Genomic DNA, 453,873 nt, shown 5'->3' with positions numbered 1-453,873 from the left:
TACCAACTGAGCTAATCGCCCGTACCAGTGTGGTGAGCGCGCTTTTAAGATTAAACGGCGGCGCTGTCCACCCCTTTTTTTGCAATTTTTTAACAAGGCATAAAAAGAAAAACGGCCACGGAAAATCCGCAGCCGTTCTCTTTTCAAGTGTGCAAACAATATTACTTGTTTACAGCGTCCTTGAGACCCTTGCCAGCCTTGAATTTAGGCTGTTTGGAAGCAGGGATGTCGATTTCTTCGCCCGTGCGTGGGTTGCGGCCTTTAGTAGCAGCACGTTGTGCTACTGCGAAAGTACCGAAGCCTACAAGACGAACTTCGCCACCACCGGACAGAGCGCCGGAAATGGAGTCAAATACAGCGTCTACTGCTTTACCAGCATCAGCTTTGGACAGGTCAGCTGCTTCCGCAACCTTTGCGATCAGATCATTTTTATTCAAGGTATCCCCCTCTGAGTTGAAGAGTTTGATTTCGTTATTAGTTCCGAAATGCGAATGCAGTTTAGGCACGGCTAAATCCGCTTGTCAAAGCAAAAAACCGCAGAAAACTGCGGTTTTGAGCTTTTTTTTCCTTGAAATTTATCGAATTCGGTTCAAAGGAGCTAATGAGTCGTCAATTCTGCCTCATCTGCACCGTCCCCAGAGCTCACTTCCTTGAGCTCTGACTCGTCCGGCCAGTCGATTGGCTCCATCGGGCCTGCAAGGGCATGCTCGAGAACTTCGTCAACATTAGAAACTGCAACGATTTCAAGGCCTTTGGTCACATTGTCCGGGATTTCCACCAGGTCTTTCTCGTTATCTTTCGGGATCAGAACCTTGGTGATTCCGCCGCGCAGCGCTGCCAAAAGCTTCTCCTTGAGGCCGCCGATCGGCAGCACACGACCGCGAAGTGTCACTTCACCAGTCATGGCAATATCTTTCCGGACAGCGATTCCCGTCAGCACAGAAACAATGCTTGTGCACATGGCGACACCCGCAGATGGGCCATCTTTTGGCGTTGCGCCCTCCGGCACGTGGATGTGAATGTCCTTTTTCTCGAACACATTCGGGTGAATTCCGAATTCCACGCAGCGGGACTGCACATAAGAACGGGCCGCCTGGATCGATTCTTTCATCACTTCGCCAAGCTTACCGGTCTGTTTGATCTGGCCCTTGCCTGCAACAGTGACAGCTTCGATCGCCAGCAGTTCCCCGCCAACTTCGGTCCATGCCAAACCAGTGGTCAGACCAACCTGATCTTCTTCCTCCGCCTGGCCGTAGCGATATTTCTTAACGCCAGCATACTGGCTGAGGTTACGGGACGTCAGCGCAACCTTGTCGCGCGAGCCTTCAACAATTTCTTTCACAGCCTTACGGGCCAGCTTGGCAATTTCGCGCTCCAGGCTCCGGACACCGGCTTCGCGGGTGTAGTAGCGCACCACATCTTTGAGCGCACCGTCAGAGATGGACCACTCGCCCTTCTTAAGGCCATGATCCTTCAGCTGTTTCGGAATCAGGTGACGGCGAGCAATCTCTACCTTCTCTTCCTCGGTGTAGCCCGAGAGATGGATGATTTCCATCCGGTCCAAGAGCGGACGCGGCATGCGAAGCGAGTTGGCCGTGGTGACGAACATCACGTTCGACAGGTCATAGTCCACTTCAAGATAGTGGTCGTTGAACTTGCTGTTCTGCTCTGGGTCCAGCACTTCAAGAAGCGCAGACGCTGGGTCACCCCGGAAGTCCTGGCCCATCTTATCGATCTCATCAAAGAGAAACAGTGGATTCGTGGTCCCGGCCTTCTTCATCGACTGCATCACCTTACCAGGCATGGAGCCGATATAGGTGCGGCGGTGACCGCGAATCTCTGCCTCGTCGCGCACGCCGCCGAGCGAGAATCGAACGAACTCGCGCCCTGTGGCCTTGGCGATGGACTTGCCAAGCGAGGTTTTACCAACACCCGGAGGGCCAACAAGACACAGAATCGGGCCTTTGATCTTTTTCGCACGCTGCTGCACAGCAAGATATTCGACGATTCGCTCTTTGACCTTCTCCAGGCCATAGTGGTCAGTATCCAGAACCTTCTGCGCGAGCTTGATGTCTTTCTTCACGCGGCTCTTTTTGCCCCATGGAATCGTCAGCATCCAATCGAGGAAATTCCGCACCACAGTGGCTTCAGCGGACATCGGGCTCATGGACTTCAGCTTCTTGAGCTCCGCCAGGCACTTTTCCTTGGCTTCCTTCGTCAGCTTGGTCTTGGCGATTCGGTCTTCCAGTTCCTGGATTTCCTCACGCCCGTCGTCGCCCTCACCCAGTTCCTTCTGGATCGCCTTGAGCTGCTCGTTCAGATAATATTCGCGCTGGGTCTTTTCCATCTGGCGCTTCACGCGGCCACGAATCTTCTTCTCAACCTGCAGGACACCAATCTCACCTTCCATGAAGCTGAAGATGCGCTCGAGGCGCTGCGCCACAGAAACGGTGGCCAGCAGGTCCTGCTTGTCGTCGATCTTCAGCGCCAGGTGGCTCGCCACCGTGTCGGCCAGCTTGCTGGCTTCATCAATCTGATTGACGGTTACAAGCACTTCTGCCGGGATTTTCTTGTTCAGCTTCACATATTGTTCGAACTGGGCGATCACCGACCGGCTGAGCGCTTCAATTTCCGAATCGTCTTCTTCGCCGTCGGCCATAAGTTCTGCGTTGGCTTCGAAATAATCATCGTCGCGAACGAATTCCTTGATGGTGGCCCGGTTGAAGCCTTCCACCAGCACCTTGACCGTGCCGTCCGGCAGCTTCAGCAGCTGAAGCACGCTGGCAACTGTACCGACCTCGAACACATCCTTGGTTTTCGGGTCGTCCTCACCAGCTTCTTTCTGGGCAACCAGCAGAATCTGCTTGTCCTTTGCCATCACTTCTTCGAGCGCCCGAACGGACTTATCGCGGCCAACAAAAAGCGGCACGATCATATGTGGGAAAACCACAATGTCCCTCAGGGGCAGAACGGGCAAAGTGACAATGTTTGACGTGGTTTCGGCGGATTCGGACATAGGAAAAACTTCCAGAACTAAAATGAGCGACTTGATCGACCTGATTTTAGGCCATTTCCATCAAGACAAGAAAGGAAAAGAGGTCGAAAAACGAGTTTAGGGCCAAATTTGTGCCCTTCACCATAAAAAATAAGGGCTGAAACATTCGTTTCAACCCTTATTCACACAATATAATCTGTTTTCTAAGCCGGCTGACCAGCCTCGTCGCGGCGATCAGCGTAAATCATCAAAGGACTCGACTTGCCGTCGACCACTTCGCCGTTGATCACGATCTCTTCAACACCCTCAAGGCTCGGCAGGTCGAACATGGTATCCAGAAGCGTGTCTTCCATGATGGACCGCAGGCCCCGCGCGCCGGTTTTGCGCTCAATTGCCTTCTTGGCAACGGCAAACAATGCGTCTTCAGAGAAGGTCAGCTTCACGTCTTCCATATCGAACAGGCACTGATACTGCTTCAGAAGGGCGTTTTTCGGTTCTGACAGGATCTGAACCAAAGCACCCTCGTCCAGGTCCTCCAGCGTCGCGATCACAGGCAGACGGCCCACGAACTCGGGGATCAGGCCAAACTTCAGCAGGTCCTCAGGCTCGGTTTCCTTGAACAGTTCGCCGGCACTGCGGTCGTCCGGTGAATTCACCGTCGCGCCAAAGCCGATGGACTTGCCTTGAAGGCGGTTCGCGATCACACGGTCAAGGCCTGCAAAGGCACCGCCACAGATGAACAGGATGTTTGTGGTGTCAACCTGCAGGAATTCCTGCTGCGGATGCTTACGGCCGCCCTGTGGCGGAACGCTGGCAACCGTGCCTTCCATGATTTTCAGCAGTGCCTGCTGGACACCTTCGCCCGACACGTCGCGCGTGATGGACGGGTTGTCTGACTTGCGGCTGATCTTGTCGACCTCATCAATATAGACGATGCCGCGCTGGGCGCGCTCGACGTTATAATCAGCCGATTGCAGCAGCTTCAGGATGATGTTTTCCACGTCCTCGCCCACGTAACCGGCTTCGGTCAGCGTCGTGGCGTCAGCCATGGTGAACGGTACGTCCAGAATACGCGCCAGCGTCTGGGCAAGAAGTGTCTTACCGCAGCCGGTTGGCCCAACAAGCAGGATGTTCGACTTGGCCAGCTCCACTTCAGGCGCGGAGGAGTTGGCGTGATTGAGGCGCTTATAGTGGTTGTGCACCGCAACTGAAAGCACCTTCTTGGCGCCAGCCTGCCCGATGACATAATCATTGAGGACCTCGAGAATCTCCAGCGGCGACGGCACGCCGTCGGTGCCCTTGGAAAGCGCGCCTTTGCTCTCTTCCTTGATGATGTCGTTACACAACTCTACGCACTCATCGCAAATAAAGACCGTAGGCCCTGCGATCAGCTTCCTGACCTCGTGCTGGCTCTTGCCGCAAAAGGAACAATAGAGCGTGTTTTTCGAATCGCTGTTACTCAAATCTGTCACCGCTATAAACTCGTTTCTTGCTATCGTAGACCGGTTAAAATGGCTCGTACACCCAAAATTCAAGAAATTTACAGGCTACCAGCCGGTCTTATTTCTCGTCGGTCTCTTCGCGGCTGGTATATACCTCATCGATCAATCCGAACTTCTTGGCCTCATGTGCGTCCATGAAGTTGTCGCGATCCATCGCCGCTTCGATTTTGTCCAGCTTTTGGCCGGTATGTTTTACATATATATTATTCAAACGTTCACGAAGCTTTAAAATCTCGCGCGCCTGAATTTCGATATCCGCAGCCTGACCACGCGCACCGCCAGAAGGCTGGTGCACCATGATGCGGGCATTTGGCAGCGCATAGCGCATGCCAGGCTCCCCAGCGGCCAGCAAAAGTGACCCCATCGAGCAAGCCTGACCAATACAAATCGTCGCCACCTTTGGCTTGATATACTGCATCGTGTCATACATCGCGAGACCCGACGTCACCACACCGCCTGGCGAATTGATATAGAAGGAAATATCCTTCTTCGGATTTTCCGCCTCGAGGAACAGAAGCTGCGCCACAATCAGGCTGGAAATCTGATCATTCACATCGCCGGTCAGGAAAATGATGCGTTCCTTGAGAAGCCGCGAATAAATGTCATACGACCGTTCGCCCCGGTTGGTTTGCTCAACAACCATCGGTACGAGGGCATCTCTGATAGGTTCCATCAAATCATCGCGCATTAGGCACTCCAAATGTTGTCCTGAGTGGCCCCAGATAGCTGCCGAAGTATCTGGCAGGCTGTTGATCAGGGCTTTTTGTTATCGATCTTTTGTGAAGCTGTAGCAAACCCAAGTCGGCTCGGGCAAGGAAATACGAAACAGTTCCTGCAATTAGATAGGCCTTCAGCAGGGCAATTAAAGAGGGGCATTAAAAAAGGGGCCCGGAAGCCCCTTTTTCATCGGCACCTGAGTGCCGTTATTCTGTGTCGTCAGCCTATTTCTTGGCAGCTGGCTTTTTCGCAGCAGCTTTCTTAGGCGCAGCTTTCTTCGCAGGGGCTTTTTTCGCCGCTGCCTTCTTCGCTGGAGCTTTCTTTTCTGCGTCGTCTTTCTTCGCGGCAGCCTTCTTAGGCGCAGCTTTCTTCGCAGGCGCCTTTTTCGCAGCAGCTTTCTTCTTAGGAGCAGCCTTTTTGCCCTTGGTTGGGTTGGCTTCTTCTTCGTCGATCGCGCGAACAGCGGCTTCAAGTTCATCACGGGAAACGGACTTTTCAGTCACGTCAGCCATTTCTAGAACGAAGTCGACAACTTTTTCTTCGAAGATCGGTGCACGCAGCTGAGCGCGGGCTTCTTCATTCTTCTGGTAGAATTCGAAGACCTGAGCTTCTTGACCCGGGAAGCGGCGCGCTTCCTCGATGATCTTGCGGTTAACTTCTTCCTGGTTCACCTGGATGTTGTTCTTCACACCCAGCTCGGAAAGCAGCAAGCCAAGGCGCACGCGGCGCTCGGCAATAGCGCGGAACTCAGCAGCTTCTGCTTCGTCTTCCGGGCCATCCTGACCTTCGAAGTCTTCAGCTTTGGCTTCACCGCTCATGACGGCGTCGCGCTTGATCTGTTCCCAGATCTGGCGGAATTCCATGTCAACCATGCCGGCAGGCACGTCGAACGTATATTCATCAGCCAGGGCGTCCAGGAGGCCACGCTTCATGTGAGCGCGGGTCAGGCTGTTGTTGTCAGCAGCCAGTTGGCCTTTCACGGATTCCTTGAGAGACGCGAGGTCCTCAAAGCCCATGCCTTTTGCCATGTCTTCGTCAACCTTGGCTTCAGCAGGCTTGCGAACTTCTTTCACCGTTACAGCGAATTCAGCTTCCTTGCCGGCAAGGTCAGCAGCCTGATATTGCTCAGGGAAAGAAACCTTGACGGTCTTTTCTTCGCCAGCCTTGGAGCCAACAAGCTGCTCTTCAAAGCCAGGGATGAACATGCCGGAGCCCAGCTCAAGCTGGAAGTCTTCGCCCTTGCCGCCGTCGAACTCAACGCCGTCGATGGAACCAACATAGTCGATCAATACGGCATCGCCTTCACCAGCTTTGGTGGTCTTGGCGGCTTTCTTGAAAGTCTTCTGCTGGGCAGCGATTTTCTCGCAGAACTCGTCAACGGTCTTGTCGTCAACTTCAGCAACCCAACGCTCAAGCGCTGGTGCTTTGAAATCGTCCACGGAAATTTCCGGCAGGATTTCGACCTTCAGCGTGTAAGCGAGGTCTTTGCCGTCTTCATATTCGTCCATGTCCACTTCTGGGCGGGTCGCTGGGCGAATGTTCTTGTCTTCAAAGAGCTTTGTAGACGTTTCCTGCATGGTCTCAGAGAGGACCTGCCCTTTGGCACGCTCGCCGTGCATACGCTTCAGAAGCGACAGTGGGGCTTTACCAGGGCGGAAACCCTTGATTTTTGCAGTGGCACGGAATTCGTCCAGGATCGCGTCCAAGCGGTCGTCCAGCTCTTTCGCTGCTACGACAATCTTGTACTCGCGCTTCAGTCCTTCATTCAGCAGTTCTTCGATCTGCATGGGTCTTCCAACTCTCTTTTTCTTTATCCGGAACCGGATTTCCTGAAGGTGGTGCGGGCGGAGGGACTTGAACCCCCACGTCCGAAGACACCAGAACCTAAATCTGGCGCGTCTACCAATTTCGCCACGCCCGCGCTACCTTCGGAAACACTTGAAAAACCGCGCTGAACGCGACCTCTCCGGTTTCATTAAAACGTGAATTTGACGGGCTTATAACAGGCGCACTGCGGAGTACAAGTATTTTTGTACGCCGAGCCCAATTTTTCCTATAGCAAAACCTGCGGCAAAGCGGTCACCAGGTCGGATGCAATCAGCCCCCTGCCCGCCTTCATCGCGGCCTCGCCGTGCAGCCACACGCCCGCAGACGCGGCTTCAAAAGGCGGCATGCCCTGGGCCATCAGCCCCGCAATTACGCCAGACAGCACGTCACCTGTTCCCGCAACAGACAGCCAGGCGGGGGCGTTCGCAGCAATTGAGACCCGCCCGTCGGGTGCGGCCACAATCGTGGATACACCCTTCAATACAATCAGGCATTTGGACGAAACTGCCGCCGACCGCGCAGCGGCAACCTTGTTGGTCTCCTTGGAAAGCCCAGGGAACAAGCGGGCAAATTCGCCTTCATGCGGTGTCAGCACCACATCGTCCGTGCCTTCCTGAGCAAAGATATCCAGGCGCCCAACCAGGCTCGTGAGCGCGTCTGCATCCAGCACCATGGCCTTGTCGCGGCGCGCCACATCATGGACCAGCTCAGCCGTCTTTTCACCCACGCCCGCACCAGGCCCAAGCAGGATGGTGTTGATCCGGGTGTCCGCCATGATGCCTAAGAACCCAAAGGCACTGTCAAAGCGGCGAACCATCACGTCGGTCAGGGCGGTCGCCTGTATATTATAGGTCTCTGAGGGGGCGGCCAGCGTAACCAGCCCTGCCCCAACCCTGAGCCCCGCCGTTGCCGCCAGCCGGCAAGCCCCCAGTGTGGGCTCCTTGCCCCCGAGGACCAGCAGATGGCCGCGATGATATTTGTGCGTTTCCGGCCCGGGGAAAGGATAGCTGCTGCCCCAGAGCGACGGCGTATTTTCAAACAGCGTCGGCTTGATGGCATCAAGGCTTCGGCTGGAAATGCCAATGTCAGCGGCATGGATATGCTCCACGCCACCACACAGAAAACGGCCCGGCGCAACAATGTGCCCGGGCTTTTTGGTAAAGAAAGTAACCGTCATGTCAGCCTGGAAGCATGGGCCTGTCGGAATACCCGAATCGCCGTCGAGGCCACTCGGCATATCAACCGCCACCCGGAATGCATCAAGCGCGTTCACCGCCTCGATCACTTCGGCCAACTCGCCTTCGATCGCGCGGGTCAGTCCGGTGCCGAAAAGCGCATCCACAACAACCGTGGCGCCCTTGAGGCGTTTGGTGTCAATCGGCCCCACACCGCCCTGCCAGCGCCGCGCCATGATGGCCGCGTCGCCCTTGAGGTCCCGCGTTTCAACCGACATCATTACCCGAACCGGGTAACCCCATTCGTCCAGATACCGGGCCGCCACAAACCCATCGCCGCCGTTGTTGCCAGGACCACACAAGATCAAAATCTCGCCCCCGGCCTCAAGCGGTGTGCCAATATAATCAACAATGACCTCAGCAACGGCCTTGCCCGCGGCCTCCATCAATGTGAGGCCGTTGGTGCCATTCTTCAGCGCCCAGGCGTCAGCCTGCCTGGACTCCTCGGGCGTCAATAGAATGTGGGTGTTGCCACTGGTCTGCACTGTCTTAAGCTCCCCCTCAGGAATCGACGCAGTGTAACACCTGCCGTAAAAAAGTCCTTCGGCTTTGCCTCAGTGTACTTTTTTCCGATTCCAGATCGAAAAACCGGACCTTGAAGCTGTTCTGCGGTCCAGTTTTGCTTGTCCGCTCAGAAATCCACCTCCCCGGTGGATTTCACAAGCGAAAAATTGAAAGCAAAGCGCAGAGCCGCCTCAAGCTTTGATTTCGCAACATAAAAACTGATGAAAAGTACACCGAGCACAAGCGAGGGACTTTTCGTCATCGGGGCGCAGTGTAGCAAAAGAAAAAAGCCCCGGAAGGGGCTTCTTTAAAAAAACTTCAGAGTGGGGCGAGTGACCGGGATCGAACCGGCGACTTCCAGTACCACAAACTGGCGCTCTAACCAACTGAGCTACACCCGCCATCTCTGAATGTGGGCGCTTGTTTATGCGCAAGCTCCCGTCGCGTCAAGTAGGAAGTTTGGCATTTTTTTAGGCGCTTCACAAATTCCTTAAATCAGGTCGTGCCCGACGACTGACCAAAGCTCAAGCATCTGCACAAAATTTAGGCACGTTATCGCACAAAGAACGGTCAACCTCTTTGACCTATTGAAAAAAACCGCAGGATTCCGCGACAGGAAAAACTGGCACGAACCGTGCGTAATAAGCGGCAATAACCATAACAAACGGTACCAGGAAATGAAGAAGATCGAAGCAATTATCAAACCCTTCAAGCTCGATGAAGTGAAGGAAGCCCTTCACGAAGTCGGGATCTCGGGGATCACGGTCACGGAAGCCAAAGGTTTTGGACGCCAGAAAGGCCACACCGAACTTTATCGGGGTGCCGAATATGTCGTCGACTTCGTTCCGAAGGTGAAAGTGGAAGTGGTAGTGGATTCAGCAGACGCAGAGCGTGCTGTTGAAGCAATCAAGAATGCCGCCCACACCGGGCGCATCGGTGACGGCAAGATTTTTGTCAGCGCCGTTGAAGAGGCAATCCGCATCCGTACCGGCGAAACCGGTAAGGACGCTATCTAGGCACAGGCCACCCTGCCCTGCAGGGTTGCCGAACAATTCAGCCGGGGCGGAATCCCCGGGCTATATACAGTCGTTTAAATCGAAGGGAAAAATGGAAATGTCCAACTATACCGATCTGAGCGTTGAAGACTTTCTCGGTCTGGTCAAAGAAAAGAACGCGGAATGGATCGATCTGCGTTTTACGGATCCTAAAGGCAAGTGGCAGCATCTGACGATGGCTGCGGACGTCGTTGACGAGGACATGCTGAGCGAAGGCTTCATGTTCGACGGTTCGTCCATTTCCGGCTGGAAAGCGATCAACGAATCCGACATGATCCTGAAGCCTGACCTCTCCCGCGTTACGTTCGACCCCTTCACGGCTGACGTGACTGCGATTGTCTTCTGCGACATTCTGGAGCCATCAACAGGCCAGCCATACGACCGTGACCCACGCTCCACTGCCAAGAAAGCAGAAGAGTATGTGAAGTTCTCCGGCGTTGGTGACACAGCCTTCTTCGGCCCAGAGCCTGAGTTCTTCGTCTTTGACGACGTGAAATTCAACAGCGGCTACCGCGGCGCGATGTATTCCATCGACGACGTTGAAGGCCCGTATAACAGCGACAAGACTTTCGAAGAAGGCAACTATGGCCACCGTCCAGCAGTAAAAGGCGGCTACTTCCCTGTTGCACCAGTCGACAGCTGTGTCGACCTTCGTGGCGACATGGTGAAGATCGCCAAGGAAATGGGCCTGAAGATGGACAAGCACCACCACGAGGTGGCCGCTTCCCAGCACGAGCTTGGCATGATGTTCTCCACCCTCGTGGACACGGCCGACAACGTACAGGTTTACAAGTATGCAGTTCACCAGGTTGCCCACTCTTACGGCAAAACCGCGACCTTCATGCCAAAGCCAGTGGCCCAGGACAACGGCTCTGGTATGCACGTACACCAGTCAATCTGGAAAGACGGTAAGCCTCTGTTCGCGGGCTCCGGTTATGCTGACCTGTCTGAAACCGCGCTTTACTATATCGGCGGCATCATCAAGCACGCGAAAGCGATCAACGCCTTCTCCAACCCATCCACCAACAGCTACAAGCGTCTGGTGCCTGGCTTCGAAGCGCCTGTTCTGCTGGCCTACTCCGCGCGCAACCGCTCGGCTTCCTGCCGTATTCCTTACGGCACGAGCCCGAAAGCAAAACGCGTTGAGATCCGCTTCCCTGATGCGACGGCCAACCCTTACCTCGCGTTCGCTGCCATGCTGATGGCTGGCCTCGACGGTATCGAGAACAAGATCCACCCTGGCGACGCCATGGACAAAGATCTGTACGCACTGCCTGCTGAAGAACTGCTCGGCGTTCCAACGGTTGCAAGCTCGCTTCGCGAAGCGCTTGAAGCCCTCAACAACGACCGCGAGTTCCTCAAAAAGGGCGACGTGTTCACCGACGACCAGATCAGCGCCTACATTGAACTGAAGATGGAAGAAGTGAACCGCCTTGAGCTGGCTCCGCACCCAGTTGAGTTCGAAATGTACTATAGCGCGTAAGCCTATAGATCCATAGTTGCGTTAAAGGGGGCCATGCGCCCCCTTTTTCATTTTCCAAATATTTTTCTGGCTTTGTGGTTGTTTACGATTTAACAACCCGGTGCCTTTAAGGTTGGTTGTAAGCAAAACCGTGTTTTCATCGCGCAAGGGAAAATCAGGCAGCCTATCCGATGCAAATTGAATACACAAAAGAACAGACGGCACTTCGCCCCCTTCTTGCCAGTGCCAACATCAATCCTGAAACATTTCTAGCCACTGACTATCTCAACCACTTCAACGAGATTGTCATGCTGCTGGAGATGGTGCCGGATATGCCTGAGCTTGCGGAAGATGCCTTCGATTGGGCACCGAAAAGCTATGTCGAGCATTTCGAAGACAGCGGCTTTCAGGCAAAGGATCTGGCGATTGAAGCCTATGACCTCGCCCCCACCACCTTCAAGACGCCTTTCGAAGGCATCTGCGCTGAACTGGACAAGCTGATCATGTCCACCCTGAATGGCCTGCAAGCGACAAATGTGGTCGAGCGTGGCTTCACGCCGGCAGCCCAGCAGTTGATCCGGACGCGGATTGAAGCCGTCCAGGAACTGCTGATGAAGCTCAATCAGATCATCCACGGCAAATGGACTGTGCAGGACCAGCCAGACGTCGAAGAAAAAACCGACGAAAGCGCACAGACCCAGGAAGACATCGACAAACTGTTCGATTAGCCATCCCGGCCGCAACGCTCACCGCAGGGAACAGCCACTACAGCACCATCCATCGGTGCTGCATGGCTTCCAAACAAAATCGCCGGAATTTTAAGTAAGTTTCTGCCCTACCCCGGAATGAGGTTATGGGCAGCTATCTGTATGACCGCGACCATCAGGCCGCGGGCTTGAAATCCTCGCCGTCCTGCAGGACCGCAATTGAAACAACCTTCTTGATGTCAGGCCGCCCTTCACGGGACAAACTGACCAGGGGATAAGTGCTCGCCCCCACCTTGCTGATGCGCTCCACTACCCATACGGAAGCGCGGCTGTGTCGATGCTGGAATCGGTCCCCGATCGTCACCTCAGAAACTGATTCTCCGGTGGGTGCCGGGCTAAACATCCAATTAAAAAAGCCTTTTCGACTTTGACTGGCCATTCGCTCTCTCCAAAAGGCACACGGGTACCTCACAAAAGGTACATTCAAGGCCTTAAATAAGTTTTAAGCCAGCTTGAAACTTACAAGAAGAATGCGGAAATGCACACTATATTTTCTAATTTATGCCAAAATAAGCACAATATCTTGTATCCCTTGACGCCACGCTGTCGCTGGTTTACGCCGGTACTCTGGACCAGTTTATAGGGTGGGGTTATGAGCGACCTGTTTGAAGTACAGCAGACTAAATCTGACTATTCCGCGAAAGATATTGAGGTTCTTGAAGGGCTTGAGCCAGTGCGCCAACGCCCGGGCATGTATATCGGCGGAACGGATGAGCGCGCGCTTCATCATCTGGTTGCTGAAATTCTCGATAACTCGATGGACGAAGCTGTCGCAGGCCATGCCAGTCGCATCTCGATGGCGCTGCATGCTGACGGCTCCCTGACCATTTCAGATAATGGTCGCGGTATCCCGACAGACCCCCACCCAAAGTACCCCGGCAAGTCTGCACTTGAAGTGATTCTCACCACCCTGCACTCAGGCGGCAAGTTCAGTTCTGACGCCTATGCGACCTCCGGCGGCCTGCACGGTGTCGGTATTTCTGTCGTGAACGCGCTCAGCGAATGGATGACCATCGAGGTAGCGCGCGACCGCAACATGTGGCGCCAGACCTATGCCCGCGGCAAGACCACGTCTGATATTGAAGACCTGGGCGCGGTGCAGAACAAGCGCGGCACCACCATCACCTTCCTGCCTGATCCTGAAATTTTTGGCGAAAAGGCCCAACTGAAACCGAGCCGCCTTTACAAGATGGCGCGCTCGAAAGCCTATCTGTTCCGCGGCGTGGAAATCCGGTTCAAATGCGCGCCCGAGATGATCCAAGAAGGCGACGACACACCCACAGAAGCCACCCTGCACTTCCCGGGTGGCCTTGGGGACTTCCTCAAGGACACGCTGAAGAAACGCACTTGCGTCACCGAAGAGCCCTTTTCCGGCTTTGTGAAATTCCCGGATGATGCCGGCCAGGTTGAATGGGCCATCCAGTGGCCTGAATTTGGCGACGGCTTCTGTAACAGCTACTGTAACACCATCCCGACACCCCAGGGCGGCACGCACGAAAACGGCATGCGCAGCGCCATCCTGCGTGGGTTGAAAGCCTACGGCGAACTGACAAACAACAAGAAGGCCGCGCAACTAACGTCTGATGACGTCTGCGGCACTTTCTGCGCCATGTTGTCCGTTTTCATCCGTGACCCGCAATTCCAGGGCCAGACCAAAGACAAGCTTTCAACAATGGACGCCTTCCGCCTGACGGAGAACGCCGTCCGCGACGCATTTGACCATTGGCTGGCAGACCACCCAGAGCGGGCTGGCAGCCTGCTCACCTGGGCACTGGACCGCCTTGAAGAGCGCCTGCGCCGCAAACAGGAACGGGAGATCACCCGCAAGACAGCAGTCAGCAAGCGCAAGCTGCGCCTGCCCGGCAAGTTGACGGACTGCTCAAGCGATTCTTCCGAAGGTACTGAGATTTACATCGTGGAGGGTGATTCCGCGGGCGGCTCGGCCAAACAGGCACGCGACCGGAAAACCCAGGCGATCCTGCCGATCCGCGGTAAAATTCTCAATGTGGCATCCGCGACGCGCGACAAGATCGCCGCCAACCAGGAAATCCGCGACCTGATCCAGGCGCTGGGCTGTGGCACGCGCGACAATTATGACGGCGACGCCCTGCGCTATGAAAAAGTCATCATCATGTGTGACGCCGACGTCGATGGTGCCCACATCGCAACGCTTCTGATGACCTTCTTCTTCCAGGAGATGCCTGGCCTTGTGAAGGACGGACAGCTGTATCTGGCCATGCCGCCGCTTTACCGGCTGGCGCAATCTGGCAAGGTGGCCTACGCCCGCGATGACGCCCACAAGGACGAATTGATGGCCAATGAGTTTTCCGGCCGCGGCAAGGTGGAGATCAGCCGCTTTAAGGGCCTGGGTGAAATGCCCCCTGCCCAGCTGAAAGAAACCACCATGGCCCGCGCCAACCGAACCCTGCAGCGCGTTACCCTGCCGCCTGAATATGCAGAGCGCTCTGTGGTCAATCGGCTGGTGGATGACCTGATGGGCAAGAAGCCGGAAAAGCGCTTCGAATTCATCCGTGATAACGCTGATTCAGTTGCAGACCAGCTGGATATCTAATCGCTCAGATAAGATCTCTCCCGCCAACCACAGTTGAACCAGAACTTGAAAACAGGTGATTGGCGGACATGCGGATAGCAATCATTGGCGCAGGAATTGGCGGGCTGGCATCAGCCACCTATCTGGCGCGCGATGGCCATGATGTCGCGCTCTTTGAAGCCTTCAAGGAACCGCGTCCTGTAGGTGCCGGGCTGTTGCTTCAGCCGCCGGGTCAAGACGTCCTGAAGGAACTGGGCGCCTTTCAGGCTGCGTCAAAGACTGCCATCCCGATCCATCGCCTGCATTCCACGACAGCACATGGCAGGCAACTGCTTGATTTGTCCTACAGCGACCTATCTGGCCCACCCCGTGGCGGGCTTGGTATCCAGCGCAGCACCCTGCATCAAGCACTTTTGGCTGCAGCCCAAAGCACAAACACCGAGCTGTATTTTGATGCAACTGTCACTGGGCTTGACCGTAAGGCGGACGGCTGCCACATCCGTTTGCAAGACGCCATGCGCGGTCCTTTTGATCTGATACTGGTGTCCAGCGGATCAAAAAGCGCCTGGCTGCAGGATAGCGACTATGGGCGAAAGGCAACTGTGTACCCTTGGGGCTGCATGTGGGCAACAGTGCCCCTGCCCGATACTCTTGATGGACACACGCTGCATCAGCGTTGCTTGGGCGCAAAACATATGGTGGGGCTCTTGCCGGTCATGAAACAGGATGGCACCCCACATGCGGCGCTATACTGGTCCATGAAAAACAGCGACGCCGGTAGCTGGCACCAAACGCCCTATGACGCTTTTCTCAACAAGCTGGACAGCATTTGGCCCGAAGCCGCGTCCGCGGCCGCTCAGGTTGACCAAAGCGCTTTTGTACACGCGACCTACCGGGATGTATGGTGCAGCCGCCCCTATAACGACCGGGTTTGGCTGATGGGTGACGCGGCCCACGGCACCAGCCCGCAACTCGGCCAAGGCTGTTCCATGGCGCTTCTGGACGCACAGGCCGTTAGTGCTGCGCTCCGGCAAACATTGTCACTCGGTGACGCCGTGCAGGCCTACAATAATGAGCGGCGCGCCCAACTTCGCTACGTGCGGTGGGCCAGCCGCCTGCTGACGCCCCTGTTTCAGCATGATAGTCGGCTCTTTGGCGCACCCAGGGATCTACTCCTTGGGCCCATATCCAGCATGCCGGGATTTTATGGGCTCAGCCTAAGGACGCTGGCGTCGGACCTGTTCCTAATGCGCCAGTAGGTCCTTAAGGTACCGCGCCAAGGCCTCTGGCGCTTCCAGCGGCACCAGATGACCGCATCCGTCAATTACATGGCAGCTGGCCCCCGGAATGGCGCCCGCAAGGCTTTGATGGGCCTCAGGCGAGGCAAAGGCGTCTTCGCGCCCGCAAATCACCATTGAAGGCACAGAAATTGCCTCGAGGATATCCTCACTGCTGCGCCGCGCCATGATTGCTGTCTGCCCGTTGATCAGCGCCTCCGGCCCAAGGTCTCGCGCCATTTGGCGCAGCACCGGTCCGCAATTTGGCCGATTTCCGTCGTAAAGCGCTGCTTCGAAATAGCCGTCGAAGAAGGTCTCAAACTTTCCTGCCCTCGCCAGCCTAATGGCTTGCTCCCGCTTCTCCCGTGCGGCGGCAGGGTCTGCATGGGCGTTGGTTCCAATCAGCGCAAGGTGGGTCACCCTCTCGGGCGCCTGCCGCACCATTTCAAGCGCCAGATAGCCGCCCATTGAATTGCCTGCCAGGGCAAACCGCGCAGGCAAGGTTTCAAGCAATGAATTCGCCAGTTCCGCCAGGTTATTGGCATGCCAAACCTCCGGCACAATTGTCGGGACTTCCAGCGCCAGCGCGTCCACCACATGCTGATAGAGCCGACTGTCACATAAAAGCGCCGGTAAAAGGATTAATGCATCTGTTTTCGGCGGCATTTTCCTGTTTCCTACATTGACATTGACGCACGCGAACCTATGCTGCGCCGAAATTAAGTTTGAAGCAATTGGATAGGACACGCATGGGTTTCGACCTTTTAGGACTGAGTGAACCAACAATGAAGGCTGTGAACGAGGCCGGTTACACCGAGCCCACGCCTATTCAGGCCCAAGCCATTCCCCAAGTATTGATGGGCCGCGACGTTCTCGGCATCGCCCAGACAGGCACTGGCAAAACGGCAAGCTTTACGCTGCCGCTGATCGATATCCTGTCGGAAGGCCGGGCCCGCGCCCGCATGCCGCGCTGCCTGATCCTGGAGCCAACGCGCGAGCTGGCGGCCCAGGTTTCTGAAAGCTTCGAAAAATACGGCAAGGAACACAAGCTGACCATGGCCCTGCTGATTGGTGGCGTGAACTTTGCCGATCAGGAAAAGCGGCTAGACCGCGGCGTGGACGTACTGATTGCAACGCCGGGCCGTCTTCTCGACCACTTCAGCCGGGGCAAGCTGCTGCTGACTGGCATCGATATCCTCGTGGTCGATGAAGCCGACCGCATGCTGGATATGGGCTTTATCCCGGACGTTGAGAAAATCTGTGAGTGCATCACAGGCAAGCACCAGACTCTTTTCTTCTCGGCCACCATGCCGCCGGTTATTGAAAAGCTGACCAAACGTTTCCTCGACGATCCGAAGATGATCACCGTTGAACGCAAGTCCATGACGGCGACAACCATCGAACAGCTTCTGGTAACCGTTCCAGTACGCGACAAGCGCAAGGCGCTTCGGAAACTGCTGCGCGACGAGAACATCAAGAACGGCATCATCTTCTGCAACCGCAAGAAGGACGTGAAAGAGGTTTATAACAGCCTCGCCCGTCACGGCTTCAATGTGGGCCAGTTGCACGGCGATATGGAGCAATCCGAACGCCTTGAAGTGCTGCGCCAGTTCAAAGCCAACGAACTGCAGCTGATGTGCGCCTCTGATGTGGCCGCCCGTGGCCTCGACATCGCAGACGTGAGCCATGTGTTCAACTTCGATGTGCCAAGCCACGCGGAAGATTATGTGCACCGTATTGGCCGGACAGGCCGCGCGGGCCGTAAGGGCAAGGCCTTCACGCTGACCACGCCGGGCAAGACCGACACCAAGTTTATCGACGCCATTGAAAAAATGATCGGCCAGAAGCTCCCGCGCACCGCAAAGATCGATCTGGAACCACCAAAGCCGAAGGTTGCGGCGGACGATATGCCGAAAAAGCCGTTTGTGGGCATGGGCCCGCACGTACCGGCTTTCCTCGCCCGTCCCGTTAACGTCAAAAGCAGCCGCTAATTGCGGTTGCCATTCTCCCGGCCTGCGCTAAGTCTTCTTCTCAGGGACAATAAGCGGAGGCCGGCATGCCCACATTTGAAACACTCGACTTCAGCATCAACGATGGTCTGGCGACCATCACTTTCAACCGGCCTGACCGGCTGAATGCGCTCAGCGCCAAGCTGAAATCAGAATTTCTGCTAGCCCTCAGGTCTCTCAACCGTCAAGACAGCGACGCCCGTGCGCTGCTGATTACCGGTGCAGGCCGCGGTTTTTGTGCCGGTGCCGACCTGGCCGAAGGCGGCAATGAAAACCGCGACATGGGCGCGAGCCTGACGGACACCTACCATCCGTTCCTGACAGAACTCGCCAACTTGCGTATCCCCGTTGTCAGCGCGGTGAACGGCGTTGCCGCCGGCGCAGGCATGAGCATTGCGATTTCCGCCGACATCGTCATTGCCGCCAAGTCCGCCTATTTCCTGCAGGCCTTCGTCAACATCGGCCTCGTGCCGGACGCTGGCAGCACCTTCCTGCTGCCGCGCCTTGTCGGCCTGAACCGGGCCCGTTCCATGATGATGCTTGGGGAAAAGGTGCCGGCGGACAAAGCCCTTGATTGGGGCCTTGTCTATGATGTGGTTGAAGACGACGCGCTGCTGGACACGGCAACCAAACTCGCCACCAAGCTGGCCAACGGCCCAACTGTGGCCCTGGGTTCCATCCGGCATCTTCTGGCGCAGTCGCTGACCAACGATTATCAGGGTCAGTTGGCCGCCGAAGCCACGGCTCAGCGCGTCGCAGGCCGCACCGAAGACTGTGTTGAGGGCGTAATGGCCTTCATCCAGAAGCGCGAGGCGGCCTTCAAGGGCAAGTAGACAGACTGATCAAAATTCCGACATCCTGAAATCGCCACTTTTCATTTCTATCAGAGGGCGCTACACATCCATCTGATAGTTTGAGAACATAAAGGCAACAAAGGGAGCGTCTGTGCGCAATCCGCTTGCGATCATTGGCCAGGTCGTTCTGGCAAGCCTGGCTGAAATCGGTCGGCTTTCCAAATTTTCGGCAACCGCCATCAGCAGCATCTTCATGCCGCCCGTATATTGGCGACATGTGCTGAAGCAAATGTGGCTTATCGGCTACAACAGCCTGCCCGTTGTTGGCCTCACCGCACTTTTTACCGGCGCGGCCCTGGCCCAGCAGATTTATGTGGGCGGCAGCCGCTTCAACGCGGCATCCGTTGTACCCGGTGTGGTGGTGATTGCCATCGTGCGCGAACTGGGCCCCGTGCTTGGCGGGCTGATGGTGGCGGGCCGTGTCTCCTCGGCCATGGCTGCAGAGCTTGGCACCATGCGCGTGACTGAACAGATCGACGCGCTTGTGACCCTGTCGACCGACCCGTTCAAATATCTGGTGGCCCCCCGCCTGATAGCGGCAGTCATCACTCTGCCCCTTCTGGTCATCATCGCCAATATCATCGGCGTGCTGGGCGGCTACCTGATCGGCACAGGCCGCCTGGGCCTCAATGAAGGCACCTACCTGCAGGTGACGGTTGATTTCCTTGAGCGGGCCGACGTGATCTCGTCACTCGTCAAAGCTTCAGTGTTCGGCTTCTTCATCGCGCTGATGGGCAGCTACCATGGCTATAACAGCCGCGGGGGCGCCCAGGGCGTCGGCAAGGCCACCACCAATGCCGTGGTATCTGCCTTCATCGCCATCCTGCTAGCGAACCTGATCATCACCGTGATCGTATTTGGGGGGCGCGGCGCATGAGTACTGACCTGAAGATCCAGCTGAAAGACGTTCACAAGGGCTTCGGCCCGAAAAAGGTATTGCAGGGCATTGACCTTGAAGTACCCAAAGGCCAGTCGGTCGTGATCATTGGCGGGTCCGGCACCGGCAAATCCGTTATGCTCAAATGCATCCTGGGCATCCTGAACCCTGACCAGGGCGAGATTTTCGTGGACGGCGAGGATGTCACCAAATTCTCCAGCCGCGCGCGCAAGAAGACCCTGGCGAAATTCGGCATGCTGTTCCAGGGCGCTGCGCTTTTTGACAGCCTGCCCGTTTGGGAGAATGTCGCGTTCGGCCTGATCCAGGGCAAGGGCATGAACCGTAAGGACGCGCAGGAGATTGCCATCGAGAAGCTCCGCCGCGTCGGCCTGGGCGCCGACGTGGGGAACCTTTCGCCCGCTGAGCTGTCGGGCGGCATGCAAAAGCGCGTGGGCTTGGCCCGCGCCATCGCAACCGAACCTGAAATTATCTTTTTCGATGAACCCACAACGGGCCTTGATCCCATCATGGCGGATGTGATCAATGACCTGATCGTCGAATGCGTGAAAGACCTGGGTGCCACGACGCTGTCAATCACCCACGATATGGCCAGTGCACGCAAGATCGCGGACCGCATTGCCATGCTTTATCACGGCAAGATCATCTGGGACGGGGCCAAGGACGAAATCGACAATTCCGGCAACGACCATGTGGACCAGTTCATCCATGGCCGCGCCCAGGGGCCGATTGAAATGGAACTTCTGAAGCTCTGACATGGCAAAAGCGCAACTTTCATATAACTGCCGCGATTGCGGCGCCGTATACCGCCGCTGGCAGGGCAAGTGCGACGAATGTGGTGAGTGGAACTCGATTGAGGAATCGAAGGGCGGTACCACATCCGGCGCGCCCAAGGGCCTGAGCGGCAAGAAAGGGCGCCGGGTTGACCTGGTTTCGCTTGATACGCCCCTCAAGGAACAGCCACGGCTCTTGACCGGCATTGCGGAACTTGACCGGGCGCTGGGCGGCGGCATGGTGGCGGGCAGCGCTGTCCTGATTGGTGGTGACCCGGGTATCGGTAAATCCACGCTTCTGCTGCAGGCCATGGGGCAGCTGGCACTCAAGGGTCAAGACTGTGTCTATATCTCTGGCGAGGAAGCGACCGCGCAGGTGCAGATGCGCGCCAACCGCCTGGGTCTTTCCGGCGCGCCGCTGAAGCTGGGCTGCGAAACAAGCCTGCGTGATATCCTGACAACGCTGGATGAAGGCACCCCGCCCAAGGTGGTGGTGATCGACAGTATCCAGACCCTGTTCGCCGACCATGTGGAAAGCGCGCCCGGCACCGTCAGCCAGGTTCGTGTCTGTGCCCATGAGCTGATCAGTTTTGCCAAGCGCAAAGGCACCGTTGTGCTGCTGGTTGGCCATGTCACAAAGGACGGTCAGATCGCCGGGCCGCGCGTTCTCGAACATATGGTTGATACAGTCCTCTATTTCGAAGGCGATCGCGGCCACCAGTTCCGCATCCTGCGTGCGGTGAAGAACCGTTTCGGCGGTACGGACGAGATCGGCGTGTTCGAGATGACAGGCATGGGCCTGAATGAAGTCACGAACCCCTCTGCCCTTTTCCTGGCGGACCACAATAGCCGCGAACCGGGCAACTGCGTGTTCGCTGGCATCGAAGGCTCCCGCCCCGTGCTGGTGGAAATCCAGGCGCTGGTGGCGCGCTCAAGCGCCGCGAACCCGCGCCGTGCCGTGGTGGGCTGGGACAGCGGGCGCCTTGCCATGGTGCTGGCCGTCCTGGACGCTCGCGCAGGCCTCGGCCTTGCTGGCTGCGATGTATATCTCAATGTTGCAGGTGGGCTTAAAATCTCTGAACCGGCGGCAGACCTCGCTGTCGCTGCCGCGCTGATCTCCAGCCTGTCGCAGGTGCCGCTGCCAGACGAAACCGTGGTATTCGGCGAAATCAGCCTGTCTGGCGACATTCGCCCGGTATCGCAAAGTGAGGGACGCCTCAAGGAATCGGCCAAGCTTGGCTTCGCAAATGCCATGATGCCCAAGGCCAAGAAGGCTGGCCCCAAGGCCATTCGCCAGCAGACAATCAATCATGTGAATGACCTTGTGACACATTTCTACCCAGATGGCGGCTTAGGCTAGGCTCGACATGGAACTGAAAACTGACAGACTGACCCTCCGGTTTCCTGCAAAGGATGACGCAGAGGCAATTCAGCAAGCACTTGACGATTTTGACGTGGTCAGGATGCTGCAGGTCGTGCCCTACCCCTACACCCTTGAGATGGCCCATGATTTTATCGGCCTGATCCAGGATGAATGGGAAAAGAATGCGTCTTATATTGCCGCGGTGATTGCCCCATCCGGACTTGTTGGTCTGGCTGGTGCGCACCACTGGGACAAAGACAAGAAGCAGGTCGAGCTTGGCTATTGGTTTGCCCGTAAGGCCTGGGGCAACGGTTATGCCACAGAAGCGGCCAAAGCTGTCTGTGACTTTGCTTTTGACCACTGGCCAATAGACAAAATCATCGTTAGTGTTTTCGATGATAACCCGGCCTCAAAGCGGGTAGTTGAAAAACTGGGGTTTAAGGAGACCGGCCCGCACACAATATATAGTGTCGGACGAAAGGCTGAGGTTTCGGCCACATGGTACGACCTCGCAAGAACTTGAAGGAAACGGGATTTTGGACATCGAACCCAGCACACTCACTGCTTTTGACGTTGGCGTCCTTGTCGTTATTGGGCTTTCGACCCTGATGGCCTTTGGCCGGGGCTTCGCCACCGTGGCCCTTTCCTTTGGCGCCTGGGCAGGCGCGCTGATGGCAACTGTGTTCGGCTTCACGCTGGCAAAGCCGTATGGCCGCGACCTGATCAGCCCGGCAGAACTGGCTGACCTGATCACACTGGCGGTCCTGTTTTTTGTAACCCTGTTTGTGCTGAAACAACTGGCTGAATTCATCGGCAAAACCATCAAGGACAGCCCTGTCGGCCTGTTGGACCGATCCCTTGGCGCCCTGTTTGGGCTGTTGCGCGGCCTGGTGGTTGTGTCGGTCATTTATCTGGGCTTCTCCAAGCTCTATCCGTCAGACGATGAACAGGAATGGGTCAAGAATGCCCAGCTTCGGCCGCTCGTGGCCTGGAGCGCAGAGATGCTTGAAGGCTTTGCCGCAGACGTGCTTGGCAAGGACCCTGCCGAAGCTGGTAACAACCTGATGAAAGAAGCCGCCTCCAAATTCCCAAACCAGTTTGGTGCTGAGATTTTTGAAGAGCAGGCAGCAAAATATAAAGAAGAACAGCGCAAAAACCTGAATGAGCTTTTTGAAGACGCCGTAGAAACCAAGAAAAAGGATGATGGCGGGCGCTGATGCGCGCGCAAGCTGTGCCATCCCTTCATTTAAGCGCAATATTTCTGTAAATTTGGTTTTTGACTAGGCAGCAGCCCCGTGAGGCGATATATGGTGCGTGCAACAAGACACCATTAGCCCCATTAACCAGGACCAAGTAATGTCTTTTGAGCAAGCCCCACTCACCACCAATCCTTTTGACGATGACAAACTGCACGAAGAATGCGGTGTTTTCGGGATTTTCGGCACCTCGGACGCCAGCGCCCACTGCGCCCTTGGTCTTCATGCCCTGCAGCACCGCGGCCAGGAAGCCGCAGGCATCACGGCATTCGACGGTGAAAACTTTTTCACCAAACGTGTTCTCGGCCATGTCGCAGACAATTTCACCAGCCAGGATGTCATCGACAGCCTGCCCGGTGACGCCGCCATCGGCCATACCCGCTATTCGACCACAGGTGACACCGTTCTGAGGAACTGTCAGCCGCTCTTCGCTGAATTCGCGTCGGGCGGCTTTGCTGTTGCGCACAACGGCAATATCACCAACGCAACACACCTGCGGAAATCACTGGTTCAGCGCGGCTCGATCTTCCAGTCCACGTCGGATTCGGAAGTGATCATCCACCTGATCGCCACCAGCCGTTTCCGTACCCTGATGGACCGCTTCATCGATGCGCTGCGCCAGATGGAAGGCGCCTACTCGCTGGTGTCGCTGACCAAGGAAGGCCTGATCGGTATCCGTGACCCGCTGGGCGTTCGCCCGCTGGTGCTGGGACGCCTGGATGACGCTTATATCCTTTGTTCCGAAACCTGTGCGCTTGATATTATTGGCGCGGAATATATCCGCGACATCGAAGCTGGCGAGATGGTGATCATCACCGAAGACGGCATCAAGAGCCACAAGCCTTTCCCGGAAGAAAAAGCCCGCCCGTGCATTTTCGAGCACGTCTATTTCGCCCGCCCGGACAGCTATATGGACAACATGAGCGTCTATGAAGTTCGCAAGCGCATCGGCGCGGAGCTGGCACGCGAAAACGGTGTAGACGCAGACCTGGTGATCCCGGTTCCCGATAGCGGCACACCGGCGGCTATCGGCTATGCCCAGGAAAGCGGCATCCCGTTTGAGCTTGGCATCATTCGTAACCACTATGTCGGCCGGACCTTCATTGAGCCATCAGACCAGATCCGCCACTTCGGCGTGAAGCTGAAGCATAACGCCAACCGCTGGCACATTGCGGGCAAGCGCATCATCCTTGTGGACGACAGTATCGTTCGCGGCACCACGTCGATGAAGATCGTCAACATGATGCGCGAAGCCGGTGCCACCGAGGTCCATATGCGGATTGCCTCCCCGCCAACCGCACACAGCTGCTTCTACGGCGTTGATACGCCGGAGCGGAAGAAGCTCTTGGCGGCGCAGATGGACGTGGAAGCCATGCGCAACCACATCAAGGCGGATTCGCTTTCCTTCCTTTCCATCGACGGTCTGTACCGCGCTGTAAACCAGCCGAAAGGCCGCGACAACAAATGCCCCGCTTACTGTGATGCTTGCTTCACTGGCGACTATCCAACCTTCCTGACCGACCAGTCGGAAGCGGAAAAGGACGACAGCCAGCTCTCGAGCATCGCGTCGACGGGTTCAGGAGCCTAGTTCATGACAAAACCACTGGACGGACGCCTGGCGCTGATCACAGGCGCTTCGCGCGGGATCGGTCGCGCGGTTGCTATCGCCATGGCGGAAGCCGGCGCCGACATCATCGCCCTCGCCCGGCCGCGCTCCCAAGGCGCGCTTGAAGAGCTGGACGACAAGATCAAGGAAATCGGCGGTAAATGTACGCTTGTTCCCATTGATCTCCGCGATTTTGATGCGATCGACCGTCTGGGTGCCTCCATCTATGAGCGCTGGGGCAAACTGGATATTCTGGTGGGCAACGCCGGTATCCTGGGCCCCATATCGCCGCTTGGCCACATCACCCCAAAGGATTGGGCTGAGCTGATGGACATCAACGTCACAGCGAACTGGCGCCTGATCCGCTCGCTGGACCCGCTCTTGAAGCTCTCCAAAAACGGTCGCGCGGTGTTTGTTACCAGCGGCGCCGCCGGCGGCCATTACGCCCATTGGGGCGGCTATGCGGTCTCCAAAGCGGCCCTTGAAGAGCTTGTCATGACATATGCTGCCGAATCGCGCATTACCGGCGTGAAGGTGAATATGGTCAATCCGGGCCCTATCCGCACCAGCATGCGGGCCAAGGCTGTTCCGGGAGAAGACCCGGAAACGCTGCCGAAGCCAGACCAGATCGCACCGCTGTTTGTGGAACTGGCATCGCCCGAGAGCGATACACACGCAGAGCGCATCAACTTCTATGACTGGGCGGGTATCGAACGCTCTTAAGCGGGCTCATTACCAGAAGTCATCAGGGCGCCCGCAGGCGCCCTTTTTCGTGGCCGATCAGCCGCGCCGCGGCTGTGTTTTCTTCGCGCTCTCCCGCGCGCCTATGGCGTCAATGTAGGCCACCACGTTTGGGAATTCCTTGAGCATTTCCGCGCTTTCGGGGAAATCCGGCAGATAAGCCAGCGTCGGGAAATTGGCCAGGTCCGCGTAGGTCAGGCTGTCCCCAACCAGGAAGCCGCCTTCAACGGCGCCCTCAAGCACGGCCAGATGCTTCTTCACTATTGGCAGGGACGCATCGATCTGCTCGCGGTTCGGTTCCTTGCCTGCCATTTTCGGCAGCACATAGCCCAGCACATACTGCCGGATCATCGACGTATCGAATGCGGTGTTATGCAGCGACACCCATTGGTCCACCTTCGCGCACAAGGTCGGGTCTTCCGGGAAGAACTTAGGGCCGTCGAAGACCTTATCGATATAGCGCGCCATGGCCTCTGATTCGCAAAGCGTCAGGTCACCATGCCGGAATGCCGGAACCTTGCCAAGCGGATGAATGGCGTTCACTGCGTCTGAATGTGGGCTTGCAACCTCAAACTCATAGTCGACGCCCTTCTCTTCCAGAAGCATCTGCACAGACCGGCCAAGGTTGGAAACGGGAATACTGATCAATACGGGTTTGGACATGCTTTCCTCCTGTCGCGCCGGAGCTTGCCTTCACAAACCCCGATATCCTTTTGAATGATACAGCTTAAGTAGGTCAGAAACGGCGGATGACACGGGCTTTTTGCCATTACGTACATCCTCCAACATTGGGTCGAAGGCCTGATGCACCGCTGTGTCACTGTGAAAGTCAGCCAGCAAGCGGTCTGCGATCTGGCTCTTGAGCCATGAAACCCGCTGTTCATTGCGCCGTGCCGCCCGTTCGCCATTCTCAGACATGATGCGCGCGTGCTTTTCAATGCGTTCCCACAATTCCGGCACGCCGTCGCCGGTAAGCCCCGAAACGGTGATCACCGGCGGGTGCCAATCGGGGCTGGCGTCTGTCATGATATGCAGCGCGGACTTATATTCCCGCACGGCCTGCTTGATCTTCTTCTCGAAAATATCGGCCTTGTTGACCGCCACCATGTCGGCCAGCTCAAGAATACCCTTCTTGATGCCCTGAAGTTCGTCGCCCGCGCCGGGCAGCATCAGCACCAGGAAGAAATCCACCATGTCACTGACCATGGTTTCCGACTGGCCCGTACCCACCGTTTCCACCAGCACCACGTCAAATCCTGCGGCTTCAAGGACTATGATCGTCTCCCGCGTCGCACGCGCCACCCCGCCCAGCACACCTGCGCTGGGGCTTGGCCGGATGAAGGCATCCTTGTTGGCGGAAAGTTTTTCCATACGCGTCTTGTCGCCCAGAATGGACCCACCAGTACGCCCGCTTGATGGGTCAACCGCCAGCACAGCCACGCGTTTCTTCTGCTGGTCAATCAACCAGCTACCCAGGCCTTCAATGAAGGTAGACTTGCCAACGCCCGGCACACCGGAAATCCCCACGCGCTGGGCGCCGCCGGCGTGCGGCAGCAGTTTTTCCAGCAGCAGCTGCGCTTTGTCCTGATGCTTAAGGTTGCGGCTTTCGATCAGGGTAATGGCCCGGCCAATCAGGGCGCGATTACCGCTCCTGACCCCCTCATAGAGCTCATCCACAGTGGGTTGATGAACGGTCGCCGCCACAAAGCCCCCTATTCAGCTGCTTCTGCATACCCAAGGCGGGCATTTAGTTTTTCAATCAGCTCACCAGCCGCATCGGCAATCACGGTGCCCGGCGGGAAGATGGCTTCTGCACCGGCCTTATAAAGTGCATCATAATCCTGCGGCGGGATCACACCGCCAGCCACAATCATGATGTCTTCCCGGCCAAGCTTGGCCAGCTCTTCCCTCAGGGACGGCACAAGCGTCAGATGGCCAGCCGCTAGCGAGGACGCGCCGATGATATGCACGTCATTCTCAACCGCCTGCCGCGCGGCTTCTTCCGGTGTCTGGAACAGCGGGCCGATATCCACGTCAAAGCCCAGGTCAGCAAAAGCCGAAGCAATCACCTTCTGGCCGCGGTCATGGCCGTCCTGGCCCATTTTGGCAACAAGGATACGCGGGCGGCGGCCATCGTTGGCTTCAAACGCATCCACAAGCGCGTGAACTTTCTTCACCGCCGGGTTGTTCTTGCCAACTTCTGCCTTGTAAACGCCTGTCACAGCCTTGATTTCCGCCTTGTGACGCCCGTAAACCTTCTCAAGCGCCATGGTGATTTCGCCCACGGTTGCCTTCACGCGCGCCGCATCCACAGCAAGCGCCAGCAAGTTACCCTCGCCTGTATCGGCTGCCTTGGTCAAGGCTTCAAGCGTCCGGGCCACGTCAGCGTCATCGCGTTCGGCCTTGAGGCGCGCAAGTTTATCAAGCTGGGCGGCGCGCACGGCACTGTTGTCCACCTTCAGGACGTCGACTTCCTCGACCTCATCCAGCCGGTATTTGTTGACACCCACCACGGTCTGACGGCCGCTGTCGATCCGCGCCTGCGTGCGGGCGGCGGCATCCTCAATGCGCAGCTTCGGTATCCCGGCCTCAATCGCCTTGGCCATACCGCCCTCAGCTTCCACTTCCTGGATATGGGCCCAGGCTTTGGCTGCCAAGTCTGCGGTCAGACGCTCGACATAATAGCTGCCGCCCCAGGGATCGATAAGGCGGTTGGTGCCGGTTTCCTGCTGAATGAACAGCTGGGTGTTGCGCGCGATCCGCGCTGAAAAGTCTGTCGGCAGCGCCAGCGCCTCATCCAGCGCATTGGTGTGCAGGCTTTGGGTATGGCCGTGTGCTGCCGCCATGGCTTCCACGCACGTTCGGGAGACGTTATTGAACACATCCTGCGCCGTCAGCGACCAGCCAGAGGTCTGGCAATGGGTCCGGAGCGACAGCGATTTGGCGTTCTTCGGGTTGAAACCCTTCACAAGCTTGGCCCACAGCATGCGGGCTGCGCGCATTTTGGCCACTTCCATGAAATAGTTCATGCCGATGGCCCAGAAGAAGCTGAGGCGCGGCGCGAACGCGTCCACATCCAGCCCGGTGGCGACGCCCGCGCGGATATATTCCACCCCGTCCGCCAGCGTATAGGCAAGCTCAAGGTCTGCCGTCGCGCCTGCTTCCTGCATATGATAGCCGGAAATGGAGATGGAGTTGAACTTGGGCATATTCTCAGACGTGTAGGCAAAGATATCCGAGATGATCCGCATCGATGGCGTTGGCGGGAAGATATAGGTATTCCGCACCATGAATTCCTTCAGGATGTCATTCTGGATAGTGCCGGAAAGCTTCTCCGGGCTTACGCCCTGCTCTTCCGCTGCCACGATATAAAGCGCCAGGATCGGCAACACAGCACCGTTCATGGTCATGGAAACTGACATCTGGTCCAGCGGAATGCCGCTAAAGAGCGTCCGCATATCATAAATGCTGTCGATTGCCACACCAGCCATGCCCACATCGCCCACGACGCGCGGATGGTCGCTGTCATACCCGCGGTGGGTCGCCAGGTCGAACGCGACCGAGAGGCCCTTTTGGCCAGCAGCCAGGTTGCGGCGATAGAAGGCGTTGCTGTCTTCAGCCGTCGAGAAGCCCGCATATTGCCGGATGGTCCAGGGCCGCTGCACATACATGGTTGGGTACGGCCCGCGCAGGAAGGGCGCCATCCCCGGCCGTGTATCAAGGAAATCAAGGCCCTGCAGGTCTTCTTCGCCGTAAACCGGTTTCACCGGGATGCCTTCGGGTGACAGCCAGGGATCAGAGGAGGCCTCAGGCGACGTGGCCGGGGCACTGAAGGCGATATTGCTGAAATCAGGAATCCGGGTCATGCGCTTGCTCCCGCGGTAACATGGGCCTGCGCCAGCACTTCAAGTAAGTCGCAGCCCATATAGATAAACTCGTCCACGCCAGCCTTTTTCAGGTCATCAGCGTTCAGCGGGCGGCCCGCCAGATAGACATAGGCGCCAGCTTTCTTGAGGCAGGCAGCCACGTCCTGCCCCAGACCGCCATATTGATCGTCACTGGAGCACAGCACCGCCAGTTTAGCGCCTGACGCCTTGAATTCATCGACAATAGCGGCAACGTCTGTACCGCCCATACCGGATACGGATTTGATGCCGCCGGCTTCGAAGAAGTTTTTGGCGAAAGTGGTGCGCGCCGAATAGTCCGCCGGACTGCCGATATTCGCCAGATAGATCAACGGGCGTGTCCCGTCTTTTTCAAGACAGGCATCACTGAAGCCCCGAAGTTTCTCGAAATCCTCTGGCAGTCGGTGGAACGCCAGTGGTTCAATTGTCACGCCTGCTGGGGCCAGCTCGGTTGGTTCCGGCGGCATTGGCCCTGTATTGGTGATCGGCTTTTCATCAATGTCCGGGAACTCGGAAACGCCGGTGATCGCATCCTTGCGCTTGGCCAGGTTCTGCCGCCGCACGGCCCAGGCATTTGCCAGATCCTCCTGGATGGCGCGCGCGGCCAGCGCTTTTTCAATGCCCCCAACCGATTCAATTTTCTGGAAATATTCCCATGCCTTAGGGGCCAATTCTGAAGTAATAGTTTCAAAAGCATAAGACCCTGCTGCCGGGTCCTGCACGCGCGACAGGCCGCTTTCTTCCTGCAGGATAATCTGCACATTGCGGGCAATACGGCGGGCGAAGCCACTGGACATGCCCACCATGCTGTCATGCGGCAGGATACAGATATCATCTGCACCGCCAATGCCTGCCCCAAAGCAAGCCGCCGTGGCCCGCAGGATATTCACCCATGGGTCCTTCACGCTCATCATCCGCAACGAACTGACACCACTGAGCGCCATCTTGGGCGCGTCCTCGAGCCCGCATTCCTTGAGCACAGCAGCCCACATCAGCCGTGCTGCGCGGAACTTGGCAATGGTCAGGCTGACATCGGCATCCGCCGCCATCGAGAAGGCAATCTGGGAGGCAGCCGTGGCCACATCCATGCCGCCACTAACCATGGCGCGCAAATAGGCAACGCCTGTGGCCATCATGATGCCCAGTTCCTGAGCTTCCGTGGCGCCCGCCATATGGTATGGGCCGCTGTCAGCCATGAATGTTGAAACATTCGGATATACGCGGGCTACAGCACCGGCAATTTCAGAGCCCTGAGACATAGCGCCCACAAGGGATGTGCCCAGCCGGCCGGTCTGCGCCAATGTTCCCAAAGGATCGACACCCAGTTTCCCGTGGAAATCCGACGCCTTATGGCCACTCGCCTCAAGAAGGGACAACATTGTCTGTGCAGCCGTGGAAAACTCTTCGCCTGGCACCAGGGTAAAAGATGCCATGTTCAGATAAACGCCGTCGAGCGCCTCTGAAAGCTTTTCCGCCGGAATACCCGGGAAACGGCCGGCCTGCAGCCTTAAGGCAAGTCCCGTCGCGCCGCGCCCAAGGTCTTCAAGGATGGCCGCATTGGTTGCCGCCACATCCGGGTTCCAGTGCGGGACAATCGTCCCCCACATGCCGTCGCGGGCTTGGGGGCGGCCAGAAAGGTCTGCATTCGCCTGGGAATACAGTCCCTGCAGGCGAATACCGTCATAGGTTTCAGCTGTCATGACCTTGTCGAAATCACGCCCGCCCAGCGCCCTGTCGACAAGCTGCCGCCAGGCTTCATCCGTGGCGGGCTCGAACATAGCGGCGAGTTTTAAGTCCTCATTAGACATGTAACCTGTCCCTCAAATTCCGGTGGCGGCTTATATGCCACTCACGAGCTTGATGGTCGCAACGACCAAGAAGATACCAAATACGATACTGAGCACAGTTCTGGGCAGCATGTGGGCTACTTTAGCACCAACAGGGGCCATCAGAACAGCCGCGATCGCAACCGTGAAGGCCGACGGCAAGTGAATGAAGCCCGCCATCCCTGAAGGCAGCCCTGTAATTCCCCAACCGCCAATCAGATAGCCAATACCGGCTGAAACGCTGACAACAAGCCCGATAAGGGATGCGGTGCCGACAGCTTTGTGGATTGGAACGGAATAGAGCGTCATGTAGGGAACTGAAAAACTGCCGCCCCCGATGCCCATAATGGCAGAGAAAAAGCCGATCAGGCCCGGGGCCACAAAGCGGGCCTTTCTGCTTGGCAGCTCGCTACCAAGCTTCCAGCGGTCAAAGGGCAACATCATCTTGATGGCCACAAGGCCTGCAAGCGTCGCGAAGAAATATACCAGTTCAGCTGTCTTGAGCCCCTTGGCGAAGAAACTTCCCAGCACGGCGCCAAGGGCCACGACAAACCACCAGCCTTTGACGATCGACCAATCGACCCCCTGCTTCCGGTGGTGCGCAAACACGCTGGATGTATTGGTTGCGATGATGGCGGTCAACGAGGAGGCGATGGCAATATGCATCAGCCAGGCTTCAGGCATGCCAATTTTCCGGTACACCAGAACCAGCACAGGAATGGTGACAATCCCGCCGCCAATCCCCAGCAAACCAGCTAGGAAACCGGCGACAAGGCCAGCGCCAATAAGAGGCAGGAGATGCGTCAGAATGAGTTCCAAAGTGCCTTCCTTGCTGCTGCGCAACATGAACGGGTTGCACATTACCGCAGTGCAACAAAATCGCAAGGAAAGAAACATTCAAAAGAAAGGGGGGCAAAAGAAAACGGGCCAGCAATAACCGCTGACCCGTTCATTTGGTCGGAGAGACAGGATTTGAACCTGCGACCCCTACACCCCCAGTGTAGTGCGCTACCAGACTGCGCCACTCCCCGACAAAGGATGCTGATGATACCAGCATTCTGGTGGCGCGGACTATAGCTTTGGCATGCGGGCAGCGCAACACGGTTTTTTGGAAAAATTACCCCTCCCGCAAAACGCTTTGCCGGGCCTGATAGGCCGCCCTTGCCGGGTGGCGCTGGCGCAGGCGTGTGTGCAGATAGCGGTTGAGGGCCGCGAACACCAATTCGGATGTCGCCTCGCTGACGATCCGGTCCAGCCGCGCGACGGCACACATCATCTTAAGCCGGTGGACGCCGTAGATATATTCGCCCTCATCCATGTTAAAAAGCGCCGCCTTCTGCTGTGCCAGGAACGCCCGCTTGTCAGTTACCCGCCACTTGGCAAGGTCAACTTCACCCACATAGGCACTGTTGCGGCCAACGAAACAAGCCATCTGCATCAGCCCGGATTGCCAGTAGCCCGCGTTTTCAGACGCGTGCGTGTGCACCGCTTCCGCGAAGGTGATGGCGTGGGTGAAATCGAGCCAGCCAATATTGCGGGCAATCGGCTGCTTTACCGCATGCTGAAGCTCAAGGTCGAACCCCAGCATATTAAGGGCCGATGCCCCCAGAAGGGCTTCATACAGCGCTTCTGGTCGCGCCAGGGACGACGCGGTCACCGCCATGGTTTGGCGCACAGAAGCGCCAACCAGATCAGCCGCCTTCGGCACGGGGCCACTCCCGGGCTCAACCCGCAGATAGTCAGCAAAGCCACGGAATTCGGGGATCAGGTCCTCCCGCGCTGCGACACACAGATAGTGCGCCAACTGAAGCGCCAGGGTTTCCTCAACCTCTGCCCCCAGCTTGGCACTCAGCCGCTCGAGCGCGGTGACATAAATGGCCGGATGGCCAAAGCCTGCATAGTGGCTGAAGATAAAGTCCAGATAGGCAGGCTTGATGTCCCTGAAGCGGAGGCCCGCCTCAAACGCACCCCGGACACGGCCAAGGGCCGCCAGGCTGTTCATGGCCTCCAGCTCCTTAAGAAAGGCCTTAGCGCCCCAAGGCGCAGCCTTTGCAGGAAGCTCCAGGGGCTGGCTGAAGAGCGCATCCCAGGAAAAATTCCCGAAGGCCTCAAGGAAGGCAACCAGCCGCAGGTCATCATCATCGCCAGCAAGGTCGATCCAGTCAGCAAGACCCGCGTGGGCATGGCCAAAACCACGCTCAAAGCGGGAAAGCGACCAACTGATCACCCGTTTCGCGACGTCCTCATAGGTCACATTGGCTTGATCCAGGCGGCACAGCGACCTTGCGATGCGCTCATAGTCATGCTCCGCCATGGCCTCGTCCATCTCATCAAAGGCTTTGGCTGCCCGCACGGTATTTGGAACAGGCGTCAGGTCGATCCAGATATCCTTGCCCCGGCGTTCTACCGGGTAGGTCCGCACCGCGTCCCTGCCCTGAAGCGCTTCGCCGCTCTTGAGGTCAAACGCCCAACCGTGCCAATTGCAGGCAAGCGTGCAGCTGTCATTGAGCGTACCCTCAACCAACGGATAGCCTTCGTGCGGGCACCGGTTGTTGATGGCGAACAGACCGGCCTCTGTGTTCAGAAGCGCGATCTGTTTGCCGTTAAGCTTCAGGACATGGCGGCCCGTTTCTTTGAGCCCTGCAAGCTGGCCCAGATTTTTCCAATCTTTACCGGCACCGGCTTCTGGCTTTTCCATGTCGTCTCTCCTTGCTGTCGTAACTCGGCCCTGATGCGACCGTATTCTACCCATGCTAAATCGCCACCCATGGCAGCCTCCTTTTCTAAAGTTTTATCTTTAGTAAATCCGATATAGAAGCCTCTCTTGATTTATTCAAGTTTTTTCTTTAATAAATACCCAACCAAGGAGAAACCATGCAAACGACCCGTGAAATCATCTTGACAGAACTGAAGCGCGTTGGCGCTTGCCGCGCTGATGACCTGGCCGAAAAGCTGGAATTGACGCCCATGGCGATCCGCCAGCATCTGTATCAGCTGCGGGATGAAGGCGCCGTTGTATGCTGCGCCAAGCCGCAAGGTCGTGGGCGGCCTGCCAAAATGTGGGAGCTGACGGAAAAAGCAGATGTCTATTTCCCGGACGCGCACCGCGACCTGTCGCTGGACCTTATCGACAGCATGAAAGACCTCTTTGGGCCGGAAGGCCTGGAACGCCTGGTAGACCACCGAACCCTCAAGCAAAAAAGCCGATATGAGGCGAGCTTTGCAGGAAAGGCGACCCTGCAGGACCGCCTTAAGGCGCTGGCGAAAGAGCGAGCGAACGAAGGCTATATGGCGGAAGCGGTTGAGAAAGACGGCACGCTGTTCCTGCTGGAGAACCACTGCCCTATTTGCGAGGCAGCAAAAGCCTGTAGCGGCTTGTGCGGCAAGGAACTGAGCCTGTTTAAGGAGCTGCTGGCGGACGAAGCCGAGGTGGAGCGCACAGAGCACCTTCTGTCAGGTGGCAAACGCTGCGCCTACAAAATCACGCCGAAACGCTAAAGTTATATCAGGAAAGACGGGCCCTGAGGGCTTTCAGGCGGTCCAGCACATCGCGCAGTGCCGCGCTATCTTGCGCACCATCGGCTGCGGGAGCCTGAACATCGGAAGCAACCTCTGTGACTTCAGCCGCCGCTTCGGGTGCTGCCTCGACTGCACCGTCATCCACCATTTCAAGCGCTTCAAAGATGGTTGCTTTCAGCCCCTGAGCCTTGAAAAGCTTTTGAACGCCGCGAATGGTATAGCCGTCAGAATGCAGCAATTTCTTGATGGCCTTCAGGAGCGTGACGTCATCAGGCCGGTAGTAGCGACGATTGCCACCCCGCTTGAGCGGCTTGACCTGAGTGAACTTGCTTTCCCAGAAACGCAGGACATGTTGTGGCAGATCCAGTTCATCTGCCACTTCGGATATGGTACGGAACGCTTCGCGGCCCTTCCCGCCCCTCGGACGATCAAGACCTGACGCAGTTTCACTCACAACCGACTCCTTTAGACCTGGTTTAGGGTCCGAGACCGACCTCAGGCGTTGATACGGTCTTTCATGACCTGGCTAGGCCGGAAAACAAGAACGCGCCGAGGATCGATCGGCACCTCTTCGCCCGTTTTGGGGTTGCGCCCCATGCGACCGTTCTTCTGGCGCACAAGGAAACTGCCAAACGAGGAAATTTTCACATTTTCACCAGCCACCAGGCAATCGGAGATCTCGCCGAGAACCGCTTCAACAAGGTCAGCAGACTCGTTCCTCGACAGCCCGACCTCTTCGTAAACTGCTTCAGTCAGATCCGCACGAGTAAGTGTGTTGTCGCTCATTTCTGCCCCCTGCTGGTGAATAGGCAAATTACCTGTTACTAAAAAAGCTAATCGAAGCGCGAAAGCGAGTCAACGCGCCTGTCAGCTTTTAGTCAATATTTAGAAGGGTTTATATCCCCGCCCTTATATTTTGGGCCAGAAAACGGGATTTATCGCCCTATTCACAGGAATTTATGCTGCTCCAGCTGCCGCCTCGTCATCGACGATGCGCTGCAAATCTTCGCTGATCAGGCGAATCAGGTCATTCTGCGCCATATCGATCGCTGACGTGACAGCCGAGGCAAAACCATGCGCATTGGCACCACCATGGCTTTTCATCACAAGACCATTCAGGCCGAGGAACACACCGCCATTATGGTTGTTGGGGTCCATATGGTCTCTGAGCGACCGCAAGCCGTGCCTTGCCAGCAGATAGCCAAGCTTTGTCGACATTGAGGAGCGGAATGCCCGGCCAAGAAGGTCTGTGACCAGCCGCGCCGTACCTTCTGCCGTTTTCAGGGCCACGTTGCCTGTAAAGCCGTCCGTAACCACCACATCCACTTCACCGGTGGCAATATGGTTGCCTTCGACAAATCCAACGAAATCAAGAGGCAGATGCTTGGATGCCCTGAGAACGTCCGCAGCAGCCTTGATGCTGTCCTTGCCCTTCAGGTCTTCAACGCCAACATTCAGCAGCGCAACAGTAGGCTTCGACAGCCCAAGCACCGTACGCACATAGGCAGCACCCATGATGCCGAACTGGACAAGGTTGTTGCTGTCGCATTCCACATTCGCACCCAGATCAAGCATCACGCTTTCACCCCTGAGAGTGGGAAGCGGCGAAATAAGCGCCGGCCGGTCAATCCCCGGCATCGTGCGCAGCAGGAACTTGGCCAGCGCCATCAGCGCGCCGGTATTGCCCGCGGAAATGGCAACATCAGCAGTACCGTCTTTCACTGCCTGGATTGCCAGCCCCATGGAAGACTGCCGCCCTTTCCTGAGCGCCTGGGATGGCTTCATGTCTGATGTAACGACATCGCTTGTGTGCACAAGCGTGCTGGCTGCCGTCAGGTCCGGCTGTTTGTCCAGAAGCGGTTTGATGCGCGCTTCATCGCCAAATACCAGAAACTGAGTGCCAGGAAAGAACGTCCGGGCCTGAGCAATGCCTTCTATGACCATGTCAGGTGCATGGTCGCCCCCCATGGCATCGACGGCGATCGTTATATTTTTTGCCACGTATACGTATCCAGTCTAACGCGTTGGTCCCGCGGGTTATTATAGAGCCTCAGGCGCATCCCTCAATGCGCTTTCAGCATTTGTCATTTGCAACGACCATAGCGATTTTACCTTGCACTTCAAGATTCGTCGCGTGATTTTGCAAGAACAGCAAACGGATTGGGACGTTCAAGCTCAGGTTCGTTAATGCTAACGCCTGTCATTTTCTTTGTTTCAAGCTCGACGCCCTCGGCCCGCGGATAGGGGTTCATGGAAATCGACAGGGTCTGTGCCAGCACTTCCCCCAGTGGCACCACATCGCCTTCAAGTGCGTCATAGTCTGGTGCCTCCGGGTCCAGGTAGACGCCTTCGTCATCCATCCGGTCCGCCATTTCCGGGTTCACAAGCATCAGCTCAAAATCCGTTTCAAACGATTCTTCAACCGGCTTCAGGGATGCAATGCAGCGCTGTGTCAGCTTGGCCGCGATCGATCCCTTGATATGGATACCGCTGTCGGCGCCCGCATCCCACACAGACAGGGTGCCCAAAAGCTCCGCGACTGCAACAAGGTCAAAGCGCTCTGCCAGGTCCTTGCATTGCGCTTCGGTCGCAACCAGCTTGAATTCCTTTGGTGTGCGTTCCAGTTCGGTAATCTTGACAGTGCAGTCCAATGATAGTTGGTCAGTCATCTATTTGGCCTCCACCTTAATGTCCGGGAATTCGAACTCTGATGCTACCATTTCTTCGAATGTATAGCTTGCTAATTTCTGAAGGGCTTCAAGGGCATAGTCCGCCATCTGACCCGCGAAGGGTGTCTCTGCGCCCTTATAGATATTCTTTGCAATTGCAGCCGCCAGGTCAGGCTTCGGCGCATCTGCCTTGACCGCAGCACTATATGCTTTCACCCGGCCAAACCAGGCAGCGCCCATCTTTTTGACTTCCTTGCCCACGGACATGTCCCCGACGCCCATCTCCCTGAGCGACCGGTCCATGTCAGAAATCAACGCTTCCTGGATCTGTCTGCGGACTTTTTCCGCAACCTTGCCTTCTTTTTCAAAACGGCGGTCCACGATGAAGAGATGCAGCAGGATCATATCAAACCGGCCGTCAATATCGTCAGCCACGCCAAAGTCCTGATAAAACACGGGGTTCCGGGCCTGGCCAACCAGTTTTCCATACACCGCATAGGCCTGGTCTTTGTTCTGGAACAGTGAAAAAAGTCGCGCAAGCATGGCGCCTCCTTGATGTCGCCCCAATCTTTGGGAAAAAGGGGACAACGCATCTCTTTTGCAAAATTTATGGCGTGCTCTAACACGGAGCCTTGCGCCGCGCAACGGTGGCCGTTATTAAAGCACTGGAAGTTTTATCCGAACAGTATCGGAAATAAGGATAGTAGATGAAAAAGACCTCTCTTGCGAAACAGGCGAAACCACTGGCTCTGTGTCTTATGGCCGGTGTGGCTTTGTCGGCATGCGGTAACTCACGCATGATCCGCGGCTATGTTTTCGACAAGGAACTTGCTGCTGCTATCCAGCCCGGCGTGGACAACCGCCAGTCGGTTGAATCAACACTTGGCACGCCAACGGTTCGTGCCACGTTTGACGACAACACCTGGTATTATATCTCCACGACTGTTCGCATCCGCCCGGTTTTCTGGCCCGATGCCCAGGAACACCGCGTGATGGCTGTAGCCTTCAGCGACACTGGTGTGGTGACCAACGTGGTCAACTACGACCTGTCCGACATGCGCAAGGTTGACCCGGTTGATGATGAAACCCCAACCAAAGGCCGCAAGGAAGGCTTCTTCCAGCAGATCTTTGGCGGCGTTGGCCGGTTCGCAGGTGGCTCCGCCCCTGTTGGCAGCCAGGGTAGCGGTCGCGGCCCGAACGGCTAACCCGGCCCGAACAGAAGCAGACAAAGAAAAAGCCCCGGCAGTGCCGGGGCTTTCTGTTTTCGGATCAAACCGGTGTCTAGTGCGCCAGCATCGCCAGCAGCAGAAGCGCCACGATGTTGGTGATCTTGATCATCGGGTTCACAGCCGGGCCTGCAGTGTCCTTGTACGGATCACCAACAGTATCGCCTGTCACGGCAGCCTTGTGGGCTTCAGAGCCCTTGCCGCCATGGTTGCCGTCCTCAATATATTTCTTCGCATTGTCCCATGCGCCGCCGCCGGCGGTCATGGAAAGTGCGACAAAGAGGCCGCCAACGATCACGCCCAGAAGAAGAGCGCCAAGTGCCGCAAATGCGGCCGCCTGCCCTGCAATGGCATTGATCAGATAGTAGGTAATCACCGGCGCCGCCACAGGCAGCAGGCTTGGGATGATCATCTCCTTGATCGCTGCTTTGGTCAGCAAGTCAACCGACCGGGCATAATCCGGCTTGGATGTCCCTTCCATAATGCCAGGGTTATTGCGGAACTGCTCGCGCACTTCCTCAACCACTGCACCGCCTGCGCGGCCCACAGCTGTCATGCCCATCGCACCAAAGAGGTACGGCAGCATGGCCCCAAGGAACAGCCCAACAACCACATACGGGTTAGACAGGCCGAAATCGACCGTAACGTCCGAGAAGTAGGTGTTGAGGTCCGCCGTATAGGCACCGAACAGCACCAGTGCAGCCAGGCCCGCGGAACCGATAGCATAGCCCTTGGTAACAGCTTTGGTGGTGTTGCCCACAGCATCAAGCGCGTCAGTCCGGCTCCGGACCGTCTCGTCGAGGCCAGCCATTTCCGCGATACCGCCAGCGTTGTCTGTAACAGGGCCGTAGGCATCAAGCGCCACAACCATGCCTGCAAGCGCCAGCATCGCGGTTGCCGCGAAGCCAAGACCAAGGATACCGGCAAGCTGGTAGGCAACAATAATGCCTGCACAGATGACCAGCGTCGGCAGTGCGGTAGACTCAAGGGAAATCGCTAGCCCCTGAATCACGTTCGTGCCGTGGCCTGTTTCAGATGACTTGGCAATCGACCGAACCGGGCGATAGTCAGTACCGGTATAATATTCAGTGATCCAGATAATCAATCCGGTCACGATCAGCCCGATCAGGCCGCAGTAATAGAGGTCACGCCCGGTGAAGCTGCTGGAGGCCGTCTGGAAAACCCGTTCCATCTCGCCGCCCAGTGCCCAGTCCATGGCAAACCACATTACACCGGCAGACAGAACCGCCGTCACGATAAAGCCTTTGTATAGTGCCCCCATGATCGACTGGCTTTTGCCCAGCTTGACAAAATAGGTGCCGATGATCGAGGTCAGGATACAGCCGCCACCGATGATCAATGGAAGTTGCATGATGTCTGCAGCACCTGAACTGAGGAACAGCGCGGAAAGCACCATGGTCGCACCAATGGTCACGACGTAGGTTTCAAACAGGTCTGCAGCCATACCGGCACAGTCACCAACGTTGTCGCCCACGTTATCGGCAATCACCGCCGGGTTGCGTGGATCGTCTTCCGGGATACCGGCTTCCACCTTACCAACGAGGTCAGCGCCAACGTCGGCGCCCTTGGTGAAGATACCGCCGCCCAAACGGGCGAAGATGGAGATAAGCGATGCACCAAACCCGAGTGCCACCAGGGCGTCAATCACTGCACGGTCCGTTGGGTCAATCCCCATTGGGCCGGTCAGAACCGTATAGTAACCAGCCACGGCAAGAAGTGCGAGACCGGCAACCAGCATACCTGTCACCGCGCCGGACCGGAATGCGATGGTCAGGCCTGCTTGCAGGCTGGTGCTGGCAGCTTCAGTTGTGCGAACGTTGGCCTTGACGGAAATCAGCATACCAATATAGCCCGCAACGCCCGACAGAACGGCGCCGATGACAAAGCCAAGGGCAGCAAGTTGCCCCAGTGTAACAAAAAGAATCACAGCAACGACCACACCCACAATGGCGATGGTACGATACTGACGATTAAGGTAAGCCTGCGCTCCTTCCTGGATCGCAGTAGCAATTTCCTGCATTTTCTCGGAGCCCGCACTGGCGGACAAAATAGACTGACGCGTTACAATGCCGTACAGAACGGCAGCAACGCCGCATGCAATCGCGGCGTACAATACTTCCATGGGAAACTCCCTCCCTTGAACCAAACCCAAGTAGTTTGAGCTTATCGGGCAGAGATACTCCCCACACGTCCGCCCTGCTCATTCATTCTAGTAGACAAACCCCTAAAACTCCTGACAACAAGTTGGTCGGTTTTCACCTTAGGAAGCATTTTCAAGACTTTCAACCATCTTAAAAAAGAGAAGGCGCCGCAAACATGCAGCGCCTTGCGTAATCCAAGCTTTACCGCCAGCTAGCGCGACAGCCGCATGGTATTGAGGATCGAGATATTTTCCACCACATTGGGGCCGACAACCTCTGCGGCCTTCTTCTTCAGGACCGCCGCGACCTTGTCATGGTCCAGCTGCAGCGGCGAGTCTTCCTGCATCAGGTCGTTCTGGCTGATCGCTGCGATAAAGGCGTGTTGCAGTTGCGGTTGGGAACGCTTCACCAAAATCTGGTTGTCGTTGCCGTAAACCTGCACCGCCAGATCGACAAAATAGTTGCCCACAAAGCGGGAGCTGTTCTCATTCCTGAGATAGATTGGTACCGCGATGCGTTCAAAGCCAACCGTCAGCAAAGGTCCCGATGGTTTTTTGCGTTCTTGTTCCTGCCCTTCGGTCGCCGGCGCCATGTTCTTGAAATAATAAAATCCAAGCCCGCCGCCGATCGCGATGCCACCCAAAAGCCCGAGGATCAGGAGCAATTTGCCCGAACCGGAGCTTCCATGAATTGATACGTCATCCTGTGACATTGACTAACACCTCGGTTCAATTTCAAAAATGTTGGTAACCCTGCTGGCCAGACTGCACCAAATTACCTGATGAATCAACAAGATGGCATCCGCCGCCCTGTTCCACCTCACCGATGCGCGTGAGCTGGACACCACAGTCCACAGCAATGCGTTCCAGCGCGCCTGCGTTTGAAGGTGAAGCGGTAAAGACCAGTTCATAGTCATCCCCACCCGCATAGACAGACGGCCACAGCTCACTGTCCTGCCCCACCAGTGCGGCAACGGCTTCCGAAAGCGGCAGGCTGGACTGATCTACACGGGCGCCAACAGCTGATGCCGCGCAGATATGCCCAAGGTCGGCCAACAGTCCGTCAGAGACATCGGCGCAGGCTGATGCCACGCCCCTAAGGGCCTGGCCCAGGGCAACGCGAGGTGTGGGTTTCCGATACCGGCGCACGAGGCCTTCTGAAGCGTCCAGCCGTCCCTGAACCATCTTCAGGCCCAGCGCGGCATCACCAAGCGTGCCGGACACATAGACATCATCGCCCATCTGCGCACCGCTGCGCTTGATCATCGTGCCGGATGGCACGGTCCCCATGGCTGTGATACTCAGGGTCACACCGCTCGTGCTGGCTGTGGTGTCGCCGCCTGCAAGCTGAATGCCGAATGCCTCCTGGCACGCTTTCAGGCCAGCAGCAAAATCGGCAATCCAGGCTTCAGGTGCGCCCTTTGGCAGGCTGATCCCGACAAAATAGTGTGTGGGACATGCGCCTTTGGCCGCCAGGTCTGACAGGTTAACGGCCAGTGCCTTCCAGGCAATATCTGCGGCTGGCTCATCACCAACGAAATGAACGCCTTCCACGATCAGGTCCTTGGTCACGACCAGTTCATGACCGTCTGGTACTGTGAGGCAGGCAGCATCATCCGCAAGCCCAAGCCCCTCGGGCCCGGCCAACGGACGAAAATATCTGGCAATCAGGTCAAATTCTCCGGCCATAAGCTTCTCTGCTTTCTGCCGGGGCACGTGCTAGGTGCGCACGGCTTTGGCAAACCTGTCGAGGACGCCATTGACGAACGACGCTTCCGTGCGCTCGTAAAAACCGTGCGCCACATCGACATACTCATTGATGATCACGGCGGTCGGCACATCCGGGCGCGCCACCAGCTCATAACCGCCCGCACGGAAAATGGCATGGATCAGCTTCTCCAGGCGGTCAAGCGGCCAGTCTGATGACAGGCAGCTTGTCAGCGTGCCGTCAATTTCCTCGCGGCGTTCCCAGGCACCCAGCACCACGTCGCTGAACAGGTTGGCGTCAGCGGCAACATACTGGTCGCCTTCGATTTCCTGGCCCAGGCGGTGATTGACATATTCCTCAACCACCATCTTGGCTTTTGGTTCGTCGGACATGTCCAGCTGGTAGAGCGCCTGAACGGCTGCAAGGCGCGCTGCACTCCTGGGGCCACCAACCTTCGGTGTTTTTGATCCTGCGGACATTATTCTACTCCAAAACTCTGCTTCAGTCCGATCATGGCAAGTGCAGCCTGTGCCGCCCCTGCCCCTTTATTCTTCTGGTCGCGTTTCGCGCGCGCCCATGCCTGGTCCCAGTCCTCGACGGTCAGAATGCCGTTGCCGATGGCCAGGTTTTCATTGAGTGCCAGGTCCATCAGGCCACGCGCGCTTTCGCCGCACACATAGTCATAGTGGGTCGTCTCACCGCGGATCACGCAGCCAAGCGCCACATAGCCGTCGAAATGCGCCTTTTGGCCCGCATGCGCAAACTTGATCGCCGCCGGGATCTCCAGCGCACCGGGCACGTCGTACCGGTCCCACGTGCAGTCCGCGGCTTCGATCGCCTCAATGGCACCAGCCGCCAGCTCGTCGGCCAGGTCTGCATAGAATTTTGCTTCGACAATAAGAATATGAGGCTTTGCCATCTTTTTTCCTTGGAACGCGCCAGCCCTTGTTGGACGTGTGGCGATAAATCAGTGCGGCGCCTAACCGGCGTCCGGAATTTTCCGTTGTTCTACGATATCGAGACCATACCCATCAAGCGCAACATAGTGGTTCGGGCTGTTGGAATAGAGAATCATGTGGCGCACGCCGATATCGAGGAGGATCTGCGAGCCAAGCCCGATGTCCTTCAGCGCACGCTCCTTGCCGTCGTCTTCCGCCGGCACGCCTTCCAGCAGCTCCGACGGGCGGATCGCGATCTGCCCCGGGAACAGCACCACAACGCCGTGGCCTTCGCCCTCAATCGCGGTCATGGCGCGCTCAAGCTGGCCACTGCGCGGATGGTCCATGCCCAGCAGGTCTTCGAAGGGGTTCAGCGCGTGCATCCGCACTGGCGTCGGCACGCTGCTGTCGATGTCGCCCAGCACCAGCGCCACGGTTTCGCGGCGGTCAGCGGTAGAGCGGTAAACAACCACACGCCATTTCTTGCCGCTCTGGCGCACGAAATCGCTTTCGGACGCGCGCTCAACCAGCACATCATTCTTCAGCCGGTAGGCAATCAGGTCCCGGATGGTCGCCACTTTCAGGCCGTGCTCTTTAGCAAACGGGATCAGGTCTGGCAGGCGCGCCATGGTGCCGTCGTCCTTCATGATCTCACAGATCACGGCGGATGGGTTGAGGCCCGCGAGGCGGGAAATATCAACAGAGGCTTCGGTATGCCCAGCCCGCATCAGCACGCCACCGTCCTGCGCCATCAGCGGAAACACATGGCCCGGTGTGGCCAGGTCGTCCGCGCCTTTTGAACCGTCGATCGCCACAGAAATCGTGTGCGCCCGGTCAGCCGCGGAAATGCCGGTTGTCACGCCCTGCTTGGCTTCGATTGAAACGGTGAAGGCCGTCTGGTTGCGCGCTTGGTTATTGTTGCTCATCTGCGGCAACTTCAGCGCTTCAACCCGCTCCCGCGTCAGCGGCAGGCAAATCAGGCCACGGCCGTGCTTGGCCATGAAGTTGATGGCGTCGGGCGTGGCCATCTGCGCCGGGATGATCAGATCACCTTCGTTTTCACGGTCTTCGTCATCCACCAGGATATACATGCGCCCGTTACGCGCGTCCTCAATGACGTCTTCGATGGGTGACAGGAAACTCTCTGACACAGGCCTATCCTCTGCTTTGAAGGCGCGCTACGTACCGCGCCAGAATATCGAATTCCACATTCACGGTGTCGCCCTGCTTGCTGTTGCGGAAGCTGGTGACCGCCTGCGTGTGCGGGATCAGGTTAATGGAGAAGCGCGTGACATCGCCTTCGTCGGCAACCGAATTCACCGTCAGGGAGGCCCCATCGATGGTAACGCTGCCCTTCTGGGCCACAAACGCTCCGTGCGCGCTTGGGATTGCGATATCCATAACGACAGACTCGCCAAGCTCATCAAAGCGCACAATTTCGCCAGTGCAGTCCACATGACCTGTCACGATATGACCGCCAAGTTCGTCCCCAAGCTTCAGGGAGCGCTCAAGATTGACTTCTGTGCCCTCGGCCCAACCGTTCAGGTTGGTCACCTTCAGCGTTTCGGCAGACACATCAACCGCAAACCAGCCTGTGTCTTTGTCCACCACTGTCAGGCAAACGCCTGAACAGGCAATGGAGGCACCGATATCAACGGACGCCATATCAAAGGCGGTCTCGAGCGTGACCCGCTTGTCAGCGTCGCCTTCCACGGCGCGAATGCGCCCCACATCTGTAACAATTCCGGTAAACATGCGCCTGAGTTACTCCGCCTTGACGTATGATGCAAGTATATCCGGCCCCAGTTGCCGAATTGTCTCAAGATTAAAATGGGGCGCTTCCCCAAGGCTGGCAAGGTCAAGGGCACCAATTGCCGGTCGGCCGTCCGCACCGATGGCTTTTGCGGCGCTGAAATGCGCGATCCTGTCTGCAAAACCAGCCTTCAGGAAAGACGCATGCACCTGCCCGCCACCTTCGACAAGCACCCGGGTAAAACCGCGTTCTGCAAGGATAGCTGACACGGCGGCAAGATCGTGGGTATCTTCGACCGCGACGGTTTCAACGCCCAGTTTTTGGAGCGCCGCTTCCTTGGCAGCGTCGCGCACCTGGTGGAAAACCACAGTACCCCGCGTCGCAGCGCATTGCGCCAGTTTATGGGTAGGCTTCAACTGCAGTGTACCGTCCAGAATAATGGGTACAGGCGATCGGCCCTCAAGCCCCGCCAGACGGCAGTCAAGCGACGGGTCGTCCGCCAATACCGTACCGCTGCCCACAAGGATGCCGTCATGCTGTGCCCTGAGCATATGACCAAAACGCCGGGCCTCACTGCCAGTGATCCATTTGCTGTCACCATTTTCAAGGGCGATGCGACCATCCAGCGTGCTGGCGATCTTGACGGTGAATAACGGGCGCTCGCGGCTCACGCGCAGGAAAAAGCCCCGGTTGAGCTGCGCAGCTTCCATTTCGCATACGCCGTTTCTGGTCTCGACACCTGCGTTCGCCAGAATGGCCAGCCCTTTGCCCGCCACGCGCCAATCCGGGTCCGAAACCGCCATCACGCAGCGGCTGATGCCTGCGTTCACAAGGGCTTCGGCACAGGGGCCGGTTTTGCCAACATGGGCGCAAGGCTCAAGCGTGACATAGGCAGTGGCCCCCTTCGCGGCGGCGCCGGCCTGCCCCAGTGCCATGGTTTCTGCGTGTGGCCGCCCGCCCGGCTGGGTCCAGCCGCGGCCAATGATGATGCCGTCTTTCACCAGAATGCAGCCAACAGCAGGATTGGGCGCAACAGTACCAAGGCCGCGCCGGGCAAGCCCAAGCGCAGCCTTCATATAGGTTTCATCTAACGATGTTGAGGCCACTCAAGCCTCCCTGTCAGGGTTCTTCGGAAAAGACCTCGTCTTCCGTGCCGGACATCTTGCCCAGGAACTTCTCAAAGTCTGAAGCCTCGCGGAAGTTACGGTACACGGATGCGTAGCGCACATAGGCTACCTGATCGAGGCTTTCGAGCCCTTCCATAACTAAACGGCCAATCTCACCCGAATCAATCTCATTTTCACCCATGGATTCAAGCCGACGCACGATACCGTTGATCATGCGCTCCACCCGGTCCGGGTCAACCGGCCGTTTGCGCAGGGAAATATCAAGCGACCGCTCCAATTTGGCCCGTTCAAAGGGTACGCGCCGCCCGGTTTTCTTGATCACAGTCAGCTCGCGCAACTGCACACGCTCAAATGTGGTGAACCGTGCCCCGCATGCCGGGCAAAACCGCCGACGCCGGATCGCCGACTTGTCGTCGGTCGGACGGCTGTCCTTAACCTGAGTGTCTTCGTTTTGACAAAACGGACAACGCATAACGCCCCCTACTCCCCTGAATTCTTTTCTTGGTCACTGATGGTGTGGGGATAATGCACCCACACCATCTTGTGATCAAGCTTATCCCAATTCACTATAGATTGGGAAGCGTGCACAAAGGGCCGCGACCTTGTCGCGTGCTGCGGCCTCTGCTGCATCATTGTTTTCAGGGTTAGCCGCCAAGCCGTCCAGCACCTCGGTGATCATGTCCGCAATCTGGCCGAATTCCTCTTCGCCGAAGCCACGGGTCGTGCCGGCTGGCGTCCCCAGGCGAATACCGGACGTGATAAACGGCTTTTCCGGATCGAACGGCACACCGTTCTTGTTACAGGTCATGTGGGCGCGCTCAAGCGCTTCGTCTGCTGCCTTGCCGGTCAAGCCTTTCGGGCGCAGGTCCACCAGCACAACGTGGGTGTCGGTGCCGCCAGAGACGATATCAAAACCGTTGGCCTTGAGCTTGTCAGCCAGAACCTTGGCGTTTTTGACAACCTGGGCCGCATATTCCTTGAATTCCGGGCGCAGCGCTTCGCCGAACGCAACAGCCTTCGCGGCAATCACGTGCATCAGCGGGCCGCCCTGAAGGCCTGGGAATACCGCAGAGTTGATCTTCTTCGCCACATCCTCACGGTTGGTCAGGATCATGCCGCCACGTGGGCCGCGCAGGGTTTTGTGCGTCGTGGTTGTGACAATATCAGCATACTCAAGCGGGTTCGGGTGCGCGCCACCAGCCACGAGGCCGGCGAAGTGTGCCATATCAACGAACAGAAGCGCGTTCACGCTGTCAGCAATTTCGCGGAAGCGCTTGAAGTCGATCACACGGGGGTACGCAGAACCGCCAGCGATGATGATGGTCGGCTTGTGCTCAAGCGCCATTTCGGCAACCTGATCATAGTCGATCTGGGCGTCTTCACGCCGTACGCCATACTGGACTGCGTTGAACCATTTCCCAGAAAGCGCAGGGGCTGCACCGTGGGTCAGGTGACCACCGGCATCCAGGCTCATACCCATGATGGTGTCGCCCGGCTTTGCCAGCGCAAGCATCACAGCACCGTTGGCCTGCGCGCCAGAGTGCGGCTGCACGTTGACGAACTCTGCCCCAAACAGCTTCTTCGCACGCTCGATTGCCAGGTTTTCGGCCACGTCCACATGGTGACAGCCTTGGTAGTAACGGCGCCCAGGATAGCCTTCGGCATATTTGTTGGTCAGCACAGAGCCCTGAGCCTCAAGCACAGCGCGACTGACAATGTTTTCGGATGCGATCAGTTCGATCTGGCCTTGCTGGCGCTCAAGCTCGCCCGTCACTGAATTCAGCAGCTCTGGGTCAGTTTCGGACAGATGGGAAGAAAAGAAACCAGGTTGGGTAAAACTAGTCATCGTTGGTGGGCCCTTACGAATATAGAAAAATAAGTATATTGGGTTTAGCTTTAAGCACCCATTTTGTCGACCCGCCTTTGGTGGCGACCGCCTTCAAAATCAGTGTTCAGAAATGCGTTGAGACAATCCAGTGCCGTTTCAATGCCAATCAGGCGCGCGCCCAGCGACAATACGTTGGCGTCATTATGCTGGCGGGACAGCTTTGCCATCAGGCTATCGGTGCACAGAGCCGCACGAACGGCAGGGTTCCGGTTGGCCGCGATCGATATTCCGATCCCCGAACCACACACCAGCACACCGCGCTTGGCCTTGCCGCTGGCAATCGCTTCACCCATGGCAATACCAAAATCTGGGTAGTCAACAGACTCAAGACCGTTAGTGCCCAGGTCCAGCACGTCATAGCCACGGTCTGACAGTTCGTTTTTCAGGGTTTCTTTCAGGTCAAAACCTGCATGATCGCAAGCAATTGCAATTGTCTCGGATGCCATTCTACGCCTCATCGGTCAAAGGTCTCGCAGCCAAGGACTGCGGCGGGAATTCGCGGCTTGATTATCATAGAAAAGGCCAGAACCCAAGCGCGCAAAAAGCGGCATGTATGAAAATCACTTATTCAACAAATTAGCTGACGTATTACTTGGGAATGCATCTATTAACTATTTATTAACAAATAAATTGTGAAAGAACAACCATTTGATGTTGTAATCACCAACGAAATGCGGCAATAAAAACTCGAAAAATTAAGAAATTGGAGCATTAATTTAATGTCAGACTTTGACGCCTCCTCCGATTCAGGCGAAATCATGTTGGGTCTGGTGGCAGACATTGTTGCGGCCTATGTCAGTAACAATACCCTTGATTCTGACCAACTGCCGGATGTCATCAAGACTGTCCACTCCACCCTGAGCGGACTTGGCCAACAACAAAGCCCTTTCGGCAGCGCCAACCAGAAGCCCGCCGTACCGGTGAATAAATCCTATACCAAGGACTATATCATCTGCCTTGAAGATGGGAAGAAACTGAAGATGCTCAAGCGTTATCTCAGAACCCGTTTCGGCATGACACCGGAAGACTATCGCGCCAAATGGGGCCTGCCGGTGGATTATCCGATGGTTGCGCCGAATTATGCTGCAAAACGATCCGAATTCGCCAAGAAAATCGGGCTCGGCAAGAAACGCTGAACTAATTCGAAATGATTGTCTCCAAGGGGCGGCCTATATGGTCAGCCCCTTTTTTGGTGCCCCGCCCGCTTTCGCGTCCCGCTCCATCACATACCGAAGCTTCCGGATCGCAACAGCTTCAAGCTCCTGCTTGCTGGCACGCGGGTCTCCCACGATCTGGACTTCCCGTCCGGTGCGCGTGCAGACAGCACTGACCCGCACGGAATTACCGACGCGAATAAATTCGATGATGACGTTATCAGGTGAAGCCATCGGGCTTTCCCTCTCAGCCTACCTCGCGCTTGAGGTGCAGGCGCTGCCAAACTTCGCTCAAGGCCGAGACCAAGGCATTCATGACATTGTCGTCATGAAGTGGACCCGGCGTGAAGCGCAGGCGTTCGGTTCCCCGCGGAACCGTCGGGTAATTGATCGGCTGAACATAGATACCATATTCGTTCAGCAACAGATCAGACACATCCTTACACAGCACCGGATCGCCAATGAAGACCGGTACGATGTGGCTTTCGCTGTCCATAACCGGCAGGTTGGCTGCCTTCAACAGCGCTTTCAGCTTGGCAGCCCTTTCCTGGTGCTGCTCGCGCTCTGCGTTGCTTGCCTTCAAGTGACGAATGCTTGCAAGCGCGCCGGCAGCCAGCACAGGGCTCAGCGCCGTTGTAAAGATAAAGCCGGAGGCATAGCTGCGGACAACATCCACGAGCGCTTTCGACGCAGTGATATAGCCGCCCATAACGCCAAACGCCTTGCCAAGCGTCCCTTCAATGATGGTCACCCGGTCGGCCACGCCGTCGCGCTCAGAGACACCGCCGCCGCGTTTGCCGTATAGGCCAACAGCGTGCACCTCGTCAAGGTAGGTCATCGCGCCGTATTTATCGGCCAGGTCACAGATCTTGCCGATCGGTGCAATATCGCCGTCCATGGAATAGACAGATTCAAAAGCGATCAGCTTTGGCGCAGCCGGATCGCTTGCCGCCAGAAGCTCTTCAAGATGCTCGAGGTCGTTATGGCGGAAGATATGTTTCTTCGCGCCACTGTTGCGAATGCCCTGAATCATGGATGCATGGTTCATGGCATCGGAATAAACGATGCAACCCGGCAGCAGTTTGGCTACGGTCGAGAGCGTCGCCTCATTCGAAATATAGCCACTGGTAAACAGAAGCGCGGCTTCCTTGCCGTGCAGGTCAGCCAGTTCTTCCTCAAGAAGCACATGATAATGGTTGGTGCCTGCAATGTTACGCGTGCCGCCAGCACCCGCGCCGGTCTCGTCCAGCGCCTTGTGCATGGCGCCGATCACGGTTTCATGCTGGCCCATGCCCAGATAGTCGTTCGAACACCAGACAGTGATAGCACGGGCGTTATCGCCCGCATCGTGCCGTACGGCCCGTGGGAAATTGCCGCGCTCGCGCGAGATATCAGCAAAGACGCGGTAGCGCCCTTCCTGGCGTACGGCTTCGATTGCGTCGGCAAAAATCTTTTTATAGTCCATCAGGCAGTCCATTCGCTTACAGCTGTCCGAAGTGTATCGGCGCGCTCTTCATAGCGCAATGCTGCGCTTTTCGTCCAGAGTCGAAAATGTCGCACCTGCATATAAAAACAGACTGGCCCAATTGCAAGGCCAGTCTTTTTCTGCCCTCTGCGACTCTCTAGAGTCCGAAGTGTAGCTTGTCAGACCAGTAGCGTTCAAGGTTGCGCAAGTTTTTACGCAAATTTTTCAGCTCATCATGGTTGATTAGATCGTCCTGCAGCAGCTCATCCAGGTGCTGTTTGTAGAGATCATCGATCAAATTCCGGATTTCATAGCCCTTGTCCGTCAGCGAGATACGGACCGCGCGCCGGTCATAATCAGACCGCTCGTGGCGCAGGTAGCCCATCTCAACCAGCTTCTTGAGGTTATAGGAAACGTTGGAACCCTGATAATAACCGCGGGTTTTAAGCTCGCCGGCGGTCATTTCATTCTCGCCGATATTGTGCAGCAGCAGTGCCTGAACCGGGTTCAGGTCATTGCAGCCGATATGCTCCATATGGTTCTTCAATACATCGAGAAGTCGACGGTGAAGCCGTTCGACAAGGCTCAAAATGTCGAGAAATAGGAACTTTGGATCGTTAAAATCGTAACCGCTCATGGTATCTGCCTGACTTTTAGAGAAGATTTTTAGTGAATCTTGACTAAAAACAATCTGCTCCACAAGTACTAACGGATTATTAATGCTAAAATTTGAACTATTTTCGTGATCGGAAGCCGTTTGGTGCGGCATATTGCTCCAAATTTTCAGCAAGCAGTGACAAACTTGCTTTTGCGTGCCTAAGATGCGCGAAAATTTCAGTAAGGATACCTATATGACAGCTCGTTTCCCCGCCACGCGCCTGCGCCGCCCGCGCGCTACAGACTGGTCCCGCCGCATGGTGCGCGAAAACCACCTGTCCGCCGATGATCTGATCTGGCCAATTTTTGTGCGTGAAGGCAAAGGCGTTGTCGAGCCTGTGGCCTCCATGCCGGGCGTCAACCGGTTGTCGGTCGATGAAGCGGTGAAAGCGGCCAAGGAAGCGGCAAGCCTGGGCATTCCCTGCATTGCCCTGTTCCCCAACACACCATCCGACAAGCGCGACGAGCGTGGCGACGAGGCGCTGAACCCGGACAATCTGATCAACACAGCCATGCGCGCCATCAAGGATGCGGTGCCGGAGATTGGCCTGATGGCCGATGTGGCGCTGGACCCCTACACCAGCCACGGCCAGGACGGCCTGGTTGAAGATGGCGTGATCCTGAATGATGAAACCGTTGGCGTCTTGGTGCAGCAGGCGGTGGTGCAGGCTGAGGCCGGCGCCGACATTATCGCCCCATCCGACATGATGGACGGCCGTGTTGGTGCCATTCGCGGTGAATTGGACAAGGCAGGGTTCCAACATGTGCAGATCATGGCCTACAGCGCCAAATACGCCTCCGCCTTCTATGGCCCGTTCCGCGATGCGGTTGGCAGCAAGGGTGCGCTGAAGGGTGACAAGAAAACCTACCAGATGGACCCGGCCAACCGTGCCGAGGCCTTGCGCGAAATTGAGCAGGACATTCTGGAAGGCGCGGACAGCGTGATGGTCAAGCCTGGCATGCCGTACCTGGACATCGTGCGTGATGTGAAAGACACATTCGGTGTGCCCACCTACGCCTATCAGGTGTCTGGCGAATATGCGATGCTAATGGCCGCCGCACAGAATGGCTGGCTGGATCAGGATGCTGTGATGATGGAATCGCTGCTGGCATTCAAGCGCGCGGGCGCAAACGGGGTTCTAAGCTATTTTGCGCCCATGGCGGCCAAACTGCTGCAGGGCTAAGGCAGGCTAGTCCTGCCCGCCTTCTTCTGCGGCTTCTTCCTCAGTGGGCACCGGAAATTCAACCATCATATAGGTCAGGTTCTGATTGCCCCTACCCATCTGCCAGCGCACGCCAAAGGCGTCGGGCTCGTAGAAAATCGGAATTTCCATACCGCTATCCTTGCGGGCACGGCAGGTCCGGCTGATGTCCCTGAGCGCGCCTTCGCCAAAACCGCGGAAAGATTGATCTGCGAGGTTGCTGCCGTCCACCCACAACAGGTCGGCAGTCTCGTTGCAGGTCGCGCTCAGGCCAAGCCACATGGGGCTGGTGCGGATCATCGGGAAATTCAGAAGCAGGAAATAGTGGGTTTCCACGTCCTTGACGGTCGCCAGCTGCCCTTCCCTGCCTTCATAGAGGTAACCACGCACCATACGTTTGGCGTGGCGCCATGTGTGGGGCGGCTTGCCGTAAAACTCGAAGACTTGATAGTAGCTGCCGTTTCCCTCATTGAGGTGCACCTCGCCCAGCGGCCGCGCGACAGCCGTGCCTGTTTCGTCAATGCCCTGAAACAGCATCATCATAATGGCAAGTGTTGCACCAATCCCAGACATAGGCCCTCCTTGTTAATCTCAGCACCTTCTGTGCCACACTATTATAGCAAAGGAAACGCTGTATGACAGATGAACGGCTTAGGCGTCGTCCCTTGCAGGGCGCGCGAGAGATTTGATAATGCCGCGCATGGTGTGGACTTCCTGGCGCGAAAAGGCGGCATTCTGCACCAAATTGCGGAGCGTCCGGCGCAGCGGGTTCCGGCGCCCTTCTGACCGGAAATAGCCCTTTTTCTCAAGCTCCCGTTCCATATGCTCCATCAGGCCCAGAAGTTCATCCTTGCTGGCCAACGGGTCTTCATGGGCGGATTGATAGGCCGGGGTCTGGTCGGCAAATGTGTGAAACTCATAAGCTGCCAGAACAACCGCCTGCGCGAGGTTGAGGCTGCCGAATTCCGGGTTCACCGGTACAGTCAGCACCGTGTCCGCCAGCACCACATCGTCATTGGTCAGGCCCGAGCGCTCAGGCCCGAACAGAATGGCCGACTTGGCACCGTCCTTGATCTGGGCATGCATCTGGGCTGCCATCTCGCGCGGGGTGACCACCGGCTTGGGCATATCGCGGTCCCGCACGGTGGCGGCATACACATGGTTGCAGTCGGCCACGGCCTCTTCAACCGTGTCATAGACCTTGGCCGCATCCAGAATGATGTCGGCACCAGCGGCGGCCGGTCCTGCCGCCGGGTTGGGCCAGCCATCCCGCGGGGCAACAAGGCGCATTTCCGTCAGGCCGAAATTGAGCATGGCGCGCGCCGCCTTGCCGATATTCTCACCCAGCTGGGGCCGCACCAGGATTATGGCGGGTTGTTGGCGATCGTGCGTCATCAGTCGGCCTGACGCCATTTCACGCCGTCTGGCCCCACTTCGATCACAAGGCCAAGGGCCGTCGCTTCATCGCGGAGGGCATCAGCGGTGGCAAAATCCTTGGCGGCGCGGGCAGCGTTATACTTTGCCGTGTTGGCGTCAATCCAGGCGCTCTGTTCATCCGAGAAGCTCTGGAACCAATCGCTTGCCTCTTGCATCAGAAGGCCCATGAACTGCGCGCCGGCTTTCAGCTCAGCCGCTGTTTCAGGTGCTGCCAGCGCATCAAGGGCTGCAATTGCCTTTGGTGTATTCAGGTCATCCGCCAGTGCATCAATCACGCTGGCCGGCACTTCCGAGGCCGCTTCCACACCGTCCGTGATGCGGTACCAACGGTCCAGCCTGCGCTTCTGCTCGCGCGTGCTATCCAGCGAGAAATCAACCGGCTGGCGATAGTGCGCCGTCAGCAAACTGAGCCGCAGCGCTTCGCCTGGGTGCTCCGCTATCAGGTCATGCACTGTATGGAAGTTGCCCAGCGACTTGGACATTTTCTCGCCGTCCACCGTCAAGTAGCCGTTGTGCATCCAATAGTTCACGAACTGTTTGCCGTGCGAGCATTCGCTCTGCGCGATCTCATTTTCATGGTGCGGGAAGATCAGGTCCTGCCCACCACCGTGAATATCGATGGTGTCGCCCAGATGCTTCTCGATCATGCAGGAGCATTCAAGGTGCCAGCCCGGACGGCCGCGGCCCCAGGGGCTGTTCCAGCCAACCTGATCATCCGTTGATGGCTTCCACAGCACGAAATCCGCCGGATCGCGCTTGTAGGGTGCCACTTCAACTCGGGCACCAGCCACCAGCTCATCACGGCTATGGCGGGAAAGCGCCCCATAATTGTCCATGGACGGCACATTGAACATCACATGGCCTTCCGCCTCATAGGCGTGGCCCTGTTCGATCAGCGTGCGCATCATCTTGATCATTTCAGGCAGATGCTCGGTTGCCTTGGGCTGGATCGTTGGGTCCTGCGCACCAAGGGTGGCCATGTCTTCCTGATAGATTTTGGTATAGCGGCTTGTGATGGCTTTGATGCTGACACCTTCCGCTATCGCACGCTCCATGATCTTGTCCTCAATATCGGTGATATTGCGGGCATAGGTCACATGGTCTTCGCCGTAGACGTGTTTGAGCAGCCGGAACAGCATGTCGAACACCACCACCGGGCGGGCGTTGCCGATATGGGCATAGTCATAGACCGTCGGTCCACATACATACATGCGAACGTTTTGCGGATCGATGGGTTTGAAAACCTGTTTCTCGCGCGCCAGCGTGTTGTAGACCCGAATCTCGGTCATGGAAGCCCCCTTATGCGCTTTCGCCTGACAGACGCGCCACAACCTTGTCGCGGCCGATCAGCGGCAGCAGCATGCCCATGTCCGGGCCGTGGTCCTGCCCTGTCAGCGCCTGACGAAGCGGCATGAAGAGCGCGCGACCTTTGGCACCGGTGGCTTCCTTGATCGCGCCGGTCCAGGCCTGCCAGCTGTCGCCCGTAAGCTCGCCCGCAGGCAGCAGCTCAAGTGTTTTGGCAATATGGTCGGCATCTTCGATTTTTGGCGTCACCGGGCCGTCGATGATCTTTTTCAGTTCGGCCACATCAGCCAGCTTGTTGATGTTTGGCTGCAGCGCCAGCCACATGTCTTCCGAAACACCGTCCAGACGGTCCGCAACGGCAGCATAAGGTGTTGCGTGCAGGATCTTGGCATTCAGCACATCAAGCTCTGCCGGGTCCAGCTTGGCGGTCGAGCGGCCAAACTTGCCGAAATCGAAGCCGTCGATCAGCGGCTGGGCGTCCACGAACGGCTCGATCGGCTCAGATGTGCCAACGCGAGCCAGCAGGCTCACAATCGCCATTGGCTCAATGCCCGCCTCATCGCGGTATTCCTCGATGGACATGGCACCGTGGCGCTTGGAAAGGCCTTCACCGCCCTTGCCGGTCAGCAGCGCAAAGTGCGCCATCTCTGGCGCCGTGCCGCCGACAGCTTCGAAAATCTGCACCTGAACGGCAGAGTTGGTCACATGGTCTTCACCGCGCACGATGTGGGTGATGCCGTAATCAACGTCATCCACCACGCTTGGCAGCGTATAAAGGAACGAACCGTCTTCACGGATCAGGATCGGGTCAGACAGCGCTTCAAGGTCGATCGATACATCGCCCCGGATCATGTCTGTCCACTCAACGCGCGCAGGCGTGTTCAGCTTGAAGCGCCAGTGCGGCTGGCGACCTTCGGCTTCGAACTTGGCTTTGTCTTCGTCCGTAAGGTTCAGCGCCGACCGGTCGTAGACAGGCGGCTTGCCGCGACCCATCTGGATCTTGCGCTTCATGTCCAGCTCTTCGGCTGTCTCATAGCATGGATAAAGCCGGCCTTCGGCCTTCAGCTTTTCAACCACTGCATTATAGCGGTCAAAGCGCTCGCTCTGCTTGAAGGTTTCATCCCACTTGAGGCCAAGCCACGTCAGGTCTGCCTTGATGGCTTCTTCGTTTTCCAGCGTTGACCGCTCGCGGTCCGTATCGTCGATGCGCAGCACGAAGGTGCCACCCTGCTGGCGCGCGAACAGCCAGTTCACGAGTGCAGCACGGATATTCCCCACATGAAGCTTGCCCGTGGGTGACGGGGCAAAACGAACCTTAACAGTCATTGTCTTTATCCAACCTTATGGGCCTGACGGCCTTGATATATAAGTTATTCAGTCCTGCGGGCGCTTCTGAACCCATTGGTGATGGGGTAGCGGCGATCCCGGCCAAAATTCTTGCGCGTGATCTTCACGCCCGGCGGCGACTGGCGCCTTTTGTATTCGGCGATGTACAGCAGGTGCTCAATTCGTGCAACCTCTGATGCGCTGTGGCCGCGTTCGATGATCTCGTCCACGGACATTTCTTCGTCCACCAGACAGCGGAGCATATCATCCAGCGCCTCGTATGGCGGCAGGCTGTCTTCGTCCTTCTGGTCTTCGCGAAGCTCTGCGGTTGGCGGCTTGGTGATGATATTCTCCGGGATTACTTCGCCCGATGGGCCAAGCGCGCCCACTGGCACATTTTCATTGCGCCAGCGCGACAGTGCAAACACGTCCAGCTTATAGACGTCCTTCAGCACGCTATAGCCACCGCACATGTCACCGTAGAGCGTTGCATAGCCAACACTCATTTCGCTCTTGTTGCCGGTCGTCAGCACCATCTTGCCAAACTTGTTAGAGAGCGACATCAACACCAAGCCACGCAGCCGCGACTGGATGTTTTCTTCTGTCGTATCGGCTTTCGTGCCCTTGAACACGTCAGCAAGCATCTCGTCAAACGCCTCAACGCCCGGCTTGATGGCAATCACATCATACTGGACCCCAAGGGCCTTGGCGCAGTCTTCCGCGTCGCCCAGGCTTTCGCCAGACGTGTAGCGCGACGGCATCATCACACAGTGAACCTTGTCCGGCCCCAGCGCGTCTACCGCCACAGCGGCAGAAAGCGCGCTGTCGATCCCGCCCGACAGCCCCAGGATAACGCCGGGGAAGCGGTTCTTGTTAACATAGTCCTTCAGCCCCAGCACCATCGCCTGATACATGCTGGTGTAATGGTCTGGCGTGGGTGCCTGATAGCTGGTCGTGCACTCAAGGCCCTTGCCGGCGCGCGTCCATTCGGTGCGCAGCTCGGCCTCAGCCCAGAATTCCATCTGCACCGGCACGCTGCCATCTGCGTTCATTACAAAGCTGCCGCCCTCAAACACCAGCTCGTCCTGCCCGGACATCTCATTACAGAACACCAGCGGCAGGCCGGTTTCGTCCACCCGGTTACGGGCGTGGACCTGGCGTTCCGGGTGTTTGTCCAGCTCAAACGGGCTGCAGGTCGGCACCAGCAAAATGTCAGCGCCATGATCCTTCAGGTTCTTGGCAATGGTCGGGTACCACATATCCTCGCAGATCATCACGCCAAGAAGGAAACCGCGGAATTCCATGGGCACAGACGGTGCGCCCGGCTTGAACACCCGCTTTTCGTCAAACACGCCATAGTTTGGCAGGTCATGCTTGTAGCGAATGGCTGAAATTTCGCCGTCTTCCAGCAGCAGGACCGCGTTATGCAATACTTCGCCGTCGAACCAGGGGCTGCCGATAATCAGGCCCGGCTTGCCCTCGCCCGCAGTCAGCGCCGCCAGTTCATCCACCGCACGCATGGCGGTTCGCACAAAGAAGGGTTTCAGCACCAGGTCCTCAAGCGGGTAGCCGGCAACCGACAGCTCAGGTGTCAGTACCAGGTCCGCGCCCGCGTTAGAGCCGCGCCCGTAAGCAGCTTTGATCAGGTCGGTGTTGGCCGCAATCGCGCCCACCGTCGGATTCATCTGCACCAGATATATGGATAAAGTATCAGTCATGACGCGCTTTTACCCTTCTTGGCGGGCCGGGACAAGTCAAAGAAAATCACGCGTTTGATCAATCGCGCTTGCCGCTTTTCCGAATCCTGATATCTTGCGCACCCGGCTTGATTTTAAAGGAATTATTTATGCCGGACCTTTCCACACTTCTTCTGTTTTCCGCCGCCAGCCTCGCTCTCACCGCAACACCAGGCCCGGACATGCTCCTGATCGCGTCTCGAAGCGTCAGTCAGGGCAAGCTTGCGGGCTTGCTGACCTACGCGGGAATCGCCGCCGGGTGTTACTGTCACGCCCTGATGGTTGCCTTTGGCCTTGCCCAGCTTTTCCTGCTGGTACCCGCCGCATTTGATATCGTCCGGTTCGCCGGTGCCGCTTACCTCCTCTATCTGGCATGGCAAACGCTTCGGTCGAAGCCAGACAACAGCGCCGCGGTTGCAGCACCGCGCAAGCGCAAACGCCGGATTTTCAGTGAGGGGCTGATCACCAACCTCCTGAACCCGAAAATGGCTCTGTTCATGCTCGCCCTCTTCCCGCAGTTCCTGAAACCGGAAGCCGGGTCGGTGGTGATGCAGACACTGGTGCTGGTGACCATCCTGAACATGATCGGGCTTCTGGTGAACGGCACCGTGATTATCGCGAGTGGTACGCTGCGTCAGCGTCTGTCACGGGGCGGCAGCTTCGGTCGCTGGCCGCAATATCTGCTCGCCGGTGTTTTCACAGGGCTTGCCGTTCGGCTTGCCTTCTCGGGCCGGAACTGAGCTTTCAAAAACAAACGGCGCCGCATTTCTGCGACGCCGTTTTCAAATTCTATGTTTTGGGCCCTACGGGTGTGCCCTTTTGTGCCCCTTTTAGTCATAGGGGCACTACCAGTGTGCCCTTTTACGCGGCTGCCGTTTTCGCCAACGCTTCGCGCTCTTCCTTCAGGGCTTCTGCCAGCAGGAACGCCATCTCGATTGACTGGCTGGCGTTCAGGCGTGGATCGCAGTGCGTGTTGTAGCGCGACGACAGGCTGTCTTCCGTGATCGCCACAGCGCCACCAATACATTCCGTCACATTCTGGCCCGTCAGCTCCAGGTGGATACCGCCGGCATATGTGCCTTCGGCGCGGTGGCAGGCGAATACCTGGCGCACTTCCTTCAGCACCCGGTCGAACGGACGGGTCTTGAGACCACCGTTGGAGGCCTTGGTGTTGCCGTGCATCGGATCACAGGACCAGACAACCTTCTTGCCTTCGGCCTGCACGGCGCGCAGCAGTTTCGGCAGGTGCTCTTCCACCTTGTCAGCACCAAAGCGGGTGATCAGCGTCAGGCGACCGGCTTCGTTATTCGGGTTCAGTGTGTCGATGAGCTTCAGCAAGCCATCCACTTCCGTGGTGGGGCCAACCTTGGCCGCAATCGGGTTTCCGATGCCGCTCAGGAACTCAAGGTGTGCGCCGTCCAGCTGGCGGGTCCGGTCGCCGACCCACAGCATGTGGGCCGAGGTGTCGTACCAATCGCCCGTAGTGCTGTCCACGCGCGTCAGGGCCTGCTCGTAGCCCAGCAGAAGCGCTTCGTGGCTGGTGTAGAAATCAGTACCCTGAAGCTGGCGCACGTCGTTCGGGTTGATGCCGCAGGCTTCCATGAAGTTGAGCGCTTCACCAATGCGGTCCGCCAGTTCCTTATATTTGTCACCAGCAGCCGATTTGGAAACAAAGTCCAGGTTCCAGCGGTGGACAGACATCAGGTTGGCATATCCGCCCTGCGCAAACGCCCGCAGCAGGTTCAGCGTCGCAGCAGACTGGCTGTAGGCGCGCAGCATGCGGTTCGGGTCCGGGATGCGGGAGTCCGCATCAAACGCCGGGCCGTTGATGATGTCGCCGCGGTAGCTTGGCAGCTCTACGCCATCCTTGGTTTCCATATTGCTGGAACGCGGCTTGGCGAACTGGCCCGCAAGGCGGCCCACTTTTACAACCGGACAGCTGGCAGCAAAGGTCAGCACCACCGCCATTTGCAGCAGTACACGGAAGGTGTCACGGATGTTGTTTGGGTGGAATTCAGCGAAGCTTTCGGCACAGTCACCACCCTGCAGCAGAAAGGCCTTACCTTCCGCCACATCGGCAAGCTGGGATTTCAGATGGCGTGCCTCGCCCGCAAAGACGAGTGGCGGATAGGAGGACAGCTCCTCTTCTACCCGTTTCAGCACTTCGCCATCAGGATAGTCCGGCACCTGTACGATCGGCCGGTTTCTCCAACTGTCTGGACGCCACTCACTCATCACTTTTCCTCAACTTCGCAGCACGCACTCGTGCAGGATTATTTCAATATCTTGCCATTTTCGGCAATTTCCTAAGCCCCACATATAATAGAGCGACCCTTCGGAAAGCAAGCCATAACGGCCTTTTTCAGCCATTTCCACAGTTTCTTATGTAACAGTCTTTTCGCCCAAATACCTCAGACGAATTCTTGCCTTTCGCAACAGGCTGTCTTTCTTTACACAATATAGCGTCTTTTACCGGCCCTTGCCTGACACTTTAATGAGAGTTTTTGTTCATGTCCCTGTTCCCTGCCCAGAAGATCGTCTTTGACCTAGACGGCACCCTGATTGACAGCGCCCCAGACCTGCACGCCGCCACCAACCATGTATTGCAACATGTTGGCCGCCGCACGGTAACGCTTGATCAGGTACGCCACATGGTTGGCTATGGCGCACTGACACTGATCAAGCTGGGCCTTGAAGCAACAGGCGACGGAGACGAATATACGCCGGAAGAGCTGCGCCCTGTGTTCCTTGACTATTACGGCAAGAATAGTACCGCCCACACACGGCTTTTTGACGGTGCCCTAGATATGTTGCAGCACTTCCGTGCTGCCGGCGTTGAGTTGGCAATCTGCACCAACAAGCCATTCCTTTTGACCGAGCCCATTCTGGCCAATCTTGGCCTGCGGGATTTATTTTCCTCCGTCAGTGGTGGCGACAGCTTCGACTTCAAGAAGCCAGACCCGCGCCATATTCTGGAAACCGCAAGCCAGATGCCCGGCGAAGGCCCGATCGTAATGGTTGGTGACAGCCGCCCGGATATTGAAGCTGCCAGGGCGGCCGGTGTACCTGCTATTGCTGTCAGCTTCGGCTATTCGCAGACACCGGTACATGAGCTGGCCCCAGACCGGGTGATTGACAGCCTGGCAGAACTGAAGACCCTGATCACACCCGCCTGAGCAGCTTCTTCCACAGATGCCCCAGCAAGAGCGGCAGCGGCATTCGCATATAATGGCTTCTGACATATAGGACGCTGTTGGCAAGAAACTGGCCACTCCCTTGCCCGGCAGTCACGGAACGAAGGCAGGATTTCAGCACCAAGGAAGCGCGCGCGCCCCCAGCCTTGATGTCAAAATATTCATCTAACATCCACAGGGCCTCTGCCGTCGGCTTCTGCGCACCCACATCCGTAGCACGGGCCAAAAGATCTTGCCGCTCATCATCGCTCAGGTCCTGATAGAGATAATAGAGTTCAATGAAACTCCTGGCTGGCGTTTCAAACGCGCCGTCCCCAAAGATATGGATCGCCGAATGGATAAACCGGTCGGTCGGCGAGAAAACCATGAGATCACTGCCTTCAATCTGACGTGCGGCAGCCATCATCTTCAGATGGTCAGGCCGAATGCGTGAGGTGCGCGGTAGCAGCCGGTGATGCACATCAATAAGCGTTCGTCGCGTAACATGCCGCAGTGGTGGCAGCTCGTGCATCCAGCGGCGATAATATTGCTGATCATAAGCCCCGGATGTGCTCTCTTCCGCCCGCCATCCGGCCTGCCCAAGCAGCCTTTCAGTTTCACCCAACTGGGCTTCAGGTACCAGAATATCGATATCACTCACCCGGCGCCCTATACTCGCCAACAGGTGCTCCGCCACATAGGCGCTGCCTTTGAGCAGTATGGGCTGAATATCGGCACCCATCAGCGCGCGCTTGATGCGGTTGGTCTCAAAAGTCAGCATCCGCCGGTCATAGCTGCTACGGAGGCGGGCATTTTCGAGAATTTCTGCCAGCTTCGTTCCGACCGGCGCGTCTACCACGGCTGCAACCTGCCCCAATATATGGCTTTGCTGAGCCCACAAGGTGAACGCCGCCAGGGCTTGGGGCTGGTCAGGGAGCGGTGCCTGCCCCGTCGCAATTCGCAGGAAATCTTTTATGTCCGGCGCGCGTTGGATCATGACACGTGCGCCTTCCAAAGCTCGCGAACCAGCGCGAGGCTGTCTTCTGTGCTGCCATATTCAATCTCATAGGCTTTCATGCCCTCAAGCATTGTCATCAAGCCTGAAAAGGCACGTTCACCGATCACCTGATAGTTTGGCGAACTGGCAATCAACTGCATAGCAGCGTCAGCCAGATCAATTTCACGGCTTTCGGCTTGGGCCCCGTCTGTAAAGCGCGGGAACAGGATAAGGAGGGGTTTAGCCGCCTTCTGCATTGTCTCGATATCGCTTGGGCGCGGCCGGCGATAAGCAATGGCACCCTTCGGGGTATCGTGGAGTGTATCACTGACCTGCCCGCTACCAGCAAAACCCCGGACTACATCAATTGACGCATTCTTCAGCGACACCGGGCGTGGATAGGCCTTCAGTGTGGCTGCGCCCAGATCAAGGATCGCAAATTCATCGGACAACAGGCGCCAGTCTTCTTCCATCAAGGCGGCTGTCAGAGTGCTTTTTCCTCCCCCGGATTTAGCAGCAACAATCAAGGCGTTGTCACCTTTCGCCACCACACCCGCATGGAAAATGGCATAGCGAAAACATTGCAGCGCCACACTGAGGTTCAGGCCCATTTCAAAAGCGAGGGGAGACATTTCCAGCGGCAACGGTACAGCTGGGAACTGAAAGCCCGGATCTGGCACAATCTGGCGCCGGAAGTATTTCCGGAATTTGTTTGGCGGGCGCAGGCACAAGGAAAAATCACACAATACAGCTTTGTCGATGGATACTGGGCAGGCTGCATACATATCCAGGAAGAAATCAATTGACCGCCGGTCTGAAAGCTTGATCCGCGTCAGAAAAGGCCCCAAATCAAGCGCTAGGGTGCCAGACCGCAACGCATGAATAACATCTGACCGCGGATAATCGGATAACGCGCGCCTATTCATCGCTCTACCCGTTCTACAAGGCCAACCTCATCCAATTCGCCGAACAATCGACGCACAACACCACTGGGGCATTCTTCAGGAGGCACCTCAAGATAGGCAGCGAAGCCCGCTATGATATGGGCGAGCGTTTTGGGGTGTTCTGCAAGATAGTCCAGCATCGCACGCGATACCAGATTGAGCATATGAGTGGTGCCCGACACCCGGCTAAAGGCGAATGTCGTGTCCCCTATTTCGTGCAGGATATAATGATCGGGATTTGCGACCCAAACCCAATCGTCGTTGTTGGGGCCCGCAGACACTGTCGCCGTCTACTGCATTTCCAGATAGTTCAGGATCGACAACAGGCACGAAATACCCGGGAAACCACCGTCATTCCCATACGTATCCAGATACTTACCCGCCAACAGCAGATAAAGGCCGTTGGCCCCATTCAGGTTCCAGTTGCCGTTGCCGTTCAGATAGTCAGCTGGCGTGATGGTGGTGTTGCGGCTGATCTTATAGACCTTGTAACAATCGGTCCAACCGCCGTTGCCATTATTGCCATTGCCATTGCCATTGCCATTGCCATTGCCATTGCCGTTACCATTGCCGCCGCCGCCATGACGCCAGTCATTACCGTTACCACTGTATTCATTCGGGCGGTTACCAGGCTCACCGTCTTCGCCGTCTTCCTCAAACCACGGCGTTTCACGCGGCGGGTCAGCCGGACAACTATCCTGGTCATTGTTATCGCCGACAGGGTCGTCAATATCGTTGCCCCAACCACAATCATTGCCGTTGGCATCGTTCTGACCTGTATCGCATTCATCAGGGCGGAAGCGTTCCGGTACCGTTGAAGCCGGGAACATATAGTCAGCATTGCTTTTGAAGCGCTCGATATCCTGAGTTTTGTATTTGCCGTGCTTCTCCCGGATACTGTCGTCGCCCATCCAGGCCTTGCCGTCATAGTCGACAAGAATTGTAACTTCATCAGGAATAACGAATGCACAATCCAGCGCGGAGTGGACAGGCTGCGTAGCCGATGCCTTCAGGGTCAAAACCATAGGGACGCCGGCAGCGCCCAACTTAAGCAACTGGCGACGGCGCGCTAGGAAATCGCCGTCCTTGTTCTGAATATTTGACACTCTGACTACTTCTCCAGACTTACAGGCATGGAAAATTATGCAAAAAATTTATTAAACTGAGTTTAACAGGCTTTTCAGACACCGGTCTAGGCGAAAATGCCCCGCGCCAAGAGAATTGCGATATTTAAGCTCAATTCAATTGCCGTAATAAAACATTCACAAAAGTGCAAACTGTGTCATTTAAGGGAAAGCTGACTTTTCATATTTGTGCGTCACCGTATGTGACACATGAATACATATTTAGGATGCTGATTGATGGCCCTGCAGTCGAAACCATATATGGCGTTGCTTAATGAACGCACGATCATTGTTGCTATTGTTTTTACATTGGCGCTCATGTGGTCTTTCGGCCAACTCTCATTTCTGGGGGCGGTCATCGTTTCCGGCGTTTCAGCTTCATGTCTGGTGCAGCTGTCGGTAAGGCGACGGTTTGAGGAGCTGGAAGCTCGCCGGGCAGCCATTCAGAAACGCAAGCGGGCAAAACGGCCAACATCAGTCTCCATACGGGCGAAAGCCCTGGACCAACTACCCTCGCCTTTCATGCTGATAGATTCGGATCACCGAATTGTGGTTGCCAACCTGGCTGCCAAAGATCTGTTGGGCGAAGACATAGTCGGGAACGATGCAACCTTCTACCTGCGCCAGGTCGAGTTTATTACTGCACTCGAAAAAGTCTTGTCGGGGCCTGGCAGCGACTTTCAGGTGGTCCGTTATACCAACAGCAAAGACCGTATTTTTGACGTAACAGTTGCAGCCATTCCGCACCGAAAGTCTGACGAACAGCAGCCGGAAGCGGTTTTATTTTTCTATGAGGTTACAAGCCTGATCAGGGCTGAACAGATGCGGGCCGACTTTGTCGCAAATGCAAGCCACGAGTTGCGGACTCCCCTAACTTCGATCCTTGGCTTCATTGAGACCCTGATCGGCCCCGCGGCCGACGACAAGGATGCGCATGGCCGTTTTCTGGGCATTATGCAGACTGAGGCCGAACGCATGGTCCGCCTGATTGATGACCTGTTGTCGCTCTCGAGAATCGAAATGACCCGCTATGTCGCGCCGGAAATGGAAGTCGACCTCAAGAAGCTCATCGTCAACACGGTTAGCACAATCCAACCTGCCGCAGCCGCCAGGAACATCAAAATGGAGTGTAACATTTCTGAAAATCTGGCACATATCCGCGGAGACGGCGACCAACTCACCCAAGTCTTTATCAACCTACTCTCGAACGCATCAAAATACTGCGATCCTGACAGCACACTGCATATCAGCGCCACGCCGACGCTCGATAACAAGCGAATCCATGTGAATATTCGTGATGAAGGCCCAGGTATCCCGCAAGAGCACCTCGCTCGCCTAACCGAGAGATTCTACCGCGTCGACACCGCTCGCTCTCGCAAAATGGGAGGTACCGGCCTTGGCCTTGCAATCGTAAAACACATTCTTTTACGGCACGATACCAGCCTCGACATCAAGAGTGAGGTTGGTAAAGGGACAGAGTTTTCCTTCCGACTTCCGATCGCCCAAAAGCCATCCGAATAGTACTGTCATCTGCCTGTAACATTTAAGCTGTAACAGTCGCGGTGCCGGCAGAAAGCATAGGCTTTCACAATATATGAACCGGCCTGATAGGAAATTAGCCACGGGTGTTGTGGCAAGGAGAACTACGATGAAAAAATTCGCTGCTGCAGCCGCCTTGATCACCGCTGCCACTTTCAGCACCACAAATGCGGAAGCACAGTCCCGGGATCAGATCCGGATTGTTGGTTCCTCGACCGTTTTCCCTTTCGCGACTGCTGTCGCTGAAGAATTCGGCCGTTCGACAAATTTCAAGACACCGATTGTAGAATCGACTGGTTCCGGTGGCGGGCTGAAGCTTTTCTGCTCTGGCATCGGCACCAACCACCCCGACATCACCAACGCTTCCCGCCGCATCAAAGCGAGCGAAGTTGAGCTGTGCGCTAAAAACGGCGTGACCGACATTGTCGAAGTCAAAATCGGTTATGACGGCATTGTGCTGGCCGCGTCCAAGAATGCTGCCCCAATGGAAGTCAGCCTGCGCGACCTGTATCTCGCCCTCGCGGCGCAGGTTCCTGCTGAAGGCACTGAAGGTGGTGCAGGGAACATGGTCCCGAACCCATATAAAAACTGGCATGAAGTAAACCCCGCCCTGCCAAACAAACCGATCGTGGTTCTCGGCCCTCCGCCAACATCCGGCACGCGTGACGCCTTCAATGAGTTGGGCATCGAAGGCGGCTGCAAGACTTTCGCTGGCATGAAAGCCCTGAAGTCTGCCGACAAGAAGCTCTACAAAGCTCTGTGTCGCGGCATTCGCGAAGACGGCGCCTACATTGAAGCCGGTGAGAACGATAATCTGATCGTTCAGAAGCTCCAGACCAACGACGACGCTGTTGGCATCTTCGGGTTCAGCTTCCTTGATCAGAACGGCGACGTAATCCAGGCCTTCCCTGTCGCAAAGACGGTGGGCGAGGCTTCCCAAGAGCCAACTTTTGAAGCCATTGCAGACGGCTCATACCCGATTTCGCGTTCGCTTTACTTCTATGTTAAAAAGGCGCACGTGGACGTTGTCCCTGGGATCCGTGAGTATCTCGCAGAATTCACCAGCGACAAAGCAGCTGGCGACTTTGGTTACCTGGCAGATCGCGGCCTGATCCCACTGCCTGACGAAGACCGAGCAAAGTTTGAGCAGGCAGCAAGCGACCTGACCAACCTTGTGCTTGACTAACAGGTGTAAAATACTGTGTAGAGGGGCAACAAGCGACACTGAGCTGTTGCCCCTTTTTCAAATCTCGATACGTTCAACAAACCTGCGTAAGGCCGCCCTGATATGACGAGCTCCGCAATTTTTCTTTTTCTGGTGATGCTGGCGTTGGGTTCCTTCGTCTTTGCCCGCCAAAAAGCGCTGGCCGGCGCGGGCGGTGACCCTGCAAAACTGCACTCCCTGCCACGCCACTATGGCTATTTCGCTGCCACATGTGTCCTACTGCCCGGGCTTTTCGCCTTCGGCATATGGGTCATTTTCGGCAACAGCATCATCGAAGGCCTCATCCTTTCCGGCGTCCCTGACCGGGTTTTTGAACAGAATGGCGATCAGGCCACCTTGGTTCTAAACCGAATCCGGTTGGCGGTGGAAAATCCGAATTCTCCGGAAACGGATCCAGACATTCTGGCAGCCGCAGCGAAGTTTCAGGCCATCTATCTGAAGGGTATCTGGGCAGCCTTCGTACTGTCGATCTCTCTCGGCCTCGTTGGTTTGTACGTGGCAGTAAACCGCACCAAGCCGGACTTTCGCGCCCGCAACAAGTTTGAGCGTGTTGTCCTGATCACGCTGGGCATGAGCTCGGTCATCGCCATTGCGACCACGCTCGGCATTGTGGCCTCGCTTCTGTTTGAAAGCCTGCGCTTCTTCCAGGAAGTGTCGATCGCTGAATTTGTCTTTGGGTTGCACTGGAGCCCACAAACCGCACTGCGCGCTGACCAAGTTGCCTCCGCAGGAGCCTTCGGCGCCGTGCCGCTTTTCGCAGGCACCCTTCTGATCAGTTTTATTGCAATGCTTGTTGCCGGGCCAATTGGTCTGTTGGCAGCGATTTACCTCACCCAATACGCCAGTCAGCGCATGCGCAAGATCGCCAAGCCGATGCTTGAGGTCCTCGCGGGTGTGCCCACCGTTGTATACGGCTTCTTTGCAGCCTTAACGGTCGCACCGCTGTTCCGCGACATGGGGATCACGCTGGGCCTCGATATCGCAAGTGAAAGCGCGCTCGCAGCCGGCATTGTGATGGGCATCATGATCATTCCATTCGTTTCGTCCCTGTCTGACGACGCGATTACCGCTGTACCCAAATCGCTCAAAGATGGGTCATTGGCACTTGGCGCCACGCCGTCCGAAACAATCAAACAGGTGGTTTTGCCTGCGGCCCTGCCTGGTATCGTGGGCGCCTTCCTGCTGGCAATCAGCCGCGCGGTTGGTGAAACCATGATTGTCGTGATGGCGGCCGGCATGCAGCCAAACCTGACTGCGAACCCGTTTGAAGCCGTGACGACTGTAACGGTGCAGATCGTGGCCCTTCTGACCGGCGACCAGGAATTCGATAGCGCCAAGACCCTGTCGGCCTTTGCGTTGGGTCTTGCCTTGTTTGTGTCAACGATGGTGCTCAACGTTATCGCGCTGAAGATCGTCAGAAAATATCGCGAAGTATACGATTAAGGATGTCACATGTCGGATAACGCAAAAGAAATCAAACCTACCGACTGGCATTCACCTGAAATGAATGCCCGTATCAAGCGGCGCTATCGCAAGGAAAAATGGTTCAAAGGCCTAGGCTTTACTGCCGTGATCTTGGCGGCCATGTTCCTGGTGACACTGATTGGCAGAATCGCAGGCGACGGTCTTTACGGTTTCGTACAAACCAGTATCGAACTGGATATCCCGTTCGAGGAAAGCATCCTTGGTAACCCGCGCGAGATGTCAAAGGCCGACTTTGAAGAGAATGTACGCCGTGCCAACATGCTGCGTATTATCGACGCCAGCCTCCAGGGCCACTTCCCCGACGTGAAGAGCCGCCGCGATCGCCGCGAGCTGCTGCGGATGGTCAGCACCGGTGCACGGGCCCAGATCCGGGATATGGTTCTTGCAAACCCAAGCCTGGTGGGCACCACAGAGCGGGTGCGCTTGCTTGCGTCTGATGACGTCGACCAGCTACGCAAAGGTCGTATCGACGCCTCAGAGCCAGAGGCAAACCGCAAGGTGAAGGACAAGGAACTGGGATGGTACCAGAAGCTGAAGGAAGAAGGCCGCGTTTCGCTGAATTTCCACACGACCTTCCTGACAAGTGGTGACTCCCGCGACCCAGAACTGGCTGGTATCTGGGGCGCAACCGTCGGCTCTGCCCTCACCCTTCTGGTGACACTGGCGATTGCTTTCCCGATTGGCGTTCTGACGGCAATCTATCTTGAGGAATTCGCACCCAAGAACCGCTTGACCGACCTGATCGAAGTCAACATCAACAACCTGGCGGCCGTACCCTCCATTGTGTTCGGCCTTCTGGGCCTGGCGGTATTCCTTGGTGTCATGCACCTGCCACGCTCTGCGCCTCTTGTCGGGGGGCTGACCCTGGCTTTAATGACACTGCCAACCATCATCATTGCTTCCCGTGCTTCGATCAAGGCGGTTCCACCATCAATTCGGGACGCAGCACGCGGCCTCGGGGCTTCACCGATGCAGGTGGTTTTCCACCATGTCGTGCCGCTTGCGATGCCTGGCATCCTCACGGGTACTATCATCGGCATGGCACAAGCGCTGGGTGAAACTGCACCGCTTCTGATGATTGGTATGGTGGCTTTTATTGTTGATATTCCGGGTGGTGTGACGGATGCGGCCACAGCTTTGCCGGTGCAGATTTTCCTCTGGGCCGACAGCCCAGAGCGCGCATTCGTCGAGAAAACTTCTGCAGCCATTTTGGTGCTGCTGACGTTCCTGATTGCAATGAACGGCCTGGCCATCTGGCTACGCCAAAAATTCGAGCAGCATTGGTAAAATGTATAAAATGGCCTCAGAGTTGGATACCATGACAGAAACACGCAAACCAAAAATGCTGGCGGAGAATGTGAACGTATTTTACGGCACAAACCACGCTGTCAAAGGAATTACGCTGGACCTCCACCAGGATGAGGTGACAGCACTTATCGGGCCTTCGGGGTGTGGCAAGTCCACCTTCCTGCGCTGTCTGAACCGAATGAACGACACGGTGGCCAGCTGTCGGGTCGAAGGCAGGATCACGCTTGATGGTGAAGACATCTATGCTTCCAGAATCGATGTGGTTCAGCTGCGTGCACGGGTGGGCATGGTCTTCCAAAAACCAAACCCCTTCCCCAAGTCCATTTACGACAATGTCGCCTATGGCCCGCGCATTCACGGGTTAGCACAGACACGTACCGATCTGGACGAGATCGTCTCTACAGCACTTGAAAAAGCAGGCCTCTGGAATGAAGTGAAAGACCGGCTTGAAAGTCCCGGCACCGCACTTTCCGGCGGCCAGCAGCAGCGCCTGTGCATTGCACGCGCCATTGCCGTGAACCCGGAAGTCATTCTGATGGATGAACCCTGCTCTGCGCTTGATCCGATTGCAACGGCCAAGGTTGAGGCCCTGATTGACGAACTAAAAGGCCGTTACGCGATTGCGATTGTGACCCACAGCATGCAGCAGGCCGCACGCGTATCGCAGAAAACAGCCTTTTTCCATATGGGGGACCTGGTTGAACATGGCGATACCACAGAAATCTTCACGGCGCCGAAGCAAGAGCGGACGCGCGACTATATTACCGGCCGCTTCGGCTAAGGAGTGTTGAGATGACGGATCATACTGTCAAAGCCTATGACGATGAACTGAGAGACCTGCGTGCGATCGTCAGCCGCATGGGTGGTCTGGCTGAAGATCAACTTGTTGGCGCCATGGAAGCATTGAACGAGTTTGATGTCGTAAAAGCTGCGGCGGTTCGCGCCTCCGACAAGCTGCTGGACAAACTTGAAATCGACGCCGAGAAGGCGGCAATCGTGGTGTTCGCCCGCCGTGCGCCCGTCGCTGATGACCTTCGCGAAGTGGTTTCAAGCCTTAAAATGACCGGCCTGATCGAACGGATGGGCGATTATGCGAAAAACATCGCCAAGCGGACACTTGCTATATCTGAAATGGGGCCGGTGGCATTGCCTCCGATCCTCGACCAAATGGCCCGTGATGCCCGGAAGATGGTCCAGGACGTGATGGACGCATACGTTCACCGCGACGCAGGCCTGGCGATGGAGGTTTGGGAGCGGGATGAGGCACTGGATAACCTGCACAATGCAGCATACCGGCACATTCTGGCCCGCATGATGGAGACCCCCGAAAAGGTAGGTGTCCTGACGCACTTCCTGATGATTGCCAAGAATCTTGAGCGCATTGGTGACCAGGCCACAAATGTCGCCGAGCAAGTCTTTTACACCCTACGGGGCGTAATGCTTGAGGAGGCCCGTCGACCGAAACATGACCTGACCAGCACCGAGCTGATGACAGGTGAACAATAAACAGGGCAATCTAAGGAAATTCCTGTGAAAACACGTATTCTACTGATCGAAGATGACGAAAACATCACTGAGCTGGTGCGCTATAATCTTGAGCGCGCTGACTATAAAGTTGATGCCGTTGCCGACGGGGAAGACGGCCTTTACCGCGCCAGCGAGGAGGCACCTGACCTGATCCTTCTGGACTGGATGCTGCCGAACCTTTCAGGGCTCGAAATCTGCCGTCAACTTCGCCGGAACGCTGAGACCCAGAATATTCCAATCATCATGCTAACGGCGCGCGCAGATGAACCTGACCGTATCCGCGGGCTTGAGACAGGCGCGGATGATTATATCTGCAAGCCTTTCTCACCCAAAGAGTTGATCGCCCGCATTCAGGCGGTACTGCGCCGCCTTCGCCCAGCCCTTGCCGGACACGAGCTGGCGTTTGAGGATATCAAGCTTGATAGTGTCTCGCACCGTGTGACACGTGGTGGCAAGCCAATCCAGCTTGGGCCCACCGAGTATCGCCTTCTGCGGCACTTTATGGAAAACCCGCGTCGGGTCTTCAGCCGCGAACAACTGCTGGACAGTGTCTGGGGCCATGATGTGTATGTTGAGCCCCGTACGGTTGACGTTCACATTCGACGCTTGCGCAAGGCCATCAACCTAGAGGACGCCCCGGATTATATCCGCACGGTACGCTCTGCTGGCTACTCGCTCGATAATTACAATTGACGCCTGGCAGGATCAGGCTGGACTGGCGTCCAGCTTGGCCAAACTGCGGTCCAGCATTAGGACGCACCACAGCGAGGCATGATGGTCTCGCTTCGAGGCTAGATGCTCTGCCACCATCTCCCTGAGGCCGGTTCTGGAAATAAGGCCTGAATCCAGCAGAATTTCGCTTTCACACAGGCTTTCAAGAATTGGCGCCAATTCCTCGCGCATCCACTGGCCCGCAGGAATATTGAAGCCCTTTTTGGGCCTGTCGATAATCTGATCAGGAATAAAGCCGCGTGCGGCCTTCTTGAAGGCGGCCTTGCCATCACCATCGACAATTCGGCTTTCAGGACCAAGCCTTACGCCCCATTCAAAGAATTTATGGTCCAGCAGTGGTACCCTTACCTCCAGGGAGTGAGCCATACTTGCCCTGTCTACCTTGGTCAGAATATCGCCAGGCAGATAGGTGTTGATATCAATATATTGCACCACCGAAAGCGGATGTGCGCCCGGAATATGCCCTGCCAGTTCTTCAAAACGCTCTTGCGGGTGATAGCCTTGCAGCTGCTTTTTCATCCGGTCTGACTGCAAGCGCAATCGGTCCCGGTCCGGTGTCTTGGCCACCGACTGGAAATACGCTTGCGCAGAATTTCGTGCCAGCCCTTCAAGGGTCGATTTCGCGCGCAAGAACTGAGGCGCCCAATCCATCTTGGGATACACCTTGGACAAAGGCCCAAAGACTGCGCGCCGAACCATATGAGGAATGGCGCTACGGAACTGCTCTTCCATCATGTGAAGGCGGTAGCGTCGATAACCGCCGAAAAGTTCATCTCCACCGTCACCAGATAGCGCAACCTTCACTGTTTCCCGCGCCAGAGCACACACTCGATAGGTCGGCAGAGCAGACATATCGGCAAATGGTTCGTCAAAAACATCCGGCATGACATCGATCAAGCTGGCGTCATGGGCAGAGATCAGCCGCATTCTATGGTGAGCACCAAAATGATCGGCCACATTCTGCGCATATCCACTTTCATCGAACTCCGGTACATCTGATCCGACAGAACAGGTTTCCACAGGCTTGTCGCTATTGCGGCTCATCAGGCCAACGACCATACTCGAATCCACACCGCCGGAGAGGAAAGCCCCCAAAGGCACATCGGCGATCATCCGCAGTTTCACAGCTTCCTCAAGGCGTTCCAGCAGCTCGTCCGTGTCCTCATCAACCACTGAAGGCGTTGCCATATCAAGCTGCCAGTAACGGTAGAGGTCAAACCGGCCGGTGTCTTTCGATAGGATCAGGCAATGGGCGGGTGGAAGCTTTTCCACGCCAGTCAGGATCGACTTAGGGTCAGGCACATAACCCAGCGCCAGATAATCTTCCACTGCATCCAACCGCAAACGGCGTTGAAGGCCCGGGTGCTTCATCAGTGCCTTCATTTCTGACGCGAACAGGAATGTCCCATCGGGTAGGCTGGCATAATAAAGCGGCTTGATGCCAAGCCTGTCGCGAGCAAGGAACAGTTCACCTTTTCGGTTATCCCATATGGCAAAGGCAAACATGCCCCGCAGGCGACTGACACAATCTTGACCCCATTCCAGGTAGGCTTCCAGCAAGACTTCTGTGTCGCATTCCGTCTTGAACGTGTGGCCCAGGCCCTCCAGTTCGCGGCGCAGGAACTGGAAGTTATAGATTTCACCATTGTAAGTCAGCACAACGCCTTCGTCGGCACTAAGCATCGGTTGGTGCCCGCCTGCTGCGTCAATAATCGACAGCCGGCAGTGGCCAAAGGCGACCTGGTTGCCCCAGAAGTATCCGTCATCATCCGGCCCACGGTGCGTGATACTTTCCGTCATTCGGCGCAATACAGCCTGATCAATGCGGGTCCGGGCAGTCGTGATAATTCCGGTTATGCCACACATACATTCTTTTCCTGGCCGGTTGCGCCCAGATCGAACACAAGAGTTGAAGGACTGAAGGTTTCAAAAAACCTGGTTAGGATAGCCCTGGGGTATTCCCCTGTCGACGGAAATTCTGCCGCTGCCACAAGCATTTGCCCAACGGCGTCCTGCCCCTTAAGGCGAAGAATAGCGAGCGCGAGTTTCGCCCCGATCGGTGAACTGAAGAACTGGCCGTCTACATAGAATGTCTGCCAAACCAGCCTCTTCCGGCCATTACTGAAAATCACTGTTTCCTGGAATGCGGCAGCGCCCACAGATTGGTCCTCTATATCCTGCCCACTCAGCCGAGACCACGTTGGCGCAGGCGCCATGGAGGTTGAGGCCGCCAAACGGTGGCCTACCCTGTCCGGGGCGTACAGTGCCGTGACACCGAAAACGGTATCTGCTTCAAGGCGGTACATCCAGGCTCTGGAGTGGTCTGCCGATGGCGCATCCAACCAACCTGCCTGAACGTCGGGTGAAAGTGCGCGAATACCGCATCCATCACATTGGGGAATCTTGTAGCGAGTCAAGTTACAGGTAAACGCTTTTTCTGGGTCTGCAGGCAACCACCAGGCACTGAAAAGCACCAACAGCAGGCTGACTATCACTGCAAAAAACGCAGGTCTCTGTGAGCTATGCTCACCTACCGCATACACAGGCCCTTGATCCTCTTCCGCCTGTGTATTGTCAATGTCTGAGAATTTATATGCCGCTGCTATGAGGATAATCAGGACAAAGCTCAGGAACCCCCAACCATAAACGATGTGGTCAACGTCCTTTGCAAAAGAGATGTCTGTCGCCTCTGAAATCAGAAGCGTCCCATATACCCGCGCCACATTGGCAAATATTGGAACAATCACAGACGCCACCAGCATAACCACACGCCGACGCCAACTGCGAAACGCCAGCCGGCACAATAGAATGCCCGTCACCAAGCTTGAAAACAGGAACTTCACACCAGCGCACGCGGCTGCCACTTCGAAAAGCCCTGATGATAGTCGGATCAATACCCCATCCGACTGGTGCGCCACGCCTGTAACATCCAGTGCCCAGATGGTTATCTTTGCGGTGAAGACCTGCAGCGGTCCCACCAACTGCCCCCCAAACGGGACAAAGGCAAACAGGAACAATAGCGGAAACAGCAAGGCACGATATATGGCACGCCCAAGACAGGCCACCACAAGGAACTGAATAGCGCCGATGAACGCCACATGCTGAACAATCTTGGCTTCCGCTGCCCCACCCAGGAGCCAGAGGCAAGACACAAAGGCCAGTCCAACCGAACCCGGCCACCAGAATCTGATTGGTATATTTGCCAGCTGGACTCGGTCCCGCCAAATCAACCAGACGCTGACAACAGGTACCCAGATTCCATGGCTGAAGGTATCCACAGTCCACACCAGAGTTGCCATATGCCGCAAGGTGTCGAACCACGCCAGCACCAGCAATAACAGGCCTGCCCCAAGGAGGCTCAGATTCAAACGGCTCGATACCGCCATCACTGCGTCTCCTCGGGCATAACCCGGTCAATCAGCGCATCCAGGCGCTTCAGGCTTTTCGGCCAGCTATAATGTTCAACCATATGTTGGCGCGCGGCCTGGCCGAGCTTGGCCGCTGCGGCTGGGTTCTGCAACTGGGCGACAACTGCAGCTGCAAAGTCTCCAGCGCCGTCAGCGACGATAAGATGCTCACCGGGCTCTGCATCAATGCCTTCCTTCGCGGCAGGTGTTGCTACCACAGCCTTGCCCATGGCCATACCCTCAAGCACCTTGTTCTGAATGCCGCGGGCGGTCAGCAATGGCGCGACAACAAGCCCCGCCCTGGCAATCGTTTCTGCCATATCGTCAACAAAGCCCAACACTGTGACGTGCGGCTTATCGGCAAGAGCCCTCACCCGGCTGTGTACCGGAGCACCGGCAATCACAAACTCAGCGTCCGGGACGGTGCGGCGCACAATCGGCCAGACATGAGACACGAACCAGACAGCGGCTTCGATGTTCGGTTGATAATCCATCGCACCGGTAAATATGACCGTTCTTGGGGAAACGGTTAGCGCACTGAACCGCGATGGATCAAAGGCCTTGAGGTCCACCCCGTTGTTGATGTGGCTGACGCGTGCTTTGCTGTCGCCCCCCAGTTTCTCCCTGAATAGTTCTGCTTCTGCGTCGCTGACAAAAACCGTTGCTGCAGCTGTGTCAGCAATCGCGGTTTCGAATTGAAGCAATAACCGAGCTTCCCGTCCATAGAGCCAGCGAAGGTGCCAGGAACTCTTCTGGGCATAAGCCGCCCATTTCTCACTGTCCACATCGACGAGGTCAGCGACAACGGGGATATGGGCCGGCCGATCGGCAACCAACGGCGCGACGGCAGCAGAGAACAGAAAGATCAGATCAATTTCATCCCGTGCGAACAGGTCATCGACATAAGCTTTCAGCTTATTCTTCGGATATGCCGAAAGCGTCATGGAGCGGCCTCGCAGAATGCCAGTCAGAATTCCTGCGATCTGTGAAAAGCGGCTAACGCAACGGTAACACAGGCTTTTCACCTTTGACTGCAGAAACGGAATATGCGTCAGATCTTTAGGCTGATCGACATAGAATCCCAGATGAACCTCATGGTTCTTCAGCAAATGGTCCAGAAAGTGCCATGACCTGATCTTGTCGCCCTTGTTGGGCGGATAGGGAATGCGGTGCGCCAGAAAAAGTATTCGTGCCATCCCTGCCCCCTATCCCAGATGCTTCGCGATCGGCGGGCCAATCAGATTTGCGACACCCAGCGGCAGCCGCTTCCACGCCTCGATTACCAGGCTGAACTTTCGGTTTTGCGGCGAAATATCTGGCACGTTGGCGCCCGGCGCCAGCCTGTATTCATATTCCAGTGGCGTGGGCTCGAACCCCCAGTTTTTTTTGAAGTTAAAGGGACCGGTACCGATCTTGCTGCGACCGAAGTCAAACTTTGAGAGCCCATCTGCCTGAGCTCGTTTCATCAGCTCAAAATACATAAAGTCGTGCGCGGCCAACGAACGGGCCTGCGCACTGCCGCCTGCATAGAAAGGCAGCACTGTGTCACGCGTGCGAAAGCTCATCAGGCTGGCCACGCCTTTACCGCCTGCATCACGGATAACCTGGACCAGAACGTCGTCCTCGAAGACCGCTTTGAAGGCCGTAAAAAGCCGCTTAGGAAATACCGGCGTCCCCAGTCCATGCACTGAATAGGCATAAAACTGGTAAAACTCATCTATGCCTGCATTCCAATCACTTACGATATTTTGTTTAAGCGATTTCCTAACAACGGCGCGCTGCTTTCGCGGGATCTGCAACAAGATATCCTGCTCATCGCCCGACGCCAGATCGCGAATGAAGGTTGCGGCTTTCCCCGGCACAGTTTGCCATCCCTCTGTGGCCTGATGGCGTGGCCGAATAGTGCGGTATTCCAGCGTGTCGCAGCCGGCATCACGAGCAAGGTTCCAGGCTGCTTCATCAAGCGCGTCATAGGCTTCATCGCTCCCTGCGAGTGGGCCACCATACACGCCAAACATAGTGGAGCTGGCTTGTTTTCCAAACAACAAACTGCGCCTGAGCGTTAGCGGCAACACCCCAACAAGCGATCCATCCTGTTCAGCGACAAGGAATGGGCTTTCATGCCCTGCTCCAGCTTCAATGACCTTTTTCCAACCGGCGCGGTGACAGAAGGTTCCATCAGGGTGCTGTGCCACAAAAGCATCCCAGGCAGCGCAAGAAGCTGCATCAAGATGCCGCACGCGCACTGTCATGGATTACCTGCCTGGCCAGCTTGGGCAAACATACCGCCATATATTTCGTCCATGCGGGCCCATTTTCGGCTATCGCACAAGCGGCCAACTTTTTTGGCCATTCGGGCCTGATTAGTATAATGCCTGAAGCGGGAAAGCCATGGAGCATTCCCAACATAAGGCTGGCCCGGGTCCATTTCCCACGGATGCATATAGAAAACACCCGGCAAACCCGATTGTCGGACGCTCAAGCTGAACAGCCCCTTCCCTAACATGTATGGTAAAAGGCGAAAATATCCGCCACCCGAAGCCGGCCACGCCCGACCCAGACGGTAGACGCTCATCGGCACCTCGAGTATTCGTCCGGCCCCAATAGGCCAAAAAGGCCGTCGCGGGGCTTCCGGCATCCCATAATGGTCATGCTGAATGGGATAGATACTGGAACTATAGTGAAACCCGAGGTCCTCAAGGCATTCATAAGCCCACCAGGTATCTGGCCTCAGGGAAAAGCTGGGGGCTCGGTAGCCTTTAACCGACACACCTGTGGCGTCTTCCAGTTGCGCCTTGGCGCCAGCCACATCCTGAAGAAATTGACCTCGGGTCATGGTAAAAAGGCGCTTGTGATCCCTGCCGTGGCAGGCAACCTCGTGCCCAGCGTCGTGAATGGCTTTGATCAACAGCGGATGCCGTTCAACCACCCAGCCTAGACAAAAGAAGGTACCCTTGACCCGGTGCCTGTCCAGAAGCTCCAGCACCTTGTGCGTTTGGCGTTCAACACGGCTTTCAAGACTGGGCCAGTCTTCCCGGTGAAGTGTGTTTTCAAACGCACCCACCTGAAACCATTCTTCAACGTCCACGGAGAAGGCGGATCGGTCGCCAAAGTTGGTGCCGGCCGCGACAGGCTCAATCGACGTAAGGATTGATGCGTCCCTACTTGTCATCCTTTGCACCGCCACCGGCAAGCTGAGCCATCAAATTGGTCAATTGCTTGAGGGTTTCGTCCTGCGACTTCATCATATTCTCAAGCTGGTTGATGCGGTTCTGCATTTCTTCTTTTTCTTTGTCATTACCGCTGTCCTCATCCTTAGACTTGGCAGACGAAGATTTACCAGAGCTACCACCACTGGACTTCTCAAGAGGTAACGACGGATCATTTTGCAGGTTAACGGGCGCCGCCTTCGGCCGCTGGATCGCCGAGGAGGTCGGTGTTACCTGGCGCGTATCGCTGGCCATATCCGCAATCACTGCATCAACGGTTTCAGCGTCAACTGTATGAATTTCCTCAAGCGCACCATACAGGAGTATCCGCGAACAAAGGGTATTCAGGCGACGCGGCACACCAGCGCTATGCTGGTAAATCGCTTCAACAGCGTCAGCTGTGAAGCAAGGGTCATTGTCCCATCCCACAAGGTGCAGGCGGTGCTCGATATAGCCCGCGAGCTCCTCTTCTTCCATCGGCTCAAGATGGTGGGTCGCGATCACACGTTGCCGCAACTGCTCTAGCTCTGGGGCAGCAAAAATCCGTTCGCGAAACTCTGGCTGGCCCACAAGGAAGCTTTGCAACAATGCCTTATCGCCTTCCTGGAAGTTGGACAGCATGCGCATTTCTTCAAGCGCCGCATTCGACAGGTTTTGCGCTTCATCCACAACAAGAAGGGCACGGCGGCCCATTTGGAACTGTTCCCTCAGGTATTTTTCAAGGCGCGCCAAAAGCTGGCCTTTGTCTTCCGCCTGGGCATCCAGCCCGAAAGCTGCAACCACGCTACGCAGTAGATCTTCCGCGCTAAGCTGGGTACTCACGATCATCGCAGCGATGAACTCGTTGCGGTCGAGCGTTTCAAACAGGTGACGCACCAAGGTCGTTTTACCAGTACCGATATCGCCGGTAACGATGATAAAACCCTCCCCCTGGTTCAAACCATAGGTAAGGTAAGCCATCGCCTTCTTGTGCGTGCGCGAACTGAAATAAAATCGAGGATCCGGCGTCAGCTGAAACGGCCGTCCCTGCAAATTATAAAAACTTTCGTACATACCGCCTTAAAACGTCCCTCTTAGATACAGGGTCAAAGCATTTTCCATCAAATCCGAGCCTTGCTCGTTCGACTGTCGCTGACTGTGGCTAGCATTTACTGCAAGAGTAAAATACTTAGACAGACGCTTTGACCAATCCAAGCTCCCCACAATGTAGTTATCTACCCGAACTCCGTCCTCAAATCTACTGCGACGATAGCTTATTGTTCCAGATAAATCAGTGTTTTTATTTATACTTCGCTTGAACCCGGTGGAAAGCCCCCAAGAAGCGGCAGTCCCGGAACTATCGTCAAAGGTGCGCCACTCCATATTCCCGTTCACATAAAGCTGCGAACGCTTGTGTCGCCAGGTTAGTACCGCATTGACGTTCCGGCGACGGAAATCAACATCCGATAACGAAAAGCTGGGGTCTGTCTCGTCAACTGGTAAGCCTTGTGAGTCAATAATGCCCCTTGACGGGTCAAACTGCAGAGACTGCAGATTGTCATTCAGGACAATCGCGTTCGACGTAATTGTGTCGGTATAGGTTGCTGCCAAATCCAGCCGGACCGAGAAGAAATGCTGCAACCGCCCATACCATTTGGTACGGTTGCCCTCCTTGCCCCATTTCATGGTCAGGTCAAGCTTACTGCCGGGCGTCAGGCGAAATCCCGTCTCCCACGAAATGCCATCAGCGGCAAGCGCCGATGACTGCAGGCCGTTGCTGGCGTAACCAAGCGAGCCAAGAAGCGCAAAATGCCGGCTGAATTTCAGATTGAGTTCACCGCCAGCAGTTTCTGACGTAAAGTCATTAACTTCCAAGCTCCGTTGACTGCGTTGACTGGTCGCAAAGAGCCGCCATTCCAGATTGTTGAACCGCTGACCTGAGCCCAAGGACGCTCTTATTTCATGGGTCTGCGTATCCGAAAAATTGGACGTAATGGTTTCATCATCAAGGTTGTCAGCCGGACTCAGCGTCAGCCCATATCGGTAGCTGACCCGCCAGTCTGCATAGTTCCTGATCGTCCCTTTGAGGATTGCACTGCCCGTGTAACTCTGCACCAATCGCCGGTTACTACTTTTATTCGCAATACTTTTCGACAGGCTACCGCCGCGGTCCAAGAATACCTGTCGCAGACTGGCCCGGCTATTGACAGTCAGATGATCTTCCCAAACATCCATATCAAAGGTGCCAAAAAGATTGTGACGGCCTTCGGTCGACCCATCAGACATGAAGCGCAGGTAATCGTACGAATAGTCCAGCGCACCACGTAGTTTACGGCCTTCAATCCTGGTGTTCAGGCCAGGCGCAAAATTTAGCACCAGGTCAGATTGCCTGTTCGCTTCTGTCAGGAGCGAATTGTCGGAGTAGGCCAGTTTGGATTCTACCCTCGGGTCAAACCAGACATGCTGCGCATAGGCTGCCTGCAGCTCGGCCCCCAAGCCAAGCGCCAAGGCACCCAGGGACAAGCACCTGATTGATTGGATGTTGCTGGAGACAGCCCCCACCTAGCGTTTCCCCTATCGCCCGCCGTAACCGTAATATGATGCAAATTTCTTGTTGCTACCGCTGTAACGGGTCTTGTTAAGGAGCAGATTGATATGCTCGCAGGCACTGATCATGCTCAAGCTTTCCTTGATCTGCGGCTCTGTCGTTTTCTCTGCCTCAATGACAAAGATTGTCTGGCCCATATAGAGCGCCAGTACAGAAGCAGCAGAGCTGGCGAGCACGGGCGGCGAGTCAAAAATGACCAGTCGGTCTGGATAGCGCGAACCAATCTCACTCACGATTTTTTCCATCCGTTCACTGGCAAGGAGCTCGGTCGTAAGATTATGTTGGCGACCGGCAGGCAAAAGAACAAGGTTCGGGATATTGGTCCTGATCAGGCAGTCACCAATTTCAATTTCGTCGTCGGCAACCACGTCCATCAAGCCCCGGCCACCACTGACCCCCAGGCGGTTCAGGACCTCGGGCTTTGAGAAGTCGGCGTCAATCAAAAGCACTGTCGTATCCTGCTCAGTTGCTACTGACAGCGCCAGGTTAATCGCGCAAAAAGACTTGCCCTCACCAGGATTTGAGCTGGTAACCAGTACCACATTGCCGTTGTTAACCCGACGTTCCTTACCGAACGCATTCAACAGGATCGAGCGTTTGATGATCCTGAACTCTTCAGACATCAGGTTTGGCGGCATGTCTGGCGTAATATAGCCAGCTTCTCTAAGCGCCATCAGGTCAATTTCCTGGTCCTTGCGCTTACCAGACCCTGCCCTGCGGGCCTTACCCACTTGTTCTGGCTTGGGTGGGAGTGGAATGTCCAACTCGTCGGACCTAGGCGGTTCTGCCGGGCTCGGTGGCTGCACCGGAAGCGGCCTGTCACCAATTTTGTCAGCCAGACGATCTGCTGTGCTACGCCGCGCTTCTGGCGACCCAATACCCCCCACACCCTTCTTCGGTTCAGGAGCAGAATCTTTAGCTTCCGAGCGTGGGCTTCCTGGCTGGCCAATGCCACGAAACTGCTTGGGCTTCTCTTCCTGCTGTGCTGCAGGGTTTAGTGATGACGGATCAGACCGCTGCTCTGGCTTATTGGGGCTACCAATACCAATCCCCTGCGCCTTGGACGGCTTTGAAGCAGCACGTTCAGCAGCGCGCTCTACCAGAGAACCACTGCCCTCCTTCTTTTTCTTTTCTTTTTGCGCTGCCCGCTCAATAAGATCCATTACGCAACACTCACCCTTATCCTACCGTCGGCGCGCCGAAAATATCGAACGCAAGCAGGGATACAAAGATTATCATCAACAGCATAACCCCGCCCGCGAAGGACAGCAGATCGATACTACGGCGACGGTTTTCGTCCTCGGACATGGATTTGGTCACATTGCCCAAAATGGGCAGGTCGAAATGTGCCCGTAACTGATCAACAGTAATCACAACCGGGCGCAACTGGGACAGCACCAGTGCCACACCGATGCCCGCAATCAGCGATCCAACAAAAACGCCGGCAAAGAATATCAGGCGCGGCGGTCCGCTTGGACTTTGCGGTGTGATGGGTTCTTCAACAACACGGAGTGACATGGCTTCATCAGTTGCCTCGACATCAGCGCGAAGATCCAAGTCCTGCTTCTGCTGTACAAACTCGTTATACTGCTGGCGCAAGGAAATATAGTCGCGCTTCAGCTTACTTTCCTGCGCTTCGATTTCCGGTACCCGCTTTGCCTTCTCTTCCATCTCAGCAACCGTCCTGCGTTGGTCGCTTTCGCGCTGCTTGAGCGTCTGCAGCTCTGTCCTGGTTTGGATGATCTGCAGCATCAGTTGCTCATACAGGCGGTTCGGTGTTTCCGTTGTCAGGTTTGAATTACGGCCAGCATCTGCCGACCCCTGCAGTTCCGCAGCCAGGGCATCCTGCTTGTCCTGCAACTCTCTTTTGAGTGCATCAATCTGACGGGTCACATTGACAACGTCTGGGTGGCGGTCTTTGAGGCCAAGAACCCTTAGCTGATCCAGCTTCTTCTCAAGGTCGGCAATGCGCTCCTCAAGAGGATCCTGGTCCCCGCCTCTGGAGCCACTCCTGCTAGAGCGGGCTTCCCGAATTGTTGCAGGAACGTTCTTGATCTGTTGCTCAAGGGTGTCGTGCGTTACCTGCGCTTCGGCAATCAGGCTTGTGGTTTTGCGAAGGTCTGCTTTGGCGCTGTCCAGTCGCTGGATAAAGCTGCCCGCAGACCCTAGATACTCAATATTATCCTGTTGGAACTTGGCGACTGAGGTTTCCGCATCCGATAGCTTCTGGGCGTATTCCTGAATTTTCTGGTCGATAAATTCGATTGCGCTATCGGATTTCTGGCGCCCGTCTTCGGTATTCCGTTCGAGGAAGAACGCCAAAAGGTTCGCGACTACTCGTTTCGCCACCTCTGCCCGCTGACGGTCACTAAGCCTGTCATCATCGATCGAATAATGAATGCGGAACATGCCTTCATCAAGCGAGAAGATGCGAATATCGCGTGTCAACTGGCCGACTAGTGCATCAAGGTCTTTATCCGTGCGAGCCAACTGATCAAGATAGTCCGAGCGCCGGATGATCTTTTCCAGATTGGCGCGGGTTACAACAGTCCTGCGGACAATCTCCACCTTGCGCATCAAGTCAACGTTGATGCCCATCTCCCGCGCGATAGTTGGCAAAATAGTCTCAGTATCAACGAATATCTGAGCTGACGCTTCATACTTGTAAGGCATCGTGGCTACTAGCGCCCAGCCCAACAGGCTGACCAACCAGGTCGTTCCAAGCATATACCAACGCTTCCGCCAAATACCGTATGCAATGGCTTTAACCTGTTGATATATATCATGTAAACTGGACTGCTGAACAGCCATTCGCCTTACTCCGATACCAACAATTTATGTCCTGCAGCCAACAGTATACTACAGAATGCTCTCAGGGATAATCAGTACGTCACCCGGCAAAATCTTGACGTTTGCGTCAATTTCACCGTCCTTGAGCAACGATTCAATCTTAAGCCCATATTCCTTTTGCTCGCCATTCTCGAAACGAACAAGCGTTGCGCGGTCGCCCGCCGCAAATTCCGTCAGACCGCCAACCTGGATCATGACGTCCAGAAGCGTCATGTTGGCGCGGTAGGGAATAGCCTGCGGGCTTGCCGCCTCGCCCACCACGCGCACTTGCTGCGAGAAAGGACCGAAGAAGTTCTGAACAACAACGGTCACGATCGGCTGAGTGATGTATACGCCAAGCTGCTCTTCAATATCCCGCGCCAACTGGCTCGGTGTCTTGCCCGTCGCAGGCAGATCTTCCACGAGCGGCATGGTCAGGCGTCCATCCGGGCGAACGGTTACAATCACAGAAAGCTCCGGGCTTCGCCAAACATGGACACTTAGTCCGTCGCCTGGTCCGATCACATAGTTCGGCCCCGGCCCCTCATCGGGCGGCACGAAGGGTGCAGGGGGCAGCCTGTCTGGCCAATTGAAGAAATAACAACCACTTAACAGGCTGGCTCCAGCTATCAGCACAAAAAGCCTAGCCCACAATTTCAATGCCGCTGTCACAAGCCCTTCTTTCCTCAATTCATATCATTTACCGTGCATTCAGCACTATCTGGGCAATATGCCAAGCAGATTCCAAATAAATCAAGCGCTTTATTAAAGACTTAGGTTGTAAGAAACCAGCGATATCTAATGGTTTAGCGGTCTCTTTCCTCTTTATTTTGACTCATATTGAACTTGCTATTGTCTTCATCGCCGGAAAAGTCGTCATAGTCATCATTCTTGACCATCCAATAGACAAGCCAAGCAGCAAAGAAGCAAAATCCTATAAAATATAGTGTTTCCAGAGCCTTATCCTTACCTTTTGGCTGCCAGCGCTTCTTGCCAATCAAGAGAGTGCCTTAATATTTGACCCAGCGTATCATGCTTTGGCTGCCAATTCAGCACCCCTCGCAAGGCCGCGACGTTTGCGACGACACAAGGTGCTTCACCAGCGCGCGCGGCCCCAAATTCACAAGGCACGTCCCTGCCGGCTATCTCACTCAACGCCGTGACAACCTCAAGCACGCTATACCCCTTGCCATAGCCCAGGTTCAGTCGCCGGCTTTCACCACCTTCTTCCAGGTAGGCCAACAGGGCGACGTGGGCATCAGCGACATCGGCCACATGAATATAGTCTCGTACTCCCGTGCCGTCGGGCGTAGCCAATGCTTTGCCGAAGACCGTCAGCGGCGGCGCCCCGCCCAAAAGAGCATCAATGGCTCGCCCAATCAAATGCACGGGCTTTTCCTGATATTGGCCGTGCCGCATATCTGGGTCGGCCCCCGCCACGTTGAAGTAGCGGAAAATCCCATATTTAAGTGCCCCTGTCGCCGCGACGTCTTCCAGCAACCGCTCCGTGAATAGTTTAGACCAACCATATGGATTGAGTGGAAACGTCGTATCCTTTTCCGATACCGGGCGACCCGGCGTTGTTCCGTATACAGCAGCTGTCGATGAAAAGATGAAATTTTCCACGCCCCCGGCCACACAGGCCTCGATCAGGGCGCGACTGCCTTCTGTGTTATTCTCATAGTATTTCAAAGGGTTGGAGACAGATTCATCAACTTTAATTGAACCTGCAAAATGTAGAACGCTACGAATGCCATGCCGCACCAACACGTTTTTCACCAGTGCTTGGTCATGCACCCGCCCTTCATAGAAATGCGTTCGCGCGAGAAAGTCATTGCGATGGCCTGTCGATAAATCATCAAGCACACATACCTCAAAACCCTGATCAAGAAGCGCCAGAACGGTTTGACCGCCAATATAGCCAGCCCCACCAGTTACCAGAATGCTGTTACCCTTACCCACCGAAAGACTACCTTCCTGAAAATTCTTCTACCACCGCCTCAAAAATCGCCTTTTGTCCCATGGAGATTTCTCGCCAGCCAAACTGTTGGGCATAGCGCCGAACCGCGTCGCGCCCTGGATGATTTGCGATAAGGTCCGTGACTGCATCAGCGTATGCTTCTGCGCTCTGACCGCGAACCAACCGCCCTGCTTCCGGTACGGTGACCAGGTCGAGCGCCCCCGCCACCGCATTCGAGACAACCGGCGTACCGCAGGCCATAGCTTCAAGCAATACATTTGCCCAGCCTTCACGCTCAGACGGTAACATCAGGACATCAGCGCCACCAAGATGCTCCGGCATCCTTTCCGGTGCCTGTTGCCCGAGGAATGTGACGCGGTCGTCCAATCCCAACGACTGCACCAACGCCTCAAGTGCAGGACGTTCGGGGCCATCCCCCACCAAGGTAACTCGCGCTCCAGGTAATAGATCTGCCACCTTGATCACCAGGTCTGCGCGCTTGCGACGGATCAGCCAGCCAGCGAAAACAATATGAAAGTCGTCACGCCCGTTGGGTTTGTTGGGAGCACCTGGAAGAATATTAAAGCGTTCTGCATCGACACCGTTTCGCAGTGTTGTCATGGGGGTGGTAACACCAATCTCAGTCAATTCTTCCTGCAAACTGTTGCTGACAGTGATGATATGGCTGCATTGGCTAGCAGCTCCTAATATCCTGGTTCGAAAAGGCTGACTTCTGCCAATCTCTGTTACATCGCTGCCCCGCGCCGTCATAACCACTGGTTTTCCGAACTCGCGGCCCAGCATGGCCGCAGCGACACCGTCCGGATATAGATAATGGGCGTCAATCAGGTCTGGATCGAACCCTGTTTGCTGAAGCGCCCTTAACTGCCTCGCAGCAGCACGTGCGAGAAACCAAGGCGTCAGTCTCATCCCTATCTTGGGTAGGACCAGAAACCGTGGGTGAAACACATTGACACCGTGACGCTTTTCATGGGCCGGCACACAGGCGAGAGCACCATAGCGTCCGAACATGCGATGTCGGAAAGGAAACCAGGGGACCGGAGCAATCACCTGAGCTTCGATATCTGTGTCCCGCAGAAGATGCCTGAGGCGGTTCTCGACAAACACACCAAAACTTGGCTGTTCCGCATTGGGGAACAAACTTGAAAAAGTAATTATTTTCAATTTCTTACAACCAAATTCCAATGTTTAACGCAAAAGTTCAAGCTGGCGCCTGGCATCCGCGGCCTGACTGAAGTCGGGGTCAAGCTGCAGTGCAGCCTCGAAAGCGGCTTCAGCATCGTTTCGGCGGCCCCTTGCAAGGTAGGCCATACCCAAATGGTAACGATACAGAGCCTCTGCGGGCGCCCTGCGCGTCGCCAGCTCAAGCGCAGGTATCGATTTGGATGTATCGCGGGTCGCCTGCAGAAGAATCCAACCATAGGCATCCAGGATGAAGGGGTCTTCCGGTCGGATAAGGTATGCTCGCTCAATCAATGGGACGCTTTTGCTGTTACCGTCTTCCATATAGGCCAGAGCAAGAACCGCAGCGACATGAGCATCGGCTACACCATTGCGCAGAATGGATTCATATTGCTTGATGGCTGCGCCAGTTCGGCCCTGGCTGACATATAACCCACCCAACATGAGCCGCGCATCCCTGCTAACGGGCGTTTTGCTTATGAAACCTTCCAAAGTTGCAATCGCTGCAGCCTTGTCGCCCAATTGCTCATAGCTACGGGCGAGGCCCAGATAGAGATCACTACTATTCGCGGTCGTCATGGCTGCTCTATAGGCCTCGACAGCCTCCTCTGGCCGCCCTGACCGCAATAACAAATCTCCAACAACGCCGGCGGAAACATCTGCGGGCCTCTTGCCCGGCTTCAGGCCACTCCGGCGCGCCATCGCCTCGTCAAATCGTTCTGAAAGCGCGTCCGCGGCAAATATATACCAGTCCAACACCCCTTCGTCTGGCTTGCTCTCTCTAGCCTGCGAGGCTCGTCGGAATGCGGTTTTCGATCCTGTATAAAGCTTTATTGCAAGCATCGCCCGGCCTTGCAGCAAATGAGCTTCGCCACTTTCGGGATAATAGGCGACATATCGTGACAAGGGCCGCACCGCCAGCCGAGCCTCACCCAGTTGCAGCAAAAGCTCTCCCATGCGGCGCAGCAAGTCTGGCCGGTCTGCAGCCATGACCGCTGTATCCTTGGCCTGAGAGATCGCATCTGCCGTCTTGCCGGCACCACCAAGAGCTTCCGAATAATCAGCCCATACATCCACAGAGTTGGGGATCGCCCTGACAGCGGCGCTAAAATATTCCACAGCCTCTGCGGGCTTGTTTTGCCGCAGCAGCGTGCGCCCCAGCATCGCTTTAGCCCTGGCGTCATTGGGGGTAACTTCAAGGAGTCGTTTCAGGTCCTTTTCTGCATTGCCAAACTGACCAAGTTGAATTTGCGACAGCGCCTTGTTCCTGAGCGCCGTGTAATATTCAGGATTTCGGGAATAGGCAGCTTCAAAAGACCGCGCAGCCGCTGCATACTGACCACGCTTGAATTCAAGCGACCCTTTAAGGTTATACCCAAGGCCACGATCCGGTGCGAAGGCCAACATGCTCGCAATCGTCTTCTCAGCGGCATCAAGATCATCCTCGCGAATTTGCATCCCCGCAAGAATGGCCAGGCTGCGCAGGTTCGCCTGCTGGTTCTGAACCGCCTGAGCCAGCGTCGACAAGGCATCCCCCGTCTGGCCAGCAACGAACTTTGCCAGCGCCAACTTAGCAATCAGATCGATATCGTTAAGCCCTGCTTCCCCACCCGTTTTAGCGGCCAAGGCCTCGTAGAGAATTTTTCCATTCTCAATGTCCCCCAAACGCATGGTGGCTGCAGCCGCAATTGCTAGAATATTTGGATCATCAGGCCTGGCTTCCAATGCGGGCCTCAGTGTGTTGAGCGCCGCCTGGGGTTGTTCTTGTTTCAGGTAGGCCGATGCCAGTGTCAACCGAGCAGGTAAGCTAGCAGGGCGAGCACTGACAACCTTTTGCAGCAGCTCTTCTGCCTGGCTTAGGTTGCCCAGCTCGTAGGCTACAAGACCTCGAATATAGATCGCCGGCAAGTAATTTTCGGTAACAACCCGTGCCGAATTCAAAAGTGTATTCGCTTCTTCATATCGGCCTTGGCGAGCGAGGATTGTGCCCGATAGATATAGCGCCATTGGATGCTTGGGCGCTGCAGCATATATAGCGTCCAGATACGTCTGCGCGTCCTCAATCCTGCCTTGGTCGATACGCATCGCCGCCAATTCTATGTTGGCCAGAATATTGCCGGGAAATAGTTTCTGCGCTTCGAGAAAATACTCTTCCGCCGCAGCTATGTTGCCTTGATACCGGGCAATCAGCCCCTCAGTATAGCGGACCATGGTATTGTCCGGTGCTAGCACGGCAGCTTTCTGCGCATAATCTGCCGCCTGGTCCAGACGCCCGTTTTGAAGACCCAGGCGCGAGAGCCCTAGATAGGCCTGGAAATTACTATCATCAGCCGCACGTGCCAATTCATAGTTTTTGTGCGCTTCGTCATACTTTCTGAGCGCAAAGTTTGCGTCCCCTAGCACAACATATGAGTCTGCACGTTGAACTGATGGAATGTTGACACCGCGCAATGCACCAATAGCGTCGGAAAACTTGCCCTGCAGCAGCTTCGTTTTGGCAAACAACACAGCCGTTTGGGCATAGTCTGCCCCAAGGCGGCGTGCACGTTCGATTGCTGCCTCGGCTGCAATCCCGGCACCAGTCTGGATATAAGCGCGAGAGAGTAGGATATAGAGCTCGCTATCGGCCTGACCGCCCTGTTGGATCTGCTCAATGCGTCGGATTGCGGCCTCAAAATCTCCTGAATCGATAAGGACCCGGACATCTTCCTTGCCAGATTGGGCCACAACACCACTTGTCCCGGCAATCGCCATTAAGGCGAAGGCCGCAACCCCTTCCCTCAACCGTTTCCCAGCTGCCTGAAGTTGGACTGAAACTGTGCTGCCTGGCTGCATACCTCTTACCTTACCCCAGCTGGAAAAAGAACTACCCTTACGGTCTGGATGATAATCAACAAGTCCAGAAACAAAGAATAGTTTTTGATATAATAAAGGTCGTATTCAAGTTTGCGCTTTGCATCCTCAACTGAAGCCCCATACGGGTAGCGAATTTGCGCCCAGCCCGTCATACCGGGCTTGACACAGTGCCTTTCCCTAAAAAACGGTATCTGTTGTTCAAGCTGGTCCACGAAAAAAGGTCTTTCCGGACGGGGGCCAACAAAGCTCATATCACCTTTGAAGACATTCCACAGTTGCGGCATTTCATCCAACCTGGATTGCCTCAGAAAACCACCAATTGGCGTGATCCGCGGATCTTTTTCTTCTGCCCACTGCGGCCCACTTTGTGTTTCGGCATCAACGCGCATACTGCGCAGCTTCACCAACCGGAAGGTCTTACCATTCAACCCGGCTCTTTCCTGCAGATAGAAAACAGGCCCTCGGCTAGTTAGCTTGATCGCAATAGCGGCAGCAATCAACAAAGGGCTCACAAGAAGCCCAAAGAGCAGACTAACTGTCAGGTCCAGTATCCTTTTGCCGGCACTTTCAAGCGCCGTTGCGCCCTGGAATCCATCGGAAAAAATGATCCACTCCGCGCTCACTGAACTGACATCAACATAGCCGCGAATTTGTTCGTAACACGTAAGCCTATCTTTGACTTCAATGCCAGCCAACTTACAGGCAATAAGCGCTTCCAAGGGAAGTTCAGCACTTGCACCGTCCTGCGTCACAATTATCATTTCGATATGATTGTCTTTAGCGAATTCATCAAGCATGGAAATGTCTTCCAGCTTCACCGCATTTTGCACCAATATCTGCTCATTGGGGAGCGCAACTGTACGAACGATGTTGATGCCGGCTTCACGCGCCCTTTCAGTATATTGCATCAAATCCTGGGCCGTTTTACCCGCCCCCAGTATTAAGACGCGCCTTCCCAGAAAGTCTGGGCTACCAAAGGCCATGAAGATGCCGCGAGCGATCATCAGAAAGGTGCTCGACAACACAATGGCCAACACCATGATTGAACGCCATAGAGGCAATGTCGGCACAAGAAAAAGAACTGCCGCAGCAACCAGAGCGCCAATCAGCAATCCTACCGCCAATCGAACCCAAAATACGCGGAAATCTGTGAGGGATTCAGATTGGTAAACTCCCACACCGATAAGAACCGGAAGGCTTACTGTTGGCAGCAGGCCCTTTGCGGCCCAGGCCGCCAGCCCCAGGTCCATGGCTCCGGTAAGATCCAGCGACCAATAACGAAGCCATTCTGCGCCAATAGACGCACCTAAAATCAATAGAAAATCGATAGCCGCCAGACCAAGCTTTATTGGCGATACATAGTGCCGAAAGATCCGAACCATCTTTGATACGCCCTGCCGCTTTACAATTCCCCACCTCGTGCGAAGCCTAGGCAATACAAACGAAAATGCAAGTTATTGTTCCTATTCAATAACTTCCCGGCCAAGCCTGGGGTGCCGTTTCACGCTGCTTCTGTGGCATAGATAAGGCTATTTAGGCTGATCCCGCAGGCCGAGCATTGCAGAAGCCGCACCAAGGACTGACACTGCCATTGCAATACCGCATCCCGGCCCACCACCTACAGGCACGCCTAGGATTGGCTTCTTGCCAAGACGGGCCCATACCGCCTCCTGCAATGCATCATCTGCAGATGCAGGGACAGCATGCTCTGTCGCGCCTTCTGTAACTGCTTCAAGAACTGCTGTCGCTGCAATTGCCGCCCAGCCGTCTGACAGTACAGCCAACCGACGGCTTCTGGCAGCGACCAGTGCTCCAATTGCAGCCGCAATCTCACGCCCACCGATCCGCCGCATGATTTCAAGCGGATCGTCCGCAGCGCCGATACCATCTTCCAGCAGGGCCCTTGCCCCGGCCGCAACTTCACTGTCAGCCAGTTCAAGCAATGGATCGTCCGTTGTTATGCCTTTGATCGCCATCACAATCGCCAGCGCGCGCGCCGCATTTCCGGGCGCCATATCGGTCAATCCCAGTATATGGCCGCCAGCCGCAGTTGCTTCCATGCCAAATGCGACCGCCGCCATGCAATCGGGTTCTGGCCATTCCGTTTGATTTGAATGCGGCATTTCAGGCGCCATTTGGATGGCGCGCAGACCTATGCCTTTGTCGACACATAACAGGTTGACCGCGGCAGCGCCCTTTGAGGTCGCGTCAATATAGCCGGTCACTACCGACGGATCATGCCCTTCGTAGCTTGAAGCCAACACACAGATGTGGCTTTCAGCAATCGTCGGCTCAGCTGTTCCCTGCCACCTCGCCATCCAGCTCGCTAAGCCTGCCAGACCGCTGGCGCTATCCAGCGGCTTGTTTTCAAGGGCTTCACGGACCTTCTTGGCAGCGCAATTATCGGGCTCTGGCAGTTGGCCTGCAATAGCTCGAAGATCGTCAAAGGGGTGACCAGTTAACATGTTTTTATGATCCATAGTATAAATTGGAGGTCAATTGAGTGCTGTTATGGGCCAGTGATTAGCCCGCAACCAATGAAGAAAGCAAGGAATACCACCAAAATGCGTTTGTTAAACGTGATTATGGTGTATTAAGTTAAATTTGAACAAAAGACTTTTGTTGTTGAGGAACCAAGGATGCTGAAAAGCAATAAGTCGCTGATTGTCTCGACCCTGCTGACCGGTACAGCGGTCGCAACGGGCACTCTATTATATGGTGCCTGGCAGCAGGAAGAAGAATTGAGCATTCTTGATGACACGTTGCCGCCGGTAATCGGCGACCGGCTGCTACCCCCCCCTGCAACATATGTGATGACAACGCCGCCACCGGTGGAAATCCCAGGTATCAGGCGGCTGAAGGTTGTCCGCCCGGCGCTGAGAAGTGTTGTTTCCGGTACCCCTGACACAGCACCTGTTCGTGATACGGACGACCAGGCTGCAGACTTCTACCTTACTGGCACCAGAAGCGCTGACCTGATCCGGTCTCCCGTAGAAGCGCGGATCGAGACCTTCCCGACTGTTACATTGGATGAAGCAGTTGAAGGCGCCCTTGCCGTTGACGAATGGGGCTTTCAGGTGGTTCAGTCCTATCTGAACCAGGCGATGGGCGATTCAGATGCGCTCAAAGCACGGATGGACGCGCTGCTGACGAAAATCGAAGAAGCGGCAGGTGATTATGATCTCGCAACCATTTCAGATGCCGCAAACCTGATTATTGAGGCTGGTGCCCGCACCCACTGGACCGCCTTTATGGCGCCCTTTGTGCTGGATGAAAACTTCAAATTGACAGAAGGTGCCATGGGCTGGGATCTCGGGCCTTCGGGCAGTACACCGTATGAAAAGTTTGTACGGGTCAGCTCCGAAAGCAAGATGCTTATCGGCGACCAGATGAGCGATGAAGCTGCTAACACGGGACCTTCCATTCTGTCGAACGGTGTTCGCAATGTGGAACAGTTTGTCGCCAACAACGTTCCCAACGGCCGCTACCGCGTTGTTATCCTTACAGCGCCCCGCCCTAACGGCCAGTCCCCGCTTTATCCTTTTGGCGTAGACGTCAAGCGTAACGGCGGCAAGGTCAACATGGTGGACACCCGGGCAACTGACGACCTGGTCCCGGTCATGAAGCTGGGCACCAATGGGCCGGACCGGCTTTCGGCACCGACAGATGGCACTGGTGCCAACGCAACAACCAGCGATAATTCCCAGTTCGATGCTCAGGCCTATACAGTGCAAGCCAGTGCTAGCGGCCGTCTGGTTCAGACGTCCTTCGGCAATGATCTGACGCTTGGCGGTGGTCCTGTCAGCTTGGCCAGCATCAGCAGCCTTTCAGGCCTTTCACTTGATGCCACGCAGCCCTTCATGCAGTTCGAAGGCGCTGGAGGCGGTGGTTCAGCAACGGGTCATATGCTTGTTACCCGTGTTGAAGTGGTTGATGGCACGCTCAAGATCAATTTCCGCCAGCTCGGTGGCCAGGACACATATATTACCGCAGTTATCATCTATCCAGAACCTTCCGACGAGATTGAAGAAGAACTGGCGGAAGAAGTCGCCGAGTTCATCGAGCGGATTGCGCCTGCTGCCGGCCAGAACATCACGGTCGAAAGCGTGCTGGAGATAGACACGCCTATCATTGATCCCGGCGCGGCATTTGCCGACGCATCTGCTGGCCTGCCTTCACAGGAAGCAGCTGCGGTCACGCCACAGCCATCAACGTCCAACACGGAGAGCACGCCAGAGCCGGCCTCTGAGCCTGACCCGGCGCCTGAGCCTACCCCGTCGGAAGACCCGAACGATACACCGGAAACGCCAACGCCACAGCCGGATGATGGCACTCCTGATATTGGTGGCCCAACGACGCCGGAACCAACACCAGAACCGACCCCGGAGCCAACGCCCGAACCAACACCAGAGCCAACGCCCGAGCCAACCCCGGAGCCGACGCCAGAACCGGAGCCCGAGCCCGAGCCGACGCCGGAACCAACTCCAGAGCCGGAGCCGGAACCGGAGCCAACCCCGGAGCCGGAACCAGAACCTGAGCCAACCCCGGAGCCAACGCCCGAGCCGACACCTGAGCCGACACCTGAGCCAAAACTGGCCGCAGAGGCTGGCACATATGACACCGTGCTTCTTGGTGAGGACTTCCAGTTGGATGGTTGCGCCTCCACATTTGAAGCAGAGGCTCTCTGTAATCTGACCGATACATCAGAGTTCGAATTGGTATGGCTACTTAATGGCCAGGAGCTTGGAACAGGCGCCAATTTGCTCATTCAAACAGGCGATGGCACAAGCTTTGACGCCACGGGTAATTACCAGGTGACACTGCGTGTGCGCTACGACGGTAGCTTGCTCGGTAGCGGCGAATTCGTGAACCTGATTTCCGGCGGACGCTTGTTCCTGCCTGGCGACTTCATCCTCACCAGCTTGGATACGGCGGTAATCCGGGTGGTTTCCGTGCCAGAACCGCTTGGCGCCCTGCTTTTGGCGCCGGGGCTGATCTATCTTGCACGGCGGGAACGCAGGAAGCACAAAAAGAAGGCCTAAGGGCGCAGCCCTGGTAGCTTATATCCCATCACAATAAAAAAAGCGCGGCCCCCAATTACCGCGCTTTTTGATTAAGAGTCTCGAGCAGAGAGTTAGTTACATACCGTACTCATCCACGCCGCTAGCCAGCAGACGGGCGAGGCCGAGCACTTTCTTACGAATACGCGGATCAGCGATGCGGTAATAGGCTTCGACAAGCTCTTGCGTTTCCTGGCGCTCGAACGCATCTTCGTCCATTCCTTCGATGGCCGCATTGTACCCTGGTAGTTTGGTTTCCGCCCCTTCAAAGAAGTAGGCCACAGGTACATCAAGGGTTGTAGACATTCTAAAAAGACGACTGGAGCCGATGCGGTTGGTGCCGCGCTCATACTTCTGCACTTGCTGGAAGGTTACACCCAATTCGTTCCCCAATTGAGTTTGTGACAAACCCAACATTTTGCGACGCGCACGGACGCGTTGCCCAACATGTACATCAATTGGATCAGGACTCTTATTCATTATACTCTCTCTCTGGTGATTGGCTTTAATCATTATAGATTGCAGCTATTTCGATCACTAGCACATTGTCTAAGCACCGAGGCCCCGACAGCTGGATTCCAATTCTGAAGAATACCATGGCCGACAATTACATATAAAAATCAAAGACTAATTATTTCGCCCAAAAAGTGCGAAAAGGTTTATCAATCCTTAATATAGCTGACACATTAGCCATTCCCCACGGGGAAATTTCATTTTTTACGCGAATCACCACTCTCTTATGCAAGTGACTTTTCTACCAACTCCCTAACATCGTCGCTCAGGTTTGGGGCCTTAAGAACAGATGTCAGAGCATCCTTCATAAAACCTCGGCGCGGCTCTTCGACACGCCCCCAGCGGCCCAGCGGCGCCACAAGGCGCGCAGCTGTCTGCGGATTGATTTCATCAACTTTGGCGATCATTTCGCCAAGAAACCGATAGCCTTCACCACTTTTCTCATGGAAGCGCACCTGATTGAGCATTGAGTAGGTCGATATCAACGATCGCAGCCGATTTGGGTTGTTGAAGGTGAATGCTTCATGCTCGGTCAGCGCCCGAACCCTGGCTACAGTATCCGGCCTTTTGCTTTGGGCCTGAACGGCAAACCACTTGTCAATCACAAGGTCATTCTTCTGCCACTTGCTATAGAAATCAGCCAAGGTCTGGTCTCTGAATGCAAAATCGCTGTGCGCAATCAAGGTCAGAGCTGCCATGCAGTCTGTCATGTTATCGGCTTGGGCATAATGTGCCTGTATGATGGCCTCTCCATCAGGCAGCAACGCAATATAGGTCAGAAGCATATTCCGCAATCTGCGCGCAGCTTTTGCCGATTGATCCAGCGTGTAACCGTGCCCGGCTGTCAGGCTGTGATAAAGCGCGATGATCTTTTCCGACGACGCACCAGCAAGCGCCTTGGCCAAGGCCTCGCGAGCAACGTGCACCCGCTCTGGCATCAATACATCCAGTTTCTGCCCCAGGGCGATCTCACTCGGCAAAGCCAGAAGCTCCGCAATCAAAGCCGGGTCAGTATCCTTGTCTTCCAGGTGCCCTACAAAGACCTGCTGCAACAACTCAGGCAGGTGCCCCACGCCATTCGTCTCGACTTGTTTCACCAGATGTCGACTGAATAGGTCCTGCGAAGCTTCCCATCGAACGAAGGCATCGCTATCCTGCACAGCAAGGAAAGCCAGTTCATCATCGCTGAGATCATGATCAAGGACCACAGGCGCACTAAACCCGCGAAGGATGCTCGGCACGGTACCTTCAGGAACATTCCTGAAACGGAAGGACTGCCGTGCATTCCTGAGATGCAGAACACATTCGGAAGCGCTCCAGACGCCGTCTCCCTCAATTTCACCTGTGACGTCACCGCCGTTAGGGCCGATCAGACCCACCCGGACAGGCATATGGTACGGCAGTTTGAGCGCCTGACCTGGGCTAGCTCCACATGACTGCTCAAACGTCAGGATTAGGTCTTCTCCGTCCCTTTCGCGCCGCACGACCACTTTCGGCGTGCCTGCCTGTGAATACCACAGGCGAAACTGCTTCAAATCAACGCCGCTGGCATCTTCCATCGCAGTCGCAAAATCTTCACACGTCGCCGCCTGACCATCATGGCGTTCGAAATATAGGTCCATGCCCTTGCGGAAGGCCCCTGGTCCGATGATGCAATGCATCATACGAATGACCTCTGCGCCTTTATTGTAGACAGTAGTGGTATAGAAGTTATTGATTTCTATGTATTTTTCTGGGCGAACCGGGTGCGCCAACGGTCCTGCGTCCTCTGGATACTGCAGCATTCTAAGGACACGCACATCATCCAGGCGTTTCACCGCCCGAGAGGTCATGTCACTGGAGAATTCCTGATCCCTGAAAACGGTGAGGCCTTCCTTGAGGCTCAGCTGGAACCAATCCCGGCAGGTAACGCGGTTGCCGGTCCAGTTATGGAAATATTCGTGTCCAATCACGCCTTCAACGTGGTCAAAGTCAGCATCGGTCGCCGTTTCTGGGCTAGCCAGCACATACTTGGTGTTAAAGACGTTCAGGCCTTTGTTTTCCATGGCCCCCATGTTGAAATCCGACACAGCCACGATGTTGTAGACATCAAGATCATATTCAAGCCCGTATACCTCTTCGTCCCAGACCATCGCTCGCTTGAGCGACTGCATCGCATAGTCGCATTTGTCCAGGTCCCTCTCGGCAACAAAGATATTCAGCTCTACGTGACGGCCGGAAGCGGTACGGAAACTGTCGCTCTGACATGCCAGGTCCCCTGCTACCAAGGCAAACAGGTACGAGGGTTTCAGGTGCGGATCATCCCAAACGGCGAAATGCCGCCCGTTTTCAAGGTCACCGCTTTCCTTCGGGTTACCGTTTGAGAGCAGAACCGGACAGCTCTCCTTGTCGGCTTCGACGCGAACCATGTACCGGGTCAGCACATCAGGGCGGTCCGGAAAATAGGTGATATGGCGAAAGCCTTCTGCCTCACATTGTGTGCAAAAGTTTCCACCAGAAAAGTACAGACCTTCAAGGCGAGTGTTTTGTTTAGGATAAACCTTTGTGATGATACCCAGCTCAAACGTCTTCGGTACGGCCCGTATCTGCAGGAAGTCGGCAGATTTGACAAATTGATCGGCAGGGACCGGCTGTCCGTCTATTTCAAGTGCCAGAAGGTCCATATAGGGCCCGCCGTCAAGCTGGAGGGCGCCTCCTGCATCACCGTGCATCTTGAACAGTGAGCGGGCCTCGACCTCAGCATGATCGTCATGAAGACGAAAGGTCAGGTCGATCTTGTCGATTGTGAAGGCCGGAGCCTTATAGTCCTCGAGCCTTATTTCCTGCTTGGGCGCGGAAGCCGCCGACCTTACATCCACAACTAACCCCGCTTACGGCGACTACGGCCACTTTCAATGGCATAATCCAGCGGCAGTGCTGTGGTATATTTGATCCGCTCCATGGCGAAGGATGAACTTACGTCCGTGAGCTGTACACGCTTGATCAGTTTCTTATAGAAGGTGTCGTATGCAGCCATGTCCGGCACTACCACGCGCATCAGATAATCGATCTCACCGCTCATGCGGTACAGTTCCACCACTTCCGGGAACTCGCAAACAAGGCGGGCAAATTCATCAAGCCAGTCAAAGTTATGTTCGTTGGTCCGGATCGCGACGAAAACGTCCAGTGGGACATTGATCTTGTTACGGTCAACAAGCGCTACCCGGCGGGTGATATAGCCTTCTTGTTCCAAAATCTGGATCCGGCGCCAACAAGGTGTCGTGGACAAACCAACTGCCTCGGCAATTTCAGCTGTGCTTAACGTAGCGTCTTTTTGCAGCAAATTCAGAATCTTACGGTCGATTTCATCCATGACATGTCCTTAAAACACAATAAAGAGAGGCAACTTCGGTCTGTCTTAGCCGATTTCCATTCTAAATAAAAAGCAAATCGACGGAAAAAAACACAAAAAACTGCCTGTAAGCCCGCCCATCTTTTCAAGATTTCGTGATAAGCCTATTTTCCAGACCGGGAGACCAATAAATGATCCAGAGAAATCCGCCCTGCCCCTAACATGACAACCGGCAACAGCGCCGCGATCCATGTTGCGTGTTCAGGGAAATATCCGGGATAGACCAAAAACTGTATTACCAGCGTCATTCCGATAAGACCAAGCGCACCAAAGCGGGCGCCTAAGCCCACCAGCAACATTATCGGCAGGAATGTCTCTGCATAGAGTGCAAGCTGTGCCGCCATTTCAGGATCAATCAGTGGCAGGTCATATTCATCCGCGAACAACATCACTGTTAAATCTGATGGTGTCAGGTACGCGTCTCCAGCCTTCGATCTGCCTGAGAGGTAGAATATCTTTGCAGCCCAGGCCCGAACGAAGAGCAACATATAATCCTGCAACAGGAAGGCGCGGCCAAGCCGGTCAAACAGCGCATGGTATTGCTCCGAAAGATTCTTCAATGTTTTACCTTCTCTTCTTTATTATCGTTATTTTGGTTTGATCGCCCCCCTGTCGATCAATTCTTCGAGCATCGCCGACCCGATCGTTATATCCTTTTGGTCACCGCTCAACTTTGCCAGCGTGCCTGCTGTTTCTGCATCCAGCAATTGGTAGAACACCTGCCCCCCGTGCAACACCAGCAGGATGGTTTGCCCATCGTCTTCAATGTTCAGGTCGTCGGGTGTTATTTGGCCTGACAATGCCTGCCAGAGGTCATAAATGGGGAAATTGCTATCAAGCACGCGCGCATTGTCATGCAAGGCGAAATCCATTCCTGCTTCATGCGCTGCCTGCGCGGCTGTGATATCCTCATAAACCACTGCTTCCTCCGCATTTGCCAGTTCGTGGGTATACCACTCAAGCCGTGCCACATCAGCGAGGTAAGGCACAGATTTGGCTGCCGAGTATATCCCGAAGAAATCTGCCACATCCCGACCATAGGCATAAAGCGCCGCATCAACAGGAGGATATTCAAGCACAAAGTGGCGCAGCGCCTGCCGCAGGAACAATTCACCCACCAACGCCTGACATAACGGGAAAATCCCCAACAATGCTTCGCTCAGGCTCTCTCTGAAATTATTCTGGTGGATGCGCAACCGCGCTGCCGGTCCCAGATGATCATCCTTGATCGCGCCAAGCAGGCTGTCATCTGCCTCCTGCCCCAAGATGGTGCGCGCCATAGACCGCTGTATGTCGCCAAGGTCACCCACGGGTGGCAGCCTGACCGGGCTCGACCATCTCTGACATCAGCTTCTGTGCCTTCTCTGCCTCGACAACAAGCACATCAAGCGTTGGGATATTTGAATCCCATTCAATAAGGGTTGGCCGCGGCCCTATCCGGGCAATAACCCGCTCATAAAGCGTCCAAACGCTGTCGGAGACACGGCTACCGTGGTCATCGATGCGAAGGGTTTGGCCCTCCACGTCCCGCGTCAGGTGTCCGGCCAAGTGGATTTCCCCAACAAGATCAGCCGGAATGCTATCTAGATAAGCCCGAACGTCCCAACCGATATTTTTGCCCGATACATAGACATTGTTCACGTCAAGCAGCAAGCCACAGCCGGTCGCTTCGGCAAGTGCCACCAGGAAATCGACTTCCGGCATCTCATCATCTGCAAATGTTAGGTAGCTGGAAGGGTTCTCGATCAGGATTTTTCGACCTATTGCATCCTGCAGGGCTTTGACATTGCCAGTAACAATACGGAGGCTTTCCTGTGTCATCGGCACGGGTAACAGGTCATTCAGGTATGTATCACCGGCCCGCGACCAAGCCAGATGCTCGGATACCAGCCAAGGCCTGTAGCGGTTGACCACCTCACTGAACCGCTGCAGATGTTTTCTGTTTAGGCCCTCTGCTGACCCAAGTGACATGCCAACACCGTGGATGGAGAGCGGGTAGGTTTCTCTGATTTCTTCGAGGTAACGGTGGTGAGCACCGCCCGGCATCATGTAATTTTCAGCATGCACCTCAAAAAAGGCAAGCGCTGGCTTTGAAGTCAACACGTCATCATAGTGTTGTGATTTCAAGCCAACGCCGACCGGTTTTTGAGCCCCTTTAGCAGCGATATATGCTGGAAATGTCATTCTATCCCCACGCAGTTACTGATCACCGCCATCGGTTATCCTTGTTAGGAACGCTTAGGTTCTTTGGATCCACCTGCAATGCGGTCACACATGCCAGCAGGCACATAGATCCACTCTTCTGGATGGTTATCCATCTTGGCCTGACCTGCGCAGCTGTGCGCAGAGGTCTGGCAATCGTTCATGCCCTTGGCAACCACACCGTAGCACTTTTCTTTCTTGGCTTTCTTGTCGTCAGCTGTGGCAACGCCAGAGGCGGCCGCCAACGCAAATGCCGCTGCACTTGTGGTAATCACTGCAGATTTCGCAAAACGGTTGAGTTTCATCTTAAACTTCCCTTTTCAGTCTTCATAACATCGTTAAGGCGGACACCGGTGCCTGCCTGCGTGGTTCTATATTCGCCGAATGACGCGACAAAGGAAAATAATATGAAATTCACGCTTTGGTGAAATCGGTCAACCCAGCAGCAATCCTCACCTTCCCTCAAGCCCGCCTCATTTAACAGACCACTTGTCGTGGGATATCCAATGACTGGCAAGACCGACCCTCACAGCCTTGCGAGCGGCCCGTTACTTGCTCAAACCTCAGCCTAGCGGCCAGAAAAATCATTTCTGTATTCCCGCATGAAGGTTTGAAGTTTTTCGACACTGGCGATCTGTTTCGCAATGGCACCAAGTTCTCCGCCCGACAGTTCCTGGTCATTGGTCAGCAATTCGAACGCATTGGCAAAATCACCTTCCCGCATCTGCAGTCCGTACCTGCGGCGCGTCTCAATCAGCCCGGCGCGGTCTTCCGTGAAGGTCAATGCAATGGTCAGGCGGATCAGATTCAGGCGCTGCTTGTCATTGAGAGGTTCCTTGCGGCGCCAGCCATCCCCCAGGATACGGCGTACCGTTGATGCCAGCCTCGGCCAGTTTTTGGCGCCCCAATAGATATCCGCGCGAAGATATTCAGCGTTAGCGCCGCGATCACCATCCAGCACCACTTCAGCTTCTTCATAGCGCTCGAGTTCTATCAAGGCCCGCGCCTCTACGTGTCGGCGTGTTGCCTCAATATCCTGCGGCAACCGAGGCTCGCGCGTACCACGCAGGATCTGAAGGGCCTGCTCGGGCTTTTCATCAAGAATATAGATCTGTGCCAATCTGGCAGCAATCGCGGCCCTAGCCGCCCCTTCGGTGCGCACGCGAACCTGGTACTCGAGAAGCTCTGCCGCTCGATCGAGCAAGTCAACTGACACAAGCCGGGAGGCGAGCCGTCTGATCATCAGGTCCCCATCGTTCCCAAGCGGTGTCAGGTCACGAAAATCATAGTAAAGACTGATTGCCGAGATCGGTGTCATAGTGTCTGCGTCACCGTCCAGGAACAGTTTCCGGAACACGGCGCTTGAGCGACTGATCATCTGGCGCTCTGCTGCAAGCTCAGGGAAGTAGGAGATGCCTTGCCGCAACGTCTCCAGCCCCAAGCGGTATTGTTGGGTCTCGAAATACAGTTCGGACAAGTCATCGAGCAATTGAATCTCAAACCGGTTACCGCGCCATGCATAGCGCAAGCGTTCCAATTGATCGATGCCCTGCTGCGGCGTGATGTCGTTCATACGCAAGCTGTATTTGATCCGCGCATATCGGGCTCGGGCCGCAATCCAGCGTTGGGGCACATCTGAAAGGTCTTCATACTGCGTTAACGCAATATCAAGCTGGCCTTGCCGTTCGGCGATGCGCGCACTCTGGAAGACGGATTCAGAAATCTGCTCGCTCGTGAGCGACAGGCCATTCAACAGGTCCAACTCGCGCTGGGCTTGCTCAATGTTGCCAAGGGCCAAGGAGGATCTGATCACCGCAAGCTGTATTTCAGCGCGGTCATAGTCATCATAGGTGCCCATGACATCCTTACCGCGGCGATAATGTTCAAGTGCCTGCTCATAATTGCCGCGTGCTTCCGCCACAAGGGAACGCCAAAGTTCCGCGTCCTGCTCTGCTTCAAGCCCCCGTGCGGAAAGGTCCGCCGCAGCTTCGTCCAGCCGCCCAGCCTTGAAGTTCGCCACGCCACGCACGGCCAGAAATTCACTATTTTCAGTCAGCAGAGGATCTTCATCAAGCATCCGATCCATGATGCCCAATGCCTCTTCACCGCGCCCATGGGCCAGGAAGTAACGCGCCAGTTTCCAACGCACCTCGTTGCGGTCATTGGCAGGGCGCAGGGAAAGTTCATAGAGCAATCGGCTTTTATTCTTCCGATATTCCCAGTCATTACCAATCCGCCAGGCCCGGAAATCAATCAGCCGGTTGAAGTTGCCTCCAACCTGGTCACCAATGCCTGTACCACGCGAAAGCTTCGATGCCGACAGGATATTATTGCCCGCGGACCGGATCGTTACGCCTTCAGCGTATCGCTCAATGGTAACAAAGTCAGACAGCGGCACCACAACAATGCCCTGGGAGGTTTCAAGCACTTGAGATGACGCATAGCTATATTGCTGAGGTAAGCCGCGGCCTTCAAGAAGTGTAGGCACGACGACGAGCAGATCACCAACAGCGGGATCTTCAACCTCGATCTTGCGCCCAAGGTCTGTCGCTGGAATGTGAATTTGCTGCCCTTGAGCACCTTCCGTGCGACGCTCAGGCACCAATGGGAAACGTGGTTTCGCTGGCGTATCCTTGAGGGAAACCAGCCAGTCATTGCGATCCTTTTCCACAACGGTACTCTGATCTGTGCGTATATTGAGACGCATCACCAGGGCATCACGATGCGGTACGACTTCAATATTGCGGATGCGCGGCCCAATAAGAGAGGCATTGGCGCGCAGGTTATTCATCTGAACACCCAACTGGCGGTCAAACACCAGCCAGAGAAAACCACCGCGTTCGAACGCCGCGACCGCGACCCCCTCAGGCGCTTGGAACCGCAGTTTTACACCATTCTCAATCGCAGAAACTGAAACAGGCACAGGTTCGCCTTCTGGCTCAACACCTGTAACTGTTACACCCTGTGTCGGCGGTGTGGTTGTTGCCTGGCTTTCCGGCGCCACGTCCGTAACATTTGTATTGGTGCTTGGGACAGGATCAGTATTCGGTGTACTAACGTCATCTTCGGTTGGGCCGGTAATATCCCGCGTCACGCCATCATCTGAACCAAGCTGCGGTGTGGCACCTGTCGTATCGGTACCCGGTGTTACTGCATCCACACCAGCTGTCCCGCCCTGCTCTGCAGCATCGTCCGACGGTGGCGGCGCTGCGCTGCCATCAGCTGCGGTTTCATCTGGCTGAGGGGCGGGTGCCTGACCGTTGGATTGCTGTGTCGCCTGTGATCCAGGTTGGCTTTCGGCAGGCACTGGAACCTGTGACTGGCTTTGCGGGCCGTCTTCTACGATGTTTTCCGAATAGACATCCACCACCAGATACTGGCCGGAGCGAAAATGACGAACATTGGCGTCCGAGGGCACACTGAAGGTCACAACTGTCTGGCCACCAGAACCAGCGACCCGAGGATTGCGGACCTGTCGCAACTGACTGGCGTTGATGTTGCTCAGGTCAAAACTGATACTGCTTTCTGCTGTAACGGTAACCTGCGTGCCTTGGTGGTCAACGGTGTAGGCAACATTCTCTGGAATGGCAAAAGCCAGACGCGCGAAGGTCGCTTGCTGAGCCCCCTGCACAGGGACGGCCTGCAGGGCCAAAACGGGTGGCGCAGGCAGGACAGCGATCACAACTGCAATCGCGGCAACCCCAGAAAGATATCGCCACTTAGAAAAGGTCATATAATCCTCTATCCCGTCGTTCATCAACGATGATTATATCAATACGTTCAGCCAGATCATACCGCCTCTGCTGCGTAAGGCTACCGGGTAATTGATTGTACCGCGTATCGGCATACCCCAGGACCGCCATCGGTTCGCGATACCCCGCATCAGACAAAATTCCGGCAACAACCCGGGCCCGTGTCAAAGACAGCTCCCAATTCGATCGATACAACTGGTTCGAAACCGGTGTTTGGTCCGTGTGTCCAGCTACCTGTATCTTGTTCCGGAGCTGGATAAGCACCCCTGCCAGGTCCCGAAGGGCCCTGAACCCTTCAGCGTTGGGGATTGCATCCTTGCGTTCAAAAAGCAAACTGGCCGGGACCGATATAATTACCTTGCCTTCGGTTCGCCATACCTCACCATTCTCAAACAACGGAATTTGGCTGAAACGCTGGGACACGACAGCCTCGAGATAGGCCAGGCTCAAACCTTTTGGCTTGGACTGAAGCACTGAGGGCGGCTCTTTATGTTCGGTCGGACTGATCGTCGGCCTGTTGGGGTTGAACTCGTCACTCATCGTCCGCACGACCGCTTTCCAATCCTCGAACCGGATCGTGTTCATGGAAAAAACAAGCACAAAGAACGTCAGCAACAGGGACAGCAAATCAGCAAACGTCAGCATCCAGGCATTCCCTGGGACATGCTTTGCAGCATTGCGTGCGGAATGAGGCCTAGTTGCCATGGCGCCCTCCACCCTCGCCCAGCTTGTTACGGGTATTTCGGTCCAGCGTGCGGGTAAAAACTGCCAAAATCTCGCCTTCCGGGATACCCACAAAGCCGGTGGTGAACACGTCTCGCTCAAGGCCGGATGTCTGCAGATACCGCGCCAGCGCTCCGGCACGGCGGACAGCGACTTCCTGGCTGCGGGTCATTTCTCTGGCAACAGCACCACGGCCAGTTCCAAACATGAAAGCGACTTCCTGCCGCCCCCCACTGCTTACATCCCCAAGCGCCTCAACGAGCTGATCCACGAAAGGCGCCATATCACGCCTGATATTGATAGAACCGGGTTCAAACAGATAACTTTCAGGAAACTGAATTTCAAAGGCACCACCACCTGCTTCAGAAAAGCGTCCCGGAATTTCGAGCTCTGAAAAGAAACGTTGTTGAATGGCCTTAAGGACAGGGTCTTCCGCGGCGGAAGTCGCGGCGCGCGGGTCGATATCTTCGATTTTTGCTTCGCCGCTGCGGGTGAAGGTTTGGTTCACGCTTTCCATGGCCAACGAACCACGGGACGCAGCATGGGTCGACAATGCTGTCAGGATGATAAAAAAGGCCAACAAGATGAGATAAAGCGCAACAAACAACCCCATTGTGTTGTCTGCTCCGAATATCCGCTTGCTATCTTGCTCCTCACTGAACATATGGTCTCTAGCTTTGCCCCAGGTCAGTCGAAGCTTGCCAAAATCGCATCGATTTCAGCTTGGCTGTTACCCTCACCCTCCAACTGCGGGCCGTGAAGCAGATCCGTCTCGTCCTCCACAACACCTTCTTCATTGCGGGTAATTTCTTCTTCAGGGTCTGGCGCGACATAGTCATCGCCGATAGCATCGGCGAGAGCATTCAGCCGTTCCTCAAGATGCGCCAGGGTCCGTGTCACTTTAGTGATGCGCTGGCCTGTGAGGTCCTGGAAGCTTGACGCTTGAAACAAATCCGTCGAAATCTGCGCCAATCGGCCACCAACCTCATCGTCCAACTCGTCCGCGATTTGGCCTACCGCGTCAGCAGCATCCATGATGGCTTCCGCGGCATCTTCCGTGGATTTGACAATAGCATCCAACTGTTCGCCCGCGTCCGGGATATCTCTGTTCGAGAGCGACTTGGGCTGCATTTCTACCAGTTCGCTTTTGGCGGCGTTGATATAGTTGAGAAGTTCGCGCAGCTCGGTTGCTACACTGTCCATATCATCATCATGGGTGGTGCCGCGAACCAGGCTGCCAACCACATGGGTAATTTCGTCAATAGCGATGTTGTCGCCACGGTCCTGCCGTAGCGATGCTGCCCGATCTTCCAAACTCACAACAGTTGCCTGTTTTCCCATTCCGCTACTCCTGCCCCACGAAAACTCAAGATAGGCGGCTACTCCCATATGCCGCCAGTCCCCTTTTAGCGCCCGCCGCCTCGAACCTCGTCAAAATTCGGCGGTTGAACTTGCGTAGCAAGTTCTGTCGTTAAAATCGAAGCCTTCTGAGGCGACATGTTCTCCATCAGGGCTGCAACCTTTGCCGGCTTCATCCGGGTCACAAGGTCGACCTGGGTCTGCAACGCCAAGGCTTCAAACCGGGGCGCCGCATCCTTGGGCTTCATTTTTTCGTATACTTCAACGATCGCATCCAGCTGCTTTTCCTCCACCTCTTCGAAGAGGCGCAGGTGTTTCTTGATCTGGACTTCAAGCTCTTGCAATTGAACAATCTTGTCATTGATCCGCTTTTCGGTGCTCGCCAGCAGCTGTTCCTGCAGATCAAGCTGTTGTTCGCGCGCTTCGAGATCTTGACGGCGCTGGCGTAACTGGGTGATCAATTCCATTTCTTGGGTACTAGGCAGCCCGATGATGGGTGGCGGAGCGGCAGCGGCAGTGGTGGTTGCCGGGTCGTCGGCCCCAGCATTGTCACCTTCAGCCTGTGCCGTATCTTCCTGTGCCTGATTTTCGTCCTGAGCAACAGCAACCATCAGGTCATAACCCGTGTAAAGGCTGACACCCCGCAGCCCGAGAGCCGCAAGGGCAAACAGTATAAGCAATGGGAATAGACGAACCCGACTGTATATCGCGCCACTCATTTTACTGCCTCTCACTCACACACAGGCCACGTCAACGTGCTTCACGCAGGGCGGCCAAAATTTCCTGCTGCTGTTTCTTGTTTGCCTTCGGCTCAGCCGGATCAGCGGCAGCTTTAGCTGGCGCTGAAGGTTTATCACCTGTCAGGCCTTGCTCAATTCTATCTGCAAGATTGTTGCCAGCCTCCGTAATCATGCTCAATTCTTCAGCCATGCTTTTGGCGCGCTTGATTTCAGCGCTCAGCTTTTCATCGGCATCAAGTGCGGCCTGGCGAATGTTGCCGACACTACGCTGGGCGTCCACCACTGCGTTGTTCAAGCTATCAACCAACTGCCTGAGCTGTTCCTGCCCTTCCCGAATGGTAGACAGGCGCCGATATACAATGGTGCACACGACAATCACTGCAATCAGCAGGATCGCCAAAACACCATCGACAATCATTTCAGGTAGGATTTGCATCAATAACTTCCGGAATTGGGGTCGTCTTCAACGTGCAGGCGCTCTGCTGTCTGCCGTATCTGCACGGCAACATGCTGCCCGGCCCGACCGATCGCGCCGCTTACCATAGGAACTTCGCCACATTTTAGCACAACTTCATCATTCGGGCTCTTGTTAAAAAGAATAGTCTGGCCAACTTCGAAATTCATCACATCCCTGAGCGACATGGTGGTTTCGTCCATAATCGCCTGCAGGTCCACGTCAGCACGCCACAGCTCGGTTGCCAAGTGGGTTTCCCAGATGCTGTCACGACCGAACTTCTCACCCATGAACCGCTGAAGCAAGAGTTCCCGCACAGGTTCAAGCGTGGCGTATGGGAACAATACCTCAAGGCGACCGCCGCGGTCTTCCATATCAACTCGAAGCTTGATCAGGATCGCTGCGTTTGGTGGTCGCGCGATCGTTGCGAAGCGTGGATTGGTCTCCAACCGGTCGAACGTGAAGTTCACTGGGCTCAGCGGTTCGAATGCGCCACACATATCCTTGAGAACCACCGAGATCATACGCTCCACGAGCGTTTGTTCAATTGTGGTATAGGGGCGTCCCTCAATCCGCATGGCGGCTGTGCCGCGCCGACCGCCCAACAGCACATCCACGATCGAATAGATCAGGCTGCTGTCAATGGTCATGAGGCCATAGTTATCCCATTCCTCGGCCCGGAAAACAGCCAACATTGCCGGCAGCGGGATCGAGTTCAGATAGTCCCCAAAACGGACAGAGGTAATATTGTCCAGCGACACTTCGATATTGTCGGACGTGAAGTTCCTGAGGCTTGTGGACATCATTCGCACCATACGGTCGAAGATGATATCCAGCATCGGCAGACGCTCATAGGACACCAGCGCGCTATTGATTAGCGCGTGGATGCCCGTCATCTCACCGGAATCACCGTCTCCGTCAAAGCCAAGCAGGCTATCGATTTCGTCCTGATCAAGTACGCGCCCGGGTGACGGGCCTGAGCCATCGTCATCTTCGTCGTCACCGCCGGCGGCCATGGCTTCCCATTCGGCAGCCATCTCATCCTGGTCAGCCGCGTTTTCATCGTCATCATCACCACCAGCCATCGCCGCCCATTCGGCTGCAACTGCTTCGTCGTCAATTTCTTCGTCGTCGGCCATTTTCTACCTTACTCTTTCACCCACACGGGTGCCCCCTGTCAGGATCAGCTGCCCTGAACCAGGAATTCCTGGAACAAAACGTCCTTGACGCGGGTCGGCGCTACAGCCTGGTTGATCCGCATCAACAGCTCTTCTTTCAGACGGAAAATACCTGCTGCGCCAGAAAGATCCTCTGGACGCAGCTCGCGCATGTAGGCGTTAAACTCATCAAGAATACGCGGCATCTTGGCGTTGATATCCGCTTTGTAGCTCTCACGATCAATTTCAAGGGCGATGCGCACACGCAGGAAACTGGTGCCCTGTCCACCTGTATTCAGATTATAAAGCTGCTCAGGCAGCTCAACGAACAATAACTTCAGCTTTTCGTTTGGCTGATCTTCCTCAAGCTGAGCGTTGTCCCGTTGAGTGGCGGCATCCTCTGCCATCTGCTCCAGCGCTTCGTCAGCTGGATCCACTTCATCACCGCCGCCAAACAAGGTCACGGCGCCCACAGCCGTCAAAGCCGCTACAAACAGACCAACAATAATGATGACAAGCTTTTTGCCGCTGATTTTCTTCCGCTCAAGCCCTTCGACAAGCTCGGCTTCTCCCAGCGCTTCTTCCATTTCGTCGGACATAAGCGATCAATACCTCTTGAGTGCCTGATATGGGGCGAGCCCATTCATTATCATTTCAACTTTATCTTTATTTATACATAGTTAACAAGCCATGAAACAGTCGTAAAGAAATCACGCGGAAAAGCGGGAAAATAGTGGCACCACTCGGCAAGCTTTTCTTTCCCGCCTGGGCAACTTCGGTGGGCAAAACATGCATTCAAGCCTCCGCACCACCCCTGTGAAAACGGCTAAACATCTGATACTTAAGCAGAAAATAATTTGGCACGGTTCATGCTTTTATCCTGGCAAACGATAACTGCGCAAAGCAGCAAACTGCGAATGCAGGAGAAAAGTTATGGATACCGCACTGTTAGTCGGGTTGGCTCATAGAAGCGCGCTGAAAAGGCGCATGGATGTTGTTGCACATAATATCGCAAATATGTCGACAGCAGCCTTCAACAAAGAAAGATCTGTCTTCCGTCAACATCTGATTGACGTTCCAGGCGCGGCCGGCACTGTCGGTGGCAAGATCGCTACGGTTATGGACCATGGCGTTGTCAGGAACCTGGAAGCCGGGACAATGATCCCAACGAGCAACCCTCTTGATATCTTTATCAACGGCCGGGCCTACCTGTCGATTGAAGGTAGCGACGGACAAACCGTCTACACCCGCAATGGACGTATGACCCTTGATGCCGACCGCAACCTTACCTTGCTGTCTGGCGAGAAGGTTCTGGACGACAATGGCCAGCCGATCCAGTTTGATGAAGACGACATCGATATTTCCATCGCAACTGACGGTTCGATATCCACGAACAACGGCGAACGGGGCAGGATTGGCATCGTATCTTTTGCCAACGAGCAAAACATGAAACGCCGCGGTAACTCTCTGTATGAGACTGACCAGGCGCCCCAACCACCGGAAAACATGACCGAATTCACCATCCGCCAAAAGGCGTATGAAGGGTCAAATGTGAACCCCATCGAATCCATGGTCGAAATGATTGACGTGATGCGCGCCTACGAGGCGGCATCCAAACAATCAAGCGGCATCGAAGAGATGAGGAAAGATTCCCTCAGTCGCTTGGCTCAAGTGAAATAGCCAGCATTTGTGAGGAAAGGATAGAACGATGAAAGCACTTAGCACAGCAGCAACAGGCATGTTGGCCCAGCAGTTGAATATCGACGTTATCTCGAACAACATCGCCAACATGAACACCACGGGCTTCAAACGCGGCCGCGCCGAGTTTCAAGACCTTCTGTACCAGAACATTGAACGGGTTGGCGCCAACTCGTCCGACGCCGGCACGGTTGTCCCAAGCGGCATCCAGGTAGGTGTGGGCGTGCGGACCGCAGGCGTATACCGGATCACAGACCAAGGCAGTCTGCAGAATACCGGCAACATGTTCGACATCGCGATCAACGGCCGCGGCTTCTTCCACATCCAGCTTCCGGATGGTCAGGATGCCTACACCCGCGCCGGTTCGTTCCAGATTGACCAAAACGGCCAATTGGTGACCCCGGAAGGCTTCGCGGTTCAGCCCGCCATCAACATCCCGCAGGATTCGATTGATGTCACCATCAACGAGCAAGGCGAAGTGATGGTCAAGCAGGACGGTCAGACCAACCCAGCAGTGGTCGGCACGCTTGAACTGGCGATCTTCCCCAACGAAGTGGGCCTCGAGGCCATTGGCGGAAACCTCTACCTTGAAAGCCAGGCATCCGGCGCAGCTGTTCCAAGCTCACCAGGCCAGCCAGGCTACGGCACCGTGTTCCAGGGCTTCCTTGAACAGTCCAACGTGAATGCCGTGGGTGAGATTACGTCCATGATTTCGGCGCAGCGCGCCTATGAGCTGAACTCCAAGGTTATCCAGACCGCGGACGAGATGCTCCAGGCTGCCAATAACCTGCGCTAATAGGAGGCACTGATGCGGAACTGTAGCACGAAATTCATCACAGCCCTGGCCTTCAGCACCATGCTGATGACAGCAGCCCCCACCGAGGCGGCGGAACTGAAGGCCGCGCCAACGGTTGATGACACTGTCATCCGCCTGGGGGACCTGTTTGATGACGTGGGCGACAAGGCCGCAGAAATTGTCATGCAGGCCCCTGCGCCTGGCGAAGCTGAAAAGCTGAATTCCTACGACCTTGACCGGATCGCACAGGATTTCGAGCTGGACTGGGAACGCCCCAACTATCTGCGTACGGTCTTGATCCACCGGGATGGGATTGCTTTCTCACTCAGCGATCTGTCTGACCTGGTACTGGATGCAGCCAACCAGCAAGGCCTGCAACATGATGTGGAAGTCACCGTGTATGGCAGCAACCGCGGCCTGTACCTGCCGACCACGGCAAGTCTTGCCGACATTGAGTTCGAACGCTTCACCATGACCGACCGCATGGACCGTTTCAGCGCCACGCTGCTGATCCCTACCGGCGGCTCGGTGCCGAAGAAGCTGAAGGTCAACGGCACCCTGCAGGAAGTGCGCATGGTACCGATGCTGACCCGGCTGATTGCACCCGGTGAAGTGATCACGGCAAAAGACGTCACCTGGAGCCAGTATCCGTCCAAGCGCCTGAACCGCAACTCTGTCCTGGACCAGCAAAGCCTTGTCGGCCAGACCGTGCGCCGCCCGCTGCAACCGGGCCAGCCCCTGCGCGTGAATGACATCATGGCACCGGTGGTTGTCGAGAAAGGCAGCCTGGTGACGATGACAATCCAAAGCGGTGCCCTGACCCTCAGCGCCAGTGGCCGTGCCCTCCAGGATGGTGGCGACGGTGACATGATCCGGGTCATGAACATCAAATCCAAACAAAGCGTAGAAGCTCAGGTTATCAGTCCTGGCCTGGTGAAGGTCATGAGCAACAGCCTCGCGCTTGCCGCCCTCTAACGTCGGAGACTAGTCATGATTAAGAACGCCATACGCAAAATTGCCCTCACGGCAGCCCTCGCGTCGCTCGCGGCGTGCGGTGCGGCAGATCGGATCTCAAACATCGGCAAAGCGCCAGACATGACCCCGATCAAGGATATCAAGGCCCCAGTGGCGCAGCGCTCCATCAGCCTGCCCATGCCAAACAATACACCGGACAAATACCAGCCAAACTCGCTTTGGCGGACCGGTGCCCGCGCCTTCTTCAAGGACCAGCGCGCAGGCAACATTGGCGATATTCTGACGGTGAATATCGACATTTCCGACAGCGCCCAGATCGGTAACTCGACCTCGCGCTCGCGCTCGACCGCAGAAGACGCTGGCCTGTCGAACTTCCTGGGGCTTGAGCAAGCTATTCCAAATCTGCTCTATGGTAACGCTGATAATGACCGCGAAGGCGGTTCTCATGAGGCTGGCAGGAGTAATTTCTCCGCGGGCTCTATGGTCAACGCTGACTCTACTACATCCTACGAAGGCAATGGCAGCGTGAACCGGTCCGAGGCCATCAGCCTCACGGTTGCCGCCATCGTTACCGAAGTCCTGCCGAACGGCAACCTGGTGATCCAGGGCCGCCAGGAGGTACGAGTGAATTTCGAGAAGCGCGAACTGCTTCTCGCCGGGATTGTGCGTCCTGAGGATATCTCCAGTTCGAACACCATTTCGCACACCCAAATCGCCGAAGCCCGCATTAGCTACGGGGGCAAAGGCCAACTAACCGATGTCCAACAGCCACGTTATGGGACCCAACTGTATGACATCATCTTCCCATTCTAATACGACCAACCAAGGAGGCGTCTAACGCAGAACTTAGGACTACTTACCGAAATAAAGCCAACTTAATTCTGCATGACAGTGCAGTGGCCGGCAGCCCCAGTGGCTACCGGCCCTTTTTTTGCCTGCCTTCAAAAAAGGCAACAAAAAAGGGAGCTTGAAAGCTCCCTTATTCAATCGCTCAGGTCTAGCCGCTACTTAGTCGTCGCGGTGAACCTTCTCGGCGCGCTCATGTGCTTCCTGGGCCTCAATCGTCATAGTCGCGATCGGACGGGCGTCCAGGCGGCGCAGGCTGATCGGCTCGCCGGTCACTTCACAGTAACCATACTCGCCCTCTTCGATCCGGCGCAGGGCAGAGTCAATCTTTGATACAAGCTTACGCTGACGGTCGCGGGTCCTCAGCTCAACCGACCAGTCGGTTTCAGACGACGCACGGTCGGCGATGTCAGGCTCGCGAAGATTGTCTTCCTGAAGATTATGAAGGGTCTCCGCAGACTCTCTCAGAATGTCCTGCTTCCAGTCATTCAGCTTGCGACGGAAATATTCCAGCTGAAGCGGGTTCATGAATTCTTCGTCTGGCGACGGTGTGTATCCTTCTGGCAGCTGGATCTTTTTCGCTGTCATCGTCTCGGTCATTGTCACTCCCTAACAAACCAAATCTGGACCTTCGCCTCAAATTCCCCCGAAGGCCGAGAGCACTACATCGGGGGGTTATATAATGATTTCCGCCCCACAGCACAAGCTGTAATAAAAACGGGCGGCCCAACGAATTCGTGATAATCAGGAGAGATTTACTAAGGCTTTGATTTTAAACGCCTAGTTTCGCAAGCTCGACTTCAGCCCGCAGTTCGATATCTGAAAGGATATCGTCGAGTTTTGCGTCATCGGTCTTGCCGCGCTGATTCCTTGCCATATCAGCAAGACTCCGCAGCTGCGGTGCCGGAATGGCCCCAAGCAGGATTCCTTTACGGACCTCTTCAAGGAGATCAAGCATCTCTTCGGCGCGCTTGAGTCCCTTGGAGCGCCGTTCGGTGGCGTCGGGCACGCCCTGAAGCGCAATTACGGCATCCAGGGATGCAATCGGTCCCGCGCTTCCGGCACCTGAAGGCCCGCTCGTTGCTGACGCACCCTTCGTTTCCGACAGTTCGCTGGCAAACGCAGAGCCACTGCTCGCACCTTTGCGCGAGGTCTTTTTGACCGTCTTAGATTGAACTGAACCGGAACCAGAGATCTTCATGCTTCTAATTTATTCCTTGAGCAGCAGATGAGCAAGCATTGCTACACCCAACCGGCAGATAATTCCAAATCAATATTCCTGCATATTTAAAATCCATATATTTCAGACAGTTACACCACCAAATCAATTGGCATGATATTAGCATTAGTTAAAGCGAGTTAGGAATAAGCGGCAAATATGACCGCACATGAATCAGTAAGGGTGCCAAAGCATGTTTTGCAAATCGAAAGTTCGGACCAGTCTGACACTGATGGTTGCCTTCCTCTTCCTGGGGGCGCTACCGGCCGCACACGCTTCGTCGCGGATCAAAGACATTGTGTCCATCGAAGGCATTCGTGAAAACCAATTGATCGGCTATGGCCTCGTTGTTGGCCTGAACGGCACTGGTGACACGCTGCGGAACACCCCATACACCGAACAAAGCCTGACTGCGATGCTTGAACGTCTTGGCGTCAACGCCAAAGGCGAGACCATGCGGCCGGAAAATGTTGCCGCCGTTATGGTCACAGCCAACCTGCCAGCATTTTCCCGTCAGGGTAACCGCATTGATGTCAATGTCAGCTCCATGGGCGACGCAGAAGACCTCAAAGGCGGCACCCTGCTTGCGACCCCCCTTATGGGCGCCGACGGTGAAGTTTATGCTGTTGCACAAGGCGCCATCGCCGTCGCAGGTTTCAGCGCACAAGGCGAAGCCGCTTCTGTGGTTCAGGGTGTACCAACGAACGGCCGCATCGCAAACGGCGGTATCGTTGAACGCGAAATCCCCTTTGAACTCAGCGACATGACGTCCGTCAAGCTGTCGCTGCACAACCCCGATTTCACAACCGCTCAACGGGTAACCCGCGCGATCAACCGTCATCTGAAAAACAGTATGGCACGCGCACTTGACCCTGCAACCATTCAGATCGACCGTCCGATCGGCTACGAGCTGGCGCTTGTGGACATCCTGACCGAAATTGAACAGCTTCCCGTGAAGCCGGATCAGAAGGCCCGCGTCATCATCGACGAACGCACCGGCATCATTGTTATGGGCGCTGAAGTACGCATTAATTCTGTTGCCATCGCACAAGGCAACCTGACAATCAGCGTTTCCGAGCAGCCACAAGTTTCCCAGCCAGGCGCTTTCGCCCAGGGTGGGCAGACCCAGGTCGTGCCACGCAGCTCTGTAACGGTTGAGGAAACCGGCACCGAAAAGCTGACCATTCTTGAGAATGCCGTGACGCTCCAGGACCTTGTAGACGGCCTCAACGCCCTTGGCGTTGGCCCTCGCGACATGATTTCCATCCTGCAGGCCATCAAGGCTGCAGGTGCCATGCAAGCTGAAATTCAGGTGATGTAATGCAAGTCGTCTCGATAGATACCGCACAAGCGCAAGCCATCGACGCACAGATTGGTGCAGCCAAGGCCGGCCTGAAAAATGCTGGCATGTCTGACGACACCAAGCGCGCTGCGCGGGATGCAGCAGAACAATTCGAAGCCGTGTTCATCGCCCAGATGCTCGGCCCGATGTTCGAGACCGTACCAACAGACGGCCCGATGGGCGGCGGCCATGCCGAGGGCATGTACCGGTCCATGTTCGTTACCGAAACCAGTAAAGCAATCGCCAAACAAGGCGGTGTTGGTATCGCCGATCAGGTTTACCGTGAATTGCTGAAGTTGCAGGAGGTATAATATGCCGCTCGACAACCCAAAGCTGCCAACAGATAAAGCGGACGATCGCCCTACTCTTTCGGGACACAGTGCGCGCCTGGCCAAGCTGACCATCCTGCTGCAGGACCTGATCCGCCAAGAAACCGAACTGCTTCAAGATCGCCGCCCCCAGGAGGCAAAGCGCCTACATGGGGAAAAAAGCCGTCTGATGGCTGAATACAAGGAAACCATCGGCAAGCTGAAGGTGAACGAGTATCAGTTGGGTGAAAAGGATTCTCGGGACCGCAAATACCTGCGTCAACTGACCGACGGCCTCAGGGAGACAATCCGCGACCACGCACGCGTGGTGCTGCGGCTGAAATCGGTTACTGAAGGACTGATCCGTAGCGTTGGCGAAGAAGTATCCAAAAAGAACAGCCCTGTTCTTGGATATGGCCGCAATGCATCCATGCGCGCGACGGGCCCGGCCAAACCGACTTCGCTAAGCCTCAACCAGGTCATCTGACCTCGGAGGCTGCGACATGCAGGTCAACACCGCACATCCCATTCCAAACTCAGGCGCTCAGCTTGCTAAGGTAGCCCTCCCCCATTCTCTGACACGTCTCGCAGTCCCAACAGCCTTTCTTAGTGAATTGCTGCGGACTGCCATACGCCAGCCTCATCTACAGTCGCTCCAATCAACCGGCGAACCACTTCGCCCTATTACCTTCGTTCCCCTGGCAGGTCTGTCATCAGGTGCGCCATCCGGTACAACGTCCAGAGGTAAAGGCCGTAAGAAGAAATCCTCAAACGCTTCCGGCGATGATGCTCTTGCGGGGCTTATCGGCCGTCGCTGAGACCGGCGAAATCTGCCCTTTCTCCTCTTTCACCCAGATCCACCCGGCAGAAACTTCTTGCCCCCTTGCTGCAGCCCTGCAGATTCCCGCAGGTCGATTTTTGCCCCTAAGACGATCCCTCAACACAAGAATAATAAAAGATCATATATTTCAATGTGTTATATGATATTAAAAATTGGCACGCCTGTTGCAATAAAAGGGGAAAGCCGAGAGATCGGTTGGGTAAAAACGTCATGAAAAGGAGAGGTTAAATGACCTTTTCAATTAATGTTAACGCTAGCGCACTTGACGCGCTTCGCAATCTGAACGCCACCAGCAAGGATCTGGAAACTACCCAGACCCACATTAACACTGGCCTCAAGATTTCATCTGCAAAAGACAACGCAGCTGTCTTCTCAATCGCGCAAAAGTTGCGCGGTGACCTGAAAGGCCTGAACGCTGTTAAACAGTCGCTGGACCGTGGTATCTCTACTGTAGATATTGCCCTAGCTGCATCAGAAGCTATTTCCGACCTCCTCCTGGAAATGAAGGAAAAAGCCGTAGCAGCCGCCGACCAGGGCCTCGACAGCACCAGCCGGACAGCCCTGGCAGAAGACTTTTCCGCCCTGCGCGACCAAATCACGACCATCGTGAATAACGCCGAATTCAATGGCTCCAACCTGATTGATGGTGGAACCGATGCAATTGTGGCCATCACGAATGCTGACGCAACACAAACGCTGACTGTGGATCACCAGGATCTGACACTTGGCAGTGCCAACATCCCAATTTCTGCGGCCCAGAGCATCGCAACGCAAACGGCTGCTGCTGCTGCTGTTGTTGACCTGGGTGACGCGATCAATAACCTGAACTCCGTACTGACACAACTTGGTGCAGGCTCAACGGCACTTGAGCAAAACCGCAGCTTCGCCGGCAAACTAGCTGACGTTATCGAAGTCGGCATCGGCAACCTGGTTGACGCGGACATGGCCAAAGAAAGTGCGAACCTGCAAGCCCTGCAAGTGAAGCAACAGCTGGGTATCCAGGCACTCTCGATAGCCAACCAATCACCACAGTCCATCCTTTCCCTCTTCCAGGGCTAATGATGGCACTCATTCATGACGTAATTGCCAGCGTTGTTCCCGGGCTTCAGCCTGAAGCCCGGGCCTCTGCAGGTCCATCTTGTCGTGATCTTCTATTACTGGTCGCCTGAACCAGTTGCCACTAGCGCAGAACCTTCCCCAGGCACGTAACCACACGCTCAACATCGTCATCCGACATCGCCGGAAAAATTGGCAAGCTCAGGACACGCTCATAATAGCGCTCAGCACCACTAAAGCGCTGCTTTCCATATAGCTTTTCATAATAAGGCTGCGATGAAACGGGAATATAGTGCACCTGCGTTCCGACCCCCAGCTCAGCCAAGTCTGCCATCACCGCAGCTCGATCCCTGCCCTGACTCCTGAAATCAATAAGAACAGGATACAGATGCCAGGCAGACTCTGCCGTGTGCGTTCTGGAAACCGGCACAAGGCTGTTCAATTGGGCTTCGAATTGACGGTCATAAAGCTCGGCAAGTTCACGGCGCCGTGCAACAAAACCATCAAGTTTAGCCAGTTGACTTAGCCCCAGTGCGCACTGCAAGTCTGTCGCCCGGTAATTATAGCCCAGTTCCTGCATTTCATAGTACCAGGGGTTGGGCGCCCCCGACCCTTCAGAAAAACCGGATTCTACCTGCTGCCATGAGGCCGGATCACGAACCATGCCCTGACTGCGTAGAATTCTCAGCCGTCCGGCCAGATCTGGGTCAGACATGGTAACCACACCACCTTCACCCATGGCGATAGACTTCACAGGGTGCAATGAAAAACAGGCCATATCCTCAAACTGGCCATCCCCTGGGGCGCCTACGAGGGCGCCTTTATATGTAGCGCCCAGTGCATGACAGCAATCTGTCACCACAGCGGCACCATGTGCCCTGCTCACCCGTTCGATAGACTCGATATCCACACACTGGCCATTCAGATGCACCGGCAACACAGCCTTGACCGGCTGGCCGGCACGCCCGAAGGCTTCTTCGAGAGTGTCGGCAGTCAGTAAGCCCGTATCGGGGCAAACGTCAGCAAACACTACATCTGCACCCGCCATGCGAGCACCATTGGCCGTGGACAGGAAAGTTACCGTTGGCACGATGACCACGTCGCCTGGACCGATATCCAGGCCCATCATCGCAAGATGGAGAGCCGTGGTACCATTTGAACAGACAACCGCTTCCCTAGCGCCCACCTTGGCAGCAAAGGCAGCCTCAAAAGCATCAACCTTTGGGCCACAGGTCAGGGCGCCATTCTTGAGCACATCCACGACTGCGGCGATATCATCGTCGTCTATCTGATGCCTGCCATAAGCGAGAAAGGATTCCGACATTGAAGTCCACCTACTATTGCCCACCTTCTGGAATGGTCTCTAGAACTGCTTTCAGCTCCTCAACGGTCATCCAACTGTCGTTTTTGTCACTGACATATTCAAATCCTTCAGACATGACAGGATAACCTTGCTCGGAAAGCATGGGCCGCGACCAGAAACTCCACTCTGGTTCAATAACGTATCGGTCGCCCATATCAACGGTGTTCCGGGCATTGTGTTCGGTGATCATAATCTCGTGCAATTTTTCGCCTGGGCGGATGCCCACAATCTTCTGCGGCATGCCTGGCGCAAGGGCTTCGACAAGATCCGTAATCTTCATGGACGGAATCTTTGGCACAAAGATCTCGCCGCCAACCATGATGGGCAAGCAAGACAGGGTGAAAGCAACGGCTTCTTCAAGAGTAATCCAGAAGCGTGTCATCCGCACATCGGTAACCGGCAGTTCCGATGCTCCCTTTTTGACCAGATCCCGGAAGAATGGGATCACGCTGCCCTTCGAGCCAAGTACGTTCCCGTAACGCACCACAGCAAATCGGGTGCCTGTACCGGATGCCAGGGAATTGGCCGCAACAAATATCTTGTCAGAGGCAAGCTTACTAGCCCCATACAGATTTATCGGGTTTACCGCCTTATCTGTCGACAAGGCGATTACCTGCTTCACACCAGCCCGGATCGACGCCTGCACCACGTTTTCAGCACCAATGACATTGGTTTTTATGCATTCAAACGGGTTATACTCTGCCAAAGGCACCTGTTTCTGCGCTGCGGCATGGATCACCACATCTACATCGCGCATCGCCATGATCAAACGTTCACGATCACGGACATCACCAATGAAGAAGCGGACTTTTTTCTGCTCTTCTGGTGTCAGTGAATATTGTAGCTGAAAATGATTAAATTCACCCCTGGCAAACACAATGATCCGCCGCGGATTATGAGCAGCCAGAAGTTCCTTCAGCAAGGTCCTGCCGAACGAACCAGTACCGCCAGTGATGAGAATTGACCGCCCTTCGAGATCACATTTTTCCCCGCTAAAGGTCGATGTCACCATTGGCTGTCTCCTTGTACCTGTGCCTCATATGCCTACCATCCATTGTGGTACACGGGAAGAATTCTTTTTATGCTATAATAAATTACGGGTTTTTCCCAAAGTAATCCGAATGTGGTGTCGAAGCGGCGACATCCTGTCCGCCAGCCCGCTTGGAACCATTCGGCTGGTTTCATCAAGCTCATCAATGCTAATGCAGCCACGGATGAAATTCCGCCCCCTGATGGTCCTGCTTTCTATCATGCCCAGCCCTGCACAGTCTGCCCGGTCCATATCAAGCCTGACGTAGGTCTTGTCATCGCCCAGAAACAGGCACCCTCCTGACATACCAAGTGCTGTAGAAGCGGAGACGAGCCGCGAAACAGCCTTACCATGATTAATCTCCTGTACTCCTGCACTGCAACTCAGCGGAAAATATTCAAGGTCCTCGCCGCCGTTATGACAGGCATAAAACAGGTCTGGCTCGGAAAAATAGTCCGGGTTTAGGGTGACAAAGCCCAACCTTGATACGCCGCGTTCAATGGTCAAATCAGACAGATCAAAACGAATGGTCAGCGACTGTTCCGAAGGGCAAAAAATGATTTCCTTGGTCAGCTTGCCTGCACCTGTATCCAAAAAGCCCTGAATGACAACAGCGTTCGACGCTTCCTGCCAAAAGACATCATGCTTCACACGGCCGAGATCCGTAATCTTGTGGGCATGCCTTGGTTCGTGCACGAGATGGCCGCTGTAAAAATCAGCGCCATAAGCAATGTCTTCGAAGAAGCCATGCTCGAGCGTGCCCAGTACACTCGACTTGTCCAGTTTACCCGAAAGCGACAAATCTGCTGGACCAAACCCGAAAGACTGGATCGCCAATCCACGATAACTGTTGAGTACCAGATGAACCCCCTCCGCCTCTATTGCGGTGAACCTGCCTGACTGTCGGATCGAGATCGCTTCCGGTACTTCTGCCTCCATATTCGCTTCGGCATAGGAAGCCTGCTCGCTTTCTACTGGAAGCCCCTCAAGAAGAGATTGCCAACGCTTGTCGGTAATGTGCGTTCGGAAATCGCTGGCCCAAAGTTGAAGCAGTGCTTCCCAGTCAGCGTCACTTCCTCCAGCGTTCAGGTCCATAAATTTACGCCAACAAAGCGTGTTCAGGCGGGTGTCATCACGGCCCGTTACACCCCAGCGCGTCAAGTTGTACTTTCGCTGTTTTTTTACTGGCACCGGCACCTGGCTGGTTTCCAAACGAATGGGCGCAGTTTCAGGCTCAAGGTGCCTCAAGGCTTCAGATGGCAGAACCAGCTCTACGTCCTCGTTCGCCTTGATGCTTTCCAACAGAATACTGATGCAATCAAACTCTGCCCCACCAAGACTGGCTTCGCTGTGAAACCGGCCCGGCCGATAATCAAAAATCTCCGCATCACTGGTATATATCGGGATCGCCTTGGCGCCCTTTACTATCAGGTCCGAGAGAAACTCGAAATATTCCTCCACCGACAATTCGCCGTGGACATAGCGTTGGAATTTCTGAAATGCGATTGCATCGGACCATAACACAGGCAACCTGACCCCGGCCGCTCCTTCAAGAATCTGGGGGCGGTCAGCCAATGCTCGCGACCAATTGGGGTTATGGCTTGCTGGCTCGGCCCAATCCATCATCACTGCTTTATAACCAGCGGCCTGATAAAGCGGCAAAATGCCCTTTGAATAGGCCTGTTCATTCACCAATGCTACTTCTGGTCTCGCGCCCAGCAAGGCATCATAATCGCGCAGTCCGTATTCCAGGTTTCTGCGAGTAAGCTCCGGCGGAACCAGTGGTGCAATGATCTGGCAAAAGCCACTGCCGATCAGCTCCACCTTTCCTTCAGAAATCAGGTGCCTGGCGCAATCAATCCATTCAGGTGCGACCTTTTTGATGGCCCGAAGAGTGTAGCCAGTTGCTTCCAACCCGATCGGGATGCCCGCTTCAGCGAGATCAAGCAGCGGCCGGTAGCAGCGGTCAACAACGGTTGGGTGCTCGCCCTCATCGATCGAGGAAAAGGCCAGGTTCAGGTGAAACACCATATAAAGTGACGATCTGGTCATACCCTTTTCAATCGCCCAATCAGCGCTTGGTTACAAGTCCGAAAACGGTAAATGCTTGATTTGCACAGCTTATTGCCTCTTCCCGGCTTACGCCAGTAGCTTGAACCATTGCGACCGACGCAGCTGCATTTTCGGCTTCAGCCACCATATCGCCTTGCTCCACCCAGCATTCGAAAGCCAGAACACCTTCGAGGGAGAGTATCTTGTCGCGCGATCCCAGTGAAACGACCTGGCCTGCCCCGGGAATCAACCACCGGGAACAAACATGTCTGTCGGCTTTCGCCTGGTAGTCAGCAGGATCAAGCTGCATTCCCAAAGCTAGTCGTGCGCATGCCTCAACAAGGTAGACATCTGTTGAAAAGGGAATCTGGTGGGTACAGAAATAGCCGCCCGACAGCCTTGCCGCCACCTCGATGATATAAGGCTCACCGCCATGAAGAACGATATCTCCCTTCAACACACCATTCTCAATGCCAAGGCTACGCGCAGCGTCGCCAATAAGGGCCCAGATTGCATCTTTTTCACCCTGTTTCGCTTTGGATGGCATGTCGCCACCGTTCTCAACGATAAAAGGTGCATACTTTTCCAGAAACTCATAGTTGCGGTCAGACAGCGCTGGAGTAATTGCCTGACCTGCAATAATGACACTTTCGCTACTAACCTGGGGACCCTCGAGAAATTTTTCTGCCATAACACGGCCGGAAGGCGATGCTGACAGAGCGTGTTCGAAAGCCCAAACACCATCACCACCACGCTCCAGAAGGGTGACCCCCTTTGATCCGCGGCTGTCAACCGGCTTTACAACAACGTGGCCCCATTCCTCGGCCAAATTTTCAAGCGCCTCAGGGTTGGCAACTCGCGCATACGGAGGAACCTTTACGCCATATTCCTCAAAGCGAGCTTTCATCGCCAGCTTGTCTACGGTCAGGTCGGCCGCTGAAACCGGAATATGGGGCGTGCCCAGAACTTCTGCGATACGGGCTACGATATGGGGCACATCACAAGCCAGGCACATCACGCCATCCAGCGGTAATTCGGCATGAAACCGCTTTACTGCAGGCAGGCAATCATCCAGATGGTATACGCTGGCCTGTATCCGATGATCTGCCACGCTGAAGCCGGGTGCTGACGGGTCCATATCGCATACGACCAACTCCAGCCCCATGCTTTTCAGTTGCTCAAGCCCGCGAACAGCCTGTCGACCACCGCCCAAAACCAAAAGCCTTTTAGTCAAAATACATTCCACCATTCAGGTTGATGGTCTGGCCCGTGATGTATGCGGCCTCGTCTGTAGCCAGGAAACTCACTGTCGCCGCAATTTCCCTCACATCCGCCAATCGACCGACAGGGATCCCAGCAACCTTTTGCTGGCCATCCGCACGGTTCAGTTCAGCCTTGGACATATCGGTTTCTGCAAGCCCCACCGCAATTGCGTTGGATGTGACACCCTTTTCGGAAAAGAGCTTCGCAAGCGACCGGGTAAAGTTGATCTGCGCGGCTTTTGCGGCTGCATAGTGCACCTGATTCAGGCCGCCCCATTGACCGCCGATGGACGAGATATTGATGATCCGGCCCCAACCGCCATCTATCATATGCGGCAGCACCTCCTGAGACAGAATGAAGTTCGATTGCAGATTGGTTGCCAACATCTGGCTCCAGTCATCGTCAGTGATCTCGAAGAAAGGCTTTTCCTGCGCAATGCCTGCATTATTTACCAGGATATCGACTTTGCCCAAAGCCGCTTCAACTTTGTCCAGCGCAGCTTTAACGTCACCACGAGAGGCAACATCGAGCTGCACTGGCATTGCGTGATCATGGCCATCACAAACCGCGTGTGCTTCCGCATCATTCACGCGGTATCCAACCGCGACCCGGTAGCCGTCCGCCATGAAGCGTTCTGCAATTCCGCGTCCAATGCCACGACTAGCCCCTGTTACAAACGCAACCTTTGGCATTTGACTTTCTCCGTTATTGGCTTTTCAGGATGTCACGGCATGCCTGTGCAACGGCATCAGCATCAATCCCGAACATGGCCGGAAGGTTTGTATGTTCACCCGACTTTCCGAACCTGTCCTTTACACCGACGAACCGCATTTTGGCCGGGTGGTGCTCCGCAAGGCATTCCGCAATCGCACTTCCCATTCCCCCAAGAACATTGTGGTCTTCCGCAGAGACAATGCCACCGGTTTCAGCTGCTGCTGCCACAACTTCATCGCGGTCAATTGGCTTGATGGTGGACATATTAACCACCCGTACGGAAATACCGTCAGCCTCAAGGGCTACCGCGGCATCAAGGGCACGCGGAACCATCACTCCTGTGGCAAACACAGTCACATCCTTGCCGTCCCGTATCCGATGAGCCTTGCCGATGGTGAAGTCATGATCTTCGTCATAAACCACTCGGGTAGGACTACGACCTATCCGCATGTACACAGGACCTTCATGATCCAATATAGCGGCAAATGCTTTCATGAATTCGTTCGCATCCGCCGGGCTGATCACCGTGACGTCCGGGATGGCGCGCATGGTAGCCAGATCTTCAAGCATTTGAGCGGTCGCACCGTCCGGGCCCACATCTAGGCCGTGGTGAGAGCAGCAAAGCTTCACATTTCGTCCTGCATAGGCGATCGCTGTACGGAACTGTTCGTGCGCCCGCATGCAGCCAAAGGCCGCAAACGTTGACACAACAGGGATCAGGCCCGTATCGGCTACACCCGCCGCAGCAGCCATCATATTCTGTTCGGCAATCCCGAACTGCATGACTCTGTCTGGCCTGGCCTGAATGAGTGGTTTTGCGCCAGTACCCCCAGCGACATCGGCGTCCAAGAATACCCAGTCTGCGCGAGTTTCGGCCATATGGACCAAAATACGCCCAAAGGCATCGCGCACAGATACCTCTTCGCCCGGGCCCCAGTATGAAAGAATGGATTGATCAGTCATTGCCCAGCTCCTTCAACGCATCTTCCAGCTGCTGGTCTGACATCGTCACGCTACCATGCCAGAAAAGTTCACCCTCCATAAAGGAAACACCTTTACCCTTGATTGTATCCGCCACCATGAAGGTCGGCTTGCCTTTTGTTGCCTTGGCCTCATCAAATGCTGCTTTCAGGGCGCTGATGTCGTGCCCATCAACATCAATGGTGTGCCACCCGAACTGCGCCACTTTTGCGGCTACGTCACCCAGGTCGAGCTGCACCTTGACCGGCGCGTCACCCTGCAGCTTGTTGGCGTCATAGATTGCAACCAGGCTATCCATTTTATGATGCCCTGCCGCCATGATGGCTTCCCAGGTATTGCCTTCCTGCAAATCGCCATCGCCCAGAATAACATGGGTGCGGAAATCTTTATTCTGGTACCTGCCGCCCATAGCCATGCCCAGTCCCTGGCTCAGCCCCATGCCGAGGGACCCAGAGGGTGCATCAATGCCGGCTATTCTGAAGTCTGGGTGACCTTCCATGTCGCTATCAATGTGGCGCAAGCCAAGGACATGCTCTTCCGAAAAGTACCCTTTCATAGCCAAAGCGGCATAAAGGGCCGGGCATGCATGCCCTTTCGACAGGATCAGTCGATCACGGTCAATCCAATCCGGATCATCAGGCTTGACCCGCATGACCTCAAAATACAGGACCGTCAAAATATCTGCGACAGACAGGCTGCCTCCAGGATGGCCCGAGCGCGCCGAATGTATAGCGCGCAGCGATAGCGCCCGCAGTGCAGTCGCCGTTTCTTCCAGCCCCATATGCATCAGTCTTTCTCTTTCAGCATTCAATTTGTCCTACGGCACAAAGCCGTAGAATCCTCATGTTTGGTTATCGTGAATTTTTATTAAGCATTTTGCATGCCATTTTTAGCCGCTTGAGCGCAATTAAGGCGCCCCCATCGCAGCGTAACCAAACATAATGTTCGTCCAGCTATAATCGACTAAGCTATTTACGTCATTGAAAAACTTTGCTTATGTTACCGAATGACCAAGAACAAATTACCAACTGAAAACACCATCCGGCGGTCCTGTTTCATCTGCGGCTCAACCCAAGGACCGGTGTTTCTTGACCGAACGATGGATGTGCTTGGCGTTGGTCGTCAGCGTATGGCCTACAGGGCGTGTGAGGGCTGTGGACTTGTTCTTCAGGACCCGGCAGTACCTCATGACACAATGCTGACGTACTACCAGAACTATTCGAATTACACGAATGCCGGCCGGGGTGGCGCCCCTTCCGAACGCAAGACCTTCATCGTCGAAGATCAGTTGAAGTATGTCGCTGGAAAAAAAACAGTCCCAGGCAAAGCGTTCCAAGTAGGGTGCTCTGACGGATACACCCTCAGCCGGTTCAAGGCTGGTGGGTGGCAGGTTTTCGGGTGTGATCCCTCAGCATCCGCCATCGATATCGGCAGGAAACAATGGAGAGTGGAAGCCCGTCCCGGGGATTTCGAGAGCTATGTTCCAGATACTGGCGAAACCTACGACCTGTTCATCCTTACGCATGTGCTGGAACATATTTATGACCCTGTAGAAGCCCTCAGGAAAGCAGCATCGATGCTGAATGAAGATGGCATCATTTTGGTGGAGGTTCCACTTCTGACAGACCCCGAGCATTTGATTGAGGGGTATTTCACCTTTGAACACATCAACTATTTCTCACATGCGTCGCTGACCAATCTTTTGCAGATTTCCGGTTTCAGCCTGATCACCGAAATCGAAGACGACTATGAAACGGATCAATATCCGGTTCAGCGCTTGCTCGCTCAAAAATCTGACAGAAAGAAGAAGCCTCTTCTTAACGATTTCAAATGGTCACAGAAAGTGCTGGCCGAATTCGAGGTTTGGGAAAGAAACCAATGGCAAGCGCGGCTTGACAAGGCGCTTGCACGGAAAGATCCAGAGCAAAGCATTGTGATTTGGGCCGGCGGGCTGCATACGTCCCAACTGTTTTACTACACTGAAATTGCGGAACAGACCGCTATTGAGGCGATAGTTGATAACGATAGCCAGAAATGGGGGAAATGCGTTCATGGAGTGACCGTGATTTCGCCCGACACCTACTGGAAAACCCACCAAGATACGCCGATCCTGATTTCGTCACGTGCCAGCGAACAGGAAATCGCCAGCAGCCTTCGTGAGAAGGGTGTCGAAGACGGGAAAATCCTGACCCTGTATGATCCTGACCCTGTATGATAAAGACGCCTAACTGCCTTCTGGCCAAATTTGGCATTCCTCATACCCTTCATAAAGCCCGGACTTGACCCGATCAAATGCACGCTTTTGTTGCACCTGGATTGCATTCCTGCGCTTGAAAAAGTCCTCGATGCGCGACTGGATTTCGGACCGCCCGGCGGAAAGAGCCAGAGGCTGGTCGGCATCGATGTCTTTGCATGCATTGCCTGCGTTTTCGTTTTCACTGATACCCAGCACGGGCACGCCAGAGGCCGCTGCGAACAACATGGAATGTCGGCGAATACCGATCAGGCCACAGGTTTCCATGTAGAACTTGTTGTAACTGTCAATATCAAGCCATTCCTCCTCCACAAACTCGAAGGGCGTTCGAGAGGCAATGTCTTTCAGAATCGTCCGGTCATCGCAGTAAGGGTCGTCAATTCCATAATAGGCATGAGGGATACCAAAAGGCTCATAGCCCTGATCACGTATCGCCTCGCAAACCCAAACCATCTTTTCCAGATACTGCTCATAAGCCAGCCCGGCATAATCGGCATGAATATGACGGACGGATACCGCAACCTTGTTGCCCTTCAACGGCGACTGCCCCCATTCAAGGGCAAACGCAGGGTCGGCCAATACATAGATATTTGGGTTCTGGCATCCAATCTCGCGTAGGTAGTCAAGTGATGCTTGGTCACGAACCCCAACAGATGTACAGCTATCAACCATGAACCGAACCGATGTAGCGCCCCGTTCAGTCTTGAGGCGAATGAATGTCATGGCATAGATATGAACCGGAACACCCAGAAATTTGGCCAAGGTGACCAATGTCGACCAATAGGCAAGCGGCCCGCGCATAACACCGTCTACATAGTCAACCAGCAGACGCCCTCCGCCAATAACCAGCCCACTGGATTGCCGTATTGCGTCCGTAAGGGCCGTCAGGTGGCTGCTGGCGTCACCAACGTTGAAGCCGCGGAAAAAGCGCCCCCTACTCTGCTCTTTGTTTCCGAATTCGAAATTCTCCAAAATTTCGTCCGCGCCATACCGGTCTCTCAGGACATCAAGCTTGTGACGAGACAGAAGCTTCACGTCCAGCCCCTTTTTCCTGGCGAGACTGGAAAAGAGCTGAAGCATGGCATAGTCACCAACATTCTTGGTGTCATATCCACCGGATAAAACCAGATACCTGGACCCCATACCTTACCCCTTTCAACCCATTCAATATACCAAACCGCTCGTGGGTTTTGATTATGGCTTCTGCGCAAATACAATGGCAAGGCGCCCAAGGCCTACCCCTGCCAGGCTTTTGTACAAATTTACGCGCGCTTCGGGTTCATGCTTTGCAAGCATCTCGTCCAGATGCTTCCGCTTATTATGCAGGTTTCGCCCCAAAACGCCGTCAGTGGTATAATCTTGCCCCATCAACAGGAACAGCTCCATCGGGAAGTTTGTACTCCGCTCTTTGACGGTCAGGCCTACGCGCTGGAGCAGTCCCTCAAGGCTATCGAAATCAAAATAATCCAGATGATGGCTCGGAACCACCCACCATTTTTCAGCCCCGGTTTCAGAACAGAATGCTCGTTGCAAGGGGTTAAAGTCATTGGGCACTGACAGGCAAAGCAGGCCACCGGGCAGCAGCAGGTCAAAAGCCAGTTCAAGCAGGTCTTTTGGGTCTGGGATATGCTCAAGCACCTCACTCATATGAATGAATGAAACCTTATCCAGGGTTGCGGCCAATTGCTTGTCAAACATGGCGTTTACAACTTCAACGCCGCGCGACCGCGTGAAGGCTGCAGCGTCAGGGGAGGGTTCAACGCCCAGGCAGTCCCAGCCCAACTTACGCCCGACTTCCAGGAAATCGCCCGGCCCACACCCAATATCAAGGACACTTCGCGGAAGGTCATCTGGCAGGAAACCCGCGACAGCTTGAAACCGATCCTTATATTCAATCGCGCGCCAGGCCTGATCTTCTTTGTTGAGGGACAAATAGTCCGGCTTGCCCACCTGATAGAATTCTTCTTTGTAAAACCGCATCAGTTCCGCCTTTGACGGCAAGGGTACAACATGCTTGAAACCACAAACATTACAGTCAATCACCGTTGAGCCGTCTTTCCGGACGACCTCCGGACCCTCGTGGCGGCCATAATCGCTGGATTGCCATTCATGATGCATTGTGAAGCGCTCCTCTTGAATGTGCCTGCAATTTTTCCTGCACGAGCCGCGCAAAACGGCCCTGAGCACCTTGCAAACGGTCTGCTGCAGCAGGAATTTCAGCTGGTGCCGCTTGCTGCATCATGGAGGCGAGCTGTGACACAGCATCATCCACCGTTTGCATGACGAAGTCAGGCATCTGTTTTTTCAAAAACTGCCATTCTTCTGCCGTCGCAGCCTTTAGTGGGTCAAATACAATAGTGGGCACATGGGCATTAAGACATTCATAAAAGGAAACCCCGAAGACACAAAGCGCCGCATCAAAGCCAACAACAAACTGGTGCAAGTCTGGCGGCGAAACGGCAGTGGTCCATCGCGGCGATGCCTGTGTTCCCGATCCCACGTTAGGTGTTGCTGCATACGGCCCCTGTACCCAGGTAATTTGAACGTGTCCATGCAGCGCAGCGAGCAGTTTTTCTGGAAGTACCTGGGCCAAACCCGCAGGGTCAGAACCACCAGTCAGTATGACGACACGTTTGGCTGTACCTTCGCTGGCTTGACCCCTGTTCCCAAGAAAGGGCTGCCTCAATAACATGCAATCCAGGCCATACTGCAACTTGGCACCAAGTCGTGTCACTGCTTCTTCCGGCAGATAAACCGAAGGCACCCACAGGAAGTCAAACAGTTGGTCGGCGTGCAGTGCCCGATCAATCCCAACCCGATATACATTCCCTTCACACCTTGCCATCAAGGTCGAAGCGTCCTGATCGATCTCCTTGAGGTCAACAATAACGGCATCGTGGCCAAGGACTTCATCCGAGACCGACTGAAAGCCGTCAACCCACGTGTGGGGCAGCAAATTGAGGCTTTCGAACGGTACGACTTGTCCCCTGATAAAAAGCCTCACACGGGCTCCCATCGTGGCCTGCAATGCAAATGCGGCAACGCAGATACGGGAAAGATGCCCCAATCCAATCTCCGGCCCAACTTCACTCAAGAGGGCGATTTCTTTAATGTCCTCGCTGACGCCTCTTTGGTGAACGTCTGCATTAATCGCCCTGAGTTCCGGCTCAGCCGTCAGTCGATCAACAACCCATTCCAGCGCTACAGGCGTACCCTGGTCGTGGCACGCGTACCAATCTTCATAGACCCTACGCATGAAGTAATAATCCTGGGCGGTATCAACGGAAATTCGGTGCCTGATACTGGAAAAAACCTCCGCGTCGTTCGCATAGGCTATAGCGGCGGGCTCAACTTTTTTGGAATGATGCCAGGCAGCCCCCACATGTTCACGCTCGTCCGCGGTGCTGGAAGCAGCGTACATCCGGTTCCAGAAGCTGCGCCTGACTATATCGAAGCCCACATGAATGGTTCCCTGCGACCCATTAGGCAATGTAAGCTTGGACACTTCCGCATCAGGTGCATCTTTGAGCGCACGCAACAGGGCCGCCACAGTGTCCATATCAATAAGCGGGCAATCGCCACAAACATACAGAATGATGTCAGCATCCTCTTGGACCACTACTTCATTCACCCGCCCCATCAGGTCGTTAACGTCGCCATCAAATGCGTGACAGGCAACACCATAGTCTGCGGCCCACGTGACAAGGTCGTGGTTATAATCGTCAGCTGTTGTTGCCAATACAACCTGATCGATTTCCGGCACATGTCTCAGTCGGTCCACCACATGTGCAATCAATGGCTCAGAAGCCAAATGAAGCAAATGTTTCCGTGGCAGGCGGCTTGAGTTCAGCCGCGCACCAATGACTGCGACTACCCGTCCCGCCATTCTCGCCTCACGTCCAGTGTCGGACGGAGACCGTCTGATGGGTCCGCACGCCACGGTCTGTCGTCAATCTCCGCAGGAGTTGGTGCCTTGTCGCCGCAGCCATCTGCGGCCGCCAGTCGACGGCAATCTGCAATCACTTTAGCCATCTCGTCAGGAAGCCAGCAATGGCCTGCTTCATACTCTGCACCCTGCCCTTCAAGGTCCAGATGGAACTCGATCATGCTCGCCCCGAATTTGTCGATGGCCCGATGCACCACCCCCGGATCACGACTATGGTCTGACCAGCCAACGGCCACGCCGGTGGCTTCCCGAATTGTTTCGATGGCCGCTAGGTTACAGTTTTTCGCTTCAACTGGATAGCCTGACACGCAGTGCAACAACGTAAGGTCAGTCCCACCAGCCTGGCGGAATACATCAGCCGCATGAGTTACCTCATCAAGCGTTGCCATACCGGTTGACAGCACCAGTGGCTTACCAGTCCTGGCGCACGCCCTGATCAGGTCATCCCAAAGCAATTCATAGGAAGCGATCTTGTAGAAATCTACATGCGGCTCCAATTCCGCCACGGCCTCGAGATAGAAGGGCGTACAGGAGAAGGCAATGTCCACAGCATCACAAGCTGCTTTCAAATCGGGAAGAAAGGCTGTTGGCAATTCCCAGGCCCGCCGCCGAGAGTGTTCTTCACTCTTCTCAAGAACCTCCGGCGCGAACAGGTCATCAATCCGGAACAGTTGAAATTTGACAGCATCACAGCCGATTTCTGCCGCCTTGTTGATAAAGGCGATACAACGCTTCAGGTCCCGGGCGTGGTTGCTGGACACTTCCGCGATGAAATAAGGAGATGTATTGCGCCAGCCTGCCATTATCCAGCGTCCAGCAGGTCAGCAAGGGCCGCACGAACATCGTCAACAGGCTTGTCCCAGTTGCCACGTTCCTCCCCTTGGGTGAAGTATTTACCCTGTGGCAAAAATTTGGGACGACCGCCATCGAAGCCATAGCGCCACCACGGTTCCATTTCACACATCCACCATGTTCGGGCACCCAAGCTTGCAGCAAAGCTTAGGGGCGATGTCGGTGCCCCCAAGACAAGATCAAGGTTGGCCATGATGGCGAGGTTGGCTTCGATATCGTTTTTCATGTCAACGCCATCGAAAGTATGGATCTTGATGCCATGCTCTTTTTCAAACGCCTCAAGCTCTTCCCCGACGTTCGTATACTGGAGGCTGAAAAACGTAACCCCTTTCGTAGCCAGAATGGGCAGCAGCTGTTCCAAACTCAGATAGCTTCTCTTCCGAATCCCGGTGATATTGCCGCTACGCCAGACAATTCCGACCTTCAGACCTTCGCCTGCGCCCGCAATCTTTTTGGCAAATTCCGCCGCCAACGCCCGGTCTGCGCTTAAATAGCCATTGGGGAATTCTTCGATATCCTCGGGACCTTCCCAGAAATATCCGGGCAAACTCGCAATCGGAACAGCCCAGTCAATTTCCAGACCATCATCGCGCATCGCATATTCAATGTCCGGGAAGGAGCGATAGATATAGCCATATTGGCTTTTCGTGGCATGCCGCGCGACAACCGCATTTGGGAATTCACGTTGGAAAATGGAGACCAGCCGGGGTTCGCAGCCGATGTACAGCTGTTTTGCCTCCGCATAGACACGGTGAAGAAGCGGCGCAAAGGCCACCTCGTCCCCAATACCCTGTTCTCCCGTTACCATAAGTGTTTTGCCGGCAAGCGAACTACCGTCCCAGCGAGGGACCTTGTGGGTATAGGACAGGCTTTGACCCAGTTTACGTGAAGGGTCCATACGGAATTCATATTCCTTGAAGGCTTCTTTCAGTCGCCCCATGTGCATCAGGCAGAAGGCATTGATCAGGTGCGGTTCAGGGTTTTTGGGTTCAAGCTTGATGGCTTCAGTGATAATCTCATGACGCTTGGCCTGGTCTTCCTCTGCGCCAGCAAGGTTGCTGTAGGCTTTGAAGTTTTTCGGGTCCAACCGGATTGATTCATGGAAGAAGGCCTTGGATGCTTCTCTGCCGTCCCGCTGCTGCACCAGGCTGCCCAAAACGTTCCAAAGCCCCGACACCTCCGGGAACATCGGGATTACGGCCTGAAGCATGGAAATACCGGCGTCATATTCTTCCGCGCCTGACAAAGCAGATGCCAAGTTAATATAGTGCCCCGGAGTCTGAGGGTCGATTTCGATCAGGATGCGACCGATCTTGACCGCAACATCATACATGGTCATTTCAAGCGCCATCTGAAGCATGATCGCACAGATATCTGGTGTCGCCTTGTGACGTTGCAAGGTTTTTTCAAGCAGCTCGATCGCTTGCGAACGGGCACCAAGCTGCACCAGCGCATGCGAAAGGACTGTCAACAAGGGCAAGTCGTCAGAGTATACCTCCCAAGCAACCAATAGATGCTTCGCTACAGAATGCCAGTCACCGGCCTTTGCAGCTTTACGACCGAGCTCAAACTCCTTGTTGGCGCGCGCCTTGGTGATTTTCTTCGGTTTAACATTTCCCATGTTTACAGCCTTAGCCCCATATTCAGATTATCATGACGCACATAAATTCTCCCGAACCTTTGATTTCGGTCCGGGCGCGCAGCAACAGTCACTCTGAAGCTGCAAAGGTAACATCCCGGCACAGGAGAAGTTTGCACCCTGACATCAATTATGCAATGCAAATGCCAAGCAAATTAACGGACTATCAAAAAAAAATTTCTTATTATACCATGGCATAGAGGCAATATGGCGAAAGTGAACCCATGTCTCACATATTGATAGGCAAGCTGAAATCAGCGGAACTTTCGGGGAGAGGACCATATGGCGTTAAAGCTTTCTTTAAAGCCTGATGAGAAACTGGTGATTAATGGCGCGGTAATTGCAAATGCCGACAGGCGGACAACATTGATTGTCCACAACAAGGCCTCGATCTTACGAGAAAAGGACATTTTGCAGGAAGAGGACATTACGACACCAGCAAGGCGCATCTATTTTCCGATCATGCTCATGTACATGGATCAGGGACAGGTCGACAAATACTATGAAGAGTTTGTCGTCCGCATGACGGAATTCATGAATGCCATCAGTACACCCGAAGCGGTTGAACTGTGTGTTTCCATCAGCCGGGACGTAATGGACAAGAATTATTATCGAGCACTGATGAACTGCAAAAAACTGGTTACTTTTGAGAAGACGAGACTTGGGGGAAGTTGAGAATAGGTAACAAACGGGAAAGTAAATGTCATACCAAGCTTACCAGAAAGCTCAGCATTCTGCGGAAAACGCAAGCCAGGTGGAATACCGGCTGTTCGCAGAAGTCACCAATGCCCTGATGAAGGCCAAGGAAAGGGCAACACGGGACAAACAGATGGTCGAGGCACTGGACTGGAACCGGCGCATGTGGTCGGTCCTGTCCTCGGACTGCGGCACTGAAGGCAATGGCCTCCCTCCCCAGTTGCGCGCCGGGATCATCTCCCTTTCCATATGGGTTTCCAAACATTCATCTGCCGTGATGCGCGGCGAGGAATCCATCGACGACCTGATCAATATCAACCGCACGATCATGGAAGGCCTTGCCGACCAGGCAAAACTGCAGCAGCGCGCCCAGGACGAGCAGCCCGAGCCATCACCGCAGGACCAGAAGCCAATCAATTCACTTCTGTAGGCAAGATCTGCCGTAAACCGGCAACATTTTCCCACCAAACCTGATCCTTTTTTCCCACCCGGCAAATATTGCCTTATTTTCTTAATGCTGTCGATAGCGACCACCACCCCCCATCGGCACGAAAAACCCCTTTATTTTCAATGAATAGGGAATTTTTTCCGCCCAACGGGAAAAATTGGCACACCCCGTGCAACGCTGATTTCCGAAAGCAAAAGGCTTTCATGAGCAAAAGGCTCAAACGACATCTCAGAATGGAGAAACAGTATGTCATTTTCTGTAAACACCAATGCTGGTGCATTTGCTGCTCTGCAAAACCTCAACTCCACCACTAACATGCTTAACAAGACCCAGACCCAGATTAACACGGGTTTGAAGGTTTCGTCTGCCAAAGACAACGCGGCCGTATTCTCGATCGCGCAAAAACTGCGTGGCGACGTATCTGGTCTGAACGCTGTTAAGTCCTCGCTGGACCGTGCAATGTCCACGATCGATGTTGCTGTGGCTGCAGGCGAAGCGGTTTCCGACCTTCTCATTGAAATGAAAGAGAAGGCAGTGTCTGCAAAAGACTCTGGCCTTGACACTGCAAGCCGTACTGCCTTGAACGATGAATTCGAAGAGCTTCGTGATCAGATCACGTCGATCGTATCGAACGCTGAGTTCAACGGTACAAATGCAGTAGAGTCAGGTGGCGCAGCAATCGTAGCCATCACTAACGACGATGGTTCCAACACCATCACTATTGCAGCACAAGACCTGTCGCTGGGTAGCTCGAACGTGACAGTTGCAACGACGACTACAATTGACACGTCCGCAAATGCTTCTGCAGCTGTGGCTGCCATTGAAGCCTCCATCACCAATGTGAACAGCTCACTGTCTGCTCTTGGTGCAGGTGCCAAACGCCTTGAACTGCAGCAGTCTTTCGTTGGCAAGCTGTCTGACACCATCGAAGTTGGTATCGGTAACCTCGTTGACGCCGACCTGGCCAAGACAAGCGCTCAACTGCAGTCCCTGCAGGTTAAACAGCAGCTGGGTCTTCAGGCCCTGTCCATCGCCAACCAGGCACCATCGACAGTTCTCGGACTCTTCCGGTAAGTGGTTCAAAGAAACCATGACTATTAGGGGCCCTCGGGCCCCTTTTTTTATGCGCTCTTTCATGGTGCCATAGGGCATTCTTTGCCTGCAATTTCTGCCGCAAGGCAGTTTACGCCCAACCCAACCCATAAAAATACCCTTACCTTTCAGAGACTTAATCTGGCACGCTGCTTGCGCTTAACGAAACCAAGAGCAAAAGGCTCAGTTGATTACTCTCAGAAAGGAGAACAGAAATGGCTTTTTCCGTTAATACCAATGCGTCCGCGCTGTCAGCGCTTCAGAACCTGAACATTACAGACCGGGCGTTAGGAAAAGTGCAAACGCAAATTAACACGGGGCTTAAAGTGGCTTCATCGAAAGACAACGCAGCAGTTTTTGCTATCGCACAAAGCCTCCGGGCTGATGTGTCGGGCTTGAATGCTGTTAAGTCCTCGCTGGACCGCGCCATGTCCACGATTGATGTTGCGGTTGCAGCAGGAGAGGCGGTTTCCGATCTTCTGATTGAAATGAAAGAAAAGGCAGTCGCCGCGAAAGATTCGGGGCTGGATACGTCCAGCCGGACTGCTTTGAACGACGAGTTTGAAGAACTGCGTGACCAGATCACCTCAATCGTTTCAAATGCCGAGTTCAACGGCACCAATGTTGTGGCTTCTGGAGGCAGTGATATCGTTGCAATCACAAATGATGATGGTTCTTCCACCATCACGATTGCAGCACAGGACCTGTCGCTTGGTAGCGCAAACGTATCCGTTGCCAGCACGACAACCATTGACACCGTAACGAATGCAGCCGCTACTGTGTCGGCCATCGATGCATCAATCACTGCAGTAAACTCGTCCTTGTCAGCTCTTGGCGCAGGCGCCAAACGGCTTGAGCTGCAACAAGCCTTTGCCAACAAGCTTTCGGATACAATCCAGATCGGTATCGGTAACCTTGTGGACGCCGATATGGCGAAAGCCTCCGCAACTCTGCAGGCGCTTCAGGTGAAGCAACAGCTGGGCCTCCAAGCCCTGTCTATTGCCAACCAGGCGCCTCAGGCTGCTGTAAGCCTTTTCCAAGGTTAAAGTCTAAAACCATATCCGGGTCGGCCTACGGGCCGCCCCGGCATTTTTTTCCCACCTCAATAGGCAAAAACTGCTCTAAATCGCATAATGGGCAAAAATTGCCCACCTTTCCGTTTGTTCCAGAATCCAGAACTACATCTCTTTTTCCATATATATCAGCACCTTAACAGAAAATGCCACGATGTATATCTTGGCACCATTATTGCACTGTTAATTCCAGGACAAAAAGTCCTTAGGGCAAAATGCCCGTTAAATAACTCCAAAAAGGAGAAGCAAAATGGCTTTTTCGGTAAATACTAATGCAGGCGCGTTTGCTGCCCTGCAAAACCTGAACTCTACAAGCAGCAACCTGAATACGGTGCAAGGCCGTATTAATACAGGCCTGAAAGTAGCTTCTGCAAAAGACAACGCAGCTGTATTCTCGATCGCGCAAAAACTGCGCGGCGACGTTTCCGGCTTGAACGCTGTGAAGTCCTCCCTGGACCGCGCGCTTTCAACTATCGACGTTGCTGTTGCAGCTGGTGAAGCGGTATCTGACCTTCTTATTGAAATGAAAGAGAAGGCGGTGTCCGCGAAAGACTCTGGCCTTGACACTGCAAGCCGTACTGCCCTGAACGACGAATTCGAAGAGCTTCGTGATCAGATCACGTCGATTGTCTCGAACGCAGAGTTCAACGGCACCAACGTTGTTGAATCCGGCGGTTCTGCAATCGTGGCGATCACAAACGATGATGGCTCCAACACCATCACGATTGCCGCGCAAGACCTGTCTCTCGGTAGTGCGAACGTTACAGTTGCAACGACAACTTCCATTGACACTGCAGCGAACGCTTCCGCGGCTGTGACTGCAATTGAGGCTTCCATCACTAACGTGAACAGCTCGCTGTCCGCACTTGGTGCTGGCGCGAAACGTCTTGACCTGCAGAAAGAGTTCGTAGGCAAGCTGTCTGACACCATCGAAGTTGGTATCGGTAACCTCGTTGACGCGGATCTGGCCAAAGAGTCTGCTAGCTTGCAAGCACTGCAAGTGAAGCAGCAGCTTGGCCTGCAAGCACTGTCGATCGCCAATCAGGCGCCTTCGACCGTACTTGGGCTCTTCCGTTAATTGAGCTGATTGGCGGGCTGCCGTCCGGCACCCAAGGCAGCCCGCCCTTCGCCCAGGCAAGAGCATGAACGTTAACGAAACAATGAGTTTAACCATTGTTTCAGGAGTGGACCGATGACTGAGATTGGAAAAATAAGCAGCAGCGCACAGGTCGTAGACCTCCGTGGCGCGAAAACTGCTAAGCCAGCCTCGAATGACGTCGACCGCTTGACAGGCATCAAAGCCCAAAGCGGGCAAACGTCAGGAGCTGAACCTCTGTCTCATATTGAGAAGAAGGCTCAAAACGCCAATGCCACACCGCTGGAGCGGGCGGCTGAGGCCCTGCAAAGCTTCCTACCGGAAGAAGAGCAGGCTCCGAATACGCGACTGCGTATCGATAAAGACGACGAAACAGGACGGTTTGTTTACAAGAATATCGACACCGAGTCCGGTGAAGTAATCAAACAGTTCCCACCAGAATCTATTCTGGAGTTTCTGTCCTATTATCGGCATGTTGCTGGACTGGCAGTAGACGATAAAGCCTAGGCTTGAGTTAACTTAAATTAAACGGTTAATGCGGTAACGTAGCTCAAGCCTAAGCTGATAATGATACCCCAACCTGTATCTGCCCCGATGGGTGCGGAACAGGGTTTTTGCGTTTATCCACCAAGCAATCTATCGATATCCCCACCACGCCACTGTAGGGCTGGACATCACAGACATATGCGCTACGTAAGTAGCAATTCCATTTGTTCGTTTCAGGAGTTTGACACGATGAAGTTTGCTGGCACCGAAAATTATGTCGCCACCGATGACCTGAAAGTTGCAGTCAATGCTGCGGCGACGCTCAGGCGCCCTCTCCTTATCAAAGGTGAGCCCGGAACCGGGAAAACAGTTCTGGCCAATGAAGTCGCGGATGCATTCGGATGCCGATTGATTGAATGGCACATCAAATCCACCACAAAGGCCCAGCAAGGCCTTTACGAATATGATGCTGTTTCCCGTCTGCGCGACAGTCAGCTAGGCGATGAAAAAGTCAAAGACATCAGCAACTACATCAAGAAGGGCAAGCTTTGGGAAGCCTTCACGAGCGACGAAACACCGGTACTTTTGATTGACGAAATCGACAAGGCTGACATTGAATTCCCGAACGACCTGCTGCTGGAACTCGACCGCATGGAGTTTCATGTTTACGAGACCGGCGAAACTGTGAAAGCCAAGAACCGGCCAATCGTGATCATCACATCCAACAATGAAAAGGAACTGCCCGACGCCTTCCTGCGCCGCTGTTTCTTCCATTTCATCAAGTTCCCTGACCCAGAAACGATGAAGGACATCATTGCGGTCCACTATCCCGACATCCAGCAAAGCCTGGTCAAGGAAGCGCTGAATGTCTTCTTTGAACTTCGCGAGGTGCCTGGCCTCAAGAAAAAGCCGTCCACAAGCGAACTGCTTGACTGGCTGAAGCTCTTGATGGCCGAAGACCTGCCACTGGACGTGCTTAAGTCCAAAGACCCGAAAACCATCATCCCGCCGCTGCATGGCGCGCTTCTCAAGAATGAGCAGGACGTCCATCTGTTTGAGCGGCTTGCCTTCATGAACCGGCGCCAGGGTGCTTAAAGACCATGTTCAACAGTTTCTTTTACGACCTGAAGAACGGTGGCGTACCCGTCAGCATCAAGGAGTATCTGACCCTTCTTGAAGCCATGAAGGCAGGCTGCGCGGGCTTCAGCGTGGAAGATTTCTATTATCTGGCCCGGTCTGCGTTCGTGAAGGACGAGAAGAACCTCGACAAATTCGACCGTATCTTCGGGAAGACATTCGAAGGCATCGAGTTTATCGGCGATGAAACAGTCGAAATACCGGAAGAATGGCTGGAAAAACTGGCTGAGCTTTACCTGTCCAAGGAAGAAATGGAGGAGATCAAGTCTCTCGGCAGCTGGGACGAGATCATGGAAACGCTGAAGAAGCGGCTTGAAGAGCAGCAGGAGCGCCACCAGGGCGGCAACAAATGGGTCGGTACAGCAGGCAAAAGTCCTTTTGGTGCCTATGGGTATAACCCTGAAGGCGTGCGCATCGGCCAGGACAAGGGCCGGCACGGGCGCGCCATCAAGGTTTGGGACAAACGCGAATACAAGAACCTGGACGACAGCGTTGAACTGGGCACCCGTAATATCAAGGTAGCCCTGAGGAAGCTCCGCCAGTTTGCCCGTGAGGGCGAGGCCAGCGAGCTGGACCTTGATGACACCATCCGGTCCACGGCCCACAAGGGGTATCTCGACATCAAGATGGTGCCCGAGCGCCATAACGCCGTGAAGGTGTTGCTGTTTTTTGATGTGGGCGGGTCAATGGACCCACACGTCAAGGTGTGTGAAGAGCTGTTCTCTGCCGCCAAATCAGAATTCAAGCATATGGAGTTCTTCTATTTCCATAACTGCCTCTATGAAAAGGTATGGAAAGAAAACAGCCGCCGCTTCAACGACTTCCAGTCCACGCTTGATGTGCTGCACACCTACCCGCACGACTATAAGGTCATCTTCGTCGGTGATGCGTCCATGAGCCCTTATGAGATTACCTATCCAGGCGGATCGGTGGAGCACTGGAATGAGGAGTCCGGAGAGGTGTGGATGAACCGGGTCACGCAGGTTTACCAGCGTGCAATTTGGCTGAACCCGATTCCGGAAACACACTGGACCTATTCGCAATCCATCCAGATCATGAAGACGCTGATGGAAGACCGTATGTTCCCGCTGACGGTCAGCGGTATCGACCGGGCCATGCGCGAACTGCGCCGTTAGGCGCCAAAACTAGGCTGAACATGAAAAAGGGCCCATCAGGGCCCTTTCCTTTTCTGCGGTTCCGCCTTGTTCTAGTCAGCGCTGGCACCTTCAAAAGAGATGCTCGCTGTCACCGGCCCGCGATTGCTCGCCACCTCGCTACCAGTCACGCGGCCTTCCCGCATCAGATTGCGCTGCTCCATCGCTGATCCCGCAAGCGCATAATTCAGCTGCAGAGAAAACGTAAGTTTCTCACCGTCAAATTCAGCGGGAAGTGCCGGGAAATCAGCTTTTGCGACGACGCGCATCGCAGCTGAATTCAGCAATGCGCTGTCAGTGCGCTGCAGCAGGTCTGACGCAATGACATCCCCTGCCCTGTTCACCGTCACCCGGAAGCTGGCATAGCCCTGGTCGCCCTTGCGCGCCGCAAAGGCAGGATATTTCATTACTTTATCAATGCTGCTGCCTGCAGATTCCGCCCAGGCGTCAAGGCCACCGTTGTGGCCTGCCTGCGCAGCACCGCCCAACAACATTACAGACAATGCTGCTGCACCAAATGCACTCTTTTTCAAAAAACTGGTCGTCATAGTCTTCTCCTCGCTTTTTATTTTGCGTGTCGCTCGTGTTTCAATGCCCGGCCTTTGTTTCTGGCGTCTTTGCGCTGCGCCGGTAAATGAAGAATGCCTGAATCCGGCTCGGTCGCGATACCGACACGATGAAAGGAGGAGAAATTGCGACCTGTCGATAAACCGTACGACCGAAGTTTATATCTTTCATGTGCCTATATGAATGTTGCCGCACTGCGCTGTCACAATATGTCTAAATTTGCCTTTTATAGCTGTGACTGAGTTTGCTACAACAATGGCGATGTGCGCCCACATATCAACTCAAGTTCCGGGAAGGAATATATGAAAAACATACAATTGAGATCCGTGGCGATTGCGACAACCGCACTGGCCACCTCACTTTTCGCGGCTTCGGCTGTTGCCCAGGACACTGGCACCACGGAAAGCTGGTTTGATGCGGGCGCCAAAGCGGTTACCGAACGCGCAGCACGACCGGTAAATACCAAACAAGCCAAGAATGTCATTCTGTTCGTGGGCGACGGCATGGGTATCTCAACCCTGACCGCAGGCCGCATTCTGGAAGGCCAATTACAGGGCAAGTCCGGCGAGGAGAACTATCTGAGCTTCGAACGCTTCCCATACACAGCTCTTGTCAAAACCTACAACGTGGATGCCCAGGTACCGGATTCTGCTGGCACGGCTTCGGCGCTCAATACTGGTGTCAAAACCCGTATCGGTGCGATCAACACAGCGCCAACCCAGCCCAACGCCCAGTGTGCGGGCGCCATGGACACAGCCTTGACACCGCTGGCCTATTATGCCGAGCAAGTCGGCATGGCAACTGGCATTGTCAGTACCGCACGGCTGACCCACGCGACACCTGCTGCTGTCTACGCCCACAGTCCAAGCCGCCAATGGGAAAACGACGGTGAACTGCCGGAAGAAGCTGTCACGAACGGCTGTCGGGACATCGCACAACAAATGCTCGACCCGATAGGCGGGAACGGCCTTGAAGTGGCATTGGGCGGCGGGCGAAGCAACTTCCTGCCCGATGGTGCTGGGGAAGGCCGCCGCAAGGATGGTCGGGACCTCACCAAGGAATGGTTGGCAAGCGACAGCGGAGCTGCCTATGTCGAAAACGAGCAAAGCCTGGCGCAAATAGATATAGCCAACACATCACGCCTGTTGGGCCTTTTCGATAAATCCCACATGCAGTTTGAGGCCCAGCGCGGTGACGAGCAACCAGACCTCGCCGAAATGACCGAGGTTGCCATCAAGATGCTGCAAAAGAATGACGGTGGCTACTACCTGATGGTTGAGGCTGGCCGTATCGACCATGGCCATCATTGGGGCAGCGCCAAAGCCGCGCTCTTTGATACGGTGGCTCTGTCGAAGGCTGTCCGCAAAGCCATGGAAATGGTGGACCTGGACGAGACAATGATCCTTGTAACCGCTGACCACAGCCATGTTTTCACCATGGCTGGCTACCCCAAGCGGGGCAATCCGATCTTTGGCCTCGTCACCGGCCCGCATGAAACTGAACCAACGCTGGCAGAAGACGGCAAACCATACACCACACTGGCCTACCAGAACGGGCCCGGTGCCGTGAAAGGTGAACGGAAACACCTGACGGAAGAAGACATCGCAGATCCGATGTTCAAGCCCCAGGCTCTTGTCCCGACCCGCAGCGAAACCCATGGTGGCGAGGATGTTGCCTTGTTCGCGATTGGCCCTTGGGCCCACCTGGTAAGCGGCACCATGGAGCAGAATGTGGTCTTCCACATCATGGACAAGGCGCTCAATCTACGGAAACGCGCCGCCGACTAGGCACCCAACACGCATACGAAAAAGGGACCGAAATTCGGTCCCTTTTTTTCAATCTCGCTCACTGGCCTATTTGTCGTATTTGGTGATCGCCTGATTGAGGCCTTCGATCAGTTTTTCACCAATCTCGCCACCACTGCCGCTGACACGCCCGCGGATCACGGCACGCATGGCATCCAGGTGCGCCTTGATCAGCTCGACCTGATTATCAGTGATCTCGTCCCGGGAATAGGAAAAGCCATACAGCGAATCCGCGATTGTCGTGATCAGCGGATAGCCAAATGTGCCGCCCTGCCCCTTCATGTCATGGGCAATGTGGTTGATCGCCTCCAGGCTTTCACGGCGTTTTTCCGGGCTGTCAACACACCGGCCATGCTGTTCCTGCAGCTTCACAATCAGGCCCGACACCCAATCCGGATAGTCTTCAGCCATCTTTTCAAGCGCGGCTTCCGCGGCCTCAAGCGCTTCGGGCGAAATGGAAACCTTGCCTGGCGCAAGCCCCGCAGTCTTTTCCTTCAGGCGGTTCTTGAACCGGTAGAAGCGGACGATGACCTTCTTCTTATCCACGGATCACCTCCACACCTTCGCTCTTGTCCGTCAGGACGCGGCGTTCAGTACCACCATATTCAAGCTTCTGGCGGCGTCTGTCCGGGCCGAAGAAATCCTTGGTATGCACAAACTGACGAGGCCGCTCGATAATTGAAATCAGCTTTTCACCAATATTCTTGATGGTGAAGGGTTTCGCCAGCATGTCGGTAACACCCATTTCGCGGGCCTGAAGCACGCGCTCGGGTTCCGAATAGCTGGTGATCATCACAAACGGCACGAAGCGGTCAGGGCTATCCTTATGGCGGCGCACCCAGCGCAGGAACATCATGCCATCGATCGGATGCATGTCCCAGTTTGAGATGACAATGTCGATTTGCTGCACCCCCACTTTCATGGGCTCGTTCTTCACGCGCTGCAGGAAATGGATCGCGTCGCCCCCATGTTCCACTGCAAACACGTTACCAACACCAAGGACCTTCAGGGAATTTACCAGCAAGGAGCGGATGAACGGGCTATCTTCCGCCAACAATACATTTACCCGGTCAAAATCATAATCGCTCATACATGTGCCTTAATTATCCTGCCCCACACAGGTTGATAAACTTTTTTACCGTTAGTTTTGGCGCCCGGTCAATCTTTTCGCTTTCATTTCACCAGTTTAACCAGCGTTGATCACACCCTCAAGCTCCGCGAGGCGCTCTTTCAGCGTATCAAGAATCGGCCCACGGCGCGGGTCATTCGCCGCAGGTTCCCCCAGCATCTCTGCCCGTTCCGCAGCGCGCGCGAGCCGCCACGCCCCGATCCCCCGGGCCGCCCCCTTCAGCTTGTGGGCTGATGATCGCCAGCCGTCCCCCTCAGCGGATGAGAGGACATCAAGGTAAAGCGGCGCGTTATCGAGGAAGATTTTCAGGACATCACGCGCCAGATAAGCGTCACCCCCAGTGTACCCCTTGAGGTGTTCGCGGTCCAAAACGACGGACTCGTCCCAATCGGATTCGGCCATTAACCAGCATCCTTGCCAAGGGCCGCGCGTCCTTCGCGGGTCAGCTTGCAAACCAGCCAATCAGGCTTGATCGGGTTCCTGTACCAAGGCTCGCACCAGCCTTTCGACAGGCAAGACTTTATTGTCGCGTCCCTGATACGCTGGCCGTCCCGGTCAAACAGTGGCAGCTTGCCACCAGGCTCGGAAAGCCCTCTTTCAAGATAGCGTTTCTGTGCACCACTGGGCTTGGCCTTGGTGGCAGGTGTCTGTTCCAACAGATCGTTCATAAAACCCCTTCCCTTTCATGAAAACGATCACGAACCGTCATATTGCCATAATCTTCGTTAAAATTCTTCTTTTCCGATAAGGAACAAGCTGGCACGTGTTGACGTTCTGGTGTTATTCATAAACTGTAACAATAGAGAAAACTATTTCATATGGGTGGCGGTAACGCCGGGGGCGGCATGTCAAAAGCGGAAATGGACTTCCCAGAAACGTCTGAGCAAAAGTCGGTCGAGGGCAACGACGCGCTGCCTGAAGCCAATAGCGAGAATGCGAAAAAAGCCATCCGGGCCCGCAACACGCGGCGCCTGATGCCTTTCATGCTGGCCAGTGTCTCATCGCTGGGATGGCTGGGTGCTGGTGGCTATTACCTGACCAACGCAGGCATCAACATTGCTGCGATGGCACCCGAGGCTGCTGCCGCAATCATCGGCGGCCTGACAACGCCCATAGCCATTTTCTGGCTGATTGCCCTGGCCTTCCAGCGCACAGACCCCTTGCTTGAGCGTAGACTGGCCATGGCGCAAAGCCTCCACAAGGCCGTGGCGCCTGTGGAACTGGCAGAACAGCGCCTGTCGCAGCTGAACCGCTCGCTCAAAAAAGAACTGACCAACATCGAAGCCGTCGCAGACCTGGCGTCTGACCGGATCGATAACCTGGAGAACCGTTTCCAGGAGCAGATCAGCAACCTGTTTTCAGCCACGGCAGACACAGAAGCCCGCACCACCAGCATCCGGGAAATCCTGGAGCGCGAGCGCGGCAGCATGTCAGACCTGACAAAAGAAATCGAAGGCCGCTTCAACAATCTGGAAGCCATTGTCAAAGCTATGGCGGCAGACCTTTCTGGGGCGGGCGAAAACGCGGCCGGCACGGCCCTTTCCGCCAAGGAAAAGATCGACGAGAGCCTCACGGCCCTTCACGGCGCGACAGACGACATGGAAGCCCGCCTCGATAGCGCCAGCAGCCAGATGTCGAAAAAGGCAAGCGAAGTTCAGGAGATGTCGATGGACGTGGAGCTGCGCCTGCAGACTGTCACAGACAATGTACTGTCCGGCATGGACCGCTTCCGCCACGATGTGGAAGGCCTTGAAGGCCGGTCCGCAGAGCTTTCCGAACATATGACCACTCAGGCGAATGTGCTCAATGAACTGGCACAGCTGGCTGCGGCCGAATCCGCCAAAATCGAAGAAGCTTTGCGGTCCCACGTCGGTGAAGTCCGTACAGCAGCCACCGATGCGTTGGCGCACACCGAAGAAGTCTCGACCATTGTGTCCGAGCGTGCCCAGACCATGTCCGAGAAGATGACCGAAGCCGTCAGCCAAGCCAAAGCCATGCTGGATGAAGCCGGTAAATCGCTCGAAGACCACTGTGAGGCCGCGCTTTCCACAAGCAAGTCGGTGAACGAGCAGACGCTGGCGACCACCGAAGAAACCGGCAAGGCCGTGCTGGAGCACGCCCGACAGGTGGACCGGGTGCTTGATGACGGGCTTGAGCGCGCGCGTCGGGCGCTGGATGAGACCATGGCGTCCATCACCAGCCACAGCGATACTGCTGCAGCCCAGGCAGAAGAAGTTGCTGCACGAACCCTGCAGCATATCCGCCAGCTGCGTGCGGGCGTTGAGGAACAGCTTGAAGAATTGGCCAAGGCTGGCGAGACCGCAGGCACCCAACTCGGGGCTTCCGCAGATCAGATAGGCGCGAAGGCTGACGAACTGACAGAAAAAGCTGGCGCCACCAGTGAAGAACTTGCGGGTGTAAGTGAGCAGATGAGCGCACAAAGCCAGCAAATCGCAGAAGTGTTGAATGATACCCGCATGAAGCTGGCACGGCTGGAGGAAGATCTTTCTGCCCAGCGGGATGCGCTCAACAATGCCTCGAACGACGCCGCCGAGCGCGTGATCGAAGCCGCCGAACGCTTTACGTCGCACGGGCGCGAGCTGCAGGAAGCTGCGGAACAGGTCGGCGAAGCCCTGGAGGGCAAGTCAGGCAATTTGGTGTCCATTGTTGAGCATATGCGCGAAACGGGCACCCAGACAGCCGAAAACCTGACGGCAGCTTCGGACACCCTGAAGGAGCGCAACACCGACCTGCGGACGGAACTCAAGGAATCCAGCGATGCACTTGGAAGCGCCGCCGAGGCCTTCTCTGGCGAACGGGCGCGCATCAAGGACGAAACCGAAGGCGTGGTGAAGAACCTCAATCAGGCTTCAGACACCATGAGCAAGGAAGTTGACCGCTTTGCGCTCAGCTCGATGGAAGCCGCAGCGCGCCTTGATGCCGCCAGCCAGTCCCTGATGGACCAGACCGAGCGGGCGCAGACGGAAATGAAATCCTCCGTCGACCAAACGCGCGACGAACTGGCCGCCAGCATGGAGGAAATCTCCAACAAGGCAGCAGAGCGCATCACCTACCTGCGCGAAGAGATGCAGGCCACCCTCGCCCGCGTGTTGGAGGAGTATACCGACACGGCCGAGCAGGCAGAGAAGGAAAGCGCGCTTCTGGCCATGCGCATCGGTACCGAAGCCGACAAGATCGCCAAACAGGCCAACCAGTTCATGGACCATACGGCCCAGATCGAGCAGCGCATCGCCAGCGCCACCAAGAATGACTTCGCCCGCACATCCACGCTGTTGATGGAAAGCCTGCAGTCGACCTCCATCGACATCAACAAGGCCATTTCCACGGACCTGCCGGATGATGTGTGGGAAGCCTATCTGGCGGGGGACCGATCTGTCTTCATGCGCCGGTCGCTCAAGATCGCAGACCGCAGCACCCGCAAGACCATCGCCGACAAGTTCAAGACAGACCCGGAATTCCGCGAGGCGGTTACCCGCTATTGCCGCGATTTCGAGGGTATGATGGAACGGGCGATGCTGGGGGACCGCGGCAGCGCCATGTCTGTCACATTGATTTCGTCCGATATGGGCAAGCTGTATATTTTGCTAGGACAATCGCTCAAGAAATTCGGCTAAGCCATTATAAATAAAGCGAGTACGGGAGGGGAGCCTATGCGCGCGCACATCATTGCGGCACTTGCCACCTGTAGCCTTCTTTCAGGCTGCGGTACTGAAGAAGCCAAAGACCAAAGCCCGGTTCAAGCGCCCGAGAAGATCGAATGGCGCATGACCAGCACCTACCCCAGCACACTCATCCAGTTGGGCACCATGGGCAAACGGCTGGAGCGTGAAGTCAATGCCATTTCAGGCGGCAATATCACGCTCAAATTCTATGAGCCCGGCGTGATTGCCCCGCCCTTCGAGACCTTCGATGCCATCAGCTATGGCGCGATCGAGGCAGGCTGGTCCACTCCCGGCTATTGGGCTGGCAAGGACAGCGCACTGCAGCTGTTCTCTGCGGTTCCCTTTGGCCCCTCCGCGCCAGAATATCTGGCCTGGATTGATTATGGTGGCGGACGCGAACTGTTCGAGGAAGTCTACCACAAGCACAACATCCACAGCATCCTGTGCGGCATGACTCCGCCTGAAGCCTCAGGCTGGTTCAAGAAGGAAATCAAAAGCATCGATGACTTCAAGGGCCTCAAGATTCGCTTCTTTGGCCTGGGCGCCAAGGTGATGGAGGAAATCGGCGCCTCCCCACAGCTGATTGCGGGCGGTGAGATCTATCAGGCGCTGGAGCTGGGCACCATCGACGCAACCGAGTATGCCATGCCGGCTGTCGACTACCGCATGGGCTTCTATCAGGTAGCCAAGCATTATTATTTCCCCGGCTGGCACCAGCAATCCACCTTCTTTGAGCTGATGATCAACCTGGATGGCTGGAACAGCCTGTCGGACCTACAGAAAACGCACATCGAGGCCACATGTTCATCGAACATCCGCTACGGCATTTCCGAGGGCGAGGCCTTGCAGGCAGACGCCATGGCCGCCCTTGAAGCCGCAGGTGTGCAAATCCACACTTGGTCACCGGAAATTCTGGCTGAGCTCGAAGCCGCCTGGAACAAGGTCGCTGCCAGGATGGCGAGCGACGATCCCGAGTTCGCCCGCGTCTGGGAAAGTCTGCAAGCCTTCCGCAAGAAATACAAAGCCTGGTCCGACCGCGGCTACCTGAAGGAATGAGGGTTATGGAACGCCTCTTATCCTTCGCAGCAAAGCTGGAACGCATCAGCAGCGCCATTGGCCGCCTTGCTGCCTGGGCTATTATCGCACTCGTGCTGGTGATCATGACAGATGTGATCCTCAGGCGCTGGTTCGTGATCGGCTCCACCAAACTGCAGGAACTTGAATGGCACCTGCACGGCTTTCTGTTCCTGCTGTGCCTTGGCTGGGCCTACACAAAAAACGCCCATGTACGCATTGAGCTGGTAAGCGAACGCCTGAGCGCCCGTACCCGCGCCTGGTTTGAGCTGGTCGGCTGTATCCTGTTCCTGCTGCCGTACGTCAGCGCGGTGCTGTGGTTCGGCTATGACTATGTCAGCTACAGCTGGGCCTATAATGAAGCCTCCGCCTCGCCCACAGGCCTGCCCGACCGCTGGATCATCAAATCGGCGATCGTCATCGGCTTCGCCGTTCTTGGTATTGCCGCCATTTCGCGACTACTGCAGGCCGTTGTCTTCCTTTTCGGTAGCCCTGAGCAGGCAGAACGCACGCCTTTCTCCCAAACTGAACCACAGACGGGGGAAAGCTGATGGATATGCTGATCGAATATCTGCCATTCCTGATGTTCCTGGTGCTGACGCCGTTGCTGTTCTCCGGCTATCCGGTCGCGTTTGTGCTTGGCGGTGTTGGCCTGGCCTTCTGGCTGCTGGCCGTGGCGCTGGGTCTTGAAAATGAGAACAGCTTCTTCCTGATCATCGGCCGCATTTTTGGCGGCGTGGTGAACAAGCAGGTGTTGGTGGCCATTCCCATGTTCATCTTCATGGGGACCATGCTGGAGAAAAGCGGTGTGGCACGCTCGCTGCTTTACACCCTGCAATTGATGACCCGCCGCATCCCCGGCGGCCTGGCGCTGTCTGTCACGCTCCTGGGCGTGATCTTGGCAGCCACCACCGGTATCATCGGTGCTAGCGTGGTGATGATGACGCTGCTGGCCCTGCCGATTATGATTGAACGCGGGTACGACAAGGCGCTGGCGTCCGGCACCATCGCGGCCTCAGGCACGCTTGGCATCCTGTTGCCGCCGTCCATCATGCTAGTGGTGATGGCGGACCTGTTGTCCACGTCCGCTGGTGGGCTTTTCATGGCCGCCATTGGCCCCAGCCTCGTGCTCGCGGTTTTATATATGGGCTATATCCTGATCCGCACCAGCCTGAACCCGGCGCTTGCGCCGCCGCTTGGCGCCGAAGCCGCAAAAGGCCAACTGACAGTTGGCCGCATCGTCAAAAGCTTTGTGCCACCCATTCTGCTGATTGTTGCTGTGCTTGGGTCCATCTTTGGCGGCATCGCCACACCAACGGAAGCCAGCGGCGTGGGAGCTGCGGGTGCCCTGATCCTGGCTGCTGCGAACAGAAAACTTAGCTTCGCGACGCTCAAGAACGTTGTCGAACAATCAGCCCTGACATCCACCATGCTGTTTGGCCTGTTTGTCGGGGCCACAGCTTTCTCGTTCGTCTTCGCGCTTCTCGGTGGGCACGACCTGATCCTGCACCTGATGGAAACCTCAGGCGCCGGTCCGTGGCTGATCCTTGGGATCCTGATGGTAACCGTCTTTGTGCTGGGGTTCTTTTTCGACTGGATCGAAATCACCCTGATCATCCTGCCTGTGTTCGCGCCCGTCATCTCGCAACTGGATTTCGGCGATCACCTGTCGGACCCAAGCCATGTGCTGCCGTGGTTTGCCGTCCTGATGGCAGTCAATCTGCAGACCAGCTTCCTGACACCGCCCTTCGGCTTTGCCCTTTTCTATATGAAGGGTGCCGCCCCGGCCTCCGTAAAGCTTACAGATATCTATCGGGGCATCGTGCCCTTCGTTCTGCTACAGCTTCTGGGGTTGATCATGCTGCTGATCTGGCCGGAAATAGCGCTTTGGCTGCCTGCTGCCATGGCTTCATAGCAAAAGAAAAAGGGACGCTGGCATGCGTCCCTTGATATATCCCGGATATACGAAACGAATCACTTCGAATCAGATTCGTTCGATTCGATTCCTTCAACCGTCTGCAGCTTGCCGATCAGATAATCCAAGTTTTCAGTATCCACATCATCTTCAACAGCCGTGAGAACCCGTTCGATCATCAGTTGGCGATACATCTCCCGGTCATCACCGCCGGTCTCCAGCATTTCGTCGGCAACCTCAAGCGCAGCCCGTGCCATGGGCAGGAATTGTGGCGGCATCTTGGCCACTTCAAACAGACGCTTCATGCCTAGCTCGCCTTTGTCGTGAACAAGCTTGTATGCGTTACTGACGGGAATACCCACCTTCTTGGCCAGTGCCACTTCGAAGAAGGTAGTGTCGCCCATGCAGAGCGCCCTTAGCATCAGTGTGGGTGTCAGGCGGCCATTTTCAGCCAGCTGGTCAACCAGTTCCTGCACAGTGGCGGATTTCTGGCCACCTTCCAGAAGCGACACTGTAGCCTTCTCACGACTTTCCAGCAGAAGGTCTGCCGCCATAGCAGGCGAAACCTCATGGTGGGTCATGATGTGGTCGCGGATCTTCTCGGACACCATGGTCACAAGACGTTCGGCGACACCGATTGGCAGTTCGCCGCGCAGCGCCATCGGTGTTTTGACCGCGTCGCTATCGCTGAATTTCTCAAGAACCTTGTCGTAGGTCTTCTCTGCGATCCTTGCCGCTTCATTGCCGACAAGCGTCGCGACAACTTCTTCATTGCCAGAGTCAGCCAGCGCGTCCGCCACATCTTCAGAAACATCCTTGCGGCCTGCTACAGCTTTCTGGACCGAAACCCCTTTGGTGCGAACGATTTCAATCAGGTCCTGATCTGTCAGGACACTTGAGAATTCAACGACCGGCAGCGCGACCTCGTCCACGTCCTTCGCAAGAGACGTCGCAACATCGCGCGGTACGTCAGGGTTTTCCTTCAGGCTTTCAGCCAGCGCGTGCCGAACCCGGACTGAAGCGTCCTTGAGCATCACGCGGAAAATGTCTTCCGCGATCTTGCGTTCCCCTTCCGTAAGCGCCGCATCACCAAAAGTTGACGCTACCTTGGCGGCCGCCGCTGCCCGGTTATCGACGTTCGGATCCTGCAGCAGTTTCGCGACATCGGCGCTGGAAAGCTTGGTACTGTCTGACAAGGCCTTATCCCCACTCATGTAATTTCATATGAACGCTACGGTAAACAAGTTAAGCGCCAGTTAAAAGGGCGTGTCCGCCTGAATTTGTGAAAACCACAGCCCTCTCCCGATTTTGACTATAGTTTCCTTGAGCCTGCGCCGTTTAGCGGCTAGCATGCGCAACAATTTTAACCGGACGGGCCTACCGTCCCAAGAATATTTTGTCTGGGCAAGAAAATAATAATGCGCCCGTCAACAGGGGAAGCTTTGAGTTATGTATAAACGATTACTGGGAGCCTTGACCGCAGTCTTTGCACTAAGTGGGACAGTGCATGCTGCAGAACAATCATCCTTCCAACAATTCCTGGATGATTTCTCCATGATGGTGAACGACGCTGTTTCACCTTTCACAACGAAATTCTCTGAAATCATTTTCTATCCAATTCCTATGGATTGGCTGGTTGACGGTGCTCCTGGACTGCCTGTCATTGTATTATGGCTTTTTTCTTTTGCGCTGTTTTTCACCATCTATATGGGTTTCATCAACTTACGCGGATTCACGCAGGCCTTTCGGATCGTAAAAGGCACTTATGACAACCCAGATGACCCTGGTGAGGTGACCCACTTCCAGGCGCTGACAGCGGCCCTATCCGCAACTGTTGGCCTTGGAAACATTGCGGGTGTCGCAATCGCGATCTCCGTTGGCGGCCCTGGTGCCACTTTCTGGATGATCCTGGTTGGTCTCTTTGGGATGACCAGTAAGTTCTGCGAAGTAACGCTTGGCCACAAGTACCGCGACATTGACGAACATGGCGTGGTTTCCGGCGGCCCGATGAAATATCTGTCCAAAGGCCTTGCGGGCCTCGGTATGCCGAACCTGGGCAAAACCCTGTCCGTCATCTTCGCCCTGATCTGTATCCTGGGCGCGTTTGGCGCAGGCAACATGTTCCAGGCCAACCAGGCGACATTCCAGCTGGCTGCGATTGCGGCTGAATTGACGGGCGGTGCAGACAGCTTCTTCGCCGGCAAAGCCTGGATCTTCGGCCTGATCTATGCTGGCCTGCTGTCCTTCGTGATTGTTGGTGGTATCCGCGGTATCACGCACGTGACTGAATTCCTGGTGCCTATCATGGCGGCCGTCTATGTCATCGCGGCGCTGGCGATCATCGGAGCAAATATCACTGATGTACCGGCTGCTTTCGGCCTGATCTTCAAAGGCGCCTTCACTGGTGAAGGTGTTGTTGGTGGTATCCTTGGTGTGCTGATCATGGGCCTGAGGCGGGCGACCTTCTCGAACGAGGCAGGCCTTGGTACGGCGTCCATCGCGCACGCTGCCGCCAAGACCAATGAGCCTGTGGCTGAAGGCCTCGTGGCGCTGATTGAGCCGTTCGTTGACACGGTTGTGATCTGTACCATGACGGCGCTGGTGATCATCCTGACAGGCGCTTACCTGCAGGCTGGTGATTTTGACGGTATTGCGCTGACGTCCATGGCGTTTGATAGCTTCTTCGATGGCTTCCGTTATGTGCTAACGATTGCTGTGCCGATGTTCGCCTTCTCCACCACCATCACCTATTATTATTATGGTGAGCGGGCGCTGGATTACCTGACGAAAGGCGGCCACAAGCAGGCAACCAACATCTATAAAATGTGTTACCTACTGGCCATCGTTGTCGGTTCCGCGATGCAACTTACCGCCGTGATGGACTTTGCCGATGCGGCCCTGCTGGCCCTCGGGTTCCCGAACCTGATTGGCGTGTTCCTGCTGCGCAAGGAAGTGAAAGCACTCCTGAACGATTATTGGGGGCGCCTTAAAGCTGGCAAGATCAAACCTTATGTTCCCGGAGCAAATGAAAGCGGCAAACTGCCACAGGAGACTTGATCTTCATTCATGTGCTATTAAGTAAGGAACTGGAATATGTGGCGGGGGTTACCCCGCCACAACGCTATTGGGAGCTTGTGTTATGAAAAAGACTTTTGCCACTCTTGCGCTTGTTGCTGCGCTATCGCCTTTTGTCGCCCCTGCCACCATTGCAGACGATGACCCTACATCGACGGCAATCTCTGACGGCGGCGATGCCACCAAAGGCAAGCGCCTCTTCAACCGCTGCAAGGCTTGCCATAACCTGACAGCTTCCGACCGGGCCAAATTGGGCCCCAACCTGGATAATCTGTTCGGCCGTACCGCTGGAACATCCGAGAGCTTCACCCGCTATTCGAAAGCACTGACGGAGGCCGGTTTTGTCTGGACAGAAGAAAAACTGGACGCCTGGCTCACCAGCCCCAAAACATTCCTGCCTGGCAACAAAATGCAGTTTGCCGGCCTGCGAAAAGAACAAGACCGCAAGGACCTGATGGCCTATCTGCGGGACGCGACAACCGGCGCGGAATAAGATATATCGGACCATCCGCGGCCGACATGTGAGGACACATTTGAATGAAACGCCTACTAGCAACTTTATCCCTGCTGCTGATGATCGTTGTGCCTGCGAAAGCTCAAGGCGACCAGGCCGTTGACGATGCCCGCGGTGCGATCGACTTCATCCAGCGGATTTCCGACGAAACCATTGCTGTCTGGAGCGATTCAAAAATGACAGAGGTGGAGCGTTATAACGCCTTCCGCGCCATTTTTGAGGAAGCAACAGACATTGAACTGTTGGCCCGCGGCATGCTGGGGCGCCACTACCGTACCGCTACGAGCGAGCAGCGCGACGCCTACATGAAAGCCATGGGAGACTATATTGTTTCCGAATTTGACAAGCGCATGGCTCAGATCGGTTTCAAGACCCTTGCTGTAACCGGCACCAAGGCAGCACCTGGCAAACATGGACACCTGTTTGTAAGCACGGAAGTTGAGCGCGACGAAGGCGAGCCTATCCTGGCAGACTGGCGAGTTCGCAAGAAAGACGGCAAGTTCCAGATCGTGAATCTGGAGTTTGAAGGCATCAACCTGATGATCACCAACCGAGATGTATTCTCGTCAAAGGTCAAGGACGACGGCATGGACGGTCTGATCAGCTGGCTGAAAGCACAAAACACCGCGCCACAAGCCGTTCAGGGCGCAAGCTCGGAATAAATCTAGTGCGCCGCCTCGAGGCTACACTCGAGGCGGAGGCTCCCCGCCGTATTATAAAGCGCGGCCTCAAGCGCGGCCTCCCTGCCCGCTGGCACATTCACCGCAAACCGCGTGCGGTAATCAAACGCCCCATCATCCAGCGGCACACGTCGGCTGCTCATACGCACGATGTTTGCGTCATAGTCCACCAGCACTTCGCTGATGCGCGCCACAAGCCCCGGGCGGTCACCGCCCTTGATTTCCACCAAATGCGTGATTTCGCCATCGGCGCCACGCTCCAGATCATAATGGAAGCTTGAGACGGTGATTCTGGCCCCATTGAGCAACGCGAGCTCTGCCAAGCCTTTCTCCAGGTCTTCCCGACTGGTGTCAGCTTCAAACGTGGCAATACAGGAAAACTCAAACGCCTCGCCCAGTACCGCGAACGAGCTGTCCGCTAAATTTGCCCCAATTTCAAAGAGATAGCCAGTTACAGCGGACACGACACCTGTCTGGTCACGGCCGATGATCGAAATAAGAAAAGATGTTGGGTTTTGAGCCGTCACGGTGGCACTCCTAGAAAAAGGTGGTGTTTTGCTGCGAGTTTGCTAAATAAACGCCGCGCACACAATCAATGTTTTTTACATTGCAGACTGCAGAAAAAATTCGCAACGAGACCGGCAGGATCGTTGCCTGAACAATCGCATCAGGCCAAAGGCATCAGGCCAAACGCAACAGGATGGTAACTCATGGCTGAACAACTTCTTCACCTTGTCTTCGGCGGACAAGTGACTGACCCACAGAAACTGGAATTCGCTGACCTGAACAAGGTCGACATCGTTGGCATTTACCCAAGCTACACTGAGGCTGAAGCGGCCTGGCGCAGCGTAAGCCAAGCAAACGTTGACGATGCCATGACCAAATATGTGGTGGTGCACCTGCACAAGCTGTTGCAGCCCGAAGAATAAACTCCGGGCTCTTTCCAGCTGATTTTCTGTAAAGTCTTGGGCCCTGCGAAAAGGTGGGGCCCGGGAATCAGGGATCGCGAAACGCGATCAACCCGTTAAATGGCGCTTGCCGCGCCGTCGAAATAGGCGCGAACGCCTTCTTCAATCACTTCGCCCTGGCGGTCATAAACCCCCATACGGCCAATCATTGTGTCGTACGCTTCCTTGCGGGACGTGGGATGCATCCGCTTCAATTCATGTGCGACCAGCCTGTGCAGGCCTTCATTGTTGATGGTATGGTTCATTCTATCTTCCATATACTCACTCGCTTTCTGTTCTTACTATTATGCTCTCCTGTATACCGCCACTTGAAGGCAGTTTTTTGACAGCAGCCTTACAATTAAAAGTATGGCTTTCAGACAAACGGCGGCGCCACCTACGTAGCACCGCCGCCAGAGATAGAAATAATATGGGAACTATCCTCAGGATTTCAAGGACTTGATCCAGGAATCCACGTTTTCCTCAAGGATGGAAAGCGGCACAGCACCGTTTTCAAGCACCACCTGGTGGAAACCGGCATAGGAGAATTTTTCGCCCAACTCGTCCATGGCCTTCTGGCGAAGCTCCATGATCTTCAGCTTGCCGACCATATAGGCCGTTGCCTGCCCCGGCATCACGATATAGCGCTCGATTGCAGCCACAACATCGCCCTTTGGGTTCGGTGTGTTTTCCGAAAGATAGTCAATTGCCTGTTCACGCGTCCATTTCTTGGAATGGATGCCAGTATCCACCACCAAACGGCACGCCCGCCATAGCTCCATCGCAAGGCGACCGAAGTCTGAATAAGGGTCTTCATAAAAGCCCATGTCCTTGCCCAGCTCTTCGGTATAGAGGCCCCAACCTTCCGTGAAGGCGGTGAAGCGCGCAACACGCTGGAACAGCGGCACACCCTCGAGTTCCTGACTGATGGAAATCTGGAAATGGTGGCCAGGAATGCCCTCATGGTACGCCAGTGCCTCCAGCTGATAGATCGGCATGAAGCTCATATCGCGCAGGTTGGCATAGAAGATACCAGGACGGGAGCCGTCTGGCGCCGCGCGATTATAGAAGGCCTTGCCAGCGGAATCTTCTCGGAACTTTTCCACCGCACGCACTTCCATGGGCGCTTTTGGCGTCAGGGTAAAATACTCGGGTACCTTGGCGCGCATGCCGTCAATGAGGTCACGGGCTTTCTGGAGGTACTCCTCTTTGCCCTCCTCCGTGTTCGGATAATAGAACTGCGGGTCTGACCGGGTAAACTCGAAGAACTCCTGCAGCGTGCCCTCAAAGCCGACTTTGTCCATGATCTCCCGCATGGCGGTGTGAATGCGTTCCACATTCTCAAGACCCACATTGTGGACCTCATCCGCTGTCATGTCGGTGGTCGTCATGTTTTTCAGGGCTTGGGCATAGAAAGCGTCCCCGTCCGGGAACTTCCAGGCGCCGTCGTCCGTGGTCGCTGTGGCTTCCAGCTTCTTGAGCTCGGCAATCAGTGCCTCATAACCCGGCTTCACCCCAGCCAGAAGTGCCGCCGACGCTTCAGCCACCAGGGCATCCGCCTCAGCTTCCGGCAGCTCAAGCCCAGCAACCTTCTTGCGGAAGTCGGCAAGCAGCACGCTGTCTTCACCACTATCATCAAATGGCGCGCCCTTCAGGAGGTTTTCAGACGCCTCGATCACGTAAGGATAGACGAACTTGGGTGCCTGGATGCCCATGCCTGCGCGCTTCTCAAGCGACGCAACCAATTGGCCCATCAGCGCCTCGACGCCGTTGAGGCGCTTAATATAGGCCTTGGCATCATCCACACTGGTGACCCGGTGAACGGTCATCAGGTGGCTCGGGATGCCCGTCTGCCACCCGAACATCTGGTTGACCGGATAGCCGTAATCCCGCCAGCGATCGTTGGCGATGGTGCGCTCAGCCGTAATCTCGAAAATGCGGTAGCTCAGTTGGTTCTTCTCATTCAGGCTATCGAAATTGAAGGTCTTCAATGTTGCCAGTTGGTCCTTGATCAGCTGCAGCTGTTCGTCGGCGGCGGCTCCTGTCAGCTCCGGCCATTTGTCGTTGTTGCTGCGATCACCCAGGCGCTCTGCCATCAATGGGTTCAGTGCAAGCCGTGCTTTCATCGCCTCGTCAAAGAAAGCGGTGATCTGGGCATTAACGTCCTGGACCTGCTCGGTGGCCTGGCCTTCCTGTGCGGTCTTGGTGTCTTTCGCGGGTTCGCAAGCAGCCAGTGCCAGCAATAGCGCTACAGATGAAACAGTGTTACGAAACATGATATCTCCCTTATGTCGCGTTAGCGGTGCCCCTGCTAAAAAACCTAAATTTCTTAGGGCTTGGTAAGCTTTTGCCAACTTATGTGCGCTAGAGTGACGCTTGCGTGCGATAAATTGCAAGCTTTGTTGACAAAGGTGCCTGAGATGCCTATCTGACGCATCAGTAAAGGAGTCGGAAGCTAAAATGCAGTATGATCCAAAAGTAACGAAAAATCCTCTGTTCACGATTGGCCAAGTGGTTCGGCACCGCTTTTTCCCATTCCGCGGCGTGGTTTTTGACGTGGACGCAGAATTTTCCAATTCCGAGGAATGGTGGGAATCCATCCCGGCAGAAATCCGCCCGGCCAAGGAACAGCCCTTCTACCACCTGTTCGCTGAAAATGAGGATTCAAGCTATGAAGCTTACGTATCCCAGCAGAATTTGGTAGCGGACGATTCAGACGAACCAGTGAACCACCCGGATGTGGGGGAACTGTTTGGCCAGCTGGACAAAGGCCTTTATGAATTGAAGGCGATCCCGCGCCACTAAGGCACCGGAGCGTTATATTTCAAGCATAAAAAAAAGCGGCCACCAGGGCCGCTTTTTTATTGGGTATTGGCGTCAGGCCTTAGGCAACGAAAGCCGCCAGAAGCGCCATTACCAGAACAACAGCAGCAGTACCGCGTACAGTCGCTTTCATGAAACCTTCGAACGTCCGTTCCTGTTCTTTGATATCCATCATTTTAGCTCCAATAGACTGGCACTGCAGCGTGCCCTTAAACCATCTCGACCGCTCTATAGCGCAACCAGCGCCCGAGGCCAAGCCCTATCCGCGACCTTATGACACAGTTCTTTCAAGACACGCCTGCAACTGGGCCGGTTCGATGTTGCCGCCGCTGATCACGATCACTGTTGTCTTACCCTGGCAGGCCACTTTACCCGCCAGAAGCGTCGCCAGCGACGCCACGCCGCCAGGTTCACCCACCAGCTTCATGCTGATCGCCGCATAGGCCACAGCGTCCAGCGCCTCATCGTCGCTGACGGTCACGCCCTTGAGTCCCAGATTCCTCATGATGGGGAACGTCAGGTCCCCGGCGCTGGGGGTTAAAAGCGCATCGCAAACAGACCGCGCACCGAAGTCCACCTGCTCAATGGTGCCGCTGATGAGCGACCGGGTCACATCGTCAAAGGCTTCAGGTTCCACCACATAGCCGTCCAGGCCCGGGAAATGCTTAAAGAGCGCCATGTAGGCGCCAGAGCACAGGCCGCCACCGCCACAGTTGATCACCGCCTGGTCAGGCGTGATCCCCATGGCCTCGAGGTCCTCGGCGATTTCAAGGCCCACCGTGCCCTGCCCCGCCATAATGAAGGGGTCGTTATAGGGCGGCACCACCGTGGCACCGCTGTCGCCCACAACGCGGGCCGCAACCTCTTCGCGGTTTTCATTATAGCGGTCATACAGAACCACGTCCGCACCATAGCCGCGGGTGTTGGCTAGCTTCAGCTCAGGCGCGTCCTTGGGCATCACGATGGTGGCCTTGATACCCAGCAGTTCAGCCGCATGAGCGATGCCCTGAGCGTGGTTGCCGCTTGAGAAGGCCACCACACCGCGAGCCTTCTCTCCATCCGACAGGCGTGACAGGCGGTTATAGGCGCCCCTGAATTTGAAAGCGCCAACACGCTGCAGGTTTTCAGGCTTGATCAGCACCCGGCCACCCACGCGCGCATTCAGCGCCGGGCTTTCGATCAGCGGCGTCCGAACCGCCACGCCCCTGATCTGTTCTGCAGCACTTAAAATATCATCATAGCTGATTGCATAAGTCATTTTGGGGCATCCTCGCCATTCTGTTTTTTTGATTTCTTATAGTTGGCTTTTCGCGCATCCCACCAGCGGCCAATTTTGACCTCATACTTGCGCCTGAACCTGCGGACGACTGGGAAATCGACAGACAGAACCAGAAGCCCAAGAGGCGCCATCCAGAAGCCCAGAACCGGCAAGAACCCCAGGAAGCCCCCCAAAATAAGAAGAATGCCCACCACAATGCGTCCGATGCGCGTGGCAGGCATTACCCTTTTGACATGTTTTCTGACCATGAAATCTCGCGATACTAACCAACCTCGTTGATGGTTTTCCGCATGATTTCACCAATCTTGTCAATATCTGATTTGGATATATTCAGGGGCGGCGCGATCGCAATGTGGTCACCACTCATCCGCACCTTCAGGCCATTCTCGTATGACCGTTGGAATATCTCGCCCGCTCGCTTCATCGGCGTGCCGTCCTTATGGGCGAACGTCAGCGCGCTCATGAAGCCCAGATTCCGGGCGTCTGTGACCGTTTCGGCCTCAGCCAGATCATGGACCATGTCCTCGAAATAGCCCTCGAGCGCCCGGACATTTTCATAAACGCCCTCTTCCACGTACGCCTTCTGGGTTGCGATGGCCGCCGCGACCGCCAGCGGGTGCGCGGAATAGGTATAGCCGTGGAACAGCTCCACACCCGCTTTGGTTTCGTCCATGAAGGTGTCGTAGATTTCCTTCTGCACCGCCACGGCACCCATGGGTACGGCACCGTTATTGATGGCCTTGGCTGTGGTGATCAAATCCGGCTCGATACCGAAGCGTTCAGCAGCAGACGCATATCCGAGGCGCCCGAAAGCCGTAATCACTTCGTCGAAAATCAGCAGGATGCCGTGCTTCTTGGTAATCTCCCGCAGGCGCTCCAGATAGCCCTTCGGCGGGATATAGACACCGCATGAACCGGCAGCAGGTTCAACGATGACCGCCGCAATGGTGCTGGGGTCATGCAGGCCGATGATGTTTTCCAGCTCGTCCGCCAGATGGGCGCCGCCTTCCGGTTGCCCCCGGCTCATGGACATGGTGTTTGGGTCATAGGGGAACGGCAGGTGATCAACGCCCGGCAGCAAGGAACCGAAAAATTTCCGGTTGTTCACCATGCCGCCAACCGAGATACCGCCGAAGCCAACACCGTGATAACCGCCCACGCGGCCAATCAGGCGCGTGCGCTGGCCTTCGCCTCTGAGCCGGTGGTATCCAAGCGCGATCTTGAGCGCCGTATCCACGGATTCGGAACCCGAGTTCGTGAAGAAGAAATGGTCCAGGCTGCCTGGCATTGTGGCCTTCAGCATGTTGGCAAGCTCGAACGCGCCCTTATGCCCGAAGGCAAAGGCTGTGGAATAATCCAGCACGCCGGCCTGTTCCCTGATGGCTTCAACAACCTTCGGGTGATTATGCCCCAGCGCACAGCACCACAGGCCGGACGACCCATCGATCACCTCGCGCCCGTCGCTTGTTTTATAATAAAGCCCGTCAGCGCTCTCGAGAATGCGCGGGTTGGCCTTGAAATCCTTGTTTGGCGTAAATGGCATCCAATAGGCAGCCAAGTCGTCATTCACTCGTTTACTTTGGTCATTCATGACACACCTCATCTGAATGGAGAGGCCCGCAGGCCCCTCCAGAAAAATGATAATCTTTTAGTTACAATCAGTTAGGCGTAAGCCCTAGCCGCCAAAGCGGTAGGTAAACTTGGCGCCAATCGTCCGTGGACGGCTGATACCGAAACCGTGGCCAGGGAAGAAGTCCCCGCCTTCGGCTGTGCCGTCATAATACATGCGGTTAAAGATGTTCTCGACGTATGCGACAACAGACCAGCCATTGTAGCTTTCATACCCAACACGGGCCGAGAAATCAGACCAACCCTCTTGGGCGTAGATATCGATGTTATCGAGACCGCCATAGGTTTTGGTCTGCGTCCGCCAATCGATGGACGCGTTGACTTCACCGCTATCACCAATCGCCCGGTGGTAGGCCAGGAGGCCAGAGAAGGTAAACTTCGGCGTACCCGGCAGCGTGTTGCCATCAACACCTTCAGCAACAACCGGATCAACATCGCTGATCTCATTGTCGTTGTAGGATGATGAGACAAACAGGTCGAAGTTTTCGCTCAGGATCGCCTGAACCGTACCTTCAATACCCGTTGCTTTCACTTTACCCACGTTGGTTACCCGCGTGCCCTTGTCGAAATAGTTCAGCTGCAGGTCTTTGTAGATGTAGTGATACACGGCCATGTCCATACGGATACGGCGGTCGAGCATGTCACCCTTCACACCCAATTCGTAGGACCAGACAGTCTCTGGCTCGAACTGGTTGAGGGTTGCGTTTTCGGCCACCAGATCATCAGTGATGTCGTCATCATCCGCTTCTACTGCGAAACTACCGAAGCCGCCTGATTTGAAGCCGCGCGTGGCGCTGGCATAGATCATCCAGTCGTCATTCGGACGATAGCGGGCGACAAAGCGCGGGGTGAAATCATCCCAGGAGCTCTTGCCGGTCACGAAACCGTCGGTGGTAACACCAAACGCCCAGAAAGGACCGAGGTCACTTTCGACCGGCAGAATCCAGTTGCCGAATTCCTTGGTGTCCTTGCTATACCTGAGGCCCATGCCAACTTCGAACTTGTCGTTCACAGCGTAGGTCAGGTCAACATAGGCGCCCCAACCTTCGAACTTGCCGTACACGTCGTTCGACTCCAGAAGGCCGATGGCATTTGGCGTGAATTCGCCATACTCATAGTAAGCAAATACTTCCGAACAGCTATAGTAGTAGTAAACCTGACACATGACTTCTTCGTCAGCGCGCTGGTCGAAGTGGGCGTCAATGTTTTCCTTGTAGTATGACACACCAGCGTACCAGCTCAGCGGCCCGTCACCATTGGAGACCAGGCGCAGCTCCTGCTCGAAATAGTCGCCGCTCTGGACCTGACCATAGTCGTTGAAGCCGATCGGCATGCCGTCGAAGTCTTCCGCATACTCATAGTCGTGGTCTTTGTAGCCCGTCAGGGACGTCAGCGTGGCAAAATCCAGATCCACGTTGAATTCCGCGCTCAGTGACAGGATCTCACCGCGGTCATAGTTACCCAGCTTCTGGTCGGCGCCCACATCACGTTTGTTACCGCCCGGCAGGACATTCTCTTCACCCAGCACGTTCTTCAGATGCTGGACGATCGAGAAGCCATCATTTTCCGGAACATCGTCACGGATCAGGCGGTAAATGGAGCCGGACTGGTCGCGGTCTTCATATTCCGCCATGAAAGTGGCGTCCCAGCTCTCGCCGCGAACAGCAGCTGTCGCCCGGAAGGCGGACTTGTCGTGCGACACCAGCTTGTCGTCATTTGGTGCGAATGTGTTGTCCACATATCCGTTTTCCTCGCTGTGGTAGGCCGCGAGGCGAAGGGCGAAATTATCGGACATCGGCAGGTTGATCGCGCCTTCGGCTTCAAAGATGCCGCGCTCGCCAAGGCCAACTTCCACATAGCCGTCGTTTTCATCGAAGTTCGGCTTCTGCGTATGCAGGCTCACGGCACCACTGATGGCGTTACGGCCAAACAGGAAACCCTGTGGACCGCGCAGCACTTCGGCGCGTGCCATATCGAACATGGAGGTTACAACAACCCCGTTGCGGCCCTGATAGAGGCCGTTCTTGAAGAAGCCGACAGAAGGGTCACCGCCGACACCAAAGTCATTCGTGGAGATACCGCGAATGTTGATATAGTCGATGAAGCTGTCTTTACTGTCGCCGGAAAAGCCCGGTGCGAATTTTACCAAGTCTTTCACGTCATCAAGGTTCACCCGTTTGGTGAAGGCGGCATCAAAGGCCGTGATGGAAACAGGAACGTCCTGCGTGGACTGGGCCCGTTTCTGCGCCGTTACCACAATTTCCTCAAGCGACAGACCGCCGCTGTCGGTGTCTTGCGCAAACGCAGTTCCGCTGGCAAACAGGATGGCGCCAAGTGACGCACCTGTGGCCAGGGCTCGATTGCGGGTTCTATGGACAGTTTTCATTTTCTGCTCCTCCCCTAAGGAATGGCCCGACATCTGTCGGGGTGTTTTAAGCAACATGTTCCGTCTCCAAACCTGCTGCTCTCATGTTTAACCAAAGGTGCGGAAGCGGCGGCGTTGCCGTTCAGTCACCCAGTTGTACTAGGGCTCCACCTCAAGCCCGGCGTCCTTGAGCACCTGCATCATAGGGCTCAAATTCTTCTCAAACTTCTTCCAGCGCCCAACCGACCGGGTGTGGGCTTTCTCACGCACCTGCGCGGCGCTTGCGGTCGTGACCGCCGCGTCCTGCTTGTGGAATTCCACGCATGCGTCCTGCCAGTCAAGGCCAAGGAAATCGATGATGCGGCGGGCATTGGGCTCCAGCTCCTGCACCACGTCCTCATACGCGACGTCCAGGATGCGGTCGCCCAGCAGCGTACGCCATTGGTCCATCAGCTTACGGTAGCGCACATGATGGCGCGCCATCTCCTGCTGGTCATAGGAATGATAGTATGCCTCGGCGAACAGCTGCTTGTAGCTTGCGAAACAGCTGTCCATCGGGTCACGCACGATATGAATGATCTTGGCGTTCGGTAGCGCGCTTGCGATCAGCGGCAGATACATATAGTTCACCGGCATCTTGTCGATGAAATGCTTTGCGTCAGGCTGCACCGACTTTGTCGTTTCAAGATACAGCTCACCCAGCGCCTTGACGTCCAGTTTGGGGGCTTCCCGGATGATGTCCGCCGTCATCGGCTTTGGCGAGCTCATCTCAAGCTGGCGCTTGATGCCCATGGTGAACTGCTGCAGCTCACCAGCTGATTCCACATCGCTGTGGGCGGTGATGATACGCTCCACCAGCGTGGTGCCCGTGCGGGGCTGGCCTACGATGAAGATCGGCGCGTCACTTGAAGCGCCCTCGCCGATACCATCAAGCCAGGCTTTGTCAAAAGATTGCTCAAGCGCTTCGAACAACTCGGCCTCCGCCTGCTCGTCATGCGGTACGGCGGCGCGGCGGGCGCGGGCGCCTGCCTCGTAGGCCGTATAGGCGTCATCCCAGGCCTCAAGGTCTTCATATTCCTTGCCGATGGCATAATTCAGGAACGCGTGGCTTGGGTGGCCCGATGGCATGCGGTCCGCGATCTTCTGCATCTCGGCGATATGATTTTCGTCTTCAGCCTTACCAAGGCGCGACAGCATCCAGTGCGCCATGCCGTCATCCGGCTTTTCCGCCAAAACGGCCTTCAAGGCTGCGCCCGCTTCATCCAGGCGCCCCAGGAACGTCAGCGCCTTGGCGCGGCTCAGGTCAAAGAAAGCAGATTTGCCTGCCGCCTTGGCCTTGTCAAACCAGGCCAGCGCGGCCTTCTGGTCACCCAAAAGACTGTGCACATTGCCGATAACGTCCAGAACCAGGGAATCGGTCGGGTCATTATCTTCTGCGTTGATGACGGCTTTTTCCGCCATGGTGAACTGACCCATCTTGGCGCAACAGCGCGCGAACTGGGCCCAGCCTGCGGCATGCTTGTCATCCAAAGACACGACATTCTTGAAAGCGCGGCGGGCGGTTGTCCAGTCGCCGCTTTCAATGCCCACCAGCCCCACCAGAAAATGGGCTTCGACAAGCTTTGGGTGATATTTGAGCACCAGACTGCAGCAGTTAGCCGCCTCAGTGAAATCGCGGCGCATCAAGGCCTGATATCCCCGGCGCAGGAACTTAGCCACATCCGCCTGCCCCATCTCTCGTGGGGCAGCGCCTGTCGGTTTCATTCCAATGGTGCCGGTATTTGAAGCCATGATCCTACCCTAGCGCGTCCTTCATTCGGTAATAGGCCATACCGATGGCCTGCAGGGGCTGAGCAAACAACTGCCCCCCTGGAAATGGAGGATGCTTGATTTTTGCCATGATATCAAAGCGTTCGAACTGTCCTGCGATCGCTTCGGCGATCAATTTTGCCGACATATGCGTTGCTGCCACACCGTGGCCCGAATATGCCTGGGCAAAATAGACGTTTGGCTTGATGCGGCCCACTTGCGGAATGCGGTTCAGGCCAATGCCCATATAGCCGCCCCAGCTATAGTCCACCTTGACGCCTTCAAGCTGCGGAAACACCTTGAGCATGTTGGGCTTAACGGCGGCCTCGATGTCACGGGGGTGCCGGCCCGAATATGTCGCAAGGCCGCCAAACAGCAGCCGTTTATCAGCCGACAGGCGGAAATAATCGAGCGCCCAGCGCTGGTCGCATACGGCATAATCAGACGGCAGCACACTGGCCACCTGTTCGTCGGTCAAGGGCTCGGTGGCGACAATATAGCTGCCTGCGGGCAGCACACGAGACGCCAGCTTTGGCACCAGCCGCCCCAGATAGGCATTGCCGCCCAGCACCACGATATCAGCCGTGATGCGGCAGGTGTCCATGTCGATCAGCACTTGGTCGCCCTGGTAATCCATTTTGGACACGCGCGCATTTTCAAAAACCTTCACACCCAGGTTTTCTGCCGCCCGGGCCTCGCCGCGCACCAGGTTGAGCGTGTGGCAATGCCCCCAGCCCATGTTGGTAACGCCGCCGATATAGCGGTCAGACCCCACGATGTCCTTCACCTGGTCGCGTTCGATCACTTTCTGCTCGGGCTCGTAACCGAAGCTGACCAGCGTATCCATGGCTTCCTTCAGCTCGTCCATGTCGCGCTCTTTCATCGCAGCGTCGAAATAGCCCCACTTCAGGTCACAATCGATGTCGTATTTCTCTACCCAGCCCTTGATGATGTCGACACATTCGACACCCATGTTCCAGGCTGCGCGGGCGTTATCCTTGCCGAAAACCTTCTCGATTTTCGACAGGTTCGATAGTTCGGGGCCATAGCCGCCAATCACCTGCCCACCGTTCCGGCCCGAGGCACCCCAGCCAATGTGGTTCTGTTCCACCAGCGCCACCTCATAGCCTCGTTCGGCCAGATGGAGTGCTGCGGCCACACCAGTGAAACCACCGCCGACCACGCACACATTGACCTTCATGTTGCCCTCAAGCCTTTGGAAAGGCTTCAGGTCATTGCAGGTCGCCGTATAATAGGATGGCGGCAGTTGGTCGCTATGGATAGAATCGCGAATACGCATAAGTCCTCTAGATAATTCTCAAATACTGTTCATAGTCTGCGACGCTGATCTGACGGTGGAACTCTTCCTCCTCGGACCGGCGGATGCGCAGGTAAAGATCCACGAAATCCCTGCCAAGATACTCTGGCATCACCTTGCCCTTCTCAAGCACGTCAAGTGCAATGAGCCAACGGGACGGCAGGACACCGTCGAAATCCACCAGGTCAAACTCACCCAGCGGCTCGCCCGGATCGGTTTTTTCCTCAAGGCCATGGAAGGCGCCGGCGAGGATCGCAGCCACCACCAGATGTGGGCATACGTCCGCGCCGCACACACGGTGTTCGAACCGGCGGTTGGCATCGTCCGAAAGCGGCAAGCGCACGCTCAGGCGGCGGTTGTTTTCGCCCCAGTTCGGCACCACGGGAGCGAACCACTCTGGGTCAAACCGGCGGTAACTGTTGGCATTGGGCGCAAAGAATGCGGTGGCTTCAGGCATGGTCTCCAGCAGGCCACCCACCGCACGCTTCAGCTTGGTTTCACCGCCCTCACCCGCGAAGATATTGCTGCCGTCAGCGTCAAGCACGCTGACATGGGCATGCAGGCCATTGCCAACTTCATCATAGGTGGGCTTGGCCATGAAACTGGCAAGCAGGCCGTGCTTCAGCGCCACAGCCTTGACCGCACGCTTCAGCAGAAGCGCGTCATCACACGCCCTTTCCACATCGGACGTGTGCTGCAGGTTCACCTCGAACTGGCCGTTGCCGTATTCGCACACCAGGCCGATGACATCGAGGCCCTGCGCACGGCAGCTTTCCTCGATTTCCTGCATCAGGCCTTCGAAATCATAATAGACGTCCATATTGTAGCAGTTCGCGCCGCTTGCGGCGGACATGCCGTTTGGTGGCGACACCGGCACCGGCGGCACTGAGCCTGCTTCAAACAGGAAGAATTCATACTCAAGCGCAATCACGGGGCGCAGGCGTTTTTCCGCATAGCGGTCCAACACGCGCTGCAGCACACTGCGGGGGTCCATAAAGAAAGGTGCACCGTCACTGTCTTGCATGGTCACCAGAATCTGGGCCGTCGGACGCGAGGCCCAGGGCACGCGCTTCAGCGTGCCTGGAACCGGCATGCAAATCCTGTCCGGGTCACTGCCATAATCATCCAGAATGGCTTCAGCATTCGAGCCGTTCGTTGTCAGGAAGGTGGTTGTGATTGGGAAAGGCACACCGGCTTTCGCCAGCTTCTTGAGGCCGGACACAGGCATCTGTTTGCCGCGGAAGATGCCGTTCATATCTGCGATCAGCACTTCCACCACTTCAATATCCGGGTTGTCCTTCAAAAAGGACTTAATTTCCTCACCAACTGGCATACTTGAACTACTCACTTTAGATCCCCGCCATACAGAGATATTTCACTTCAACATAATCTTCGATCCCGTAGCGCGATCCTTCACGCCCCAGGCCGGATTGCTTGACACCGCCAAAGGGCGCCACCTCGGTGGACAGGATGCCGGTATTGATACCAACCATGCCGTATTCCAGTGCCTCGGCCACGCGCCAAACGCGCGACAGGTCGCGGGCGTAGAAGTAGGACGCCAGACCAAATTCCGTGTCATTGGCCTGGGCAACCACATCAGCTTCGTCTTCAAACTTGAAGACAGGCGCCACCGGGCCAAAGGTTTCTTCGCGCGCCACTTTCATCTCACGCGTTACATCGCGCAGGATGGTCGGCTCAAAGAAGCTGCCGCCAAGCTCATGGCGCTTGCCACCAGCCACCAGCGCCGCCCCTTTATCGAGCGCATCTGTGATGTGTTCTTCAACTTTCTCGATCGCTGCTTCATTGATCAGCGGCCCCTGGGCCACACCTTCTTCCGTGCCGTTGCCCACTTTCATGGCAGCAACCTTAACAGACAGCTTTTCAACGAATTCATCATAGACGCCCGCCTGAACATACAGCCGGTTGGCACACACACATGTCTGGCCGGAGTTGCGGTATTTGGATGCCATGGCACCTTCAACTGCCGCATCGATATCCGCGTCGTCAAACACGATGAACGGGGCATTGCCGCCCAGCTCCAGCGATACTTTCTTGATATCGTCCGCGCATTGGCGCATCAGCACGCGGCCAACCTCGGTCGAACCGGTGAAGGTCAGCTTGCGCACCGTCTCGTTGGCGCACATTTCACCACCGATGTCGCGGGATTTCTTGCCTACAACAATATTCAACAGGCCTTTGGGCAGGCCGGCGCGTTCCGCCAGCTCCGCCAGCGCAAGCGCCGACAGCGGCGTCTCTGCCGCTGGCTTCACCACCACGGGGCAGCCAACAGCCAAGGCGGGTGCCACCTTCCTGGTAATCATGGCATTCGGGAAGTTCCATGGCGTGATCGCCGCCACAACACCGATCGGCTGCTTCAGTACGATGATACGCTTGTCAGCTTGGTGCTGCGGGATCACATCGCCATACAGGCGCTTTCCCTCTTCCGCGAACCATTCAATAAAACTGGCGCCGTAGGCGATTTCGCCGCGCGCTTCCGCCAGCGACTTGCCCATCTCAGCCGTCAGGATCTGCGCCAGGTCTTCCTGCGCATCCATGATCAACTGATACCATTTCTTCAGAACCCGGGACCGCTCAGCCGCAACCCGGCCACGCCAGTCGGCAAAAGCAGCCTCTGCAGCCTCGATCGCTGTACGGGTCTCATCCGCCCCCATATTGGGAAGCGTGGCAATGACGTCGCCGGTCGCCGGATTCTTGACCTCGAACGTTTCACCGCTCTCGGCATCCACCCAGGTACCGTCAATATAGCCCTTGTCCTTCAGTAAGGCACGATCACTCAGTTTCATCACAAAATATCCCCACTATTAATACCTAAAGGAAGTGTCGCTGACCGACAGCTTGAACAGTTTACTTAGAACACATTGTTCACGCCACCAGCAGCGACAGCCCTCTAGGCACGAGACAATGTGATCACAAAATATGATTAGTGTCAACACAGGCAGGACATTTTTGCTTCCACGCCGAAGCACAAGCCTCGTCAAAGGGACCAAAAATCCCTTTATTCTGCTGTTTATATAGCATCATAAAAGTTCACTTGACCCATTTTAAAAAATGTGATCACTTTATTGCCAAGTTATCGGCCAAAGGGCCGCGTTACCCATTTTTGCTTACAGGTGTATTCGTGCAGCAACAAACCAATCATACCGGCTCTTATTATGCCGCAACAGCCAACGACACGCAGGATCGCCCTGCCCTGACAGGCGACATCGAAGCCGATGTTTGCATCGTGGGCGGCGGCTTCACCGGCGTAGTCACAGGCCTGACGCTGGCTGAGCTTGGCTATGATGTGGTGATTCTTGAGGGCGCCAAGATCGGTTGGGGCGCCTCGGGCCGCAACGGCGGCCAAATCATCAACGGCTTCAGCCGCGAAATCGAATATATCGAAAAAACGGTGGGCCCGGAGGGCGCAACTGCTCTTGCATCCCTGGCTCTTGAAGGCGGAAACGTTATCCGCGAACTTGTCAGCCGCTACGGCATCCAGTGCGATCTCAAATATGGCTCTGTCCTTGCGGCTTGCACCAACAAGCAGTTGCGCGGCATGAGCGACGTGAAGGACATGTGGGCAGGCCGCGGCAGGAACGGCATCGAAATCCTGAACAGCCACGCGATCCGCGATCATGTCGGCACGGATAAATATGTCGGTGGCTGGATTGACCATAAAGGCGGCCACATTCATCCGCTTAATCTGGTGCAGGGTGAAGCCAGGGCTGCCGAAAGCCTGGGCGCCCGCATTTTTGAACAGACACGTGTCACAGAAGTGGACCATCAGGCAGAAACCCCCGTTGTGCACACGGAAGGCGGCTCGGTCAAAAGCCGATATGTTGTTCTGGCAGGTAATGCTTATCTCGGAAAAACCGTGAAACAGCTCTACCCCAAAATCCTGCCTGCCAGCACGCAGATCATTGTGACCGAGCCGCTTTCCGATAAAATGGCCAACGACATTCTGCCCACAGACATGTGCGTCGAGGACGCCAATTATGTACTCGATTATTTCCGCCTGACCGCAGACAAACGCCTGCTGTTCGGTGGTGGCACCGTTTATGGCGGTGAAGATGTGGCAGACGTTGAAAATGCACTGCGCCCCAACATGGAGCGCCTGTTCCCGGCCACGAAAGACCTCAAGGTTGAGTTCGGCTGGCAGGGCAACATCGCGCTGACATGGTCGCGGCTGCCCCATGTCGGGCGGCTTGGCGCGGGCACCTATTTCGCCCATGGTTACAGTGGCCACGGTGTGACCAGTTCCCATATGATGGGGCGGCTTGTGGCGCACGCGCTGCACGGCGACGCGACGGCGTTTGACGTGTTTGAAAGCATGCCCGCAAGAAGCTTCCCCGGCGGACAGCTTCTTAGTGTACCCTTGAGCACCCTTGGCTGCTGGTGGTACTCCATGCGGGACAAACTTGGAATATAGAAAAGGCTTAGGTGGGAAGTGGGGAATTTATCGATGACCGCAGAGCGACGAGTGTTGGGCATGAAACCGGAAACCCTGTTCCAGGCTTTCAAATACACCATCTACACGCTCATTTTTTTCAATCTCGTCTACTTCATGCGGGAAGAATATCTGGCAAGCGCGGTACGCTTCCCTGAAGGCGTTGGCTTCGGGATGCTTGTTGATGCTTTCTCCCAGTCGACTGACAGCTTTGCCTGGCTTGTGCTGCTGCTCGCGTTCGAGTTTGAAACCTACATTATCCCAGACGAAAAGCTTAAAGGGCCGCTGAAATGGGGCCTGAACCTGATTGCAGCCATCTGTTATGCCCTGATCATCCAGGCGCTGCTGGGCTATATTGCGCACTTTGAAGTCATTCTTGACTTCGCGCCCTATGCCCAAAGCACAGCGTGTGCTGCTGTTGGTTCTGTTTCCTCCATCGCGCTTGACCTCTATGAATTTGTCGACCTGACGGCCGAGAACTGCGGCACGCTTGATTCCACTGCCCTCTATTATCAGGCAGACCTGGACACGCTTTCCGACCGGGCAGGCTTCATCCAAATGGAAAAGCTGGCGATCATTGATGTCATCAACGCCTCCACATGGGTGCTGATTGTTGTCTTCCTGTGGGTGGACATCTTCCTGCAGCTTCGCGGTGAACTGACGGAAAAATTCTATAAGTGGAACGGTGTTGTGAAAGCCTTCCTGTATCTGACCCTGATGGCCTGCTGTGTCTATTGGGGCTGGCTGGGTGATCTGATGGGCTTCTGGGATGCGCTGTTGTGGATCCTGGCCTTCTTCTTCATCGAAATGAACCTCTTCAAGTGGCACGAATCGACGCCAGCAGAAGATGATCTTGTAACCGAGTCCGGAGACGCAGCATGAAGCCGATTGTTGCCATCGTATGCGATACCAACCAGCAGGGCCCGCATATCTACCATCAGGTGGGGGATAAATATATCCAGGCCCTGGTGCGCTGTGCGGACGTGACACCCGTGCTGATACCAGCCCTTGAGGACCCGATTGCAGCGACGGATATCTTTGCCATTGCCGACGGCATTCTGTTCACCGGCGGCTACAGCAACATCCAGCGCCACCATTATGGCGAAGATCCTGCGCCCGAAGGCGAACATGAAGACCCGCGCCGCGACAAGAACACACTGGCGCTGGTGAAAGCGGTGCTGGACGCCGGCGTGCCCATGCTGGGCATCTGCCGCGGCCTGCAGGAACTGAATGTGGCCATGGGCGGCACGCTTTACCCGCGTGTCCATGAAATTGAAGGCCGGATGGACCACCGGGAGGACAAGAACGCCCCGATTGATGTCCAATATGGCCATGCCCACGCTGTCAGCACAACGGCGGGCGGGCTTCTGGCACGCGTGACCGGTGAAAGCCGCTTCATGGTCAACACGGTGCACGGCCAGGCCATTCGCGACCTCGCGCCCGGCCTGAGCGTTGAAGCGCTGGCCGACGACGAGACCATCGAAGCCGTCTCGGTTGACGGCGCCAAAGAATTTGCCCTGGCAGTCCAGTGGCACCCGGAATGGAAGGCCTGGGACGATATGCCTTCCACCAAGATCTTTAACGCGTTCGGCGACGCCGTGCGCGGGCATAAGACCAAGAGAACCTGATTGAGAAGGACACGGCCCAGCAATGGGCCCTGGATAGGTGATCTATGTATGATGCAAAGCGCATCGAAGAGCTGGATAACTGGCTGAAATCTGAAAACATCGACGACATCGAATGTATGGTGGCGGACAACGCGGGTATTGCCCGCGGTAAATCCATGCCGCGCACCAAATTCATCGAAGGCATCAAGTCCCGCGGCCTGAAGCTGCCGGAAAGCGTGTTCGGCATGACCATCACAGGGGACTACGCCCTGAATGATCACTTGTCGGAAACAGAGCGCGACGTCATCCTGACGCCGGACCTGGACACGCTGTGCACGACGCCCTGGCAACCGGAACCAACGGCCGCAGTCATCTGCGATGCCGAACTTGAAAACGGCGACCCATGTGTCTTTTCACCACGTCAGCTCCTGAAACGCATCCTCAAGCTTTATGAGGACGAAGGCTGGCAGCCAATCGTTGCGCCAGAGTTCGAGTTTTACCTTATCGATCGCCAGGAAGACGTTGAATCTCTACCGATTTCTCCAGTTGGCGCCTCTGGCCGCCGTGACGTTGGGTCGGCCCCATATTCGATCGACAGCCTGGACGAATATGCCGCCTATTTCGACGATGTCTATGACGCGTGCGAGGCCCAGCGCATTGATGTGGACGAACTGATCCACGAAGCCGGCCCTGCCCAGTTCGAGTTTAACGTGACCCATGGCCCAGCGCTTCAGGTTGCTGACCAGTCGTTCCTGTTCAAACGCATCCTTCGGGCAATCGCCATTCGTCACAATATGTTCTGTACCTTCATGGCGAGCCCCTACCCCGATAGCTATGGCAGCGCCATGCACATCCACCAGTCGGTGGTGGATATCAAGACAGGCAAGAACATCTTCGCGAATGAGGACGGCAGCCATTCAGACCTTTTCCTGAGCCATATCGCCGGTTTGCAGAAATACCTGCACGAAACGATGCCGTTGTTTGCGCCGTTCGTGAACAGTTACCGCCGTTTCTCCATGGCCTGGTCGGCGCCGACCAACACCCACTGGAGCCGGGAAAACCGCTCTGTGGGCCTCCGGGTACCGGGCGGGCCGAAGGAAGGCCGGCGGGTTGAGAACCGCATCGCGGGCTCTGACGCCAACCCCTATTTCGCCATCGCCACGTCGCTGGCTTGTGGCTATCTGGGCATGAAAGAAGGCCTGGAGCCGCTGGCGGAATTCAAGGGCTCTGCCTACGAAGCGCGCGGCAAGGCGCTGCCACGGCACTTCCTTGAAGGCATGAAAAATATGCGCAGAAGCAAGGCAATTCGCGAAATCTTCGGCGAAGCCTTCGTGGAAACCTATCTCGATGCCAAGGAAATGGAATATGACAGCTATTCGTCAGTTCTGAGCCCTTGGGAAACGAAGTACCTCCTACTGACGGTGTAAGTTATGACTGAGTTAAGCAATCGTACCAAATTCTGGCAGAGCCAGGACGCAGAACATCACCTGCATCCCTTCACCAGCCACCCAGGCCTGCGTGAACGCGGTGTACGCATGATCACCGGCGCCAAGGGCGTGTATCTCGAGGACAGCGAAGGCCAGAAAATCCTGGACGGCATGGCTGGTCTCTGGTGCGCCCAGATCGGCTACGGCAATGAAGAAATGGTTCAGGCAGCCGCAGAAGCCATGCGGGGCCTCAGCTACTATAACCTCTTCTTCATGACGTCGAACCCGTACGCCACCGAGCTTGCGGCCAAGATTGCGGAGAAAACCCCGGGTGACGTCAATCAGGTGCTGTTTGCCTGCTCGGGTTCCGAAGCCGTCGACAGCGCTTACAAGCTGGTAAAATACTATTGGAACCTGAAGGGTCAGCCGAACCGCAAGCAGTTCATCGCGCGCGAACGAGCCTATCATGGCTCCACGACCGTTGCAGCTTCGCTTTCGGGCCTCACCGGCATGCACCCGCAGTTCGACCTGCCGATTGAAGGCATCCACCATGTGGGCCCGACGCCGCACCACTATAAGTTCGGTGGTGACTTGAGCGAGGAAGAGTTCTGCGACCAGTGCGTCCAGGCGGTTGAGGACAAGATCCTTGAGATCGGCCCAGAGAATGTCGCTGCGTTTGTGGGCGAGCCCGTGATGGGCGCTGGCGGCATGATGCCGCCACCTGAAGGCTACTGGCCACGCATTGAGGCGCTGTGCCGCAAGTACGGTATCCTTCTGTGGTGTGACGAGGTTATCACCGGTTGGGGCCGTACCGGTGAATGGTTCGGTTCCACCTACTATGGCATCCAGCCTGACATCATCACCATGGCCAAAGGCCTGTCGTCCGGCTATCAGCCGATTTCCGCTGTAGCGATGGGGGGCGATATCGCCCGCGAGATTGCCAAAAGCGACGACGAGATGGTGCATGGTTTCACCTATTCCGGCCACCCTGTGGCCTGCGCCGTGGCGCTCAAGAATATTGAAATCATGGAGCGTGAAGGCCTGGTGGGCACGGATGCAGCCAAGGCACGGATCGATTATTTTCGCACGCAGCTTGAGACACTTGCGGACCACCCGCTGGTTGGGCAGGTGCGCACTGTCGGCCTTCTGGGCGGGATTGAGATCGTCAAGGACAAGGCAACCAAAGAGCTGTTCCCAGATGAGCTGGATGTCGGCTTCAAATGCCGGGAGCACTGTTTTGGCAACGGCCTTGTAATGCGCCACGTGGGCAACTCGATGATCCTGTGTCCGCCACTGGTGATCACCCACGATGAAATTGACGAACTGGTTGCCAAGGCCCGCCTTGCGCTGGACCTGACAGCCAAAGAAATCGGCGTAATGTAAGGAGTTTGCCATGACGGATAAAACACTCGGATACTGGCAGGCCAAGGCCAAGGACGCCAGGATCCACACCCAGGCCTATATCGACGGCAAGCGCACAGACGCGGCCTCTGGCGAGACATTTGAGACCATCAACCCGGCAACCGGCGAGGTTCTGGCGAAGGTCGCATCCTGCGATGTGGCGGACGTGGACAAGGCAGTGGCTGCGGCCCGCCGCGCGTTCAAAAGCGGCATCTGGGCAGACCTGCACCCCACCGAGCGCGGCAAAGTGATGATCCGCTGGGCGGAGCTGATGGAAAAGCACGCCGACGAGCTGGCGGTGCTGGAAACCCTTGATATGGGCAAGCCCATCTCTGACGCCACATCGATCGATATTCCGGCGTCGATCAACTCCATCCGCTGGTACGGTGAAGCCGCCAACAAGGTGCTGGACGAAATCGCCCCCACCGACCCTGGCGCGCTCGCCATGATCACGCGGGAGCCCATCGGCGTTGTGGCCGCGGTTGTTCCCTGGAACTTCCCGCTTCTGATGGCCTGTTGGAAACTGGGCCCTGCCCTCGCGACCGGCAACTCGGTTGTCCTGAAGCCGGCCGAGCAATCACCCCTGACGGCGCTGCGGATCGCGGACCTGGCCGAAGAAGCCGGCATTCCAGCCGGCGTCTTCAACGTGGTGACCGGCCTTGGCCACACGGCGGGCAAGGCACTTGGGCTTCATATGGATGTGGACGGGCTGGCCTTCACTGGCTCAACACAGGTTGGCAAATATTTCATGGAATATTCGGGCCAGTCGAACCTGAAGCGCATTGCGCTTGAGTGCGGCGGCAAAAGCCCGCACATCATCATGGACGACTGCCCTGACCTGGACGCCGCCGCACAGGCAGCAGCCGGCGCCATCTTCTTCAACCAGGGGGAGGTCTGCACCGCAGGTTCCCGCCTGCTGGTGGACAGGAAGATCAAAGACAAGTTCATGGCCAAAGTGCTTGAAGCAGCCAAAAGCTGGGTACCGGGTGATCCGCTCAATCCAGCAACCAACCTGGGTGCTATTGTGGACGACAGCCAGTACCGCCGCGTGCTGGGATATATCGAGACAGCCGGCAAGGACGGCGGCAAACTGGTGGCGGGTGGTGCTGCCGCACGCACCGAGACCGGCGGCTATTTCGTTCAGCCGACAATCTTTGACGGCGTGACGCCAGAGATGACCATCGCCCGCGAGGAGATTTTTGGGCCCGTTCTGGCCGTGATCGAATTCGACGGCGAAGAAGAAGCGATCGAGATTGCCAACAACACTATCTATGGCCTTGCCGCCGCCGTGTGGAGCAAGGATATCAGTCGCGCCCACCGCATGGCACGCGCGCTTCAGGCCGGTACCATCTGGGTCAATTGCTGGGACCCGACAGGTGATCTGTCGATCCCGTTTGGCGGGTATAAACAAAGTGGTTTTGGGCGTGATAAATCGTTGCATGCGCTCGATAAATACACCAACCTCAAAACCACCTGGGTGCAGCTTTAAGCAAATCCGATTTGGGCGTAGCCAACAGGCTGCGCTCTACTTTTTTGGGAGAGACGATTAAATGGAAACAGCGGCGGAACTGAGCCACCAGGGCATACTCACGCTGATCCCCACACTTGTGGTTCTTGTGCTTGCGGTCACCATCAGGCGGCCCATTGAGGCGCTGATTATTGGCGCTGTCGTTGGCATCGTCATGCTTGATGGTGGTGATTTCGTCATCGTCACTGCCGAAACCACCATGCGCGTGCTCTCAGACGAGGACCTCATCTGGGTTATCCTGGTGTGTGGCGCCATGGGTAGCCTGATCGGGCTGTTGATCCGAACAGGAGCGCTCGCCGCCTTCGTCCAATTCGTCACCAAAAGGGTCAAAACCCGCTTCAGTGCGCTGATGGCAACCTGGGCCCTTGGCATTTCCCTGTTTGTTGATGACTATCTGAACAGCATTACCGCCGGCGCGGCGATGCGTAAAATCACAGACCAATACCGTGTCAGCCGCGAGATGCTGGCCTATGTGATCGACAGCACCGCAGCGCCTGTCAGCGTGATTATCCCGCTCAGCACCTGGGGGGTCTTTTTCGCCAAACTGCTGGAAGAAAACGGCCTTGCGGCTGAAGGCCAGGGCCTGTGGACCTATATCTCCGGCATTCCCTACATGCTGTACCCCTGGATCGCAATTTTCATCATTCCGCTGGTGGCGGCAGGCAAATTTCCCCTTCTGGGGCCGATGAAGAAAGCCGAATACCGGGCGCGAGAATATGGCCAGTCCATTCCCCCCGGCGCGGAACATGTACAGGCCGCGAACGAAACCATCGTCGAAAAAGAAGGCGTCAAACGGAACTTGTGGCTGTTTGTTTTGCCGCTTGTGGGCCTTGTAGGCTTCACCATCTATTACGACATGGATTTCCTGCCAGCCGTATATGCCACGCTGGCCCTGATGACACTCGCGATCATTGGCCTGCGCATTCTGGACCATCACGATACGTTCAACACCATCATTGACGGCTTCAAGATCATGGTTGAGGCTCTGGCGATCATTTTTGCGGCCTACATGTTGAAGGATGTCAACGAGCAGCTGGGCCTGACGAGTTATATCCTTGAGCTGACAACACCGTTCATGACCGCCACCACGCTACCGTTCATTGTGTTTGGCGTGATGGGCCTGATCGCCTTTGCGACAGGCTCAAGCTGGGGCATGTTTGTCATTGCCCTGCCCGTCATTGCAGACCTGGCCTTGTCCACGGGCGCGAGTATCCCGCTGGTGATCGGGGCAACATTGTCTGCCAGCACATTCGGCAGCCACGCGTGCCTTTATGCTGACGCCACCGTCCTGACAGCTCAAAGCTGCGGCACCACTTCCATCCAGCACGCGCTAACGCAACTTCCCTATGCGGTCGTGGGCGCGCTTATTTCCTTGATTGGCTTTGCCATTCTTGCGTAAGAAGGAGCCTATGAGCAAAAATGACTTCAATTTCGACTGGCTGGACCGGGTAGACAATGAAACTGCCCAGGAATGGGTTTATCGCGCCCTTCGGTTCGCAGTCATGTCCGGCCAGGTGCAGCCTGGCCGCGCCCTGACAATCCGCGGCATCGCCCAAATGCTGGATGTATCGGCCATGCCGGTCCGCGAAGCGCTCAGGCGCCTCACGAGCGAAGGGGCGCTCGAGCTGAAGTCCAACCGCCGCATCATGGTGCCCGACCTGACCCCTGCCAAGCTGGCGGAACTGCTGGAACTCAGGATCATGCTGGAAGTGCACGCAGCGGAACGCGCCCTGCCCTATGTGACAGACGAGCGGCTGGAGCTGTTGCGTGAACTCAACGAAGAACAGAACCAGGCGTTCGAAGGGCCTGATGCCCAGGGCATCATCCTTGGCAACCAGGCGTTCCACCGCGCGCTTTACCTGGCCCACCCTCATCCCGTGACCATGCCGATGATTGAGCGCGTCTGGCTGCAACTGGGGCCGCTGCACCGCTTGGCGCTGGCGAACCTTGAAAAGCATTATGTCACGGACCGGCACGTTGAGATCATGAAGGCCATTGAGACCCGCAACCCGTTTGGCCTGAAGGCCGCGATTGAAGCGGATATCCGCGACGGTGCCGGCTATATGACGCAAACTGAGCTGCTGGAACGCTACACCCGCGACGAGGCGGAAAACCTTGTCATGCCGGGCAAGGCCTATATGCGGCAGCTGGCCAAAACCGTTTAGGCTACCGGCTGCCTTGTGCCCTGGTGGAACAGCAGCTGCCACACGCCTTCTTCCATACGCCAGATACTGCTTCTGAGCGAGGCAGCCCGCTCAGACCCCGCCACCATGCGTGGCGGTATACGGTAAGTCACCAGCGCGGTTTCCGGGCCAAGCCTTGTCACGTTCAGCTCCTCAACCAGATAGCTGTCGCCACCAGGTTCTTTGGCCAGCAACTCCAAGATCTCTTCTTTGCCGAAAACCCGGCCTGACGCACCAAACTCTCGAAACCCGTCGGACAGCAGGGAGGCCATCGCATCACGTGATGCCCGCACTTCTGCATCGGCAAGTGCTTCCTCCAGAAGCCGCATCTGCCGCATCAAGGTGTCATCTGGTGTCATGGCGTTACTCCACAGGAAAATCGAAGTAGGTATTGGGGTACGGCTCTCGCGTCAGCGTGAAATGCCACCACTCGGCCTCATAGGGCTTGAAGCCTGCCGCCAGCATGGACATCCGCAACAGCATCCGGTTGGCGCGCGCATCATCACTGACAGCCTTTGAGGATGGATGGGATATGGGCCCAAAGAAGTCCCAGGGGCTGCCCATATCCAGCTCCTGAACACTGCCATCAGGCATGATGTGCGCGATTGTGAGGTCAAGCGTGCTGCCGCGGCTGTGGCCGGACTTTTCAGCGATATACCCTTCCCGAACCAGGCGGTGCTTGGCGACGTCCGGGTAATAGGCCGCCTTATTCTTTGTATCGTTGGCGTCTGAAACCCAGCGCATGAAATGGTCCACAGCCCTCTGCGGCCTATAACCATCAAACACTTTCAGCGTCATACCCTGCGCCGCCAACCTGTGCTGTGCTGTCTTCAGCGCATTTGCGGCCTCAACACTCAGAAACACCTTCGGTGCCTCATAGCCGTCAATCGGCTGGCCGACAAAATTGTGGTTCCCCGCATAGCGGGCCTCAACCACAATGCCGGGGATATACGCCTCCAGGTCCACGAAACCGTCAGGCGGCGCTGCCAGGGCCGTCACGCAGCCAGCAAGGGCCATCGCCACCCCCATCACCAAATTTGCCAAGGTACGCATGTGTCCCCCCTTAAAACAGCCACACCAGCCCCACATAGCCGGTTACCTGATAGCGGCTCCCGATATCACTTCTGACAATAGGGCTTCTGGCGGCGCCATTTTTCAATTGTGTCAAACGCATACTGGACTTCAGCAACCAGTTCCTGTCCAGCCGCAATTCAGCCGACGCTTCGCCATATAGCTCATAAATGCCAGCGCCTGTGCGGTAAGGCGCGAAATCCCCGCTGCCGTCCTCGACGCCAAAGAAAGCCTGCATGAAATCTTTCGATGCCCAGTGAGCGCCCAGGATGGGTGTCAACTTCAGCCGTGAATTCAACTCAAACGTATAACCGCCTTCGAGCTCCATGTTCACGCCCTTATGTACACTGCTTAGTCCCTGGTACAGCTCGGCAGTCAGAAAGAATTTATAGAGCGACCCTGCCGCGAACAGACCCACCTCAAAGGCATCATTCACTTCTTCCGCGCCCGTTGCCTGCCGCAATGTCAGGTCATCCTTGCGGCCCAGGTTCCAGCGCCCGATCACACCGGCCTTCAGGAAACGTGATGTGTGAAGAACACTTCCTATTTTATTGTTTTCAATGAATATTTTGTCGCGCCAGCTAGCGCGAAATAGAACCGCAGGTTCCAGCCCATGGTGGTCCGCGCCAAGGAAATCCGGCGCCAGCGAATAGCCGAGGCCCAGCTGGCCGCTCCAGTCATCGCGCTTGCGGTCCTCTTCGATTTCGCTGGATTCCACATAGACAGGCTTGCCAGGGCTGGTCAGGCGACCATCCTGCGCAAATACAGCGCCGGAGGCACACATCATCAGGCAGGCAATCAGTCCATATCGGCAGTGTCGGTCGTGCGCCATAAAGCTTCCGTTGAAGGTCCATCATCGTGACCGACCCGCTCAACGCGGTACGCCACTTCATAGCCAAGATGATCCGACAGCGGCTGACCGTCAATCTGTTCTGTGAAATTCCGGCTGATGCGCACTGGGGTCAACCGGTGACAGGTACTGTCATTCGAAAACTGCTTGTCGTTGGTGTCATAGAGAACGGCTGACTGGCTTGTCCCCACCTCAAGTTCACAGCGTTCAGACAGGGACAGGCATTGCTCTGCCACGTCCTGTACCTGAACGGCATCGCGGAAATAGCGGTAGCGGTCCTGCGCCCTGGTATTGAAGTCGCCGGCCAGAAGAAGTGGGTTGCCCTGCCCGACCTTACCCAGGAACCATTCAAGGGTATCCGACTGGCGGCGATGTGCCTTCTCGGTCCAGCGCCGGGGTGCCTTGGTGGAATTCAGGGAATTGAAGTGTGAGTTGATCACATCAAGCGGACGATCCATGCCCGGCACAGACAGGCGTGCCAGCAGAATGGCCTTGTTCGACAAACAATCAATGCCCGCGCACATGTCTGAATCAAATGCCTTGTGCTGGGCTTCCAGAATTGGGAAATCAGAAAGGATCACCAGGCCACTGCCCGTTAGTTTCTGCGGATCATCGAAACTGGTGTAGGCTTTCCGGGTCTTTGGCGACCAGTGCGTCTCACCCATTTTCGAGGCATCTTTGCGCCCCGGCCCCATGACCGCATAGGCATAACCCGTGGTATCAGCAATGACCCGGGCATCCCCGTCAAAGGCTTCCTGCAACAACACAATCTGCGGGTGGGTGCCCTCTTGCCGGCGCTGGCGCAATATCTCCGCAATCCGGGCATACTTTTCAGACCCGTCCCCATGGATGGCAGACGGCAAGGCGTTGATATTGAAGCTGAGAACCCGCAGGAGCGGATCAGATGGCTTGCTTTCCTTCGCCGCCCCATGAGCGGCCCAAATGCTGGCAAGAATGATTGCTGCTGTTACTCTGAAACCAATTGTCATCGCCACCCCTTCGTTCCTGGTGCAAATCATACATAGCAAAAGATTTTGATTTAATTAAGACGGCTTTGCGACAACAAAAAAGCCCCGCCGGAAAGGCAGGGCTTTTTGAAGATATGGTGATCCCTACGGGACTCGAACCCGTGTTTCCGCCGTGAAAGGGCGGCGTCCTAGGCCACTAGACGAAGGGACCTTCCTAAAAGGATGGTCTGCGGCGAGTATGGTGATCCCTACGGGACTCGAACCCGTGTTTCCGCCGTGAAAGGGCGGCGTCCTAGGCCACTAGACGAAGGGACCACGCTGCAGAACTCGCTGCGACGGGGGCCTAGATACCTACCCCCGGTGCCCCGGTCAACATCTTTTTGCATTTTTCTTACGGCAGCCCAACCAGCGCAACGTCATCCAGCGTGATTTCCACTTTTCCGCCCCCAGCCCAGGTGTCTTTCTTGAGCTTTCCTGCGATATGGAAGCGCCGCCCGATGCCGGTGCGCAGCAGTGCTCCCATGGGCTCATCCCACTGGCGAAAAGCCATGGCCTTGATGGATTTCCCGTCGCGGGACTTGAAAATACAGCGCAAGTGATTCTGGCCCACCAGATCTGCCTTCAATAGGTCCAGCTCCGGGATGGCAAACCGCGGGCTTGCGTTGCCGGCCCCGAAAGGACCCACCTGGTCGATCTGGTCAATCAGGTCTGCCGTCACGCCGGAAAGCGCCACCATGCCGTCAATCTTCAAAGCCCGGTTCTGGGTGGCCTTTTCGACATCCTTGCGCATATGGTCACGCAGGAAGGCTGTCAGCTCCTCCAATTTGTCAGGCGCCGCTGTCAGGCCCGCCGCCATGGCGTGCCCGCCACCTTTAAGGAGAAGGCCCTTCTGCACGGCTTCGATCACCGCTGCGCCCATGTCCACGCCGCTGATCGACCGGCCCGAACCCTTGGCTTCGCCATTCTCGATGCCGATCACGAAGGTGGGCAGTCCGTATTTATCCTTGAGGCGCGAGGCAACGATGCCAATCACGCCTGCGTGCCAGCCGTCGCCCGCAGCCACCACCACTGTATCTGCCTGCCCGCCAACACCTGTGGCGCTTTCCACCTGGCTCATGGCGGCTTCCAGCACCTCGGCCTCAATGGCGCGGCGCTCTTCATTATAGCGATCCAGTTTCTCCGCGATCTGGCGCGCGGCCATCATGTCGTCCGTGGTCAGAAGCTGGGCCCCCAGATAGCTTTCCCCTACCCGGCCACCGGCATTGACGCGCGGCCCCAGAATGAAGCCCGCATGGTAGGTGGTTGGTGCCTCAGACACCCGCCCGACGTCACAGAGGGCCGTAATGCCCACATTGTGGCGCTGTGCCATCACTTTCAGGCCCTGGGCCACAAAGGCCCGGTTGACGCCCGTCAGTGGCACCACGTCGCACACTGTGCCCAGCGCCACGATATCCAGAAGGCTGATCAGGTTGGGTTCACGCTTGCCTTCGGTGAAATAGCCCACTTCCCGAAGGGCGCGGTTAAGCGCAATTGCCACCAGGAAACAGACGCCTACAGCCGCCACCTGGCCAAGGCCACTATCGTCATCAAGCCGGTTCGGGTTCACCACGGCTACCGCTTCTGGCAGCGTTGTTTCGGCCTTGTGGTGGTCCACCACAATCACATCCAACCCGGCGTCCTTCGCGGCCCTCAGCGGCTCATACGACAGCGTGCCGCAGTCCACCGTGATTACAAGGTCCACACCCTTGTCCCTGAGCCCCAGAAGTGCCGGCGCATTGGGGCCATAGCCCTCGACCATCCGGTCCGGGATATAGATTTCCACATGGGCACCCAGCGCCGTCAGGTAGCGGTACAGCACGGCTGAAGACGTTGCGCCGTCCACGTCATAATCGCCGAAAATCGCCAGCTTTTCGCCGTTCTGCAGCGCCCTTGCAAGGCGTGAGACGGCCTTGTCCATATCCAGGATCGTGCTGGGGTCCGGCAGGCTTTCCTTCAGCGAAGGCGTGTAAAATGCTTCTGCTTCTTCAAGGCCGATGCCGCGGGCGGCGATCAACTGCCCCACAATGGCGGGCACGCCCAGGCGGTCGGCGATGGCTTCGGCAATGCGCGGCACATAGGGCCTGAGTTCCCATGCCTGCTCAAGCGCAGAACGGCGGACACCCAAAAAGGGTTCCGCCGCTCCTGTTGTCTCTTGGATGTCGGTCAACTCAATAACCTTATTGGCTACCGTCCGGGCCATGGATCGCTTGTACACGGCGAATGGTCTTGGTTTTGGACCGCATGGTGATGGTGTCAGTCTCAATGCCGCGGGACGTGATATGCACGCCGTTCAGCATGGAGCCGTCTGTCACACCCGTCGCGGCAAAAATCACATCGCCAGACGCCATCTCTTCCATGGTGTATTTCTTGTTCAGGTCTTCAATGCCCCATTTGCGGGCACGGCCACGTTCGTCATCGTTGCGGAACAACAGACGGCCCTGCATCTGGCCACCAATACAGCGCAAAGCGGCGGACGCCAGAACACCCTCAGGCGCGCCACCAGACCCCATATAAAGGTCGATGCCGGTTTTCGGATCCGTCGTCGCGATTACGCCCGCGATGTCACCGTCGCCGATCAGGGCAACGCCACAACCCAGCGCACGCAGTTCCTTGATGATTTCAGCGTGGCGTGGACGATCCAGCACACACACCATCATGTCTTCAACGGCCTTGCCTTTGGCATCGGCCACCGCCTTGACGTTTTCAGTCGGCGTTTTGTCCAGATCGATCACGCCGTCTGGCAGGCCGCCGCCAGCGGCGATCTTGTCCATATAGACGTCAGGTGCGTTCAGGAGGCCGCCTTCAGCGGAAATGGCCAGCACAGCCAGCGCGTTTGGCATGGCTTTGGCGCAAATGGTCGTGCCTTCGAGCGGATCAAGGGCGATATCCACTTTTGGCCCGCCGGCGCCGACTTTTTCCCCGATATACAGCATAGGCGCTTCGTCGCGTTCGCCTTCGCCGATCACGACGGTGCCTTCGATCATCATTTTATTGAATGCTTTGCGCATCGCTTCAACAGCGGCTGCATCAGCGGACTTTTCATCGCCCCGGCCGTTCCACTTGGCTGCCGCGATTGCACCAGCTTCGGTGACGCGGACAACTTCAAGGACGAGTTGGCGATTCAGTTCCTGAGACCCCATTAGACTTGCTCCCTTTTCAGGCTTCGATTCTCAGCATTGTGGGGGTCTCTAGCACACATTGAAGCGTAGTGAAACGGTCAAGTGTTGCCGCAACAGAAGCTTCAACTGTTTCGTGGGTCGTAAGCACGATATAAACGCCACCATCGCTTGCACTTCCGCGCTGCAGCATGCTTTCGATGGAAACATTCTCTTCCGCCAGGACCTTGGTGATATCAGCCATTACGCCCGGCTGATCATTCACACGCAGGCGAATGTAATAGGTGCCGCGGTGCTTCACCACTGGCACAGGGTTTGACGGCTTCAGGCTGGTGGCCGGCACGCCAAGGCGTGGACCTTCCGCGCCGCGCGCTACATCAAGAATATCACCCATGACGGCAGAAGCCGTTGGCCCCTCGCCCGCGCCCGCGCCTTCATAAACCGTCTGACCAACGGCGTCGCCGTTCACGACCACAGCGTTCGTCGGGCCCATCACATTGGCGATGGCCGCGCGGGTCGGCACCATGGCCGGATGTACGCGCGTCTCGATGCCTTCGGCGGTCTGTTGGGTCACGCCCAGAAGCTTGATGCGGTAGCCCAGCTCTTTGGCATACTCAATATCCACAGGCGCGATGTTGCGGATGCCTTCGGTGGGCAGGTTTTCAATATCGGGCTCGGTGCCGAACGCCAGCGTCGCCAGAATGGCTGTCTTGTGGGCGGTGTCGATGCCGTCAATATCAAACGTCGGGTCGGCTTCTGCGTAGCCCAGCTGCTGCGCGTCCTTGAGCACGTCATCAAAGGCGAGGCCTTCATGCTCCATCCGCGTCAGGATATAGTTGCAGGTGCCGTTCAAAATACCGCGTACGCTTTCGATGGCGTTGCCGGCAAGCCCTTCACGAAGTGCCTTGATGATCGGGATACCGCCCGCGACAGCCGCTTCGAACTTCAGCGGTGCGCCGGTTTCTTCCGCCAGCGCGGCCAGCTCCTTGCCGTGGGTGGCAATCAGCGCTTTGTTGGCGGTCACGAACCCGATACCGCGGCCAAGCGCCTTCCGCGCCAGCGCCAGCGCCGGGCCGTCGGACCCACCGATCAGTTCCACCACAAGATTGACGCCGCTGCCCTCTTCAGCCAGATCAACAGCGTTATCAACCCAATCATAGGCGCTGAGGTCCACACCGCGGTCGCGGCTGCGGTCACGGGCGCTGACGGCCTTGATTTCCACTGGGCATCCGGCGCGGGCGGCAATGAGAGCCTTGTGTTTCTCAATGATCTTCACTACCCCAGCCCCAACGGTGCCAAGGCCCGCGATGCCCAGGATGATCTTTCGGTCGTCCTGCTTACTCATACTGATCTCCAGTTACGCTTTATTCTGTTCGGCGTTCCAAGACGCGATAATCTCGTCCCTGTTCGCCATGAGTTTCTTGATATTGCGGATCGCCTGCCGGATTCGCTGTTCGTTTTCCACCAGGCCGATACGCACGAAGCCTTCGCCGTATTCGCCGAAACCGATGCCCGGCGCCACAGCGACTTTGGCGTGCTCCAGCAACAGTTTCGAGAAGGCCATGGACCCCATTTCGCGGAAGTCTTCGGGGATCGGCGCCCAGGCGAACATGGACGCCTTGGGGCTTGGGATGTCCCATCCTGCAGCCGCGAGGCCTTCAACCAAAACATCCCGGCGTTTCTTGTAAGTTTCGCGGTGCAGGTCAATGCAGTCCTGCGGGCCATTGAGGGCCGCCACTGCCGCCACCTGGATGGGCGTGAAGGCGCCATAGTCCAGATAGCTTTTCACCCGTGTCAGCGCGCTCACAAGGTCTTTGTTGCCCGCGCCAAAGCCCACGCGCCACCCAGCCATAGAATAGGTTTTTGACATGCTGGTGAATTCAATGGCGATGTCTTTCGCCCCCGGCACCTGCAAAATGGAAGGCGGCGGGTTGTCGTCGAAATAAATCTCGCAATAAGCCAGATCCGACAGGATCCAGATGCCATGCGCCTTGCAGAAATCGACCACCTCTTCATAGAAGGCAAGGTCGACCACTTCGGCCGTCGGGTTACCCGGATAACACAGGATCACGGCAGTCGGCGTGGGCACGCTGTGCTGAACGGCATACTTCAGTTCCGTCAGGAAGTCGCGCCCTGGCCCCATGGGCAGGTGACGGACAGCCGCGCCTGCGATCATGAAACCATATGGGTGGATCGGGAAACTGGGGTTCGGCACCAGAATCACATCACCCGGCGTGGTGATGGCAGACGCCAGGTTCGCCAGCCCTTCCTTGGACCCAAGCGTCACCACATTTTCCGTCTCCGGGTCGATATCCACCCCGAAGCGGCGCTTATAGTAGGCCGCGTGGGCACGCCTCAGGCCCGGAATACCGCGCGATACGGAATAGCCGTGCGTGGTGTGCTTATCCACGGTTTCTTTCATCTTGTCGACGATATGCTGCGGGGTCGGCAAATCGGGGTTGCCCATACCAAGGTCAATGATGTCTTCACCGCGCGCTCGTGCCGCCGCCTTCATCTGATTCACTTCAGCGAATAGATAAGGGGGCAACCGCCTGATGCGGTAAAACTCTTGATTGCTCATGACCTTTTTACCTTGGATATTGTCGAAAACCGGACGCCCCAAAGCGCCCTGTGAACGCTTAGCTCTAAGGGAATTTTGGGCCAAGCGCAACGGCTGCACGCAATGATCGGAATGGTTTTTCTTATCTGGCGAAATACTATTGCGTAAGGTTCGCGTAACAGCTGACGGCAACCGGGAGGGAGGCAACAAAAAACCGGGCCAGGCCCGGTTCGGTTACAGTCAGGCCCTATTGGGGTCTATTCAGACGCCATGGCCTGTTCGGCCTGCTCCAGCGCGCTCAACACTTTGGCATAAAGCGCGTCATCCTTGAAGGCCTTACGGTACTTGTCCAGCTCTGCCCGATGTTCCGACAGCGATTGCTGCAGAGCACCCATCTGAACAAGTTTCTGCATCTTCAGCTCAGACAGGCGGTCAGTCATGGCTTCAATACGGCTTTCAAACGCCTGCATATCCACGGCGTCGCTTTTGGCAAAGGACTGAGAGAAGGACTCGGAGAAGGACTGGGCAAAATTCAGGTTCAGGTCATTGAGCCGCGCCCGAATTTCCTCTTCCTTCTGTTCACAGCGCGCCAGCTCTGGCGAGCGGTAGGAAACTTCACGAACTTCCTCGGCTTCGTGCTCCAGCATCATGGTACCCAGGCTGTCAAAGCCAACCATGCGCTCACCGGCAAGCGCAGTAGCGCTACCGATTAAGGCGAAAGATGCAACAGCAATAAGGGTGCGTTTCATGTGTGGTTCCATTTCCCAACTGTGTCAGGATAATGCTACATTATTACACAAACGACAAGTAAACTTTCGGCATAGTTTGATCAAATGCCTGAGAGCAGCCATGAGGCCGCCCTCGTCCATTCTTCCGTCGCGGATGTGGCTTAACCGTCTTTCTTGTTGGCTTCTGCCTCACGCTCACGCAGGCGCTGTTCAATCCGCTCGCGTTCCCGCTTGATATCTGCTTCCGCCTGCTTCAAGGCCTCAAGGTGGTGCTTTTCCATCTCCTCGAGCGACAGTTGCGCAGATTTGAGCGATTCTATCCGCAGGGTACGGATATCGCCGTCGATATCCAGCTCAAGCTCCAGGTCACCGAGCGCTTCCTCGATCTCGCGGCGGGCTTCAGCGATTTCGTCCTTGAGCTCAATCCGCATTTCCGACAGCTCGGCTTCGCTTTCACTGAGGTCCGTGAGAGCTTCGGCCATGGCTTCAGATTCGATCCTGGCAATTTCAATCCGGCTAGGTGCGACAATCACATGGCGCATCCGGCGCTCTTCCAGCGAGATGATTGCAGCCTCAAGGCCCTTTTGTGCGGCCTTCAGGGCTTGCACCTCGCTCTTGCTCTTGGCCTTCATCAGCCGCTCGGTCACCTCATTGAGGGCAGCGCGCGCCTTCTCAAGCGCTTCCTGCTGCTCTTTCTCGAACGCTTTGCGGTCACTTGTTGCCAGAACGGTCCGGTGCCCCTTTTTATGCACCTCGACTTTACTGTCGCCGCTGCGAACAACGCGGATCGTCCGCTTGTTCTTTTCGGCTTTTTCTGCCTGCTCGGTTTGCTCGTCACCACCCGCCATGGCAATCATGGCATGGCTGGCTCCGGCAATCACCAGGCTTGACGCGGCGATGCCTAGGGCTGCAGCTGCACGGCGCTTTTGTTTTGGTGTCATCCACATGGGAAATCTCCATTCTTCTTCTGAGTATCCCCCGGCGAGTACACTGACGCCAGAAAAAACTCTATCCTCGACTGTCGCGATTTTCTCGGGCCGATACCCGAACTTCACGTTCTTGTGAAATCAAGGATGCGCAGGTCTTGGTGTCAGTGGAAGGCGGAAGCGATGAATTGTGGGGTTGATGCGGCGGACCGCCCGGTGTTGCGGTGAACCGAGAGACAGGCTTGCGACGAACCGTTCACCGCAGGGGCCTTTAGTTTCCTGGGCTCAGCGTGTCAGTCGACAGGCAGCAACAGGCAGGCGACCCGGCGCTGTTCCATCAGCAGGACATTATAGGTCCGGGCTGCGGCGCCTGTGTCCATGATATCAAAGCCGATATTGGCGTCTTCGAGGAACTGCCGGATAGCCTTGGGCAGAAGCTGCATCTTTACGCCGGTTCCGACAAGGACGATTTCCGGGCGATCACCCTCATTCATGATCTTGCTGAAATGCTCCGGTTTCAAATCATCCAGCGTTTTGGCATCCATAGGATAGAACCCCGTGGGCTGTACCAGCACACCGCCTTCAACGCGGCGGTCCATCAGGCGGAAACCGCCATCACCATAGGCTTCAATGAGCAGCAGGTCGTCATCGGCCTGCTGCTCCATGATAAAGCCACCTTGTTTGATCTTGTCAGCCATCAGACTTACATCTGATCAAACTGGCCAGGGCGGCTCTTGTCCACCGTTGGGTCATTGTCGTCACCCGCAAGCAGTGCATCCCGCTTGATCTTGAACATCAGGAGCATCGGTGAGGCGATAAAGACCGAGCTGTAGGTACCCACGACAACACCCCAGATCATCGCTGCGGTAAAGCCGCGAATGGCCTCGCCGCCAAAGAAGAACAGGGAAAACAGCGCCACCAGGGTGGTGACAGAGGTCATCAAGGTCCGTGCCAGCGTCTGGTTCAGGGACAGGTTCAGAAGCTCTTCCATTGGTGTCTTGCTGTATTTGCGGATGTTTTCACGCACCCGGTCATACACCACCACGGTATCGTTTAGGCTGTAGCCCACGATGGTCAGGATGGCCGCAATGATCGACAGGTTGAACTCAAGCTGGGTGATAGCAAAGAAGCCGACCGTCAAGAGAACGTCGTGCACCAGTGCTACCACAGCGCCCAGGCCGAACTGCCATTCGAAGCGGAACCAGATGTAAACCAGCACCGCCAGAACCGCGATGGTTACGGCCAGCGCCCCGTCACGCTTCAGTTCGCCCGACACGGTGGCACCAATGAAGTTACCGTCCATGAATTTGATGCCGGGAACCGCGTTCGGCAGTTCTTCCCGCACTTTCTGGATCACAGCACTTTGGGCCTTGGCATCGCCTTCCTGGCGCTCGATGCGGATCATGGCTTCCCAATCCTCGCCGTACCGGCGGACAGAAGGGCTGGTGTAGCCCATGGCTTCAACCGCATTTTTCACGGCCTCAATAGGAATGGCTTTTTCGCCTTCCATCTGCACCTCAACCGAAATGCCACCTTTGAAGTCGATGCCATAGTTCAGGCTTTTCACCGCGAACAGTACGATCGAACCAATGATGAGAAGCACCGACAGGGCCATCGCGATCTTGCGCGCGGCCATGAAGTTGATCTTCGTATTGTCTGGAACGAGACGTAAAAACATAATCCCCTCCCCTTAAAGTGGCAGCTTGGCAGGACGGACCCGCTTCAGCCAGGTTGCAAGGATAAAGCGGGACAGTACCACGGCCGTGAACATGGACGTCAGAATACCGATCGCCAGCGTTACAGCAAAGCCCTGCACAGGGCCGGAACCCAGCATATAGAGCACTGCCGCCGCAATGAATGTGGTGATGTTGGCGTCCATAATGGTCGAGAAGGCCTCGCCATAGCCATGTTCCATTGCAGGGAACGGCTTGCGGCCATTATTCTGTTCTTCGCGAATACGTTCAAAAACCAGCACGTTGGCGTCCACCGCCATACCGATTGTCAGCACGATACCCGCGATGCCCGGCAGGGTCAGCGTCGCCTGCAGGAAGCTGAGCGCCCCCATGATCAGCACAAGGTTGGTGATCAGCGAGATGCTCGCGGCAATGCCAAACCGGCCATAGCTGAGGATCATATAAATAATCACACCAATGAAACCGATAACAGCCGCGATCTCGCCAGCATCAATGTTTTCCTGACCCAGGTCCGGCCCCACAGAGCGTTCGGACATCACCTGCAGCGGGATGGGAAGCGCACCGGCCTTGAGGAGCGTTGCCAGCTCCTGCGCATCGGTAACCGCACCAACGTTGGTTATCTGGCCCTGCCCGCCCAGGATCGGCGTGATGATATTCGGCGCGCTGATAATCTCGTTATCCAGCACGATGGCAAACGGCCGCCCGATATTGTTCTGGGTGTGGGTGCCGAAGCGTTTGGCGCCAGATGTATTGAAGGTAAAGCCAACGGCTGGCTTGCCGTTCTTGTCATATTCAACCCGCGCATCAATCAGGTCTTCACCCGAAAGGATGACCCGCTCCTTGATCACCATGGAGTAGCCATCTTTCGAAGGCAGAATCTTTTCCCGGTATCCCACACGGCCGCGCTGAATGTCTTCCGCACTCACATTCGTGTTCACGTCATGGAAGGTCAGCTTGGCTGTCTGGCCAACAAGAATCTTGATTTGTTCAGGATCGTCAGCGCCCGGCACTTCCAGAATGATGCGGTCATTGCCTTCAGGCTGAATGGTCACTTCCTTGGTGCCGTCGGGGTCTACCCGCTTGCGGATCACTTCCATGGCACGGGCAACGGCCTCGCGCTTCTGAACTTCGATGCCCTGCTCTGTCAGTGTCAGCGTGAATTTGTTGCCGTCCTGCGCAAGCTCCAGTTCCTTGATGCCGCCGCCCATGAGTGGGTTAGCGGCGCCTACGGTCACCGTAGTCAGCTCACGCAGTTTTTCACGCGCGGTTTCAACCATGTCATCGCGGGTAACCTCTGCCGTCACGCTTTGGCCTTCAATCCGGATATTCCGGAAATTGAGGCCCTGCTCAGACCGGCGAATATCGCGCACCTGATCAGCAATATTGTTCAGGCGGGAATTCACCACATCGTCGGTTTCCGCACCCCAAAGAATGCGAACCCCGCCCCTGAGGTCAAGGCCCAGATTCAGCGTGTCGGAAGGCAGGAAGCCAGGCAGTTCTTCGCGCTGCTTCTCTGTCAGAAAGTTAGGGAGGGAGGTCAGGATGCCCAGAAGCACCACTCCCATGATCATGATTATTTTCCAGCGCGGAAACGTCAGCATGCGCCGATCCTTATTGTTGTTCTTGCCTTAAAAAGATTGGGCCCGGCAACACCGGGCACGATCCTTATTTTTCTTCTTTTTTCGCTGCTTTTTTCTCAGCCGCTTTTTTCTCAGCAGGCTTGGCAGGCTCTGATTTGGCTCGCACATCAGACAGGGTGCTTTTGACAACGCGAACGCGGACACCGTCAGCCAGTTCCACTTCGACTTCGTTATCGTCAGCTTTAACCTTGGTCACCTTACCGATCAGGCCGCCTGCGGTCACAACGCTGTCGCCGCGCGCCACATTGCTCACCATTTCACGGTGTTCTTTCATCTTTTTGTTCTGGGGGCGGATGATCAGGAACCAGAAAACCGCAACCATGATGATGATCAGACCGAAACCACCAGTTGGATCAGACATCTGTGCAGATTCAGCCGCTTGAGCGTAAGCAGGAGAAGAAAACATGTGACAAACCTCATTAAAAGGGCGGCAGACGCGCCACCTTGCAATATCATTGGCCGGGACTATAGCTTTATTGCTTTCAAATGCAACAGTCGCCTAGTGTTACCCGGCATGTTATGAGCGCTGTCGAGCGGGCATAATCGAATTATCCACCCCTAGATGGGCATGACAGGAAAGGGTTGCAAGTGCCAAACCAGGATCAAGCGCTGATTGATGCGATCAACCGCCTTGCCGACGCGGTAAGTGGCAGAGGAAAGGCATCACCTGCATTGACGGACGATACCGCCAACGCCTTTGTCTATGACGCCGACAGCAAAAACCTGCGAGCTGTCGACCGTGTCGCGGCACCTGCGATTGACCTGTTGATGGGCATTGACCGCGCCAAGAACACACTGCTTGAGAATACCAAGCGCTTCGCGAACGGCTTTTCCGCAAACAATGCGCTGTTGTGGGGGGCGCGCGGCATGGGCAAAAGCACGCTCATCAAGGCCATCCACCGCACCATTGTCGAAGAAAAAGACGCTTCGGCCCCGGCGCTGGTGGAAATCCACCGCGAGGATATCAGCGCCCTGCCCGCGCTTCTTGGCAAGCTCAGGAAAGCCGATCGCCTTTTTATCGTCTTTTGTGACGACCTGTCGTTCAACCGGCCTGACCAGGATTTCAAAGCCCTGAAATCTGTGCTTGAGGGCGGGCTTGAGGGCCGCCCGGAGAATGTGATCTTTTACGCCACGTCAAACCGCAGGCACCTGTTGCCGCGCCAGATGGCGGACCAGGAAAGCGCCACCGGCATCCACCCCAACGAGGCCATGGACGAAACAATTGCGCTCTCTGACCGCTTCGGCCTGTGGCTGGGCTTCCACCCGGCTGACCAGGACGAGTATCTGGCCATGATTGAGGGCTACCTCAAGGCATTCAGCCTGACACCCGCCGATGATTGGCGGCACGCAGCCCTTGAATGGTCCAAGACCCGCGGTAACCGGTCTGGCCGGACAGCCTGGCAGTTTGTGACGAATCTGGCGGGTGAGTTGGGCGCTAAGGTTAGCTTCTAGCGGCCTGTCATGGCGGCATCCGCCTGTGCGCGGCTCAGGTATCGAAGCGGGTCCAAGGCCCGACGGCCCTTACGAATTTCAAAATGCAGCTGCGGTTCGGTCACCCCGCCAGTGTTGCCGACGCGGGCGATGATCTGCCCCTTGCTGACGGTCTGCCCTTCGCGCACCAGAAGGCGCTCGTTATGGGCATAGGCCGTGATCCAGCCATCCGAATGCTTCACCAGCAGAAGATGCCCGTATCCCTCTAGCGCGTTCGAGGCATATACCACGACCCCGGCTTCTGCCGCCTTCACAGGCGTCCCCTGACGCGCCAGGATATTGATGCCGTCATTATGCAGGCCGTCCTGCTTGGGGCCAAAACGCGAGGCCAGCCTGCCCTGCACCGGCCAGTCGAATCCGCTGGATGTCCGGGGTGGCGGTGTTGGCCGTGCCACCGTACGGCGGGTGGTTTGTGCGGGCCTGACAACCGTGGGGCTTGAGGCTGAGGCCGTCTGAACCGGTGCACTGCTGGCCCCACCCGGCAGCTTCAGCCTTTGGCCGATTTCAAGCCTGTAGGGCGCCTTGATACCGTTTTCGCGCATCAGTGCCGACACATTGACGCCAAAACGCCGGGAAATGCTGTAGCCCGTATCGCCCTTTTTCACCACATAGACCTGGGCCGTCGGCACCTTGACCTTCTGCCCGATCTCCAGCGTGTAAGGCGAGCGGAACCTATTCAGGGAAATCAGGTCGCGTACTGGTACGCCATAACGACGCGAGATGGCATAAAGCGTATCGCCTTTCCTGACCACATGCGTCGCGCCGCTGGACTGGACAGTACTGCGGCTGGTGACCGCTGGCGCTGGCTTGCTGGCAGACGCGTAGCTGCGGTTCGGCACAGAAGGCTTGGTGCGCGGCAATGGCACAGGAAAAGGTGCATTCTTGGTTTTGGGTGACGTCAGCGAGCCGAACACAGGTCGGATGATTCGTTTATCGATGGTGGAACAGGCAGAAACCGAGAAGGCAAGCAGGATCAAGGCGCTAAGGCGCATTGCATGCCGTCTGTTCTGTCCTCCCATGATCATGAATTCAAGATACCCACAAGTGTGAACTGGGGCAATATTTCCCTGATCATTAAGGCGGAAGCACGGCAGAAAGGCATCATGCTGGCATCAGAATGTCTGGGTGATGGCCTCTGCCATGGACCGACGCGTTTCATCATGAGTCATATTGAGATGCAGCGGTGTCACCGAAATCCATTTTTCCCGCACTGACTTGAGATCCGTCTCGTGGCCCGGCTGGCCGACTTCGCGGCCCAGCCCAAACCAATAGTATTTGAAACCACGCGGGTCGGTGCGTTCCTCGATATGGTTGCCCATGATTTGGCGCGCACCCTGCTCTGTCACGCGGACGCCCTGGATTTCGTCAGGCTCGAACGCCGGGAAATTCACATTCATCAGCACATCCTGCGGCCAGCCCATCTCGATCAGGCTTTTGATCACCTTTGGGGCATACTGCTCTGCGGTTTCCCATTTGGTGCGCTGGTCCGGGCGGATGCACTGGCTCAGCGCAATCGACGGAATACCCGCCAGTGTGCCTTCCATGGCCACGGAAACCGTACCCGAATAGGTCACATCTTCAGCCAGGTTGCCGCCCCGGTTGATGCCGGAAAGGATAAGCGTTGGCTTCTCGTCGCCCATAATCTTGTTGAGCGCCATGGCCACACAGTCTGTTGGCGTGCCGGCCACGGCCCAGCGCTTATCCTCAAGCTTGCGGATACGCAAAACGCGCGACAGCGTCAGGGAATGCCCTGCGCCAGACTGCTCTTCCTCAGGTGCCACCACCCACACGTCATCGGTGAACTGGCGGGCGATGCGCTCCAGAATCTCAATCCCTGGTGCGTGGATGCCGTCATCGTTCGAGACCAGGATGCGGGCTGGTGAGATAGCTGTCATGACTTAGCCACCAATCACGTCAATGCCGCGCATGTAAGGCTTCAGCACTTCGGGCACGCGGATCGAGCCATTGGCCTGCTGATAGTTTTCCATCACGGCAATCAGCGTACGACCAACCGCAAGGCCAGACCCGTTCAGGGTATGCACGAACTGGGTCTTCTTCTCGCTCTTGAGGCGGCAGCGCATTTTCATGCGGCGGGCCTGGAAGTCACCACAAGTGGAACAGCTGGAAATCTCGCGGTATTTATCCTGCCCTGGCAGCCATACCTCGATGTCATAGGTGCGGCGTGCACCGAAGCCGATATCGCCGGTGCACAGCTTCACCACGCGGTAAGGCAGGTGCAGGCGCTTCAGCACTTCTTCGGCGCAGGCGGTCATGCGCTCCAGTTCCTCGTCAGACTGGTCCGGCGCGGTGATGGATACCATCTCCACCTTCTCGAACTGGTGCTGGCGGATCATGCCGCGCGTATCGCGCCCCGCAGAGCCCGCTTCGGCGCGGAAACACTGGCTGTGGGCGGTAAAGCGGTACGGCAGCTCTTCCTCGTCCAGGATTTCATCGGAATGGAAGTTCGTGAGCGTCACTTCAGACGTCGGGATCAGCCAGTGATCCGTTGTCGTCTTGAAGGCGTCCTCGCCAAATTTCGGCAGCTGGCCGGTACCCAGAAGCGCCGTGTCGCGCACCATCGCGGGCGTCAGCATTTCTGTGTAGCCATGCTCAGTGGTGTGCAGGTCCAGCATGAACTGGCCCAGCGCGCGCTCAAGCCGCGCCAACTGATCCTTGAGCACCACGAAACGCGAGCCGGACATTTTGGCCGCGCGCTCGAAATCCATCATGCCCAGCGCTTCGCCTAGCTCAAAATGCTCTTTGGGATCAAAATCAAAGCGCGCGGGCTTGCCCCAGGTGCGAACCTCGGTGTTGTCGTCTTCGCTGTCACCGTCCGGCACATCGTCATAAACCATGTTCGGCAGGCTCATCAGCAGCGTGTTGAGCTTTTCGCCCAGCGTGCGGTCTTCCTCTTCCATCTCAGAGAGGCGCGTCTTCAGCCCACTGACTTCGTCCATCAGCGCCTGGGCTTCTGCTTCATTGCCTTGTGCCTTGGCCTTGCCGATCAGCTTCGATGCCTCGTTGCGGCGGGCCTGCGCGGCCTGCGCTTCGGTCTGGACCGCGCGGCGGGAACTGTCGAGCGCGATGATCTCCTCGGCTTTGGCTTCCTCACCGCGGCGGGCAAGGGCCTTGTCGAAAGCTTCCGGGTTCTCGCGAATAAATTTCAGATCAAACATTGCGCTCGTCTCAGTTTCAAATCGGATCAGTTAAAATCAGGTCAAATTTCGTCTTCATCGGCCTCGTCGGCCTCGGCGCGCTTCTTCTCGAAAGCGCCGATCAGGATGATGGACAGCTCATACAGGAGCAACATGGGAATGCCAAGGGCGATCTGGCTCACCGGGTCCGGCGGCGTCAGGAAGGCCGCCACCAGGAACGTAGCCACAATCATATAGCGGCGTTTCGCCCGAAGGCCGTCTGCCGTCACGATGCCCGCGCGGCCCATCAGGGTCAGCGCCACAGGCAGCAGGAAAGCCACACCAAAGCCGAAGATCATCTGCATCACCAGCGACAGATATTCGCTGACTTTCGCCTCGGCCGCGATCTCGATGGCGCCAGAACCGGCCGCCTGTTCGAAGCTCAGCAGGAACTGCCAGGCCCAAGGGATCACCATGAAATAAGCCAGGCTCGCGCCCAGCGCGAACAGGATGGGTGTGGCCAAGAGGAACGGCAGGAACGCCCGGCGTTCGTTACGGTAAAGCCCCGGCGCCACAAATTTCCATATCTGGGACGCCAGCAGTGGGAAGGTACAGATGAAGGCGGCATACAGCGCCACCTTGAGGTCCACAAAGAAGCCTTCCGTCAGCGACGTGAAGATCATCCGCCGTTCTTCGCCTGTCGCCTGCGTGGCATCCATATAAGGCTTGGCAAGGATGTTAAAAAGCTCGTCCGCGAAATAAAGGCCAACACCAAAGGCAACAGCCATGCCCAGCAGTACCTTGATCAGGCGTGAGCGCAATTCATTCAGATGATCCAGCAGCGGCGCCTTGCTGGCGTCCACTTCGTCTTCATCGATGATGTCTGGCTTGGCGGTTTCGCCCTGCAGTTCCTCTGGCCCCATCATGACGCGTCATCCTTGCCCGCGCCATCCTTGCCGGCGTCAGGCTTGGGCGTATCGGCTTTCGCGGCGCCTGAAGCTTTCTTGGCTTCCGCCTTTTCCCGGGCCTCGCGCTCGCGGTTGCGCATGATGTGGTTTGTCACCTCTTCCGCGCTCATGCCGGGGCGTAGGCCCTCTTTCTTGCGCAGGTCTGCGAAAGGGTCTGTCTGTTGCTCGGCCTCGGTGGCCAACTGTTCGACCCCGTCCTTGAATTCAGCCGCCAGTTCGCGCATGCGGCGCACCAGCCCGCCAACCGTTTTCAAAAGACGCGGCAGTTCCTTCGGCCCCACGACAACAAGCGCGACGACCGCCACAAGGAAAAGTTCCGTTGCACCGATATCAAACATGGAAACGGGCTCCTGCCCCTAGGGTCTCAGGGGTGAAGACAGGGCAGCTTATGCCGTGTCTTTCTCTTCGCTTTTAACCACTTCGCCGTCGATGGTCTTCTTGTCCTCAACAGCTTTTGGCTCTTCTTCCGGCTCATCAATGCCGTCCTTCAGGCCCTTGCGGAAGCTGGTGATGCCTTTGGCAACATCGCCCATCAGGCCTGAGATTTTGCCGCGCCCGAACAGAAGCACGATCAGCAGCACCACAAGCGCAATTTGTAACCATCCCGGAAACATATGTTGTAACTCCCTTTTGCCGGTTCAGTCCGGCCTTGTCTCTATGTAATGGCGTGTCCTGATGCACACAAGGCAATTCACGCCATATTGTTTTCTGTGTCAGCGTCCATGTTGGCGTCGCCGTCATCCATACCGTCTGCGTCACCAGCGTCTGTATCGCCATCCTCCGGCATGCCTGACGCGTCAGCCCCAGCCAGCGTCGCGCGTTCCTTGGCGGCAATGGCTTCTTCCAGATCAATCTGGCCCTCGGCTTCTTCAAGCGATTTCGATGGGTCCGGCATGCCGCCCATTTTTTCAAGCGCCATATCAACACTGTCCAGAAGCCCGGCGGCTTTCAGTTCCTGAACGCCCGGCAGGTCCTTGATGGTCTCAATACCGAAATGCACCAGGAAGTCTTCTGTGGTGCCATAGGTTACCGGGCGTCCCGGCGTGCGTTTGCGGCCCATCATGCGCACCCAGCCTGCTTCCATCAGCACATCCAGCGTCCCCTTGGAGATGGATACACCGCGAATTTCCTCAATCTCCGCCCGGGTCACCGGTTGGTGATAGGCGATGATGGCCATGGTCTCGACGGCGGCGCGCGACAGCTTGCGCGGTTCGTCCACCTCGCGCCTGAGCAGGAACGACAGGTCCTCCGCCGTGCGGAACATGAATTTGCCTGCAAGGCGCACCAAATTCACCCCGGATGTGGCGTAGGTTTCGGTCAGTCCCTCGATATGGGCTTCCACATCCACGCCATCCGGCAGGCGTTCGGCGATATCATCCACCGACAAAGGGTTTTCACTGGCGAACAGCACGGCTTCCACCATGCGGCGGTGCTGCACGATCACTTCCGGGTCTGTAGCGACTTGTTTTGTTTCCGTCTCTTGCATCTTCAAATGTCTTATCGTTCTTGTTCTGATCTTTATTGGCTTATTCTGAATTATCGTTTGCTTGCTTTTCCACCGGCGCGCCGCCTTCTTCGTCATGGCGTTGGCGCAAGTAGATCGGGCCGAAAGTTTCCATTTGCCTGAGGTCCGCCCTGCCCGCCTTGGCAAGTTCGAGCGTTGCCGCAAACATGCTGGCGAGTGCCGAACGCCTGAGCCTGTCGTCCTTCAGGTCGGTCGGCAGGAAGGTCGAGAGCGTTGCCCAGGTAAAGGTATCGCCAATCAGGCCCGAAAGACGCTCAATGGCGTCCTCCAGCGAATAGATCGGCCGGCGTTCGATGCGGATTTCCGTGATCGAATGGCGCTGGCGATTGTCAGCGTAAGCACGCAACAGCTCATAGAGCGTCACGTCATAGGAGCCCTTTTTAAGAAGCTTCAGCCCTTCGGGGCGCCCGCGGCGGAACACATCGCGGCCCATGCGGTCCCGCGCCATCAGGCGGGCGCCGGCCTCGCGCATGGCTTCAAGCCGTTGCAGGCGAAGCTGCAGGCGGAAGGCCAGTTCCTCGGCAGACGGCTCTTCGTCGTCGTCTTCCTTCGGCAGGAGCAGGCGGGACTTGAGGTAAGCGAGCCACGCGGCCATCACCAGATAGTCCGCCGCCAGCTCAAGCTTCAGGCGCTTGGCTGCTGTTACGAAGGTCAGGAACTGTTCTACAAGTTCCAGGATGGAGATCTGCGTCAGGTCCACCTTCTGGGCGCGCGCCAGCGTCAGAAGCACATCAAGCGGCCCCTCGAACCCGTCCATATGCAGGACAAGCTGGTTCGGGTCCGCCGGGTCTGCCTGGCGGTTTGGGGTCGGCCCGATTGTGTCTTCTTCAAATTCCATTTTATGCCAAGCCAACCAGGGTCAGCACTCCCTCCGCTGCGAGCATGGTTGGTACCGTGATCACTTCCTGTGCGACCAGTATTATGCCCATAAGGATGAAAAATCCAAAGGGTGCAATTGAACGATAGCTTTGCGCCATGTCGTGCGGCAGGAATTGCTCCACCACGCCAGCGCCGTCAAGCGGCGGAATAGGCAGCAGGTTGAACACCATAAACAGGCAGTTCAGACGCACGCCCCAGACCGCAGTCTGGAACAGCCACCCCTCCGGGCTGGCGCCGGACGAGATCGCGACCTTGAGCACAATGGCAAAGAAAATTGCCACCAAAAGGTTCCCCAAAGGTCCTGCCAGCGCAACAATAACCATGTCACGCCTCATGTTCTTGAAATACCGCGGCTGAATCATAACCGGCTTGGCATAGCCGATCAGGAACGGGAAATTCGCCAGGATCGCCACAAGCGGGATCACAATCGTACCGACTGGGTCGATATGGACAGCCGGGTTGAGTGACAGACGCCCTTCCAGCTTGGCTGTGGGGTCCCCCAAGCGGTAAGCCGCAAGCGCGTGACCGGCCTCATGCAGGGTTACTGCAAGCAGAAAAGGCAGGGCCATAACGGTTAAGAGCTGTATGCTTCCGGCCAGGAAATCCATGGGTGCCTCAGATCTTTTCTAAAATTTTTCCATCAGCGCGTCATAGCGACGGCACAAGTCTTCCCGGTCTGCGCGCGGCGCTCGGTCGGCTTCGGATATAAGGGTCGCCAGGCGTTTCTCAAGCTTTCCTGAGGCGACATGACAGGCTGATGCGATGGACTGCATCTCGTCCATATTGCCGTTACAGTGCAGCACCAGGTCGCAGCCCGCCGAGAATGCCCCGCGGGTACGGTCCTCAAACTCCCCGGTCAGCGCCTTCATCGCCAGATCATCTGACATCAGAAGGCCTGTGAACCCCATCTTCATGCGAATGATGCGGCCAATCACCACACGGGAAAGCGTGGCGCACTGTTTTGGGTCAATGTCTGTGTATTTAATGTGGGCGGTCATGCCGAACGGCGCGTCGGCCATGGCCTTGAACGGCGCAAAATCGCTGTCGACCATCTCTGCCACCGTGGCGTCCACCACCGGCAGCTCCAGATGGCTGTCCGCTGTGGCCCGTCCATGGCCAGGCAGATGCTTGATCACAGGCAGCACGCCACCTTCCATCAAGGCGTCCACGACAATGCGCCCCATGGCAGTCACCAGTGACGGGTCGTTTGAAAAAGCCCGGTCGCCCACGATGGGGTCTGCCCAGTCGTTCATCACATCGAGCACCGGCAGGCAATCCACATTGATGCCCACACGCCGAAGGTCATCGGCGATCAGCCGCACATTCAGGCGAAGCGCGCTGGCTGCAAGGGTGGGGTCCTTCTTCGACATTTCGCCGAAGGTGGCCATGGCAGGATACTTGCGCCAATAAGGCTCCGTGAGGCGTTGCACGCGGCCGCCTTCCTGGTCCACCAAAATCGGTACCTTGTGGCGCCCGACGGACAGCTTCAATTCCTTGATCAGGGTTGAGAGCTGGTCCGGGTCTTCCACATTGCGCTTGAAGATAATGAACCCGGCGGGTTTCACCTTAGCGAAAAAGGCCCGCTCTTCGGCTGTAAGGGCCGGGCCGGAACAGCCGAAAATTGCTGGGATCATCAAATTACTCTTTTACGGATTAACGACGATACAGGCCTGCTGCTGGGCCCGAAGCCCCAGGCAAACCTCGTCCGCCGCGGCGCGGCTTTCAAGTGGTCCAACCCGAAGGCGGTATAGCGTGCGATCGCCCGTGCGAACAGATTCGTAAACCGGCGACAGGCCGTCAAGCACGTCACGGTGCTTGCCGCGAATGGTGCGCCAGGCTGTGGCTGCGGACTCTTCAGACCCATACGCCCCCAGCTGAACCTTGAAGGCGCCCGCTGGTACTGCAGGCTCTGCAGCCGGCTTTTCAGCTTCGGCTTCAGGCTTGGCAGCTTGCGCAGCGACCTGTTTGGCCGCTTCAGCCTCAGCTTGCTCCCGCGCCTGAGCTTCAGCAGCGATCCGGGCCTCGTCTTCAGCGTGGCTGTCATCCACCACTTCGGGTTCCGGGTCTGCAGGCAGTTCCTTCAGGGGCTCTTCCGGCTGGTCCGCAAGCGTCAGGCTTCCGCCAGCAGCGCCCTGGTCAAACACCTGCTTGTCCTGGTTTGGCACGTCCATGCCGCCCGGATCCGTTGGCTTGGTTTTGATCGGCGTCGCTTCGGCCACCACATGACGCGGCGGGCCGTCAGGCGCGCTGTCGTAAAGATAAAGAAGCACAAGCACGAACAGCACAACCACGCTGAGCGCGGCTGCAGCCGTGATCACCAGCGTTTTCCTGCCTTCGAAAAAGCCTGCTGCTTCCTCTTCCTCAGGGACGGGTTGAAGCCATGGTGGGATATCCTTGTCGGCTCCCTGCTGTTCGTTCTCGCTCATTTACCGCATTTCCTCCATTGGCGTTACGCCCAACACGCCCAGGCCGCTGGCAATCACCAACGCCACCGCGCGCACCAGCGCCATCCGCGCTTTAGTCAGCGGCTCATCGCCGTCTATGATAAAGCGCAAGTCATGATTGTCATTCCCCTTATTCCAGAATGTATGGAATTCGGAGGCCAGATCATACAGGAAAAACGCAATCCGGTGCGGTTCGTGCGCTTCGGCTGCACTTTCCACCATGCGCGGCCAGGCTGCGCACTGCTTGATCATGGCAATCTCATTCTCGTCCGCCAGCAGGCTGAGGTCAGCGCCTGCAAGGCTTGCGTCAGTCGCATCAAGGCCCGGGAAAGCATCCTGTGCCTTGGCCAGTACCGAACACACCCGCGCGTGGGCATATTGCACGTAAAAGACCGGGTTATCCTTCGATTGCTCCATCACCTTCTTGAAATCGAAATCAAGGTGGGCGTCGTTCTTGCGCGTCAGCATGATGAAACGTGTCACGTCGCGGCCTACTTCGTCCACCACCTCACGGAGGGTGATGAAGTTGCCGGACCGCTTGGACATCTTGAAGGGCTCGCCGTCACGGTACAGTTTCACCATCTGGCACAGCCGCACATCAAGTGTGCCGTCTTCCGAAAGCGCCTTCACAGCTGCCTGCATCCGCTTCACATAACCGCCATGGTCGGCACCGAGGATATCGATCATCTGCTTGTAACCACGGACATATTTGTCGTGGTGATAGGCGATGTCTGCAGCAAAATACGTGTACTCACCCGTGGATTTCTGCAGCGGCCGGTCGACATCATCGCCGAAATCAGTCGCACGGAACAAAGTCTGCTCGCGCTCTTCCCAGTCCTCGGGCTTCTTGCCCTTCGGTGGCTCCAGCACGCCCTGATAGATATGGCCGCGCTCTTTCAGAACCGCGATGGCTTCCGGAATACGACCGCTTTCATGCAAAGACCGCTCAGAGAAAAATTCTTCGTGCTCGACACCCAGTGCCGCTAGGTCTTCACGGATCAGCTCCATCATGGCGCCCGAGGCATCAACCTTGAACTGCGCCAGCCATTCACTCTCGTCCGCGTCCAGATACTGGTCGCCGTATTTTTCCTTGAGCATTTCGCCTACAGGAATCAGATAGCCGCCTGGGTAAAGCCCTTCAGGGATTTCGCCAATGTCGCGGCCGTGCGCTTCCTGGTAGCGGAGGTGCGCTGAACGCGCCAGGGTATCGATCTGGCTGCCCGCATCGTTGATGTAATATTCCTTGGTGACGTCATAGCCCGCCTTGATCAGCAGGTTCGCCAGCGCATCGCCAAACACGGCGCCGCGCACGTGGCCAACATGCATCGGCCCTGTCGGGTTCGCAGACACATATTCGACATTCACCTTGTCATTACCGCCCATGGTGCTGGCGCCGTAACCCACGCCTTCTGTCAGGATGGTTTTCACCTGAGCTTGCCAGAAGCTTTTGGCAATACGCAGGTTGATAAAGCCGGGCCCTGCAACGTCCACGCTTTCAACCGCATCAAGCGCTTCAAGCGCCGGTGCCAGGAGCCCTGCAATCTCGCGCGGGTTCTTGCCCGCCTGCTTGGACAGCACAAGCGCCGCGTTGGTCGCGATATCGCCGTGGCTTGCATCGCGCGGCGGCTCCACCGCCACGTTGGAGGTGTCCATATCGGACGGCAGCTCGCCCTTTGCGGCAAGGTCACTCAGGACCGCATCAATCGCGGCCCGAAACTCGGTAAAAACATTCATAGTGATACTCGGTTCAAATCAAACAGTTTGGCGTGCTCGCGGAAGGCGAAGCGGTCGGTCATGCCGGCGATAAAGTCGGCAACCACCCGGGCCGTTTCCGGCGTTCCGGCGCCCTGCGCACGCTGGTTCCATTCAGTCGGCAAACATTCTGGTTCGGTGATATACAGATCGAACAGGTCCGATACCACCCTTTTTGCCTTACTGGCCATACGGTTAACCAGATAGTGGCGATACATGCGCTCAAACAGGAAGGACTTCAGCTCCTTCACCGCTTCGCCCATATCCTTGCCAAAGGCAATCGTGGGCTGGCCTGCATTGCGGATATCGTCAGGGGACATGGGCGCAAGCCTTTCAATGCGCCGCCCGCTTTCCACCATCATATCCGCCACCATCCGGTTGATCATTCGTCGGACAAGCTCGTGGATCATCACATCCTTGGACGCGTTCGGATAGGTCCATTTCACTTCATCAAGTACCTGCGCCACTACAGGAATTTTCTTCAACTCGTCGAACTCAAACAGGCCCGCGCGTAGGCCGTCATCCAGATCGTGGGATGAATAGGCGATATCGTCCGCAAGCGCCGCAATCTGTGCTTCCGCAGACGCATAAGTGTGCAGCTCCAAGTCATTTTCCGGCAGATAGTCGCGGAAGCCGAACGACAGCTGGGCTGGTGGCTTTTTGTGATCAATCGCCGCATCCACAAGCGGGCCATTGTGTTTTGCGAGGCCTTCGAGCGTTTCCCACGTCAGGTTCAGGCCTTCAAAGGACGCGTAGCGGTGCTCAAGGCGCGTCAGAAGGCGAAGCGCCTGGGCGTTATGGTCGAACCCATCGTAATCCTTCATGCATTCATTCAGAACGGTCTCACCCACGTGGCCAAAAGGCGGATGGCCAAGATCATGCGCGAGCGCCAGCGCCTCACCCAAATCTTCATTCAGGTGCATCGACCGGCATACAGACCGCGCGATCTGCGCCACTTCAAGCGAGTGGGTCAGGCGCGTGCGGAAATGGTCACCCTCGTGATATACAAATACCTGCGTCTTGTGCTTGAGCCTGCGGAAGCTCGAGGAATGGATCACCCGGTCGCGGTCGCGCTGGTAACAGCTGCGATTCGGCGTTTCCGGTTCCTTAAAGACACGACCACGGCTTTCTGAAGGACGGCACGCATAAGGGGCCAGTGTGTCTTCATAGCGTGGCAAACTATCGTACATGTCTTTCTCCTTGGGCTCAGGTTGCCTGAGGCGCAGGCAGCCCGAATAGGTTGGTGGTTTTGGGCACATTATCCCCGCCCCTGACGAAGGGCAACTCTTTCATTTTTTTTGGCTAAGGATTGCCCCGGAATGCCCCTCGCCGACCGCCCCGGATTGCTGCATTTGCAAAAGTATTAACGAATAGTTAACTCATACCTTGTGCGTTAATGCTTTTTTAATTATTATATCAGGATGATCGAAAACGCTGACAGCATTGGTAACGACCAACCCGCGTTTGAAGCCAGGTTTCAGCAGGACTTGCTCAATCATTGGCGTGAGATCCAACACAACCGAAAATATCCAGACAAGCGTGAGTTCCGCCCGCAGAAGTTCCCGAAATTTCTGCCGCAGCTGGCCATTGTCTCCATTGCGGGCTCCAATGATTATGACGACAGGCTCACCGGCGCCACGGTTTCGGAAGTCCTGAAACTTCAGGGCACACATGACCGGCTGGTGTCACCGCCTGATGCCGCTGTGAAGCAGATCATTCATGACATGCTCAACCGCGCGTCCAAGGCAAATGGCCCGATCTATTTCAAAGGCAACTTCCAGCCCGCGGAAAGCGCAAGCATCCCCTTCACGGCGCTGGTGCTGCCCTTCTCGCACAATGGCGACGCCGATGTACTGGACACGCTGATGCTGGCTTTCGACTTCAGCAAGAAGCGCAAGCTGGAACTGGTTTTCCCCCTTGAGGAAATGACCGGCGATCAGCCAAACGAGCCGACCGCCTGAATATACCCCAATAATATCGCGCTCGTGAATTGACCATTGGGCCTATGGTCCCTACATATGGGGCATGACTGATCAAGAAAACCATGGCGAACAAGCATGACCGATAATCAGCCCCCCGTTGGGCTCAGTGAAAAAGCCGCAGCGCGCGTAAAGGCGCTGATCGAACAGCAGGGCAATCCGAACCTGAAGCTGCGCCTGACCATCTCTGGCGGCGGCTGCAGCGGGTTCCAGTATGGCTTTGACTTCGATGAACAGCAGAAAGACGACGATATCGTTGTTGAACGCGACGGTGTGACCATGCTGGTCGACCCCATGTCGCTCCTCTATATCTCCGGCGCTGAGGTCGATTTTGTCGAAGACCTGGTCGGCGCCTCCTTCCAGGTGAAAAACCCGAACGCAACCGCTTCCTGTGGTTGCGGCTCTTCCTTCTCAGTCTAGGGCCTGACTTTATGAAAATTGCCAGCTTCAACATCAATGGCGTCAAGGCGCGCCTGCCCCGGCTTCTTGAGTGGCTGGATGAATTTTCGCCTGATGTCGCCTGCCTGCAGGAGATCAAGAGCGTGGACGATAATTTCCCGCGCCTGGAGATTGAAGAAAAGGGCTGGCATGTTGAAACGCACGGCCAGAAAAGCTTCAACGGCGTGGCGCTGATCTCGAAGTACCCGATTGAGGACATCCGCCGCGGCCTCCCCGCCCTCGACGGTGGCGAGGAAACGGAAGACGAACAGGCACGCTATATTGAAGCCACCGTCAAAGGTGTGCGCGTGGCCTCCATTTACTTGCCGAACGGCAACCCGCAACCGGGCCCGAAGTTCGACTATAAGCTCCAGTGGATGGACCGGTTGATTGCCCACGCTGAACGGCTGCTTGAAAAAGAGATGCCGATCGTGCTGGCCGGTGACTATAACGTCATCCCGTTTGATGAAGACTGTCACAACCCCGCCGCCTGGGTGGATGATGCGCTGACGCAGCCCGAAAGCCGGGCGCGCCTGAAAAGCCTGTGGCACCTGGGGTATCTGGATGCGCTCAGGCAGGTCAAGCCGAAGGGCGAGGCCTATACCTTCTGGGATTATCAGCGCGGCGCCTGGCAGAAAGACCACGGCATCCGCATCGACCACCTGCTGCTGTCACCACAGGCCGCCGATATCCTGCGTGACTGCCAGGTTGACCGGGCCCCGCGGGGCAAGGAAAAGGCCAGCGACCATACCCCCATCTGGGTGGATCTGGACGTGGCCCTCGACTAGCAGATCAGCCGCTTCTTAAGCGTCTACAGTCTCGTATTTTTCGAATTCGCGATTGGCAGCCGGACTACCCAGGCCATCAAGCCCCGGCGTGACATATTCGTCCATGTCCACGATATGGTTTTTGGCGTCCACATGCACGGCGCGGGAAACCCGACCCGGCAGCTGGTTCGCCGGCACCGCCTCATAGCCCATGATGATGGCCAGATCGCCTTTAGAGAACTGGTGCGCTGCCGCACCGTTCAGGCAAATCACGCCAGAGCCTTCCGTGCCTTCGATCACATATGTCTGGATACGTTCCCCGTTAGTGATATTCACCACATCCACCTGTGTGTGTGGCAGAATGCCGGATGCGCGCAGAAGCACAGGGTCCACTGTGATAGAACCAACATAGTCCAGGTCGGCCCCTGTCACCGTCACACGGTGCAGTTTGCCATACATGAATTGGCGCAGCGCGCCGTCGAGGCTTGGTTGTGTCAATGTCAGGGCCCTCTCAAAAGCAATCAGGATGCGGATATGGCGCAGGAGCGCGCACCGGTCAAGCCTTGCTGCATAAAAAAACCGGGGAAAACCCCGGTTTTCGTTGACCTTTTCGTCAGGAACGAAGGCCTATTCGAACACCTTCTGTTCGTTTTCCGCCATGCAGATGCGGTAGCGAATGCCGTGGGCCACGCCGATCGCCAGCGTTATGAAAAGAAGCATCGGCCAATAGACGACGGTCATCAGCAGTGGGTTCCCCGTCAGGCTTAAAAGTACCTGCGGAACAAGCACAATTACATACAGGAGGAACAGGACAATCCCGAAGTCCATGACGTGAGGATGCTGAAGACCTTCCCTATCCTCACCGACCGCAGTTTGGGTAAGGTTGGCCGATACCCAGGAATATATACCGCAAGTTACCACAGTCATGACGATCTGGTTCATCAGCCCGGCCTTGGTCGCCGCGGCAATATCGTTGGACATGGCCAGTTCCATTTGCTTGGCAAAACCAACCGACAGCCCAAGGGCCTGCAGAACGAAAAAGGCAACGAAGCTGGCAACCCCCAACAGCAGGGAGAGGGCGAAGAACTTCAGGGCGTTGATCCCTGCCGCTGACAGGGCTTTGCCAAAAGTTTCAAACTTGGCATTCTCAACGCCAAAAGCACCCGCCCGAACCCAAAAATTGAAGACGTGAGCGGCCACCATCAGCATCACTGCGAGCCCAAGCAATAACGCAGGGGCCAACCCAAGCATCAGTTCTGCCATGCCTTCAATGGTCGCCTCTGTCGGCTCACCGCCGCCTTGCCCCAGCTCCTGGAACAAGGCAGGGTCGCCCGACACAATCATGGCGACCGCGATCAATAGCGACATAAACAGGAAGGCTGCAGCAAAAAGGCCCAAGGCCTTAAAAATTTCAAGAGGCCTGGAAAATGGCATCGCCAGCGACTGCTTCACAATGGCCAAAATCGGTATCTGTTTCATCATAATCCCCCAACAAATATCTAGCTTGGACGCAGACTAGCCTGCGCGCCCGCAACGGCAAACAGCTTTTTTCTGAACCAATGAAGGTTAGGAAGCTTTACGCCATTCCATATGAATGATCGGGAACGGGCGCCCGGCATCATCAAGCGGCTCGCGGCGGACATCCACAAAGCCGCACGCCTTATAGAAAGCATGGGCCTGTGGCTGCTGTTCATTCACCTGTACAGTGACGGTGTCGAACAGTTCCTTCATCTTGGCGATAAACTGTTTGCCGATGCCTTGCCCGTGGGCCGCAGGGTCAATGAAAAGCGCATCAATGTTATTGTCGGTGCAGCCCATGAAGCCAAGCGGCCGATCAGAGGCATCCACAAACACGGAAAAGTCGGCGTTCGGCAGATATTGGTCTTTCACCACCCCGGCGATTTCGGCCAGGTCGGCCTCGCTCAGGAAATGATGCGTGGCCACGACAGCGGCGTGCCAGATATCGAAAAGACGGGCGTGATCAGTAGCCCGCGCCTGACGAAATGTCATAAAAAGTCCTATTCAAAAGCAGAGACGTCCCGAACGGCGCCTTTGCTAGCAGATGTCGCCATGGCTGCATAGGCCTTCAGGGCTTTTGATACCTTCCGTGTCCTTGGAGCCACCGGCTTCCAGGCGGCCGCGCCCTTGCCCTCCATGGCTTTGCGGCGGGAGGCCAATTCCTCGTCCGACACCATCACATTGATGGACCGGTTGGGGATATCGATCTCGATCGTATCGCCCTCTTCCACCAGACCGATGGCGCCGCCTTCCGCGGCCTCAGGGCTTGCGTGGCCGATCGACAGGCCCGACGTGCCGCCCGAAAAACGCCCGTCCGTCAGAAGCGCGCAGTCTTTACCCAGCCCCATGGACTTCAGGTAACTGGTTGGATAGAGCATTTCCTGCATGCCCGGGCCGCCACGCGGGCCCTCGTAGCGGATAACCACCACGTCCCCCTTGACCACTTCACCGGCGAGGATGGCTTCCACGGATGCGTCCTGGCTTTCGAAAATACGGGCACGACCCGTGAACTTCAGGATGCTTTCATCAACGCCCGCTGTTTTCACGATACAGCCCTCTTCGGCGATGTTGCCATACAGCACCGCAAGCCCGCCGTCCTGGCTGTAGGCGTGTTCTTTTGCGCGGATGCAGCCACTTTCACGGTCCAGGTCCAGCGCGTCATAGCGCTTGGATTGGCTGAAGGCGACCTGTGTGGGCACACCGCCGGGGGCAGCCTTGAAGAAATGGTGCAGGTCCCCGTCGTTCGACACGCGCACGTCATAGCGCGCCAGCGCTTCGCCCATGGTGCTGGTGTGCACCGTGGTGCAATCGGTGTTGATCAGGCCCGCGCGGCCCAGTTCACCCAGGATGCTGAAGATGCCGCCAGCGCGGTGCACATCCTGAATGTGATATTTGTCTGTCGCTGGCGCGACCTTACAGAGGTTCGGCACTTTCCTTGACAGCCGGTCAATGTCTTCCATGGTGAAATCAAGCTCAGCTTCCTGCGCGGCGGCCAGGATATGCAGCACCGTGTTGGTTGAGCCGCCCATGGCGATATCCAGCGCCATGGCGTTTTCAAACGCACCAAAGTTGGCAACATTGCGCGGCAACACGCTTTCATCCCCGCCACCATAATAGCGCTTGGAGATGTCCACAATCAGCCGGGCCGCCGTCAGGAACAGCTCCTTGCGATCCGAATGGGTCGCCAGTGTCGTGCCGTTCCCCGGCAGGCTGAGCCCCAGGGCTTCTGTCAGGCAGTTCATGCTGTTCGCCGTGAACATACCTGAACAGGAGCCACATGTCGGGCAGGCGGAACGTTCGACCGCGGCAACCTGCTCGTCCGACACATTGGGGTCAGCTGCCTGGACCATGGCATCCACCAGGTCCAGTTTGTGGGTTTCCCCGTCATAGTCCGCCTCGCCCGCTTCCATCGGGCCGCCGGACACAAACACAGCCGGGATGTTGAGCCGCAGCGCTGCCATCAGCATGCCCGGCGTGATCTTGTCGCAGTTGGAGATGCACACAAGCGCATCGGCGCAGTGGGCGTTGGCCATATATTCAACGCTGTCGGCGATGATCTCACGGCTTGGCAGGCTATAGAGCATGCCATCATGGCCCATGGCGATGCCGTCATCGACGGCGATGGTGTTGAATTCCTTCGCCACACCGCCCGACGCCTCGATCTCGCGCGCCACCATCTGGCCCAGGTCCTTCAGATGCACATGGCCCGGCACAAACTGCGTGAAGCTGTTGACCACGGCTACAATCGGCTTCTGGAAATCCTCATCCTTCATGCCGGTCGCGCGCCAGAGTGCGCGGGCACCTGCCATGTTGCGGCCGTGGGTTGATGTGCGGGAACGATACTGGGCCATCAGGCTCTCCACTGGTTTCGGGCAATGCCCGATTTGGTCTTCAAATCTGTGCGCGACTTTAGCGATGCGCCCCCACCGTGTCGATAACTAATGCATAGTTTTTTGATCATTTTTTGTAATTTTATTGCATGGTCACCAAATTCAATTGCAGCACACCCAAATGTCTGATCATGCTTTCGAGGCGCAGATGCTTTCCCTCTGGACAAAAATGTGATCACATTTTATGCTGCTGCGATATTTATCTTAGGAGACCAAATTGACGTCCTGGAACGATGCCTACTCAGGTGAACAAAGCTTTATGCGTGTCGGCTATGCCGATGGCCCCCAAGGTGTGGATATTGCCGTTATCGGCATTCCCTATGACCTGGGTACGACGGGCCGACCAGGCGCCCGATTTGGTCCGCGCGCGGTGCGCGAGCTTTCCCTGGCTGTAGGCGAGTTCGAATGGGGCGTATTCCCGTGGGATCATGACGTACGCGACCGCCATGTGGTCAAGGACCTGGGCGATGTGACCGGCTTCACCGCCTACCCGGACCGCTTGTGCCCGGCTGTGGAAGCCAAGGCGAAAGAAGTACTGGACACGGGCGCCAGCCTGCTGTCGATTGGCGGTGATCATTTCGTTAGCCTGCCGCTGTTGCGCGCGCACGCTGAAAAATATGGCCCCATGGCGCTTATTCACTTCGACGCCCATTCCGACACCTGGGTGGATGAGGACCTCAACCACGGCACCATGTTCTATCATGCCATCAAGGAAGGCATCATCGACCCCACTCGCAGTGTGCAGGTGGGCCTGCGCACGCCGAACCCGGAAACCCATGGCATCCTGATTTTGGATGCGGACCACTGCCTGCGCACACCCGCAGCCGACGTGGCCAAGGCCATCCGCGACCGGGTTGGCGACCATCCGGCCTATGTGACCTTCGATATCGACTTCCTCGACCCGGCTTATGCGCCAGCAACCGGCACCCCGGTTTCGGGTGGTCCGAACACGGCGTACGCGCGGCACGTCCTGCAGGGGCTTGCGGGCCTCAACATCAAGGGCGCAGACCAGGTGGAAGTGGCCCCGCATTATGAAGGGCCAGGCCAGATTACGGCTGTGGCAGGCGCCACAATTGCCGCCGATCAGCTCTATCTGCTCGGCCTTGCACGGGAATTGTGATCACAAAAAAACGGTGGGCTGTGCGTCAGTCGTGCAGCTCAAAGCCATAGCGGCTTAAAAGCGTACCATCGGCATGAAGCCGTTCAACCACCGCATCCAGATATTCTACCAACTTGCTGGCCTCTAAAGACGGCCAGCAGGTGACCCCCTCCCCCAATGTCAGCAAGGAAAAGCTCTTGTCTGCCGGGAAAGCTGGCTTTTGCGCGCGGGTGAAATACTGGCGCGCGTCAATCGAATAGGCGATCGCCACATCCACACGGCCCGCGGCCAAAAGTTCAAACGCCTCATCCACCGACTTGGTATAGAGCATGCTTTTAGCAAACGGCAGCGTGCGCTGGGCAATGGTGCTTACGTGGATGCCCTCGTCCCCCGCAATCAGTTTACCGTCGAACGCCGCCCAATTGCCCGGCGGTGTACCACCCGGCCTGCTGTAAGCGCGCATGAACAGACGATTGAAGGGCTTTGCCACCGTCAGTGTCTCAAGCGGCACGCCGTTCTGGATATAGAAGGTCTTGTCGTCGGTAGCCATATACATGCAGTCGACTTGCTTTTCGAAGAAAGAGCGTGCCAGGCGTTTCACCGGCAACATCACCATATCGAGCTGAACCGGCGCCTTGGCGACCACATCATCATAGAAGGCGTTATAGGGGCCGCCCTTGCCGGGCTCAAAAACCTTGGGGATAGCCGCGCCGGCCATCACCAGCTTCACATCTTCCGCAGGCGCAGGAGATGCCGCGCCCAGAAGCGCGCCAGCCATCATGAGTGTTGCAAGCAAAGGCCGCATACGCTCCCCAATATTCCCTTAATCCCGCTGCCCTTATACACAAAACTGGCTGAAATACAATGGAGGGGATGAGGTCAGCCTTGAAGCCTCTCCAATATAATGGCCAGCAACAGGATACCCACCCAGAAACCCGCAAACTGCAACCAAGCCTGCCGCTTCAGTCGAGACCTTTCTTCTTTGGAGAGTTCCCTGACCGGGTTACCAACCCAACGCCCAGCGATGATGGAATTTACAATGTCCGCAACAGTGCAGTCCTGATAGCGATCTTCACCATGGCGCCAAGGCATAATGGCAAAAATTGAACTGGGCTCTGGGCCAAACATCGCTTCGAGCTCTACGCCAGCCCAATCGACTTGGAACCGATCGTTCAATGCCTGAAACAGATCGTCTCCATCGTCTCCTGCGATGCCAACATCATCCGCAACGGACGACTCTTCGGTGATCTGGTCCTTGCTTGTACCTGATACATGCACAATGATTGACCTTACGTCATCAAAGACTTCCTGACGGTTCATGTTTCGCCTCTTTGTCACTTGCAGAAGTCAGAATACATGGATTGTACCAACAAAAAAGGGGCCTTCATGGCCCCTTTTCCCAAAGTCTTTGTTTTCGCGGCCTAGCCCAGGCGCGTGAGCGCGGCCTTGACCTTTTCGATCTGGCCTTCGAGGTCTGCGAGCTGTTCCTTGGCTTCCGCCACTACATGCTCCGGCGCTTTGGCCACAAAGCCCTGATTACCCAAGCGGCCTTTGAGCGAGCCCGCCTCTTTCGAGAGCTTCTCAAGGTTCTTATCAAGGCGGGCTTTTTCGGCGTCCAGGTCCATGAGGTCCGCGAGTGGCAGGTAAACGGTTGCTTCGTCCACCACAAGCTGGGCAGCCCCCTTGCTTTCGGCCGCATCAACCGCTTCGGCCTTCTCAAGGCGCGCCAGACGGCAGATCATGTCCTGGAAGCTCTCCAGTCGGGCCTTGGTGGCGTCAGACGCACCAACCACCAGCGCGGTTGCCTTGGCGCCTGCCGGTACGTTCATCTCTGACCGGGTCGAGCGGACCTCCGAGATGAACTTGATGGCCCAGTTGACTTCCCCGCCCGCGGCTTCGTTCGCGGCTGTCACTGTTGGCCACGCCGCCTGGATCAAATCATAGGCGCGGTCATCGCGGGTGGCGTGCCACAGCTCTTCGGTGATGAACGGCATGAAGGGATGCAGAAGCACCAGAATCTGGTCCAGCACCCAACCGGCAACGCGGCGGGTTTCTTCTTTCTGGGCTTCGTCCTCGCCCCAGAAGACCGGCTTGATCAGCTCCACATACCAGTCGCAGAAAGTACCCCAGGTGAAGTGATAGATGGCGTCGGCGCTGTCGTTGAAACGGAAGGCCTCAAGCGCTTTGGTCACGCCTTCAGCCGCCTTGGTCACCTCGCCAATAATCCATTTATTGACTGCCAGCGTTGCCTCAGGCGCCTCGATGCTATCCGAGCCAGCAATGCCGTTCATTTCGCAGAAACGCGCGGCGTTCCAAAGCTTGGTGCCGAAGTTCCGGTAGCCTTCAACCCGCTTTTCACTCATCTTGATGTCGCGGCCCTGGGCTTCCATGGCGATCAGAGTGAAACGAAGTGCATCGGCGCCGTATTTCTCAACGAACTCCAAGGGGTCAATCACATTGCCCTTGGACTTGGACATCTTGGCGCCCTTCTCATCGCGCACCAGCGCGTGGATGTAGACATCCTTGAACGGCACCTCGCCCATGAAATGAATGCCGGACATCATCATCCGGGCAACCCAGAAGAAGATGATATCAAAGCCGGTAATGAGCGTGGTGTTCGGGTAATATTTCTTCACGGTGTCCAGATCAGCGTCCTCTGGCCCGGTCCAGCCCAGTGTGCTGTATGGCCACATGGCGGATGAGAACCATGTGTCCAGAACGTCTGTGTCCTGTGTGAGCGTCACGTCAGCGCCCAGCTTGGCGCGGGCGGCCTCATAAGCGGCTTCTTCGGTTTCCTCAACGAAGACAGACCCGTCCGGCGCATACCAGGCCGGGATACGGTGACCCCACCACAGCTGGCGCGACACACACCATGGCTGGATGTTGCGCATCCACTCATAGTAGGTCTTTTCCCAGTTCTTCGGGATGAATTTGGTCTTGCCACTCTCAACCGCCTCGATGGCCGGTTTCGCCATGGTCTCCGCGTCCACATACCACTGGTCCGTCAACCACGGCTCAATCACAACACCGCCACGGTCGCCATACGGCACCATGTGGCGGTGCGGCTCAACCTTCACCAGGAAACCGGCGGCTTCCATGTCGGCCACGATGGCTTTGCGGGCTGTGAACCGGTCCATGCCGCGGTATTTTTCAGGCGCGTTCTCGTTGATGCAGGCGTTCTCGTCGAAGATGTTGATCATCTCCAGGTCATGGCGCTTGCCGATTTCAAAGTCATTGAAGTCATGCGCAGGCGTGACCTTCAGGGCACCGGTGCCCTGCTCCGGGTCTGCGTGCTCATCGCCCACGATGCGGATCAGGCGACCCACCAGCGGCAGCTTGACGAACTTGCCGATCAGATCCTTGTAGCGCTCGTCCTCAGGGTGCACGGCCACAGCCGTATCGCCCAACATGGTCTCGGGCCGCGTGGTCGCAATCTCGATAAAGCGGCCTTCTTCGCCGTCGATCGGGTAATGGAAATGCCAGAAGTTGCCGTCAACTTCCCTCTGCTCCACCTCAAGGTCGGAAATGGCGGTCTTCAGTTTCGGGTCCCAGTTCACAAGGCGCTGGGACTTGTAGAGAAGCCCTTCCTTATAGAGCTGGACAAATTTCTGGATCACGGCCTTTGAGCGCGGCTCGTCCATGGTGAAGGCCTCGCGCGACCAATCACACGACGCGCCCAGGCGCCTGAGCTGGCCCGTGATGGTGCCGCCGGATTCCGCTTTCCATTTCCACACGCGCTCAAGGAAGGCCTCGCGGCCGATTTCCTGGCGCGTCGGCCCGCCTTCAGCGTCCATCTGGCGCTCGACAACCATCTGGGTCGCGATGCCCGCATGGTCGGTGCCCGGCTGCCACAGCACATCCTTGCCGCGCAGGCGTTCAAAACGGATCAGCACATCCTGCAGGCTGTTATCCAGCGCATGGCCCATGTGGAGGCTACCTGTCACATTCGGCGGAGGCATGACGATGACATAGGGCTCGGCATCAGCGCGCTGGCCGCATTTGAATGCGCCAGACGTTTCCCAATGTTCGTACCATTTGCCTTCAATATCCGCCGGGGAATAGGTCTTATCCAACATCTCAAAAAATCCGTTATTTTTCGGGACGTATGTACGCGGCGCGCACACCATCCGTTTTCATTCCTTAAAACAGCGCCGCACAATGCACAAAAACGGGAAAAAACGAAACCCTCAATCGGCCCAAATCATATGTTTTTTGCTCTTTTCAGCGCCATCTGTTCCAAAATTGCGACGGCCGGGCGTCACAGCAATAGGCGCTATAGCTTTGGTTGATCTTTAATTCGCATAAGTATTCCGGTAGGCTGTGGAAATGATTGGGTTTTACAAGGCATTAAGGGGGACTTTCCGGTCTGGCATTGCATTTGGCGGCCTGCTCCTTTGCTTTGCCATGGTGGCGGCGCCGATGCCGGCCTCTGCGCAGGACACGCCTGCTGATGCCGACCTCCCGGAAGAGGCCATTCTTGCCGAAGACATCGGTGTCCTGGCCCGCCTGCCTATCGATATCATCAACAACCGGGTTCATGTCACGCTGGACGTCAACGGAACCCCCGTGACCATGCTGCTGGACACGGGCGCCAGCACCAGCGTCCTGTTCAAGAACCCGGGCCTGCCGGAAAGCACCCTGAGGGCCGGCAAATCCATAGACATCAATTTCCCGGCGTTCCGAACTGCCACGACCGGTTACCGTCTTTCTTCCGTTGATTTCACCGCCGGTGATTTTCGCTTCACCAGCCACAACACCCTTTATATCGATAACCGGGATGAGATTTCTTCTGACCTCAGCTTCAAGATCGAGGGCATCCTCGGCCGAGACTTTTTCAAGGCCTATATTATTGAGGTCATCCCGTCCAAGCAGGCCATGGCAATCATCCAGCCCGGCAGCACCATTGGTGATCGCTTCAAGTATCGTCACAAGCTCTATATGGACGGCGATACGCCCTACCTGCTGCACCGGTCCCGTCTGCCATGGGAGCCTCACCCGTCGTCGAAGAAGCTCCTGCTGGACACCGGCTTTCCGGGCGGCATTGTGCTGTGGGATACCGGGCATTTCAACCGCGCCACCGATCCCGGTGAGCGGGAGGAGATGCTGGCGAACAATCAGGGCGTGATCTATTACGGTATCATCAAGTTCGGGCGATTGCTGTTCAAGAACATCCCGATCTTCATCGGCCCTCATGCGCCGGAAAAAACAGACGACCGGGAAGGCATCATCGGCGCCAGCATGCTACTGCCCTTTCGCTATGCCGTTGACCTGAATAGAGAAAGCCTGTGGCTGAACCCGCGAGTGCGGTCCTTCAATGATGCCTATCAGATCAGCAACAAGGTGATCTACACACCAGGCAATGAGGATTTCAAGGTCAAGGATTTCCCACCGAGGATCAGCGCCACACCCACGATTGTGCTGCGCAGGGACACAGAAGTCGTCCCCGACTAGGGTCCCTTCTCCGCGTCAGGCCACAAAAAAGGGCGCCTTCAGGCGCCCTGATGTCAATCTCTGGTGATTATGCCTATTTGCGGCGGGCGATCCGCGCCACTTCGCGCTCCACCGCGTCCTGCACGATGCTGGGCAGGTTTTCATCCAGCCAGCCCTGCAGCATAGGCTTGAGCATGGCACGCACGAGCGATTCCAGTGTGTTGTCAGCGCCTTCATAGCCAGCCACCATCATCTGGGTCAGGTGCGCGAAACTCTCAGCCGTCCTGGTTTCTACCGGTGGCGAAACGATTGCCTCAACCTCACCTTCGCTCGCAAGCTCAGTCAGCTCAAAGACATCTTCCTCTTCAGGCTCTGGAATTGGTTCCGGCTCCGGAACAGGCGCAGGCTCGGGCTCGTAAACGGGCTCAGGCTCGGGCTCAGGTTCGGGGAGAGGCTCAGGTTCCGGCTCAGGTTCCGGCTCGAAAGCAGGCTCAGGCTCTGGCTCGGGTTCTGGCTCCGGCTCGGGCTCAGGCGTAGGGGCTTCCTCGAAGTCTTCCTCGACTTCAGGTTCCGCTGCCTCTTCCTCCGACTCGTCAGAAATGATCCGGCGTATAGACGCCAGGATCTCTTCCATAGTCGGTTCGTCTTCAGATGCGTTATCGCTCATTGACCAGCCACTGTTAACACTCCCTAAACCAGAGGTACCGTTAAGCGAGTCCCGTGTCAATAATTCTTAAGCGCACAAAAGCGGTTAAGTGCAACAACCCCGACCCGGAATGGGGGTGAAAAGAACCGGTAGGCAATAAAAAAGGGGCCCAAGGACCCCTTCAATCTTTTTTATGTGCCAGCCGCTCTATTCGATGTCGGTACCGATGAATTTGGTGTCGACTTTGTCATAGTAGCGCTCTGGGTTATAGGCAGCGACGCCAAGACGCAGGTCTTTGGCGGTCAGTTTGCCAACCGCGGACACCAGGCTGTAGGCCGTTACGGCTTCGTCACGCTGGGCACGAACAAGGGCCACCCGGGCGTTCAGCAGTTCCTGTTCGGCGTTCAGCACATCAAGGGTTGTGCGCGAGCCCACATAGGCTTCCTGACGCACGCCTTCAAGCGCGATCTCGCTGGCACGAACCTGCGCTTCAGTCGACTTGATCTGGCCAACGGCTGCGCGGTACTGGTCCCACGCCACAAACACATTTTCCTGCGCTACACGCTCGGCCTGACGAATTTCCATCACACGCTGGCTGCGCACCTGTTTTGCCCGACGGATCGTCGAATAACGCGAACCACCCTGATAGAGCGGCACGGACAGCTGAACACCGACCGTTGTCGCATCGCTACCGGAAAGCTGGTTTGCTGCAGCAGCACCTGCACGCACATTTTTGTCCCAGCGAGCGAATGCATCAACACTTGGGAGCAATGCGCCGCTTGCCTGTTTCACGTCTTCACGGGCTGCTTTCTCACTATAACGGGCAGCAATCACGCCCGGGCTCAATTCCATCGCAACTTCGATGGCTTCATCAAGTGAGGCTGGGAGCGTCGGCTGCCCAGTCGGCGTTTCAAGCCCAGCCGGTGTGTGACCAACCACCCGGCGATATTGTGCCCGGCTTGAGGCCAAAGTGGCTTCCGCCGTCAACAGGTTGGATTTCGCGCCTTCGAGACGTGCTTCTGATTGTGCGACATCAGTGCGGGTTACTTCACCCACACGGAAACGGTCCTGGCTGGCCTGAAGCTGGCGCTCCAGCACCTGCACGTTATTCTTGTTCAGGTCCACAACGGCTTCGTCGCGCAGCACATTCATATAGGCCGTGACGGCTTCAAGAAGCACCTGCTGCTCAACAGATTGCAGTTGGGCACGGCCTGCCATAACGGAATTTTTCGCGCCGCGCACGGCATTCCGATCCCGAAAACCGTTGAAAATGTTTTGAGACAGGCTCAACTGATATGAATCAGTTTCAGTATCGATATCACTCGAACCATTCGGCAGCGTTTGCGTACCTTTGGTTTCGGAATATGAGTAGGTGCCTGAAAGGCTAGGCAAAAAACCTGAGTTGGCTTGAGACACGCCCTCGTCCGTCGCACGAAGCGCGGCACGCTGGGCCATCAATTGTGGGTTGCTCTCGTAAGCTGCCGCCAGCGCTTCCTCAAGCGATTCTGCCGACACAGCCCCAGTTCCCATGAGCACAGTTGTCACCGCAAGCAGTGATACAATCCCCTTTTTCATTTTATTCTCCTTGTTTCCTCGCTGTTTATTTAACGGGCCGCAGAGTTCCAGGTTCATTTTTTCCTGTATATTTTTCTGTCTGACCCTTAGGGGTATTCGGTTTTTATCACCTTTTTAGTATCAACTCTAGCGTGATTGGAAAAAACCTAAATCCAATCAAGTCCTAGAATACAAAACCTTTTTCTACTTCAAAGCCTGGCAGAAGCGGCACATTCGCGTCAAACAGGTTGCGCGCGGATGCGACACCATCTTCCATCTTCACGATATGGGCCCGCCCCACGCCACCTTCAAGCTTCACGCATACAAGGCGGCCACCGTCCTTAAGCTGCTGCACCAGCGCTTCAGGGACGTCTTCAACCATGCCTTCAATGATGATCACATCAAACGGGCCTTGCTTGGCCACACCGTCGCGGTGCTTGCCGTTCATGACGGCCACGTTCATCACACCCTGGTCAGACAGTTTCTTTTCTGCTGCCGTGGCGAATTTCTCGTTTTCCTCAAGCGCGACGACAGCGTCGGCGAGGTTGGCAATCACAGCCGCGGAATAGCCGGTCGCACAACCGATATCCAGCACCAGGTCCTTGGGGCCGATTTCTGCGGCGGTCACGAGACGCGCGAAAATCATGGGCTCCATCAGGAAGCGGCCTTCGCCGATATCCAGGTCTTCGTCCACATAGGCGATGGAACGCTTGGCTTTCGGAACGAAAAGCTCACGCGCAACGCCTTCGATGGCAGAAATAATACGCTCGTCATTCACCTCATTGGGGCGAAGCTGACAATCGATCATGTGGCTGCGGGCGACTGCTGCTTGGGTCACGGTTTGAACCTCTATATTAATATCTACAGTGACGATCTCGCCGCTTTATAAATAGCAAGGCGTCATGAAGCAACGCGTTTTCACGCAAAAAACCCATAAATTCGGCGTTTATATGGCACGATTTATCATAGTACGCGCGCACGGCACCATGCCCTGCGGCGATCTGACCGCTTTTTGCGACAGAAGGATGGCGCCATGCCAACGGGAAAGCATTTACAGTTCAGGCGATTTCAACCTTGTTGCGACCGGCCTTCTTGGCCTTGTACATGGCCTCGTCCGCGCGCTTGATCCCAGCGTCGATTGACATATCCTCGCCCGTCAGTTCCGCAATGCCGATGCTGACGGTCACCCTCAGGTCCGGGACATTCGGAAAGGTCAGGTCGGAAACCGTCTGGCGCAGGCGCTCCAGCACCCCGTAAGCGCCTTCAGCGTCGGCCACAGGCAGAAGCACTGCGAACTCCTCTCCGCCCAAACGCCCGAGTGTGTCCTCATAGCGCACCGTCTCGTCACAGCATTTGGCGACCACGGAAAGCACCTCGTCACCCACCTCATGGCCATATTGGTCATTGATGCGCTTGAAATGGTCGACATCAATCATGGCCACCACAACAGGGTAGCCGTGGCGCTTCATGCGACTCAGCTCCATATCGGCGGCATTCATGAAGTAACGGCGGTTGAAGCAGCCGGTCAGTGCATCTGTCATGGCCAGATGTGTCAGTTCCTTGTTGGCCTCTTCAAGCGCTTTGGATTTCTCGGCCAGCGTCAGTTGGGTTTGTATCCGGGCGCGCACCACCGGCACCTTGATCGGCTTCAGGATATAATCCGCCGCGCCCATGGTCAGTCCCTTGGATTCGGCGTCTTCGTCCTTTTCCATGCCGGTCACCAGCACTACAGGGATATCCTGGGTGCGGTAATCCTTCTTCAGCGCTTCGCATACCTTGAAGCCGTCAATATCCGGCAGGACAACATCCAGCAAAATCAGCGTGGGCTTGTGTTCAAGCGCCGCGATCAGGCCGTCCTTGCCGGTTGCGGCCGTCACGACCTCGCCAAATTCCTTGGCGATGCCCGACAGCATCGTCCGCATGATCTCAAGGTCATCAATGATAAGGATTTTATGGTCCACGCCTCATTCCCGCTTGTTGCCGCCTCTGCCTCATTCCTGTTTAGCGACAATGCCTTAAAAAAACATTGCCTGCAAAAATTTGTTACCGGCAAGCCGACAAGGAAAACCAGACGCTAAAAAGCTATTGACCCATCTGATACGTCTGACTATACGTTCCGGACCACCACGAGAGGCGCGATGGCGGAGTGGTGACGCAGCGGATTGCAAATCCGTGTACACCGGTTCGATTCCGGTTCGCGCCTCCAGAATTTAGCTAGAAATAGCAAAGGGCTTGGCTGACATTCAGCCAGGCCCTTTTTCATTGTCCCGGCCAGGCCTTCCGGCCTTCAATCACCCAGGCCAGCATGTCAGCGCCGTCCATCAGCGCATGAAATCCGGCGTCCACCCCTGCGGCTTCAAGGGCGTCGATGGCGGCGATAATGTCACCTTCATTGGCTGCGGCCGCAGCCAGGGATTCGAGCCGCAACAGATGCGCTTCCACGGACCGTTCCGACGCGTCGACCTTCTTCAGAATATCCGGCACCGGTACCGTTTCCATGGATTCGAAAAGGCCAAGGAGCCGCCGCCCGAGCGTCAGGATCGTTGCCTGGTTCGGGTGATCCTTCAGCCGCGCGTCGAGGGATTCCATTTCACCGACAAAATACTCGACAGCCGCGTCCGCCGCAGGCCTGGTGCCGTGGCCGAGCGTCAGGGAATCAACCGCGATGAGCGCCTGCCTGAGCGCATCATGAAGGTGGGCAGCCCCAAGCGTGGGCACCAGCGCCAGCTCCTCCCGTGCGCCGGCTTCGGCGATGCCCTGCGCGGCATGGATAACGAAGCGCAACCGGCCACCACTTTTCAGCACCCGGGCGGCTTCAGGTCCGGCGCGCAACAGCCCGGCATATTCAATCCCGAACTGGCTGATCACCGCGTCAAACTGCGCGTCCTCATAGGGTAGCGCGGCCGCGTCCACACCGCCTTCAAACCGGATGGCCCGCATCAACTCCGGGGCTGCCTGCACATAGGCCATCGGCTCAATCGCGGCCAGGTCAGCACCCAGAATATCAAATGCACGCCCCGAATTGTGGCCAGCCTTCGCAGCCAGCAGCGCCGCCCCGCCATTACCTGTACATATGTCCAGGATGGACGTGCCGCCAGCGAGAGACTCGAAGAAATCAGCCCAGGCATCCGCCAGTACGCCGTCATAGCCCGCGCGCAGGTCATCGGCCAGACAGCAGGCCAGCTGCCCCTGCTGCCAATAGTCCTGCCAGAACCAGCTGTTTTCTTCTTCGGTCATCGGTCCCCTCTCACGCTTTGGCCCCATGAAGCCGTTTAAACCCCAGCGTTTCAAGGTATTTTCACATGACCACAAGAAAAATGTAAATTTGTGCTTGGCACGCTGGAAAATATGAGTATAAAGGCACCCATTCGCGGCCACGGAGACACACTCCTGACGCCCCGAACTTCTACCATGATCCCCAGTAGCTCAGTGGTAGAGCAAGCGGCTGTTAACCGCTTGGCCGGTGGTTCGAATCCGCCCTGGGGAGCCAATTTTAAAAGCCCGGAAGTTTTGCTTCCGGGCTTTTTCTTTTCTGGGGTTGTCCTGGCTGCCTCAGCTTTTCGACAGTTGCATCACAAAGGCGTTGGCCCGGTCGCGAACCTCCTGGATCTTGCCGCCCAGAACTTCCGCCAGCGAGGCTGAATGCTGTGACGTTTTCGATACGGTTGAAACGATCGCCAGAAGCTCGGCAGCGGCCTCATCGACACCCGCGGTTTCCTCCGCCGCCACCTGCGCTGCCCGCGCTGTTTCCTGGGTGGAGGCTGACTGTTCTTCAACTGCCGCCGCTATGCCGTTGGTATTGTCCCGAACGCTGTTGATGATGCTTACGATGTTCTTGTTGGCGTCCTCAGCGGCCGTTGTTGCCTTGATGATCCGTTCAACCAGGCCTTCGATTTCCTCGGTCGCCTTGGCCGACTGGTTCGCAAGGCTTTTCACTTCGCTGGCAACAACGGCGAAGCCCTTGCCGGCCTCGCCTGCCCGCGCGGCCTCAATGGTTGCGTTCAAGGCCAGCAGGTTGGTCTGTTCGGCGATATCGCTGATCATCACGATCACGTTGCGAATCTCGTTTGACCGCTGCATCAATTCCTTGATGGCCTGTTCGCTGACCTCAGACTGGTCCGCGGCCTCTGTAGCAACCTTGGTTGTCTGAACGACCTGACGGGAGATTTCCTGCGCTGTGGCTGACATCTCCTCCGTGCTGGCAGCAACTGTGCTCACATTGGAATTCACGCGGCTTGAACTATCGCTGACACTGCCAACCCTGTCGTCGGCAATCGAAACGGCTTCCTGCAGCGAATGAGCATTACCCCCGAGGTCTTCGATCGACGCGGACAGTTCCGCAATCAGCGTATTGACCGAGCTTTCGAAATCATTGGCAGCCTCCAGCCGCTCTGCGGCGGCCCGTTCGAGAGCCACCTGACGTTCTTCTGCAGCCTGCTGCTGCATTGCCTCTTTTTCAGCTTCATTCCTTTTGAGCTGCTCAAGCGCTGCTTCGGCTTCGGCACGCATCTTCTCGGCGTCCTCGGCCGCCACAAGCGCATCTTTTGCCGCATCTTCGGCCTTCCCCTGCGCCTGGCTGGCCTGACGGAAGGACGAGACAAGTTTCTGGCTCAGCCAAATCAGGCAGACAACCTCAACCACCACGACAACGGCGTGCAACACCACGCGCCAGAAATTTGCGCCTTCGGGGAACACCCAGGTTGGCACCAGGAAATTGAAAAGAAGGTGATGGACGGCCACAACGGCCGCGCTCACGATGATCACCCGGAAGTCACAAAAGCCCGTCAGCAGCGCAAGAACCGCGAAGAAATACATATGTATGTCGATCTGCCAGGGGTGTCCGCGGAAGACATAAACCAGCAGCGCGGCAAACAGCACCATCGATGTACCCGCAAGTTCCCTCTGCAACTGTGAAGCGCCCAACCGCCAGTAAATCACGATCGGCACAGCGGCAAGCAGCGCAGCCAAAATCGTTGGTACCAGAACATCCTGTCCCAGAGATAGGGCCGCAACCACGACCAAGAGCACATGCGCTGCCAGCGCATATGTCAGGAACCGCGAAAAAGTTGCCCGAATATTGTCGATGATATCCATTATGGTCTTACCTTTGCCTGCCACGCAGCAGTTTGGTTGATGGGCACGCACCCGAACGAAAGGGGCGCCTCTATTACTAGAATCGCGCCGTGTCGGATCAAAAGTCCTGGCGACACACCTTCATGTGGTTTGATCAGAAACGAGTTTTTATCGACGACATCAACAAGGTCTACCGGCATCCCAAAGAGCTGGGAAACCGCCTGAGCGTCGCTGCGGAGGGGCGATAGTTGGACGAGCCACATCCCGTCCTTTGAGGGCCAGAGCTGAACAGCGCCCAAAACAAACAGGGCAAATATTCCGTAAAGAAATGCCTTCATGGCAGTCCTTTCCCTCCACGCCCCAATTGCGCACCGACCAAGCTAATACCTATATCTTAAGAATTACCTATCGTTGACGCGGCACAGCACAACCTCCCCGCCTAATTTTTTTATAGCTTCCCGTATAGGTTTATCCTGATATGGTGGTCAGGATCCAACGGGGCTCAGGTGATACGCAGGTAGAATGCAGGTGGATGTCATGTCCGAAAAACGAGACACACAGAAGAACCTAACAGCCAGCGACTGCATCAGCAGCCTGGCTGTTGAAGAGCGTATCGCCCTTGCCCGCAAGGCTGGCGAGCAGCTTGCCCCGGAACTACGCAACAAGGACAAATACCTTGCGGCCCAGCGCGTCGCTGAAGCCCTGGTGTCCGATCTTTGCCTGGAGGTACGGGAGACCCTCGCCTTTGAACTTCGGAAATATAAGAAGCTGCCAAAATCGATTGCTGTGAAAATCGCCTGCGATGTGGATGAGATTGCAGTGCCTTTCCTGCGCGTGACGCCTGCTCTGTCGGACGCACTGATGGCTGAATTGATCCCCCTCCTCAGCGACAATGCCCATCTTGCTCTCGCGGTTCGGTCCGACCTCGGCATAAAGGCCAGCCGCCAGTTGATCTGCCACGCCAACGACAATGCGGCCCTTACGGTGATCTGCAACCCCAGCGTCGCGATCGACACTAGCCTGGCCTCTCTCCTTCTGGATCATTTTGGCAACAACAGGCGAGTCATCGAAGCCGTCGTAGGACGCCCAAACCTGGCGCTTTCGGTTGTCACCCATATTCTTCAGCAGGTAAGCGACGATTTTCAAAGGCAACTCTGCGACACCTATGGCATCGAGGCACAGATATCGAAATCGGCTGCCATCAACAGCCAGCATGAGACAATCTGGCGCCGGATTCGTCATGCGGCACCCGGCCAGATACATGCCCATGTGATCGATCTGCGCCAAGCGGGCAAGCTCACCCCGGACCTGATGTTGGGGATGGCTGACCGTGGCTGCCTTGCGTTCCTCGAGAGTACACTTGCCGTCCTGTCATCAAGAACCCTGACCGACGTACGGGAGACATTGCATCTCGCCAATCCCAAACAGTTTCGGGCCCTGATGCAAGACTGCGATCTGGATGTACCACAAGCTCAGGCCGTTCAAAAGCTGGCCCGCCGTCACTATGGCGCTGCCCGTGGCCGCCGCGAGGTGGGCAACCCTGCCCTGTGGCACAGCCGACCGGCCGCGCGCGTCCTGCCTCAATCCGCCGCCTGAAACTCATCCAAGCGGTCAGATCAGTCGGCTGAAACAACATGCATTGGTTGCACAAATGGCTTACGTAAGGACATAATACAGCCCTTTGTTGTTGCGACCTAAATACAACAGGAGGCCTGCGATTCCCGCTCTGGGCGAAAAAAGGGCATGAAACAGCTTGTTTCTGCCTAAATTCGAGCTTATTCCCCGGTTAAACGTACAGATCGATCATATTGATCTTTAAAAGGGGAATTAGATTATGCGTGTTCTCATCGCGTCGCTTTTGCTGAGCACCAGCGCCACTGCCGTAATGGCCGACGATAACTTCTATGCCGGTTTTGAGCTGGGCGCCACACGGGCCGACCGTGGGTCGCTTGAAAATGACCTGACCGGCCTGTCGCTTTCAGACAAGAAGAACCTCGGCACCATGGGCGGCCTTTATGCTGGTCGCACTTTTGGCAAATGGCGCCTTGAAGGCGAATATGCCATTCGCAAGAACCGCTATCACTCCATGGAAGTTGCCGGCACGGGCGGCCTCGACCTGGATCAGGGCCACAATCTGGCTGGCGGTGTTCAGAAATCGGACGCCATCATGGCGAACGCCTGGTACGAATTCGCTGAATTCAGTGGCTGGAAAGCTCTTGTTGGTGCAGGCCTTGGCTTTGCTGACGTTGAAGTGAAGCGCGAGCGCTCAGGCCAGACACTGGTTCTGGACGACAGCCGTTGGCAGTTTGCCAACCAGGTCATGGCACAGATCGTTAAGCCGATCGACGGCGGCCTTGAGTTCGGCATGGGCTTCCGCCACTTCCGTACACACAGCCGCGACTTCGTGACCGAAGCGCGCACCTCCAGCTACAAAGTGGTCAACAATGAAGTGTTCGTACGCCTGAGCTGGCGCTTTGGTGCGTCATCCGAGCCCATGCAAGCAGAGCCAGTACGCCAGGCACCAGAGCCTGTTGTTCGCGCTGAGCCGACACCAGCACCGGCCCCTGTTGTGACGCCGCAGGTTGTAGAAGAAAAGAAACCTGAGCCAAAGCCAGTGGCACTGCCCGGCCCGTTCATGGTGTTCTTCGATTTCGATAAATCCGACATTACGCCGGACGCCGCGAAAATCATTAAGGCAGCAGCCAAGGCATTCAAGGAACACAAAGCTGTCCGCATCATGGCAACTGGCCACGCTGACCGTGCCGGTTCCGAAGAATACAACATGCGCCTGTCCGAGCGTCGGGCCGCTGCCGTGAAGGCTGCATTGATCGCCGAAGGCATCGACGCTGGCAACATCATGATGGCTGCAAAAGGCGAAAGCTCGCCGCTTGTTGCCACCGATGATGGTGTGCGCGAGCCGCAGAACCGCCGTTCGGAAATCCTGCTGAAGCGCTAGTCGGCGCCTCCACGCAGAAACAAAGAAGGCCGCCTGTCCAGGCGGCCTTTTCTTTTGGAAGAATCAGGTGATCCTAGCGATCGATTGCCCCGGTCCTGTCTGGCGTGGCAACCGTTGCTGTGGTGGGGGCGGTCCTGTCGGCGCAAACAGGGCGCGGCGTCTGATAGCGCACCGGCAGCAGGTCAATCACCATCAGGGGATCGGCATAGCTTGCCGCCATATCGGCGACCGCCGCCGCATTCTCACAGAAATAGCCCGCGTCCATACTTTCAAACGAGATTCGGTTGGCTGTTTTGGTGACATACGTGTCCATATCCATCCGGGTCTGGCGCGCAAGATATGCCTCAACAGGCCAACGGCTGGCCTTGATGGCCCCTTTGTGCGCCACCACAAACCGGTTATAAAGCGATGCAAATTGAGGGTTTTCAAATCGACACCGAAGCGCGGCGACCTTCAGCTGCAGTTCAAGAAACCGCATCTGGTCCGCCTTCAGCTCAGCCGTTTTGATGCACGCCTGTGCAGATGTGCTCGAAAGCGCAACAACGCCCGCAAGTAATACGGATTTCAAGCCGAATGTTGGGAATTTTCCCACTACCGCCCCTGTTTCCTCAGTTAACCTCAGCCGTCACTCTATCACGCGAAGATGAATAGTCCATAAACGCCTACAATTTTAAGACGCTACCACCGCGCAGGGCCCGCCATAAAAAAGAGACGACAGGCGCCTGGAATGTGGGAATGTTTTTTCGGAATATCCTTGCCATTCCAGCCGTTTCGCTTAACCCTAGGCCCAAATATCAAATGGCTGCGGACCACACAGCCAACAATGTTCTGGGGAGAGGGACACATGTTTTCCGCTTGGTTTGAAATCACGCTGTGGAAGCGCATCATGGCAATGCTGGTGCTGGGGATTATCTTTGGCGCGCTGCTGCCGCAAGCTGCGCTGTCCATCGACTGGATCGGGGAACTATTCATCCGCCTGATCCGCATGATTGTCGTGCCACTTGTCTTCATCACGCTGGTATCCGGTGTTGTCGCCATGGGCGATCCGAAAAAGCTGGGGTCATTGGGCGCCAAGACCCTGATCATGTATATGGGCACCACGCTTGTTGCCATCACCATTGGCCTGACAATTGCCGCCATCATTCAGCCCGGTGTCGGCGTTGACCTGGCGGGCACGGCTGCCCGCGATGTGGCTGAGGCACAGTCGCTCAAGGAGCGCCTGCTGACCATTGTTCCGCTGAATCCCGTCAGCGCACTGGCCGAAGGCAACATGCTGGCCATCATCTTCTTCGCCCTGCTGCTGGGCTGCGGTGTCCTGTTGACAGGCAAGAAGGGAAAGTCGGTCGCGGACCTGTTCGAATCCGGTTCTGAAGTGATGCTCAAGATCACGCACCTGGTTATGGAAGTGGCGCCTTTCGGCGTTTTCTCTCTGATATCCGGCGTGGTTGCCACTGGCGGCCTGTCCTTGCTGCTGGATGTGTTGCCGCTGGTGATTACCTTCCTCAGCGCCTGCATCATTCATGTGATTGTGACCCACGGCGCCATCATGAAGTTCCTGCTCAAGCTGCCGCCCAGCCGCTTTTTCCGCGATATTACCGGCGCGCAACTCGTGGCCTTCTCGACCTCATCCTCGTCAGGCACCCTGCCCGTCACGATGACTATCGCTGAAGAAAACCTGGGCATCAAGAAGCCGGTCGCTGGCTCTGTGCTGCCCCTTGGGGCCACCATCAACATGGACGGCTCGGCGCTCTATGTGGGTATTCTGGCGGTCTTTTCCGCGCAGGTTCTGGGCATCGAAATGGGGCTTGCAGAATACCTGCTGATCGCCCTTTCGGCCACGCTCGCGTCCATCGGCACAGCAGCCGTGCCATCCGCATCGCTGTTCCTGCTGGCGGCCGTGCTGAGCGTCCTCAATATCGATGCAGCCCAGACGGCCATCATCGTTGGCTTTATCTTCCCGTTCGACCGGCCGCTGGACATGTGCCGCACGGTTGTGAATGTCACCGGTGACCTCTCGGTCGCCACCGCCGTGGCCAAGTGGGAAGGCGAACTGGACGAAGGTGTCTTCAAGGCCGAACCGGTCGACTAAGCCGTTCCCAAGGTTTTTTCTTATCAAACGAGCCGCCCGGTGCTATACGCCGGGCGGTTTTGATTTATAAGAGTGAAATATGAGCGATAGAAAAAAAGCAGTGGTACTCCTCTCCGGCGGGCTCGACAGCGCGACTTGTGTCGCGATCGCCCAAGAACAGGGTTTTGAGGTTTATGCCCTGTCGTTCCGCTATGGCCAGCGCCACAGCGTTGAGCTGGAAGCCGCCGACCGAATTGCAGACCACCTTGGTGTCACCGAACACAAGACCGCCGTGATCGACCTGACGCTCTTTGGCGGCAGCGCCCTGACGGCTGACATCGACGTGCCCAAGGACCGGTCCGACGATGACATGAGCCATGATATCCCGGTGACCTATGTGCCTGCGCGCAACACCATCTTCCTGTCGTTTGCCCTTGCCTACGCTGAAGTTGTGGGCGCCAAGGATATCTTCATTGGCGTGAATGCACTGGACTATTCAGGCTACCCGGACTGCCGTCCCGAATTCATCAAATCCTATGAGGAAACAGCGAACCTGGGCACCAAAGTGGGTGTGACCGACGCAGAGCGCATCCGCATCCGGACGCCGCTTCTGGATATGACAAAAGCCGAGATCGCAGCTGCGGGCACAAAGCTTGGCGTTGATTACGGCCTGACGATCAGCTGCTATGACCCGGACACCGCGGGCAAGGCGTGCGGTCACTGCGACAGCTGCCTGTTGCGCAAGAAAGGCTTCAAAGAGGCCGGCCTTGCCGACCCAACCCGGTATCAGGACTAATTACTTGCCGTCATGCTGAACTTGTTTCAGCATCCAGGAACAAAGCTTTCGGCAAACATGGACCCTGAAACAAGTTCAGGGTGACGCGATAAAGAACGGAAACACATGGTCTACACGGTCAAAGAGATGTTCTACACACTGCAGGGCGAAGGCGCGCAAGCCGGCCGCCCGGCCGTGTTCTGCCGCTTTGCCGGCTGCAATCTCTGGACCGGGCTTGAGCGCGACCGCGCCAAGGCCATCTGCCAGTTCTGCGACACGGACTTCGTTGGCACGGACGGTGAAGGCGGCGGCAAGTTCAAGACCGCGGCAGACCTCGCCTCTGCCGTAAAGTCCCTGTGGCTTGGCAAAAGCGGCAAGCCGCTGGTTGTCTGCACGGGCGGTGAGCCCCTCTTGCAGCTGGACGGTGCCGCCGTTGAGGCGTTTCATGACGCAGGGTTTGAGATTGCGGTTGAAAGCAACGGCACGGTCGAGCCGCCCGAGGGCATCGACTGGCTGTGCATCAGCCCCAAGATCGGGTCAGAGATGATTGTAAAAGGCGGCCAGGAGCTGAAGCTTGTGTACCCCCAAGAAGGCGGTGACCCGGCGCAGTTTGAAGGCCTGGATTTCGAGCATTTCTTCCTGCAGCCGATGGACTGTGACGTGCAGGCAGAGAATACCGCCAAGGCCGTAGACTACTGCAAGGCCCACCCACAGTGGCGCCTGAGCCTGCAAACCCACAAGTTCATCGATATTCCGTAACTAGTCGTCGCTGTTCCTGCGGCTCATCACCACGCCCCAGACAAGGCCAAGCGCGATGCCGACGGCGATGTTGCTGATGGCAACCCCCACGCCCACGCCAATCGCCAGGCCCACGGCAATGAACTTGGGGTCACGCTTGCGCCTGCCCGGCGAAGTGCCGTTTTCCTGAGTGTCGTCTTCCGGTTGTTGCTGGTCTGTCATCGCTGTCCTCCCCAAATCTCTCTATAACAGATATGGGGAGGCAGATACACTTGCCAAGCCCTACCCTTTGAGAGCCTCATAAATGCGGGCGCCCAGCTCCGGCCCCTGCAGCGGGTATAGGAACGGCTCGATCAGTTCCATCTCCATCAGGCACAGGCTGCCGTCCTCGCCGCGGATCATGTCCACCCGGGCATACAAGGGTTTGACGGGCGCTGCGGCCAGCACCTTGGCTGCCTGCGCCACGTCCTCGGGCGCGGGGTCAACGGGTGTCTCCTGCCCGCCATAGGCGCTCTGGATACGGTAATCGCCTTTGGCTGCGGTTTTCAGCAGCGTGTGCGACAGCTTGCCACCGATGAAGATGAAGCTCAGCTCCCCCTCGTCTACGATTGAACTCATGAAAGGCTGGATCATCATCGGGTGCGGCATCTCGGGCACCGCGTCGCCGCGCTTCAGCATATGCTGGCCGTCGGCGCCCGCGCCCACCTGGCGCTTGGCCACGAGCTTCTCGGCCCCGAACGTCTCGAACGCCTCGGCGATCACTTCTGGCGTTGCCTTGTCGGCCCAGATGGTCGGAATCAGTGTCGCGCCCTTGCCTTCAAGGTCGCGCAAGTAGCGCTTGTCGATGTTCCAGCGCACCAATGCGGGCGCGTTATAAAGCCGGGTCTGGGTCTCGATCCGCTCAAGGGTCTCGAGGAACTCATCCAGCCGGTCCCAATAATCCCAGGTGGTGCCAATCATCACGGCATCGAACGTGGACCAATCGACATCCTTGTCGTCCCACGATACGTCGGTCACGCGGCCGCCGCACGCCTCGAAGGCGGCGGTCAGGTTTTCCATCATCTGGTCATGCTCGAACGCGTCAACACGGCGGACGGGAGATCCGGGCATCGTGACCCGGCTGGAAAGAAAACAAAGATGCATGGAATTACTCCTAGTCGGCAGAGATCGAAAACATCTCCGGCGCAATCAAATACAGAACCAGCCAGACGCCAGCGAGAAGATAAAGCGCTTCAAAAGCAATGGCAGCCCAGAAGCCACTCGGGTCATCCTTTCGGGCCTTCACACCGCCGCCGCCAATTTTCTTGAGCTCGCCCGTGCGCACCGCAGTAACAAGCCCCTTCAAGAGGAACAGAACCCCAGCTGCAATGAGGGCGGCGACCAGATAATACATATCAACCCCGGCCGCGGTAGTTGGGGACGTCCTGTTCCGGGATCCACACGCCCTTTGGGGCTTCGCCGGTCTGGTAGAATACGTCAATCGGGATGCCGCCGCGCGGGTACCAGTAACCACCGAACCGTAGCCACTTGGGTTTCATTTCCTCGACCAGCCGCTCGGCGATGCCGACCGTGCAATCTTCATGGAAGGCGGCGTGGTTGCGGAAAGACTGCAGGAACAGCTTCAGGCTCTTGCTTTCCACCAGGCTGTCGCCCGGCACATAATCCAGCACCAGGTGGGCGAAATCGGGTTGGCCGGTCACGGGGCAAAGTGACGTGAACTCAGGGCACGTGAAGCGCACGCAGTAATCAGACTTCGGGCGCGGGTTCTTCACATATTCAAGTACCGCTTCCTCGGGCGTCTGCGGTGCGTCCGACTTGGCGCCCAGCTGTTCGAGCCCTTGATAAATCTCTTTCGTCATCCCATGTATCCCTTAAGGCCGACCCATATAATAAGGCCAAAACAGTCGAGGGTGAATTATCCCCTGCTACATGCGTTCTCTATGCTTTTGAGGGCGCCGATTGTCAAAGGTTTTAACCCCTTTGTGCCCTTTAACGCCGCCCTGCCGCGTTAAGGAATTGAGATCGCACGCGTTAACCTTTGAAATATAATTACCAATTCCTTAACAATTTTGAACGATTAGTTCAGCTTTTATTAATTTAGGCCCTTTATAGTTGGAATTAACGGGCCAAGAAGTGGCCTTGTCGAGTTCAGGCAAACACAGCGAAAGGGTCCTGGACGACCGACTGACTAGGAGAAGAACAATGGCACAAAAAATCTGCAGAGCACGCTTTGCGCCGGGTACGGTGGTGATCCACCGGAGGTTCGGTTACCGCGGTCTCATTTTCGATGTGGATGCTGTGTATAGCCAGTCTCCTGAATGGTATGACATCATGGCTAGCTCGCATCCCCCGAAAGACCGCCCCTGGTATCACGTCCTCGTGGACGGCGAGACCCACACCACATACGTGGCGGAAGACAATCTGGTGGAATGCGACCAGACGGAAGAGTTCGATCACCCGCTTCTGAGCCGCCTCTTTGAGGCCAGCAGCGGCGGAGACTTCGCCTCCCGCCATGTCGTGAATTAGTTTCGAGTACCTGAGTTTTCCAAGCCGTACCCGCCCATCCTTCCCCCCTTAGGAATACGGGTACACATTAAAAGGCGCAGAGTTCCGCGCCTTTTTTTGTGCGCGGAATCCAAACGGTGCCAGCCCGGCACACACATGGTTGACAATATAAAGATTTCTTTATATATATTTTCTCATCGATGGTCCCCGCAAGGGGATAACAGGGAATTCGGTGCGCCAAATGGCGCGTCAGTCCGAAGCTGCCCCCGCAACTGTAAGCGGTGAAGGCCGGTCATCATGCCACTGGACAAGTGTCCGGGAAGGCGACCAGCCCAGGCCCGCGAGCCAGGAGACCTACCATCGGTGAAACGCAACCCAATGTCCGTCCGGGGTGAGACGGTGGAGACGACAGATGACCAAGACCCAATTTTCCCGCCGAATGTGAAGCTCAATACGCTTCCCTGATCCCTGACATGTAAGCCGCATGCCGGGCCGCTTTGTGCCGCCTGTGCTTCCGCGTTTTGTCCCCAGCTTCCCTGTTCGCAGCCCGCCTGCGCGCAGCCCGTTTTCACATTCAAATCCAAGAAGGAAGGTTAGCCATGATACAATCGGCCAATCTCGGTTTCCCGCGCATCGGCGCGGCGCGCGACCTCAAGAAAGCCCTGGAAGCCTACTGGCGCCAGGACATCTCCCAAAAAGACCTGATTAGCACCGGCAAAACGCTGCGTGCACGCCACTGGCAGCTGCAGCAATCGAAGGGCGTTGATGTTATCCCCTGTGGTGATTTCTCCTTTTATGACCAGATACTGGACATGACAGCCACATTGGGCGCTGTGCCCGCGCGGTTTGAGCACACAGGCGGCCACGTCAGCCTGGACACCTATTTCGCCATGGCGCGCGGCAGCAAGAATGCGCCCGCGATGGAAATGACCAAATGGTTCGACACCAATTATCATTATATCGTGCCGGAATTCACCGCAGACCAGCGCTTCAGCCTGTCGTCCACCCGGCTGGTGGACGAATACAAGGAAGCGCTGGCACAGGGCATCCACACCCGCCCGGTGATTATCGGCCCCGTCACCTACCTGACGCTTGGCAAAAGTAAGGATGCGGCGCTTGATGACCCGCTTGATCTGCTGGACCGCGTCCTGCCGGTCTATGCCGACCTGCTTCAATCACTTGTCGACGCCGGCGCGGACTGGGTACAGATTGACGAACCAGTGCTCGCGCTCGCGGAAACAGACAAACAGCGTCAGGCGTTCGAACAAGCCTACGCGCGCCTTGGCAAGTGCGGGCTCAAAATTCTGCTGGCAACCTACTTCGAGGGGCTGGGTGACAACACGGCACTGGCGTCCCGCCTGCCCGTCCATGGCCTGCACATCGATCTTGTCCGCGCGCCCGACCAACTTCCGGCCTGCCTGTCGGTTATCAGTAAAGACAAGCTCTTGTCGCTCGGGCTGGTGGATGGCCGCAACATCTGGCGGACGGACCTTGATAAGGCACTCGCTGTGCTTGAAAAGGCCGCGGCTTTCGATGGCCGGGCGCTGCAGGTAGCGCCTTCCTGTTCGCTGATCCACAGCCCGGTGGACCTGGAAAATGAGACCAAGCTGGACCCGGAACTCAAGAGCTGGCTGGCCTTCGCAACCCAGAAGCTTGAAGAAGTCAGCCTGCTCACGCGTGCAGCAAATCACGGCCGCGACCATGTCGCCTCCGCCTTCGACGACAGCGCCGCAGCGGCAGAGAGCCGGCGCACTTCTGCCCGCATTCATAACCCGCTGGTGGATGACCGGATGCAGAATACGCTTCCGTCAGACTTCCGCCGCGCAAGCACGTATGAGACACGGCGCGCAGCACAGCGGGCAGCGCTGGACCTGCCGCTGTACCCCACCACCACCATCGGGTCCTTCCCGCAAACCAAAGAAGTCCGCCAGGCACGCGCGGCCTTCAAGCGCGGTGATCTGACCGCTGAGGCCTACGACGCCTTCCTTGAGGCAGAGACCCGGGAAGCGGTCAGGCGCCAGGAAGCCCTGGGCCTGGACGTGCTGGTGCATGGCGAGTTTGAGCGCAACGACATGGTCGAATATTTCGGCGAACAGCTGGCGGGCTTTGCCTTCACCAAATCCGGCTGGGTGCAAAGCTATGGCTCACGCTATGTCAAACCGCCGATTATCTATGGTGACGTGTCGCGCCCCGAACCCATGACGGTCAAATGGTCGGCCTATGCCCAAAGCCTGACCCAGAAGCCGATGAAAGGCATGCTGACGGGCCCTGTGACCATCCTGCAATGGTCGTTCGTGCGCGACGACCAGCCGCGGTCGGAAACCTGCGAACAGATCGCACTGGCGATCCGGGATGAGGTGACAGACCTGGAGGCTGCTGGCATCCGGTTGATCCAGATCGACGAGCCGGCGCTCAGGGAAGGCCTGCCGCTCAGGAAAGCGGACCACGCGGGCTATCTGGAATGGGCCGTGAACTGTTTCCGCCTGGCGTCCTCTGGCGTCGCGGACATAACGCAGATCCACACCCATATGTGCTACAGCGAGTTCAATGACATCATCGCGGACGTGGCCTCACTCGACGCTGATGTCATCTCGATCGAGACCTCGCGGTCGGACATGGAGCTGCTGGCGGCATTCGAAGAGTTCGCCTACCCCAACGAGATCGGCCCCGGCGTTTATGACATCCATTCGCCGCGCACGCCCGACAAGGCAGAGATGACGGCCCTCTTGAGAAAAGCAACCGAGCGGCTGGCACCCGACCAGATCTGGGTCAACCCGGATTGCGGCCTCAAGACCCGCTCCTGGGCCGAAGTCACCCCAGCGCTTGAGAATATGGTGGCCGCGGCCCGCGACGCCCGCAGCGCCTGACCAACCAGCCAACAGCCGGGCCACCATCAGGTGGCCTGGTTTTCACACAAGGACACGCCCATGACTGCCACCACCCATTTGATCGATATCGTTTTCCCCGGTGACACCAACCATCACGGCACCCTGTTTGGCGGTACGGCCCTGTCGCATATGGACAAGCTCGCCTTTGTTGCGGCCACGCGCTTCGGGCGGCGCCCTTTCGTGACCGCTTCCTGTGACCGCATTGATTTCACGGCCCCCGCGTCACGGGGCCACCTGATTGACCTGCAGGCTAACATCGTCAAGGCCGGGCGGCGCTCCGCCACCGTGCAGGTAGACATGTATGCCGAGCATCTGCTGACCGGTGACCGGCAGCTGTGTACGCGCGGTCATTTCACCATGGTGTCGCCTGACAAGGACCAGCCGCCCCTGCCCCCGGCTCCGACGGATGAGACCCAACCGGTCGACGAAGACATTCTGTGCAACCGGGTCGAAATGGTGTTCCCGGACCAGACCAACCATTATGGCACGCTGTTTGGCGGCAATGCCCTTGCCATGATGGGCAAGACCGCCTTTATCACCGCCAGCCGCCACAGTCGGCGGGTTTTCGTCATGGCCTCAAGCCAGCGCACGGACTTTATCGCGCCCGCGCAAGGCGGAGAGATTATCGACCTCAAGGGCCGGGTGAAATATACCGGACGCTCGTCGCTGGTGGTCGAGGTTTCCATGACAGCGGAAGACGTGATAGCCGGGGACAGGCGCTTGTGCGCCAGAAGCGAATTTGTCATGGTGGCGGTCGACGCAGCGGGCAAGCCAGAGCCCTTGTCCCTCTGAATTCGGATCCTGTAGCGGCCGCCACCCATGCACTAAAGTCATAGCTGACCTGCCAATTGCTTGATTGTATCACAACCCTCAAGCGCTTACGCTACGCGCTGGCAGCGTTTGACCCATGAGCCGGGCGCTGCCGATTTTGGTTTGAGTATAAGGAAAAGGCCATTTCATGAATCCGTTTCCACTGGTAACCACAGATTGGCTTGCTGAGAAACTTGGCAGTGATGCCACGATCCTACCTGTCGACGCCTCCTGGCATATGCCTGCCGACAAAAGGAATGCGCGCGCAGAATATGACGCAGCCCACATCCCGGGCGCGATTTTCTTCGATATTGATGCCAACATCAAAGTGGCGGCCCACCTGCCCCACATGATGATGCGCGCCGACGAATTTGAAGGCGCTGTGAGGAAGCTTGGCGTCTCCAACAGCAACACCATCGTTGTCTATGACAACAGCAACGTGCGCTCCGCCGCGCGCGTCTGGTGGAACTTCCGTGTCATGGGTCATGAGAATGTCTATGTGCTGGATGGCGGGCTGCAGAAATGGCAAGCCGAAGGCAAGCCCGTGACAGACGCACCGACAGAGCGCGCGCCTGGTGATTTCAAGGCCGCCCTGAAGCCCGACCGCCTGCGCTGTCAGGATGACCTCTACATGAACCTGAAATCGAAAAAAGAACAGGTGATTGATGCACGGTCAAAAGCCCGGTTTGAAGGCACAGAGCCGGAGCCCCGCAAGGGACTTAGGTCAGGGCACATTCCCTATGCCCTTAATGTGCCCTTTTCCTCGCTCTATGCCCCTGATCACACGCTCAAACCGGCGGATGAAATCCGTGCGACCTTCGAAGCGGCGGGCGTGGACCTCGACCAGCCTGTTGTTACCTCCTGCGGCTCCGGCGTCACGGCCTGCGTGCTGAAACTCGCGCTCCTGACCCTTGGCAAACGCGACGTCTCCGTTTATGACGGTTCCTGGACCGAGTGGGGCGCAGACCCTGCCCTACCCGTTGAGACAGGACCCGCGCAAAGCCATGACAACTAAAAAGAAATCCGACACCACGCTCACCGTTACCGGTCGCCGCAAGGAATGGACCCACGGCATTGTGAACCCGCCTGTCTACCGGGCGTCCACCTGCCTGTTTGACACCTACGCCGAATATCGCGAGCGCGTGGCGGACCCGGCAGCCCGTCACCTGTTTTACGGCCGCAAGGGCACGCCGACCCAGTGGTCGCTCGAAGATGCCGTCACGGAACTTGAAAACGGGTCCGGAACGATGCTGTTCCCATCTGGGGTTGCGGCCATCACTACTGCGATCCTGTCGCTTGTGCGCGCGGGCGATCATATCCTGATTACCGACAGCGCCTACGACCCGACCCGGTCTTTCGCCAACGGCCTCCTGAAGATGATGGGCGTGGAGACCAGCTATTATGACCCGCTGATCGCAAGCGGCATTGAAGCGCTGATCAAGGACAATACCAAGCTGATCTTCACCGAAAGCCCGGGATCGCTGACCTTTGAGGTGCAGGACCTGCCGGCGATCATCGATGTGGCCAAGAAGCATGACCTCTTTGTCATCACCGATAACACCTGGGCGACGCCCTTGTTTCTGAACCCGATTTCCATGGGCGCTGATATCTCCGTCAATGCCGCAACCAAGTATCTGGGCGGGCATTCGGACGTGATGATGGGCACGGCGACTGCGGGCGAGCGCGCCTTCCAGAAGCTGCGCCGCACAGCCTATCAGCTGGGCCAGACCGTATCCGCCGACGACGCCTTTCTGGTATTGCGCGGCCTCCGGACGCTGGGCGTGCGCCTCAAACAGCATGAAGAAAATGCCCTCAAGGTTGCGGCATGGCTGAAGGATCACCCGGCGGTCGAACGGGTGCTGCACCCTGCCTTTGAGGATTGCCCCGGTCACGAGATCTGGGAACGCGACTTTGGCGGCTCCACCGGGCTCTTTTCCATCGCCCTGAAAGCCGGCGCCTATGAAGACACGGCGCACATTGTTGACGGCCGCAAATACTTCAAGATGGGCTTCAGCTGGGGCGGCTATGAAAGCCTGATCCTGCCGAGTGACCCATCGAGCGCGCGGTCCGCCACCACATGGGCTTCAGATGGCCCCGTAATCCGCCTGCATATCGGCCTTGAAGACACAGACGACCTGATCGCCGACCTGGAAGCAGGCCTCAGCGCCTACATGACCCATCTGGGGCTCTAAGGCGCACCATGCAGGGCACAGAAGCAATCCTGGGCCCTGGCGGCCTGATCGCCATCTTTCTTTATCTGGCATCACTTCTTGTCATCGGCTGGCGCGCCAACCGCGCGAGCCGGGAAACCAGCCTCAAGGACTATTATCTGGCCGGCAGCTCAATGGGCGCGGTCAGCGTGTTTTTCACGCTCTATGCCACACAGTATAGCGGCAATACCCTGTCTGCCGTGCCCGGCAACGCCTACAGGAATGGCTTCATTGGGCTCAGCATCGTCGTGGCCGTGATGGCCATCGTGCTGGTTTACTATACATACGCCCCTGCCCTGAACCGACTTTCTAAGAAGCAATCCTTTGTTTCCATTGGCGATTTCATCAAATGGCGCTTTGGCAGCAAACCGCTCCTGATCGCCGTCAACGTGATCGCGATCCTGACGCTCATCACCTATGCGCTGGGCAACTTCAAGGCTGTGGGGCTCTTGCTGGAGACCGCCAGTGGCGGGGCGATTTCCTTCCCTGTTGGTATTCTGGTGCTGGCGCTTGTGATGGCCTTCTATGAAAGTCTGGGCGGCCTGAGGGGCGTTGTCTGGACAGACGTCATACAGGGCAGCCTGCTGTTCCTTGGCTGCCTCATGCTGTTTTTCGCAGTCGTCAGCCTGAACGGGCCAGAAAGCGTCACGAACCCAACTGTGCTGGCAGGCAAGCTTACCACATACTTCACGGACGACATCCAGACAGCCAGCTTCCTCAGCATCGTGGTGCTCGTGGCAATTGGTGGTGCTGTTTACCCCCAAGCCATCCAGCGTATTTATATTGCGAAGGATGCCCGTACGCTGAAGCGGTCCTACGCGCCGCTTCTGGTCATGCCTATCCTGACAACACTGCCGATGATCCTGGTGGGTATGAGCGTCGCGGACTGGCGCCCTGAGCTGAGCCGCGAGCAAAGCGAAAATGTCATCATCTATGCTGTTGAGCATATCACCGGCGCCTACCCGTCACTGGCGTGGCTCTTGATCCTGTATCTGGGTGCTGCCATCGCGGCCATCATGTCCACCATCGATTCCGCCATGCTGACGCTGGGGTCGATCGTCACCAAGGATATGATCAGCAGCGATCTGGAGGAAGACGGCGGCAAGCGCCTGTACCGTGTCAGCCGCTATCTGTCCTGGGCGCTGATGATGGTCATGGCTGTGCTTGCAATCGTGCTGCCGCAAACCATCTGGGCGCTTCTGATTTTCAAGTTTGAGTTCCTGATCCAGACGGCCCCGGCCTTTATCCTGGGCGTACGCACAGCGCGGGTGACCACCGGAGGTGTCCTGTGGGGCCTGCTGGCCGGGGTGACCGTTACGCTTGTGCTGAAGCTGTCTTACCTTGTAGGGACGGACTATAGCCACTTGGGCGGCATCCATGCCGGGCTGTGGGGCTTGATGCTGAACTTGCTAGTGATTGCGGTCTGTGCCAGCCGCCAAAAGGCATCCGCAGCCTAGAAGCGCTGCCGGTAGCTGACCTGCAGCTGTGTCTGGACCTGCTCTGCGTCGCGCCAAATACCCTCCCGCGCGGGACGGTTGCTGTCCACATGCAGGAATTCTGCGATCAAATTGGCTTTCTTTCCAACCTTTGCATTGAACGCCAGCGTCCACGCGGTGCCAACCTCATTGTTGTTGTCTTGGCTAACGAACGTGTTGTCATCCACATCGAACCAGTCCCGACGCAGGCTGATGCGGTGCTGGCCCAGCTTTCTGGTCGCCATCACATAGCCTGCCGCAAAATCCGCGTCTACCATGCGCATTCCGTCATAGAGCGTTCCCATCATGGTATTGCCAGTCATGAATTGAGACATGATTTTGATACCAGCTGGAGCCTCCACCTCTGCGTAAACATTCCAGAAGCGGGTATCCCAGGCATACTGATTATGCTTGAAAGTTTCCGGGTCACCGCGATTGTCGTAATAGAATGCGCCCAGCTTGACGCGTTTGGCATAATCCCAATCAAGCGACGCATAAAAGCCCGGGCGACCATCCAGCTCGCGGACCGGGTGAACCCACAAAGGCTGGTCTTCAAGGAACCCGCCCGGCTGGATTGAAGGAACTGGTGCCAGTGGCACCTGACTGAAGGCGCCGGTCTTATAGTCGCCCAATGCCCAGCCCCGGAACGCAAGCAATGAACCCGCCGGATCGTTGAAACCAAAGACGGCGGCTGTCAGCGACAGCTTCTGGTTTTCCAGTCGCAGCGTTGCCTTGCCCTCGAGCGCAAGGGCGCGGATTTCCTCCCCCACCCAGCTATTGATAGCTGAAGGAGTGATGGTGAAAGGACTGGTCCACGCCGCCCCGATATTCTCGCGGGAGATATGCGGAAACAGAAGCCCTGCCCGCGCTTCATACTGCACGCTGGAGGTGGGGACGGGCTTATAATGCAGGAAAGCTTCCACCAGATCAGCAGGCTTATCCTGCTCTGGGTCAAACTTAGCATGCACAAAGGCCTGCAGGTCCCAGGTAATGTCTGACCGGGCCATCAGCGACAGTTCAGCAAGCCTGAAACGGCCTTGCCCTTCGCCCCCACGGTCGCCACCGTACCGCAGCTTGCCAAGCCAGTCATCGAACCAGCTTTGTTCGCCTGAAACAACAGAAAGCCGGGCATCTGCCAGCACTTCAAAGTCGACAGCTGGCAAACCTTCAGCTTCAACAGCTGTCGCAGTGCAGAGAGCAAGGGCAACAGAGAGAGCCACCAAAGGGGTGGCTTTAGGCCGGTCCATACTCACTCTCTTTCAGGAACTCTTCCAGCTCAGCTGGTGGTAGTGGCCGGGCAATATGATAGCCCTGAACAACGTCACAGCCATATTCACGCAGCCGCCCAATGGAATCCTCGTCCTCAACCCCTTCCGCGGTAACCGAGAGGCCCAGGTTATGGCCAAGCTCAATGGTTGACCGGACAAGGATATTGTCTTCGTCGCTTTTCGCCAGATTGAGCACAAACGATTTGTCGATCTTGATCTCACCCACCGGCAGCTTCTTGATGTAGCTGAGCGACGAATAGCCTGTGCCGTAATCGTCAATCGACAGCGCAAGACCCATGGCGCTCAGCATATTTAGAACATCCAGCGCGCGGGCCATGTCATGCATCACAGCGCTTTCTGTCACTTCAAGCTTCAGGAATTCAGCCGGCAGATCATGTTCCCTGAGCAGGGCGAGGATTTGCGCCGGCAGATTCTGGTTCATCAGATCATTGGTGGACAGATTGACCGCCACGGCAAGGTTAAGTCCCCTCGCCCGCCAGTCAGCCGCCTGCATGATTGCCTGCCTCAGCGCCCAGTCGGTCACGTGGCGGATATCGCCCGTACGCTCTGCCATCGGGATGAAATCATCCGGCGGCACAAACCCACGGCTTGGACTGATCCAGCGGATCAGGGCTTCCACGGCAGTGATTTTGCCGCTTTCAAGGTCCAGTTTCGGTTGATAGGCGAATTTTACCTCGCCATTCTTGAGGCCGCCGCGCAGCTCGCTCATCATAGACAGGCGCGCTTTCTGGGAACTGTCGCGATCCGGATCATACCAGGCAAAGCCGCGAGGGGCGCCGCGCCCCTTATCGAGTGCCGCCTGACCATGCCGCAGGAGCGTCGCACCATCTTCACCGTCACCCGGGAACTTCACCAGACCCAGCTTCACACTGGCATCAATAACGATATCTGCCACATCAAAGGGCGTCATGAAGCTGTTAAGCACGAGGGATGCGCGAGTTTCGGCATCTTCGGCGTCGCGCACCAGGAAGCCGAATGCTTCGGTGGAAACACGAGCCACTTCGGTATCGGCCACTTTCTCAATCCGCCGGGCAACGCCTTTGATCAGGTCATTGATATTCTGGTGGTTCAGAACGGTCCGGAGTTCAGGCAATTGCTGGACTTCCGCGATCACAAGCACGAACGAGTCAGACTGATCGATCTCCTGCTGGATCATCTTGTCAAACATCAACCGGTTCCGAAGCCCGGTTTCGGGGTCATGGTATGCCTGAAAGGTGATTTGCTTCTCGCGTTCTTTGACGGCCGAGATCATCTGATTGAAGCTGGATGTCAGGTCCGCAACCTCATCGCCCCTGCTTTCGGTTTCAACCTCTTCATACCTGCCTTCGGCGATTTGCCTGGCTGCCGACGCAAGGTTCGTCAGAGGCTTGGTAACACTGCGCGCCACAACCACGCTACCGGCGATCAAAAGCAGCAGGCTCAGCACAAGCACAGTCACCATCGTGATCACCAACGGATCATATGGCGCCAGCGCCGTATCCATGGAGTAATAGAGCAGTGCCGAGATTTCCTTGCCATCATCCCCGGAGACCAGCGACAAATGGCGGAACATATGCTCCTGATTCATGAATGTTGCCCGAAAGGCCTCGTCTGTGGGCTGGCTGGTCTTCAGAAAGTCTGACAAAGCATCCGCATGGGATGTTGCCGAAGCCACCTGATACTGTTGCCCTTCCGCGCGGTAAAGAAAGCCGATTTCAAGTTCGATGGGCGACAGCCCTTTGATGTCCTGCGCCGTAGCCTTGTCCAGTTCGACGCCGAACGCAACCCAGGCAATGGGAACTGGCGCGCGGACAACCGTAAGAACAAGCTCGAAAATGCGGCCGTCGACCGACACCATGCGCGAGGCCACACCGTTCCGTTCGGCCATCTGCTTCAGGTCATCGCTGATCATCGGCATAGCCGTTGTGGCTTCACCATCCAGGAGTGCAGCAATTGGATTGCCGTCTATATCGGTGATCACCGCCATGTCCGCTTCAAGCCGACGGGCCTGGTTCTGCAACGCAGAGATCACTGTGGGTTTATCATCTGTCCCAAGCGCTTCGCGGAAGCCATAGTCCTGCGCCAGCGCAGTCACGCTTTCGCCCAACGTCCTGACCCGGTAGTTGACGATGCGTTCAAAGACCCGGGCGGAAGCTGCGAGCTGGTCGCGCGTCTGGTCTTCCACGTTGGTGGTTACGGACCGGTAGAACGCCAGCAGGATAATACCCATCACCGCCAGGAATAGCGCGAGATAGACGACTGTCAGTTTGGTCCTGAAACGAAACGCAAGCATCAGTTATAGTCATCCTCTGCTGGCGGCTGCTGAATACTCCGAATGGACCGCAGGTTAATCTGGCCAGATACAGTGCCCCCGTCTGCAGACACTGAAACACTTTTGAGTATCGGGTCTGCGCCTGAAGCAAGGTCCGGGTGCCAGATATGAATATCATATTCGCCCGGTTCCAGTGATTGCACCAGTACTTTACCATCCTCCCCGGTTTTGGCCACGATTGGGTGCTCGCTCACATAGATATAGGCCAGCATATTGTCGTGGATATTGCACCCAAGGGCAACAACGCCCGAGTTTTCAAAATGAATGGTCTTGCTTTCATCCTGGCCATACAGCCGAAGCTCGAACCTTTTGGGCTTGGAAAAGGAATAAACCTGGTGGCGGAACTCATCAAAGTTGGGGAATGAAACCGTTGTACCAACCTGAACCGGCAAGACAAACGGCGAAAACATCGTGCCTTCCTGACGCATCTCGGCGCTGGCTGACGCCGGCACCGGTTGTGTCAGCGTGAATTTTGGCGCGAACGAAACAACTGCATTTGGCACAGGCTGGCCGCCGCTGTCCCTGATTTCAACGGCAAGGTCGGCAGCTGCGACCTGTGGGCCCATAAGCCCGAAGGCCAGCGCAAGCATTCTGAATTTCATTCTAACCCCAACACTAACTGTTTGAATTCAAAAACATATTGAAACAGGTTCTTCTCTTCCAATCAAATAATGGTGACACTGAAACTGTTGTATTCTCGCCATGCCGTGACAGCAGAGTGTTCTGAAAGCCACGAAATCAACTTTGGTTGTCTTGCCAGCCCGGCATTCCAGCGCCAATCTATCGGCTTCTTATTTGTGGGAGGAAACAATGAAAATCACAAGAAAACTGCGGCTGCCTCTGGCCGCCCTGCTTACATCGACAGCCCTTTTGGCCACAACACCTGCCGTGATGCCCGCCCATTCGGCGGACGACGCGCAGGCCACCGTGTGGGACCTGACTGACCTTTATGCCAGCCCTGCGACATGGGAAGCCGAACGCCAGCAAGTCCTTGCGGATATGAAGGAGTTGGACGCATATCGTGGCCGACTCGGGGAAAGCGCAGCCACCCTTCTTGAGGCCGCAGACAAAATTTCTGCGCTGCAGAAATCGGCCCTGCGCCTTCTGGTCTATGCGACCCTGTCGGCAGATGAAGACCTGCGCGTATCCGAAACGCAGGAACGCCGCACCCTTGCCCAGTCGCTTTTCGCCGAACTGAGCCAGGCAACATCATTCATCGCGCCGGAACTTTTGGAGGTCGGGCCAGAGAAGGTGGAAAGCTTCATTGCCGCCGAGCCCGGCCTTGAAAAGCATGCCTTCAACCTCAGGGACACACTCAGGCAGAAAGACTATACGCTCAGCAAGGAAGCCGAAAAAGTATTGGCAAATGCGGGGGATGTATTGTCGGGTCCTGGCCAGATCTATGGTCTGATGACCAATGCCAGCATCCCATGGCCGTCGATTACCCTCTCGAACGGCGAGGAAGTGAAACTTCTGAACCAGTCGGCCTACACCAAATACCGGGCTGTGCAGAACCGCGATGACCGCAAGGCGGTGTTCGATGCCTTCTGGGGCACCTGGAAACAGTATGAAGCCATGCTGGGCGCAACGCTGGCCACCCATGTGAAAGGCCATGTGTTTGGCGCCAAATCGCGCGGCTATGAAAATGCCCTGGCCGCCGCCGTTTCCGGCAGCAATATCCCGACAGACGTTTACCGCACACTGGTGGATACCGCGAATGACAACCTCCCAAGCATGCACCGTTACCTGAAGCTTCGGCAGCGGCTTCTGGGCCTTGAAGACCTGAACTATTACGACATCTACCCGGAAGTAACGGCACTGGACCGCACCTTCACCGTTGATGACGCCAAGGAAATGACGCTGGTGTCGTTGCAGCCGTTCGGCGAGAAGTATCTGAACCACCTGAAGGCAGGGTTTGCGGACGACTGGATGCATGTATTGCCGCAACCCGGCAAGCGGCCCGGCGCTTATATGTTCGGCTCCGCCTACGATGTGCACCCTTATGTGCTTCTGAACTTCAACGGCGGGTTCGAAGATGTTTCCACCTTCAGCCACGAGTGGGGCCATGCAGTCCATACCTTGCTGAGCCGCGAAAACCAGCCATTCGAGAACTTCAGCTATACCACCTTCACGGCAGAACTGGCCTCAACAACCAACGAAGTGCTGCTGCAGGAATATATGCTGGCGAAGGACCTGCCGGACGCTGAGCGGCTTTACTATATCGACCGGGCGCTTGAGGGCATCCGGGGCACATTCTTCCGCCAGACCATGTTCGCGGAATTTGAGTTGAAGATCCATGAGATGCAGGAAGCTGGCGAGGCCCTTTCAGGGTCCAAGATGACGGCTGTGTATCTGGATCTGCTGAAAAAATACCACGGCCACGATGAGGGTGTGATGACCATCGATGAAGCCTACGCCATCGAATGGGCCTATATCCCGCACTTCTACCGCAACTTCTATGTCTATCAGTATGCCACCTCCATCTCGGGCGGCACAGCCTTCGCGGAACGTATGCTGGCCGGCGACAAGACAGCCACCGAGGACTATATCAAGGTGCTGGAAGCCGGCGGGTCGGAATATCCGTATGAGCTTCTGAAGGCGTCGAAGATCGACCTGGCATCTAAAACGCCTTATGAAATCCTCATCGGCCGTATGAACCGACTGATGGACGAGGCTGAGGCAATCCTCGACCGCATGGGCAAATAAGCCTTTGAAATAATGAGAGAAAGCCGGGGCTCGCTCCGGCTTTTTTTTTATTTGAGCGCCCGGACGGCCTTGAGCGCACCCGAGAGAAACTCCCGGCGCACCAGAATCAGCACGATAAAGATCGTCCCGGCGATGAACAGCATCGGGCTGAAGAACCAGCCAAGCGCCGCAAGGCCGAAGAAATTGGCGCGCAGCCCACGATTGAAATGAAAGGCACACAGCGACGCCAGCTTTGCCGCCGCCTCGGTGCGGGCTTCTGCGTCCGCACTCTCAGCGTCATTGTGGGATGCCAGCGCCCCCACCATGATGGCGCAATAGTTCGCCAGCCGGATCGCCCAGGCGAACTTGAAGAAAGCATAAACAAACACGGCCAACAGCAGCGCAAGCTTGAGCGACCACAAAGCCGGTGAAATCTGCACCGCGAACGGCACGCGGGAAAAGGCGTCACTCAGTTGTTCGTTATAGGCAATACCCGCAATCAGGCCGCCAATGACGAAGATATTGGTGGACGCGAAGATGCTGATACCGTTCATCAGGATCTGCAACACATTGCTGTCCAGCATCCGCAGTTCACGCCGCCGGGCCTCGTGCATCCAGTTGCGGCGCTGCCGGTCCATGGCTGCCGAAATGGAATAGCGCTGAAGGGGGCTGTGGTCTGCCACCAGGCCATAAAGCACAAAGGCCAGCAAATAGATGCTGAGCGCCAAAAGGTCGGCATTGCTGAGAAGATCGATGAACGGCATGAACTGGGTCCCGGTTGCTGCTTTTCGGCTGAGGCTAGCGTAAGGCCAAGGCGAAACCCAGCCCAAAATGAAAGGCGCCGCCACGGGGCAGCGCCTTCAGGCCATTCATACATGTCTGCTAGCTGTATAGAATATCAATTGCTGATAGGTCAGAGACCGCGAGGCCGCTTAACAGCAGGCTATCGCCGCCGCCCAGATCAATCAGCAGGCCATCTGCGGTGTCGGTTGCCGCTGCCTGAACACTGGCGAGGTCAGTAAAGTCTGTGGTGGTATCGCCAAAGTCCAGAATGTCCTCGCCTGTGGTGAAGCCGTCGATCTGATCATCGCCGCCGCTACCGGAAAAGATGAAGACATCAGCACCGTCACCGCCACGCAGGGTGTCGTCACCGCCACCGCCTGTGAGTGTATCATCGCCAGCGCCACCATAAAGCGTGTCACCGCCGCTGCCACCGGTAACCATATCATTGCCGCCACCGCCATAGATTTCGTCGTTGCCGCTGCCACCGGTGACCACATCGTTTTCAGAACCGCCGAAGATGACATCATCGCCATCACCGCCATCAAGCGTGTCGGCGCCGGTTTTCCCGGCATAGATCACATCGTCGCCGCCAAAGCCCGAGATATTGTCGTCATCATCACCGCCGCCGAGCTCATCATTGCCCGCCGCGCCAAAGACAAAGTCATTGCCGCTGCCTGCCCACAACTGGGCCTTCGATGTCTCGCTGGTATCGGCAGAGCCGTTTGTCCAGCCGCCGCCCGCGATTGTATCATCGCCGGCACCGCCGAACACCACATCCGCACCTGTCCCGCCATCAAGCAGGTCATTGCCCGCCCCACCGCCGATGGTGTCGTTGCCGCCACCGCCAAACATCCGGTCCGCGCCAGTATCCCCCGCGCCTGCCCAAAGGGCATCTGCGCCAAGGCCGCCCATCAGCGTATCATCACCGTCATTGCCACGAAGCGTGTCGTTGCCCAGGCCGCCTGTCAGCTTGTCATTCCCTGCGTTCCCGGCCAGCAGATTGTCGGCATCGTTCCCCGTCAGGGTATCGTCACCCGATCCGCCAAGTGCACGCTCGATGGTAATTTCCGGGGGCGTGAAAACTGTATCAATCTTGTTTTTGGTGTCGGCGCCGCCGAACATCCGAACCGTGGTCCCAACGTTACTCCATGACCCAGGCGTCAAGTCCAAGTGGAGTGCCTTGATCTGGCTGGATGCATCATAGGTATCGATGCCACCAGTATCCCAGATGGTTTCATAATATTGGGTACCACGCTCGAAGGTGTAGGTGGTGTTGCCGTTATTGCTCTCAACCGCGCCATACAGGTGCTGCAACGCCAATATGTCATAGTACATGTAAGTCGTCGGGTAGAAATCCAGAGAAAAGATGTCCGTGTCGACCGACGAGTTATAGGACATCACGGTATATTCAAGGCCGTCATATTCAGCTGGCATCACAGCGCCCGACCCATCGGTATCGAATGTATGCTTCAGGCCGACTGCGTGGCCTAGCTCATGCAGCAGCACGGTATGGAAATAGGAACCGCTGCCGCCTGTATCCTGATTTTGGGTCAGGAACCAGATGTCTCCCGCCTGAGAGGAAGAGAATGGCAGGTAAGCCCAGGCTGCGGCATCTTCGTCCGCCAGGTCTGTCCAGGCAGGGCGGATCACGCCAGCGCTTTCAGCATTATCCGGCACTTCGGTGAAGACAATATTGGCAAAGCCGGAAATTTGGGCAAGCGCATCATCAAACAAGGCTTTTTCCGCATTTGTCAGATAACTGATCCCCGCCCAGGGCTCTGCATCCGGCGATTCCGGGCCATACCCGAAATCCGGGTCCTGGGAATAAAGGCTGCCAGAGGTAGGGTAGCTGTATGTAACTTCAGTCGGCTCGCCGCCTTCAAGGTTCTTGTAGCGCCACAGTGACAGAAGTGCATCAACTTCGGTGACTCCACTTGCCTCTGTTTGGTCAGCGAAAGCTTCGGAAAAAGGCGTGGAAACAGACCCTTCATACACGCCATAGCTGAAGGTATAGGTGCCGGAAGGGTCATAGCCGTCAAACGGTCCGTCCCAACTGCCTACGGAGATATAGTAAGTGCCACTTGCCTCTGGCGTGTACACCAGCAGGCTTTCCCGACCGTCACCACTGTCGTCATCCTCAAGCCCGAGCGAATTGCCGTTAGAATCGTAGATGCCCTTGATAAAAGGGTCCTCAAGCGTCCCGTTGTTTGACAAAAGGCCCCGCAGGTTGAAACCGTACGTCACTCCCGCAGTCAGCGTGACAGCAATCCAATCCTCGTCGCCGACGGACTCGATCGTTCCCTCGAACTCTTCGCCCTCATCCACAGAGGCTGTCGTCGTCAGGTCATTTGCAATATCGGTCACTCAATTCACTCCGCTCTTCGCCCCTGGGAAGGGGGCCAGTTATACCACCATGCCCCAGACAAAAACAGTGTTGCGCTCAATTGAACCTATTGCCGGCACCTGCGCATTTCCGCTTGTCTTCCGCCCAACTCCGCCTCTGGCCTGTTGGTATAGAGTTGACGCCACCCCCAGGGGAAAACCGCTATCCTAATTTTCAACTTGCCCTTCAAGTCGCATCACAGCGAAAATAGCCCGCATCCTTTAAGGATACGTTGAAGCAATAGGATATGGACCAATAATGGTGATCTCGAGGTATAGTCTGTGGTGCATTCTGGCGTTTTTTGTGTTGGCTTCGCCCTTCACGAGCAACGTATCAGCGGCCTCCCCTGACGTGACGCGCGGCCAGCAACTGTTCCAGACCTGCGTTCGATGCCACACCATCAGCAAAGACGGCGAGCATCGCTTCGGGCCAAACCTGCATGGCTTGATGGACCGGGGTATCGCCGGGGCGCCCGACTTTCAGTATAGCCCTGCCCTGTTGGCTGAAGGCGGTGCCTGGACCCGGAAATCGCTGAATGCATTCATCGCCAAACCACACCTTGCAGTGCCTGACAATGATATGCCCTATTCGGGCCTGATGAGCCCACATGAGCGCGCAGACCTGCTGGACTGGCTGATTGATGCATCAGCTAACGCCAACCTGTCCGCGGATGTAGACAGGCCCCTAACGGGTGCAGACAGCGGCAATGCAACGATCGGCAAGCGGCTTTTCCGCACATGCAAGGCCTGCCATTCCCATGAGGCCGATGCCCCACACGAAATCGGCCCCAATCTCTTTGGCGTTATGGGGCGCCCCATCGCCAGTGCGGACGGATTTGATTATGCTGGAAATCTTGTCAAGGTAGAGGGCGCCTGGACGCCGGAACGCCTGGACCGCTTCCTGCTGGCCAAAAAAGAGTTCAAACAAGGCACCCACCGCGCCTTCAAGACCCTGCGCGGGCCGATCGACCGGGCAGACCTGATCGCTTACCTCGCCACCCTCAGGAATGAAGCCCAATAAAAAGCCCCCGCAAACGCGAGGGCTTCGGGCAAGACTGACAATGGGCAAGACTGACAATGGGCAAGACTGGCGATCCCGCGAGGAGCGATGAAATTCTTTAATGTCAATGACTTACATTGACTAACCTACGAATTTCGCTCATTGAATTCATTTATGAATTTCGAATTTTGACTAACCTTTTTCCCTGCCAATTTCTACTCGTCGCCCTCGTCAGGAATGATTTCGTGTAACGCTACCACACGGTAGAAACGTGGCTTGTCATTCCGATCTGTTTCAACATTTACATCCACTCTGTACGATGCTTTGAATGGATTCAATTGAGGGTCTTGGACAAGATCGCTGACCCGCTCCCGATCAAGTTCGGACACAAAGTGAACTGCCAAGTCCTGATTGCTGATCGATTTGATAATCGCGCGATAACCCGTGCGCCCTTCAGACTTGGGTTCATCAATATTCGCCTGATGAAAATACATCAGAACATTTTTGTAGTCGGCTTCGCCTGTCTGCTCGAATGCTTGGGCTGCCAACAGAGCTCCCCGGCGACTGTCCAAAGCATCTTCGTGACTGAATGTAACCGCCAGTTTCTCGGAGGCTTCCCCTGTGGTGGCCTCATACTCAATTACTGATAGGCCTAGGCTTCCGTTTTTGTTTTTCGACGCTGTTTTCAATATGTCCGCAATGGAGTTGGTCTGTCGTTTCGTATAAGGCACTTCTGCGGCATTGACGGAACCGGCCTTTGCGACGCCACCGAAGTAATCAATCGCCCCCTTCAGATTTTTCACGAAATCAACAAAGATGTTCGCGTAGTCCATCGTGGAGAAGAATTGACCAAGAAGGGCGGTAGCGCTTCCAAGCTCCGCCAGAATACAGTTGTTTTCGATCTTCGTGACATAGAGCTTGACGTCCGCATCCTTGACCTTGCCGCCAGCAGTTCTGACGCGCTCGATTAAGTGGGCGCGATATTCCTTGGCGATTGCCTGGAATGACAATGTTAACTCTACCAACTCTATTGGTTCGTGAACGTTGAAATGTAGCTTGATTCTTGCGTCGCTCATTCCTACGGACATGGCTTCCCCCCATTCATTTTTTCTTGTTACCTAGACTAAACGCAAAAGTCATGAATGTGAATCCCCCAAATTCTCAGCATCTTACTTCCTTCGAATTCTTGTAGCCGACAAGTTGTTGTAGGATTCAACATGACAAATAAAAACAAAGGCTTAGCCTGACTTACCGCCGAGATATGTCGGAGTTAGCCAAGCTAAGCCATTGAAATATAAGGAAAGTGGCGATCCCGCGAGGACTCGAACCCCGAACCTGTTGATTAGAAGTCAACTGCTCTATCCAGTTGAGCTACGGGACCGCTATCTTGGAAACTTATTTGAAGTTGTCGGCGTAGGCCTGAATGTGGCGCTTCTTCTTGTGAACCGGCTTCACCTCGTAAGGAACGCCGTTGCGCTCAGCGTAAGCTTGCGCGGCTTCAAGGCTTTCGAACTTCATTCTGATCTGGCTGCGCATATCCGCAGAGCTGGTCCAGCCCATAAGCGGATCGATCTTGCGCGCGAGCTCAGGCTCGAACTCCAGAATCCACTGGTGCGTATTCGCCGTGCCAGACTGCATGGCATTCTTAGCAGGTTGGTAAATGCGTGCCTTCATCATAGAGCCCCATTGGTTCACCAACACCGCCCATTTGGGCGGCAAACAAATCACGTGCCAGCCTACCGTGGCTGACGGCTGCGCACCCTATCCCAAAGTGTGGCGAAAGGGAACACCGAAATATGCTATCCCGGCCACCTGATGCCAAGAAAAAAGAGGCCTCGCCGATACCGGCAGAGGCCTCTCTCTTACTCTCCTCCTGATAAGGAGAGAAATGGTCGGGGAGACTAGATTCGAACTAGCGACCCCCTGTACCCAAAACAGGTGCGCTACCAGGCTGCGCCACTCCCCGACGCCCGCGCTTTCTAATGTTTGGCGATTTTGAATGCAAGCGGAAAATTCAAAAAAAATCCAAATATTTTCCCGCGCCCTCAGGAATGCAGTTTGCGCCTGTAGCGCGCGACGTTTGCGGGCTGCGATCCATCCGGCAATACCACTGACTGGGTGATCTCCATCACCGCACCGTCTTCCACAAGCACGCGCCTGGCTGTCATCAGCTCCCTGCCCTTAAAGAAGGCCTTGCTGGTCAACTCATTGGGGTGAGGCACAGAAACCGACATGGAGTCGATCAGGTCATCACCGGCAAAGGGCCGAGCTTCGCCGTCTGGAATGCCGGAAAAGCTGAAGGAATGATCTTTTCCGTCGCTGTCCTGCCAACTGATAACGAACACCAGGCCTTCCTGGCTTTCACTGATCGCATAGCCACCCGAGACAGGCGCTTCACCCTGGCCATAATGCGATTCAGCGACATCAAGCTGCCATTCACCCAGAAATCCGGCATAGATTTTTTCGACAGTCATTGGATTCCTTCCCGGCATTTGCCTGGCATTCAGTGGTAAAACAAACGGCGCTTCCCCTACCATGCCCCGCACGCAAAAACCAGTGACGGTCCTTCCTCACGCCTCAATGCAACTATAAGAAAACATTTTCCCGCCATAATTTCACATATTATGGTATGTGGATGATGGCCAAGATATTGGCTGTCGCATATGATTGGGGGGATCATGGCAACCAAAACCAAAGGATCGTGGCGTGGAGCCACAAAGGGCGAAGGCGGCGCACAAGCAGCTGGCCGGGACCCTGGCGCTTTGCCTGAAAGCGGTGAAGCAATCATCAATTCAGTGGCAATCGGCACACCGGTGCCTGGCGGCGGTGAAGCCGACGCACCCAGCGTTTCTGTCAGTGTCGACCTGGTGGACACTATGCTGGCAGCCATCACAGACGTTTCGGTGCTGCTGGTATCCCCAACCGGGCGCACCGCTTCAGCCTCAGCCGACAAATCAGACGGTGACAACCTGCAGCTGCTGACCATCGAGCTGGACGAATATGACCCGAGCGGGGAATGGGCACTGGCACAAGTCACGGTGACATTCGATACAGAAGCCAACCCTGACCTGCCCGCGTCCCACGTTTTTGAAGCTGATGCGATCTCAAGCCTGGCAGAGACCCGGTTCGTGACACTGGATGTGCCAGACGAAGACCGAGCAGCGCCGGAAATCACCAGCCTGGACCTGCCAAGTCGCAGTTTCACTATCGCGTCAGACAATCCTTTTTCCACGGGGGATGACGATTCCGTTGAGATCAGCTTCACGCTGAATGTAGCGGACCCGTCGTCTGGCCTGAACCTGATAGAATTTGAGTTTGATATTGGCGAGGGTTCCCCAGCAGTCGCAGGCGGCGAATGGGGCCTGTTCGGCGACATTCCCGGCGGTGAAATCGGCCTGTCTACCTTCAACACCGAAGCCCCGGCAGGCGACTATATATTGACCCGCCTCAGGATTTCCGACGATCAGGGCAACACCCACCTGCTGGGTACTGACAAACTGCAGGAAATGGGATTTGAGACCATCATCAACGTGGCGGCGCGCGCGGCCCTTGAGGATTCGTCAGCCCCGGCGGTCTCAAGCTTCTCCCTTGCCCAAGCTGTGACCGTCGGTGCAGATGGTGGCAGCCTGGTGCTTGCGTTTGAAGCCACCGATAATGGCCTCGACGACACAGGCGTTACCAGCGCCTCCCTGACCCTCAGGAGCGACAAAGGCGGCCTCTACCAACTGAACGCCCCAGCGGTTCTCAATGACGACAACACAGGTGGCACCGCCACTTTCGCCTTCAATGGGACTTTCCCTGCCGGCAATTTTACCGTTGAGCGCCTGTCCCTCAATGATGCCGCCTACAACCGGGCGACACTTGCACTTACTGACCGTAGTTTCACTGTCATCAACCCTTATGGTGGCGACAGCGGTGCCAACAGGATGATTGGCGACGCCGCCGCGAACGTGATAGCCGCCCGGTCCGGGAACGACACGGTGATTGGCGGCGACGGCGACGACAGCCTGACCCTGGGAGACGGTAATGACATCAGTTGGGCGGGGGCCGGTGACACAGGCAGCGACACAGTGATTGGCGGTGCCGGCGATGACATCATCGGGGGCGGCGCCGGGAACGACCTGATCATTGGTGGTCAACTGAGCAGCAGCGATATTCGCGATTTGGTTTTTGTGGCCTATGAACAGCGTCTGGACGGTGAGGATTCCATCTTCGGCGGCGCCGGCGATGACACAATCCACGGCGGCAATCCCTTGCTGGACGGCGAAACCGACGACAGCGGCAAGCCGTATGATTATGGCTCCACCGCCAGGAACGTCCTCTATAGCGGTACAGGCAACGACAAGGTGTATGGTGCGCGCGGCGATGATGTCATTGGCGGCGGCCAAGGTGATGACATCATCTTCGGCGGTGACGGCCATGACGTCATTTATGGCGGCAAGAATGATGGGGCCGACACCGGCATCAATGACGTGATTGACGCCGGTGAAGGCAATGATGTGGTCTTCGCGTCCGGCGGTGATGACGAGGTTTCTGGCGGTGCCGACAATGACACGCTCTTTGGTGGTGCGGGCGACGACAGCCTCGCCGGCAATGGTGGCCACGATGTTCTTTATGGCGGAACCGGCGACGATATCCTGTCTGGCGGGACTGGTGGTGATGCTTTCTATTTCAAGGAAGGCAGTGGTGCCGACACAGTGCTGGACTTCGGCCTGGGCGATGACACACTGATGCTTGAGGGCTATAGCGATCGGTTTGACAGCATCGCAGAAATCGTTGGTTCAGCCCACCTTGCCACACAAAATGGCGTCACAGGGCTGATGCTGGAACTGGGCGAAGGCAACAGCATTTTCTTGGTCGGGATCGACAAGATCACCGACCTGGTGATCGTGCTTTAGCGGCTTTCCCGTGGGCGGATTGTCTTGAACAGCCCGCTCACGCTTGCCACCGCTCGGTCGCCCGCACGCATCTCGCCCGTCACAGCAACAAGGCCGTCATCAATACCAGTGACGCAAGCCCGCCCCTCTAGCCATTCATCCTTAAACGCCGGGCCGATAAAATCGGTGGTCAGGCGAACGGTCACGAACGGCGGCTCAGCGACAGCAAAGACAGCCGTTGCCAGCAGGATATCTGCAAACGTCATGATCATGCCGCCGTGGCAGGCGCCGCCCGCATTGATGTGGCGGTCGGCGACGCGAAACCCACGCACCTTGCCACTATCGTCTGTCTTCTCGAAAATCGGCCCGTTTTCCCAGCCAAACGGACTGTTGGACAGGATAGGTTCGAACCCGGCAGGCGGGTTGGCTGCCGCCACCATGTCCGGTGTCGCACGCCGTGGCCCCGGCCCCATCAACGGGACCCCAGATTGTCCAGGAAATCATGCCGCACGGTATCCCCTGGTTTGATGCCCAGCGCACGGGCCCGCCCGCCAGCAATCTCCAGCACGGCAACAGCTGGCGCCAGCGACTTGCGAGGCGTCAGTGTTCGAGGCTCGGCATTCTCAACAATATTGATGATCGTGCCATTCTCGCGGATGAAGATTATGTCCAGCGGGATCAGCGTGTTTTTCATCCAGAAGGAGCGCATATCGGCTTCCGGAAAAATGAACAGCATGCCTTTGTCAGGATCAAGCTTTGCCCGGAACATCAGGCCGCGCGCCTGCGCGGGCGGTGTCAGGGCCAGCTCCACGGAAAATTCGTGGGAGCCATTTTGGCTTTCCACTTTGACCGAACCCATATCGGCTGCTGCATGGGTGCTTGCGCTTAGCACAATAAGAAAAAGCGACAAGAAAAAAGCGCCGATCGCCCATCCTTGTCGCATATTCGTTTTAGTGCGCTTCATAGCCGACGGATGCCTCACGCATCCCCCGGAAGCGCGATTTGTGCCACAAGCGGCCCCCGTTCACCGGTACCGATACGAACCCGCACTTCCTGGCTGGGTTCAAGGTCAGTCAACCCTGCCCGGCGAAGCGTTTCAATATGCACGAAGATATCCTGCGTGCCCTCACCGCGGGATACAAAGCCATACCCCTTGGTGCGGTTGAACCATTTCACCACGACATCTTCAAAATCCGGAGATACATCGATGTCCATACCAGGATGCGAGAAGGATGAGCGCCCCAGGTCCTCCGGCGCAACAGCCGTGGACAGATCCAGCGACTGAACTTCGGTCGCCTGACGTCCTTTGTCACGCACAACGGCCTGACAAACAACTGTTGTTCCTTCGGGCACCGAGCGGCGTCCGACATCTCGTAAAACAGAAAAATGCAATAGCACATCGCCGTCTTCGTCATCGGGTACGATAAAACCATACCCCTTCACGGCGTCAAACCACTTGACCCTGCCAGTCACAAGCTGGCTCACTTCATCGGGCCGTTCCTCAGAACAGATCGTACTACGGCCGTCCATACCATTCCCCCCTTAGGAATACCCTGCACAGGCACTAAAGATTAGCAATATCAGGCAATGCTAGTCATAAAAAACGGCGCCCGCAACACTTTTGTCGCAGGCGCCGTAAAGCAACTTATTGTTTAGCAGGCGATTTTTTAGTGATGACCGCCCTTTTTAGGCTCGCCAACCTTCTCGGAATGATGCTCGATATAGTGGTTATCATACAACTTTTCCGTCATTGGTTCAAGGAAGTTAGCCACGCCGATGTAGCCAACAACGGACATCACAATCGTGTATGGCAGCGCCATTTTCACCATTGTCATGTAGGACAGGCGAATAAGCGGTGCCAGCGCAGATGTCAGCAGGAACAAGAAGGCTGCTTGCCCGTTTGGCGTTGCGACAGACGGAATGTTGGTACCGGTGTTGATTGCAACAGCCATCAGGTCGAACGTGTCACGGGTGATCACGTCGTTAGCCAGCGCCTTCGCCATTTCACTGACGTAAACAGTCGCCACAAAGACGTTATCTGAAATCGCCGACAAGAATCCATTTGCGATATACAGGGCCGTGATCTGGCCGTGGCCATCAAGGCCAAGAACGAAATTGGTCACCGGCGCAAACAGGCCGTTATCGGCGATCACACCCACGACAGCAAAGAACACCACCAGGAGCGCTGTGAACGGCAGGGCCTCTTCAAACGCATGACCAATCTGGTGTTCTTCGGTGATACCTGTGAAGGCGGACGCCAGCACGATAACCGACAGGCCGATGATACCAACAGCCGCGAAGTGGAACAGAAGTGCCACAACCAGCCACACGCCAACGATACCCTGGATTGCGAGGGATGCCTTGTCCCGTGCGGTACGACGCTCACTTTGGTAGGCGTCATAGTCTGCAATGACATGCATCACCTTCGGCGGGATTTTGGCGCCGTAGCCCATGACACCCGTCAATTCAAGAACCACACAGGTGGTCAGGCCTGCAATCAGGACAGGCGCCGTTACTGGCAGCATGCGGAAGAAGAACTCCACGAATTCCCAGTTTGCCTGAGTACCGATCAGAATGTTCTGTGGCTCGCCCACCAGTGTCATCACACCACCAAGCGCCGTACCAACAGCTGCGTGCATCATCAGACTGCGCAGGAACGCCCGGAAACCTTCAAGGTCGTCATGGTTAAGCTTGTCCAGCTCGCCGTCATGCATATGGTCGTGATCGTGGTGGAATTCCTTGCCCGATGCCACCTTGTGGTAGATCGAGTAGAAACCAACCGAAATGGCAATGATAACAGCGGTCACCGTCAAGGCATCAAGGAATGCCGACAAGAAAGCTGCCATGAAGCAGAAAATAAGGGAAAGAAGCACCTTGTTCCGCACTTTCACCAGGATCTTGGTGAAAACGAACAACAGCATGTTCTTCATGAAGTAGATACCGGCAACCATGAAGACCAGCAGGAGGATAACCTCAAGGTTCGCCTCGATTTCGTGCTCGAGCGTCGCAGGCGAGGTCATGCCGATAACGACAGCCTCGAATGCCAGCAGGCCACCCGGCTGCAAGGGATAGCACTTCAGTGCCATCGCCAGGGTAAAGATGAATTCAAGCACCAGTGCCCAACCCGCAATATACGGATCAACCAAATAAAACAGGATTGGGTTGATGATCAGAAACGCCAGAATGGTAAACTTGTACCATTCGGCTGAGTTACCCAGGAAGTTCCTACCCGCTGGGTTCGCGAAAAGCGACGCCATAATTTATCCCTTTATTACTGTTCAGCCATTTTTACAGGCAAAAGTTACAGGGCTTGCTTTTACTGCGCGCAGAAGCCCAAATCAAGCCAAACCCTGAGACCTCGCATGACGGATCGACCAAAGGTTGGTCTTGCGCAAGCCCACCATGCTGACTACCGTTAATATGACGATCAAGTGGGCGAGAGCGGCAAAACAATCATGGAAAAAATATTTGAATCCCTCGCTGGCTGGCACAAAGCCGGGCTAAAAACGGCACTCGCCGTAGTTACCAAGACCTGGGGGTCGGCGCCGCGCGGCGCGGGAAGCCTGATGGCAATCGCAGGTGACGGCCGGTTCGAAGGGTCAGTCTCCGGCGGTTGCGTTGAGGGAACCGTGATCGCCGAAGCCAACCAGATGGCGCATACGGGCGGCAGCAAAATTCTCAGTTTCACCGTTTCCAGCGAACAGGCCTGGGAAGTCGGCCTCGCCTGTGGCGGTCAGATCGACATTCTGATTGTCGCCCTTTCCGGTGATATTGGCGCGGATTGCCAGTCCGTTCTGACGGCGATCGCAGACCGACAATCCGGGCGCATTTCCATTGACCTGCATACCGGGGCACTCGCCTTTGACCAAACCGAAACACCTGGCGACCTTGCGTTTGATGACACCCAGCTGATGCTGCCGCTTCACCCCAAACACCGGCTGATGATTGTTGGCGCGGTGCATATTGCGCAGCATCTGGCACCCATGGCCATTGACGTGGGATATGATGTCACGGTTATTGACCCCCGCGCCGCCTTCACCCAAAGCCGTTCATTCGGCGAGTCCCATTTGGTGGAGGATTGGCCCGATGAGCTGTTCGCACGCCTGCGGCCAGATGCCCACACGGGCGTGGTCACATTGACCCATGACCCCAAAATTGATGACGCCGCCCTCATTCCTGCGCTTGAAAGCCCCGCTTTCTACATTGGCAGCCTGGGCAGCAAGAAAACCCATGCGGCCAGGCTGGAGCGCCTGGTAGAAAAAGGTTTCAGCGGTGAAGACCTGCAGCGGATCAGAGGGCCTGTGGGTCTGGATATCGGTGCAAAGACACCGGCTGAAATTGCAATTGCCATTTTGGCGGAAGTCACACTTGTCCGCAGGTGTAGCTGATGGAATTTCGGGAAATTGATACACTTGACGCCAAAGGCTGGTCCCTGGCCCACAGTGTGCGGGCTGGAAACAGAAAGCTGCCGAAAGGCCTGACATTGACGCCAGCGCACATCGAAGCGCTGACCGGCGCTGGGGTGGATCAGGTATACGCGTTCCGCCTGGACTCCGACGACGTCGGTGAAGATGAAGCCGCGGAAAGCATTGCCCGCCAAGTGGCTGGTTCCGGCCTCAGGCTCGGAATTTCCACCCGTGGTCGTTGTAACCTGCACACTGAGGCGGCAGGGCTTCTGCTGGCACCGGAGGCCCTCAACACCGTCAACCGGGCCGATGAGGCGATTGCCTTGTCCACCCTGCCTCACCTTAGCCCGGTCGCAGCGGGGCAGTTGGTGGCTACCGCCAAAATCATTCCCTATGGCGTGAAACAAGCCAGTTTGGACAAGGCCACCCAACTGAAGAGCGCGCTTACCGTTGCGCGCTTCCAGCCTTTCACGGCTCATATGGTCGTAACCGGACAGGCCCTGTCAGACAAAGCCTACCGGCTGACAGAAAACCGGCTTGCAGCGCTTGAGGGCGCTATTACCGCCTATGAAGGGTGTGACCATACGGTTCCGGCACTTGTTGAAGCGCTGCAGGCCGCCGCCGACAGAAAGCCCGACCTGCTGCTGGTCTTGGGCCTTTCCGCCATCAGCGACCGGCGAGATGTGATCCCCGCGGCCCTTGAGGCCGCAGGCGGCAGCATCACATCGCTTGGCATGCCTGTTGACCCAGGCAATCTGTTGATGCTGGGCCAACTTGAGGGCATTACCGTTATTGGCCTGCCTGGATGCGCGCGGTCTCCTGCCCTGAACGGACTGGATTGGGTTCTGGAGCGATTCGCCGCACGCCTTCCCATCACTCGCGACGACATTGCGGGCATGGGCGTTGGTGGCCTTCTGAAGGAAACGCCCTTCAGGCCGGAGCCCCGCGCGCCTCTGCACCAGGGGGCACAGCCAAATATTCAACCCATCATACTGGCGGCAGGGCGCTCCAGCCGCTCGGGCGCCCAGAACAAGCTGTTGTCGCGGATGAACGGCCACACGGTGGTGCGCCAAACCCTTGCTGCTGTCAGCCAGACAGGGTTCAACCCGCCCATTCTAGTCACCGGCCATGAAGGCGAGGCCGTGGCCGAAGCTCTTTCAGGCCTCAATTACACCCGGGCACATAATAGTGCTTTCAAGGATGGCATGGCCGGCAGCCTGAAACGGGGACTGGCGCACCTTCCTGAAACTGCAGAATTCGTCTGTGTCTGCCTGGGCGATATGCCGTTTGTTAAACCGGAGACCATCAAAGCGCTGGCCGAAGCCGGAAACCGCTTGTCTGAATTCAAGATGTTTATCCCCACTTTCAACGGCAAGCGGGGCAACCCTGTGCTGTGGCATCGGGACATGGTTGAAGCCCTACTGACAATTGAGGGTGACAAAGGTGGTCGGCAGCTGATCCATGATCATGAGAACTTGGTGTGCGAAGTGCCGGTGGATGACCACGGCATCCTGATTGACCTCGACACCCCAGAAGCATTGGCCCAGTTTGGCGCGGTGCCGGATTAGGCCTGTCAAGGCAGCAGGTCGAGAATTTCGTCTTCGCTGAGCGACAGCATTTCGGCCACCAGCCCATAAGAAAACCCGGCCCGCATCATGGCGGCCTTTTCTTTGTCCAGCTTGCCTTCCACATCCCGGTCCGCACGCCGGAAAGCGCCAAACCGCCGCCTGCGCACATAGGCTGCGGCCGCTTGCCGGTCTGGGTCACGCTCATTATCTTCATTGATGGCCCGCATCGTGACGTCGGCGATTTCCGTTGGCACGCCTTTGTAACGCAGGTCCTGCGCGATCATGCGGGTAGGCTTGCCTTTACGGATCAGGGTGTCGACCCGGCTGCGAGCATAGGTCGCATCGTCCACGTAGCCGTAGCTGACGCATTTGGCGACCACCGCATCCACCCAACCAAGCTGTTCGTCGGTTGGCGGCGCGTTTTCTTCATTCCGGCGACGGATCTTGCGTTCAAGCACAGCACGCAGATTGGCTTCAGTGGTGGAAAAACGCCCCAGATAATGAAGGGCCGCGCGCTCCAGGTAGCCTGCGCTGACTTTGCGCGGGCCTTGCCTGCGGCCTTTCGCCTTATCAGGCTTGCCACTTTTATCTGGCTTATCCGAGATCACAAGGCCTCCACGGCATTCAGGAACCGGTCAACTTCTTCGCGCGTGTTATAATAATGTGGCGATACCCGCACTGTGGTCTCAATTCCTCGCGCGCCCAGATCAAGACGGGTGTGGATTACATTCGCCACCTGCACGTTGATGCCGTCTGCTGCCAGCCGCTTTTTCACGTCTGCTGCCTGCAAACCCGTCTTGTTGAAGGTAACAATGGCGGCTGTAGCATCTGGCGGACAGGTGCCGACCACACCCTTTATGCCGTAAAGGCCTTCGCGCAAGTAGGCGGCCATGGCCTGCGTGCGCTCAAAACAGATATCTGATCCAAGCTGCTGCAGGTATTTCACCGCCGCGCCGAAACCCAACTGGTTGACGACGGACCGCTCCCAGTCCTCGAAAACGCCGGCATCGGCCCGCAGGTCATAGCTGTCTTCTGATACCCATATCGCCGCCTGGTTCGACAGGAAAGCCGGATCGAGCCGCTTGAGCGTGTCTGCCTGCACATACAGGAACCCAACACCGCGCGGCCCACGCAGGAACTTGCGCGAAGTGCCCGTCAACATGTGACAACCAATCTCGCCCACATCCACGCGCATCTGCCCCACCGCCTGGCAGGCGTCCAGCAAATAAAGCACATCGCGATCGCGGGCAACGCGGCCAACATCCGCCACCGGGTTCACTTGCCCACTGGATGACGGCACCATCGCAATGGCAATCAGCCTGGTGCGGCTGTCGACCAGACTTTCAAGGTGATCAACGTCCAGCTTGCCCTCAGCGTCAGCCCGTGCCACGCGAATTTCAAGGCCAAAGCGGTCCCTGAGCTGCAGGAAGGAAACAAAGTTGCTGCAATATTCATTGAAGGCGGTGACGATATTGTCACCCCGCTCAAAGGGTACGCTATAGAAGGCCTTGGCCCAGGCCTCTACCGCGCTGCCTGTGAGCGCCATTTCGCTCCGATTGGCACCCAGAAGGCCCGCGATGGCCTCATACGCCCCTTCAAGGGCCTGAGACTGTTGCTCTTGAGCAACATAGCCGCCGTGGTAAATTTCCTGCGCCAAGTGTGCCTCAATCGCGTCGATAACAGGCGCCGGCATCAGCGCGGAACCGCAATTATCCAGATGAAGTGTGGTGTTTGTGCCTGGTGTCTGCTCCCGCACCTTCTGGAGCAGATCGTTGCTGAAACTGGATGACAGCAGTGTCATTTTTTAGCCTCAATCCTCTTCTATTCGGGCGGTGCGTGTGTACATGGGTCCAGAATTCTCTTGCGCCGTCTGGTTACAGACTGTAATTCAGCCGTAATATTCACGCACACGGCTGTTTCTGAGTGAACAGGTAATGGCAGGTCAAAATCAAGCGCTTTTTTGGCCTAGGCATTTATGTGCTAAATATGTAATTTATATAAAGTTTCGGCGCGCCGAAGGCTTTGTGTTTTGTTAGGTCCGGCCAAGGTAAAATCTTGGGGCAAATATGGTTGAAGCCGACGTAATGACTGATGTGACACCAACACAAGATCCAACGCTTCCACGGCGCTATTCGGATTTTGACACGCTTGTTGATGCAATCGAGTACGCGGCCAAAGGGCTTCGCGGCCCGAATTTTTTCAACGCCCGCGGTGATCTTGTTGAATCCCTTCCATGGCGAGACGTTCGCGACCGTGCCGAAGTTATCGGCCGCAAACTTGTCGGCATGGGTTTCGAGAAAGGCGACCGGATCGCCCTGATCGCGGAAACCAGCGCTGATTTTGTCTGTTTCTTTGTAGGCTGCCAGTATGCCAGCGTCCTGCCGGTTCCCCTGCCCCTCCCGACATCATTTGGCGGTAAGGACGGCTATGTTTCGCAACTGCAGCTGCAGATGAACAGCTGCCAGGCCAACGGCCTGATGGCACCAAGCTTCATGGACGAGATCGTGGCAGAAGCCACCGAGGGCCTGGAACTCCGTTTCTCAGGCTCCTATCAGGAATACCTGAATGCCGAAGGCGAAGGCGATGTGCGCCTGCCCTCACCTGATGATCTGGCTTACCTGCAATACAGCTCTGGCTCCACGCGCTTCCCGCACGGTGTGTCGGTAACCCACCGGTCGCTGCTGTCGAACACGCACGGCATGGGCTATCACGGTGTGCATATTGGCGAAGACGACCGCTGCTGCTCGTGGCTGCCCTTCTATCACGACATGGGCCTCGTGGGCACACTGCTGACCACGCTGACAACACAGGTGTCGGTTGATTTCATCCCGACAGAAGAATTTGCCCGCCGTCCGCTTTCGTGGCTGCGCGTGCTCAGTGCCAACAAAGGCACCATCACCTACAGCCCGACCTTCGGCTTCGATATCTGTTCACGCCGGGCGGCCCTGCGCTCCAGCGCCATGGAAGGTCTTGACCTCTCCAGCGTACGCGTGGCCGGTTGTGGCGCGGAAATGATCCGCCCCGAAGTGATGCGCGCCTTCTATGAGACCTTCAAGGATATCGGCTTCAAGATGGAAGCCTTCCTGCCAAGCTACGGCCTTGCCGAATGTACGCTGGGCGTCAGCTTCGGCACCGTTGGCAAAGGCATCGAGGTTGACCTGATCGAAGAAAGCAAGCTGACCGGCGACAAACATGTGCTGGTGAACGGCTCGGGCGAAACTCCGCGGATGCGCGAGGTGGTCAACTGCGGCAAGCCACTGCCGGAATATGACGTTGAAATGCGCGACGAAGACGGCAATGTGGTACCGGACCACACAGTTGGCCGCGTGTTCCTGCGCGGTGTTTCCGTGATGCGCGAATATTTCAATGACCCTGAGACGACCCGCGCGGTCCTTAGCCCCGATGGCTGGCTTGATACCGGTGACATGGGCTACCTGAAGGACGGCTGTATCTATATCGTTGGTCGCGCGAAGGATATGATCATTGTCAACGGCCGCAACCATTGGCCACAGGACATCGAATGGGCCGCCGAGCAGCTTCCGGGCGTGAAAACCGGCGATGTGGCGGCGATTTCCATTCCCGGCGAAAATGCCGAGGAAGTACCGCTCATTCTCGCGCAGTGTCGCATTCTGGAAACCGATGATCGGATCAAGTTCGTAGCGGCCCTTAAAAAACACATCCAGTCCTCGACCGGCATCAACTGCATGATCGAACTGGTGCCGCCGCGCTCCCTGCCCCGGACATCGTCGGGCAAGCTGAGCCGCGTGAAAGCCCGCAACGAATATCTCTCCGGCAACCTTCAAGCCATCGCAAGCTAGATATGGCCAAGACGTCCGCCTCAAAGGGTGACCAGAAAACAGTCGCACTCACAGGTGCCACCGGGTTTCTTGGTGGCCATGCGGTCGATTGCTATCTCGAGGCAGGCTACAAGGTGAAAGCGCTGACCCGCCGCCATCAGGCCGCACGCGACGGTGTAACCTGGGTTTCCGGTGATCTTGATGACGACACGGCGCTCAAGACCCTGTGCGACGGCACAGACGTGCTGGTCCATATCGCCGGCCTGACCAAGGCGCTCAACCGCGATATCTTTTTCGACGTGAACGTAGGCGGCACCAAGCGCCTGATGGACATCGCCGCCAGGGCCGGCGTTGGCCACGTGGTTCATGTGTCTTCCATGGCCGCGCGGGAGCCGATGCTGTCCCATTATGGCGCCAGCAAACGCGCGTCCGAGCTGGTGTTGACGGCCCGCAACTGGCCCTTCACCTGGACCATTGTTCGCCCACCGGCCATCTATGGCCCAGGCGACAAGGAAATCCTGAAGCTGTTCAAGGCGCTCAAATACCGCCTTCTCCCGGCCCCCGGCAGCCGCCACAACCGTTTTGCCATGATCCATGGCCGCGACATGGCGTCGGCGCTGGTCGCCCTGTCTGACGGTAAGAACAAAAGCGCTGTGCTCGAACTGGATGACGGCAAGTCAGGCGGCTACACGCTTGCGGATGTCGCTGAGGCCCTTGGCGGCAAACACGACAAGCCGCCCTTCATATTGCCGATCCCCTTCCCCATTCTGGGGCTGATCGGCTTCATCAACGGCCTGATCGCCACGATTATCCGACGTCCAGTGATGCTGACCATGTCCACCGCACGATACCTGTGCCACAAGGACTGGACCGTCCGGAACGCCCGTCGCCCACATCTGACCAACTGGGCGCCGCAATATGACCTTAAAGCAGGCCTAAAGAGCACGATCGACTGGTATCGAAAAAACGGGCTTTTATGATGGCGCGCGTCCCGATATAAGGACGCTATGCAATCCCGCAAAAATTATTTTAGATAGGCAGACACGATGGCTAAAGCGGAAACCATTGAAAAGATTTACGAATTGATCGAACCGCTCAATAAAAAGGGCATCGATCTCGCGCCGAATGTTACGTTCGCGTCTGACCTTGAACTTGATTCCCTGACGGTTATGGATCTTGTGGCCGACATCGAGGACGAGTTCGACATTGTTTTGCCACTCAACCTGTTGCCTGAGCTGGAAACCATCGCCCACGTTGCCGATGCCGTAGAGAAAATCCTGAAAAAAGGCTGATATACCGTGGACCTGCTGGATAAGTTTGATTCAATTGCCGCACTGCGTGCGTCCCTTCCGTTCGAGAAGGCCGACCCTTTCACCGTCGTGATGGAAGAAATCATCTCGGAAACCGAAGCCATGATCGGCGGCCGCCGCACCATTCTTGCCGGCACCAACAACTATATGGGCATGACCTTCAACGAGGAAGCCATCGAAGCCGCTAAGCAGGCCCTGGATGATTTCGGTACCGGAACAACGGGCAGCCGGTCCCTGAACGGCACATACCTGAGCCATAAGAAGCTTGAAGAAACCATCGCCGATTTCTACGGCATGGAACACTGCATGGTCTTCTCCACCGGCTATCAAGCCAATCTGGGGATGATCTCTGCCCTCGGCGGCAAGGACGATTTCGTCATCATCGATGCTGATAGCCACGCCTCCATCTATGATGGCTGCTCCATGGGCAACGCCACCATCGTGCGCTTCAAGCATAATGACGTGGACAATATGGAACGCCGCCTCAAGCGCCTGCCGGAAGACGCAGGCAAGCTGGTTGTGATCGAAGGCATCTATTCCATGCTGGGTGATGCGGCACCAGTGAAGGAACTCCTTGAAGTTGCCAAGAAATATGGCTGCATGACGCTGGTGGATGAAGCGCACTCGATGGGCTTCTGCGGCGAAAATGGCCGCGGCATCGCCGAACAGGAAGGCGTGGAGCACCTGGTTGACTTTTATGTCGGCACTTTCTCCAAGTCCGTGGGCACAGTGGGCGGTTTTGCTGTCTCGAACCACCCGAAATTCGATGTGCTTCGGTACGTGAGCCGGCCCTACATCTTTACCGCCAGCCCACCACCAAGTGTGGTGGCATCAGCGATCAAGTCGATTGAGGCAATCAAGCGCGGCTCCAACCGCCGGGCGCACCTGTGGGAAAACGCCAAGCGCCTGCACGCAGGCCTCAAGGATGCGGGCTTCGACCTGTGTACCGAGAAGGCTGAAAGCCCTATCATCGCCGTGCATTTTCCGGATGTGATGATCGGCACCAAATTCTGGGAACAGCTGATCATGGAAGGCGTGTATGTGAATATGGCGGCACCACCAGCCACGCCCGCCGGCATGTTCCTGATGCGCGTCAGCGTCTGTGCCCAGCACACGACCGAGCAGATCGACGAGATCATCAAGCGCTTCAAGACAACGGCTGACAAGGTCGGGCTTGAGCTGAAGGCCTAAGGCCAGAACAGCAAACCGGTAAAACAAAGGCGGCTCACTGGCCGCCTTTTTCTTTGTCTATTTCAAAGAGCTATTTGAACGCGCCCTTGCGCTTGAGGCCCCAGAACAGGGAAATGCCCGACAGGATCGGATGCCTGCGCATGCGGTCTGTGACCGTGATCTCGACGCCTGAGTGGCGCTTGATCTTCCAGGCCAGATAATCGATGCCGCCGTCGAATGTCATGGCAGCTTTCACCAGCCGCATGAAACTGACAAACTTGCCGTTGCAGCGGCGCGCGAACCACTTGAGCCGTGGCACAAAGCGTTCCGTGCGGGGTGGCTGTTTGATCGGTGGGATTGGGCCCGGCACAATGCCCATGGCCTCTTCCGCAAGCGCCGTCAGCGCGTCATAGCGGTCCTGGTCCAGCAGGTAAATCTCAAGGCCCTTGCCCCGGCGCTCTGAGCGCAGCTCAGCTGAATAGGTCTGCTCGAAGGCTTCAACCCACAGGTCACGCGAATTGGTGGCACCCGGGATCAGCTCCAAAAGGTTGCTGATCATGGTTTTCATTGCCTGCGCCACGTCGCCAGCGATCGACTGACGGGTCATGTCGTCCTTCGGCAGCAACAGAATGCACGGCTGGCAGAAGCGCGCCCATACAGACACGTTCAGGCATTCAGGGCGAACCCGGAAAGCGAAATCGGAGCGTGACAGCACAGCATATTTGCAACGCACGGTCATGCCGGCGATGTCCATCTCGTGATAAAAGACGTTCGGCGGGCAAATCTGGTTGGCAATCGCAAGCCAGCGCTTCTGGTACGCTTCCTTGTAGCTGTCCACAATCACGTAGAAATCGAGAACTTTTTCTTCGATGTCGCCGGTGCGCAGGCAAGACCCATAGAACAGGATACCCGAAACACAATCGCCGAACTTGTCAGCAACCGCCTGTGCGGCCTGCTTGACAGCATCCGGCACCGGACGCTTCCATTCGTCGAGGATAAAAGTAGTCAGTTCTTGGTCAGCTTTACTAGTCATTGTGGTCCCTATTTTAGCGACACAAATGTTAATGCCCTATTGCCACGCAGTATAATTTCTTTTCCCGGCACTGGATAATATATTTCGCCATCAAGTGTTACAGGTTCAATACCGTCGACGCGAATTTCATCAGCCCGGCGGGTATGGACGCCGTTAATTGTCTTTTTGCCGAAGCCACCCGTGATCAGGCCTTTCATGGCGCGGAACACATTGCCGCCGCCAGCTTCGACCGCCGAAAACTTCAGGCCACCCCGGCCTTCCTTGCCATATGGCCGAAGCCCGAGAAGCAAGCGGTCCAGCGTCGTGGCCATGACAGCCGCGAATTCGCCATGGAAACGACCACCACCCTTGATGGTTACCGTCATCGGATCAGATACCATCAGGCGTTTGTCCCGGCTCAGGCCGAAGGCCGATGCCAGCAATTTGGAGATCGCCCCCACGTGGGCGATCCCGTTGGGCATACCCGTATTATAGGCGTGATCACGGCACCAGTGAATACCCTTCACAATCCCGGCTGTGCCAAAGAAGGTACCGACGCGCGGCGGCTTGCCGTCGCCCAGATCAAGTTCGATCAGGTTCATGCTGACAAGCCGGTCTGCGATGCCGCCTTCTTTCGCGATCTGAATCAGGCGCTTGAGTACCTTTTCAGGGCGCCCCTTGAAGCCGAGATCCGCCGCCGTCATGTTGGTCTTGCCGCCGGGCAGGAAGGCAATCGGCGGGATCACGTCAAACGGGCTACGGTCCAGGATTGAGGCCAACACAGCACCAATCGTGCCGTCGCCACCATTTACAATCAGCATCGCAGGATTGGCACGCGCAAACAGGGCCAGGGCCTCATCAATGCTTTCAATGCCATTGAGCTCGAAATGCACCACGTTCGCGCTTTCGTCCACAACCCGGCGAATAGCCTCGATCCGCGCAGCGTTTGTGGTGCTGAGCGGATTGGAAATAATGGCGATCAGAGGCACAGTCGCGCCTGACTGGATACTGCTTTTTTCCAATTGCATGGTGTCAAACTCTTGTAACACAAACCGTCTAAACGCTAGGGTTCGGACGCTTCCATCAATCATTCGCCGCCTTCATACCTTGAAAAGGCTCAAGACGCAAATGCTGTAGGCGCAAATGCCATGAGGATTGTTGCGGCCTAACGCCGCACTAGAACCTAGCGCCGACGCAGTTGGCGACGCTTCTTTTTCTGTTCCTCGTCGGCACCGAAAATATATTTCAGGTTCACCGGCATATCCGTAACGCCTTCTGTCGCGGTGAAGACCACGTCTTCGACATCCGGCTTGCCAAGGCCCAGCTTGGGGTTATTGGAAAATCCGAACCCTTCCGTGAAGAAGTCCGCCTTGCCGTTGGCATTCCGGTCGTGCATCACCACCAGGGTAAAATCGCCCAGGCCTGGCATCGGCACGCAGATCTCCTGGCCGTCAGATTCCGTTTTCACGTCAATCCGCACCAGCTTCTTGCCCTTCTCAAGGAAGTCTTCCTCGGTGGGGCCATAAACCTGCACGCGGATGTTGCCTTCGAGGTCCTTCAGGCCCTCGACCGATACCCGCACGAAAGACTTACCGCCCTCCGGGGCTGCACACAGGCCCATATCATGGTCTACCAGCACCGCATCATCGTCGACATCGGCATGGGCTGATACTCCCCAAAAGCCCATCATCAGGCCCACAACCGCCACCTTACTCAAAACACTCGTCGATTTTATCAACATAAACTTCTCCAGGTGCCCCCGCCTTAGTTTGCAAATGGCGGTCGATGGTGGCGAAAATATGTCCCATATGACGACAAATTGGGTATAACTCAACAAGCTTTTGCCTTCTTTCCCCGCTCAAAGGAGAAAAGGCTCTTGCAACAAGGCTCATAGGGGTGTAGCGCCAAAGCATGTTTACTCGCATCGACCGATATATTCTCACGCAGATATTGGGACCGTTATTCACGACCCTTGGCATCGCAGCTTTGTTGCTGATTCTTGAACGGATGCTACGGCTTTTTGACTTTGTCGTGAACCAGGGTGGCCCGGTAGAAGTGGTGTTCCAGATGCTGGCCAACCAGGTGCCGCATTATATGGGCCTGGCGCTGCCGATCGGCCTGATGCTGGGGACCCTGCTTGCCTTCCGGAAAATTTCACTTTCCAGTGAATATGACGCGATCACGTCGTCGGGTATCGGCCTGAACCGCCTGGTGCGGCCTGTGCTGGCTCTATCGCTGGTGCTCGTGTTGGTAAACACCATCCTGGTTGGTTGGGTGCAGCCCTATGGCCGCTACGCCTACCGCAGTCTCGTCTTCGATCTCAGGAGTGGGGCGCTTGGCGCCAGCATCCGGGTCGGCGAATTTGTCGATATCGGCGACAACATTACCCTGATGATTGAAGAGTCCCGCGACCAGGGGGCCGAGCTTCTGGGCATCTTCATGGAACGCCGCAGCGACGGGCGCAGCCTGGCTGTCAGTGCGGAACGTGGCGGCTTCTTCGCCACTGACGATGAAAACACCATTCTGCTGCGGCTTTTCAATGGCGTGCTGATTGACCTTAACGAAGGCCAGAACAAACCCCGCGTCCTCAAATTTGACCAACAGGACCTGACGGTGAAACTGCCAGCCAAGGAGGCCTTCCGTGAACGCGGCGGCGAAGAATTGGAGATGACCCTGCCTGAACTCTGGGTGGAGAAGGACAATCCGGTTCTGGACGCCAAGGAACGCGCGGCCTTCAATGGCAATTTCCACTGGCGTGTGATGCATTCCATCACCTTCCTGATCCTGCCGTTCCTGGCGATCCCGCTGGGGCTGACCAACAAGCGAACGGGTAAGGGCACCGGTATCGTCGTGGGGCTGACGCTCCTGATCCTTTATAACGAATTTATGGAAGCCATGGAAACCGCTGTCCAAAGCGGCGCCTCGCCGTATGGCACGATATGGTTACTGTTCGTGGCTTTTGGCCTTCTCAGCTTTACCCTGTTCCACATCGCGGCCCACAAGGTCGGCGGTGAACCGCTCGCCTGGATCGACAAAAGCTGGGCTTTCATCAGCGGCCCGATCAAGCGCCTGTCGAAGAAAGTCATGGGGGTTAGCGACTGATGTTTACCTCCCGCACACTCCGCCGCCTGTTTGTGCCCTCGCGCACGCTGGCGCGCTATATGGTGAAGATGCACCTTGGCCGCTTCTTCGGCATCCTGATTGGCCTTACCGCCGTATTGCAGATGCTGGACCTGCTGGCCACCGCCGATGACATCATGGCAGCCGAAGGTGCCAACTGGGTCTCGCTGGCGTCCTATATCAGCATGCGGGCCCCGCAACTGATCAGCCAGTTCGTACCCTTCACCGCCCTTCTCGCCACACTGTTGACACTCGCGACCCTCAACCAGCATTCGGAAGTGGTGGTGATGAAAGCCAGCGGGCTTTCGGCGCACCGTATCCTGCTGCCGCTCGGGATCGCCTCCTTCATCATCGCTGCCAGCCATTTCCTGTTCAATGAAACCGTCGTGGTGAATGCGAATGCCGACCTCGAGTATTGGCAGGACAATGACTATGCGGTCGACCTGCCGCCGAGCGCCGGCCCAACAGGGCGTGTGTGGATCAAGGAAAACAAGACCATCGTGCTGGTAGAAGCCGTCAGCCAGATCCGCAACAAGGTGGTGCTGGATAAGGTTTCGCTGTTTGAACGCGATGAGCGCGGCAAGCTTCAGGCCATGGTCCACGCCGATTTCGCCTGGTATCAGGACGGCAGGTGGACCCTTCATGAGGTGCGCCGCTTTGACGCTGGCACCCATGAGATGACGATCCAGCCCAGCCAGCCGTGGGACCTGGAGACCAGGCCCGAACGCTTCCAGGCGCTGACGGTGAAGCCCGACCATGTGTCCTTCCCCAAGCTTTGGCAATCGATGCAGGAGCTTAAGAAAGACGGCCTGCCCACAGACCGGCTGATGGCCAGCTTCCTGCAGAAGGTGGCAGGCCCGGCCTCATCCCTACTGATGCCGCTTCTGGCGGCTGTGGCGGCCTTCGGTGTGCACCGGGCGGGCAATCTGGTGTTGCGTGTCGTCTTCGGTATGGCGCTTGGTTTCAGCTTCTTTGTGGCAGACAACTTCATGCTGGCCATGGGCGAATTTGGCGTGGCGCCGCCATTCCTTGCGGCCTGGGCGCCCTTCTTCCTGTTCCTGGTGGTCGGCTACGCCGTGATTTTCAATTCGGAAGAAGGCAGCTTGCCCAAGAAACGCAAGGCACTCCAAGAAAAGCCCATCGCCGGTGAGTGACATGGACAAGACCAAGCCCCCTTCCCGCCCGGAAAAGCCAGAGCGGCCAAAGCGTCCTGAGCAAAACGAGCACCGCGCGCGGGTCGCTGGCGGTGCGGGCTTTGCCTTCCTTGGCCGCATGGGTGCACTGATTGAAGCCGTCTCCGTTATCGCCTTCACCTGGTACTATGGCGCGGCCACCTTTGGCCTGTTTGCGGTCTTGTGGTCCTATGTGAAGGTTTCCACCGCCGTTTCCGACGCCGCCATGACCACGGCACTGCAGCGCTTTGTGCCCAAAGCCAATGGCAACGACCCGGAACTGGCCGTCGGATACGCTATAAAATTCAGCTTCCTGATTGCCATCACCATTGCCGCCCTCACCTGCTATTTCGCGCCAGACCTGGCGGGTGTCATCAGCGCCGCCGAAGATGATGCCGATCATCTGATCAATGTGATCCGCATCTATGTCTGGGTGCTGCCGTTTTGGACCATGGTTGAAGTGGGCACCGCCGCCATCCGCGCCCGCCGGAAATTCGGCCCGGAAATCCGGGTGCGCGTGTTCTACGAACAGGGCCTGCGCCTGATCGCCGCCATCGGCTTCGCGCTGATGGACTATATGACCTACGGGCTTTTCATTGCCCACCTTGTCAGCGTGGTGCTTTCAGCCGCCCTTGCCCTTCGCCTTGTCGGCAAACACTATGACTTTGGCAAGGTTTTGCGCGCCCCCATGACGGGCCCCATGCCCAGGGCCATGCGCCAGTATGGTTTCACCGTGATGCCAGCGAACCTGATCAAGAAACTGTTCAGCGAATTCCCGGTGATGTTCCTGAACTATCTGCTACCCGGTGCCGCGGGCGCAGCGGCAGGCGGCTATTATGCCGTGGCCCGCAAGATCGCCAGCGCCCTGCAGGCCGTGCGCATGACATTCGAGTATGTCATGGCGCCGCTGGCTGCGGAAAAGGACGGCCACGGCGACCATGTGGCCCTACAGGACATGTTCGCCTATGCCACCCGCCTGTCGGTCACGCTGGCGCTGCCGTTCGGCGCAGCGCTTGTGCTGGCGCGCAATGATATCCTGGCCACCATGCAGCCCCAGTTCCAGACGGCGGCGGCGGCCATGTCCATCCTGTGCGCGGGCCGCGTGCTTGAGGCCGCGACCGGGCCTTCGAGCGCCATCATTGAAATGCTGGGGCACCGCTCGCTGCCGGCCATCAATGGCGTGCTGGGGCTTATTACCCTGCTGCTTCTGGGCAACTGGCTGATCCCGCTTTATGGTGTCACGGGCGCTGCTGTCGCGGCGGCGACCGGCCTCAATGTTACGGCCATCGCGGGGCTGATTGAAACCTATTTCATTTTCCGGCTGTGGCCCTATGACCGCCACGCCATCCGCCCGCTGATCGTCTCGCTTGTCACCAGCGGCATCATGCTGTCGCTCATTCCCGCCAGCAACCACTGGCCGGTGCCTGTGGGCATCCTCGGCGCCGTCGCCGGGTTGCTGATCTCCGTGATGATATTGGTGCGCTATGGCCTCAACCACGAGGACGCCAACGCACTGGGCCGCATCGGCAAACTGAAACCCCTGAAGAAACTGGCACCCTGACATGGCTGACGAAATCTCATTTGACGACTTCCTCAAGGTAGATATCCGCGCCGGCACGATCCTGAGCGCGCGCGATAACGAAAAGGCGCGCAAGCCCGCCTATGTGCTGGAGGTAGACTTCGGCCCGGACTTCGGCGTCAAGACAACCTCGGCCCAGATCACCGAAGAACACACCAAGGAAGACCTTGTGGGCATGCAGGTGCTGGCTGTCACCAACTTCCCATCAAAGCGCGTCGCGGGCGTGAAGTCAGAGGTGCTGACGCTGGCAACCATGGAAGACAGTGGCCGCACCGTGTTGATCACGCCCTCGAAGCCCGTGCCGAACGGCACCCGCTTGCTTTGACGGCCTTGCTGCCTTAAGTCACTAAACATAGAATTTACCCGGGGAGCAGCGCGTGAGCGACATCATCATCAAAGAAATCACTGATGTGAAGGGCCTGAAGGACTTCGTCAACGCCACCCGGCAGGTGTATGCGAATGACCCCAACTGGATCCAGCCCCTGATGATGGAGCGCATGGACGCCATCCGCCGCGACAAGAACCCCTATTATGAGCATGCCGAAGTCGCTCACTGGGTGGCGTACGAAGGCGGGAAGCCCGTCGGCCGCATCACCGCACAGGTTGATGAGCTGGCGCAGGAAAAGTGGGGGCCGAACCTGGGGCATTTCGGCTTCTTTGAAGCCACAACAAAGGACGTTGTCGACAAGCTGCTGAGCACCGCCGAAGGTTGGCTCAAGGCCCGCGGCATGAAGCGCATGCAGGGGCCATGGTCGTTGAATACCGCCGAAGAGGTCGGAACGCTGATCAAGGGCTTCGACACACCGCCTGTGTTCATGATGCCCCACGGCAGGCCCGAGTATGACGGCTGGCTGAAGGGCCAGGGCTTCGACAAGGCCAAAGACATGCATGCCTTCCGGCTGGACCTGAACATGCCGGTGCCTGAGCGCGCCAAACGTATCGTCAAGATGGCGGAAAAGAACAAGCGCACCACCATGCGCGAGGTCGACATGAAGCGTTTCGACGAAGAGGTCGCCACGGTTCTGGACATCTATAACGAGGCATGGTCCGAAAACTGGGGCTATGTGCCCTTCACCAAGCATGAGGTAGAGCACGGCGCCAAGGCGCTGAAGCCGGTGGTGAAGCCCTACCGCACCATGATCTGCGAATATGACGGCGAGCCCGTCGCCTTCATGCTGACCATCCCGGACGTGAACCACAAGATCCGTGACCTGGACGGCAAGCTGTTCCCGTTTGGCTGGGCCAAAGTGGCCTGGCGCATGATGAACGGTAAGGAAGACCGCTGCCGCGTGCCGCTGATGGGTGTCAGGAAGAAATTCCAGAAAGGCCCGCTCGGGGCCGCCATGGCCATGTGGATGATCCAGGTATCGCAGAAGAACGTGATGGACCGCGGCGCTTACTTTGGCGAGTTGGGCTGGATTCTCGAGGATAACGAAGGGATGATCAGCATTCTCGAGGAAATCGGCTGCGAAATTTACAAGACCTACCGCGTGTATGAGAAAGCGATTGGGTAATGCCCCCTTTTCTAATACAGAGACAAGGCTTTCAGCTCAAGATATCCACCATTGGGGAAGCCGCAGCACTGGAAGCGGTGGGCATCCTAAACAATAGCGAGTTAATTGCATGGGCAAACCACATGCTCATCAATGGTCATTACTCGCGAGGCCTTGATGCATTAGACGACACGCCCGAAACCTTGCCTGCCCAAGCCCACGAGCTTTTTAAGCAGGCGGTCAAAGAATTACAGGTTCAAGAGTTCTCGCCGCATGACGCCGCATTCACGGCTGCCCGCGTTATCATTCAACAAATCGCAGATCAAGAAGTTGACCCAGAAGTAGGTTGCCAATTTCTTTGCCACCATTTCTCGCTGGGCAGCCCACAAAAAGGCCCAGCTTCCAACTTCAGCGAGGAATTAGGCATGAGAGAGTTTGTCTACCTGGAACATGAAATGTGCCACGCCCGTGCAGCGCTGCAACATCCAGTCCCCTATAATCCTGGGCCTCCTGAAGTCATCAAACAGGAAATCCTCTCTGAGGCCCAACGGTGGCTCAACGCTAATACCTAATCTACCCCTCCACCGCCAACTTGCCCTGGGCGAGGTTGGCGAATTCGCAGAGAAGCGGCCTTGTTTCGCGGGGGTCGATGACATCTTCGACCATGAAGGCCTCGGCGGTGCGGAAGGGGCTGCGCACCTTATCGAGGCGTGCCTTGATCTCCGCCAACGCCGCCTGTGGGTCTTCGGCTTTCTCCAGCTCCGTCTTATAGGCCACCTCGATCCCGCCTTCGAGCGGCAGGCTGCCCCAGTCGCCCGACGGCCAGGCGAAACGGTACTGGAATTTGGTATGGTCGCTCATGGCCGCACCCGCCACACCGTACGCCTTGCGGACAATCACGCTGGCCCACGGCACGGTCGAGCGGTAGATGCCGTTCAGTGCCTCCACCCCATAGCGGATGGTGGCGGCCTTCTCGGCCTCAAGCCCAATCATGAAGCCGGGGTTATCGACAAAATGCACCACCGGCAGGCGGAAGGTGTTCGCGAGCTTCACGAAGCGTTCGATCTTCCGCGCCGCATCCGCCGTCCAGCTACCGCCCATAAAGCTGGGGTCACTGGCGATCACCGCGACGGGCCAGCCGTCAAGCCGCGCCAGTGCGGTGATGGCCGACTGGCCCCAACGCTTGCCAATCTCGAACACGCTGCCCCGGTCCATAACGCTCTCGAGGATTTTGCGCATGCTATAGGCCTTGCGGCGGTCCTCCGGCACGGCGTCCAGCAGCTTTTCGTCGCGGCGTTCCACGCCGTCACTTGTATCGCCGCGCGGCGCAGGCAGCCCCGCCGCCGACGGCAGGTAGCTCAGGAAGCGTTTCGCGGCCTCGAACGCCGCCTCTTCGCTCTCCACCAGCTCGTCCACCGCGCCGTTGCGCGCATGAATGTCCGCGCCGCCGAGCACTTCCTTGTCCAGATTTTCGCCAATCGCCGCCACCACCGCAGGCCCGGCGGTGAACATGTGCGACATGCCCTTGACCATCACGCTATAGTGGCTGGCCACCACGCGCGCGGCGCCAAGCCCCGCGACGGACCCAAGCGCCAGCGCCACAACGGGCACCGTCTCCAAATTCTTCACCACACGGTCCCAGCCCGGCAGGTAAGGCACGTAGGTCAGGCCCATGTCCTCCAGCATCTTCACACTGCCGCCACCGCCGGTGCCGTCAATAAGCCGGATCAGCGGCAGCTTATATTCATGCGCCATCTGCTCCGCCAACACCGCCTTGCGCCAGATGGCAGCGTCTGCGGCCCCGCCCCTAACGGTGAAGTCATCGCCGGTCAGCACCACAGGGCGGCGGTCCACGTCTGCCCGACCGAACAGGAAGTTCGATGGCGATGCGTCCAACAGGTCGCCATTCTCGTCATAGCTGGCCTTGCCCGCCAGCTTGCCGATCTCGCGAAAGGAGCCGGGGTCAGCCATTTTTGACAAGCGCTGGCGTACGTCCAGCTTGCCCCGCGCGTGCTGGCGCGCCAGCTTCTCCTCGCCGCCCATCTTTTCGGCCAGCGCCTCGCGCTTCTTCTTCTCGGCTAACTCTTTTTCCCACGCCATACGGATATGTCCCTTAAAACCTTGTTTAAAGGGTAAAATAGCGTGGTTGGGGGATAGTCAAATGAGCGCAGTGCAACATACACCATCGTCACTCGCCGGCTCGACCGGCGAGTCCACATCCATGCAGGGAGTCGCTGATCAAGTCAGCGAATGACAATTTAATTTACCCCGACTGCATCAGGCGGACGCCTTCGTCGCGCTCGAACAGATACAGCAAATGCCTCAGCGCCTGCCCGCGCTCTGACTTCAGCTCCGGGTCCTTGTTGACGATCAGCCGGGCGTCGTCGCGCGCCAGCTCGATCAGGTCTGCGTGCTCGAGGAAATCGACCATTTTGAATTCCGGCAGGCCGCTCTGGCGCGTGCCCAATATTTCGCCGCCGCCCCGAAGCTTCAGGTCTTCTTCCGCGATCAGGAAGCCGTCTTCGCTTTCGCGCATGGTCTTGAGGCGCGCGCGGGCGACCTCACCAATCTCGTTACCGCGCAACAGGATACAGGTGGATTTGTCCGCGCCGCGCCCCACGCGGCCCCTGAGCTGGTGCAGTTGCGCCAAGCCGAAGCGCTCGGCGTGTTCGATCACCATGATCGTGGCTTCCGGCACATTAACGCCCACTTCGATCACGGTGGTGGACACCAGCACGCTGATCTCGCCGGTCTGGAACTTTTCCATCACCGCGTCCTTGTCCGCGCCCTTCATCTTGCCGTGCACCAGCCCCACGCGCGGCCCCAGCATATGCTGGAAGTCGCGGTAGCGGTCCTCTGCCGCCGCAAGGTCCAGCTTTTCGCTTTCTTCCACCAGCGGGCAAACCCAGTAGGCGCGCTGGCCTGCCTGTACCGCGCGGCCAATGCCCTGCGCCACCTCGCCCAGCCGGTCGAGCGATACCACGCGGGTGTCCACCGGCTGCCGCCCGGGTGGCTTTTCCTGAATGCGGCTGACGTCCATGTCGCCGTATGCCGTGAGCGTCAACGTGCGCGGAATGGGGGTTGCAGTCATGCCCAGCACATCAATGCCCGCCGTGGCCTTGCCCGCGAGCGCCAGACGCTGTTGCACGCCGAACCTGTGCTGCTCATCAATGATCGCGAGGCCCAGGTCCTTGAACTGTACATCGTCCTGGATGATGGCGTGGGTGCCGACAAGGATATCGATCTCACCCGCGGCGAGGCGCGCCAGGATTTCCTTGCGGTGCTTGCCCTTGTTGCGTCCGGTGAGTTTCTCTACCCTGAGGCCGGCTTTTTCGGCAAGCGGCGCGATGGTTTCCAGATGCTGGTTCGCCAGAATTTCCGTGGGTGCCAGCAGCGCCGCCTGCACGCCCGCCTCCACCGCCGCCGCCATCACGAGTAAGGCCACGACCGTCTTGCCGCTGCCGACATCGCCCTGCATCAGCCGCAGCATGGCGCGGCCACTTTCGAGGTCAGTGATGATCTCCTGAAGCGCCTTTTCCTGGTCGCCCGTCAGGCTGTAGGAAAGATTCCCTAAGAGTGTGCCCCTAATGTGCCCATTGCCCTTGAGTGCCCTGCCCCGTTTCTTCTGCGTGCGGTCGCGCACAATCGCCAGCGCAAGCTGGGTCGCCAGCAGCTCGTCCGCCGCCAGCCGCCGCCTTTCCGGGCTTTTGGGGGCTAATGTTTCGGGTCCGGAAGGGTTGTGTAAATGTTTGATCGCACTCAGGAAATCAGGCCACTGTTCACGCGTGACGATATCCTTCAGCTGCCATTCGGGTAGCGACGGCACGGTTTCCAGCGCCGCATGGATGGCTTTCCTTAGCACCTTGCCCGACAGCCCGGCCGTCAGCGGATAGACGGTTTCAAGAAGCGGAAGCTCGTCTGCGCTATCGGGGGAGACCATATAATCCGGGTGGGTGATCTGCGCATCCCCTTGGAAATGCTCAAGTTTTCCGCTGATAATGCGCGTCTCGCCTTCGGGCAGCTGCTTCCTGAGATAGTCCGCACGGGCATGGAAAAACACCAGCGTCAGCTCAGCTGTGTCGTCATGGCAGCGCACCTTGTAGGGCGCGCGCTTGTTGTGCGGCGGCAAATGTTCATCCACCACCACCTCAAGTGTCGCGATGCTGCCAGGCGCGGCATCCCTGACTTTCGGGCGATAGCGCCGGTCCACAAGTCCCGTGGGCAGATGCATGAGGAGGTCGCGCGTGCGCGTGCCCGCGAGGCGTTCAATTGCCTGCTTGTTACGCTTGCCGATGCCCGGCAGACGCTCGATATCCGCGAAATAATCAAACAACGCTTCAGGCCGCATAGGGCGGTTTTCCCCCGAAAATCATGAAAGTTTCCCTTTAACCAAAGCGGACCTTAGCCTATGGTGTGCCGCCCATCAAACAGACAGATCAAAATCTGCAGGTGGTGATGTGTTTTTTCCAGTTTCCAGTGGAAGGTGACCAGTATGAGCGACCAGGGCTACAACCCGCACAAGGACATCAACCTTGAAGACCGCAGGCGCCGCCTGTTGTTTCGGGCATGGCACCGCGGCATCAAGGAACTGGACCTGATTTTCGGCAACTTTGTCGAGGCCAACAAAGACGGCTTCAGCAATGCTGACTGCGAGTGGTTCGAAATATTGTTCGAAGAGCAGGACCACGAGATTCTCGGCTGGGTCACCAAAGGCATCGATGTGCCTGAAAAATTCCAGGGCGAAATGATGGACCGGCTGCAGAAGCTGGACTTCATGACCCTCAAAGCCAAGTAAACCGGACATTTTAGCACCATGCCACTGGACCAGTTGATAGATGCGGAGATGCCGCTGATTGCCTCGGGCGTGCCCGGCGGCTATGACGCCATGCTTCTCGCTGATCTGGCCGGGCGGCATGCCAAGCGGCCGGTCCTTTATGTGGCATCCGACGACGGACGGCTGGCGGCGATGGCCGCGGCGGTGAAATTCTTCGCGCCGGAGATGGAACTGTTGCTGTTCCCGGCGTGGGACTGCCTGCCCTACGACCGGGTCAGCCCCCAAAGCGATATTGTCGCGCGCCGCATGGCGACCCTGTCGCGCCTGACGGCTGGCAAACAGACAAAGCCGCTGCTGGTGCTCACCACCGTTAACGCAGCCCTGCAGCGAGTGCCCGCGCCGGAAGCCGTGCGGGACGCCACCTTCCACGCCGAGCCGGGCGATGAGGTGGACCTGGTGGCGCTGACAGATTTCCTGGCGTCAAATGGCTACACCCGGTCCGGCCAGGTCATGGAGCCGGGCGAATTTGCCGTACGCGGCGGCCTGATTGATATTTTCCCACCCGGTGAAGACAGCCCGCTGCGGCTGGATTTCTTTGGCGATGAGCTGGATACCATCCGCCGGTTCGACCCGCTGGACCAGCGCACAATAGGCAAGGCGCCCCGCCTGCATCTGAAACCCGCGTCCGAATTTTCGTTGTCGAAAGAAGGCATTGAGCGCTTCCGCCGCAATTATGTGAATACCTTCGGCCCAGCCAAGGGCGATGATCTTCTGTATGAAGCCATCAGCGAAGGCCGCAAGTATCAGGGCGCCGAGCATTGGCTGCCCTTCTTCCACGACAAGATGGCGACGCTGTTCGACTATCTCGACGCGCCACTCTTTACCTTCGATCATCAGGTGGATGACGCGGCAGGCGAGCGCTTCAAGGCTGTGGACGATTATTTCGAGGCGCGGCGCGAGGCCTGGACCATTGCGAAAAACGAGAAAAGCATCACTGCGCCTCCTTACAAGCCCGTGCCCAGCGCGCAGCTGTATCTCAGCGAAGCCGAGTGGCAAGACCGGCTGGACGAGCTGAACGCCATCCGCCTGACGCCCTTTGAGGAGCCCCCTGCCCTGAATGTGGTGAGCTTTGAGGCGCGCCAGGGCCGCGACTTTGGCCCCGAACGCAACAACCGCGACCTGAATGTCTATGACGCGGTGCGCGACCATGTGAAGGCGCTCAGGGCATCAGAGAAGCGTGTGGTGTTCGCTAGCTATTCCGCTGGTGCCGCCGACCGCCTGAAGGGCGTGCTCGAGGACCACGGCCTGATGCCGGTTGCCGTGGCGGACAGCTGGGAAGACATCCGGCGCGAAAACAAGACGCTGATTGCCGTCACCGTACTGCCGCTTGAGCGGGGTTTCGAGACCAAAGACCTGGCTGTCATTTCCGAACAGGATGTGCTGGGGGACCGGCTGGTGCGAAAGGCGCGGCGGAGCAAGAAGGCAGATAATTTCCTCAAGGAAGCCAGCGCGCTATCGCCCGGTGACCTTGTGGTGCATGCCAGCCATGGCATCGGTAAATTCGTGGGGCTCGAGACCGTTACAGTGACGGGCGCGGCGCATGACTGTTTGCTGCTGACCTATCTGGGCGGCGACAAGCTTTATGTGCCCGTTGAGAATATCGAAGTATTGTCGCGCTTTGGCGGCGAGGACGCTGGCGGCCAGCTGGACAAGCTCGGCGGTGTGGCGTGGCAGGCGCGGAAAGCCAAGGCCAAGGCACGCATCCGTGAGATGGCGGGCCAGCTGATCAAACTGGCCGCTGAGCGTGAGCTGAAGGAAGGCACTCGGGTGACCACCCCCGAAGGCCTCTATGACGAATTCGCCGCCCGCTTCCCCTTCACGGAAACCGAGGACCAGTTGCGCGCCATCGAACAAGTGGCGGCGGACCTGTCATCCGGCCGGCCGATGGACCGGCTGGTATGCGGTGACGTTGGCTTTGGCAAGACAGAGGTGGCACTGCGCGCCGCCTTCCTGGCCACCATGGCCGGGCTTCAGGTTGCGATTGTTGCCCCCACCACGCTGCTCTCGCGCCAGCACTATCTGAACTTCACAGAGCGCTTCAAAGGCTTGCCGGTGCGCATCGGCCAGCTGTCGCGCCTGGTTTCCGCTAAGGACCAGAAGGCTACCAAAGAAGAGATGCGCAAGGGCACGTGCGATATCGTCATCGGCACCCACGCGCTGCTGGCCAAGGGCATCGAGTTCAAGAATCTCGGCATGGTAATTGTGGACGAGGAGCAGCATTTCGGCGTTGCCCACAAGGAAAAGCTGAAGGAACTGAAGGCCGATGTGCATGTGCTGACGCTGACAGCCACACCGATCCCGCGGACGCTGCAGATGGCTATGTCCGGTATTCGCGACCTTTCCATTATCGCCACCCCACCGGTGGACCGGCTGGCGGTGCGCACTTTTGTGCTGCCGTTCGACCCTGTCGTGGTGCGCGAGGCGCTGTTGCGCGAGCACTATCGCGGCGGCCAGAGCTTTTATGTGGTGCCGCGCATTGCAGACCTTGAAGAAGCCGCCACTTTCCTGAAGGAACATGTGCCGGAGGTGAAGTTCATCATCGGCCACGGCCAGATGACACCCAAAACCATCGAGGATGTCATGACCGCCTTCTATGAAGGCCGGTATGACGTGCTGCTGTCGACAACCATCGTTGAAAGCGGCATCGACATTTCAAACGCCAACACCATGGTGGTGCACCGGGCGGACCGTTTCGGCCTGGCGCAGCTTTACCAGCTTCGCGGCCGGGTGGGCCGGTCGAAAACCCGAGCCTATGCCTACCTGACGACCCCCGCGAACCGGATGCTGAGCGAGAATGCTGACAAGCGGCTTCAGGTGCTGCAGGCACTGGATACGCTTGGGGCTGGCTTCACCATCGCCAGCCACGACATGGATATTCGCGGCGCCGGCAACTTGCTGGGCGACGAGCAATCCGGTCACGTCAAGGAAGTGGGCGTGGAACTCTATCAGAAGATGCTCGAAGAGGCCGTGGCGGAAGCACGCGCGGGCGCGGGCGACGACGAATTCGAGGAAACTGACTGGTCGCCACAGCTGAATCTGGGTGCAACCGTGATGATCCCGGAAAAATATGTGCCGGACCTGACCCAGCGCATGGCGCTCTATCGCCGCCTGGCAGACCTTGAAACGCGCGAGGACGTAGACGCCTTCTGCGCTGAGCTGATTGACCGTTTCGGGCCGCTGCCCGGGGCCGTGAAACAGCTGGCGGCCATCATGATCATCAAAGGGTCCTGCAAGCGCGCGGGCATCGACAAGCTGGATGCTGGGCCGAAGGGCATGACCATCAGCTTCCGCAACGACCAGTTCGCCAACCCTGCGGGCCTTGTAGAGTTCATTTCTGGCACCGGCGCGTCAGCCAAGCTGCGGCCCGACCACAAATTGACCTACTATGCACGGATGGAAAAGATCGGCGCACGCCTGAAGGCTGTGAATGCCGTGGCTAAACGTCTGGCTGCTGTAGCAAACAAGGCCGCCAGCTGAATCCTACCTTTTATTAACCTCGTTTGATCAGAAATCGTTAATCGGCAGCTGGTACCCTATGGGTGTTATAAGTCTTAACCGGCGGCAAAAGGCAGCCGCCTGAGATACACCTCCTCCCGTTGTTCAGGCCAACAGGACAATTCCGGGGACGTGCCATGAAGCCCACCCCTGCCCTTTCTGGCTTGATTGCCGGTCTGAACCTTTTGGGTGTCAGCGCCTTTGTAACCTATCTCTTTCTAATTTAACGGGATAGAGCGACCAAATCGGCCGAATGTTCCGCATCCGGGCGCCTCGGCATATTTTGTGCGCCGCAATTTCACTCATTACCTCAATCGCTTAGCGTCAAACGCATAGCTGCCCTAACATTTTTATAGATTGTTATTGGCGCGGGACCGCTTATATCTCGCTGTGATCCGCAGCACAGAAAGATCATCGGGCACCTGATAAGCCGTAAAAGATGACGTTGCAGATTAGGCGACACCGGGTTGGCAAAGGCCGATCTACCGCCAGGGACACGACAGACATATGTTGGAAAGACAGGAAAACCTGCAGCCAACACAAAGGATAGCTAGAGGATAGAATGATGAAAAACAGCCAATATAGCGAATTCTCAGGATGGGGCGCTGCGCTCAACCTGATTGCTGTAAGCGGTTTCGTTGCTTACCTTTTCCTGATTTAGGATTTGCCTTTTTCGGCCATCGCTGAAATCGGATCAAATCGGTCGATTTAATATTGCATCTCCATACCCCATCCCCAATATGGTGGTGGGATATCAGGGAGATTGTAATGAAATTATCCATGTCACCCGACGCGCTCGGGGGGCTCCTGCTGATCGCAGCAGCAGCATTCGCCATCATTTTGGACAATTCGAGCCTGGCGCCAATCTATGATGCGCTTCTGAAAACCAAAGGCACCATTGCCCTTGGCGAGTATGGCCTGTCCAAACCCATCCTTTTGTGGATCAACGAAGGCCTCATGGCCATCTTCTTCCTTCTGGTGGGGCTTGAGATCAAGCGAGAAGTGGTGACGGGCGAACTGTCGAGCCTCAAAAGCCTTGCCCTGCCCGGCATGGCAGCTGTCGGCGGCATGGCTGTCCCTGCCCTTCTCTTTTGGTTTGCCACTGGTGGTGAGGCCCAAGCCATGAGTGGCTGGGCGATCCCGACAGCCACAGACATTGCTTTCGCCATCGGCATCCTTGCCATGATGGGCAGCCGCATTCCCGCGGAACTGAAGCTGTTCCTGCTGACGCTTGCGATCCTTGATGACCTGGGTGCGGTGGTGATCATTGCAGCCTTCTATACTGCTGATCTTTCGGTCATCTCGCTTACATTGGCGCTGGCAGGCTGTGTGGGGCTCTTTGTGCTGAACCGCGCCGGCGTGCGAAACACCTCCGCCTATTTGTTCATTGGCGCGCTCGTCTGGATTGCTGTGCTGAAGTCGGGCGTTCACGCCACCCTCGCTGGCGTTGCAGTGGGGCTCGCTATTCCCGCCACGAAGGATGATGAAGGCCATTCACCACTCGAGGACCTGGAGCATAACCTGCACGCGCCTGTGGCCCTGATGGTTCTGCCGCTGTTTGCCTTTGCCAACGCGGGTGTTTCCCTTGCAGGCCTGTCGTTTGACTCGCTCATGGCCCCGGTTAGTGCGGGCATTCTTGCGGGTCTTGCCCTGGGCAAGCCGCTTGGCGTGATCGCAGGCGCCCTGATTGCCATCTATATCTTCCGCGCCAAGCTGCCCGGGAAGTTAACCATGGCCCACGTCTGGGGCGCAGGGCACCTGGCAGGTATTGGTTTCACCATGAGCCTATTTATCGGCAGTCTGGCATACAGCTCTATTGAGCTTCAGGCCGACGTACGGATTGGGGTGCTGGCAGCGAGTCTCATTTCTGCCCTCATCGGTTGGGCGGTATTGTCGCGCGCCAAACCAGCCAGCGCCTGAAAAACTCGATTTAGGGGGCAAAACCAGCTTTTGCCCCCTTTTCTGAACAGATGTTAAGCTGAGTGCCGCAATGCGTCACAATGTTTCTTAAATCCGCCACGGATCGCCCATAGACGCGCCCCAAAGCCCCTCCACATTCACCTCATCAGCCGAGCACAGAAGAATGGCTCGGCCCTTTGAGAAACGACACGGAGGACAGTCATGAAATTCTCGAAAACAATTGTGGGTGTGGTAGCGGCTTCAACTCTTCTGACTGCAGGCGCAAGCGCCGCCGACGGTGAGCGCAAATTTGATGGCGCCTATGCCGGTATTGAGGCAGGCGTTGACTGGACCAAACTGGCTGGCGACGTCAAGCGCGACCGCAGCCTCTATTATGGTGGTGTGATCGGCTTCCGCCGTCAGATGGACAACAACATGGTCTATGGCCTTGAAGGCACCTTCGGCGACACCGGCTATAACAACAACGCCACTGGCATGAAAAGCGAATATGAATGGAGCGCGTCCCTGACGCTTGGTCAGGCATTTGGTTCAGACGGCGCGAACCTGATTTACGGTAAAGCTGGTTATGTTCGCACCCGGTTCGACCCAACCAGCGCAGACGGTGATGCCTTCAACGACAACGGCTGGCGCTTTGGTGGCGGTTATGAGCGGGCTCTTGGCGAAAGCCTCAGCCTTCGTGTCGGCGCCGACTATACGACCTACGGCGACGACAAAAACGCCTGGACAACCAAAGCAGGCCTGATCGCCCGCTTCTAACGGTCTCCCTCGTGGGCCCTGCTGATTTCCTCTCCGTTCAGTGGGGCCCGCTCCCTCAGGGAACTTCAAATGTCCAGACCCTTCTACCCTGATTATTCCTTGGCTTTCCCTGGCCTTTTGTTCCGAGTATCAATTGTTATGAGTAGCAGGCGTCCTTTTCCCAGAAGGGCGCCTGTTTTTTTACGCGGTTGCCTCGGCTGTTACCTTATCAATCACCTGCACGAGCGCTTCCGGTCCCTGCGCACCCGAAACCGCATATTTGCCGCCAAAGATATACATGGGTACGCCGCGAATACCGGCTTCCTGCGCGTGTTGCACTTCCGTGCGAATGAGGTCTGTGTCCTGGTTGGAGGCCAGCAGTTCAGCCACCAGCGTAGTGTCCATGCCCGCCTGCCCGGCGATCTCTGTCAGCAGGGCATGATCGCCAATGAAGGCGCAGTCTTCGAAATAGGCTTTCATGATGCCGTCCGCCACTTCCGCCTGCTTTCCGGGCGTCATGGCCCAGCGGATCAGGCGGTGCGCATCCAGGCTGTTGGCGATGGTGCAGTCACTGTCGAAATCGAATGCGATCCCAAGGCCCGCTGCCTGTACCTTAAGGTGCTCCCGCATGGCCTCAAGTTGTGGCCCGTCGCCGAATTTCTTCCGGTAATAGCTTTTGCGGTCCACGCCTTCTATCGGTGTGTCGGGCGCGAGCTGATATGGCCTGTAGCGCACCACGGACAGGCTGCCCGGGCGCATTTCCAGCGCCTTGTCCAGCTGGCGTTTACCCACATAACACCAGGGGCACACCACATCGATAACAAGATCAAGTTCCACAAAAGCCTCCGTTCATCGTTCACACCACAACATAGCACCGCACGGGATATCGACAATTGTATCTAAATCTTTACTTCCAATTCACCGCCTCAGGTGTATAGTGACCGCGGACTTTAGAGGGATATCACGATTTCATGATCAAGGCGCTCAACATCGCGACACAAGGCCTGCTGCAGTCGGAAAGCCGCGCCACCGACCTGGCAGCTGAGATCCTGAAGAAAACCAGTGAGGCTTCATCCTTCAGCCTGGACGACGATGCTGGTCAAAGCCAGAACACCGCCGCCCTTACGTCCCCTTCCACAAGCCCGTCCGGTCCCGGTTATTCAGACCTGTTGCAGAATATGGTGGACCTGAAGGCCGAAGGGCATGCGTTCAAAGCCAATGCCACAGTATTCAAGCGCCTGGATGAAGCGTATGACGAGGCCCTAGGGTCCTTCTTCGACGAAGATAGCTAACCAACAGAAGTTTATCTAACGCCATTATCACGCCCTAATGACTTGACGATAGGCGCCTTGGGCACGACATTGCAGCTATGCCTGATAGCCATGACCATATGCCACAGACCAAAGCACTGACCGACACGTTCGGGCGGCAGATCAACTATCTGCGCCTGTCTGTCACGGACCGCTGCGACCTTCGGTGCCGCTACTGCATGGCCGAGGACATGGTGTTCCTGCCCAAAGCCGACGTGCTGACGCTTGAGGAGCTTTATGACCTGTCTAAGGCTTTCATGGACCGCGGTGTGCGCCGCATCCGCCTGACAGGCGGCGAACCCTTGGTCAGAAAAGGCATCCTGTCGCTGATTGAACGGCTGGGGGATGATGTAGATCACGGCCTGTTGGATGAGGTGACCCTCACCACCAATGGCACGCAACTGCCACATATGGCGGCTGACCTCTATAAGGCAGGCGTAAGGCGCATCAATGTGTCACTGGATACACTGAAGCCAGACCTGTTCGAGGAAATCTCCCGCCGCAACAAGCTGGCGCAGGTCCTTGACGGTATTCGCGCGGCCAAGGCCGCCGGCCTTGAGGTCAAGATCAACACCGTCGCGCTCAAGGGCATGAACGACGGTGAAATCCCGGACCTGATGGCCTGGTGTCTGGCTGAAGGCCTTGATCTTACGCTGATTGAGACCATGCCCCTGGGCGAGATCGACGACGCCCGCGAAGACCGGTATCTGCCGCTGACCGCACTTTTGCCGACCCTCAAGGACCGCTGGACGCTCACGCCGAGCGGCCACCGCACAGGCGGCCCTGCCAGATATTTCGCCATTGAAGGCCACGCCAACCGCCTGGGGCTCATCACGCCGCTCACCGGCAACTTCTGCGACGGCTGCAACCGCGTACGCGTAACCTGCACAGGGCGCATCTATATGTGTCTGGGCCAGGATGACCATGTGGACCTGCGCGCAGCCCTCAGGTCTGACGACCCGGAAGCCGAGCTTGAAGCCGCCCTTGGGAAAGCCATGCTGGAGAAGCCCAAAGGCCACGATTTTGCCATGCAGGACGACCGTATGGTCGGCACCGTTGGTCGCCACATGAGCCAGACCGGCGGCTGATCAGCCGACCGAGACCTCCTGCGGAAAAATTCCCGCTCGCTCTCAGCCAATTTTTCCCTATACTCGCACCCAAGAGGGAACAAGCATATGAAGATAGCCATCATTGCCAGCGAGTTTGGTGAAGCCAGCAAAGCCGCACAGTTATTACGGAACCGTTATAAGGCAGTCAGCACCAGTGATGCAGACGTCATTATTGCGCTTGGTGGCGACGGATTCATGCTGCAGACCCTGCATGCCTATATGGGCCGCAATGTGCCAATTTTCGGCATGAACAAGGGCACCGTTGGCTTCCTGATGAATGAATCCAACGATGATGACCTGATTGAACGTATCGGCAAGGCAGACAGCTTCACGCTGCATCCTCTGCGTATGCGCGCCACCCGCTGTGATGGCGAGGTTGTCGAACATCTGGCCATCAATGAAGTGTCGCTCCTGCGGGAAACCCGCCAGGCTGCCAACATCCGCGTGGCGATTGACGGTAAAGTGCGGCTGCCTGAACTGGTCGGCGACGGCGTCTTGGTGGCAACCCCTGCCGGCAGCACGGCCTATAACCTGTCTGCCCATGGCCCGATCATCCCACTGGGCGCCGACCTTCTTGCGCTGACACCGCTTTCTGCCTTCCGCCCCCGCCGTTGGGGCGGCGCCCTGTTGCCGCATCATGTGACTGTGGCGCTTACCATCAACCAGCCGCAAAAACGGCCAGTTTCCGCTGTTGCGGACATGCATGAAGTGCGGGATGTGCGCCATGTTCTGATCGAAGAAGCCCGCGACGTGTCGCTGACGCTGCTGTTCGACAGCGAGCACACGCTGGCCGAGCGCATCTTCACCGAACAGTTCGCCTACTAAAGGGCTCAGCTCATCGCGAAGCTCGCGACAGGGCTAAACCAAAGGGCTAAGAGAGCCCCAAAGTCAACAATCAGGGGATATCCATGTTCAAGCTAGCAAAATCATGCGTCGGCATGCTGCTTGCGGCGTCCATGACGCTGCCTGCGGTCGCGGCCGAGACGAAGGACGAGACCGCAGTACCTGTCGAAGCACCAAAAGTCTATGAAGTTGAAAAGACGGGTACTTTCGGCGGCGAGAAGGTCAAATACAAGGCCATTGCCGGTGAAACGCACCTGAAGAACGATAAGGGCGAAGCCACAGCCTCGATCTTTTCCACCACCTACCTGCGGACAGATTTGAAATCAAACGCCGAGCGCCCGGTTTTCTTCATCTTCAACGGTGGTCCGGGCTCTGCCAGCCTATGGCTGCACCTGGGTGTTTACGGGCCCAAGCGGGTGGTCCTGCCGTCCGACGCCGAAGATGATGGTGCCGCGCCTTACCGGCTGGAAGACAACCCGCTGTCGATTTTGGACATGGCCGATATGGTCTTCATCGACCCCGTCGGCACCGGCTATAGCCGCGCCATCGGCAAGGGCGACGGCAAGGATTTCTGGGGCATTGAAAATGATGCCCAGTCGATCGCTGAATTCATCCGCCTTTGGCTGGTGAAGCACAAGCGCTGGAATTCGCCCAAGTATTTGTCGGGCGAAAGCTATGGCACCACGCGTGCAGCGGCACTCCTGCATGAGCTTCAGGGCGGCTGGTCCGATATTGCGATCAACGGTGTTGTGTTCATCTCCTCCATCCTGGATTTCCAGACAGCGCGCTATCAGCCTGGCAACGACACGCCCTATATTTCCTACCTGCCGACAATGGCCGCCACCGCCTGGTATCACGGCAAGGTGGACAAGGCGGGCCGCACACTTGAAGGATTTATTGACGAAGTTCGTGCCTTCACGCTGGGCGACTATGCCAGTGCGCTGCTGCAGGGCAACCGCCTGGGCGAGACTGAGTTCAACGCTGTCGCCGCCAAACTGGCTGCCTACACGGGCCTGAGCGAACAATATGTCAAAAATGCCAACCTGCGCGTCAACAACATGCGCTTCATGAAAGAACTGCTGCGCAATGAGGGCAAAACTGTTGGTCGCCTGGACAGCCGCTTCGTTGGTGAAGACTATGAAGGCACTGGCGACACGTTCGACAATGATCCGTCTGGGTACGGCATCGACGCCGCTTACACGGCCGGTATCTACCAGTATATGCAGAACGACCTGGGCGTTGATATCGAGCGCCGCTATGAAGTGCTGTCCGGCACACCGGGTCGGCACTGGGCCGAGCCCCGCAAGCGTGGCTACAGCGAAGGCTACCCCAATGTGGCGCCATACGTCGGCACGGCCATGCGCGAAAACAAGGACCTGCGCACCATGGTAGCCAATGGCTACTATGACCTGGCAACCCCCTTCTTCGCGTCGGAAAACACCTTCAACGCCAATGGCATCGACACCAGCCGGGTGTGGTTCACCTATTATGAAGCCGGTCACATGATGTATGTGCACCAGCCGTCCATCGAGCAACTGGTGAAGGACATTCGTACTTTCATCCAGGGCGAGTAAAATAAAAATGGGGCGCGGCGGTTATCCGCCTGCGCCCCATCTCCCGTCCCTTATCAGGGTTTTTATCTCTTAGATATAGCCAGCGTCTGTGTTGTCGCCGTCCGACAGTGGCAGTGTCACCGTAAAGCGACTGCCCTCGCCCACCTTGCTTTCAAGCGTAATATTGCCGTTCATCTTGCGCGCAAGCTCGCGACTGATGTGCAGGCCCAGGCCCGTGCCTTCCTGGCTCCGGCTATAAATATGCTCTGTCACCTGATGGAATTTTTCGAATACATTTTCAGCATGATCGTCGGAAATCCCGATCCCGGTATCCCAAACGGTGATGGCAACCTGCTGGGCCGCCTCATCTGAGGTAACGTCAATCCCGATGGCACCACCTTCAGGCGTGAACTTGATGGCGTTCGACAACAGGTTCACCAGAATCTGCGTGGTGCGGCGGTCATCGACTTTCACACACAAGCCGGTGGTTTTGTCCAGCCCGTCAACATTCAGCCCTTTGTTGCGGGCGGCATCAATGTTCATATGCACGGCTTTTGTCAGCAGCTGATCCAGCTCCTGCTCATCGATATTGAGGGACAACCCACCGCTTTCAATCACGGCAACGTCAAGAATATCGTTGATCAAGCCCAGAAGGTGCTGGCCGGACTTCCTGATGTCAGACGCATAATCCACATAGGCACGCTCAAGCGCACCGAAGGTTTCACCCTCGAACGCTTCGGCGAAGCCAATGATGGCATTCAGCGGTGTACGGAGCTCATGGCTCATGGCCGCAAGGAACTCATTTTTAGCACGCAGGGCGCTGGTGGCCTGCTCTGTCGCTTCATCGAGCGCCATATTCTTGCGCGTCAATTCCTGCAGCAGCGTTTCCAGATTACGGCGGATATCATCCGCCTCAGCGGCCTGCTTGTAGCGCGCTGTCACATCCATGCCGACCCCACGGTAACCGCGGAAGTCGCCGCTCTGGCGCTCAAACACAGGCACAGCAGACAGGTGGAATTTGAGGTCCGCCCCTGATGGCTCGGTAATTACGAAAAGCTGCTCGCGGAACGGTTTACGCATGCGGATGGCCTGCGGGCCCTCCATGCGTTTTTCCAGATTTTCCTCAAGGCGGCCAAACTGCTCGAATTTCGATCCAATAAACAGCGAGGCAGGCTGGCCAACAATGGCGGTAAAGCGCTCAGACAGAGAGCGGATACGCATATCGGCGTCACATTCAAAGAACCAGTCAGAGCTCGCGCGGGCAAAATCCTGGAACCGGGCCTGCGTCTTGTTCGCTTCCTCGATCCCACGCACCTGCACGGTCACATCTTCATAGGTCCCGGCAACGGCAACAATGTCGCCCTTTTCGTTCCGCACAGGCGTATGACGCCCCAGGAACACACGGTCCCTGCCACTGATGGCCACAATTTCTTCAGCCCGGACAGTTGTTTCACTGGCCAACACATCCTCGATCACAGGCTTCAGGGTTGGCACCTGATACCGCCCGGCATATTTGCCTTCGCCCGGCGCCAACGTGACGTCGCCAAGGGCCCGATCAAGATTCTGGTAATGGTCATTGAAGTGAATGACTGTACCGTCGAGCGCGCACACATAGAAAGGCAGGCTTTCATCTACAAGGATACGCGAGACAAGGCCCAGCACCTGCTCGTTCGCCGGCATCCCTGCACCTGCCTGTCGGCCAACGCTCGCGCCAAACGCCGGCTCCATCGCGTCAGCCCCGTCACCACGGCGCCCCGCCAGGTCGACAACATTGTTGTCTTTCGGCTTTTCCAAAGTCATTGAGGTCCTCCCCGGGCTTACTGTGTCTGGCTGAGCTCCCGATCAGCCGGCACTACCCCACCTTTTCCAATTCTTCTATTGCTTCTTGGTACGCACTGTCGCGCTGCCACACTTGCAGCGCCCCACGGGCATTCTCTTCGCTCGTGGCATCAAACAACTCCAATATGCCTTTCAGCACCCCAGGCGATTTCACACCGCCACCCTCACGGGCCTGCACCACCAGAAGGTAGATGCTGGTAAACTGGTTCCGCTCAACACCAACGGCTTTTGCCAAAATGGCGAAGCTTTCACCGCCCTTGTCTGAAAAGATGCGCCAGGCTGTACGGAAATTGATGCCTGCCAGCTCTGCCAGGCCAGCCACAAACACGGCCACGCGCTGCTGTCTGAGGGCATTCTGCAGGAACTGGATCGTCAGCTCGCCGTTTTCCATCATGCGGCGCACGAGGCGCTGGGCACGGACATAGGCGCTTTGTTCCCCGCCCTTGTCCACCATGACGGAATTAGCAGCGCGGCGCACAGCCTGCTCGAACACGATCGGATCAACCTGATAGTCTTCAAGAATGCGCTTCCTGAGCGCAGCTGACACCCACCAATACATGCGGTAAGCCAAGTCGCCGGGCAGATCGGACCGCTGCAAAAGCGGCTCCTGAAACCGGTCCACCCGGCGGGACTCAGCCACAAGATATTCCATCGCGCGGGACGACAACTGCGTGTCATGGTTATTGAGAAGCGTCTCAACCACGTCTTCGCTACCGTATTCAACCAGCGCATTGCTGACACTTTCGGACACATCTTCGCGCATGGCGATGGCGATGCGATGTTCGTCCGTCCGCATCCGTATAATTTCTATAAGATCTGGATCCTTGAGAAGCGCACTCTTTTCCAGAAGCGGACGCGCGATCTCGATCTCGTCATTCGCAAGCATTTTGACGATATCAGGCAAATCAACCCCCGATGCTGCCAAAGCCTGGGACAGCTCTTTCCTGATGTCTGTTTCAACCTGGCTCACGAGCTTGCCAAGAATGTCCGACATCAGGGCGCGCTCATGCTCGCTGAGCCGGCCACCATCGGATAAAAACAGGTCCGTAATGTTCTCCACAAGGCGCGACCGGGCATCCGAAGACTTGGTCTTCGCCAGCAACAACAATTCCTGCAGCTCTTTACTTACCACCTGACGCCTCCGCCCCCGTAAAATGCTCAAAACAACACGGGCGCTTCTCATGATTTCAAGGTGCAACACACCCCTAGCGCGTTTTAGGATATAGATTCAGAGAGAAGAATCAACACCTTAGGAAAATGGCCCTCTCCCGGATCGGTCCAAATCACGCCTCAAACACCATATATCGAATCATATTGATTCGCAGAGTCAAGATATAGCGATTCGGGTGAGCGATTTTTTTTCGCACATGTTGCGAAAATGTCCTGCAAAAATCAGCTCAGGCACAAGATATTCGAAATTTGTTGCAAATCACTTAAGGGAAAGAGCCTCAGACCAGGGGCTGAAAGGTGCCCCATTCTCCATCCAGGTAGCACAAAGGGTCCAGCGTATCGCCCGCACCCACTTTCACCGCCTCGATGTTGCCAATGACAATAGCATGGCTGCCGGCATCCAGAATGCTTTCGACTGTGCAGTCGAAAGAGACCAGCGCACCGGTCAACAGCGGCGCACCAGACTTGGCCGTAAACCAGCTGCCGCCATCGAAACGCTCGGTTTCGCCTTCGCCGTCCATACCAGCGAACCGCATGGCAAGCGCCTTGTGAGCTGTGCCCAGCACGTTAACGCCCAGCGTGCGCCCCTTCGAGACAATGTCATAGGTAACACCCTGCCGGTTGATGCAGGCCAGCAGACGCGGCGGCTCAGCCGACAAGGAGGTGACAGCTGTTGCTGTCAGCCCAGCCCAAACCTCGCCATCTGCCGCGGTCACGATATTGACCGCGCCCCCCAAGCGGCGCATGCCCTGCTTGAACTGGTCTTTTGAAATAGCCATTGTCGTCCTCATTTGTTCCGACGCTCAATCTAGCCAGCGACAGACCAAATGCAACGACAATCGGCCAGAGCGGGACTACCGGAGCAGATTACCGGAATGGTTTTCAGAGGAAGCGCAACAGCGTCAGTTGGGACAAGGAGCTGATCGATTGATAGGACGCCTCAAGCGCCACCTGGTCGTTGTTTAGCCTGGTAACAGCTTCTGCAATGTCCACATCTTCCACATCGGCAATGAATTTTTCCAGGAATACGGATGTGTCTGTGTGCTGGTCGTCCACCACATCAAGGCGCTCGTACGCGAGGCCGTTGGCCACATGGATCTGCCGCATATTATCGATAGCGGTATCAAGGGATTGAAGCTGACCCTGCAGGAAACTGAACTGGGTGGCATCCAACTCGCCCTGAAGCGGACCGCTGCCGCCCTGATCAAATTGATACAGGTCCAGCATTTCCTGGAACACTCCTTCACCCAAGTCACTGGCAAGAATACCGAACTCAATGTCTACACCGTCTGCAATGCGGGCTTCAAAGGCCACATCACCGTTATCGAACGCGTCACTCACGGATGCCAGCGCGTCCAGATCCGCCAGCGATGTAATATTGACGGGCTCTGACCCGGTTTTCGCACCGGAGAACAGATACGTGCCGTCAAAGTTGGTGTTAAGGGCGTTCGAGACAAACTTGAACGTCTGATCCAGCATCTCACTGAAGCCTTCAGCCTGACCGTTCGCAAGTGTGACCTGGAGGGTTTCCTTGAGCTTTTCCATCGCGCCCAACATACCTTCGATCTGGACGTCGTTGGCGTCCAGCTTGCCGCGAATGGTGTCGATGGTCTGCTGGTATGTCTCAATGCGTGTTTTGAAGGAGCGCGAGCCCAGGATTGTACTGGCCTGTCCAGCAAGACCCCGAAACTCATCAGTTTTCTTGCCAGTGGAAATCTGGCGTTGGCCATCGAAAACCTTCTGCTGGTTTTCCATGATAGAACGGATAAGCAGCGTTTGCTGACCGAATGATGATACCCGAACCATACTAAGCTCCTTACACTATCGACAGCAGGTCGTCATAGAGATCCTGCACGCTTGAGAGGACACGCGCCGCGGCCCCATAGGCATTCTGGTAGACAATGAGGTTTGACAATTCTTCGTCCATATTCACACCGGACACCGCTGAGTTCCGCGCCTGCACTTCCTGTTGCAGCGCGATATTGTCTGCTTCCAGGTCCGACACTCGGCGAGCCTGCAGGCCTGCGTTTCCAAGGAAACGGGCAACATACTGGCTGAGTGTGACATTGCTCGCCTTCAATTCACCTGCACTGTCGAACCCCACAAGGGACGTCTCCAGGCTTTGGAATGCCAGCGCCCCGCGCTGGTCACCGTCTGTCAGCACCACATCACCCACCGCGCCTGTCGCATCAAAGACCGCCAGCGAAAGGCGGTTAGGGTCTGATGTGATGTCTTCGTTAATGGTAACGTCCCGTGCCGCTTCAACCCGGTGCTTGTCGCCAATACCAAAGGCGCCGGTAAAGGTCACACCGGTGCCGCCGATATCCGTGGTGTCGTTGATAACCTTCAGGTTGATGCCGTCGTAGGAAGCTGTTTCCTCGTACGTAAGCTGGCCGTCGCTTTCGAGCGTGAAGGAGAAATACGCCCCCAGACCACCAACGTTATTCAGTTCAGTGATCATGTCGTCGAAGGTCGTGCCTGTGGTGCCAACGGAAATTGTCGCCAGACTGCGCCCCAGAGAGTCCAGCACTTCAAATTCGATGGTTTCGGCCGCACCCATGTTATGGTCTTCCGTGCCGTCGAGGCCCGTTTCATAAATGCCGGCCCGATCTGCGGACAGGAGGTCATTCATACCAAAGAAATGCGAGAAGCCACGACCAGCACGGTCGCTTGGGTCCGCCTCATCGTCAGCAATAACAACACCGTTCGCTGAGTTGGTCGCTGTGAAGGACATCACACCGTTGTTCAGGGCCAAAGTGCCGTCCGCACCCAGGGCCGCATTCACCGCCGTCACAACAGCATCAAAATCGGGATAGGTCCCAGTATCGCTGAAATCGACAGTTACGGAATTGACCAGCTGGTTATTGGCATCAACAACAGCAAACGTGGTCTGACCAGTGAAACCCGTCTGATGTGCGCCGTCGACAAAGGTCTGCTTGCCTTCCATGCTGTTAGGGGCTGGCACAGCCGAATACTTGTTCTGGATGGCATTGAACTCATCCATGGCACGCGCAGACAATTCACCCAGCGTGACACTGAGGTCCACCAACTGGTTGTCGCGCATTTCCATCAGGCCCTTGAGTTTGCCTGAGCGAATGTGAGGTGTCAGGTCGACGGTGGAGGAAATCTGCTCACCGTCGTCATTCACCCGGTATACGTCAATTGTCGGGAACGTGGTGCCGGCTTCAACAATACCCGGCGCATCATATTCCAACTGGAACAGCGATGTATCCAGAAGCGGGTACCCGTCGCCGGTAGCGATCTTGACGCCGCCCGCGGCCGTCCGTTCAATCTTGATGTCAATCAACGACGCCAGTTCGTTCAGCGCAAGCGACAGCTGCCCTTCCAGGCCTCCCGATTCTTCACCCAGCGCACTGGCGCGAACCAGAAGCGGGTTCAGCTCATCGATCCGCTGCAGCGTGGTATTGATCGCATTAACCGTCTCGGCCATTTGGGTACTGGCTTCGCTGCGCAGCGACTGGATCTGATCATGATACAGGTTGATCTGATCGGTAAAGCTGCCGATTTCGGACAGCATCTGCTGGCGACGCAATACATCGGCCGGGTTAAGGGCCAGGTCAGCCATTGCCTGATAGATCTGGTCCATACGTGCCGCGAGTGAACTATCTGACGCCGGGTCGCCAAGAATACCCTGCAGCCGGTCATGGAACTCGCGCTGCACTGTGACCTCAGACAGATTGGAAGTGGAAGTCTGGAGAGCACTTTCAAGGAATTTGTCTACAACGCGCTTGATGTCTGAGATACTGACCCCGGAAGACTGCCCCTGCAGGATATTGGCTTCCGTTTCAACGACCACACGGGCATAGCCTTCGGTGTTGACGTTCGCGATGTTGTTTGACGTTGCCTGGATCGCAGCCTGGTTCGTGAACAGGCCGCTCAGCGAAGTATTGATAATTCCGTTAATCGACATGGATCATCTCCCCCGCTGCAGGTTTTGCACTGGTGGCTGGCCGGGCAAAATATGCCACCGCCATCGGAACACTCGCGGCAAACTTGGCCGTTGGCTGATCCGTAAGCTGACGGGAGAAATCTCTCATTACTGCATATTTTCGACGTAAAAACATATAGTTAGCACACCAATCCTTTATCTCTCGAAGGGACGCAGCGCTGGAAACGCTTTGCCGCTCGCCAAGATAAGGAGCAAGGAGTGTGCCAATTCTGGAGAAAGGAGTACGGGGCGCAGGTCACCCCTGCAGGAACTGAAGCGCCTCGTCAGGCGGCATCGGCTTGCCGTATAGCCAACCCTGCGCATAGTTCACGCCTATTTCCTCAAGGAAGCGACGCTGTTCTTCATTTTCGACGCATTCACCCACCGTTTCAATGCCCAGCCCCTTACAAAGGTCAGCCATTGACCGCAGGAAGGAGCGGTTCTCAGCGTCCTCGAGGCCTTTGCGAATATAGATGCCGTCGATCTTGACGCAGTCTACCTTAAGGACACGCAGATACTGCAGCCCTGCAGCGCCAGCGCCAAAATCATCTAGGCTGACCTTATGACCAAAATCGCGGATACGGCGGAGGATGCGGTTGGTGGTTTCCAGATCGTCGATCTGGCTCGATTCCGTTAGTTCGAACATCAGGTTTTCACGGATGTCACCGCAATCTTCCAGAATATTGAAGAAATGGCGCAGGAAGCCCTGTGACTGGATGGAATGGCCGGAAATATTCACCGCTGCAGCCACGTTATAGCCGATGCGCCGCATTCGCTTGATCAGCGACACCACCTTCATGGTCATGGCCAGGTCAAATTCGTGGATCACCCCGATATCTTCTGCGAAACACATGAACTCGAAAGGCGAACCCGCAAATATATTCTGGTCGAACCGCGCCAGCGCTTCGAAATGATGCAGTGTGCCGTCGTGGATATCGACAATCGGCTGCAGGGCTACATCGAAACGCTCCTGCAAAACAATCTGCTTGAAAGCCTTCAATTGCGCCTTCACCTTCTCCAACCGCCGTTCGTACCCGCCTGTCAGGGCCTGGATGGTCTTGGCATTTTCCTTGGATGCCGCGCGCTTCATGGCATAAACGGCAGCTTTCACCGCGTCGGATTCGGAAATACCGTCTTCGCCGGCCACTGTCACATAATTGGCTTCGTCCCGACCCTGCTTGAAGGCACCGCGCATAGCGTTGGAGACCTGCTGCCGTTCGTCAGGACAGGCCACACCCTCCGGTCTGTGCGCTTCACGCTTGGTCTCCGACAAATCTGCTGCGGCCCCTTCGGCCGCCGCATCGCCCAGCAAGCGGTGAAGCGCCCACAGGCTGACCTCTGCCTTGCCCTGCCCCGCCTGTTCATCCAGCCCCGCCAGCTTCATCAACGCTTCAGGAACACTATGATCTGTCCCCGCTGCATATTCTGTCAGGCGCTGTGCCAGCTTGGCGAAATGCTGCTTGTCGAACTGGCGCGGCGAACTGCTGGGTGCACGCTTGTTCTCGCCGATGGAGAGTTGCCCCCAATAGGGGCTGATTGAAAGCTGGATTGTGCCGGGTTCCGCCCCTGGCGTGCGTACAGCGTGCAGTTCAATCGCACCCGGCACGCCGTCAGCCCGCAGCATGCGAAGCGGCACGGGCCCGACATGGCCGGACTTCATCAGCTTGTGACGCACCAGGCGCCAGATCGCAAAATCCTTGGAATGAATGTAGGCAGTGAAACATTGGCCCATCAGGCCGCCGCTGCCGCACCCCAGCAGGCGGTCCAGGTTGCCCGATGCGTAGATGACCCTGTCATCAGGTGCCAGCTCCATTACTGCACCAGCCAGCGACTGATAAAGCCCCGCGAATCTATGGAGATCGATCGACCGATTGTCGTCCATGCCACCTATCCAAAGCGATCGTTGCAGGCGCCCCTCACCCACACGTCAATTGGCCACACACCCGGAACCAAAAGCGCCAACAGGGACAGTATGGACCCAACATCATTAAAATTTAGTCACTACAACTTTGCGCTTTATTTGACGCGGCTGATCTGCATAATAAGAACAAAAGGAGAACATAATGACCACAAGCGATATACCTGACCCGACAGCCACTGGATACCTGAGCAACATAACCGGCGAGACCAAGGCTCAATTTGAAGAAGGGCAAGCCCCGATATTGGGGCATAACTCCCTGTCCCGAAAGTGGCCGCGCAAACACGGACGCGCTGGAGGCAGTGGCCGCGTGCAAGCCTTTGGCCCAATGCGGGACCTACCTGTGCTGGGGCGGGCGCAAGGCGGGAAGGACGGCAGTATTGTGATGGAAGACAGCGCCATCGACTGGACGTTCCGGCCCGCAGACCTGCAGGGGGTAAAGGACGCCTTTGCTGTTTTTGTTACCGGCGATTCGATGGTGCCCAAATATAAAAACCAGGACCTGGCCTATGTCCACCCAACGAAGCCACCACGCCGGGGGCGTTTCGTGCTGGTGGAAACCGCAGAGCACACAGGTTTCATCAAGCAATTTGTCAAATGGGATGGTCAGGAGCTGGTTTTGAAACAGTATAATCCTGCGCACGAAATTCGACTTCCACGCGAGCAGGTGTTGCGGGTACTGCTGGTAATCGGCAGCCTTGACAGCTGAAGTCGGAAGCTAGGGGCCGGGCGACGAATACCGCCCCGCCCTCATATAGCGCTGTGCGTCAGGTGTCAGCTATTCTGCTGCCTGGGCATGCTGCGGCTGGGCAGCTGCACCAGCTGCGAGACGCCCCGCAGCCCGGCCACTTGCCGCAGACGCGTCAGACAGAAAGCCCTTCGGCCCAACCCAGTCGCCAGCCAGACAAAGGCCAGGCACTGACGTCTCCACCGCCGGACGCCCCGCCATGCCGCCATGCTCTGCAAGCGGAAGCGAATTGGCGATCACCATACCGGGGCGGAAATACCGCGAGACGACATGCTGCTTCCAGCCCGGCTGTAACTGATCGGTATAGCTCTCGACCTCTTGTTCCAGCGCGCTGGCTTTCTCTGCTCTCAACGGGTCCAGGTATTTTACGGTATGCAGCAAGCCGCCACCCTCTGGCGCCAACTTGGCCACACAGGAATGGACGGAAAGATAGACAGGGTCATCGATCCCCAGTGCGAAGCTGGTGGCCTCAACAGGCACCTTCGAGAGACACACATCCAGGCACGCCCCCCGGACCGGCACCGCCTGCTCGGCATAGCCTGTTAACTCGGGTGCGAGGCCTGCCGCAACCGACGCCGCCTGTTTCGGCGCCAGGGCCAGCACTACAGCATCCGCACTGACCCGCTCCTTGGACGTGATCACGGTAAAGCCAGCACCAGTACGCTCGACATCACTGACCTTCTGGCCTGCCTGCAGGTCAACGCCACTTGTCTTGGCGGCGTCAACCAGCGTGTCCACCATCTGTTGCCAACCGCCGTCCAGATAAAGCACGCCCCCAAGCGCCATCTTCAGCTGTTCGATTGCCGCGCCGCCACACATCTGGCTGGGCGCGTTGGCATAGGTGCTGAGCCGCATCACGGCATGCATATAGGCGCGGGCACCTGGCGCAGGCAGAAGCGCCTTGAGCGTGTCCTCAAGTGTCATGCCCACATAGTCTGCCGAATTCATTTTGGGTAATTTGGCGTAGAATCGCGTCGTCGCCCACCTGTCCATGAGCGAGAACAGTCCCGTCCGCCAAAATGACGTCAGACTGAAAGGCAACAGATAAGACTTGCCCTGCCGTGTGGCGGTCTGGCCTTCAAGGAGCGGCGTACCGCCGGCAACAGTCAGGCCCAGATCATCCAGCGCCTGCTTGGCGGCACCGTCCTTGTAAAGAGCGTGCGCGCCCATATTGACCGAGAAACCGCCTTCATTGGTGGTTTGGGCCCTGCCGCCAAACTGACGCGCTCCTTCAAGCACCGTCACCCTGGCGCCGTCCTTTGCGGCGTAAAGGGCCGCGATCAGCCCGGCCATACCACCGCCGACAACAACCACATGCTTGGTTGCGTGCGGATTCTCGGCGCCGCTATCCTGAATGTCCTTGATGTCGGTCATTGTCATCCTCCTGTCGTACGCTCGAGCCAACTTATTGATTTTTCCATTTGTTTTGGGTCAACCTCTTCCGCTGCCTGCGCCACAAGTGCAGCGATGGTTACCTTCTTCAATTCCCGTCGCCAGGCGGCCTCGGCGCTCCACATGGCGCGGGCAATGCCGCAAGGCTTCTTATAGGCCGCAGCGCCTACGGCCGATGGGCCCCTCCGCCTGATTTCGGTGCACTGGAAGCATGGGTCCTTGCCGTCGATGGCTTCCACCACATCCAGAAGCGTGATCCGCTCAGCCGGGCGCCCCAGCCGGTAACCGCCCCCAGGGCCGCGTGTAGTCTGCACGATGCCCGCCCGTGACAGGCTCTGCAGGTGTTTCGCCAGATAGTCCCTTGGGACATCATGAAATTCAGACAGCCTGCCCACCGGCAGGGCCGTCCCATCGGGCAGCGCTGCCAACAGGGTGCAGCAGTGGATCGCCCATTCTATGCCTTCGCTCATCTTCATGATTCCGGATATAAATCATCCGAATATATTCGGTCAAGAAATATCCGCAATTGTCGCATAAAAAACGCCACCAAGATCGGTAGCGTTCTTCCCGGATAATATTGCAGGCTATTCGTGGGTCAGCCCATTTTGCGGCAGCAGAACTGCGTGCCGTTCAGGAACACCAGACGCAAGTCCTTTTCATGCAGGTTCTTGTGCAGCGCATCGATCACACCGGTGCCCCACCAGAACTGGTCGGTATAGTCGTCCCCGTAGATCAACCCTTTGGGCTTGACCTTGTCATAGAACAGGTCGAAGTCCAGGCACACACCTTCATAGCTGTGGTCGCCGTCCAGATAGACGAAATCCAGGCTGCCGTCCGGGATGTGCGTGACCGCGTCTTTTGAAAAATCGCGCAGGATTTCCACCGCCGGATTATTGGCAAAGCGCTTCTGCACGCTTTTGAAGCGTTGATCCATTTCCCGCTGCGCCACCTTTTTGCCGAACCAGGATTTGGCATATTTTTCGTCTTCAACCACCTGCCAGGGGTCGATCAGATACATCTTTTTCGGGTTGGCTTTATTGATGATCTTCGCCGAATAATCGCCCAGGTGGACGCCCACTTCCGCGCACACCGCATTCTTGGGCATATGCTCAAGAACTTGCTGTCGTGCATTCATGTCTTGCTCTCGCTCACTCAAATTCTGGCGGTTGGTCCCGGACCCCGCCCCCCATTTTTCTCAATCGTGGGCATATCAAACCGGATGGCCGCGCATGTCAATGCAGGCTCACGAATTAATTGAAGGTCAGGAGAAAATGGTACCCGCAACCGGACTCGAACCGGTACGACCATACGGTCTCAAGATTTTAAGTCTTGTGTGTCTACCAATTCCACCATGCGGGCACATGAGGCTGGTCTTCGGTTATTAATCATTCATCCTTCCCAAAACAACGGCTTATTTCGTTATGTTTCAATAAAAACTGTTGCCAAGCCCCGGAAGCCCTGCTCTGGTGCGGCCTCAACGAGTAATGTTACGTGTTCCAGAGGTTGCCATGACCGAAAAATTTATCCTTACCCTGTCCTGCCCTGACGAACCCGGCATCGTTGCCGAAGTTTCCGGCCTGATTGCCACGGCAGGCTGCAACATCACGTCAAGCAACCAGTATGCAGACACGGCCACCGGCCAGTTTTTCATGCGCGTGGCCATCCGCCCACTGAGCGAGCCTGTCAGCTGCGATGACTTGCGGGCGCGATTTGCCCCAGTGGCCGACAAATTCGGCATGGACTGGGCCATCCACGACGCTTCAAAACCCCAGCGCGTGCTGATCATGGTCTCAAAATTCGACCATTGCCTGATGGACATCCTGTACCGCATGGAACGCGGCGCACTGCATATGGAAGTGCCCGCCGTGGTCTCGAACCACAAGGACGCCTACCAGCTGACGGCTTCCTACAACATCGCCTATCACCACTGGCCGGTCACGCCGGAGACAAAGGCCGAGCAGGAACAGAAGCTTCTGAAGCTGATCGATGACGAGCAAATCGACCTGATTGTGCTGGCGCGCTATATGCAGGTGCTGTCGAACAAGGCGTGCGAACGCCTGGCAGGCAGGGTGATCAACATCCACCACAGCTTCCTGCCTTCTTTCAAGGGCGCAGCCCCCTACCAGCAGGCGCATGAAAAGGGTGTGAAGCTGATTGGCGCCACCGCGCACTATGTGACGGCGGACCTGGATGAAGGCCCGATCATTGAACAGAATGTGGCCCGGGTGAATCACGCCATGGAGGCCTCGGACCTTGTGGCCACCGGCCGCGATGTGGAGCGTGTCACGCTCGCCGAGGCCCTGAAACTGCACCTGGAGCATCGGGTACTGCTGAATGGCACCAAAACGGTGGTGTTCAAGCCTTAGGCGGTCAAATTTCAGGTAATCAGTCGATGGCGGTGGGATGATCCATATCGAAGCCCATGGCGTCGCACAGGTTCATCACCGCACCCATGGCGGCGTCGATGGCGTCCTTGTCGGCGCTGCGGATCACGATGTTGGCGCCGTAGCCCTGGCCATAGAAAGGATAGCTGCCGATACTGGTGTCTGGGTGTTCTTCCTGAATTTTCCCAAGCCCTTCAGCGATCTTGCTTTCCGCCGCATGCACCGTGAGTGACTGGGCCCAGACCTTGCGACCGGTACGCAGGTGCGCGCGGATGCCTTCCAGCATCGACTGCATGATCTTGGGCACGCCGGCCATGATGAAGACATTCTCAATACGAATCCCCGGTGCGATGGACACAGGGTTGTCGATCAGCTCGCCGCCTTCGGGCACGCGGGTCATGCGCTTGCGGGCTTCGGTGAAGTTTTCTTCGCCATAATATTCCGCCATGCGCCGGTAGGCTTCGGGGTGTACCACCACAGGCACACCAAAGGCCGCAGCCACGCTGTCGACGGTAATATCGTCATGGGTTGGGCCAATACCACCGGTAGTAAACAGATAGTCGAACTTTGACCTGAGCGCATTCACCGCAGCCGCGATCTCTTCTTCAATATCCGGCACAACGCGCACTTCCGAAAGCTGGATACCCACTTCATTCAGCCACACCGCCAAGTATGACAGGTTCGCATCCTTGGTACGGCCAGAGAGAATCTCGTCACCGATGATAAGGAGCGCTGCGCTGATATCGCCGTCACTGTTCGCCATGTTCTTTTCCGTACTCTAAGCCCAATCGGACCTGATTAAGACGATGATCATTGCAACCGTCAACATTCATATTTAGAAAAAGGCAAACACCTTCTTCTGATCCTAGTTTTGATCAGATGGAATCGGGGCACAATTTCTATCATGGATACGCTTTAATCATGGGTACGGTTTACCTGCACATCGGCATCTTCAAGACAGGGTCTTCGGCGCTGCAGGTATTTTTTGCCCGAAACGCCGCAAAACTGAAGGATCAGGGGCTTATATACCCGCAGTCTGCATCTGTTTCCAATGCGAGAAGGGGGCTGATCACATCCGGCAACGGTTCATCCCTTGCCTTAGCCCTCAAGCAAGGGGCGCCCGCTGAAAACCGGGGAGAGCAACTTGCCTGGTTTGGCGAAACGCTAGTTAGTGCCAAATCCCATGGCATATTGCTGTCCAGTGAGATTTTCTGCGACTTGCCAGTGGACGCTTTCCAAACCCTGAAATCCATCTGCCATGAGCATGGCATGCAGCTGCAGGTTATTGCGTTTGTGCGGGAGCAGGCATCCTATATGGAATCTCTCTATATCCAGCAAGTAAAGCGGCGCCACATTACCAGCCTACCCGAACCGTATATCCGCGACCGATACCCTAAAGCCCGTCACTTGAAGTACCACGCTTTCCTGAGCAGCCTGTCCGATACAGTGGGTGCTGAAAACCTGAAGGTCAGGGACTATGGCGCAGAGGATGTCATCGCCGCCATGTGTGAAATCATGGGCCTTGAGCCAGACAACCTCGAGCGGCCGCCCAAAAAGATCAATATCAGCCTGCCCTATTTCCTGGTTCCCATGTTTCTTGAGCTAAACAAAATGGACCCGAACAAGTCCTTCTCAGACCAGGTCGTCCGCAACCAGTCCCAATTGCAGCAGCATGCGACAGCTGAAAGGCGCACCCTGCTGTCGCCAGACCTGCAGCAAGAGATCCGTGGCTATTTCGCTGACGAAAACAAGCGGCTATCGCAAGCTTTCTTTGGCGGGGCCGAAATATTCAACAAACCACTACCGCCCTATATCAGCCTTGAGGACGCATCCAAGGTGATGGACCTTATGGATGTGACAAAGCTGCTGGGTGGGCTGGCGATCCAACATGAACGCAGACTGATCAGGATTGAAAACGCGCTTCTGGCACTCGGAGACAAGGCCGGATTTGAGCCTGGCTGGGTCAGAAAAATCACAACCGATTGAACCATATGAGACGGAAACCGCCTCATTAGAGTACTGAAAAAAGAGGGAAGACCATGAAAACACGTGCAGCAGTAGCCTGGGGAGCCGGGAAACCGCTTTCTGTTGAAGAAGTTGATCTTGAGGGCCCAAAGGCGGGCGAGGTTCTGGTGGAAATCAAGGCCACAGGCGTGTGCCACACCGATGCCTTCACGCTGTCTGGCGATGATCCTGAAGGCGCTTTTCCTGCCATTTTGGGCCACGAAGGCGCAGGTGTGGTCCTCGAGGTGGGCGAAGGTGTGAAAAGCCTGAAGCCGGGCGATCATGTGATCCCCCTCTATACGCCCGAGTGCCGCGAGTGTGATTATTGCCTGCACCCCAAGACCAACCTGTGCCAGAGCATTCGCGAAACACAGGGCAAGGGCGTGATGCCAGACGGCACCAGCCGCTTCTCCATCGATGGCAAGCCGATCCTGCACTATATGGGCTGCTCGACCTTCTCGAACCACACGGTGCTGCCAGAAATCGCGCTCGCGAAAGTGCGCGAAGACGCGCCGTTCGACAAAATCTGCTACATCGGCTGCGGCGTGACCACCGGTGTGGGCGCGGTGGCGTTCGACGCGAAGGTAGAGCCCGGTTCGAACGTCGTCGTATTCGGCCTTGGCGGTATCGGCCTCAATGTCATCCAGGGCGCGCGCATGGTTGGCGCCAACAAGATTGTCGGCGTGGATATCAACCCGGCGCGCGAAGCCATGGGCCGCCAGTTCGGCATGACAGACTTCGTCAACCCGAAGGAATGTGACGTGATGGAAGCCATCATGGACCTCACAAACGGCGGCGCGGACTATTCGTTCGAGTGCATCGGTAACGTCAACACCATGCGTCAGGCGCTGGAGTGCTGCCACAAGGGCTGGGGCGAAAGCATCATCATCGGTGTGGCCGGCGCGGGCCAGGAAATCTCCACCCGCCCGTTCCAGCTGGTGACAGGCCGCGTGTGGCGCGGTACGGCCTTCGGCGGCGCGCGCGGCCGCACCGATGTGCCCAAGATTGTGGACTGGTACATGGACGGCAAGATCAACATCGATGACCTGATTACCCACAAGATGCCGCTGGATGAAATCAATACGGCCTTTGACCTGATGCACGAAGGCAAATCCATCCGCAGCGTGGTGGAGTTTTAAGAATTGAATTTCTGGCAAAAGGCGCTGTGCGCGCTGGTATGCATCACCAATGCGCATATGGATTCCAGAGCTGAAGAGTCGGAGGCAACCAGAGATTGGCTTCAATTTTCCTACGCCTACTACTCGGATCGACCTGTCGATATACTGTTCTATGAAATCAGATTGTATCCGACCGATTTGATGAAAGTTAAATCTCATGTGTACGCTGACGATCTACAAGGAGTATCGTTTGAATACCAAGCTGAACACGGCATTTTTGCCAGCCTATCAAAAGCCATTAAAACAAAATGGCCGACGGGAACCGTTCAGGAATTTCAATGCGAAAGTGGGTGGGATCATGATGCGCAATACAGCCTTATTCTCTCCAGTGTAGGGCAACATGTCTCTACTTCATGGTTCGAGAACTGCATGAACGAAAGCCAAAACAAAGAGCTGCTCGAGTTCACCAATTCACTGCAGGAATCGCTCAATATTGAAGGCCTAAAGGAAGAAATCTTAAAAAGGGTGACAGATGGAAATCATCAGTGAAACGGGCTGCTTTAGCGGCATCCAGGGCACCTACAAGCATGCATCAGAGATTCTGGACTGCGACATGCAGTTCAGTGTCTACACGCCACCTGCAGCGGCACACGGGAAGGTACCAGTCCTCTGGTACCTGTCCGGCCTGACATGCACGGAAGAGAATGCGACCGTGAAGGCAGGCTTCCAGCGGGTTGCTTCGGAACTCGGCCTTATGGTGATTTGCCCTGACACCAGCCCTCGCGGTGATCATGTTCCGGATGATGACGCCTATGATTTTGGCAAGGGCGCAGGCTTTTATGTGAACGCGACAGAAGACCCGTGGGCCAAGAACTTTCGCATGTCTGATTACATCACGAAGGAGCTTGCCGAATTCGTGGCGTCTGTCGGCATGACAGACATGAGCCGCCAGGGCATCACCGGCCATTCCATGGGCGGGCATGGCGCGCTGACGATCTTCCTCAAGAACCGCGAGACCTTCCGATCGGTCTCCGCCTTCGCGCCGATCGTCTCACCGATGAACTGCCCGTGGGGCGAAAAGGCACTGACGGGCTATATCGGTTCTGACCGCGCGGCATGGGCAGAGTATGACGCCTGTGCACTACTGGAACGCGATGGCGCTGCGGACGTAAATATCCTGATTGATCAAGGCCTTGCGGACAATTTCCTGGAGGGCCAGTTGAAGCCCGAGTTGTTGGAAGCTGCCTGTGAAAAAGTGGGCCAGAAGCTGACGCTCAGGCGCCACGAAGGCTATGACCACAGCTATTTCTTCATCTCGACCTTCATTGAAGACCATCTGCGTCATCACGCTGACGCCCTCAGGTAGGACATCATCATGCTTCGCCTCGCTCTCGCCGCCCTAATCGCCGTATCCGCCCTCACCCTGCCTGCCCAGGCCCACCAGGACCCGGAAATCGCGGGCTATATTCAGGTGGACGGCGGCAAGATCTGGTACCGGCTGAATGGGCACGAGCATCTGGGCAAGCGACCGGCGATCATTGTCATGCACGGTGGGCCGGGCGGTACGCACCGGGGCAATATGCCCTATGTAGCGCTGGCGGACGAATACCCGGTGATCCTGTATGACCAGCTGGGAACCGGCAATTCCGAACGCCCGAACAACCCGGAAAACTGGCGCGTGGAGCGGTTCGTGGCGGAGATCGACCATATCCGCGCGGCGCTCGGCCTTGATGACGTGATTATCGCGGGCCACAGCTGGGGCGGCACATTGGCGGCGGAATATGCTGTCAGGAACCCAGAAGGCCTGAAAGCCGCGATCCTGTCGAGCCCGCTGATTTCCACACGCCAATGGATCGCAGACAATCAGGAGTGGATTGACCAGTTACCGCCTGAGACGGCAGCAACCATCCGCAAGCATGAGGCTGAGGGCACTACCAACCATCCAGATTACCGCGCCGCGGAAGCCGCCTTTTATGCCCGCCACATGTGCCGCACCGAGGGCTGCCGCAACAGCCGCTACCGTGTGGACGGCCCGGATTGGAACCCAGTCATGTATGAAACCATGTGGGGGCCGACCGAATTTTTCGCGCCCGGCACACTGAAGGACTATGACATCAGCCCACAGCTAACCAAAGTGGATGTGCCTACATTGATGATTTGTGGCGAATATGATGAGGCAGCCCCGAAAAGCTGCCGCAAGTTTGCCGGGATGATCCCCAACGCCAAAGCGGTGATCGTTCCCGGTGCCGGGCACGCCACCATGGGCGACAATGAGGAGTTTTACATGATGGCGCTGCGGATTTTCCTGAAGGGCCTGAACGAGTAGCGCCTACGGGTGTCTGCGACGCGCTGCTTCAACGGACAGGCACAGGAGGTGGGCGAATTCGCCCTGCTCGTTCGCGAGCGGCAGCAGCACATTCTCCGTAATCACATGCTCCCGGCCGAACGGGATCAGCTCGAAAAGATAGAAAACCGGCGCCCGGCGCTCATATGCCAGCCGATAAACATCGCCGCGCCAATGCAGTTCAGGTGGGGTTTCTGACAAGGTTACACCGGTGAAATCCTGCTTGAGCATGTCTGAAACACCAGTGCCGAACAGACGAATTCTGAAATCCTTGCCACTGTCCAGCACATCCACGATATACACATTTGTCAGGAAAGATTTCATTTCAGGTGGTCGTATATCGGACTTCCGCGGCATGTCCCGACCGTCCAGCTTCGACAGCCATAGATCATGGATTTCCTTGGCAGACTTAAGGCGCGGCTCGCTCAGCTCCTCTGTCGGCTGACCAACCTCCCCGAAGGGGAAATTCCCGCTTATGTCCGGTTGCTTGCTCATGGCCCTTTCACCAAAACAGAGGCGCAGACAAGTTCCGAAAACTCGCCCTCCATATCGAGTGCCGGAAGGACGATATTTTCTGTGGTGACCGCAGGCCCGCCAGGCCGCCCCAGTTGGGACAAATACCCAACCGGCGCCCGTTCACGCACCACCGTGTCGTAGATGCGCCCGCGCCACTGAGTTTCCGGTACTGCGCTGATCAGGTGGCCCGTCATGTCGCGCCCCACCATCTGCGTCAGCGCCGTCCCAATCAGCCGCAACCGATAATCGGCACCGCCGTCGATGATGTCGACAATATAGAGATTGGGCAGGTAGGCCTTCATCCGCTCCGGCTTGAAATCGCTTTTGGACGGCATTTCCTGCTCGCCCTTGAGCTCCTTCCAAAGGTCGAAGAGTTCCCGGGTAAACTGTGATTGAGGCTCAGACAATTGCGTCAGGATCACCCCTTCAAGCCCTGTCGCATTCAAGTCAGCCATTGACAACATATAGCCCCACCTCATTTTCTTCCCGCCTCAAAGCTGACATGAAAGGCGCCCGCAGGCAACGATTTTACGGCAATTTCCCATACCTAAAATCTCCCCAAACACAAAAAAAGCGCCTCCACAAAGAGGCGCCTTTTCGCATTACTTTCAGTGTTTTAGCAGCTATTCGCCAAACACGCGCTTAAAGATCGTGTCAACATGCTTGGTGTGGTAGTCCATGTTGAAGAGCTCATCCAGCTCGGCTTCAGAAACCTTGCTTGTCACGGTCTCATCAGCCTTCAGAAGGTCAAGAAGCTGCAGTTCGCCGCGGCTGTCCCAAACCTTCATGGCATTCGCCTGCACCAGACGGTAGGCATCCTCACGGCTTACACCAGCCTGCGTCAGCTCAAGAAGCACGCGCTGGCTGTTCGGCAGACCGCCCATCTTGTTCATGTTATCCAGCATATTCTCTGGGTAAACCAACAGCTGGTCCATCACGTTCGTCAGGCGCGCGAGGGAGAAATCGAGCGCGACAGTCGCGTCCGGGCCGATATAACGCTCAACGGAGGAGTGGGAGATATCCCGCTCATGCCACAGTGCCACATTTTCCATCGCCGGGATCGCCATCGCGCGAATATAGCGCGCCTGGCCCGTGAGGTTCTCGGTCAGGATCGGGTTCTTCTTGTGCGGCATGGCCGACGAGCCCTTCTGGCCCTTGGAGAAATACTCCTGGGCTTCCAGGACTTCGGTGCGCTGCAGGTGGCGCACTTCAACAGCCAAGCGTTCGATACAGCTGGCGACAACGCCGAGCACCGCGAAATACATGGCGTGGCGGTCACGCGGGATCACCTGCGTGGAAACGGGCTCGACCTCAAGGCCCATCTTCTCAGCCACATATTCTTCAACGAACGGGTCGATGTTGGCAAACGTACCCACAGCACCGGAGATCGCACAGGTCGCCACTTCCTTGCGCGCCATTTTCATGCGCTCAAGACAGCGGTCAAACTCGGCGTAAGCTTGTGCCATCTTCAGGCCGAAGGTGACCGGCTCGGCGTGAATGCCGTGGCTACGGCCGATACACACAGTGTATTTGTGCTCTTCGGCGCGGCGCTTGAGGACAACCAGCAGCTTTTCAAGATCATCGATGATGATATCGGCAGCCTGTACCAGCTGAACGCTGAGGCACGTGTCGAGAACGTCGGATGAGGTCATGCCCTGGTGCACGAAACGCGCTTCGTCGCCCACATGTTCTGCAAGGTTCGTCAGGAAGGCGATCACGTCGTGCTTCACTTCGCGCTCGATCTCATCGATACGCGCAACCTCGAACTTGCCGCGCTCCCACACAGCCTTGGCGGCAGCTTCAGGAATACGGCCAAGCTTGGCGTTGGCATCACAGGCGTGGGCTTCGATCTCGAACCAGATACGGAACCGGTTTTCCGCTTCCCAAATGTCGGTCATTTGCTTGCGGGAATAACGAGGGATCATGGGGCGCGCTCCTCACGGGCAATGGGCTAAAACAAAATCTGCCGGTCACCTATCAGAAAGCACGGCTTATCGCAAGTTTCCTTGACACTTGGGCCATGCACACGGAGCATAGCTCCACCGCATTATTGGGGAGGGTTAGATGCGTTTCATAACAGCCATATTCTGCATTCTTGGTTTTGCCACCAATTCATCGGCGGAAAATATCCGAATTGAAAATGTCACAGTGATCTCTATGGATCACCCGACGGCCCAAGAGGGTGTTGTCGTTACCATTGTCGACGACCGCATCAGGCATATTGGGACCGCTGACAAAGCCCCTTCCCTGCATGGCGCGCCACGCATCATAGATGGCACAGGCAAATTCCTTATCCCTGGCCTCGCGGAAATGCATGGCCACCTGCCCGCCTCGGGCTGGGACAAGGACCGCACGGAAGACACGCTGTTCCTCTATCTGGCGGGCGGTGTCACCACCGTACGCGGCATGCTGGGGGACCCTGTGCAGTTTGACCTGCGCCAGAAAATTGAACTCGGCGAAATTGCTGGCCCAACACTTTATCTGGCGGCGCCCAGCCTGAATGGCCGCAGCGTCACATCAGTTGAGGAAGCCATCCAGAAGACCAAACAATATGCCGCCGCGGGATGGGACCTGCAAAAGCTGCATGGTGGCCTTTCCCTTGAAGAATATGATGCCATCGCCGCCACTGCGAATGCCCTTGGCTACCCGTTCGGCGGCCATGTGTCCGCCGACGTGGGGATCGAGCACAGTTTGGATGCCGGCCAGATCTCCATCGACCATATGGACGGCTACCTGCAGTGGCTTGGCGGCTATGAGCGCCCACTGACGGCGGAAGATATCCAGAAGGCAGTGGACAAAACACTCGCCTCCGGCGCCTGGGTCGTGCCCACACAGGCCCTGTTCAACACCTTTTATGCAGGTGCGGATGAAGACCCGACCCTGCCAGAAGATGAGGTCAGCGCCCTGCTTGCCCGTCCCGAGACCGCCTATGTGGACAAGGCCATGCTCGCGCGGTGGGAACAGACCGCCCGGTCAGTGCGCCGCAGTGCCATGGTGGTGGAAAATCGCCGGAAGCTCTTGAAAGCCTTTGCGGATGCGGGCGCCCATGTAGCCATGGGCAGCGACGCGCCCCAGACCTTCTCTGTGCCTGGCTTTTCCGTATGGCGGGAAATTGAAGAGATGGTCGCAGGTGGCATGAGCGCCGAACAGATTCTCCACGTCGGCACCAAAGCCGCTGGGGACTATCTGAAAGACAAAGACACGTTCGGTGTGATCAAGGCAGGCGCCCGCGCTGATCTGATCCTGCTGGACGCAGACCCACGCGCAGACATCATGAATATCACCAAGCAGGCAGGTGTGATGGCCGCAGGCCGCTGGTACAGCAGGGATGAGATTGACGCGCGGCTAAAGGAGATCGCAGCGCGCCACGGCAACTAATCGCCGTTCAGGACCGCGATAAAGTCACTGCGCCACTTTGAAATGGGGTTTCGGGCCAGGTTTGCATTCTGGAAGCAGGCATCGCCCGAAACTTCCTTGCCGATCCAGGCCGGGCGCTCGAAATACTCGTCCTTCGCCTGCAGTTCAATCTCTGCCAGCCATAGGCCCTCGTTCGGGCCCTTGAACACATCAACCGACCATATATGCTTGCCTGACTTGATGCTGTGGCGGGTTTTCCGCACCGGTTCCTCAAGCGCATTGTCGATCATGCTCAGAGCTTCGGCGTTCGAAAGCTTTCGCTCGATCTCCTGACGGGCAATGCCTTTGCCGATCTTGACCGTCATCACATAGCCGCCCTCATAGCGGCGCACGCGCAAGGATCGCCCTTCCCCACGCATAATGTACCACTGGGCAATCTCTTTCCCGTCCTTGAGGTCCAGAATACCGGGCCGCACCAGAAATTTACGCTCGATCTCAATCACGGTTTGATCTTGCCCGCCCGCAGGAAACAGATATGCAGGGCATTGGCATATCCTGGTGGAATATCGGCGATTTTCGCAATGCCCTTGGGACCTTTGAATTTAGCCCATCTGTGCTCGTCCGACAGCGTGATTTCAATATCCTTGGCTTTGTCCGGCAACTGGGCCGTGAATACCAGCACAAGCCGGTCGCCAAGCGTTGGATGATGCTTGACCCAACTGGAAACAAATTCGAAGGTCTTGGCCTTCAGACCGGCCTCTTCCTTCACCTCACGCTTCAGCGCTTTGAAAAGGTCTTCTCCGGTTTCCACCTTGCCGCCAGGCAGGTCAAAGAGGCCGCTGGACTTGCGCATTACCAGCGCCTTGCCGTTCGCGGACATAAGGACTACCTTTGCCGAAACCGGCAGGTCGTCCTCTAATTCCTTGCGAGTGGACTGTACTTGTTCCCAATACATCAAACTTCCTTAAACGGGGGCTTTCCGGCCATTCTCGTCGTGCCGGCGCCTACAATAACCCCAAATCCTTAAAACTTGCCTGCCCTGTTTTCCCGACAATGATATGGTCGTGAACCTTGATGCCAACGCGCCTGCAGGCGTCTGAAATTTCCTTCGTCATCTGAACATCCGCGTGGCTGGGTGCCGGGTCGCCCGACGGATGGTTATGAACAAGTATAAGGGCGCCGGCTTCAAGTTCAAGGCCACGACGGACAACTTCCCGCGTATAAACGGCCGTGCGGTCGATGGTACCGTCGCTCAAGACCTCATCAGCAATCAACGCATTCTTGCGGTCCAGGAACATGAGGCGGAACTGTTCACGCGGGATATTGCCCATGGCACCCTGCAAGTACCCCTGCACCGCCGCCCAGTTGCTCATCACAGGCTTGCCTGTGGCCTCAGCCCGGGTCAGGTGAAGCGCGGAAGCCTGCACAGCTTTAATGGCAGCAATCGCGGTCTCCCCCAGCCCCTTCATGGTACGCAGCTTGTCCACATCGGCACTCAGCACAGCTGCGTAACTTCCGAAACGGGCGATCAGGTCTTTGGCCAGAGGTTTAACATCGCGTCGGGGAATACCCAGAAACAGGATCAGCTCAAGAAGCTCATAGTCCGCAAGCGCGTCAGGTCCGCCCCTCAGGAAGCGTTCCCGAAGCCTGGCCCTGTGGCCCTTGACGTGATCCCTGTTGTCCGTTTCCCCCATCCGGCCCCTGTCTAATCCACGCCATCATAAGGCGGGCAAAACCAGCCTTTTGGCGACTTGGTGAAGACTTCATAGCCATCATCTGTGACGGCCAGTGTGTGCTCGAACTGCATCGACAGCGTTTTGTCGCGGGTTACCGCGGTCCAACCGTCCGCCAAAATCTTGGAGCCCGGCTTGCCAGCATTGACCATGGGTTCAATGGTGAAGAACATGCCAGGGCGCAGCTCAGGGCCCGTGCCCGGCTTGCCGAAATGCATCACGCTGGGTTCGTCATGGAACACCCGGCCGATACCGTGGCCGCAGAAATCCCGCACCACACTGTAGCGGTGGGCCTCAACGTGCGTCTGAATTGCATGACCAATATCGCCCAGGCGCGCACCTGGTTTCACGGCCTCGATACCCTTCCACAGCGCTTCGAACGTCACCTGACACAGGCGTTGAGGCAGCAGTTTTGGCTTACCCACAAAAAACATGCGGCTTGTGTCGCCGAACCAGCCGTCCAGAATCACCGTTACGTCGATGTTCAGGCTGTCGCCTTCCTTCAGCTTTTTCGGCCCCGGAATGCCGTGGCAGATGACGTGGTTGATCGAGGTGCAGATTGATTTCGGAAAACCGCGATAATTCAGCGGCGCCGGAATGGCGTTATTGTCCAGAATGAATTCGTGGCACAGTCGGTCCAGCTCTTCCGTGGTGATGCCCGCTTTCACGTGTGGCGTTATATAATCCAGCGTCCCGGCTGCCAGCTTGCCGGCCGCACGCATGCCCTCAAAGGCCTCAGGGCCGTGGATCTTGATTGCACCGGTGCGTGCTTCGGGCACATCAACCGCATCTACATAATTCATTGTCAAATTCCCGCTTCGATCACTGTCCTGACTTAGAAGCCAAGGGACATCGGGCGGTCCACCCGGATGCCGTCAGTCGACAGATCACAAACATAACACAAAGTTTCAACGCCCGCCTCAATGGCTTCCTTAAGCGTCGCCGCATAGGTGGGATCAATATCCGTCGCAGGCGCAAAAGACAAGCAATCACCGCGCTGTACAAGGTATAGCATCACGGCCCGGTGGCCTTCCGCCACCATATCCATCAGCTCACGAAGGTGCTTTGTGCCTCGCGCGGTCACCGCATCGGGGAATTGGGCATCATTCCCAACGCGCAATGTCACATTCTTCACTTCGACAAAACACTGGTTTGCTGCACCTGTCTTTTCTGACTCCTCCAGCAGTATATCGATCCGGCTGTTCTGGCCGTATTTCACTTCGCGCCTGAGGCTGGCATAGCCCGAAAGTTCCGGTATCACACCACCCAGGATGGCTTCTTCCGCCAGCTTGTTGGGGTGGCTGGTGTTGATACCCACCAGATGGCCGTCCACCTCCACCATTTCCCAGCGCCAGTCCAACTTGGCCTTGGGGTTGGTGTTGGGGGACAGGTAAACCCGGCTGCCGGGCTCCTTGCACCCCAGCATTGAGCCCGAGTTGGCGCAGTGCGCGACCACCACGCTGCCGTCCGGCAACTCCACGTCCGCCAGGAAACGCTTGTAGCGCTTGATCAGGCGGCCTTCTGTCAAAGCATTCTCGAAAATCATGCCAGCACCCTATCCAGTCCTATAAGCGCAATCAAGCGCCACTGTATTTTCACACCAATATGTCACGCATCCCCGGCCTGTCACAGAATAGTTGATGAAAGTGATGTTAAATTGTCGACAATATGATATTGAATATCCCGACAAAGTTATGAGTAATCCGTCAAACGAGGAAAACAGGGAGGGTACTCAGCATCATTTTTTATATCGATTTGCATAAATGCCACGCCCATTTGGTTGCTTATCTGCAACACTTTGACTTCTTGGTCAGTATTGTTGTGAAGCGACTGATGAAAAATCATTCTCATCAGGTCCAGCGTATGCAAACTAAGGCTTTGGACGCATTATCCAAATCAGATGCCCGGCACCGATGGCATCACGCGTTTCCCAAAGTTGCTTATAAAAAAGAAGCTGCGTACTTCGAATGAGGAAATTCACCATGAAAAACACTTGGTTCAACCATAGCGCATGCCTGATCGCGGGCTGTTCTGCGCTGGCGCTCTCCGTTGGCGCCAATGCCCAGAGCGCATCGAGCGACTTCGTGCTCGAAGAAATCGTCGTGACCGCCCAAAAGCGGGAACAGAGCCTCCAAGACGTTCCGATCTCTATCTCCGCGCTGAGCGGCGACAAGATCAACACGTTCGCCGCTGGCGGCGAAGACATTCGCCTGCTCTCAAGCCGCGTACCTGGCCTGAACGCTGAATCATCCAACGGTCGTGTAGCGCCACGCTTCTACATCCGCGGTCTCGGCAACACTGACTTCGACCTCGCAGCTTCCCAGCCGGTATCTGTTGTTGTCGACGAAGTTGTGCAGGAAAACGTAATCCTGAAAAGCTTCCCGCTTTTCGACGTGGAGCGCGTTGAAGTACTGCGTGGCCCACAAGGCACTCTGTTTGGTCGCAACACGCCAGCAGGCATCATCAAGTTCGACACACGCAAGCCAACCCAGGAAGCTGAAGGCTACCTGTCTGCAAGCTACGGCTCGTACGGCACAGGCTCGTTTGAATTCGCACAGGGTGGCGGCATCAGCGACAAACTGTCTGCCCGCGTATCCATGCTTTACAGCCGCCGTGATGACCATATCGACAATGCTTACCTTGGCGAAGACGATGCCCTTGGCGGCTTTGAAGAATTCGCCGGCCGTGCACAGGTCTTGTTTGAGCCAACTGACACCTTCAGCGCTCTGGGGAATATCCATTTCCGTAGCCTGACGGGCACAAGCTCGCTGTTCCGCGCGAACATCCTGACAACTGGCAGCAACGACATCAACGGCAACTTTGACCGTGATGAAGTTTACTTCGGTGATGACCATGGCAACCCACAGGAATATGACAGCTGGGGTGCATCTCTGAAGATGGTCAAAGACTTCGACAATGAAATGACCCTGACCTCCATCACTGCTTATGAGACCACCAACGGCTCCAGCCTTGGCGATATCGACGGCGGTAACCCGGATGGCCCAGGCTTCATTCCGTTCCAAAGCACGACCCAAGACCATATCGATGACCTGGACCAGATCACGCAGGAACTGCGCCTGTCCCAGCAAGCAAGCGATCAGCTCTTCTATCAGGTTGGCTTCTTCTTCTTCGATAGCGACTTCACTGTGCGCACTACGCCGTTCTTCGTGCCGGATTCGACTGTTCGTCACCAGAACACCACTTGGGCGCTCTTTGGTCAGGTCAGCTATGACGTAACAGCAGACACCACAATCACCGTGGGTATGCGTTACACCGACGACGAAAAGACAGCTGATGCTTATTCTGGCGCATTCGGCGCACAGCTTGACACTGTTGAGCTTGAAGGCGACCGCGTAAGCTGGGATGCAGCTGTCAACCACGTGCTGAATGACGATGTATCCATCTATGCCCGCGTAGCCTCCGGTTTCCGCGCGCCAACCATTCAGGGCCGTGACGTAGCCTTCTTCGGCGTACCAACCACCGCCAAGGAAGAAACCATCATGTCCTACGAGGCAGGCTTCAAGGCGACTCTCGCTGAGAACCGCCTGCGCTGGAATGGTGCTGTCTTCTACTATGACGTATCCGACCTGCAGGTAACTGCGGTTGGTGGTGCTACCAACAGCGTGCAACTCGTAAGCGTTGACGAAGTAATCGGCTACGGCTTTGAGACTGACATCGAGTGGCTGGCATCCGAGAACCTGACTATCACGGCAGGCCTTGGTTATGCCAACACCCAGATCAACGATACCGGCCTGCGCGTACCAACTTGTGGTTCCGGCCAGTGTACGCCGCTTGACCCGATCGATGACGACGGTTTCGCGATTGTTGACGGCAATCCGCTGCCACAGGCACCAGACTGGACTGTGAACTTCACGGCTGACTATCATCGCATGATGGGTGACGGCGAATTCTTCATCTTCGCTGACTATGCGCTTCAGGGCGACACCAACATGCTGCTCTATGATACAGCTGAGTTCTCCACCAGCGGCACGTTCGAACTGGGTGCCCGCATGGGTTACCGCTTCGGTGAAGAGCTGCAGCACGAAGTTTCCATCTTCGGCCGCAACATCACCAATGAAACGAACCTCAAGGGTGTGATCGACTTCAACAACAACACGGGCTTTGTGAACGCACCGCGCGTGTTCGGTATCGGTCTTTCCACTCGCTGGTAGGCAAGTCAAAATTCAATCGTTTGGGAACGGGGGCCTTTCGCCCCCGTTTTCTTTTGCCCATAAAAAAAACCCGGCGCTAGGCCGGGCTTTTGCATTCCAGAATGGTGCCTGCGTTATGGCACAAGCTTTACCGAATGGGCTCCATCAACCGGTAGCGCCACACCTGTTGTGAAGCTTGAAGCGGGGCTAGCCAGCATCAGCATCGGAGGCACCAGTTCCGCAAGCTCGCCCGCACGCCGGGCCGGCGTGGCCTTCAGCATCTGCAGGCCACGCTCCGTATTCAGGCCTTCCTCGTTGATCTCTGTAACAAAGAAGCCTGGGCACAAGGCGTTCACACGAATGCCGTAACGTTGCCACTCAAGCGCCATCGCGCGGGTCATCTGCACCACGCCTGCCTTACTGGTCGCATAGCTCAGATGCTGGTTGGAGACCCCGAGTCCCAGGATGGACGCGGTGTTGATAATGCTGCCCTTCAGGCCAGCGCTGATCATATGCTTGGCAGCAGTTTTGCCCACGCGCCACATGCCCTTGAGGTTGGTGTCCAGCATGTGGTCCCACTGCTCTTCGGTTTCCTCAAGCGCTGGCACCATGTGCCCAACACCTGCGTTCGCGCACACAACTGTGGGCGTGCCAAGTTGTTCGGCCGCGTCGGTGAATGCGGCTTCGACACTCGCCGCGTCTTTTACGTCCATCGACAGGGCAAGCGTCTTGCGACCGGTTTCCTTGGCGATCTCCTTGGCCAATTCTTCGATGCGGTCAACCCGGCGGGCGCACAGCACCACGTCAGCACCGGCCCGCGCCAGCGCCTGGGCAAACTCAGCACCAATGCCGGAAGACGCGCCAGCCACCAGGGCCACCTGGCCTTCAAGGCTGAAAAGACCGTTCAGATAATCATTGCTCATCATACTCTCCCTTAACCCGCGTTTTCGCGGTCATAATCGGCGAAGCTTTTACCGGCTTCGGCAAGTTCTTTCAGAAGCGGCGCAGGCTGCCACCAGCGCGGGCCGAATTTCTCCTGGAATTCCATAATTTTGGCGTAGACATTCTTCAGGCCGATTGTGTCGGCATAATGCATTGGTCCGCCACGGTAGCGCGGGAAGCCATAGCCGTTCACATAGACCACATCGATGTCGCTGGCGCGGTAAGCCTTGCCTTCGCCCAGAATTTTCGCACCTTCATTGATCAGCGCCATCATGCAACGCTCCACAATATCCTCAGCCGGGATTGGCTTGCGCTCGATACCCAGTTTGGCGCTTTCTTCTTCGATAACCTTCATGACCTCAGGATCAGGCTGTGGGGTGCGGTCGCCTTCGGCATACCTGTAGATGCCCTTGCCAACCTTCAGGCCTTTACGACCCTGCTCAACCAGCCGGTCGACCCAGTCATAGGCCTTGGTCTCGTAATTCTCGCGCCCCATGCCTTGGCGGTTCAGGTAGCCAATATCAACGCCCGCCATGTCGGACATGGTCATCGGCCCCATTGGCATGCCGAAATTATAGAGTGCCGCATCCACTTCTTCAGGCTTCGCGCCCTCGATTACCGCCAGCGACGCCTCGCGACCGTACGGCGACAGCATGCGGTTGCCAATGAAACCGTGGCACACGCCCGCAACCACACCCACCTTGCGGATGGCCTTCGCCAAATCCACACAGGTGGCCAGCACATCGTCAGCCGTTTTCTCAGCCCGAACGATTTCAAGAAGCCGCATCACATTGGCGGGGGAGAAGAAGTGCAGCCCGAGCACATCAGCAGGACGGCTGGTGGAGGCAGCGATTTCGTCGATATCAAGATAGGAGGTGTTCGATGCCAGGATCGCGCCAGGCTTGGCCACACGGTCCAGTTCGCCGAACACCTTCTTCTTGATCTCCATTGTCTCGAACACGGCCTCAATAATGAGGTCGCAATCCGACAAGTCATCATAGCTGAGCGTACCAGTGAATTGGCCCATCAGGCCTTCCACTTGCTCGGCTGTCAGCTTGCCCTTGGCGGCCGAACGCTCGTAATTCTTGCGCACAACGCCCAGGCCACGGTCCAGTGCCTCCTGCTGCACCTCAAGGATCGTCACAGGAATGCCCACATTGGCGAAATTCATGGCAATGCCGCCACCCATGGTACCGGCACCGATGATGCCTACACGCTTGATGTCGCGGCGCGGGGTTTCCTTGGTAATGCCCGGAATGCGGCTGACCTGGCGGTCGGCAAAGAACATATGCTGCAGGGCCTTGGCCTGCGGATTTTTCGCGCATTCCTGGAACAGTTCACGCTCGCGCTTCAGCCCTTCCGCCAGCGGCAGGGACACGGCTACTTCCACACACTGGATGCAGCGCTCTGGCGCGAAATAGCCGCGGGTTTGCTTGGCGACAGACTTGCGGACGCCAGCAAAAAACTCAGGCCCGAAGGCGTCCCCATCGATTTCAATCTCGCCGGTGCGGCGTGGCGGTTTTCCAACGGCTTTTTCTGCGGTGGCGATCGCGGCCTCAACCAAGTCACCGTCTGTTATCTCATCAATCACGCCCCACTTCAGTGCCTCGCGCGCCTTCACATGGCGACCGCTGAGGATCGCATCAATGGCGTTTGCAGGGCCAGCGATGCGCGGTAGGCGCTGGGTGCCCCCCGCGCCCGGCAGGATACCCAGATGCACTTCCGGCAGACCGATCTTGGCACTTTCCACGGCCACGCGGTAATGACAACTCAGTGCCACCTCAAGGCCACCACCCAGTGCGGTGCCATGGATAGCAGCAACAACGGGCTTTTCCATGGCTTCAATCTGGTTCACCACATCAGGCAGGTGGGGCTCCTTGGGTGGCGCGCCAAATTCGCGAATGTCTGCGCCAGCAATGAAGGTGCGGCCTGCACAGGCAATGACGATGGCATCAACGCCGTCGTCTCCGGCAAGTGCCGTCATCTGGTTTGCCAGCCCCTCGCGCACACTGTGCGACAGGGCGTTCACCGGCGGATTGTCCACCGTCAGCACCGCCACGCGGCCATGCATTGCTTTGGAAACTGTCGTCATTGCTTTTCCCCTTCAAATCCTCAAATTCTTATGTGCGTTCCAGCACCATCGCGATGCCCTGCCCCACGCCGATACACATGGTGGCAAGGCCGTAACGCGCCTTTTGCTCCGCCATTTCATGCGCGAGCGTCAGCGCAAGTCGGGCGCCGGACATTCCCAGCGGGTGGCCCAGCGCAATCGCACCCCCATTCGGGTTCACGTGTGCTGCATCGTCAGCAAGGCCAAGCCCGCGCAGGCATGCCAGCGATTGGGCGGCGAACGCTTCGTTAAGCTCAATTATGTCGATATCACTGAGTGCCAAGCCCAAACGTGACAATAATTTCTGTGTGGCGGGCACGGGCCCATAGCCCATGGTACGTGGCGGCACGCCTGCGCTGCACATACCAACCACCCGTGCCATGGGTGTCAGGCCATAGGTTTTCACCGCCTCTTCACCGGCAATCAGCAGGGCAGCCGCGCCGTCATTGGTGCCGGATGCATTGCCTGCCGTCACAGTGCCCCCTTCCCGGAACGGCGCGCGCAGGCCCGCCAGCGCTTCCATGGTGGTATTGCCGCGCGGGTGCTCGTCGTGCGCCACAACCAGCGGATCACCCTTGCGCTGTGGGATAGAAACCGGGGCAATCTCGCGCTCGAACCGGCCACTTTCCTGCGCGGCCTTGGCGCGCATTTGCGAGCGGTAGGCGAAGGCGTCCTGGTCCTCGCGGCTGATCCCCATGTCTTCAGCCAGGTTTTCTGCGGTTTCAGGCATGCTGTCGGTGCCGTATGCGGCCTTCAGGGCCTTGTTGACAAACCGCCAGCCAATGGTGGTGTCGTAAATCTCTGCGTTGCGGTCAAACGCGCTGGTGGCCTTGGCCATCACGAAAGGCGCGCGGGACATGCTTTCCACGCCGCCCGCGATCGCCAGATCGGCCTCACCGGCCATCACGGCCCGGGCAGCAAGCCCCGTGGCCTCCAGCCCTGAGCCACACAGCCTGTTCACGGTGGCAGCGGGCACATCCTGCGGCAGCCCGGCCAACAGCGCCGCCATACGGCCGACATTGCGGTTGTCTTCCCCCGCCTGGTTGGCGCAGCCGAAATAAAGATCATCCACGCGGGACCAGTCAACGCCATCGTTCCGTGCCATCAGCGCCTTGATGGGGTGTGCCGCCAGATCATCCGCCCGCACGGACGACAGCCCACCGCCATAACGCCCGATAGGGGTCCTGATACCGTCACAAATATAAGCCGTTTTCATCTGTAGCCCTCCGCCCAAAAACTGATCGAAAAATTATTTAAGACCTAAAGTAAATCCTGCAATTCAAATTACCAGCGTCAATTGCGGTTCATTTTGTCCGCGCTTCATTGCCTTTTTAATCGGCCGTATTAATTATAGATCAAAGACTGCATTCGACGAGGGGAAGGACCAAAAATGGCACTCGACCAGGAAACACTCGACCAACTGCTGGAAACTCTGCGCCGGTTCGTACTCGAGCGTCTGATCCCCCTTGAGCGCCAGGTGGCTGACACTGACCGCATCCCGGACGAAATTGTAGCCGAAATCAAAGAGCTTGGCTTGTTCGCGCTCACGATTCCTGAAGAATATGGCGGGCTGGCGCTGAATATGTGCGAGGAAATAGAGGTCGCCATGGTGATCGGCGAGGCCGCGCCTGCCTTCCGGTCCCTGTTCGGCACGAATGTGGGTATCGGCAGTCAGGCCATCGTACTGGACGGCACGCCTGAGCAGAAAGAGAAATACCTACCGAAGCTCGCGAGTGGCGATCTTGTGGGTTCCTTCTGCCTGACGGAACCCGAAGCCGGGTCGGATGCCGGAAGTCTGCGCACCAGCGCCGTTCGGGACGGCGACCATTTCGTCCTCAACGGCACCAAACGTTTCATCACCAACGCGCCCTACGCTGGCCTGTTCACTGTAATGGCGCGCACGGACGCGAATAGCAAAGACGCCCGCGGTGTCTCGGCCTTTCTGGTTGAAAAGGGCACACCCGGCCTGACCGTTGGTGCACCCGAGAAGAAAATGGGCCAGCAAGGCGCGCCGGTTGCCGACGTTATTTTCGATAATTGCCGCGTGCCCGCAGAGAATATCATCGGCGGGGTGGAGAACATGGGTTTCAAGACCGCCATGAAGGTCCTGGACAAGGGCCGCCTGCATATCTCTGCTGTGTGTGCGGGGCTCGCATCGCGGATGCTCGCGGACGCTGTGCGCTACACCAAGGAACGCACCCAATTCGGCAGCGCCATCGCAGACTTCCAGCTGATTCAGGCCATGATTGCCGACAGCGAAACTGAAATTTACGCCGCCAAATCCATGATCCGCGACGCGGCCGCTGCTCGCGACCGGGGCGAAAACACCAAGCGCAAGGCCTCCTGCGCCAAACTTTTCGCGTCCGAGATGGTGGGCCGCGTGGCAGACCGCGCCGTGCAAATGTATGGCGGCGCGGGTTATATCGCCGACTACGGCATCGAACAGCTCTACCGCGATGCGCGCCTGTTCCGGATTTACGAGGGCACAAGCCAAATCCAGCAGCTGATTATCGCCAAGGATGTGATCGCCAACACCGACTAGGCAGGCAAAATTTTATGGCTTGACCTTGGACCCTGCTCAAACCCTACCATAGGGCGCGAAAGCAAGTTCAAGGATACAACCATGACCAGTTGCCACGCGCACGATAGCCACGAGACACATGAAAACCATACGGCGCATGACCCCGTCTGCGGCATGACCGTCGACCCGGGCACGACAGCACACAAGAGCAGCCATGAGGGCGAGGACTATTTCTTCTGCAGCGGCCACTGCAAGAAGAAGTTCGACGCAGACCCTGAAGCATACATGGAAGGCGCGCCCGAGCCTGAGCCAATGCCTGAAGGCACGCTCTATACCTGCCCTATGCACCCGGAAATCGTTCAGGAAGGTCCCGGCAGCTGCCCCAAATGCGGCATGGCGCTGGAGCCTATGGGTGTCCCGACCGGCGATACGGGCCCTGACCCGGAATATATCGACTTCCGTCGGCGCTTCTGGATCGGTACAGTTTTCACGGTGCCGCTATTCATCTTGGCCATGGCCCCCTTCTTTGGCCTTGGCGCCATTCGTGAAGCAATTGGTGAGCGCACGGCTGCCTGGATCGAATTCTTCCTCGCGACCCCCGTGGTGCTGTGGAGCGGCTGGCCGTTTTTTGAGCGCGGTGTGCAGTCGGTCATCAACAAAAGCCTGAATATGTTCACTCTGATCGCCACCGGCACAGGGGCAGCCTATGCCTTCAGCACTGTAGCCGTGTTTGCCCCCGGCATTTTCCCCGCCGGTTTCCGGGGCGAGGACGGTCAGGTGCATGTCTATTTCGAGGCTGGTGCTGTGATTGTGGTCCTGGTGCTGCTTGGGCAACTGATGGAACTGGGCGCCCGCAACCGAACAGGTGCCGCAATTCGGGCTCTCCTCGACATGGCAGCCAAGACCGCGCGCGTCATCCGCGACGACGGCTCGGAAGAAGAAATCCCACTTGAAGATGTGGCGGTAGGTGACCGCCTGCGTGTCCGCCCCGGCGAAAAGGTACCGGTGGACGGCAGTGTGCTCGAAGGACGTTCATCTGTGGACGAATCCATGATCTCCGGCGAGCCAGTACCCGTTGAAAAATCCGAAGGTGACACGCTCACTGGTGCCACTATCAACGGAAACGGCAGCCTGATCATGAAAGCGGAACGGGTCGGCAAGGATACCATGCTGTCTCAGATCGTTGAGATGGTGGCGAACGCCCAAAGAAGCCGGGCCCCAATCCAGAAGTTGGCTGATGCGGTGGCAGGCAAATTCGTGCCTGCGGTGATTGCCGTTGCCATCGCCGCTTTCATCGGTTGGGCTGCCTGGGGCCCCTCACCCGCCTTTTCCTATGCGCTGATTGCTGCCGTTGCAGTGCTGATCATCGCTTGTCCTTGTGCGCTTGGCCTTGCCACGCCCATGTCGATCATGACCGCGACCGGACGCGGCGCAATGGCGGGGGTGCTGATCAAGAATGCGGAAGCGCTGGAACGATTTGCCAAAGTAGACATGCTGATTGTCGACAAGACAGGCACCCTCACTGTCGGGAAACCAGAGCTGACAGCTGTTTTACCAGCTGACGGCTTTGACGAGGACAGCGTGTTGATGCTGGCGGCAAGCCTTGAGCGCGGGTCAGAGCATCCGCTAGCGGACGCCATTGTGAACGCCGCAAAGGCCCGCAACGCAACACTGGAAGACGCGGTAGACTTCGAAGCCATTACCGGCAAGGGCGTGCGCGGCAAAGTGGCCGGCAAGGATGTGGCACTCGGGAACGCCAAGCTGATGGACGATATGGGCGTGAACGCGGGGGCGCTGTCGGCCGACGCAGACAGTCGTCGTGACAACGGCGAAACTGTGATGTTCGTTGTGGTTGACGGCAAGGCCGCCGGGCTTGTCTGCGTTGCAGACCCGGTCAAGGAAACAACGGCAGAGGCGCTAAAGGCACTTCATAAGGTTGGGCTGAAGGTAATCATGGCCACCGGCGACAACGCCCGCACGGCAAAGGCCGTGGCCGCACGCCTGGGTATCGACGACATCCGTGCCGATGTGCTGCCAGAAAATAAGGCGGCCCTGGTGAAAGAGCTTCAGGAAAAAGGCCACCGCGTAGCCATGGCCGGGGACGGCGTCAATGACGCACCGGCGCTTGCACAGGCAGATGTGGGCATTGCCATGGGTACAGGCGCCGATGTGGCGATCGAAAGCGCAGGCTTCACCCTGGTGAAAGGCGACCTCCTTGGCATTGTAAAGGCGCGCAAACTGGCGGTGGCCACAATGCGAAACATCAAACAGAATCTGTTCTTTGCGCTTGTCTATAACGCGGCGGGGGTGCCGATCGCAGCCGGCGTGCTGTATCCGTTCCTGGGCATCCTGATCTCACCCATGTTTGCAGCAGCGGCCATGAGCCTAAGTTCTGTCTCGGTGATCACCAATGCGCTTCGGCTAAGGAAGGTCTCTCTATAGCATCGACCGGTAAATATTTCGTAAGCAATTGAAAGAATTGCATTAATAGTCCGTCAACTTTCGTTTCTCATACTGGGTACAGGTGCCCAACTTAGGAGACGTAACGTGAACGACTTCGAAAAACAGATGAAGGACTACCGCCTGACCACGGCGCACATCTATTATTACCGGCCAGACTTTGAGCGGCTGCTGCAGGAATATGTCTGGCAGGAGCTGGACATCGCACCCCGCTTCCCGGTGCTTAGGAAATTCCTCGATTTCTGGGAAAAGAACCTGGACGGCAAACTGCACAGCGTGCGCGTGGCGTCGCTGGAGCTCATAAAGCCAGCGGAACTGAGAATGGCGGACACCATGATCATCCACTGACGTCGGGACAAAGTTGCAATTTTGTGATCACATTTTACAACGTTGATGATATATATTTCCCCATCAGACATTGAGGGAGGAAATAAATGTCTCGTTTTGTGATCGCATTTCTGGCAGGAGCCTGCCTTAGCGCGCCAACATTTGCTGGCGATGATATGACCAAGCATCCACAAAAGATGTCAAAGGCGGAAATCGCAGGCGAGATTTTCAAGGACAAGCGCCTCGTCGTCATGACGCATGAAGGCGAAGAGGGCCCCTACCAAACCGAAGACGTTGAAACATTTCTCTCGACCGACAAGAAGTTTGATAGCGGCATGTACCGGTCTGGCCCCGTTCGCATGACGCTGGAGCCCTACGGCGTGGACGAATTCATGTATTTTCTGGAAGGTGGTGTGACGCTGACATCCGACGATGGAACCGTCACCGAAATAAAGGCCGGAGACGCTGTCACCATCGGTAAGGAATGGCGCGGAACCTGGGATACCAAAGGGTACACCAAGATCTATGTGATCTATTCCCCTACCCCGATGGTGGGTGAAGAATAGCCGCTACATTAGGGTGCGTCGGCCACCAGCTGGCGCACCGGATAGCCCGCGAAGCTTTTGCATTCTTCAAGCACTGGCAGCGTATTGAGCTTCACCACGCCGATCTCGGCACTCAAAATCTCATCCGACAGGTTCCTGAGCTGTGCCATATCGCGGATCACGACGCGCAGCAGATAATCGAACGTGGCCCCCAGCATATAGGCGGACACGATCTCTTCCTTTGACGCGATGTAGGCGTCGAATTTCTTGAAATCGTCAGGAAAGTGGCTCTCCAGCGTGACTTCCATGAAGGCGGAAAGCACGGGCCCGATTTTATCCAGCGCCACATCAGCCCGGTAACTGGTGACATAGCCTTCTTCTTCAAGACGGCGGGTGCGGGTGAGGCACGCGCTTGGGGACAGGGCAACCTTATCGGCAAGTTCCTGATTGGTGATGCGGCCGTTTTCCTGCAGGCAGGCCAAAATATTCAGGTTGATCCGATCAAGCTTCATGCTGCGTTTTCTCCCGTGCTGGGTGGGCCTTTGCATCTTCCGCAGTTCATGCGGCCCCTGCCCCGATTTCCGCAATTAATGGGGCCGCAACCCCGAAGTTCCCTATTTCATTCTGGCGTGCCTATGGTTCCATGGAGCCAAGAAATTCAATATATGGTGAGCAAAATGCACGACATTGCCAGGCAAAGCCAGCAAAAGATTCATAAGCAGAAGATTCTTCACCCTGCGACATCAATATCCGCCCTGGAGGCCGATGGTCCCCGCAAAATTGCAGATGCACAAGGTATTCATGTAACCGACGCCGACGGCCATAAAGCCATAGACGGTATCGCCGGACTTTGGTGTGCCAACGTTGGCCACGGTCGCGCGGAAATTGCCGACGCCATGCGGGATGCGGCCCTGAAGCTGGATTATTTCCATACATTCGGGGGCCACACCAACGATATGCAGGAAGCCCTGGCAGATGAACTGATCGCGATGGCACCGGAAGGCCTGAGCCATGTGTTCTTCGGCTGCTCTGGATCTGACGCTAACGACACGCTGGTGAAAATCGCCTGGCAATATAACGCCATGCGAGGCAAACCGGAAAAGCGCAAGATCATCTCCCGCTGGCAAGCCTATCACGGCACGTCGATCTCCACCGCAAGCCTGACGGGGCTGAAAAGCTTCCACAAGGCGTTTGGTCTGCCGCTTGACTTCGTCAAGCATACGGACTTCCCGCACTTCTACAGCCAAGCTGAGGACGGTGAAGACGAAACCGCCTTCTCTGCCCGCCTGCTGTCCCGCCTGGAGCAACTGATAGAAGAGGAAGGCGCGGATACCATCGCCGCCTTCATTGGCGAACCCATCATGGGCGCCGGCGGCGTGGTGACACCACCTGAAGGCTACTGGCAAGGCATACAGGACATCTGCCGCCGCAACGATATCTTGATCATCGCCGACGAGGTGGTGTGCGGGTACGGGCGCACTGGGCACAATTTCGGCTCGGACCTTTACGGCATCAAGCCCGACATGATGGCCACAGCCAAAGGCCTGACAGCCGGCATTTTCCCCATGTCTGCGGCTTTCATCAGCCAGGAAATCCATGATGTCATGCGCACCGCTTCACGCGAACTAGGCGGCTTTTCCCACGGCTATACTTATAGCGGGCACCCTGTGGGCGCTGCCGTCGCGCTCAAGGTGCTTGAAATCATGAAGCGCGAACAGCTGGTCGAGAACGCAGCTACCACAGGCGCCTATTTCCATCAGCAACTGCGGGAGGCCTTTAAAGGCCACGCCCATGTAGGCGAAATACGGGGCGCAGGGCTTGTAGCCGCAATCCAACTGATGGCGGACGCGGACAGCAAAACATTCCTGGACCCCACCCGGAAGCTGGCCGCCAAAATTTCGGAGGAATGCTACCGACGCGGTCTGGTGATCCGTCCTTTGCCGACCATGAATTCACTGGCTCTGTCACCCCCTCTGACGCTTGCTCGCGGCGATGTTGACGACATTGTTGAGATCACCAAAGCTGGCATAGATGCCGTCATGGCGGCAGGCTCCTGAGCGCTGGACACAAAAAAGGCGGGCAAAAGCCCGCCTTTCTCCTGGCACCGAAGCGCCAAATTCTTTTGACCTACTCGAGACCTGCAACGTCTGCGTGGCTGAGCCCCAGCGCCTTGACAACGCCGTTGAAAAACTCAACTTCAAACGGGCTAACCTTACCGTCAGCCTTCAGAACCTCAGCGAGCGCCGTTACAATCGAACAACGCTCAGCCGCGTCAACCTTGCCAGCGAGCTTGGAAAGCACTTTTTCAAGCGACCCTTCCTTATAAAGCGCCGAGTTGGCAGCAACGCGGATATCTTTCTCGCTCACTTCTTCACCAACAGCATCCTTCAGGATGCGCTGGACAGTGGAAACTTCAAGACCGGCGACGTTGCTGTCAGCAGCGGTAGCGCGCGACAGGGTCATGAACAGAGCTTCCCGAATTGCCTCTTTTTTATCGGCTTCGCTCAACTCTTTCCCGCGAAACAGCCCCGTAATGGTTTCAAGCTGCATTAGCGACATACTACCCCTCCGTTTAAACCCTTAAGAAATTACGTTATTGCGATACCAACCCAAATCGGCAGGCGGGTCAAGTACCATCATGGAATTTTGGCAAATGCCCAACATCGCTGTCGGGCTGCCCTGAGACCTTTAGTGGAAACTCCGGCGCGTGAAAACAAAATACATAACGCTATGGGAAAATATATGCCCGTGTGACAAAATATATATCCCTAGGGTGAAAATCTGATACTAGTGACATCGTGGTTTTTTTGTTAACCAAGAATCAGAGTTTTTGAGTAAGCCCATAAAAATTAATGTGTTTTAGGAACACGAACAAGAATGACTTACACCTATGAATATCCCCATCCGGCGGTGACGACTGACATTGTCATCTTCACTGTACGGGACGCCAAACTGAACCTCCTGTTGATCAAACGGGGAATGGATCCGTTCAAGGGATCGTGGGCCCTGCCCGGCGGTTTTGTCCGTATGGATGAAAGTCTGGACGAATGTGCCAAACGGGAACTTGAGGAAGAAGCCGGCTTGTCCGATGTTTATCTTGAACAGCTTTGCACGTTCGGCAAGCCTGATCGCGATCCAAGGGAGCGCGTTATCAGCGTCGCCTACTATACCCTGACGCAGTCGGAAGGCATGGAACTTGCCGCTGGCACAGATGCCGAAGAAGCGCAGTGGTTCCCCATTGATGAACTGCCGTCCCTGGCGTTTGACCACCAGGAAATCATCCAGGTGGCACAGGGCCGACTATCTGCCAAAATGGAATATTCCACCATTGGCCTGCAGTTCATGCCGGACGAATTCACCTTGTCGCAGCTGCAGACGGTTTATGAGCAGGCAATTGGTCGCGAACTTGATAAACGGAATTTCAGAAAATGGATTCTGTCTCTCAACCTGATTGAGGAAACAGGTAAGAAATTTTCTCGCGGCGCCCATAGGCCCGCGATGCTTTACCGGATTATTGATCCCAAGAGCGTAAAGATTATCCGTTGATTTTGACTGGGGGGTCGAGGCGGCAACGCTTTTGAAGCGGAAATTTGACTGAACATACGACTTACACAGCCTTTGTGTCCTACAGCCACAAGGATGACAAATGGGCGCGCTGGCTCCTAAAAGCCCTTGAAGCCTATCGTGTGCCACGTCATCTGGTTGGAACAGAAGGCGGCAACGGCACGGTTCCGGCAAAACTGACACGCATCTTCCGGGACCGCGAAGAATTGGCAGCAGGGGCACATCTGGACGCCAAGATCCAGGAGGCCCTAGAACAAAGCCAGACACTTCTTGTGGTATGCTCTCCAAACGCTGTTCATTCCTATGGTGTCAACCAGGAAATTGAACTCTTCCGCCAGATGCGCGGTGACGAGCATATCTTCTATATCATCAAGGACGGTGAACCACATGCTGAGGCACGAGGGTTTGATCCTGATCTCGAGTGCTTTCCCAAAGCCCTTCTTGACCACAGCTTGGAGACAACAACAGCCTATGGTGTCCCGCTAGCCGCCGATGCGCGTGCAAAGGGCGATGGCAAGAAAATGGCGCTGCTCAAGGTCATCGCTGGCATCTTGGGAGTCAATCTGGATACCTTGGTACGGCGCGACCTCCAACGCCGGCAGCGAAGGCTTTGGGGATTTATGGTGGCGGCTACAGCTGGCATGATGCTAACGACAGCCCTGGCAACCCAAGCTTACCTGGCGTCAAAGACCGCAGAGGAAGCGCTGGAGCATGCCCAGAGACAGCAAGATGAAGCTGAAAGCCTGATTTCCTACATTGCTGATGACCTGGGCAGACAGCTATGGCGTCGAGGCCATGTGGACATACTGGAAGCCATGTCTTCGCGTATTCTGGATCACTATGACGGCCAGAACAGCCCCGATATGGGCCCGAAAGAAATCGCGCGCAAGGTGCGGGGGCTTGCCATGCTGGCCCGGTCCCAACTTTTTAAAGGCGATACGTCGGTCCTGGGGGACCGAATCGCCGAACTTCGCACCGTAACCCTTGAAGTAATGCAAAAGCATCCTGTCGATACTACTGTGCTGCAAACCCACCTCAATACATTGAAACTGCTCAGTGACATTCGCCTGACGGACGGACGGTATGAAGAAGCCCGAAGCCTGATCGAAGAGCGGATCTCGACAGCAGAACGCCTTTACAGCCTTGAGCCGGAAAGGCATCCCGATGACAGAATGGAAATTGGCAATGCCTTGATTGATCTTGCTTGGGTCTACGCACACCCGTTTCAGCGTACAGACGAAGCTTACGAGATGATCAAGAAAGGCCTGGCCATCAGAATTGCCGTTGGCCTGCTGCCAAGAAATGTCGATAGCTACTATCGGCTCCAAAATGTTGCTGGTGGATACCATCACCTGTCGTCGATCCAGGAGATAACAGAGCCGCTGGCCGTGTCGATCGCATCCCGACAAAAATGCCTGGACACCTATCTGGAACGGCAGCAGCTTTCGCCGAACCAGCTGATTTACCAGATGCTGCGCTTTCGCTTTCACAATGAAATGGCCGAGTTGCTTTTGCATGCCGGGCGCATACCCGAGGCAAAGGATTTTTTGAATAAAGGCCAGACCAACCTCAAGAAACTGTTGGAAAACGACCCGGAAAATTATCGATACCTGGTCATGGTGGGGCGGGCAGACCTTATCCGCGGCCAAATCCTGATGGTGGAAGGGGAATGGCAAAAGGCCCAGGCCGCTTTATCAAAAGCCTTGGACCTATTAGATGCACAACATAAAAATTCGGTGGAAACGCTCGACGCAACAAACTGGCTTATGACCGCTGAAACGCTGCATGCGCTGGCGCAGGCCAATCAGGGAAACCTGGCGGACGCCGAGACCTCATTGGTACAGGTTGAGGGTGACATCCACTCACTGCCGCAACGTTTTTTCCAATCAATTTTTGGCAGGAAGATGCTGTCCATCCATATGAATGCACAGGCTGAAATCGCCGCAATGCAGGGCAACACCGAGTTGGCCCGTTCGCTCCGGTTGCAACTGGTCGACAAACTGGGAGAGAGATGGCGACAGAGCCATCCAGTGGTGCGTTTTGAGCTGATGAAAGCCTATATCAAAACAGCAAACCAGGCCGCCGCTTTGGAAATTGCCAAGAACCTGAAGGCTATTGGCTTTGCGCGTACGGACTTCCTGAATGCAATCGCAGAACTGGATCAACACACGCAAAATCAGATTGCCTCTGCGGGCAAGTCATGACGCAGAGATGCTATTCAGCCTTTGTGTCCTATAGCCACAAGGATGATAAGTGGACCAAGTGGCTGCTCAGCGCCCTTGAAACCTATCGTGTGCCACGTCATTTGGTGGGAACAGAAGGCGGCAACGGCACGGTCCCTGCCAAACTGACACGCATCTTCCGGGACCGCGAAGAATTGGCCGCCGGAGCACACCTGGATGCCAATATCCAAGAGGCCCTGGAACAAAGCCAGACACTTCTTGTTGTATGCTCTCCCAACGCTGTCCATTCTTTGGGCGTCAACCAGGAGATCAAGCAATTCCGCAAAATGCGGGGCGATGACCATATCTTCTACATTATCAAGGACGGCGAACCCCATGCACGAGCGCGAGGGCTCGACCCAGACCTTGAGTGTTTCCCAAAAGCCCTTCTGGACCACCACCTGGAAACGGCAACATCCTATGGCGTGCCTTTGGCAGCAGACGCCCGCGCAAAAGGCGACGGCAAGAAAATGGCGCTACTGAAAGTCGTCGCAGGCATCCTGGGCGTTAACCTTGACAGCTTGGTACGGCGTGACCTGCAGCGTCGCCAATGGCGGCTATGGGGAGTCACTGCACTGGCGGCCACGGGTATGCTCTTAACCACCAGCCTGGCCGTTCAAACCTATTTTGCGACAAAACGGGCCGAGGACGCCCTTCTTCTTGCGCAACAGGAACAGGACGAGACCGAAAGCCTCATCCAATATATTTCGGAGAGCATCAATCGACGACTTTGGCGGCTCGGGGAAGCAGATTTGACGAAAAGTGTCACTGAGCGCATGATCGACCACTATGAAGGCCAAAACGGTCCATTCATGGGACCACAAGAAACCGCACGGAAAATCCGGTCAATGCGATCGCTGTTGCGGACCAATCTGGTACATGGCCAACACGTCAAGGTGATCGCACTTGTGGAAGAAACGGCGAAAACAACCCGGTCATTGTTAGAAGCATCTCCGGACGACCTGACACTGATCGATTCTCATGCGCAAGCCCTTCAAATACTCGCCACTTCATACGCGATGGCCGGAGAGTGTGAAAAAGCGAAGCAGGTTGCCGAGGAAAGGCTTTCTGTCGGGACCGCTATGCGCGCCAGAGATGATGCAGCCTTTTATATGCGCGCAAGCCTTGGGAACGCCTTAGTCGACCGCGGTTTCCTTAAGTTGAACTGCGAGCTGCAACCCAAAAGCGCCGTGCATGACTTCAACGCTGCCCTCGAAATCAGGCAGGAAATGGCCAATCAGATAGAAGAATGGATTGGCTCCTTGGCCGGTGGCTACAGATTCCTGGGGTTGGGATATGAAATGGCGGACACGCTTGAAGCCTCTATCAATGCCCACCAGCAATCTCAAGAGCTCTATGAACGATACATGACAATCAAGCCCGATGAAGTGTTGGTGGAATTCATCCGGCACAAGTTTGCTCTTGAGATGGCTGAAACCATGATTAATGCAGGCCAAATTGACGGAGCCATCAAGAAAATATCATTGGCGAAGAATGGCATAAGTGTCCTGACGGCCAAGTACCCTGACAATAGGCACTGGGCTGCCCATCTAATATTTTCAGACTATTTGCTGGGCACGGCTGCCTTCATCAACCAAGAGTATGAAACAGCTTTGCGATTATTCAGTACAAGCAGCAAGAGCTTGGAAAAGCTAATGGGCCAGTTGGATAAAAGCGTCGCCAATCTGAACGGGCTGTTTGGCTCAAAAATCTCCCTCGCAGCCACAAATCTCGCCATCCAGCGCACAGAAGAAGCCGAGAAGCTTCTCAATGAAGTGACTGTGGCGTTAGAGTCCAGCCCAGAAAGGTTCTTCAACTCTATCGCAGGGCGTAAGATGATGGCACACTACCACACCACGATCGCAGCCCTTCACCAGGAAAAAGGGGACCTAGGCCGTGCCCGTAAGGCCAATCAGGCAGTTATCACTGCCTATGGCAAACACAGAGACAATGTCCATCCCGCTGTTCGGTTTGCACTAATGAAAGCCTATATAGATCTTGGCCAAGCTGAAGTGGCGTCCGAGATTGCTGCGAACCTCAAGGGCATTGGGTTCAAGCGGGCTGATTTCGAGCGTGCCTTAACGGTCCTCTCGCAAATGGAAACTCGTTGACACTCTGACGCGGCTACTGTTTCCTCTGCCTGGTTCCGTCCTTCCTTTCGGAAGCAATACCATTAAGCTTGAATGAAAAAGCCCGCCAGAAGACGGGCTTTTGTCTGATTTCGGTGAAAGCGCTGGGACTAGCCAGATACTTTCAGAAGCTTCTTGCCAAGTTCCTGGCTGCGCTCCAGCACCATGTAGGAATCCATCAGGATCTCCATGGTGTTGAAAGTTTGTGCTTCCGCGGCCAGATCGGCTTCTGAGTCTGCGCCAGCTGCCGGGGCCACGCCTGAAAGTGCAGAGGCAGACATTTCCTCGATCTTGGCTTCAAATTCGCCCTGAACCTTTTCGAACACACGGCTGGTTTCGCGCGTGCCGGCATAAAGGGAAGCGAACTTCTCGTCAGCGCCGTCTTTGTCTACCAGACCCTGATGGCAGGCCTGAACTTCAGCGAATGCCGCCAGAACCGTGCGGAACATATCTGTTGTCGCAACGATTTGCTGGTCAGCGGACATTTCTGCGGCGCCGTCAATGGCTGGCAGGCCATCCTTGTAAGCGGCGATCGGTGCAAGGCAAGTGCCTTCATAAGAAACGGATGCAGTGTCACCGGCGAATGCGCCTGTCGACCCAACTGCAACCCCAATAACCAAAGCGGCCAAGCGGCCTTTACTGAACATCATGTTATCTCCCAACATTCCCATTACTATTCCAATTCGCCCCACGAAGCCAAGATTTTGCCTTAAATTTTAGTAAATTGCAATTTTACTTTGGTTAACCATATTTATGGCGAAATTCCCGCACGGAATCAGCGCCTGGGCTCCAGGCCACACCTGAAGCCCGATAGAAAACTATGCCGCCAGCTGTTCATCCTGGCCCATCATCAGATATTCAAAAGCCGCAAGTGAAGCCTTTGCGCCTTCGCCCATGGCGACGACAATCTGCTTGTAAGGCACCGTCGTCACATCACCACAGGCAAAAATCCCGCCTTCGGATGTTTCACCCTTCTCGTTGATAATCACCTCGCCATAAGGCGACAGGTCAACAACACCCTTGAGGAAGCCGCTGTTGGGAACAAGGCCAATCTGGATGAACACACCGGCACCGTCCCATTGCTTTGTCGCGCCGGACGCCCGGTCCTGATACTGAAGCCCTGTTACCTTGCCGCCAGAGGCAGAGATTTCCTTGGTCGCCGCGTTCTTGACGATGGTGATATTATCTCGCTTCATGGCTTGGTCCACCAGCACCTGGTCAGCTTTCAGGTCCGGCAGGAACTCAAATACCGTGACTGATTTCACGATACCCGCCAAATCCAGTGCGGCCTCAATACCCGAATTGCCGCCACCAATCACCGCCACGTCCTTGCCTTTGAAGAAAGGCCCGTCACAGTGCGGACAATAGGCCACGCCCTGCCCTACATTCTCGTCTTCGCCCTGCACGCCCAGCTTGCGCCACTGGGCACCGGTTGCGACAATCAAAGACCGTGTCCGGATCTGCTCACCAGACGTCAGGGTCAGCGTCTTGACCGGGCCTTTATCAACTTGCGCGACCCGCACGTGCTCCTTCAGCGTCACGTCATAGTCATTCAGGTGCGCCGTCAGGGCGCCAGAAAGCTCGGGCCCGGTGGTCTTGGAAACCGAAATCAGGTTTTCGATGCCCATGGTATCCTTGACCTGACCGCCGAAGCGTTCGGCAATCATAGTGACCTTCAGACCCTTGCGTGCCGCATAGATGGCGGCGCTTACACCCGCGGGGCCACCGCCCACAACGGTAACGTCCTGAAGCGGCAAAGCATTCTGTGGGCCTGGCTTGGTGTCCTTGATGCCCGGGTAAGCTTCCAGAAGCTTGCTCACAATCACAGATGTATCGATCTTGCCTGTGGCGAACGGCTTGCCGTTCAACAGCACCGTCGGCACGCCCTGGATATTATTCTCAGCCACCAGTTCAGGATACAGGCCGCCGTCGATCATCTCAGAACTGATGCAGTCGTTGATGGCCGCGAACTGGTTCAGTGACTGCACAACGTCCGGGCAGTTGTGGCAGCTGAGGCTGACATACACCTGGAAATCCAGCTTGTCTGTGATGCCCGCAATCATCGACCGCAGCGTGTCGTCCAGCTTGATCGGCGTGCCCGACAGATGCAGGATCGCCAGCACCAGCGAATTGAATTCATGCCCGCCTGGAATACCAGAAAAGCGCACGCCACTGTCGGCGCCACCCACTTCCAGCAGGAAGCTGATCGGGCTCCTGAGAGAGGCTGTATCCCGCTCCTCAAGCGACAGGCGGTCGGAAACAGACGCGATCATTGTCAGGAAGTCCCTGAGCTCCTGACGTTTTGCATGCTCGCCAGCTTGCAGCACAAAGGTGATGTCCTTCTGCATGTTCGCGGTATAGCCCTTGAGGGCATTCAGAATATCATTGGTCAGCATCGGTCATTTTCCTGTTCTGCCGGGGGTTCGCGGGAGTTTGGCGCGCCGCATCGAGGGAGGCTGCGACGCGCCACAAGCTTGGCTGGGATTAGATTTTGCCCACGAGGTCAAGGCTTGGGGTCAGCGTGCTTTGGCCTTCTTCCCAGGCAGCCGGGCACACTTCGCCGTCATTCGCAGCCACATACTGGGCAGCCTTCACTTTGCGCACCATGTCCTTGGCGGACCGGCCGATGCCCAGGTCGTGAATTTCAGCAACCTTGATGATGCCGTCAGGGTCAGCCAGGAAAGTGCCGCGCAGGGCCTGTGCTGCTTCTTCGATCATTACATCAAAGCCACGGGTCACTGCACCGGTCGGGTCACCGAGCATCGGAAACTTGATCTTGCCGATGGCATCGCTGCTGTCATGCCATGCCTTGTGACAGAAGTGCGTGTCGGTCGACACGGCGAAAACCTCAACACCCAGGCGCTGCAGCTCGTCATAGTGGTTAGCCATGTCTTCAAGCTCAGTCGGACACACGAAGGTGAAGTCTGCCGGGTAGAACAGGAAGATGGACCATTTGCCCTTCACGTCAGCATCGGTAACGGTTTTGAACTCGCCGTCATGGAAAGCTTCTACTTTGAATTCAGGAATGGATTTGTTGATCATCGCCATTGGATATCTCCTTAATAAAATTCTGCGCGCCGATAGCGGCTGTTGAAGGCACCATATCCAAGCGAGTTAAATCTATCCAATCGATTATTTTTGATTTAATAATCGTTTTCATTGATAATAATACCCTCCTGTCGTCAAGTCACGCCCCGCTCGACCTGAAGGCAGGGCGCCAGCGCTGGTGGAAAGCACTCTACCCATGCTATTATTTGCCTCGGCCGCCAACAGGGCTGGCAAGGGAGCAAAACCATGAGCAACGCCACCGAAATCGAAACCCGCGATGGCCCGGAACTTCTGAACCTGAAGCCGCCTGTGCAACGTGCCGCCTACAGCGACCGCACGGCCTGGCAAATGGCTATTCTGTCGGAACTGGCTTACGAGAAATTCGAAAAATCACCCTTTACCAACGTTATGGGGCTGGCTGAAGAGCTGGTGCAATCCACCAACGCCAAACAGGCGGCAAGAAAACTGCTGGAACTGCAGGATTATTTCCAGTCCCCCACCACGGACGGCGAGAAACGTCTGGCTAAGATCCTTGAAGCCGCGGGGTTCGAGCTTGTCGGCACCTTCTATAACCAGACACTGGATGTGCTCAAGAATACCGAAGGCTATGTGGCCAAATACATCGGCGGCAGCCGGACACCCTTTGCCGTACTGGTGATCCGCGGCACTACATCCCCACAGGACTGGATCAATAACGCGGACGCTGGGCTTGAGGAAATTGGTGGCGGACGCAAAGCGCACAAGGGTTTTCACCGTGCGTTCACCGATGCCCAGACGGATATTGAAAAGCTGCTGCGGAAGACCGAAGGCCTACCGCTTTATGTCACAGGCCATTCGCTGGGCGGCGCAGTGGCTGTGATGGCCACTTGGTATTTCGCCCGGGACACACTGGCTGCCTGCTACACCTTCGGCGCACCTCGCGTGGGCAACCACGCCTTCAATGACGGCTTCAAAACCCCCATCTACCGCACAGTCAACGCCTTTGATCCGGTACCATTGGTGCCCCCAGCAGGCTTAACGATCTCCTTCTTCAAGCTGGCAGCGAAAACAATGGCCAAAATCGTTCCTGGCGGTGGCTTGTTCGACATTGCTGCAAACTGGCTAACCAAGGTTCAAGGTTACCGACATGCGGGGGACCTAAGACACATGACGGCTGGCGAAATGGATGAAAATGGCCTTTACCCCACCGTCAAATATTATACTCAGTTCGGCGTGACCGACCGATTTATCCGGCTTTGGCATTCCATACAGGCCGGCCAGATGAAACGGCTGGATACCTATCACAATATGACAATCTATCGTCGCAAGCTGCGCTCCCGCGCGCTGAAGCGCGCTCCGAAATAAACAGCCGGCGGCCTGGGCTCAACTCTTCCGCGATAAGCCCTTGTGCAAAAAGCTGTGTTCACACTGCTTATAGTCATGCCCACGGAAGTGAGCCCTGAAGCCTGAACACCCCTTTATCAGAAAGCCTGACAAGCATTCCGTGCGGAAGGTCAACCCTCTGTCTTCAACGAGGTCGCGTTACTTTGTTTTCTATCGACTTTTTTGCAACACCCCAGCAAAGCAAGCGACTTAATCCCCTATTTTTTCATTAGTTTATTCGACAGGGCGTTAACTTCGCCTTATAAATTCATTTGTATTCAAACAAAAAGCCTCGTTATTGGTCCAATCGTATTGGAGTATCCGCGCTTGCGCCGGACCCGAGGCTACACCGCGTACGCGCATAAAATAACACTGGGAGACGCTCTGTGATACCTGCCAAGAAGGCCCTGAAGCTAAGCCTTTTGACCTCTGTGCCGATCATGGCCACTGCCACTGCCACCGTTGCAGAGGACGTGGACTTTAGTACGATCGAAGAAGTCGTGGTAACTGCTACCAAACGTGCTGCCAGCACACAGGACATTCCTGTTGCCGTGCAGGCAATGGGCATGACCGCGCTTGAACAAACCGATGTGGATGTCTTTACCGACTATCTGCTTCAACTGCCTGGCGTATCCGCTGGCGGTAGCGGCCCCGGCCAGGGAACCATCTACATCCGCGGCCTGGCCTCCACAACGCCGAACCTGACCACCGCTGGCGTAGCAGGTCTTGCACCAAACGTTGCCCTGTATCTTGACGAGCAGCCGGTAACTCAGGTGGGTCGTAACCTTGACGTTTACGCCGCTGACCTGAACCGGATTGAGGTTCTGCCGGGTTCGCAGGGCACGCTTTTCGGCGCCAGCTCGCAGGCCGGTACGATCCGCCTGATCACCAATAAGCCAGACACGCTTGAATTTCAGGCCAAAGTGTCGGGCGGTGTGTCCTTCACCAAGGGCGGCGAGATGAGCGAGAAGGTCGAGGCAATGATCAACTATCCGATCATTGACGACAAGCTCGCGGTTCGCGGTGTATTCTATGTGGATAACCAGGGCGGTTACATCGACAACGTACCCGGCACCATCACCGCCGCTGAAAGCGCGCGCTTCAAAGGCGCCGAACAGCGCCCCAACGGGACAACAACCAGCCCGGGCTTCCAGGCTGGCGCTGATATGTCTGACGTGACTTTCCTTGAAGCCAGCAACCTGGCACTGGTGGAAGACAATTTCAACGACGCGTCCTATACCGGCGCACGTGTCAGCATGCGTTACTATCCATCGCCGGACTGGGAAATCAACCTGGGCCACACTCGCCAGCGGATCGACAGCGAAGGGGTCTTCTTCTTTGATCCTGAACTGGATGACCCGGATGAACTGTCTGTCCAGCGCTTCTCGCCCGACGAAATCCGTGACGACTTTGACAACACAGCCCTGACCATCGAAGGCCGCATTGGCGCGCTTGAAGTGGTGTATGCCGGCGCCTACCTGAACCGCGACACAGACCAGACGGTGGACTATACCGACTATCTGTTCGTGGGCCAGTATCTGCCTTACTACATCTGTGACGCATCCGTGACCTATCCGGGCGACGCTGCACCGTCCGGCACCTGTCAGGCACCAAACCTTTATGTCGGGTCTGAAACCGAAACAGAGGTATGGACGCACGAACTGCGGTTCAACACCCCGGCTGAAAAGCGCGTACGGGCGACATTCGGTGGCTTCTACAGTGACCAGACGCTGATTGAGCGCAACGACTTCACCTACCCCGGTTCCCAGTTCGCGGAAAGCTTCACGCCAGGCGTGTTTGGCTGGCCGCAAAATGGCCCGCTGCCTGGCTCCAGCGTCAGCGACCCGAACCCGCGGCCTGTCGGTGTGATCTTCTTCAACGATATCACTCGCACAGACAAACAGGTCGGCCTGTTTGGTGAAGCCACCTTCGACGTGATCCCGGACACACTCTCTGTCACCGCCGGTGCGCGCTGGCATGATGTTGACGTTCGCCTGAAGGGCAGCGCCAACTCGTCCTTCTTCAACTTTGGCGGCGAAGACGTGAATGCCTTCGGCACCAACCTGGATACGCAGTTCGACGGTACCCAGGTGATCAACGGCGTACCGGTTCCAAAAGGTGCTGAAGCCAAAGGCTGGGTATTCAAAGGGAACGTGTCCTGGACACCGAACGAGAATACGCTCCTGTACTTCACTTATTCTGAAGGCTTCCGCCCTGGCCTGCCTAACCGCCCAGCGGGCGCAGGTGGCGGTGCTGTACCAGCCGTGGTCCGCACGGACGAAGTTACCAACTATGAACTGGGTTGGAAACTGGACCTTATGGACAATAGCCTCCGCTTCAACGGTAGCGCCTTCCTTGTCGACATTAAGGACCTGCAGACCACCATCTTCGACGCCACTGTGACAAACCTGTTCTTCTCGGATAACGCGGCTGACGCGCAGATCAAGGGGATCGAGGGTGACCTGCAGTGGGCTTCGCAGTCCATACCGGGGCTGACTGCCTTCGCAGCCTTCTCTTTCCTCGATACCGAGGTCAAGGAACTGGTCGGCGCCAGTGTGGCCATCGCACAACCGGGTGAAGACCTTTCCTACGCACCAAGCTTCCAGGGTAACCTGCGCGTGCGCTACGAATGGCTGATGGACAACGGCCTTGAAGCCCACATCCAGCCTTCACTTGCCTATTCCGCGTCGTCCTATTCGGACATCGTGCTGATCAACCGCGCCGAACAGGACAGCTACTTCCTGATGGGCATGGCATTCGGCGTACGCAAGGACAACTGGATGGTTGAAGTGTTTGGTGAGAACCTGACCGACGAGCGGGCACAACTGAACAACAACCTTGTGTTCGACCACGAGCGGATCACAACAAACCGCCCTCGTACATTCGGCGTCCGCTTCTCTGTCGACTATTAAATTCGGCTGAAAACCCAAAGAAATTCGAAGGCGCTCCACATTGGGGCGCCTTCGCTCTTCCCCCCTCGCCCCAAGCCGCTATAGTAGGCCCATCATGCAGGACAATTCCCAGATAGAAGCGCTCAAGCAAGCGCAGAAATTAATCTATGACGGCCGATTCACCGACGCTTTGACCAAGCTGAGCGCCGTGCTTGAAGCCGCGCCGGGGCATATCGATGCGCTCTATATGAGGGCCGTGTGCGAACGCTATGCTGGCCAGATGGATGCCGCACTCACTACCTTGAGCACCCTCAAGCAAGCCAGCCCTGAATTTGGCCGCGCGCTTCAGGAAGAAGGCCATCTGTACCGAACCCTTGGAAGGAATGATGAAGCCTTGGCGGCCTATCAACTTGCGTGCCGCGCCAACCCGGCACTTGTGGCCAGTTGGCAGGCGCAAGCCGAGTTGCTCGCTGCCGCCGGGCGGCAACAGGATGCCCATCAGGCCGCAGCACAGGCAGCCCGCCTGTCTGCCCTCCCGAAAGAGCTGCAGGCAGTTACCAATTTCATTTATGAAGACAAACTTCTGAAGGCCGAAAAGCTGTGCCGTGCGTTCCTGCGGCGCAACCCCAAGCATGCTGAAGGCATGCGCCTGCTGGCGGATATCGGCATCAGGTTCGGTGCACTGGAAGAAGCTGAGTTCCTATTGGAAAGCGCGCTGACGTTCGAACCCGCAAACGTGCAAGTACGGCTCGACTATATTGCTACCCTCAGGAAACGGCAGAAGTTCGACCAAGCGCTCAAGGAAGCGAAAGCGCTGCACGACAGCGATCCGGAAAACCCGATATTCCTGAGCCATTATGCCATCGAGAGCCTGCAGGCTGGCGATTATGGCACCGCACTTGAAACCTTCGACCGCATCCTGGAAAAACTGCCCAATGACGCCACAACATTGACGTCCAAAGGCCATGCGCTCAAGACCATCGGCCAGCAGGATGAAGCTGTTGCTGCCTACCGCGCAGCATTTAAGGCCCAGCCCGCACATGCAGATGCCTATTACGGGCTCGCAAACCTCAAGACCTACCGGTTCGAGGACGCTGAAATCAAAGCCATGGAACAGCAAGCCAGCACCGGCACCCTGCCGCTTGATGGCCGCATCCAACTCCATTTCGCGCTCGGCAAGGCGTACGAAGACCGGGAGGAGTACGACCGGTCCTTCGGCCACTATGAGGAAGGCAACGCGCTGAAGCGCCACCAGTGCCGCTATAAGGCCGACCAGATGGAGGAAGAACTCCAGACCCAGGCCGCAGTATGCACAGCCGAGCTGTTCGAGCACCACAGCGGTAGCGGCTGCCAGGCGCCTGACCCCATCTTCATTGTGGGCCTGCCGCGCGCAGGCTCGACGCTCCTGGAGCAGATCCTGGCCTCCCACAGCCAGGTTGACGGCACCATGGAACTGCCTAACATCCTGTCACTTGCGCACAAATTGAGGGCGCAGAAAAGTGTACAGGCGGAAGACGGCTACCCGAAAAGCCTGTGGCACATGAGCGCTGATGAACTTCGGGCCTTTGGGGAAAAATATATCGAGGACACGCGTATTCACCGCGGGGACGCACCCTTCTTTATCGACAAAATGCCAAACAACTTCCGCCACATCGGCCTTATTCAGTTGATCCTGCCGAACGCCAAGATCATTGATGCCCGCCGGGACCCGATGGCCTGCTGCTTCTCCGGTTTCAAGCAACTGTTCGCCGAAGGCCAGGAATTCACCTATGGCTTGACCGAAATTGGCCGCTATTACCGTGACTATGTGGCCTTGATGGACCATTGGGACAGCGTGCTGCCCGGGAAGGTACTGCGGGTGCAATATGAAGATGTGGTGGCTGACCTTGAAACCCAGGTACGGCGAATCCTCGACCATTGTGGCCTACCGTTCGAGGACGCGTGCCTCGAGTTCTTTAAGACCGACCGGTCTGTTCGCACTGCAAGTTCGGAACAAGTACGCCAGCCGATCAACACCAAAGGGCTTGAGCCCTGGCGCCCCTTTGACGCCCACCTGGCACCGCTCAGGGACGCGCTTGGCCCTCTTGTGGGTCAACAGGCATAAATAAGATATCCAACCAATGCCCTAATTGGGGTATGATGGGCACACCGGAAACAGCCGGAGAGCCAGATGCTCAAGATACTAAGCCTATCGCTTGCCCTCCTGATGGGGACCAGCACGCCCGCCTTGACCCGTGACGTGCCTTTGCCCGATGCCGTGCGCATGACAGCGACTGACTGGCCGCCTTTTGCCGGCAAGGACCTGCCAGACCAGGGCGCCTCCATCGCCCTCATCCGCGATGTCTTTGCACGAGCAGGCCTGCCCCTTGAGGTGAAATTCGCCGCATGGCAACGCAGCCTCACCACGGCACTGGCCGACGAAGGATTCGTAGCCACCGGCCCGGTTTATTATTCCAAGGACCGCGAGGATATCTGCCATTTCTCTGCCCCGATTGGCCAAAGCAAAGTCGGCTTTGTCCAGCGTAAGGACACACCGATCCGCTGGGAACAGCTCGAAGACCTCACAGGCGTGCGCATTGGTGCGGTGTCCGGTTACGTCAATGAAGCCGAATTTGACAAGATGGCCCATGACCAGACGCTTGATGTCAGCACCGTTCACAACGACGCACTCAATTTACGGCGCCTTGCCTTCGGCCGGATCGACCTGGCGGTAATTGACGAAGCAAATATGCGATATCTGCTGTCGTCCGACAAAAAGCTGGAGCCTTACCGCGAGCTTCTGGAGATGAACAGCCGGTATCTGATCACCAACGACCATCTGATCTGTTTCAAGAAATCCGATACAGGCGAAAAGCTGCGTGACCTTTTCAACGCGCATTATGACGCTGAAAAAGACGGCGGGCTTCTGAGCGCCAAGATTGATGAAATTAGCCGCTGGATGGCAGCGCGCAACCAAATGGATGCGCGCTAGCCCATGTCAATTGACTAAACCCTGGCGATATTCAGGAAGTGAACATGCTTGTCATACTGGCTGAGGATATCGTGGATCAGCTGGTCTTCTGAAAAGCCGTAAACATCATAATGCTGACTGCCTTCCAGCAGATGCACTTCTGCCCGGTAAAACCGCTTACTTTCCACGCCCTTGCCGATATAGGAAAAATCAGGCTGCAACAGAGGCCGCATCTCAACGCCATACAGGAAATCCGTCTCGCTGCCGTGCAGAATACGAATTTCAGTGCCACCGGCGCTAAGTTCCACTTTCGCCGCATGGTCGCTTTCGCTGATTTCCTTGGCCACTTTCTCAAGCGCAGGCCTCACCCGCGTCGCCATAAAGGCTTCGATTTCCGTGGCAGTAGGATAGCTGAGGATCGCATCCAGCCGCTGTTTCCAGGAGACACCCTGCCCCATCACCTGCACATCAGGCGCGACCCGCGCACCCATCTCCTTGGCTGCCTCCATCCTGAGGCCGCGCATCAAGCCCATACAGGCCAGAATAATCACAAAGGTAAAAGGAAGCGCGGTGGTAATCGTGGCTGTCTGCAAAGCACCAAGGCCACCCGTGACCATCAGAACTGCGGCCACAACACCTTCCGTGACGGCCCAGAACACGCGCGTCCAAATCGGTGGATTCAATTGCCCGCCTGACGTGATGGTATCGATCACCAGCGAGCCAGAGTCCGACGATGTGACAAAGAAGGTGATGATCAGAATAATGGCAATGAAGGACACAATGCTTGAACCCGGCAAGTGTTCCAGAAAGGCGAACAGTCCTAACGGCATATTCGTGCCCACCATCTCAGCGATACTGCCCTCGCCGGACAGCTCGAAGGAAAGCGCGCCGTTGCCGAAAGCCGTCATCCAGATGAACGTAAAGACGGACGGCACCAACAAGACGCCAAAGACGAATTCACGGATCGTGCGACCACGCGAAATACGGGCAATGAAGATGCCCACGAACGGCGACCAGCTGATCCACCAACCCCAATAGAACAGGGTCCAGCTCGCCATCCAGTCATGGTCGCCCGAATAGGCATTCAGCCGGAAGCTGCGGTCGATCACGGTACCCAGATAGAGGCCGATGTTCTGGACAAAGCTGTTGAAGAACAGAAGCGTCGGACCGGCTACGATAACAAACAACAGCAACAGGCCCGCCAGAATCATATTCAGCTCTGACAGCCGCTTGATTCCTGCATCAAGGCCAGAGACCACGGAAATGGTGGCACAGCCCGTGATGGCAGCAATCAGGATCACCTGCACTGTGCTGTTAAGTGGGATATCAAACAGATGATGAAGCCCGGCATTCACCTGCGACACGCCAATCCCCAGAGACGTAGCCACGCCAAACAGTGTGCCGATCACCGCCAGTGTATCGATGGTATGACCCAGCGGCCCGTGAATACGCTCCCCAATCAAGGGATAGAGCGCCGACCGGATGGTCAGCGGCAGATTGTGACGGAAGCTGAAATAAGCCAGCGAAAGCCCAACCACTGCATAGACCGCCCAGGCATTGACACCCCAGTGAAAGAAGGTCACCTGCATGGCTTCCTTGGCGGCCTCGATGGTCCGGGGGTCAGCGTCTGGCGGTGCCAGATAATGCATCAGCGGCTCGGCCACCCCGAAGAACAGAAGCCCAATGCCGATACCTGCCGAAAACAGCATGGCGAACCAGGAAATGAAGCTATAGTCAGGCCGAGAATGGTTCGGCCCAAGCCGGGTATTGCCGTGACGGCTGAAACCAAGATACAGGCAGAACACCAGGAATCCGCTGACCGCCAGCATATATACCCAGCCTGTGGTTCGTGCCACCCAGTCCTGAACAGCGCCAAATATGCCTTCCGCACTCTCTCCCGCGACAACAGCCGCCAGAACCAGAAGCCCGATCACGATGGCTGCCGGGAAAAACACGGGAGGGCAAATCCCCGCCCAGGAACCAGACCGGCCTTTTTCTTTCGTCGCGAACATCGGGGAACCACCTAAATAATTTGATTTCAAACATTATGACAAATTCGGCCCTTCCGGCCAAAACAAAAGAAAACAGCCACCTTTTTCAAGATGGCGTCAGCCTTTTCACGTCGGTACTCAGTCATAAACATTTGAACTCGATAGAACAACCCTTTCCCTTGCACCGTCCAACACCGATGGCCCCAGCCACAAGCCTTCCCCCATAGGGAACAGCCCACAAAAGAAAGGGGCGCGCAGAAGCACGCCCCAAAAGTCCTGCTGAGGAAACCGTCTAGAAGTTGGCGGTCAGCTTGGCATACAGGCTGCCACCACCCAGACCAGCAGGGTGATTAAGTGGATAAATGGCACCCAGGAACCCACCGTCGCGGCCAGTAAAGCCCGCTGTGGACCATTCGTCCGGGTAGGCATCAAAGAGGTTCTTCGCACCTACAGCCACCTGGAGCATTTCATTGATATCCCACGTAACCTGCGCATCCACGATGAACATGCCCGGCGTTACAACCGGCAGCGTGGCATCGTTAAAGAGGGATTCGTACGCTTCACCATAATGGTTCACACGAACAAGCCCCGTGAACTGGCCAACCGAGTGGCTGACAGTCAGGGTTGTGCGTGTGCTTGGCAGCGCATCTTCGATCTCCCGCTCACGACCATCACTGATGGTGGCGCCGCGGTCTGTTACCTTGGTGTCCGTATAGTTGAACGCCAGGGTGATGTTGGTGCGGCCATTGTCCCAATCGATCGGGTAGTTGGCCACGATATCAACGCCTGTGGTGTTGGTATCAAAGTCGTTCACGAAGAACTGCACCTGACTGATGGTTGCAGCTTCTGGGTTCCCGAGATCGATCAGTTCCTGCCGGCTGGCATCATCAATGGTTGCTGATGTCAGCGACACGCGGTCTTTTACGGTGATATCGAAGAAATCAACCGTCAGATCCACCGCACCCAGTTGAGCGGTGAAGCCAAGGCTGATGTTTTCAGCCTTCTCCGGGTCCAGCTGCCCACCACCGAAGAATTCGGCGATCGGGTCTGTACTGGCGATCACCAGCTGTTCGATCAGCTGACCGTTAGCAAAACCCGTCGAGGCCCGCTGCAGGTTCGACTGACCAAGCGTTGGTGCCCGGAAGCCGGTGCTGAAGGCACCCCGAATGGCGAAGGCATCAGTCACATTATAGCGCGCCGCGATCTTGCCGTTGAACGTATCGCCAAAGTCGGAGAAATCCTCATACCGGGCCGCCGCACTCATCAGGAAGCGGTCGGTGATATCGGCCTCAAGGTCCAGATAGATACTCTTACTGTTCCGCTTGAAGGTGCCAGCAACCTTGTCGCTGAACCCCTGGAAGCCGTTTGAACCCACTGAGAAGCCCTGGTCCACATAAGGGCCGGCCACATAGGATTCTTCCTGACCTTCTTCAATTTCGAACTGCTCGCGGTGATATTGGGCACCGAAGGCGATATTGAGGTCAGACGCGAAAGCATCCACCGCCACAGGAATAGAGAAATCCGCATTCATGACGGTTTCAGACTGGATCTGGCTGCCAAGCTCGAACGCGGTTGGCGTGTTCGGCCCAAGCGACGCATTCACCGTGTTGTAGATCTCATAAGCTACATCGTTCTTGCCGTGGTTGATGCTGATATCATAGCGGCCAGTCTCCAGCATGTCGCCGCGCACGCCCGCAGAGGCGCTATAGTCAACAACCTTGCCGCCAAAGCGTGGCGTAAAGCCGCCCGGGAACAGGGACTGGAAGGCAAAACAATTGCTGGGTGCCGAATTGATGAAGGCTTCGGCGTTGGCGAAGCTGTCTGTCGGCAGTGGGCCAACCGGGCAGCCGCCCGCACCTGTTGTATCAGCAAACAGCACGTTGCCATCAGCCGCAAAAACGCCGGACCGGTTTGTCGGATTCCGGTAGAAGAAGCTGCCGTCAACATCACGCGTAGCATAGTTACCGAAGGCGTAAAGTTCAGACATGCCCATCGGGATCGCTGAGTTAACGATGACCTTATAGTCATTCTTCACTTCTGGGGCACCCCAGACCACCACAGGGTCCTGGATCGGGAAGCCCGCATCCGCAAGCGCGGTGGCGCCGCTGTTGGTGCCCTCACCGTCCTGCACGCCACGGCTTGTGGGTTGGCCGTCTTTCACCTGGAAGGCGAGCGTTGCAAAGCCCGTGTCGCCAACATGCGTACCGAACGCGCCGGAAACTTCCCAAGTTTCACCATCGCCCTCATAGGCCTGCGAATATTGCGCTGTGATGCGCCGCACTTCCGGATCATCGATCAGCGCATAGTTCATCACACCCGCGATGGCATCAGACCCATACTGGGCTGCCGCACCATCACGCAGCACTTCAACCTGCTTGAGCGCAGCGCCGAAAAGTGGATTAACATCAACACCTTGTGCGCCACGGTTCACACCCGATACGAATTCACCCACAACCGCACCACGGTGACGGCGCTTGCCGTTCACCAACACCAGCGTATGGTCGGATGGCAGGGCCCGCAGGTTGACCGGGCGCACCAGTGTTGCCGCGTCACTGATCGGCTCGCGGTTGGCATTGAAGGACGGGATGCTGGAGGTCAGCACGTCCAGCATATCCGTGCTGCCGTGTGCGTTCAGGTCGTCGCCGCTCAGGACATCCACCGGCACGGCGGCATCCATCGCAGAGCGCGCGTCTGCCCGGCGCGAACCCAACACCGTAATTTCCTCAAATGCGAAATTCTCATTCGTGTCCGCAGATTGCTCCTGCGCATTGGCGCCACTGAGCGCTGTACTGGCCAGAAGGCATGACAGGAAGGCTGTTCTGGGGACACCCATCTGCCTGTTTGCTTTAGCTTTAAGTTTCATGGTCGGAACCCCTCCGTTTTAAAAAATCCGGCTTGCTCGCTTTTGCACCAAAGCTGGCGACAGCCGGCCACTTTCTCCCTGATAGGATTAATGAATTATAAGAAGGGGACCCCAGCATGTGTCGCTGTAATTGGGAAAAATCAGTTATTTTATCTAGCAAAACAAAAGATCAGCAGCACATTATGCTGCACCCTGTACTAGCCCTATACTTACCCATGATTTAGACGTACGACCCGCGAATTTTGGGATTATTTAATCTTGCTTTGATGGGCGGCTGCCCCCGGGGAATGGGAGGTCGTCGGGGGCAGCCTGTTCGAACCGGGACCCTATCGCTTACACAAAGGGGGATGAGTAACTGCGGTTTTGCACCGAATGGCGAGTGCCGCGGGCCCCGGTCCGAAAAGGCTATCGCTTAGCTGACCATCAGAATGGCAGGGTCGCCACCGCTGGCCATGATATTCACGGACAAGGTCTTTTCCGTCGCAAATTTATAGAGGTAGCGTGGCCCGCCGGCTTTATAGCCCGTACCCGAGAGGCCCTGCCCCCCGAACGGCTGGGAGCCAACAACCGCACCAACCATATTGCGGTTGATATAGGTGTTGCCCACAGGCGCTTTTTTGAACACCTCACGCCAGCGGCTTTCCATACGGGTATGGATGCCAAGTGTCAGGCCATAGCCGGTTGAAAAGGCTTCCTTCAGCTTTTCCTCAAGCTGGCTTTCTGCGTAGCGAACAATATGCAGGATCGGGCCGAATTGTTCTTCGCTCAGCTCCGTTATGCTGCCAATCTCGAAGAGGTGCGGTGCAATGAAAGTACCGTTCGCACAGTCGGCTGGCAGCTCCAGCGCATAATGGTTATCGCAGCTTCTGGCCATATGGTAGCAGTGCTCGCCCAGCTTGTCGGACGCCCGGCGGTCAATCACCGGCCCAACGTCCGTATCGATATCAGCGGGCGAGCCGATCTTCAGCGTATCCATCGCACCCTTGATCATATCGATGGCGGCATCGGCGATGTCTTCCTGCAGGTAAAGAACCCGCAGAGCTGAACAGCGCTGGCCCGCGCTTTTGAAGGCCGATTGCACCACATCGTCCGTGACTTGTTCGAGAAGCGCCGTGCTGTCGACAAACATCACGTTCTGGCCGCCGGTTTCGGCGATGAACGGCACAATCGGACCGGGCTTCATGGCCAGCACGTGGTTGATGGCGTGCGCCGTCTGGGTGCTGCCCGTGAAGGCCACACCACCCACCGCTGGATGCTGCACCAGTTCGCCACCCACGGCGCCGTCGCCCGGCAACAGCATGGCCACATCTTCCGGCACACCCGCCTTATGGAGCGTCCGGATCGCCCGGTCGGCGATAATCGGCGTTTGTTCTGCCGATTTGGCCAGAACCGTGTTCCCGGCCGCGAGAGCAGCCACCACCTGGCCAACAAAAATCGCCAGCGGGAAGTTCCAAGGGCTGATGCAAACAAACACGCCGCGGCCATGCAGGCCAATGGTGTTTTCCTCACCCGCCGGGCCAGGCAGGCTGACGTAATCGGTGAACTCGCGCTCAGCCTGACCCGCATAATAGCGGCAGAAATCTACGGCTTCACGCACTTCCGCCACGGCATCGGGGTAAGTTTTCCCGGCTTCACGCACCAGAATGGCAATCAGCGGGATCAGGTCAGCCTCCAGCATGTCAGCCGCCTTGTTCAAAAGCACAGCCCGCTTGGCACCGCCAAGACGGTCCCACGCTGGCTGGCTTTTCCGCGCCGCGTCAAAGGCAGCGCCAACCTCATCAGGCGTGGCATAACGCACAGTGCCGATAATTTCGGTGTTATCTGCCGGATTTGTCACTGGCCGGCCACCATCCTGGCCCGGGCGTACGCCAGGCACCAGCGGTCCTACATCGAAGCTTTCACCTGCACAGTCCTTGACTGCCTGGGTCAGTTCATCCAGCACGGCGGCTGACGTCAGGTCGAGCCCCATAGAGTTGTCACGAGACATGCCGAAAATCCTTTTTGGAAGAGGAATACTGGGGTGACGAAACTCGTTCAGCCCCCGCGTCACTTTGATTGGGTCCTGCACAACGTCGGCAGGCGGAATGGATTTGTCCATAAAGCGGTTCACAAAGGAACTGTTGGCACCATTCTCCAGAAGCCGCCGCACCAGATAGGCCAGCAGATCCTTGTGGCCGCCCACAGGCGCATACACCCGCACCGGCGGGCAGACTTCCTGCCCCTGGAAGGCGACATCATACACAAGCCGCCCCATGCCGTGCAGGCGCTGGAATTCAAAACCGCCCGCCTTGCCCATGGCCAGATAGGAAATGGCTGCAACCGTATGGGCGTTGTGGGTGGCGAACTGGCCAAACAGCCGGTCGCTGCGCTTCAGGATTTCCTGCGCGCACACAAGGTACGACAGGTCAGACGTGGCCTTGCGGGTGAAAACCGGGAAATCTTCCAGCCCCTGTTCCTGCGCGTGCTTGATTTCAGAATCCCAGTAGGCGCCCTTCACCAGCCGCACCATGAACTTCATGCCGACGTCACGACTGAGGGCATCCAGCCAGCTGATCACTGGCAATGCGCGCTTGCCGTAGGCCTGCAAGACAAGCCCGAAACCCTCCCAGTCCTGCTGCACCTCACCGCTTCTGACCACGCCTTCAAAAATATCGAGCGATAGTTCAAGCCGGTCCGCTTCCTCAGCATCAATACTCAGCTTCACACCAAGGAACGCTGCCACCGATGCAAGTTCAGTCACACGCGGCAGCAAGTCCCGCAGCAGTTCTTCGCGCTTGGTATATTCATAGCTGGGGTGCAGCGCCGAAAGTTTGATCGAGATACCCGACCTGTCATAAACGCTGTTGCCAGCGCCTTGTTCGCCCGCTGCCTGAATCGCAGCCATGTAGGCTTCGAAATAGCGGTCAGCATCCGCAAAAGTCCGCGCGGCTTCTCCCAGCATATCGAAAGAATAAAGCTGGTTAGGACCATAGAGCTTCTTGCCGCGCGAGATGGCTTCATCCATGGTCTCGCCCAGCACAAACTCCGCCCCCAACACCTTCATGGCCTGCATCATGGCGGCACGGATAACCGGCTCGCCCAGACGGTGGATCATGCGGCCCAATATGCGGTCAGGCGCCCCTTCTTCGGCTTTGCCCAGCGCAATCACCTGACCGGTCAGCCGAAGGCCCCAAGTTGAGGCATTGACGAAAAAGGAATCGGCATGGCCGATATGGGCCGCCCATTCACCCGGCGCGATCTTGTCGGCAATCAGGGCATCGCGGGTTTTCTTGTCCGGCACGCGCAGAAGCGCTTCGGCCAGGCACATGAGCGCGATGCCTTCCTGGTTCGACAAGCCATACTCCAGAAAGAAGGCATCCATCAGGGGCTGCACGTCTTTCTGTGTCCGGGCGTTTTCCACCACACGGCATGCGGCAGCTTCAATCTGCTCTGCGCCGTCGTCCGATATTTCACACTGGTCCAGCAGGCGCTGAACCAACACCTCTTCATCCAACAGTTTGCTGGATGCAATTTCATTCCTCAGGTTTTTGAGATCACACATGGCATACATCTTTCACCAACACTTCCCTGCCGATGATCGTAGGAAAGAAGGCGCAGCATGTGTGACCATAATTCAGGAAAAACAGTTATTTTATCTGCCCAAAAGCCAGGATTGCAGATTTTTATGCTGGCTTTGGAGTGCGCGCCAGCAAGCCCCCAAAGACAGGACTTTGCGCAGCAGTTCAGTTGGGCCCCAAAGTGCCCAGCCCCGGCTTGATTACCTGCAGCAGGTGTGTGTCCTTGACCTCTTCCATCACAAAGAAGCTTTGGGTATTGGCCACCTCCGGCATGATGGTCAGCTTCTCGCCCATGAAGCGACGGAATTCCGTCATGTCCTCGGTGCGGATTTTGAGCAGATAGTCAAATCCGCCACCAACCATGTAGCATTCGACGACCTCGTCGAACTTGGCGATCTTCTTTGCGAAACTGTCGAAGACATATTCAGTGGTCCGGTCAAGGCTGACCGTGATGAACGTGACAAAGGCACATTTCAGATGTTCTGGCGACAGAACAGCGTGATAGCCCTTGATATAGCCTTCGCGCTCAAGCCGCCTGACACGGTCAAGGCAAGGTGTTGGGCTAAGGTTGATTGCCTGCGAGAGCGCGGCGTTCGAGATACGCCCCTGCGCCTGCAGAATATCCAATATACGCTTGTCGATAGCATCCAGCTTCTTGGTCATGCTCTGGCCTCACACCCAACTATCATAACGGGTCATGCCAAAGGCCCCCAATTGGCATCACACGCGTCAAACCCTTCAACTTTGCGAACAATATCTTCCTTGCAGCAGAATATGTAACCATTTTTATCGAAAATGAGTTATTTCCTGTCGCGGTTTTCCTGCTTTTCAGCCATTTCTACTGGCCTTAACCCGAACACCATCAAGAAGCCCTGTTCGCAACTTTCCGTGGTGAGACGGTTTGCGCATCCATATTGAGAATATTTCTGTCGGAAATTTCTGACGCAGGCACTGGTTTGCGCACCGCAATCTCATGGGTGTTCTTTACCTCTTCCATGGAAAAATAGCTTTGGGTGCTGGCCAGTTCCGGCATACAGGACAGCTTCTGTGCCATGAAGCGCCGGAATTCCTGCATGTCTGCGGTCCGAACCTTGAGAATATAATCGAACTTGCCGCCGATCATATAACAGGACATGACCTCGTCGAACTTGGCAACCGACTTTGAGAAGCTCTGGAACGCTTCATCAGACGTATGGTGCAGGTTCACAGCCACCAGGGTGATGAAATTACTGTCCAGCAGTTCAGGGCACAGTTCGGCATGATAGCCCCGGATGTAACCCTCACGTTCCAGCCGCCTTACGCGGTCAAGACAAGGGGTGGGGCTGAGGTTGATCGCGGCCGAAAGTGCCGCGTTCGAAATGCGACCATCGCGCTGCAGGATTTCCAGGATGCGTTTATCAATGGCGTCCAGAGGTTTCATTACTCACTCTCCCAGGGTTAACCGGGCGCCTGTCGGCGACCGCACCTTCCCGTGCCTCAACGGCGGTAAAACCAGAACGGCGGGCATCCACCGCGTGAAAAAGCGTGGCGCCTGCCTCAAAATAGGGCGCTTTGATGCGCGAAAGTGGGTCGCTCATAGGTGATTGCACCGGCAGCGGCAGCGCGCCCTCGTCAACGGTGGCCACCCAATCTGCCAGCGCTTTGCCGAAAGCGGTTCCCGGCCCGATACCGCGCCCGCTGAAACCGTAAATGGCCAATCCCCGCTCACCCAGGCTTGTGATTTTGGGCAGATGATCACGCGACATGGCAATCCGGCCGGTCCAGGCGTGCTCAAAATCTGTTCCCGCAAGGCCAGGGAACAATTGCGCGACCTTGCGGCGGGCCCAGGCGCTGTGCGTGCCCCCGCCCATATTGTCCAGATCGCCCACGCCGCCAATCAGCAACCGACCAGCCGCATCCACCCGGAAGGACGTCATCACCAGTCCCGTGTCCCAGCAGCCTTCGCCGCGCGGCAGAATCCGGTTGCGCATGGACGCAGGTATAGGGGCTGTCGCCATCTGGAAGAAGCATACCGGCGTGTAGGGAAAATCATGGGCGCCCCACCGGCTGTAGGCGTTCGTCGCCTGAATGACCGTGTTTGCGGAAACCGAAGCCGTCGGCGTTCGAACCTCCCAACCGTTACCGGCGCGAGACAGCGCCACAGCGGGGCTCTGCTCATATACTCTGACGCCCAATTTTGTTGCCGCACGCGCCAATCCGGCAACGTAGGATTTCGGCTGGATGGTGCCGGCGCGCGGGTCAAAAAGCGCACCAGCATAGGCGCCTGTTCCCGTGCGGCGAGCTGTTTCATCCGCGTCAAGCAAGGATACAACTGCTCCGCGCTCGCGGCGCTGCCGGTAGCGGGACTCGAGATCCTTCATGCCACGTGCGCCAACGGCACAATGCAATGTTCCCTGCTGCACCGCATCACACGGGATGTCATATTTGTCGATGAGATCGAAGACCAGTTCGGGAGCATCTGCCAACACCTGATTAAGCTTGCGCCCAGGCTGTGCGCCCAGCTGCTTTTCCACGTCATCAGGCGGCAACCACAGACCTGAGTTCACCAGACCGACGCTTCGGCCGCTGCCGCCTGCGCCCACCTGCCCAGCCTCCAGAACACAGACGTCCGCGCCAGCTTCCGCCAGATGCAGTGCCGCAGAAAGACCGGTATAGCCGCCGCCGATGATCAAAACGTCGGCGGTTGTGCGCTCACAAAGTTCCGGCGCCGAAAACCCAATGGTTTCCGTTTCCTGCCAAAGGTTCTGTTCCACTGCCCTGGCCATTTCAACCATACTCCACGCACTCGACAGGGCCCAATGCAGGGTCGGATCGATACCTATCCTGCCTACTGACCAATCGCTTTAATTCTAAATCATCATACTTCCTGCTCACCCACATTCCCGTTAACTGCTAGAGCGGAAACCAGTCCAAAACGGCCACGCGCCCTATTTTTCAACAGTTAATGAGGATATACAGGCAATACCAATCCTTCTACTTTCCGGGATTTGACACCTCACCTTGGATATGTTCAAACAAATTGTCAGAATTTAATATGAGTAAATGGAATAATGGGCACCACACGATTTTATCCATCCATCGCCTCATTGCGGGCACTTGAGGCCTTTGAGCGGCTCGGCAGTGTCACCAAGGCGGCGGACGAACTGGCACTGACCCAAAGCGCAGTCAGCCGCCAGTTGCAGACGCTTGAAAACCACGTAAGCGTTTCCATGTTTGTGCGCGACGGCAAGCGAATAGCCCTAACCCCAGCAGCCCTCAACTATGCACGCGACATCAGAACAGCCCTGATGACGATCCAGAATGCGTCCATCCGGCTGAAGGCCAACCCGCAGGGCGGCAGCTTCAACCTGGCGATCCTGCCCTCCTTCAGCGTGCGCTGGCTGGCTCCCAAACTGCCTGATTTTGTCGCCAGGCATCCTGAGGTCACCTTAAACCTTGGGACAAACCTGGAGCCGTTCGATTTCGACACAGAGCCCTATCATGCTGCTATCCATTTCGGCGCGCCGGACTGGCCCGACGCCAACCATATGGAGCTGATGACGGAAACCGTTATTCCGGTAGCCGCGCCAGCCCTGCTGAAGCGGAACCCGACCACATCGGTTGCGGATATTATGGAACAGCCGTTGCTGCACATGAACTCACGCCCCAATGCGTGGGAAGCGTGGTTTCAGATGAATGGCACAGAGCCCACATTGCTGACAGGCCCCCTGTTCGACCAGTTCGCGACCATGACACAGGCCGCCGTGCACGGCTTGGGGTTTGCGCTGTTGCCGGAATATATTATCGAGCGTGAACTTGAAAAAGGCCTTCTGGAAAAGGCCGCGGACGTACCACCTGTCAGCCTGGGCAAATATTATCTAGTCTGGCCCAAGACGATGTCTGAATACCAGCCAACCATAACCTTCAAGAACTGGCTGAGCCGCTATGCGGCCAGCGGCCCTATCACGAGCGCCTAGTGGCTGTACCCGCTACTGTTCGCTGTATTCGATCTGGTGCCTGCTCCCACCACGCCGGAGTGCCAACGGCGGTTTTCAAACATCTGTTGCACGCTGAAAGCCCGCCAGTCGAAATAGGGAATATGGTCTGAAAGGCCTGCGCACCAGGTGCCGGAAAAGCCGCCCAATTGCACAACTGGCAGCTCCAGGTTATGGGCCGCCCGGACCTCCTGCATCACATTGCCGGCCCGGTGCGTATGCTTGCCCACCAGCACGATCAGGCCGTCAACGCGGGCGACGGCACTATTGAGGCTGGAAATGATCTCCGAATGACTATGGCAATAGTCCATCGAATGAGCCGCCACCATTGCACGCTCTTTGTCCTGCGCCAGCTGACGCATGAACTGACGATAGAGGCCACTATCGTGACAAAAATCATATGTCAGGAATATCTTACGCTCTGTCATGTCCCTCTCCTCTGCTTCCCGGCAGGGCGCTGCACAAACGAGCTTTTACGCGCCCCCTGCATTGATCAATGCTAGGAAAAGAAAGGCAGCATGTGGCACTGAATTTAGCGCTGAGGCATTATTTTATCCCGGAAAACAGATGTATTTTGGTTTTTTAGCCTGCCGGCCAACCGTGGGACGTACACAGAAAGTCCCGGAACGCACGGTTCCGAGGTTTGTTTTTGGTTTTGTGGGTAAGATTAGTCTCGTGGCTTTGCTCCTCGTCAGCTCCGCTAGGAACCTTTGGTAAAACAGACAGTTAGTCTGTTTTACCAGGAGCAAAGCCTGGACCCGCCCAACAAAGATTTAAGGCCGACCCCGTGGTGGGGATCGGCCTTAAATTTGGTTGCGGGGGCCCGCATCACCCGGTGGCAGCAACATCTTTTCCAATGCTTTGCGTAGTACTCCGAATTGCAGATTTATCCTGCGACCCTCATGGGGGTTACAAAACCTAAATTCATATGCCGTACTGCAAGGTTGTGGACCATCCGCCGGCGTTCAACCGCCGTGAGATTTATATCCATCGCAGCATAAACTGACCCACCGTGAAGTATCCTCAGCAACTGCGCATATAATATAGGACCCGCTACAGCCCCCACAAAGGGCGCTCCAACCGCTGTATTCGCCAGCTTCACCAGGCCACAAAGCTCCACTCCTCGGGAACTTAGCAATTTATAGCGCTCCGAGGCATCCTTGTCGCCGGAATGATCAACGGCCCAGATATCCCGAGCCTTCCTATTTGCGGGGAAACTGTGAAACCTAAGCGACCGAAAATCATCTTTCGTTCGCCCAATTCCCGCCTCCAAAACCAACGGAAAACCAGGGTGCTCTAATGCTTTGCGAGCCTTCGAGTTGTCCACGCAGCAAACAAGTACCGCCGGATCATCGGGTAGCCTCTTAAAACTACCGTCAAATCGCCGCTCAAGGATAGTTGTGCGGAATCCTGCGTCGTCTAACACCTGAGCCATAGCCCGCGTTTTTCTAACGCCGATCATCTCCACAGTTGACAGAATAGAGGTACTGATGGTGGAGCCTGTGACCTCGTCAAAATCCTGAAGGAGAACATGAACATCTGCTGGATTCTCATACGGCGACATTAGAATAGTCCAAAGGAATGCTTGGCCAAGATGGCCTAGCCCCAATAGCCACATATCAGCAGGTAGTGAAGCAAGGTTCGGTCCGACGGCGTCCTCAGAAAACCAGTCATGGATTCGTTCTGGCTCCCATAGCGACATGCCTGCAAGCCGCCTGCCCGCCGTCGGCTCATGACCCGACAAAAGGGCAAACCCCTCTGCCGCAGCCATTGCCCCACTCAGGACTGCCGCTGGCGCAATCGCCGGCTTCATCGAAATTGGCAGAGGTAAACTGGCCGGCGCAATCCCTCCAGACCAACCAGTAGCAACGGCCCGTATTGTACGATCATGATCTTGCTGTCTTCCTTCACCGAAAACTACCGCCGGAATTAGCGCATCGGGCTCAGCGGGAACTGCGCCCAATGCAATTACCGCGTCGCCCAAAGTTTGAAAACGGGGATATGGTATCTCCAGAGCCACATTCAGGTCGCCGCTGACGGTCACTCCACCCAGAGCAAAACGGCTGGCAGTATTGATGAAGGTCAGCAAAGCAACCTGGTTTGCCGCGCTATTGGTGCGATACTCTGCATGCAACCGATACTGTTGGAGCTTATGGTGCGATTCCTCGAATGAGGCTGCCTCATTCTGATCAAGGAACAGCTTTGCTGTCCGGTTCAAATTGTCGAGTTGATTGTTGAATTCATCGAGATTCATAATTCACCTCAAACAATACAGTGAGCCAATGAAGTTTCGGTGGAGGGCAAGTCGTCCAGTTTTTGGCGCCACAATACCCGTAGACACCGACTTTGGAAAAGTTGAACGGCGATTGGGCAAACTGTGGCAGGATTAGTGCGACATGTCCTTTCATCGAAATCATTGGGTGCTCCTTGTCGGACTTGCTTTGACCAGACCTGCCAGGATGCGTGTGAACGTCTGCGACCACCTGAAGACCGGTTTCGCGACAAACACGCCAAACCTCACTCGTCGCGCTACCTTTTAGGCGGACAATGCCGGTAGAGAGGGCGTCTGGATCGATGTCGTCATAATAGACGGCAAGGCATATCTGTTTTACATCGCCCTTATCTTTACCCAAGAGAAACGCCCCGCTTTCGTGGATACCGCGCCCACGTTTCTTAAGTTGACGGCATATGCACCACCAACGCCAAAGGGAGCATTTGATTAGTGTATCATTTGGCATAGTACCCTCGTCCGTTCAGAAGCCTGTGGATTTCAGAGAGGTACTGCACGAAAGTCCCAGCGGCATCCCATATAAGGTGTGGGTATTGCACTGGCCAATTCCCATGCCCCTCGCGCGAAATGCGGTCAAACGGATGGTAAAGTGCAGAACCGTTTTTCCAGCTCGGGTTGAAAACACTCAGGAAACCTGGGCTACCCTTGGGCCATTCTTCAGGTTTTGGAGCTTGGCTCCTCTCCAAGGACCATAGCCTGGCCGTTGGAGAGGCCTGCGGATATCCTGAGAGATCAAAACGAAACCCTAACTCCGTTTGATCCCGTGCCTTGACTGCAAAGACAGCACTCGGCCACGTCTTGGAAACCAAGCGCCATCTTTGGCGAGCCTCGCCTTCGAAGAATGCAACATGCCTGAGATCGCGTTCAAACTGTGCCTGATCCGGTGCCATTAGCTGGCTCCGTTAATTCTGTCAGTAGGCACAAGGTCGAATTCGATTTTACAATCGGGGCACCCCACAAGGCTACCGACATGTGTCGACGAGTCAGGTTTCTCATCCGTGCCTGAAATCTGCAGGCCCAGTTCGATCGCATCTTCATCACATATCCCAAATTCTTTTTCGACCCACTTTTGGATGCGAGCCAACGTCGCACCCGGACCAAAGTGATGCTCGACTTGGTGTCCGCTATAGTTGATCACAACAGACACATGCCTGCAGCGGTTACGATGGATGAACCGGGCGTGATGACCATGACAACCAATCTTGTGGTCAAAATCCAGCGGGTCGTCAGCATCTTCGTCAAAGAAGAGAATATCTTCCTCTTCATCAAGTAGCTTTTTCAAATCCGAAATTGTCGTATCGGGATCAAGCTGGCGATGGTCAACTTCCGACGCGCCACCACGCTTGATAAAGATATCTATCTTTTGCATTTCAATTACTCCGTTATTTTGACCGAACTCACCGGCCTCTATTTGGGTAATCCTGAAATGCTGGAAAAAACGTCCGGAGTTATTTTTCGTGACCTGTACCGGGACATGCAAAGAAATAAGGGCAGCGTATACAAACCCGCCTATCCGGCGTGGGGTGGAGATTCCCTGATTTCATATCCTCTAGCACTTGCCCTGCAAGCGATCTCGCCTTGTCGAGTGTTGTAGCTCTGGTATTGCGCTCTACAATTTTACGATCAGAAACATGCGCTATTTGAACAGTGGCGGAGGCCCCATAGGTTTCATGGGCAGCAATTTTCTTTAGACGGTCGGCATGATAGTCGCCAGACTTGCTACTGGACGAACCAGCTTCGATAAACCGAGCAATAGTTTGGCCTCCGCCAACTCTGACCAGAGGTGGATTGACCTTAAACTGTCCCCCAGGCAGATCGACAATCAACTCACTATCATGCTGATACTGAAATCCAGATGTTAGGTTTTGCAGGGAACTGATTTGACGACTTGCAAGCACGCGGTAATTCGCCTCAAGCGGATTCCCTACCGGTCCTCTTTTCGACCACATATCATTGGTGGCATCAGCCAGCGCTGCTTCGATGTCGCTTTGCGATAGTATTGACGGTAGACGGTCTATTACTCCATAGACGACGGAGGTTGTACGCAAGAACGGGCTCTCATGGCGTCGAGTTCGAATTCCCATGCCCCGTCGATAAACAATTTTCAACGGACACTGCTCGTAATCTCTCAAGTCTTGGGCAGACAGTGCCTCAATGGCCTCACAGGCAGGTTTAAGATCGGCGGCAGTGCTAGGTTTCTTAGACACTTCAACAAAGCGTTCCGGGCATTTAATGCGATCCAAAAATCGAGAGCGCGTCCGGGCGGTGGTGTTCACCCTGTTTGAGCGATAAAGGCGGAGATATTGCTCAGCACGAGAAATGGCAACGAAGAACTGACACTCCCTTTCTTCAAGGTATGAAGCGTTCAGTTCTTGTTCGTCATCGATGCCTGGAGGGATGGGCTTCTTGTCCGATCTAGCCTTTCCGGGAAACGTTTCTTGGTTCATATCCAAAATGTGAACCGCCTTAAACTCCAGCCCCTTCGCTCCATGAATTGTCATCAAACGCACAGCATCGACACCATCATCAACAGGCGCTTCTTTAAAGCCTTTATCCTCTTTCAAAATCATAATCGAGCGAACGCGCTCAAGAACACCAGAAGCGGTCAGCGGTCTTCCGAGAAGGTCCCGGTCTCTAATTACCTCAAACAGCCTAAGTATCGCTGCCTTGCTGAGGTTTGACGCCACGTCATCCTTAGCCGCAAGTGTTCGTAGATAGTCAGTCCTATCAAGCAACCACGTCAGGATCAGATCATAGGCATTGGATTCTTTTGAAAACCCGTCGATCTGGTGACGAAGAGCGCCAAGTGACTTCTTGCCGGAGTCAGAAATACCTTTCACTTGCGACAGGTCGGCCAGCAGTTCGATAAAAGGTTTTTCGGCTTCCTGCGAAGCTCTCAAGCAGTTTCGAATATCATCAGAACTGAGTTGCGTGCCTGCAATTTTTCCAATTCTCGCTAGGCCAGTCCCAACCGGCTCGGCGACGATAGAAAGTACGGACAGCAAATCACGTACTTCTTCCCGTTCGAAGAAGCTACCCAGGTGAACAGTAGGAATTCCGGCATTGGCCAATATTGAGGCAACTTCATCGAGACGGTCGTTCGTAGGGGAGAGAATAACCTGCTCTGATAATTTCACCCCTCCTTCAACAAAGGTCAGAATTTCAGCTGCAACGGCCACGCCAACGTCGCGGACGCTATCCGTCACAAGCGTGCAGGGCATATCCGAAGATTCTGGCCCCTGAGACACCGCATTGTAGGGCAAACTTTTATTATGCCCTGCCTTCATGTCCGCAGCGAAAGCCCGACAAGCGGCAACTACCGGCTCAGAAGAACGATAGTTGAAATCAAGGGGGCTTCTCGTGCTTCCAGGAAAGTCTTCCTCAAACAACGCCATATTGCGTGAAGAAGCACCTCTGAATCGATAGATAGATTGCCGTGCATCGCCAACCACCCACAAGCGGGAACCTTCACGAAAAAAGGCTTTCAGCATTTCCGCGCTTGCTCGGTTGACGTCCTGATACTCGTCAACCAACACTTCCTTATATCGTTCCGCCTCTAACCTTCGAATTTCATCATTTCGAGACATCAGTAACGTAGGCAGCATGACGAGATCGGCAAAATCGACCAAGCCATGATCGCGTTTTGCCTGTTCGTACACTTCATACACGCGCCCGGCTTCATCTGCACGCTCAGCGGCAATCTGATCAACACCAGTCGCCAACGCATCCAGCGCGAGTTGCTGAAATTTCGGGACTTCTACCAGTTCATCCTTTGCCCTTGAGATCGCATCCAGAATTTCGTCAAGTTGCGATGCAGGTGAACGAAGGTCGTGAAAGTGGTTCAGATCCATAATCGGGAGGCGGTCTACCAGCAGCTCAAGCGCCTCTGTTTTGCCAATGAGACGGGGACTTGGCGGCAATCCCAAGACATCATAGTGCCTCTTGATCAGTTCATAACCAAATGCATGGAAGGTTCCACTCCACAACTGCAAGGCCGCTTGTGGGTCCTTTTGGGCAATTCGACCCGAAAGCTCCGCGGCAGCCTTATTAGAAAAAGTGAGAGCTAGGATCTGGCTTGATGGAATCTTCTCGGACAGCAACCAGTTAACTCTCTTAACGAGCGTTCTCGTCTTTCCAGAGCCAGGCCCAGCCTCCAGCAAAAATGCCTGACCGCTTTGTTCAGCCGCTAGATCCTGACTCTTATCCTCGATTAGCGCCTTAAGTTCTTCAGTCGGCGCTTCCTTTTCAGTGTTCTTTTCAGGCGTTTCATTCGTCAGGAGCGCATCAACCAATTGCAGCCGGACGACAGCAGGATCAAGCGCCAGATGGTTTGCAATCTCACCCGCACTTAATCCTTGTGCCAAGAACAGATCGCGTGCGAGTTCTCGGGGGAGCAGAAATTCACGGGCAAAGACATTGGCCTGCAATTCCCGGCGCTCTCGTGGGCCGTATGCATTGGCACGGGCGAGCGCGCCTTCTTCTTGCATGGTGACATCAATAGAATCCGCTGCACAAGCGTGTTCAGATTGATGAACAACGATATGGCCGAACTCGTGGGAGAGTAATTCAGCCGTACGACCTACGCTGACATCGTTGCGAATGAGAATGCAGTCAAATACCGGTACATATTTAGCATCACTGCCATCAAGCTGCGTTTCGTCGGGGGAGACAAATTGTACGCTGATCCCCTTACCCTTCAGTGCTTCCTGAATGAGATCAAACGGACGCAGACTTTGATCCGGGCTTGCAGCTCTGCGGCTGGCCCTGGCAGCTTCTTTGACAAGTTGAAATGAGTCCAGCAGACTACTACCTCCCCTGCTCACTTAACTTGCGTGCGTCATCAAGCCATTCCTGCTTCAAGCGTTCGGGAACGGATGACCTTTCTAAAGCTTCTACGAAGTTCTCTTTCTGACGAGTTTTAGGTTTAGCTTTTGAGCTATACTCGGCCGGCATAACGCCGGCTGAGCCTGCAAGATATTGCTCAACGGCCAGAAACGAAGTCCCCCAAAGATCAGCCAAAAACTGGACAAAAGACTTAGGAAACGGAGCTTCCAACGTTCGCTGTGCCAGCTTCATAACAAATGCAAAATCACCCCCGAAGACAGGGACAAATTTTTTCCATACCGCCGGCTGCCTAAGGAATTCCGCACCATCTTGACTCTTTGTTTCCAACTGACGCTTATAAAGTTCATTCTGATATATGCTGTCCATTTTACTTTTAAGGTGACGGATATCGACAGAACGCTTCTCCGCCTCTTCTTCCAAACGCTGCTCCTCAATTTTTTCAGCGATCCTGGCAAGAAGTTTCGGCTGATCTGCAGTTTTGATCGAATGCATCGCCACAGCGACATTTTCAGCGGACACCCCTTGATCCAGAAGTTCGTCCACCAAGTTTTCTATTTTCAAATCAACGTTTTTCATGGTTCGCCACTTTCTCTTTGATCGGGTTAAGCTTTGACACGACGCTGTCCCGGAGCTCAAAGACTTTTGTGCGGGAAAAACCTGTAATACTGACCAGATCAATCGTCCCTTTTTTGCTGCATAAGGGTACACCTTTGTGAGACAGAATTGCGAAGAGGAGCTTTAGCTCGTCGTCAGTTAACTTCTTTCTGGCTATCGCTTTTAGCAAAACCTCATCCTCGAAGCTTTCCACATCACCAATATGTTCTCTCAATTCATCAGCTGATAACTTGACCCCATGACGATTAAGACCGGCGAGTTCTTCTGAAACAATTTCGTTCTCGTATCTATTTTTGATTTTTTTATAGGCATTGTTAGCTTTATTTTTAAGTGATCCAAAAAAATCCACTTCCCAATAGTCTATTGCATCTTGTCCCACCAAATCTCGGATAAACAAAGACACAGCATCGGTGATGATCTGATCACGAAATGATTCAGGAACTCCCGAAAATTTCTTGCCTAGGAATCTTAAGGCTCGCTCGTATGCGATACCGGCAAGAACATCACTCATCTGTTGCTTTCCTTCGACACGGAACCGGCGCACCAATCGCACCACAGCTTGGGCGGGAAAGGATCTGGCTTCAGCGCGGGCAATTAGTTCATCTTCGCTAAGCGAACTTGCCCACAGAAGGGCTTTTTCAACCTTCTGTGGGTGAACAAATCTAGATGCTTCGGATTTATCATCCATCTTTTAAAACTCCGGAATCAGTCGTGTCAGATTGTTAATCCGCCGCGCCCAGAAAAAACGTCCGGAAAAATCCAAAATAAAAATTACAAACTCAATACAATCAGACAAATCACCGTTAAGCGAATGAAAAAACATACCTATAGGCAACACGCTACAATCGAAAGCTTTACCAAGATCAACCCAAAATTACAACGATACGGATAACCCGAAAAAGGGCGCTTTCACCTTCCCATACGCACCATGGTCACCTCTCCTGCCCGGCGTCACGCTCGACCTCCAGTGCCTTGCGTGCCCGCTTGAACCCGTGATCGGTCGCCAGAAATGCCTCAAGCATGAAAGGTATGAGCTCAGCAACGCCCTCCTTGCGTCCATGTACGCGCTCATAGAGAATGGCATAATCGTCCAGCGCGGCCTTGAGGTCGGGGCTGGCGGTGAAGCTGATGCGTTTGACCTCACGATCAGGCAAGCGGTCGAGTTTGAGGGTCATGAACGGTCTCCATTGAAAGGCTTAATGGTCAGGTTCTCCGTGACGATGACGGTGAGCGGCCAACCGGGCCGCACCGTGAGTGTGGGTTTCATGCCAAGGGCACGGTCGACAACCCTGTCACCCGCATCGGACGTGCTCTCCTGCAGCAAACGCCTGAGGGCTGCGAGAGTGTCGCTTTCATCGTTCCCAAAAGTCAGTTCGCTGCCGACTCCGAGCAGGCTCGCGAGCGCGATGCCTTTCACCATCTCAAAACCATGATATTCGACATCATCCTCAACCCCGGCATATCCGGCACGGTCGGATGCCTTGAGCCCACCCAGGTCCAGCGAGGTGCCGTCCGGAAGGATCAATCGGTCCCAGACGAGCATCACCCGCCGGTCACCGAAAACAGCACCGCTGTCATACCGCCCGATCAGCCGCGCCCCTTGCGGGATCAGCAGATGCCGACCGGTAACGCTATCATAAACTGGCGAGGTGACCTGTGCCACCACCGGACCTGGCCGATCGGACTGAATGCCGGACACAAGGCTCGCCGAAATGACGGTGCCCGCGAACAGCTTATAGGTCGACAGCTCCGCCCTGCCCCCCGATCCCTGAGGTAGTCGTGGCTCTGCTGGAGTGGTACCTTCCACCTCATTATCGCCCGCCACACTCGTGCGCTTGAAAAACACCCCGGACTCCAGCGCCTGCTCGGCCCGTTTGGCGGCACGAATACGAGCCGCGCGATCAGCGTCCGCCACCGGGTCCGGCCGGAACGGCAAGCGGCCGTCCGCTTCTGCCTCTGCCTTGAGGATAGTGCCACCAAGGTCGCCCGGCAGCGGCGGTCCGAGTTGGATCACCGGCTCGGCATCCAGTTTGATATCGCTGTAGCGCGACGGCAGTTGATCGATGGCCTCGGGGGGCCGGGCCGTCTCAACCTCCAGGGGCGCAGACACCCGCTCCCTTGGCGGCTTCGGCGCCAGCGCTACCATCAGAAGCGAAAAGAGCGTGAGCATACCGCCGCCGACGGCGATCAACACTGCGCGTTTGCGCACCCGAAGTCCCCGCCTCAACGGAACCCGCAGCCGCAGGTTCTCTCGAGGATCGGGGCGATGTGGTTCGTCTTCCCGTTTCTGACTGAAGAGATCGTCACTCATTCTGCCCTCCCCTCGCGAATGATGCGCACGACCTGCTGCGGGTGTTCGCCAAACCTGAGTTCGGCGGCGCCAAACAACCGGTCGACAATATAAGTGCGCCCTCGCACCCGGTAATTGACGAGTGCGGCCTTGCCGTCCTCCCCAAGGATAAAGAGCGGCGGCGCGTCGCCCTGGTCGAGCCGGGTGGGGAACTGGATATAGACTTTGTGGGTATCATCGAACGCCCGAAGTGGTCGCCAGGGTGGGCTATCGCCCTCGATCCGGTAGCGGAAGCGCAAACGGTCGAGACTGACGCCGTTCGCCACCGTCACGTCCGCGGTCTCTGCTGCGGCCTTGTTACGGCGCTCAAGCGCCAGCAGCTCATCCTGCGGATAGGTCCAGGCGAGAGACGCCATCCAGGTCTTCTCGGTGCTCGTGAGCTCCAGATGGTAGCTGCGCCGGTCACTTATGACGATCAGATTGGTCTCGAGCCCCACCTTGACTGGCTTGACGAGAATATGCACCCGCGTGCTCACGCCTGTGCCACTCACCGTATCACCGATGACCCAGCGCAGGGTATCCCCGGCCGACACCGAGACCAGATGTTCGCCGACTTCGAGCATGATGGCACTCACCTGGCCAGGGGATGTGTACAGCCTGTAGAGCGCGCCCTCCATATAGGGATAGACCTGACGGGCATTGATATAGCCATCCCTGTCCGGCTCCATCAGCGCCTCTCCTCGCACGGTATCCGCCTCTACAAGGGGATTGCCAGCCGGTTTCGGCGCTGCGCCCACCGTCGTTGCGAGCAAAGGCTTGAGTTGGCCCGGCAGCGGCAGTGGCGTCGGCACAGAGACAATCTCGATCGGGCGCGGCAGCGCCGCCTCCCGCGTGGCCGGCACAAAATCCTCGCTGTCATAAAGAGGTTCCTCAATGCGCTTACCGGCACAGGCCGAAAGGGTCACGGAGAGAAGCGGTATCAGAATAAGGAGGGATGCTGTCGTATGTCGCATGGTGCGTTCCTTTATTTTTGGGGATCTGTGTTTTGGGGCTCTGCCGGATCGGGCGTAAAATCCCGGCTCCAGCTCAGGCTCGACACATAGATGCCGAGCGGGTTTTTACTGAGGGTGACCGCGTCCGTCGGCAGCTCGATCGTCACGCCAGCGAGCGCCCGGTGTAGGCTGGTGCTATCGAGACGGCCTTGCTGGTACCGCCTCTCCCGCCAGCGCACATCAAAGCTGTGCTTCGACGCCCGCACTACGCTCAAGACCTCCACATCGACACTCTCTTCGCCCACACGGGCAAAGGGGTCATGCGCGCGGGCATAGTCCCCAAGCGTGCGCGCTGCCGCACCGCGCGCGGTCTCATAGGCGCGGAGCCAGTTACGCCTGAGGACAATGGGGTCGGTCGGTTTGGCGCGCACATCCTCGATGAAGTGCGCAAGATGCCAGGCGATGGCCGCCTCCGAGGGTTCATAAGTGCCGTCCACAGGCATGACCCGATGCGGTGCCCCGAGCCGATCCAGCTCAACCACATAGGGCGTGACACTCGATCGCCCCGCCTGCCACAGGAGGCCGCCTGCCATCAGGCCAGCAAGGCCAAGGCATCCGAACGCCATCAGGCGCCAGTTCCGCGCCTGCACGCGGGACGTGCCCATGCGCTCATCCCAGACCTGGGCCGCTTTTTGGTACGGCGTTACCGGGTCGTCCGATTTGCCGTAAGACAGGGCCGTTCGTTTGAACATCAGTCCTCCTCCCTGAGTTTGGGGTTTTCACCATGACCGGGGCGGTCACCGTCCCGAACCGTGTGGGCTGTCACGCTCGCTCCTTCGCGCAGCCGCTGTTCGCGCTTTAGCTTTTCGGCCCAGGCCGGCGCATTCGGTCGACCTGCAGAGCTCAGTGAAGATGGTGGCATTTCAGCTTCAACGCCGTCACGACTGCCACCTGTCGCCTCATAAGCGGCGCGTTCACCTCGCCTGTAGGCATCGCACACGCCAGCCGTCATGCGGTTCATGCTGTTGCTGGCGGCTGACTTCAATCCGGCGCCGCCGGCTTTCAGGGCACCACCCATCCCGGCTCGCACCCCGGCGATACCGCTCTCGCCCGAAGTCGCCCGCGCGAGACCGTAAGCCGCCCGGGCACCACCGGCGGTGCTGGCTGCAGCTTTGGTCGCGGCCATCGCGCTACCGGCAAGAAGCTTGGCGCCGCCCACAGCCGCTCCGGCCACGGCCATGCCGCCGAGTGCTAGCCCCGCCGCCGACCCGACGGCCGCCCCGGCGCCGAGCTGCGGTGCGCCGGACACCAGCCCCGCCGCGACACCTGGGCCGAAGATGCCGAGCATGAACAGGCTGAGCGCGCCGAGGATCAAGGACGCGGCTTCGGCGAGCGTCACTTCTTCGCCCGCCAGCGGTGCGGTGAAGAGCGAAAACAGGGTCGAGCCGATGCCGACAATGGTCGCGAGCACCATCATCTTGATACCCGACGAGATCACATTGCCGAGCACCCGCTCGGCCAGGAAAGCGCTCTTGTTCCAAAGCGCAAAGGGGATGAGCACAAAACCCGCAAGGGTGGTGAGCTTATATTCAAGGATGGTGATGAAGAGCTGGATCGACAGGATGAAAAAGGCAAGGAGCACGATCACCCAGGCGAGCATCAGGATGACGATGGTGATGAAATTCTCGAAGAAGGCGATGGGCCCCAGAAGCTTGGCCACCTCGTCGAGAAGCGGCAGCGCCGCATCAAAGCCGGTGGCGGCAACAAATCCTGGCCGCATGAGATCGTGTGCTGTGATCCCCGTCCCGGTGGCCTTGAGCCCGAGGGCGGTGAAGCTTTCGAACACCACCCGCCCGAGCATGTCGAAATTGTCGATCAGGAAGGCAAAAGCGCCCACATAAAGCACTTTCTTTAGGAAAGCCGGGATAACCGCTTTGTCGTCAGCGAGCGCCCAGAAGAGCCCGGCAAGCGTGATATCGATCCCGATCAGGATCCGGGTCAGGGTCGCCACATCGCCTTTGAGCAGCCCGAAACCGCTGTCGATATAGGCCGTGAAGGTGGCAAGGAACCGGTCGATAATGCCGAGATCGTCCATGCCCTAATCCCGCGTGTAGGCCGTCTGGTCGCCAACAAACCGGCGATACCGGGCCTCGGCCGCCCCCTTCAAAGCGCCCGCTTGCGCCGCCTTGAGCGCCTCGGCACGCGCGGCCACGATGGTCACGCTCTGGAGCTGCATGATCTGCTTGGTCGCCAGCCCCAGAAGCTCGTTACCGGCCTGGGTCGCGGCCAAACCGCCGGGCGCCGCCGCACTTTCCGCCATCAAGCCTTCCAGCCGGGCGGTGTCACCGCCGAGCTCCGTCATCAGTCGCGCCTGGGCGCTGAGGCTCTCCCGGTAGCCCGCGCGCGCCACGTCAAGCGCCTCCCGTGTTCGCCGGTCAAGCTCACGAGACCCTGTACCCGCCGCATACTGGTTCGGGAACAGCCGGTCGAAGCTGGCCTCCAGCCGGCTGATTTCATAACTGAGCGCACTCGCCGCCATCATCAGCCGGCGGGTTTCATGAAGCGAGGCGGCGAGCTCGGGGCTCAGGCTGGTGCCAAGGGGCATCAGGTTCTGCGCCTGATGGCGCAGCATACGCGCTTCATTCTCGAGCTGGCGGATCTGGTTGTTGATCTGGCCCAAGGTGCGGGCGGCCGTCAGCAGGTTCTGGGCATGGTTTTTGGGATCATAGACAATCCCGCCGAAACCGAGCTGGGCCCGGGCGGCACCGTCCATGCCCGGCGGCATGCCTATGATCATGCCGATCATGATGACGGTGGTCGCCAGCCGACGACGCCAGCGCTGGCGACGGCTGCGGTTGCGGCGACGATCATGGCGACGATAATGAGGACCACGATGATCGGCATGATCACCATGACCTTCCTGAGACGGGTTACAGCCGCGACGATCATCGTCATCACCAGAGGGCCGTCTCGGTTTGAGGAAACAGGCAAAAAGACTGTCAGGATACATGGGGCGTCTCCGTGGGGTGCGAGGTTTCTGCGAGAAGGCCGGCGGCCCAGTCGAGCCCCTTGGCCCGGAACCAGCGCTCGGCAAAGGACCGACCTGTGGGGTCAGTAAGGAGCCGGTCGATCAACTGCTGATCGGCACTTGAGGCAGCACCTGCAACGGCAAGCGCCACCGGACCCATGTCGAGGTCGAACAGGCGGCAACCGAGGGGGCACTGCAAATAATAGTCGCGCTTGGGTGTCGCGGTAGCGATGATCCCGACCTGGCGCGGACTGAGACCGAAGGCCTCATAATGGGCAGCCTGCTGTGGCTCGCACGCGCGTTCGTTCGGCAGAAAGATGCGGGTCAGGCAGCTCTCAATGATCGCGGGCGCAATCGAGCTCTCCGCTATATCTGCGAGCCCCTGGGTCGCGAAGATGACACTGACATTCTTTTTCCGGAGCGTCTTGAGCCAGGCCCGGATACGGTCCGCAAAGACAGGGGTGTCCAGAAAGAGCCAGGCTTCATCAAGGATCAACAGGCTGGGCCGACCGTCAAAACCGTCCTCAAGCCGGTGAAACAGATAGGCAAGCGCGGGCCCAAGCGCACCCGGCACCGCCATTAGCGTCTCGGTCTCGAAACATTGCAGACCCTCAAGGGTGAGCGCCTCATGGTCCGCATCAAAGAGAGTGCCATAAGGTCCGCCTATCGTATAGGGCTTGACCGCTGCCCTGAGGGCCGCCCGGTCGAGAAGCGCCACCAGACCTGTGAGTGTGCGTTCAACTCTGGGGGCAGAGGCAAGGCTCCCGAGCGCGCTCCAGATCGCGTCCTTCTCGTCTGGCCCCGTGGGCACACCATTCTCCGCCAGAATATCAAGGAGCCAGTCGCGCGCGAACGCCCGCTCACCGCTTTCATCAATGCGGCGGAGCGGCTGGAAGGAGAGCGCGCCACCGAGCGCCAATCCATAATGCCTGCCGCCCATCATGAGAGTGGCGGCACGCGCGGAGCCACCCTTGTCGAAAAGGGTGATCCGGGCCCTTTTGTAGCGGCGGAACTGAAGCGCGATCATGGCGAGGAATACCGATTTACCTGCGCCCGTGGGACCAACAATCAGGGTGTGACCGACATCGCCCACATGCAGATTGAGGCGGAACGGCGTGCTCTTGTGGGTGCGGGCGCTGATGAGCGGCGGGCCGTCCAGATGTGAGTTCCGCTCTTCCCCCGCCCACACAGTAGAGAGCGGCATCATATGGTCGAGGTTGAGCGTGCTCAGCGGAACCCCGCGCACATGGGCATAAGCCTGGCCGGGCAGGCTCGAGAGCCACGCCTCGACGGCCCCGACAGTCTCATTGATTGTGGTAAAGCCCTGACCTTCGATCAAGCGGCGTAGAGCGCGCAGCTTCTCCTCGGCAAGTGCAGGCACCTCGTCCGAAACGACAATCGTCGCGCTAAAATAGCCGTAAGCGACAAGATCGGCCCCCAGAGCCTCCAGGGCCGCATCGCTGTCCGCCGTCTTGTTGAGCGCGTCACCATCGCCAAGCTGAGAGGCTTCATTTGTCAGCACTTCCTTCAGAAGCGCTGACACCGACTTGCGCTTGGCGAACCAGTGCCGCCGGGCGCGTCTCAGGATGCGTTCCGCGTCCACTTTATCGAGCGCGATGAAGCGGGTCATCCAGCGGTAGCTGAAGCCGAACTCATTGAGGGCGTCAAAAAGGCCGGGGGTGGTCGAACCGGGATAGCCCAGAACTGATAATATTTTCAGATGCTGCTCACCAAGCATCGGCGCAAGGCCGCCCGTCAGCGGCGTGTCCGCGAGAAGCGCGTCCAGATAAGCGGGGTTTTCCGGCACGCGGATATCCTGGTCGCGATCGCTGATGGTACGGTGCAGATAACTGAGGGTGGCTGTGTCGTCCAGCGGCGCCACCATCGGCATCAAGGATGACATCAGATCGATCGCCCGGTCGCTTTCCCTGACAAATCGGGCCACATGCGCGCCGTAGCCGCCCGTGGCCAGCCCCTCGCCTCCCGCTTCCATAAAGAGCTTGCCGGTGCGCTGAACCGCGTCTTCAGGCGGCAACCAGAGGAGCGTGAAGACAAAGTCGCTCTCATGGAGCGCGCTCGCTGTCTCATAGGCCGCCTGCCGCTCGGCATCGACAAGCCTTGAGACCGGGTCGGGGAAGCGGCTTTTGGGATAGGACCCCGCCGGCAAACGCGCTGCCTCGAAAAACAGCGCCCAGCCTGAGCCGAAGCGCCTGAGCATATTGTTCATGCGCGCAGTCGCAGCAACCAACGCCTCGGCGCTCACGCTCTCGAGATCGGGCCCGCGGTAACGCACCGAGCGCTGCAGGCTTCCATCCTTGTTGAGTATGATGCCGGGGGCGACCAGAAAACCCCAGGGCAGATAATCGGCGAGCCGGTCTGGATGCTTGCGGTATTCCCTCAGATCTAACATGTGAAGGCTCCCGGCAGCCGCAAATGCCGCGCGAGCACCGCGAGAAAGGCCGGGTCGCGGCGGGTAAGCAGCACCGCCGCCGTCTGACCCGCGCCCCACACCAGTAGCCCCGCCAGCCAGAGCTGCAGTCCAAGGCCGAGCGCGGCGGCTATCGTGCCGACAGCGATGGTGACGGCGCGCGGCGCGCCCGCGAGCAGGATCGGCTCGGTGAGCGACCGGTGGAGCGGCACCTCGAAGCCTTCGACCTTTGCGACTTCCCCCGTCATCCCACCAGCGCTCCGCCGCCGAAGGAGAAAAAGGCCAGGAAGAAACTGGTGGCGGCAAATGCGATCGAGAGGCCGAAGACGATCTGGATAAGCCGGCGGAAACCGCCAGAGGTTTCACCAAAGGCGAGCGTGAGCCCGGTCACCGTGATAATGATCACCGCAACGATGCGCGCGACCGGCCCCTCGATCGAGGCCAGGATCGCCTCAAGCGGCCCCTCCCACGGCATGCCCGATCCGGCGGCATAGGCGGCCCGGGACACAAGGGCCGTGAGGACGAGTGGTAGCAACAGGTGTGTTGCCCACCGAGTGGTGATGAAGATTCGGCAAGGTCTCATGATAGGTCTCCAGTCTTGGGGTTGGGATTGGGATGTCTTATGGGGGCGAGCACATAGTCGCCCGACGCATCGAGGCCGAGCGTCTCGATGCTCCTGAGCCGGCGCGCGGGGCCACGGCCTTCGATGAAAACCACAAGGTCGATGGCTTCAGTGATCAGGGATTTCGGGACGGTGCGGGCAACCTCGAGCACAAGCTGCTCGAGCCTGAGGAGGGCTGCAGGGCCTGAGTTGGCATGCAGGCTCGCGATCCCTCCGGGATGGCCGGTGTTCCAGGCCTTGAGCATGTCGAGCGCCTCGCCGCCCCGGACCTCGCCCACAATGATCCGGTCAGGCCGCAGTCTCAGGGTGCTGCGGAGCAAATGCCGCATATCGGTCGTCGGTGGGCGAGCAAGGAGCCGCACGCAGTCCTCGGCCCTGCAATCGAGCTCGCGTGTATCCTCGATGATCACCAGCCGGTCGCCGGCGTCCGCCATCTCATCGAGAAGCGCGTTCAGGAGGGTGGTCTTGCCCGATCCGGTACCGCCCGCCACCAGGATGGTATGGCGGGCTCGTACGGCGACCCTTAGCGCTTCTGCTTCCTCTGCCGCCATGATGCCAGCCGCCACATAGTCCGCAAGCGTATAGACCCGGCCCGCCGGTTTGCGCATCACGATCACCGGTGCCGTCACCACAGGCAGCAGCAGGCCCTCAAAGCGCAAGCCGCCTATCGGCAGATGAGCGGACAGGATGGGACTACCCGCATGGACCTCAAGGCCTTCAAGGCTGGCGGTCAACCGGATCAGCCGCTCACACCGGTCGCGCGGCACATGCATGCCGGTATCACAGATGCCGTCACCATGCCGCTCAATGCGCAGCCGGCCATCGGCATTGATCATAAGTTCGGTCACAAGCGGGTCATCGAGCCAGCGCAGAAGCTCCTGCCCCATTGCCGTCCTCAGCATGGCGGCAAAACGGTCCGGCAGCGCGGTTGGTTCAGTCATGGATACCCTCCCCGTTCTCGGCCGTCCGGCCCGCTCGCAGTTCAGCTGTCAAGCGCGCGATCACCGTGCGGTTGGTAGCCAGCCGGCGCGCGAGCCGCTCGAGAAAATAGTCAAACCGCTCTCGCCCGAGCGCCCGTGCCGCCTCCTGGTCAGGACCGGCGACCGTCGGAGTCACGGTCAGGTAAAACTGGATATGAAGCGCGAGGGTCTCGGCGATGATGGTCTGGTCGCGCTCGAGCCGGTCCAGGTGGCGGCTCAACCGGTCGAGCCGACGCACCAGCACGCCACCGTCTTCTGCCTCGCGGCTCCGCTCGAAAAACCGGGTGAGCGCGGCCTCGATGATCGCAGCCTTGGTAACACCTGGCTTGCGGGCGGCAAGACAGACCCGGTCATGGAGATCATGGCTGACATGGATATTGAGACGGGGTTTCACGGGCGATCTCCTCAAAAGTTCGGCAGGAGGTCGTCGGGACCACGGTGGTCCGCGTCACCCCGGTTGACGGCATGGGCGCGTTTGACACTCTCCTCGGGGGCGCTCCCCACGGGCGCCACCGGGTCGCCAGCGTCGGCAAAATCATCGTCGAACAGACCGGCATCGGGTCTGTCGAACAGGTCTGGTGCATGGACCGGTTCCTCCCGAAGCTCTGGGCCCCGTTTGAGGCTCTCGCCGCCGTCGTCCCCGCCCACGAGCGATGCCCAGCTCTTCTTGAGCCGTACGTGAACCCCGCGGACCTGGCCGACCCAATCGTGCGAACGCGCGGCCGGCAGAGCCGATGCGGGATGCGCTTTCGGCGGCGCGATAACCCGAGCGGCAAGCGCCGACTCTTCAAAGTAGCGAAGCTTTTGCGCCCGAATGGGCGGCAAGCCAGAGATCATGACGATCTCTTCGCGCAAGGGCAGTTGCATCACCTCGCCCGGCGTCATGAGCTGGCGCGCCGTCTCCTGACGCGAAACCATGACATGGGCGAGCCAGGGCGCGAGCCGGTGCCCGGCATAGTTTTTCTGAGCCCGGAGCTCGGTGGCGGTGCCGAGCGCGTCCGAGAGGCGCCGGGCGGTACGCTCGTCATTGGTGGCGAAGGCGATCCGGACCGGACAATTATCGAGGATCGAACTATTCTCGCCGTAGGCCTTGGCGATCTGGTTCAGGGACTGGGCGATCAAGAAGGCGCGAATGCCGTAGCCGGCCATGAAGGCGAGCGCGCTCTCGAAGAAATCCAACCGCCCGAGAGCGGGGAACTCATCCAGCATCATCAGGAGCCGAGGCTGGTGCGCGCCACCGGGGAGCGGAAGGGTCTCAGTCAGGCGGCGACCGATCTGGTTGAGGATCAGGCGCACGAGCGGTTTGGTGCGCGAGATATCGGACGGCGGGATCACCAGATAGAGCGACAGCGGTTTGTCGCCTTCCTTCAGGTCGTCAATGCGAAAATCCGACCGGCTGGTCGCCCGCGCCACCGTGGGGTCGCGGTAGAGACCGAGGAAAGACATGGCGGTCGACAGCACGCCCGAGCGCTCATTCTCGGACTTGTTGAGGAGCTCGCGTGCGGCCTGCGCCACCACCGGATGCACCTTGGGCGCCTTGTCGGTCCCCAGGTGATTGGTGCTCATCATGACCTTAAGCGTGCGCTCGAATGGGCGCGCCGGGTCCGAGAGGAAGGCGGCCACCGCCGAAAGGGTTTTGTCCTTCTCGGCATAAAGCACATGGAGGATCACGCCGACAAGCAGCGCGTGGCTGGTTTTCTCCCAGTGATTGCGCCGTTCGAGCGCCCCTTCGGGGTCCACGAGGATATCGGCGATATTCTGCACATCGCGGACTTCAAAGGCGCCTTTGCGGACCTCAAGAAGCGGGTTATAGCGTACGCTGCCCTCGTCCGTCGGGTCGAAACGCAGCGTGTGGGAGAAGCCGCTACGCCATCCGGCCGTCAGATGCCAATTCTCGCCCTTGATGTCGTGAATGACCGCGGAATGCGGCCAGGAGAGGAGCGTAGGCACCACAAGCCCCACGCCCTTACCCGACCGGGTGGGGGCAAAAGCCATCACATGCTCGGGACCGGCATGACGCAGATAGTGACCGTGCGCGCGGCCGAGGAACACACCTTCATCGCGGAAAAGCCCTGCAGCCTTCAGCTCCTTCTTGCCCGCCCACCGCGCCGAGCCGAAGGTGGTCACGCTGCCGTCCTGTCGCGCGCGCCAGAGCGAACCGATGACCGCCACCACAATGCCGAGCCCGCCGCCTGTTGCTGCCATCAGACCCGCGCGGTCGAAGATATGGGGCGCGTAGGCGCCGTAAGCGTACCACCATTCGAACAGGCGCCACGGCGGATAGAAGGGGTAGCTGAAGAGCATCACAGCTGGCGGACCCAGCCGGTCTTGATGGCTGAACTGGTCGGCCGTCCACTGGGTCGCAAAAGTAAGTGCCCCGATCACGATCGCAAACACGACCAATATCTGACCAAGGAGCAATCGTGTCGGGGTCATCTTACCTTCCTCGTTTCGTGACTTGGGTTTGTGCCAGGCCTCAGGTGGGGCGACACACGAACGAGGGTTACGGGAATGGTGAAGGCTCGCAATGGAGGGGCATCCAGCACCGTCCAAGGCCCGAAACTGCGGCAGTTCCGGTCCAAGTGCGTCCATCAACATCCGGGAATTGCGGGGACTTATTCTTGTGGCCTCATACCGGCATACTTAGGAATAAGGGCGATTAAAGCGATGATCTGGCGCGATTCCACCGCTGGGCGACTGGACAGGAAAAGGAGAAACGAGATGTGGTTGAGGACAGGAATGCTGGCCATCAGTCTGCTTGTGGCGGACCTTATGGCTGTGGCGGATGATGCCGACACAGTGGACGAAAAGTTTGAGCTGGAGGGTCTGAGACTTGGGATGCCTTGGCCTGACGCCGAAGCTGAGCTGCACCGGCGCGGCTACCGGCTCAAATGGGGTGAACCGCCGCTATCCCATGAGGGCGCCAACACGGACCGGCCTGGCACACCTGAGATGCCCATCATCGAGGCGAGCCTGGTCTTCTATGAGAAAACGGATGCAAGCATCCAGGTGCGTTTGGCCTGGGCAACCGGCACCGTTGCAGTGAGCAATGTGCGTTACAGCCTGCACGACAGCAAGACCGGTTTTGCCGAGATGAGCAGCCAGGCACGCAAACGCTTTGGTCCGCCGGCACAGGAAAAGCCGACCTTCGGCATGGCACCCGACGATTTTCCGACACTGATCTGGCATCGCGGGTCCGAGCAGTTGACACTCAGCCACCAACCGACGGCAAGTCCCCGGGCATATTCAGGAATATTATCGCTTGGCCTTGCCAAATAACATATCATATATGATATATATTTGTATAAATACCAAAATTAATATCTCATTTGATATGAAAAATGAAATACTCTTGACAATTCTGAATCTAACCCTCACATTTCAGATCAAATATGATATAAAAATACTATTTATCGCAATTTTATATCAGGAATGATATTATGAAAATCGATGCCCTGACGCCAGAAACCGAGATTCTCAAGGAATTGGGTCGCCGCGCCGCGCTTGTCAGGAAGCAACAAGGCTATACCCAGGACGATCTCGCCACTCAGGCCGGCCTGGGGGTCGCCACCCTGAGGCGTATCGAAGGCGGCCAGGACAGCCAGTTGGAGAGCTGGCTCAAACTTCTGAAAGCGCTTGATATGGTGAGCGCCATCGACGGCCTGCTCCCGGAAAACTTCCGCTCACCGATGGCAGAAGCTCTTGCCGACCAGAAAAAGCGGCGCAAGAAAACGGGCGAATCCTCAGGAGCGATCTGGGAAGATGAGCGGACATGACTACGGCCACTGTCAAACTCTGGGGCACCACAATCGGCTATGTCTCAATGGACAAGGGTGAGCGCTTCGCCCGGTTCGAATATGACCCCGATTTCGCTCGGCTCGGCATTGAGCTCGCCCCTCTCACCATGCCGCTCAAAGCCCGGCGCATATACCGCTTCCCCGAGCTGGAGCCTCGAACCTTTCACGGACTTCCCGGGCTCCTGTCCGACAGCTTGCCCGACAAATACGGCAACCGGCTTATCAATATCTGGCTGGCGCGGACCGGGCGCAAGGCTGAGGAATTCAATGCTGTGGACAGGCTCTGCTATACGGGCAGACGCGGCATGGGAGCGCTCGAGTTTGAGCCCTCCCTTTCAGAGACCACTGCTACCGACAAGAAACTGGAGGTCAAGGAGCTGGTGGAGCTGGCCTCGATGGCGTTCGCCAGTAAGGAGACGCTCGACACCCGCTTCACAGAGGAGCGTGGCGAGGACGCGCTTCTGGACATCCTGAGCGTCGGCACCTCCGCGGGCGGTGCGCGCGCCAAGGCCGTCATCGCCTTCCATCCCGACACCAGGGAAGTACGGTCCGGCCAGCTTGACCTGCCGCCAGGCTTTGAACACTGGCTCATCAAGTTCGACGGGGTTGAGTTCAATGGCGACTGGGGTGTCGCCGACCCTGCAGGCTATGGCCTCCTGGAATATAGCTATTACCAGACCGCCCTTGACTGCGACATTACCATGATGGAGAGCCGTCTATTCCCGGAAAACGGGCGCAATCATTTCATGACCCGGCGGTTCGACCGGGAAAGCGACGGCCGGAAAAAATTCGTCCAGACCCTCGGCGCCATCGCCCATTTCGATTATTGGGACAGCGGGCAACATTCCTATGAGCAGGTCTTCATGATCATGAAGCAACTGGGCATGCCCCAGGTGGCAATCGAAGAACAGTATCGGCGTACGGTCTTCAATATCGTTGGCTGCAACCAGGACGACCATGTGAAAAACATCTCTTTCATCATGGACCGGCAGGGCAAGTGGGACCTGTCTCCCGCCTATGATATGTGCCATGCTGAAGGCAGCGATTTCACGCGCTTCCACCAGATGAGCGTGAATGGCAAGACCACCGGCTTTACCAGGGACGATCTCAAGCATCTTGCCGACTATGCCGGCCTGCCCCGCGGGCGCGACAGGCATATCCTTGAAAAGACTGTGCAGTCCTTCAACCGCTGGGAAAAGCGAGCGGAAGAGCTCGCCATCCCAGCACCCCTGAAGTCTCATGTTCTCAAAACGCTCAGGCTCGATTGGTAGGCTTGATCTCTTCCATCTCACCAACAGCCACAACATGCTGTTTCCGCTCAGCCAGTATCCCAAACAAAAATAGCAACCAAATACCCACCTCACAATTACAACTTCCCAAGACATCATTCCCGAAAAGCAGGTACTTTATATGGAAATAATGATACCCACCTGACGACCAGCCTAATCACCAGTTGCACAATAAGTATATAATTCCCTATATACTGGTATAGGCTTTTTTTTGGGGGGGGTCATTGCGGTTTGAACCACTGCCAAGACATTTGTGGCAAGGCCGTATCGGGACGGTAAATGGACTATAACACACTCGACACCATGCGCCGATCGCATCCGGCTTGGCGGTTACTTGCCGCCGACCATGCTCCGCTGATTGCCAGTTTCCTCTTCAAGGCCTTTATCGAGCCAAACCAACGGACCTTTGCGCAACCGGACCTCGCTTCCAAACTTGAGGACTGCTTGTTCGAGCTCGGTCGGGACCACTATCCCAAACGCGCGGAAGAGTATCTCGACGACTGGTCGTCCGATGAACGTGGCTGGCTGAGAAAATACTATCCTGATCACAGCGACTATCCGCATTACGACCTGACACCGGCTACGGAAAAAGCCCTGGACTGGTTGAGTGGCCTGAGACAACGCTCGTTCGTAGGGACCGAATCCCGCCTGATGACAGTGTTCGACCTGCTTCACCAGTTGGTAGAAGGCACCGAGACCAACCCGGACATTCGCATTGCCGAGCTTGAGCAGCGCAAACTGCGGCTCGATGAAGATATCAGCCGCATCCGGGCGGGACGCCTGGACATAATGGATGCCCCCCAGATCAAGGACCGCTTCCAGCAGATGGCGATTACGGCACGTAGTCTTCTAGCCGACTTCCGTGAAGTTGATCAGAATTTCCGCGACCTCGACCGCTCTGTCAGAGAACGTGTCGCCACCTGGGACGGACCGAAGGCTACGCTCCTCGACGACATTCTCGGCGAGCGCGATGCCATCGGAGATTCCGATCAGGGAAGGAGCTTCCGCGCCTTTTGGGATTTTCTGATGACACCCGACAGGCAAGAGGAACTCAGCCGCCTTCTCGAGACCGTACTCGCACTCGAGGCAGTCAAGGATCTGGAGCCGGATCGCCGCCTGCGCCGGGTTCATTATGACTGGCTGGCAGCAGGCGAAGTCGCCCAAGGGACGGTTCGGCGGCTCTCCGAACAGCTTCGGCGATACCTGGACGACCGCACCTGGCTGGAGAACAGGCGCATCATGGATCTCATCAGGGAAATCCGTCAGGGAGCGCTGGCAGTGCGAGAGGCTCCGCCTCCCTCACCATTCATGATGGTCAACAGCCCCTCCCCCACCATTGAGTTACCCATGGAGCGCCCACTGTACACGCCGCCCCTGCGCCCTTATATCGACCTTGGTGCCCTTGAGGAGGGTGACGAGGACATTCCATCCGATGCCCTGTACGATCAGATCGTGATTGACCGCGCGAAACTGGACGCGGCGATCAAGAGCGCGCTGCAGTCTCGCCCACAAGTTTCGCTTGGTACCGTCCTTCAGCTCCATCCACTTGAGCATGGCCTTGCCGAACTGGTCGCCTATTTAAGCCTGGCCGCAGAAGATCAAAGGGCAATCTTTGACGAGGAACGCAAAGAACAGGCGTTTTGGCAAGATCAGGACGGCCATCATCGCTTTGCGACAATGCCATGTGTCATTTTTTGTAAAGAGGTATCCCGATGACAGAGGCCTCCCCGGATCTATCACGTGTTTTGGTCGGGCTGATGAAAGGCGTCGTCTATGAGGAAGGCAATCGCCAACTCTGGCAGAGCATCATTGAGCTGCAAGCGCGTATCAGCGACTATGTCGGCATCCTTGGCCTCGACCTCGTCCTGGATGACGCCGAAGGATACGCCTATCTCAAGCAAGGCACCCGACCGGAGGAAACAGACGAACCCGCCCTGCCCCGGCTCGTCGCCCGCAGACCGCTCGGTTTTCCGGTGAGCTTGCTCCTTGTGCTCCTGCGCGAGAAGCTTCTCGAAGCGGACGCTCGGGGCGGAGATATACGCCTCATATTAAGCCGCGACCAGATTATCGACATGATGAGCCTGTTCCTGCCCGACAGTACAAATCAGGCAAAAATCATGGACCGTATCGACAGCCATATAGACCGCGTCACGGAACTGGGCTTTTTGAGGCGGTTACCGGGCCAAGACGGGCAATATGAAGTTCGGCGGATCATCAAGGCTTTTGTGGATGCCCAATGGCTGGGGGAATTCGAGCGCCGCTTGGCGCAATATCGCGGTTTGGTCGGAGGCGAGGAGGGGATGGCCCATGAACGAGCAGAGTAAGGCCGTAACGCCTGACGCACTCGACGCAGAAAGCCAACACAAGGTACCGGGTTTTCGTCTTGATCGGTTGGAAATTCTTAATTGGGGTACGTTCGACGCCAAAGTCTGGTGCCTGGATCTCAACGGGAAGAATATGCTCCTAACCGGAGATATCGGCTCGGGCAAATCGACCCTGGTTGACGCCATTACCACCTTGCTCGTGCCGCACAACCGTATCAACTATAACAAAGCGGCAGGCGCAGACACCAGGGAGAGAGACCTCAAGTCCTATGTTCTCGGCTACTACAAATCCGAAAAAGGAGAAACCGGCGGCTCCGCCAAGCCCGTGGCCATCCGGGATCATAATAGCTACTCAGTGGTACTGGCCCATTTCCACAATGCGGATTTTGGCAGTGATGTAACGCTCGCCCAGGTCTTTTGGCTGAAAGACTATATCGGTCAGCCCGAGCGTTTCTACTGCGTTGCCGACCGCAAATTATCGATCTGCGAGGATTTTGGCGATTTCGGTTCCGAGATTGCCACACTCAAGAAACGGTTGAAGGCCGATAAGTCCTCGACGGAGATATTTGACTCTTTCCCTCCTTACGGCGCTGCCTTCAGGCGACGCTTCGGCATTGAGACAGAACAGGCCCTTGAGTTGTTCCACCAGACCGTGTCGATGAAATCGGTTGGCAATCTAACCGAATTCGTGCGCAGCCACATGCTGGAGCCCTTTGACGCGGAAAGCCGGATCAAGGCATTGGTTGCCCATTTTGACGACCTGACCCGCGCCCATGAAGCCGTTTTGAAGGCCAAGCAACAGATCGCGCTTTTGACGCCATTGGTGGCCGACTGCGACAATCATGTGGCACTATCAGAAACGATTGCCGGCTTCCGAGAGTGCCGCGACACGTTGCGGGCCTGGTTTGCCGAGCAAAAGGCAGCGTTTTTGACTGAACGACTGACCAAGCTTCAGGAAGAAATCGAATCCCTGACGGGAAAAGTCAGCGCCCTGGATGCACAACGGGAGGCGGCCCGGCAGGCACAGCGGGATATCGAAAAAGCCATTTCCGCGAACGGCGGCGACCGCCTCAGGGACTTGCGAGATGCCATTTCCAAAGCCGCCTCGGTACGAGACGACAGGCAGCGACGGGCAACGAAATATGATGAGACAGTGTCCGAGCTCAAGTTTCCCGCCGTCACCGATCTCGATATGTTTCAAGCCAACCTTAAGCGGCTTCAGGAGGAACGCGAACTGGCCAAGACGCGACAGGCCCAAGTCCAGAACCGCAGGATAGAGGCGGAAGTCAGCTTTCAGGCCGTCAAGCAGCAGCATGAAGCATTGGCTCTTGAACTGGACTCACTGAGGAAACGACCGTCAAATATCCCCAAGCATATGCTGGATTTGCGGGACGCTCTGTGCGAGTCCACAGGACTGACCGCCGAGGCTCTGCCATTTGTCGGTGAGCTTATTCAGGTCAGCGAGGATGCTCTTGAATGGGAAGGCGCCGCAGAACGCCTCCTGCACGGCTTTGCTTTGTCCCTTCTGGTGCCGGACATCCATTATACCCAGGTTGCGGAATGGGTCGACCGCACGCACCTGCGAGGCAAACTGGTTTATTTCCGGGTCCGGGATTTTCAGGATAGATCTGTTGAGCCACCCTCCTTCCGCGCGCTCTACCACAAATTGGAGATAAGAACCGGAACTGCGTTCGAACGGTGGCTTGATGTCGAACTCACCCGGCGCGCAGATCATATTTGCTGCGACACGATAGGAGACTTTCGCCGAGAAGTTCGCGCCGTCACAAAAACCGGTCAGACGAAAGACAAGAATGGGCGACACGAGAAAGACGACCGCCGCAACATCAACGATCGCACGCACTATGTGCTGGGTTGGTCCAATGCTGCCAAAATATCAGCCCTCGAAACCCAGCATGCGGACCTTGTCCGAAATATGCAGGCATTTGCCACTCAAATTGCGTTCCTGCAATCCGAAGTGAAAGCACCCGAGGAGCGATTGCAACGATTGTCCAAACTGGAGACCTGGACCGATTTCCAGGATATCGACTGGCGCACCGCAGCGCGTGAGATGGATCGGCTCGAGAAGGAGAAAAAGGCCTTTGAGGCCTCCTCCGACATTTTGCGAACGCTTGAGACACAGTTGGCCGAAGCAACCAAACGGTTAGAAAAAGCGGAGAGCGCCTGCGAGACGGCCAGAAGCACGCTGGCAGTGAAGAAGAATGGCAAGCAGGAGGCCGAGTTGTCCTTGGATATGGCGATCCGGGACAGAGACGGCACCAGTCCAGATACCCGGGCACGCAATTTCCCCAAACTCGAAGAGATGCAGAGGGAGGCACTGGGCGTGCGAAACCTCAATGCAGATACCTGTGACCGAGCTGAAGCAGAAATGCGCGAGTGGTTGCAAAAGAAAAAGATCGACACCGCGGATGGGCGTCTGACCAATCTCCGCGATCGCATCATTGGCGCCATGAGCCGGTACAGGATAGCCTATCCCTTGGATACACGTGAGGTTGACGACCATTTGGATGCCGCTCCCGAGTACCGCAGGATGCTCACCAACCTGATCAAGGACGACCTGCCGCGCTTTGAGAAGGAATTCAAACGACAACTCAATGAAAATGCCATACGTGAAGTCGCCAACTTTCAGTCGCAGCTGATGCGGGAAAGTGCAGACATTGAAGAACGGGTGGCACTTATCAATCAATCGCTCGCGGACATTGATTATAATCCGGGTCGGTTCATTCGGCTCGAGGCCGAACAAACACAGGACGTCGACATCCGACAATTTCGCCAGGACCTGCGCACATGCACGGAAGGGACATTGACCGGTTCTGACGAGGACGGCTATTCCGAAGCGAAATTTCTACATGTAAAGCAGATTGTCGAGCGTTTTCGTGGTCGGGAAGGCCTTGCTGAGCTCGACAAGCGCTGGACCCGTAAAGTGACCGATATGCGCAACTGGTTCGTTTTCTCCGCGTCAGAACGTTGGCGGGAAGACCAGAGCGAACATGAGCATTATACGGATTCCGGGGGCAAATCGGGCGGTCAGAAAGAAAAACTTGCTTACACCGTGCTCGCTGCCAGCCTCGCGTATCAGTTCGGCCTGGAATGGACAAGTGGTCCGTCGAGAACCTTTCGCTTTGTGGTGATCGACGAAGCCTTTGGTCGCGGTTCAGACAAGTCCGCACGATATGGTCTGAGGCTTTTCCGCAAGCTCGGGCTGCAATTGCTGGTCGTCACGCCGCTACAGAAGATCCATATAATCGAGCCCTTTGTCTCAGGCGTAGGCTTTGTTCACAATCCGGCAGGAGACAGGTCTCTCCTGCGCACCCTGACTGTGGAAGAGTTCCGCCAGGAACGCGACAGCCGGGGTCATGTGTGATGGCAAAAGCCGGACGACCGAACTGGACAACGGCTGCTGACATTCGCAATCAGTTGCTGCAGCTCTGGAACTCCGGCAAAATTCTGTCGACCAGCTTGTTCTCGGAGCCTCTTTTTCCTTTGAAGCTGCGCTTTCGCCCCCCTACTTCACAAGCCCTTGCCGATGAATTCGATGCCGTGCGCAGTTGGATCAGGGCCCTTGATGAAGGTAGTCGCACGCACCAGGGATTCGGCTATGATATCGTCTGGCGCCACTTCAACCACCGACAACTGGGGAACAATACGGTTCCGGAATCCATCATAGTCTCGAGCGAGGTGGATGCCGTGCGCCTGATCGGAAAATCTGCAGATGCTGAAACTTTCTCAACGTTAAGCCATAGAACGCTGACGGAATTCCCGGTGTTGCATGAATGGCTTTCACGCAAACCGCTCACCCTTCTCCGTCATCAAACCGACTGGGAGCGAATTTTAGGCGTATTGGCCTGGTTCGCCGAACATCCACAGCCTAACCTCTACATCCGCTCTCTGGAGATCCCCGGGATCGACAGCAAATTCATCGAGACACACCGGGGTATCTTGGCTGAGCTTCTGGACTTAACCCTTCCCGCCCATCATATCGATCAGGGAACGAAAGATTTTGAACGCCGCTATGGCCTCAGGTCAAAGCCGGTAACAGTGCGTTTCAGATTGCTCGACCACACCCAAAGCCTCGCAAGCTTCACCGATATATCTGTTCCCGCCGAACAGCTTGCCAAGTATGAGCCTCAGGTCCACACCGTCTTCATCACCGAAAACGAGATCAACGGGCTGGCGTTTCCGCCCTGCGCCGGCGCAATGGTCATATTCGGGCTCGGCAAAGGGCTTGAACGGCTCTTGCATATTCCGTGGCTACAGGAAAAGACGGTTTACTATTGGGGTGACCTTGACACATATGGCTTTGAGATCCTCGACAGCCTGCGCGCGCGCCTGTCCCACGCCAAGTCTTTTCTGATGGATAGCGAAACGCTACTGATGCACCGATCGCTCTGGGTCCATGAACGCCAGCAGTTTACCGGCAAGCTCGAGCGGCTCACTCCAAGCGAACTGGCTGTTTTTGAAGCATTGCGAGACAATGTCTATGGCCAAGCGGTTCGACTGGAACAAGAGCGCATATCGTTTACCAGGCTAAAAGCCTGGCTCACCAGCATCGGAATATCGTGACACCTCCTAGCATCAGCAGCGGGAGTCAAAGCACAACATCTGTCGCTTCTACTAATACCGATTCTTCCGATACCGCCTGATCTGGTGGCCTTTGATCAGCCAACCCATTGGGATATTCATAACGCTTGCCGAGCGCCAGTAGTATAATCCACATGATAAACTCAGAACAATACAACACAATATACTAATTTTAATTAGACACAATATACTAATTATGATACAACACAATATACTAATTATGATACAGCATAATATACTAATTTTAAAACAGGAGACGGACAGGTCATGGCAGCGCCCTCCCAAAAACTTGCAGATGCTCTTGAAGCCCTGAAAGGACTTCAAGACAAAGGTATGTCCGCTATTCGCTCCTTGGACCTGTCGCGAACCCATCGCGAACGCCTACTGAGGCACGGTTTCCTGAAAGCGGTCATGAAAGGCTGGTATATACCGTCCCGGCCGGACGACACGGCTGGCGAAAGCACTGCCTGGTACGCCTCCTATTGGGGATTTTGCGCCTCCTATCTCAACAGCCGCTTCGGTGACGATTGGTGCCTTTCCGCCGAACAGTCGCTCCAGCTCCATACCGGGAACTGGCTCGTGCCAGCCCAACTCCTCGTACGCTCCCCAAAGGCCGAAAACACTATCGTCGCCCTGCCACACAACACCTCTTACTATGGCGTGAAGGCAAACCTCCCCGCCCCACGGCAGATTGAGGTCAAGGATGGCCTGCGGCTCTATTCCCTGCATGCCGCGCTCATCGCCTGTTCGCCCGTCGACTACCGGCAAAACGCGCTCATGCTGCGCACGGCTCTGGCGCTTGTCAAAAACGCCTCTGATATCCTTGCCCTTCTGCTCGAGGGCGAACACAGCATCATCGCCGGGCGGTTGGCTGGCGCATTCCGCAATATCGGACGTGACCGTATTGCCGATGAGATTCTCGCTACCATGCAAGCCGCCGACTTCACAGTACGGGAAACCGACCCGTTCGAGGACAAACTGCCACCCCTCGGCAGCGGAAGGGAAGCCTCACCGCTTGCGACCCGCATCCGGTTGATGTGGCAGAGCATGCGCGAGCCCATCGCCGGTAGGCTGCCATCCCCGAAGCGGGTCAATGATATCGAAACCTATCTGGCCCGGGTTGATGACATCTATGTCACGGATGCCTACCACTCGCTCTCCATCGAAGGTTACCGGGTGAGCCCGGACCTGATCGAGCGTGTCCGCTCCGGCGACTGGAATCCCGATTCCATCGAAGAAGATAAAAGGCACCGGGATGCCCTCGCGGCTCGCGGCTACTGGCTCGCGTTCCAAGAGGTTCGCAAAAGCGTCCAGAAATGTCTCGAGGGCAAAAACCCCGGCATAGTAGCGGACTATGATCATCCTGCCTGGTACAGGGAGCTGTTTGCACCCAGTGTGACGGCGGGTCTTCTGAAACCGTCAGACCTAGCCGGATACCGAAACGCCCCGGTCTATATCCGCCGCTCCATGCATGTTCCCCCGCCTGCAGACGCTGTGCGGGACGCAATGCCTGTACTGTTCGACCTTCTTGAAACCGAACCGGATGCTGGCGTCCGTATCATTCTCGGTCATTTCATTTTCGTCTATATCCATCCCTATATCGACGGCAACGGTCGCACAGGGCGTTTTCTGATGAATGTGATGATGGCAGCGGGTGGCTATCCCTGGACTGTGATCCCGGTCGAGCGCCGCGACGATTATATGGCAGCACTCGAAGCCGCAAGCGCTGGCGGGAATATTGTCCCCTTTGCCGACTTTATCTCGGAATTGCTTCGCGCCGAGTGATCCAGGTATCAGAACGGGGCGGTAGAACTGGTGCTCACCGTCTTGCTCAGGCCCTGCCGTCGGCGCGTTATACGCTATAGCGCATAATCGCAATATATACGCTACGGCGTATAGATCCTTCGCCTGCAGCAAGACCAACGACCGACCTGTGGCGCTGCCATCAAACGCCTATCCCGATACCGCGCTTGCGCCCCAGATCATAGGAGATGCGCCCCCCACGCATGATACCGGCAACCGCCTGCCCGCGGCGGCGTTCAAGCACCGGTCGCCACGGCACCAGCGTGAAACTTTGACCGCCTTCAATGAGCGCGAGTTTTGCGCCGGCAAGACGCACCGGCCCCTTGTAGCTACCGGAAACGCGCTCGCCTTCCCGGAGCGGCGCATAGCTTTTTCCTGTCCCTTCCTGCAGCCGGTCAGCCACAGATTTCAGCTCCTGTTTGTAGAGATAACTGAGCAACTGTCGACGATAGCGCAGGCCGCCAGCCTCCCGGCGCGCGAGCCCCTGCCCCTCAAGCCAGACCTGTCGCTTCTCCATGGCAAGCTGTGCCCGTTCGGCAAAGCGGCTCCCGCCGGGTGCCTCGCCTGTCACCAGCATGCGGTCAAGCCAGGTTGCGCCACCCGCTGTCACCTGCGCCTCGAGCGACAGATAGGAGAGCGTGCGCACCAACGCCGGCCGCCGCCGGATCCGGGCGTCCCGCTCTAGCCGACGCACGAGATCGTCCGGCACCCGCCAGCGTCCGTCCGCCATCCGTTCCACATGGCCCTGCCGCCTGAGTGCCTCAAGCCGCCTCTTGTGCGCTTGCAAGCTGTCCTCGGGCACGTCCGGCATCAGCCGGGCATGGGCGCCTTCGGTGTAGACACCGCCCATTTCCCGCGCCACCGCCATGATGGTGCGGTCGACCTCCCTGACAGCTGCGCGCGCCGGCGCCACCTCGACAACCGCACCCATGGGCACTTCCTCCAGATCGAAGCCCTCACTCAAAACCACATAGGTCGCCTGCCCGCCTATGGTGTCGATGACGATATAGGGCTGCTCGCTAAGCTCGTCATGCAGGCCACGGTCGATCACGTTACCGGTAATCTTTGGCGTCCCCGGCGCGCCAGCATCATAAACTTGCCAGCCTGTGCCGATTGCTTGCAAGCCCTCCTCGATGCCGGCTTCCCGCATCGCCCGGTGCAGGGTCTTGATGATATCGCCGCGTTCGCCCATGCGCCGGAGCGTGGCCTCCATCTCGGGGGCAAGCTGCCAGCGCCCGGGCGCTTCCTCGGCCACCAACCCGCGCGCCTCAAGAACACGGAGCCGGGCAATACGGGTCGCGCCCCTGTGCGGATCGCTCTCTATCCCCGGCCTCACATGCCCGAGCCGGTCCTGCTCGCGCGCAAGTTCGCGATCGATACCGGTGAAGCGGTCGGCCTGCACCTCGCGCGTTCGCCTGAGTAGGTGTTCGCGCACGCTCGCGGGCCCGAGCTCAAGGGTGACCAGTTCGCTCGCGCGCCGGCGCATGCCACGCGAAAGATAATCCCGCGCGATGACCAGATCCTTGCCCTGATCGTCCTTGCCGCGGAGGATGATATGCGTATGGGGATGTGCGGTGTTGAAATGATCGACGGCCACCCAGTCAAGGCGGGTACCAAGATCGTCTTCCATACGGGCCATCAGATCGCGGACAAAAGGTTTCAGCTCTTCAAGCTCCAGCGCATCCTCGGCCGAGACGATGAAGCGGAACTGGTGCCGGTCGCCCTCAGCCCGCTCGAGGAAGGCCTTGCCGTCTATGCCGACCTCTCGGGCACTATAGAGTTCGCCGCGCTCGCCTTCCCGGGTAACCCCGTCCCGCTCCAGGTAACGCAGATGCGCGCGCGCCGCCGAAAGCCCCTGCCGGCCAGCGCCCAGTCGCACGATCCGGCTCTTGATCACCACCCGGCGATAGGCGGGCCCGCGACCGCCACCGGCTACCAGCCGGGCGACGTAGCCCGCACCGCGCCCGATACGCGTGCCGGTAAAGCCTCTGCGGCCCTTATGCGCGAACCCGCCGGCACCGGCGACCGCGCGCAACACACGGGAGAGATAACTTTTGGCGCGCGCGCCGCCGGCACTTCGGATGCGTCCGAGCTTCGGGCGGAAGCGCCCTTTGTCACCCATCATGCAAACAGTCCCCCTCCCTCAAATCAGGGACACAGGCGAGACAAGGCACTGCCTTGCCCCAAACCTGCACCAGCGCGCTCCGTGTTGGTGCAGGTTCCCCACCCGTGCAGACAAGGCTTCCCGGGTGTTTTGCACCCCGGGCTTTTATCTTGCCCTCCGCGATTTTCCGGGTCTCCGGGCCTCTCAGCTTCCTATAAACCCGGACCGTCATGGCTGCTCTTTCCCGGGCCACAGGGTGAGAGGGACCGCGCGCGCGATCACCAGCCCGGTCCCAATCCGCCCGAAATACCGGCTATCGAAGGAAGCGGCATGGTCCGCCAGCACAAATATCTCGCTCTTACCGAGGGTAAAGCAGCCCTGCCAGACCGGCAGGGCCCGCCCCTGATGATCGGCCTTGAGGGCTATCGCAACCGCTTGCCCGCCGATAAGAACCGTCTCCCCGAGGCGGCACACCTGGTCGCCCTCAAGCGCCCGGACACGTTTGAGGAGCGGTACGCCGGGCGGCAAATATCCGCGCACTTTGGTCAGGTTCCGAGCCGAGGGCGGTACCTCTATCAGGACAAAATCACCGCGCTTCAGGGGCGCATCATCGGTCCAGTAAAGGCCCATCGGCACGCTCGGAGAGGCGTTATAGATGAGCTTTACGGGTAGCTTTTCTGACGCAGCTGCTGCCAGGGCCGACAGGGACATGGCCGTCATCATGAGTGTCGGCCAGCGCCTTTTTCGGGAGCACCTGTGGCTTATTCGGGAGTAAACCTCAGTCATCGGCGGTCCAGTCGCGGCGGCGGCGGTCGGACCAGGTTTTGAGCTCATCCCGGTGATAGAAGACCTGGCGGCCATGTTTCCTATATTGGGGGCCGCCGCCATAGACGCGCATTTTTTCAAGCGTATTGGGCTTGAGACGCAAAAAACGCGCGGCCTCTTTGGTGGTTAGAAAGGGGGTCTTTTCTTGCTCTTGGGTGCCATCAGACATGCTGTCTCTCCTTCAGTTTACCCGTTTGGGGAAGGCAGAAGCATGCTCGGGGAAACAGGCGCGGGGCAGTATCGCTCAGCCCTGATGCGGCAAACGATACCCGTATGACAGGGCCCCGAGCGTGGGATTATTCCGGCAGCAGGGCCGGGCGTTTCGCGCCGAGATAGCAGCTCTCCATCAGCCGGTAGCCGCGCCTGACGGCGCGTATGGTCCGGTTTTTAAGGCTCTGGTCAGGGCTGTTCCAGTCGCGCGCAACGGTCTCTTTGCCATAGAGAAAGAGCGCAATCTGTCGGTAGCTGAGGCCAGCCATACGACCGTCGAGGGCCGCGAGCGCGTCCCGATGACGGAGCCTCGAGACCGTCCAGCAGTGCAGGTCGGGTGGCTCGGACCCGGCCCCGGTCGCCATGTCTGTGAGCGTCTTCAGGGCCTTCAGCTCCGCGCCAACGTCCGGAAAATTCTGCAGCTCCGGTACGATCCGGCAGTTGCCCACCACCGGGCCCGCGCGTTCACAGGCGAGCTCCAGATAGCAGCTGCCGCTGATAAGCTGCAGATATTCATGTCCTTCGTCGTCCGATATTCGTACGACAGTGTCCGCGACATCGGCCAGCCTGATATGCCCAGAGACACTGCTCCTCTGTTCGGTATCGGTCGCTACTTGCCGCACATGCAAGCGGACGCCCGGCTCGACCATCATGGGCGCCGCCGTCGGCTTACCGCAGCCTGGCCGATGAGCGGTAAAAAAAGCGCTGACCCCAGGCTTCGGCGAGAGGACAGCGTGCCCGCAAGCGGATCAGATATGTGCCGTCCCTGAGAAGGCGCAAATGCACCGAGCGGGGCCGCGCGCGGCACAGGGCGCGGCGATACTGTGGATGGCGGATACGGTAGGCATGATCGATAAGCGGCTCAGGCAAGCTCGCGACCTCATCATAGGCTTTGAGCCGATCCGGCATGGTGGCGATTAAGGGCAGTGGTCGCTTGGGAACATGTAGGCGGGTGTTACACATGGGCATCTCCAACGCTGTCTGTGGCCCCTGTTTATTTTCCTTGAAATTTCCAATTTCACCTGTCCCTTGGCGTGCAAGCTCACACCGACCCCCATCGGCTTTGATGCGAACCATTCTCAAGAAAAATCCGGCGACAATAAGGCACTTTTTACGGGTTTTTTGATATCTTATGCGAGCATTCAGGGAGGCTAGAGATGACCCCGCAGCAGGACTGCGGGGCCGGGCTTTCAGGACGGGCGGTCAGTCCTTCGGGTTCCAGAGGATCGCCATGAGACGGTCGTCATCCTGGCCTGCGGCTTTGCCGAGATTGGCGAAGAGCCTGCTCTGGCCGAACTCCGGGGCCGCGAAGGTGAGTGACACATAGGCTTTGCCCGAAGTCTTGCCGGTACGGTTCCAGCCGCCACCGATTTCGACATTTTCTGCGGTGAAGACCCGGTAGTCGGGCTCCGCGTCGGCTGCTTTCCGCAGGTTCGGGATGATGCGGATGCGTTTCTGGAGGCTCATCATCGAGAGCGTGCCCTCATAGCCGCCTTTGTCGGTTTCGGTTACATATCCAAGTGCTTGTGCCATCTTTCAGTCTCCTTTGTGCTGTCGCCGGGGGCCCATCCCCTCGGCTTGCAGGCGACCGTTCGTGGCATCCCCGGGTCTCGTGAACCGCAAAAGAATGCAAACAATCGGTGGCCGGAGCGGCAGCGAAGGACCGGCGGGGTCGGCTTTTTTGACGCAACAGCGACCGCGAGGAGCCCGTGAGCGGGCGGGGAAAAAAGCCGGATCTGCCGGTTTTACGAGATCCGGGGATGTCACAGGTCATAGCCCGAAAAGCCCGAGGGAGATGGACCGCCGGCACCGAAGGGGAGTGAAGACCGGCACGTGCGGGTCAGGCTTACCGAACCGGGCCGGTGAGAAAGGAAACGGGACACAGCTGCAAAACCGAAACGAAAATACACCCCGCCCCCGTCAGGAAACGCGCAGACCAAACTCTGCCGGGCACTCTGATCGTCGGGACACAAGGCACACGGTTGTGCGGCAGGCGCCGGGCGGCGCCACACAGGGAGCGGCGCCGCCCGACCTTTGAGGCCTTCCTCTCAGAGATGAGCCTCCTTGAGCACGGTCTCGGTGTCGCTCAGGCTGCCGCCACCGCGCGGGGTGTAGGCGCGGAAGGGAAACGCCATATAGGCAGGTAGCCAGTCCTCGACCTTCTTCCGGCCCGTACCGCTCAGGTGATCGCGGATGATGGTTTTCTGGACGCGGGTGGTCGCGCTCACATTGGCGTCGGCCACTTCTCTCCCGCCCACGTCCCGCACCATCGCATTCAGGGCCGCCTTGTCGCGCAGCAGGTCAAAGAATGCGTCGTCCGGCTGCCACCAGTCTTTCATGTCGACCTTGAGAGCGAGCCCGAGCCGCTCGACGATAGCGGTGCCGCTGCTGAGGGTTTCCGCCATCAGGAAAGTGAGGATGCGCATAACCTTGGCGTCACTGAGGTCCATGAGCCGGTCAAAAAGCGCCACGAGCCGTCCCTCGTTGGCGCTCGCGCGCACGAGCGTATGGCTGTGAGTGGCGAGACCAATAAGCTTCAACACCGCCTTGCGCTCGGCCTCGAAGTCGGCCTGCGCCTTGGAGGATTCGAGGCTTGCCGCTGTGGCGTTCCGGTCCGCGCGCTGGGGCTCGGCCTCCGTGTGCCAAAGGCTTGAGCCCGCGATCGCGTGAGCGAGCATACCCCGGAGCGCGACCTTTGGGGCGGTCATGAGCGATGTGCGCACGGCCCCATGACGGTGCAGCGCGATATAGTTCTGCGCCGCCTTGGTAAGCTCGGGCCGGTCGCTTGAGGGCGTGCCCGCGCCGCCCATACGCGCCTCAGCGCGCTCGCGCGCCCGGTGCTCGCGCATGGTGAGATAGCCCTCATGGAAGCTAACCTCGCCGCTCTCGCGCACCTCGATATAGACCCGGCCACCGTCTTCGCGGGCTGCCTTCACATGCTCCCACGCGCTGAAAAAGCTCCCGCGCTCCATGATCTCAACCTCGGCCCAGCCGCCCTCAAGATAGGTGTCGCGTGCACGCGCGATGGCGGCGTCCTGCGCGGCCCAGAAGGCGCTCACGTCCTCGAACACGCCCTCGTCCACAAAGAGATCGCGCACGATCCGGCCCGGATAGCTCTCGAGGTCGAAGAGCGCCACCTTGGTGGAAATGTCGCCGCCAAACAGCCATGCCTTGAGGCTGCGCCCGGTGGGCGTATAGGCCTCATCGTCCTCAAAGAGTGTGAGCCATTCCTGCTGTTTCTCGGCACTCGCGAGGGTGAGATGGCGAAGCGTGGCCGCGTCGATCCTGCCCGCGCGGTAAGTGTCGCGGATGGCAGGCAGAAGGTTACCGAGCGCCAGCGCGCGCCGGACCATAAGCTCGGACACACCAAAGGTGGCAGCGATATCCTCGACGCTGCGCCCGGCCTCCATGAGCTTCGAGAAGGTCTCATGGCGGGTCATCTCGTCAGGCACGAGGCGGGCGATATTCTCGATGAGCGAGGCCTCGATGGCGGCGGCATCGTCGCCTGCCTCCATCACCGCGCACGGCACGGGACCAATTTTTTCGCCGCCCTTAGCGAGGGTCCTCAGCGAGAAATAGCGCCGCCTGCCTGCGACAATCTCATAGCCCTTGCCGTTCTTGCGCACCAGAAGCGGCTGCTGGATGCCGCGCGCGCGGATCGACGGCAGGATGTCGGAGATATCGGGCTTCTTGCGGCTGTGGCGCATATTCTGGGGTGAGACCTTCAGGGCCTCAAAGGGGATATGGGCGAGTTCCATCGGAAAATCCTTTCCTGTCTTGGGTTGATGGTCACCGACACTGCCGGGTATGGAGCGAGAGCGGACGGGGTGAAGGGAGTGTCGGAGGCGTGTGGCGTGGTTTAGCGCGACCAGAAGACGTGAACCCGGCCAGCCTCGGCAGGCAGGGTGAACACATCGCCGGAAAGCGCCATGTCGCGGGCCATCGCTTCATAGTCGATATAGACGTCGAGGTTTTTGGGGATGGCGGTGCTCTCGCGCGTCAGTTCCTCGGCGAGATCGGCGAGGCTCGCATAGTCGCCCGCATAGTCCTCGAGCGCGGCTTCTGCGTCCTCAAGATCACCTGAGAAATGCGCGAGCAGCGCCCCGCCAAGCTTGCCGTGCTCGACCACAAAAGCGGCGATGGCCGCGACCTTGGTCATGGAGCAATATTCACTGATCGGCGCGCCTTCAAAGCCCTCATAGTCATGGATCACCCATTCCTCGGCTTCGCTTGCAGGCGACGCGCGCAGCATGGCCGACACCTCGGCAAAGAGGCTATCTGCGTCCTTATCCGCGTCGATCCAGCGACCATGCAGGATGCCGCTATTATAGGCGGCCAGACAGGCCACATAGATGCGCGGGCCATCGCTTGCTGAAGCGGCAGGCCCGGCAGGGCCGGATTGCGCCTCGGTGTTTGATGGGTGTTTGCGGGTCATGGCAGCTCTCTCCTTTTCAAAATCCACCAGCTTTCCCCCGTGGGTGGGGGCGGCAGGAGAGGCCTCTCGCACCGGGCAGCGAGGGCGGGCTGCAACCGGTTTGGTAGGAGAACTGCGATGACGATGTCGTACTTTTGGCCAAAGCGGTTGCGGCACGGCCGCCCGGTGCGATAAAGGCCGACCGCCCCCACCCGCGGCGGGAAAGCCCGACAAACAGAGCCGCCGCTCCCCGGAGGGAAGCGGCGTCAAGGTGTGCAGGCATTGGCACGGTGGCGTGCGGCGACAAGCCCAAAAATGGGCTGGACCAGAGAGATTATCTGACCGGAAGCGACGTCACCGGCTTCAGAACTTTTCTGATTTGTTCGGGTTCAACAGTTCCCTGACACCATTCGAACACGGCCTGTCGCCAACTGACGGGGACTGCACCTGCCTGGGTCAGGCGAGAGAATGTCATGGTGATGCTGTCTTCGGAATAGCCGAGGCAGGCGTCCCTGACCACATAGATGTCGAAGCCTTCCTCGAGGCCGCAAAGGGCAGTGAAGGAAAGCGAGGTTTCGGACGAGAGTCCCGCGATGACCAGGCGTTCCCGGTTGGCGGTTTTGATCGCGCTAAGGAACGCTTTCTCCTCCCACGGATTGAAACCGGTCCGCTTGACCTCGGCGGCACCCCGGAGGGCATCGCGGAGAGAAGGCAAGATGCCGGGGGCGATACTGTTGGTCTCGACCATGCTGACGATGATCGGGATGCCGGCGCTCCCCGCCGCCTCGGCAAGAGCAGCGATCCCGGTCTCGATCGCGGTAATCGCCTCCGCTTCAAAACAAGAAGCAAAAGCTTCCTGATGGTCGACGATCACAAGGGCCGTCTCTTCGGGCCGCATCAGAATACGGTAGATGTCGCTGTCATGGTTCATGGGTGTTGTCCTCTTTTCCGGTGAGCGCCGCCCCTAAACAGGTGTCAAACTGGCCGCAGTCGCCGCCTTGACCATGTCCATTGTCACCCCGTCGGCGAGTTCAACTACCTTGAGGCCGCCCTCAACCACGTCGAACACGCCCAGATTCGTGATGATACGGTCCACCACGCCAGCGCCGGTGAGCGGAAGGCTGCAGGATTTCAAAAGCTTCGGCTCACCCGCCTTGCTCACGTGATCCATGATCACCACCACCCGCTGCACGCCAGCCACAAGATCCATCGCACCGCCCATGCCCTTAACCATCTTGCCCGGGATCATCCAGTTGGCCAGATCGCCATTTTCCGCCACTTCCATCGCACCAAGGATACTGAGGTTGATATGGCCGCCACGGATCATGCCGAAGCTGTCGGACGACGAGAAATAGGAGCTGGTGGGAAGCTGGGTGATCGTCTGCTTACCGGCATTGATCAGGTCGGCGTCCACCTCGTCCTCATATGGGAACGGGCCCATGCCCAGCATGCCGTTTTCCGACTGCAGGGTCACCTGAATGCCCTCAGGGATATAGTTGGCCACAAGGGTCGGAATACCGATACCCAGATTGACATAAAAGCCGTCTTCAAGTTCACGCGCGGCCCGTGCCGCCATCTGGTTCCTGTCCCAAGCCATTATGCGTCTCCCCGACTGCGAACGGTGCGCTGCTCGATGCGTTTCTCGAAGGTGCCCTTGACAATGCGTTGCACAAAGATGCCCGGCGTGTGGATGTGATCGGAATCAATCTCGCCCGGCGCCACAAGCTCTTCCACTTCAGCCACTGTGACCTTGCCAGCCGTAGCCATCATCGGGTTGAAGTTGCGCGCTGTTTTGCGGAACACTAGGTTGCCTTCGGTGTCGCCTTTCCAGGCCTTGACGATGGACACATCGGCCACCAGACCGGTTTCCATGATATAGGTCTGGCCGTCAAAAACCTTGTGTTCCTTGCCCTCGGCGATCAGGGTGCCAACCCCGGTTTTGGTATAAAACCCCGGAATACCAGCGCCGCCAGCGCGGATGCGCTCCGCGAGCGTGCCCTGCGGATTGAACTCCAGCTCAAGCTCACCGGTCAGATACTGGCGCTCGAACTCCTTGTTTTCGCCCACGTAAGACGAAATCATCTTCCTGATCTGCTTGGCATCCAGCAGGATACCGAGGCCAAAGCCGTCCACACCGCAATTGTTCGAGATCACTGTCAGGCCCTTGGTGCCTGCCTTGTGAACCGCGGCAATAAGATTTTCCGGAATACCGCAAAGGCCAAAGCCGCCTGCCATCATGGTCATGCCGCCAAACAACAGACCCTCAAGCGCAACTTCCGCGCTTTCAAAAACTTTTTTCACTCATATATCTCCGAATTTGACATGACCATTTACCACTCGCCGCAACCACTCCTCGGCCAGCGGGGAGACTTTTCTGGAAGGAGACCGGGCGGGTATGGTCGGGGCTGCCCGCCCGGTCTCGCTGCCGGCGGCGGGGGCCAGGATGGCCGGGACGCCGTGGGTGAGGAGGGTGCGATCCCGGCATGCCGCCGACAGGTGATTACCGACAGGTATTGGCGTGGGACCGGACAGGAGGGCGTTTGAGGGATTGGGGGTGTCCTGTCCGGTCCCGTCTTCGCCTGACCCTGGGAGAGGTTTGCAGCGGGAATTGGGGATGGCGCACAGGCCATGCTGCAACGGGCGAAGGGAAACTGGTTGGCTATGAACCTTGTGAAGCCCAAAGCTCACTAGGTCCTGACAGCCATCTATTTGTGCAAGAAGATTCACGGCTATATGTCCCACATCCAGCCGCAACTATTGCCGGTGCGACCTTCCTGAATATCCAGCAGTGACTGGCGCAAGGAACAAGTAATGGGGCCGGTCGCCTGGGGCATTATATATTCCCGCCCATCCGCCTCCTTGAGCGAACGGATGGGCGACACGACCGCAGCGGTACCGCTTGAGAAGGCCTCACTCACCTGCCCGCCTTCGATTCCTGCAATCAGGAGGTCGATATCGATGCTCTCCTCGACCACCTCGAGGCCATTCTGGCGCGCGAGACTTATGAGAGACTTGCGGGTGATACCGGTCAGGAAACTGTCCCTGGGCTCGGGTGTGATGAGTTTCCCGTCCCTGACCGCGAAAAAATTCATCAGAGACAATTCTTCTACAAACCGACCTTCCTTGGGATCGAGCCAGAGACTGGTGGCGCAACCGTGGGCATGCGCACGCCCAAGCGAGGCAAAACCGCCGGCATAATTGCCCGCGGCTTTTACCCCGCCGGTACCACCAAGGGCCGACCTTGTGGCCCTTCGCTCGATCAGGACCGATTTCGGCTCTTGGGAAAAAGGCACCGTCGGTGCGGCGTGCACGGTAAAGATATAATTGGCGGACGGTACGATCTCGAGGGAATAATCGGTGCCAAAGAGCGTGGGTCGCAGGTAGAGCGCGCTGCCCCGGTCCGAAGGAATATGCTGCTCATAAAGCCTGGCCATAAGGCTGACGGCACGCAGGAACAGTTTTTCGGGCACCGGCGGCATGCACAGACGCTCGGCCGACTTCTGAAACCGAATGGCATGGTCGAAAGGCCGGAACAGTTGCGGGCGGTCCTGGCGAACCTTATAGGCTTTCATGCCTTCAAAGACACTTTGGGCATATTGCACCGCCACAGAGCCCGCCGAGACCGTCAGCTCGTGATCGAACTTGACCTCTAAATCCGACCAAACACCGTCTCTACAGGCTGCGCTGCAGATGACCGGCATCAACGCTCTGCCGAACGTGCGGTCGCCTGGCGGGCTCATACAGGCTAGGGTGTCGGTGATATCCGCCCGAACCACCACCGGCGTGTCATGGATGGCCTGTTGATCATCCGCAAGGTCGTCCACCGCTGACAGGTCACTCGCTCGCGGTATAAGGTCCTGCTCCGACGGATCATCAATCTTCATGCTCATGCTGGTTCCTCCCCTCGCCCCAAAAACATCCGCGCCCCATCAAATCCCGGGCCTGCAGGACGCCCTCCGTGATGTCACGCCCGGCCCGGCCCCTTAAAAGAGAGGGGAGGACATATCCTCCCCTCAGTCGGAAACGCAGGCTGTCTCGAGCCTGCGGAGACCGAGCGGCCGTGCGGAACAAGCTGGTGCCAGAACCGGTATGATCCTGTGCCACCGAGCGGCAGATCACCGGTATGAGCGACCAGCTTGCAGGCGCGCCACCCGTCATCACCTTTCAACATACTTCGAACAGCCCGGCGGCGCCCATGCCGCCGCCAACGCACATGGTGATCACCACATAGCGTACGCCCCTGCGCTTGCCCTCAAGGAGGGCATGACCGACCATGCGCGCGCCGGACATGCCATAAGGGTGGCCAATTGATATTGCGCCGCCATTCACATTCAGACGCTCATCCGGTATGCCGAGCCGGTCCCGGCAATAGACGACCTGACAGGCAAAGGCCTCATTGAGTTCCCAGAGGCCGATATCCTCTATCTTCAGGCTGTGGGCCTTCAGGAGACCGGGTACCGCAAGGACCGGTCCGATGCCCATCTCATCAGGCTCGAGGCCCGCGACAGCGACACCCCGGTAGATGCCGATAGGGTCGAGCCCGAAGCGCTCGGCCGCCCGAGCCTCCATCAGGACGGCAGCCGAAGCGCCGTCGGAAAGCTGGCTCGCATTACCTGCCGTCACATATTGGCCCTTGGCGACGACCTGACCGCCAGAGAATACCGGCTGCAGGTCCTGCAGGGCCTCGATGGTGGTTCCAGGCCGGTTGCCCTCATCGCGGGCGAGCTCGACATGTTTGTCGGAAATCTCGCCTGTATCCTTGTCCATAACCTTCATCACCGCCGCCAGAGGGACGATCTCATCATCGAACCTGCCGGCCTCTTGTGCTGCGGCCGTACGCTTTTGCGACTGCAGGGCATAAGCGTCCTGGACCTCGCGGGCGATATTGTAGCGCTCGGATACGATTTCGGCGGTCTCCAGCATCGACATATAGAGCGACGGCTTGTGGGCCTCGATCCAGGGATCCGGGACAGAGAAAGCCTTGTCGACCTGGTTGGTGGAAATCGAGTCCACACCGCCACCGACCGCGATCGTCATGCCGTCGACGATGATGCCTTTGGCGGCAATCGAGATCGCCATGAGGCCCGAGGCACACTGGCGGTCGACCGACTGGGCGGCGACGCTCACCGGCAGGCCGGCCCGGATGACGCTCTGGCGGGCCACATTCATAAAGCCCGTGCCCTGCTGCAGGGCGGATCCGATCACTACGTCACCGATTTGATCCGGGTCGACTTTCGCGCGCCGGACGGCGTGGGCAATGGCATGCCCGGCAAGGGTCGGCGCCGGTGTCACGTTGAAGGCGCCGCGATAGGCCCGACCGATGGGCGTGCGGGCTGTTGACACAATAACCGCTTCACGCATGCTCGGGCTCCTCGGCTTTCTCGAGATCGATGCCGGCCGCCTGTGCTGCCTTCGCGACAAATTTGTCGGTCTGCTCGAAGGCCTCGGTGAGGATGCGCTGGCCCGACGGGTCGACAATATCCCGCAGCTGGCTCAAGATCGCTTCCGGTCGCTGCTGCCCGGGATCAAGATAGATGCCCTCCGTCTCATGGATGCGTGTCGCTGCATAGCCGCCAGCCCCGGCGCAGAGGATCAGGCGTGAGGGTGCCTCCTCAGCGACCAGCGCCAGCATGCCCGCTGTGACACTTTCCACGGTCATGAGATCGAGCACACGGCGCGGGATGAGGCCTTCTGTCATTCGGGTGGCCGCTGTAGGCGACAGGGTGTTCACCCTGATATTATATTTACGCCCCTCGAGATGGAGGACATTCATCAGCCCCACGCAACCCATCTTGGCTGCGCCATAGTTTGACTGGCCAAAGTTACCGTAAATGCCGCTTGAGGAAGAGGTCATGACGATGCGGCCATAGCGCTGATCGCGCATGATATCCCAGACCGCTTTGGCGCAATTGGCGGACCCCATGAGATGAACGTCGACCACTGCCCGGAAATCCTCCATGCTCATCTTGGCGAAGGTTTTGTCGCGCAGGATGCCGGCATTGTTGACAAGGATATCGACCCGGCCAAAGGTGCTGAGAGCCTCACCGACCATGGCCTCGACCTCATCGAGACGGCTCACATTGGCGCCGCTCGCCAGAGCTTCACCGCCCCTGCTGCGGATTTCCGCAGCAACATTTTCCGCGGCACTCGCAGAGGCGCCCCCGCCATCAAGCGTGCCCCCGAGGTCGTTTACAATTAGTTTTACGCCGCGCTCGGCCAATCCCAGAGCGTGGGATCGCCCGAGCCCGTTGCCGGCGCCGGTGATAATGGCGACGCGTCCATCAAGTCCGATAGTCATAGATCAATCCAATATTCATCGTCTGTTTTCACAATGCTCACTGTTTTCACAATTCTCAGGGAAGCACCTGGCGCCGGTTTCCGCTCACTGGAGCCGGGCTTTGAGCTCCCGTTTCAATATCTTGCCGATCGGGCTGCGGGGCAGCGCGTCGATAAGCCTCACCTCCCCGATTTGCTGCGCCTTGCCGAGCCCGGCATTGGCGGCCTGCCGCACCGTCTCGGGGTCAAGGGAACTTTCTTCCTCCAGGACCACAAAGGCGACCGGCGTCTCGCCCCAGCGTTCGCTCGGAGCGGCGACAACCGCCGCGTCGGCTACGCCCGGGCAGGAGAGCAGGACCGCCTCGAGATCGACGGCATAGATGTTGAAGCCGCCGGAGATGATCACGTCCTTCTTGCGGTCAAGCAGATGGAGAAAACCTTCCTCGTCGAGCCAACCGATATCGCCGCTGCGCTGAAAGCGCACACCGTCTGCGTCAAACCAGCTCGCCTCACGGGTGGCGTCCGGGCGATTATGATAGCCGCTCATCATCTTGTCTGACCGGGCGACAATCTCGCCGGGCATGCCTGTGCCGAGCTCTTCGCCCTCATCGTCGAGGATGCGCAGTTCGCAGCCATGAGAGGGTTGGCCAACCGTGTTCAGCTTGTCGGGCCGCTCGTGGGCGCGCAGCATGCAGCTCACGCCGCCCTCGGTCATGCCGTAGAACTCGGTGAGCCCGCCCGCGGGCCAGCGGTCTAGGATTTCGCGCTTCACGGATGTTCTGAGAGGCGCGCTGGTGCAGAATTTCTCCCGGAACGAGCTCAGATCGGCGCGGCCAAAGTCTTCTGAGGCCAGAAGGCGCTCATATTGCACGGGCACCAGCACTTGATGGGTCGGACGGGTCTGGCCGCACAGGCGCAGAAACTCACCCACGCTGAACTTGGGCATCAAAGTGGCCGAACCACCTGCTGCCATCACCGCGAGAAAAAGAAACAAGGTGGTGTTGGAATAAAGCGGCGTCGCTACAATGGTATGGGCCTCGCCATCAAGACCGAAACCTTCGATCATATGCTGCGCCTCAAGCGCGCGATAAGCCCGGGACTGCAGAATGCCCTTGGGCACGCCTGTGGTCCCGGAAGAGTAGATCAGATTGAAGCCCTGCTCGGGCACATGATCCACCACAGACCGCCCCACAGGTGCATCGCGGATGAAGTCCTCAAGGCTCATACCACTACCGGCCGTCCCTTCGAGGTCAATCACGCCTTGCTCCATAAGAGGCCGGAGGCTGTCGAGCTCGGGACGCAGTATCTCCCTGAATTCCCCGGACAGAAAAAGGCACCGGGCGCCGCTGTCGCGGATCATGCCGGTGAGCGCCTCTCCGGACGTCAAGGTGGAGAGCGGGACAAAACAGGCGCCTGCCCGCAGGGCACCAAACATGGCAAGCACATAAGGAATACTGTTGCGGCCCAGAAGCGCGACCTTGTCCCCCGGTCCGACACCGACTGCGATCAAAGCGTTGGCGATCCGGCTGACGTACGTGTTGAACGCACCCCAGGACAGGGTCTCTACCCCGCACGCGAGTGCCACGCGTTCAGGCGCCCGCAGGGCGACATCACGCAGCCGCAGGTCTATATCAGGCACCCGGCCCGCAGCGCCTTCACGCACACGCTCCAGCTTTACCATGATCGCCCCTCCGATCGCCCCTCTGTGTCCGGCCCGTAAGCTCGCAGAAGCACCTCAAGGGCTCGCAGGCCATCGTCACCATCCACGTCGGGGGCGCTATCCTCAAAAATGGACTTTGCGCAGGCCTCAAGCTGGGTCGCGAAATGCCCGAAGGCCGGACGGCCCGCACAGTCGACCTTCCGGACACCGTCGGCGTCCGCGAGGTACAGCGCATTGGCGTAGTGAAAAATCCGTAGCGCGCCGTCCGTGCCGTAGACGGATATAGAGCCCGGATGGGCATCCCAGCGGCCGGGCGCAGTGATACTGCTGTCGGCCTGCCAGCCTTGGCCACCACTGAAGACACCCTCAGTGGGAAGCTGGGTCGAGAAGGTCGCTGCATTATAGAGCAGGCTACCAATGGCACCGCTCCTGAAACGCATCATGAGATATTCGGTGTCGGCGGCACTGCCGGAGCGCAATCCTCGACCCCAGGCAGCTTCGATGTCTGAGCCGATAAGCCACGGGAAGGTATCGATAAGATGGATGCCGTGATCGACGAGCCCCATCCCCGGGCCACCCGGGCCGCCGAGCGGATAATGGATCGACGTAAGCTCACGGTAGCGGTCATAGCCGTTCCCGCCGACCAATTGCTCGGTGAGGAGCTGCACCCGACCGATGGTGCCCGACGCAATGAGCGATCTCGCCGCGCGCATCGCCGGCAGATAGCGGTAGCAGGAACCGTAGAATAGCTTCACGCCAGCCGAAGCACAGGCCGCCACCATTGATCTGGCGTCCTCGAGCGACACCGCCATCGGCTTCTCGCAGAGGATATGCACGCCTGCTTCGGCACCGGCCTCAACAATTTCCCGGTGGGTAGAGGCCGGTGTCAGCACGAGCGCCAGGTCGATATCGCCTCCATAGAGAAGGTCGCGGTAGTTACTGAAGGCGGCGGCCCCAAAGCGTGCGGCAGCCTCCCGAACTCTTGCGTCATCGACATCGCATACGGAGATGACGGTCGCGACGTCATGGTCTTCGACCGCTTGCAAGTGTGCGCGTGAGACACCTCCGAGCCCGATCACGCCTATTCTGAGCTTTCGACTATCCATACTGAAAACCAGTTGCCTCAAATACATGGCCAGAAATACAAGACCGACGACCCTGCCCCGTCCTTGAAATGCAACTTGTCTTGAATTTTTAATTTATTCCAATATTAAATTCAGATCGTATAATCCCTAAAAACAATCAAAATCCTCACGCCAAGGCGACGCAACACAAAGCATCAGATCCGAGAGAAAACATGGAATTCAGACAGTTACGGTATTTTGTCACCCTGGCGCATGAGCTGCATTTTCGCAAAGCGGCCGAGATACTGCACATTACCCAGCCGCCCCTGAGCCAGGCCATCAAACTGCTTGAAGAGGAGATTGGCGAACCGCTGTTCGAGCGCGGTCGCAAACGGGCGGTGACGCTCACCCCGGCGGGAAAATCGCTCTACGACAGTGCGCTGCGCATCCTGAAGGATGTTGATCTGGCGAAACAGGTGGCGCGGCGAGCGAGCACAGGCGAGACTGGCGTGCTGACGGTCGGTCATACCGACGATTATAACTATGGCGCCTTGCCGGATATGCTGCATGGGTTCAGCCAGGCCTACCCGGAGATGATCCTGCGATTTTACCAGGAGCGGTCGCTCGCGCTCGCGAGCAGGTTGGTCGACGGCGAGTTCGACTGCATCTTCACCACGAGTCCAACACCGGCCCTCCTGGCCGAGTGCGAGGTGCGGGCCCTGCCGCCCACACCGATCATGCTCGCGGTCCCCAAGGACCACCGCCTGGCCACAAAGGACAGTGTCAGGCTCAAGGACACCGCCGAGGAGCGGCACCTCTACTCGATCAACGACATTCCCTCCGCCTTCGACCGGAAACTCGCCGAAATATTCAGCGCGGCCGGTGTGAAAGTAGCGTCACACCTCCAGCCGGCCAGCACGGCAATCGCGCTTGAGATGGTGCGCAAAGGTTACGGCGTGATGTTTGCGACTAAAGGGTCCATCCCCCGCGCTTCCGACGTGACGCTCCTCGCCATCGAGGAAAAGGGAATGATGCTGGAACGCGCCATGGTCTGGAGAAAAGACAATGCAAACCCGGCGCTAAGGAACTTTATGGACCAGATGGACGATCAGACACTGTGGCCTCCCTGAAGCATAGGAAGGTTCCACAACCACCTAAATCAATCCTGGGATACGAAATTGTCCGCCATATCTGGCGCGGAGCGGGTAGGAGAAAACGGGTGCGTAAACGCTAATTCTTCAGGTGCCAGAGCTTGCGGCTCGACCCAATCTTCCAGGTAGGTCAGATAATCGACCATATAGGCGACGTCGTCGCCTCAACAAAGGTGCATCCGTGCAGCAAGAGGAGGAGAGCGAAACCCATATTGAGATGTCGGGCATCATATTTCAAACCAAGCTGCCCCCATATCTCTGGAACGTATGAACCCAACTGAAATTACTTCAATGGGCACGCCCTCCTGGGAGCGGCAATAAATCCAAATCATCAGCCGCATTTTATTGCTCAACGTTCCGAGCATCGTTCGCCCACAACGTTCGGAGCCCCCAAGCCAAATTCAGTGGTATGACCGATATGTGATCCTCACTTGGGAAAACTCGCACATTGATATCCAACGACGGATATTTTCTAAGATAGAGTATCTCCCCCATACGAGCTGTGGAGCTTACGATCGCCCACGCAGGGATGACACCATTAAATGTATCTTCGAGAATCTCACTTTCCCCTACACCGAAAAAGACCGACGCTTTCATATCTCGGTGCTCGTTTGCATATTGCTCCTCCATCTTGAACAGATCGAAGTTACTTCCAAACAAGTTGGGACTACCGCAGACATATTTGGAAAAAGATTCCGTCCGGGCGAACAACGCATAGGTACAAAAATAGCCACCGCCTGAATGACCATACAACGTATTGTCATCGGACATCCGATACTCTTTCGCTAAAACGGGCCGCACTTCGTCAATAATAAAATTTAAGAAGTCTGCCGCCCCACCAGTCCTTGACCAAACTGGCCGGCCACTACCCTGAATTCGCTGTCTGGCTTCTGATAACTTCTCTTCAAGAATGTAACCTCCCAATCCCTCAAATCCAACAGCCTCCGACGACGAAGAAAACTCATATGGACGCCGCTGGGTGTTAGCTGCTACCTCGGAAAATGGAACGCCAATACCGACGACTATCATTTCCGGCAAATGTTTCTTTACTTCACTATATACAATCCGCGTAGCTCGATCAAAAGAGTACAACCCGTCTACAACCCAAAGCACTGGATAAGGCTTTTCGGTTTTGAAGTACGAAGGAGGCAGTGCTACTTGGATTTCATGATCCCACTCAAACTTCTCGCCGCGCATGCGACGTAATGGCTCAAGAGTGACGCCTGTTGGCTCGTTGATCGCCCCAATTATCGTACCAAGCTGACCTGATTGAATGGAGCCACCATTCTTCTCCGCTGAACAAGCCGCGGCAGGAATTCCTACGAGCAGAACAAAACTGAATAGGATCGTCTTCATTGCGCAAAGTTCCTTTATTTGTATCTGAGTTCGCCACTCATTTTGCTCGACACCTAGGGAGAGACTATGAGAGCGCCTGCAGTTTCACCGGGCACCAGCTAGCACTCGGTAAAACTGCTTTGATCAGTGAATTAAAAGTCCACACTGATATTCATTCCGATGGTACGTGGACGGAGAAGATATGCGCGTGGATTGACAAATCCGTCGCCATCAATCCACGCAGGGCCTGCTTCATCCATCAAATTGTTGGCGAATAACTCAATGCGGGTGTGATCATCAATATCAACGCCAACTCTGACGTTCAATTTACCATACTTACCAAGCTCAGGTCCTGTCTGAGCGATATTATGGTAAAACCCGCCGACATAGTAATAATCACTGCGCAAAAACGAGCCATACCCCGCTACATCAAATTCATACTGCAGGCCGACATTGACATTATATCTCGGGGCGCCAGGCAGACGGTCTCCAGAGTTACCAAGCAACCCTGCATCTTCTGTAAGCACTGCTTTGACCAACGATGCACCAAAATTGAGCATGAGATCGCGAGCGATAGACCAGGTCCCCTCAAATTCGACACCACGAGACCTAGCCTTTCCTGCGTTAACCGTTACTGTACAGCCTGGCACCGCCACCATGGAAATAGGGATTTTGTCCCAATTTACTTGATAAACCCCTGCATTCAACCGCAGGCGATTGTCGAAAAGACTAAACTTCCCACCCAATTCATAATTGTCAACAAAGTCCGAGTCGAGGACCCGGTCTGCAGTGGACACACCTTCAGTATTATCGAAAATGCCATCAGAATCCTGGTCACACAGCGGCTGAGGATTTGCCGGCACCGGCCTACCCAGCCTAAAGCCTTGGCTCCATGTAACATAAAACAAGGAATCACGGTTTGGCGTATAGTCTAAACTTACCTTGTAGTTGCTGTCGGAAGCCCCCCCTTCGATATGGGTGCTACCAGCTGGCAAGAAAGCACTTGGCCGGGTAATTCCTGAAATTTCTCGATCATAGTCAAATACCCGTACTCCAGCGGTTAGTTTCAACTGTTCAAGAATATCGTAAGAAACCTCGCCAAACAGGGCCTTTTGTTTAGTCTTGGACGAGGAAGACAAGTCATAAAGAAGTACCTCAGGGAACGGATTAGCCTCTAAAGCACCACCGAAAAAGCCCCTTTGAGAAGTGCCTGCATTCTCAATATCCTCGTAATACATCCCGAGTACGAATTGAAAAGGGCCGCTAAACTGTGATGTCAGGCGCGCCTCCTCAATAAAGGCGCTGTTGTCAAATTCAAGAGGAGTCCCAGCAGGGATAAACCCAAAAAAGATTGGACCAACTTCGCGATGGATATAACTCTGCTCGTTTACCCATGATGTTGAAGAGAGAAGACTCATGGAGCCCAACGTATATTCGACCGTTGCGTTGGTAATTTCTATTTCCGACCCAAAACTTTCGTTGAACTCAGACTCACCATCTTCAGTGAGACGCATTTTGTACCCACGCTGTAAATAGCTTTGCTCCCCGAGGTCAAGATCAGCGACTGCCCAGCCATCTTGATCGATATCCTGGTACATATACATCAAATTGAACCGCAGTTTCTCATTCGGCTCCCACCGTAAACTTATCCGCCCGCCCAAATATTTATCATTACCCACATCACCACGTGCTGTTGCTGCAACTGCGCCCCACTGAGCAACACCTGCTGCAATACTTGGATCACTTATGCCCAAGTTCCTATAGTAACCACTGTTTTCAAATCGAAACCCCACTACCCGAAGAGCAAGTCGATCTTCGATCAAAGGAATATTGACAACACCCTGCAATTCGGAATTTCCATCACCATAGCCGCCGGTATGTGAATAACCGGCCTCTATCCGACCTTCAAAGGCGTGTAAATTCGGCGCAGCCGGAATATTCCTTATGGTGCCTCCAAGGTTACTGGAACCGTAGAGGGTTCCTTGGGGGCCCCTCAGCACCTCAACTCTCTCCATGTCCACCAGTTTCACGTCAGGATTACTATAATACGAAGCAAGCCCAGTGATGGGAGTCTCACCAAAATAGACACCAACAACACTACCATTGCTCTCCCCTTCGTTCTGAGGATTCGAGGACGCGCCACGGATAACGAGCGACGTCCTACCTGCGGCGCCGTCCAACACACTTACTCCCGGAACCGAATTCAAATAGTCCCCCATACCAACAAGACCCCGCCGCTCAATCTCCTCGGCCCCAATAGCAGCAATAGACATCGGCGTATCCTGAAGACTCGTCGCCCGCTTGGTCGCCGTGACAACAATCTCCTCAAGGAAGATGTCCCCGCTCCTGACCTCATCCACCCGCTCGTCATCCTGCGAGGCTGCCACGCCCTGGGCATAGTCGTACCCTTCCGCATAGGAGATCGAGCGGACACCGCCCGCACCAAGCGGCACGATGGCGATGGCGCCACCTTGGACCGACCGGAAGGTTAGGTTCGTGCCGGCCAGCAACTGCGTAAGAGCCTCCGATGAGGTGTAGCGCCCAGCGCTGAGGCCCGCCGTAACTCCGCGCACATCCTCTGACTGGATGAGAAGCTGGAAGCCTGCCTGCTGAGCGAGCTTGCTCAAGGCACGATCGAGACGCTGCTCGCTGATCTCGATATCAAAGGTGCTTGGGGCCCCACCCTGGGCCGCGCCAACGGCACCGAGGCAAGGGCGACAGAGATCGCGATAACACTGGCTGACAGTTTGAAGTTCATTTTCCTATTCCCTATGTCTTTATACCGATTTTCATCGGGACGTTCCTCCCAGCCACGGTCACGCGGCTAGGGGTAAAGACTGGGGGCATGGAACTATGTGTACTTTTTTTTACAATGTGATCTGCTTTCACTACGCGATCCGTTTCTATAGCCCGGCCTGTTCTATAGCCAGACTGGCCAACAGTATAACAAGTAAAGGCCTGCACATAAGAGTGCAGGCCTTTACTTATGAAAGACGCCAGGCTTTGGACGTGAGCGGCATAAGCAGATGGCCAGAACAGCCGCTTCGGCGACGAGATCGCCCCCAAATTCACTCGCCCCGAGGGTCCATCCCCAGGTGCTTGTCGAAGAAAGCTTCCATCTCGCGGTAGACCTCCCTGGTTTCCGGGAGATCGAGCATGCTCGCATAAAAACAGTGCGGCATGCCTTCCCATATCTGCAACTCGGCATCGACACCGGCCCGCCGCAACTGCCGGTGCAGATAGATGGCCGAGCTCATGGTGCTATCCCTTGTCGAATTGATCACGAGCGCGGGCGGGAACTGCGCCAGGCGTTCAAGGTCTGAATCGACATTCATGATCGGATCATCGTCGGGCATGGCCTGCACATAGTAGTGATCGCGGGTGCGGTCGGTGGGCCGTGTGGGCACCCCTGTCAGCGGCCGCCCCATAAAGGCGCCGTTATAATAGGCGTTATCACCGGTCTTCCAGGGATACACCCCACTTTCGCCATTGATCGAGATGGCGCCCGGCACCGGCAAACCTTCCTGCAGGAACCAGGCCATGGACCAGGTCGTGATCTGCGCGCCGGCGGAGCAACCGAAGATGCCGATATTCTCGGCCGGATACTCCTGGAGCAGTTCCTTATATACCGAAGCAACGTCAACAAGGGCGTCGGGGTGCCTGCCTTCGGGTGCCATGCGATAATCGACGCCGTAAACCTTGATTCCGCCGAGTGCGGCCATCGGGATCGAGGCGATCTTGCGCAGGTCGGGATGGTCAAGATAGAGCGCGCTGCCGTGGATCTGGATCAGGGCCCGGTGCTTGTTCTTCTCCTCCACGCCCTTGGCTGGGGTTACGATGTCGGTCTCCACCCCACCAATGGCCCGGGTTTCGATATCCACGTCATAGATGTCCCGAAGCTCCGCCAGCTTGGCGGGAAGATTCTTCTGCTTCAGGTAACAGTCGCGCACGGCGAGTAGCACGTCCGCGTCCCAGATATTCGGCTCGACACCGCACCGGGTGAAGCTGCCGGCCATCTCCGCGCCACCGGCTTTGATCTGGCCCTGGAGCCAGGCGTTGACCGCCGCCTTCGCCTCATCGCTGATGAAGGGCGAAAGCGGCAGGATGCCGTTCGGCGTATGGATGGTGCCGCTTGGATCAACTGTGGCCGACGAGGCCTTAGCCTCTTCGGCTTGGGCCCTGCCCGCAAAGCCGCACTGGAGCGCGCCGGTCGCGATCAAGATGGACAGAATGGAAACGATATGGGTGCGCATGAGACTATCTCCGATGGGTTGGCTATTGACGTTTGCCGAGCCCGAGCATGGCGCGCGCCTCGTCGGGTGTTGCGACCTCAAAGCCCAGATGCTCGATGATGGTGCGGGCGCGCTCGACCAGTTGGCCGTTGGTAGCGAAGACGCCGCGGCTCAGATAAAGATTGTCCTCGAGGCCAACCCGGACATTACCCCCCAGCAGTGCCGCCTGCGCCACCATGGGCATCTGCATGCGGGCAATGCCAAAAGCGGCCCACGGTGCCCCCGCAGGCAGCAGGTCGCGCATATAGATCATGGTTTCCGGGGTCGCCGGCAGGCCCCAGCGCGTGCCCATAACGATCTGGAACATGGGCGGGGCGTCGAAGAGCCCCTCCTCGATCATCTTTTTCGCGAGCATGACGTCGCCTGGGGCAAAAACCTCGATCTCCGGCTTGACGCCCAGCTCCTGGAAGCGCTTTGCCATCTTGCGCAGGGTATATTCGGTGTTGAGATAGACATAAGGGTGAGCACCGTCGACCTGGTTCTGGGTCGTAACGTCGATCGAGCAGACCTCCGGCATGGTGAGCTCGATATGTCGGACCCGTTCCTCGGCGGACGCGACATCGGACCCGGGCCCCGCTCGGGACTCGTCGTTCGGGTCGGGATAGAAGCGGCCGCCTCCACCGCAGGTGATATTGATGACCGCCCGGACGCCGCCGTCACGCACCCGGGTCGCCATATCGAGGAAGAGCTCGGGGTTGCGGCTGCCGAGCCTGGTCTCAACATCGCGGACATGGAGGTGCACGCAGGACGCACCGGCCTCTTCGGCCTCGAGCGCGGAATCAGCGATTTCCTGAGGCGTGACCGGGAAACTTGGGTGCCCGAGATTATATTCGCCGTTTCCGGTGATGGCACAGGTGAGGATGATTTTACGGGACATAACAGAACTTTCTTGAATGGAAATGACTAGAGTTTTGAAGAAGGGAGATGCGGCGACGCACCAGGCAGCCGCGCCTGCACTGAAGAGTCGGGCCCATCACCAGACGCATGACCAGACGGACCATTGGCTGGACCAACAGGCTGGATATGGGAAAGGGCATTACCCGGGACATCGGACAGTACCTCCACCTCACTATCCTGAGGGTTCGGCCCCGCTGGCCCTTGCTTGTCGCCAATGACGGCCTCAAGCTGGACCGAGAAAGGGACGAGCGCCCGGTAGAGAAGCAGAGCACCGAGGCCGCATGCGACGATTGCCGTTGCCATGATGGACCAGCCCACTGCCATGGTGTCGCCAAACACATAGTCGGTGATGAGCGCGACAGCGGTCGGACCGAACCCGAGGCCGATCAGGTTGACCACCAAAAGATAGATGGCCGAGACCTGGGCCCGCATGCGATTGGGTGTTGCGAACTGGATGATCGTCGGAGACAGCACTGTTGAAACGGCAATCGCAAAATTGACGGTGACCAGGAGCACGAGCTTGAGCGGCATCAGGGGCACCATGATGAAAAGCGGCACAAGCACAACGAGCGAGGCCACCGCGACCGTCTTCAGAAGGAGCGGCGCCGGCTTGTATCCCTTTTGAAAAATATAATCCGACAGCCAGCCGCTGCAGAGGCCGCCGAGCACGGCAGGACCGATATAGAGGAAGCCGAGCGTCACGCCGGTCGAGGCGGCATCCCAGCCATGGACCCGAATGAAGTAGGACGGCGCCCAGGCCCCGGCACCATAGCTGTAGAGATTGATGACGCTCATACCGATGATGAAGGGGCCATAGAAGGATTTGTGCCTACCGATGAATTTGAGCACCGAGCGGAATGACATATCCTCCCCGCCGGGCTGCCCGCCCGCTTTTCCGCTCATCTTTTTGGCTGACTGTCCGGCGGCCTTGCTCCCCGTCTTTTTGGGGTCAGCATTATGGCGCGGCGGCTCGGGCATCAGGGAGAGCGGCACCAGCATGACAAGGGTCAGCCCCCCGACAATGATCAACACCGCTTGCCAGGTACGGATGTCGCCAATGATGGGCAAGGTGAGCGTGCCCACCTCGGTCACGAACCCGATCACCAGCCCGCCAAAGATGAGCGACATGCCGGCACCCACGGCCATACCGCCGAGCGCGAACACACTCATCGCCCTCGCGAGGCGGTGCGGGGGAAAGAGATCGGCGACGATGGCATAGGCCACCGGCGTGAGCGCCGCTTCGCCAAAACCCACGCCCATACGGGCCAGAAAGAGCTGAGGGAAACTGCGCGCCAGACCGCAAGCTGCGGTCAGCAGGCCCCACACGGCCACACCAAAAATAATCACATATTTGCGCACCCACAAGTCGGCCACACGCCCCATGGGCACGCCCATCAGCGTATAGACCACCGCGAAGGAGAAACCGGTCAGCAGGCTGACCTCGGTGTCGGTGATCTCGAGATCGGCCTTGATCGGTTCGATCAAAAGGACCAGGATCTGGCGGTCCATGAAGGAGAACATATAGGTGAGCGAGAGGATGGCAACAGCTGTCCAGGCCTTCAGCGGCGGCGGATAGCCGGCGTCGCGTTCATCAGATGGTCCTTGCATTTTGCTCGTGCTCATAACTGATCCCCTGGGGCCTAAAACGGCATGTCGTCCAGCGGCCAGATCGGACGCGGAAGATGTTTGTACGGAAAGGCGCGATAATCGTGGCTGCAGATGCCCTTGGCATCGGCAAAGACAATGCCTGAACTGACGGGTTCATAGTCGGCTCGGAAATGGTTCATGCCCTTGAGCGCGATGACCCGTTTCTCCTCTGCATTGATTCCGAGGCTCCGCAACTGCTCCCGGTCATCTGCCATGGTCGGACGTGTGGTGACGATGACATCGATCCCGCCGACCTCGATCCGCATGCTGGGGCCCATCTCGCCGGTCGTGCCCTGCGCGAAAGGCCCCTTGCGCTGGTAGCGACCGTCCGAGAGCGCCCGGACGACACCTGTCACCGCAACCGGCTCCCCGGAAAACCTTGGGTCGATTTTTCCGCCGAGCTCCAGCGAGAGCGTTGCACCGATGTCGGCCTTCTGACCTGCCGCTACAGCGTCCGGGTCGGCAATCGCAAAAAACACGGCGTCCTGCAGGTCTGCCTGTAGCATTGCGGCGAGCAGTCTGGTGCCGTCGCCATAACCGCCGCCGCCCGGATTATCCGTATAGTCGCTGACAAGGAGAGGCCTCTCGGCAATATGGGCGCGGGCCGTTTCGATCACGTCCTCAATATCCAGCAAGGTCACTGACCGGGTATCCTTGGTGCGCCATATTTCGCCGATGAGCTTTGTCGCTACACGGTAAGCCTCATGTTCATGCGTGTCGTGGGTGACAGCCACACTCGGCCCGGCTTCGGCAAAATCGGCCCAAGGATAGCCGGCATGGGCAGAAATACAGAGGATCCTGCGATCCTCTTTTTCGACCCGTTCGGCCTGTCGCAACACTTGCGGCAAGGGCCCGTCCGGGTCCACGGTCCGTCCCCGGTCGAGCGCGTCCAACATCGGTAGCCGCACGAGCGCGATTTGAGGGCTGATCTCGCCCTTGATGCTGCGCAGCAGCAAGTCCATGGCCCGCGCCCCGGTCTCATATTGATCGATGTGAGGCGTTGTCCGGAAGGCCGTGAGGATATTGGCATTGTCGCACATTTTGCGGGTGACATTGGCGTGCAGGTCGAGCCCGACGGCGATCGGGACATCGGGCCCGACGAGCGCGCGAACCCTTTCGGTCAGATAGCCTTCTGTGTCGGCAATATGCTCGGCGAGCAGCGCGCCGTGCAACGGCAGGAAGACACCGTCAACCGGCAAGCTCGCCTCAAGTGCCGTCAGAAGCTCTGCCAAAAGCCCGTCGAAACAACCTCTCTCCACGGGGCCGGTGTTGGCGCCGCAGAAGGCCTCCAGGGGGTAGACGGCCTCAAATCCATACTGCTTTTCGGCGGCAAAAAACGCCCCCCACATGCTGGCCGCACCGTCATGATGCGTCCTGATCGCTGCGCCGCGAAGGACGTGAACAGTCCCTGTTGTGGCAAGGATGCGATTGAACTGGTGGCATTCCCCCCAGATGGCAGCGGCAAAAATCTTCATGGCTTGCTCCTCACGGGCGCAAGCAGCCCGATATTCACGAGACTCCAGGGCATGTTGCCAGCCTCTCTGCGCTTCCTGATAATCTGCTCGTGCAGCTCAAAGGATCCCGGCAGCAGATCACGCGCGGCATAGGCCCTGCCATCCCGGAAGGCCATATAGGCGCGGTCCCCCGCCTGATAAGCGGGCCATTCAGGCCGGTCTTTGGCGCGCGGCGCGCCACCACTGGCGAACGCCACCCAGTAGTCCGAGATGATATCGGCGACGCGATAGTCAGCGGCGGTTGGCTCAAGGTCCGGCCAGTTGGCGGAATATTTGGCATTCTGGCCGACAGCATTGAACGTGTAGGGCAAATCGATCCCGTGAAATGCGCCGTATCCACCATTCCGGGCCCAGCCAAAAGCCTGGTCAAAATAATAGAGATAGGCATCAGAGGGCACGCGGCGACTTTCGCGGACGATCTTTTGGGCCGCCCAGCCGAAGAAGCCGTCCCGATAAGGCGCCAACAACCCATTCTCGCGATCGCTTGGCGGATAAAGGGCGAGATAGCTATCAGACAAGTCGCCGTAGCGCGCCCGTACCATGGCCTCATACTCACGGGCTGTTTCGGGACGGGCCTGTTGCCAGTCCGGCCGCAGGCTCATCTGGAAGCCTTCGTTGCCGGTATAGCCCGCCAGCACAGGAACGTCATGCTGTGCGCCCGCCTCAAACAGCTCGAAAAGCTGTGCGGGGAAAACCCATCCGTCCACCACCGGATTGGGGATCATGGCATAGGGATCGTCAACCCGGTTCACGGCATTCAGGATATCCGCAGCTGGCAGGGCACGAAGCTCGGCAAGCGTTTTTGCCCCCAAGGCGGCAGCGAACGTCTCTCCCGACGCCTCGGCAGCCGGCAGACCATACTGTGGCCGGTCAAGCGCCGGCAGCGGCTTCAGATAGGGGCTTTGAGCAATCGCCCGATGAAACAGGCCTTCCGACAGGGGGGAGACCAACAGTTGCAGAACACTGTAGGCGCCGGCGGACTCGCCAAATATGGTAACATTGTCAGGATCCCCGCCGAAGACGGAGATATTGTCGCGCACCCATTTGAGAGCGGTGATCTGATCATTGACGCCATAATTGCCCGACGCCTTGTGCCCGGACTCTGCCGTGAGCGCCGGATGCGAGAAATAACCAAACACATTGAGACGATAACTGATGCTGACAAAGACCACGCCTTTGCGCGCCAGCCCTGCTCCGTCATAGATTGACCAGGAAGCGGCCCCGTCCACAAGACTGCCGCCATGAATCCAAACCATGACCGGTAGTTTTTCCGCCGGTTTTTCCGTCAGTCTTTCTGGCCGCTTTCCTGACAGTTTCTCAGAGTGCTCGCCAGCCACCTCGTCCCGCCGGTCAGGCGGGCCCTCTGGAAGCTTCGCCGGGGTCCAGATATTGAGATAGAGGCAATCCTCGCTCATCTGCGGCGCCGGACGATAGGCATAGTGCGCCTTGTCCTTGACGGTTTGCGGCTGCATACAGGCCGGCGCGAAAGACGTTGCCTCGCGCTCCCCCTCCCACGACGCATGCAAAAGCTCCGCCGGCTTCCAGCGCCGCTCGCCAACTGGCGGCACCGCATAGGGTATGCCACGAAACAGGGAAAGCGGGCTGCCATCCGAGACAATCCGCGCCCCAATCAAGGTGCCTCGGGCTGTCTCAAGAACCACGTCCTGATCCCGATCCTGCGCTTGGGCAAGCACACTCGCGAAGCACCAAACGAACAGACCTATATAAACGACATGTATGCGCACACGCAAAACCTCCTTTCGCCACCAGGGGCAACAAGCACTGCAACGACACCCGCCATGCGGTAATCGCATCAAAGTGCCGTCGCACCGCGCCTGAACCGAACAACGTCCAAAGACGCCACTGTATGGGAGAAATATCGATATTAAAAATATCTTATAAAGATTATTTGATACTTTACATGTATCATTAAATCATTTGCATGATGCCATGTCAAAGCATGGCCAACTTCCCCTTATAAGGCTTAGCTCATGAATTAACCCATTGAACTAAAAGCCCTTCGATGGCCCTACCCTCTTCAGGCACGGACCCTGGCTGCTTGACTTTGATATAAAGACAGCGAATGCTTGAAAATGTGTATGTGCTTTCGCCCTCGGGTTTCAGGACCATCACGCAGCAAAAGCCGATACACAAAAGCACCCGGAAGCAGTCTTTATCACCAGACGGCTGTAAGGAGGCTTGGAAGCGACGGAGATGAGCTCAGGTAAACGACCGCAGGAATTGACACGATTTCACCAGGTGATCCTCGACTATAGGCCTCACCTGCACCGATACCTGCGCTCGAAACTCGGCAGCCCGGAAGATGTGGAAGACATCGCCCAAGAAGCCTATCTCAGACTCTTGCGGGTCGATTTGCCCGAACTGATCAAACGGCCGCAGGACTATCTGTTCCGTATCGCGTCAAATGTTGTGCATGATTTTTACCTGAAACGTCGTCAACAGCCAGATTTTGTGGATTATGACTATGCCCAGGAGACGGGCGGCGACGAAGATAAGCGATCGCTTGAGAGTGACGTGGAACACCGGGACAGCCTCAGAAAGCTGGAAACTATTTTGAAAGAACTGCCGCCGATCCAACAGGCGGTTTTCCTGCTCAAGAAGCGGGACGGCCTGAGCCATGAAGAGATTGCCGCTAAACTCGATATTTCGGTACATACATCGAGAGCCTATGTTAGCCGTACGGTGGCTTATTGCCGCCTGAGAGGTGAGGAACAAGCATGACCAGTCCAATGCAAAAAGATATGAGCGTGATCGAGACGGCCGCCTATTGGGCAACCTGCCTCGAAGATGACGCCCTGTCACAGACCGAGCGCGAGGACCTGGCGCACTGGCTGCGCAAGTCGCCGGAGCATGTAAAAGAGCTTTTGCTCGCTCAGGCGATACTGACCGATGCCGCCGGTATCGATCCAGACCGGGAAACCGATGTAGAGGCACTCTTGGCAGACTTGGACCGCAATATCGTGCATTTCGGCACACGGGTATCTACTGGCCGGGCAGCAACTGGCCAGGCATCTTCTGGCCGGTCGTCGGCCAGCACATCACCGGGCCCTGCAGCGCATATCCACCGTCCCGCCACCCGCGCGTACGGCATGGCCCTGTTCCTCAGGGCGCCGCACGGACTGGCCGCCATGGCCGCCAGCCTGCTTCTCATCGCAGCGGCCCTTGTCATCTTCAACAATCCCTTCAGCCCGGCAACCCAGCTTTACGCTACCGGTGTCGGCGAACAGCGCAGCCTGTCGCTTGCAGACGGCTCGGTCGTCCATCTCAATACCCAGTCAGAGGTACGGGTCAGCTATACCGAGGGCGAGCGCGACATCTATCTGCTGAGGGGTGAGGCGCTTTTCGATGTTGCGCACAATCAAGAACGACCTTTCAGGGTCCATGTGGATTCCACAGTCGCCCAGGCGCTCGGCACCAGTTTCAATGTCTATCGGAAAGGGGATGAGACGGAAGTGGCGGTGCTTGAAGGGACTGTAGCTATCAGCTGGCGTGACGCCGCAGACAACAGCAGTACAGTTGGCACAAGCAAACGGCAGGCAGGGGCTTCGGCGGCACCGGAAGTCCTTGCCACCCTGACGCAAGGACAGGAAGCTTCCGTGGCAGCAACTGGTGCGGTTATCACACATGAGGTTGCCGATCTTGACAAGATCACCTATTGGCGGCAGCGCAAGATCGTCTTTGAAGATACGCCGGTCAGTGAAATCGTGCGCGAGTTCAACCGCTACAACACGGTGCAGATCGTTGTAGAAGGTGTCGGAGGCTCCGAACCGCTGTTTTCCGGTGTGTTCGATGTAGACAAGCCTGACGCTTTCATCAAAACACTTGAGGCGTCGGGGGCGACTGTGAGACGGTCCGCCGGGCAAAATCGGGTGTTTGTCAATTTTTCCGCATTCCGCTCAAAAGGCGGCACTGCAGCACAACTGGACCAAGGCCATCCGCTACGGCGAGCGCATGCTCGAAGGCGCTGCAGCTCTCTATGGGGAAACCGATACCGGCTACCTCAATCGCCTAAAGACGCTCAACCGGTATTATGACAAAGCCGGTCGCTTGCAGGAGGTACGCGCGCGGGTTAGCAAGGCCTATGAGCTCTCAAAGATGCATCTCGGCCCGGAGCATTATATTTCCGAGGTAAGCCGGCTCCTCTATTACAAGCTGCTGGTCGCCGATAAAAACTATGGGCCGGCCACACTTGTCGTGAAGGAAAATATCGCCCTGCTCGGGGACAGCGAAGACGACCGCTTCCGCCGGCTCGACTATCTCAAGCAGCTTTTTTCGCTTTATGGCCTTTCCGGCCGAAAAGCCGAGGAGGCACAGGCAATCGAAGACTATCTGGCTTTGGAGGCCGAGCTCGAAATACCCCCGTTGGAAGAAAGCCTACCTGTCATCATCAGTCTGGCTAAAAACTATTGCGAGCGGAAAATGTATCGGGAATTTCAGTCGGTGATGCAGCGGTTTGAGCTGGAGTATGTCTGCGAACGGTAAGGGAACCCCCCCGTGCCAGATGGCATTAATCTGGCTAGACTTTATCTCGGGAATGTGTCCACCGGCCCATGGCGTAGCTGGCCCAGAGAGAATTGCCCTAGGTACTCGTGGATGCCTACCTTGACCTGTTATCGCCAACCGGCGTTTCCCTATCATATTCCCAGTGGACCGGCTAAGTACGCGGGGTCACATATCACGGACGCCCGTCATGAGGGCTCAAAATAGACCCATCTCGCGACCAGCAGGAACAGGTACCAGGAAGGCCGCCGTAGTTGGACAGGGCTGGCGCAGCGGCAGTTGCCTTTTCGCCACGATCACACACACTGGCAGAATGACATGCAAGCGCCCCAATCCGACCGATCCGCCTGTGCCTGCCGCAGCGTCGCCCCTGCCCGCATTCAGAAACATCGCGCGGGCACTCGGGCGCCAGCTCGCCCGAGAGACGGTCAAAGCCCATGAAAAGCGGCAGCCAGATCAGGATCCCGGAACTTTATAGCAGCTGAACTTGCGGACCCTACCCGCAAACCAGTCCAGTCCATCTCCACCAAAAATTCCAGCCGGTCCCGAGGCAACCGGCTAAGTTGTAGCGAGTTTCTGGGCATTTACCGGATTGACGAAACGCTCATCGAGCCTGCCCCCATACGCCCTGCAGTGCTTCACGATGAGCTGACTACAGGCGCGCATTACCGTGCCATGCATACGGTCCTGTCCCAGCGATTTCCGGGCATAGGGATTGTTGGCATCTTTTTCGCCCGCAGCGTTCATCTGGCGCAGTAAACATGAGGCATGATCATGCGCAGACCGGCATTGGCAATGTGTGGACGGCTAACCACAATAGCACATCTGTAAGGAACTGCCCACCAGCATCAAAATAGCTTCTTCGCCAGTGGATCCCCCGTGCCACATATCTGCCTTATCTGGACGCCACAATATACAGCCAAAAGAAGAGTTCTATACACTAACTGGGAGTAAGGCCCCTTGTACATAGAGCCGCAAGGCGCCAAACTTGACGTTGGCCCCGACAGGAGAAGCGAACAATGCCGTCTGTAGCCTTTTACGCCCGATATTCCAGCGACCACCAGCGCGATGCATCGATCGAAGACCAGCTCAGGCTATGCCGCGAGCGAGCGGAGCGCGAAGGCTGGCATGTGACAGACAGCTACAGCGACCGTTCTGTCTCGGGCGCGAGCCTGATGCGCCCCGGCATCCAGGCTCTCATGCGGGATGCCCTCGCCGGCCGGTTCGACATTGTACTCGCGGAATCCCTAGACCGCATCTCCCGCGACCAGGAAGACATTGCCGGCGTCTACAAGCGCCTCAGCTTTGCGGGCGTATGCATGGTCACCCTGTCGGAAGGCGATATCAACGAACTGCATATCGGCCTCAAGGGTACCATGGGCGCGCTGTACCTGAAGGACCTAGCCGACAAAACCCGACGAGGCCTACGAGGTCGGATCGAAGCTGGCAAATCGGGCGGCGGCAACTCCTATGGGTACCGCGTCGTCCGCAAGTTGGACCCCGCAGGTGAACCGGTCCGCGGGGAGCGCGAGATCGACCCTGTCGAGGCAGCTATTGTCAAACGCATCTTCACCGACTATGCCGACGGCAAGTCGCCGCGCACCATCGCCATGGAGCTGAATGCGAAGAATGTTCCTTGCCCGCGTGGCAAAGGCTGGGGGCCGTCAACCATCAACGGCAATCTCTCGCGTGGCACCGGCATTCTCAACAACGAGCTTTATATCGGCCGACTGGTCTGGAACCGCCTGCGCTATATCAAGGACCCTGATACCGGCAAACGGGTATCGCGTATGAACCCGGAAGAAGACTGGATCGCCCAGGAAGTGCCCGAACTGCGCATAATCGAAGATGCTCTCTGGCAGAAGGTTAAGGAGCGGCAGAACAAGGTCCGCACCCGCTATCTGGCCAAAACACCCAGGAACAAGCTTACCGCCATGAAGCGCCCTAAATACCTGTTCTCGGGGATGATCAGGTGCGGCCAGTGCGGCGGCGGTTTCACCATCGCCTACCGCCAGATGTATGGATGCGCCAGCGTCAAGAACAAGGGTACCTGCTCCAATCATATGACGGTGTCCCGTGAAGACCTTGAACGCCGGGTACTCGATGCCCTCAAGAGCCAGCTCATGCTGCCCGACCTGTTTGAAGACTTCTGCGAGGCATATAGGCAAGAGGTCAACCGCCTACGTATGGAAGCAACTGCCGAGATCGCTGGTAAGCGCGCCGAGCTCCAGAAGGTTACTCGCCAGATCGAGCAGATGATCGACGCCATCCAGGAGGGCCTTTATGAGCCCTCTATGAAGGTTCGCATGCGTTCCCTCGAAGATCGCAAAGCCAATCTCACCCGTGAGCTCGAAACAGCGGAAGAGCCGCCCATCTTGCTGCACCCGGCCATGGCGGAGGAATACCGCAAACGGGTGAGCAAACTATATGCGATGCTGACTGACGAACGTACCCGCCTTGAGGCCTCTGACGACATTCGCGCCCTTGTTGGCCAGATCACGGTGATGCCTGCTGGCGATGACCCAGACGGCCCTCCAGAAACCGGTCCTCAGCTTTGGCTTGAGGGTGATTTGGCGGGTATTTTGAAGCTGGCTGCAGATAAGAAAACACCCGCTCATCATATTGATGAACGGGTGCTGCCTACGTTGGTTGCGGGAGTGGGCAACTCCCGTAGCCGACAAAAAGAAAAGAGCGGCCCTGGTGGGACCGCTCTTGGTGCTTCGGCAGACGTGCTGCCATCGATGGTTGCGGGGGCACGCAGCCATCTTGATTTGCGGAAATAGTCTTTCGGTGACAGCGAACCCAAAGGAGAAGCTATTCAGCGGGAATTTTGGTGCGGTTGTCCAGCATCACCAGCTTGAAGGGGAACCGGCCCAGCACATCACGCACAATCGGGCTGGCGTCATCCGAAGCCAAACGAACCACAGTGCCTTCCTTGTCGTCATCTTCTATATGAAGGCTGACCCTCTCGCCCGCCTCCTGCACCGCTTTCTCCAGCGCATAGGCGATAGCCTGTCGCCGAAGTGCTGGCTTGAACGTTTTGCCAACGGCGGTTAGGGGCAATGCGTCAACCACTTCGATACGAACCGGCACCGCCGCCCGTTCGGGGATTGCAACGCGGGCAAATTCCATGAGCTCATCCGCGTCAACTGTAAAGCCTGGAACCAGCTGGACATAAGCGACAGGCAGCTCCCCCGCATAGGCGTCTGGCTGGCCAACGGCAGCCACCATCTGCACTGCTGGGTGTTTGGAAAGCGCCCCTTCTATCATACCGGGGTCAATGTTATGGCCTCCGCGGATGATCAGGTCTTTCGCGCGCCCCGTTAGCCAGACATAGCCTTCGCCGTCAACGCGGCCAAGGTCACCTGTATTGAGCCAGCCGCCATCAAGCAGAACACCTGCATTCTTTTCAGCCTGCTTGTATCCCTTGAAGACATTCGGCCCCTTGATCACGATCACCCCGACCTCATCTTCGCCGCAGAAGCGCGCGATCCGGCCATCACTGTCCAGTTTAGCGGCCCGCATCTCCTGATAGGGAATACGCAGACCGATGGAGCCAGCCTTCCTCTCACCCTCAATCGGGTTGCAGCTACTGACGCACGTTCCTTCCGTCAGACCATAGCCCTCCAGAAGCTTCAGACCCATTGTGTTCTCCACCTTCTGGATCAGCTCCCGCGGCATGGGTGCCGCACCGCAGATGCCAAAGCGAAGTGAGCTGATGTCATGCTCTTCTTGGGGCACCGATAGAAGTGCGCCATAAACCGTGGGCACTGCCGAGAAGAAATTGGCGTCAAAATCTGCCACGATCCGCCAAAAGTTCTGGATAACACCACTGTCCCGAAACCCGAGCGGCGTCAGAAGCACCACATGCGCGCCTGCGACAAAGGGCCCAAGGCCTGACACCAGAACAGCATTCACATGAAACAGGGGCAACCCACAAAGGCACACATCGCCTGGCGCAAGCCCCTGGGAGTTGGCGATGTACCAAGCCTCGAAACACTCGTTTCGCTGGCTGTGCTGAGCAAGCTTGGGCGTACCCGTAGTGCCGCCGGTGTGAAAATAGGCAACCGTATCATCCGGCCTAATTTCAAGAGCACAATCAAGACTATCGGCCCGGTGCTGTGCCATGCTCTTGCTGAACTCAAGCAGCCTTAGCCTGCCTGGCAGGTCAGCGCTTTGTGCCCCACCGCCCACTGCGACTACTGTGGTCAGGCACGGCACACAGGCAGCCACCGCCATCGCCTTGCGCCAGAGATCAGCATTCAGGGCTGGCCCTGTGGTCACCAAGACTTTGGAGCCGGATTCCTTGAGGATATCGATGATCGCCGCGGGCTCCAGAAGCGGGTTGACCGGGTTGGCAATGCCCACTGCTTCCGCGCCCCACAGGCAAAGGTGCGTCTCAATCAGATTAGGCAATAGCAAGGAAACAGCGTCACCGCGCGCCACGCCGCAGGCGTTGAACAGGTTCGCCGTCTGCGTGATGCGCGCGAAAAGCGTTTGGTAATCAAGCGTAATGACAGGTGCGTCTTTTTCAGTAGACGTCATCAGACTAAGTGCCGGCTGGGCAGCAAACTTCTTCGCCGAAGCCTCAAACACCGAATAGGTGGAGGCAGGAACGGGTTGTTGGTCAAGTGGCACAGCCTCAACGGCTTGTATGTCTTTGATGGTCGATAGTTTCATCATTGCATTCCTCCAAACTCGGTTCTCTTACAGCGACCAGATCGCATCCGGACCCGGCATATAACGGCCATCGTCCTTACCTATTTCCCTTTCAACCAACTGGTTGGTGACACTGTTCATCCTGAGGATCAGGTCTTTATTGACTTCAGCTTCATCCGCGAGGTTGTTCAGCTCATTCGGGTCGGCGACAGTGTCATAGAGTTCCAACTGATTGCGCGCGCGCAGGGTGCTCCAATCATCGGGGACATGATGCTCTTTTGGGGAAAAATAGCGCGCAAACCGGTATCGACCATCGAATGATCCCCGGAAAAAGCTCTTTTTATCCAGGTCGGGTAATGGATCGCCCCCCAGGAAAGTGCCTGCCTTTTTGACTGGCCCCTCAGCCGCCATCATGCGGATTCCGCCCTCGCTCCAGTCAGCATCCATGCTGTTGAGCGTACTGTATGTGAACAAAACGGCCTCGCGCGCACCGGCATCAGAAGGTACCGCGACCGAAGAGGACAGGTCCACACCAGCCGCTGCATCATAGGTAACACCCGCCATGGCTGCGAGCGTCGGCAGGAGGTCAACAGCGGACGCAAGCGCCCCAGTCTCGCCGCTCCCGGCATCCGGGTGCTTGATTGTAAGCGGCACGCGCAGGTTTTCCCTATAGATGAAAGGACCCTTCTGGCGCATGCCGTGAGCGCCCGCCATCTCGCCATGGTCTGATGTAAATAGAATGATGGTATTATCCGCCTGCCCAGATGCCTCAAGCGCCGCCAGTATCGTGGCCAAACGGCGATCACTGTCCCGCAGGCAGTTATAGTAGAAATTGATGAAGCGCAGCCACGCAGCCTCGTCATTTGCTGGCATGTCACCGAACATGGCCTGGTTGATGCGGTAGAATTCTTTGTGGACCTCGGGCAGCTTTTCAAAGTCGGGTCGCGTGAAATTTGACGGCAAGCTTTCGGTGACAACATGCTGGTAAAGCGGGTCATCGGGCAATCCCTTCAAGGGGCCCAGTGCCTTCTGGCTTATCCGCGTTTCCCCCTGCCTGCCCGTGGCATCAAAGAACATGATGTCGTGCGGGTTGAAGAGATTTACAGACAGGAACCAGGGCTGATCTGCGGGCGCATCATTGACCAGCCACCGCCCTGCACCTTCAGCGATCCGCTGGTCATCCAGGTAACCGGTCCAACCCACGCCACCTTCACCGATCACTGCCTGATCCGTTGGCCCATAATCATCGAAACCGTAGGCCGACAGGACATCTTTGTCCGTGCGTTGAATACCCTTGAATTTACCCAGGTGCCATTTGCCTCGGTAGGCTGTGCGGTATCCTGCGTGCTTTAGCACCTTGCCGATGGTTGGCAAACCAGAGTCAAGGCTTCGCCCGATGATCGGCAGGTCCGGATTGTCTATCATGCCCGTCACCGGCACATGCTGGCCCGTGTACATTACCGATCTCGAAGGCGCACAAGGTGATGTGGTGACATGGTAGTTCGGAAAGTGCACCGACTGCGCCCGCAACGCTTCCCTTGCTGGCAAATGCAGCGCCGGGTGCATATCCGCCCAGCTCCGCTCCTGGTCCGTGACAATCATCAGGATATTGGGCTTCTTGTATCGGTGATATCCGGGAGCCTTCCGGCCTAGGAGCGGGGTCGCCACGGGGGCGCCCGGATTTGAGGACAGCAGGTTCATTCCCACCGCCGAAAACCCTAACGCGCCCCCCGTGACCGCCAGCCCCTTCAGGAGCCGACGACGGGACACTTTTTTGCCTGCTTGCACCATCTCGGGGGCCTTTAGAAGCTGTAGCTCAGGGACACGCCGTAGCGGCGCGGCAGGTCATAGGAGAAATTGACCTGCGTCCCTTCACCTGACCTCTGCAACTGACCCTGAGTGGCCAGAAGCTCGTTGGTGCAGTTGTCGCAGTAGAAGCGCAACTTGAGCTTCTCATCCACGAGAGCAACCGTGGCTGACACATTCAGGACGCCCGTATCTTCCTGCATCGATACCGGGTGGTTGGTCACTTCGAGAAAATAGTCATCCTTCCAGGCATATTCGGCACGCCACTCGATAGTCGCGTCATCGGAGAGGGACATCAGATAGTTTGCACCAAGCGTGAAAGCATGCTTGGGCGCACGTGGTACCCGGTTGCCAGACAAGTCCCCCAGCACAGGCGACAGGAATTCATCAAAAGCTGCGTCCGTGAAGGCATAGTTCGCGGTCAGCGTAAAGTCAGGCGTGATGGCAGCGATGCTATCCAATTCGAAACCGAAATATTTACTGCGGCCCGCATTTTGGGTCACGGCCGTTGGCGTGCCATTGATCACAGCAAGGGACAGCAGCTGTTGATCCTTGAAATCATAGTGATATGCGGCCGCATTAAGCTGCAGGCGATTATCCAGAAGGCGTGATTTCAAGCCAACTTCGACCATCGAAAGATGCTCGGGGTCGAAATACTGGGCCGCTGCAACCGGGTCACCCACCGCATACTGCACACCGCCGCTTTTGAAGCCTTGCGTGTAGGTGGCATACACAAGGGCGTCGTCCGTCAGCTGGTAATCAAGGGTGATACGCGGGTCAACCGAACTGAACACCGGCGCGTCTTCAATGGTGAAAGGCGCATAGACGGGCGGAATATTTGGCGCACTCGCTGACGCGTCATAGACAAAGCTCTTCTTGTCATGGGTATATCTGAGCCCAACCGTCAGGCCAACTTTCTCTGTCAGCGCCCAGGTGCCTTGGCCAAAGAAAGCGAAGCTTTCAGTCTGCAGGTCTACATCATATGTGGTGAATGGTTCACTGCCGGGGGCTGCTCCGTTCAGCATGGTGTCCAGAAGCGAGAAGACAGAGTCCTTGCCGCCCCAATAGCGGTCCCGCCGGCTGCCATCTTCATGGAAATAATAGGCACCAAGGAGCCACTCAAGCTTGTCCCCAAATGTGAGCGTGCCACCCGGCACAGAAGACAAACGCACCTCCTGGGTATGCTGGAACGAACTCTGGTCGGCATACTGCCTCAGTACATCCAGTGAATGGCCATCGAAGTCACCGCCTGCGCCTGTATCATCCCATGTAGCACTGGCGATCCATGTCAGGTCGACATTGTCGTATCCCCCTTCAAGTTTTGCAGAGAGGCTTGTGTTCTCACGGAATTCGCCTGAGGTTTCAGATGCATTCAGCGCCGCCGACCGGCGATCCGCATTTGCCTCAGCGATCACGCCTGGCTGTGCTGCGGCTGTGAAAGGACTGGCGAACGGAATGGGGCCGGAAACAAAATAGGCTGACGCGAAGAACAGATCAGACTCCGCTCGTGCATAGCTTGCGTTCAGCGTCAGCGTATGTGTGTCGTTCGGGATCACCACAAAGGTTGCTTTAAGGGCTATCTCTTCTTCGCCGTTGTCTGTCCCCGCATTGGTATCAAACATACCGCCTTCATAATCTGAATAGGCGGCGGACACACGGGCCAGTAGCTTGTCTTCTGCGAGCGCGCCAGAGAGCATGCCGCCAACGCTGTATGTGCCGTCATTACCAAAACCTGCAGAGACACGCCCTTCGGTTTCATTCGTTGGCTTGCGGGAGATGATGTTGATTGCGCCGCCGATGGTGTTCCGACCATACAGCGTGCCCTGCGGACCTCGCAGGATTTCAATCCGCTCCACATCCTCAAGGCTAGAAAGCACACTGCTTGCCCGGGTTTGATAGACATCGTCCACGAACACGCCGACCGACTGTTCCGAACCCAGGTCAAAGCGGCTGGATCCGATCCCCCGAATGGAAATCCACGGCCGGGACCGGCTGGGGCCATCGAAAACCACACTTGGTACCGCATTCTCCAGCTTGTCCACTGCATGCCAGCCGGCCTTTTCAACAAAGTCGCCGCTGAAGGCGGAGACCACAGCCGGTACTTCCTGCAAATTTTCGCTCCGCTTCTGTGCGGTGACGACAATCTCCTCCAACGACACACCAATATCGTCTTGCGCAATTACTGCCGCATTTTCCGCGGCACATGCCACTGCACAAATAGATACACCAAGCCTTAAGGCGCCCAAGCGCGCCAGTTCCAGTTTTTTCATGCTTCCCTCCCTATGGGTTTAGAAGTGACGTTATTTCAATATCGAATATAATTCAATATTGTTTTTTGTTCTTTTCCGAAAGGTATCCGGTTTCCGTTGCTATGGGCTTGAATTTAGGGTAAGCAGATTCTGGATAAATCGATGAAAACAGGGCAAAACATGACCAAAGAGCACCAAGAGACGCCAAAGCCAAATCGGATGGATCGTCGTCGTCAACGTACGCGCGGCAAGCTGATCGAAGGTGCAAAAAAGGTGTTCTCCCAAAAAGGAATCGATGCCACGTCAGTGCATGACATTACGGAAGAGGCCGATGTTGGAATTGGGTCTTTCTATACCTACTTCCCTACAAAGGATGACATTGTTGCGGGTGTCGCGGCAGAGCGCCTTGCCACGCATGCGGCAACTGTGGCGGAACATGCCTCAAATTATGACGATGCGACGGTCAGCACCGTTATGGGTGCCCGAACGCTGGTGCATCTTCTTCTCCGGGAAGAGACTTTCGACTGGTTGCTGGAGCGCCCTCATATCCTTGTGCGTGAAATCCAGGCCAATGTTGCCCCTATTGCTATCGCGGACGCCAAGCACGGTGTCGAACAAGGCGCTTTCAACACAGATGTCGATGACCCACGCTCCCAGATGATGCTCATTTGGGGCCTCGTAGGTTTCATCGCAACGGCTCGCGAAACAGGTCTGATCGAGGATGCCGACAAGATTTTTGCCCGCGCCCAACTTCGCCTACTTGGCGCTGATGAGCCTCAGATCGATAAGCTTATGGAGCTTCCACTCCCTGACCTCGGCTAAGCTTCCGGCTGGACAAAAGCATCCAGATGGTCGGCAACGAATCTATTTAGTGAAATTGGCGTGTCACCAAGGAACCTTGCAAGGTCGCGTGATGCAGGCATGTGACCCTGCGCGGCGAAAACTTTCGCCATCTCCAGCTGATGGCGTCTCAGCCATACAGGCTCCCGCTGAAGTCGAAGCACCATACTCGCCAACCATTGCGGAATCTTGCGGTAGCCCACCGGGTGCCCCAGAAACTTCGACAAAACAATCGCAACTTCACAGAATGACAACCGGCTTCCTACAAGCTGCAAGGTTTGGTTGAAGCCTCGCGGCTCAACAAGTGCTTTTGCCGCAGTCTTCGCAATATCCCGCACGTCCACAAAGGTGAATTTTTGTTGGGCATCAAAGGGCAGCATCACAGGCTTACCTTCCCGCACGAATGAGGCGGGCTTGCCCAGCAGGTTCTGCATGAAGAAGCTGGGGCGGAGAATTGTATGTCCGATACCACTTGCCTTCAGCGCCTGCTCTACCACGTAATGCTGGCGCCCCGTGGATGCCAGGCAATCTGGACCCACTGCCTGAGGAGATCCCGAGATTTTCACGATATGTGAAATGCCTGCTTGTTTCGCCGCATCAATAGCCGCCAGCTGCTGGGCTGCCATATCAGGTCCATGCGGCGATAGAAGAAACAGGCGCGTGCCACCGTCAAACGCAGTTGCAAGGCTGGCTGGGTCGTCGAGGTCCCCTCGGCAAACGGAACCGCCAAGAGGAATACCGGCAGCTTTCTCCGGCTGCCTGAGGACCATTCGAAACGTTGCTTCGACCGCCGACAGCTCTTCCGCCACATAGCCACCAATCAAGCCCGTTCCACCCAAAACGACAATCATACCGACACCTCCTGATAGCTCTGCACCCCTGACCCGCCCCACTGACGCAGCATTGCGTACATCTTCATCAGGAGGCGTACAGATACTGGTTCATAGCCCCTGACCGCTGCCCTGAAAGACGGCCGATCGCGAAATGCATCCAACCATTTCCTCAACATCGGCGTCCGAGAAAAATTCCATCGCATCAAGTCAAGACGGTGGATATTGACAATCCAGGTGAGGTCAGCCTGTGTGATCATGTCTCCGAGTAGCCATTGACCGCCGGACGAAACAAGCGACTGCTCCAACTCCTCACACACACTCTGCATATGTTTGACGCTTTCCCCGATCCGGTTGGCATCAAATCCTTTGGAAAATGCGCGGGAAAATTCTACCAACTCCCTGTTCCTGTGATGTTTTTCAAACTCGGCAACTTGCTTCAGAGACATTTGCCTTTTGGGTTTGAACAAGAATTCGTGGCTTAGCAGTTTGATCGTTCCTTGGATGTCATCAGCCTTCCGGAGCAGATCGCGCTCCTTCGCGGCAGCAGCCGCACCAGATGCGGCAAGTGGATTTGCCTGAAAGCAGTCTTCCAGATAAAGGATGATATCCACGGATTCCACAATCACCCTGCCGTCATGAACCAATGTGGGAACCAACCCTGCCGGGTTAATGGCTTGGTACCATGGTGCCGCATGCTCGTTTTTTGACAAATCCACATGATGGCTTTTCCATTCCAACCCCTTCTCCTCGAGCAGCAGTCGAACACGCTGGGAACAATTTGACATCGCAAAATGAAAAAGATGCAGGCCCTTCAGGGAGCCCGCAAGGTCGCTCTGAGTCTTGATTATTGGCATCTTCAATCCAATTTCTGAATATTATTCAATATCGAATTTAATTTGACATAGAATATAGTACGGCATTAAGAGTCAAGCGAATTGGAGTCGGAAAGCGATGACGCCGCGGCCGGTTTGGCGGCGCTGTCTGTTTGGGAAAGGGATGGTTATGCAACACCGAAACGTCGTTATCATCGGCGCGGGACCAGTAGGCCTGATGACTGGCATTCAGCTGGCAAGGCGCGATATCAGGGTCACCATCCTTGAGAAAAGCCTGGAGCCTGCCACCATTCCACGGGCCATCGTGGCGGACGAAGAAACCCTGCGGGCGTTTGAAGAAATGGGTTTTCCCCTGACAGAGGGAGACCACTATCTGCCCGGCCTGCCCGTGCGCTTCGTGAACGGAAAACGCAAAACCATCGCCCGCGTTGACCATGTAGAGAATATCTGCGGGCATCCCGGGGTGAACTCCATTTACCAGCCGGACATTGAAGCCCAACTGCGCAAAGCCTACGCGACCTTCGGCGGCGAACTGATTGTCGGTGCGGAAGTCACGCAAATTGAAGAAGGGCCAGAGGGTGTTATGGCCCACTACAAGCAGGACGGCGAAGCAAAGCAGCTTGCCTGCCGGTTCCTTGTTGGCTGCGATGGTGGCCAAAGCCAGACCCGCGACCATATTGGCGCCACCCTTAGGGGCACGACCTACCAACAGCGCTGGCTGGTCGTAGACCTTGAGACCGACCCCGTCGGCACGCAAGAAGTAACCTTCTTTTGTGATCCGGCACGTCCGGCAGTGAGCTTGCCAGTGCCCGGCGGCAAGCGGCGGTTCGAATTCCTGATGCTATCGTCCGACACGGATGAAGGCATGCTATGCCCACAAGCCATCCAGGCATTGGCCCAAGACCATGGCGCCAAAACTGAGAGCATCGCTGAACGGGCGACTATCTACACCTTCCATGCCCGTGTGGCCGACACGTGGCGGCGCGGAAACATCTTCCTCGCAGGCGATGCCGCACACCTGATGCCGCCGTTTGCAGGCCAGGGCATGAATGGCGGCCTCAGGGACGCCGCGAACCTGGGTTGGAAGTTGGCTGCAGTTATCAAGGGAAAGGCGCCAGAAAGTCTTCTGGACACCTATCAGTGCGAACGCGCACCCCACATCACCCGCATGACCAATCTCGCTGTCTTTATGGGGCGAATTATCATGCCGCTGAGCCGCATTGGTGCCGGGCTGAGAGATGCAATGCTCGGTCTCGTGCATCTGCTTCCACCAGTCCGGAATCTGTTTGAAAAAGGGATGATGAAACCCAAGCCACGCATCAGCGGTCGGCGCGGTATTGAGGGAACGCTATTGCCCGCGGGTGGCGGCACTGCACTTTCGGGAGAACAGTACCATTTCGATGCCCTGCTGGGTTCGGGATATGGCCAACTTAACCCCCATGACAACAGCAGCGTAAAGGTGGCGTCAGAGACAACCGGAGACCACATCATCCGCTGCGCTGCGGATGACCCGGTGCTCAAACTTGTTCTTCAGCATGGTACTATCACAGTGCGGCCAGACAAATTCATCTCCCACGTCGGCAGCCGAGAAGCAGACAGGCGCGTCCCCAACCCTTTCGCAAAGGCGTTTTAAGATGACTGTATCCCTTCCCGTCGCAAAGGCATCAGAGCTCGCCTACCTGCGCCTCTCGCGCAAGGACCTGGAAGCCTGTGAGGCATTCTTTCATACTTTTGGCCTGCACACCGCCAAACGTACGGATACCCATTTGTGGTTGCGTGCCGCTGGCTCGGCCCCGTTTTGCCTGGAAATTGAGAAAGGCGAAGACGCGTTTCTGGGTGCAGGTCTATGCGTCACAAAAAGCGAACTGATTGCCCTGGGCGACCTCCCCACCGCACATTCCGGGACCGGCCCCATTATTGGCCCGGGTGGTGGGGAGCTCGTTCGCTTTATAATGCCATGCGGGTTCACGCTGGATGCAGTGGCGGGCCGCAGCCCTGACGCAGAAATCAGCCTCAGGGACCCATTGCCCGTCAACAGCGGCGGAACCATCAACCGCCTGAACCTAGGACAACGGCCGGACCTCTCGAACGCCAATGTCCTCAGGCTGGGCCACGCGGTAATGGAGGTGGTGGATTTCCATGCCAATCTGGATTTCATAAGGCGGCATTTCGGTCTCATTCCCACTGACATCCAGGAACTGGCTGACGGCACCCCGGTTGTTGCCTTTAACCGGTTCGACTGTGGCGACAAGCCGGCCGACCATCACGCCCTGGTGATCGCCCAAAGCTTCGATAACCGTTTCAACCATGCCGCTTTCGAATGTCTGGACCTGGATTCAGTCGCAACTGGAAATCTTCTTATGAAACAGGGTGGCTACCGACACGCCTGGGGCATCGGCCGCCATATCCTGGGGAGCCAGATTTTCGATTATTGGCAGGACGATACCGGCGCCAAGTTCGAACATTATGCCGACGGTGACATGTTTGACGCCAATCACCCTACCGAGCATCACCGGCTTTGCGGCAACGCACAGCACCAATGGGGCCCGGACATGCCCAAAAGTTTTCTGGACGCTGGGATGTCTCCCTGCCGACTGGTCAAGGTTATCAGAAATATCCGCAACAGCGATGAACTGACGTTTCAAAAACTGATGGCCATCAAAAAAGCCGCAGCGGAATAGAAGGACAAAATCATGGCAATCAATGTTGCACGCATCAAAACCGTTTCAGACACGCTGTGGGCTGTCGTGACCCCCGAAGGGTACCAACCCGTTCCAGGCGACTACCCGACCACCGGCGACTTTGTTCGCAATGGCCGAGATCGAGCTTTCAAGGTTGCCCAGGAAAATGGCGGCGGACTGATCCCTTTTTCTGACGCACAGTGTCTGTGCCCGATCACACAGAACCAGCAATATATCTGTCAGGGTGCGAATTATGTCAGCCACATGCTGGAGGCCGGACTCGACCCCAACCAGAAGGGCTACAATATGATTTTCCGTAAGGCGTCTTCCTGCCTGGCGCCAGCAGATACGGACATCATCAGGCCAGACCATGTAAGCTTGCTAGACTACGAGTTGGAGCTCGGGCTCGTGCTCGCGCGCGACATCACGGGGCCGAAAACCGTATCCGAAGATACACTTGACCAATTCGTCGCCGGTCTTGTGATCACCAATGACGTTTCGGCCCGTTGTGTACAGATTCCACAGATGCAGTTCTACAAAGGCAAGAGTTACCGCACCTTCGGCCCGACCGGCCCCTTGGTTGACGCTTCTTGAAAAAGCAGACTTTAGCCGTTTGGGTGAAATCCACATGGTTCTAAGCGTAAACGGCACCACGCGGCAGGATGCCTATTGCAGCGAGATGGTGTTCAGCCCTGCGGAAACCCTTACAGAGCTTTCCGCATGCCATGACTTTGGCGCAGGCGATCTTCTCGCCACCGGCACACCAGCTGGTGTTGCGATGCAGCTACCAAAACCATTCCTGATCAAGCTGTTCCAGCTGCTGCCTGACAGGAAGCGCTGGTCGATCTTCAAATCCAAACAGCAAGCGAGCGGCCGCTATTTGGAGCCTGGCGACAAGATCACAGCAACCATCCGAACGGATGACGGAGCCATCGACTTGGGCACCCAAAGAAACACTATCACGGTAGCCCAATAGTCTTAGTGAGGCCCCACGTCTCCCCACAGTCCAATTTCCCAGGGGTCCCTCACTGCCCGGCCTTCGGCATAACTGCCGGGGCCGGGCCCTTTTATTCTGCAATCTAGTTGCGGCGTGATTTCCTCTCGCCACCGCGCTTCCGGTTATCGCTTTTCTTCCACGCGCGGGCATGGGTTTCTTTAGCTTCGAACCGTCTCTCGGCAGATGTCGGCTGGCGTTTCTCGAATTTCCAGTCGCGCTTCCAGTCTTTTTCCTTGATCGGCTGTGGCACCGCTGCCCCTTGCTCACGAGGCAGGTTTTTGAAGAAGTCGGCCCCTGTCTGGGTCTGACGTTTGGACCAATCCCTCGGCAGGCGATCACGGTTGTTATCTGCCCAATCCTGAACCGCATCAGCAACGCCGCCCCCATGAGGATGTCGCTTGTAGTGGCGGGCGAAATGGTGGCTCAGATGAGGATAGGCATAATGACGACCATGGAAATGCCAGTAGGTGAAATGATAGCTGGGGGTACCAACAATGATCACCGCACCATTTGGCCCGATATAGAAGCCTGCGTGATACCAATGAGGATAAGGATACCAGTATGGGCTGCCGTACCAGGTCGGGTATCCATACCAATAGGAATATGGATAGACATGGTATGTCACTGTGACATTCACTTTCGGATCGGCCTTATAGACATAAGACGCATCGTTCAGCGCCATCTCATGCTCATAGTCTTTGGCTGACTTCTCGAACTCCGCCATAGCGACCGGATCAGATTTCAGGCTTTCGAGCCATTCGGCTTCCGCCTCCGCCCTGTCGCGCGCGAGCTTCAGGCTCAATGCATCTGCTTTGGCTACAAAAGCCTCTGGGTTCTTCGCGTACGCGCGCCCAACTTCAGCTGTCAAATCGACATGCTCTGTCAGGATCGCGAGCACTTCAGGCAGGTCCAGCAGCTGCTTGAGGGCTGCCTGTACAGGTGCGTCATACCCCACCAGAAGGCTGGCAAAGGCCTCTGCCGAAGCCTTGTTGAGCTCAGCCATCTGCATGATCCGCCCCCGTTCCGTGAGGTAAAGATCTCGAACCATTGCGTGGATAACAAGTGGGTATTTAGCCAGTTCCGCATCCAGAACGGCCTTTTCCACCTTCCCGGTCGCCAGAAAGTTCACAAGATCAGGATACCGGGATAATTCCCACAGCTTCTTCTGGGTGTCTAACTCCACCCAGTTCAGGATGGCCGAAAATTCACGCTTGGACCGTTCCTGCAAGTTCGCGATGTGAATAAGAGCGTCAGGCCGCGTAGCCGCAGTAAAAATAGCCTGCCGCACGTCGGCGGGATAACCGACCACGGCATTGACCGCGGCGCTGTCTTCTTTCATCATGCGGTCCAGAAGGGTCGCTTCCTGCGCCGCAACAGCATGAGCTGACAGGGAAAGCCATGCGGCAAGCGCAAGGCAAAGTTTCTTGAACATTTGTCTTCCTATCTTGGTTGGGGAGTTCTGGATAAATCCGGCACAAGACTTTGCGCCGGGAATGAAAAAGGGAAATCGCAGATGACGCTTTACGAACTGATGGACCTTGCCCAGTCGATCTCCAGCCGCATCGACGTGCAGTGGGGCTTTTTCATCACCATCCACCTGGCCCTCCTGGGCGGCATCATCTATGTGGACAGGCCGCTCAAGAAAGCCGAGAAGCTCATTGGCTTCGCCGTCTATCTTCTGTTCGCCATATTCAATTTTCGCGTCATCACCACGCATCAGGGTCTGCTGGAAAAAATCTATACCGAGATTGCCGGCATCCCTGAGGTTGAAGGCACTGGAAGTGGCCTTGTCAGCCACTATCAGGCGGCCATGACAACCGGTTACGCCGACGACATTTATCTGATCACTTTGAGCGTTCATCTGGTCTCTTTCCTGGTTGTTCTGGTGTCGTTCATCACGGACGGGCCGCGGAAACAGTAGCCTTCGATTTCACAAGTTTCCGGACGATGGAGACTCGTTCACCTGATCGCTCCACCGCCTCAAAAGCCTCCTGGAAAGCCCACATAAATCCTTCATCGGTGCCCCGGCTGAATGCGAAATAATAGTCGCCGCATTTGAACTCATGGACCACTTGGTAGTCGGACAGGTTTTCACCAAGCTGCGCCAGCGCTGCAAACGCAGAACTTCGCTCATAGACCCAGACATCAATCCGCCCCCGCATCAGCATGCGAGCCCCTGATTGGGGGGACGCCCAAAAAAGCATGCTGGTGCGCGGCAAGCCCTTTGCGATCAATTGCTGTTCACTGAAGTCATCCTGCAATACGCCGTAGCGGTAGGCCTTAGGCAAACTTGCCCAATCCACATCTGCAGGAAGACTATCCTTCCCTACCAAGGCAACATTGGCCGCCATGATCGGTCCAACCCAGTGGAACAGCCCTTCGCGCTCCGGCGTTCGAATGATCGAAAACAACAATACGTTGGGTTGGCTAGTTGCCTCAGCATAGGCCCTGCTCCACGGCATCGCGACAATGTCGCCTGATGGATCCGGCCGCCCCATGTGGGCATACACAGCCTTCAGAATCTCGACCGCAACACCTCGGGTTTTACCGTTGTGAACTTCGTTCAGCGGCGAAAACTGTTCCGTCAGAAGCCGGATTTCGGGGGATGCAGCATGCGCTCCCGAAGAGAATGCAAGGAGCCCTGAAAAGCAAATGAACCAGAAACGCTTCATGCTCGAGCCTCCTCTGCCGCGGCATCGCGAAACATGACGCTGTAGAGAAGCGGCACAATGAAAAGCGTCAGGACTGTGCCGACAAGCAAACCGAAGGCGATCACATTCGCCATGCCGAACCAGAGCGACCCACCGAACAGGATCAGGGGGATCAAACCCAGCACTGTGGTTAGCGTCGTCATAATGATCGGCCGCGCGCGGGCAAGCGCAGCTTTCACCACCGCATCGCCAACCGCAGCACTCTCGTTGCGTTCGGCATCGATCCGGTCAATCAGTACGATACCGTTGTTGATGATGATCCCTGCAAGACTAAAGAGCCCCAGGATCGCCATGAAACCAAAGACGGCATTCATCACCACCAGCCCCGCAACTGCACCAATGAAGGACAGCGGGATTGTCAGCATGATGATAAGCGGCCGACGGAAGCTGTTGAACTGCCACACCATCAAAACAATGATCATCGCAAGCGCAATCGGCATGTTCTCAAACAGGGCGGCTTTCGCTTCTGCGGAGCCTTCAATCTCGCCACCAAGCTCAAGGCGGTGTCCTGCTTTCAGATCCAGGCTCTCAATGGCCGGTGCCAGCAGTTCCAAGAGCTGACCAGCCTTGAGTGTCCGGTGCTTGCCCTCAACAGTGACCACCCGTTCCTGATTAAGGCGCTTGATGCGGCTAACCTGAAATTCAGGGACAAAGTCTGCAATCTGGCTGAGAGGGACGCTCGCACCCGTTTGGGCAGAATAGACCGTCACAGCACGAAGGCCGGCAAGTTGATCCCGCTCTGACGCCATACCGCGCAGTACAACAGGGATGCTGTCGTCACCATCGCGGAATTCGGTAGCGGCTGCCCCGTCAAGGTAGGCTGACAGGGAGTTGGCGATCTCTTCAGATGTTACACCCGCATTCCGCGCCTTGGCCTGGTCAACATTCACGCGAACCTTCAGGATTTCGTTTTCCCAATCCTGGCGGACATTGATCACACCATTGATGGAAGCGAACGCTGCTTCAAGACCACGTGCCGCCCGCATCAGTTCATCCGCATCAGGACCAACAATACGCAACTGCACCAGACCAGCTTCAGTGCTACCCAGCCACATCTCCTTGATCCGCGCCCGCAGTTCAGGGTGGCGGGCCGGGATCTCCTGGCGCAGGCGCTCAATCAGCGCAGGCACTTGTGCTGGCGTTTCCGTGTTCACTACGACGAACGCCAGATGCGGGTCCGGGTCCATGGGGGGAAGCGAAAGGTAGAAACGTGGCCCGCCATCGCCCACATAGGCAATGTTGGACGCCACTTCCGGGTTTTCGTCCTTGTCTGATAGCCAGGCAGACAGTTCCTTGGTCGCAACTTCTGTTTCACGCACACTGGTGCCTGCTGGCATATCCAGATACACCAGCACCTGGTTACGGTCTGACGCCGGGAAGAACTCCTTTACAACGCCGCCAAACAGCACACCGCTGGCGGTGAATGCGGCCACAATAACCAGACCGACAACAGCCCGGTGGGACAGCACCCACTGAAGGGCGTTACGGTAGAGGGCATATGCCTTACCGTCATAGGATGCTTCAGCCTGTACCCCACTCTCTTTCACCTTGGCGAAATAGAAGCTCAGGCTTGGGGTAACGAACATCGCCAGAAACCATGATCCCAACAGCACGACAATAATCACCTGGCTCAGGGAACCGGTGTATTCACCGGCCGGGCCAATGGCCATCAGCATCGGCAGGAAAGCAAAGATGGTAGTAAGCGACGACGTCAGGAGCGGGATCGCAAGGGTACGGCCGGCGTCTAGGCATGCCTGTTTGCGGCCAATGCCTTTTTCCATACGGCTACGGATATCCTCAGCCACCACGATACCATTGTCGACCAGAAGTCCGAGGGCGATAATCATCGCGGCGATCGAGATGCGCTGCAATTCCACATCCAACATCCGCATGATGATGAGTGCAAAAAGCATGGCCATCGGCACGATCGACCCGACAATCAGGCCGGTGCGTACGCCGAGAAAAATCATCACAACAAACAGGACGATGCCCAGCGTTTGATAAACATTTGAAACAGCCCCGTTCACTGCAGCTTCAACCAGCTCAGGCTGGTAGGTGGCATACTCAAGCACCATCCCCACGGGCAGTTTTTGCTGCAGCTCGTGCATTTTGGATGTCAGGTCAGCACCGAAAGAAACGCTGTTCACGCCTTCCTTGATCGACACTGAAAGCACCAGAGCTGGCTTGCCGCCAAAGTAGGCGGGCTTTTCGACCGGATCGACGAAAGTACGGCGGATGGTCACCAGATCACGAATCGAGACAACGCCCGCATCTGTATTGGTGGCAATCAGGACATCACCGATCTGGTCGAGATTTTCGAAGTTGCCTGACGGCTCAATCAGGATGATACGGCCGCCGGCATCCACCCGGCCACCTGGCAGAATGATGTTCTGGCTTTTGAGTGCCGAAACCACGACCGCCGGGCTGATACCATATTGCGCCAGCTTTGCATTCGAGACTTCCAGATAAACCCGTTCATCCTGTGCGCCGTAAAGTTCCACCTTCTTGACGCCGTCCAGCAGGTAGAGCTGTTCCCGCACCCAGTCGGCTTCATTGCGCATTTCCGCCAGATCAAAGCCTTCCGACCAAAGGGCGATCGTGGCAACCGCTGTCAGGCCCACTTCGTCATTCACTACAGGGCCGTTGGTGCCGTCCGGCAGCTTTGAACGCATTTCCTGCATCTTGTTGCGAAGCTGCTGCCAGATTGGGGCCAGTTCGAAATATTCGTCCGCCAGCTTCACATGAATGATGGACACACCAGCTTTTGAGTCAGACCTGATCTCATCCACTTCGGGGATTTCGCGGATCTTCTCCTCAATCGGCTGGGTGATAAGCTGCTCTACCCGCGCCGGTGACATACCGGGATAAGAGGCGGTTACAATGGCTTCCCGCACCACAACGGTGGGGTCTTCCTTACGAGGGTAATGGGTGTAGGTCAGGATGCCTGCGACAACCGTTCCCAGGATAAAGAGCAGCACAAGGCGGCTGTTCTCAAGTGCAAAACGTGTGATGAATGACATGATACCTGCCCCCCTTAACGGCGTACGTAAAGTTGAACAGACTGACCGTCGTGCAGGAAGCTAACCCCTGCTGTGACAACCTGCTCGCCAATGGAAAGCCCGGAACGCACAATGACCATGTTGCCGTCCACGCCGCCAACCTGCAGTTGGCGAGCGCGCACAACGCCTTTGTCTGCGTCGTAAACAAAAACCGTAACGCTTTCGCCCGGCTTCCCTTTGGAAATGGCTGTTACCGGCACAAGATAGCCGGAGCGGGCTTCGCCTGACGCGAAGGTCAGCGCTGCCTGTACGGTCATACCGGGCCGCACCGCATCGTTGTCTTCAAGGATCCGCACACGCACCGGATAGGCGTTACCTGCCCCGGCATTGGCTGCGATCTCGGTCACCCGGCCTGGAAGCGCAATGGCAGTCGACTGCAAGTCGGTCAGCTTCTGGTTAAGGGAAATGGTCGCCGGCGTCCCGATATGGACGTCCCCAATCTCGCTTTCAGGGACGGCCACACTAACCTCAAGTGCGCCAAGTGCATTCAGCTCGACAACCGCTTGACCCGCCTGAACGTCCTGAAACTGGGTTGCATGCTTGGCGGCCACAATACCGTTAAAGGGTGCGGTGATAACCGTGTTGCCCAGATTGCGCTCGGCCTGTGCCACGCGGCTGTTGGCGTAGTCTACAGCACTTTCAGCAGACTTAAGCGCCGCCGTCGCCTGATCGAAGGCCGCTTTGGACACCCATTCTTTCTCATAAAGAGACGCTTGGCGCTCATAATTCAAGCGCTGTTGGGTCAGGTCCGCGCCGGCACGTGAAAGATCGGCTTTCGCAGCCTCAAGTTCGATCTCGTAAGGGGTCGGGTCAAGAGCGGCAATTCTCTGGCCCTTTGAGACGGTTTGCCCCTCTTTCACCACCAACGTCTGGATATTCCCGGAAAGCTGGAAACTGAGGGCGGCTGTATCCACGGCCTGGACAGTGCCTGCATATGAACGAGAGAAGTCGCTCACCAGTTCCGAGACCGTCATGGTCTTGACCGTCCGCGTAATGTCCGGTTGTTCCACGACTTGTTGGTCACAAGCCGCCAGCGCAAGGCAAAGCCCGATCGCCACTGTGGATGTCTTGGCAAAGCCGAAATTAAATGTCGTCTTCATGGTCTTTCCCTCGCTTGAAATATCTGATTTACGATTGCTGCTCTGGCGCGCTGAACACGGCGTCATATTCGCAAGCCATGCCCTGCCAGTCGCTGAGCATCGCATTGACGGATTCCAGAAGGTCTGGCTCGATATGCTTGGCAATCTTGGTTTGAAGTTTGTGGGCACCCTCTACACCCTGCTCAGTTGCAAGCGTTGCCCATACAAGGGCGTGGGCTTCGCTTTTCTTGGCCGAGAAAGCTTTGATCAGTTTCTGGCCTGGCGCTGGCATGCGGCTGACGTCGCCGTTATAGATGCGTGCCAGTTCATACTGGGCATTTGGCTCATTCTGCCACGCCGCCTTGCAGAGCCACTCCGTCGCTTTCTGGGTATCAAAGCCGACCCCCATGCAGCAATTGGCCTTGCCAACCTTATATTGGGCGAACGCGTCACCTTGCTCTGCAAGGGTCATATATTCGCCTTCCACATTGGCCTGCACCAGATTGGCGCCACTGGTGATAGCTGCGGCGCCACAAGCGCTCAGGCAACCGCCTGCGGTGAAGAGAACTGCGATAGTGAATGCTTTTTTTGCTGAGGTTTTCATGCTGAGATCCTTTGCTGAAATGCTGCTGTTACGTACGCCCGGATGCGTTGCCATTAGCTGGCGCCGGGACTGCATGTGTGGGGACAAGCCCACGCAGAGCTGCGCGGGCGCTGTAGAAAAACTGACGAGCCAATAGAAAGCGTGGCTTCGCAACGCTGAGGCCTGCCGTCGCAAAAGCCGGGCGGCGAGATTGGTCAGCGAAATAGGCGGCAACCCGCGGGAACCTCTCTGGATTGAGGAATTCCCCAAGGCCCATCCAGTTGAGACGCATAAGACAAACCGTCCAAACTGCGTCACCAACCGACCAGGCATTACCGTTAAAGAAAGGTCTGTTCGACAGTTGGGCTTCAAACGCATGCACCAGGCGATCAATGACTCTGAGATCATCCTCGGTATTGCATTTGATTGCCAAACGGCGGCGACGCTCCATGAGTGTCCCTGCTTTCCGCAGATAGATGTCACGGTGCGCGGCGTTTTTGCTCGCAAGCTTGTTGAGGTCATCAATCCTGCGATCCAGGTCCCACGCCATCGCGTCAAAGCAGAAAGCTGGCATCAGACCAAAATGCAGGGAAACGGAAGGGAACCGGTCATAAACGGCCTGCCATTCGGCACTATCCCCTGCATCCAAAAGCGAAAGCGCTGCCTTAGCACCAGCCAGAACATGGCCATCTGCCACCAAGACGGGCACGCTCATGGAAGCGTTGAGTGATACGAACCAGGGCCGATAGATTTCTTTCACGAAACCCGTATCGACAACGACTGGTGTGTAGTCGACGCCTCTTTCCGCGAATGCCAGCCGCACAATCTGCGACTTCATCGACAGGGGATGGTGATATAGAATGTTCTGGGCCATGTGCCGCTCGCTTTTGTTAATCGATGCAGCGAAGCTATTGCTGGAAAGGAAGTTTTTCGATTACAATTGCACGGACTGTAGCGCTTCATTCATGGAGCACGGTTGGTTCTACACAGGGGGCATTTCGTGAAGCATGAATTGAAGGCACTTTCCTTCTGGCCATACCATCTGCTGATGGCCTGCACCGTTGCCATGGTCATGTCAGGGATTCAGTATTCGCTGATGATCGGGTCCGGCAACGAAGCCTTCATGCCGGTTTTCCAAAACACGGTCGCCACTACCTTCATTGACTGGACCATCTTCGCCACCAGCGTTCATCTTTTCTCGAAGGCGCTTGGAGACAAGGTGAATTTCCTGCCTCGCTACCTTCTGGCATGCGTCGTCGCAGTGCCCGTCATCACAGAACTGCTGCCCATCATCAACTGGTTCTTCGGCACCATGCTGCCCAACCTGAATGTGGGGAGCAACAAAGAAGACATCCTCGCGATCACCCATGATAAATATTTTCGGCGCATGGCTGTGATCATGGTTACCGCCATGCCGATCTGGATGCTTGTTAATTATCAATGGTATTCGCACCAGGAGGCACGAAAGCGGATGCGGGCCGCAGCCACGGCCCCACAACCAGCGCCAATACCGACACAAGAATATGATGCGGCGCCCAGCCCGAGCACAGAAGGTGAAGCTCCCCAGCCAACGGAGCATGGGCCAGCGCCTGCGCCCCGCATCCCCAGCATTGTCGCCCGTCTGTCACCAGAAAAGCATGGCGAACTATGGGCCATCACCTCAGAACAGCATTATCTGCGTATATATACAGAGCATGGTGACGACCTGATCCTGATGCGTTTCTCCGATGCGCTGGAAACGCTTGAAGCCCATGACGGCATCCAGATCCACCGATCACACTGGGTGGCACGCGCCGGAATCGACAAGACGGATAAGGACACCGGCGGCAAACTGTTCATCGTCCTGAAGAACGGAATCAAGTTTCCTGTCAGCCGCCCGAACCAGTCTTTGGTGAAACAATATCTCGGCTTGAAGTAACCGTTCGTTCAACAATCCGTTCATTCGTGATGCACAAATCGCAGCCCGTGCAGCGCCTGGTGCCGCCCGTGTATTGATCAGCGCATTTGGTGCAGTAGAGCTCGCAAACCTTTGCTTTCTAACACATTTTCTCCCTCAGAAATCGCGGCACCGGGATCGGCGCCATAACCAAATGTCCTGACTTGAGGAGAGACAAATGAAAACGACCTTTAAGAAAACAATGATCGCAGGTTCCGTTGCACTGGCGTGCCTGATGGGCGCTACAGCACCAGCCTTTGCTGGCTTCTATAACAGCCCGGATCTCAAGCCCGTTGCCGAAGACCTGGGCCTTGAGCAAGTGAAAGCAAAGGGCCTCGACAAGCTGTACGTCAAAAAGGGCACCGACTTTTCGAAATATTCCGGCCTGGTGTTGCAGGACCTGGAGTTTTCCTACAGCCAGGATTTTCGTGAGCGTCCGGTAAACGACCGTGACGAAGACCGGATGGCGCTTTACTTCCGGCAGGCCATTGAAAAGCGTTTCCGTGAAAATGACCTCATCAACCTGGCCGCCGAAACTGGCGAAAATAACCTGATGCTCAAAGTTACCGTTGTCGGCCTCGCGCTCAACCTTTCGAAAGAAGTTGTCTATTCACCACGCAACAAAACCTTCGCCCGCTCTGCTGGTGCACTGGAAATCGTTGGCGAGCTCCGTGACAGCAGCACTGGCGAACTGCTGGCCGTCTTCAAGGATGAAGAAGACAATGAAACCAGTTTCCCTCGTCAGATCACCAGTGTCCAGGTGTGGAGCGACGTGAAGCAGGTCTTCTATCGCTGGTCCAAGCAGCTCGACAAAAGCCTGACCACAGCCATCACCCGGTAACCCCCTATGCCGGCCCCTCGCCCGGCACGCCAGGAGCGGAACCTCCCCCAAAGACCGCTCCTGGCATCCCTTTATCCGGAGACCAGGAATGCTTAAGCAACTCATCTTGAGCAGCATGATCATGGTGCTCACCATCGCCGTACAGGCATCATTCATCTCCATGGCCATGGTAGCCCTGAAAAGGATGGCGCCCTGGTTCAACAAGCGTCCCCATTTGCCCAGAACGATAATTGCCCTCTCCGGGGTGGCACTCTGGCTCATGGCGGCTCACAGCATCAATGTCTGGCTGTGGGCTGGCACCTTCTTCAGGAACGATGTTTTTTCCACTCTGGAGGAGGCGCTGTATTTCTCGGTCGTGAGCTTCACCACACTGGGCTTCGGCGATGTTCTTTTGCCCCAGGAATGGCGGCTTCTGGCCGGCCTGTGTGCCGCCAATGGCTTGCTGATCTTCGGCCTCAGCACCGCCTTCTTGGTCGAATTTTATTCCCGCCTGATGCGTTTGCAGAAGGGCCTCAATGAGACCCTGCTGGGCAGATGACAAGGCACCCCTAAAGCGGAGTATGGGGATACCAGAGAAGTCCGTTTTCGGCCTATTCCGTTGAAAAACTC

Annotated in this window: 405 protein-coding genes, 10 tRNA genes and 1 riboswitch; of the genes, 150 read left to right on the top strand and 265 right to left on the bottom strand. The window is 56.7% G+C overall.

Features of this window, described 5'->3' with window-relative positions; genetic code table 11:
• Positions 1-161 precede the first annotated feature (161 nt).
• The 8 genes from B3Z17_RS03460 to B3Z17_RS03425 all read right to left on the bottom strand — a co-directional run bounded on the left by B3Z17_RS03460 (position 162) and on the right by B3Z17_RS03425 (position 9,181).
• A complete protein-coding gene (locus tag B3Z17_RS03460) occupies positions 162-437 on the bottom strand; it encodes an HU family DNA-binding protein (RefSeq protein WP_068305989.1) in 276 nt (91 codons plus the stop codon).
• A gap of 161 nt (positions 438-598) precedes the next feature.
• Positions 599-3,016 (bottom strand): endopeptidase La, encoded by a 2,418-nt coding sequence (gene lon / locus B3Z17_RS03455; RefSeq protein ID WP_068305987.1) that lies wholly within the window; start codon positions 3,014-3,016, stop codon positions 599-601.
• Between the two features lie 182 nt (positions 3,017-3,198).
• On the bottom strand, positions 3,199-4,467 hold the full coding sequence (clpX, locus tag B3Z17_RS03450; protein ID WP_068305984.1) for an ATP-dependent Clp protease ATP-binding subunit ClpX: 1,269 nt from the start codon (positions 4,465-4,467) through the stop codon (positions 3,199-3,201).
• An 88-nt stretch (positions 4,468-4,555) separates the two neighbouring features.
• Complete coding sequence (gene clpP / locus B3Z17_RS03445; protein WP_068305979.1) at positions 4,556-5,185, bottom strand: ATP-dependent Clp endopeptidase proteolytic subunit ClpP; 630 nt, start codon at positions 5,183-5,185, stop codon at positions 4,556-4,558.
• 253 nt (positions 5,186-5,438) lie between these two features.
• Positions 5,439-7,001, bottom strand: a complete 1,563-nt coding sequence (gene tig, locus B3Z17_RS03440; RefSeq protein ID WP_068305977.1) for a trigger factor — start codon at positions 6,999-7,001, stop codon at positions 5,439-5,441.
• A 49-nt stretch (positions 7,002-7,050) separates the two neighbouring features.
• Positions 7,051-7,135: transfer RNA gene (locus tag B3Z17_RS03435), tRNA-Leu, on the bottom strand.
• 132 nt (positions 7,136-7,267) lie between these two features.
• Positions 7,268-8,761, bottom strand: a complete 1,494-nt coding sequence (locus tag B3Z17_RS03430) for an NAD(P)H-hydrate dehydratase (protein WP_286828558.1) — start codon at positions 8,759-8,761, stop codon at positions 7,268-7,270.
• A 343-nt stretch (positions 8,762-9,104) separates the two neighbouring features.
• Positions 9,105-9,181, bottom strand: a tRNA-His gene (locus B3Z17_RS03425).
• Between the two features lie 276 nt (positions 9,182-9,457).
• On the opposite strand from B3Z17_RS03425, the gene B3Z17_RS03420 reads away from it, so the two are divergent.
• From B3Z17_RS03420 to B3Z17_RS03410, 3 genes are all read left to right on the top strand, one after another.
• Positions 9,458-9,796: a P-II family nitrogen regulator gene (locus B3Z17_RS03420; protein WP_068149449.1), complete on the top strand. Its 339-nt coding sequence runs from the start codon at positions 9,458-9,460 to the stop codon at positions 9,794-9,796.
• Positions 9,797-9,893: 97 nt separating this feature from the next.
• Complete coding sequence (glnA, locus tag B3Z17_RS03415) at positions 9,894-11,318, top strand: type I glutamate--ammonia ligase (protein WP_068307105.1); 1,425 nt, start codon at positions 9,894-9,896, stop codon at positions 11,316-11,318.
• A 170-nt stretch (positions 11,319-11,488) separates the two neighbouring features.
• Positions 11,489-12,025 (top strand): hypothetical protein, encoded by a 537-nt coding sequence (locus tag B3Z17_RS03410; protein ID WP_068305975.1) that lies wholly within the window; start codon positions 11,489-11,491, stop codon positions 12,023-12,025.
• A gap of 154 nt (positions 12,026-12,179) precedes the next feature.
• Here the strand turns inward: B3Z17_RS03410 and B3Z17_RS03405 are convergent, their stop codons facing one another.
• A complete protein-coding gene (locus tag B3Z17_RS03405) occupies positions 12,180-12,443 on the bottom strand; it encodes a hypothetical protein (RefSeq protein ID WP_068305972.1) in 264 nt (87 codons plus the stop codon).
• A 213-nt stretch (positions 12,444-12,656) separates the two neighbouring features.
• Here B3Z17_RS03405 and parE point away from each other — a divergent pair, with 213 nt between their 5' ends.
• Positions 12,657-14,636, top strand: coding sequence for a DNA topoisomerase IV subunit B (gene parE, locus B3Z17_RS03400; RefSeq protein WP_068305970.1), 1,980 nt, complete (start codon positions 12,657-12,659; stop codon positions 14,634-14,636).
• Between the two features lie 68 nt (positions 14,637-14,704).
• Positions 14,705-15,874 (top strand): FAD-dependent oxidoreductase, encoded by a 1,170-nt coding sequence (locus B3Z17_RS03395; RefSeq protein WP_286828557.1) that lies wholly within the window; start codon positions 14,705-14,707, stop codon positions 15,872-15,874.
• On the opposite strand, the gene B3Z17_RS03390 is transcribed toward B3Z17_RS03395, so the two are convergent.
• Positions 15,860-16,558 (bottom strand): alpha/beta fold hydrolase, encoded by a 699-nt coding sequence (locus B3Z17_RS03390; protein WP_286828556.1) that lies wholly within the window; start codon positions 16,556-16,558, stop codon positions 15,860-15,862. The genes B3Z17_RS03395 and B3Z17_RS03390 overlap by 15 nt on opposite strands.
• Positions 16,559-16,641: 83 nt before the next feature.
• Between B3Z17_RS03390 and B3Z17_RS03385 the strand changes: the two genes are divergently transcribed.
• The 9 genes from B3Z17_RS03385 (at position 16,642) to B3Z17_RS03345 (ending at position 25,371) form a co-directional block, all read left to right on the top strand.
• Positions 16,642-17,883: a DEAD/DEAH box helicase gene (locus B3Z17_RS03385; RefSeq protein WP_286828555.1), complete on the top strand. Its 1,242-nt coding sequence runs from the start codon at positions 16,642-16,644 to the stop codon at positions 17,881-17,883.
• A gap of 65 nt (positions 17,884-17,948) precedes the next feature.
• The gene (locus B3Z17_RS03380) at positions 17,949-18,734 is read left to right on the top strand and encodes an enoyl-CoA hydratase-related protein (RefSeq protein WP_286828554.1); all 786 of its coding nucleotides are present in this window, start codon (positions 17,949-17,951) and stop codon (positions 18,732-18,734) included.
• 112 nt (positions 18,735-18,846) lie between these two features.
• The gene (locus B3Z17_RS03375) at positions 18,847-19,632 is read left to right on the top strand and encodes an MlaE family ABC transporter permease (RefSeq protein ID WP_068305960.1); all 786 of its coding nucleotides are present in this window, start codon (positions 18,847-18,849) and stop codon (positions 19,630-19,632) included.
• On the top strand, positions 19,629-20,405 hold the full coding sequence (locus tag B3Z17_RS03370) for an ABC transporter ATP-binding protein (protein WP_286828553.1): 777 nt from the start codon (positions 19,629-19,631) through the stop codon (positions 20,403-20,405). Before B3Z17_RS03375 ends, B3Z17_RS03370 begins: the two co-directional genes overlap by 4 nt.
• A gap of 1 nt (position 20,406) precedes the next feature.
• Entirely contained in the window at positions 20,407-21,783 is a 1,377-nt protein-coding gene (radA, locus tag B3Z17_RS03365; RefSeq protein ID WP_286828552.1) for a DNA repair protein RadA, read from the top strand.
• A 7-nt stretch (positions 21,784-21,790) separates the two neighbouring features.
• Positions 21,791-22,309, top strand: coding sequence for a GNAT family N-acetyltransferase (locus B3Z17_RS03360; protein ID WP_286828551.1), 519 nt, complete (start codon positions 21,791-21,793; stop codon positions 22,307-22,309).
• Positions 22,310-22,322: 13 nt separating this feature from the next.
• Positions 22,323-23,003, top strand: a complete 681-nt coding sequence (locus B3Z17_RS03355; RefSeq protein ID WP_286828550.1) for a CvpA family protein — start codon at positions 22,323-22,325, stop codon at positions 23,001-23,003.
• A 139-nt stretch (positions 23,004-23,142) separates the two neighbouring features.
• Positions 23,143-24,630 (top strand): amidophosphoribosyltransferase, encoded by a 1,488-nt coding sequence (purF, locus tag B3Z17_RS03350; protein ID WP_068305939.1) that lies wholly within the window; start codon positions 23,143-23,145, stop codon positions 24,628-24,630.
• 3 nt (positions 24,631-24,633) lie between these two features.
• Complete coding sequence (locus B3Z17_RS03345; protein WP_286828549.1) at positions 24,634-25,371, top strand: SDR family NAD(P)-dependent oxidoreductase; 738 nt, start codon at positions 24,634-24,636, stop codon at positions 25,369-25,371.
• 57 nt (positions 25,372-25,428) lie between these two features.
• Here the strand turns inward: B3Z17_RS03345 and B3Z17_RS03340 are convergent, their stop codons facing one another.
• From B3Z17_RS03340 to B3Z17_RS03320, 5 genes are read right to left on the bottom strand one after another with little or no spacing between them, the layout of a single operon-like run.
• A complete protein-coding gene (locus B3Z17_RS03340) occupies positions 25,429-26,052 on the bottom strand; it encodes a glutathione S-transferase family protein (RefSeq protein WP_286828548.1) in 624 nt (207 codons plus the stop codon).
• Positions 26,053-26,082: 30 nt separating this feature from the next.
• Positions 26,083-27,093, bottom strand: a complete 1,011-nt coding sequence (gene meaB / locus B3Z17_RS03335) for a methylmalonyl Co-A mutase-associated GTPase MeaB (protein ID WP_286828547.1) — start codon at positions 27,091-27,093, stop codon at positions 26,083-26,085.
• Positions 27,094-27,101: 8 nt separating this feature from the next.
• Positions 27,102-29,255, bottom strand: a complete 2,154-nt coding sequence (scpA, locus tag B3Z17_RS03330; protein ID WP_286828546.1) for a methylmalonyl-CoA mutase — start codon at positions 29,253-29,255, stop codon at positions 27,102-27,104.
• Positions 29,252-31,102, bottom strand: a complete 1,851-nt coding sequence (locus B3Z17_RS03325) for a methylmalonyl-CoA mutase family protein (protein WP_286828545.1) — start codon at positions 31,100-31,102, stop codon at positions 29,252-29,254. Before B3Z17_RS03325 ends, scpA begins: the two co-directional genes overlap by 4 nt.
• A 30-nt stretch (positions 31,103-31,132) precedes the next feature.
• Positions 31,133-31,939 carry a sulfite exporter TauE/SafE family protein gene (locus tag B3Z17_RS03320; RefSeq protein ID WP_286828544.1) on the bottom strand — a complete coding sequence of 269 codons (807 nt, stop codon included), beginning with the start codon at positions 31,937-31,939 and terminating at the stop codon, positions 31,133-31,135.
• Here B3Z17_RS03320 and B3Z17_RS03315 point away from each other — a divergent pair.
• Positions 31,929-32,057, top strand: a complete 129-nt coding sequence (locus tag B3Z17_RS03315; protein ID WP_286828543.1) for a hypothetical protein — start codon at positions 31,929-31,931, stop codon at positions 32,055-32,057. The two genes, B3Z17_RS03320 and B3Z17_RS03315, sit on opposite strands and share 11 nt — an antisense overlap.
• 17 nt (positions 32,058-32,074) lie before the next feature.
• On the opposite strand, the gene B3Z17_RS03310 is transcribed toward B3Z17_RS03315, so the two are convergent.
• Positions 32,075-32,151: transfer RNA gene (locus B3Z17_RS03310), tRNA-Pro, on the bottom strand.
• Positions 32,152-32,237: 86 nt separating this feature from the next.
• Positions 32,238-33,818: a Rieske (2Fe-2S) protein gene (locus B3Z17_RS03305; RefSeq protein WP_286828542.1), complete on the bottom strand. Its 1,581-nt coding sequence runs from the start codon at positions 33,816-33,818 to the stop codon at positions 32,238-32,240.
• Positions 33,819-33,994: 176 nt separating this feature from the next.
• Between B3Z17_RS03305 and B3Z17_RS03300 the strand changes: the two genes are divergently transcribed.
• On the top strand, positions 33,995-34,618 hold the full coding sequence (locus tag B3Z17_RS03300) for a helix-turn-helix transcriptional regulator (protein WP_286828541.1): 624 nt from the start codon (positions 33,995-33,997) through the stop codon (positions 34,616-34,618).
• Positions 34,619-34,625: 7 nt separating this feature from the next.
• Here B3Z17_RS03300 and B3Z17_RS03295 read toward each other — a convergent pair whose 3' ends face one another.
• The 5 genes from B3Z17_RS03295 to B3Z17_RS03275 form a co-directional block, all read right to left on the bottom strand.
• Positions 34,626-35,093, bottom strand: coding sequence for a MerR family transcriptional regulator (locus tag B3Z17_RS03295; RefSeq protein ID WP_068305925.1), 468 nt, complete (start codon positions 35,091-35,093; stop codon positions 34,626-34,628).
• A 41-nt stretch (positions 35,094-35,134) separates the two neighbouring features.
• A complete protein-coding gene (locus B3Z17_RS03290) occupies positions 35,135-35,425 on the bottom strand; it encodes an integration host factor subunit alpha (protein ID WP_068305924.1) in 291 nt (96 codons plus the stop codon).
• A gap of 171 nt (positions 35,426-35,596) precedes the next feature.
• Entirely contained in the window at positions 35,597-36,640 is a 1,044-nt protein-coding gene (gene plsX, locus B3Z17_RS03285; protein WP_286828540.1) for a phosphate acyltransferase PlsX, read from the bottom strand.
• Between the two features lie 119 nt (positions 36,641-36,759).
• Positions 36,760-37,308 carry a YceD family protein gene (locus B3Z17_RS03280; RefSeq protein ID WP_286828539.1) on the bottom strand — a complete coding sequence of 183 codons (549 nt, stop codon included), beginning with the start codon at positions 37,306-37,308 and terminating at the stop codon, positions 36,760-36,762.
• On the bottom strand, positions 37,309-37,851 hold the full coding sequence (locus tag B3Z17_RS03275) for a ubiquinol-cytochrome C chaperone family protein (RefSeq protein ID WP_068305920.1): 543 nt from the start codon (positions 37,849-37,851) through the stop codon (positions 37,309-37,311).
• Between the two features lie 164 nt (positions 37,852-38,015).
• On the opposite strand from B3Z17_RS03275, the gene B3Z17_RS03270 reads away from it, so the two are divergent.
• Entirely contained in the window at positions 38,016-38,513 is a 498-nt protein-coding gene (locus tag B3Z17_RS03270; protein WP_286828538.1) for an outer membrane protein assembly factor BamE, read from the top strand.
• Between the two features lie 76 nt (positions 38,514-38,589).
• Here the strand turns inward: B3Z17_RS03270 and B3Z17_RS03265 are convergent, their stop codons facing one another.
• The 11 genes from B3Z17_RS03265 to rpiB all read right to left on the bottom strand — a co-directional run bounded on the left by B3Z17_RS03265 (position 38,590) and on the right by rpiB (position 48,555).
• Positions 38,590-40,677, bottom strand: coding sequence for a sodium-translocating pyrophosphatase (locus B3Z17_RS03265; RefSeq protein WP_286828537.1), 2,088 nt, complete (start codon positions 40,675-40,677; stop codon positions 38,590-38,592).
• 230 nt (positions 40,678-40,907) lie between these two features.
• Positions 40,908-41,408 (bottom strand): hypothetical protein, encoded by a 501-nt coding sequence (locus B3Z17_RS03260; RefSeq protein ID WP_286828536.1) that lies wholly within the window; start codon positions 41,406-41,408, stop codon positions 40,908-40,910.
• 22 nt (positions 41,409-41,430) lie between these two features.
• A complete protein-coding gene (gene thiL / locus B3Z17_RS03255) occupies positions 41,431-42,384 on the bottom strand; it encodes a thiamine-phosphate kinase (RefSeq protein ID WP_286828535.1) in 954 nt (317 codons plus the stop codon).
• Between the two features lie 30 nt (positions 42,385-42,414).
• Positions 42,415-42,882, bottom strand: a complete 468-nt coding sequence (nusB, locus tag B3Z17_RS03250; RefSeq protein WP_068305906.1) for a transcription antitermination factor NusB — start codon at positions 42,880-42,882, stop codon at positions 42,415-42,417.
• Positions 42,882-43,322, bottom strand: coding sequence for a 6,7-dimethyl-8-ribityllumazine synthase (locus tag B3Z17_RS03245; RefSeq protein WP_068305903.1), 441 nt, complete (start codon positions 43,320-43,322; stop codon positions 42,882-42,884). The genes nusB and B3Z17_RS03245 overlap by 1 nt, the downstream gene beginning before the upstream one ends.
• Before the next feature lie 60 nt (positions 43,323-43,382).
• Positions 43,383-44,492: a 3,4-dihydroxy-2-butanone-4-phosphate synthase gene (gene ribB / locus B3Z17_RS03240; RefSeq protein WP_068305902.1), complete on the bottom strand. Its 1,110-nt coding sequence runs from the start codon at positions 44,490-44,492 to the stop codon at positions 43,383-43,385.
• Positions 44,493-44,496: 4 nt separating this feature from the next.
• A complete protein-coding gene (locus B3Z17_RS03235; RefSeq protein WP_286828534.1) occupies positions 44,497-45,096 on the bottom strand; it encodes a riboflavin synthase in 600 nt (199 codons plus the stop codon).
• A gap of 9 nt (positions 45,097-45,105) precedes the next feature.
• Positions 45,106-46,200 (bottom strand): bifunctional diaminohydroxyphosphoribosylaminopyrimidine deaminase/5-amino-6-(5-phosphoribosylamino)uracil reductase RibD, encoded by a 1,095-nt coding sequence (ribD, locus tag B3Z17_RS03230; RefSeq protein ID WP_286828533.1) that lies wholly within the window; start codon positions 46,198-46,200, stop codon positions 45,106-45,108.
• A gap of 13 nt (positions 46,201-46,213) precedes the next feature.
• Positions 46,214-46,693 carry a transcriptional regulator NrdR gene (nrdR, locus tag B3Z17_RS03225; RefSeq protein WP_068305899.1) on the bottom strand — a complete coding sequence of 160 codons (480 nt, stop codon included), beginning with the start codon at positions 46,691-46,693 and terminating at the stop codon, positions 46,214-46,216.
• Positions 46,694-46,774: 81 nt separating this feature from the next.
• On the bottom strand, positions 46,775-48,067 hold the full coding sequence (glyA, locus tag B3Z17_RS03220; RefSeq protein WP_286828532.1) for a serine hydroxymethyltransferase: 1,293 nt from the start codon (positions 48,065-48,067) through the stop codon (positions 46,775-46,777).
• A 50-nt stretch (positions 48,068-48,117) separates the two neighbouring features.
• The gene (rpiB, locus tag B3Z17_RS03215) at positions 48,118-48,555 is read right to left on the bottom strand and encodes a ribose 5-phosphate isomerase B (RefSeq protein ID WP_068305894.1); all 438 of its coding nucleotides are present in this window, start codon (positions 48,553-48,555) and stop codon (positions 48,118-48,120) included.
• Between the two features lie 273 nt (positions 48,556-48,828).
• Here rpiB and B3Z17_RS03210 point away from each other — a divergent pair, with 273 nt between their 5' ends.
• Positions 48,829-49,245 (top strand): MucR family transcriptional regulator, encoded by a 417-nt coding sequence (locus B3Z17_RS03210; RefSeq protein WP_068305892.1) that lies wholly within the window; start codon positions 48,829-48,831, stop codon positions 49,243-49,245.
• 33 nt (positions 49,246-49,278) lie between these two features.
• Here the strand turns inward: B3Z17_RS03210 and B3Z17_RS03205 are convergent, their stop codons facing one another.
• The 3 genes from B3Z17_RS03205 to B3Z17_RS03195 all read right to left on the bottom strand — a co-directional run bounded on the left by B3Z17_RS03205 (position 49,279) and on the right by B3Z17_RS03195 (position 51,365).
• Positions 49,279-49,497 (bottom strand): DUF6898 family protein, encoded by a 219-nt coding sequence (locus tag B3Z17_RS03205; protein ID WP_068305890.1) that lies wholly within the window; start codon positions 49,495-49,497, stop codon positions 49,279-49,281.
• Between the two features lie 13 nt (positions 49,498-49,510).
• Positions 49,511-50,728 carry a 5-aminolevulinate synthase gene (gene hemA, locus B3Z17_RS03200; RefSeq protein WP_286828531.1) on the bottom strand — a complete coding sequence of 406 codons (1,218 nt, stop codon included), beginning with the start codon at positions 50,726-50,728 and terminating at the stop codon, positions 49,511-49,513.
• A gap of 157 nt (positions 50,729-50,885) precedes the next feature.
• Positions 50,886-51,365 (bottom strand): MarR family winged helix-turn-helix transcriptional regulator, encoded by a 480-nt coding sequence (locus B3Z17_RS03195; RefSeq protein ID WP_068305888.1) that lies wholly within the window; start codon positions 51,363-51,365, stop codon positions 50,886-50,888.
• Between the two features lie 214 nt (positions 51,366-51,579).
• Between B3Z17_RS03195 and hemB the strand changes: the two genes are divergently transcribed.
• Positions 51,580-52,569 carry a porphobilinogen synthase gene (gene hemB / locus B3Z17_RS03190; RefSeq protein ID WP_286828530.1) on the top strand — a complete coding sequence of 330 codons (990 nt, stop codon included), beginning with the start codon at positions 51,580-51,582 and terminating at the stop codon, positions 52,567-52,569.
• A gap of 6 nt (positions 52,570-52,575) precedes the next feature.
• Here hemB and B3Z17_RS03185 read toward each other — a convergent pair whose 3' ends face one another.
• The 5 genes from B3Z17_RS03185 to B3Z17_RS03165 all read right to left on the bottom strand — a co-directional run bounded on the left by B3Z17_RS03185 (position 52,576) and on the right by B3Z17_RS03165 (position 58,373).
• Positions 52,576-53,160, bottom strand: coding sequence for a C-type lectin domain-containing protein (locus tag B3Z17_RS03185; protein ID WP_286828529.1), 585 nt, complete (start codon positions 53,158-53,160; stop codon positions 52,576-52,578).
• Between the two features lie 78 nt (positions 53,161-53,238).
• Positions 53,239-53,982, bottom strand: coding sequence for an RNA methyltransferase (locus tag B3Z17_RS03180; protein ID WP_241493398.1), 744 nt, complete (start codon positions 53,980-53,982; stop codon positions 53,239-53,241).
• Entirely contained in the window at positions 53,982-55,313 is a 1,332-nt protein-coding gene (gene cysS / locus B3Z17_RS03175) for a cysteine--tRNA ligase (RefSeq protein ID WP_286828528.1), read from the bottom strand. The genes B3Z17_RS03180 and cysS overlap by 1 nt, the downstream gene beginning before the upstream one ends.
• A gap of 10 nt (positions 55,314-55,323) precedes the next feature.
• Positions 55,324-56,655 (bottom strand): glutamate--tRNA ligase, encoded by a 1,332-nt coding sequence (gltX, locus tag B3Z17_RS03170; protein ID WP_286828527.1) that lies wholly within the window; start codon positions 56,653-56,655, stop codon positions 55,324-55,326.
• 44 nt (positions 56,656-56,699) lie between these two features.
• Positions 56,700-58,373: an NAD+ synthase gene (locus tag B3Z17_RS03165; RefSeq protein WP_286828526.1), complete on the bottom strand. Its 1,674-nt coding sequence runs from the start codon at positions 58,371-58,373 to the stop codon at positions 56,700-56,702.
• A 128-nt stretch (positions 58,374-58,501) separates the two neighbouring features.
• Here B3Z17_RS03165 and B3Z17_RS03160 point away from each other — a divergent pair, with 128 nt between their 5' ends.
• The gene (locus B3Z17_RS03160) at positions 58,502-59,131 is read left to right on the top strand and encodes a LysE family translocator (RefSeq protein WP_286828525.1); all 630 of its coding nucleotides are present in this window, start codon (positions 58,502-58,504) and stop codon (positions 59,129-59,131) included.
• Positions 59,132-59,252: 121 nt separating this feature from the next.
• Here B3Z17_RS03160 and B3Z17_RS03155 read toward each other — a convergent pair whose 3' ends face one another.
• Positions 59,253-60,626 carry a class II 3-deoxy-7-phosphoheptulonate synthase gene (locus tag B3Z17_RS03155; RefSeq protein ID WP_286828524.1) on the bottom strand — a complete coding sequence of 458 codons (1,374 nt, stop codon included), beginning with the start codon at positions 60,624-60,626 and terminating at the stop codon, positions 59,253-59,255.
• 275 nt (positions 60,627-60,901) lie between these two features.
• Between B3Z17_RS03155 and gph the strand changes: the two genes are divergently transcribed.
• On the top strand, positions 60,902-61,567 hold the full coding sequence (gene gph, locus B3Z17_RS03150; protein WP_286828523.1) for a phosphoglycolate phosphatase: 666 nt from the start codon (positions 60,902-60,904) through the stop codon (positions 61,565-61,567).
• On the opposite strand, the gene B3Z17_RS03145 is transcribed toward gph, so the two are convergent.
• Genes B3Z17_RS03145 through B3Z17_RS03130 form a run of 4 tightly spaced genes read right to left on the bottom strand, consistent with a single transcriptional unit; the run spans position 61,554 to position 64,611 of the window.
• Positions 61,554-62,561, bottom strand: coding sequence for a nucleotidyltransferase family protein (locus tag B3Z17_RS03145; RefSeq protein ID WP_286828522.1), 1,008 nt, complete (start codon positions 62,559-62,561; stop codon positions 61,554-61,556). The two genes, gph and B3Z17_RS03145, sit on opposite strands and share 14 nt — an antisense overlap.
• Positions 62,558-63,487, bottom strand: a complete 930-nt coding sequence (locus B3Z17_RS03140; RefSeq protein ID WP_286828521.1) for an HprK-related kinase A — start codon at positions 63,485-63,487, stop codon at positions 62,558-62,560. The genes B3Z17_RS03145 and B3Z17_RS03140 overlap by 4 nt, the downstream gene beginning before the upstream one ends.
• Positions 63,484-63,786 (bottom strand): HPr-rel-A system PqqD family peptide chaperone, encoded by a 303-nt coding sequence (locus B3Z17_RS03135; protein ID WP_286828520.1) that lies wholly within the window; start codon positions 63,784-63,786, stop codon positions 63,484-63,486. The genes B3Z17_RS03140 and B3Z17_RS03135 overlap by 4 nt, the downstream gene beginning before the upstream one ends.
• Positions 63,787-63,795: 9 nt before the next feature.
• The gene (locus B3Z17_RS03130; protein ID WP_286828518.1) at positions 63,796-64,611 is read right to left on the bottom strand and encodes a hypothetical protein; all 816 of its coding nucleotides are present in this window, start codon (positions 64,609-64,611) and stop codon (positions 63,796-63,798) included.
• A 255-nt stretch (positions 64,612-64,866) separates the two neighbouring features.
• Here B3Z17_RS03130 and B3Z17_RS03125 point away from each other — a divergent pair, with 255 nt between their 5' ends.
• From B3Z17_RS03125 to phoB, 7 genes are all read left to right on the top strand, one after another.
• The gene (locus B3Z17_RS03125) at positions 64,867-66,150 is read left to right on the top strand and encodes a sensor histidine kinase (RefSeq protein ID WP_286828517.1); all 1,284 of its coding nucleotides are present in this window, start codon (positions 64,867-64,869) and stop codon (positions 66,148-66,150) included.
• A 127-nt stretch (positions 66,151-66,277) separates the two neighbouring features.
• Positions 66,278-67,354 carry a substrate-binding domain-containing protein gene (locus tag B3Z17_RS03120; RefSeq protein WP_286828516.1) on the top strand — a complete coding sequence of 359 codons (1,077 nt, stop codon included), beginning with the start codon at positions 66,278-66,280 and terminating at the stop codon, positions 67,352-67,354.
• A gap of 102 nt (positions 67,355-67,456) precedes the next feature.
• Complete coding sequence (gene pstC, locus B3Z17_RS03115) at positions 67,457-68,836, top strand: phosphate ABC transporter permease subunit PstC (protein ID WP_068305854.1); 1,380 nt, start codon at positions 67,457-67,459, stop codon at positions 68,834-68,836.
• Between the two features lie 9 nt (positions 68,837-68,845).
• The gene (gene pstA, locus B3Z17_RS03110) at positions 68,846-70,165 is read left to right on the top strand and encodes a phosphate ABC transporter permease PstA (protein ID WP_068305853.1); all 1,320 of its coding nucleotides are present in this window, start codon (positions 68,846-68,848) and stop codon (positions 70,163-70,165) included.
• A 31-nt stretch (positions 70,166-70,196) separates the two neighbouring features.
• Complete coding sequence (gene pstB, locus B3Z17_RS03105) at positions 70,197-70,967, top strand: phosphate ABC transporter ATP-binding protein PstB (RefSeq protein ID WP_068307100.1); 771 nt, start codon at positions 70,197-70,199, stop codon at positions 70,965-70,967.
• Between the two features lie 11 nt (positions 70,968-70,978).
• Complete coding sequence (phoU, locus tag B3Z17_RS03100; RefSeq protein WP_286828515.1) at positions 70,979-71,692, top strand: phosphate signaling complex protein PhoU; 714 nt, start codon at positions 70,979-70,981, stop codon at positions 71,690-71,692.
• A 24-nt stretch (positions 71,693-71,716) separates the two neighbouring features.
• On the top strand, positions 71,717-72,406 hold the full coding sequence (gene phoB / locus B3Z17_RS03095; RefSeq protein ID WP_286828514.1) for a phosphate regulon transcriptional regulator PhoB: 690 nt from the start codon (positions 71,717-71,719) through the stop codon (positions 72,404-72,406).
• A 12-nt stretch (positions 72,407-72,418) separates the two neighbouring features.
• On the opposite strand, the gene B3Z17_RS03090 is transcribed toward phoB, so the two are convergent.
• The 15 genes from B3Z17_RS03090 to B3Z17_RS03020 all read right to left on the bottom strand — a co-directional run bounded on the left by B3Z17_RS03090 (position 72,419) and on the right by B3Z17_RS03020 (position 92,961).
• Positions 72,419-74,311: an XrtA/PEP-CTERM system amidotransferase gene (locus B3Z17_RS03090; RefSeq protein WP_286828513.1), complete on the bottom strand. Its 1,893-nt coding sequence runs from the start codon at positions 74,309-74,311 to the stop codon at positions 72,419-72,421.
• Positions 74,299-75,831, bottom strand: coding sequence for an exosortase A (xrtA, locus tag B3Z17_RS03085; RefSeq protein WP_286828512.1), 1,533 nt, complete (start codon positions 75,829-75,831; stop codon positions 74,299-74,301). The genes B3Z17_RS03090 and xrtA overlap by 13 nt, the downstream gene beginning before the upstream one ends.
• The gene (locus tag B3Z17_RS03080) at positions 75,831-77,048 is read right to left on the bottom strand and encodes a TIGR03087 family PEP-CTERM/XrtA system glycosyltransferase (protein WP_286828511.1); all 1,218 of its coding nucleotides are present in this window, start codon (positions 77,046-77,048) and stop codon (positions 75,831-75,833) included. Before B3Z17_RS03080 ends, xrtA begins: the two co-directional genes overlap by 1 nt.
• A gap of 9 nt (positions 77,049-77,057) precedes the next feature.
• Positions 77,058-78,104: a FemAB family XrtA/PEP-CTERM system-associated protein gene (locus tag B3Z17_RS03075; protein ID WP_286828510.1), complete on the bottom strand. Its 1,047-nt coding sequence runs from the start codon at positions 78,102-78,104 to the stop codon at positions 77,058-77,060.
• On the bottom strand, positions 78,101-79,024 hold the full coding sequence (locus tag B3Z17_RS03070) for an XrtA system polysaccharide deacetylase (protein ID WP_286828509.1): 924 nt from the start codon (positions 79,022-79,024) through the stop codon (positions 78,101-78,103). The genes B3Z17_RS03075 and B3Z17_RS03070 overlap by 4 nt, the downstream gene beginning before the upstream one ends.
• Positions 79,014-80,114, bottom strand: a complete 1,101-nt coding sequence (locus B3Z17_RS03065; protein WP_286828508.1) for an XrtA/PEP-CTERM system-associated ATPase — start codon at positions 80,112-80,114, stop codon at positions 79,014-79,016. Before B3Z17_RS03065 ends, B3Z17_RS03070 begins: the two co-directional genes overlap by 11 nt.
• A 6-nt stretch (positions 80,115-80,120) precedes the next feature.
• Positions 80,121-81,536: a TIGR03016 family PEP-CTERM system-associated outer membrane protein gene (locus B3Z17_RS03060; RefSeq protein WP_286828507.1), complete on the bottom strand. Its 1,416-nt coding sequence runs from the start codon at positions 81,534-81,536 to the stop codon at positions 80,121-80,123.
• Positions 81,537-81,614: 78 nt separating this feature from the next.
• Positions 81,615-82,811 carry an XrtA-associated tyrosine autokinase gene (locus B3Z17_RS03055; protein WP_286828506.1) on the bottom strand — a complete coding sequence of 399 codons (1,197 nt, stop codon included), beginning with the start codon at positions 82,809-82,811 and terminating at the stop codon, positions 81,615-81,617.
• Between the two features lie 16 nt (positions 82,812-82,827).
• Positions 82,828-84,459: an XrtA system polysaccharide chain length determinant gene (locus B3Z17_RS03050; protein ID WP_286828505.1), complete on the bottom strand. Its 1,632-nt coding sequence runs from the start codon at positions 84,457-84,459 to the stop codon at positions 82,828-82,830.
• Positions 84,460-84,507: 48 nt separating this feature from the next.
• The gene (locus B3Z17_RS03045; RefSeq protein ID WP_068307098.1) at positions 84,508-85,137 is read right to left on the bottom strand and encodes an XrtA/PEP-CTERM system exopolysaccharide export protein; all 630 of its coding nucleotides are present in this window, start codon (positions 85,135-85,137) and stop codon (positions 84,508-84,510) included.
• 306 nt (positions 85,138-85,443) lie between these two features.
• Complete coding sequence (galE, locus tag B3Z17_RS03040) at positions 85,444-86,439, bottom strand: UDP-glucose 4-epimerase GalE (protein ID WP_286828504.1); 996 nt, start codon at positions 86,437-86,439, stop codon at positions 85,444-85,446.
• 7 nt (positions 86,440-86,446) lie between these two features.
• Complete coding sequence (locus tag B3Z17_RS03035; protein WP_286828503.1) at positions 86,447-87,643, bottom strand: glycosyltransferase; 1,197 nt, start codon at positions 87,641-87,643, stop codon at positions 86,447-86,449.
• A 3-nt stretch (positions 87,644-87,646) separates the two neighbouring features.
• Positions 87,647-90,394, bottom strand: a complete 2,748-nt coding sequence (gene prsT, locus B3Z17_RS03030) for an XrtA/PEP-CTERM system TPR-repeat protein PrsT (protein WP_286828597.1) — start codon at positions 90,392-90,394, stop codon at positions 87,647-87,649.
• A gap of 86 nt (positions 90,395-90,480) precedes the next feature.
• Entirely contained in the window at positions 90,481-91,878 is a 1,398-nt protein-coding gene (locus tag B3Z17_RS03025) for a TIGR03013 family XrtA/PEP-CTERM system glycosyltransferase (RefSeq protein ID WP_286828502.1), read from the bottom strand.
• Positions 91,879-92,025: 147 nt separating this feature from the next.
• Positions 92,026-92,961 (bottom strand): nicotinate-nucleotide--dimethylbenzimidazole phosphoribosyltransferase, encoded by a 936-nt coding sequence (locus B3Z17_RS03020; protein ID WP_286828501.1) that lies wholly within the window; start codon positions 92,959-92,961, stop codon positions 92,026-92,028.
• A gap of 174 nt (positions 92,962-93,135) precedes the next feature.
• Here B3Z17_RS03020 and B3Z17_RS03015 point away from each other — a divergent pair, with 174 nt between their 5' ends.
• On the top strand, positions 93,136-95,538 hold the full coding sequence (locus tag B3Z17_RS03015; RefSeq protein WP_286828500.1) for a hypothetical protein: 2,403 nt from the start codon (positions 93,136-93,138) through the stop codon (positions 95,536-95,538).
• A gap of 96 nt (positions 95,539-95,634) precedes the next feature.
• On the opposite strand, the gene B3Z17_RS03010 is transcribed toward B3Z17_RS03015, so the two are convergent.
• From B3Z17_RS03010 to B3Z17_RS02940, 15 genes are all read right to left on the bottom strand, one after another.
• On the bottom strand, positions 95,635-96,036 hold the full coding sequence (locus B3Z17_RS03010; protein ID WP_068145015.1) for a helix-turn-helix domain-containing protein: 402 nt from the start codon (positions 96,034-96,036) through the stop codon (positions 95,635-95,637).
• Between the two features lie 257 nt (positions 96,037-96,293).
• Positions 96,294-98,927 carry an aminopeptidase N gene (pepN, locus tag B3Z17_RS03005; protein ID WP_286828499.1) on the bottom strand — a complete coding sequence of 878 codons (2,634 nt, stop codon included), beginning with the start codon at positions 98,925-98,927 and terminating at the stop codon, positions 96,294-96,296.
• A gap of 2 nt (positions 98,928-98,929) precedes the next feature.
• On the bottom strand, positions 98,930-99,421 hold the full coding sequence (locus B3Z17_RS03000) for an Lrp/AsnC family transcriptional regulator (protein WP_068305816.1): 492 nt from the start codon (positions 99,419-99,421) through the stop codon (positions 98,930-98,932).
• 143 nt (positions 99,422-99,564) lie between these two features.
• Positions 99,565-100,020 carry a DoxX family protein gene (locus B3Z17_RS02995; protein ID WP_286828498.1) on the bottom strand — a complete coding sequence of 152 codons (456 nt, stop codon included), beginning with the start codon at positions 100,018-100,020 and terminating at the stop codon, positions 99,565-99,567.
• Between the two features lie 27 nt (positions 100,021-100,047).
• Positions 100,048-100,770, bottom strand: coding sequence for a DNA-binding domain-containing protein (locus B3Z17_RS02990; RefSeq protein WP_286828497.1), 723 nt, complete (start codon positions 100,768-100,770; stop codon positions 100,048-100,050).
• The gene (locus B3Z17_RS02985) at positions 100,763-101,644 is read right to left on the bottom strand and encodes a DUF692 domain-containing protein (RefSeq protein WP_286828496.1); all 882 of its coding nucleotides are present in this window, start codon (positions 101,642-101,644) and stop codon (positions 100,763-100,765) included. Before B3Z17_RS02985 ends, B3Z17_RS02990 begins: the two co-directional genes overlap by 8 nt.
• Positions 101,645-101,688: 44 nt before the next feature.
• Positions 101,689-101,967: a DUF2282 domain-containing protein gene (locus B3Z17_RS02980; RefSeq protein ID WP_068305810.1), complete on the bottom strand. Its 279-nt coding sequence runs from the start codon at positions 101,965-101,967 to the stop codon at positions 101,689-101,691.
• A 263-nt stretch (positions 101,968-102,230) separates the two neighbouring features.
• Complete coding sequence (locus tag B3Z17_RS02975; RefSeq protein WP_286828495.1) at positions 102,231-105,395, bottom strand: hypothetical protein; 3,165 nt, start codon at positions 105,393-105,395, stop codon at positions 102,231-102,233.
• Positions 105,382-106,119, bottom strand: coding sequence for a flagellar motor protein MotB (locus B3Z17_RS02970; RefSeq protein ID WP_082714596.1), 738 nt, complete (start codon positions 106,117-106,119; stop codon positions 105,382-105,384). The genes B3Z17_RS02975 and B3Z17_RS02970 overlap by 14 nt, the downstream gene beginning before the upstream one ends.
• Positions 106,109-106,750 carry a hypothetical protein gene (locus B3Z17_RS02965; RefSeq protein WP_139167439.1) on the bottom strand — a complete coding sequence of 214 codons (642 nt, stop codon included), beginning with the start codon at positions 106,748-106,750 and terminating at the stop codon, positions 106,109-106,111. Before B3Z17_RS02965 ends, B3Z17_RS02970 begins: the two co-directional genes overlap by 11 nt.
• Before the next feature lie 74 nt (positions 106,751-106,824).
• Positions 106,825-107,478, bottom strand: coding sequence for a protein phosphatase CheZ (locus tag B3Z17_RS02960; RefSeq protein ID WP_286828494.1), 654 nt, complete (start codon positions 107,476-107,478; stop codon positions 106,825-106,827).
• A 65-nt stretch (positions 107,479-107,543) separates the two neighbouring features.
• Complete coding sequence (locus tag B3Z17_RS02955) at positions 107,544-108,215, bottom strand: MotE family protein (RefSeq protein WP_286828493.1); 672 nt, start codon at positions 108,213-108,215, stop codon at positions 107,544-107,546.
• Positions 108,216-108,246: 31 nt separating this feature from the next.
• Positions 108,247-108,672 carry a DUF6468 domain-containing protein gene (locus tag B3Z17_RS02950; protein ID WP_286828492.1) on the bottom strand — a complete coding sequence of 142 codons (426 nt, stop codon included), beginning with the start codon at positions 108,670-108,672 and terminating at the stop codon, positions 108,247-108,249.
• Positions 108,672-109,829, bottom strand: coding sequence for a flagellar motor switch protein FliM (fliM, locus tag B3Z17_RS02945; RefSeq protein WP_068305794.1), 1,158 nt, complete (start codon positions 109,827-109,829; stop codon positions 108,672-108,674). The genes B3Z17_RS02950 and fliM overlap by 1 nt, the downstream gene beginning before the upstream one ends.
• Positions 109,830-109,873: 44 nt before the next feature.
• Positions 109,874-110,446, bottom strand: coding sequence for a flagellar basal body-associated FliL family protein (locus B3Z17_RS02940; protein WP_286828491.1), 573 nt, complete (start codon positions 110,444-110,446; stop codon positions 109,874-109,876).
• Between the two features lie 334 nt (positions 110,447-110,780).
• Between B3Z17_RS02940 and B3Z17_RS02935 the strand changes: the two genes are divergently transcribed.
• The 4 genes from B3Z17_RS02935 to flgH are packed head-to-tail and all read left to right on the top strand — an operon-like array spanning position 110,781 to position 114,129.
• Positions 110,781-111,527 carry a flagellar hook-basal body protein gene (locus tag B3Z17_RS02935; protein ID WP_074519307.1) on the top strand — a complete coding sequence of 249 codons (747 nt, stop codon included), beginning with the start codon at positions 110,781-110,783 and terminating at the stop codon, positions 111,525-111,527.
• A 28-nt stretch (positions 111,528-111,555) separates the two neighbouring features.
• The gene (gene flgG, locus B3Z17_RS02930; RefSeq protein WP_068305788.1) at positions 111,556-112,341 is read left to right on the top strand and encodes a flagellar basal-body rod protein FlgG; all 786 of its coding nucleotides are present in this window, start codon (positions 111,556-111,558) and stop codon (positions 112,339-112,341) included.
• Between the two features lie 12 nt (positions 112,342-112,353).
• Positions 112,354-113,316, top strand: coding sequence for a flagellar basal body P-ring formation chaperone FlgA (flgA, locus tag B3Z17_RS02925; protein WP_068305786.1), 963 nt, complete (start codon positions 112,354-112,356; stop codon positions 113,314-113,316).
• A 15-nt stretch (positions 113,317-113,331) separates the two neighbouring features.
• A complete protein-coding gene (gene flgH, locus B3Z17_RS02920; protein ID WP_068305784.1) occupies positions 113,332-114,129 on the top strand; it encodes a flagellar basal body L-ring protein FlgH in 798 nt (265 codons plus the stop codon).
• Between the two features lie 195 nt (positions 114,130-114,324).
• On the opposite strand, the gene dksA is transcribed toward flgH, so the two are convergent.
• Positions 114,325-114,762, bottom strand: a complete 438-nt coding sequence (gene dksA, locus B3Z17_RS02915; RefSeq protein ID WP_068144960.1) for an RNA polymerase-binding protein DksA — start codon at positions 114,760-114,762, stop codon at positions 114,325-114,327.
• A gap of 172 nt (positions 114,763-114,934) precedes the next feature.
• Positions 114,935-115,363, bottom strand: a complete 429-nt coding sequence (locus B3Z17_RS02910) for a flagellar assembly protein FliX (protein ID WP_068305781.1) — start codon at positions 115,361-115,363, stop codon at positions 114,935-114,937.
• Between the two features lie 211 nt (positions 115,364-115,574).
• Between B3Z17_RS02910 and B3Z17_RS02905 the strand changes: the two genes are divergently transcribed.
• From B3Z17_RS02905 to B3Z17_RS02890, 4 genes are all read left to right on the top strand, one after another.
• Complete coding sequence (locus B3Z17_RS02905) at positions 115,575-116,702, top strand: flagellar basal body P-ring protein FlgI (protein ID WP_068305779.1); 1,128 nt, start codon at positions 115,575-115,577, stop codon at positions 116,700-116,702.
• Complete coding sequence (locus B3Z17_RS02900) at positions 116,702-117,034, top strand: rod-binding protein (RefSeq protein ID WP_074519306.1); 333 nt, start codon at positions 116,702-116,704, stop codon at positions 117,032-117,034. Before B3Z17_RS02905 ends, B3Z17_RS02900 begins: the two co-directional genes overlap by 1 nt.
• 1 nt (position 117,035) lies before the next feature.
• Complete coding sequence (locus tag B3Z17_RS02895; protein ID WP_068305777.1) at positions 117,036-117,518, top strand: hypothetical protein; 483 nt, start codon at positions 117,036-117,038, stop codon at positions 117,516-117,518.
• Positions 117,519-118,100: 582 nt separating this feature from the next.
• Entirely contained in the window at positions 118,101-118,931 is an 831-nt protein-coding gene (locus tag B3Z17_RS02890) for a flagellin (protein WP_068305775.1), read from the top strand.
• Between the two features lie 121 nt (positions 118,932-119,052).
• On the opposite strand, the gene pseC is transcribed toward B3Z17_RS02890, so the two are convergent.
• From pseC to B3Z17_RS02855, 7 genes are all read right to left on the bottom strand, one after another.
• Positions 119,053-120,252 (bottom strand): UDP-4-amino-4,6-dideoxy-N-acetyl-beta-L-altrosamine transaminase, encoded by a 1,200-nt coding sequence (gene pseC, locus B3Z17_RS02885; RefSeq protein ID WP_286828490.1) that lies wholly within the window; start codon positions 120,250-120,252, stop codon positions 119,053-119,055.
• A gap of 13 nt (positions 120,253-120,265) precedes the next feature.
• Positions 120,266-121,303, bottom strand: a complete 1,038-nt coding sequence (pseB, locus tag B3Z17_RS02880) for a UDP-N-acetylglucosamine 4,6-dehydratase (inverting) (RefSeq protein WP_286828489.1) — start codon at positions 121,301-121,303, stop codon at positions 120,266-120,268.
• A 72-nt stretch (positions 121,304-121,375) separates the two neighbouring features.
• Entirely contained in the window at positions 121,376-123,373 is a 1,998-nt protein-coding gene (locus B3Z17_RS02875) for a hypothetical protein (protein WP_286828488.1), read from the bottom strand.
• A 19-nt stretch (positions 123,374-123,392) separates the two neighbouring features.
• Positions 123,393-124,607: an ATP-grasp domain-containing protein gene (locus B3Z17_RS02870; RefSeq protein WP_286828487.1), complete on the bottom strand. Its 1,215-nt coding sequence runs from the start codon at positions 124,605-124,607 to the stop codon at positions 123,393-123,395.
• On the bottom strand, positions 124,600-125,328 hold the full coding sequence (locus tag B3Z17_RS02865) for a 3-oxoacyl-ACP reductase family protein (RefSeq protein WP_074519305.1): 729 nt from the start codon (positions 125,326-125,328) through the stop codon (positions 124,600-124,602). Before B3Z17_RS02865 ends, B3Z17_RS02870 begins: the two co-directional genes overlap by 8 nt.
• Positions 125,329-125,341: 13 nt before the next feature.
• Positions 125,342-126,313 (bottom strand): transketolase family protein, encoded by a 972-nt coding sequence (locus B3Z17_RS02860; RefSeq protein ID WP_286828486.1) that lies wholly within the window; start codon positions 126,311-126,313, stop codon positions 125,342-125,344.
• Complete coding sequence (locus B3Z17_RS02855; RefSeq protein ID WP_286828485.1) at positions 126,306-127,118, bottom strand: transketolase; 813 nt, start codon at positions 127,116-127,118, stop codon at positions 126,306-126,308. Before B3Z17_RS02855 ends, B3Z17_RS02860 begins: the two co-directional genes overlap by 8 nt.
• A 219-nt stretch (positions 127,119-127,337) precedes the next feature.
• Between B3Z17_RS02855 and B3Z17_RS02850 the strand changes: the two genes are divergently transcribed.
• Positions 127,338-128,546, top strand: a complete 1,209-nt coding sequence (locus B3Z17_RS02850) for a class I SAM-dependent methyltransferase (RefSeq protein WP_286828484.1) — start codon at positions 127,338-127,340, stop codon at positions 128,544-128,546.
• 9 nt (positions 128,547-128,555) lie between these two features.
• Here B3Z17_RS02850 and B3Z17_RS02845 read toward each other — a convergent pair whose 3' ends face one another.
• The 5 genes from B3Z17_RS02845 to B3Z17_RS02825 are packed head-to-tail and all read right to left on the bottom strand — an operon-like array spanning position 128,556 to position 135,004.
• A complete protein-coding gene (locus B3Z17_RS02845; protein WP_286828483.1) occupies positions 128,556-129,728 on the bottom strand; it encodes a polysaccharide pyruvyl transferase family protein in 1,173 nt (390 codons plus the stop codon).
• A gap of 51 nt (positions 129,729-129,779) precedes the next feature.
• Positions 129,780-130,703, bottom strand: a complete 924-nt coding sequence (locus B3Z17_RS02840; RefSeq protein WP_286828482.1) for a class I SAM-dependent methyltransferase — start codon at positions 130,701-130,703, stop codon at positions 129,780-129,782.
• Positions 130,693-132,471 (bottom strand): cytidylyltransferase domain-containing protein, encoded by a 1,779-nt coding sequence (locus tag B3Z17_RS02835; protein ID WP_286828481.1) that lies wholly within the window; start codon positions 132,469-132,471, stop codon positions 130,693-130,695. The genes B3Z17_RS02840 and B3Z17_RS02835 overlap by 11 nt, the downstream gene beginning before the upstream one ends.
• Positions 132,456-133,334: an N-acetylneuraminate synthase family protein gene (locus tag B3Z17_RS02830; protein WP_286828480.1), complete on the bottom strand. Its 879-nt coding sequence runs from the start codon at positions 133,332-133,334 to the stop codon at positions 132,456-132,458. The genes B3Z17_RS02835 and B3Z17_RS02830 overlap by 16 nt, the downstream gene beginning before the upstream one ends.
• Complete coding sequence (locus tag B3Z17_RS02825) at positions 133,334-135,004, bottom strand: tetratricopeptide repeat protein (protein ID WP_286828479.1); 1,671 nt, start codon at positions 135,002-135,004, stop codon at positions 133,334-133,336. The genes B3Z17_RS02830 and B3Z17_RS02825 overlap by 1 nt, the downstream gene beginning before the upstream one ends.
• A gap of 300 nt (positions 135,005-135,304) precedes the next feature.
• Between B3Z17_RS02825 and flbT the strand changes: the two genes are divergently transcribed.
• The 8 genes from flbT to B3Z17_RS02785 all read left to right on the top strand — a co-directional run bounded on the left by flbT (position 135,305) and on the right by B3Z17_RS02785 (position 142,186).
• A complete protein-coding gene (gene flbT / locus B3Z17_RS02820; protein WP_068305745.1) occupies positions 135,305-135,697 on the top strand; it encodes a flagellar biosynthesis repressor FlbT in 393 nt (130 codons plus the stop codon).
• A 25-nt stretch (positions 135,698-135,722) separates the two neighbouring features.
• Complete coding sequence (gene flaF / locus B3Z17_RS02815; protein WP_068305742.1) at positions 135,723-136,148, top strand: flagellar biosynthesis regulator FlaF; 426 nt, start codon at positions 135,723-135,725, stop codon at positions 136,146-136,148.
• A 264-nt stretch (positions 136,149-136,412) separates the two neighbouring features.
• The gene (locus B3Z17_RS02810) at positions 136,413-137,240 is read left to right on the top strand and encodes a flagellin (protein WP_068305740.1); all 828 of its coding nucleotides are present in this window, start codon (positions 136,413-136,415) and stop codon (positions 137,238-137,240) included.
• Between the two features lie 233 nt (positions 137,241-137,473).
• On the top strand, positions 137,474-138,304 hold the full coding sequence (locus B3Z17_RS02805; RefSeq protein WP_068305738.1) for a flagellin: 831 nt from the start codon (positions 137,474-137,476) through the stop codon (positions 138,302-138,304).
• 277 nt (positions 138,305-138,581) lie between these two features.
• On the top strand, positions 138,582-139,409 hold the full coding sequence (locus tag B3Z17_RS02800) for a flagellin (RefSeq protein ID WP_068305736.1): 828 nt from the start codon (positions 138,582-138,584) through the stop codon (positions 139,407-139,409).
• Positions 139,410-139,523: 114 nt separating this feature from the next.
• Entirely contained in the window at positions 139,524-139,934 is a 411-nt protein-coding gene (locus tag B3Z17_RS02795; protein WP_068305734.1) for a flagellar protein FlaG, read from the top strand.
• 228 nt (positions 139,935-140,162) lie between these two features.
• Positions 140,163-141,008 carry an AAA family ATPase gene (locus tag B3Z17_RS02790; protein WP_068305732.1) on the top strand — a complete coding sequence of 282 codons (846 nt, stop codon included), beginning with the start codon at positions 140,163-140,165 and terminating at the stop codon, positions 141,006-141,008.
• A 5-nt stretch (positions 141,009-141,013) separates the two neighbouring features.
• Positions 141,014-142,186, top strand: coding sequence for a vWA domain-containing protein (locus tag B3Z17_RS02785; RefSeq protein ID WP_286828478.1), 1,173 nt, complete (start codon positions 141,014-141,016; stop codon positions 142,184-142,186).
• 71 nt (positions 142,187-142,257) lie between these two features.
• On the opposite strand, the gene B3Z17_RS02780 is transcribed toward B3Z17_RS02785, so the two are convergent.
• Positions 142,258-142,752: a TonB family protein gene (locus B3Z17_RS02780; protein WP_286828477.1), complete on the bottom strand. Its 495-nt coding sequence runs from the start codon at positions 142,750-142,752 to the stop codon at positions 142,258-142,260.
• A 321-nt stretch (positions 142,753-143,073) separates the two neighbouring features.
• On the opposite strand from B3Z17_RS02780, the gene B3Z17_RS02775 reads away from it, so the two are divergent.
• Positions 143,074-144,558, top strand: coding sequence for an alkaline phosphatase (locus B3Z17_RS02775; RefSeq protein ID WP_286828476.1), 1,485 nt, complete (start codon positions 143,074-143,076; stop codon positions 144,556-144,558).
• Positions 144,559-144,624: 66 nt separating this feature from the next.
• Here B3Z17_RS02775 and B3Z17_RS02770 read toward each other — a convergent pair whose 3' ends face one another.
• The 4 genes from B3Z17_RS02770 to B3Z17_RS02755 form a co-directional block, all read right to left on the bottom strand.
• Positions 144,625-145,122: an Hpt domain-containing protein gene (locus B3Z17_RS02770; RefSeq protein ID WP_068305724.1), complete on the bottom strand. Its 498-nt coding sequence runs from the start codon at positions 145,120-145,122 to the stop codon at positions 144,625-144,627.
• Complete coding sequence (locus B3Z17_RS02765; protein WP_068305722.1) at positions 145,115-145,666, bottom strand: response regulator; 552 nt, start codon at positions 145,664-145,666, stop codon at positions 145,115-145,117. The genes B3Z17_RS02770 and B3Z17_RS02765 overlap by 8 nt, the downstream gene beginning before the upstream one ends.
• A 96-nt stretch (positions 145,667-145,762) precedes the next feature.
• Positions 145,763-146,107: an Hpt domain-containing protein gene (locus B3Z17_RS02760; protein ID WP_286828475.1), complete on the bottom strand. Its 345-nt coding sequence runs from the start codon at positions 146,105-146,107 to the stop codon at positions 145,763-145,765.
• Positions 146,107-146,373: a hypothetical protein gene (locus B3Z17_RS02755; protein WP_286828474.1), complete on the bottom strand. Its 267-nt coding sequence runs from the start codon at positions 146,371-146,373 to the stop codon at positions 146,107-146,109. Before B3Z17_RS02755 ends, B3Z17_RS02760 begins: the two co-directional genes overlap by 1 nt.
• Positions 146,374-146,550: 177 nt before the next feature.
• Between B3Z17_RS02755 and B3Z17_RS02750 the strand changes: the two genes are divergently transcribed.
• From B3Z17_RS02750 to B3Z17_RS02735, 4 genes are read left to right on the top strand one after another with little or no spacing between them, the layout of a single operon-like run.
• Positions 146,551-149,340: a hypothetical protein gene (locus tag B3Z17_RS02750; protein WP_286828473.1), complete on the top strand. Its 2,790-nt coding sequence runs from the start codon at positions 146,551-146,553 to the stop codon at positions 149,338-149,340.
• A gap of 36 nt (positions 149,341-149,376) precedes the next feature.
• Positions 149,377-150,444 carry a TRAP transporter substrate-binding protein gene (locus B3Z17_RS02745; protein WP_286828472.1) on the top strand — a complete coding sequence of 356 codons (1,068 nt, stop codon included), beginning with the start codon at positions 149,377-149,379 and terminating at the stop codon, positions 150,442-150,444.
• Between the two features lie 5 nt (positions 150,445-150,449).
• Positions 150,450-151,013, top strand: a complete 564-nt coding sequence (locus tag B3Z17_RS02740) for a TRAP transporter small permease subunit (protein WP_286828471.1) — start codon at positions 150,450-150,452, stop codon at positions 151,011-151,013.
• Positions 151,013-152,377 (top strand): TRAP transporter large permease, encoded by a 1,365-nt coding sequence (locus B3Z17_RS02735; protein ID WP_286828470.1) that lies wholly within the window; start codon positions 151,013-151,015, stop codon positions 152,375-152,377. Before B3Z17_RS02740 ends, B3Z17_RS02735 begins: the two co-directional genes overlap by 1 nt.
• A 59-nt stretch (positions 152,378-152,436) precedes the next feature.
• Here the strand turns inward: B3Z17_RS02735 and B3Z17_RS02730 are convergent, their stop codons facing one another.
• Positions 152,437-153,591 (bottom strand): DUF2336 domain-containing protein, encoded by a 1,155-nt coding sequence (locus B3Z17_RS02730; RefSeq protein WP_286828469.1) that lies wholly within the window; start codon positions 153,589-153,591, stop codon positions 152,437-152,439.
• Positions 153,592-153,826: 235 nt separating this feature from the next.
• On the opposite strand from B3Z17_RS02730, the gene B3Z17_RS02725 reads away from it, so the two are divergent.
• The 3 genes from B3Z17_RS02725 (at position 153,827) to B3Z17_RS02715 (ending at position 156,628) form a co-directional block, all read left to right on the top strand.
• The gene (locus B3Z17_RS02725) at positions 153,827-155,434 is read left to right on the top strand and encodes an alanine/glycine:cation symporter family protein (RefSeq protein ID WP_286828468.1); all 1,608 of its coding nucleotides are present in this window, start codon (positions 153,827-153,829) and stop codon (positions 155,432-155,434) included.
• A gap of 82 nt (positions 155,435-155,516) precedes the next feature.
• The gene (locus B3Z17_RS02720; protein WP_068305700.1) at positions 155,517-155,945 is read left to right on the top strand and encodes a c-type cytochrome; all 429 of its coding nucleotides are present in this window, start codon (positions 155,517-155,519) and stop codon (positions 155,943-155,945) included.
• Positions 155,946-155,989: 44 nt separating this feature from the next.
• The gene (locus B3Z17_RS02715; RefSeq protein ID WP_068305698.1) at positions 155,990-156,628 is read left to right on the top strand and encodes an MlaC/ttg2D family ABC transporter substrate-binding protein; all 639 of its coding nucleotides are present in this window, start codon (positions 155,990-155,992) and stop codon (positions 156,626-156,628) included.
• A 2-nt stretch (positions 156,629-156,630) separates the two neighbouring features.
• Here B3Z17_RS02715 and B3Z17_RS02710 read toward each other — a convergent pair whose 3' ends face one another.
• On the bottom strand, positions 156,631-157,173 hold the full coding sequence (locus B3Z17_RS02710; protein ID WP_068305695.1) for a glycine cleavage system protein R: 543 nt from the start codon (positions 157,171-157,173) through the stop codon (positions 156,631-156,633).
• Positions 157,174-157,356: 183 nt separating this feature from the next.
• On the opposite strand from B3Z17_RS02710, the gene B3Z17_RS02705 reads away from it, so the two are divergent.
• Complete coding sequence (locus B3Z17_RS02705) at positions 157,357-157,575, top strand: DUF4170 domain-containing protein (RefSeq protein ID WP_068305692.1); 219 nt, start codon at positions 157,357-157,359, stop codon at positions 157,573-157,575.
• 95 nt (positions 157,576-157,670) lie between these two features.
• Here B3Z17_RS02705 and B3Z17_RS02700 read toward each other — a convergent pair whose 3' ends face one another.
• Positions 157,671-157,859, bottom strand: coding sequence for a hypothetical protein (locus tag B3Z17_RS02700; RefSeq protein WP_068305690.1), 189 nt, complete (start codon positions 157,857-157,859; stop codon positions 157,671-157,673).
• Between the two features lie 177 nt (positions 157,860-158,036).
• Positions 158,037-159,869, bottom strand: coding sequence for a DUF885 domain-containing protein (locus tag B3Z17_RS02695; RefSeq protein ID WP_286828467.1), 1,833 nt, complete (start codon positions 159,867-159,869; stop codon positions 158,037-158,039).
• A 184-nt stretch (positions 159,870-160,053) separates the two neighbouring features.
• On the opposite strand from B3Z17_RS02695, the gene hspQ (B3Z17_RS02690) reads away from it, so the two are divergent.
• Positions 160,054-160,398 (top strand): heat shock protein HspQ, encoded by a 345-nt coding sequence (gene hspQ, locus B3Z17_RS02690; RefSeq protein ID WP_068305685.1) that lies wholly within the window; start codon positions 160,054-160,056, stop codon positions 160,396-160,398.
• A gap of 79 nt (positions 160,399-160,477) precedes the next feature.
• On the opposite strand, the gene B3Z17_RS02685 is transcribed toward hspQ (B3Z17_RS02690), so the two are convergent.
• The 9 genes from B3Z17_RS02685 to gabD form a co-directional block, all read right to left on the bottom strand.
• Positions 160,478-160,591 (bottom strand): aa3-type cytochrome c oxidase subunit IV, encoded by a 114-nt coding sequence (locus tag B3Z17_RS02685; protein ID WP_286828466.1) that lies wholly within the window; start codon positions 160,589-160,591, stop codon positions 160,478-160,480.
• 96 nt (positions 160,592-160,687) lie between these two features.
• On the bottom strand, positions 160,688-161,674 hold the full coding sequence (locus B3Z17_RS02680) for a threonine ammonia-lyase (RefSeq protein WP_286828465.1): 987 nt from the start codon (positions 161,672-161,674) through the stop codon (positions 160,688-160,690).
• Positions 161,671-161,943 (bottom strand): hypothetical protein, encoded by a 273-nt coding sequence (locus B3Z17_RS02675; protein WP_286828464.1) that lies wholly within the window; start codon positions 161,941-161,943, stop codon positions 161,671-161,673. The genes B3Z17_RS02680 and B3Z17_RS02675 overlap by 4 nt, the downstream gene beginning before the upstream one ends.
• Before the next feature lie 14 nt (positions 161,944-161,957).
• Positions 161,958-163,286 carry an aminotransferase class III-fold pyridoxal phosphate-dependent enzyme gene (locus B3Z17_RS02670; RefSeq protein WP_286828463.1) on the bottom strand — a complete coding sequence of 443 codons (1,329 nt, stop codon included), beginning with the start codon at positions 163,284-163,286 and terminating at the stop codon, positions 161,958-161,960.
• Between the two features lie 84 nt (positions 163,287-163,370).
• Positions 163,371-165,710 carry a TonB-dependent receptor gene (locus tag B3Z17_RS02665; RefSeq protein WP_286828462.1) on the bottom strand — a complete coding sequence of 780 codons (2,340 nt, stop codon included), beginning with the start codon at positions 165,708-165,710 and terminating at the stop codon, positions 163,371-163,373.
• A gap of 138 nt (positions 165,711-165,848) precedes the next feature.
• Positions 165,849-167,480: a tetratricopeptide repeat-containing sulfotransferase family protein gene (locus B3Z17_RS02660; RefSeq protein ID WP_286828461.1), complete on the bottom strand. Its 1,632-nt coding sequence runs from the start codon at positions 167,478-167,480 to the stop codon at positions 165,849-165,851.
• A 4-nt stretch (positions 167,481-167,484) separates the two neighbouring features.
• Positions 167,485-168,798 carry an NAD(P)/FAD-dependent oxidoreductase gene (locus B3Z17_RS02655; protein WP_286828460.1) on the bottom strand — a complete coding sequence of 438 codons (1,314 nt, stop codon included), beginning with the start codon at positions 168,796-168,798 and terminating at the stop codon, positions 167,485-167,487.
• A 7-nt stretch (positions 168,799-168,805) separates the two neighbouring features.
• On the bottom strand, positions 168,806-170,164 hold the full coding sequence (locus B3Z17_RS02650) for a glutamine synthetase family protein (protein WP_286828459.1): 1,359 nt from the start codon (positions 170,162-170,164) through the stop codon (positions 168,806-168,808).
• Between the two features lies 1 nt (position 170,165).
• Positions 170,166-171,620 (bottom strand): NADP-dependent succinate-semialdehyde dehydrogenase, encoded by a 1,455-nt coding sequence (gene gabD, locus B3Z17_RS02645; protein ID WP_068305667.1) that lies wholly within the window; start codon positions 171,618-171,620, stop codon positions 170,166-170,168.
• Positions 171,621-171,955: 335 nt separating this feature from the next.
• Here gabD and B3Z17_RS02640 point away from each other — a divergent pair, with 335 nt between their 5' ends.
• The 8 genes from B3Z17_RS02640 (at position 171,956) to B3Z17_RS02605 (ending at position 181,391) form a co-directional block, all read left to right on the top strand.
• Entirely contained in the window at positions 171,956-173,245 is a 1,290-nt protein-coding gene (locus B3Z17_RS02640) for an NAD(P)/FAD-dependent oxidoreductase (RefSeq protein WP_286828458.1), read from the top strand.
• 33 nt (positions 173,246-173,278) lie between these two features.
• Positions 173,279-174,145: a hypothetical protein gene (locus B3Z17_RS02635; RefSeq protein WP_286828457.1), complete on the top strand. Its 867-nt coding sequence runs from the start codon at positions 173,279-173,281 to the stop codon at positions 174,143-174,145.
• Entirely contained in the window at positions 174,142-174,891 is a 750-nt protein-coding gene (locus B3Z17_RS02630; RefSeq protein ID WP_286828456.1) for a gamma-glutamyl-gamma-aminobutyrate hydrolase family protein, read from the top strand. Before B3Z17_RS02635 ends, B3Z17_RS02630 begins: the two co-directional genes overlap by 4 nt.
• Positions 174,892-174,935: 44 nt before the next feature.
• Complete coding sequence (locus B3Z17_RS02625) at positions 174,936-176,297, top strand: glutamine synthetase family protein (protein ID WP_068305659.1); 1,362 nt, start codon at positions 174,936-174,938, stop codon at positions 176,295-176,297.
• Positions 176,298-176,300: 3 nt separating this feature from the next.
• Positions 176,301-177,680 (top strand): aminotransferase, encoded by a 1,380-nt coding sequence (locus B3Z17_RS02620; RefSeq protein WP_068305656.1) that lies wholly within the window; start codon positions 176,301-176,303, stop codon positions 177,678-177,680.
• A gap of 10 nt (positions 177,681-177,690) precedes the next feature.
• Positions 177,691-179,187: an aldehyde dehydrogenase gene (locus B3Z17_RS02615; protein WP_286828455.1), complete on the top strand. Its 1,497-nt coding sequence runs from the start codon at positions 177,691-177,693 to the stop codon at positions 179,185-179,187.
• Between the two features lie 61 nt (positions 179,188-179,248).
• Positions 179,249-180,625, top strand: a complete 1,377-nt coding sequence (locus B3Z17_RS02610) for a Na+/H+ antiporter NhaC family protein (protein WP_286828454.1) — start codon at positions 179,249-179,251, stop codon at positions 180,623-180,625.
• A 10-nt stretch (positions 180,626-180,635) separates the two neighbouring features.
• A complete protein-coding gene (locus B3Z17_RS02605; protein WP_068305651.1) occupies positions 180,636-181,391 on the top strand; it encodes a GntR family transcriptional regulator in 756 nt (251 codons plus the stop codon).
• Here B3Z17_RS02605 and B3Z17_RS02600 read toward each other — a convergent pair.
• The 16 genes from B3Z17_RS02600 to yajC form a co-directional block, all read right to left on the bottom strand.
• A complete protein-coding gene (locus B3Z17_RS02600; protein WP_068305649.1) occupies positions 181,388-181,768 on the bottom strand; it encodes a DUF4440 domain-containing protein in 381 nt (126 codons plus the stop codon). The two genes, B3Z17_RS02605 and B3Z17_RS02600, sit on opposite strands and share 4 nt — an antisense overlap.
• A gap of 4 nt (positions 181,769-181,772) precedes the next feature.
• Positions 181,773-182,462 (bottom strand): M15 family metallopeptidase, encoded by a 690-nt coding sequence (locus B3Z17_RS02595; protein ID WP_068305646.1) that lies wholly within the window; start codon positions 182,460-182,462, stop codon positions 181,773-181,775.
• Positions 182,463-182,472: 10 nt separating this feature from the next.
• Positions 182,473-183,312 carry a MipA/OmpV family protein gene (locus B3Z17_RS02590; RefSeq protein ID WP_286828453.1) on the bottom strand — a complete coding sequence of 280 codons (840 nt, stop codon included), beginning with the start codon at positions 183,310-183,312 and terminating at the stop codon, positions 182,473-182,475.
• Positions 183,279-184,319 carry an endonuclease/exonuclease/phosphatase family protein gene (locus B3Z17_RS02585; RefSeq protein WP_286828452.1) on the bottom strand — a complete coding sequence of 347 codons (1,041 nt, stop codon included), beginning with the start codon at positions 184,317-184,319 and terminating at the stop codon, positions 183,279-183,281. The genes B3Z17_RS02590 and B3Z17_RS02585 overlap by 34 nt, the downstream gene beginning before the upstream one ends.
• 114 nt (positions 184,320-184,433) lie before the next feature.
• Positions 184,434-184,509, bottom strand: a tRNA-Glu gene (locus B3Z17_RS02580).
• Positions 184,510-184,537: 28 nt separating this feature from the next.
• Positions 184,538-184,613, bottom strand: a tRNA-Glu gene (locus B3Z17_RS02575).
• 76 nt (positions 184,614-184,689) lie between these two features.
• The gene (gene recJ / locus B3Z17_RS02570) at positions 184,690-186,504 is read right to left on the bottom strand and encodes a single-stranded-DNA-specific exonuclease RecJ (RefSeq protein ID WP_286828451.1); all 1,815 of its coding nucleotides are present in this window, start codon (positions 186,502-186,504) and stop codon (positions 184,690-184,692) included.
• A gap of 10 nt (positions 186,505-186,514) precedes the next feature.
• Positions 186,515-187,477: a class II fructose-bisphosphatase gene (gene glpX, locus B3Z17_RS02565; protein WP_286828450.1), complete on the bottom strand. Its 963-nt coding sequence runs from the start codon at positions 187,475-187,477 to the stop codon at positions 186,515-186,517.
• A 16-nt stretch (positions 187,478-187,493) separates the two neighbouring features.
• Positions 187,494-188,798: a homoserine dehydrogenase gene (locus B3Z17_RS02560; RefSeq protein WP_286828449.1), complete on the bottom strand. Its 1,305-nt coding sequence runs from the start codon at positions 188,796-188,798 to the stop codon at positions 187,494-187,496.
• 12 nt (positions 188,799-188,810) lie between these two features.
• Positions 188,811-190,034: an LL-diaminopimelate aminotransferase gene (locus B3Z17_RS02555; protein ID WP_286828448.1), complete on the bottom strand. Its 1,224-nt coding sequence runs from the start codon at positions 190,032-190,034 to the stop codon at positions 188,811-188,813.
• Positions 190,035-190,270: 236 nt separating this feature from the next.
• Positions 190,271-190,762 carry a hypothetical protein gene (locus tag B3Z17_RS02550; protein ID WP_068305632.1) on the bottom strand — a complete coding sequence of 164 codons (492 nt, stop codon included), beginning with the start codon at positions 190,760-190,762 and terminating at the stop codon, positions 190,271-190,273.
• A 140-nt stretch (positions 190,763-190,902) separates the two neighbouring features.
• Entirely contained in the window at positions 190,903-191,688 is a 786-nt protein-coding gene (locus B3Z17_RS02545) for a hypothetical protein (RefSeq protein WP_286828447.1), read from the bottom strand.
• Positions 191,689-191,960: 272 nt separating this feature from the next.
• Positions 191,961-192,365: an Mth938-like domain-containing protein gene (locus B3Z17_RS02540; RefSeq protein WP_068305626.1), complete on the bottom strand. Its 405-nt coding sequence runs from the start codon at positions 192,363-192,365 to the stop codon at positions 191,961-191,963.
• A gap of 5 nt (positions 192,366-192,370) precedes the next feature.
• Positions 192,371-193,345, bottom strand: coding sequence for a protein translocase subunit SecF (gene secF / locus B3Z17_RS02535; protein WP_286828446.1), 975 nt, complete (start codon positions 193,343-193,345; stop codon positions 192,371-192,373).
• Between the two features lie 12 nt (positions 193,346-193,357).
• Positions 193,358-194,962, bottom strand: a complete 1,605-nt coding sequence (gene secD, locus B3Z17_RS02530; protein ID WP_286828445.1) for a protein translocase subunit SecD — start codon at positions 194,960-194,962, stop codon at positions 193,358-193,360.
• Positions 194,963-195,026: 64 nt separating this feature from the next.
• On the bottom strand, positions 195,027-195,362 hold the full coding sequence (gene yajC, locus B3Z17_RS02525; protein WP_206594908.1) for a preprotein translocase subunit YajC: 336 nt from the start codon (positions 195,360-195,362) through the stop codon (positions 195,027-195,029).
• 227 nt (positions 195,363-195,589) lie between these two features.
• Here yajC and B3Z17_RS02520 point away from each other — a divergent pair, with 227 nt between their 5' ends.
• Positions 195,590-196,453: an ATP-binding protein gene (locus B3Z17_RS02520; RefSeq protein WP_286828444.1), complete on the top strand. Its 864-nt coding sequence runs from the start codon at positions 195,590-195,592 to the stop codon at positions 196,451-196,453.
• On the opposite strand, the gene B3Z17_RS02515 is transcribed toward B3Z17_RS02520, so the two are convergent.
• From B3Z17_RS02515 to B3Z17_RS02455, 13 genes are all read right to left on the bottom strand, one after another.
• Entirely contained in the window at positions 196,450-197,484 is a 1,035-nt protein-coding gene (locus B3Z17_RS02515) for a M23 family metallopeptidase (RefSeq protein ID WP_068305610.1), read from the bottom strand. The two genes, B3Z17_RS02520 and B3Z17_RS02515, sit on opposite strands and share 4 nt — an antisense overlap.
• 120 nt (positions 197,485-197,604) lie before the next feature.
• Positions 197,605-198,387, bottom strand: a complete 783-nt coding sequence (surE, locus tag B3Z17_RS02510) for a 5'/3'-nucleotidase SurE (RefSeq protein ID WP_286828443.1) — start codon at positions 198,385-198,387, stop codon at positions 197,605-197,607.
• Between the two features lie 3 nt (positions 198,388-198,390).
• Positions 198,391-199,668 (bottom strand): serine--tRNA ligase, encoded by a 1,278-nt coding sequence (gene serS / locus B3Z17_RS02505; RefSeq protein ID WP_286828442.1) that lies wholly within the window; start codon positions 199,666-199,668, stop codon positions 198,391-198,393.
• A 41-nt stretch (positions 199,669-199,709) separates the two neighbouring features.
• Complete coding sequence (gene tatC, locus B3Z17_RS02500; RefSeq protein WP_286828441.1) at positions 199,710-200,552, bottom strand: twin-arginine translocase subunit TatC; 843 nt, start codon at positions 200,550-200,552, stop codon at positions 199,710-199,712.
• Positions 200,549-200,932 (bottom strand): Sec-independent protein translocase protein TatB, encoded by a 384-nt coding sequence (gene tatB / locus B3Z17_RS02495; protein WP_068305601.1) that lies wholly within the window; start codon positions 200,930-200,932, stop codon positions 200,549-200,551. The genes tatC and tatB overlap by 4 nt, the downstream gene beginning before the upstream one ends.
• 48 nt (positions 200,933-200,980) lie before the next feature.
• Positions 200,981-201,208: a twin-arginine translocase TatA/TatE family subunit gene (locus B3Z17_RS02490; RefSeq protein WP_286828440.1), complete on the bottom strand. Its 228-nt coding sequence runs from the start codon at positions 201,206-201,208 to the stop codon at positions 200,981-200,983.
• Positions 201,209-201,285: 77 nt separating this feature from the next.
• Positions 201,286-202,080 carry an SMC-Scp complex subunit ScpB gene (scpB, locus tag B3Z17_RS02485; RefSeq protein WP_286828439.1) on the bottom strand — a complete coding sequence of 265 codons (795 nt, stop codon included), beginning with the start codon at positions 202,078-202,080 and terminating at the stop codon, positions 201,286-201,288.
• Positions 202,081-202,120: 40 nt separating this feature from the next.
• Entirely contained in the window at positions 202,121-202,957 is an 837-nt protein-coding gene (locus B3Z17_RS02480) for a segregation and condensation protein A (RefSeq protein ID WP_068305595.1), read from the bottom strand.
• Position 202,958: 1 nt separating this feature from the next.
• Positions 202,959-203,606, bottom strand: coding sequence for a site-2 protease family protein (locus B3Z17_RS02475; RefSeq protein WP_286828438.1), 648 nt, complete (start codon positions 203,604-203,606; stop codon positions 202,959-202,961).
• A gap of 18 nt (positions 203,607-203,624) precedes the next feature.
• Complete coding sequence (gene nagZ / locus B3Z17_RS02470; RefSeq protein ID WP_068305592.1) at positions 203,625-204,632, bottom strand: beta-N-acetylhexosaminidase; 1,008 nt, start codon at positions 204,630-204,632, stop codon at positions 203,625-203,627.
• 12 nt (positions 204,633-204,644) lie between these two features.
• Entirely contained in the window at positions 204,645-205,424 is a 780-nt protein-coding gene (locus tag B3Z17_RS02465) for an SPOR domain-containing protein (RefSeq protein ID WP_068305589.1), read from the bottom strand.
• Positions 205,425-207,176: an arginine--tRNA ligase gene (gene argS, locus B3Z17_RS02460; protein WP_286828437.1), complete on the bottom strand. Its 1,752-nt coding sequence runs from the start codon at positions 207,174-207,176 to the stop codon at positions 205,425-205,427. It lies immediately after the preceding gene.
• Positions 207,173-208,384 carry a deoxyguanosinetriphosphate triphosphohydrolase gene (locus B3Z17_RS02455; protein ID WP_286828436.1) on the bottom strand — a complete coding sequence of 404 codons (1,212 nt, stop codon included), beginning with the start codon at positions 208,382-208,384 and terminating at the stop codon, positions 207,173-207,175. The genes argS and B3Z17_RS02455 overlap by 4 nt, the downstream gene beginning before the upstream one ends.
• 231 nt (positions 208,385-208,615) lie before the next feature.
• Here B3Z17_RS02455 and B3Z17_RS02450 point away from each other — a divergent pair, with 231 nt between their 5' ends.
• The 3 genes from B3Z17_RS02450 (at position 208,616) to xth (ending at position 210,399) form a co-directional block, all read left to right on the top strand.
• Positions 208,616-209,155 carry a PAS domain-containing protein gene (locus B3Z17_RS02450; protein WP_286828435.1) on the top strand — a complete coding sequence of 180 codons (540 nt, stop codon included), beginning with the start codon at positions 208,616-208,618 and terminating at the stop codon, positions 209,153-209,155.
• A 96-nt stretch (positions 209,156-209,251) separates the two neighbouring features.
• Entirely contained in the window at positions 209,252-209,593 is a 342-nt protein-coding gene (gene erpA, locus B3Z17_RS02445; RefSeq protein ID WP_068305578.1) for an iron-sulfur cluster insertion protein ErpA, read from the top strand.
• 11 nt (positions 209,594-209,604) lie between these two features.
• Entirely contained in the window at positions 209,605-210,399 is a 795-nt protein-coding gene (gene xth, locus B3Z17_RS02440) for an exodeoxyribonuclease III (RefSeq protein WP_286828434.1), read from the top strand.
• 15 nt (positions 210,400-210,414) lie between these two features.
• Here xth and panD read toward each other — a convergent pair whose 3' ends face one another.
• From panD to ilvD, 4 genes are all read right to left on the bottom strand, one after another.
• Positions 210,415-210,837, bottom strand: coding sequence for an aspartate 1-decarboxylase (gene panD / locus B3Z17_RS02435; protein WP_414672760.1), 423 nt, complete (start codon positions 210,835-210,837; stop codon positions 210,415-210,417).
• Between the two features lie 168 nt (positions 210,838-211,005).
• Complete coding sequence (locus B3Z17_RS02430) at positions 211,006-211,857, bottom strand: hypothetical protein (protein ID WP_068305573.1); 852 nt, start codon at positions 211,855-211,857, stop codon at positions 211,006-211,008.
• 87 nt (positions 211,858-211,944) lie between these two features.
• Positions 211,945-212,388: an acetyltransferase gene (locus B3Z17_RS02425; RefSeq protein WP_286828432.1), complete on the bottom strand. Its 444-nt coding sequence runs from the start codon at positions 212,386-212,388 to the stop codon at positions 211,945-211,947.
• 8 nt (positions 212,389-212,396) lie between these two features.
• Positions 212,397-214,247: a dihydroxy-acid dehydratase gene (gene ilvD, locus B3Z17_RS02420; RefSeq protein ID WP_286828431.1), complete on the bottom strand. Its 1,851-nt coding sequence runs from the start codon at positions 214,245-214,247 to the stop codon at positions 212,397-212,399.
• Positions 214,248-214,503: 256 nt separating this feature from the next.
• On the opposite strand from ilvD, the gene speB reads away from it, so the two are divergent.
• The gene (gene speB / locus B3Z17_RS02415) at positions 214,504-215,406 is read left to right on the top strand and encodes an agmatinase (RefSeq protein ID WP_286828430.1); all 903 of its coding nucleotides are present in this window, start codon (positions 214,504-214,506) and stop codon (positions 215,404-215,406) included.
• 25 nt (positions 215,407-215,431) lie between these two features.
• On the opposite strand, the gene B3Z17_RS02410 is transcribed toward speB, so the two are convergent.
• From B3Z17_RS02410 to B3Z17_RS02400, 3 genes are all read right to left on the bottom strand, one after another.
• On the bottom strand, positions 215,432-216,190 hold the full coding sequence (locus tag B3Z17_RS02410) for a transporter substrate-binding domain-containing protein (RefSeq protein WP_286828429.1): 759 nt from the start codon (positions 216,188-216,190) through the stop codon (positions 215,432-215,434).
• 74 nt (positions 216,191-216,264) lie between these two features.
• Entirely contained in the window at positions 216,265-216,705 is a 441-nt protein-coding gene (locus B3Z17_RS02405; RefSeq protein ID WP_286828428.1) for a DUF1493 family protein, read from the bottom strand.
• Positions 216,706-216,806: 101 nt separating this feature from the next.
• A complete protein-coding gene (locus B3Z17_RS02400; protein WP_286828427.1) occupies positions 216,807-219,461 on the bottom strand; it encodes a valine--tRNA ligase in 2,655 nt (884 codons plus the stop codon).
• Between the two features lie 250 nt (positions 219,462-219,711).
• On the opposite strand from B3Z17_RS02400, the gene B3Z17_RS02395 reads away from it, so the two are divergent.
• A complete protein-coding gene (locus B3Z17_RS02395) occupies positions 219,712-220,836 on the top strand; it encodes a retropepsin-like aspartic protease (RefSeq protein WP_286828426.1) in 1,125 nt (374 codons plus the stop codon).
• Positions 220,837-220,909: 73 nt separating this feature from the next.
• Here B3Z17_RS02395 and B3Z17_RS02390 read toward each other — a convergent pair whose 3' ends face one another.
• The 4 genes from B3Z17_RS02390 to B3Z17_RS02375 all read right to left on the bottom strand — a co-directional run bounded on the left by B3Z17_RS02390 (position 220,910) and on the right by B3Z17_RS02375 (position 224,976).
• Positions 220,910-221,482, bottom strand: coding sequence for a DUF2497 domain-containing protein (locus tag B3Z17_RS02390; protein ID WP_286828425.1), 573 nt, complete (start codon positions 221,480-221,482; stop codon positions 220,910-220,912).
• Between the two features lie 186 nt (positions 221,483-221,668).
• Positions 221,669-223,036: a TolC family outer membrane protein gene (locus B3Z17_RS02385; RefSeq protein ID WP_286828424.1), complete on the bottom strand. Its 1,368-nt coding sequence runs from the start codon at positions 223,034-223,036 to the stop codon at positions 221,669-221,671.
• 163 nt (positions 223,037-223,199) lie between these two features.
• Positions 223,200-223,853, bottom strand: a complete 654-nt coding sequence (locus B3Z17_RS02380; RefSeq protein ID WP_286828423.1) for a protein-L-isoaspartate O-methyltransferase family protein — start codon at positions 223,851-223,853, stop codon at positions 223,200-223,202.
• Positions 223,854-224,073: 220 nt separating this feature from the next.
• A complete protein-coding gene (locus B3Z17_RS02375; protein ID WP_286828422.1) occupies positions 224,074-224,976 on the bottom strand; it encodes a GGDEF domain-containing response regulator in 903 nt (300 codons plus the stop codon).
• 171 nt (positions 224,977-225,147) lie between these two features.
• On the opposite strand from B3Z17_RS02375, the gene B3Z17_RS02370 reads away from it, so the two are divergent.
• Positions 225,148-225,221, top strand: a tRNA-Cys gene (locus B3Z17_RS02370).
• Positions 225,222-225,274: 53 nt separating this feature from the next.
• Here the strand turns inward: B3Z17_RS02370 and B3Z17_RS02365 are convergent.
• Complete coding sequence (locus tag B3Z17_RS02365; protein ID WP_286828421.1) at positions 225,275-226,252, bottom strand: class I SAM-dependent methyltransferase; 978 nt, start codon at positions 226,250-226,252, stop codon at positions 225,275-225,277.
• 178 nt (positions 226,253-226,430) lie between these two features.
• Between B3Z17_RS02365 and B3Z17_RS02360 the strand changes: the two genes are divergently transcribed.
• Positions 226,431-226,505, top strand: a tRNA-Asn gene (locus B3Z17_RS02360).
• Between the two features lie 62 nt (positions 226,506-226,567).
• On the opposite strand, the gene B3Z17_RS02355 is transcribed toward B3Z17_RS02360, so the two are convergent.
• Both B3Z17_RS02355 and B3Z17_RS02350 read right to left on the bottom strand, forming a co-directional pair.
• Positions 226,568-228,109 (bottom strand): methyl-accepting chemotaxis protein, encoded by a 1,542-nt coding sequence (locus tag B3Z17_RS02355; RefSeq protein ID WP_068305555.1) that lies wholly within the window; start codon positions 228,107-228,109, stop codon positions 226,568-226,570.
• Entirely contained in the window at positions 228,109-228,426 is a 318-nt protein-coding gene (locus tag B3Z17_RS02350) for a hypothetical protein (protein WP_068305554.1), read from the bottom strand. The genes B3Z17_RS02355 and B3Z17_RS02350 overlap by 1 nt, the downstream gene beginning before the upstream one ends.
• 199 nt (positions 228,427-228,625) lie before the next feature.
• Between B3Z17_RS02350 and B3Z17_RS02345 the strand changes: the two genes are divergently transcribed.
• Positions 228,626-229,684 (top strand): DUF2336 domain-containing protein, encoded by a 1,059-nt coding sequence (locus B3Z17_RS02345; protein ID WP_286828420.1) that lies wholly within the window; start codon positions 228,626-228,628, stop codon positions 229,682-229,684.
• 238 nt (positions 229,685-229,922) lie between these two features.
• The gene (locus B3Z17_RS02340) at positions 229,923-231,044 is read left to right on the top strand and encodes an OmpA family protein (protein ID WP_286828419.1); all 1,122 of its coding nucleotides are present in this window, start codon (positions 229,923-229,925) and stop codon (positions 231,042-231,044) included.
• A 73-nt stretch (positions 231,045-231,117) separates the two neighbouring features.
• Here B3Z17_RS02340 and B3Z17_RS02335 read toward each other — a convergent pair whose 3' ends face one another.
• Entirely contained in the window at positions 231,118-231,636 is a 519-nt protein-coding gene (locus B3Z17_RS02335) for a hypothetical protein (RefSeq protein ID WP_286828418.1), read from the bottom strand.
• A gap of 252 nt (positions 231,637-231,888) precedes the next feature.
• Between B3Z17_RS02335 and B3Z17_RS02330 the strand changes: the two genes are divergently transcribed.
• The 3 genes from B3Z17_RS02330 (at position 231,889) to queE (ending at position 234,646) form a co-directional block, all read left to right on the top strand.
• Complete coding sequence (locus B3Z17_RS02330) at positions 231,889-233,133, top strand: dicarboxylate/amino acid:cation symporter (RefSeq protein WP_286828417.1); 1,245 nt, start codon at positions 231,889-231,891, stop codon at positions 233,131-233,133.
• Positions 233,134-233,212: 79 nt separating this feature from the next.
• Positions 233,213-233,908, top strand: coding sequence for a 7-cyano-7-deazaguanine synthase QueC (gene queC / locus B3Z17_RS02325; RefSeq protein WP_068305544.1), 696 nt, complete (start codon positions 233,213-233,215; stop codon positions 233,906-233,908).
• Positions 233,909-234,013: 105 nt separating this feature from the next.
• Positions 234,014-234,646, top strand: a complete 633-nt coding sequence (queE, locus tag B3Z17_RS02320) for a 7-carboxy-7-deazaguanine synthase (protein WP_068305541.1) — start codon at positions 234,014-234,016, stop codon at positions 234,644-234,646.
• Here the strand turns inward: queE and B3Z17_RS02315 are convergent, their stop codons facing one another.
• Genes B3Z17_RS02315 through queF form a run of 4 tightly spaced genes read right to left on the bottom strand, consistent with a single transcriptional unit; the run spans position 234,647 to position 236,484 of the window.
• Positions 234,647-234,847, bottom strand: a complete 201-nt coding sequence (locus B3Z17_RS02315) for a hypothetical protein (RefSeq protein ID WP_068305539.1) — start codon at positions 234,845-234,847, stop codon at positions 234,647-234,649.
• A 60-nt stretch (positions 234,848-234,907) separates the two neighbouring features.
• Positions 234,908-235,768 (bottom strand): ATP-grasp domain-containing protein, encoded by an 861-nt coding sequence (locus B3Z17_RS02310; protein WP_286828416.1) that lies wholly within the window; start codon positions 235,766-235,768, stop codon positions 234,908-234,910.
• Between the two features lie 10 nt (positions 235,769-235,778).
• Positions 235,779-236,018, bottom strand: coding sequence for a hypothetical protein (locus tag B3Z17_RS02305; protein WP_286828415.1), 240 nt, complete (start codon positions 236,016-236,018; stop codon positions 235,779-235,781).
• A 1-nt stretch (position 236,019) separates the two neighbouring features.
• The gene (gene queF / locus B3Z17_RS02300) at positions 236,020-236,484 is read right to left on the bottom strand and encodes a preQ(1) synthase (protein ID WP_286828414.1); all 465 of its coding nucleotides are present in this window, start codon (positions 236,482-236,484) and stop codon (positions 236,020-236,022) included.
• Between the two features lie 343 nt (positions 236,485-236,827).
• Here queF and hspQ (B3Z17_RS02295) point away from each other — a divergent pair, with 343 nt between their 5' ends.
• The 6 genes from hspQ (B3Z17_RS02295) to B3Z17_RS02270 all read left to right on the top strand — a co-directional run bounded on the left by hspQ (B3Z17_RS02295) (position 236,828) and on the right by B3Z17_RS02270 (position 244,495).
• The gene (hspQ, locus tag B3Z17_RS02295) at positions 236,828-237,151 is read left to right on the top strand and encodes a heat shock protein HspQ (protein WP_068305531.1); all 324 of its coding nucleotides are present in this window, start codon (positions 236,828-236,830) and stop codon (positions 237,149-237,151) included.
• A gap of 163 nt (positions 237,152-237,314) precedes the next feature.
• Positions 237,315-237,506, top strand: a riboswitch (cobalamin riboswitch).
• Positions 237,507-237,729: 223 nt separating this feature from the next.
• Positions 237,730-239,997, top strand: coding sequence for a 5-methyltetrahydropteroyltriglutamate--homocysteine S-methyltransferase (gene metE, locus B3Z17_RS02290; RefSeq protein WP_286828413.1), 2,268 nt, complete (start codon positions 237,730-237,732; stop codon positions 239,995-239,997).
• 60 nt (positions 239,998-240,057) lie between these two features.
• Complete coding sequence (locus tag B3Z17_RS02285; protein WP_286828412.1) at positions 240,058-240,810, top strand: acyl-CoA thioesterase; 753 nt, start codon at positions 240,058-240,060, stop codon at positions 240,808-240,810.
• A gap of 166 nt (positions 240,811-240,976) precedes the next feature.
• Complete coding sequence (gene sseA / locus B3Z17_RS02280; protein ID WP_286828411.1) at positions 240,977-241,843, top strand: 3-mercaptopyruvate sulfurtransferase; 867 nt, start codon at positions 240,977-240,979, stop codon at positions 241,841-241,843.
• Positions 241,833-243,020 (top strand): cystathionine beta-lyase, encoded by a 1,188-nt coding sequence (metC, locus tag B3Z17_RS02275; protein ID WP_286828410.1) that lies wholly within the window; start codon positions 241,833-241,835, stop codon positions 243,018-243,020. Before sseA ends, metC begins: the two co-directional genes overlap by 11 nt.
• 8 nt (positions 243,021-243,028) lie before the next feature.
• On the top strand, positions 243,029-244,495 hold the full coding sequence (locus B3Z17_RS02270; RefSeq protein ID WP_286828409.1) for a sodium:solute symporter family protein: 1,467 nt from the start codon (positions 243,029-243,031) through the stop codon (positions 244,493-244,495).
• Here B3Z17_RS02270 and B3Z17_RS02265 read toward each other — a convergent pair.
• The 3 genes from B3Z17_RS02265 to B3Z17_RS02255 are packed head-to-tail and all read right to left on the bottom strand — an operon-like array spanning position 244,492 to position 248,715.
• Entirely contained in the window at positions 244,492-245,760 is a 1,269-nt protein-coding gene (locus B3Z17_RS02265; protein ID WP_286828408.1) for a hypothetical protein, read from the bottom strand. The genes B3Z17_RS02270 and B3Z17_RS02265 overlap by 4 nt on opposite strands.
• On the bottom strand, positions 245,747-248,074 hold the full coding sequence (locus B3Z17_RS02260) for a bifunctional diguanylate cyclase/phosphodiesterase (RefSeq protein WP_286828407.1): 2,328 nt from the start codon (positions 248,072-248,074) through the stop codon (positions 245,747-245,749). The genes B3Z17_RS02265 and B3Z17_RS02260 overlap by 14 nt, the downstream gene beginning before the upstream one ends.
• The gene (locus tag B3Z17_RS02255; protein WP_286828406.1) at positions 248,074-248,715 is read right to left on the bottom strand and encodes a hypothetical protein; all 642 of its coding nucleotides are present in this window, start codon (positions 248,713-248,715) and stop codon (positions 248,074-248,076) included. Before B3Z17_RS02255 ends, B3Z17_RS02260 begins: the two co-directional genes overlap by 1 nt.
• Positions 248,716-248,923: 208 nt before the next feature.
• Here B3Z17_RS02255 and pepF point away from each other — a divergent pair, with 208 nt between their 5' ends.
• Positions 248,924-250,819 (top strand): oligoendopeptidase F, encoded by a 1,896-nt coding sequence (gene pepF, locus B3Z17_RS02250; RefSeq protein WP_286828405.1) that lies wholly within the window; start codon positions 248,924-248,926, stop codon positions 250,817-250,819.
• A 47-nt stretch (positions 250,820-250,866) separates the two neighbouring features.
• Here the strand turns inward: pepF and B3Z17_RS02245 are convergent, their stop codons facing one another.
• Together B3Z17_RS02245 and B3Z17_RS02240 are read right to left on the bottom strand one after the other, a co-directional pair.
• Positions 250,867-251,562 carry a DUF599 domain-containing protein gene (locus tag B3Z17_RS02245; RefSeq protein ID WP_068305504.1) on the bottom strand — a complete coding sequence of 232 codons (696 nt, stop codon included), beginning with the start codon at positions 251,560-251,562 and terminating at the stop codon, positions 250,867-250,869.
• Between the two features lie 118 nt (positions 251,563-251,680).
• Positions 251,681-253,945, bottom strand: coding sequence for a M10 family metallopeptidase (locus tag B3Z17_RS02240; RefSeq protein WP_286828404.1), 2,265 nt, complete (start codon positions 253,943-253,945; stop codon positions 251,681-251,683).
• 322 nt (positions 253,946-254,267) lie between these two features.
• On the opposite strand from B3Z17_RS02240, the gene B3Z17_RS02235 reads away from it, so the two are divergent.
• The gene (locus B3Z17_RS02235) at positions 254,268-254,984 is read left to right on the top strand and encodes a c-type cytochrome (RefSeq protein WP_286828403.1); all 717 of its coding nucleotides are present in this window, start codon (positions 254,268-254,270) and stop codon (positions 254,982-254,984) included.
• A gap of 194 nt (positions 254,985-255,178) precedes the next feature.
• Here the strand turns inward: B3Z17_RS02235 and B3Z17_RS02230 are convergent, their stop codons facing one another.
• The 5 genes from B3Z17_RS02230 to B3Z17_RS02210 form a co-directional block, all read right to left on the bottom strand.
• The gene (locus tag B3Z17_RS02230) at positions 255,179-256,051 is read right to left on the bottom strand and encodes a hypothetical protein (protein WP_286828402.1); all 873 of its coding nucleotides are present in this window, start codon (positions 256,049-256,051) and stop codon (positions 255,179-255,181) included.
• Between the two features lie 216 nt (positions 256,052-256,267).
• Positions 256,268-256,344 (bottom strand) — tRNA-Arg (locus B3Z17_RS02225).
• A 14-nt stretch (positions 256,345-256,358) separates the two neighbouring features.
• Positions 256,359-256,637 carry an ETC complex I subunit gene (locus tag B3Z17_RS02220; protein WP_068305499.1) on the bottom strand — a complete coding sequence of 93 codons (279 nt, stop codon included), beginning with the start codon at positions 256,635-256,637 and terminating at the stop codon, positions 256,359-256,361.
• Positions 256,638-256,852: 215 nt separating this feature from the next.
• Positions 256,853-256,929: transfer RNA gene (locus B3Z17_RS02215), tRNA-Pro, on the bottom strand.
• A 79-nt stretch (positions 256,930-257,008) separates the two neighbouring features.
• Positions 257,009-257,437, bottom strand: a complete 429-nt coding sequence (locus B3Z17_RS02210) for a hypothetical protein (RefSeq protein WP_068305497.1) — start codon at positions 257,435-257,437, stop codon at positions 257,009-257,011.
• Positions 257,438-257,641: 204 nt separating this feature from the next.
• Here B3Z17_RS02210 and B3Z17_RS02205 point away from each other — a divergent pair, with 204 nt between their 5' ends.
• The gene (locus B3Z17_RS02205) at positions 257,642-259,861 is read left to right on the top strand and encodes a calcium-binding protein (RefSeq protein WP_286828401.1); all 2,220 of its coding nucleotides are present in this window, start codon (positions 257,642-257,644) and stop codon (positions 259,859-259,861) included.
• Here the strand turns inward: B3Z17_RS02205 and B3Z17_RS02200 are convergent.
• The 4 genes from B3Z17_RS02200 to nhaB all read right to left on the bottom strand — a co-directional run bounded on the left by B3Z17_RS02200 (position 259,858) and on the right by nhaB (position 263,097).
• A complete protein-coding gene (locus B3Z17_RS02200) occupies positions 259,858-260,313 on the bottom strand; it encodes a PaaI family thioesterase (RefSeq protein ID WP_286828400.1) in 456 nt (151 codons plus the stop codon). The two genes, B3Z17_RS02205 and B3Z17_RS02200, sit on opposite strands and share 4 nt — an antisense overlap.
• Positions 260,313-260,699 (bottom strand): DUF192 domain-containing protein, encoded by a 387-nt coding sequence (locus B3Z17_RS02195; RefSeq protein WP_286828399.1) that lies wholly within the window; start codon positions 260,697-260,699, stop codon positions 260,313-260,315. Before B3Z17_RS02195 ends, B3Z17_RS02200 begins: the two co-directional genes overlap by 1 nt.
• A gap of 119 nt (positions 260,700-260,818) precedes the next feature.
• A complete protein-coding gene (locus tag B3Z17_RS02190) occupies positions 260,819-261,370 on the bottom strand; it encodes a cold-shock protein (RefSeq protein WP_068305490.1) in 552 nt (183 codons plus the stop codon).
• 137 nt (positions 261,371-261,507) lie between these two features.
• Positions 261,508-263,097, bottom strand: coding sequence for a sodium/proton antiporter NhaB (nhaB, locus tag B3Z17_RS02185; protein ID WP_286828398.1), 1,590 nt, complete (start codon positions 263,095-263,097; stop codon positions 261,508-261,510).
• A 198-nt stretch (positions 263,098-263,295) separates the two neighbouring features.
• On the opposite strand from nhaB, the gene B3Z17_RS02180 reads away from it, so the two are divergent.
• Both B3Z17_RS02180 and B3Z17_RS02175 read left to right on the top strand, forming a co-directional pair.
• On the top strand, positions 263,296-264,228 hold the full coding sequence (locus B3Z17_RS02180) for an XdhC family protein (protein WP_286828397.1): 933 nt from the start codon (positions 263,296-263,298) through the stop codon (positions 264,226-264,228).
• Positions 264,228-265,814, top strand: coding sequence for a molybdopterin-binding/glycosyltransferase family 2 protein (locus B3Z17_RS02175; RefSeq protein ID WP_286828395.1), 1,587 nt, complete (start codon positions 264,228-264,230; stop codon positions 265,812-265,814). Before B3Z17_RS02180 ends, B3Z17_RS02175 begins: the two co-directional genes overlap by 1 nt.
• Positions 265,815-265,819: 5 nt before the next feature.
• Here B3Z17_RS02175 and B3Z17_RS02170 read toward each other — a convergent pair whose 3' ends face one another.
• Both B3Z17_RS02170 and B3Z17_RS02165 read right to left on the bottom strand, forming a co-directional pair.
• Positions 265,820-266,422: a regulatory protein RecX gene (locus B3Z17_RS02170; RefSeq protein ID WP_286828394.1), complete on the bottom strand. Its 603-nt coding sequence runs from the start codon at positions 266,420-266,422 to the stop codon at positions 265,820-265,822.
• Positions 266,419-267,615: an aminotransferase class V-fold PLP-dependent enzyme gene (locus B3Z17_RS02165; protein WP_286828393.1), complete on the bottom strand. Its 1,197-nt coding sequence runs from the start codon at positions 267,613-267,615 to the stop codon at positions 266,419-266,421. The genes B3Z17_RS02170 and B3Z17_RS02165 overlap by 4 nt, the downstream gene beginning before the upstream one ends.
• A 265-nt stretch (positions 267,616-267,880) precedes the next feature.
• On the opposite strand from B3Z17_RS02165, the gene B3Z17_RS02160 reads away from it, so the two are divergent.
• The 4 genes from B3Z17_RS02160 to spt all read left to right on the top strand — a co-directional run bounded on the left by B3Z17_RS02160 (position 267,881) and on the right by spt (position 272,112).
• A complete protein-coding gene (locus tag B3Z17_RS02160; RefSeq protein WP_068305468.1) occupies positions 267,881-269,632 on the top strand; it encodes a fatty acyl-AMP ligase in 1,752 nt (583 codons plus the stop codon).
• A 2-nt stretch (positions 269,633-269,634) separates the two neighbouring features.
• Positions 269,635-270,591, top strand: a complete 957-nt coding sequence (locus B3Z17_RS02155) for an NAD-dependent epimerase/dehydratase family protein (protein WP_286828392.1) — start codon at positions 269,635-269,637, stop codon at positions 270,589-270,591.
• Positions 270,592-270,657: 66 nt separating this feature from the next.
• Entirely contained in the window at positions 270,658-270,903 is a 246-nt protein-coding gene (locus B3Z17_RS02150) for an acyl carrier protein (protein ID WP_286828391.1), read from the top strand.
• A gap of 6 nt (positions 270,904-270,909) precedes the next feature.
• The gene (spt, locus tag B3Z17_RS02145; RefSeq protein ID WP_068305460.1) at positions 270,910-272,112 is read left to right on the top strand and encodes a serine palmitoyltransferase; all 1,203 of its coding nucleotides are present in this window, start codon (positions 270,910-270,912) and stop codon (positions 272,110-272,112) included.
• 70 nt (positions 272,113-272,182) lie between these two features.
• On the opposite strand, the gene B3Z17_RS02140 is transcribed toward spt, so the two are convergent.
• The 3 genes from B3Z17_RS02140 to B3Z17_RS02130 form a co-directional block, all read right to left on the bottom strand.
• A complete protein-coding gene (locus B3Z17_RS02140; RefSeq protein WP_068305456.1) occupies positions 272,183-273,124 on the bottom strand; it encodes a hypothetical protein in 942 nt (313 codons plus the stop codon).
• An 8-nt stretch (positions 273,125-273,132) separates the two neighbouring features.
• Positions 273,133-274,131 (bottom strand): diacylglycerol/lipid kinase family protein, encoded by a 999-nt coding sequence (locus B3Z17_RS02135; RefSeq protein ID WP_286828390.1) that lies wholly within the window; start codon positions 274,129-274,131, stop codon positions 273,133-273,135.
• Between the two features lie 155 nt (positions 274,132-274,286).
• Positions 274,287-274,844 carry a DUF2141 domain-containing protein gene (locus B3Z17_RS02130; protein WP_068305453.1) on the bottom strand — a complete coding sequence of 186 codons (558 nt, stop codon included), beginning with the start codon at positions 274,842-274,844 and terminating at the stop codon, positions 274,287-274,289.
• A gap of 170 nt (positions 274,845-275,014) precedes the next feature.
• On the opposite strand from B3Z17_RS02130, the gene lptF reads away from it, so the two are divergent.
• Genes lptF through B3Z17_RS02100 form a run of 6 tightly spaced genes read left to right on the top strand, consistent with a single transcriptional unit; the run spans position 275,015 to position 281,039 of the window.
• Positions 275,015-276,205 carry an LPS export ABC transporter permease LptF gene (lptF, locus tag B3Z17_RS02125; RefSeq protein ID WP_068305451.1) on the top strand — a complete coding sequence of 397 codons (1,191 nt, stop codon included), beginning with the start codon at positions 275,015-275,017 and terminating at the stop codon, positions 276,203-276,205.
• The gene (gene lptG, locus B3Z17_RS02120) at positions 276,205-277,377 is read left to right on the top strand and encodes an LPS export ABC transporter permease LptG (protein ID WP_286828389.1); all 1,173 of its coding nucleotides are present in this window, start codon (positions 276,205-276,207) and stop codon (positions 277,375-277,377) included. The genes lptF and lptG overlap by 1 nt, the downstream gene beginning before the upstream one ends.
• A 1-nt stretch (position 277,378) precedes the next feature.
• Positions 277,379-278,956 carry a lipopolysaccharide biosynthesis protein gene (locus B3Z17_RS02115; protein WP_286828388.1) on the top strand — a complete coding sequence of 526 codons (1,578 nt, stop codon included), beginning with the start codon at positions 277,379-277,381 and terminating at the stop codon, positions 278,954-278,956.
• 1 nt (position 278,957) lies between these two features.
• Positions 278,958-279,299: a tRNA-binding protein gene (locus B3Z17_RS02110; RefSeq protein WP_286828387.1), complete on the top strand. Its 342-nt coding sequence runs from the start codon at positions 278,958-278,960 to the stop codon at positions 279,297-279,299.
• Positions 279,300-279,351: 52 nt separating this feature from the next.
• Positions 279,352-280,488: a hypothetical protein gene (locus B3Z17_RS02105; RefSeq protein ID WP_286828386.1), complete on the top strand. Its 1,137-nt coding sequence runs from the start codon at positions 279,352-279,354 to the stop codon at positions 280,486-280,488.
• Complete coding sequence (locus B3Z17_RS02100; RefSeq protein ID WP_286828385.1) at positions 280,488-281,039, top strand: hypothetical protein; 552 nt, start codon at positions 280,488-280,490, stop codon at positions 281,037-281,039. Before B3Z17_RS02105 ends, B3Z17_RS02100 begins: the two co-directional genes overlap by 1 nt.
• 1 nt (position 281,040) lies before the next feature.
• Here the strand turns inward: B3Z17_RS02100 and B3Z17_RS02095 are convergent, their stop codons facing one another.
• Positions 281,041-282,567, bottom strand: a complete 1,527-nt coding sequence (locus B3Z17_RS02095; RefSeq protein WP_286828384.1) for an acyl-CoA carboxylase subunit beta — start codon at positions 282,565-282,567, stop codon at positions 281,041-281,043.
• Between the two features lie 163 nt (positions 282,568-282,730).
• Positions 282,731-284,815, bottom strand: a complete 2,085-nt coding sequence (recG, locus tag B3Z17_RS02090; RefSeq protein WP_286828383.1) for an ATP-dependent DNA helicase RecG — start codon at positions 284,813-284,815, stop codon at positions 282,731-282,733.
• Between the two features lie 144 nt (positions 284,816-284,959).
• On the opposite strand from recG, the gene B3Z17_RS02085 reads away from it, so the two are divergent.
• The 4 genes from B3Z17_RS02085 (at position 284,960) to B3Z17_RS02070 (ending at position 291,472) form a co-directional block, all read left to right on the top strand.
• The gene (locus B3Z17_RS02085) at positions 284,960-285,262 is read left to right on the top strand and encodes a succinate dehydrogenase assembly factor 2 (protein ID WP_286828382.1); all 303 of its coding nucleotides are present in this window, start codon (positions 284,960-284,962) and stop codon (positions 285,260-285,262) included.
• Positions 285,263-285,280: 18 nt separating this feature from the next.
• Positions 285,281-288,778: a transcription-repair coupling factor gene (mfd, locus tag B3Z17_RS02080; RefSeq protein ID WP_286828381.1), complete on the top strand. Its 3,498-nt coding sequence runs from the start codon at positions 285,281-285,283 to the stop codon at positions 288,776-288,778.
• Between the two features lie 786 nt (positions 288,779-289,564).
• Complete coding sequence (nhaA, locus tag B3Z17_RS02075) at positions 289,565-290,716, top strand: Na+/H+ antiporter NhaA (RefSeq protein WP_286828380.1); 1,152 nt, start codon at positions 289,565-289,567, stop codon at positions 290,714-290,716.
• A 201-nt stretch (positions 290,717-290,917) separates the two neighbouring features.
• Positions 290,918-291,472 (top strand): outer membrane protein, encoded by a 555-nt coding sequence (locus B3Z17_RS02070; protein ID WP_286828379.1) that lies wholly within the window; start codon positions 290,918-290,920, stop codon positions 291,470-291,472.
• Positions 291,473-291,652: 180 nt separating this feature from the next.
• Here B3Z17_RS02070 and B3Z17_RS02065 read toward each other — a convergent pair whose 3' ends face one another.
• Positions 291,653-292,288 (bottom strand): DsbA family oxidoreductase, encoded by a 636-nt coding sequence (locus B3Z17_RS02065; protein ID WP_068305426.1) that lies wholly within the window; start codon positions 292,286-292,288, stop codon positions 291,653-291,655.
• A gap of 134 nt (positions 292,289-292,422) precedes the next feature.
• Here B3Z17_RS02065 and B3Z17_RS02060 point away from each other — a divergent pair, with 134 nt between their 5' ends.
• From B3Z17_RS02060 to B3Z17_RS02045, 4 genes are all read left to right on the top strand, one after another.
• Positions 292,423-292,743, top strand: coding sequence for a hypothetical protein (locus B3Z17_RS02060; protein WP_068305424.1), 321 nt, complete (start codon positions 292,423-292,425; stop codon positions 292,741-292,743).
• A 77-nt stretch (positions 292,744-292,820) separates the two neighbouring features.
• Complete coding sequence (moaA, locus tag B3Z17_RS02055) at positions 292,821-293,849, top strand: GTP 3',8-cyclase MoaA (RefSeq protein ID WP_286828378.1); 1,029 nt, start codon at positions 292,821-292,823, stop codon at positions 293,847-293,849.
• A gap of 87 nt (positions 293,850-293,936) precedes the next feature.
• Positions 293,937-294,695: an NAD kinase gene (locus tag B3Z17_RS02050; protein WP_286828377.1), complete on the top strand. Its 759-nt coding sequence runs from the start codon at positions 293,937-293,939 to the stop codon at positions 294,693-294,695.
• 83 nt (positions 294,696-294,778) lie between these two features.
• On the top strand, positions 294,779-296,287 hold the full coding sequence (locus B3Z17_RS02045) for a S10 family peptidase (RefSeq protein WP_286828376.1): 1,509 nt from the start codon (positions 294,779-294,781) through the stop codon (positions 296,285-296,287).
• Between the two features lie 69 nt (positions 296,288-296,356).
• Here B3Z17_RS02045 and B3Z17_RS02040 read toward each other — a convergent pair whose 3' ends face one another.
• The 6 genes from B3Z17_RS02040 to B3Z17_RS02015 all read right to left on the bottom strand — a co-directional run bounded on the left by B3Z17_RS02040 (position 296,357) and on the right by B3Z17_RS02015 (position 305,106).
• On the bottom strand, positions 296,357-298,066 hold the full coding sequence (locus B3Z17_RS02040) for a sensor histidine kinase (protein ID WP_286828375.1): 1,710 nt from the start codon (positions 298,064-298,066) through the stop codon (positions 296,357-296,359).
• A 52-nt stretch (positions 298,067-298,118) separates the two neighbouring features.
• Entirely contained in the window at positions 298,119-299,237 is a 1,119-nt protein-coding gene (locus tag B3Z17_RS02035) for a DUF2336 domain-containing protein (RefSeq protein ID WP_068305415.1), read from the bottom strand.
• 316 nt (positions 299,238-299,553) lie between these two features.
• Positions 299,554-300,054, bottom strand: a complete 501-nt coding sequence (locus B3Z17_RS02030; RefSeq protein WP_286828373.1) for a flavin reductase family protein — start codon at positions 300,052-300,054, stop codon at positions 299,554-299,556.
• 103 nt (positions 300,055-300,157) lie between these two features.
• On the bottom strand, positions 300,158-301,081 hold the full coding sequence (locus tag B3Z17_RS02025) for a flagellin (protein WP_286828372.1): 924 nt from the start codon (positions 301,079-301,081) through the stop codon (positions 300,158-300,160).
• Positions 301,082-301,091: 10 nt separating this feature from the next.
• Entirely contained in the window at positions 301,092-303,206 is a 2,115-nt protein-coding gene (flgK, locus tag B3Z17_RS02020; protein WP_286828370.1) for a flagellar hook-associated protein FlgK, read from the bottom strand.
• A gap of 274 nt (positions 303,207-303,480) precedes the next feature.
• Positions 303,481-305,106, bottom strand: coding sequence for a sensor domain-containing phosphodiesterase (locus B3Z17_RS02015; protein ID WP_068305410.1), 1,626 nt, complete (start codon positions 305,104-305,106; stop codon positions 303,481-303,483).
• Positions 305,107-305,287: 181 nt separating this feature from the next.
• Here B3Z17_RS02015 and B3Z17_RS02010 point away from each other — a divergent pair, with 181 nt between their 5' ends.
• Positions 305,288-305,851: a S24 family peptidase gene (locus B3Z17_RS02010; protein WP_286828369.1), complete on the top strand. Its 564-nt coding sequence runs from the start codon at positions 305,288-305,290 to the stop codon at positions 305,849-305,851.
• A gap of 69 nt (positions 305,852-305,920) precedes the next feature.
• Here the strand turns inward: B3Z17_RS02010 and B3Z17_RS02005 are convergent, their stop codons facing one another.
• From B3Z17_RS02005 to B3Z17_RS01990, 4 genes are all read right to left on the bottom strand, one after another.
• The gene (locus B3Z17_RS02005) at positions 305,921-307,264 is read right to left on the bottom strand and encodes a phytoene desaturase family protein (RefSeq protein ID WP_286828368.1); all 1,344 of its coding nucleotides are present in this window, start codon (positions 307,262-307,264) and stop codon (positions 305,921-305,923) included.
• Positions 307,265-307,266: 2 nt separating this feature from the next.
• On the bottom strand, positions 307,267-307,752 hold the full coding sequence (locus B3Z17_RS02000; protein ID WP_286828367.1) for an RrF2 family transcriptional regulator: 486 nt from the start codon (positions 307,750-307,752) through the stop codon (positions 307,267-307,269).
• Positions 307,753-307,877: 125 nt separating this feature from the next.
• Positions 307,878-308,417, bottom strand: a complete 540-nt coding sequence (locus tag B3Z17_RS01995; RefSeq protein ID WP_286828366.1) for a class I SAM-dependent methyltransferase — start codon at positions 308,415-308,417, stop codon at positions 307,878-307,880.
• 137 nt (positions 308,418-308,554) lie between these two features.
• Positions 308,555-308,641: transfer RNA gene (locus B3Z17_RS01990), tRNA-Leu, on the bottom strand.
• Positions 308,642-308,790: 149 nt separating this feature from the next.
• On the opposite strand from B3Z17_RS01990, the gene purU reads away from it, so the two are divergent.
• Complete coding sequence (gene purU, locus B3Z17_RS01985; RefSeq protein WP_286828365.1) at positions 308,791-309,648, top strand: formyltetrahydrofolate deformylase; 858 nt, start codon at positions 308,791-308,793, stop codon at positions 309,646-309,648.
• A 19-nt stretch (positions 309,649-309,667) separates the two neighbouring features.
• On the opposite strand, the gene B3Z17_RS01980 is transcribed toward purU, so the two are convergent.
• Positions 309,668-310,429 carry a competence/damage-inducible protein A gene (locus tag B3Z17_RS01980; RefSeq protein WP_286828363.1) on the bottom strand — a complete coding sequence of 254 codons (762 nt, stop codon included), beginning with the start codon at positions 310,427-310,429 and terminating at the stop codon, positions 309,668-309,670.
• A 158-nt stretch (positions 310,430-310,587) separates the two neighbouring features.
• Here B3Z17_RS01980 and B3Z17_RS01975 point away from each other — a divergent pair, with 158 nt between their 5' ends.
• The 5 genes from B3Z17_RS01975 to B3Z17_RS01955 are packed head-to-tail and all read left to right on the top strand — an operon-like array spanning position 310,588 to position 315,114.
• Positions 310,588-311,652, top strand: coding sequence for a hypothetical protein (locus B3Z17_RS01975; protein WP_286828362.1), 1,065 nt, complete (start codon positions 310,588-310,590; stop codon positions 311,650-311,652).
• Between the two features lie 53 nt (positions 311,653-311,705).
• Positions 311,706-312,809 carry an S-(hydroxymethyl)glutathione dehydrogenase/class III alcohol dehydrogenase gene (locus B3Z17_RS01970; protein WP_068305399.1) on the top strand — a complete coding sequence of 368 codons (1,104 nt, stop codon included), beginning with the start codon at positions 311,706-311,708 and terminating at the stop codon, positions 312,807-312,809.
• Positions 312,810-312,812: 3 nt separating this feature from the next.
• On the top strand, positions 312,813-313,337 hold the full coding sequence (locus tag B3Z17_RS01965) for a hypothetical protein (protein ID WP_286828361.1): 525 nt from the start codon (positions 312,813-312,815) through the stop codon (positions 313,335-313,337).
• A complete protein-coding gene (gene fghA, locus B3Z17_RS01960; RefSeq protein WP_286828360.1) occupies positions 313,321-314,154 on the top strand; it encodes an S-formylglutathione hydrolase in 834 nt (277 codons plus the stop codon). Before B3Z17_RS01965 ends, fghA begins: the two co-directional genes overlap by 17 nt.
• Positions 314,155-314,163: 9 nt before the next feature.
• Positions 314,164-315,114: a proline iminopeptidase-family hydrolase gene (locus tag B3Z17_RS01955; protein WP_286828359.1), complete on the top strand. Its 951-nt coding sequence runs from the start codon at positions 314,164-314,166 to the stop codon at positions 315,112-315,114.
• A 3-nt stretch (positions 315,115-315,117) separates the two neighbouring features.
• Here B3Z17_RS01955 and B3Z17_RS01950 read toward each other — a convergent pair whose 3' ends face one another.
• The 3 genes from B3Z17_RS01950 to purB form a co-directional block, all read right to left on the bottom strand.
• Positions 315,118-315,627 (bottom strand): PAS domain-containing protein, encoded by a 510-nt coding sequence (locus B3Z17_RS01950; protein WP_286828358.1) that lies wholly within the window; start codon positions 315,625-315,627, stop codon positions 315,118-315,120.
• Positions 315,624-316,103 (bottom strand): PAS domain-containing protein, encoded by a 480-nt coding sequence (locus tag B3Z17_RS01945; protein ID WP_286828357.1) that lies wholly within the window; start codon positions 316,101-316,103, stop codon positions 315,624-315,626. Before B3Z17_RS01945 ends, B3Z17_RS01950 begins: the two co-directional genes overlap by 4 nt.
• A 168-nt stretch (positions 316,104-316,271) precedes the next feature.
• Positions 316,272-317,573, bottom strand: a complete 1,302-nt coding sequence (gene purB, locus B3Z17_RS01940) for an adenylosuccinate lyase (protein WP_286828356.1) — start codon at positions 317,571-317,573, stop codon at positions 316,272-316,274.
• Between the two features lie 139 nt (positions 317,574-317,712).
• Here purB and B3Z17_RS01935 point away from each other — a divergent pair, with 139 nt between their 5' ends.
• Positions 317,713-319,026 (top strand): amidohydrolase family protein, encoded by a 1,314-nt coding sequence (locus tag B3Z17_RS01935; protein WP_286828355.1) that lies wholly within the window; start codon positions 317,713-317,715, stop codon positions 319,024-319,026.
• Here the strand turns inward: B3Z17_RS01935 and B3Z17_RS01930 are convergent.
• The 5 genes from B3Z17_RS01930 to sfsA are packed head-to-tail and all read right to left on the bottom strand — an operon-like array spanning position 319,023 to position 322,284.
• Positions 319,023-319,508 carry a CYTH domain-containing protein gene (locus tag B3Z17_RS01930; protein ID WP_286828354.1) on the bottom strand — a complete coding sequence of 162 codons (486 nt, stop codon included), beginning with the start codon at positions 319,506-319,508 and terminating at the stop codon, positions 319,023-319,025. The two genes, B3Z17_RS01935 and B3Z17_RS01930, sit on opposite strands and share 4 nt — an antisense overlap.
• Entirely contained in the window at positions 319,505-319,960 is a 456-nt protein-coding gene (locus tag B3Z17_RS01925) for an NUDIX domain-containing protein (RefSeq protein WP_286828353.1), read from the bottom strand. Before B3Z17_RS01925 ends, B3Z17_RS01930 begins: the two co-directional genes overlap by 4 nt.
• Positions 319,961-320,009: 49 nt before the next feature.
• Positions 320,010-320,699 carry a RadC family protein gene (gene radC / locus B3Z17_RS01920; protein ID WP_068305385.1) on the bottom strand — a complete coding sequence of 230 codons (690 nt, stop codon included), beginning with the start codon at positions 320,697-320,699 and terminating at the stop codon, positions 320,010-320,012.
• 11 nt (positions 320,700-320,710) lie between these two features.
• A complete protein-coding gene (gene map, locus B3Z17_RS01915; RefSeq protein WP_286828352.1) occupies positions 320,711-321,541 on the bottom strand; it encodes a type I methionyl aminopeptidase in 831 nt (276 codons plus the stop codon).
• A 32-nt stretch (positions 321,542-321,573) separates the two neighbouring features.
• Positions 321,574-322,284, bottom strand: a complete 711-nt coding sequence (gene sfsA / locus B3Z17_RS01910; RefSeq protein WP_286828351.1) for a DNA/RNA nuclease SfsA — start codon at positions 322,282-322,284, stop codon at positions 321,574-321,576.
• Between the two features lie 436 nt (positions 322,285-322,720).
• On the opposite strand from sfsA, the gene B3Z17_RS01905 reads away from it, so the two are divergent.
• Positions 322,721-324,910 carry a TonB-dependent receptor gene (locus B3Z17_RS01905; RefSeq protein ID WP_068305379.1) on the top strand — a complete coding sequence of 730 codons (2,190 nt, stop codon included), beginning with the start codon at positions 322,721-322,723 and terminating at the stop codon, positions 324,908-324,910.
• A gap of 113 nt (positions 324,911-325,023) precedes the next feature.
• Here the strand turns inward: B3Z17_RS01905 and B3Z17_RS01900 are convergent, their stop codons facing one another.
• The 3 genes from B3Z17_RS01900 to pcaF are packed head-to-tail and all read right to left on the bottom strand — an operon-like array spanning position 325,024 to position 329,157.
• Positions 325,024-325,812, bottom strand: coding sequence for an SDR family NAD(P)-dependent oxidoreductase (locus B3Z17_RS01900; RefSeq protein WP_068305375.1), 789 nt, complete (start codon positions 325,810-325,812; stop codon positions 325,024-325,026).
• Between the two features lie 11 nt (positions 325,813-325,823).
• Entirely contained in the window at positions 325,824-327,923 is a 2,100-nt protein-coding gene (locus B3Z17_RS01895) for a 3-hydroxyacyl-CoA dehydrogenase NAD-binding domain-containing protein (RefSeq protein WP_286828350.1), read from the bottom strand.
• A 28-nt stretch (positions 327,924-327,951) separates the two neighbouring features.
• Positions 327,952-329,157 carry a 3-oxoadipyl-CoA thiolase gene (pcaF, locus tag B3Z17_RS01890; RefSeq protein WP_286828349.1) on the bottom strand — a complete coding sequence of 402 codons (1,206 nt, stop codon included), beginning with the start codon at positions 329,155-329,157 and terminating at the stop codon, positions 327,952-327,954.
• Between the two features lie 174 nt (positions 329,158-329,331).
• Here pcaF and B3Z17_RS01885 point away from each other — a divergent pair, with 174 nt between their 5' ends.
• From B3Z17_RS01885 to B3Z17_RS01870, 4 genes are all read left to right on the top strand, one after another.
• Positions 329,332-330,483, top strand: a complete 1,152-nt coding sequence (locus B3Z17_RS01885) for an acyl-CoA dehydrogenase family protein (RefSeq protein ID WP_286828348.1) — start codon at positions 329,332-329,334, stop codon at positions 330,481-330,483.
• Positions 330,484-330,564: 81 nt separating this feature from the next.
• A complete protein-coding gene (locus B3Z17_RS01880) occupies positions 330,565-332,904 on the top strand; it encodes a heavy metal translocating P-type ATPase (RefSeq protein WP_286828347.1) in 2,340 nt (779 codons plus the stop codon).
• Between the two features lie 126 nt (positions 332,905-333,030).
• Positions 333,031-333,270 carry a Usg family protein gene (locus B3Z17_RS01875; protein ID WP_068307080.1) on the top strand — a complete coding sequence of 80 codons (240 nt, stop codon included), beginning with the start codon at positions 333,031-333,033 and terminating at the stop codon, positions 333,268-333,270.
• Positions 333,271-333,356: 86 nt separating this feature from the next.
• Positions 333,357-333,815 carry a cupin domain-containing protein gene (locus B3Z17_RS01870; protein ID WP_068305366.1) on the top strand — a complete coding sequence of 153 codons (459 nt, stop codon included), beginning with the start codon at positions 333,357-333,359 and terminating at the stop codon, positions 333,813-333,815.
• 8 nt (positions 333,816-333,823) lie between these two features.
• On the opposite strand, the gene B3Z17_RS01865 is transcribed toward B3Z17_RS01870, so the two are convergent.
• Complete coding sequence (locus B3Z17_RS01865) at positions 333,824-334,306, bottom strand: Lrp/AsnC family transcriptional regulator (RefSeq protein ID WP_286828346.1); 483 nt, start codon at positions 334,304-334,306, stop codon at positions 333,824-333,826.
• 165 nt (positions 334,307-334,471) lie between these two features.
• On the opposite strand from B3Z17_RS01865, the gene B3Z17_RS01860 reads away from it, so the two are divergent.
• Positions 334,472-335,851, top strand: a complete 1,380-nt coding sequence (locus tag B3Z17_RS01860) for an aspartate aminotransferase family protein (RefSeq protein WP_286828345.1) — start codon at positions 334,472-334,474, stop codon at positions 335,849-335,851.
• Between the two features lie 70 nt (positions 335,852-335,921).
• Here the strand turns inward: B3Z17_RS01860 and B3Z17_RS01855 are convergent, their stop codons facing one another.
• Complete coding sequence (locus B3Z17_RS01855; RefSeq protein ID WP_074519297.1) at positions 335,922-336,353, bottom strand: TerB family tellurite resistance protein; 432 nt, start codon at positions 336,351-336,353, stop codon at positions 335,922-335,924.
• Positions 336,354-336,671: 318 nt separating this feature from the next.
• Between B3Z17_RS01855 and B3Z17_RS01850 the strand changes: the two genes are divergently transcribed.
• The 3 genes from B3Z17_RS01850 to B3Z17_RS01840 are packed head-to-tail and all read left to right on the top strand — an operon-like array spanning position 336,672 to position 341,691.
• Positions 336,672-337,340, top strand: coding sequence for an NUDIX hydrolase (locus B3Z17_RS01850; protein WP_286828344.1), 669 nt, complete (start codon positions 336,672-336,674; stop codon positions 337,338-337,340).
• A gap of 44 nt (positions 337,341-337,384) precedes the next feature.
• The gene (locus B3Z17_RS01845) at positions 337,385-339,562 is read left to right on the top strand and encodes a toll/interleukin-1 receptor domain-containing protein (protein ID WP_286828343.1); all 2,178 of its coding nucleotides are present in this window, start codon (positions 337,385-337,387) and stop codon (positions 339,560-339,562) included.
• Positions 339,559-341,691, top strand: a complete 2,133-nt coding sequence (locus tag B3Z17_RS01840; protein ID WP_286828342.1) for a toll/interleukin-1 receptor domain-containing protein — start codon at positions 339,559-339,561, stop codon at positions 341,689-341,691. The genes B3Z17_RS01845 and B3Z17_RS01840 overlap by 4 nt, the downstream gene beginning before the upstream one ends.
• A 128-nt stretch (positions 341,692-341,819) precedes the next feature.
• On the opposite strand, the gene B3Z17_RS01835 is transcribed toward B3Z17_RS01840, so the two are convergent.
• From B3Z17_RS01835 to ahpC, 3 genes are all read right to left on the bottom strand, one after another.
• On the bottom strand, positions 341,820-342,359 hold the full coding sequence (locus B3Z17_RS01835) for a hypothetical protein (protein ID WP_139167419.1): 540 nt from the start codon (positions 342,357-342,359) through the stop codon (positions 341,820-341,822).
• A gap of 168 nt (positions 342,360-342,527) precedes the next feature.
• A complete protein-coding gene (gene ahpF, locus B3Z17_RS01830) occupies positions 342,528-344,105 on the bottom strand; it encodes an alkyl hydroperoxide reductase subunit F (protein WP_286828341.1) in 1,578 nt (525 codons plus the stop codon).
• Between the two features lie 88 nt (positions 344,106-344,193).
• Positions 344,194-344,757 carry an alkyl hydroperoxide reductase subunit C gene (gene ahpC / locus B3Z17_RS01825; protein ID WP_286828340.1) on the bottom strand — a complete coding sequence of 188 codons (564 nt, stop codon included), beginning with the start codon at positions 344,755-344,757 and terminating at the stop codon, positions 344,194-344,196.
• 246 nt (positions 344,758-345,003) lie between these two features.
• On the opposite strand from ahpC, the gene B3Z17_RS01820 reads away from it, so the two are divergent.
• The 4 genes from B3Z17_RS01820 to B3Z17_RS01805 all read left to right on the top strand — a co-directional run bounded on the left by B3Z17_RS01820 (position 345,004) and on the right by B3Z17_RS01805 (position 351,981).
• The gene (locus tag B3Z17_RS01820; RefSeq protein ID WP_286828339.1) at positions 345,004-346,101 is read left to right on the top strand and encodes a lipase family protein; all 1,098 of its coding nucleotides are present in this window, start codon (positions 345,004-345,006) and stop codon (positions 346,099-346,101) included.
• A gap of 404 nt (positions 346,102-346,505) precedes the next feature.
• Positions 346,506-349,031, top strand: coding sequence for a TonB-dependent receptor (locus tag B3Z17_RS01815; protein WP_286828338.1), 2,526 nt, complete (start codon positions 346,506-346,508; stop codon positions 349,029-349,031).
• A 94-nt stretch (positions 349,032-349,125) separates the two neighbouring features.
• A complete protein-coding gene (locus B3Z17_RS01810; RefSeq protein ID WP_286828337.1) occupies positions 349,126-351,114 on the top strand; it encodes a tetratricopeptide repeat-containing sulfotransferase family protein in 1,989 nt (662 codons plus the stop codon).
• Positions 351,115-351,180: 66 nt separating this feature from the next.
• A complete protein-coding gene (locus B3Z17_RS01805; protein WP_286828336.1) occupies positions 351,181-351,981 on the top strand; it encodes a substrate-binding periplasmic protein in 801 nt (266 codons plus the stop codon).
• Between the two features lie 14 nt (positions 351,982-351,995).
• Here the strand turns inward: B3Z17_RS01805 and B3Z17_RS01800 are convergent, their stop codons facing one another.
• The 6 genes from B3Z17_RS01800 to B3Z17_RS01775 form a co-directional block, all read right to left on the bottom strand.
• Positions 351,996-353,972 (bottom strand): BCCT family transporter, encoded by a 1,977-nt coding sequence (locus tag B3Z17_RS01800; protein WP_068305335.1) that lies wholly within the window; start codon positions 353,970-353,972, stop codon positions 351,996-351,998.
• A 271-nt stretch (positions 353,973-354,243) separates the two neighbouring features.
• Positions 354,244-356,814 (bottom strand): TonB-dependent receptor plug domain-containing protein, encoded by a 2,571-nt coding sequence (locus B3Z17_RS01795; RefSeq protein WP_286828335.1) that lies wholly within the window; start codon positions 356,812-356,814, stop codon positions 354,244-354,246.
• A gap of 412 nt (positions 356,815-357,226) precedes the next feature.
• Complete coding sequence (gene putA / locus B3Z17_RS01790; protein WP_286828334.1) at positions 357,227-360,355, bottom strand: bifunctional proline dehydrogenase/L-glutamate gamma-semialdehyde dehydrogenase PutA; 3,129 nt, start codon at positions 360,353-360,355, stop codon at positions 357,227-357,229.
• 181 nt (positions 360,356-360,536) lie between these two features.
• On the bottom strand, positions 360,537-361,034 hold the full coding sequence (locus B3Z17_RS01785; RefSeq protein ID WP_068305331.1) for an Lrp/AsnC ligand binding domain-containing protein: 498 nt from the start codon (positions 361,032-361,034) through the stop codon (positions 360,537-360,539).
• A gap of 199 nt (positions 361,035-361,233) precedes the next feature.
• Positions 361,234-361,791, bottom strand: coding sequence for an Lrp/AsnC ligand binding domain-containing protein (locus B3Z17_RS01780; RefSeq protein WP_286828333.1), 558 nt, complete (start codon positions 361,789-361,791; stop codon positions 361,234-361,236).
• Positions 361,769-363,136, bottom strand: a complete 1,368-nt coding sequence (locus B3Z17_RS01775; RefSeq protein WP_286828332.1) for an NAD(P)/FAD-dependent oxidoreductase — start codon at positions 363,134-363,136, stop codon at positions 361,769-361,771. The genes B3Z17_RS01780 and B3Z17_RS01775 overlap by 23 nt, the downstream gene beginning before the upstream one ends.
• Before the next feature lie 285 nt (positions 363,137-363,421).
• On the opposite strand from B3Z17_RS01775, the gene B3Z17_RS01770 reads away from it, so the two are divergent.
• Positions 363,422-364,327 carry a LysR family transcriptional regulator gene (locus tag B3Z17_RS01770; protein ID WP_286828331.1) on the top strand — a complete coding sequence of 302 codons (906 nt, stop codon included), beginning with the start codon at positions 363,422-363,424 and terminating at the stop codon, positions 364,325-364,327.
• Here B3Z17_RS01770 and B3Z17_RS01765 read toward each other — a convergent pair.
• The 20 genes from B3Z17_RS01765 to B3Z17_RS01675 all read right to left on the bottom strand — a co-directional run bounded on the left by B3Z17_RS01765 (position 364,324) and on the right by B3Z17_RS01675 (position 384,871).
• Entirely contained in the window at positions 364,324-364,773 is a 450-nt protein-coding gene (locus B3Z17_RS01765; RefSeq protein ID WP_286828330.1) for a TIR domain-containing protein, read from the bottom strand. The two genes, B3Z17_RS01770 and B3Z17_RS01765, sit on opposite strands and share 4 nt — an antisense overlap.
• 458 nt (positions 364,774-365,231) lie before the next feature.
• Positions 365,232-366,599, bottom strand: coding sequence for a hypothetical protein (locus B3Z17_RS01760; RefSeq protein ID WP_286828329.1), 1,368 nt, complete (start codon positions 366,597-366,599; stop codon positions 365,232-365,234).
• Positions 366,586-366,978 (bottom strand): hypothetical protein, encoded by a 393-nt coding sequence (locus B3Z17_RS01755; RefSeq protein WP_286828328.1) that lies wholly within the window; start codon positions 366,976-366,978, stop codon positions 366,586-366,588. The genes B3Z17_RS01760 and B3Z17_RS01755 overlap by 14 nt, the downstream gene beginning before the upstream one ends.
• 94 nt (positions 366,979-367,072) lie before the next feature.
• Positions 367,073-367,525, bottom strand: a complete 453-nt coding sequence (locus B3Z17_RS19675) for a DUF7665 family protein (RefSeq protein ID WP_422653748.1) — start codon at positions 367,523-367,525, stop codon at positions 367,073-367,075.
• On the bottom strand, positions 367,525-368,004 hold the full coding sequence (locus B3Z17_RS01750) for a hypothetical protein (RefSeq protein ID WP_286828327.1): 480 nt from the start codon (positions 368,002-368,004) through the stop codon (positions 367,525-367,527). The genes B3Z17_RS19675 and B3Z17_RS01750 overlap by 1 nt, the downstream gene beginning before the upstream one ends.
• A 79-nt stretch (positions 368,005-368,083) precedes the next feature.
• Positions 368,084-371,458, bottom strand: coding sequence for a UvrD-helicase domain-containing protein (locus tag B3Z17_RS01745; protein WP_286828326.1), 3,375 nt, complete (start codon positions 371,456-371,458; stop codon positions 368,084-368,086).
• Positions 371,442-372,056: a hypothetical protein gene (locus B3Z17_RS01740; RefSeq protein WP_286828325.1), complete on the bottom strand. Its 615-nt coding sequence runs from the start codon at positions 372,054-372,056 to the stop codon at positions 371,442-371,444. The genes B3Z17_RS01745 and B3Z17_RS01740 overlap by 17 nt, the downstream gene beginning before the upstream one ends.
• Positions 372,043-372,783 carry a hypothetical protein gene (locus tag B3Z17_RS01735; RefSeq protein WP_286828324.1) on the bottom strand — a complete coding sequence of 247 codons (741 nt, stop codon included), beginning with the start codon at positions 372,781-372,783 and terminating at the stop codon, positions 372,043-372,045. Before B3Z17_RS01735 ends, B3Z17_RS01740 begins: the two co-directional genes overlap by 14 nt.
• Positions 372,784-373,027: 244 nt before the next feature.
• Entirely contained in the window at positions 373,028-373,270 is a 243-nt protein-coding gene (locus tag B3Z17_RS01730; protein WP_286828323.1) for a DUF2274 domain-containing protein, read from the bottom strand.
• Positions 373,267-374,406 carry a TrbI/VirB10 family protein gene (locus B3Z17_RS01725; protein WP_286828322.1) on the bottom strand — a complete coding sequence of 380 codons (1,140 nt, stop codon included), beginning with the start codon at positions 374,404-374,406 and terminating at the stop codon, positions 373,267-373,269. Before B3Z17_RS01725 ends, B3Z17_RS01730 begins: the two co-directional genes overlap by 4 nt.
• The gene (gene trbG / locus B3Z17_RS01720; protein WP_286828321.1) at positions 374,403-375,398 is read right to left on the bottom strand and encodes a P-type conjugative transfer protein TrbG; all 996 of its coding nucleotides are present in this window, start codon (positions 375,396-375,398) and stop codon (positions 374,403-374,405) included. Before trbG ends, B3Z17_RS01725 begins: the two co-directional genes overlap by 4 nt.
• Before the next feature lie 11 nt (positions 375,399-375,409).
• Positions 375,410-376,129, bottom strand: a complete 720-nt coding sequence (gene trbF / locus B3Z17_RS01715) for a conjugal transfer protein TrbF (RefSeq protein ID WP_286828320.1) — start codon at positions 376,127-376,129, stop codon at positions 375,410-375,412.
• Positions 376,129-377,472 carry a P-type conjugative transfer protein TrbL gene (gene trbL, locus B3Z17_RS01710; protein ID WP_286828319.1) on the bottom strand — a complete coding sequence of 448 codons (1,344 nt, stop codon included), beginning with the start codon at positions 377,470-377,472 and terminating at the stop codon, positions 376,129-376,131. Before trbL ends, trbF begins: the two co-directional genes overlap by 1 nt.
• A 3-nt stretch (positions 377,473-377,475) precedes the next feature.
• Positions 377,476-378,387 carry a P-type conjugative transfer protein TrbJ gene (gene trbJ / locus B3Z17_RS01705; protein WP_286828318.1) on the bottom strand — a complete coding sequence of 304 codons (912 nt, stop codon included), beginning with the start codon at positions 378,385-378,387 and terminating at the stop codon, positions 377,476-377,478.
• Positions 378,377-380,815 carry a conjugal transfer protein TrbE gene (gene trbE, locus B3Z17_RS01700; protein WP_286828317.1) on the bottom strand — a complete coding sequence of 813 codons (2,439 nt, stop codon included), beginning with the start codon at positions 380,813-380,815 and terminating at the stop codon, positions 378,377-378,379. The genes trbJ and trbE overlap by 11 nt, the downstream gene beginning before the upstream one ends.
• On the bottom strand, positions 380,809-381,081 hold the full coding sequence (locus tag B3Z17_RS01695) for a VirB3 family type IV secretion system protein (protein WP_286828316.1): 273 nt from the start codon (positions 381,079-381,081) through the stop codon (positions 380,809-380,811). The genes trbE and B3Z17_RS01695 overlap by 7 nt, the downstream gene beginning before the upstream one ends.
• The gene (locus tag B3Z17_RS01690; RefSeq protein WP_286828315.1) at positions 381,078-381,416 is read right to left on the bottom strand and encodes a TrbC/VirB2 family protein; all 339 of its coding nucleotides are present in this window, start codon (positions 381,414-381,416) and stop codon (positions 381,078-381,080) included. Before B3Z17_RS01690 ends, B3Z17_RS01695 begins: the two co-directional genes overlap by 4 nt.
• Positions 381,413-382,396 carry a P-type conjugative transfer ATPase TrbB gene (gene trbB, locus B3Z17_RS01685; protein WP_286828314.1) on the bottom strand — a complete coding sequence of 328 codons (984 nt, stop codon included), beginning with the start codon at positions 382,394-382,396 and terminating at the stop codon, positions 381,413-381,415. The genes B3Z17_RS01690 and trbB overlap by 4 nt, the downstream gene beginning before the upstream one ends.
• Complete coding sequence (locus B3Z17_RS01680) at positions 382,389-382,844, bottom strand: CopG family transcriptional regulator (RefSeq protein ID WP_286828313.1); 456 nt, start codon at positions 382,842-382,844, stop codon at positions 382,389-382,391. Before B3Z17_RS01680 ends, trbB begins: the two co-directional genes overlap by 8 nt.
• Complete coding sequence (locus tag B3Z17_RS01675) at positions 382,841-384,871, bottom strand: conjugal transfer protein TraG (protein WP_286828312.1); 2,031 nt, start codon at positions 384,869-384,871, stop codon at positions 382,841-382,843. The genes B3Z17_RS01680 and B3Z17_RS01675 overlap by 4 nt, the downstream gene beginning before the upstream one ends.
• 285 nt (positions 384,872-385,156) lie before the next feature.
• Here B3Z17_RS01675 and B3Z17_RS01670 point away from each other — a divergent pair, with 285 nt between their 5' ends.
• From B3Z17_RS01670 to B3Z17_RS01635, 8 genes are all read left to right on the top strand, one after another.
• Positions 385,157-385,714: a hypothetical protein gene (locus B3Z17_RS01670; RefSeq protein WP_286828311.1), complete on the top strand. Its 558-nt coding sequence runs from the start codon at positions 385,157-385,159 to the stop codon at positions 385,712-385,714.
• Between the two features lie 161 nt (positions 385,715-385,875).
• On the top strand, positions 385,876-386,211 hold the full coding sequence (locus B3Z17_RS01665; RefSeq protein WP_286828310.1) for a helix-turn-helix domain-containing protein: 336 nt from the start codon (positions 385,876-385,878) through the stop codon (positions 386,209-386,211).
• Positions 386,208-387,503: a type II toxin-antitoxin system HipA family toxin gene (locus tag B3Z17_RS01660; RefSeq protein WP_286828309.1), complete on the top strand. Its 1,296-nt coding sequence runs from the start codon at positions 386,208-386,210 to the stop codon at positions 387,501-387,503. Before B3Z17_RS01665 ends, B3Z17_RS01660 begins: the two co-directional genes overlap by 4 nt.
• 297 nt (positions 387,504-387,800) lie before the next feature.
• Positions 387,801-389,237, top strand: coding sequence for a DUF3375 domain-containing protein (locus B3Z17_RS01655; RefSeq protein WP_286828308.1), 1,437 nt, complete (start codon positions 387,801-387,803; stop codon positions 389,235-389,237).
• Positions 389,234-389,845: a DUF4194 domain-containing protein gene (locus B3Z17_RS01650; protein WP_286828307.1), complete on the top strand. Its 612-nt coding sequence runs from the start codon at positions 389,234-389,236 to the stop codon at positions 389,843-389,845. The genes B3Z17_RS01655 and B3Z17_RS01650 overlap by 4 nt, the downstream gene beginning before the upstream one ends.
• Positions 389,829-393,227, top strand: a complete 3,399-nt coding sequence (locus tag B3Z17_RS01645) for an ATP-binding protein (RefSeq protein WP_286828306.1) — start codon at positions 389,829-389,831, stop codon at positions 393,225-393,227. Before B3Z17_RS01650 ends, B3Z17_RS01645 begins: the two co-directional genes overlap by 17 nt.
• Positions 393,227-394,426: a DUF3322 domain-containing protein gene (locus B3Z17_RS01640; protein ID WP_286828305.1), complete on the top strand. Its 1,200-nt coding sequence runs from the start codon at positions 393,227-393,229 to the stop codon at positions 394,424-394,426. Before B3Z17_RS01645 ends, B3Z17_RS01640 begins: the two co-directional genes overlap by 1 nt.
• A gap of 285 nt (positions 394,427-394,711) precedes the next feature.
• Positions 394,712-396,229 (top strand): Fic family protein, encoded by a 1,518-nt coding sequence (locus B3Z17_RS01635; RefSeq protein WP_286828304.1) that lies wholly within the window; start codon positions 394,712-394,714, stop codon positions 396,227-396,229.
• Between the two features lie 160 nt (positions 396,230-396,389).
• On the opposite strand, the gene B3Z17_RS01630 is transcribed toward B3Z17_RS01635, so the two are convergent.
• The 16 genes from B3Z17_RS01630 to B3Z17_RS01555 all read right to left on the bottom strand — a co-directional run bounded on the left by B3Z17_RS01630 (position 396,390) and on the right by B3Z17_RS01555 (position 412,842).
• The gene (locus B3Z17_RS01630; protein WP_286828303.1) at positions 396,390-398,372 is read right to left on the bottom strand and encodes a DUF3363 domain-containing protein; all 1,983 of its coding nucleotides are present in this window, start codon (positions 398,370-398,372) and stop codon (positions 396,390-396,392) included.
• Positions 398,373-398,579: 207 nt separating this feature from the next.
• Positions 398,580-399,074, bottom strand: coding sequence for a S26 family signal peptidase (locus B3Z17_RS01625; RefSeq protein WP_286828302.1), 495 nt, complete (start codon positions 399,072-399,074; stop codon positions 398,580-398,582).
• A 55-nt stretch (positions 399,075-399,129) separates the two neighbouring features.
• On the bottom strand, positions 399,130-399,345 hold the full coding sequence (locus B3Z17_RS01620; RefSeq protein ID WP_286828301.1) for a helix-turn-helix domain-containing protein: 216 nt from the start codon (positions 399,343-399,345) through the stop codon (positions 399,130-399,132).
• Between the two features lie 127 nt (positions 399,346-399,472).
• Entirely contained in the window at positions 399,473-400,039 is a 567-nt protein-coding gene (locus B3Z17_RS01615) for a DUF2285 domain-containing protein (protein ID WP_286828300.1), read from the bottom strand.
• Positions 400,040-400,055: 16 nt separating this feature from the next.
• Positions 400,056-400,349: a hypothetical protein gene (locus tag B3Z17_RS01610; protein ID WP_286828299.1), complete on the bottom strand. Its 294-nt coding sequence runs from the start codon at positions 400,347-400,349 to the stop codon at positions 400,056-400,058.
• A gap of 240 nt (positions 400,350-400,589) precedes the next feature.
• Positions 400,590-400,919: a DUF736 domain-containing protein gene (locus B3Z17_RS01605; RefSeq protein ID WP_286828298.1), complete on the bottom strand. Its 330-nt coding sequence runs from the start codon at positions 400,917-400,919 to the stop codon at positions 400,590-400,592.
• 515 nt (positions 400,920-401,434) lie between these two features.
• Positions 401,435-403,144, bottom strand: coding sequence for a ParB/RepB/Spo0J family partition protein (locus tag B3Z17_RS01600; RefSeq protein WP_286828297.1), 1,710 nt, complete (start codon positions 403,142-403,144; stop codon positions 401,435-401,437).
• Positions 403,145-403,245: 101 nt separating this feature from the next.
• Positions 403,246-403,821: an antirestriction protein ArdA gene (locus tag B3Z17_RS01595; protein WP_286828296.1), complete on the bottom strand. Its 576-nt coding sequence runs from the start codon at positions 403,819-403,821 to the stop codon at positions 403,246-403,248.
• A gap of 313 nt (positions 403,822-404,134) precedes the next feature.
• Positions 404,135-404,731, bottom strand: coding sequence for an isochorismatase family protein (locus tag B3Z17_RS01590; RefSeq protein WP_286828295.1), 597 nt, complete (start codon positions 404,729-404,731; stop codon positions 404,135-404,137).
• A 33-nt stretch (positions 404,732-404,764) separates the two neighbouring features.
• Positions 404,765-405,397, bottom strand: coding sequence for a 3-oxoacid CoA-transferase subunit B (locus B3Z17_RS01585; RefSeq protein ID WP_286828294.1), 633 nt, complete (start codon positions 405,395-405,397; stop codon positions 404,765-404,767).
• Positions 405,397-406,101, bottom strand: coding sequence for a CoA transferase subunit A (locus tag B3Z17_RS01580; RefSeq protein ID WP_286828293.1), 705 nt, complete (start codon positions 406,099-406,101; stop codon positions 405,397-405,399). The genes B3Z17_RS01585 and B3Z17_RS01580 overlap by 1 nt, the downstream gene beginning before the upstream one ends.
• A 428-nt stretch (positions 406,102-406,529) precedes the next feature.
• Positions 406,530-407,690, bottom strand: coding sequence for a branched-chain amino acid aminotransferase (locus tag B3Z17_RS01575; protein WP_286828292.1), 1,161 nt, complete (start codon positions 407,688-407,690; stop codon positions 406,530-406,532).
• A gap of 274 nt (positions 407,691-407,964) precedes the next feature.
• Positions 407,965-409,161: an acetyl-CoA C-acyltransferase gene (locus tag B3Z17_RS01570; protein ID WP_286828291.1), complete on the bottom strand. Its 1,197-nt coding sequence runs from the start codon at positions 409,159-409,161 to the stop codon at positions 407,965-407,967.
• On the bottom strand, positions 409,154-410,098 hold the full coding sequence (locus B3Z17_RS01565) for an SDR family NAD(P)-dependent oxidoreductase (RefSeq protein ID WP_286828290.1): 945 nt from the start codon (positions 410,096-410,098) through the stop codon (positions 409,154-409,156). Before B3Z17_RS01565 ends, B3Z17_RS01570 begins: the two co-directional genes overlap by 8 nt.
• An 84-nt stretch (positions 410,099-410,182) precedes the next feature.
• Positions 410,183-411,757 carry a class I adenylate-forming enzyme family protein gene (locus tag B3Z17_RS01560; RefSeq protein ID WP_286828289.1) on the bottom strand — a complete coding sequence of 525 codons (1,575 nt, stop codon included), beginning with the start codon at positions 411,755-411,757 and terminating at the stop codon, positions 410,183-410,185.
• Positions 411,751-412,842 (bottom strand): Gfo/Idh/MocA family protein, encoded by a 1,092-nt coding sequence (locus tag B3Z17_RS01555; RefSeq protein ID WP_286828288.1) that lies wholly within the window; start codon positions 412,840-412,842, stop codon positions 411,751-411,753. Before B3Z17_RS01555 ends, B3Z17_RS01560 begins: the two co-directional genes overlap by 7 nt.
• Before the next feature lie 191 nt (positions 412,843-413,033).
• Between B3Z17_RS01555 and B3Z17_RS01550 the strand changes: the two genes are divergently transcribed.
• Positions 413,034-413,930: a LysR family transcriptional regulator gene (locus B3Z17_RS01550; protein WP_286828287.1), complete on the top strand. Its 897-nt coding sequence runs from the start codon at positions 413,034-413,036 to the stop codon at positions 413,928-413,930.
• Positions 413,931-414,293: 363 nt separating this feature from the next.
• Here B3Z17_RS01550 and B3Z17_RS01545 read toward each other — a convergent pair whose 3' ends face one another.
• The 7 genes from B3Z17_RS01545 to B3Z17_RS01515 form a co-directional block, all read right to left on the bottom strand.
• Entirely contained in the window at positions 414,294-415,307 is a 1,014-nt protein-coding gene (locus B3Z17_RS01545; protein ID WP_286828286.1) for an alpha/beta hydrolase, read from the bottom strand.
• Positions 415,308-415,438: 131 nt separating this feature from the next.
• Entirely contained in the window at positions 415,439-417,913 is a 2,475-nt protein-coding gene (locus tag B3Z17_RS01540; protein WP_286828285.1) for a TonB-dependent receptor domain-containing protein, read from the bottom strand.
• A gap of 441 nt (positions 417,914-418,354) precedes the next feature.
• Entirely contained in the window at positions 418,355-419,539 is a 1,185-nt protein-coding gene (locus B3Z17_RS01535; RefSeq protein WP_286828284.1) for an alpha/beta hydrolase, read from the bottom strand.
• A gap of 22 nt (positions 419,540-419,561) precedes the next feature.
• Positions 419,562-420,455, bottom strand: a complete 894-nt coding sequence (locus B3Z17_RS01530) for a 3-keto-5-aminohexanoate cleavage protein (RefSeq protein WP_286828283.1) — start codon at positions 420,453-420,455, stop codon at positions 419,562-419,564.
• Positions 420,456-420,481: 26 nt separating this feature from the next.
• Complete coding sequence (locus B3Z17_RS01525; protein ID WP_286828282.1) at positions 420,482-422,083, bottom strand: spinster family MFS transporter; 1,602 nt, start codon at positions 422,081-422,083, stop codon at positions 420,482-420,484.
• A 32-nt stretch (positions 422,084-422,115) separates the two neighbouring features.
• Complete coding sequence (locus tag B3Z17_RS01520; protein ID WP_286828281.1) at positions 422,116-423,597, bottom strand: M81 family metallopeptidase; 1,482 nt, start codon at positions 423,595-423,597, stop codon at positions 422,116-422,118.
• On the bottom strand, positions 423,594-425,381 hold the full coding sequence (locus B3Z17_RS01515) for a carboxylesterase/lipase family protein (protein WP_286828280.1): 1,788 nt from the start codon (positions 425,379-425,381) through the stop codon (positions 423,594-423,596). Before B3Z17_RS01515 ends, B3Z17_RS01520 begins: the two co-directional genes overlap by 4 nt.
• 469 nt (positions 425,382-425,850) lie before the next feature.
• Between B3Z17_RS01515 and B3Z17_RS01510 the strand changes: the two genes are divergently transcribed.
• From B3Z17_RS01510 to B3Z17_RS01495, 4 genes are all read left to right on the top strand, one after another.
• Complete coding sequence (locus B3Z17_RS01510) at positions 425,851-426,378, top strand: RNA polymerase sigma factor (RefSeq protein WP_286828279.1); 528 nt, start codon at positions 425,851-425,853, stop codon at positions 426,376-426,378.
• Positions 426,375-427,691, top strand: a complete 1,317-nt coding sequence (locus B3Z17_RS01505) for a FecR family protein (protein ID WP_286828278.1) — start codon at positions 426,375-426,377, stop codon at positions 427,689-427,691. The genes B3Z17_RS01510 and B3Z17_RS01505 overlap by 4 nt, the downstream gene beginning before the upstream one ends.
• Positions 427,609-428,139, top strand: a complete 531-nt coding sequence (locus tag B3Z17_RS01500; RefSeq protein WP_286828277.1) for a hypothetical protein — start codon at positions 427,609-427,611, stop codon at positions 428,137-428,139. The genes B3Z17_RS01505 and B3Z17_RS01500 overlap by 83 nt, the downstream gene beginning before the upstream one ends.
• A 1,037-nt stretch (positions 428,140-429,176) precedes the next feature.
• Positions 429,177-430,940 (top strand): recombinase family protein, encoded by a 1,764-nt coding sequence (locus tag B3Z17_RS01495; RefSeq protein WP_286828276.1) that lies wholly within the window; start codon positions 429,177-429,179, stop codon positions 430,938-430,940.
• Positions 430,941-430,971: 31 nt separating this feature from the next.
• Here B3Z17_RS01495 and B3Z17_RS01490 read toward each other — a convergent pair whose 3' ends face one another.
• Genes B3Z17_RS01490 through B3Z17_RS01480 form a run of 3 tightly spaced genes read right to left on the bottom strand, consistent with a single transcriptional unit; the run spans position 430,972 to position 436,892 of the window.
• Positions 430,972-432,840 (bottom strand): acyl-CoA synthetase, encoded by a 1,869-nt coding sequence (locus B3Z17_RS01490; protein ID WP_286828275.1) that lies wholly within the window; start codon positions 432,838-432,840, stop codon positions 430,972-430,974.
• Between the two features lie 24 nt (positions 432,841-432,864).
• Positions 432,865-434,586 (bottom strand): sulfatase-like hydrolase/transferase, encoded by a 1,722-nt coding sequence (locus tag B3Z17_RS01485; RefSeq protein WP_286828274.1) that lies wholly within the window; start codon positions 434,584-434,586, stop codon positions 432,865-432,867.
• 32 nt (positions 434,587-434,618) lie between these two features.
• Positions 434,619-436,892 carry a TonB-dependent receptor gene (locus B3Z17_RS01480; RefSeq protein ID WP_286828273.1) on the bottom strand — a complete coding sequence of 758 codons (2,274 nt, stop codon included), beginning with the start codon at positions 436,890-436,892 and terminating at the stop codon, positions 434,619-434,621.
• 141 nt (positions 436,893-437,033) lie between these two features.
• On the opposite strand from B3Z17_RS01480, the gene B3Z17_RS01475 reads away from it, so the two are divergent.
• Positions 437,034-437,693 (top strand): TetR/AcrR family transcriptional regulator, encoded by a 660-nt coding sequence (locus B3Z17_RS01475; protein ID WP_286828272.1) that lies wholly within the window; start codon positions 437,034-437,036, stop codon positions 437,691-437,693.
• Here B3Z17_RS01475 and B3Z17_RS01470 read toward each other — a convergent pair.
• Positions 437,690-438,562 (bottom strand): NmrA family NAD(P)-binding protein, encoded by an 873-nt coding sequence (locus tag B3Z17_RS01470; protein WP_286828271.1) that lies wholly within the window; start codon positions 438,560-438,562, stop codon positions 437,690-437,692. The two genes, B3Z17_RS01475 and B3Z17_RS01470, sit on opposite strands and share 4 nt — an antisense overlap.
• Positions 438,559-439,398: a glutathione S-transferase family protein gene (locus tag B3Z17_RS01465; protein WP_286828270.1), complete on the bottom strand. Its 840-nt coding sequence runs from the start codon at positions 439,396-439,398 to the stop codon at positions 438,559-438,561. The genes B3Z17_RS01470 and B3Z17_RS01465 overlap by 4 nt, the downstream gene beginning before the upstream one ends.
• 97 nt (positions 439,399-439,495) lie before the next feature.
• Between B3Z17_RS01465 and B3Z17_RS01460 the strand changes: the two genes are divergently transcribed.
• Genes B3Z17_RS01460 through B3Z17_RS01445 form a run of 4 tightly spaced genes read left to right on the top strand, consistent with a single transcriptional unit; the run spans position 439,496 to position 443,034 of the window.
• The gene (locus tag B3Z17_RS01460; RefSeq protein ID WP_414672759.1) at positions 439,496-441,010 is read left to right on the top strand and encodes an FAD-dependent monooxygenase; all 1,515 of its coding nucleotides are present in this window, start codon (positions 439,496-439,498) and stop codon (positions 441,008-441,010) included.
• Position 441,011: 1 nt separating this feature from the next.
• On the top strand, positions 441,012-442,058 hold the full coding sequence (locus B3Z17_RS01455; protein ID WP_286828268.1) for a VOC family protein: 1,047 nt from the start codon (positions 441,012-441,014) through the stop codon (positions 442,056-442,058).
• A 12-nt stretch (positions 442,059-442,070) separates the two neighbouring features.
• Positions 442,071-442,652, top strand: a complete 582-nt coding sequence (locus tag B3Z17_RS01450; RefSeq protein WP_286828267.1) for a fumarylacetoacetate hydrolase family protein — start codon at positions 442,071-442,073, stop codon at positions 442,650-442,652.
• A gap of 34 nt (positions 442,653-442,686) precedes the next feature.
• A complete protein-coding gene (locus tag B3Z17_RS01445; RefSeq protein WP_286828266.1) occupies positions 442,687-443,034 on the top strand; it encodes a fumarylacetoacetate hydrolase family protein in 348 nt (115 codons plus the stop codon).
• Positions 443,035-443,137: 103 nt separating this feature from the next.
• On the opposite strand, the gene B3Z17_RS01440 is transcribed toward B3Z17_RS01445, so the two are convergent.
• Positions 443,138-444,487, bottom strand: a complete 1,350-nt coding sequence (locus tag B3Z17_RS01440; RefSeq protein WP_286828265.1) for a DUF3300 domain-containing protein — start codon at positions 444,485-444,487, stop codon at positions 443,138-443,140.
• An 81-nt stretch (positions 444,488-444,568) separates the two neighbouring features.
• Between B3Z17_RS01440 and B3Z17_RS01435 the strand changes: the two genes are divergently transcribed.
• Positions 444,569-444,976, top strand: a complete 408-nt coding sequence (locus B3Z17_RS01435; RefSeq protein WP_286828264.1) for a hypothetical protein — start codon at positions 444,569-444,571, stop codon at positions 444,974-444,976.
• Here the strand turns inward: B3Z17_RS01435 and B3Z17_RS01430 are convergent.
• From B3Z17_RS01430 to B3Z17_RS01410, 5 genes are read right to left on the bottom strand one after another with little or no spacing between them, the layout of a single operon-like run.
• Positions 444,951-445,727 carry a substrate-binding periplasmic protein gene (locus B3Z17_RS01430; RefSeq protein WP_286828263.1) on the bottom strand — a complete coding sequence of 259 codons (777 nt, stop codon included), beginning with the start codon at positions 445,725-445,727 and terminating at the stop codon, positions 444,951-444,953. The two genes, B3Z17_RS01435 and B3Z17_RS01430, sit on opposite strands and share 26 nt — an antisense overlap.
• Positions 445,724-448,786, bottom strand: coding sequence for an efflux RND transporter permease subunit (locus B3Z17_RS01425; protein WP_286828262.1), 3,063 nt, complete (start codon positions 448,784-448,786; stop codon positions 445,724-445,726). The genes B3Z17_RS01430 and B3Z17_RS01425 overlap by 4 nt, the downstream gene beginning before the upstream one ends.
• A 14-nt stretch (positions 448,787-448,800) precedes the next feature.
• The gene (locus B3Z17_RS01420) at positions 448,801-449,925 is read right to left on the bottom strand and encodes an efflux RND transporter periplasmic adaptor subunit (RefSeq protein ID WP_286828261.1); all 1,125 of its coding nucleotides are present in this window, start codon (positions 449,923-449,925) and stop codon (positions 448,801-448,803) included.
• A 28-nt stretch (positions 449,926-449,953) separates the two neighbouring features.
• Positions 449,954-450,508, bottom strand: a complete 555-nt coding sequence (locus B3Z17_RS01415) for a hypothetical protein (protein WP_286828260.1) — start codon at positions 450,506-450,508, stop codon at positions 449,954-449,956.
• A gap of 28 nt (positions 450,509-450,536) precedes the next feature.
• Positions 450,537-451,361, bottom strand: a complete 825-nt coding sequence (locus tag B3Z17_RS01410; RefSeq protein ID WP_286828259.1) for a glutathione S-transferase family protein — start codon at positions 451,359-451,361, stop codon at positions 450,537-450,539.
• 126 nt (positions 451,362-451,487) lie between these two features.
• Here B3Z17_RS01410 and B3Z17_RS01405 point away from each other — a divergent pair, with 126 nt between their 5' ends.
• The 3 genes from B3Z17_RS01405 (at position 451,488) to B3Z17_RS01395 (ending at position 453,802) form a co-directional block, all read left to right on the top strand.
• Positions 451,488-452,405 carry a LytTR family DNA-binding domain-containing protein gene (locus tag B3Z17_RS01405; protein WP_286828258.1) on the top strand — a complete coding sequence of 306 codons (918 nt, stop codon included), beginning with the start codon at positions 451,488-451,490 and terminating at the stop codon, positions 452,403-452,405.
• A gap of 196 nt (positions 452,406-452,601) precedes the next feature.
• Positions 452,602-453,264 (top strand): DUF3313 family protein, encoded by a 663-nt coding sequence (locus B3Z17_RS01400; protein WP_286828257.1) that lies wholly within the window; start codon positions 452,602-452,604, stop codon positions 453,262-453,264.
• Positions 453,265-453,379: 115 nt separating this feature from the next.
• On the top strand, positions 453,380-453,802 hold the full coding sequence (locus B3Z17_RS01395; protein ID WP_286828596.1) for a potassium channel family protein: 423 nt from the start codon (positions 453,380-453,382) through the stop codon (positions 453,800-453,802).
• Positions 453,803-453,873: the final 71 nt, after the last annotated feature.

It is taken from the genome of Kordiimonas sp. UBA4487, assembly GCF_002389025.1.
GTDB classification, from domain to species: Bacteria; Pseudomonadota; Alphaproteobacteria; order Sphingomonadales; family Kordiimonadaceae; genus Kordiimonas; species Kordiimonas lacus.
Note: the sequence above shows the minus strand (reverse complement) of the source record. Positions and strands in the feature narration are given on the sequence as shown.

Excerpts from the sequence above, each read along its gene's own strand:
- B3Z17_RS01590 (WP_286828295.1), bottom strand. The coding sequence starts at position 404,731 with ATGAACCATGACAGCGACATCTACCGTATTCTGATGCGGCCCGAAGAG.
- B3Z17_RS01780 (WP_286828333.1), bottom strand. The coding sequence starts at position 361,791 with ATGAAACCTCTGGACGCCATTGATAAACGCATCCTGGAAATCCTGCAG.
- B3Z17_RS01765 (WP_286828330.1), bottom strand. The coding sequence starts at position 364,773 with ATGACAGAGCGTAAGATATTCCTGACATATGATTTTTGTCACGATAGT.
- B3Z17_RS02465 (WP_068305589.1), bottom strand. The coding sequence starts at position 205,424 with ATGAGCGAGAACGAACAGCAGGGAGCCGACAAGGATATCCCACCATGG.
- B3Z17_RS02330 (WP_286828417.1), top strand. The coding sequence starts at position 231,889 with ATGTTTTCCGCTTGGTTTGAAATCACGCTGTGGAAGCGCATCATGGCA.
- B3Z17_RS02350 (WP_068305554.1), bottom strand. The coding sequence starts at position 228,426 with ATGAAGGCATTTCTTTACGGAATATTTGCCCTGTTTGTTTTGGGCGCT.
- B3Z17_RS03380 (WP_286828554.1), top strand. The coding sequence starts at position 17,949 with ATGCCCACATTTGAAACACTCGACTTCAGCATCAACGATGGTCTGGCG.
- B3Z17_RS02940 (WP_286828491.1), bottom strand. The coding sequence starts at position 110,446 with ATGTCCGACGAAATGGAAGAAGCGCTGGGAGAAGCCGAGCTTGTCGAA.
- pepF (WP_286828405.1), top strand. The coding sequence starts at position 248,924 with ATGAAAATCACAAGAAAACTGCGGCTGCCTCTGGCCGCCCTGCTTACA.
- B3Z17_RS01775 (WP_286828332.1), bottom strand. The coding sequence starts at position 363,136 with ATGGCCAGGGCAGTGGAACAGAACCTTTGGCAGGAAACGGAAACCATT.
- pseB (WP_286828489.1), bottom strand. The coding sequence starts at position 121,303 with ATGGTGACATCGACCTTTAGCGGGGAAAAATGTGATCTCGAAGGGCGG.
- B3Z17_RS03180 (WP_241493398.1), bottom strand. The coding sequence starts at position 53,982 with ATGACGCACGATCGCCAACAACCCGCCATAATCCTGGTGCGGCCCCAG.
- B3Z17_RS02200 (WP_286828400.1), bottom strand. The coding sequence starts at position 260,313 with ATGGGGCCGGGGCCACGGCGTGCGACACCGGACATGGTGGCGGCAGCC.
- B3Z17_RS01400 (WP_286828257.1), top strand. The coding sequence starts at position 452,602 with ATGAAAACGACCTTTAAGAAAACAATGATCGCAGGTTCCGTTGCACTG.
- dksA (WP_068144960.1), bottom strand. The coding sequence starts at position 114,762 with ATGACCGAGACGATGACAGCGAAAAAGATCCAGCTGCCAGAAGGATAC.
- B3Z17_RS02210 (WP_068305497.1), bottom strand. The coding sequence starts at position 257,437 with ATGACTGTCGAAAAAATCTATGCCGGATTTCTGGGTGAATGGCAGCTT.
- B3Z17_RS02660 (WP_286828461.1), bottom strand. The coding sequence starts at position 167,480 with ATGGCTTCAAATACCGGCACCATTGGAATGAAACCGACAGGCGCTGCC.
- B3Z17_RS02935 (WP_074519307.1), top strand. The coding sequence starts at position 110,781 with ATGGATACCGCACTGTTAGTCGGGTTGGCTCATAGAAGCGCGCTGAAA.
- B3Z17_RS01460 (WP_414672759.1), top strand. The coding sequence starts at position 439,496 with ATGACGCCGCGGCCGGTTTGGCGGCGCTGTCTGTTTGGGAAAGGGATG.
- sseA (WP_286828411.1), top strand. The coding sequence starts at position 240,977 with ATGAATCCGTTTCCACTGGTAACCACAGATTGGCTTGCTGAGAAACTT.
- secD (WP_286828445.1), bottom strand. The coding sequence starts at position 194,962 with ATGCTGACGTTTCCGCGCTGGAAAATAATCATGATCATGGGAGTGGTG.
- B3Z17_RS03020 (WP_286828501.1), bottom strand. The coding sequence starts at position 92,961 with ATGTTAACTGGTCACCCCTTTGACGATCTTCGAGCTATTGCAGGCCAA.
- B3Z17_RS02490 (WP_286828440.1), bottom strand. The coding sequence starts at position 201,208 with ATGTTTCCGGGATGGTTACAAATTGCGCTTGTGGTGCTGCTGATCGTG.
- B3Z17_RS01655 (WP_286828308.1), top strand. The coding sequence starts at position 387,801 with ATGGACTATAACACACTCGACACCATGCGCCGATCGCATCCGGCTTGG.
- B3Z17_RS02115 (WP_286828388.1), top strand. The coding sequence starts at position 277,379 with ATGGACAAGACCAAGCCCCCTTCCCGCCCGGAAAAGCCAGAGCGGCCA.
- B3Z17_RS02255 (WP_286828406.1), bottom strand. The coding sequence starts at position 248,715 with ATGAAATTCAGAATGCTTGCGCTGGCCTTCGGGCTTATGGGCCCACAG.
- B3Z17_RS02355 (WP_068305555.1), bottom strand. The coding sequence starts at position 228,109 with ATGGATATCATCGACAATATTCGGGCAACTTTTTCGCGGTTCCTGACA.
- B3Z17_RS02785 (WP_286828478.1), top strand. The coding sequence starts at position 141,014 with ATGTTCAACAGTTTCTTTTACGACCTGAAGAACGGTGGCGTACCCGTC.
- B3Z17_RS01835 (WP_139167419.1), bottom strand. The coding sequence starts at position 342,359 with ATGATGTTCAGTAAAGGCCGCTTGGCCGCTTTGGTTATTGGGGTTGCA.
- B3Z17_RS02760 (WP_286828475.1), bottom strand. The coding sequence starts at position 146,107 with ATGGCCGAATCCGATTGGGACGAGTCCGTCGTTTTGGACCGCGAACAC.
- B3Z17_RS01625 (WP_286828302.1), bottom strand. The coding sequence starts at position 399,074 with ATGATGACGGCCATGTCCCTGTCGGCCCTGGCAGCAGCTGCGTCAGAA.
- B3Z17_RS02130 (WP_068305453.1), bottom strand. The coding sequence starts at position 274,844 with ATGTTGATAAAATCGACGAGTGTTTTGAGTAAGGTGGCGGTTGTGGGC.
- nusB (WP_068305906.1), bottom strand. The coding sequence starts at position 42,882 with ATGTCCGCAGGATCAAAAACACCGAAGGTTGGTGGCCCCAGGAGTGCA.
- B3Z17_RS01840 (WP_286828342.1), top strand. The coding sequence starts at position 339,559 with ATGACGCAGAGATGCTATTCAGCCTTTGTGTCCTATAGCCACAAGGAT.
- B3Z17_RS03015 (WP_286828500.1), top strand. The coding sequence starts at position 93,136 with ATGCTGAAAAGCAATAAGTCGCTGATTGTCTCGACCCTGCTGACCGGT.
- B3Z17_RS02700 (WP_068305690.1), bottom strand. The coding sequence starts at position 157,859 with ATGAACCATACCATCAACAATGAAGGCCTGCACAGGCTGGTCGCACAT.
- B3Z17_RS02975 (WP_286828495.1), bottom strand. The coding sequence starts at position 105,395 with ATGACCTTTTCTAAGTGGCGATATCTTTCTGGGGTTGCCGCGATTGCA.
- ahpF (WP_286828341.1), bottom strand. The coding sequence starts at position 344,105 with ATGCTGACCAATGATATTCTGAATGCCCTCAAGGGCTATACCGCGAAC.
- B3Z17_RS02050 (WP_286828377.1), top strand. The coding sequence starts at position 293,937 with ATGAAGATAGCCATCATTGCCAGCGAGTTTGGTGAAGCCAGCAAAGCC.
- radA (WP_286828552.1), top strand. The coding sequence starts at position 20,407 with ATGGCAAAAGCGCAACTTTCATATAACTGCCGCGATTGCGGCGCCGTA.
- B3Z17_RS03420 (WP_068149449.1), top strand. The coding sequence starts at position 9,458 with ATGAAGAAGATCGAAGCAATTATCAAACCCTTCAAGCTCGATGAAGTG.
- B3Z17_RS02835 (WP_286828481.1), bottom strand. The coding sequence starts at position 132,471 with ATGGCGGGACGGGTAGTCGCAGTCATTGGTGCGCGGCTGAACTCAAGC.
- flaF (WP_068305742.1), top strand. The coding sequence starts at position 135,723 with ATGTCATACCAAGCTTACCAGAAAGCTCAGCATTCTGCGGAAAACGCA.
- B3Z17_RS03025 (WP_286828502.1), bottom strand. The coding sequence starts at position 91,878 with ATGGTTCGGATCTTTCGGCACTATGTATCGCCAATAAAGCTTGGTCTG.
- B3Z17_RS03340 (WP_286828548.1), bottom strand. The coding sequence starts at position 26,052 with ATGTCCAAACCCGTATTGATCAGTATTCCCGTTTCCAACCTTGGCCGG.
- B3Z17_RS02005 (WP_286828368.1), bottom strand. The coding sequence starts at position 307,264 with ATGACCGACATCAAGGACATTCAGGATAGCGGCGCCGAGAATCCGCAC.
- B3Z17_RS01565 (WP_286828290.1), bottom strand. The coding sequence starts at position 410,098 with ATGACTATCGGACTTGATGGACGCGTCGCCATTATCACCGGCGCCGGC.
- B3Z17_RS02405 (WP_286828428.1), bottom strand. The coding sequence starts at position 216,705 with ATGAACCGTCAGGAAGTCTTTGATGACGTAAGGTCAATCATTGTGCAT.
- flbT (WP_068305745.1), top strand. The coding sequence starts at position 135,305 with ATGGCGTTAAAGCTTTCTTTAAAGCCTGATGAGAAACTGGTGATTAAT.
- B3Z17_RS02025 (WP_286828372.1), bottom strand. The coding sequence starts at position 301,081 with ATGGTTCGGGTATCATCATTCGGTCAGCAAACGCTGCTTATCCGTTCT.
- B3Z17_RS02825 (WP_286828479.1), bottom strand. The coding sequence starts at position 135,004 with ATGGGAAATGTTAAACCGAAGAAAATCACCAAGGCGCGCGCCAACAAG.
- B3Z17_RS01410 (WP_286828259.1), bottom strand. The coding sequence starts at position 451,361 with ATGGCCCAGAACATTCTATATCACCATCCCCTGTCGATGAAGTCGCAG.
- B3Z17_RS02390 (WP_286828425.1), bottom strand. The coding sequence starts at position 221,482 with ATGAGCGATAACGCATCTGAAGACGAACCGACTATGGAAGAGATCCTG.
- B3Z17_RS02550 (WP_068305632.1), bottom strand. The coding sequence starts at position 190,762 with ATGAAACGCACCCTTATTGCTGTTGCATCTTTCGCCTTAATCGGTAGC.
- pcaF (WP_286828349.1), bottom strand. The coding sequence starts at position 329,157 with ATGAAAACGGCTTATATTTGTGACGGTATCAGGACCCCTATCGGGCGT.
- glnA (WP_068307105.1), top strand. The coding sequence starts at position 9,894 with ATGTCCAACTATACCGATCTGAGCGTTGAAGACTTTCTCGGTCTGGTC.
- B3Z17_RS01650 (WP_286828307.1), top strand. The coding sequence starts at position 389,234 with ATGACAGAGGCCTCCCCGGATCTATCACGTGTTTTGGTCGGGCTGATG.
- B3Z17_RS03010 (WP_068145015.1), bottom strand. The coding sequence starts at position 96,036 with ATGAATAAGAGTCCTGATCCAATTGATGTACATGTTGGGCAACGCGTC.
- B3Z17_RS01640 (WP_286828305.1), top strand. The coding sequence starts at position 393,227 with ATGGCAAAAGCCGGACGACCGAACTGGACAACGGCTGCTGACATTCGC.
- B3Z17_RS02665 (WP_286828462.1), bottom strand. The coding sequence starts at position 165,710 with ATGAAAACTGTCCATAGAACCCGCAATCGAGCCCTGGCCACAGGTGCG.
- B3Z17_RS01895 (WP_286828350.1), bottom strand. The coding sequence starts at position 327,923 with ATGACGACAGTTTCCAAAGCAATGCATGGCCGCGTGGCGGTGCTGACG.
- B3Z17_RS01570 (WP_286828291.1), bottom strand. The coding sequence starts at position 409,161 with ATGCGTGAAGCGGTTATTGTGTCAACAGCCCGCACGCCCATCGGTCGG.
- B3Z17_RS02595 (WP_068305646.1), bottom strand. The coding sequence starts at position 182,462 with ATGCGTACCTTGGCAAATTTGGTGATGGGGGTGGCGATGGCCCTTGCT.
- B3Z17_RS03270 (WP_286828538.1), top strand. The coding sequence starts at position 38,016 with ATGAAAAAGACCTCTCTTGCGAAACAGGCGAAACCACTGGCTCTGTGT.
- B3Z17_RS02310 (WP_286828416.1), bottom strand. The coding sequence starts at position 235,768 with ATGCATCTTTGTTTTCTTTCCAGCCGGGTCACGATGCCCGGATCTCCC.
- B3Z17_RS01760 (WP_286828329.1), bottom strand. The coding sequence starts at position 366,599 with ATGAATCTCGATGAATTCAACAATCAACTCGACAATTTGAACCGGACA.
- metC (WP_286828410.1), top strand. The coding sequence starts at position 241,833 with ATGACAACTAAAAAGAAATCCGACACCACGCTCACCGTTACCGGTCGC.
- B3Z17_RS01615 (WP_286828300.1), bottom strand. The coding sequence starts at position 400,039 with ATGATGGTCGAGCCGGGCGTCCGCTTGCATGTGCGGCAAGTAGCGACC.
- B3Z17_RS03385 (WP_286828555.1), top strand. The coding sequence starts at position 16,642 with ATGGGTTTCGACCTTTTAGGACTGAGTGAACCAACAATGAAGGCTGTG.
- B3Z17_RS01480 (WP_286828273.1), bottom strand. The coding sequence starts at position 436,892 with ATGAAAAAACTGGAACTGGCGCGCTTGGGCGCCTTAAGGCTTGGTGTA.
- flgK (WP_286828370.1), bottom strand. The coding sequence starts at position 303,206 with ATGTCGATTAACGGAATTATCAATACTTCGCTGAGCGGCCTGTTCACG.
- B3Z17_RS01945 (WP_286828357.1), bottom strand. The coding sequence starts at position 316,103 with ATGGCTGACTTGAATGCGACAGGGCTTGAAGGGGTGATCCTGACGCAA.
- B3Z17_RS01980 (WP_286828363.1), bottom strand. The coding sequence starts at position 310,429 with ATGGCGAACAGTGACGGCGATATCAGCGCAGCGCTCCTTATCATCGGT.
- B3Z17_RS03125 (WP_286828517.1), top strand. The coding sequence starts at position 64,867 with ATGGCCCTGCAGTCGAAACCATATATGGCGTTGCTTAATGAACGCACG.
- gltX (WP_286828527.1), bottom strand. The coding sequence starts at position 56,655 with ATGACTGTTAAGGTTCGTTTTGCCCCGTCACCCACGGGCAAGCTTCAT.
- B3Z17_RS02890 (WP_068305775.1), top strand. The coding sequence starts at position 118,101 with ATGACCTTTTCAATTAATGTTAACGCTAGCGCACTTGACGCGCTTCGC.
- B3Z17_RS01505 (WP_286828278.1), top strand. The coding sequence starts at position 426,375 with ATGACCAGTCCAATGCAAAAAGATATGAGCGTGATCGAGACGGCCGCC.
- B3Z17_RS03000 (WP_068305816.1), bottom strand. The coding sequence starts at position 99,421 with ATGGATGAAATCGACCGTAAGATTCTGAATTTGCTGCAAAAAGACGCT.
- B3Z17_RS01525 (WP_286828282.1), bottom strand. The coding sequence starts at position 422,083 with ATGCAAGGACCATCTGATGAACGCGACGCCGGCTATCCGCCGCCGCTG.
- B3Z17_RS01545 (WP_286828286.1), bottom strand. The coding sequence starts at position 415,307 with ATGAAGACGATCCTATTCAGTTTTGTTCTGCTCGTAGGAATTCCTGCC.
- B3Z17_RS02605 (WP_068305651.1), top strand. The coding sequence starts at position 180,636 with ATGAGCAAAAATGACTTCAATTTCGACTGGCTGGACCGGGTAGACAAT.
- B3Z17_RS02860 (WP_286828486.1), bottom strand. The coding sequence starts at position 126,313 with ATGACTGATCAATCCATTCTTTCATACTGGGGCCCGGGCGAAGAGGTA.
- B3Z17_RS01645 (WP_286828306.1), top strand. The coding sequence starts at position 389,829 with ATGAACGAGCAGAGTAAGGCCGTAACGCCTGACGCACTCGACGCAGAA.
- B3Z17_RS02625 (WP_068305659.1), top strand. The coding sequence starts at position 174,936 with ATGTATGATGCAAAGCGCATCGAAGAGCTGGATAACTGGCTGAAATCT.
- B3Z17_RS02140 (WP_068305456.1), bottom strand. The coding sequence starts at position 273,124 with ATGACTAGTAAAGCTGACCAAGAACTGACTACTTTTATCCTCGACGAA.
- B3Z17_RS02900 (WP_074519306.1), top strand. The coding sequence starts at position 116,702 with ATGCAAGTCGTCTCGATAGATACCGCACAAGCGCAAGCCATCGACGCA.
- B3Z17_RS01690 (WP_286828315.1), bottom strand. The coding sequence starts at position 381,416 with ATGAGACCTTGCCGAATCTTCATCACCACTCGGTGGGCAACACACCTG.
- B3Z17_RS02635 (WP_286828457.1), top strand. The coding sequence starts at position 173,279 with ATGACCGCAGAGCGACGAGTGTTGGGCATGAAACCGGAAACCCTGTTC.
- B3Z17_RS01520 (WP_286828281.1), bottom strand. The coding sequence starts at position 423,597 with ATGAAGATTTTTGCCGCTGCCATCTGGGGGGAATGCCACCAGTTCAAT.
- B3Z17_RS02160 (WP_068305468.1), top strand. The coding sequence starts at position 267,881 with ATGGTTGAAGCCGACGTAATGACTGATGTGACACCAACACAAGATCCA.
- map (WP_286828352.1), bottom strand. The coding sequence starts at position 321,541 with ATGAATTATGTAGATGCGGTTGATGTGCCCGAAGCACGCACCGGTGCA.
- B3Z17_RS01725 (WP_286828322.1), bottom strand. The coding sequence starts at position 374,406 with ATGAGTGACGATCTCTTCAGTCAGAAACGGGAAGACGAACCACATCGC.
- B3Z17_RS01435 (WP_286828264.1), top strand. The coding sequence starts at position 444,569 with ATGACGCTTTACGAACTGATGGACCTTGCCCAGTCGATCTCCAGCCGC.
- B3Z17_RS02135 (WP_286828390.1), bottom strand. The coding sequence starts at position 274,131 with ATGCAATTGGAAAAAAGCAGTATCCAGTCAGGCGCGACTGTGCCTCTG.
- B3Z17_RS02840 (WP_286828482.1), bottom strand. The coding sequence starts at position 130,703 with ATGCATCATGAATGGCAATCCAGCGATTATGGCCGCCACGAGGGTCCG.
- B3Z17_RS01850 (WP_286828344.1), top strand. The coding sequence starts at position 336,672 with ATGACTTACACCTATGAATATCCCCATCCGGCGGTGACGACTGACATT.
- B3Z17_RS02630 (WP_286828456.1), top strand. The coding sequence starts at position 174,142 with ATGAAGCCGATTGTTGCCATCGTATGCGATACCAACCAGCAGGGCCCG.
- B3Z17_RS02270 (WP_286828409.1), top strand. The coding sequence starts at position 243,029 with ATGCAGGGCACAGAAGCAATCCTGGGCCCTGGCGGCCTGATCGCCATC.
- B3Z17_RS01805 (WP_286828336.1), top strand. The coding sequence starts at position 351,181 with ATGCTCAAGATACTAAGCCTATCGCTTGCCCTCCTGATGGGGACCAGC.
- B3Z17_RS02805 (WP_068305738.1), top strand. The coding sequence starts at position 137,474 with ATGGCTTTTTCCGTTAATACCAATGCGTCCGCGCTGTCAGCGCTTCAG.
- B3Z17_RS01430 (WP_286828263.1), bottom strand. The coding sequence starts at position 445,727 with ATGAAGCGTTTCTGGTTCATTTGCTTTTCAGGGCTCCTTGCATTCTCT.
- B3Z17_RS01770 (WP_286828331.1), top strand. The coding sequence starts at position 363,422 with ATGGGCACCACACGATTTTATCCATCCATCGCCTCATTGCGGGCACTT.
- B3Z17_RS01475 (WP_286828272.1), top strand. The coding sequence starts at position 437,034 with ATGAAAACAGGGCAAAACATGACCAAAGAGCACCAAGAGACGCCAAAG.
- B3Z17_RS02195 (WP_286828399.1), bottom strand. The coding sequence starts at position 260,699 with ATGGGTTCGGTCAAAGTGGAAAGCCAAAATGGCTCCCACGAATTTTCC.
- B3Z17_RS02865 (WP_074519305.1), bottom strand. The coding sequence starts at position 125,328 with ATGCCAAAGGTTGCGTTTGTAACAGGGGCTAGTCGTGGCATTGGACGC.
- B3Z17_RS01970 (WP_068305399.1), top strand. The coding sequence starts at position 311,706 with ATGAAAACACGTGCAGCAGTAGCCTGGGGAGCCGGGAAACCGCTTTCT.
- B3Z17_RS02230 (WP_286828402.1), bottom strand. The coding sequence starts at position 256,051 with ATGTCCGTAGGAATGAGCGACGCAAGAATCAAGCTACATTTCAACGTT.
- xrtA (WP_286828512.1), bottom strand. The coding sequence starts at position 75,831 with ATGGCGGTATCGAGCCGTTTGAATCTGAGCCTCCTTGGGGCAGGCCTG.
- B3Z17_RS02740 (WP_286828471.1), top strand. The coding sequence starts at position 150,450 with ATGGAACGCCTCTTATCCTTCGCAGCAAAGCTGGAACGCATCAGCAGC.
- prsT (WP_286828597.1), bottom strand. The coding sequence starts at position 90,394 with ATGGCGATTGCCGGGACAAGTGGTGTTGTGGCCCAATCTGGCAAGGAA.
- B3Z17_RS01800 (WP_068305335.1), bottom strand. The coding sequence starts at position 353,972 with ATGTTCGCGACGAAAGAAAAAGGCCGGTCTGGTTCCTGGGCGGGGATT.
- B3Z17_RS03370 (WP_286828553.1), top strand. The coding sequence starts at position 19,629 with ATGAGTACTGACCTGAAGATCCAGCTGAAAGACGTTCACAAGGGCTTC.
- B3Z17_RS01695 (WP_286828316.1), bottom strand. The coding sequence starts at position 381,081 with ATGACGGGGGAAGTCGCAAAGGTCGAAGGCTTCGAGGTGCCGCTCCAC.
- fliM (WP_068305794.1), bottom strand. The coding sequence starts at position 109,829 with ATGGCCGACGACGAAGAAATTGACGACGAAGCAGTTGCAGCCGAATGG.
- B3Z17_RS03210 (WP_068305892.1), top strand. The coding sequence starts at position 48,829 with ATGTCAGACTTTGACGCCTCCTCCGATTCAGGCGAAATCATGTTGGGT.
- B3Z17_RS01860 (WP_286828345.1), top strand. The coding sequence starts at position 334,472 with ATGCACGACATTGCCAGGCAAAGCCAGCAAAAGATTCATAAGCAGAAG.
- ilvD (WP_286828431.1), bottom strand. The coding sequence starts at position 214,247 with ATGGCCCAGTATCGTTCCCGCACATCAACCCACGGCCGCAACATGGCA.
- B3Z17_RS01610 (WP_286828299.1), bottom strand. The coding sequence starts at position 400,349 with ATGTGTAACACCCGCCTACATGTTCCCAAGCGACCACTGCCCTTAATC.
- parE (WP_068305970.1), top strand. The coding sequence starts at position 12,657 with ATGAGCGACCTGTTTGAAGTACAGCAGACTAAATCTGACTATTCCGCG.
- B3Z17_RS01730 (WP_286828323.1), bottom strand. The coding sequence starts at position 373,270 with ATGACCCTCAAACTCGACCGCTTGCCTGATCGTGAGGTCAAACGCATC.
- B3Z17_RS02205 (WP_286828401.1), top strand. The coding sequence starts at position 257,642 with ATGGCAACCAAAACCAAAGGATCGTGGCGTGGAGCCACAAAGGGCGAA.
- B3Z17_RS02830 (WP_286828480.1), bottom strand. The coding sequence starts at position 133,334 with ATGGCAGGCTGGCGCAATACATCTCCTTATTTCATCGCGGAAGTGTCC.
- B3Z17_RS02385 (WP_286828424.1), bottom strand. The coding sequence starts at position 223,036 with ATGAAAAAGGGGATTGTATCACTGCTTGCGGTGACAACTGTGCTCATG.
- pstC (WP_068305854.1), top strand. The coding sequence starts at position 67,457 with ATGACGAGCTCCGCAATTTTTCTTTTTCTGGTGATGCTGGCGTTGGGT.
- pseC (WP_286828490.1), bottom strand. The coding sequence starts at position 120,252 with ATGTCGGAATCCTTTCTCGCTTATGGCAGGCATCAGATAGACGACGAT.
- B3Z17_RS02365 (WP_286828421.1), bottom strand. The coding sequence starts at position 226,252 with ATGACCGAAGAAGAAAACAGCTGGTTCTGGCAGGACTATTGGCAGCAG.
- B3Z17_RS02905 (WP_068305779.1), top strand. The coding sequence starts at position 115,575 with ATGTTTTGCAAATCGAAAGTTCGGACCAGTCTGACACTGATGGTTGCC.
- B3Z17_RS01935 (WP_286828355.1), top strand. The coding sequence starts at position 317,713 with ATGCGTTTCATAACAGCCATATTCTGCATTCTTGGTTTTGCCACCAAT.
- B3Z17_RS02980 (WP_068305810.1), bottom strand. The coding sequence starts at position 101,967 with ATGAAACTCAACCGTTTTGCGAAATCTGCAGTGATTACCACAAGTGCA.
- B3Z17_RS02655 (WP_286828460.1), bottom strand. The coding sequence starts at position 168,798 with ATGCGTATTCGCGATTCTATCCATAGCGACCAACTGCCGCCATCCTAT.
- panD (WP_414672760.1), bottom strand. The coding sequence starts at position 210,837 with ATGTATGGCAAACTGCACCGTGTGACGGTGACAGGGGCCGACCTGGAC.
- radC (WP_068305385.1), bottom strand. The coding sequence starts at position 320,699 with ATGGGGGAAACGGACAACAGGGATCACGTCAAGGGCCACAGGGCCAGG.
- recG (WP_286828383.1), bottom strand. The coding sequence starts at position 284,815 with ATGCGGCCTGAAGCGTTGTTTGATTATTTCGCGGATATCGAGCGTCTG.
- B3Z17_RS02790 (WP_068305732.1), top strand. The coding sequence starts at position 140,163 with ATGAAGTTTGCTGGCACCGAAAATTATGTCGCCACCGATGACCTGAAA.
- B3Z17_RS02425 (WP_286828432.1), bottom strand. The coding sequence starts at position 212,388 with ATGACATTTCGTCAGGCGCGGGCTACTGATCACGCCCGTCTTTTCGAT.
- B3Z17_RS02845 (WP_286828483.1), bottom strand. The coding sequence starts at position 129,728 with ATGGGGTCCAGGTATCTGGTTTTATCCGGTGGATATGACACCAAGAAT.
- purU (WP_286828365.1), top strand. The coding sequence starts at position 308,791 with ATGACCGAAAAATTTATCCTTACCCTGTCCTGCCCTGACGAACCCGGC.
- B3Z17_RS02400 (WP_286828427.1), bottom strand. The coding sequence starts at position 219,461 with ATGTTGGATAAGACCTATTCCCCGGCGGATATTGAAGGCAAATGGTAC.
- B3Z17_RS02245 (WP_068305504.1), bottom strand. The coding sequence starts at position 251,562 with ATGCCGTTCATCGATCTTCTCAGCAATGCCGACCTTTTGGCGCTCAGC.
- B3Z17_RS02260 (WP_286828407.1), bottom strand. The coding sequence starts at position 248,074 with ATGCTTGCGTTTCGTTTCAGGACCAAACTGACAGTCGTCTATCTCGCG.
- B3Z17_RS01620 (WP_286828301.1), bottom strand. The coding sequence starts at position 399,345 with ATGTCTGATGGCACCCAAGAGCAAGAAAAGACCCCCTTTCTAACCACC.
- B3Z17_RS02430 (WP_068305573.1), bottom strand. The coding sequence starts at position 211,857 with ATGAAACAGATACCGATTTTGGCCATTGTGAAGCAGTCGCTGGCGATG.
- B3Z17_RS03305 (WP_286828542.1), bottom strand. The coding sequence starts at position 33,818 with ATGGAAAAGCCAGAAGCCGGTGCCGGTAAAGATTGGAAAAATCTGGGC.
- B3Z17_RS01795 (WP_286828335.1), bottom strand. The coding sequence starts at position 356,814 with ATGAAACTTAAAGCTAAAGCAAACAGGCAGATGGGTGTCCCCAGAACA.
- pstB (WP_068307100.1), top strand. The coding sequence starts at position 70,197 with ATGACAGAAACACGCAAACCAAAAATGCTGGCGGAGAATGTGAACGTA.
- B3Z17_RS01660 (WP_286828309.1), top strand. The coding sequence starts at position 386,208 with ATGACTACGGCCACTGTCAAACTCTGGGGCACCACAATCGGCTATGTC.
- B3Z17_RS03070 (WP_286828509.1), bottom strand. The coding sequence starts at position 79,024 with ATGACAAGTAGGGACGCATCAATCCTTACGTCGATTGAGCCTGTCGCG.
- B3Z17_RS01415 (WP_286828260.1), bottom strand. The coding sequence starts at position 450,508 with ATGAAAACCTCAGCAAAAAAAGCATTCACTATCGCAGTTCTCTTCACC.
- B3Z17_RS03300 (WP_286828541.1), top strand. The coding sequence starts at position 33,995 with ATGCAAACGACCCGTGAAATCATCTTGACAGAACTGAAGCGCGTTGGC.
- argS (WP_286828437.1), bottom strand. The coding sequence starts at position 207,176 with ATGAATGTTTTTACCGAGTTTCGGGCCGCGATTGATGCGGTCCTGAGT.
- B3Z17_RS02590 (WP_286828453.1), bottom strand. The coding sequence starts at position 183,312 with ATGGCGCACGACCGACACTGCCGATATGGACTGATTGCCTGCCTGATG.
- erpA (WP_068305578.1), top strand. The coding sequence starts at position 209,252 with ATGACCGATAATCAGCCCCCCGTTGGGCTCAGTGAAAAAGCCGCAGCG.
- B3Z17_RS02315 (WP_068305539.1), bottom strand. The coding sequence starts at position 234,847 with ATGACAGACCAGCAACAACCGGAAGACGACACTCAGGAAAACGGCACT.
- B3Z17_RS01595 (WP_286828296.1), bottom strand. The coding sequence starts at position 403,821 with ATGACCCGCAAACACCCATCAAACACCGAGGCGCAATCCGGCCCTGCC.
- B3Z17_RS03205 (WP_068305890.1), bottom strand. The coding sequence starts at position 49,497 with ATGGCTTCACCTGATAACGTCATCATCGAATTTATTCGCGTCGGTAAT.
- B3Z17_RS02540 (WP_068305626.1), bottom strand. The coding sequence starts at position 192,365 with ATGGCTGACAAGATCAAACAAGGTGGCTTTATCATGGAGCAGCAGGCC.
- yajC (WP_206594908.1), bottom strand. The coding sequence starts at position 195,362 with ATGTCTGATCCAACTGGTGGTTTCGGTCTGATCATCATCATGGTTGCG.
- tig (WP_068305977.1), bottom strand. The coding sequence starts at position 7,001 with ATGCAGATCGAAGAACTGCTGAATGAAGGACTGAAGCGCGAGTACAAG.
- hemA (WP_286828531.1), bottom strand. The coding sequence starts at position 50,728 with ATGGACTATAAAAAGATTTTTGCCGACGCAATCGAAGCCGTACGCCAG.
- B3Z17_RS01585 (WP_286828294.1), bottom strand. The coding sequence starts at position 405,397 with ATGGCTTGGGACAGGAACCAGATGGCGGCACGGGCCGCGCGTGAACTT.
- B3Z17_RS02410 (WP_286828429.1), bottom strand. The coding sequence starts at position 216,190 with ATGCGGCCTTTGCTTGCAACACTCATGATGGCTGGCGCGCTTCTGGGC.
- B3Z17_RS01670 (WP_286828311.1), top strand. The coding sequence starts at position 385,157 with ATGTGGTTGAGGACAGGAATGCTGGCCATCAGTCTGCTTGTGGCGGAC.
- B3Z17_RS03055 (WP_286828506.1), bottom strand. The coding sequence starts at position 82,811 with ATGGATCTTATTGAGCGGGCAGCGCAAAAAGAAAAGAAAAAGAAGGAG.
- B3Z17_RS02395 (WP_286828426.1), top strand. The coding sequence starts at position 219,712 with ATGATTGGGTTTTACAAGGCATTAAGGGGGACTTTCCGGTCTGGCATT.
- clpP (WP_068305979.1), bottom strand. The coding sequence starts at position 5,185 with ATGCGCGATGATTTGATGGAACCTATCAGAGATGCCCTCGTACCGATG.
- B3Z17_RS03395 (WP_286828557.1), top strand. The coding sequence starts at position 14,705 with ATGCGGATAGCAATCATTGGCGCAGGAATTGGCGGGCTGGCATCAGCC.
- B3Z17_RS02750 (WP_286828473.1), top strand. The coding sequence starts at position 146,551 with ATGTCAAAAGCGGAAATGGACTTCCCAGAAACGTCTGAGCAAAAGTCG.
- B3Z17_RS03275 (WP_068305920.1), bottom strand. The coding sequence starts at position 37,851 with ATGCTTGCGCGACTTTTTTCACTGTTCCAGAACAAAGACCAGGCCTAT.
- B3Z17_RS03245 (WP_068305903.1), bottom strand. The coding sequence starts at position 43,322 with ATGGCAAAGCCTCATATTCTTATTGTCGAAGCAAAATTCTATGCAGAC.
- B3Z17_RS02555 (WP_286828448.1), bottom strand. The coding sequence starts at position 190,034 with ATGAGCAATCAAGAGTTTTACCGCATCAGGCGGTTGCCCCCTTATCTA.
- B3Z17_RS02725 (WP_286828468.1), top strand. The coding sequence starts at position 153,827 with ATGTATAAACGATTACTGGGAGCCTTGACCGCAGTCTTTGCACTAAGT.
- B3Z17_RS02755 (WP_286828474.1), bottom strand. The coding sequence starts at position 146,373 with ATGAACGATCTGTTGGAACAGACACCTGCCACCAAGGCCAAGCCCAGT.
- B3Z17_RS02030 (WP_286828373.1), bottom strand. The coding sequence starts at position 300,054 with ATGGCTATTTCAAAAGACCAGTTCAAGCAGGGCATGCGCCGCTTGGGG.
- B3Z17_RS02705 (WP_068305692.1), top strand. The coding sequence starts at position 157,357 with ATGGCTGAACAACTTCTTCACCTTGTCTTCGGCGGACAAGTGACTGAC.
- ahpC (WP_286828340.1), bottom strand. The coding sequence starts at position 344,757 with ATGGCGATGATCAACAAATCCATTCCTGAATTCAAAGTAGAAGCTTTC.
- B3Z17_RS02155 (WP_286828392.1), top strand. The coding sequence starts at position 269,635 with ATGGCCAAGACGTCCGCCTCAAAGGGTGACCAGAAAACAGTCGCACTC.
- B3Z17_RS03280 (WP_286828539.1), bottom strand. The coding sequence starts at position 37,308 with ATGACTGACCAACTATCATTGGACTGCACTGTCAAGATTACCGAACTG.
- B3Z17_RS02720 (WP_068305700.1), top strand. The coding sequence starts at position 155,517 with ATGAAAAAGACTTTTGCCACTCTTGCGCTTGTTGCTGCGCTATCGCCT.
- rpiB (WP_068305894.1), bottom strand. The coding sequence starts at position 48,555 with ATGGCATCCGAGACAATTGCAATTGCTTGCGATCATGCAGGTTTTGAC.
- B3Z17_RS02685 (WP_286828466.1), bottom strand. The coding sequence starts at position 160,591 with ATGATGGATATCAAAGAACAGGAACGGACGTTCGAAGGTTTCATGAAA.
- B3Z17_RS01600 (WP_286828297.1), bottom strand. The coding sequence starts at position 403,144 with ATGGAACTCGCCCATATCCCCTTTGAGGCCCTGAAGGTCTCACCCCAG.
- B3Z17_RS02810 (WP_068305740.1), top strand. The coding sequence starts at position 136,413 with ATGTCATTTTCTGTAAACACCAATGCTGGTGCATTTGCTGCTCTGCAA.
- B3Z17_RS01605 (WP_286828298.1), bottom strand. The coding sequence starts at position 400,919 with ATGGCACAAGCACTTGGATATGTAACCGAAACCGACAAAGGCGGCTAT.
- B3Z17_RS02515 (WP_068305610.1), bottom strand. The coding sequence starts at position 197,484 with ATGCGCCTTAGCGCCTTGATCCTGCTTGCCTTCTCGGTTTCTGCCTGT.
- B3Z17_RS02855 (WP_286828485.1), bottom strand. The coding sequence starts at position 127,118 with ATGCATATGGGGCTGGAAGAAACGGCGACTGCACTGCGGGCGCTATCG.
- gabD (WP_068305667.1), bottom strand. The coding sequence starts at position 171,620 with ATGAAACTGAGTGATCGTGCCTTACTGAAGGACAAGGGCTATATTGAC.
- B3Z17_RS02100 (WP_286828385.1), top strand. The coding sequence starts at position 280,488 with ATGCCCCCTTTTCTAATACAGAGACAAGGCTTTCAGCTCAAGATATCC.
- B3Z17_RS01995 (WP_286828366.1), bottom strand. The coding sequence starts at position 308,417 with ATGAATGCACGACAGCAAGTTCTTGAGCATATGCCCAAGAATGCGGTG.
- lon (WP_068305987.1), bottom strand. The coding sequence starts at position 3,016 with ATGTCCGAATCCGCCGAAACCACGTCAAACATTGTCACTTTGCCCGTT.
- B3Z17_RS03290 (WP_068305924.1), bottom strand. The coding sequence starts at position 35,425 with ATGAGCGACAACACACTTACTCGTGCGGATCTGACTGAAGCAGTTTAC.
- B3Z17_RS03120 (WP_286828516.1), top strand. The coding sequence starts at position 66,278 with ATGAAAAAATTCGCTGCTGCAGCCGCCTTGATCACCGCTGCCACTTTC.
- B3Z17_RS02045 (WP_286828376.1), top strand. The coding sequence starts at position 294,779 with ATGTTCAAGCTAGCAAAATCATGCGTCGGCATGCTGCTTGCGGCGTCC.
- B3Z17_RS02875 (WP_286828488.1), bottom strand. The coding sequence starts at position 123,373 with ATGACCAGATCGTCACTTTATATGGTGTTTCACCTGAACCTGGCCTTT.
- B3Z17_RS01665 (WP_286828310.1), top strand. The coding sequence starts at position 385,876 with ATGAAAATCGATGCCCTGACGCCAGAAACCGAGATTCTCAAGGAATTG.
- tatC (WP_286828441.1), bottom strand. The coding sequence starts at position 200,552 with ATGATGGGGCCAGAGGAACTGCAGGGCGAAACCGCCAAGCCAGACATC.
- B3Z17_RS02000 (WP_286828367.1), bottom strand. The coding sequence starts at position 307,752 with ATGAGCGAAGGCATAGAATGGGCGATCCACTGCTGCACCCTGTTGGCA.
- surE (WP_286828443.1), bottom strand. The coding sequence starts at position 198,387 with ATGACAGCTATCTCACCAGCCCGCATCCTGGTCTCGAACGATGACGGC.
- B3Z17_RS03405 (WP_068305972.1), bottom strand. The coding sequence starts at position 12,443 with ATGGCCAGTCAAAGTCGAAAAGGCTTTTTTAATTGGATGTTTAGCCCG.
- B3Z17_RS02910 (WP_068305781.1), bottom strand. The coding sequence starts at position 115,363 with ATGAAGATCTCTGGTTCCGGTTCAGTTCAATCTAAGACGGTCAAAAAG.
- B3Z17_RS02955 (WP_286828493.1), bottom strand. The coding sequence starts at position 108,215 with ATGAGTGGCGCGATATACAGTCGGGTTCGTCTATTCCCATTGCTTATA.
- B3Z17_RS01510 (WP_286828279.1), top strand. The coding sequence starts at position 425,851 with ATGAGCTCAGGTAAACGACCGCAGGAATTGACACGATTTCACCAGGTG.
- B3Z17_RS01900 (WP_068305375.1), bottom strand. The coding sequence starts at position 325,812 with ATGAGCAATGATTATCTGAACGGTCTTTTCAGCCTTGAAGGCCAGGTG.
- B3Z17_RS03360 (WP_286828551.1), top strand. The coding sequence starts at position 21,791 with ATGGAACTGAAAACTGACAGACTGACCCTCCGGTTTCCTGCAAAGGAT.
- serS (WP_286828442.1), bottom strand. The coding sequence starts at position 199,668 with ATGTTTGATCTGAAATTTATTCGCGAGAACCCGGAAGCTTTCGACAAG.
- B3Z17_RS03315 (WP_286828543.1), top strand. The coding sequence starts at position 31,929 with ATGAGTTCCAAAGTGCCTTCCTTGCTGCTGCGCAACATGAACGGGTTG.
- trbB (WP_286828314.1), bottom strand. The coding sequence starts at position 382,396 with ATGACTGAACCAACCGCGCTGCCGGACCGTTTTGCCGCCATGCTGAGG.
- phoU (WP_286828515.1), top strand. The coding sequence starts at position 70,979 with ATGACGGATCATACTGTCAAAGCCTATGACGATGAACTGAGAGACCTG.
- B3Z17_RS01855 (WP_074519297.1), bottom strand. The coding sequence starts at position 336,353 with ATGTCGCTAATGCAGCTTGAAACCATTACGGGGCTGTTTCGCGGGAAA.
- trbF (WP_286828320.1), bottom strand. The coding sequence starts at position 376,129 with ATGTTCAAACGAACGGCCCTGTCTTACGGCAAATCGGACGACCCGGTA.
- B3Z17_RS01395 (WP_286828596.1), top strand. The coding sequence starts at position 453,380 with ATGATCATGGTGCTCACCATCGCCGTACAGGCATCATTCATCTCCATG.
- B3Z17_RS03235 (WP_286828534.1), bottom strand. The coding sequence starts at position 45,096 with ATGTTTACCGGAATTGTTACAGATGTGGGGCGCATTCGCGCCGTGGAA.
- B3Z17_RS03260 (WP_286828536.1), bottom strand. The coding sequence starts at position 41,408 with ATGTCACAGGATGACGTATCAATTCATGGAAGCTCCGGTTCGGGCAAA.
- B3Z17_RS02305 (WP_286828415.1), bottom strand. The coding sequence starts at position 236,018 with ATGTATTATCTGGTCGCCGCCCTCATTGCAGCTGGGGTTCTGTTCCTC.
- B3Z17_RS01750 (WP_286828327.1), bottom strand. The coding sequence starts at position 368,004 with ATGCAAAAGATAGATATCTTTATCAAGCGTGGTGGCGCGTCGGAAGTT.
- metE (WP_286828413.1), top strand. The coding sequence starts at position 237,730 with ATGATACAATCGGCCAATCTCGGTTTCCCGCGCATCGGCGCGGCGCGC.
- B3Z17_RS01865 (WP_286828346.1), bottom strand. The coding sequence starts at position 334,306 with ATGAAGCTTGATCGGATCAACCTGAATATTTTGGCCTGCCTGCAGGAA.
- B3Z17_RS02615 (WP_286828455.1), top strand. The coding sequence starts at position 177,691 with ATGACGGATAAAACACTCGGATACTGGCAGGCCAAGGCCAAGGACGCC.
- B3Z17_RS03140 (WP_286828521.1), bottom strand. The coding sequence starts at position 63,487 with ATGAATAGGCGCGCGTTATCCGATTATCCGCGGTCAGATGTTATTCAT.
- B3Z17_RS01535 (WP_286828284.1), bottom strand. The coding sequence starts at position 419,539 with ATGCGCACCCATATCGTTTCCATTCTGTCCATCTTGATCGCGACCGGC.
- flgA (WP_068305786.1), top strand. The coding sequence starts at position 112,354 with ATGCGGAACTGTAGCACGAAATTCATCACAGCCCTGGCCTTCAGCACC.
- gph (WP_286828523.1), top strand. The coding sequence starts at position 60,902 with ATGTCCCTGTTCCCTGCCCAGAAGATCGTCTTTGACCTAGACGGCACC.
- trbG (WP_286828321.1), bottom strand. The coding sequence starts at position 375,398 with ATGCGACATACGACAGCATCCCTCCTTATTCTGATACCGCTTCTCTCC.
- B3Z17_RS02085 (WP_286828382.1), top strand. The coding sequence starts at position 284,960 with ATGAGCGACCAGGGCTACAACCCGCACAAGGACATCAACCTTGAAGAC.
- B3Z17_RS02695 (WP_286828467.1), bottom strand. The coding sequence starts at position 159,869 with ATGTTTCGTAACACTGTTTCATCTGTAGCGCTATTGCTGGCACTGGCT.
- B3Z17_RS02985 (WP_286828496.1), bottom strand. The coding sequence starts at position 101,644 with ATGACATTTCCAGCATATATCGCTGCTAAAGGGGCTCAAAAACCGGTC.
- B3Z17_RS02545 (WP_286828447.1), bottom strand. The coding sequence starts at position 191,688 with ATGTGGATGACACCAAAACAAAAGCGCCGTGCAGCTGCAGCCCTAGGC.
- B3Z17_RS02150 (WP_286828391.1), top strand. The coding sequence starts at position 270,658 with ATGGCTAAAGCGGAAACCATTGAAAAGATTTACGAATTGATCGAACCG.
- pstA (WP_068305853.1), top strand. The coding sequence starts at position 68,846 with ATGTCGGATAACGCAAAAGAAATCAAACCTACCGACTGGCATTCACCT.
- mfd (WP_286828381.1), top strand. The coding sequence starts at position 285,281 with ATGCCACTGGACCAGTTGATAGATGCGGAGATGCCGCTGATTGCCTCG.
- B3Z17_RS02960 (WP_286828494.1), bottom strand. The coding sequence starts at position 107,478 with ATGGGAAAACAGGCAACTGTTGTGAGTTTGGAAGATCGGGCAGCATCG.
- sfsA (WP_286828351.1), bottom strand. The coding sequence starts at position 322,284 with ATGATTTTCGAGAATGCTTTGACAGAAGGCCGCCTGATCAAGCGCTAC.
- B3Z17_RS02450 (WP_286828435.1), top strand. The coding sequence starts at position 208,616 with ATGATCGAAAACGCTGACAGCATTGGTAACGACCAACCCGCGTTTGAA.
- B3Z17_RS01465 (WP_286828270.1), bottom strand. The coding sequence starts at position 439,398 with ATGCCAATAATCAAGACTCAGAGCGACCTTGCGGGCTCCCTGAAGGGC.
- B3Z17_RS02675 (WP_286828464.1), bottom strand. The coding sequence starts at position 161,943 with ATGGTCAGAAAACATGTCAAAAGGGTAATGCCTGCCACGCGCATCGGA.
- B3Z17_RS02040 (WP_286828375.1), bottom strand. The coding sequence starts at position 298,066 with ATGACTTTGGAAAAGCCGAAAGACAACAATGTTGTCGACCTGGCGGGG.
- queC (WP_068305544.1), top strand. The coding sequence starts at position 233,213 with ATGAGCGATAGAAAAAAAGCAGTGGTACTCCTCTCCGGCGGGCTCGAC.
- secF (WP_286828446.1), bottom strand. The coding sequence starts at position 193,345 with ATGTTTTTACGTCTCGTTCCAGACAATACGAAGATCAACTTCATGGCC.
- B3Z17_RS03065 (WP_286828508.1), bottom strand. The coding sequence starts at position 80,114 with ATGTACGAAAGTTTTTATAATTTGCAGGGACGGCCGTTTCAGCTGACG.
- B3Z17_RS02680 (WP_286828465.1), bottom strand. The coding sequence starts at position 161,674 with ATGACTTATGCAATCAGCTATGATGATATTTTAAGTGCTGCAGAACAG.
- trbJ (WP_286828318.1), bottom strand. The coding sequence starts at position 378,387 with ATGTATCCTGACAGTCTTTTTGCCTGTTTCCTCAAACCGAGACGGCCC.
- lptG (WP_286828389.1), top strand. The coding sequence starts at position 276,205 with ATGTTTACCTCCCGCACACTCCGCCGCCTGTTTGTGCCCTCGCGCACG.
- B3Z17_RS02970 (WP_082714596.1), bottom strand. The coding sequence starts at position 106,119 with ATGGCAACTAGGCCTCATTCCGCACGCAATGCTGCAAAGCATGTCCCA.
- B3Z17_RS03410 (WP_068305975.1), top strand. The coding sequence starts at position 11,489 with ATGCAAATTGAATACACAAAAGAACAGACGGCACTTCGCCCCCTTCTT.
- B3Z17_RS02180 (WP_286828397.1), top strand. The coding sequence starts at position 263,296 with ATGGAAAAAATATTTGAATCCCTCGCTGGCTGGCACAAAGCCGGGCTA.
- B3Z17_RS01875 (WP_068307080.1), top strand. The coding sequence starts at position 333,031 with ATGAAGGACTACCGCCTGACCACGGCGCACATCTATTATTACCGGCCA.
- purF (WP_068305939.1), top strand. The coding sequence starts at position 23,143 with ATGTCTTTTGAGCAAGCCCCACTCACCACCAATCCTTTTGACGATGAC.
- B3Z17_RS01675 (WP_286828312.1), bottom strand. The coding sequence starts at position 384,871 with ATGACCCCGACACGATTGCTCCTTGGTCAGATATTGGTCGTGTTTGCG.
- B3Z17_RS02600 (WP_068305649.1), bottom strand. The coding sequence starts at position 181,768 with ATGACACCAGATGACACCTTGATGCGGCAGATGCGGCTTCTGGAGGAA.
- B3Z17_RS02765 (WP_068305722.1), bottom strand. The coding sequence starts at position 145,666 with ATGAGCGATTATGATTTTGACCGGGTAAATGTATTGTTGGCGGAAGAT.
- cysS (WP_286828528.1), bottom strand. The coding sequence starts at position 55,313 with ATGACCGAGATTCGGGTCTACAACACGCTGGCGCGCGAGAAACAGGTT.
- B3Z17_RS02670 (WP_286828463.1), bottom strand. The coding sequence starts at position 163,286 with ATGAATGACCAAAGTAAACGAGTGAATGACGACTTGGCTGCCTATTGG.
- putA (WP_286828334.1), bottom strand. The coding sequence starts at position 360,355 with ATGTGTGATCTCAAAAACCTGAGGAATGAAATTGCATCCAGCAAACTG.
- B3Z17_RS02070 (WP_286828379.1), top strand. The coding sequence starts at position 290,918 with ATGAAATTCTCGAAAACAATTGTGGGTGTGGTAGCGGCTTCAACTCTT.
- B3Z17_RS02780 (WP_286828477.1), bottom strand. The coding sequence starts at position 142,752 with ATGACGACCAGTTTTTTGAAAAAGAGTGCATTTGGTGCAGCAGCATTG.
- B3Z17_RS01905 (WP_068305379.1), top strand. The coding sequence starts at position 322,721 with ATGAAAAACACTTGGTTCAACCATAGCGCATGCCTGATCGCGGGCTGT.
- B3Z17_RS01810 (WP_286828337.1), top strand. The coding sequence starts at position 349,126 with ATGCAGGACAATTCCCAGATAGAAGCGCTCAAGCAAGCGCAGAAATTA.
- B3Z17_RS01425 (WP_286828262.1), bottom strand. The coding sequence starts at position 448,786 with ATGTCATTCATCACACGTTTTGCACTTGAGAACAGCCGCCTTGTGCTG.
- B3Z17_RS02480 (WP_068305595.1), bottom strand. The coding sequence starts at position 202,957 with ATGGAATTTGAAGAAGACACAATCGGGCCGACCCCAAACCGCCAGGCA.
- queE (WP_068305541.1), top strand. The coding sequence starts at position 234,014 with ATGGTCTACACGGTCAAAGAGATGTTCTACACACTGCAGGGCGAAGGC.
- B3Z17_RS01885 (WP_286828348.1), top strand. The coding sequence starts at position 329,332 with ATGGCACTCGACCAGGAAACACTCGACCAACTGCTGGAAACTCTGCGC.
- hemB (WP_286828530.1), top strand. The coding sequence starts at position 51,580 with ATGACAGCTCGTTTCCCCGCCACGCGCCTGCGCCGCCCGCGCGCTACA.
- B3Z17_RS01470 (WP_286828271.1), bottom strand. The coding sequence starts at position 438,562 with ATGATTGTCGTTTTGGGTGGAACGGGCTTGATTGGTGGCTATGTGGCG.
- B3Z17_RS02110 (WP_286828387.1), top strand. The coding sequence starts at position 278,958 with ATGGCTGACGAAATCTCATTTGACGACTTCCTCAAGGTAGATATCCGC.
- B3Z17_RS02730 (WP_286828469.1), bottom strand. The coding sequence starts at position 153,591 with ATGAGTGGGGATAAGGCCTTGTCAGACAGTACCAAGCTTTCCAGCGCC.
- queF (WP_286828414.1), bottom strand. The coding sequence starts at position 236,484 with ATGACGAAAGAGATTTATCAAGGGCTCGAACAGCTGGGCGCCAAGTCG.
- B3Z17_RS02795 (WP_068305734.1), top strand. The coding sequence starts at position 139,524 with ATGACTGAGATTGGAAAAATAAGCAGCAGCGCACAGGTCGTAGACCTC.
- B3Z17_RS01555 (WP_286828288.1), bottom strand. The coding sequence starts at position 412,842 with ATGGATAGTCGAAAGCTCAGAATAGGCGTGATCGGGCTCGGAGGTGTC.
- B3Z17_RS03155 (WP_286828524.1), bottom strand. The coding sequence starts at position 60,626 with ATGAGTGAGTGGCGTCCAGACAGTTGGAGAAACCGGCCGATCGTACAG.
- B3Z17_RS03195 (WP_068305888.1), bottom strand. The coding sequence starts at position 51,365 with ATGAGCGGTTACGATTTTAACGATCCAAAGTTCCTATTTCTCGACATT.
- B3Z17_RS03075 (WP_286828510.1), bottom strand. The coding sequence starts at position 78,104 with ATGACAGTGCGCGTGCGGCATCTTGATGCAGCTTCTTGCGCTGCCTGG.
- B3Z17_RS03325 (WP_286828545.1), bottom strand. The coding sequence starts at position 31,102 with ATGTCTAATGAGGACTTAAAACTCGCCGCTATGTTCGAGCCCGCCACG.
- B3Z17_RS02455 (WP_286828436.1), bottom strand. The coding sequence starts at position 208,384 with ATGTACGATAGTTTGCCACGCTATGAAGACACACTGGCCCCTTATGCG.
- B3Z17_RS01735 (WP_286828324.1), bottom strand. The coding sequence starts at position 372,783 with ATGGATGATAAATCCGAAGCATCTAGATTTGTTCACCCACAGAAGGTT.
- B3Z17_RS03090 (WP_286828513.1), bottom strand. The coding sequence starts at position 74,311 with ATGTGTGGCATAACCGGAATTATCACGACTGCCCGGACCCGCATTGAT.
- B3Z17_RS01955 (WP_286828359.1), top strand. The coding sequence starts at position 314,164 with ATGCTTCGCCTCGCTCTCGCCGCCCTAATCGCCGTATCCGCCCTCACC.
- trbL (WP_286828319.1), bottom strand. The coding sequence starts at position 377,472 with ATGGACGATCTCGGCATTATCGACCGGTTCCTTGCCACCTTCACGGCC.
- B3Z17_RS01870 (WP_068305366.1), top strand. The coding sequence starts at position 333,357 with ATGTCTCGTTTTGTGATCGCATTTCTGGCAGGAGCCTGCCTTAGCGCG.
- B3Z17_RS02735 (WP_286828470.1), top strand. The coding sequence starts at position 151,013 with ATGGATATGCTGATCGAATATCTGCCATTCCTGATGTTCCTGGTGCTG.
- B3Z17_RS03080 (WP_286828511.1), bottom strand. The coding sequence starts at position 77,048 with ATGGCACGAATACTTTTTCTGGCGCACCGCATTCCCTATCCGCCCAAC.
- B3Z17_RS03185 (WP_286828529.1), bottom strand. The coding sequence starts at position 53,160 with ATGTCTGGGATTGGTGCAACACTTGCCATTATGATGATGCTGTTTCAG.
- B3Z17_RS02475 (WP_286828438.1), bottom strand. The coding sequence starts at position 203,606 with ATGGATTTCCTGGCCGGAAGCATACAGCTCTTAACCGTTATGGCCCTG.
- tatB (WP_068305601.1), bottom strand. The coding sequence starts at position 200,932 with ATGTTTGATATCGGTGCAACGGAACTTTTCCTTGTGGCGGTCGTCGCG.
- hspQ (WP_068305531.1), top strand. The coding sequence starts at position 236,828 with ATGGCACAAAAAATCTGCAGAGCACGCTTTGCGCCGGGTACGGTGGTG.
- B3Z17_RS01420 (WP_286828261.1), bottom strand. The coding sequence starts at position 449,925 with ATGAAGACGACATTTAATTTCGGCTTTGCCAAGACATCCACAGTGGCG.
- scpA (WP_286828546.1), bottom strand. The coding sequence starts at position 29,255 with ATGACCCGGATTCCTGATTTCAGCAATATCGCCTTCAGTGCCCCGGCC.
- B3Z17_RS01450 (WP_286828267.1), top strand. The coding sequence starts at position 442,071 with ATGGCAATCAATGTTGCACGCATCAAAACCGTTTCAGACACGCTGTGG.
- B3Z17_RS02715 (WP_068305698.1), top strand. The coding sequence starts at position 155,990 with ATGAAACGCCTACTAGCAACTTTATCCCTGCTGCTGATGATCGTTGTG.
- B3Z17_RS01740 (WP_286828325.1), bottom strand. The coding sequence starts at position 372,056 with ATGAAAAACGTTGATTTGAAAATAGAAAACTTGGTGGACGAACTTCTG.
- glpX (WP_286828450.1), bottom strand. The coding sequence starts at position 187,477 with ATGGGGTCTCAGGAACTGAATCGCCAACTCGTCCTTGAAGTTGTCCGC.
- nrdR (WP_068305899.1), bottom strand. The coding sequence starts at position 46,693 with ATGCGTTGTCCGTTTTGTCAAAACGAAGACACTCAGGTTAAGGACAGC.
- B3Z17_RS02745 (WP_286828472.1), top strand. The coding sequence starts at position 149,377 with ATGCGCGCGCACATCATTGCGGCACTTGCCACCTGTAGCCTTCTTTCA.
- nhaA (WP_286828380.1), top strand. The coding sequence starts at position 289,565 with ATGAAATTATCCATGTCACCCGACGCGCTCGGGGGGCTCCTGCTGATC.
- B3Z17_RS01880 (WP_286828347.1), top strand. The coding sequence starts at position 330,565 with ATGACCAGTTGCCACGCGCACGATAGCCACGAGACACATGAAAACCAT.
- B3Z17_RS01500 (WP_286828277.1), top strand. The coding sequence starts at position 427,609 with ATGCTCGAAGGCGCTGCAGCTCTCTATGGGGAAACCGATACCGGCTAC.
- B3Z17_RS01440 (WP_286828265.1), bottom strand. The coding sequence starts at position 444,487 with ATGTTCAAGAAACTTTGCCTTGCGCTTGCCGCATGGCTTTCCCTGTCA.
- B3Z17_RS02560 (WP_286828449.1), bottom strand. The coding sequence starts at position 188,798 with ATGAGTAAGCAGGACGACCGAAAGATCATCCTGGGCATCGCGGGCCTT.
- B3Z17_RS03050 (WP_286828505.1), bottom strand. The coding sequence starts at position 84,459 with ATGGCTGTTCAGCAGTCCAGTTTACATGATATATATCAACAGGTTAAA.
- B3Z17_RS03160 (WP_286828525.1), top strand. The coding sequence starts at position 58,502 with ATGCCGGACCTTTCCACACTTCTTCTGTTTTCCGCCGCCAGCCTCGCT.
- B3Z17_RS02610 (WP_286828454.1), top strand. The coding sequence starts at position 179,249 with ATGGAAACAGCGGCGGAACTGAGCCACCAGGGCATACTCACGCTGATC.
- moaA (WP_286828378.1), top strand. The coding sequence starts at position 292,821 with ATGCCTGATAGCCATGACCATATGCCACAGACCAAAGCACTGACCGAC.
- B3Z17_RS02585 (WP_286828452.1), bottom strand. The coding sequence starts at position 184,319 with ATGACAATTGGTTTCAGAGTAACAGCAGCAATCATTCTTGCCAGCATT.
- hspQ (WP_068305685.1), top strand. The coding sequence starts at position 160,054 with ATGCAGTATGATCCAAAAGTAACGAAAAATCCTCTGTTCACGATTGGC.
- B3Z17_RS01635 (WP_286828304.1), top strand. The coding sequence starts at position 394,712 with ATGGCAGCGCCCTCCCAAAAACTTGCAGATGCTCTTGAAGCCCTGAAA.
- B3Z17_RS01455 (WP_286828268.1), top strand. The coding sequence starts at position 441,012 with ATGACTGTATCCCTTCCCGTCGCAAAGGCATCAGAGCTCGCCTACCTG.
- B3Z17_RS02775 (WP_286828476.1), top strand. The coding sequence starts at position 143,074 with ATGAAAAACATACAATTGAGATCCGTGGCGATTGCGACAACCGCACTG.
- B3Z17_RS01575 (WP_286828292.1), bottom strand. The coding sequence starts at position 407,690 with ATGAGCATGAAGATTGATGATCCGTCGGAGCAGGACCTTATACCGCGA.
- B3Z17_RS01820 (WP_286828339.1), top strand. The coding sequence starts at position 345,004 with ATGAGCAACGCCACCGAAATCGAAACCCGCGATGGCCCGGAACTTCTG.
- flgG (WP_068305788.1), top strand. The coding sequence starts at position 111,556 with ATGAAAGCACTTAGCACAGCAGCAACAGGCATGTTGGCCCAGCAGTTG.
- B3Z17_RS01950 (WP_286828358.1), bottom strand. The coding sequence starts at position 315,627 with ATGAGCAAGCAACCGGACATAAGCGGGAATTTCCCCTTCGGGGAGGTT.
- B3Z17_RS19675 (WP_422653748.1), bottom strand. The coding sequence starts at position 367,525 with ATGGCACCGGATCAGGCACAGTTTGAACGCGATCTCAGGCATGTTGCA.
- B3Z17_RS02965 (WP_139167439.1), bottom strand. The coding sequence starts at position 106,750 with ATGGGGTTGTTTGTTGCGCTTTATCTCATCTTGTTGGCCTTTTTTATC.
- B3Z17_RS02800 (WP_068305736.1), top strand. The coding sequence starts at position 138,582 with ATGGCTTTTTCGGTAAATACTAATGCAGGCGCGTTTGCTGCCCTGCAA.
- B3Z17_RS03345 (WP_286828549.1), top strand. The coding sequence starts at position 24,634 with ATGACAAAACCACTGGACGGACGCCTGGCGCTGATCACAGGCGCTTCG.
- B3Z17_RS03265 (WP_286828537.1), bottom strand. The coding sequence starts at position 40,677 with ATGGAAGTATTGTACGCCGCGATTGCATGCGGCGTTGCTGCCGTTCTG.
- nhaB (WP_286828398.1), bottom strand. The coding sequence starts at position 263,097 with ATGGCGTCGCTTTTCGCGAACCCAGCGGGTAGGAACTTCCTGGGTAAC.
- B3Z17_RS02220 (WP_068305499.1), bottom strand. The coding sequence starts at position 256,637 with ATGAAGGCACGCATTTACCAACCTGCTAAGAATGCCATGCAGTCTGGC.
- B3Z17_RS01785 (WP_068305331.1), bottom strand. The coding sequence starts at position 361,034 with ATGACCAAGAAGCTGGATGCTATCGACAAGCGTATATTGGATATTCTG.
- B3Z17_RS02895 (WP_068305777.1), top strand. The coding sequence starts at position 117,036 with ATGCCGCTCGACAACCCAAAGCTGCCAACAGATAAAGCGGACGATCGC.
- lptF (WP_068305451.1), top strand. The coding sequence starts at position 275,015 with ATGTTTACTCGCATCGACCGATATATTCTCACGCAGATATTGGGACCG.
- B3Z17_RS01530 (WP_286828283.1), bottom strand. The coding sequence starts at position 420,455 with ATGTCCCGTAAAATCATCCTCACCTGTGCCATCACCGGAAACGGCGAA.
- thiL (WP_286828535.1), bottom strand. The coding sequence starts at position 42,384 with ATGGCCGGAGAATTTGACCTGATTGCCAGATATTTTCGTCCGTTGGCC.
- B3Z17_RS02340 (WP_286828419.1), top strand. The coding sequence starts at position 229,923 with ATGCGTGTTCTCATCGCGTCGCTTTTGCTGAGCACCAGCGCCACTGCC.
- B3Z17_RS02345 (WP_286828420.1), top strand. The coding sequence starts at position 228,626 with ATGTCCGAAAAACGAGACACACAGAAGAACCTAACAGCCAGCGACTGC.
- B3Z17_RS02165 (WP_286828393.1), bottom strand. The coding sequence starts at position 267,615 with ATGACACTGCTGTCATCCAGTTTCAGCAACGATCTGCTCCAGAAGGTG.
- B3Z17_RS02850 (WP_286828484.1), top strand. The coding sequence starts at position 127,338 with ATGACCAAGAACAAATTACCAACTGAAAACACCATCCGGCGGTCCTGT.
- fghA (WP_286828360.1), top strand. The coding sequence starts at position 313,321 with ATGGAAATCATCAGTGAAACGGGCTGCTTTAGCGGCATCCAGGGCACC.
- B3Z17_RS03145 (WP_286828522.1), bottom strand. The coding sequence starts at position 62,561 with ATGATCCAACGCGCGCCGGACATAAAAGATTTCCTGCGAATTGCGACG.
- B3Z17_RS01445 (WP_286828266.1), top strand. The coding sequence starts at position 442,687 with ATGGTTCTAAGCGTAAACGGCACCACGCGGCAGGATGCCTATTGCAGC.
- B3Z17_RS01630 (WP_286828303.1), bottom strand. The coding sequence starts at position 398,372 with ATGATGGGTGACAAAGGGCGCTTCCGCCCGAAGCTCGGACGCATCCGA.
- B3Z17_RS03390 (WP_286828556.1), bottom strand. The coding sequence starts at position 16,558 with ATGCCGCCGAAAACAGATGCATTAATCCTTTTACCGGCGCTTTTATGT.
- xth (WP_286828434.1), top strand. The coding sequence starts at position 209,605 with ATGAAAATTGCCAGCTTCAACATCAATGGCGTCAAGGCGCGCCTGCCC.
- B3Z17_RS02010 (WP_286828369.1), top strand. The coding sequence starts at position 305,288 with ATGACCACAAGCGATATACCTGACCCGACAGCCACTGGATACCTGAGC.
- B3Z17_RS02285 (WP_286828412.1), top strand. The coding sequence starts at position 240,058 with ATGACTGCCACCACCCATTTGATCGATATCGTTTTCCCCGGTGACACC.
- B3Z17_RS02950 (WP_286828492.1), bottom strand. The coding sequence starts at position 108,672 with ATGCAAATCCTACCTGAAATGATTGTCGATGGTGTTTTGGCGATCCTG.
- B3Z17_RS01495 (WP_286828276.1), top strand. The coding sequence starts at position 429,177 with ATGCCGTCTGTAGCCTTTTACGCCCGATATTCCAGCGACCACCAGCGC.
- B3Z17_RS02175 (WP_286828395.1), top strand. The coding sequence starts at position 264,228 with ATGGAATTTCGGGAAATTGATACACTTGACGCCAAAGGCTGGTCCCTG.
- B3Z17_RS02095 (WP_286828384.1), bottom strand. The coding sequence starts at position 282,567 with ATGGCGTGGGAAAAAGAGTTAGCCGAGAAGAAGAAGCGCGAGGCGCTG.
- B3Z17_RS01550 (WP_286828287.1), top strand. The coding sequence starts at position 413,034 with ATGGAATTCAGACAGTTACGGTATTTTGTCACCCTGGCGCATGAGCTG.
- B3Z17_RS02265 (WP_286828408.1), bottom strand. The coding sequence starts at position 245,760 with ATGGACCGGCCTAAAGCCACCCCTTTGGTGGCTCTCTCTGTTGCCCTT.
- trbE (WP_286828317.1), bottom strand. The coding sequence starts at position 380,815 with ATGTTAGATCTGAGGGAATACCGCAAGCATCCAGACCGGCTCGCCGAT.
- B3Z17_RS03165 (WP_286828526.1), bottom strand. The coding sequence starts at position 58,373 with ATGACTGATACTTTATCCATATATCTGGTGCAGATGAATCCGACGGTG.
- flgH (WP_068305784.1), top strand. The coding sequence starts at position 113,332 with ATGATTAAGAACGCCATACGCAAAATTGCCCTCACGGCAGCCCTCGCG.
- B3Z17_RS02060 (WP_068305424.1), top strand. The coding sequence starts at position 292,423 with ATGATCAAGGCGCTCAACATCGCGACACAAGGCCTGCTGCAGTCGGAA.
- B3Z17_RS01925 (WP_286828353.1), bottom strand. The coding sequence starts at position 319,960 with ATGTATTGGGAACAAGTACAGTCCACTCGCAAGGAATTAGAGGACGAC.
- nagZ (WP_068305592.1), bottom strand. The coding sequence starts at position 204,632 with ATGATCCCAGCAATTTTCGGCTGTTCCGGCCCGGCCCTTACAGCCGAA.
- B3Z17_RS02015 (WP_068305410.1), bottom strand. The coding sequence starts at position 305,106 with ATGGACGACAATCGGTCGATCGATCTCCATAGATTCGCGGGGCTTTAT.
- B3Z17_RS01975 (WP_286828362.1), top strand. The coding sequence starts at position 310,588 with ATGGGTACGGTTTACCTGCACATCGGCATCTTCAAGACAGGGTCTTCG.
- purB (WP_286828356.1), bottom strand. The coding sequence starts at position 317,573 with ATGATCCCTCGTTATTCCCGCAAGCAAATGACCGACATTTGGGAAGCG.
- B3Z17_RS02190 (WP_068305490.1), bottom strand. The coding sequence starts at position 261,370 with ATGGACGGCCGTAGTACGATCTGTTCTGAGGAACGGCCCGATGAAGTG.
- B3Z17_RS01560 (WP_286828289.1), bottom strand. The coding sequence starts at position 411,757 with ATGGTAAAGCTGGAGCGTGTGCGTGAAGGCGCTGCGGGCCGGGTGCCT.
- B3Z17_RS01490 (WP_286828275.1), bottom strand. The coding sequence starts at position 432,840 with ATGATGAAACTATCGACCATCAAAGACATACAAGCCGTTGAGGCTGTG.
- glyA (WP_286828532.1), bottom strand. The coding sequence starts at position 48,067 with ATGACTAGTTTTACCCAACCTGGTTTCTTTTCTTCCCATCTGTCCGAA.
- scpB (WP_286828439.1), bottom strand. The coding sequence starts at position 202,080 with ATGCAAGAGACGGAAACAAAACAAGTCGCTACAGACCCGGAAGTGATC.
- B3Z17_RS02620 (WP_068305656.1), top strand. The coding sequence starts at position 176,301 with ATGACTGAGTTAAGCAATCGTACCAAATTCTGGCAGAGCCAGGACGCA.